Raw genomic sequence first — 445383 nt, forward strand, 5'->3', positions numbered from 1 at the left:
GCTCCGGCGTCAATGTGCAGTTCAAGAAGCACCTGCCGATGGTGCTGTTGGGCGGGGCCCTGGTCAGCGCCGTGGTCTTCCTGTGGACGAAGAACTGGATGATCGCGGCCGGCGCCGGCCCGGCCCTGGGCGTGCTGGTCCCGGTCATCTTCCTGAAGTTCAAGGCCGGGGCCCGGGCCAAGGCCATCGGCCTGCAGCTGCCCAACGCCCTTGAGGTCATCATCCGCAGCCTGGAGGCCGGCCACCCGGTGCCGACGGCCATCGCCCTGGTCGGCCGCGAGATGCCCGATCCCCTGGGCAGCGAGTTCGGCATGGCCGGCGACGAGATCGCCTATGGCGCCACCCTGCAGCAGGCCATCGGCCGCATCGCCGACCGCTGCCGCCACCCGGATGTGGACCTGTTCGCGGCCACCATCCGCCTGCAGGAGAAGTCGGGCGGCAACCTGACCGGCCTGTTGAAGATGAACGCCAAGGCGGTGCGCGAGCGTCACAAGATGCGGCTGAAGATCAAGGCGGCGTCATCCGAAGGCCGGGCCAGCGCCATCATCCTGACCAGCGCGCCGTTCGGGGTGCTGGCCATCCTGACCTTCGCCAGCCCCCATTTCTATGGCGACGTCATCGGCGAGCGGCCGGTGCAGATCGGCCTGGCCGTGCTGGGGACCTGGATGCTGATCGGCAACATGGTCATGCGCAAAATGATCGACATGAGGATCTGACGATGGACCCCGTGCTCTTTCAGCAGATCCTGACCTATGCGGCGGCCGGACTGATCGCCATGAGCGTCGGCGGCGGCGGCATGATGCTGCTGCGCGAGGCCCGCATCGGCGCCAAACGCCGCCAGCGTCTGGCCGGCGACACCGTCACGGGCCGCCCCGGCCAGCCCAGGTCCGACGGCAGCGTCATGCGCGGCGTCAAGCGGCTGGGCGAGAAGATGGCCATCCAGGACCCGGCCCAGCTTTCCAATATCCGCACCAAGCTGATCCACGCCGGCTGGTACAACCGCGAGGCCGTGGCCGTGTACCTGGGCGCGCGGGGCGCCAGCCTGATCGTCGCCACGGTCGCCACCCTGTTCACCGTCCCTTGGGCCCTGAGCGGCATCGGCGGGCCAGCGGCCATCGCGGCGGCCGGGATCTTCGCCGTCGCCGCCATTCTCGGACCGGACCAGGTGGTCAAGGGCCGGCGGCGGAAGATGGAAATCGAGTACATGGAGGGGTTCCCCGACATGCTCGACCTGCTGGTCGCCTCGGTCGAGGCCGGCCTGAGCCTGGACGCCGCCGTCAATCGGGTGGCCGAGGAGATGGGCCGGCGCTACCCCAACCTGGCCGCCCACCTGCGGTTCCTGACCCTGGAACTGCGGGCCGGCAAGGCGCGCAAGGAAGCCTGGGGCGCGTTCGCCGACCGGCTGGGCATCGAGGAGGCCCGCTCCCTGGCAACCATGCTGCGTCAGGCCGAGGAAATGGGCACCAGCCTGGGCGAGACCCTGGCCGTCTTCTCCGACGACATGCGGTCCAAGCGCATGCTGCGGGCCGAAGAGAAGGCCATGGCCCTGCCGGCCAAGCTGATGGTCCCGCTGATCCTCTTCATCTTCCCCTGCCTGCTCGGCGTGCTGATGCTGCCGGCGGCCTATCGGATCAGCCAGTCGATGGTTGGCGGGGGGTAGCCCGCTACCCGTTCGCCAAAGCGCTCTTGCGGCGCCCGTAGAGCAGGTAGACGACCACGCCGATGGCGTTCCAGACGAAGAAGCCGATGATCGCCGTATTGGGCAGGGTGGTGAACAGGTAGAGGCAGCCCAGCACGCCGAAGACGCCGATGACCGGCCAGAGTGGGGTCTTGAACACCCGCTTCAGCTCCGGCGCCTTGACCCGCAGGATCATCATGCAGACCAGCACGGCCACGAAGGCGGCCAGGGTGCCGGCGTTGGCCAGGGCGGCGATCTCGCCGAGCGGCAGGATGCCGGCCAGCAGGGCGGCCAGGACCCCGGTGATCAGGGTGACAAAGCTGGGGGCGCCGCGCTTGCTGACCTTGGCCAGGCCCACGGGCAGCAGGCCGTCGCGGGCCATGACGAAGAAGATGCGGCTCTGGCCGTACATGAAGGCCATGATCACCGTCGGCAGGGCGATGACAGCGGCGGCGGCGACCAGCTTGGCGGCTCCGCCGTGGCCCAGCTGTTCCATGACGAAGACCAGCGGCGCGTCGGCCTTGGAGAAAACGCCGGGCAGCACCGCGCCGATCGCGGCGGCGGCGACGATCATGTAGATGACCGTGCAGGCGATCATCGAGCCGACGATGCCGATGGTCAGGTTCTTCTCCGGATTCTTGGTCTCCTCGGCGGCGGTCGACACCGCGTCGAAGCCATAGAAGGCGAAGAAGATGATCGAGGCCGCCGCCATCACCCCGACCTTGGTCCCGTCGGCGTTGACGCCGCTGAAGCCGTAGGGGCTGAAGGGGGTGAAGTGGCTGGCGTCGAAGGCCGGCAGGGCCAGGAAGACGAACAGGCCGAGGGCCGCCAGTTTCACGACCACGAGGATCATGTTGACCGTGGCGCTCTCGCGCGTGCCGACCAGCAGCAGGCCGGCGACCAGCAGCGCGATCAGGGCCCCGAGGGCGTTGAAGCCGCCGCTGAAGACCAGCGTGCTTCCCTCGAGGGCAAAGGTCGAGGCCATCCATTTGGGATCAACCGGGATGGTGACGAACTCGGCTGCGTGGCCGGCCCAGCCGGCGGCAACGGCGCCGCAGACCACCGTGTATTCGAGGATCAGGCTCCAGCCGACGATCCAGGCCAGGCCCTCGCCGAGCACCGAATAGCTGTAGGTGTAGGCGCTGCCCGCCGCCGGCATCATGGTGGCCATCTCGGCATAGGCCAGGGCGGCGCAGGCACAGACCGCGCCGGCGATGGCGAAGCTGAGCATGACGCCGGGGCCCGCGAGGCCGGCCCCGACCCCGATCAGGGTGTAGATGCCGGTGCCGACAATGGCCCCGACGCCCAGGGCGATCAGGTGCGGCCAGCCGAGCGTGGCCTTCAGCTTGTGGTGCTCGGCGACGAAGCCGCCGTCCATGGGCTTGCGACGTGTCAGGAAACTCATGGAAGTCCTCCCCAGGATGAAGGCGGAAGATGCGGCTGTTTCGGCAAGGTTGTGAAGAGGGGGACCGGTTGTCCGCATCGCGGACTACCTGTCCCCGATTTGCGCCAACGTCTGGGCCGGAGCGCTCTCCAGACGCCTGTGCTGATCGGGGACAGGTAGCCCGCTTGCGCAGGCAACCGGTCCCCCTTGTCGCGCTCGAATGGCCGGTCCACCCTCCGCGCCGCATCATTGGAGAGTCCCCGCCATGTGGAAGGCCCTGAGCGCCGCCGCCCTGATTGTCCTGGTTCCCATGGCCGCCACCGCCCAGGCGCCAAATTCCCAGGGTGATGGCGCCAAGGCGAAACTGGACGCCATCGTCGCCGACTATCAGGCGTGGAGCGACCGGGAGAACCCGATCGGGGCCGGCTTCAACGGCGACCGGGAAGCCCTGGGCAAGCTGCCCGACATCACCCTGGCGGCGGACCAGCGGCGGGCCAGGGAACTGGCCGTGTTCGAGGCGCGGCTGAAGGAGATTCCGGAGACGGGGCTCGGCGAGAATGACGCCCTGAACCGGGCCATCCTGATCCGGGTCATCGACGGCCAGATCGCGTCCAGCAAGTTCGACCAGAGCCGGTTTGCCTTCTCCAGCGACGACACCTGGGACGGCACGCTCAGCTGGCTGGCCGACAGCGCGCCGATGGCCAGCAAGGCCGACGCCGAAGCCTATCTGAAACGCCTGGCCGCCGTGCCGAAATACTGGGGCGACGCCACCGACAACGCCCGCCGGGGCATCAAGACCGGCTGGGTGCAGCCGCGCTACATCGCCGAACGGGTGCTGGGCGAGGCCAGGGCGAACGTCGCCAAGACGGTGACCGAGGCCGACCCGCTGGTGCGGGTGTTCGACAAGCTGCCGACCAGTGTGACGCCGGCCGAAAAGGCGGCGTTCAAGGCCCGGGGCCTGGCCCTGGTCAAGGACGGCATCGTCCCGGCCCGCCAGAAGTTCGTGACCTTCCTGGAGAAGGAATACATCCCGGCCACCAAGCCCGAGATCGGCGTCGGCCGTCTGAAAGGCGGCAAGGAATATTACGCCTGGCTGGCCCGCCGCTACACGACGACCAACATGACGCCGGAGGAAATCCACGCCCTGGGCGTCTCGGAAGTCGCCCGCATCCGCGCCGAGATGGACACGGTGATGGCCCAGACGGGCTTCAAGGGGACCTTCCCCGAGTTCCTCGCCTTTCTGCGGTCCGACAAGCGGTTCGTCGCCGAGAGCCGACAGGACCTGATGGAAAAGGCCTCGGAGATTTCCAAGCGCATCGACGACCGGCTGCCGGCCTTCTTCGGCACCCTGCCCCGCCTGCCCTACGGGGTGCGCGAGGTGCCGCGCGAGATCGAGGACAACTACACCACCGGCCGCTATTTCCCGGGCAGCCCGCAGCTGGGCGTGGCCGGCGGCTATATGGTCAACACCGGCAAGCTGGACCAGCGGGGCCTGTACGAACTGCCGGCCCTGACGCTGCATGAGGCGGTGCCGGGGCACCATCTGCAGATCGCGTTGGCTCAGGAACTGCCCGAGGTCCCGGCTTTCCGGCGCGACGCCGACATGACCGCCTTCGTCGAGGGCTGGGGGCTGTATTCGGAGCGGCTGGGCATCGAGATGGGCATCTATCGCGATCCCTATGAGCAGTTCGGGCGGCTGTCGTACGAGATGTGGCGGGCCTGCCGGCTGGTGGCCGATACGGGCATGCACTACCTGGGCTGGGACCTGGAAAAGGCCCGCGCCTGTTTCACCGACAACAGCGCCCTGTCGGCCCACAACATCGACGCCGAACTGGCGCGGTATGTCAGCTGGCCGGGGCAGGCCCTGGCCTACAAGATCGGCGAGCGGACGCTGGTGAAGGTGCGGACCAGGGCCGAGACGGAACTGGGCGAAAAGTTCGACGTGCGCCGGTTCCACGACGCGGTGCTGTTGGCGGGGCCGCTGCCGATGGACCTGCTGGAGCAGCGGATCGACAAATGGATCGCGGCGGAGAAGGCGCGGTAGGGCCTAGACCCCCGCCCCCGTCCAGTCGCCATAGCCCGCGCCGTCCGGCTTGCGGCCGGTGAGTTTGGCGTTGAGCGCGTAGACGGTGCGGCTGCCGGTGGTCTTGAACAGGGCCGGGCAGATTCCGTGCATCAGGCAGGCCAGGCCCGCGCCAAGCAGGGTGAAGCCGAACTTCCAGGAATGACCGAGGTGCTCGGTGTAGCTCTCACCCACCGAACGCGGGTGAGCGGTGAAGGGGTTTTCCATCGTCGGCCCTCGATGTGATGGCCCTGCTTGGCAGGGGCGGGCGGCGGGATCAAGGCCGGGGGGTTATCGAAGCGGAAGGATTATACCACGACGGCGGCCCGGCAATCGGGCCTTCAGCGGGATAGCGCAATAAATTCCGTGGCTTGAGCGTGGCGCGGTGTTGGCGATTGTAGGCGGTGGCGTAGGCATGGCGTGGGCCTGGGCGCGGGGAATGTAGGCAGGTTTGTGCGTCCTCCTGCCTACGCGACGGCGACCCGCGCGATCGCGGGCCAATCGGGCCCTGGAATTTTCACCGGGTAAAATTCAGCCGAGTTCGCGGGAGCGGGCGACGGCGGCGGCGACGGCCTGTTTCAGGAGGGGACCCAGGCCATCGTCGGCCATCAGCACGTCGAGGGCGGCCTGGGTGGTGCCGCCGGGCGAGGTGACCTGGCGGCGAAGTTCGTCGGGCGGGGTGTCGCCGGCGGCCATCAGGGCGGCGGCGCCGGTGAGGGTCGAGCGGGCCAGGGTGGCGGCGGCGTCGGGGGTCAGGCCGGCGGCGACGGCGGCTGATTCGAGGGCCTCGGCAAAGGCGTAGAGGTAGGCGGGACCGGAGCCTGATACCGCCGTGGCGGCATGCATCAGGTCTTCGTCGGCGATTTCGACGACGCGGCCGAGGGGGTCGAACAGGGCGTGGGCGCGGGCCCGGGCCTGGGGGTCGCCGGCGCAGACGGATGCCGTGCCCTGGTTGATGGCGACGGCGGTGGTGGGCATGACGCGGGCCACTCTGAGACCGCCGAAGGCCGCTGCGATGTCGGCCGATTTCACCCCGGCGGCGATGGAGACGACGACGGCGTCGGGGTCGAGGTGGGGGGCGACCTGGGCGGCGGCCTCGCGCCAGACCTGGGGTTTGACGGCGAGGATCACGGTCCTGCAGCGGGCGAGGTCGGCGTCCGGCGGATTGAGGCGCATGCCGGAGAGGTCGGCGGCGCCGGGGTTGGGGTCGCGGATGTAGAGGTCGTTGGGCACGAAGGTCCCCGCCCGCCGCCAACCCTCGATCATGGCGCCGCCCATGCGTCCGACGCCGAGGATGAGGATGGGGGTCATGGGTGCGGGGTCCTGCGCTGATCCTCCCTCCCCTTTATGGGGAGGGACAGCGGGGCGAAAGCCCCGCAGGGTGGGGAAGTGTGGGCAGGGCTCAGGTGGATGGGGGTTGGGGACTCAGGTCCGGATGCTCTGGGTGGGCGGCATCCGACTTCCCCACCCTGACCGCTTCGCGGTCGGTCCCTCCCCATAAAGGGGAGGGAGGACAGTGCTCTGTCCCTGTTTCTACGCCCGGCCGACGGTCTCGAACATGCAGGCGGCCATCGCCTCTTCCGGCGTTTTCGCCCCCGCGAGGAGAAAGTCGAAGGCCGGGTAGAAGCGGTCGGCGGCTTCCATGGCGACGTCGATCATCGCCGCGGTCTGGCCGGGGGTCGGGCGTTCGGCGCCGAACAGGCCCATGGCGTGGCGGAAGACCACCTCGCCGTCATCGGCCCAGATTTCGAAATGGCCCTGCCAGAGGCGCTGGTTGACCAGGTTGGCGAGGTCGCAGGCCTTGCCGCGCGTGGCCTTGCCGGCCTTCAGGTCGATGGAAAGGCAGAGCTGCAGGCATTCCGCCTCCGGCCGCCAGGCGAACCACAGTTCGTAGTCCTTCCAGTCGCCCGCGAGCGAGAAGGCAAGATCGCCGTCCTCGGTGCGGTCGAAGGCCAGGTTTTCCGCCGAGAGGACGTGTTCGACCACCTCGAGCGGGTCGAGCGCCAGGAAGGCTTCGTCGTCTTCGGGAGGTGAAATGTCCATCGGTCTTACCGTCCTTTGGAGGGCAGGCGGCGACGGTGGAGACTCCCCCGAATCACCCGCACAACCAGACCCTAGTCCTGTTCGTTTACGAGGTCACAACCGCTTCTTTCGGAGCGGGAGCGCTACTCGCCTTTGGGCGTGTCGGGCGCCGCACCCTTGAGGGCGGCGATCTCGGCGCGCAGGGCGGCGATCTCGGCCTTGAGGGCTTCGAACTCGTCGCGACGGATCAGGTCCAGCTCGGCGGCGAAACGGTCGCCCTGAGCGCGGAAAGCGGCCTTGGCTTCCTCGCCGGCGGCCTGGGCGAGGCCCGCGGCGGCTGTGGTCAGCTTGGCGATCTCGTCGAGGAAAGGGTTCTGGGTATGCATGACCTCATTCATATGGGAAACGATTCATGAATGCGAAGGGGATTAGGTCACTGATCCCCAGTTTCGTGGCGAACGAGGTTAATCCGTGCCCTTTCCAGAGATCAGTCCCTACGTCGGCGGCTGGACCTTCGAACTGTTCGGCGGGACCTTCGGGATCCGCTGGTACGCCCTGGCCTATGTGGCCGGCATCCTGCTGGGCTGGCGCTATGCCGTGCGGCTGGTGCGCAATCCCAGGCTCTGGGGCGGCCAGGCGCCGACCGCCAGCCCGGTGCAGATCGACGACCTGATCCTGTGGGTGACGCTGGGCATCATCCTGGGCGGGCGGCTGGGCTATGTGCTGTTCTATCAGCCGGAGCTGATCTGGAAGCACCCGGCCGAGATCCTGCAGATCTGGAAGGGCGGGATGAGCTTCCACGGCGGGCTGCTGGGCGTCATCGCCGCGCTGGTCTTCTTCGCGCGAGCTGCGAAGATCGACCTGATCAAGCTGGGCGACCTGGCGGCGCCGGCGGTGCCGATCGGCCTGTTCTTCGGGCGGGTCGCCAACTTCATCAACGGCGAGCTGTGGGGCCGGGTCACCGACCTGCCCTGGGGCGTCGTCTTCCCCGGCGCCGGCGGTTTCCCGCGCCATCCGAGCCAGCTCTATGAGGCGGCGCTGGAAGGGATCGTGCTGTTCCTGGTGCTGCGCTGGGCGACCCATTCGAAGCTGTGGCTGCAGCGGCGCGGCGTGGTGGCCGGGATCTTCCTGGCCGGCTACGCCCTGGTGCGGATCGCGCTGGAGACGGTGCGCGAGCCGGACGAGTTCCTCGACAACCTGTTCGGGCTGGGCGGCAGCGTGACCATGGGCATGATGCTGTCGCTGCCGATGCTGATCGGCGGGGCCTGGCTGATCTGGCGTGGGCTGAAGGCGCCGCTGGTCGTGGTGGCGGCACCCGAACCGGCGCCCGTCGTGGCGGAGGACGCGCCGAAGAAGACGCCCCGGAAGACTGCCGCCAAGAGCACCAAGTCCGCCAAATGAGTCTGAAGGAACGGCTGAAGGCCGAGATCGCGGCGAGCGGGCCGATCCCGGTCGCCGAGTACATGGTGCGCTGCCTGCACGACGCGAAGGACGGGTACTACGCGACCCGGCCGGCGCTCGGGGGCGGCGGCGATTTCATCACCGCGCCGATGGTCAGCCAGATGTTCGGCGAACTCATCGGCCTGTGGTGTGTCGAGAGCTGGACGCGGCTGGGCAAGCCCGAGCGTTTCAGGCTGGTCGAGATGGGGCCGGGTGACGGGACGCTGATGAGCGACCTCTTGCGGGCCGTGCGTCTGGCGCCGGACTTTGTGGCGGCGGCCGATCTGTGGCTGGTCGAGACCTCCGGGCCGTTGAAGGCGGCGCAGGCCGAGAAGCTGCCGGACGCGCAGTGGGCCGACAGCCTGGACGGCGTGCCGGGCGGAGCGCCGCTGATCCTGATCGCCAACGAGCTGTTCGACTGCCTGCCGGCGCGCCAGTTCGTGCAGACGCCGGGCGGTTGGGTCGAGCGGCTGGTCGGTCTTACGCCCGACGGCGAACTGACCTTCGGGCTGGCGCCGAGCGAGCATGGCGCGGTTCCCGACGAGGGAGCGATGATCCTCGAGGTGTCGCCGGCCCAGGATGCCCTGGCGGCGACGATCGCGGCGCGGGTGGTGGCCGACGGCGGGGCGGCGCTGGTCGTCGACTACGGGCGCGACAAGGCCGAGTTCGGCGACACGCTGCAGGCGCTGAAGGGCCATGAGAAGGTCGGGGCGCTGGAGTTTCCGGGTGAGTCCGATCTGACGATCCATGTCGATTTCCCGAGCCTGCTGGCGGCGGCGGCCCTGGCCGGAGCCGAGATTGCCGGGCCGATGCCGCAGGGGCTGTTCCTCGGGCGGCTGGGCATCCAGCACCGGGCCGAGGCGCTGATCGCGGCGCGGCCGGACCGGTCGATGGTCATCGGCCGGCAGCTGGCGCGGCTGGTGGCGCCGGATCAGATGGGCGAGCTGTTCAAGGCGGCCTGCATCTGTTCGCCGGGGTTCGAACCGCCGGGGTTCGAGAGCTAGCGACTGAGCATCCAATCAAGCTCTCCCCCCGCTTGCGGGGGGAGAGCTTGCGTTTTCGCGCGTCGGAGCCCCGCGGAAACCGTCGTTCTTCCATCTTGCTAATAACTGACCAGTCAGTTATTACGGCGTCATGCAACCCGGTCCCCCCAAGTTCCAGCGGCGCAAAGACGACCGTCCCGGCGAGATCGCCCTGGCGGCTCTGGCGGTGTTTTCCGAGAAGGGTTTCGCGGCGGCGAAGCTGGACGAGATCGCCCGGCGGGCCGGGGTCTCGAAGGGGGCGCTGTATCTCTATTACGAGACCAAGGAAGACATCTTCCATGCGGTGGTGAAGACCGCCGTGGCTCCCGACATCGACCTTGTGCGCGGCCGGCTGGAGGCGTTTCCGGGGCCGTTCGGGGGGCTGCTGGAGATCTTCCTGCCGACCATCGCCAACATCATGTCCGTCTCGCCGGTGGCCGGCATCGGCAAGATGGTGATCAGCGAGGGGCGGAATTTTCCGGAGCTGGCGCGGTACTGGCACGACGAGCTGGTCGAGCCGATGATCGGGCTGTTGGGCGGGCTGATCGCACGGGCGCAGGCGCGCGGCGAGGTCCGCGACGGCGATCCGAAGATGTTCGCCATCCAGATCGTCTCGCCCTTCCTGATGGCCCTGCTGTGGCGCGAGACCTTCGTGCCGGTCGGGGCCAGGCCCTTCGATCTCAACGCCCTGGCCGCGCAGCATCTGGCGGTGCTGAAGAGCGGTCTTCTTGCCCAAACCACGCCGAAGGGGAGCGCGTCATGAAGCGTCCGCCCAAAGCCGTCCTGTTCGGCCTGGGGGCCGCAATCATCCTCGCCGGAGCGGCCTACGCCTTCTGGCCGCGCGGCGGGGCGACGCCGCTGACCGGCTATGTCGAGGGCGAGACCCTGTATTTCGCCGCCGCCCAGTCGGGCGCGCTGACCGCGTTGAGCGTCGAGCGCGGCCAGCGGGTCGAGGCCGGGACGCCGCTGTTCCAGGTCGATCCGGGGACGGCGCAGGCGCAGGAGACGCAGGCGGCGGCGCGGGCGCAGGCGGCCGGGGATCGGGCGGCGGATGCGCTGAAAGGTCAGCGGCCTCAGGAGCTGGCCGTGTTCCAGGCGCAGCGGGCCAGTGCGAAGGCGCAGCTGGACCAGGCCGAGGCGGAGTTCGGCCGGGTGCGGGCTTTGGCGGCCAAGGGCATCTATGCGCCGGCGCGGCTGGATCAGGCGAAGGCCGCCGTCGGTGTGGCGCGGGCGCAGTATCAGGAAACGATTAAGCGGCTGGATGTCGCCGAACTGGGGGCCCGTGAGGACCAGGCCCGGGCGGCGGCGGCGGAGGCGCAAGGGGCGCGGGCCGGGCTTAGCGAAGCGTCGATCCGGGCGCGGCAGCTGAGCCCCGTGGCCCCGACGGCCGGGCGGATCGAGGACGTCTTCTACCGGCCGGGCGAATGGGCGGTGGCCAACACGCCGGTCGTCGCCCTGTTGCCCGACGCGCGGGTCAAGCTGCGGTTCTATGTGCCGGAGACCGAGCTGACGCGGTACCGGCCAGGCGGGTCGGTGCGGTTTTCCTGTGACGGCTGCAAGGGGGGCGAGGCGAAGATCTCCTACGTCAGCCCGCGGCCGGAGTTCACCCCGCCGGTGATCTACAGCCGGGGTAATCGCGAGCGGCTGGTCTTCCTGGTCGAGGCGACGCCGGACGCGCCGCGCGATCTGGCGCCCGGGCAGCCAGTCGAGGTGGTGCGCAAGTGACGACGGCTCCGGCCATCGATGTGCGCGGGCTGAACAAGGCGTTCGGCGACAAGCAGGTGGTGCGGGACCTCGACATCACCGTCCAGGCGGGGCGGGTGACCGGGTTCCTGGGGCCCAACGGTTCGGGCAAGACCACGACGATGCGGATGCTCTGTGGCCTGCTGACGCCCGACAGCGGCGAGGGCGAGGTGCTGGGGCTGGACTTCCGCACGGCAGCGCGGGCGATCAAGCGGCGCACCGGCTACATGACCCAGAAGTTCTCGCTCTATGAGGACCTGACCATCGGCGAGAACCTGGAGTTCACGGCCCGGGTCTACGGCATGCAGGGGCGCCGCGCCCGGGTCGACGAGGCGCTGGAGAAGCTGGGCCTGACCTCGCGCCGCGACCAGCCGGCGGGGGCGTTGTCGGGCGGCTGGAAACAGCGGCTGGCGCTGGCGGCGGCGACCCTGCATGAGCCGGACCTGCTGTTGCTCGACGAGCCGACGGCGGGGGTCGACCCGAAGGCCCGGCGCGAGTTCTGGGACGAGATCCACAGGCTGGCGGCCGGCGGGCTGACGGTGATGGTGTCCACCCACTACATGGACGAGGCCGAACGCTGTCACGACATCGCCTACATCGCCTATGGGCGGTTGATGGCGCGCGGCACCACGGCGGAATTGATCGATCAGTCGCGGCTGGTGACGTTCCGGGCCGAGGGTGAAGGGGCCGATCATCTGTCCACGGAGCTTTCGCGGAAGCCCGGTGTGGAGATGGCCGCGCCGTTCGGATCGGCGCTGCATGTCAGCGGGACGGATCGGGCGGCGCTGGAGGCGGCGATCGCGCCGTATCGCCGGCCGGGCCTGACCTGGAGCGAGACGCGGCCGACCATCGAGGATGTGTTCATCCATCTGATGAACAGGGCGGAGGACAACTTCGCATGAGCGACCCCCATCCTTCCGGACCTGGCCTCTCCGGCCAGCGCATCCTGGCCGTCCTGATCAAGGAGTTCATCCAGCTGACGCGGGACCGGCTGACCTACGCCATGATCCTGGCGGTGCCGATCGTCCAGCTGTTGCTGTTCGGCTATGCCATCAACAACGACCCGCACAACCTGCCGGCCATCGTGCTGGACCAGGACCGCAGCAGCTTTTCCCGCTCGGTGCTCACCGCGCTCGATAACACCGACTACTTCAGGTTCGTGGCCGAGGCGTCCAGCCCCGCCGAGCTCGACGCCGCCATCGAGGAGGGCCGCGCCCAGTTCGCCATTACGATTCCGCGCGATTTCGGCCGCCGGGTTGTGCGCGGCGACAAGGCCCAGCTGCTGATCGAGCCCGATGCATCGGACCCGACGGCGGTCGGCGGGGCGGTGGCGGCGGTCTCCGGCATTCCGGGGCAGGCGCTCAGTCATGACCTCAAGGGGCCGCTGGCTGGAAAGGCGGCGGTGGCGCCGTTCGAGGTGGTGGTCCACCGGCGCTATAACCCCGAGAACATCACCGCCTACAACATCGTGCCGGGCCTGCTGGGCATCGTGCTCAGCATGACCCTGGTGATGATGACCGCCCTGGCCCTGACCCGCGAACGCGAGCGGGGGACCATGGAGAGCCTGCTGTCGACGCCGGTCGAGCCGCTGGAGGTGATGATCGGCAAGCTGGCGCCCTATGTGGTCATCGGCCTGATCCAGACGGCGATCATCCTGATCCTGGCGAGGCTGCTGTTCGACGTGCCCTTTGTCGGGGGTTGGGGGGCGCTGACCCTGGGGGTGGTGCTGTTCATTGTCGGCAGTCTGAGCCTGGGGTTCCTGTTCAGCACCGTGGCCAAGAGCCAGCTGCAGGCCATGCAGATGAGCGTCTTCTACCTGCTGCCGTCCCTGCTGCTGTCGGGCTTCATGTTCCCGTTCCGGGGGATGCCCGCCTGGGCCCAGGCGATCGGCGAGGCGATTCCGGTGACCCATTTCCTGCGCATCGTGCGCGGCTCGCTGCTCAAGGGCGTCGGGGTCGAGCATGCCTGGGTCAGCCTGCTGGCGCTGACCCTGTTCGTGGCCGTGGTCACGACGCTGGCGATGAGCCGGTATCGGACGACCTTGGACTAACGACCACCTCCTTTCCGTCATCCCGGAAGGCCGCGAAGCGGGCTATCCGGGACCCAGGGGTGCGTGATCTCGCTATCGAACTCAGCGTTATGGCCGGTGCGCTGCAACCCCTGGGTCCCGGATAAGCGCTGCGCGCTTTCCGGGATGACGGTGAATGGTTAGTTGGCCCTAGACAAAGTCGGCGGCCTCCCCCATCCCCGCAGGATCATGGCGGTCTATACGGACATCACCGACGAGGAGCTGGAAGGCTTTCTCGCCCGATACGATCTGGGCGAGCCGCTGGCGTTCAAGGGCATCGCCGAGGGTATCCAGAACTCCAACTTCCTGCTCGAGACGGAGGCCGGCCGGTTCATCCTGACGGTCTATGAGCGGGGGGTGACGGCGGACGAGCTGCCCTACTTCCTCGACCTGATGGGCTATCTGGCCGAGGCCGGGTTTCCGTCGGCGCGGCCGATTGCCGACCGTGAGGGCGTGGTGCTCCAGTCGGTGCGGGGCAAGCCCGTGGCGCTGGCCCAGTTCCTGCCCGGCCTGTCGGCGCGGCGGCCGACCGTGGCCCAGTGCCGGCAGGCGGGCGAGGGCCTGGCCTGGCTGCATCAGGCGGGGGCGGGGTTTACGGGGCGGCGGGTCAATGATCTGGGCCAGGCGGCCTGGGCGCCGCTGTTCCAGGGGTTGGAGGGGGCCGCCGAGGCGCTGAAGCCCGGGCTGTCGCGGACCATCGCCGGCGACATCCTGCATCTGGCGACCCATTGGCCGAGGGACCTGCCGGCGGGGGTGATTCACGCCGACTTCTTCCCCGACAACGTCTTCTTCCGCGAGGGGCGGTTCGCCGCCGCCATCGACTTCTATTTCGCCTGCGACGACTTCTACGCCTACGACCTGGCGGTGACCCTCAACGCATGGTGTTTCGAGAGCGCCGGGGAGTTCAACATCACCGCCGGCAAGGCGCTGCTGGCCGGCTATGAGGCGCGGCGGCCGCTGTCGGACGCCGAGCGGGCGGCGCTGCCGGTGCTGGCCCATGGGGCGGCGATGCGGTTCTTCCTGACCCGGCTGGCCGACTGGGGGGCGACGCCGGAGGGCGCATTGGTCAAGCCGAAGGATCCCATGGAATACGAGCGCAAGCTGGCGGTGCACCGGGCCGGGCTGTCGATCCTGACGGACGCCGTATGACCCCGAAGGTGGTGATCTATACCGACGGCGCCTGCCGGGGGAATCCCGGGCCGGGCGGCTGGGGCGCCGTGCTGATGAGCGGCGGCAAGACCAAGGAGATCAAGGGCGGCGAGCCGGCGACGACCAACAACCGCATGGAGCTGATGGCGGCGATCCAGGCGCTGGAGGCGCTGAACAAGCCCTGCACGGTCGAGCTGCACACAGACAGCAAGTATGTCCAGCAGGGCATCAAGGAATGGCTGCACCTGTGGAAGGCGCGCGGCTGGAAGACCTATTCCAAGGGCGCGGTGAAGAACGAGGACCTGTGGAAGCGGCTGGACGCGGCGCGGTCCAGGCACGAGGTCGACTGGCGCTGGATCAAGGGCCACGCGGGCCATGAATGGAACGAGCGGGCCGATGTGCTGGCCGGCGAAGGGATGCGCGAGGCGTTGGGCGAAGCCTGACCTCCAGAAATCTGGGGCGGGTTGACAAGTTCAACATTGAACTATTTTATTGGTTCAACGTTGAACGAAAGGCGTATTGCCATGGATCGTCGCAACTTTATCCGCATCATCGGGGGCGGGACCGTGATGGCCGCCGGGCTGACCGGCTGTGAAAAGGTTCCGGACGCGACCACCGCCTGGGTCTCGCCGGGCTCGGCCGAGCGGGACGTGCGGCGCTATGCGCTGGCCCATGCGGTGCTGGCGCCCAATCCGCACAATCGTCAGCCCTGGCTCGCGCGGCTGGACGGGGAAGACGCCGTCACCCTGTTCATCGACCGCACCCGCCTGCTGCCGGCCACCGATCCGTTCAGCCGTCAGATCGTGGTCGGTTGCGGGGCGTTTCTGGAGCTTCTGGCCATCGCGGCCGGGGCGAAGGGCCATGCCGCGACGGTGACGCCCTTCCCGGATGGCGAGCCTGGCGAGACGCTGGACGACAAGCCGTTCGCGCGGGTGGTGTTCACCGCCGGCGGGGCGCTGGATCCGCTGTTCCGGCATATCCTCCGTAGACGGACGACCCGCCTGCCCTACGATACGGCCCGGGCCATTCCGGCGACCGATCTGGCCGCCGTGCAGGCGGCGGCGGGGCCGGGGATGCGCACGGGGGCGGCGAGCGGCGGCGAGGCGCTGGCCGGGCTGAAGGTCCTGACCCGCGAGGCCTACGAGCGCGAGGTCGACACCCCGGCCGCCAACCAGGAGAGCATCGACCTGATGCGCATCGGCGCCAAGGCGATCGCCGAGCATCGCGACGGGCTGTTCCTCAGCGGACCCGGCATCGAGGCGATGAAGACAGTCGGTATCCTGACGCCGGAGAACCTGGCCCGGCCGGGGACGATGGCCTTCAAACAGGCGCGGGATTTCGCCCGGCCGATGTGCGAGGCGACGGGGGCGTTCGTCTGGCTGGTCAGCCCGGACAACAGCCGGCTGACGCAGATCGCCGCCGGGCGGGCCTATGCGCGGATGGCGCTGGAGGCGACGGCGCGCCAGATCGCCATCCAGCCGATGAGCCAGGCGCTGCAGGAGTATCCGGAGATGGCGGCGCTGTTCGCGCGGATGGACGCGATGGTGGGGGTGAAGCCCGGCGAGCGGCTGCAGATGCTGGTCCGGGCGGGGTATGCCAGGGACCTGCCGCCGACGCCGCGCAAGGGACTCGAGGATCTGTTCAGGCCAAATCCCGCGAGGACAGCCTGATGGCGTTGAAGGAGCGGCCGGACGTCTCGGTGCTGACCGAGATCGGCATCATTTCGCAGCTGTCCAACGCGGCGCTGGAGCGGAGTTTGCCGGGCGGGATGAGCGCGGCGCAGTTCGGGGTGCTGACCCACTTCATGCGGCGCGGCGGCGAGGAGAGTCCCGCGAAGCTGGCGGCTGCGTTCCAGGTGACCAAGGGGGCGATGACCAACACCCTGCAGCGGCTGGAGGCGCAGGGGTTCGTGCGGGTCGTGGCCGACGAGCGGGATGGGCGGAAGAAGCAGGTGTCGCTCACACAGGACGGGGCGCGGGCCTATGAGGCCGGACTGATGGCGCTGCGGCCGAGGATGGAGGGGCTGCGGGAGGCGTTCACCGACGCGGAGTTCGTGGCGGCGCTGCCGTTCCTGCGGGCGCTGCGAATCTGGATGGACGAAAACCGGTAGGTCCGCTCCCCCTCCGCTCAGGCCGCCTTCACCCGCAGGCTCGCGGCCGATAGCACTTCCATCACCTGCACGGGCTTACCGGGGATGAGGGCGTCTTCGCTCAGGGCGTCCCATTCCTTGCCTTCGACATGCACCCGGCCGCGGCCTTCGGCGAAGATGCTCGCCGCCTCGCCGCGGGCCCCGATGAGGCGGGTGATATTGTCGTTGATGTCCGGCCCGTCGCCCGAGATGTTGCGCGGCAGGTAGCGCCGCGCCGTCACCGTCACGGCGATGGTCAGCACCGCGTAGATCAGCAGGTGGACCGCGACGTTGGACGGCAGGACGAAGGTCAGGCCGGCCATCGCCACCGCCGTCACCGCCGGCCACAGCAGCCAGCCGCTGCCGGTCGACAGCTCGGCCCCTAGGATGACCGCCGCCAGGGCCAGCCAGAACCAGACGGCGTGGGCGTTGTAGAGGGCGTCCATGATCAGGCTCCCTTACGAGTTCCGGGGGGTGCGCGGCGTCGCCGTCGGCGGCGGAACAACGCGGGCGTCGCTGCCGCTGAGGGTCTTCACCAGCTCGCCGATGCCGGCGATGGAGCCGGTCAGGCCGGCGAAGTCGGCCGGAACGATGACCGTCTTCTGCTGCGGGCTGGAGGCCAGCAGGGCGAAGGCTTCGACGTACTTCTGGGCGATGAAGTAGTTGATGGCGTTGACGTCGCCGCGGGCGATGGCTTCGGAGACGAAGGCGGTGGCCTTGGCTTCGGCCTCGGCTTCGCGTTCGCGGGCCTCGGCGTCGCGGAAGGCGGCTTCCTTGCGGCCTTCGGCCTGGAGAATGGCCGACTGCTTGGCGCCCTCGGCCCTGGCGATCTGGCTCTGCTTTTCGCCGTCGGCTTCAGTGATGACGGCGCGGCGTTCGCGTTCGGCCTTCATCTGGCGGGCCATGGCGTTGGTGATGTCCGGCGGCGGAGTCAGATCCTTGATCTCGATCCGGGTGGCCTTGACGCCCCAGGGGTTGGTGGCGTGGTCGATGGTGGCCAGCAGGCGGCTGTTGATCTGGTCGCGCTGGCTGAGCACCTCGTCCAGCTCCATCGAACCGACGACGGTCCGCAGGTTGGTCATGCAGAGCTGGGCGATGGCGTAGTTGAGGTTGTCGACCCGGTAGGCGGCGTTGGCGGCGTCCATCACCTGGATGAAGACGATGCCGTCGACCTTCACCACCGCGTTGTCCTTGGTGATGACTTCCTGCTGGGGCACGTCCAGCACCTGTTCCATCATGTTCACCCGCCGGCCGATCGTCTCGATAAACGGGGTGAGGATGGAGATGCCGGGCTTCAGAGTGCGGGTGTAGCGACCGAACCGCTCGACGGTGAACTCGCGCCCCTGAGGCACGATCTTGAGCACGCTGAACACCAGGAACAGCGCCAGCGCCACAAGAAACAGCGCGAAAATCCAGAACATCGAAGGCCCTCCCAATCTGAACTTGAGATGAGCCTAGCCGAGGTTCCCTTCAAGGGCGAGCGGCGTCGATTGTCCGAACGAACGTATGTCCAGAAAGGCCGCCTATTCCCTGGGCGCGGCGTCCGGGTTTTCCTGGTCCTTCATGGCCGGATCGTCGGGGCCCATGCGCTGCACCGTCCGCACCGAGGCGGCCAGCTTGGCGGCGATGCCCTCGCCCTTGCGGGCCACGGCCAGCTCGGCCTTGCGGCTGTCGATGCCGCAGGTCGGGAACTGCGCCTTGCGGGCGGCAAAGCCGCTGTTGAAGGCCTGCTTCAGGCGGGCCTCGAAGGCCTCGTCGGCGGCTTCGGTATTGACCAGCTCGGCCATGCGGTCGCGCCAGTGCTGATCGCCGTCGCCGTTGCAGACCTGGCGCAGGGCGTGGGACTCGCCGATGGCGTAGGCCAGGTCGACCAGGGACTGGCGCTCAGGCGGCGGGCGTTCCTGGGCGAGGACCGGCGATGCGAGGACCAGGACGGCCAGAACGGGAAGAAGGCGCTTCATGGAGCGCATCTGGTTCAAGTCTCGCGCCAGTTTCAAGCCCATTCCCCTCACGGTAGGGGCGCCTAATCCAGCATGATGGCGCTGAGCAGGCGGCCGTAGTCGGGCTCGCCCTGCCGGAAAGCGCGGCGGTTGGAATAGAACAGGTCGGCTTCGGTGCAGGTGTCGCGGCCGACCCATTCCGCCTGGGCCACGCCGGCCTCGGCAAGGCGCGACAGGACAAACCCCGGCAGGTCGAACTGGCGCTTGCCCGGAGCGCCGGCGATGAACCAGGCGCCGTGGGCCGGGTCGGCCTCAAGGAAGGTCGCTTCGAACTCTTCGCCGACTTCGTAGGAGGCCTGGCTGATACAGGGACCGACGGCGGCGACCATGTCGGCCCGGCGGGCGCCGAGGCGTTCCATGGCCGTCACGGTCTCGGCGACGATGCCCGTGAGGGCGCCCTTCCAGCCGGCGTGGGCGGCGGCGACCACCCGGGCCTTGGGGTCGGCGATCAGGACGGGCGCGCAGTCGGCATGCAAGGCGCCGCAGACGACGCTGCGCTGGTCGGTGACGACGCCGTCGCCCTCGGGCCGGTAGCGGCCCCAGGGGGCCTCGGCGGTCAGGGCCCTGGCGGAGTGGACCTGGTAGCAGGTGTTGAGGGCGTCGGGCATGACGCCGAACCAGCCGGCCGCGCGGGCCCGGTTTTCCTCGACATCGGCGGCCTCGTCGGAAGAGCCGCGCCCGACGTTCAGGCTGTCGAACAGGCCCTTGGAGACCCCGCCCTGGCGGGTGAAGAAGGCGTGGCGAACGCCCGGCAGCGCGCTGAGCAGCGGCGACTGGACCGGCGAGAGACTCACGCGATCAGCACGCGGGGCAGCTTGAAGCGCACTGTCTCGCGGGTCGGGGCGATTTCCTCGATGGTCAGCTCAAAGCGGGTTTCGAGGCGCTCGATCAGTTCCTGGACCAGCAGTTCGGGCGCCGAGGCGCCGGCGGTGATGCCAAGCGAGGCGACGCCGTCCAGCCACTCGTCCTTCATCTCTGACGCCTTGTCGATCAGGTAGGCGCCCTTGACCCCGGCCCGCTTGCCGACCTCGACCAGCCGCACCGAGTTGGAGCTGTTGGGCGAGCCGACGACCAGCAGCACGTCGCTGGCTTCGGCGATGGCCTTCACCGCTTCCTGGCGGTTGGTGGTGGCGTAGCAGATGTCTTCCTTGTGCGGCGTCGAGATGCCGGGGAAGCGGGTCTGCAGGGCCTCGATGATCTCGGCGGTGTCGTCGACCGACAGGGTTGTCTGGGTGACGAAGGCGACGTTCATCGGATCGACCGGATTGAAAGCGGCGACGTCCTCGACGGTTTCAATGAGTTTGACCACCCCCTCGGGCAGCTGGCCCATGGTGCCGACCACCTCGGGGTGGCCCTTGTGGCCGATCAGGACGATCTCGCGGCCGTGCTCATAGTGACGCTGCGCCTCGACATGGACCTTGGAGACCAGGGGGCAGGTGGCGTCGAGGTAGAGCATCTGGCGTTCACGGGCCTCGGCCGGCACGCTCTTGGGCACGCCGTGGGCCGAGAAGATGATCGGCCTGTCGACCGGGGCCTCCTCGACCTCCTCGACGAACACCGCGCCCATGGCTTTCAGGCGATCGACGACGAAGCGGTTGTGGACGATCTCATGGCGCACATAGACCGGAGCGCCGTACTTCTCGATGGCCCGCTCGACGATCTGGATGGCTCGATCGACCCCGGCGCAGAAGCCGCGCGGGCTTGCGAGCAGGACCTTGAGGGCAGGCTTGGCGACGACGGTGGCATCCATGGCGTCTAGTTAGGCGGTTGCGGGGTCGCTCGCCAGCCATTTGGCGTGAAGGATCGGCGCCAATTCCCCTCCCGCGCTTCGTTTCATTGCAGGGCCACGCATATGCCTTTATCAGCGATGATGAGTTGAAAGGGCGGCTCGTTGGCCGTCCTGTTTTGATCTGTCGGGACCCGCATGCGCCGTTTCTTCACCTTCGCCCTCGCGGGCCTGATCCTTGTTTCCGCCCCGGCCGCGATGGCCCAGGGCCGTGGCCGTGGCGACCAGGACCGTCGCCAGGAAGAGGAAGCGGCCAAGAAGAAGTCGCGCGACAAGGAGTGGAACCAGACCGAGGCGCCGCTGCCCGCGCTGCGCAACGCCGGCCCCTGTCCCTATGTGAAGGTGCTGTACGACGCCGGCCGCTACATCGAGTTCGACGGCAAAGAATCGGCCAACACCGTCGTCTACAGCGGCGAGATCCAGGGCCTGTCGTCGGGCTGCGAGTACAAGGACGACGAGCCGATCCGCGTCTCGGTCGAAGCCCTGTTCGCCCTGGGCAAGGGCCCCAAGGCGACCAGCGACCGCAAGACCTACCGCTACTGGGTGGCCGTCACCACGCGCAATTCGGCGGTGATCACCAAGGAATACTTCGACCTGCCGGTGAAGTTCAGCAGCGAACGCACCATGGTCACAGAGAAGCTGGAAGGCATCGTCATCCCGCGCGCCACCATGGAAACCAGCGGCGCCAACTTCGAGGTCCTGATCGGCTTCGACGTCACCCCGGCGATGGCCGAGTTCAACCGCGACGGCAAACGCTTCCGCGTCTCGGCCGGCGCGCCCAAGGCCGCCGATTCCAATTAGTCGACGACCTGACTTAAGATAGCTGCATGACCGATCTTAAGAGGACGCTTGGCGAAGCGGCCGCTGCTGCTTTCGCCGACCTGGGGATTCCGCCCGAGCTGGGCCGAGTAACCCCGTCCGACCGCCCCGACCTCGCCGATTTCCAGTCCAACGGAGCCATGGCCGGCGCCAAGGCCGCCGGCAAGCCGCCGCGCGAGATCGCCCAGTATGTCGTCGACAAGCTGGCCGGCGATCCCAACCTGGCCTCCGTCGAGATCGCGGGCCTGGGCTTCATCAACATGCGGGTCAGCCCCGCGGCCCTGTCGACCCGGGCCAACGAGATCGCCGCCGACCCGCGCAAGGGCGCCGTCGAGGTCGACGATTCCCGCCGGGTGATCATCGACTACGCCGGGCCCAACGTCGCCAAGCCGATGCACGTCGGCCACCTGCGGGCCTCGATCATCGGCGAGGCGGTCAAGCGCATCTATCGCTTCCGCGGCGATGTGGTGCTGGGCGACGCCCACTTCGGCGACTGGGGCTTCCAGATGGGGCTCCTGATCGTTGCGGCCATGGACGAGTTCCCGTTCGTCCGCGCCCTGATGGAGCGACTGGTCACGGCCCCCGGCGGCTTCAGCGAGGCTGACAGCCAGCGGGTGCTGCAGGAACTGGGCAACCACATCACCCTGGCCGATCTGGACCGGATGTATCCGGAGGCCGCCGGCAAGGCCAAGACCGACGTCGAGTACCGGGACCGCGCCCGCAAGGCGACGGCCGAGCTGCAGGGGGGCCGGTTCGGCTATCGCCTGCTTTGGAAGCATTTCGTCAACGTCAGCCGGGTGGCCCTGGAGCGCGAGTTCCACGCCCTGGGCGTCGACTTCGACCTGTGGAAGGGCGAGAGCGACGCCGATCCGCTGATCGCCGGCATGGTCGACGAACTGCAGGCCAAGGGCCTGCTGGTCGAGGACCAGGGGGCCCGGGTGGTGCATGTCGCCCGGCCCGGCGAGACCAAGAAGAAGAAGCTGGAAGACGGCTCGACCGTCACCGTGCCTTCGCCCGATCCGCTGCTGGTGGTGAGCTCCGAGGGCTCGGCCATGTATGGCACGACGGACCTGGCGACGATCCTCGATCGCCGCAAGAGCTTCGATCCGCAGCTGATCCTCTACTGCGTCGACCAGCGTCAGGCCGACCATTTCGAGCAGGTGTTCCGCGCCGCCTACCTGGCCGGCTACGCCGAGCCGGGCGGGCTGGAGCACATCGGCTTCGGCACCATGAACGGTCCGGACGGCAAGCCCTTCAAGACCCGCGAAGGCGGGGTGCTGAAGCTGCACGACCTGATCGAGATGGCCCGCGACAAGGCCCGTGAGCGGCTGCATGAGGCCGGTCTCGGCAGCGAGTTCGAGCCCGAGGAGTTCGAGGACGTCGCCCACAAGGTGGCGGTCGCGGCCCTGAAGTTTGCGGACTTAAGCAACTATCGCGGCACCAGCTACATCTTCGACCTCGACCGCTTCACGGCCTTCGAGGGCAAGACCGGGCCCTACCTGCTGTACCAGGCGGTGCGGATCAAATCGGTGCTACGGCGGGCGACGAACGAGGGCGTGGTCGAGAGCAAGATCAGCGTCAAGGAACCCGCCGAGCGCGAACTGGTGCTGATGCTGGACGCCTTCGACGCGGCGACGGCCGAGGCCTACGACAAGAAGGCTCCCAACTTCATCGCCGACCACGCCTTCAAGCTGGCCCAGGCGTTTTCGAAGTTCTACGCCGCCTGTCCGATCATGAGCGCCGAGAGCGAGACCGTGCGCGGCAGCCGCCTGCGCCTGGCCCGTGTGACGCTGGAACAGCTGGAACTGGCGCTGGACCTGCTGGGCATCGAGACGCCGGAGCGGATGTAGCGCGCCCCTCCCTCCCCGAATGGGGAGGGCAGGCCGACAGGCCGGGTGGGGAAGTGGGCAACCGCAATCCCCACTGCCTGGAGCCGACCGCCCCACCCGACGCGCATACCGCGCGTCTGCCCTCCCCATTCGGGGAGGGAGGTCAGGTTAGTGCCCCCCGCACTTGCCGCAGCCGCCCTTGCCGCCGTGGCCCCCCTTGTGGCCGCCTCGACCACCGATGCGGATGCTGACGCCGACGCTGGCCCGGGCCGAGGCGTAGGCCGTGGCCCCGGCGCCGGCTTCGGCATAGGCGCCCCCGCCGCCGCCTCCACCGCCGTCGATGTATTCCGGGCCGACCCCGCCGCCGCCCCAGAAGAAGCTGTCGCCGAGGCGGATCTCGCCGCAGCTTTCGATCATGCGACCCTGGGCGTCCCAGCGCTGGCGGCAGCGTTCACGGCCCCAGTCGTCGTACTGCCGGTCGTCCCAACCGGTTTCGTGGCGTTCATAGCCGCCACGTTCCTCATATCCCCAGCTGTAGCCCCCGCGCTCTTCATAGGTGCGACGCGCGCCGTAACGGTCCTCACCCGCATACAGCGGCCCCCCGGTCCGCGCCCCGTCCTCATCGTGATAGACCGGCTCGCCGACATAGCCGCGCGACTCTTCGTCGTGCGCCGGCGGCGCGGCCTGCGGCGGCGGCGGCTGGTAGCGCGGGCGGTTGGGGTCTTCGACGACATAGCCCGGCGGCAGGCAGTAGCCCTGGCAGTTGACCCGGCCGTCCACCGGAGCGCCGACCGCGCCCCCGACGTACTCGGTGGTCTCGCCGCGATAGCTGTAGCTGGAGCCGCCGCCACCCGTGCGCTGATAGGCGTAGGCGTCGCCCGACACGCCGGCGGCCGGGGCCCGGTAGGGCTCGGCGGCGAGGGCGCAGACCGGGCTGAGGGCCACGGCGGTGGCCAGCATCAGGGCGGCAGTTCGAAACGCGCGCGGCATGGTTGGACTCCTGACGCAGGTACAGGAGGCCAGGCTACGCGCGGGAGGGGCCGTCAGCGACCGTCTGCGCCCTTTGCGAGAAGGACAGGGTTAAGGCGCCGCGCGACGGGGGTAATTTAACGCTTGGAGCCGGTCAGAAGTCGACCGCGATGCCCTTGCGTTCCCAGTCGCCGAAGCGGGTCGGTTCGGGGCCGGCCGGGCCGCCGTCTTCGGGCGGGCGATCCTGCGCCGTCTCAGCCGCCTTGCGCGCCGCCGCCTCCTCCAGGGCCCGTCGGGCGGCCGGGGTCAGGACCTTGCCTGGCGCGGCGCCCGGTACGTCACTGGGAACGTCAGCGGTCTCCTGACCAAGATTTAATCGAACACCGTCTTGCGGATCGTTTTCCATAGTGGTCTACGCGCGCTCCCAACAACAACGACAAGTATAGGGAAAGATTACAACCATGTCACGTTGGCCTTATGTGTTTTTTATCGCCGCCTGCTTCTACATCATGGTCGGCGTCTGCTGGGGTATGTACATGGGCATCACCCATGATCACGCCACCTCGCCCGGTCACGCCCACCTCAACCTGCTCGGCTTCGTCAGCCTGTCGATCATGGGCGGATATTACGCCCTGCTCGGCAAGGAAACGCCGAACTGGCTGATCGCCACCAATTTCACCCTGATGAACCTCGGCGTCTGTCTGCTGGCCCCCGCCCTGTTCCTCGCGCTGTCGCAGAGGGTGGAGCCGACCCAGTTGATGCCGCTGTTCATCGTCGGCGAGTTCTCCATCCTGTTCGGCTTTCTGGCCTTCTTCGCCGCCGTCATCGGCGGCCTGCGCCGGGCGAGCCCGAAGCGGTCGGGGCTGCAGGCTTTCGCCACCGCTTGATCAAATCAGGGAACACTGTTCTCCTGTCAGGGCGGCTTCTGGAGGGAAGCCGCCCTTCTTCTTGCCGTTCGGGGGAACGATCATGCCGAAAGTCTCATTGGCCTTCCTGACCACCGCCGCCGTCATCGCCCTCTGCGGCATGGGATGGGGCACCTTCATGGCGATGAGCCAGGACCACTCGCTGAGCCCGGCCCACGCACACCTCAATCTGCTGGGCTTTGTGGTCATGTCGATCATGGGCCTCGTCTACGCCCTGCCGGGCATGCGCTACAGCGTGAAGCTGGCCTGGGCCAACTACGCCTTGTCGGCCTGGGGCGCGGTGGCGATGGGCGTCCTGCTGCCGCAGGTGCTGATGCAGAAGCTTCCGGGGCCGGTGATGATGGCGTCCGAGATTCCGGTCATTCTCGGCATGCTGCTGTTCCTGGTCTCCCTGCTGGGCAACTGGCGCAAGACGGCCTGAGACAGGGCTTGCTCCCCCGCGCTGAAAGGCGCAGGGGAGCGCCGTGACCCAAGCACCTTCTGACGATCTGGCCGCCCGCCGCGCGGCCCTCACCCTGCTGGACGCCGCCCTTGTACGCCGGGGCGGCATCGACGAGGCCGCCGCCGCCGGGCCCCTGAAGGCCCTCGACGCCCGCGACCGCGCCTTCGCCCGGGCCCTGACACTGAGCACCCTGCGGCGCCTCGGCCAGATCGACCGGCTGCTGGCCCCCAAGCTGAACCGGGAGCCGCCGCCGCGTATCCGCAACCTGCTGCGCCTGGGCGTCGCCCAGCTGTTCTGGTTCGACACCCCTGACCACGCCGCTGTCTCGACCAGCGTCGACATCGCCGCCCAGGACAAGGCCGGCCGCGCCTTCAAGGGCCTGGTCAACGCCGTGCTGCGCGGCCTGCTGCGCGACGGGCCGCCGGCCGATGAGCCGGAAGCCCTGTGTCCGCCCTGGCTGTTCGCGCGCTGGACCAACGCCTGGGGGCCCGAGGCCGCCCGCGCCATCGCCGCCGAGATCGCCAATGAGCCGGCCACCGACCTGACGGTTCGGGCCAACGATGACATCGAGCTGCTCACCGCCCAGCTCGACGCGGTCGCCCTGCCCGGCGGCACGGTGCGGGTCGCCCAGCGCGGCGACGTCGCCCAGTGGCCGGGCTTCGCCGAGGGCCGCTGGTGGGTGCAGGACGCCGCCGCCGCCATCCCCGCCCGCCTGCTGCACGCCAACGCCGAACAGACGGCGCTCGACCTCTGCGCCGCGCCGGGCGGCAAGACGCTGCAGCTGGCGGTCAGCGGGGCGGCGACCGTCGCCGTCGACCGCTCGGCCGAGCGGCTGAAGCGGGTGGCCGAGAACCTCGCCCGGATGAACCTCAGCGCCGAGGTGATCGCCGCCGACGCCGGCGCCTGGGACGATGGGCGGACCTTCGACGCCGTCCTGCTCGACGCCCCCTGCTCGGCCACCGGCACCTTCCGGCGCCATCCGGACGTGCTGTGGGCCGCCGCTCCCGGCGACATCGCCAAGCTGGCCGCGGTGCAGTCCCGGCTGCTCGACAGCGCCGCGAAGCGCACCGCCCCCGGCGGGCGGCTGGTCTACTGCGTCTGCTCGCTGGAGCCCGAAGAGGGCGAGGGCCAGGTCCGCGCCTTCCTGACCCGCCACCCGGAATTCGTCACCGAGCCCTGCGCCGAGGGTGAGGGCGGGGCGCCGGCCGCGTCCCTGACCAAGGAAGGCTGGCTGCGGCTGCTGCCACACCATCGTGAAGGCGGTCAGGACGGCTTCTTCGCCGCGCGCCTGCGGCGAACCTAGCCCCACCGGCCCGACTCCGCTAAGCCATGGGGCCATGATCATCGCCCCCTCCATCCTGGCCTCGGACTTTTCCAAGCTCGGCGAGGAATGCCGCGCCATCGAGGCCGCCGGCGCCGACTGGGTGCACGTCGACGTCATGGACGGCCACTTCGTGCCCAACATCACCATCGGCCCCGATGTGGTGAAGGCCCTGCGCCCGCACGTGGAAATCCCCTTCGACGTCCACCTGATGATCAGCCCGGTAGACAGCTATCTGGAGGCCTTCCGCGAGGCCGGCGCCGACCTGATCAGCGTCCACCCCGAGGCCGGGCCGCACCTGAACCGGACGCTCAAGCAGATCCGCAAGCTGGGGGCCAAGGCCGGGGTGGTGTTCAATCCCTCCACCAGCCCGGACGTCATCGAGTTCATGATGGACGACATCGACCTGTTGCTGGTCATGACCGTCAACCCGGGCTTCGGCGGCCAGAGCTTCATCGCCTCGCAGCTGAAGAAGATCGAGCGGCTGCGCCGGATGATCGACGCCTCGGGGCGCGACATCATCCTCGAGGTCGACGGTGGGGTCACCGCCGTCACCGCGCCGCAGTGTATCGCCGCCGGGGCCACCGCCCTGGTCGCCGGCTCGGCCGTGTTCAAGGGCGGGCCGGACGCCTACGCCGGCAACATCGCCGCCCTGAGGGGCTGACGGCGGGCCCGTGAAACCGCCCCGCCGCGACATTGCCGGACCGGTTCTGACCACCCTGCAGGGCTGGGCCGGCGCGGCCCGCCGCCAAGGCGAGCAGGAGTGGTTCGGCAATCCGCTGCACCAGCTGATGCTCAGCCGCCCGCCGGTCGATGGTTTCGCCGCCAACCCGCGCGACCGCCGGCCGGTCAACAACGCCGAGGGCCGCCGGCTGCTGCAGGGCATCTTCGACCTGGCCGGCACGCGGATGAGCGTCGGGGCCAACGGTGATCCCTTCGACAAGCCCAGCCCCGACCGCGCCTTCGCCGTCGCGCTGCACCGAATGGGCTGGCTGCCCGACCTGATGGCGCAGGAGGAGGCCGGTCCGCGCGCGGCGCTCAGGCTGGTGTTCGACTGGAAGCGGATTTTCGGGCGCTGGAACGGGTTCTCCTGGGGCCCCGACTGCCTGGAGCGGCGGGTGTTCAACCTCAGCTGCGCGGCGCGGCGCTTGGCCGCCGTGGCCTCGGACGCCGAACGCAGCGAGCTGGCCAATGACCTGGCGCGGCAGGCGCGGCACCTGGCGGACATCTCGATCCAGCCCGAGCGGGCCCTGCAGCGGGCCGTGGTCGTCGGGGTCGCCGGCTGCGCCCTGGCCGGCGAGGCGGGCGAGCTGCTGATCGACCGGTCGATGAAGGTGCTTGGGGCCGAGTTGCCCGGCGCTGTGGCTCCGGACGGGGTCCACGCCAGCCGCTCGCCGCAGGCGGGGCTGGAATTGCTGTTCGACCTCCTGACCCTCGACGAGGCGCTGCACCAGCGCGGCCAGGCCGGGCCGGACGAGATGAGCCGGGCCATCGACCGCCTGAGCGCCGCGGCGCGCTTCTTCACCCTGCCGGACGGCCGGCTGGCCAGTTTCCAGGGCGGCGAGGCCCTGTCGGCCCATCGCATCGCCGCCGCCCTTGCCCATGAGGAAAACGCCGGCCCGCCGCCGATGAAGGCGCCGCACGGCGGCTACTACCGGCTCGACGGGGCCGGGCTGACCCTGATGCTCGACGGGGCCGCGCCGGCCGGGGGCGTGTGGAGCGCCACCGCCTGCGCCCAGACCCTGGGGCTGGAGATCCTGGCCGGCGCTGACCGGCTGATCACCGGCTGCGCATGGAGCCCCGACGCCGCCGCGCCCCAGGCCCTGCGCCTGACCGACGGGGCCAGCACCGCCTCGCTGAGCGACGCCTCGGCCGGGGAGCCGCTGCGCGGTCTGACCGCCTGGGGGATCGGCCCCCGGCTGGAGGGCGCCGCCAAACGGGTGGACGTGCGCCGCCACGACGCCGACGCCGGGGTCTGGCTGGAGTGCAGCCACGACGGCTGGGCCGCCGACTTCGGCCTGATCCACGACCGGCGGCTCTACCTCGATCTGGCCGCAGGCGAGCTGCGCGGCGAGGACGCCTTCCGCCCGGTGCTGGAGGGCCCGCCGACCGACGGCCCGCGCCGCTACCTGCCCTTCACCGTCCGCTTCCACCTGCACCCCGACGCCCGCGCCAGCCTGGCCCGCGACGGCAAGTCGGTACTGCTCAAGGGCCCGACCGACCAGGGCTGGTGGCTGCGCAACGACGCGGTGAGCGTCGCGGTGGAGCCCAGCGCCCACTTCGAAAACGGCCGCCCGCGCCGCTCGACCCAGGTGGTGCTGACCGGCCAGGTGCGGATCGATACCGGCGGGCGCATCCGGTGGAAGATGTCGCGGGCCGAAGGGTAGCAGCCAGAACCGGAGCGCTGTATCAGGCCAGAGCAGGGCTTCGTCCCGGGGGGCAATCTGATGCGTTGGCAAATCGCCGTGGGCGGCCTGGCTGCCCTGACCTGCCTGGGCTTCGCCGAACCCAAGATGAGCCCGCAGTTCGTCCGTCTGGACTTCGTGCGGACTTACATGGACGGCAACACGAAGTCCCGGGCGCTCGATTCCGGATACAACCTCTATTACGAGCCCACCTGTCGGCACGAGAAGTATGCAGGGTTCGGCCTGTTGACCTCCAGCAAGAGTTCGCTGACCGTGCCGGGCGACGTCCGGCTGTTCGTCGAAGCGGTGGCCGGCAACTCCAGCAAGGAATGCAAAGCCTACGTAGGCTTCCGGGCTGATCGGAGTCACACCTACGCCGTCAGTCTGAGCGCAACCAAAGAGGGCTGCAGGGTGGATGTTGTCGACAACGCGACGGGCCAACGGCCGGCCGGGCTTCGCTTCTTCGACGGCATGCATCAATGCAGCGCCTACCTGAACCAGCGCGACTAGCCGCCTAGCGACTCCCTCCCCTTTCCTGTATGAGCCGCCTCGTCTCAGCGACTGGCGCATCAGGTGGATCACCACCGGGGAGCTGACGACGCCATCTGCCGCGCGCCTGGGCGAGACCTCACAGCTTTCCAGCCGGAGTCCGCCATGCCCGCCGCCCCCGATTTCCCGCCCTCGCCCGATACCGTCGTCGCCAGGCGCGCTCTGATCTCCGTGTCCGACAAGACCGGGCTGATCGAGACGGCGAAGGCCCTGCACGACCTCGGCGTCGAACTGGTTTCGACCGGCGGCACCAAGTCGGCCATCGCGGCGGCCGGGCTGCCGGTCAAGGACGTGGCCGACCTGACCGGCTTTCCGGAGATGATGGACGGGCGGGTCAAGACCCTGCACCCCATCGTCCACGGCGGCCTGCTGGGCGTGCGCGGGGCGGCGAGCCACACGGCGGCGATGGACGAGCACGGCATCGGCGGCATCGATATCCTCTATGTGAACCTCTATCCGTTCGAGGCCACGGTGGCGGCCGGCGGCGACTTCGAAACCTGCGTCGAGAACATCGACATCGGCGGGCCGGCGATGATCCGCTCGGCGGCCAAGAACCATGGCTACGTCGCCGTCTGCACCGCCCCGGAAGACATGGCCCGGGTCGTTGAGGCGCTGAAGGCCGGCGGCACGACGCTGGCGCTTCGGAAAGACCTGGCGGCCCGGGCGTTTGCCCGCACCGCGACCTATGACGCGGCCATCAGCGGCTGGTTCGCCAGGCAACTGGAAGTCACCGCCCCGGCCCGGCGGGCCATCGGCGGCGAACTGCGCCAGACCCTGCGCTATGGCGAGAACCCCCATCAGTCGGCGGCCTTCTACGTCACCGGCGAGCAGCGGCCGGGCGTGGCCAACGCCCGCCAACTGCAGGGCAAGGAACTCAGCTACAACAACATCGCCGACACCGACGCCGCCTTCGAGCTGGCCGCCGAGTTCGACGAACCCGCCTGTATCATCGTCAAGCACGCCAACCCGTGCGGCGTCGGCCTGGGCGCCGACCTCAGGCAAGCCTACGCCCGGGCCCTGGCCTGTGATCCGGTCTCGGCCTTCGGCGGCATCGTGGCGGTCAACCGGCGGCTGGACCGCGTCACCGCCGAACAGGTCTGTGAGACCTTCACCGAGGTGGTCATCGCGCCGGAGGCCGATGACGACGCGGTGGCCGTGTTCGAGGCCAAGAAGAACCTGCGCCTGCTTGTCACCGGCGCCATGCCCGACGCCTTCTCGACGGGCGAGGTGTTCCGCTCGGTTTCGGGCGGCTTCCTGGTCCAGTCGCGCGACACCGCCCGGCTGACGGCGGCGGATCTCAAGGTCGTCACCAAGCGCGCGCCTACCGACGAGGAAGTGCGCGACATGCTGTTCGCCTTCACCGTCGCCAAGCACGTGAAGTCCAACGCCATCGTCTTCGCCCGTGGCGGCCAGACCCTGGGCGTCGGGGCCGGCCAGATGAACCGCAAGGACAGCGCCCGCATCGCGGCCATCCGCGCCGCCGACTTCGGCCTCGACCTGACCGGCAGCGCCTGCGCCTCAGAAGCCTTCTTCCCGTTCGCCGACGGCCTGATCCAGGCGGCGGAAGCGGGGGCGACGGCGGTGATCCAGCCCGGCGGCTCGATGCGCGACGCCGAGGTCATCGCGGCGGCCGATGCGGCGGGGATCGCCATGGTCTTCACCGGGACGCGGGTGTTCCGGCACTAGGCCGCCTATCGAAGCGGCAAACCATTATAGCAGGGGTTTTCTGCGTCCAGGCGGGTGTTCCCGGGAAAAACATCCGCCTTTTCAATGGCTTTCAACCCACCAGAAAGCGACTTTCGACCACCGCCAAGGTCGCGGAGCACCACTCCGAGACCACCCTGTCACCCATGGCTGGCGCGGGCGACAGGACGCAAGCGGCCAATCGGGCGCGAATTTCCGATGAATATGTCTAGACATATTCCGGAGGCGTCGCTCAGGCCTTTGAATTCGCCGCGAAAAGCGCGTTCAACTCGCCCTGCGGAATCTGTCCCTGGGCGTAGGTGAAGGTCCCCTCGCGCCTCAATTCCTCGGCGGCGCGGCGGACGAGGCCCAGCGCCGCCCGGGCGATGGAGCCGCCGACGCTGATGCGCTGGACCCCGGCGTCGAGCAGGGTGCGCAGGCCGCCTTCCATGGGTGTCAGACCGGCGACGAGGTTGAGCGGGCCGTTCAGTTCGGCGACCAGGGTGCGGGCCGAGGCGAGGTCCCCGACCCCGGGCACGAAGACGCAGTCCGCCCCCGCCGCCAGGTAGCGGTTTCCCCGGGCGATGGCCTCGGCCAGGCCGCCGGCCTCCGGCATCATGGCCCCGTCGGTGCGGGCGTTGAGCACGAAATGATCGCCGCCGGCGGCGCGGGCGGCGGCGATGCGCTCGACGGCCAGGCCCTCGTCGATCAGGGCGTTCGGGTTGGCGCCGACATCCTCGATATTGCCGCCGGCCGCCCCGGCCTCGATGGCCAGGCGGATGGTCTGCGCAACCGTCTCGGGATCATCGCCGAAGCCGGCCTCGAGGTCGGCGGTGACCGGCACGGGGGAGGCGGCGACGACCTGGGCGATGCGGGCGATCATCTCTTCGCGGGTGACGGCGCGGTCGCGGTTGGCCAGCCCGTAGTCGGGCTTGCCGAGCGAGAAGGCGATGCCGGCGCTGGTCGTTGCGATGGCCGGAAAGCCGGCGGCGGCCAGGACCACGGCGCTGCCGGCGTCCCAGGCGTTGGGCACAATGAAGCCGGCCGGAGCGCGGTGCAGGGCCAGAAGGGTGCGGGCGGCGGCGGCCTGGCTGGTCATGGTCGGTCCCTCGTCTTCGCCTGAACCCTATGAGAACAAATACAGAACTTCAAGGTGGGCCGGAAATGTGAGTGAATGATCACTTGCAATCGGGCGCGCGCCTGTCATAGGCTGCGCCCATGGATACGCTCGAAGCCCGCTGGGCCAAGCTTGAACCGCACGCGGCCATGCACGGCCCGGCCGATACGGACAGGCGGCCGGTCGCCCTGCTGTTCCACGGCTGCGGTGGGGTGCAGGCGCATCTGGACGACTACGCCGCCGCGGCGACGCAGGCCGGCTGGCGCTCGGTGATCGTCGACAGTTTCGCCCCCCGCGGCTGGAGCCGGACCTACGGCCTGACCTTCGTCTGCAGCGGCACGCGGTTCTGGGGCTTCGAGCGGGCCGGCGACGTGCTGGCCACCCTCTACGGCATGAGCCAGCGGGCCGACGTCGATGCCAGCCGCATCGTCCTGGCCGGCTGGAGCCACGGCGGCTGGGCGATCATGGATCTGATGACCATGCCCCTGGTCAGCGAGACCGAGGCCCGCATCGGCGGCGCCGGTCCCGGCCTGCTGGACGGGGTCAAGGGCGCCTTCCTGAGCTATCCCTATGTCAACTTCGGCACCCGGGGGGCCAAGCGTGACTGGCGCTACCGGCCGAAGGTGATGGGCGTCATCGCCCGGCGCGATCACCTGGGTGCGCCCAGGCTGCATGAGGCCGCCTATGCCAGGGCCCGGGCCGGGGGTTGCGAGGTCGAGACGATCATGGTCGAGGGCACCCATGCCTTCGACCAGCCGGGCGAGATGCTGCTCAACCTCTCGCCCATGCAGCGGGACGAGGCCCTGACCCGGGAGAACCTGGCGCGGTTCGGCGGTTTCCTGCGCGCCTGCGTTTAGTCGGCGTCGGGAGTCGACTTTTCGCAGAACTGGCGCAAGATCGCGGTCGGAGGACAGATCGATGGCCATTTTCCCGAAGGTTCAGAGCCCCTGCCCCTACAAGGACCAGCTGGCGCAGATCATGGACGGCGACAGCTGCCGCGTCTGCAAGCGCCAGGTCGTCGACCTGAATGGCATGGATGACGCCGGGCGCGTCGCCTTCATGAAGAGCTGTTCGGGAGAGGTCTGCGTCTCCTACAACTTCCGTCCCGTGATCGCCGCGGCGGTGCTGGCCACGGCCATGACGGCCCTGCCGATGGCGGCGGCGGCCCAGGAGCCGGCCCCGGTCGCCGAGGACGAGATCTATGCGGAGATCATCGTCGGCGGCATCCACGACCCGGCCAACGTCGAGTATGTCGAGGAGGCCGCCGACCAGGCCATGGCCGAGCTGCCGGTCGTCTATGAGGACGACGCTTCGGCCGAGTCAGAGGCCGATCCCAAGGACGCGCCGCAGCCGGCGCAGCGCTAGCGGCGCCGATGGCCATCTTCCCGAGAATCCAGAGCCCCTGCCCCTACAAGGCCAACCTGTCCGCCGTGATGGACGGCGACAATTGCCGGATGTGCAAACGCCAGGTGCATGACCTGACGGCGATGAGCGACGCCGAGCGGATGGCCTTCCTGGCCAGCTGTTCGGGCGAGGTCTGCGTCTCCTACCGGTTCCGCCCCGTTCTGGCGGCGGCGGCGGTGGCCCTGGCGGTGACGGCGGTCCCGATGGCGGCGGCTGCGCAGGATGTGACCGGCGCGGCCCAGGACGTCGACAGCATCGACTATGCCGACAGCGGCGAGGTCGGCGGGCTGATGGACCTGGCCAATATCGAGTTCGTCGAGGACCCGGCCGACGCGGCCATGGCCGACCTGCCGGTGGTCTATGAGGACGAGGCCGTGGAGCAGGCCGACGCCGCCGACACCGCGCCCGTCCGCTCCGGCGGCTGACGGTCCTCAGGGCCGGGGGCGCACTTCCTTCATGTCCTGCCAGACCAGCAGGCTGCCCAGCTGGCTGGCGGCGGCCAGGCTGCGGCTGTCGCCGTCGCCGACGCTGATGGCCAGGTGGGTGGCGTCGAAGTCGTCCAGCGCCAGGTCGAAGCTGCGCCATTCGCCGTCGACCCAGGCCAGGGTCCAGCTGTGCGGCAGGAAGGCGTTGCTGACGCCGTGGTACTTCTCTCTGGAGTAGACCAGGCCGTTGGCCACCTTGGTGGGAATGCCCGCCGCCCGGCCGAGCGCCGCCAGGATGACGGCCGCCTCGGTGCAGTCGCCGGCCCGGCGATTGAGGGCGTCGAGCGCCGAGTAGTGGCCGACGAAATCGATGCGGCCGAGATAGGGCCGGGCCTTGACCAGCAGCATCTGCATCTTGCGTGTGTCGGAGATCTTCATGCGGGCGATCGGAGCGGCCATGGCCCTCAGCTTGCGATGGTCGCTCTGCAGCCAGGCGGTCGGCAGGCGGGCCTGCGCCAGGTAGGCGGCATCGGTCGGCAGGCCGGGACCGCAGGTCTCGCACAGGTCGATGACGGTGAAGCCGGCGCCGGCCGTGGCCTTCTGCTCGCCGGTCTGGGGCATGGGGAACTGGATGCCGTCCCTGAAGCCGAAGCGGTAGCGGATGTGACCGCGCTTGGCCGCCGGCAGGACGCGGAACAGCGACTTGGTCATCACCCGGCCGATCACCTGATAGGGCGGATGCGGCGCCAGGGCGGCCTCGCGGGTGCTGGTCTTGAGGGTGATGGTCGTGCCGAACATCGGCTGGGAGACGGCGACGATGCGGCGGTCGGCGCCCAGGGTCAGCCGGGCGATGCTCTGCAGCTGGCCGTTCTCGTAGCGTTTGCGCAGGGCGGCGTATCCGCCGGGCGGGACATCCAGGGCGGGGGCGCCGGGCGGCGCGGCCTCGATGACCACGTGATCGATCATCATGCCATCGACATCGAGGCTGTCGAACTCGACGGTCGGGGTGCGGCCCGGAGCCCAGGCCTTGAGCAGGGCGTCGCCGCCGTCGAAGCGCAGGGTCGGCGGCAGGGCGACGGTGGCGGTGTGCTTGCCCGACGCGGTCTGGCGGGTGATCACGGCCCGGTCGCCGGAGATGACCGCCTCATGGCGCGTCAGGCCCGAGCCCGACCTGTTGCTGTGGACGATGGAGCGCACGGCGCCGGCGGCGTCCTCGGTGGTGACGGTGCGGGTGGTCACCCGGCTGACGGCGCTGCCCTTTTCCTGCAGCACGACCTCCTGGTCCTGCACCGTTTCGCGGCCGGTCGGGGTCTGGGCCGAGATCTGGCTGGCGTGGCCGATCCGCGCGCCGTTGTCGGCCATGATCACATACCAGCTAGCCTCCGGCGCCGGGCCGGCAGCGGTCAGGGTGAGCAGGCAGAGGAGGCCAAGCAGGAACGGTTTCACGGGATGAGGTTCGCCCGCCAGGGACGGCGAAGTCCATCTCTTTCGCCTGTCAGGCCAGGGGCCTCGGCAGGCGGGCCATCAGCGCCATCAGCTCCGACTGGCGGTTGGTGTCGGTCTTGGCCAGCACCTGGCGCAGCTGGGTGCGGACGGTCATCACCGAGGAGCCGCGCGCCGCCGCCACCTCGTCCAGGGTGCGCCCGGCCATCAGGCCGGCGACAATGGCGGTCTCGGCCGGGCTGAGGCGATAGAGACTGACCAGCCAGTCGAGCTGGCTGCGGCTGGCGGCGGCCGGATCGTCGACGACCAGCATCACCCCGTCGGCCCCGGCCGGGCCGGCCGGCAGCGCCAGCATACGATAGGGTCTCTGGAGCGAGGGACGCCGGGCCTGGAAGGCGGTGCTGGGCACGGCCACCCGGTCGAGGACATCGGAGACCAGGGCCGACAACCGGCCCTGGGCCTCGCCATCGGCCAGGAGCAGCCGGTCCTGGCGAACGGCCAGACCGTCGCGGGCCTCGCACAGCGCCAGGAAGCCGACCGAAGCGGCGCGGACCTTCAGGTCGCGGCCGACCATGGCGACGGCGACGCCGCTGACCGTCAGCAGGGATTCCAGCTCGCGCACCCGCTTGCCGGCCTGGTCGAGCAGGCGGCGCAGGCGCAGCACCCGCTCGGTGTGGCCGAAGATATCGGCCATGACCGCCTCATCGGCGGCGTCGAAGGTGGGACCGCCCAGCGGCCTGTGGACAGCAACCATCAGGCCGTGCGGGGCGGCGCGCATGGCCCCCATGCAGCGGGCGGTGTCGTCACCGTGCGAGGCGATGAAGCGCTGGTAGAACTCGGTGTTGACCAGGGTGTCCGGCGGCACCAGTTCGTCGAGCCCGGTGGCCAACCGGTGGCGGCTGGCGGCGATGCCGGCCGGCGGCCAGGGGTCGAGCGCGGCGACCTCGCCGTAGGTCCGCATCTGGTCGGGAGAGAACCAGGACACCGCCGCCATATGCCAGCCGCCGTCGGGATCACCGACCTGGATCGACCCGGACCGCGCGCCGCAGGCCCGGGCGATGGAGTCCGGCAGCATCTGCAACGCGGCATCGTCCTCGATGGCGGCATAAATGTCGTCGAGGGCGGACAAGCCTGCTCCAGAGAAACACTCAAACTGAGCAATCGTTGTCGCGCCAGTCCCATAACGTCAAGAAAGATAACGGGATTTCGGCCAAAATGGGCGGTATGTACAGGTTGTGAATGGGGGCGCTGGCGGCGGGGTTCAAGCTCTCCCCCCGCGAAGTGGGGGGAGGACAGATTTCGAGCCTTGGCGAGAAATCAGGAGGCGGGCCCCACCGGCGGTCGGGAGGTTCCTCCTGATACAGGGGTTCCCCCCTCCTGCTTTGTCGTTTCACTCCAAAGCGGTCCTCCCCCCGCTTCACGGGGGGAGAGCTTGGAACGCCAGCGCCCTTGCTGCCTACTTCGCCGCGTCCTCGGCCAGCTCCCGCAGCGCCGCGTTGGCGATGGTCAGCTTGGCGAAGGTCCAGCCGCCGCCGGCGTGTTCGATCTCCTCGACCGTGCGGCGCACCGCGCGTCCCGGTCCCTGGTGCATGGCGGCCCAGGACTTGACCGTCTGGGCGGCCTGTTCGCTGGTCTCGCCCGCCTGGGGGTTGGCGGCGAAGGCCATGACCGCGCGGGTCACCGCCGTCTGCTCGGCCAGCATGTCCTCGATCAGCCGGCGCACGGCCATCCGCTCATAGTGGTCGCCGCCGCGCTTCTCGCCGGCCGCGGCGCGCAGCTTGTCGAAGAAGAAGGCCGCGCCGACCTGGTGGTAGACGCGGGCGGCGTTGACGGCCGGCCAGCTGCTGGCCGCGGCCAGGTCGATCAGGTCGGCGGCCGTGGTCAGGGGCTGCAGGGCGGCCACGGCGGTGGCCAGGGCCTCCGGGGCTCCGTCCACGGCAAAGCTCTTGGCCCGCTTGGCGACCGCCTTCTGCTCGAAGGGCGAGAGGATGGCGGGGGTCAGGGCCGCCAACTCGGCCATGGCCGGGCGGTAGCGGTCGACCAGGGCCTGGACGCTGTCGCCGGCCTTGGCGCGGCGGGCCATCCAGAAGGTCTGGCTGCGCAGCACATGGCTGAGCGCCCGGAACAGGGACATCTGGCCCTGGGCGGACGCCTTGCCGTCGAGGGCCTCGACGTCTTCCCACAGGGTGTCGAAGCCGATGATCCGGCGGCCGGCCTCGAAGCCGACCATCAGGGCGGCGTCATCGGCGCTGGCCGACGCCTTCAGCCGGCTGGCGAAGGTCGGGCCGCAGCGGTTGACGATCTCGTTGCTCATCACCGTGGCGATGATCTCGCGGCGCAGGCGGTGGCGGTCCATCTCTTCGGCGTATTGCTGGACGCCACCCGGGAAGTAGCGCTGCAGGATGGCGCGGAAGGCCGGATCGTCGGGCCCCTTGGTGGCGATCATGTCGCTGAACAGGTCGAGCTTGCCATAGGCCAGCAGCACCGCCAGTTCCGGCCGGGTCAGGCCCTGGCCCGCTTTCGCCAGGTCCTGCAGGGCGAGCGGGTCGGGCAGGCCCTCGACGCGGCGGTCGAGTTTGCCGTCGGATTCCAGCTCGGCGATGAAGCGGGCGTGGTTGTCGATCTCGACGGCCGCGTCCTGCTGCACGAGCGACAGGGCCAGGGTCTGGTCGTAGTTGTGGGCCAGGACGTGGTGGGCCACGTCGTCGGTCATCGAGGCCAGCAGGGCGTCGCGGGCCGGACGGTCCAGCTTGCCCGAGCGTTCGACGATGCCGGTGAGGATCTTGATGTTGACCTCATGATCGGAGCTGTCGACCCCGGCGGAATTGTCGATGGCGTCGGTGTTGATGCGGCCACCACCCCGGGCGAACTCGATGCGACCGGCTTGCGTCAGGCCAAGGTTGGCGCCTTCGCCGACCACCTTGACCCGCAGGTCCGGAGCGTCGACGCGGATGGCGTCGCTGGCCTTGTCGCCGGCGTCGGCGTGGCTCTCGCGCCTGGCCTTCACATAGGTGCCGATGCCGCCAAGGTAGAGGAGCTCGGCGCGGGCCTTGAGGATGGCGGTCATCAGCTCGTTGGGGCTGACGGCGTCGGCCTTCAGGTCGAGGGCGGCCTTGACCTCCGGGCTGATCGGAATGGTCTTCAGGGAGCGGGCGAAGACGCCGCCGCCCTTGCTGATCTTGCCCTTGTCGTAGTCGTCCCAGGACGAGCGCGGCAGCTTGAACATGCGGTCGCGTTCTTCCCAGCTGACGGCCGGGTCCGGATCGGGGTCGAGGAAGATGTGGCGGTGGTCGAAGGCGGCCAGCAGGCGGATCTGCTTGCTCAGCAGCATGCCGTTGCCGAACACGTCGCCCGACATGTCGCCGACGCCGACGACGGTGAAGGGCTCCTTCTGGATGTCCTTGCCGGCCTCGCGGAAGTGGCGCTTGACCGCTTCCCAGGCGCCGCGGGCGGTGATGCCCATGACCTTGTGATCGTAGCCGACCGACCCGCCGGAGGCGAAGGCGTCACCCAGCCAGAAGCCGTAGGAGATGGCGATGCCGTTGGCGATGTCGCTGAAGGTGGCGGTTCCCTTGTCGGCGGCGACGACGAGGTAGGGATCGTCGCCCTCATGGGCGATGACGCCGGCCGGGCGGACGACCTCGTTGTCGGCGTCGATGTTGTCGGTGATGTCGAGCAGGCCCGAGAGGAAGACGGTGTAGGCGGCGATGCCGCCGGCCCGGATCTGGTCCGGCGTGCCGCCGCGCGGCAGTTGCTTGGGGAAGAAGCCGCCCTTGGAGCCGACGGGGACGATGACGGCGTTCTTGACCTGCTGGGCTTTGACGAGGCCCAGGACCTCGGTGCGGAAGTCGTCGCGGCGGTCGGACCAGCGCAGGCCGCCGCGGGCGACGGGGCCGAAGCGCAGGTGGACGCCCTCGACCATCGGGCTCCAGACGAAGATCTCGCGGTAGGGCTTGGGGGCCGGCAGGTCGTCCAGCTCGCGGCTGGCGACCTTGAAGCTGATGTAGGGCTTGGGCGCGCCGTGTTCGTCCTGCAGGTAGAAGTTGGTGCGCTTCAGCGCCATGACCAGCAAGGCCAGGCGGCGCAGCACGCGGTCGGCGTCGAGGCTGGCGACGGCCTGCAGGGCGGCGACCACCTCGTCCATGACCTTGCCGGCCTGGACCTCGCGGGCGGCGACGTCGGCCTTGACCGCCGGGTCGAACTTGACCCGGAACATGTCGAGGATCAGCCGGGCGATGCCGGGGTTGTCGCTGAGGGCCTGTTCCTGCACCGACTGGCTGGGGTCGAGACCCGACTGCTGGCGATATTTGGCCAGGGCCCGGACCAGGGCGGCCTCGCGCCAGGAGACACCCAGTTCCAGCACCAGGCGGTTGAAGCCGTCGCTCTCGGTCTGGCCCTTCCAGACGGCGGTGAACATCTCCTCGAAGGCGTCGCGGACGTCGGCGAAGACCAGGTGTTCGCCGGCCCGGTCCTCGACCAGGAACTCGTGGACCCAGACGGTTTCGACGCCGTTCGCACCCTGCGGCGACAGTTCGAAGGCGTCCTCGATGAGGGCGCGCAGGCCCATGTGCTCGAGGATCGGCGTGACGTCGGCCAGCGGCACGTGGCCGCCGCGATGGTAGAGCTTGAAGCGGAAGCGCAGGGCGCTGTCGCCGACCTGTCGGAAGGCGCGGACCCGGAAGTCGTGATCGCCCATGGCGTCGACCTCGTGCAGGTCGGCCAGGGCTTCCTCGGCGCCGTAGAAGTCGCGGTAGCCGCCGCTGAAGGCATGGGCCCAGCGGGCCAGGGCCGGAGTGGTCGGCAGGCCGGAGGCGCGGATGGCGGCGTCGAAACGGTCGCCCCAGGTGCGGGCCGTCTCGGCGATCTCGGCTTCCAGCTCGGCCAGGTCCGGCTCGGCGTGGCCGCCCGGGGTGACGCCGATGATGTAGTGGACGCGGGCCAGGGGCGCGTCCGAGAAGCTGGGGTAATAGGCCGAGACGCGGCCGTTGTAGGCCTGGGCGATCAGCTTGCCGGCCCGCTCGCGCACGCCGGAGTCGTAGCGGTCGCGCGGCACGTAGAGCAGGACCGAAATGAAGCGGTCGAAGGGGTCCTTGCGGACGAACAGCTTCAGGCGCGGGCGGTCGATCAGGTGCAGGATGCCCATCGCCTGTTCGAGGAGTTCGCTTTCCGGCAGTTGGAACAGCTCGTCGCGTGGGTAGGTCTCGATGATGTGGCGCAGGCGTTTGTCGTTGTGGCTGCCGGGTACGACGCTGGCGTGGTTCAGGGCCAGGCGGATCTTGCGGCGGACCAGCGGCACCTCGATGGCCGGGGTCTCGTAGGCGTCGGCGGTAAACAGGCCGACGAAGCGGACCTCGCCGCTGGGCAGGCCGTCGGCGCCGTAACGCTTGATCCCGACGTAGTCCATGTAGGCGCGGCGGTGAACGTTGGAGCGCAGGTTGGACTTGGCCACGGTCAGGGCCGGGCCGGTCTCCAGGTGGCGGCGCACCTGTTGCGAGAGGATGGCCGGCTCGGACGCGCGGCGCAGGACGGCGCGGGTCTGGTCGCGCAGCACGCCGAGGCTGCCTTCCGGCTGGTAGAGGGGTTCTTCGGCCGCGTAGCCGCCATCGGGGGTGCGCGGGTATTCGTAGGTGCGGGCGCCGAGGAAGACGAAGCGCTCGTTCTCCAGCCACTTGAGGAAGGCCAGCTGCTCGGCGTGCTCGTCGGCGTCGGCGGCCCCCAATATCTTGCCTTGGGGGGTCGTGCCTTCCAGCTCCTCGATCGAGCGGCGGATGGCCTGCTTCATCGCCTGGAAGTCGGCGACGGCCACCTTCACGTCGGCCAGGGTGGCGGTGACGGCTTCGATCAGGGCCGCCTCGCGGTCCTCGCCGACCGGATCCATCTGCACCTGGATCAGGGAGCGGGCCCTGACGCCTCCCTTGGGGCCGCCGATCTGGGCGATGGGGTGGAACATGGCCCGCACCGGCAGGCCGGCCTCGGCGACCACGCCCATGATGCTGTCGACCAGGAAGGGCCGGTCGTCCTGGACGATTTCGAGGAGGTCGCGGCCAAGGTCGGTCCCGTCCGGGTCGGTCCAGCGGCGCAGGCGCACGGCCGGATCCTGGCCGTCGGAGGCCTCGGCGAAGCGCCAGAAGTCGGCGAACATGGCGCCCAGGCCATCCTCGGAGACAGGCGGCAGTTCCTCGGCCTGGAGATCCCCGGTCAGCTGGGCCAGGAAGCGGGCCTCGGGTTCAAGCAACGCCTTGGTCTTGAGGTGCTTTGCGAAGGCCTGCGCCAGCGGACTGTTGTCAACCTTGGCGGTCAGGTCGGTTTTCGCGCTGCTCATCCCGTTTTCCCCGAGAATTTTATCGTTTGAGGGTGAATTGGCGGTCGCTTTAGCCTGTTCGGCGGCGATTTGCGCTCAAAATCGACCCTGGATCGCTGGAAATGTCGAACAGGAGTTTAGACCGTTCCCGCCACGGCGCGAACCGGAATCCAGATACGAAGGCGCCGCCGGAGGGGGGTCCGGCGGCGCTGGTCTCGCGGGGGGAGGCGAGACTATTCGAGGGCCCTTCGGGGGGAGGGAGGGCGCCTCTCTGGTCCGGGGTTACAGGGGGGAGGGAAGCCCCGGACAGGATCAGAGATAGGCGCTCGCTGAACATGTTCAAGGGGCCGGTGTTTTTTGTCTCGATGAAACTTTTTTCACCTTGGGTTCGTGCTGGAAGGCGCTGCCGGGCGGGTTTTCCAGCGGGTTGTGGCGGCCGTGGGCGCCGGCCGGGTTGCCGTTGGCCGAGAGCATCACGGCGATCCAGTGGCTGCCCTTGAACTGGGCCAGGATGATCATCGCCATGACCGTCAGGGGCGTGGAGAGGAACATGCCGGGCATGCCCCAGATCAGCCCCCAGAAGGCCAGCGACAGCAGCACCACCACCGGATCGATGTTCAGGCTGTCGCCCTGCATCTTGGGCTGGATGACGTTGCCGACGATGAACTGCACGCTCTGCAGGACCACGGCGATGATCACCGCCGGCCAGATGGTCGGGAACTGCATCAGGGCGAACAGCGGCGGCAGGGCGACCCCGATCACCCCGCCGATGATCGGGATGTAGGAGGCCAGGAAGATCAGGAAGGCCCAGAACAGCGCGTTGTCGAGGCCCACCACCTGCATGCAGATGAAGGAGCCGGCGGCGATCATCAGGCCGGTGACGGTCTGGACCCAGAGGTACTGTTCGACGCCGTTGCGGATGCGCTGGAAGATGATCACCGCCTCCTCGCGCTCGGCGTTGTGCGGGAACATGGCGACGATCTTCCGCCGGAAACCGCGCCGGGAGGCGATGATGAAGGCCAGGTAGATCAGCACGAAGAAGGTGTCCGCCAGGATGCTCTGGGTCTGCTTGGCGATGTCGTCGGCATATTGGCCGGGGTTGGCCCGGCGGATCAGCTCACCGAGGCTGGGGACATTCTGGATGCCCAGGGTGTGGGCCGTGCTGGCCAGCAGGCCCTCGAGCCGGGGGCCGTAGCCCTTCAGCTGGTCGGCGAATCCCATGCCCTGCACGGCGATCAGCCAGACAACGCCGATGAGGATCAGGATGGTCAGGCCAACCGCGGTCGGCAGGGCCGCGGCCTTGGGGAACTTCGGCAGCCGCTGCTCCAGCACCCGAGAGAAGCCGTCGATGGTCACCGCCAGAAAGACGGCCAGAGCCAGCTGGGTCAGCACCCCGCGCAGCAGCCAGAGGGCTGCGCCCGAGGCGATGACGGCCAGGATGACGACCGCGTTGCGGGAGACGCCGTCGAAGAAGGGCTTGGGGGCGTCGGCCATGACTTAATCCTGTTGGAGCAGGGGGAATGTCCGGGCGCGCCGTTGGTTCGTCAATGGCGGTGACGCGGTCGCCGGGCCGCGCTAAGCCTTGGCGTCCAACAAGTGGAGCTTCCCATGGTCGATGTCCCCGAAGGCACGCTGTTCGTCGGCATGGCGCCAGAGGAGCAGGGGGGGCCTCAGCTGCTGCGCCTGGACCGGGCCAACCGCCACGGGCTGGTGGCCGGGGCGACGGGGACGGGCAAGACGGTGACGCTGCAGATCCTCGCCCAGGGGTTCTCCGACAACGGCGTGCCCGTCTTCGCCGCCGATGTGAAAGGCGACCTTTCGGGCATCTGCATGCCGGGCAGTCCCAACGAGAAGATGCTGGCCCGGGCCGCCGGCATGAACCTGGAGCTGCGCCCCGACGCCCCGCCGACGGTGTTCTGGGACCTGTACGGCGAAAAGGGTCACCCGGTCCGCACCACCATCTCGGAGATGGGGCCGGTGTTGCTGGCCCGGCTGATGGAACTCAACGAGGTCCAGGAAGGCGTGCTCAACATCGTCTTCAAGATGGCCGACGATGAGGGGCTGCTGCTGCTCGACCTCAAGGACCTGCAGGCGGCCCTGAAATACTGCGCCGAGAACGAGACCGAGATTGACGTCAAGTACGGCAACGTCTCGGCGGCGACCATCGGCACCATCCAGCGCGGCCTGCTGCAGCTGGAAACGGCGGGGGCCGAGAACCTGTTCGGCGAGCCGGCCCTGTCGCTGACCGACCTGATGCGCACCGACGGCTCGGGCCGGGGCATTGTCTCGATCCTGGCGGCCGACAAGCTGATCCAGAGCCCGCGCCTCTACGCCACCTTCCTCCTCTGGCTGCTGTCGGAGCTGTTCGAGGAGCTGCCCGAGGTCGGCGATCCGGAGAAGCCGCGCCTGGTCTTCTTCTTCGACGAAGCCCACCTGCTGTTCCGCGACGCGCCGCGCGCCCTGCTGGAGAAGGTCGAGCAGGTGGTGCGCCTGATCCGCTCCAAGGGCGTCGGCATCTATTTCGTCACCCAGAACCCGGCCGACATTCCCGAGACCGTGCTGGCCCAGCTGGGCAACCGCATCCAGCACGCGCTTCGCGCCTACACCCCGGCCGAGCAGAAGGGCCTGCGGGCCGCCGCCGCCAGCTTCCGCCCCAACCCGGCCTTCGACACCGCCGAGGCCATCCAGGGCCTGGGGGTCGGCGAGGCCCTGGTCAGCGTGCTCGACGAGAAGGGCGCGCCGACCATCACCGGCAAGACCCTGATCCGCCCCCCGGCCTCGCGTCTGGGGCCCGCGACGCCGGAAGAGCGGACGGCGGTGCAGGGCCGCAGCCCGGTGAAGGGTCTCTACGACACCGCCCAGGACCGCGAGTCGGCCTTCGAGCGCATCAACCAGAAGACCGCTGAGAACAGCCGCAAGGCCGAGCTGGACGCCGCCGAAGCCGACGTCGCCAAGCAGCGTGAGGCCCAGGACAGGGAGTGGGCCAGGGAACAGGCCCGTCGCGAGCGGGAGATGTCCCGGCCCGCGCCCAGGGGCCGCGCGCCCGCCCGGTCCTCCAGCCGCATGGGCATGGGCGAGACGGTGCTGAAATCGGTCGTCCGCACGGTGGTGCCGCAGCTGACACGCGCCCTGCTGCGCGGGGTGCTGGGAAGCCTCAAGCGCTAGTCCGGGTGCCAGTCGGCCGCCTGCGGGCGGACGTAGGGCGCAAACAGCCTGGTCATCGGCTCGTAGAAGGCGCGGGCCGTTTCGACCCGGGTCTTCAGCTCGGCGGCGACGTCCGGGTGCAGGGAGGCGACGCTGTAGTTCTCGCCGGGGTCACGGCGGACGTCGAACAGCAGGGGGTAGTTGAAGCGGCCCAGCGGGATGTCGAAGGTGCGGAAGTAGGAGCGCACGACGTATTTCCAGTCCTGGGTGCGGACGGCGGCGACCTTGGCGTTGTCGAACAGGACGATGGCCTCGTGCGGCGAGGCGGCGCCGTCGAAGATCACCGGGCCCAGATCCTTGCCGTCGAGTTCGAGATCCGGCGGCACAGCGGCGCCGGCCATGGCGGCAAAGGTCGGCAGGAAATCGAGGTTGCTGGCGATGGCGCTGCGTTCCTGACCGGCGGGGATCATGCCCGGCCGGCGCAGGATGCAGGGCACGCGATAGCCGCCGTCCCAGCCGGCCCCGCCCTTGCGGTCGCGGTAGGGGCCGGACGAGCCCTCGAACCAGGGCCCGTTGTCGGAGGTGAAGACGACCAGGGTGTCCTCGTCGAGACCGAGCGCTTTCAGGCGCTCCAGCAGGGTCCCGACGTTGCGGTCGATCTCTTCGACGACATCCCCGTAGGCGCCGGCGGGCGAGTCCCAGGCCGCGTCGTCATTGCGGACCAGCGGCACATGGGGCGCGGTCAGGGCCAGCAGGACGAAAAAGGGCCGCTCCCTGTTGTCCTCGGCGAACCGCAGGGCGTCGTGGAAGAAGGTCTCGGTCAGTTTGGCGAAGTCGGCGGGCCGTTCGGTGAGAGGTCCCTCGCCGACCTTCTCGTAATGGGCCAGCGGCTGCATGTCGTGGCTGTAGGGCAGGCCCTTGAAGGTATCGAACCCGTGCACGGTCGGCGGCCAGTGGTCGCCGGTGTGGCCCAGATGCCATTTTCCGATCAGGGCGGTGGCGTGGGTGGCGCGCAGCAGCTTGGGGATGGTCAGTTCGCTGGTCGGCAGGCCGCGCGTCTCGGACGCCTGGATCACCTGTTCGGCCAAGCCCGAGCGGATGGCGTAGCGGCCGGTCAGCAGGCCGGCGCGGCTGGGCGTGCAGACATTGGCCGAGGCATAGAAATCGGTCAGCCGCGTCCCCTCGGCCGCCATGCGGTCGAGGTTGGGGGTGCGGATGATGGTCCCCCCGTCGCAGCCGAGATCGCCGTAGCCGAGGTCGTCGGCGAGGATGACGATGATGTTGGGCGGTCCCGCCGCCCTGCCTGTATCAGTCACCGATGCGGGTCTCCGATGAAGGTGCGGGGCGACTATGCCCGCAACGCCGGGAGACACACGGCTTTTTCTGCGGCGGTCAGTGCGCCTCGGCGCAGAGCGAATGGTCGCTGAGCACCTCGATGACCCGGCAACCTCGCGCCGTCCCGGCGGCGCAGCCGACCATCCGGGCCAGTTCGTCCCGCAGCCGGTTGAGCCGGGCGATCTTGTCGTCGATCAGGGTGAGATGCCCAAGGGCGATGCGGTCGGCCTCGTCGCAAGGGGTGTCCGGCCGGTCGGACAGGCCCAGCAGGGCCTGGATGTCCTTGATGTCGAAGCCCAGCTGGCGGGCATGACGGATGAACTTCAGCCGATTGACGGCCGCCTCGCCATAGACCCGGCGATCGCTTTCGGTGCGGTCGGGCGTCGGCATCAGGCCGATCTGCTCGTAGAAGCGGATGGTCGGAACCTTGACCTCGGCGGCCCTGGACAGCCGGCCGATGGTGAACGCGGTCATGATATTCTCCTGCCGAAGACTCGCAACATGAGGCCTTGATCCTCTAGTGGCTAGAGGATGCAGGGTGACCTCATGAGCACCGTCCGCCCCTCCGAAAAGCCCGTCGTCGTCAAATCCGTCGCCCGCAAGGCCGCCTACCACGGGGCCATGGCCCGGGCCCGTGAGGCCTGGCGCCTCGGCGACCTCGACCGCTGCTTCGCGCTGTTGGAGACGGCCCATATTCTCGGCCAGCCCTGGGTGGTTCCCCATACCGCCTCACACTGGATGATGCTGAAGGTCGGCCTGCGCCGGCGCGATGGCCGCGAGATCCGGGGCCAGCTGCTGCGCCTCGCCGCCGGCGGGCTGCTGTCGCTGGTCGGGCGGCTGCCGGAGGGCAACACCGGCGGGGCCGACGTGTCGCCGATACAGCCCATGCCGCTGCCCGCCGATCTGGTCGCCCTTTGCCGGACGGGATGACGCCATGCTATGGCCGGAAACGATGCTGAAGACCGCCATCGCCCTGCTCGGACGGATCGGACTGCTGGGCGCCATCCTGATGGCGCTGGCGGCGGGCGCCGTCGCGACCCCGGCCATGGCCTTCGAGGCCGACGGCGGCATGGTCGTCTCGGTCGGCGCCGACCTGCCGGGGCCCTGGGATGGCGGCGACTGCGCCGACTGCGGCCCGACCTGCGTCGACGGCTGCCACGGGCCGCTGGTCGCCGTGCCGACGGCGCCGGCCGTCCTGCCGGCGCCCTTCGCCTTCACCATCGCGCCGGGCTGGTCCCAGCGCGAACTGGCGCCCCTGGCCGCGCCGGCGAGCCCCGAACGACCGCCCAGGTCGTAGCGCCCCTCCCCTGAACTGATCGACCGGCCGCGCGGGCTTCCGCGCGCCCTTGAATGATTCCGTCCGGCCTGCCGCGCGCGGCCCGCGAGACCTGAACATGACCTTGCAGAGACACTGGCTCCTGACCGGAGCCGCCGTCGTCGTCGCCCTGGGGCTCGGCTTTACAGCCGCCCGCCTGATGCCCAACCAGCCGAAGACCGAGGCCCACGCCGAGGAAGGCCACGAGGAAGAAGAGGCCGGGGAAGACTTCGTCGCCCTGGCGCCGGCCAAGGCGGCCGGGGCCGGCGTCACCGTGGTCGCCCTCGAGCGCGGCGGCGGGTCCGAGCTGATGCTGCCCGGGCGGGTCGAGTACGCCCCCGGGGCCGAGGCCGTCGTCGATGCGCCGCTGCCGGGCACGGTGCTGCAGGTCCATGTCGGGGCCGGCAGCGCGGTGCGGGCGGGGGCGGCCCTGGTCACCCTGCGAAGCCCGGAGGGAGCCGGAGCCCGGGCCGAGGTCGACGCCGCCGACGCCGCCAACCAGTCGGCCAACGCGGCGCTGAAGCGCGACCGGTCGCTGTTCGAGCAGGGCTATGTCGCCCGCTCGCGGCTGGACATCACCGAGGCAGAGGCCCGCCGCACCGAGGCCCAGCTGCGCGCCGCCCGGGCCCGGCTGGCCGCCTGGGGCTCGCCGGGGTCGGACGGCCGCGTCGTGGTGCGCAGCCCCGTCGCCGGGGTGGTGACCCGGCTGACCACCTCGCCCGGGCAGGTTCTGCACGAGGAGGACCAGGAGGTGGCGGCCATCGCCGACGCCGGCCGCATCGAGCTGTTGTTCGAGGGACCGCCGGCGGCGGCGAGCGTGCTGCGCATCGGCGCGGCCATCACCGGCAAGACGGCCGATGGCCAGGACGTCTCCGGCGTCGTCACCGCCATCGCCCCGGTCAACGAGCGCGGCGTCGTCACCGTGCGGGCCCGGTCGACGGGCTTCACGCCCCCGGCCGGGGCGGTGATCTCGGCGCGGCTCATCGCGGGAGACGGCGGCGGCGGCGCCCTGACCGTGCCCAGCGAGGCGGTGCAGACCGTCGAAGGCCGCCCATCGGTGTTCGTCGTCGAGGCCGGGGGCTTCCGGGCCCGCGCCGTGGTCACCGGCCGCACGGCAGGGGGGCGGACCGAGATCCTCAGCGGCCTGACCGGAACCGAACGCATCGCCGGCCCCGGCGCCTTCCTGCTCAAGGCCGAACTGGCCAAGGGCGAAGCCGAGCATGGGCACTAGAACCATGCTGAACAGGATCATCGACGCCTCCGTCCGCCATCGCTGGCTGATCGTGTTGCTCAGCCTCGTCCTCGCCCTGCTGGGCGGGCGCGAGCTGATGCGGCTGCCCATCGATGCGGTGCCCGACATCACCAACCGCCAGGTGCAGATCACCACTGTCGCCCCGGCCCTGGGCCCCGAGGAGGTCGAGCGGCAGGTCACCTTCCCGCTGGAGACCGCGCTGGCCGGCCTGCCCGGCCTGACCGAGACACGCTCGCTCTCAAGGCACGGCTTTTCACAGATCACCGCTGTCTTCACCGACGCCACCGACATCTATTTCGCCCGCAGCCTGGTCAATGAGCGGATGCAGGCGGCCCGCGAGGACCTGCCGGACGGGCTGGCGCCAACCATGGGACCGGTGGTCACCGGGCTCGGCGAGGTCTTCATCTGGACGCTGGAATTCAAGGGCCCGGCCGCCCGGCCCGGCGCCCCCTATGTCACGCCCGAGGGCGAGCGGCTGGTCAGCGACCTGGAGAAGGCCACCTACCTGCGCACCGTCCAGGACTGGATCGTCGCACCGCAGCTGAAGACAGTGAAGGGCGTCGCCGGCATCGACGTGCAGGGCGGCTACGTCAAGGAATACGCGGTCCATCCGGATCCGGCGCGGTTGGCCGCCTACGGGGTCGGTCTGGTGCAGCTGGTCGAGGCGCTGGAGCACGCCAACCGAATCGCCGGGGCCGGCTACGTCAACCGGGCCGGCGAGGCCTACATCGTGCGGGCCGACGCCCGGGTGCGCACCCTGGAGGAGCTGGCGCAGACGCCGATCCTCAACCGCCAAGGCCAGGTCATCCGCGTCTCCGACGTGGCAAAGGTCGAGACCGGCCGCGCCCCGCGCCTCGGCTCGGCCAGCGCAGACGGCCGCGAGACGGTGGTCGGCACGGCCATGATGCTGCAGGGCGAGAACAGCCGCGAGGTGGCCAAACGGGTCGGCGAGCGGCTGAAGGACATCGGCCCCAGCCTGCCGCCCCAGGTGGTCATCCGCCCGGCCCTGGACCGCACCCGGCTGGTCGAGGCGACCATCCGGACGGTCGAGCACAACCTGACGCTCGGCGCGGCCCTGGTCATCGCCGTGTTGTTCTTCGCGCTCGGCAATGTGCGGGCGGCGATCATCACCGCCCTGGTCATCCCGCTATCCTTCCTGTTCGCCGCCTCGGCGATGAACCGCTTCGGGATCAGCGCCAACCTGCTCAGCCTTGGGGCGCTCGACTTCGGCCTCATCGTCGACGGCGCGGTGGTGGTCATCGAGAACACCCTGCGCCGGCTGGGCGAGGCGCGGACGGCGGCGGGACGTGTCCTGACCCCGGAGGAGCGGCTGTCGATCGCCGCCAGCTCGGCCCGTGAGATGGCGCCGCCGGCCGCCTTCGGCCAGGCCATCATCCTGCTGGTCTATGCGCCGCTGCTGATGTTCGAGGGCGTCGAGGGCAAGATGTTCGGGCCGATGGCGGCCACCGTCATGCTCGCCCTGCTGGGGGCCTTCATCCTCAGCTTCACCTTCGTGCCGGCGCTCACCGCCCTCTGGGTGCGGGAACCGAAGGGTGACCATGGCGAGACCCGGCTGACCCGCGCCGCCACGGCGCGCTACGCCCCGGTGTTGGCCTGGGCCATCGCCCGGCCGCGCGCCATCCTCGCCGCCGCCGGGGCCAGCCTGCTGGTCGGCCTCGTCGCCTTCCTGTTGCTGGGCCGCGAGTTCGTGCCGACGCTCGATGAAGGGGATGTGCTGGTCCAGGCCCTGCGCGTGCCCTCGACCTCGCTCGAGCAGAGCCAGGCCATGCAGTTCCGCGTCGAACGAACCCTCAAAGCCATGCCCGAGGTCGCGCTGGTCTTCACCCGCACCGGCACCGCCGAGGTGGCCTCGGACCCGATGCCGCCGTCGATCTCCGACACCTTCGTGATGCTCAAGCCCCGCAAGGACTGGCCGGACCCGAACCTGCCCAATGCGGAACTGGTCGAGCGGATGGAGACCGAGCTCGGCAAGCTGCTGGGCAACAGCTACGAGTTCACCCAGCCCATCCAGATGCGCTTTAACGAGCTGATCGCCGGGGTCCGCTCCGACGTCGCGGTCAAGGTCTATGGCGACGACTTCGCCGCCATGAGCCGGACGGCCGAACAGGTCGCCGCCACCCTGCGCAAGATTGACGGGGCGGCCGATGTGCGGGTCGAGCAGATCAGCGGCCAGCCGACCATCACCGCCACCGTCGACCGCACCATCGCCGCCGCGCAAGGCGTTCACGCCAGCGACGCGGCCGACGCCCTGGCCATCGGCCTGGCGGGCCGCGAGGCCGGCCATGTGCTGGAGGGCGACCGGCGGTTCGACGTGGTGGTGCGGCTGGCCGACGAACTGCGCAACGATCCGGCCGTGGTGGCCCAGCTGCCGGTGATGGCGGAGGACGCCCCGTCCGGCGCCCCGACGATCCCGCTGTCAGCCGTCGCGCGGTTCGACACCGCCGATGGCCCCAACCAGATCAGCCGCGAGAACGGCAAGCGCAGGATCGTCGTGCAGGCCAATGTGCGCGGCCGCGACCTGGGCGGCTTCGTCGACGAAGCCCGCGCCGCCGTCGGCCGGGAGGTCAAGCCGCCGGCCGGCGGCTGGCTGGACTGGGGCGGGCAGTTCGAGAACCTCGAACGGGCCAGCGCGAGGCTCGGGCTGATCGTGCCCATCGTCTTCGCCACCATCGGACTGCTGCTGTTCCTGGCCCTGCGATCGGTGCGGGACGCGGCCCTGGTCTTCGCCGGGGTGCCGCTGGCCCTGGTCGGCGGGGCGCTGGCCCTGCTGGTCAGGGGGATGCCGCTGTCGATCAGCGCGGCGGTCGGCTTCATCGCCGTCTCGGGGGTGGTGACGCTCAACGGCCTGGTGCTGATGCAGGCCATCCGGCGGCGCCTGACCGAGGGCATGGACCCGCCCCTGGCCGGCCTTGAAGGGGCGACGGCGCGGCTGCGGGCGGTGCTGACCACGACCCTGGTGGCGATCCTGGGCTTTGCGCCGATGGCCTTCGCCTTCGGGCCCGGCGCGGAGGTTCAGAAGCCGCTGGCGACCGTGGTAATCGGCGGCCTGCTGACGGCGACGGCCCTGACCCTGATCGTCCTGCCGACCCTGGCGGTGTGGCGGCGGCGAGCAGCCTAGGCCGCCCGCTTCCTGCGCAGGACCGGTTTGTCGTTGGCCGGCGGCGGGCTGAGGTTCGGCCCCTCGTTGGTCCAGGCGCCCAGGGTCTCGGCCGGGGCCGGGCGGCCGATGGCGTAGCCCTGCAGTTCGGCGCAGTCCTCGCCGCGCAGGAACTCGCGCTGTTCCTCGGTCTCGACCCCTTCGGCGACGACGGGGATGTTGAGGCTGCGGCCCAGGCCCAGCACCGCCTTGACGATGACGGTGGCCCGTTCGTCGCGGTGGATGTTTTCCACGAAGCTCTTGTCGACCTTGATCTTGTCGAACGGGAAGGACTGCAGGGTCGACAGGGACGAGAAGCCGGTGCCGAAGTCGTCCATGGCGATGCGCACGCCCAGGGCCTTGAGGCGGCGCAGGTTGTCCAGCGCCCGCTGGTAGTCCTTGAACAGGGCGCTCTCGGTGATCTCCAGCTCCAGCCGCGCGGGCGACAGGCCAGTGTTGATCAGCACCTCATGGACCAGGGCCGGCAGGGCGGGATTGTTGAGCTGCAGCGGCGAGAGGTTCACCGCGATGCGCAGCGGCTTGTCCCAGCTGGCGGCGTCGGCGCAGGCCTTGCGCAGCACCCATTCACCGAGCGGACCGATCAGGCCGCTTTCCTCGGCGACCGGGATGAAGTCGAGCGGCGGGACCATGCCGCGCACCGGATGCTTCCAGCGGACCAGGGCTTCGAAGCCGCAGACCTCGCCGTCGCTGGCGCGGGCCAGCGGCTGGTAGTGGACGATAAGCTCCTCGTCGATGATCGCCTGGCGCAGCTCGCGGGCGAGGTTGCGGCGCTCGCGGATGGTCTCGTCCATCTCGCGCTTGAAGAAACGATAGGCGCCGCGGCCGCTTTCCTTGGCGCGGTAGAGGGCCATGTCGGCGTTGGCCAGAAGCGCCTCGGCCGTGCGGCCGTCGTCGGGATAGAGGGAGACGCCGAGGCTGGCGCCCATGGCCTGTTCCTGGCCTTCCCACATCATCGAGACCTTTAGGTCGTCGAGCAGCGCGCCGGCCAGTTCGGCGGCGGCCGTCGGCTGGTCCTGGTCGGTGATCTGGACGACCACGAACTCGTCGCCGCCGAGGCGGGCGGCGAAGCCCGGGGCCGGGGCGCGGGCCAGCAGGCGGCGGGCCGTTTCGACCAGCACCGCGTCGCCGGCCAGGTGGCCGTGCAGGTCGTTGGCTTCCTTGAAGTGGTCCAGGTCGATGCAGATGACGGCCAGGGACTCGCCGGACGCCTCGACGCGGTCGAGGGCGGCGGCCAGCTTGAGCTGCAGCGCGTTGCGGTTGGGCAGTCCGGTGAGGCCGTCGTGTTCGGCCAGGTAGCGGATCTTCTCCTCGGCGCCGCGGCGTTCGCGCAGGTCGCGGATGGCCAGCACTTCCAGACCCGAGGTCTCGACGCGGGCGCCGTCGTCCATGTGGCGCGACAGGACCTCGACCGGGATCGCCTTGCCCTCGCCGATCGGCTGCAGGTGGCCCTCGCGGCGCAGTTCGGCCGATTGCAGGGGGTCGTCGAAGGTCAGCAGGCCGCCGATCAGGGGGCGGTCGATCAGCTCTTCCAGCGGGGCGCCGGCCAGGTCGCAGAAGGCGCTGTTGGCGTCGTTGATCTTGCCGTTCTGGATGACGACGATGCCTTCGTAGGCAGCGTTGGCCAGGGTGCGGATCCGTTCCAGGGCCGAGCGGTTGGCGCCGCTCTCGATGAGCAGGGCTCCCAGGCCGCCGAGGATGATAAGGGCGGTGATCGAGGCGACCGCGAAGGTCATCATGCCGATGCCCATCAGCGAGGCCGGCACCTCGACACTGCTGTCGGGGGTGATGGTGATGGCGCCCATGCCGGTGAAGTGCAGGGCGCAAACGCCGAGCGTGAGGGCCCCGCCGGCCGCCACCTGGCGCCAGAAGCCGCGTCCGCCGTCGATGATGATAAGGGCGGCCGTGGCCCCGACGATACCGAGCACCGCCGAGGCGGCGATATAGACCGGCTCCCAGCTGATGTGGCCCTGGGTGATGAAGGCCGTCATGCCCGAGTAGTGCATGGCCGCGATGCCGAGGCCGACGAGGATGCCGCCGGCGATCTTGCTCGACCGCTCGGAGTCGGCCAGCAGGGAGGCGAAGAAGCCGGCCGCCATGAAGGCGACGACGATCATCAGCGAACCGACCGTCCAGGTCGAGGAGAAGCCGGTCTCAAGGCCTGGCTTGTAGGCCAGCATGGCCAGGAAATGGGTGGCCCAGACGCCGGACCCGGCGACCAGGGCGGTCAGCAACAGCCAGGCGCCGCGCACCAGGCCCCGGGCCCCGCTCATGCGCGAGTACAGCCGCATCGCCGTCAGACTGGCCGACAGACAGACCAGGCCCGCCAGCAAGACAAGCCGATAGTCGTGCTCGGTGACGAGACACGTAATGACCTTGAACAACGCCCCACCCCTTCAAACGAGGATTATGAGGAGCAGTATCCGCGCCAGTTGCAAAAAAAGCGTTTCAGTTCGGGACGACCTGAGGCCGTACCCCACAATTTGAGGAGCCCAGGCCGCGAAACGTCAAACGCCCCCGGCCGCGGGGCCGAGGGCGTTCGACAGGTCGCATGGCCTGTAAGGCCGTCAGGCCGCTTCGGCGGACCGGCGGGCTTCCTGGCCCGACAGGGCGCGGGCGACGGTGACCACGGCGTTGCGCGAGCCGGCATCCTCGATCGAGGTGTAGGCGTGCAGCAGGTCGATGGCGCCGGGGTAGGCCAGCATGGTCAGCAGGGTCTCGTCGGTGGGGAAGCCACCCGGCTCCTCGCCGACCAGGAAGGCGACGGGGCAGTCGAGGCGCTTGGCGGCCCGAACCAGCATCGAGGCCGAGACGCGGTTGGCGCCGCGCTCATACTTCTGAACCTGCTGGAAGGTGATGCCGAGCGCTTCGGCGAGCGCGGTCTGGGTCAGACCCAGGGTCTTGCGGCGCATGCGCATCCGGGCGCCGACGGCGACGTCGATGGGATCGGGCGCAGCGTGCTGAGGACGGGGCAATTCTTATCTCCGGTCGTGGTCTCGTCCCTCTAAGACGAGTTATCGTCGAACGCGCCAAGGTCAAGGACACAACCCTGCGAGACGGGTTTTCCACCTATGCGGCAGTCAAAGCAAGCGCGAGCGGCCTTTCGCCGCAGTTTCTAGACCCATTTCGTGTAGAAATTCAGGCCCTTGGGACGATTGCTCGCCCATAGGGAGAAAATTGGTCGCCGCACATCCGTGCGAATACTGATCTGTATCAGCCGACCGCTTTTCCATCCGAAGACGAGTCGCGGCCGATGCCGCCGGCTCAACTTGGGTATTTCGGGCTGCGCTGCCGGTAAAGGATGGTGGACGTGACAGGGATTGAACCTGTGACCCCTTCGATGTCAACGAAGTGCTCTCCCGCTGAGCTACACGTCCGTACCGGCAGGAAGGCGGGGTCTATAGCGAGGCTTTTTGGCCGGCGCAACAGGTCCCGGATCGATATTTTCGATCAGGCCGCCGCCATCATCCGGTCGACCTCGGTGACGATCTCTCGCAGGTGGATCGGCTTGGACAGCACCTTGGCCCCGGCGGGGGCGCGTTCGCCGGCCGACAGGGCGACGGCGGCGAAGCCGGTGATGAACATGATGCGCAGGCCCGGATGACGAGCGGCGGCGTGGCGGGCCACCTCGATGCCGTCCATGCCGGGCATGACGATGTCGGTCAGCAGGAGGTCCCAGTCCTCGTCGAGGCAGCCGGCCGCCTCTTCACCATCGGCGCAGGCGCGGACGTCGTAGCCGGCGCGCTCAAGCGCGCGCGACAGGAAGTTGCGCAGGGAATCGTCGTCTTCGGCCAGCAGGATGCGGGGCATATGGTGTTCTCGAGACCCTTAGCGATAACTCTGTTCCCTTAACCTTAAGCCCAAACCCGTAAAGCTCCGGTGAACTGCACCCGTCGGGCGAGCGGCAAAAGCCTTTGACCCGGCGCCGGGGGCGGACGAAATTGGCGCCATGACGCTGACCGATCCGCAACGGACCGACGCGCCGGCGGCGCTTTGGGAAGCGGACGGCGGGCTGGCCTACCGCCTGACGCGGCCGGCGCCCGGTGCGCCGGCGACGCCCCTGGTCTTCGCCTCGCCCCATTCGGGCCGGGCCTATCCGCCGGAAATGCTGGAGGCCGTCGCGGTCGACGAGGCGCTGATGCGCCGGTCGGAGGACGCCTTTGTCGATGAGTTGATCGCGGCCGCGCCGCAGGCCGGGGTGACGGTGCTGACCGCCGGCTACGGGCGGGCCTATATCGATCTGAACCGCGATCCCTGGGAGCTGGACCCGGCGATGTTCGAGGACGAACTGCCGCCGCACATCCAGGGCCGCACGGCGCGAGTGGCGGCGGGCCTGGGCGCCATCGCCAAGCTGGCCGGCGAGGGCCAGAAGATCTACGGCCGCAAGCTGCGCTTCGCCGAGGCCGAGGAGCGGATCCGCAACGCCCACCGGCCCTATCACGACGCCCTGAGCCGGCTGATCGGCGAGGCCCACGCCGCCCACGGCGTGGCTATTCTGATCGACTGGCATTCGATGCCTTCGGCGGCGGCCAGGACGGTGGTCACCCCGCGCCATGGCAAGGGCTGCGACATGGTGCTGGGCGACCGCTTCGGAGCGGCCTGCGCGCCGGGGCTGACGCGGCTGGTCGAGAAGGCGCTGGAGGGGATGGGCCACCGGGTGGTGCGCAACGCCCCCTATGCCGGCGGCTACACCACCGAATTCTACGGCCGGCCGGCGCGGCGCATCCACGCCCTGCAGATCGAAATCGACCGGGCGCTGTATCTGGATGAGAAGACGCAGGCGCCGACGGAAGGTCTGGAACGGCTGAAAGAGGATGTCGCGCGGCTGACGGAGGCGTTAGCGGCCGGTTGGCGCGAGGTCGGCTAGCGGCGGAATGGCTGGATAGCCGGGGCGTCACCGTATTCGTTGACCCCCTCGGTCAGCGGCTGCGCCGCTGCCAGCTCCCCCTGACGGGGAGCATAAAAAAACGGCCGAGCCCGAGGGCCCGGCCAGTTCATTAGGGAGGAAACGCCCAGGAAGGGCAGAGGCGGCGCGGCCGCCTCACGAGTTCAAAGTAGGTTGCGGCGCACAAAACCTCAAGGGCAAAAAGTCCCCCGCAGCGAAGATTTTCTGCATCACGCCCCAGAAAACACCGGTAACGTAAGGTGATACCGTGCGCGAACCGTCATATTGCGGCGCACAATAATCAGGCGCTGATTGCCCCAATTCACTGATCCGTGAATAAAAACAAGCGTTTGGAACCGCCTCAGGGTGGGCACACGAGGTTCGTTCGGCCATGAGGCTGCACGGGGTGGCTTTGTGCGCCGCACTCGCGTACAAGCGCGCGCCTTCGCGGCCCAACGCCCCTTCCCCGATAAAGTTGACCTATGTCCCTGCGCAACATCGCCATTATCGCCCACGTCGACCATGGCAAGACCACCCTCGTCGACCAGCTTCTGGCCCAGTCCGGCGTCTTCCGAGCCAACGAGGCGCAGACCGAACGCGCCATGGACTCCAACGACCAGGAGCGCGAGCGCGGCATCACCATCCTGGCCAAATGCACCAGCGTGCTGTGGCACGGTGAGGCGGGCGAGACCCGCATCAACATCATCGACACCCCCGGCCACGCCGACTTCGGCGGCGAGGTCGAGCGGATCCTCGGCATGGTGGACGGCTGCGTCCTGCTGGTCGACGCCGAAGAAGGCGTCATGCCGCAGACCAAGTTCGTGCTCGGCAAGGCCCTGAAGATGGGCCTCAAGCCCATTCTCTGCCTCAACAAGGTCGACCGGCCGCACGCCGACCCCGACCGGGTTCTCAACGACGCCTTCGACCTGTTCGCCGCCATCGGCGCGACCGACGAGCAGCTCGACTTCCCGCACATCTACGCCTCGGGCAAGGCCGGCTGGGCCACCCTGGACCTCAACCAGCCCAACGACACCCTGGCCCCGCTGTTCGACCTGATCGTCCGCCACGTGCCCGAGCCCAAGGCGGTCGAGCGCAAGGACGAGCCCTTCCAGATCCTGTCGGTGCTGATCGAAAGCGACCCGTTCCTCGGCCGCCTGCTGACCGGCCGCATCGAGAGCGGCAAGGCCGTTCCCGGCATGGCCATCCACGCCCTGTCGCGTGACGGCAAGGAAATCGAGCGCGGCCGCATCACCAAGGTGCTGGCCTTCCGCGGCCTCAAGCGCCAGCCGGTTGACGATGCCGAAGCCGGCGACATCGTGGCCATCGCGGGCCTGAGCAAGGCCACCGTGGCCGACACCCTGTGCGCCATCGACGTCACCGACGCCCTGCCCGCCCAGCCGATCGATCCGCCGACCATCTCCATGACCGTCTCGGTCAACGACAGCCCGCTGGCCGGCCGCGAAGGCGACAAGGTTCAGAGCCGGGTCATCCGCGACCGCCTGATGAAGGAGCTGGAGCAGAACGTCGCCATCCGCGTCACCGAGACGTCCGAGAAGGACGCCTTCGAGGTCGCCGGTCGTGGCGAACTGCAGCTGGGCGTGCTGATCGAAAGCATGCGCCGCGAAGGCTTCGAGCTGTCGATCAGCCGCCCGCGCGTGGTGTTCCAGCAGGACCCGGAAACCGGTGAGCGGCTGGAGCCGGTCGAGGACGTGATGATCGACGTCGACGACGAGTTCAGCGGCATCGTCATCGAAAAGCTGTCGGCCCGCAAAGCCGAGCTGAAGGACATGGGCCCGTCCGGCGCCGGCAAGACCCGCCTGACCCTGAAGAGCCCGTCGCGCTCGCTGATCGGCTACCAGGGCGAGTTCCTGACCGACACCCGCGGCACCGGCGTGCTGAACCGCGTGTTCAGCCATTACGAACCCTACAAGGGCGCCATCGAGGGCGGCCGCAAGGGCGTGCTGATCTCCAACTCCGACGGCGAGACGCAGGCCTACGCCCTGTGGAACCTGGAGGAGCGCGGCACCATGTTCGTCGGCGGCAACGAGAAGACCTACCAGGGCATGATCATCGGCGAGAACAGCCGCATGGACGACCTGGACGTCAACCCGATGAAGGCCAAGCAGCTGACCAACGTCCGGGCCAGCGGCAAGGACGAGTCGATCCGCCTGACCCCGCCGCGCCGCATGACCCTCGAACAGGCCATCGCCTACATTGAGGAAGACGAGCTGGTCGAGGTGACGCCGAAGAACATCCGCCTGCGCAAGAAGGTGCTGAACCCCAGCTTCCGCAAGCGCCGCGTCAAGGACGAGTAGGGCTCACACCCATCGATGGAATCAGGGCGGCGCGGCGAAGGCTGCGCCGCCCTTTTCTTTGGCTAGCGAAGGGTTCTGGCCAGCGCCGCGGCGGCCTGGGCCGGCGACTGTTTGGCCTTGTCGCGGTCGACGGCGTAGTTCGCCTTGCGCATTTCCTCGACCCGGATGGCGCCGATCAGCGGCTTGAGCACCTCGATCAGGCGCTTGTCGCCGGCCCGCCTGGGCGAGATGAGGACGACAGCGTCGTAGCTTGGCACGGCGCCCTTGGGGTCGGTCAGCACCACCAGGTCATCGGCCGCGATCCGCCCGTCGCTGGAGAAGGCGGAGATGACGTCGGCCTCGCCGCTCTTGAGGGCGCGGTACATGAAGGTCGGGTTGAAGGATTTCTGCCTGCCGAAGTTGAGGCCGTAGGCGCCGCGGATCGAGGCCCATTCGGGGCGCGAGAGGAATTCCAGATCGCCGCCGAGGGTCAGGGCCGGGGCCTGTGGCGTGAGGTCGGCGATGGTCTCGATGCCCAGCGACGCCGCCAGCTTGCGGTCCATGGCCAGGGCGTAGGCGTTCTCGAAGCCGAGGGACCCGAGGACGGTGACGCCCCTTTCCTTCGCCAGCCAGGCGGTCAGTTCAGCCAGCAGCTGCGCCCTCGGCGGCGTGTCCTTGCGGCCCATGACGTTGGTCCAAAGGGTGCCGCTGTAGTCGACGTAGACGTCGATCTCGCCGGCTTCCAGGGCCCGGTAGATGACGGCCGAGCCGAGACCGTCGCGGCGGGCGACCTGGGCCCCGTCGGCGGTCAGGCGGGCGCCGATCAGGTCGGCCAGGATGTATTGCTCGGAAAAGTTCTTGGCCCCGATGACGTAGGTCGGCTTGGTGGCGTGCAGCAGGCTGGGGACGGCGGCGCCGGCCACGCCGGCCAGCAGGAGCAGTGCGCCGGCGAGGACCGGCAAGGTCTGACGCCGGGCCACGCCGCGCTCGACCAGGCCGAGCAGGCCATCGACCGTCAGGGCCAGGGCGGCGCTGGCGGCGCAGCCGAACAGGACGAAGACCCAGTTCTCGGTCTGCAGGCCCGAGAAGATGTAGTTGCCGAGGCTGGTCTGGCCGACCGGGGTCGACAGGGTGGCGGCTCCTATGGTCCAGACGGCGGCGGTGCGCACCCCGGCCATGATCACCGGCGCGGCCAGCGGGGCCTCGACGCGGAAGAGCTTCTGGGCGGACGTCATGCCCACCCCGTCGGCGGCCTCGCGCACCGCCGGATCGACCCCGGTCAGGCCGGCGACGGCGTTCCGCAGGATCGGCAGCATCGAATAGAGGGTCAGGGCCAGCAGGGCCGGCAGGAAGCCGAGCGCCTGAAGCTTGAAGCCGAAGGTCTGCTGCGTGAAGCCGGAGAGGGCCAGCAGCAGGGGGTAGAAAAGAGCGAGCAGCGCCAGGCCCGGGATGGTCTGGACCAGACCCGCGAAGGTCACGGCGGGCCAGCGGATCAGGGGGCTGCGGGCGGCCAGAACGGCCAGCGGCAGGCTGATGAGAAGGCCGAGGCCAAGAGCGGCGGCGCTGAGCAGCACATGCTGGGACAGGTAGTCGGGCAGCAGGGCCCAGGCGGCGGCGACCTGCTCGTTCATGCCCCCGCTCCCATGAGGGCGGAGAGGGCGCGGGCCTGGCGGGCCGGGGTGTCGATGAGGGCGGCGACGGCGGGGTCGGGGTGACCGGCCAGAAGCTCGCGCGGACTGGCGTCGGCGAGGACCTTGCCGCCGGCCATGACCAGGATGCGGTCGGCCAGCAGCAGGGCCTCCTGTACGTCGTGGGTGACCATCAGGGTAGTCAGGCCGAGCCGGTCGTGCAGGCCTCGGGTGGACCGGCCGAGCGCCTCGCGGGTAATGGGGTCGAGGGCGCCGAAGGGTTCGTCCATCAGCAGGATGGCGGGCCTGGCCGCCAGGGCGCGGGCGACGCCGACCCGCTGGCGTTCGCCGCCGGAGAGCTGGTCAGGGCGGCGGTCGGCATAGGCCTGCGGCAGGCCGACGAGGTCGATGAGCTCGGCGACGCGGGCGGTGATCTGCGCCTCCGGCCATTTCAACAGGCGCGGGGTGATGGCGATGTTCTCGGCCACCTTCAGGTGCGGGAACAGGCCGACGCCCTGGAAGACGTAGCCGATGCGGCGGCGGAGCTGGACGGGGTCCTGGGCGGCGACGTCGGCGCCCTCGACGAGGACCTGGCCGGTCGAGGGTTCGACCAGCCGGTTGACCATCTTGGTCAGGGTCGTCTTGCCCGACCCGGAGGCGCCAACCACGGCGACGAACTGGCCGGCGGGAATGTCGAGGCTGACCCCCTCGACGGCGGCCTGGCCGGCGTAGGTCTTCGAGACGTCTCGGAACTGGATCAGCGGCGCGGCCATGGGCGGCAAGGTATCGTGGTTACCCGTTTTGCATAGAGGCGGCGCCAGTGTCGGTTATGGTGGCCCGATGACCGCCCTCTCCTCCCCGGCCACCGCGCGCAACAAGGACCACATCCTCGAGGTTCTGCGCGAGCATCTCCCAACGACCGGCCTCGTTGTCGAGATCGCCTCGGGAGCCGGCGAGCACGCCCTGCACATGGCCAGCCACCTGCCGGGCCTGACCTGGCAGCCGACGGATCCCGACCCTCAGGCCCTGGCCAGCATCGCCGCCTGGCGGGAACAGGGGCCGGCCAACCTTCTGGCGCCGCTCGAGCTCGACGCCAGCCGGCCGGACAGCTGGCCGGTCAACGCCGCCGACGCCGTGGTCTGCATCAACATGATCCACATCTCACCCTGGGCCGCCACCGAGGGCCTGTTCGCCGGCGCGGCCCGCATCCTCTCCACCGACGGCGCGCTGTTCACCTACGGCCCCTACCTCGAGGACGAGGTCGACACCGCCCCCTCCAACCTCGCCTTCGACGCCAGCCTGAAGAGCCGCAACCCGGCTTGGGGCATCCGCCGCCGGGAGGACATCGAAGCCCTGGCAGCGACCCACGGCCTGGCTCTGCACGCCCGCATCGCCATGCCGGCCAACAACCTCAGCCTTGTGTTCCGGCGTTCCGCGAACATGAACGGGAGATGACCAGAGCCGTTCAGGTTGGGCTCAAGTCGCGCCTGTCATAAGGGCTCCAACGTCGGGGCCACGGATGGTCCGAGAAACCCGCCGGGGAGATTAGACCATGAAGAAGTTCCTGATCGCCGCCGTCGCGCTGTCGGTCCTGGGTTCCGCCGGCGCCGCTGCGGCCCAGCCCTACGGCGGCAGCGGCTACGAACGCCGCAACGAACGTCGTGACGACCGCTACGACCGTCGGGACGACCGCCGCGATGACCGCTACGAGCGCCGCGATGACCGTCGCGACGACCGCTACGATCGCCGGGCCGACCGCCGCGAGAGCCGCTACGAGCGTCGCGCGGAACGCCGCTACAACGCCGGCCGCTACTACGCTCCCCGCGGCTATTACGCGGACCGCCGTTGGTCGCGTGGCCAGTACCTGCCGCCGGCCTACCGGGATCGCGGCTACTACGTCGACTACCGCGCCTATCGCCTGCCCCCGCCCCCGCGCGGCTACGGCTACTACCGTCATGGCGACGACGTCATCCTGACGGCCATCGCCACCGGCCTGATCGCCTCGGTGGTGTTCAACCTGTTCGACTAGAAATCGTTCTCTAGCGATGCGTAAGACGCCCCCGGAGCCCTCGCTCCGGGGGCGTTTCGCGTTCAGGGCAGCGCGCGTTCCATGAAGACGTCGGCCCGGGCGTAGGGCGTGTCGTTCGGCGGCAGGTCGACGAAACCCGAGGCGCGGTAGAGGCCGAGCGCCGGACCGAGGCTGGAGTTGGTCTCCAGGTAGAGGCGGCTCGCCCCCATGGCCGTGGCGGCGGCGATGCAGTGGTCCATCAGCAGGCGGCCAAGGCCCGTGCCGCGCGCCGCTTCCGACACCGTCATCTTGATCAGCTCGAAGCCGCCGCCATGGCTGTCGTCCAAGGCCAGCAGGCCGGCGCAGCCGATGGCGGTTCCCGCCTCGTCCTCGGCGATGAAGATGCGGCCGCCGCCGTTAATCACCCCGCCCATGGGATCGTCCAGCACCTTGGCGTCGGAGGGCTCCAGGGCGAAGTGCTTGCCGATCCAGGCCTCGTTGAGCGTCTTCCAGGCCTGAGCGTGACGGGGTTCGAAATCGACGATGCGCATGGCATGAAGCATGGGCGCCGTCCGCGCCGCTTTCAACCTTACGGAGCCGCCCCGTGGTCCATCCCGTCTACGCCGACCTGCCGACCACCATCTTCGAGGTGATGAGCGGGCTGGCGCGCGACACCGGGGCGATCAACCTGGGCCAGGGCTTTCCGGACGAGCCCGGCCCCCTCGCCGTGCGCGAGAAGGCGGCCTGGGAGGCGGTCAACGGCTACAACCAGTATCCGCCGATGCGGGGCCTGGCCGACCTGCGTGAGGCGGCGGCGCGGCACTATGCGAAGTTCCAGGGGCTGGACCTCGAGGGCCTAAGCGAAGTCACCGTCACCTCGGGCGCGACCGAGGCGCTGGCGGCGGCCTTCCTGTCGCTGATCTCGCCGGGCGACGAGGTGGTGCTGTTCCAGCCGCTGTACGACGCCTACCTGCCGATGGTGCGGCGTTGCGGCGGGGTTCCAAAGCTGGCGACGCTCAAGCCCCCGCACTTCCGGATCGACCGGGCCATGCTGGATGCGGTCTTCAGCCTGCGCACGAAGCTGGTGGTGCTCAACAACCCGGTCAATCCGGCCGCCACCCTGTGGGCCGACGAGGACTTGGCCCTGCTGGCGGAGTTTTGCGTTGCCCATGACGCCATCGCCGTCTGCGACGAGGTCTGGGAGCAGATCACCTTCGACGGACGCAGCTTCAAACCGCTGATGGCCTTCCCAGGCATGCGCGGGCGGACGGTGAAGATCGGCTCGGCGGGGAAGATGTTCGCCATGACCGGCTGGAAGGTCGGCTTTCTCTGCGCCGCGCCGGGATTGATGAAGGCGTTGGCGGGCGCCCACCAGTTCCTGACCTTCACCACGCCGCCGAACCTGCAGGCGGCGGTCGCCTGGGGTTTGGACAACAGCGCCGACTGGTTCGCGCGGATGCCACTCGATCTGCAGCGGTCGCGGGACCGGCTGGCGAGCGGGCTGGAGGCCGTGGGGTTCAAGGTCCTGCCGGCCGCGGGGACCTATTTCCTGAATGTAGATCTGGCGGCCTCGGGCATTGAGGAGCCTGACGCGGAATTCTGCATCCGCGCCGTGAAGGACTACGGCATCGCGGCGATCCCGATCAGCGCTTTTTACGAGACGGACGCCCCAACCAACCTGATCCGGCTTTGCTTCGCCAAACGTGACGAGACGCTCGATGCGGGCATCGAGCGTCTCTCGCGCGTCCGAAAGTGGGCGACGCTGGGCTAGATCGTCGCCCCGCCGTCCACGACCAGCGCCTGGCCGGTCATGAAGCTTCCCGCGTCGGAGGCCAGGTACACCGCCGCCCCGGCGATTTCGTCGGGCTCGCCGATGCGGCGCAGCGGCACCGGGTCGGTAGCGCGGCGCAGGGTTTCGGGGTTGGACCACAGGGCCTTGGCGAAGTCCGTCTTCACCAGCCCCGGCGCGATGCAGTTCACCCGGATGCCGTGCGGGCCGTACTCGTGGGCCAGGTTGCGGGCCAGCTGGAAGTCGGCGGCCTTGGAGACGTTGTAGGCGCCGATCACCGGGCTGCCGCGCAGGCCGCCGATGCTGGAGACGATGATCACCGAGCCGGCGCCGCGCTCCTTCATCTCGGGGATGCACATGCTGATCAGCCAGTGGTTGGCGATGACGTTGTTCTCGAGAATCTTGCGGAACTGGTCGTCCTCGATGCCGGCCATGGGACCATAGTAGGGGTTCGAGGCGGCGTTGCAGACGACGATGTCGACCTTGCCGAAGGCCTTGCGGGTCTCGTCGACCAGGCGCTGCAGATCTTCCTTGGAGGAGATGTTGGCCGGCACGGCGATGGCGCTGCCCGGATGCTTGGCGTTGATCTCGGCGGCGACCTCTTCGCAGGGGCCGGCCTTGCGCGAAGAGATGGTCACCTTGGCGCCGTGCTGGGCCATGCGCTCGGCGATGGCCTTGCCGATGCCCCGCGAGGAGCCGGTGATGACGGCGACCTTGCCGGTCAGGTCGAACAAAGTGCCAGCGGTCATGCGGGTTCCCTCTCAAACAGTTGTTTGAAGGCAACCTGACGGGCGGCTGGCGCTACGTCAAGCCGCGCCGCTGAAGCAGGCCGAACTCTCGCAGGGCCTCCGACTGTACGTCGGGAATGGAGCCGTCGGCGCGGGGCCCGACGTTGAGCAGCAGGTTGCCGCCGTCGGTCTTCACCTCGGCGTACAGTGACGCGATGTCCTGGGCCGTCATGTAGTCGGACGTAGCCTCGGCGGCGTTGTAGCCGAAGGCGAGTCCCAGGCCCCGGGTCGATTCCCACTTCACCCCCTTGAGGTGGGCGCCCGAGCCGTATTCGACCGTGCGGAAGTCGCAGTGAGGCGGGGGCGAGCCGCCGTTGAAGTGCACCCCGTTCTTCTGGATGCTGTCCTTGATCCGGTCGTTGAAGGCGGCGCAGGCGGCCGGGTCGCGCAGGCTTTCGAACAGGGGGGTGACCCCCAGCCAGCGGTCGTTGATCACCCCGTCGGGCACGACCGCATAGTAGTAGGCGAAGAGCTCCGGCAGGTCCTCGGCGCTCGGCCAGGCGATATCGTTCCACAGGACCGAGGGCTGGTAGCGGTCGATCAGTTCCTTGGCCTGGGCCAGGGCGTAGGCGCGGTAGTCGTCGCCGGTCGGGACGGCGGCGAACATCTCGCCCATGTTGCGGATCAGGCGGGGATGGGCCGTCCAGTCGAGGCCCCCCGAATAGTAGAGGCCAAACCGCATGCCGCGCTTTCGGACGGCGGCGGCCAGTTCGCCGACGAAGTCGCGCTGGCTGTTCCAGCCGGGCTTCCAGGGGTTGGGCACGTCGGTCGGCCACAGGCAGTAGCCGTCGTGGTGCTTGGTGACGAAGACCACGTAGCGGGCCCCGGCGGACTGGAAGAGATCGGCCCAGACCTCGGCGTCGAAGGCCTGGGAGGCCTCATCGAAGGGCGCTCGGAAGCTGTCATAGGGCGCATCGCCGTAGAGCTGTGCGTGGCGGATGGCGGTCGGGCTGGTCGGATCGCGCAGGGCGTTGTCGTACCATTCGGCATAGGGGCCGAGCACGAAGGCGCGGTCGTAGTCCGTGACGAACAGGTCGCTGATCGAGACGCCGGGCGGGGCGAAGGCGGGGATGGCGAACATGCCCCAGTGGATGAAGACGCCGAACTGCGGCTCGGCGTACCAGGCCGGCACGGGCCGACCCCTGAAGGCGCTGAAATCGGCCAATCCATCCTCCCGCGCAGGTCTGTATGCCCACGTTTGCGGTCAGCCTAGGCAGCGAAACGGGCGCCTACAATGCGGTTCCCCAAGGTCCACCGCCGAAAAAAGTCAGGCGCATTTGGGCCAGCCGCCCATGTCGAGGTGGAAGTGGTTGGCGTGCTCGGCGTTGTAGTCGGGGCTGAGCACGGTCAGGAACACCTTGCAGGCCCCGTCTCGCACCCGGTGCAGGAACCGGCCCTTGGGGCCGGGATCGTTCCAGTCGTTCTGTACACTGACGACCGTGCCGTCGGCGAGGCGGAAGCCGGCGATGTCGATGGCGTTGGCCAGGGCATGCTCGCTGACCGGCCCCTCGGTCTGGCCATAGATGCGGCGGCAGCTGTAGCTGCCGTAGTGGTCGATGCCGATCACCGCCTGGTCGAACTCGGCGAAGGCGGCGGCCTGCACCACCTGCCGTTCCCAGAGGGCGACGGCGAGGGCTTCCTTGCAGGTCATGGCGGCGTCAGCGGGCTTCAGCGGGGCCATCCCTGCGCGAATCTGCAGGGCGTCCTGGACGACGCACCAGCTATTGGAACTGGGCGGCGCCTCGGCATAGTCGATGCCCCCGGCCCGCAGGATGGCGCGGCAGGCGGCCGGGTCAGCGCCGGCCCGGGCGGCCTTGACCTTGGTGGCGGCGCCGACAGGGTCGACCAGGGTCAGTTTCTTCCACGGCAGGTGCTGGCCGGGAATGGCGCGATCGGCCACAAGGCCCATGATTCCGACCAGAACCCACAGCAGCACGAAGCCCACGACCCGCGCCGCCAGGGTCTGGCGACGGGCGTGGTGGACGATATGCGGCTTGTCCGGGTGGGGTACGCGGTATCCGGCCATGGGCTTACAAGGTTGACGGCGAAGGCGGCCATAGCATGACGCCGACCGTTGTTCACCCTCGCGCAATCAGCGGCAGATCGGCCAGCGGCCTGTATCCAGATGGTAGTGGTCGGCGTGGGCGGCGTTGTAGTCAGGCGTCAGGGTCGTGCCGAACAGCCGGCAGGAGCCGGCCTTCACCGCGCGTAGGAACTGTCCCTTGGGCCCGGGATCGCGGTAGTCGCTCACCACCGAGACATGGCCGCCGCCCTTGAGCCGGAAGCCGACCACATCGAGGGCCGAGGCGGTGGCGTGGTTGCTCGGCCGGGCGCCCTCCCGGCTGTACATCGTGCGGCAGGCGTAGGTCCCGACGTGTTCAACCCGGGCCAGATCGGCGCCGAGGGTCCGGCGCGCGGCGGGCTCGACCACATGGTGGCGCCAGACGGCATAGTTCAGCGCCAGGTCACAGCGCATGACCGGCGCGGCGGGCGCCAGGCCGGGACCGGTCAGCTTGAGGCTGTTGGCCGTCGAGCAGAAGCCCGCTGTCCGGTCCGGCGCCTCGGTGAAGGTCAGGCCGGCGTCGTCGAGGGCCCGGCGACAGCGGACGGGGTCGGCGCCGATGCGGTCCAGCTTCCATTTCGTTGCCAGCCCGACAGGATGGCTCATCGAGAATGGCTTCCACGGCAGGTCCTGCGGCGCGGCCGTGCGGTCGATCCAGGCGAAGGCCAGCAGGGCCGCCAGGATCAGCTCCAGTCCGATCGCCGCCACGGCCGCCAGCGCCCTCTGCGAAGGCGTGACGGGCGGCAGGGACGGCAGCTTCAGACGCATGACGCAGACTAGAACACCTCAGATGCAGTTTCGGCGGAGAGGGCGTGCGCCTTGACCGCTGGCCGGCGCCCGCCCAAATCATCGGGCATGGCCTCAGAGACCGCGCCCCCAGACAAGACCGCAGCGCCTGGCTGGCGGGAGATTTTGGCGCCGCAGTATCTGACCCGCTTCCTGTTCCTGTGCCTGGGCGTCTGGCTGAACGCCGCCGACAGCCTGGTAACGGTGACCATCACCCCCAGCATCGCGCAGGACATCGGCGGGTTCCGCTATTTCGCCTGGAGCGTGGCAGCCTTCCTGCTGGCCTCGATCCTGTCGGGGGCGGTGTCGGGGCGGCTCAGCTTGAGGCTTGGCCTGCGCGGGGCCCTGACCGCCTCGGCCATCGTCTATGCCGCCGGCTGCGCGATGAGCGCGGCCGCCCCCAGCTTCCTGGTCTTCGTGGCCGGGCGGCTGGTCCAGGGCTTTGGGGCCGGCGCCATCATGGCCCTCTGCTATGTGGCCACCACGGCCCTGTTTCCGGAACGGCTGTGGGCTCGGGTGTTCGGGGCCATCGCCGGGGTCTGGGGGATCGCCACCATCCTGGGACCGCTGCTCGGCGGCCTGCTGGCTGGGCCCGGGCTGTGGCGCTGGACCTTCTGGCTGTTCGCCGCCCAGGCCCTGGTCTTCATCCTCGCCGCCCTGACCATGATCGCCCGGCAACCGAAAACCGAGGCCGCGCCCGAGCCCATCGCCTGGGGCCAGCTGCTGGCCCTGACCCTGTCGGTCAGCGGCATTGCCGTGGCGGGCGTGGCCGGGTCGCCCTGGCTGTCGCTGGGCCTCGGCCTGGCGGGCGCCGGCGCCCTGGCCTGGATGATCGCGGTCAACGGGCGCACTCCGGGCGCGCTGCTGCCCCGCGCCATCGGCGACCTGACCAGCGTCGCCGCCGCGGGCTATCTGATGATCTTCGCCTTCGAAGCGGCCTCCATCGCCTTCACCGTCTATGGCCCGGCGATGATCCAGGCCCGCCACCACGTCAGTCCGCTGGTCGCCGGTTATGTGATCACCGCCATCGCCGGCGGCTGGACCCTGACCGCCCTGGCTGTGGCCGGAGTGCAGAACCGGGACGGGACGATGATCCGGCTGGGGGCCGGGGTGCTGATGGCCGGCATCGCCTTCAGCATCTGGGCGATCCCCCGAGGCGGCCTGATCGCCATCACGGCGGGAATGTTGCTGATCGGGGCCGGTTTCGGGCTCAGCTGGGCCTTCGCCACCCGGCGGATCCTGTCGGGACTCGATGAGGAGCAGCAGGCGCTGGCCAGCTCGGCGGTGCCGACGGCCCAGTTGATCGGCGGCGCGGTCGGCTCGGCGGCGGTCGGGGCGGCGGCCAATGCCCTGGGCTTCGGGGAAGGGATCGATCCGGCCGTGGCGGCGACGCAGGGCCTGTGGCTCTACGCGGCTTTCGCCCCGCTGGGCCTCATCGGCCTGTGGGCCGCCTGGCGGCTGGGGCGCTAGCGCAGGAAGGGCGTCGGCCGGCCGCACGACAGCCGCCGCCAGACCCATTCCAGCGGACCGTAGTGAAAGCCCGTCAACCACAGGCGGGACAGGATCAGCTGCGCCGCCCAGACACAGACCACGACGCCGAGCAGCGCCGCCTCGTCCAGCCGGCCGTAGAGGCCAAGACCCCGGCCACCCCAGAACAGTCCGGTCATGACCAGCGACTGACCGATGTAGTTGCTGAACGCCATCCGCCCGACCGGGGCCAGCCATCGCGCCGCCGCCCCCTGACGCCGGCAGACCAGCACCACGACGCCCAGATAGCCGAGCGCCACCACCGGGGCCGCGAAGGTGTTGATGACCCAGGCCCGGTCATAGGCCGCGTCGTCCTGAAAGCCGCTAAAGGCGTATTGCAGGTTGGGCACCGCCACGGCCACGGCCGCCAGCAGGCCGGCGGCGATGCACCAGCGGTAAAAGCCGTCGCTGCGCCGGCCCTGCAGCACCCCGGCCTTGAGCAGGGCCATGCCGACCAGCATCAGGCCGGTGGTGATGAAGCCGTAGGTGAACAGGCTGCTCCAGAAGCCGACGGACCAGCTCCCCAGGTTGGCGGCCTGCGTCTGGGCCAGATCACCGCGGAACCGTTCCAGCTTCCCGGCAAGCTCGGCTGCGGTCGGGTCGTCGGCCGGCCAGCTGATCATGGCGTCGATCAGTTCGAGGCCGCCGGTCACCGCCATCAGCGCCAGGCCCACGAGCAGCAGCCAGCGCGGCGACCGATGGCGCATGCGCAGGGCCAGAAGACCCCACAGCGCATAGCTGAGCAGGATGTCGCCCCACCAGACCAGGGCGCCGTGGACCAGACCGAAGACCAGCAGCCAGCCGAGCCGGCGCCTCAGGACCGCATTGCGTCCGGGCTCGTCGCCTTCACCGCCGACCAGCAGTAGCGAGGCTCCGAACAGGGCGCTGAAGATGGTCACGAACTTGCCGGTGAACAGGATTTCCACGGCCAGCCAGGCGGCGACGTCCCAGGGCGCGACCGACCCGGTCAGCGACGGCTCTCCGGCCAGATAGACCGGTTGAGCCGTGACGCCGATGTTGACCGCCAGAATGCCCAGCACGGCGGCGCCGCGCAGCACGTCGACTTCGGCGATCCGCCCGGTGTTGGAGGTCATCGGTCTGGCGTGCTTCAGGCGAACAGCGCGGCGCGCGGCTCGGGCCGCTCGATGATCACCTGCGGCGCGAGCTCTTCGACCCTGGCCAGAAACTCACTGACGGAGATGCCGGCATCGCTCACCGACAACCTCCGCGCCGGACCGAGGGCCGCGCCGGTGTTGAGATAGAGATAGACGTTCCGGTCGGACGGACCGTGGCCGGCCCCGATCTTCTCGATCTGGCTCCAGGGGATATCGCCGTAGGCGCAGTAGAGACCGTCGGCGTCGACGACCAGGACCGGCCTGGCGCTGAAGGCCGACAACAGCATCGGCAGGAACACCCAACCGACGCCAAGGATGAACAGCAGGCTGACCGCCAGACGCGCCCAGTCAGCCTGGTAGAAGGCCTGGAAGGCCATGCCGACAAATCCGGTGGCGAGCCAGAGCGCGCCGCCGGCGATCAGGAGCACCGGCGGGCGGCTGACGATCGGCTCGGCCCAGCCGTAGCCGCCCTCGATCCGCAGCCGGATCACCCCTTGCCAGGGCAGGCGGTCGAGGACCTCGGTGAAGGCCAGCAGCACGCCGAGGCCGAGACAGAGGCCGGCCCCGGCCATGCCCTGCCAGTTGCCGGGCCAGACCACGAACTCGAGCCGTCCCTGGCCATTCCTGAGGTACTCCCAGCCGACGAACAGGAGAGCGGGGATAAGGAACCGGGGCAGCGTCTTGAGGAAGCCCGGCTTCCCGGGTTGGGCGGCGGCCTCAGTCATGGTCAGGCGGCGCTGAAGTCGGCCATGCGGGAGGCCGGCGAGGTGACCTCGACGTGCGGTGCGAACTCCGACACCTTGGCCAGGAAGCTGCGCACCGGAATGCCGGCTGCGGCGAGGTTGAGGGTGTGGGCCGGTCCGATCACGCCGTCCTTGCCATGCTCGTACATGGTCAGCTCACGGGCCTCCAGCCGCCCGCCGACCGACAGGCGCTCGATGCGGTCCCAGTTGACGTCCCCGCCCGGCATGCCCACGCCCCGAAAGCCCTCGCTGTCGATGGTCAGGACCACCTTGCCGCTGACGGCGTTGGCGAAGACCAGCAGGGCGATGTAGCCAAAGGCCGCGATGATCAGGCCTGAAACCGCGACCCGCCCCCAGTCCTGATGCTGCCAGGCCGCGTAGGGCAGGAAGACGATCCGATAGCCGATGAGGAAGAAGCCGAGATTGCCGAGCCCCTCCAGTCGGGAGCGGATCGAGCGACGCCAAGCGTAGCCTTCGGGAACCTCCACCGGCAGCGGGCCATGCCAGTTGAACTGGTCCATGGCCGAACTGCTGGCCAGGAAGACGACGACCACGAAGATGCCCAGGACTACCAGTCTCATCGTGAGCCTGAAGTCCTCCGGCTCGGCGTCGTAGGGCGTGGTGGTGATGTACCAGATCGCGGCCCCGATCAGGCCGAAGAACACGGCGGCCTTGGCCCAGCCGAGGATTTCGCGCAGCCAGTCGGCAGGGGTCCTGTTCATGGCCTTCAGCCTATCACCCCTCCGCGCGGCGCCTAGCGGGCTTCGGCGAGTGCGCTCTCTTCCACAACCCTGACCACGTCGCCCATGATCTCGGTGAGCTTGAAGTCCTTGGGGGTGTAGACCCGGCGCACGCCCATCTGTTTCAGGATCAGCTCATCCTCCGGCGGGATGATGCCGCCGACGACGACGGGGATGTCGCCGAGGCCCTCGGCCCGCATCAGCCGGACGACCTCCTGCACCAGGTCGAGGTGCGAGCCCGAGAGGATGGAGAGGCCGACGACGTGGGCGTTGGAGGCGCGGGCGCTGCGCACGATCTCTTCCGGCGTCGATCGGATGCCGTCATAGACCACGTCCATGCCGACGGCGCGGGCGCGGGTGGCGATCTGTTCGGCGCCGTTGCTGTGGCCGTCGAGGCCCGGCTTGCCGATCAGGTAGGTCAGGGGCCGGCCGAGCACGACCGAGACGCGGGCGACCTCGGCCTTGACCGCCTCGATGTCTTCAGCCTCGCCGGTCGAGACCGTCATGGCCACGCCGGTGGGTCCCCGGTATTCGCCGAACACCTCGCGCAGGGCGAAGCTCCATTCGCCGGTGGTGACCCCGGCCCGGGCGGCGGCGATGGAGGCCTCCATCACATTGCGGCCTTCGGCGGCGGCTTCCTTCAGTGTACGGAGCGCCTCGTCGGCGGCCTGATCGCGCTCGGCCCGCCAGGCTTTCAGCTTGCCGACGACCTCGGCCTCGAGGCGCGGATCGACGGTTTCGATGGAGCCCTCGCCGGCCGACAGCGGGCTCTCCTCGGTGTCGGTCCAGCGGTTGACGCCGACCACGGTCATGTCGCCGGTCTCGATACCCCGGAAGCGCATCGCGTTCGATTTGACCAGCTGTTCCTTCATGTAGCCGATGGCCGCAGAGGCGCCGCCCATGGCGTCGATCCTCGCCAGTTCGGCGAGGGCGCCGCCCTTCAACTCATTGACCTTGGCCTCGACGACATAGCTGCCGGCGAACAGGTCCTCGTATTCGAGCAGGTCGGTCTCGTAGGCCAGCACCTGCTGCATGCGCAGAGACCATTGTTGGTCCCAGGGACGCGGCAGGCCCAGCGCCTCGTTCCAGGCGGGCAGTTGCAGGGCGCGGCAGCGGGCATCCTTGCTGAGGGTGACGGCCAGAGCCTCGAGCAGGATGCGGTAGGGATTGTTCTCGGGCTGCTGTTCGGTGAGGCCCAGGCTGTTGACCTGCACCCCGTAGCGGAAACGGCGGGCCTTGGGGTCCTGGACACCGTAGCGGTCCTTCAGGATCTCGTCCCACAGCTGGGTGAAGCTGCGCATCTTGCACAGCTCGGTGACGAAGCGGACGCCGGCGTTGACGAAGAAGCTGATCCGCGAGGCGACGATCTCGAAGTCGGCTTCCGGCACCTGGCCGCCGGCCCGCACCGTGTCGAGCACCGAGATGGCGGTGGCCAGGGCATAGGCCAGCTCCTGCTCCGGCGTCGCACCGGCCTCCTGCAGGTGGTAGCTGCAGACGTTGATCGGGTTCCACTTCGGCGTTTCGCGATAGCACCAGGCCACCATGTCGCCGATGAGCTTGAGGCTCGGCTCGGGCGGGAAGATGTAGGTGCCGCGCGACAGGTATTCCTTGATCAGGTCGTTCTGGGTGGTGCCCTGCAGCTTGCCTCGGTCCGCGCCCTGCTCGTCGGCCAGCGCCACATACATGGCCAGCAGCCAGGCGGCCGGGGCATTGATGGTCATCGAGGTGTTCATGCGGCCCAGCGGGATCGCCTCGAACAGGGTGCGCATGTCGCCCAGATGGCCGACGGGCACGCCCACCTTGCCCACCTCGCCCCGCGCCAGGATGTGGTCGGCGTCATAGCCCGTCTGGGTCGGAAGATCGAAGGCCACCGACAGGCCGGTCTGCCCGGCGGCCAGGTTCTTCCGGTACAGGGCGTTCGACTTGGCCGCCGTCGAGTGGCCCGCATAGGTGCGGAAGATCCACGGGGCGTCGGGGGCGTGCTGGAAAGGCGTCTGGCTCATCGGGGCCGGATCATGAGCGCCGGCTTTGTGCGGCGCAACATTTTTGCCGTGTCATGCCCCAGCAATCGCGCGGGCCTCGACCTCCTCATCGAAATCAATGTGCAGCGCCAATACGGCGCCGCGGGCGCGCAGGCCGCGTACGAGGATCGATGCCAGCTCGAGATATTCCTCCAGTCCGGCCTCTTCCGCGGCCGGCTCGATGTAGATGCTCACCTGTCCGGCAAACACCGAGCCAAAAGTCCCCTCGACATCAACCCCCAGTTCGAAATTCCCGACACTGACATCTTTTCCGGCTCGAACCGCGAACAGGTCCGCGATCACCTCATAGACCTCTCCCAAAGTCAGCCCGCCTTCCTCGATGTAGATTCGGCCGCCTGCGTCGATCATCGCCGGCCGAACTCCGGCGTCCGTTTGGCGGCGAAGGCCTGCAGGGCCGCCTGATGATCCTCGCTGTGGAACAGGGCCGCGAGTTCGGCGCGTTCGTCGAAGGGGCGGCCGACGACGCGTTTGACGGCCTCGACCGACAGTGGCGCTCGGCTGGCGATGCGGTCGGCGAGGGCCAGGGCGTCCTTGACCACGCTCCTGTGCAGGCCGGTGACCAGGCCCCGGATCAGGGCGGTCTCGGCGTCGACCGGGGCGCCGGTCAGCAGCATGGCCTTGGCCGGGCCTTCGCCGATCAGGCGGGGCAGGCGCCTGACCGAGGCCATCAGGCCGACGTTGACCCCCGAGGCGGTGAAGATGGCGTCCGGGCTGGAGAGTCGGATGTCGCAGGCCAGGGCCAGCTCCAGACCGCCGCCGAGGCAGAAGCCGTTTATGGCGGCGATGACCGGCGCGCGGGCCGCCTCGACGCGGTTCATCAGGGCGTTGAAGTGGTGGATGGCCTCGAGCCCGGCGTCGCCCCGGCCCGCCGCCTCGATCAGATCGTCGCCGGCGCAGAAGGCCTGGCCCCGGCCGGTCAGGACGGTGCAGCGCACGGCCAGGTCGGCGTCGGCGGCGTCGAGGGCGGCGGCGAGCTCGGCCCGGGCGGCCATACCCAGCGCATTGACCGGCGGTTGATCCAGTTCGAGCAGCAGGACAGCGGGCGAGGGCCTTGAAACGTGCAGGGTCATGGCGTCCATCCATGCGGTCCGGCGCGGGTCCTGTAAATCCGGGCTGGTCCAAAGTCCCTCACCGCCCTAGATGCCAAGGCTTCCGGAGACGTTCATGGCCGACCTTGCCGTCTACTACGAGCACCCTGAGTGGTTTCGCCCGCTGTTCGCGGCTCTGGACCGGCGCGGCCTCGACTGGACCGCCATCCCGATCCAGGACCATGTCTTCGATCCCGGCGACCTCTCCGCTCCGGCCCCGGTGATCCTCAACCGCCTGGCGATGAGCAGTTTCCTGCGCCAGGACGAGCACGCCCTGTTCTACAGCCAGGCGGTGCTGGCCCACTGGGAACTGGCCGGCGCCCGCGTCATCAACGGCGCCGCCGCCATGGCCATCGACACCAACAAGGCCCGCCAGCTTTCCCTGTTCAACAAACTGGGCCTGGCCATTCCCAGGACCCGCGCCGTCCACCGCCAGGAAGACATCGTCCGCGTCGCCTCCGACTTCGACTTCCCGCTGATCGTCAAACCCAACATCGGCGGCTCGGGCAGCGGGGTGACCCGATATGACAGCCTTGAGGAGCTGGCTTCCTTTGCCGGGACCCTGCCGGTCGGCGTCGATGGCGTCACCCTGGTGCAGGACTATGTGCCGGCCGACAGCGCCCGGGTGATCCGCTGCGAGATCCTGGCCGGGCGGTTCCTCTACGCCATCGCCCTGAACGGCGCCGGTTCGACCTTCGACCTCTGCCCGGCCGACGTCTGCATGGTCGACAAGCCATCGATCACCATCGAGGCCTACACACCGCCGGCCGACATCATTGCCGCCGTCGAGGCCGTGGCGGCGGCCGGTCACCTCGATATCTGCGGCGTTGAGTACATGATCGACGAGCGCGATGGCCAGGCGCGGTTCTACGACATCAACGCCCTGTCCAACTTCGTCGCCGACCCGATCAATGTGCTGGGCTATGACCCGCATGAGAACCTCGTCGACTTCCTGCTCGCCGAGATCGCCAGTCAGAAGGTGGATGCGGCATGAGGTACGGCTTCTGGGCTCCCGTTTTCGGCGGCTGGCTGCGCAATGTGCCCGACGAGGGCATGAGCGCGACCTGGGACTACATGAGCCGCCTGTGCCGGCGGGCCGAGGAGATCGGCTACGACCTGACCCTGGTCGCCGAGCTGAACCTCAACGACATCAAGGGAACCGACCAGCCGGCCCTCGACGCCTGGTCGACGGCGGCGGCGCTGGCGGCGGTGACCTCGAAGCTGGAACTGATGGTGGCGGTGCGGCCGAACTTCCACCACCCGGCCCTGTTCGCCAAACAGGCGGCCAACATCGACAACATCAGCGGCGGCCGGCTGGCGCTCAACGTCGTCTCTTCCTGGTGGGCGGAAGAAGCCAAAAGCTACGGGCTGCAGTTCGACCAGCATGACGACCGCTACGCCCGCACCACCGAATGGCTGACCGTGGTCGATGGCCTGTGGAGCCAGACGCCGTTCACCCACCATGGCGAACGCTACCAGCTGGAAAACGCCATCTGTGAGCCCAAGCCCGTGTCGCGGCCCCGGCCGGTGATCTATGCCGGCGGCGAATCGGAGGCGGCCAAGACCCTGATCGCCCGCCACTGCGACGCCTATGTCATGCACGGCGACGCGCCCGAAGACATCGCCCCGAAGATCGCCGACATGAAGGCCCGCCGCGAAGCGATGAGCCTGCCCCCCATGCAGTACGGCATGGCCGCCTACGCCATCGTCCGCGACACCGAGGAAGAGGCGCTGGCCGAGCAGGCGCGGATCACGACGCTTGATCCCCAGGCGCCGGGCTTCGCCAACTTCGACCAGTGGATCGCCGGCACCGAGCTGGAGCGGGAGCTGAAGATCCAGGAGTACAGCGTTTCCAACCGCGGCCTGAGGCCCGGGCTGGTCGGGACACCGGCGCAGGTCAAGGCGCGGGTCGCCGAGTTCGAGGCGGCGGGGCTGGACCTGCTGCTGCTCCAGATGAGCCCGCAGCTCGAGGAGATGGAGCGGTTCTCGGCGGCGGTCATTCAGTAGAAGGCCTTTGCTGCGGCGCACAAGAATCTGCTTGCCAGCTTTTCGGCGGCGCCACACGATCCCCCGATCAAGATTGCACGGCGGGCCTCATCGGAACGGACGGGGCGCTGCCGCATTGCAGCAGGAACGCCACGGGGACCCGCCGATGACCACCGAAACCCTCGACAAGACCGAGCTGAAGGACCTGTACGAGATCGGCGAGATCCCGCCGCTGGGTCACGTGCCGTCAAAGATGTACGCCTGGGCCATCCGCAAGGAGCGGCATGGCTCGCCGTCGAGCGCGATGCAGGTCGAGGTGGTCCCGACCTGGGAGATCGGCGAGGACGAGGTTCTGGTTCTCGTGATGGCCGCCGGGGTCAACTACAACGGCGTCTGGGCCGCCCTCGGCACCCCGGTCAGCCCCTTCGACGGCCACAAGAATGCGATCCACGTCGCCGGGTCGGACGCCTCCGGCATCGTCTACAAGATCGGCGCCAAGGTGAAGCGCTGGAAGGTCGGCGACGAAGTGGTCGTCCATTGTAACCAGGACGATGGCGACGACGAGGAATGCAACGGCGGCGACCCGATGTTCTCCTCCAGCCAGCGCATCTGGGGCTACGAGACCCCGGACGGCAGTTTCGCCCAGTTCTGCCGGGTGCAGTCGCGCCAGCTGATGCCGCGCCCACGTCACCTGACCTGGGAAGAGAGCGCCTGCTACACCCTGACCCTCGCCACCGCCTACCGCATGCTGTTCGGCCACAAGCCGCATGAGCTGAAGCCCGGCCAGAACGTCCTGGTCTGGGGCGCCTCGGGCGGCCTCGGCGTCTTCGCCACCCAGCTGGCCGCCGTCGCAGGCGCAAACGCCATCGGCGTCGTCTCCAGCGAGGACAAGGTCGACTACGTGCTCAGCCAGGGCGCCAAGGCGGTTCTGAACCGCAACGACTTCAACTGCTGGGGGCAGCTGCCGACGGTCAACGGTCCCGAGTTCGACGACTACATGAAGGAAAGCCGCAAGTTCGGTAAGGCGATCTGGAACATCACCGGCAAGCGCGACGTCGACATGGTGTTCGAGCATCCCGGCGAAGCGACCTTCCCGGTGTCGGTCTTCCTGGTGAAGCGGGGCGGCATGGTGGTGATCTGCGCCGGCACCACCGGCTACAACCTGACCATGGACGCCCGCTTCCTGTGGATGCGCCAGAAGCGAGTCCAGGGCAGCCACTTCGCCAACCTGGCCCAGGCCAGCGCCGCCAACCAGCTGGTCATCGACCGCCGCGTCGACCCGGCCCTGTCGGAGGTGTTCACCTGGGACGCCATCCCCGATGCGCACGAGAAGATGCTGGCCAACAAGCACCCGCCCGGCAACATGGCCGTACTGGTCTGCGCCCAGAAGCCGGGCCTGCGGACCTTCGAGGAAGTGCAGGAGCTGAGCGCGCCGCTGTAGGCGTTAAGCCTTCTTCCCCCACACCGTCAGCGACAGCGCCGCCAGGCCGGCGACGGCGACGATCGGCACGGTGGCCATCACCACGTCGCCGCTGGTCGCCCCGCCGGTCAGCAGCGTCCCGGCCACCAGCGGGCCGAACACCGAGCCGAGGCGCCCGGCCGAGACCGCCGCCCCGACGCCGACGCCGCGCACCTTCTCGCCATAGTGCTGCGGCGCCAGGGCGTAGAGGCCGAACTGGCCGGCCATGATCAGGAAGCCGGCGGCGAAGCCGAACAGGGCCAGGGCCGGGGCTCCGGTCAATCCCGACAGGACGATCAGCACCAGCATCAGCAGCAGGAAGATGCCGAGGAAGGGCCGCCTGGCCCCCATCCGGTCAATGGCCCAGCCGGCGAACAGCCCGCCCAGCGCGCCGCCGATGTTGAACAGGGTCATGATCCCGGCCGTATCCTTGGGCGCGACGCCGCGCTGGCCCAGCAGGATCGGCAGCCAGTTGAGGAACAGGTGCAGCACCAGGGCGATGGCCGCGAAGCTGAGCCAGAGGGAGACGGTGGTCGCCACCCGCTCGCGGCCGAACAGGGCATGCAGGGAATCACCGCTCAGGACGTCGTCGGCCGACTTGGCCTTGGTTTCCGGCAGCAGGAAGTACAGCAGAACGGCGAGGGCGATGGGCGCCGCCCCGCCGACGATGAAGATCAGCCGCCAATCGGCCTGGGCTGCGTCCGTGCGCGCCAGCAAGCCGACCAGAGCGCCGCCCAGCGGCATGCCGGCGGTGACCAGGCCAACGGTCAGGGCCTTGCGCTTCTCCCCCGCCAGCTCCGAGGACATGGCCAGCAGCATCGGCATGGCCCCGCCCAGACCCACCCCGCAGAGGAAGCGGATCAGCAGCAGCCCATCGAGATTGGGCGCCCAGGCCGTCGCCAGGCTGAACAGGCCGTAGACCAGCACCGAGGCCAGCAGGACCGGCTTGCGGCCCAGCCGGTCGGCGAAGGGGCCGGCCATCAGGGCGCCGATGAACAGGCCGAACGGACTGGCGCTGAACGCCGTCCCCGCCTGCGCCGGTGACAGCCCCATGTCGGGAACCATCTTCGGCGCCGCCACCCCCATGGAGGCGATGTCGAACCCCTCCAGCATGGCCGCCAGCAGGCAGAGGCCAATGGCGATCCAGGGCGTGGTTGATTTGGTCATGAACGGTCTCCCCGGCGGGCAGACTGGCGCCCCGCCTATCGAAGCGGCAACCCATTATATCGCGGCCGCCCGACCCACAGAAAAGGCGAGGTCCCGGAGGGGTGGCAAAAAGCGCGCGAAATCCCTTGCGCTGTAGGCTTTTCGGTTGGTCCGACCGGCGTGAATGCAGGGCGGGGCGTAGGTCAGGGCGTTGGCCGGAACGCGGGGTTTGTGGGTCGATCTGTGTCCGCGGTGGAGACGCCGTGAGGCGCCCGATCCGCCGCTCGCCTTTTGCGTCGATGAATTTTACCCAGGCATAATTGTCCGGATGGCCGCTGCGCACGGATTTGCCGTGATCACGATCGCCCTGCCCGCTGACCCCGGCGATTGGCCGAAACTCTGTCCGGACAGGTTTTCGCCGCCGTCCGGACAGGGGTTTGCTGGCGTTGGGACGAGGCGGCGGCTGTGGTGACGGGGCAACCCGGAGCCCCCCGTGACAGATACCCCTGAAACCCCCAGGCCGACCCTTCTGGCCGACGCGCTCGACATCCTGCGCACCGTGGCCATCGCCCTCGGCCTGGCCCTCGTGTTCCGCATCGTCGCCTGGCAGCCCTACACCATCCCCTCCTCGTCGATGGAGCCGGGGCTGGTGACCGGTGACTACATCGTGGTCTCCAAGTTCGCCTATGGCTGGAGCCGGGCCTCCCTTCCCTTCGCGCCGCCGCTGTTCGAGGGGCGGGTGCTGGGCAAGGGGCCGCAGCGCGGCGAGGTGGTGGTGTTCCGGGATCGGCTGGACCAGGGCAAGACCCTGATCAAACGGGTCGTCGGCCTGCCCGGCGACCGGGTGCGGGTCACGGGCGGTGTGGTCAGCGTCAACGGCGTGGCGATCCCGCGCACGAACCTGGGGCCGGCGGCGGACAAGGACGACCCGGACGTCCATCCGCTGCGCTTCGACGAGCGCCTGCCGGAGGGGCGGACCTACGCCACCTTCGATCGCGGCCCGGGGGCGCCGGGCGATGACACCGGGGTCCATATCGTGCCCGAAGGCAGCTACTTCATGATGGGCGACAACCGCGACAACTCGCTCGACAGCCGTTGGCCGCCGGCGGCAGGCGGGGTCGGGTTCGTGGCGGCGCAGGACATCGTCGGCCGGGCGGACCTGGTGCTGGCCTCGTGGAACCCCGGCGCGGGCCTTCTCAAGCCCTGGACCTGGCTGGACCTGCAGTGGGACCGGTTCTTCAAGCCGATCCGCTGAGGATCAAGCCTGCGCGCCCTTGTGGAACTCAGCTGGGCTCAGCACCCCGTCGTGGTTGGCGTCGCAGGCGTCGAAGGCGCGGCGTTGCAGTTGACGGGTCAGGGCCGGATCGGCCCTAAACTTCAGCCCACCGGCTTCGACACGCACCGGGGCGGCGGCGAACTCGCGGAAGGCCAGGGATCCGTTGCGGTCCTTGTCGAGGCTGGCGAAGCTGGGGCCCGCGACGGCGGCCGCGAGAGACGGCAGGGCGCCGGCGCCGACCCCGAGCAACACGGCCGCCCCGGCGATGGCGCGGACACGGCGTCCCCAGACGGGGGCCGCCCTGGCGGTCAGCCGGGCGTCGATATCGGCGCGCAGGGCCTCGCTGGCGGTGACGCCGTCGCGGCGGCAGCGGTCCATGAAGGCGGTCTTGGTCTCGTAGGGGAGACGGATTTCGAGGGTTTCGCTCTTCTTGGGGGCGCGGGTCATTTGCAGGGCCTCAGCAATGTTCCGGCGATAGAAGGGCCGAAACCTGCGCACCTCAAGTGAACTTGTGGTAAGGGCGGCGCCTTCTCTCTGCCGCCCTTTGCCGACATAAGCCGAACCATGAAGTTTCTCGACCAGTGCAAGATCTATATCCGCTCCGGCAACGGCGGCGGCGGCGCTGTGTCGTTCCGGCGCGAGAAGTACATCGAGTACGGCGGTCCGGACGGCGGTGACGGCGGGCGCGGCGGCGATGTCTGGGCGGTGGCGGTCGAGGGACTGAACACCCTGATCGACTATCGCTACCAGCAGCATTTCAAGGCCGACACCGGCATCCACGGCATGGGCCGCAACCGCCACGGCGCGGCCGGCGAGGACGTCATCCTGAAGGTCCCCGTGGGCACCCAGATCCTCGAAGAGGACAAGGAAACCCTGATCGCCGACATGGACGAGGCGGGCATGCGCGTCCTGCTGGCCAAGGGCGGCAACGGCGGCTGGGGCAACGACCGCTTCAAGGGCCCGATCAACCAGGCGCCGACCCACGCCAACCCCGGCCAGGAGGGCGAGGAGAAGACCATCTGGCTTCGCCTCAAGCTGATCGCCGACGCCGGTCTCGTCGGCCTGCCCAACGCCGGCAAGTCGACCTTCCTCGCCGCCGCAAGCGCGGCAAGACCGAAGATCGCCGACTATCCCTTCACCACCCTGGCCCCGAACCTGGGCATGGTCGATCTGTCGGTCGGCGAGCGCTTTGTGCTGGCCGACATCCCGGGACTGATCGAAGGGGCCTCGGAAGGCCAGGGGCTGGGCACCCGCTTCCTCGGCCACGTCGAGCGCACGGCCGTGCTGATCCATCTGGTCGACATCACCCAGGACGACATCGTCGGCGCCTGGAAGACGGTGCGCACCGAGCTGGAGGCCTATGGCGAGGGCCTGGGCGAGCGCAACGAGATCGTCGCCCTGTCGAAGATCGACGCGGTGGACGCCGAGACCGCCCAGTGGCGTGTCGATGAGTTCCGCGAGGCGACGGGGATCACCCCGCGCCTGGTGTCGGGCGTCTCCGGCCAGCATGTGCGAGAGATCCTGCGCGACTGCTGGCGGATGGTGCGGCGTGAGCGCGGTGAAATCTTCGAGGAAGACGAAGCCGATACGCTGGCCGACGACGCACCCTGGTCCCCCGTCTAGCGTATAGAGTCCAGCGTTCTGGGAGTTTGCCGATGATCGCCTTTGCCCTGTCCCTGATGCTGCTCGCCGCCCAGGCGGCTCCCGCCGCCACGCCTGCGCCGGCCGCGACGCCGCCAGCCGCGACGCCCCCAGCCGCGACGCCGCCCGGGGCGCCGGTGACGACAGCCCCGCCGGCGGCGACTCCGCCCGCCAAGGCGCCGCCGCCCTCCGCAAAGCTGGAAGAGACGATGGTGGCGATGAAGGGCAAGCCCAAGACCGCCTTCACGGCCAAGCTCGGCCCCGCCGCCGCCGTGCGGCCGGCCAGCGACGGCGAGGTGCTGATCTGGTCGGTCAAGATCCAGGGGGCCACGGTCTGCGGCGCCAACGCGGCCGGCGCGCTGGTCTGCGGCCGTCAGGGCGACGGCGAATGCCAGGTGGTCGCCGCCTTCAGCAAGGCCGACGCCATGACCGTCTGGCGCAACACCGGCATCGGGGCGGCCTGCGACAGGGCCGCCGAAATGCTGGTCGCCCCGGCCGTGGCGCCGCCGCCCAAGGACTACGACAAGCCCAAGAAGATGGGCTGAGGCTGTGCTGGCGGGGGCCAAGCGCATTGTCGTCAAGGTCGGTTCGGCGCTGGTCGCCGACGCCGCCAGCGGCGATGCCGACCGCGCCTGGCTGAGCGCCTTCGCGGCCGACGCGGCGCGGGCGATGCAGGATGGCGCCCAGCTGCTGGTGGTTTCCTCGGGCGCCGTGGCGCTGGGCCGACGGCGCCTCGGGCTGACCCGCAAGGCCCTGACCCTGCCCGAGAAGCAGGCGGCGGCGGCGGCCGGCCAGTCGCTGCTGATGCGGGCCTGGGAAGAGGCCTTCGAACCGCATGGCCGGGCCGTGGCCCAACTATTGATGACCCGCGATGACACCGAGGTGCGGCGCCGCTGGCTCAACGCCCGGGCGACGACCGAGACCCTGCTGGCTCTGGGCGCCGTGCCGGTGGTCAACGAGAACGACACCGTCGTCACCGAGGAAATCCGCTACGGTGACAACGACCGCCTGGCCGCCCGCGTGGCGCAGATGATCGGGGCTGACCGGCTGGTGCTGCTGAGCGACATCGACGGCCTCTACACCGCCGACCCGCGCCGCGACCCGACGGCCAAGCGGCTGGAGCGGATCGACACCCTGACGCCGGAGATCATCGCCATGGCCGGCGGGGCCAACGCCGGTGCGGGCGTCGGCACCGGCGGCATGGCCACCAAGCTGGCGGCGGCGAAGATCGCCCAGGGCGCGGGCTGCGCGACCATCATCACACTGGGCCGGCGGGACCGGCCATTGGGCGCGCTGGGCGAGGGCGCGGCGGCGACGATCATCGAGGCCGGGACGACCCCCGCCGCCGCCTACAAGAGCTGGATCGCCGGCAGCCTCAGCCCGACCGGGACGCTGGTGGTGGATGCCGGCGCGGCCAGGGCGCTGATGTCCGGCAAGAGCCTGCTGGCCGCCGGCGTGCGCCGCGTCGAAGGCCGGTTCGGCAAGGGCGACGCCGTGCTGATCGTCGGCGAGGACGGGGCGGAGATCGGGCGGGGACTGTCGCGGTACGATGCGGTGGACGCCGAACAGATCGCGGGGCTGCGCTCGGACGCCATCGAGGCTGTGATCGGCTACACCGCCGGACCGATGGTGCATGCGGATGATCTGGTGAAGGGGTGAAACCCTCCCTCCCCTTTACGGGGAGGGAGGGCGCGAAGCCCTTCAAGGCTACCGCTCGTCCTCCTTCGCCGCTTCCATCTCGTCCTCGGCGCGGCCGCTGACGTCCCAGCCTTCCTCGCCGCCCGGCCTCATGCGCGCCAGGTCGGCGGCCAGCAGGCGTTCCGTCGTCTGGGCGGCGTCTCGGCTGGCCAGGATGTAGGCCTCCTCCTGGCCCCACATGGGACGCAGCTCCTCGAAGGCGCGCAGATCGTGGGCGCGGAAGTAGTCGGCGGCGCGGTGGGCGCGGTGGGCGCGGAAGCCCAGGGACCGCAAGGCGGTGATCCCCAGATGCAGGGCGCCCTCGAAGGTCTCGCGCTCAATGGCGTCGGCGCCGTTGGCCAGCAGGTCGTAGGCGTGGCGGCGGTCAAAGGCGCGGGCGAGAATGATCAGGTTGGGGAAGGCCTGGCGGGCCTTTTCGACCAGTTCGCTGGTCTTTTCCTTGTCGTCCAGGGCGACGACCAGCATCCTGGCCCGCTCGGCGCCGGCGGCGCGCAAAAGGTCCAGGCGGGTGGCGTCGCCGTAGTGCACGCGGCGGCCGAAACGGCGCAGGACCTCGATCTGTTCGATGTCGCTGTCGAGCACCACCGACTTGAAGCCGTTGGCCTGCAGCAGGCGGCCGGTGATCTGACCAAATCGGCCGAAGCCGGCGATGATGATGTCGGGCTCGGCTTCGTCGAACTCGGGATCGTCCGGTTTCACATCGGGGATGGCGGCGTCCATCATCGCCGAGACCTTCTCGTAGACGATCATCGCCAGGGGTGTGAGGGCCATGGAGACGGCGACGGCGGCGGTCAGCAGGGCGGCCAGATCGGCCCCGATGACGCCGGCCCCGACGGTGAAGGTCAACAACACGAAGGCGAATTCGCCACCCTGCGCGAGCGCGGTGGCGACGGCGGCGGCGGCCCGGCCGGTGGCCCCGCCGATCAGGGCCAGGCCGAACATCACCGCGAACTTCAGGGTCATCAGGCCGAGCACGATGCCGACCAGGACCAGGGGCTGGGAGAGAATGATCTCGAAGTTGATGCCGGCCCCGACGGTGATGAAGAACAGGCCGAGCAGCAGGCCCCGGAAGGGCTCGATGTCGGTCTCCAGCTCGCGGCGATATTCGCTCTCGGCCAGGACGACGCCGGCCAGGAAGGCCCCCAGCGCGGGGGAGAGGCCGACCATCTGCATGAGGACCGCGACGGCCACGACGATCAGCAGGGCGGTGGCGGTGAAGATCTCGCGCAGGCGGGTCTGGGCGATGAAGCGGAAGATGGGCTGGACCACATAGCGGCCACCGCCGACCACGGCCGCGACGGCCGCGAGGACAGCGACGGTCTGCAGCCAGCCGGGCAGGTCGGCGATCAGGCTGCCGCCGCCATGGCCGCCCCCCTCTCCCGCAGTTTGGGCGGCGTGGGCGGTCTGGGCGATGAGCTGGGCCGGCGCCTCGGCCAGCAGGGGCAGCAGGGCGAACAGCGGGATGATGGCCAGGTCCTGCAGCAGCAGCACCCCGAAAGCGGCGCGGCCGACCGGGCCTTGCCGCAGGCCCTTCTCGTCGAGGGTCTGCAGGACGATGGCCGTGGAGGACATGGCCAGCACCAGGCCGACGGCCAGCGCCGTCTTCCAGTTCAGCCCGAAGGCGAGGGAAAAGCCGGCGATGGCCAGAGCGGTAACCAGCACCTGGGCCCCGCCAAGGCCGAAGATGGTCTTGCGCATCGACCACAGCAGGGCCGGGCGGACCTCCAGCCCGATCACGAACAGCAGGATGACGACGCCGAACTCGGCGAACTTCATGACGTCTTCCTGCTCGCCGACCAGCGACAGGGCGAAGGGGCCGACGATGATGCCGGCGATCAGGTAGCCGAGCACGGAACCGAGGCCGAGGCGCTTGGCGATCGGGGCGGCGACGACGCCGGCGGTCAGATAGACCAGAGCCTGGAGGAGGAGGTTCTCGGTCATCGCACCAACCCTCTCCCTTCCCCCTCGAGGGGGGAAGGGTCGGGGATGGGGGTGTACCCACTGAGCGTCGGGGTGACCTCAACAGGGCGCCGGCGCCACACGCGCGCTTCCGGATGCCGCGAGCGAACACCCCCACCCAACCCTCCCCCCTCGAGGGGGAGGGCTTTGAATTCGCCGATCAAGACTCTGCCTCCACCTTTTCACCGACCAGGCCGGCGAGTCTGGCCCTGTAGCGTTGCGACTCCGCCTCCAGCGCGGCGGCGTCCTTGATGCGCGCCCCGTGGACCACGAACGGCGTCTCCCACTGCATCTGGCAGAGGTCGGCGGTCTGTTCCAGCGGGCGCAGGAACTCCTCCATGGTGAAGTGATTGTAGCCGAGCTTGTGATAGGCCGAGGTCGGGCCGCCGGTGGTCGTGGCCACGAACAGCTTCTTGCCCTTCAGCTTGTCGCCGCCCTTGCCGTAGGCGAAGCCGTGCAACCAGACGAGATCGAACCACTCCTTCATCAGCGCCGGCATGGCGTACCAGTAGAAGGGAAACTGCAGGGCGATGACGTCGTGCTCCTTGAGCTTCTTCTTCTCGCCGGGGACATCGATGACGAAGTCGGGGAAGGCCTCGTAGAGGTCGTGGCGGGTGACGCCTTCAAGACCCTCCGACGCGGTCCACAGCAGGTTGTTGGCGCGGCTCTTTTCGAGGGCGGGATGGGCCATCACCAGAAGGACCCGACTGTCGCGTTTGGCGTTGCTCATGATAGATGTCCCCACGTCATCCGCATTTAATTCACCAACGGTTGAATTTCGAGCCGTCCTGCGCCAAAGGACGCCGATACACCAGATTCCGGAGCGATCATGGCCGACAAGGTCCGCAAGGACGCCGCCGCAGCCCTCGAAGGGGTATTGTTCGACGGCATGACCATCATGGCGGGGGGCTTCGGCCTCTGCGGCATTCCTGAGAACCTCATCGCGGCGATCCGCGAGACGGGGGTGAAGGACCTGACCGTCGTCTCCAACAACTGCGGGGTCGACGGCTTCGGCCTGGGCATCCTGCTGGAGAACCGGCAGATCAAGAAGATGGTGAGCAGCTACGTCGGTGAGAACAAGCTGTTCGAACAACTTTATCTCAGCGGCGAACTGGAGCTCGAATTCAATCCGCAAGGGACCCTGGCCGAACGCATCCGTGCCGGCGGCGCGGGCATTCCCGCCTTCTTCACCAAGACCGGTGTCGGCACCCTGGTGGCCGAGGGCAAGGAAGTGCGGACCTTCGACGGCGAGGAGTATGTGATGGAGACGGGGCTGAAGGCCGACCTCTCCATCGTCAAGGCCTGGAAGGCCGACCGCGAAGGCAACCTGATCTATCGGAAGACCGCGCGGAACTTCAATCCGATGATGGCGACGGCGGGCAAGGTCTGCCTCGTCGAGGTCGAGGAGATCGTCGAGATCGGCGAGCTCGACAAGGACAACATCCACACCCCCGGCATCTACGTCGATCGCGTGTTCAAGGGCGCGGTGTTCGAAAAACGAATCGAGCGGGTGACGACGCGCGCCAAGGAGACTGTGTAATGCCCTGGACCCGCGACGAAACCGCCGCCCGCGCCGCCCGTGAGCTGCAGGATGGCTTCTATGTGAACCTCGGCATCGGCATTCCGACGCTGGTGGCCAACTACATCCCGGACGGGATGCATGTGACCCTGCAGAGCGAGAACGGCATGCTGGGCATGGGCCCCTTCCCCTGGGAGGGCGAGGCCGACGCCGACCTGATCAACGCCGGCAAGCAGACGATCACCGAGCTGGCCAGCAGCAGCTATTTCAGCAGCGCCGACAGCTTCGCCATGATCCGCGGCGGGCATATCGATCTCTCCATCCTCGGCGCCATGCAGGTGGCGGCCAATGGCGACCTGGCCAACTGGATGGTGCCCGGCAAGATGGTCAAGGGCATGGGCGGGGCCATGGACCTGGTGGCCGGGGTCAAGCGCGTCGTGGTGGTCATGGACCATTGCGAGAAGACCGGCGCCCCGAAGCTGCTGAAGGAATGCACCCTGCCGCTGACCGGCAAGAAGGTGGTCGACACCCTGATCACGGACCTGGGGGTGTTCTCCATCGGTCGTGGCGCGGGCGTGAAGCTGCTGGAACTGGCGCCGGGCGTGACCCTCGACGAGGTCAGGGCCAAGACCGAGGCCGAGTTCGAGGTGGCGCTGTAGAAGAAACTTCACCCGGCTGACGCGGGGTGAATCTGGTCAAAGCCGCTTTGCCGTGATGGCCTTCCCGCAAAACACGGGAGGACATCATGGATCTCAGCAACGCTTCGGCGCTCGTCACCGGCGGGGCCGGCGGTTTCGGCAGCGCCACGGTGCGGCGCCTGGCCCAGCGCGGGGCGCGTGTGGTCATCGCCGATGTGCACGCCGAGCGGGGTGAAGCCCTGGCGGCCGAGGTCGGCAATGGCGCGGTCTACGTCCACACCGACATCATGAGCGAGGACAGCATCGCCGAGGCCGTGGCCAAGGCGGTGTCGCTGGCGCCCCTGCGGGCGGCGGTGGTGGTGCATGGCGGCCCGCCGGCGCCGGGCTCGACCGGTCCGGCGCGGACGGTGAACCGAGAGGGCAAGCGCCTGCCGCTGTTCCAGTTCGCCCACACGGTGAACGTCTACCTCAACAGCGCCTTCGCGGTGACCAGCCAGGCGGCGGAGGCCATGGCCGCCAACGAGCCGCTGGAGTCCAACCAGCGCGGCGTCGTCATCAACACCGCCTCCATCGCCGGCTACGAGGGCCAGCCGGGCCAGGCGGCCTATTCGGCGGCCAAGGGCGGCATCATCGGCATGACCCTGACCGTGGCGCGGGATCTCGCCCCACTGGGCATCCGGGCCGTGGCGATTGCGCCGGGCACCTTCCTGACGCTGGCCTATTCCTCGCGGATGACCGACGAGCAGGCCCAGGCCCACTGGGGCCCGATGGTGCCCAATCCCAAGCGGATGGGCGATCCGGACGAGTACGGCATCCTGGCCGGCCACATCTGCGACAACGACTTCCTGAACGGCACCACCATCCGGCTGGACGGGGCGCAGCGGTTCTAGACGTGGGGTTTCAGGCGGGCGCGAGCACCCGTCCCGGCATCACCGCCGCGTGGCGCAGGGCGATGACCTCGCCGACGACGGCGATGGCGATCTCCCAGGGCGACTTGCCGCCGAGATCGAGGCCGATGGGCGCGCGCAGGCGCTGTAGCTGGCTTTCGGTGATCCCCGCGGCGCGCAGTCGTTCCAGCCGTTCGGCCAGCCGACGGCGGGCGCCGAGCAGGCCGACGTAGGGGGCCTCGGACGGCAGGGCGGTGGTCAGGGCCGCGTGGTCAATGTCCATGTCGTGGCCGCAGACGGCGACGGCGGTCCAGGCGTCCAGCCCGAGGGACAGCAGCGCCTCGCCCGGCTCTTCCCGACGGTAGGCGACATTGGCCAGCGGGCAGGCGATGGGGCCGCGCGGGCGGATCAGGGTGGTCTCGAAGCCGGACTGGGCGCCGAGGGTAGCGGCGGCCAGGGCCGTGGGGTCGGCGCCGAGGACGATCAACTTCCACACCGGCTCGTAGGTCAGGGTCAGGCCGCCGGGGGTCGTGAAGTCGGCCGGGCGGCGCGCGTCCATGGCGGCGAGGACGGCGGCGACCTGGGCGTCGTCGGGCAGGAGGCGTTGAAGTTCGATCTCGATCCTTGCGCCGCAGAGCAGGCGGATGTCGGGCCAGGGACTGCCTTCGCCATAAACCAGGCGGCGCGGTTCGCCGTCGGCCAGGCAGGCGGCGGCATGCAGGGCGACATCGCCTTCGACGCAACCGCCGCTCAGGAAGCCACTGACGAAATCGCGGCCGAAGACCATCTGGGCCCCGACCGGGCGCGGGCCGCCGCCGCCAAGGGCGACGATGGTGGCCAGCACGGCAGGCTCGCCGGCCTGGCGCAGCTGGCGCAGAGCGGGCCTCTGGTCGTCGGCGAGGCCGTAGGTCGGCCAATCCGGCAGAGAGGGGGCGGGAAGCGTCTGGGTCACGGCCCACATTAACCCCAGCGAAACGCTTCGGGCACCCTCCCTTAAGGTGTTGCCCTGCATGGTTGCCGCTGAGTTCACCATGCGAGTGGCCAAAGTGCCGAACGCCGCCTTCATCGCCGAAGCCTTCGTCCGCCGCGCCGCCAGCCGGCCGGTCGCCAGCGGCTGCCGCCTGATCGACGAGGATGGCGCGGCCCGCATCGACTTCGACATGGCCGGCGGCTCGGTCCTGCTGGGCCACGCCCACCCGCGCGTCGAGGCCGCCGTCGCCGCCGGCAAGGCCACCGGAAAAGACGCATCTTCCGCTCTCTCCGCCCTGTTGCCGCCCCGCCCGGCTGTCGCCCTCTGCGCCGAGGAGGGCCAGGCCCTTCCCGCCGCCGTCGCCGCCGCCCGCAGGATCACCGGCTGCAAGCGCGTCGCCGTCTGGGACCCGCGGAGTGGCGTCTGCAACGGCGAGACCGATCTGGCCGCCGTGCTGGTCGACCCGCTCGGCATGACCCCCGGCCAGCTGCGCCTGGCCCGCAAGGCGGCGACCGCCGTCGGCGCCCTGCTGATCTTTGACGAAGGCTCCAGCGGCTTCCGCGTCCACGCCCAGGGCGTGCAGGGCCTCAGCAACGTCCGCCCCGACTTTTCGGTGTTCGGGGCCGGCATCGCCAACGGCCGGCCGATCGGCGCCGTAACCGGGTCTGAAGACCTGATCGGCGCCATCGATCCCGAAGACCTGCCCGCCCCGCGCGGCGACAGCCTGGCCGCCGCCACGGCGACGCTGGAGACTCTGGGCGCCGCCCCGGTCGCGCCGCACCTGCAGGTGATGGGCGCGGAAATCCAGACCGAGGTCGAGAGCCTGATCAAGCGGGCCGGCGCCGCCCGGGTCTTCACCCTGGCCGGCGATCCGACCCTGCCCACCCCGCTGTTCGCCGCCCCGATCCTCGAAGGGCTGTGGATGCGCGAGATGACCAGCCGCGGGCTGATCGTCGTCGGCCCCCATGCCCTCAGCGCCGCCCACGCGCAGGTCGAGGTGGCCGCCCTGGTCGATGCCTACGCCGCCGTGCTGCCGGCCATGATGGCCCGCAACCTGGCGGAAATCTTCTCCCGGCCCCGGCCGGTCTACGACCCCCTCTATTCCAGTGCTCCGTATTCGGTCGCTCCAGAAGGACGCGCATGAGTTTCCCCCTGACCAAGCTTGGCCTTTCCGCCGCCCAGTTCGGGCTCGGCGGGAGCCATGGCCCCCGCTCGCGTCCGCCCGAGGTGGAAGCGCGCGACATCCTGAACATCGCCGCGCGCGGTCAGCTGTCGGTGCTCGACGCCTCGGGCGTCTATGGCCGCGCCGAACAGATTCTCGGCGACCTGATCCCGCGTCCGTCGTCCTTCCGGCTGACCCTCAACAGCGTCCGCGCCGACCGAGGTCCCGACTTCGTCGAGCAGGAGGCCCGCGCCTCCCTGCGCCGCATGGCCGTCGAGCGAGCCGACGCCATCGTCGTGCCGAGCGTCGGTGAGCTGTTCGGTCCGCACGGCATGGCCCTGTGGGACCGGCTGCAGGCGCTTAAAAGCCAGGGCCTCTTTGCCCGCATCGGCATCTCCGTGCACGCCTCGGACGATCCGTGCGGCGTCGCCAGGCGCTTCAAGCCGGACCTGGTCCAGGCCCCCGCCTCTCTGCTCGACCAGCGCCTTCTCGCCGACGGCTCGCTGGCCCGCATCGCCGGCATGGGCATCGAGGTGCAGCTGCGTTCGGTGTTCCTCAACGGCCTCCTCTTCCTCCCCCCGGACCGGGTGCCGGCCACCCTCAAGGGCGCCGCCGGGCGTCTGTCGCGCGTGCGCCGGATGATCGCCGAGGGCCGCAGCGATCCGTTGCAGGCGGCGCTGGGCTTTGCCCTGTCGCGCCCCGAGGCCACCGCCGTTCTGGTCAGTCCGACCACCGCCGCCGAGCTGTCGGCCATCATCGCCGCCGCCGCCAGCCCACCCCCTGACCTCGATTGGGACGAGATGGCGCTCGACGACCCGGTCGCCCTCGATTCCGGGAGCAGCTGGGCCGCCGCCTGAAGGCGCGAAAAGAAGCCCGGCGCACCGCTCAGAAGGAGCAAACGCCCCATGATCCTCGCCATTCTCCAGGCCCGCATGGCCAGCCAGCGGCTGCCCGGCAAGGCCCTGGCCAGCCTGGCCGGCCAGCCGATGATCCTGCGCCAGATCGAGCGCCTGCGGGCCGCCCGCACCCTGTCGCGCGTCGTCGTCGCCACCAGCGTCGAGACCACGGACGATCCGTTGGCCGCCTTCCTGGTGTCCAGGGGCCAGGCCGTCTATCGCGGCGCGCCGGTCGACCTGCTTGGCCGCTTCGCCCGTTGCGCCGACAGCATCGGCGGCGTCAGCCATGTGGTGCGGATCAAGGGCGACGCGCCCTTCGTCGATCCGGCCATCGTCGACAAGGCCGTCCGCATCGCGCTGGACAGCGGCGCCGACTATGTCGCCAACCGGGGCTGGTTCGGCTTCCCCAAGGGCATGGAGGTCGAGGTGATGACCGCCCCGGCCCTGATCGCCGCCGCCGAGGCGCCGCGTGATCCCGAGGCCCGCACCTCGCCGACCGCCTTCCTGCGGGCCGACCCGGTGCGCTGGCGCCACGCCAACTTCGCCGCGCCGCGCGACCTGTCGACCCTCGACTGGCGGGTGAAGACCCATGCGGACATGACCTTCGCGCGCGGGGTCTATGCCGCCCTGCACAGCGCCGACCCGGCGTTCGCCATGCGCGACGTGCTCGACCTGACCGGCGGGCGGCAGGACCTGGCGAAGTATGCGGCCTGAAGGCTGTCCCGAAACGTAGTGAGCCCGCCAACGGGGGGGGAGTTGGCGGGCTCTTGGAAACCGCCCTGGGTTTCGGGGGGGCGTAATCGGGCGGCTTCGATGAGTAAACACCGGTCGACCAATAGCGTTCCGTACCCAGGACGCCTTTCAGGCGAAAATCAGTTCCGGAAGCGGATGCCGAGGTAGGCCGCGCGGCCGGTTTCGCCGTAGCCGAGGCTCTCCTGGTAGTCCTCGTCGGCCAGGTTCTCGATCCGGGCGGTGAAGGTCAGCCTGTCGTTCAGCTTCCAGCCGCCGGTCAGGTCGGCGGTGACGAAGCCGTCGCGGGTTTCCGTCGAGAAGGTCGAGGGATTGCTGTCGACCTGCTCGCCCTCGGCCCGCACCGTCAGCTGGGTGTCGAAGCGGTCGTTGCTCCAGCCCAGGCTGACCGAGCCGGAATGCTCCGGAACCCGCAGCAGGCGCGCGCCGGTCACCGCGTTGACCGCGTCGGTGTAGGCGTAGCCGGCCTTGACGGTGAACGGGCCGAACTCTGCGTCGAAGGCGGCGGTGACGCCGGTCGTTTCAGTGCGGTCGATGTTCACGTAGCGGCCGACGCCGTAGGAAATCTGGTCCTCGACCTCCAGCCGGTAGCCGGTGACCTGGGCGAACAGCCGGTCGTCGGACGAGCGCCAGCTGGCCCCCAGGTCCCAGCCGTCGGCCTTCTCGGGCTTGAGACCCAGCGACGGGCCGGCCGGGAAGCAGAAGTCACAGACCACCTGGCTGATGGTCGGGACCTTGTAGCCCTGGCCCCAGCTGGCCTGCAGGGTGAAGCCGGCGCCGACCTGATAGGCGGCGGACAGGCGAGCGGTGGTCTCGCTGTCGAAATCGTCCGGGTCGTCGTAGCGCAGGGCGCCGGTCAGGGTCAGGGGGTCGATCGGACGCCAGCGGACAACGCCGAACAGCGAGGTGGCGCCGAGGTCGGCGGTGTCGCCGGTGCTGACGCTGGCCTCGGTTTCATCACGCTCCAGCCCGGCCACGAAGGCAAACGCGTCAGCGGCGCCGCCACGGGCGACCGTGTAGCGGACGGCGGTGCGGTCGGCCTCGTAGGACGAGGAAAAGGCCGAGATGTTGTCGCGCTGCAGAGTGTAGCCGCTGACCGTCAGGCTGTGGTCGAGGCCGGCGACGTCGTCGGCCCGCAGGCGGGCAAAACCGCTCCAGCTTTCCGATTCCGAGCGGTCGGTGGTGTCGCCGAAGGCGAAGAAGGCGTTGTAGCCGTCGATATCGGCGTCGAGCCGGCTGAAGCGGACGCGGCCGTCGAGGGTGACCTTGTCGCCGATCGAGGCGCGGCCGCCGGCGTTGGCGGACCAGCTTTCGAAGCCGTCGTCTTCCGTGCCGTTGGCGGCCTTGGAAACGCCGTCGCTGCGGTAGCCGGAGAGCGAACCGCCCACGGCAAACCGGTCATTGGCGATGCCCGCCGCCGCCGAGCCGCGCACGGTGGAATAGGTCCCGCCCTCCAGGCCCAGGCGCAGGCCGTTCAACTCGCGCGAGGTCAGGCTGACCACGCCGCCGATGGCGTCGCTGCCCCAGAGCGAGCCCTGCGGCCCCTGCAGGATCTCGATGCGCTCGACATCGGCCAGGTCGAGGCCGGCGAAGTCGTAGCCGCCATTGGGACTGGAGGCGTCGTTCTGGACGACGCCGTCGATCAGCACGAGGGTCTTGTCACCGGCCGCGCCTCGAATGCGGACGGTGGTGACGCCGCCAAAGGCGCCGTTGCGGCTGAGCGACAGGCCGGGGACGTCGCCGAGGATATCGGCGGCGAAGACAGCCTGGCGACGGTCGATGTCATCGGCGGTGATGACGGTGAGTCCGAGCACCGTTTGCGGTTCGGTCGGCAGGCGGGTGATGATGACGGCGTCGACATCGCCCTCGTCGACTTCAGCCGCATAGGCGGCGGACGACAGCAGGGCCAGGGTGCTGGCGGCGGCAAGCAGGGTGGTGAAACGCATGGCGCGTTCTCCTCTTCAAAGGAGCCCGCGCGGCGCCGCGTGGCGGGGTCAGGTCAAGCGACAAACGTCGGCGCGCCGGCCGACGGTCGCTTCAACGGGAGCCCCCGCGCCGACAGCCTGGACCCGGGCCACGGACGAACGACGACGGCGGCAGGTCTCCTGGCTTGCGGGTCATCAGGTTCGCATCGTCGCCTTCCCGGTTTCCCAGTGGCGCCCTCCTTCCGTGGAAGGAGAGACCGATGCGGCCCTCGCCGCTGACAGTTGCGGGCACAGCGGGGGATTCACACCCCCTTCCCTCTTGGCCCCCGGTTGGGGGACCGCCTGACGCGCTAGATGCTGCAATGCGGCAGGGATGGCAAGGGCGCGGATTTGCCCGTACCGTGGCGCCAGTTCGAGGGGGAGTTCTGCATGCGTCTGTCCGTCATCGCCGCCAGCGTCGTCCTGACCATGGCGTTCGCCGGCCTGAGCCAGGCGGCCGACAGCCGACCGCCGCCGCGCAACATCAAGCCCTATCCGGACGACTTGAAGGAGTCTTTCGTCGTCGGCTGCACCGGGGGCAGCCTGACCAGGGCGGCCTGCGAGTGTGTGATGCGGCTTCTGGAGCCGGAATGGACAGAGGAGGAAGTGACGGCCCTCAACGATAAGCTGGTGGCCGAGCCGGATTCCGAGATGCCGCCGCTGATTATCGAAATCGCCTTGGCCTGCGTCGCCGATCCGAGCCGCAAGACCCTGAAGTGACCTTCAGTACCAGCCGGCCGCCCGCAGGGCGCCGGCGTAGGCTCTGGAGACCGGCGCTTCGGCCCCGTCCTTGAGCGACAGGGTGGCGCGGCCGTCGCCGCGTTTGGCCCCCGTCACCGCCCCCTTGGCCACCCACCAGCTTCGGTGGGTGCGGGCCCCCTCGATGCCTTCCAGCTCGGCGACGGCGTCCGACAGCCGCATCAGGATCAGGTCCTGGCCCTTGCTGGTGTGGAGCCGCAGGTAATGGTCCTCGGCTTCGACGGCGTAGAGCTCGGCCCCCCGCAGCTTCATCGGCAGGCGATCCAGGAACCGGGGCGGGGCGGCGTCGGCCCCGGCCGCGTGCGTCTCTTCCGGCTTCTTCTGGATCAGGTAGTTGAGCGCCGTCATGGCCACGGTGACGACCAGGACCGGCACGATGAACTGCGGCAGGCGCGAAACCGGCAGGCCGCAGCGGCAGAAGAACAGGGTGGTGGCGAGCCAGACCAGCACGGTCAGTGGCGGGGTCAGCAGCACCACGATCAGGACGCCTTGCACCCAGGGCCGCTCTTCCAGCAGCCCAAAGCGATCGGTGAAGATCGAAATGCCGACCCCGGTCAGCGAACCGGCCAGCATCATCAGCGTCCAGTAGATCAGCCGTGTGAGCAGGCTGCTGCCACCGGTCTCAAAGGCCCCGGTCAGGGCCAGGAACAGGCCGGCCAGCACGGCCAGGCCGACACCGCGTGCATGACGGTTGGCAACAAGCGTGGTCATCCACGAAGCGTGAACGGCGGCCGCTGTCCGTTCGCGAACCGGCGGCGTCGGCCCACGGCTTTGCGGCTGCGGGCTCATCGGACGGTCGGCAGGGTGTGGGTCATCGCCATCCACCCAAAGGAGTTCAGGATGTTCACACGATCGACCAAAGTCGTTCTCGCCGCCTGTCTGTTCACTGCCATCGCGGTTGTGAACGCGCCCCACGCCGATGCGCAAGAGGCCGGCGAGGTCAGTGTCACCTTTTCCGGTATCGCCGCCCCCAAGGGCGCCCTGTTCGTCGGCCTCTATGACAGCGAAGCGGCCTTCGCCGGCGGCGAGCCGGTCGGCGGCTGGCGCCTGGCGGTCAGCGGCGACAGCGTCACCAAGTCGATCAAGGGCCTCAAGCCCGGCCGCTACGCCATCAAGGTGTTCCACGACATCGACGGCGACGGCCGCATGAACACCAACCCCTTCGGCATCCCCACCGAGCCCTATGCCGCCTCCAACAACGCGCCCTCGACCATGGGTCCGCCGAAGTGGGCCGATGCGGCGTTCGAGGTCGGCGCCGATGGCGCGGCCCAGACCATCGTCATTGACTGAGGCTCACATGGACCGCCGCGCCTTCCTCACCGCCCTAGCGGGCGCCAGCCTAGCCGCCATCACCCCGGAGGCGGTGCTGGCCGCCTCGGCCGCCGCCAACCCTGACTGGGCCCTGGCGGTGGGGGACATCGAGAGCGATCTCGCACCCCGGGGGCTGCGGCTGATCCATGGCCGGACCCCCAAAGGGCTGACCGGGACCCTCTATCGCAACGGGCCGGCCAAGTTCAGGCGAGGGGCTGGGGCGCCGGCCCACTGGTTCGACGGCGACGGCCTGGTGCGGGCCTTCCGCATCCGGGACGGCAAGGTGAGCCTGGCCGGGAAGTTCGTCGACACCTTCAAGCGACGGCAGGACCAGGCCTTTGGAGCCTTGGTCGGTCCGGGCTTCGCGGCTGTCGCGGCGCCGGGCGCGACGGTGCGCAGCGCCGACGACAGCAACGCCGCCAACACCGCCCTGCTGCCCATCGGCGGCGAGCTGCTGGCTCTGTGGGAACCGGGCTCGCCGATCGCAATGGATCTCGAGACCCTGGCGACCAAAGGTCCCAAGACCTACGCACCGGACCTGGCCCACATGCCCTTCCTGGCCCATCCGCGCATCGAGCCGAACGGGCGGGTGTGGAACCTGGGCGTCGCCGGCCGCAAGGCCCTGGTCTGGACCCTCAAGGCGGACGGGTCGCTGGAGAAGACCGGCATGCTCGACCTGCCGCGCGCCAGCTACATCCACGACTTCACGGCCACGGCCCGGTCGCTGGTCATCGTCCTGCAGCCCTGGATCCAGGACAAACGGGTGCTGCCCTTCGCCGACAGCATGAGCTGGCGGCCGGAGCTGGGGACGCAGGTGCTGGTGGTCGACAAGGACGACTTCTCCAAACGCCGCCTCTACGACCTGCCGGCCTTCTTCGCCTTCCATCTGGGCGATGCCTGGGAAGACCGCGACGGCAGCATCCGGTTCGACGCCTGCACCGAGGCCGACGCCAGCTTCGCGGCGCGGGGCGGATCGCAGATCACGGCGCTGAAGATGCCCGACACGCAGGTGACCCGCCTGTCCTTCATCACCCTGGACGCCGATGGCGCGGGCCACATCGAGACCACCGCCCTGCCGGCCGAGTTCCCGAAGACCGACCCCCGCTTCGCCGGCCACGGCCGAATGAAGACGGTGGTCAACACCGTCAGCGGCGGTCCGGCCAAGCCCTTCCTGCAGGGGATCGCGGTCAGCGACTGGAAGACCGGCCGGGCCGATGTCTTCGACTTCGGACCGGGCCATTGCGCCGAGGAGCACCTGTTCGTACCCCGCCCCGGATCGAGCCGCGAGCTGGACGGCTGGCTGGTCGGGACCACGCTGAACCTCAAGGCCCGGGCGACCGAACTGCATGTGTTCGAGGCGTCGCGGGTGTCGGACGGGCCGCTGTGCAGCTGGCGGGCGGATGTCCCGTTGCCGGTGGGGTTCCATGGGTGCTGGGTCTGACGGGGGCTTGCCACACCCTTGCCTTGGGCTCCCGGCGCGGCCTATCGATGTTTTCCATGACCGCGACACGGGGCAGGCCACGCAAGGACGGGCGGGGGCGGCCGGCGAAATCTTCCGGCAGCGACATGCGCCAGGCCATCCTGGACGCCGCCGAAGGCCTGTTCGCGCGGCACGGCTTCTATGGCGTCACCACCCGCCAGGTGGCCACCGAGGCCGGCGTCGATACCGCCCTGATCCACTACTACTTCGGGGCCAAGCGCGAACTGTTCGACGCCGTCTTCCTGCGCCGGGCCGAGATCCTCAACAGCGACCGCAAGGCTTCGATGGACGCCTATGAGGCGGCCAATCCCGGGACCATGACGCCGCTGGGGGTGATCACCGCCTTCATCGAACCCCTGATCGAGCGGTCGCTGACCGGCGGGGCGGGCTGGAAGAACTACTTCGCCCTCGTCGCCCAGGTGAACAACACCCCGGCCTGGGGCGGCGAGACCATGCACCGGTTCTTCGATCCGGTGGTCCACCAACTGGTCGATACCCTCAAGCGGGCGGCGCCGCAGGCCGAGCTGGCCGACCTCTACTGGGGCTATCAGTTCCTGACCGGCTCCATGACCCTGGCCCTGTCGGAGACCGGGCGCATCGACCAGCTGTCGGAGGGCCTTTGCCACTCCAACGACCTGGAGGCGATCCGCAAGCGGCTCTACCGCTACTGCGCGGCGGGATTCGGGGCGCTGATCACCCCGGAATGACGAACGACGGCGAATAGCCGAAGGCCTTGTCGCAGCGCATCGAGAGCTCGATGACCACGCCGGTCCCCTGGGCGACATCGTCGATGCGGTCCTTGCGCAGCATCTGGCGGAAGTTGTCTTCCACGACCCTGGCGGCGGCCTCGGTTGCGACGGCGCCGCCCAGCAACCGGGTTCGACGGTCGGCCCAGTTGATGGTCAGCAGATTTGTTCCATTGCCGAAGCCAGGCCGCCAGGCGACCTGGGCCTGCGCCTCATGGGCCAGGGCGCCGTAGGCCCCGACGCAGTTGACCTTGCTGGCCTCCCAGACCTGGGCGGAAGCCGGCGCGGCGATAAGGCAGGCGGCGACGGCGAAGACGGCGGGGGCGAGGCGCATGGCGATCCTTTGCTGAGCTTGGCCTCAACCTAAGCCCTGGGTCCGCACCGCTCGCCCTCCGGTTGGGGGGGTGTTGTTCGAACCTCGCGCCCGGCCCGCCCCAACTGTGGCGCCAATTCACCATGTGGTGAAAAAAGGCCGGCGAAGGCCAGCCCGCCGTTGCGCGCGAAGCCGTCCTGACTCAAGGTCGGCAATAATTCGCGTTTCGGTGAATTTCTCGTAATCAACAACGTCCGCCAACGGACCACAGGACCAAGATCGAAGGTCCGAAGCCGACGCTCCCAGGGAGGGCGACTATGAAGACCATGTGGAAAGCCATGCTGCTGGCCGGAGCGGCCTGGAGCGCTGCGAGCGCCGGCGCCTACGCCCAGACCGTTCCGACCGAAGGGACCGACGTCGAGGAAGTCGTCGTCACGGCCCGCCGCACCAGTGAAAATCTGCAGGAAGTCCCGGCCGCGGTCTCCGCCTTCAGCGAACAGGCCCTCGATCGCATCCAGGCCAACGACACCACCGGCCTGCAGGGCGCCGTTCCGAACCTGAACATCGTCCAGGGCCGCGGCTCGTCCAACTCGACCAACATCTACATCCGCGGCGTCGGCCAGCCCGACGCCCTGCAGACCTTCGACCCGGCGGTCGGCCTGTATGTGGACGACGTCTATTACAGCCGGATCCGCGGCACCAATCTGGACCTGCTCGACCTGGAACGGGTCGAGGTCCTGCGCGGTCCGCAAGGCACGCTGTACGGCAAGAACACCATCGGCGGCGCCCTGAAGTTCGTCACCCGCAAGCCCGGCGACGAGTTCCGCGCCAGCGCCCAGGCCGCCGTCGGCAGCTACAATCAGTTCGAACTGAACGGCAATGTTTCGGGCCCGGTGGTCGCCGACCAGCTGTCGCTGGGTCTTTCGGCCCTGGTCTCCAAGCGGGACGGCTATGTCCACGACCCCGTTCTGAACCGCCAGTACAACGACAAGAACACCTGGGGTGTCCGCGGCGCCCTGGCCTGGACCCCAACCGACGCCGTGCGCGTCGATGTCAACGTCGACTACAACAAGGACGACGCGGCCCTGAACGTGGGCAAGCCGCTCAACAACCTGACCACCCTGTTCGGCGGTCCGCTGCTGACCGTGCCGACCGACGGCCCCTACGACTTCCAGGCGCGCACTACACCCGGCTTGCCCAACTCCACCAAGCTGGAGCATTGGGGTACCTCGGCCCAGGTGCAGTGGGACATCAATGACGTCCTGACCTTCAAGTCGATCACCGCCTATCGCGAGCTGAAGACCGACGACTACATCGACATCGACGCCACCCAGCTTGAAGTCGGCGACGTCTTCGTCGGCGTCGACCAGGACCAGACCAGCCAGGAGTTCCAACTGGCCTACGAGGGCGGCCCGGTCACAGTGGTCGGCGGCCTGTTCTACATGGTCGAGAACATCACCTCGCACCAGGAAGCCTACGCCGACAACCTGGTTGGCCCGGTGCTGGCCAACCCGACCTTCCTGCGTACCGTCGACGATGACCTGGAGACCAAGAGCTGGGCCGCCTACGTCAACGCCAGCTGGGATGTCACCGACGCCCTCAGCCTGTCGGCCGGCCTGCGCTATACCGAGGAAGAGAAGACCTACAGCCGCTCGACCTCGACCTTCTCGAGCAGCCCTCTGCTGACGGCCAACCCGGCCTTCGCCTTCAGCGGGCTGAACGAGACCTGGGACGACCTCTCGCCGATGGTCTCGGTCGACTACAAGCTGGCTGACAACGTGCTGCTCTATGCGCGCTATGCCGTCGGCTTCAAGTCGGGCGGCTTCAACGGCCGGGCCAACAACCCCGGCGAACAGGCGCCCTACGATCCGGAACAGATGAACAGCTGGGAAGCCGGCCTGAAGTCGCGCTTCTGGGACAACAAGATCCTGTTCAACGTCACCGTCTTCACTAACGACTACCAGGACTTCCAGGCCCGGGTGTCGGGCACGGTGACCGATCCGGGCACCGGCCTGCCGAGCCCCGAGCTTACGGTCATCAACGCCGGCTCGCTGAAGCTCAGCGGCGCCGAGCTGGAAGCTAGCGTCCGGCCGATCGACGGCCTGCTGCTGGACGCCCAGGTCGGCTACCTGACGGCCGAATACGATGGCTTCAAGGACGTCCGCTTCACGACCACCGGCGGCAACCGCGACTTCCAGGATCCGGCTTTCGCCCCCAGGTGGACCGTGCGCTACGGCGCCCAATACAGCTGGAACCTCGGCGGCGCCGGCGATCTGACCCTCGGCGGTCAGGCCCGCTTCCGCAGCGAACATGCCCTGGCGGTCGACAACACCCTGACCAACAGCCGCACCCGCATCAACGGCCTGTTCCAGGATGACTACTGGCTGTTCGACGCCCGCGTCGTCTGGACCGACGCCAACGGCAAGATCAACGTCGGTCTCTACGGCCAGAACATCGGTGATGAGACCTACAAGACCGACGGCCAGGAGTTCAGCTCGGTTGGCAGCATCCGCACCGTCTACTACGGCGCGCCGAGCACCGTGACCCTGCGGGTCGGCTACAAGTTCTAGCCGCTTCCTGAAGGGACTGACGCGAAGGGCGGCCGGGAAACCGGTCGCCCTTTTCGTATTTTGAGACCCGTTTTTCCGGAGACCACGATGCGTGAGACCAGCCCGGCGGAGACCTCCTCCGCCTATCGCTACTACGTGCTGGCGATCCTGATCGTCGTCTATGCTCTGAACTTCGTTGACCGCCAGATCCTCGCCATCCTGGCGGGCCCCATCAAGGCCGAGTTCGGTCTGTCCGACGGGCAGTTCGGGATGATGAGCGGGCTGTCCTTCGCCATCGTCTACTCCACCCTGGCCATTCCCATCGCCTGGCTGGCCGACCGCAAGAGCCGGGTATGGATCATGACCGGAGCCCTGACCGTATGGAGCGGCTTCACCGCCCTGTGCGGTCTGGCCAGCGGATTCTGGCAGTTGTTCGCCTTCCGCACCGGCGTCGGCGTCGGTGAGGCCGGCGGGGCCGCACCCGGCTACAGCCTGATCAGCGACTACTTTCCCAAGCACCAGCGCGGCCGGGCCCTGGCGGCCTTTTCGTTCGGCATCCCGATCGGCACCGCCGCCGGCATCCTGTTCGGGGGCCTGATCGCGGCGCTGATCGACTGGCGCCTGGCCTTCATCATCGTCGGTCTGGCCGGCGTCGCCCTCGCGCCGATCTTCCTGCTGACCGTCAGGGAGCCCCGCCGCGGTGGCATGGACCTTGTCGAAGGCGCCGCCGTGATCGAACCGCCGCCCGCGCCGCCGTTCGGCCAGGTGTTGAGGACCCTGCTGGTCAAGCCCAGCTTCTGGCTGCTGGCTTTCGGCGCCGCCTGCGCCTCGGTCAATGGTTACGGGGTAGCCCTGTGGCTGCCGTCCTTCTTCATGCGCAGCCTGGACATGACCCTGATCGAGACCAGCTGGTTCTACAGCGGCATCGCCTTCTTCGGCGGGGTGATGGGCATCTGGCTGGGCGGGCTGATCGCCGACAAGCTGGGGGCCAAGTCGCGCGGCGCCTATCCGCTGGTCCCGGCCATCGCCTTCCTGATCGCCATGCCGCTGTCGTTTGCGGCGATGAACAGCGACAGCCGGCTGGCCGTCTTCTTCCTGTTCCTGATTCCCACCGGCCTGAACCTGGCCTGGCTCGGTCCGGTGCTGGCCTCGGTGCAGCACCTGGTGCCATCGACCATGCGGGCGACGGCCTCGGCCCTGTTCCTGCTGATCAACAATCTGGTCGGGATCGCGCTCGGGACCTGGTACTTCGGGGCCGTGTCGGACGTGCTCAAGCCGCACTTCGGCGCGGAAAGCCTGCGCTACGCCATCTACACCGGCTTCGGCTTCTATCTGCTCAGCGTCCTGCTGCTGCTGGTCGCCAGCCGCACCCTGAAGAAAGACTGGGTGGAGTAGGGGGCCGAACCGCCCCCCTTTCCGCGAACGTAAAGCATCGACAACCCCGCGAGGCCGTCTCGCGGGGTTTGTCTTTTCGCATCGATTTGCGTGGGTTGCCTGCCCTAACGTGCGGCGCCTATAAGGCCCCCGTCTGCGACCGCGCCCGGTCCCCCACCGCACAAGGCGAGCCCTTTCCAGCGATGAACATTCACGAATATCAGGCCAAGGCCGTCCTCGCCGAGTTCGGCGCTCCCGTGTCCAAGGGCTTCCCGGCCATGACGCCCGACGAAGCCGCCAGCGCCGCCGAGCGGCTGCCCGGTCCGCTGTACGTCGTGAAAAGCCAGATTCACGCCGGCGGACGCGGCAAGGGCCGCTTCGAGGGCCTGGGCCCCGACAGCAAGGGCGGCGTCCGCCTGGCCAAGTCGGTCGAGGAAGTCCGCCTGCACGCCGAGGAGATGCTCGGCCGGGTGCTGGTGACCCATCAGACGGGTCCCAAGGGCAAGCAGGTCAACCGCCTCTACATCGAGGACGGCTCGGACATTGAAAAGGAATTCTACCTTTCGCTGCTGGTCGATCGTGAGACCAGCCGAGTCAGCGTCGTCGCCTCGACCGAGGGCGGCATGAACATCGAGGAAGTCGCCCACGACACCCCCGAGAAGATCCACACCTTCAGCATCGACCCGGCCACCGGCGTCATGGCCCACCATGGCCGCAGCCTGGCCAAGACCCTGGGTCTGACCGGCGGTCTCGCCAAGGAAGCCGGCGTCATCCTCGGCCAGCTCTATGCCGCCTTCGTCGGCAAGGACATGGAGATGCTGGAGATCAACCCGCTGATCATCACCACCGACCAGCACCTCAAGGTGCTGGACGCCAAGATCAGCTTCGACGGCAACGCCCTGTTCCGCCACGCCGACATCGTCGCCCTGCGCGACGAAACGGAAGAGGACGAGAAGGAAATCGAGGCCAGCAAGTACGACCTCAGCTACATCGCCCTCGACGGTGAGATCGGCTGCATGGTCAACGGCGCGGGCCTGGCCATGGCGACCATGGACATCATCAAGCTGTACGGCGCAGAGCCGGCCAACTTCCTCGATGTCGGCGGCGGCGCCAGCAAGGAGAAGGTCACCGCAGCCTTCAAGATCATCACCGCCGACCCGAACGTCAAAGGCATCCTGGTCAACATCTTCGGCGGCATCATGCGCTGCGACATCATCGCCGAGGGCGTCATCGCCGCGGTCAAGGAAGTCGGGCTGCAGGTTCCGCTGGTGGTCCGCCTGGAAGGCACCAACGTCGAGCTCGGCAAGCAGATCATCCGCGAGAGCGGGCTGAACGTCATCGCCGCCAACGACCTGTCGGACGGCGCCGAGAAGATCGTCAAGGCGGTGCGCGGCTAGGAGCCGCGCCCTTCGCCTTCACCTCAAGAATTCAAGGCTAGAGAGCCCTCATGTCCATTCTGATCGACAAGAACACCAAGGTCATCTGCCAGGGGATCACCGGCAGCCAGGGGACCTTCCACACCGAACAGGCCATCGCCTACGGCACCCAGATGGTCGGCGGCGTCACCCCCGGCAAGGGCGGAACCACCCACGTCGGCGTGCCGGTGTTCGACACCGTCGCCGAGGCCAAGGACCGCACCGGCGCCGACGCCTCGGTGATCTACGTCCCGCCGCCCTTCGCGGCTGACAGCATCTGCGAAGCCATCGATGCCGAGATCCCCCTGATCGTCTGCATCACCGAAGGTATCCCGGTGGCCGACATGGTCCGCGTCAAGCGCAGCCTGTCGGGCAGCAAGTCGCGCCTGATCGGCCCCAACTGCCCCGGCGTCCTGACCCCCAACCAGTGCAAGATTGGCATCATGCCGGGCGGCATCTTCTCGGAAGGAAGCGTCGGCGTCGTCTCCCGGTCGGGCACCCTGACCTATGAGGCGGTGTTCCAGACCACCAACGTCGGCCTCGGCCAGACCTCGGCGGTCGGCATCGGCGGCGACCCCGTCAAGGGCACCGAATTCATCGACATCCTCGAGATGTACCTGGCCGACGAGGCGACCAAGTCGATCATCATGATCGGCGAAATCGGCGGCAGCGCCGAAGAGGACGCCGCCCAGTTCATCGCCGATGAGCGCAAGAAGGGCCGCTGGAAGCCCATGGTCGGCTTCATCGCCGGCGTCACCGCCCCTCCCGGCCGCCGCATGGGCCACGCCGGCGCCATCATCTCGGGCGGCAAGGGCGGCGCGGGTGACAAGACCGCCGCCATGGAAGCGGCCGGCATCCGCGTCTCGCCCTCGCCGGCGCGGCTGGGTGAAACCCTGATGGAAGTGCTGAAGGGCTGATCCCCGTGATGGCGCGCGCGGCGCTGGCCGTTCTTCTGCTGGCCGCCGCGCCCACCGTCGCTTCCGCCCAGGTCAGTTGGGCGCGAACGACCGTCAAACAGGCGGTCGCCGCCTGCTCCCAGGGCTACGCCGGCGTCGAGCCCGTGCTGGCCGCCGCCCGGGCGAGCGGTTGGCCCGAGTTCGAGGTCGAGGCTCCGCGCGGGGTCAACGAGTACAGCACGATCAGGCACAATCCCGGCAAGACCGGGCCGGCCTTCTACTCCCTGCAGGCCATGATCCGCGACGAGAACGACCTCGGCCTCAAATCGCGCCACATGGTCTGCGTCTTCGGCGCCTCCCTGGGCGACGGCAAGGATTTCGTCGAGGAACTGGCCGTCCTCTATCCGGGCTACGCCGGCGGCGAGTGGTGGGGCCTCCGCCGGGCCGACGGCAAGATCGAGGCCATTGATCTGGTCCCGTTCCTGGTTGAGGTCCGGCGCGGCAACCGCATTCTTCAGCCCGGCGAACGGATCATCCACGTTCAGGTCCAGGACGCCGAACCCGGCCCGGGCGATGTGCCTTTCGGCTCCGTCCGCTTCTACGAACTGCTGCCCTGAGGCGCCTGGGCGGCCAACGGTCGCTCAAACCTCGAAAAAACCCAACAAATCCGCGCGGTTTATCTCCCCATTCACGGGTGAGGAGCCTATATGAGGCCCCATTCGAAAGGCCGTTCCCCAGGAGCGGCGCAAACTGGCGCGAGTGCAATGGCCGACGACGCAGGCATCATCAATCAGATCCTGACCGAAACTTCGTTCCTTTACGGCGGCAACGCCGACTACGTCGAAGACCTGCACGCCCGCTGGGCCGAGAACCCGGCCTCCGTCGACAGCTCCTGGCAGGCGTTTTTCGCGACCCTGACCGACCAGGCCCAGACCATCAAGGCAGGCGCCGCCCAACCGGCCTGGACGCCCAACCGTCCGGACGCCCCGCGCCCCGAATGGCTGTCGGCCCTGGACGGCCAGTGGCCGGCGGTCGAAGCCAAGCTCGGCAAGGCCATCGAGGTGAAATCCCCTGGCGCCAGCGCCGAGGCCATCCGCGCCGCCACCACCGACAGCCTGCGCGCCATCATGATGATCCGCGCCTACCGCATGCGCGGCCACCTGAAGGCCAATCTCGACCCCCTGGGCATCGCCATCACCCCCGGCGACGCCAGCGAACTGGAGCCGAGCAACTACGGCTTCACCGACGCCGACCTCGACCGTCCGATCTTCCTGGACTTCGTGCTGGGGCTTGAGACCGCGACGCTTCGCGAGATTCTCGAGATCGTCCGCCGGACCTACTGCGGCAACGTCGGCGTCCAGTACATGCACATCTCCAACCCGGCCGAGAAGGGCTGGTTGCAGGAGCGCATCGAAGGGCGCGACAAGGAGATCAACTTCTCCAAGGAGGGCAAGGTCGCCATCCTCAAGAAGCTGATCGAGGCCGAGGGTTTCGAACGCTTCCTGCACAAGCGCTTCCCCGGCACCAAGCGCTTCGGCCTGGACGGCGGCGAGGCCTGCATCCCGGCCCTGGAACAGATCATCAAGCGCGGCGGCGCCCTGGGCGTGAAGGACATCGTTCTCGGCATGCCGCACCGCGGCCGCCTCAACGTCCTGGCCGCCGTGATGGGCAAGCCCTACCACGTCATCTTCCACGAGTTCCAAGGGGGCACGAGCCTGCCCTCGGACGTCGAGGGCAGCGGCGATGTGAAGTACCACATGGGCGCCAGCTCGGACCGGTCCTTCGACGGCAACAACGTCCACCTGTCGCTGACCGCCAACCCGTCCCACCTGGAAATCGTCAACCCGGTGGTGCTGGGCAAGGCCCGCGCCAAGCAGGCCTTCACCCTGCGAGAGACGCCGGACGCCGGCCGCACCCATGTCCTGCCGCTGCTGCTGCACGGCGACGCGGCCTTCGCCGGCCAGGGCGTTGTGGCGGAGTGTTTCGCCCTGTCAGGCCTGAAGGGCTACCGCACCGGCGGCACCGTCCACTTCATCGTCAACAACCAGATCGGTTTCACGACCGCGCCGCACTACAGCCGCACCAGCCCCTATCCGTCGGACGTGGCGCTGATGGTCGAAGCGCCCATCCTGCACGTCAACGGCGATGACCCTGAAGCGGTCGTCTACGCCGCCAAGGTGGCCACCGAGTACCGCCAGCAGTTCGGCAAGGACGTGGTCATCGACATGTTCTGCTACCGGCGCTTTGGTCACAACGAGGGCGACGACCCGACGATGACCCAGCCGCTGATGTACGCGCGCATCAAGGGTCATCCCTCGACCCGCGAGCTCTACTCGACCCGGCTGATCAACGAGGGCGTGGCCACCCAGGCCGACGTCGACGCCTGGATCAAGGAGTTCGACGACTTCCTCGACGCCGAGTTCGAGGCCGGCAAGACCTACAAGGCCGACAAGGCCGACTGGCTGGACGGAAAATGGGCCGGCCTGACCCTGCCCGGCGACGAAGAGCGCAAGGGCAAGACCGGCGTCTCCCTGCAGAAGCTCAAGGATCTCGGCCAGAAGATCACCACCGCCCCGGCCCATGTCGACGTCCACAAGACCGTCAAGCGCATGGTCGAGAACCGCCGCGCCGCCATCGACGCCGGCGAGGGTATCGACTGGGCCCTGGCCGAGCACCTGGCCTTCGCCACCCTTCTCGACGAGGGCTATCCGGTCCGACTGTCGGGCCAGGACAGCGTGCGCGGCACCTTCACCCAGCGCCACTCCGACCTGATCGATCAGACCACGGAAGAACACTACACCCCGCTGAACAACCTGCGCCCCGGCCAGGCCCACTACGAGGTGATCGACAGCCTGCTGTCGGAAGAGGCGGTGCTCGGCTTCGAGTACGGCTTCAGCCTCGCCGACCCCAACACCCTGACCCTGTGGGAAGCCCAGTTCGGCGACTTCGTGAACGGCGCCCAGGTGGTCATCGACCAGTTCATCTCCAGCGGCGAGCGCAAATGGCTGCGGATGAGCGGCCTCGTCATGCTGCTGCCCCACGGCTACGAGGGCCAGGGCCCCGAACACAGTTCGGCCCGCCTTGAGCGCTTCCTGCAGTCCTGCGCCGAGGACAACATGCAGATCGTCAACTGCTCGACCCCGGCCAACTACTTCCACGCCCTGCGCCGCCAGATGCACCGCGAGTTCCGCAAGCCGCTGATCGTCATGAGCCCAAAGAGCCTGCTGCGCCACAAGAAGGCGGTGTCGAACCTCGAGGACATGGGTCCGAACGGCAGCTTCCACCGGGTCATGGTCGACGGGGCCGAGGCCGGCTGCGACGTCGGCGGGGTCACCCTCAAGCCTGACGACAAGATCACCCGCGTCATCGCCTGCTCGGGCAAGGTCTACTTCGACCTGGTCGAAGCGCGTGCGAAAGCCGGGCGCGACGACGTCTACATCATGCGTATCGAGCAGTTTTACCCCTGGCCGATGAAGTCGGTGATGCAGCTGCTGCAGCGCTTCCCCAACGCCGAGCTGATGTGGGTTCAGGAAGAGCCCAAGAACATGGGCGGCTGGACCTTCGTTGATCCCTGGCTCGAGCTGACCCTCGAGCGCATGAAGATCAAGGCCAAGCGGGCCCGCTATGTCGGCCGCCCGGCCAGCGCCTCCACCGCCGCCGGCATGATGAGCCGGCACATGCGTGAACTCGAAGCGTTCCTCAACGACGCCTTTGCCTAACCGATAGCCGACCCTCCCCCGGCGCGAACGAACAGACAGACGAGTAAGGATCTATGGCCGACATCATGACCCCCGCCCTGGGTGAATCCGTCAGCGAAGCGACGGTCGCCAGCTGGAAGAAGAAGCCGGGCGAGGCGGTGAAGAAGGACGAGATCATCGTCGAGCTGGAAACCGACAAGGTCAGCCTGGAAGTCGCCAGCCCGGCCGACGGCGTGCTGGAAAGCATCGCCGCCAACGACGGCGACACGGTCGTCCCCGGCGCCCTGCTCGGCGTCGTCAGCGCTGGTGGCGCGGCTGCCGCTCCGAAGGCCGAAGCGGCTGCTCCGGCCCCCAAGGCCGAAGCGCCCAAGCCCGCGCCGGCTCCGGCTCCGGCCCCCGCGCCGGCCGCCCCTGTCGCCGCGAAGGCCGACGACAAGCCGCTGGCTCCCAGCGTGCAGCGCATCGTCAGCGAGACCGGCCTGAACCCGGCCAGCGTCGCCGGAACCGGCAAGGACGGCCGCATCACCAAGGGCGACGCCCTGGCCGCGCTCGACGCCCGCGCCGCCGCCCCGGCCGCGCCCGCCGCCCCGGCTCCGGCCCGCGCCATCCATGAGCGCGAAGAGCGGGTGAAGATGACCCGCCTGCGCCAGACCATCGCCCGCCGGCTGAAGGAGGCGCAGAACAACGCCGCCATGCTGACCACCTTCAACGAGGTGGACATGAGCGCGGTCATGGCCCTGCGCAATCAGTACAAGGACACCTTCGAGAAGACCCACGGCGTGAAGCTCGGCTTCATGAGCTTCTTCGTCCGCGCCTGTGTCGCGGCCCTGAAGGCCATTCCGGACGTCAACGCCGAGATCGACGGCCAGGACCTGATCTACAAGAACCACTACGACATCGGCGTCGCCGTCGGCACCGACAAGGGCCTGGTGGTTCCGGTCGTGCGTGACGCCGACGCCATGGGCCTGGCCGACATCGAAAAGGCCATCGGGGCGCTGGGCAAGAAGGCCCGCGACGGCCAGCTGTCGATCGACGACATGCAGGGCGGCACCTTCACCATCTCCAACGGCGGGGTCTACGGCTCGCTGATGTCGACGCCGATCCTCAACGCCCCGCAGTCGGGCATCCTGGGCATGCACAAGATCCAGGAGCGGCCGATGGTCGTGAACGGCCAGATCGTCATCCGCCCGATGATGTACCTGGCCCTGTCGTACGACCACCGCGTCGTCGACGGCCAGGGCGCCGTGACCTTCCTGGTGAAGGTCAAGGAAGCGATCGAAGACCCGCAGCGCCTGCTGCTGGACGTCTGATCAAACGCCCGGCATGGTGAGCGCCATGTCGGGTCCCCCCAAAGTCACGGACAACCGTCCCTCCGGCCACGGCAGTCCGATCGTCGAGCCGGGCGGCTTTGTCTGGCCGTGGTCCAACGGCGGGACCGACCTGAACATCGGCCAGTCGGCGGTCAACCAGGGCGTCACCTTCCGCGCCCCGACGGTTGAGGTCGGGCCGGAAAAGAAGGAGCGCCGGCGGCTGAAGGTTTCGCCGGCCTTCCAGGCGACCAGCCGGCCGGGCGTCCTGAACGGCCTGATCCCGCCGGTCATCGGCCTGCTGGCCTTGTTCCACGCCTCGCCCCACATCGGCGACTTCATCGGCCTGGCCGACCTGTTGTTCAGCCTGGCGGCCAGCCTGCCGTTCGGCGACCTGCTCAGCCCTGCCGCCCGGGCCTGGAGCTTCGAGCCCTTCTGGGTCTGGGCCGGCGCCCTGGCCCTGCGGGTGATGGCCATGAACGCCGCCAAGAAGTCGGTGATGGGGGCGCTGACCCTGGCGGTTGTCGCCTTCCTGCTCGAAGCCGGCGCCTGGGTGGTCCTGGCCTCGGGCCGCGAGGGTCAGGGACCACTGGCCAGCCTGTTGCTGGTCGAGGGGGCAATTCTGATGCTCCCGCTGGGCCTGCTGTGGTTTCTGGACCGCCAGCGGCGGCGCCAGGAGGTCTGAGCAGCGGCGGGGTGACCTGCCGCCCCGGCTGGTGCATGCTCCGCTCCAGCACAAGGGGCCGGGGGCGGCATGGGCGAGCATCACAACGATCCGATCATCAGCGGGCCGGAGCCGTCGGGCCCGGCGGTCTGGTGGCGCAACCTGGTCTCGGCCCTGAAGGCCATGCGGGCCAAGGCGCCGGCGCCCGCGCCCGCCAAAGCGCGGAAGCGCCGCAAAGCCGCCCAGGCCGAGGCTGAGGCGCCTGAAGCCGACGCCAAGGCGACCAAGGCCTGGCGCGAGGTCCACGGGCCGCCCGTCATCTGGCTGGCGCCGGTGTTCCTGGCCTTCGCCGCCGCCTACGCCCTGCCGCAACTGGCGCTGTTCATGGAGCCCGAGGCTCCGCGCGGCATGATCAAGGCGGTCGTCGCCGCCCTGCCGGACTTCGCGGCCCCGCTCGAGCCGATGATCACCGGCTGGTTGTGGGCGCCCATCTGGGTGACCCTGTTGGCCCTGGCCCTGCGGCTGCGGGCCGTGTGGGTGACCCATCTGGCTATTCTCGACGCCGTCGGCTGGTCGATGGCGGCTCTGGTCGTCGAGGGCGGCGCCTGGCTGCTGTGGGGCCGGAAGGTGCTCGAGCAGGGCGGCTTCACCACGGCCGAGCGCGACGGGGTCTGGCAGCTGATGGTCGGGGAGATCGTCTTCCTGTTTCTGACCGCCGTCTTCTTCGGCCCGACCAGCCGTCAGCGGGTCCGCTTCGAGCAGTCATGAGCAAGGACCCCATCGTCGAAGGCTCCGAACCCGATCCGGTCGAGCGTCTGCGCGACGGCCTTGGCCGCAACCTGCGGGGCGAGGCCACCGAGACCGCCACGCCGCCGCCCGCCGACGAGGAACCCGACCGGCGCAAACCGGCGGGATGGAGGCCCTGGGTCATCGGACCGGTGGTGCTGGCCCTGGCCCTGTTCCACATCGCCCCGCAGCTGGCGGGCTGGCTGGGCGAGCCCCGCGCCGAGTTGGCGCGCCTGACCCTGCTGCCGTTCGGCGAGACCCTGCGCGACGCCGCCGCCGGTTGGCTGTGGGAGCCGCTGTGGGTGGCGCTTGGGGCCATGGCTCTGCGCCTGCGCGCCCTGCAGCGGATGTTCCGCGATCCGCCCAGCGCCGTCATGATGGCCCTGATCGCCGCCGTCTTCGAAGGCGCCTTCTGGATCTTCATGGGCCTCAAACAGACCGGCGCCTACAGCCCGGCCGAGGCCTCGGCCCTGATCCTGATGTTGAAGATCGAGGGCGGCGTCATCCTCGGCCTTTTCTGCCTCTTTGCTCCGCTGGGCAAACGCAGGCTGGGAGAGACTGACGCCCATTGGAATAGGGACTAGGATCGGTCCATGAGCCTGGTCGTCATCGCCCGCTATTACGATCTGAACGAGGCGACCATCGCCACCTCCGCCCTGCGCTCGGCCGGACTGTCGCCCCAGCTGTTCGACGACCACTGGGCCAGCATGAACTGGATGGCCCGCTCGGCCCTGGGCGGCTTTCGCGTCCTTCTGCCGGAGGACGAGCTGGCGGTCGGCGTCGAGATGTTGCGCAACCTGCCAGTGCCCGAACCCCTGCCCGAGGAAGACGCCATCGTCCGCCCGGATCGGCCCGGCATGACCGCCGCCGCCCTGGCCAGCGCGGCGCTGATGATACCCGAAGTCGGCTGGGCGATGGCCGATCAGCGTCAGCGTCGCCGACCAGTCCTCTGGCGCAGCCTGACGGTGCTGGTGCTCGGCCTCATCGCGCTGGGCCTGTGGGCGACCATCCTCCTGGGCTGGCTGGGCTGAGGATGAGCCCGGACGATTTGCTGCTCACCCTCAAGGTCGTCGCCCGCCTGCTGGGCGGCTGGTACGTCTTCGCCGGGGCGGTGGCGCTGAACGCCTGGCGGATGAACGCCTTCATGGACAGGGCGTTGGAAAAACTGACCCTGCAGCCGACCGACCGCATCGAACAGCTGCGCGGCTGGACCATCTTCGGGGTCGGAGCCCTGACCCTGATGTCAGGCATCTTCCTGATCCTGCTCAGCCCCCTGGCTCCGCCCGCCTTCCTGGCCTGCTGCGCCCTGCAGGGGGCCTATTTCGCCTGGGCCCGCAAGGCTTTGCCGCCGAAGGACGAGGCCAGCCGGAAGGGCCGCCGCGCCTCGACCAACGCCTTCCTGCTCTACCTCGGCTCCACCGGCTTCGTCCTGGGGTGCAATCTGGTCGGTTTGTTCCGCTAGGACAGCGGTTAAGCCTCGAAAAACCGGCCGCAATACGCCATATGCAGCGCACAAAATTCACTCGAAGGATTTGCGGCTGATGGCCCAGTACGACGTCGTCATCATCGGGGGCGGCCCCGGGGGCTACAATGCGGCGGTGCGCGCCGGGCAGCTGGGCCTGAAGACGGCCATCGTCGAAGGTCGCGGCAAGCTGGGCGGCACCTGCCTGAACGTCGGCTGCATGCCCTCCAAGGCCCTGCTGCACGCCTCCGAGATGTACGAACTGGCCGGCAAGGACTTTGCCAAGCTGGGCATCGAGGTTTCGCCCAAGCTGAACCTGACCCAGATGATGGCCCAGAAGGCCGAGAGCGTCGAAGCCCTGACCAAGGGCGTCGAGTTCCTGATGAAGAAGAACAAGGTCGACTACGTGAAGGGCTGGGGCCGGATCGCCGGTCCGGGCAAGGTCGCCGTGAAGGCCGAGGACGGCTCCGAGACCACCCTCGAGACCACCAACATCGTCATCGCCACCGGCTCGGAGCCGACGCCGCTGAACGGCGTCGAGGTCGACCAGAAGCGGATCGTCGATTCCACCGGCGCCCTGGCTCTGCCTGAGGTTCCCAAGAGCCTGGTGGTCATCGGGGCCGGCATCATCGGCCTGGAGCTGGGCTCGGTCTGGCGCCGTCTGGGCGCCGAGGTCACCGTCGTCGAGTTCCTGCCGCGCATCACCCCCGGCGTCGACGAGGAAACCGCCAAGACCTTCCAGCGCAGCCTGACCAAGCAGGGCATGACCTTCAAGCTGGGAACCAAGGTCACCGCCGCCAAGGTCGGCAAGAAGGACGTCGAGCTGACCCTCGAGCCGGCCGCGGGCGGCGACGCCGAGACGCTTCGGGCCGACTACGTCCTGCTGGCCATCGGCCGACGCGCCTACACCCAAGGCCTGGGCCTTGAGACGGTGGGCATCACGCCCGACAAGCGCGGCGTCATCGAGACCGACCACTTCAAGACCAGCGCCCCGGGCGTCTGGGCCATCGGCGATGTCATCTACGGCCCGATGCTGGCCCACAAGGCCGAGGAAGACGCCGTCGCCTGTATCGAGCTGATCGCCGGCAAGGCGGGCCACGTCGACTACAACCTGGTGCCGGGGGTGATCTACACCTATCCGGAGGTCGCCTGGGTCGGGAAGACCGAGGATGCGCTGAAGGCCGAGGGCGTCGCCTACAAGGTCGGCAAGTTCCCCTTCACCGCCAACAGCCGCGCCAAGATCAACCACGAGACCGAGGGCTTTGCGAAAGTCCTGGCCGACGCCACGACCGACCGCATTCTCGGCGTCCACATCATCGGTCCGCAGGCCGGCGAGATGATCGGCGAGTACTGCGTGGCCATGGCGTTTGCCGCCGCGTCCGAAGACGTGGCCCGCACCTGCCACCCCCACCCCACCCGCTCCGAAGCCGGCCGCCAGGCGGCGATGGGCGTCGAGGGCTGGACGATGCAGGCCTGACCCCTCACCGTGTGACAAACACACGGGAGAGAGAGATGGGCGACATCAAGTGGCGCGATCCGGAGATCGCTGCGGTGCGAGCCCTTTACGCCTCGCTGCAGCCGCCTGAGGGCTCGCCCGAGCAGACCTGGGCCGAGCGCCGCGCCGCCATGGATGGCTTCGGCGAGATCGGCTCCCTGCCCGAGGGCACGCTGGTCGTGCCGGTCGACATCGAGGGCATGGCCGCCGAGGGCCTGGTGCCGCCGAGCTATGACGAGAGCCGTCAGATCCTCTACCTGCACGGCGGCGGCTATGTGATCGGCAGCCCCAGAAGCCACCGCCCCATGTGCGCCCGGCTGGCGTCGGAGGCCGGCTGTCCGGTCCTGGTCCCCGACTATCGCATGGGGCCGGAGAACCCCTTCCCCGCCGCCGTCGAGGATGGAGTGAAGGCCTGGAAGCACCTGCTGGAGGCCGGCATCGATCCGGCGCGGATGGTCATCGCCGGCGACAGCGCCGGCGGCGGCCTGACCCTGGCCACGGCGCTGGCGCTGAGGGATCAAGGTCTGCCGCAACCGGCCGGCCTGTTCTGCATCAGTCCGTGGGCGGATCTGCGTCAGGTCGGCAAGGCCTATGAGGCCGTGCAGCATCTCGATCCGATGATCAGCATTCCGGGCCTCGACCAGTTCGCCGCCGCCTATCTTAACGGCGCCGACGCGGCCCATCCGCACGCTTCGCCAGCGCTCGGCGACTTCACGGGCATCGCCCCGATCCTCGTCCATGTCAGCGGGGCGGAGGTGCTGATGAGCGACAGCATCGCCGTGGCCGAGGCCGCCGGCCTGGCCGGCGTGCCAGTGCGGCTGGAGATCTGGCCGGAGATGCTCCACGTCTGGCACGCCTGGTCCGGCCAGTTGGCCGCCGGCCGCAAGGCGCTCAGCGACGCGGGGGCGTGGATTCGGGACGTGACGGGCGGCTGACTACTTCGCCGGAGCCGCCATCGGCGCGCCGGCCTTCACCGACGCCTTGACCTGCTCATGCATGGCCGGCGGCAGGGGGATCATGCCGCGTTCCTGCAGATACCCGCCCCGGCCGCTGGCGGCGTCGGAGGTGTACTCCTTGACGAAGGCGCGCAGACCCGGGGTCAGGTCGAGGCGGGATTTCTTGACGTAGATGTAGAGCGAGCGGCTGAGCGGGTATTTGCCCGAGGCGATGGTCTCGAAGGTCGGCTTGACCCCGTCGATCGAGGCCACCTTCACCTTGTCCATGTTCTCTTCGTAGAAGAAATAGCCGAACACGCCGGCCGAACCCGGGGTCCGGGTCAAGGTCTGGACGATGGCGTTGTCGTTCTCGCCGGCGTCGATCCAGCGGTCGGAGCGCAGGGGATCGACCCGGCCCTTGAAGGCCTTCTCGTCGTCCTTCTTCATCGCCTTGAGCAGGTCGAAGCGGGTCGCCCCGGCCTCGATGCCCAGTTCCAGGAAGGCGTCGCGGGTGCCGCTGGTCGGGGGCGGGCCGTAGACCAGGATCTTGCTCGGCGGCAGGCCGGGGCCGATCTGGCTCCAGTTCAGGTAGGGGTTCTTCTGCAGCCGGCCCTGGCGCAGGGTGTCGGCCGACAGGGCCAGGAACAGATGCTCCAGCTTCAGGTTGAAGTCGGGCGCCCGCTTGTCCATGGCCAGGACGATGCCGTCGTAGCCGACCTTGATCTCGATGATGTCGGTCACGCCGTTCTTCTGGCAGGCCTCGTATTCCGACTTCTTCATCGGCCGGCTGGCATTGGCGATATCGGGGAAGGCGTCGCCCGCCCCGCCGCAGAACAACTTTATCCCCCCGCCGGTGCCCAGGCTCTCGACCTTGGGCGTGCGCGACCCGGTCTTGCGGGCATAGGTCTCGGCCACCCGAGTCGTGTACGGAAACACCGTCGAGGAGCCGGCCGCCCAGACATAGTCGCGGGCCGCCCAGGCGGTCCCGGCCGAAGCCATGGCGATCACGGAAATTGCGGTGGCGAGCAGGCGTTTCATAGGACGGTCCCGATGGTTGGAACCGTCCCTACAAAGCTTGTGCGACAGTCCGACGACAAACTGCGAAAAATGATCCGCCCAAAGAGTAAGGCGGGTCAGAGCAACCGGGTGCGGATCGCCTGGCTGAGCAGGTCGATGCCCGACACGGCCACGACGATGACCAGCACGATGGCCCCGGTCTGGTCGTAGGCGAAGCTGTTGGTCGAATCGAGCAGCACCTGACCGATGCCGCCAGCCCCGATCAGGCCCAGCACCGTCGCCGATCGGCTGTTGCTCTCGAACCGGTAGAGGGCGTAGCCGACCCACAGCGGCGCGACCTGCGGGATGACCCCCCAGACGATCTCGGCCAGGCGGCCGGCGCCGGTGGCGCGAACACCCTCGACAGGCCCCTTGTCCGTGGCTTCCACGGCCTCGGCGAACAGCTTGGCCAGCACGCCGCCGGTGTTGAACATCATGGCCATGACGCCGGCGAAGGGGCCGAGGCCCACGGCGGTGATGAAGATCAGGGCGACGACCAGGTCGGGGATCGAACGGACCAGGTCAAGCATCCGCCGGACCGGCTGCTGGATCCAGGCCGGGGTGATGTTGGCCGCGCCCAGCAGGCCGAACGGAATAGCGACGAGGATGGCCAGGAAGGTGCCCCACAGGGCCATCTGGATCGTCTCCCACATCTTGCGGATGTAGAGGGCCCAGTCGGCCTTGAGGAAGTTCTCGTGGCCCGGGATGAAGGGCGAGAAGAACCCGGCCACGAACTGCTGCATCCCCTCGGAGCCGAACAGCTGCGGGAACTTGTAGATCTCGGCCGGGCCGAAGCTGATGATCAGCAGGATGGCGACGCCGCCCCAGATCACGATGTCGAAGGCCCGCGACGACAGCGATCGGGTCGGCGGGGCCAGATTGGCGGCGTCTTGGGTCATGGGCGGGGTTTCGCTCGTTTCGCCTTGAGGCCTAGTTCGCCGGCGCCTGGGCGGCCTTGGCCTGTTCGGCCTCGATGTCCCGGATGGACTTGGTCGCCGCGTCGATCTTGGCCTTGTCGCCGGCTTCCTTGGCCAGCCCCAGCTGCTCCATGGCCTCCATCTTGCGGACAAACAGCAGGTGGCTGGCGTCGGCCGGCTTGAAGCCGCCGATCGACAGCTTCTTCATGTTCTCACGCTGTTTGGCGGCCTCCGGGGTGTCGCCCTGGCCGTAGGTCAGGAAGAACTGGCGGACCTTTTCCTTGACGGCAGGATCGAGGTCCTTGCGCCAGACGATCGGATCCTCCGGGAGAATCGGCGAGGTCCAGATGACCCGGACCTGATCGCCCTGGCCTTCGTTGCGGTCCTTGTTCAGGCGAATGGCGGTCGAGTTGTTGGTCGCCGCGTCGAGCCGCTTGTTGGCCACGGCAAACAGGTTCGACTGGTGGTTGGCGGTCAGCACGGTCTTGAAGCAGTTCTCCGGCTTGATGCCGCGCGGGATGAAGACCTCGGTCATCGGGGCCAGAGTGCCGCTGGTCGACTTCTTGTCGCCCATGCCGAAGTTCAGCGTCTTGTCGCATTTCAGGAGGTCGTCGAGGGTCTGGATCGGGCTGTCCTTGGGGACGATGATCACCGAGGTGTAGCCGTCCGTACCGGAAGGATCGAAGGTGCGGGCGAAGACCTCGCCGTTCGACCGGCGCACGGCCTCCAGGCCCGACTGGTTGGAGAACCAGCCGAGATCGGTCTGCTTGAAGCGCATGGCCTCGATCAGGGCGCTGTAGCTGGACGAGAAGAAGGGCTTCACTTTCAGGCCGGTGGACTTCTCCATGTCGGCCAGGATCGGAGCCCAGTAGGTCTCCATGTTCTGCGACTTCTCGGTCGACAGGATGGAGAAGGTGATCTCGTTCTTGGGCTTGTCCTGGGCGCCGCCGCCACAGGCGGTCAGCGCCAGGGCGGCCGTGGCGGCCAGGCCGATGAACAGGCGGCGGGGGATCATTGCGGAGCTCCTTCCCAGAAAACGTCCTCGAATTCCGGGCCGTAGATTTCAACAAGCTTGGGCTTCTGCAGGCCGGACGGCGGGCCGTCGTAGACGACCTTTCCGGCCTTGAGGGCGACGACGCGGTCGCAGTAGCGCATGGCGTAATCGACCTGGTGCAGGGTGACGATGACGGTCAGGCCGTCCTGGCGGTTCAGCTCGCGAAGGATTTCCATGACCTTGCGGGCCGCCACCGGATCGAGCGAGGCGACCGGCTCGTCGGCCAGGATGACCTTGGCCTTCTGGACCAGGGCCCGGGCGATGGCGCCGCGCTGCTGCTGGCCGCCCGACAGGGTGTTGGCGCGTTGACCGGCGTAGTCGGCGATGCCCACGCGGTGCAGGGCCTGCATGGCCGCGACCTTGGTTTCCTCCGGCCAGCGGCCGAACAGGCCTTGCAGGTAGCCAATGCGGCCAAGCGAGCCCAGCGCCACGTTGGTGAACAGGCTCAGGCGGCCGACAAGATTGAACTGCTGGGCGATGAAGCCGATGCGGATGCGGGCGTCGCGGACCTTGTCGCCCACCTTGCCCTTGGATTGCGTGGTCGTGCCGAAGGCGGTGATGGTTCCAGCCGGACCGTCGATGGTCTGCAGCCCGTCGATCGAGCGCAGCAGGGTGGACTTGCCCGAACCCGAGGGTCCGATCAGGGCGACCATCTCGCCCTTGTCTACGTCCAGCGACACGCCATCGAGGGCGCGGCGCTTGCCGAAGGTCTTGGAGACTCCCCGGACCTGGAGAACGGCGTCTTGCGTCATGTGTCTCTTCTGGGCGGGCGGTTGCCACGCGGGGAAAATTACCCTGAAGCGTTACGCTATCTGGCAGGGTTTCCGCAACCTTGCGGACTCTGTGGGGCGATCTACGGCGTTTCGCGCCACCCCTTGCGGCGTCAGGCAGCGCCCGGTGTCGGCGGGGGGTACAAAAACCACTTTACAGGGGGGTCCGATTGCCTCATATCGCGCGGCTCCGGCGGACCCCGTGTCCAACTACGCTGCTAACGCCGGCCTGGGTTTAACTGCTAACAGGGGGCTACGTGAATTGCACACGTACCATACTCCCCTGGACCTGGTCCGCGAGCGGTCTCCGGAACATCCTGTCGCACTCGTGCGACGCGATGCCGTAGCTGCAGCAGCGCGCTGGTTCCAGACGAAGTTCAAGGGTGACGTCCTCTACGCTGTGAAGGCAAACCCTTCGCCGTGGGTGATCGAAACGCTCGTCGCTAACGGCGTCACCAAGTTCGACGTGGCGTCGATCCCCGAGATCGCGCTCGTGGCCGAACATGCGCCCGGCGCCCAGATGGCCTTCATGCATCCCGTGAAGAGCCGCCGGGCGATCTCCCAGGCCTATTTCGACTACGGCGTGCGCACCTTTGCGCTCGACACCCACGAAGAGCTGGCCAAGATCATCGACGCCACCGGCGGGGCGCGCGACCTGAACCTCATCGTCCGCATGGCGGTCGATGCGGAAGGCGCCAACTTCAGCCTGTCGGGCAAGTTCGGGGTCAACAGCTTCGAGGCTCCCAGCCTTCTCCTGGCCGCCCGTCAGGCGACAGCTGAGCTGATGGGCGTCTCCTTCCACGTCGGCAGCCAGTGCATGCGCCCGACCGCCTACCAGGCCGCCATGGCCCAGGTCGGCCGATCGCTGGTCCGCGCCGGTGTCTTCGCCGACGTCGTGGACGTGGGCGGCGGCTTCCCGTCGATCTATCCCGGCATGATCCCGCCGGACATGGACGACTATTTCGCGGCCATCGAACGCGGCTTCAACGAGATGCCGGTGTCGGAGACGACCGAGCTGTGGTGTGAACCCGGCCGGGCGCTGGTCGCCGAGTCGACGTCGCTGCTCACCCGTGTCGAGCTCCGCAAGGGCGAGGCGCTTTACCTCAACGACGGCAGCTACGGCTCGCTGTTCGACGCGGCGCACGTCAAATGGCCCTTCCCGGTCAAGCTCTACCGCGGCGAAGGCGAGACCGCCCAGGAGGTGGAAGGCGATCTGAAGCCTTTCCGTTTCTACGGCCCGACCTGCGACTCCCTGGACCACATGCCCGGCCCCTTCTACCTGCCGGCCGACATCCAGGAAGGCGACTTCATCGAGATCGGCATGCTCGGCGCCTATGGCGTCGCCATGACCACCCGCTTCAACGGTTTCGGCGAGACCGAGATGGTTGAAGTGACCGACGCTCCGATGGCTTCGATGTTCGGTCTGGCCCGTCGCTCGATCCCGGCTCCCAAACAGGCGAGCAATGTCGTGCGGCTGTCACGCCCCAAGGGCAGGAAACGTCGGCGCAAGTAAGCCGTTTAGTACCCAATCATTATGCCGCAGGCCCGTCGCTCCGTCCGGGCCTGCGGATGCTTTTGTCGACGGGCGCTCAAAACCAAAGGGAAACCTGAAGCGATGAACGCTCCTGTTCCGAATACGAAAGCCCAGCTGCTCGGCAACACCGTCGAGCATGTCGACATGACCAGCTTCGACGCCCGTCCGATCATCGATTCGATGCGCAAGATGAGCTTCTCGAGCCGTGACACGGCCCGCGCCGCCGACATCTTCTCGATGGCTATCGAAGACCCGGACTGCAGCCCCTGGCTGATCCTGGCCGGCTCGACTTCGGCCGGCGGCTGCATGCATGTCTACCGCGACATGGTGAAGTTCGGCATGGTCGACGCCATCGTCGCCACCGGCGCCTCGATCATCGACATGGATTTCTTCGAAGCCCTCGGCTTCAAGCACTACCAGGCCGCCGGCCCTGTCGACGACAACGTGCTGCGCGAGAACTACATCGACCGCATCTACGACACCTACATCGACGAGGAAGAGCTCCAGGCCTGCGACCACACCATCCTGGAGATCGCCAACCGCCTGGAGCCGCGCGGCTATTCCAGCCGGGAGTTCATCTGGGAAATCGGCAAGTGGCTGTCGGAAGGCAACGCCAAGAAGCCGGGCAGCCTGATCCAGACCGCCTATGAAGAAGGCGTGCCGATCTTCTGCCCGGCCTTCGTCGACAGCTCGGCGGGCTTTGGCCTGGTCAAGCACCAGAAGGAGCGGATGGCCGCCAAGCAGCCCTACCTGATGCTGGACGCCATCGCCGACTTCCGCGAACTGACCGATATCAAGATCGCGGCCGGCACCACCGGCCTGTTCATGGTCGGTGGCGGGGTGCCCAAGAACTTCGCCCAGGACACCGTGGTCTGCGCCGAAATCCTCGGCGTCGAGGCGGACATGCACAAGTACGCGGTGCAGATCACCGTCGCCGACGTGCGGGACGGCGCCTGCTCGTCCTCGACCCTGAAAGAGGCCGCCAGCTGGGGCAAGGTGGACACGACCTTCGAACAGATGGTCTTCGCCGAGGCCACCACCGTGGTGCCGCTGATCGGTTCCGACGCCTATCACCGGGGCGCCTGGAAGAACCGCACCAAGCGCCGCTGGAACAAGCTGTTCCAATAGCCACACCAACCGCCGCCGCTTCGGGAACCCCCGGAGCGGCGGTTGCTTATGGTCCCCGGGGGCGCTTAAGTCGGCGCACTGCCGTCGGAGCTTCCATGTCCATGATCCGCTTCTCGCTTGTCGCCGCCTCGGCGGTGCTTTTGCTGGCCGCCTGCGGCAAGGCCGACGACTCCGAGACGCCGACTCCGGCCGAATCCGAAGCCAGGGTGGAGACCCCGACCGCCCCGACCGGTCCGCTTGGGCCTGACCAGACCGTCACCTCCGACGGGGCCACCGTCTCGGTCGGCGCCGCCGCTTCCAAGGTCACGACCCCGGCCTATGCGCCGCTCTATCCGGGCTCCACGGTCCTCACCAGCGTCATCGGCGAAAGCGGCGTCGGCAAGGGGGGCAGCGTCACCTACCGGGTGACTGCCAGCCCCGCGGCGGTGATCGGCTTCTACGAAGACAAGGTGAAGGCCGCCGGCAAGCCGGTGACCATGAACGCGGAGATGGGCGCCAACGTGCGCATGCTGACCGCCGGCGACAGCGGCGATGGCAAGGGCGCCATGCAGGTCATCGCCAGCCCCTCGGGCAGCGGCTCGGAAGTGCAGCTGACCTGGTCGGACGAGGATGCCGCGGAAGAGGTCCAGGCGATGCCGCCGCCGCCTCCGGGGCGCGACAACATCCCCAAGAAGCGGACCGGCGGCTGACCGCTTGCCCCGGCCCCCGGCGATAGCTACCTCTGGGTCCATGTCCTGCGGCCACGACCATCACAGCCACGGCCTGAGCGGCGGCGCCCTGAACGCCGAGCTGACCGCCGCCGATGCGCGCTGCGCCGGGGCCGGGCAGAAGCTGACCCCGCCGCGCCGCCGGGTGCTCGAACAGTTGCTCGAGGCCGGCCAGCCGGTGAAGGCCTATGACCTGATCGCCACCTTCGCCGACGGGGCCCCGGCCAAGCCGCCGACCGTCTACCGGGCCCTGGAGTTCCTGTCGAAACAGGGCTTCGCCCACCGCATCGAGAGCCTCAACGCCTATGTCGCCTGCCGCCACTCGGCCAGCGAGGAGGCCGACAACCATGCCGCCGCCTTCCTGATCTGCGACTGCTGCGGCGCGACCCGCGAGATCGACCCGGCCGTTCTGGACAGCATCGAGACGGCCGCGAAGGCGCCGGGCTTCACCGTCCAGTCGGTGACCATCGAGGCCCACGGCCTCTGCGCGGATTGCGCCGCCTGATGGGTTTCGAGGGGGCGGAACTCTGGCGCGGCGGCGTCAACACCTGGGAATGCGACGAGATGGGGCACATGAATGTGCGCTTCTACGTCGCCAAGGCCGTCGAGGGTCTGGCCACCCTGGCGGCCCTGATCGGCATGCCCGAGGCCTTCTGTGCCGACGCCACCTCGACCTTGCTGGTCCGTGAGCAGCACATCCGCTTTCTCAAGGAAGCCCACGCCGGCGCCGCCCTGCACATGGTCGGCGGCGTGGTCGAGATGGGCGAGAGCGAGGCCCGCTTCGTCCAGCTACTGATCCATTCGGGCAGCGGTGACATCGCCGCCAGCTTTCAGACGGTGGTCACCCACGCCACGCCCCGAGAGGGAACCGCCTTCCCTTGGTCGGACCGCACGAGGGCGCTGGCCGCCGACCTGACCATGGCCGTGCCGGACAAGGCGCAGTCCCGCAGCGTGGCCCTCGACCCGGTGGAAACGACCGGCAGCCTGGCCCGCGCCGATGAGCTGGGCCTGCTGCGCATTGGCCTTGGGGCCATCTCGCCGCAGGAAACAGACGTCTTCGGCCGCATGCGTCCGGAGCTGTTCATCGGCCGGGTGTCGGACGGGATCGGCGGGTTGGTTGGCCCCCTGCGAGCCATCGTCGCCGACAACGCACCGGACAAGCCGGCCCGCACTGGCGGCGCGGTGCTTGAGTATCGACTGGTGCAGCTGGACTGGCCGCGGGCCGGTGAACGCTTCGAACTGCGCTCGGGCCTCGTCGGCGTCGACAGGCGGACCATGCGCCTGGTCCACTGGATGCTGGATCCCGAGAGCGGCAAGGTCTGGGGGACGAGCGAGGCGGTGGCGATCACGTTTGATCTGGACGCCCGCAAAGCGGTTGCCATCGAGGATGCGGCGCGTGACGCGATGATGAAGACCGCAACGGCGGGCCTCGCGCTCTGAAATCCCCCCTCCCGCTTGTCGGGAGAAGGGCCTGTTACTTCAGCGCCTCGAGCAGCGCGGCCCGCGCCAGGTCCGGAACCTCCATCGGCAGGAAGTGGGTCGTGCCGGGGATCGTCTCCACCGTGATGCGGCCCGTCCCCGTCAGCTCATCCAGCCGATCCAGGACATTGCAGGTCGAGCCCTCTTCCGCCCGCAGGATGCGGATGGGGCAGCGGGAGGCGTGGAAGGCGACCCAGGGATTGTGGAAGTGGGCCGCGAAGTTGGCCGATTCCCACTCAGGCGCGCAGGACAGCCTCAAACCACCTTCGCCATTGTCGGTCAGGCCGTCGGCCAGGTAGTCGGCCAGCATTTCCGGCGGCCAGGTGCGGAGGGCGCCGCGGCCGAGGTAGGCGTTGTAGGCCCCCTCGCGGCTGTCGAAGGCGTTGCGCCGACGGCGGGCGCCGACGGCCAGCGGCGAGTTCTTCATGCCGTCGGGCCCGAAGCTTTCGGCCAGGCCCTCCTTCATGACCACCGGATCGAGCAGCACCAGCCGCGGAACCAGCTCGGGCCGCAGGCCGGCGGCCAGCAGGCCGGACGTGCCGCCCATCGAATGGCCGGCGACCAGGCGCGGCGGGGCGTCCAGGGTCTCCAGGAGGCCGATCAGATCGTCGCGGTAGCCGAGCCAGGAACTGTGGCCATCGCCGGGGTCGGCCTCCAGCTCGCTCAGGCCATGGCCGCGCATGTCGATCGCCAGGATGCGGTTCCCGGCGTCGGCCACCGGGCTGAGCAGCCGGCGGTAGGTCAGGGCGTTGAAGCCGTTGGCGTGGCAGAAGACCAGATCGATCGGCCGGTCTTCGGGACCCATCTCGATGGCCGCCATGGTCCCGTCGCCGGTCGGGCTCTGGATCGGAATGCGGCGGCGGCGGAACTCAGGTCCAGGGGGCGCGGGATCGTTGCTCATCGGAACGGTCATGGCCGAGCGCCCCTGCGTCACGCAAGGTCCTTAGTATGGCGAAAGGTAGTCGGCGAGTTGCGAAGGCGTGAACTGCCGCCCTTCAGGACCGTTCACCGCGACCCACTTCCACCCCTGCTGTTCCAGGTCGCGCATCAGCGCCAGCGCCTCCTCGGCGGTCCCGACGTCTTCGCGGAACATGGCGTGCAGCCCCGCCATCACCGACCAGGGCGTCGCCGCCGAATCGTATTCGCTCGCCATGCTTGGTTTTCCCGGCGTCAGTCGGTTTAGGATAGCGGCAAAGGGAGAGAACGCCATGAACGCCCACGCCCCGGTCGATGCGACCACCACCGACTGGACCTGCTTCGCCGTCTCTATCGAGGGCGGGGTCGCCCACATCCAGCTCAAGCGGCCGGACGAGTACAACACCATGGTCCGGGCTTTCTGGAACGAGCTGCCGGTGATCGTGAAGGACATCAGCGACAACGCCCGGGCCCGCGCAATCGTGCTCAGCTCGACCGGCAAGCATTTCTGCGCCGGCATGGATCTGGCCGTGTTCGGCGGCGGCGGATCGACCACCGGCATGAAGCCGGCCGACAAGGAGAACGCCGGCGAGAGCTTCCGCTATCACGTGCATCACCTGCAGGACGTCATCTCCTGCCTGGACGAGGCGCGGATGCCGGTGATCGCGGCGATCCAGGGCGGCTGCGTCGGCGGGGCGGTCGATCTGACCAGCTCGGCGGACATCCGCTACTGCACGGCGGACGCCTTCTTCGTGATCCAGGAGATCAACATCGGCATGACCGCCGACGTCGGCACCTTCCCGCGCCTGTGCAAGCTGATCCCCGAGGGCTGGGTGCGTGAGCTGGCCTATACCGGCCGCCGTCTGCCGGCCCACAAGGCGCAAGCGATCGGCCTGGTCAACGAGGTGTTCGAGACCCACGAGCAATGCGTCGAGCACGCCCTGGCGACGGCGAAGGAGATCGCTTCGAAATCGCCGCTGGCCGTGGCCGGCAGCAAGGTGATGATCAACTACGCCCGCGACCACACGATCAAGGATGCGCTGGACTACATCGCCGTGTGGCAGACGGGCATGTTCAGCGGCGCCCACATGGCGGAGGCCTTCAAGGCCAAGGCCGAGAAACGGGATACGGACTTCCCGGACCTGATCCCGCTGCGGCGGGGGATGTAACTAGAACTCGCGCTCGGCGCCGGTCAGGTCGGCGCCGGCCAGCTTCGCGCCCGTCAGGTCCGCTTCCAGCAGGCGGACCCGCTGGGCCTTGGCGTCGCGCAGGTCGGCCTGGCGCAGGACAGCGCGGGTCAGGTTGCTGCGCAGGTGGCGGCCCTCGGCGATCAGCAGGGGCCCAAGATGGGCGCCGCGCAGGTCGACGCGGTCGAGGCGGGCATCGACCAGCTTGACCCCGCGCAGATCGGCGCCGCGCAGGTTGGCGCCGCGCAGATCGGCCCCGGAGAGGTCGCTGCCCTGCAGCTGCGCGCCTTCCATGTCCATGCCGAAGAAGACCGAGCCCGGGGCGTGGATGCCGGTCATCACCCGCCGCCGCAGCTGGCGCAGGGAGCGGAAGTCGACACGGGAGAGCCTGGCCGCCCGGCCCCCGGCCCCATGGGTGGCGCAGTAGCGCTCGTGGTCGGCCAGCACATCGCCCAGCGGCTCGTCATCGATGTAGACGATCGGCGGCGGCGCGCGCAGCACATCGGAGAGGTCGGCCGCGGCGAGATTGACCGTCGAGGTGTCTACGCCGGCCAGCACGGCGCGCTTGAGCGAAGCGCCCTGCATGTCGGCATTGAACATCTCGGCGCCCGACATGTCGGCCCCGTCGAGCAGGGCCTTTACCAGCCGCGCCCCGCCCAGCTGGGCCCCGGCCAGGATGGCGTCGGTGAGGTCGGCCGAGCGGGAGACGTCGGAAACCTGGGCGCCCTCCAGATTGGTCCCGGCCACGACGGCGTACTTCAGGTCACCCGGCCTGGCGTCGTGGGTCAGGATGCGGAACCCCTGGGCGCTGTCCTGCATGGCGATGCGGCCTTCGCGCAGGTCGGCGCCCATCAGGTTGGCAAGGGAAAGGTTGGCGCCGCGCAGGCAGACGCCGCGCAGGTCAGCCTTGGTCAGGTTGACGCTCCGCAGGTCGGCGTCACGCAGGTCGGCCCCGAACAGCACTGCCCGGGACAGGTTGCCCCCCATCAGGCTGGCGCCGCTCAGCCGCGCGCCCGTCAGCTCGGCGTCGGAAAGGTTGACCCCCTCGAGCATGACGTTGCTGAGGTCGGCATGGGCCAGGTTGGCCCGCTTGCCGCCCGGCCGGCCGGCGAGGAAGCGCGCATGCGCTTCAAGCGTCTGCTTGAGGCTGGCGTGTTCCAGGGCGCGGAGCAGGTTCGGTTCGGCGGACATCGAACGCCGATCTTGGTCCGGCGCCCTTAAGGAAGGGTGAGATTTGACCTGAAATCCTCGTTTTAGGTCGAGACTCCCGAGCGTCTCAGAACCAACCCTTGCGCCTGAACCAGAGCATCGGAAGCACCACCGAGACGACCATGATACCCAGCGCGAGTGGCTCGCCCCAGGGCAGCTTGAACTCGGCCATATGTTCGAAGTTCATGCCGAAATAGCTGGCCACCAGGGTTGGCGGCAGGAAGATCACGGCGGCGACCGAGAAGAACTTGATGATGCCGTTCTGCTCGATGTTGATCATGCCCAGCGTGGCGTCGAGCAGGAAGGTGATGTCACCCGACAGGTGACCGGCATGGTCGGTCAGGCTGGCGACGTCGCGCTGCATCGACTTGAGGCGCACCTCTTCGTCCTCGCCCTCGGCGATGAAGGGCGAGACCTGGGCGTAGACCAGCAGGCGCGAAAGGCTGATCAGGCTGTTGCGGACCTTGGCCGTGATCCCCCGCCAGCGGCCGAGCTTGCCGAGGATGATCTCGAAGCGGGCGGTCTTCCGGGGCCGCTCGAAGATGTGGTTGGAGAGAGCCTCGACCTGATCGGAGGCGGCCTCGAGGATGTCGGCCACCCGGTCGACGATGGCGTCGAGCAGCCCCAGGAACACGGCCTCGCCGGCGGCGCACAGGGCGCCGCCGCGCTCGGCCAAGGTGGCTTCGAACAGGGTGAAGGCGCGGGGGTGGGCATAGCGGATGGTGATCAGCCGGTCCTTGACCAGCACGAAGGTCACCGGCGCCAGGCGCGGCGCCTCGGCCGCCGCCCCGGTGATCACCTCGACGGTCAGGTAGGTGGCGTTCCCCTCGCGGTAGAGGCGCGACGACGCCTCGATCTCGCTCATGTCCTCGCGGGTCGGCAGTTCCAGCTTGAGCTGCTGCTCGATGAGGACCTCTTCCTCGCGGGTCGGATCGACCAGGTCGATCCAGATGGTGTCGGGCGGCAGGACCCAGCCCTCGCCCGGGACGACCTCCTCCACCGCCTGGGCGTCACGCTGAAGCAGTCGGATCATGCAGGGGGTCCCGGACAACTAAAGGGTCCAAGGGATGGCGCGGCCCGGGCATGGCGTCAACGCGCGCAACGCAAAAGGGCCGGTGTTTCCACCGGCCCTCTGACACTTGGAACCCTGTCCGGGCCTTACTTCTTGTCGCCGCCGGTCGCCTTCTGGATCAGGTCGGCGATGTTGTCGGTGGTCTCGGCCGCCTTGTTGAGGATGCCCAGCGGCGAGGCGCCCTGGCGGACCGAACCGACCACATGGCCGGCGGCGCTGTTGGCCACCAGGGTGGCGGTGTCCTGGGCGAGGGCGAAGCGGCCGGAGGCCTGGGCCAGCTTCTTGGCCTGGCCGTCGGGGTAGATGAAGCCGTGGGTCGGGTAGACGCTGGTGCCCAGATCGCGGATCGGGTCGTACCAGACCTTGACCTGGGTCCAGTCGCCGCCCGGCGAGACGTCGACGACGGTGACGTCCTTCTCGACCTTGCCGCGGGCCCCGCCGATGGCCGACCAGTTGGCGTGGGTGATCTGGATGACGCGGTCGGTCAGGACGCGGCTGACGACGGCCACGTGGCCGAGCCGCATGCGGGCGGTGGCCTTGAAGCTGAGCACGGCGCCCATCTGCGGGGTGCTGCCGGTCTGGTAGCGCTGGACGGCCTGGCCCCACCAGGTGTGGGCGTCGCCGAAGATCTGGATGCCCGACAGGAGACGGGCGAAGGGCACGCACTGCCAGTAGGTTTCAGCGGACGAGACCGCGGGGATCAGGCTGATCATCAGAGCAGCAGTCAAAGATCCGAGAACGGTCCGAGCCCGTGAACGCATGCTGGGATGCTCCCCCGTGGAAACGATCGGTAACGCTTAGTCATCTCACAGGGGAATGAAAAGAGTCTTTTCACGTCGCGGGCGCGACAGATCGTCTTTTGGCCCATGAATCGAGCATGAGCTTCATGCGGGCGCGGGCCGGGCGCTCGATCAGGTGATAGCTGGCCGCCGCCAATGGAACCACGGAGGCGATGAACAGCAACCAGATGTACCATGGCAGTCGATCGTCTGCTGTATTCAACAGCTTTGTTGCTGCATTCACAAACAGAAGCTTCCAGGGCACGCAAATCATATAGACGGAATAGCTGATCTCACCGAGATAAACGAAGCTTTGGCCGCTGGCGAATCGCGAACCATGCTCCGCCATGCCCGCCAGACACAGGATCAGACCCCCGAAACCGGCCACGGCCAGCAGGTCCGGCGCCCCCGACACCGCCGCCATCAGGGCGCCGGCGCCCATAAAAGCGGCGCCCACGGCCGCCGTCCGCAGGCTTTTGACCGCTCCGGCCCTCCACAGACCGTGCATGGCGCAGCCCAGGGCGAAGCAGGGAACGATGCGCAGGGCGCCCCAGTGGATGGTGGCCTCGGTCAGGCTCTTGCCAGTGAGGGCGCTGTAGACTGGGTAGAGGACGGCCATAAAGCCGAGCGCCAGGGCGGCGCCGAGCCAGGCGCGGTGGCGCAGCTTCCACGACGCCCAGGCGAAGACCGGAAAGGTCAGGTAGGCGAACCACTCGGCCGAGATCGACCAGCTGGGGTGGTTGAAGGCCGCCTGCGGGGCGGCGCCCCAGGCCTGCAGCAGCAGCAGGTTGGCCGGCAGGGATTCCCAGCTGAGGATGTTGGCGTCGATGCTGAAGCCGGCGACGGTGGCCCCGATGCCCAGCGCCGCGACGCCGAGCAGGGTGGCCAGGTGCAGCGGGTAGACCCGCGCCAGCCGGTTCCACAGGAAGGGGCCGTATTTGAACCGCCCCTCGCCGAAGCTCTCCAGATAGACGTGGCAGAGGATGAAGCCCGACAGGGTGAAGAACAGCTCGACCCCCAGGTAGCCCTTCTCCACGAGCGCCGGGCTGATCCCGACCTGGAGGTTGGGCCAGTAGTGGTAGAGCACCACCCACATGGCGGCGAAGAAGCGCAGCGCAGTCAGCGGTTTGATGTGGGCGGCATCATTCATGGTACGCAGGTGCTTCCATTCGTCGCGGTCGATCCTAAGTATGCCTGACGAAGGTTTAGGGAGGCTTGAGACCGAACGTGGACGGGATTGCACAACTTCTGACGGATCCGGCGGCCTGGGCGGCGCTGGTCACCCTCATCGTGATGGAGGTCGTCCTCGGGATCGACAACCTCATCTTCATCTCGATCCTCTCGAACAAGTTGCCAGAGGCCAACCGCCAGAAGGTGCGCCGCCTGGGCATCGGCCTGGCCCTGGTCATGCGGCTGATCCTGCTGTCGACCATCGCCTGGATCGTCGGCCTGGTTCAGCCGGTCTTCACCCTGTTCGGCAACGAGTTCAGCTGGAAGGACCTGATCCTGATCGGCGGCGGCCTGTTCCTGATGTGGAAGGCGACCAAGGAGATCCACCACACGGTCGACCCGGCCCCGGAAAACGGCGGGGTGCTCGACAAGACCGACGTGGTCATCACCAACGTCGGCTCGGCCATCTTCCAGATCGTCCTGCTCGACCTGGTCTTCTCGATCGACAGCATCCTGACCGCGGTCGGCATGACAGAGCACCTGCCGATCATGGTCGTCGCCGTGCTGGTTTCGATCACCGTCATGCTGCTGGCCGCCGACCCGCTGGGCAACTTCATCAACAAGAACCCGACGGTGGTGATGCTGGCGCTCGGCTTCCTGCTGATGATCGGCATGGTGCTGATCGCCGACGGCTTCGGCATGCATGTGCCCAAGGGCTACATCTACGCGGCCATGGCCTTCTCGGCCGGGGTGGAGGCCCTGAACATGTGGAGCCGGGCCCGGGCGGCGAAGCGGAACAAGCCGCCGGAGGAGACGCTGCACTAGGGGGCTGCCTCCCACACCGCCCGGCCTCGCCTTTAGAACGCCCCGCCCATGGGGCGCACGATCATCTCGTTGACGGCGACGTCTGCGGGTTGCTCGATCGCATATCGGATGGCCTGGGCGATGACGTCGGGCTTGAGGGCGACCTGGCGCGCCTGGTGGATATAGGCGGCGGTGTCGGGATCGGTGATCGTCGCGGCCAGTTCGCTCTCCACCACGCCGGGCGAGATGATGGTCGTGCGAATCTCCGGATGCTCCTGGCGCAATCCCTCGGTGATGTTCCAGACCGCCGCCTTGGTGGCCGAATAGACCGCCGTCGTCGGCCACACCCCATGGGCCGCGACCGAGGCGACGTTGACGACATGGCCGGCGCCCCGCGCCTGGAAGCGTGGCAGGACCGCGCCGATGCCGTTCAGCACGCCCCGGATGTTGACGTCGATCATCCGGTCCCATTCGTCGGTCTTCAGCGCCGCCAGCGGCGACAGGGGCATCAAGCCGGCGTTGTTGACCAGGACATCGACGCCGCCGAAACGCGCCTCGGCGAAGGCGACGATGGCCTCGAACGCCGCACGGTCGGCGACATCCAGCGCCTGGAATTCGGCTTCGCCGCCGGCGGCCCGGATATCCTGGACGAGGGATTGCAGGCGGTCGGTGCGGCGAGCGCCGAGGACGACCTTCATGCCGGCCGCCGCCAGCCCGCGGGCCGTGGCCTCGCCGATGCCGCTGCTCGCCCCGGTGATGACGACGATTTTGCCTTGGGTGTGGGACATGATTTTCGGTTCCTTGTGGCCGACACGGGATGTCGTCGGCGCTGGAGCCTTGTCGCCCACACCGCGTCGGCGGCGGTAGCACCGCCCTCCGTCGTTCTTGCACGATCCTGCAAATTGCCGAGCGCGCCCTTGCCACTCGCGCGAGGGAACTGACAGGTTAAGGCATGCGCCAGATCGACGAACTCGCCGAGCTCATCGCCCGCCATGTGCCGGCGGACGGCATGCACGCCAGCGCCCTGCCCCGCCTGAACCTTATCCGATCCTGCACGCCGACACAGGCCGTGCCGGCCGTTTACCAGCCGTCGCTGTGCATTATCGCCCAGGGGCGCAAGCAGGTGGAGCTGGGCGGGCGCAGGTTCGTCTACGACCCGGCGAAGTACCTGGCGGTGACCGTCGACCTGCCACTGGTCGGCTCGATCCTCGATGCCAGCCCCGAGCAGCCATACCTCTGCCTGGCGCTCGATATCCACCTGCCGACACTCTCCGAGCTGATCCTGCAGGATGCGCCGGAGCCGGCATCGAAGCCGGTCGGGCCCGCCCTGGGGGTCAGCGAGGTGGAGCCGGGTCTGCTGGACGCGGCCCTGCGGCTGGCCCGTCTTCTCGATGCGCCGAAAGACGCCCCCGCCCTGGCCCCGCTTGCCGAGCGGGAAATCCTCTACCGGCTGCTTTCGGGGGCGCAGGCTCCGATGATCCGCCACATCGCGACCGCCGAAAGCCGCCTGGCCAAGGTCAGCCGCGCCATCGCCTGGCTGCGCCGCAACTACGCTCGCCCCGTCAACATCGAGCGTCTCGCCGCCGATGTCGGCATGAGTCCCTCGTCATTCCACAGCCACTTCAAGGCCGCCACGACGCTCAGTCCGCTGCAGTACCGCACACGTGTCCGCCTTCAGGAAGCGCGACGGATGATGGTGGCCGAGGCCATGGATGCCGCCAGCGCGGGCTTCGCAGTCGGCTACGAAAGCCCCTCACAGTTCAGCCGCGACTACGGCCGCCTCTATGGCGCGCCCCCGCTGAAGGACGCCCGCCGGCTGCGCGGCTCGCCGGACTACGGCGCGGTGGCGTAGCCCCGAGGTCAGACCGTGGGAACTGTCCCACCGTCGATGACGAACTCCGCGCCATGGACCGCGGCGGCGCGGTCGGAAGCAAGGTAGGCGATCAGGTCGGCGACCTCGGAGGGCTCGGCCGCGCGCCCGATCGGGATGCCGCCCAGGCTGTCGAGAACCGACTGCCGGGCCTCCTCGATCGTGCCGCCATTTGGCCGACCTGCACGCGCTTTGGTCCGATCACTCTTCGAGGGCGGGACCCAGGTTGGGCCCAAGGATGCGCGGCCCTGATCGACGGGGCGCCAGGAATCCCGCCTGGCCGCCCCCCGGTTTGGGGGCGACAGGGGTTGGGCGGCAGCTAGATTGCTGGCTCAGCCTTGAGGTCCGCCATGTCCAGAATTTCCGCCCTGCTCGCCGCTACCCTGGTGGTTCTGCCGGTTGCCGCCGGCTCGCCCGTCGCCGCCCAGCATGGCGAGGAGGGCAAGCCGGTCTATGAGGAGTGCCGGCGCGAGGGGATCAACTCCAACCAGTGCCGCTGTTTCTCGCGCTACGTCCGGCTCAACGGCGAGCATGTCGACAAGGCGGTCGTGGTGCGGCTGATGCAGGCCCATCCGGTGAGCAAGTCGCAGACGCTCAGCGAGGACGACGGCTACAAGGCCGCCCCGGGCACCGAGGGCAACATGATGAGCATGGCGATCCAGTTGATCGTCGACGCCACCAAGCACTGCTCGAAGGTCCCGGCCTTCTAGCGGGGCCTTCAGAGGTCGGAGCGGAAGACCTGACCCTCAGGGCGGGGCAATCGTGACCCCATGGCCGGGCGGGCGGAACCGTTGAGGCCCCCGAGGGCCTATCTAGCCGAGCGCGGGATGTCCCTGCTTGCAGGCCACGGCCCGTGGCCGAACCGGAACCCTTCCATGCAGCTTCCCAAAGGCGCCACCGTCGCCGTCGCCGATGGCGAGAAGTTCAATCTGTTCAGCAACGCCGGCGACGAAGCCGGCCTGAAGCTGGAGCCCCTGGCCCATGAGGCGGTCGACGCCGACCATCAGGGGGCCACGCCCGGCCGCCATGGCAGCTCGGCCAACCCTGACGGCGGGCAGGACCGGGAGGACGGCTTCTCGGCCGGCGTTGTCGCCCTGCTCAACAGGAAGGTGCTGGCGGGACAGATTTCGCACCTGCTGATCATCGCCGCCCCCCGGACGCTCGGGGCGATCCGGCCGCAGTACCACGCCAAACTGTCCGACGTGCTGGTGGGCGAGATCGCCAAGGACCTGACCGGCCACGCGCTGCACGACGTGGAGAAGGCGATCGCGGCCGCCTAGACCCTTTCAGGTTTTGATGTACGCATCAAAGCCTGATCAAAAGGGTCTAGAATCAAACATTTAGAGCATGTCCGGGCGGGCGAACCGCATACACTTCGCCCTGACATGCTCTAGGACCTACAGGAAACTGTAGGGGTCGATGTCGATGGTCAGGCGCAGGGCGCCGCGTGGCTTCACGCGGGCCTTCCAGGCGGCCATGTAGGCCGACAGATCGACGTTGCGGTCGGCCCGGACCAGCAGGCGTTTGCGGCGGCGGCCCCGGATCAGGCCGAGGGGGGCGTCGGCCGGTCCGAAGATTTCCACGCCGGGGGTGTTGGGGGCGACGCGGGCCATGTCCTGGGCGAAGGCCTCGAGCTGGGCGGCGTCGGGGCCCGACAGGATGACCGCGGCGAGGCGGCCGAAGGGCGGCAGACCAGACAGCTGGCGAAGCTCCATCTCGGCTTCGACGAAGCCGTCGCGGTCGTTGGCGGCCAGGGCCTGCATGACCGGATGGTCGGGCGCGTAGGTCTGCATGAGGACGCGGCCCGGGCGATCGGCGCGGCCGGCGCGGCCGCCGGCCTGGGCCAGAAGCTGGAAGGTGCGCTCGCCGGCGCGCAGGTCGCCGCCGCGCAGGCCCAGGTCCGCATCGACGACGCCGACCAGGGTGAGGTTCGGGAAGTTGTGGCCCTTCGCCGCCGCCTGGGTGGCGACGAGGATGTCGATTTCGCCGCGCTCCATGGTCTCGACCAGCTCGCGAGCCGATTGACTGCTGAGCATGGTATCGGAGGAGAAGATGGCGGTGCGGGCCTCGGGGAACAGGCGTTTGGCCTCCTCCTCGACCCGTTCGACGCCGGGGCCAATGGAGACCAGGCTATCCTTGGCGCCGCAGTGGGGGCAGGCCTCGGGCTTGGGCATCGAGAAGCCGGTCAGGTGGCAGACCAGCCGGCCGGTGTAGCGGTGCTCGACCAGCCAGCTGTCGGTGTCGGGCGCGGTCAGCCGCTCGCCGCAGGCGCGGCAGAGGACGACGGGGGCGTAACCGCGGCGATTGAGGAACAGGAGGGTCTGTTCGCCGCGCTCGAAGGTTTCGGCCATGGCCTGGACAAGGGGCGGCGAGAGCCAGTGGTCGCGCTCGGGCGGGGTCTCCCGCAGGTCGATCATCGTCACCTCCGGCAGGGTGGCGACGCCGTGGCGGGCGGTCAATTTCAGCCAGCCGTAGCGGCCCTGCTGCGCGTTCCACAGGGTTTCGAGACTGGGCGTGGCCGAGGCCAGGACGACGGCGCAGCCTTCCAGATGGGCGCGGGCGACGGCGAGGTCGCGGCCCTGATAGATGAAGCCGTCCTCCTGCTTGTAGCTGCCGTCGTGCTCCTCATCGACGACGATGAGGGCGAGCTTGCGGTAGGGCAGGAACAGGGCCGAGCGGGCGCCGACGACGATGCGCTGACGCCCGGCGGCGACGTCTTCCCACAGGGTGCGGCGGCGGGGCGGGGGGACGGCGCTGTGCCATTCGCCGGGGGGCGCGCCGAAGCGTTGCGCCACCCGGGCGATGACGGCCTGGGTGAGGGCGATCTCGGGCAGCAGGATCAGGACCTGGGCGTCGGGGTCTTTAGCGAGCGCATGAGCGGCGGCCTCGAGGTAGACCTCGGTCTTGCCCGAGCCGGTGACGCCGTCGAGCAGGGTGGCGGAGAAGGCGTGTGTGTCGAGCTTCTTGATCAATTCGGCGGCGGCGGCGGCCTGGCCGGGGTTGAGGGCGTCGGCGCGCGGCGACAGGTCGAGGTCGGGCGGGGTGCGGTCGGGCAGGCGCTCCTCGATGGCCAGGCAGCCCTCGTCGATCAGGCCTTTGACGACGCCGGAGGAGACGCCGGCCGCCTCGGCCAACCGCGGGCCGGGCAGAGCTTCGCGAGCGGCGGCTTCGAGGACCTTGGTGCGGGCCGGGGTCGGGCGTTTGGGTTCGAGGCCGGTGGGGACGATGACCCGCTCGGGCTTGGGCTTGGGCGCCCGCAGGCCGCGCATGGCCATGGCCAGGGGCCAGCCGGGATTGTCGGCGGCGTAGCGGGCGGCCCATTCGATGAATTCGATGGTGCTGGCCGGCAGCGGCGGATCGTCGATCCGGTGGGCGATGGGCTTCAAGGGCCGGTTGCCGCCGGTCCCGTCTCGCAGGGCGGTGACGACGCCGCGCAGCAGGCGCGGACCCAGCGGGGCTGCCACCTGATCGCCGACGGCGAGGTCCATGCCTTCGGGCTCGGCGTAGTCGAAGGCCTCGGGCAGCGGCATCGGCAAAAGGACGGAGGCGATTCGACTCATGACCGCCCGGCCGCCTTGGTGTAGAACCGCCGACCCACCGATACGGACCCCAAGACGATGCAGCTGTTCCTCGACACCACCGACACCGCCGTCCTGGCGGACCTGGCCAAGACCGGTCTCGTGGACGGGGTCACCACCAATCCCACGCTGATCGCCAAGTCGGGTCGTCCCATGGCGGAGGTCATCGCCGAGATTTGCGGTCTCGTCGAGGGGCCTGTCAGCGCCGAGGCCGTCGCCACCGACGTCGACACCATGATCGCCGAGGGCCGCAAGCTGGCCGACATCGCAGGCAATGTGGTGGTCAAGCTGCCGCTGACCCGCAACGGCCTGATCGCCTGCGCCGCATTTGCCGCCGACGGCATCGCCACCAATGTCACCCTCTGCTTCTCGGTGGCCCAGGCGCTGCTGGCCGCCAAGGCCGGCGCCACCTACGTCTCGCCCTTCGTCGGCCGGCTCGACGACCACGGGGCCGACGGCTGCGCCCTGATCGGCGACATCCGCACCGTCTATGACAACTACGGCTTCGACACCGAGATTCTCGCGGCTTCCGTGCGCACCACCGATCACGTGGCCCGCTGCGCCGAGTTCGGGGCCGATTGCGCCACCCTGCCGCCGAACGTCTTCGAGGCCCTCTTCAAGCACCCCTTAACCGACAAGGGTCTAGAAGCCTTCCTGAGCGACTGGGCCAAAACGGGCCAGACCATTCTCTAGAAGAGCAGGCAAAGCATGTCGGACGGGGCGCGGATCAAGAGACTGGATGGCGCCCCGGACCTGGCGGCCCTGCGCGACCTGATCCGGGAAAACGGCGCCCTGCTGCGCGACGATCCCGAGCTGCTGAGCGATCTGGGCCTGCGGCTCGACGCGGCCAACCTCGTTGATTTTGGCCCTGCCGCCCTGGCCCGGGTGGCCGCGACGGCCAAGCGCGAATCGAAGGCCCGGCGGATGCTGGAGGCCACGGCCCGCGCCAACTTCTCGGCCCAGGCCCAGACCCATGCGGCGGTCATCGACCTGCTGGAAGCCCGCAACCACTCCGATCTCGTGCGCCGGATGGACGAGGTGGCGACCCTGCGCTTTGGCCTGACCGGCGCCGCGGTGGCGCTGGAAGGGCCCGAGCGGGTTCCCGCCGGCTGGTATCCGCTGGTCGAGGGCCAGGTGGACCTGATTCTTGGACCGCAGAAGCTGAACCGGATGGGCTTCCACGCCCCGGCGCTGGGTCTGTTCGGCGACAAGGCCGGCAACGTCAAATCCATGGCCATGGTCCGGCTGGCCATCTGGGAGCCGGCCCGCCAGGGCGTGCTGGCCTTTGGTTCGCCCGAGCCGGAGGGCTTCACCAAGGATATGGGCCACGAACTGGTCGACTTCCTCGGCCGGGTGTTCGAGCGCACCGCCGAGCGCTGGCCGGTCCTGTGACGGCCGACCAGGCTCTCGAGACCTGGATCACCCATCTGGCCGCCGAACGGCGGGCCTCGCCCCGGACGCTTGAGGCCTATCGCGCCGGGGCCGGCTCCTGGCTGAACTTCCTGGCCCGCCATCGCGGCGAAGCCATCACCGTCGAAACGCTCGGCACGGTCTCGGCCGCCGAGGTCCGCGCCTGGCTGGCCGACAAGCGGGAGGGGGCGAACGGCAAGCAGCTGGCCGCCCGTTCCCTGTCGCAGGCCCTGTCGGCAGTGCGGTCCTTCCACGCCTTCATCGACCGGCGGATGGGGGTCCCCTGCCCGGGCCTGGCCCTGGTGCGCGGTCCCAAGGTGCGTCCCGGCGCCCCGCGGCCGGTCAGCGAGGACCAGGCGCGGGGCCTGCTGCTCGAGGCCGGCGCCGATGCGGACCGCGATCCCTGGGAGGGCCTGCGCGACCAGGCGGTGCTGACCCTGCTCTACGGCTGCGGCCTGCGGATCTCCGAGGGACTGAGCCTGACCCGCGCCGACGCGCCGCTGGGAGAGGCCATCCGCATCACCGGCAAGGGCGGCAAGACCCGGATCGTGCCCGTGCTGCCGGTCGTGCGCGAGGCGGTCGACGCCTATCTCGCCGCCCTGCCCTGGGCCACCTCGGGCGCTGATCCCCTGTTCATCGCCAAGCGGGGTGGGGCCCTGTCCCCGCGCCATGTTCAGGCCGCCATGCAGATCCTGCGCGGGCGCTTAGGGTTGCCCGACCGCGCCACGCCCCACGCCCTGCGCCACAGCTTCGCCACCCATCTGCTGGGGGCCGGCGCCGACCTGAGGGTCATTCAGGAACTGCTGGGCCACGCCAGCCTGTCGACAACCCAGCGCTATACCCAGGTCGACGCGGCGGGCCTGCTGGCGGCCTATTCAGCCGCCCACCCCCACGCCTAGGCCGTGCAGGCCATGTCCAGGTCTTCAACCTTGTGAAGCATGGCCTGGGCCGCCGCCCGGCTGCCGAACGGGATCTCATGCTCGCTGATCCGGTTCGGCAGGCTTTGCAGCGTCCCTGCCTCTATGCAGGCCGAGCCGTCGCGGCAGCGGGCCTTCAGGATCGCGCCCTTGTCGTCGCCCTCGACAGACAGCTTCAGGTTGGCCATCGGCATCCGCCAATGGCCCCAGGCGGCGTTGCGGCCGTGGCGGTGGGTGAAGGTGTCACAGTCGCCGCTGAGGCGGTGATAGGACAGCGGCCCCGGCTCGCCAGTGCCCCATCTGTCGAAACCGGGCTCCGGCGGGCCGGCAAAGCCGCAGAGCAGCAGCGTCGCGCCACAGATCGCCAATCCTCGAAGCATCGCAGTCCTCCTGGTCATTCGCTCACCGGATCGAGCCGTTTCTTTCTCGGCCGCTCGCGCATGACGCCGGGATAGCCCTTCAGCGGGCCAAGCGGCTCGCCCCAGTAGGTCCAGTCGGCGCGTTCGGTGAGGTTCATGTGGTAGCGCGGCTCGCGGCCCGTGCGTTCGGGAAAGAGGCTGCGGGGGATGTTGATGAAGCGGGGGGAGCGGGCCTTCTCATAGGACACCGGCGTGCCGCAGCGGCGGCAGAAGCTGCGGGTGGTGCGGTTCGCCTCGTCCTCGTAGCGGGTGAGCTGGTCCTCGCCCTCCAGCCAGCGGAAACGGCTCTTCCAGGTTCCGACATAGGTGGCGTAGGCGCAGCCCTGGGCCCGGCGGCTGGCCTCGCCGTGGTCGTGCCAGGCCCAGACGGCGGGAACGTCGATCTCGAAGCGGACGGCGCCGCAGACGCAGGCGCCTTCGGACTGGACGGCGGACCCCTTGCTCATTTGCGGGCGCGCAACAGGAAGGTCAGGAACAGGGCCGCGAAGGCCAGGTCGACCAGGGTCAGCGGAAAGCCCGACATCGGCGCATGACCGGCCTGGACGTTGAGCCAGTAGATCAATGGCAGGGGCGTCTTGCCGATCACCCCCATCCAGACAATGCCGCGATTGGCGACGGGATCGCGGGCGACCATGGCATAGCCGACGCCGAACACGGCGATCAGGGCGCCTGCCACCTGGGCGTTGAGGACATTGGACACCGGCTGGCCCAGCGCCGCGTAGAAGGCGGCCGGGGCGATCAACAGCGGCAGGCCGACGGCCAGATTGAACAGGGCGGCGACGGCGAAGACGGCTTTCCAGAAGCGCATGATGTCCCCCCAAGGACGCGCCGGGCCGACGACGGCCGTTATCGAAGCGCGGACCATTATACCAACACCGAAAAGGGCGAGCACGGCGCGATTTCTCTGCAGGCCCTGTCGGCGTTGGCTTTGGGGGTGATCCGGCCGCCGTAAAGGTTGATCCGCGCGTTGGCGCCGCGTTGAGATCGGGGCGGGAAATGTTGACGGCCGGTGATGACCCGGCGCCTACGCCCCGCTTCGCGGCCAGCTGCGGCCCGGAATGAGTGATGAATAAGTCTAGACATATTCAGCGGGGGCTCGTGAACCTCCGCCGCCGCGTTACATTCCCTCTCGATGCGCGCCTTTGCCCGCCTGCTCGACCGGCTCAGCCTCACCGCTTCGCGCAACGCCAAGCTGGTGCTGGTGCGCGACTTCCTGTCGAGTCAGCCCGATCCCGATCGGGGCTGGGCGCTGGCGGCGATGACCGGCGAACTCAGCTTCTCCGCCGCCAAGCCGGCGGCTATCCGCAAGGCGGTCGAGGCGCGGATGGATCCGGTGCTGTTCGGCTGGTCCTACGACTATGTCGGGGATCTGGCCGAGACCGTGGCCCTGGTCTGGCCGGCCGAGCGCGGCGCCAACCGGGAGCCAGAACTTTCCGAGGTGATCGACGCCCTGCGCACGGCCAAGCGCGGCGAGGTCCAGCCGATGATCGAGCGCTGGCTCGACGCCCTGGAGCCGGACGGACGCTGGGCCCTGCTGAAGCTGCTGACCGGCGGCTTGCGCGTCGGGTTCTCGGCCCGGCTGGCCAAGCAGGCCTGCGCCGATCTGGCCGCCCTGCACGGTCAGGCCATCGGCGTGCCGCAGATCGAAGAGGTCTGGCATGCGATGGAGCCGCCCTACGAGGACCTGTTCGCCTGGCTGGAGGGACGGTCCGAGGCGCCCAGCGCCGACAATCCGGGACGGTTCCGGTCGGTGATGCTGGCCCATCCGATCGACGAGGACAGCGATTTCGCCAAGCTCGATCCGGCCGACTACGCCGCCGAATGGAAATGGGACGGCATCCGCATCCAGGCGGTCAGCGAACGGGGCGAGCGGCGGCTCTACACCCGCACCGGCGACGACATCAGCCACACCTTCCCCGATGTCCTGGCGCATATGAGCTTCGAGGGGGCCATCGACGGCGAACTGCTGGTCATCCGCGATGGGGCGCTGGCCAGCTTCGGCGACCTGCAGCAGCGGCTGAACCGCAAGAGCGTCGATGCGAAGATGATGCAGGCCTATCCGGCCGCCATCCGCGCCTACGACCTGCTGCTCGACGGCGAGACGGACCTGCGCGACCTGCCCTTCGCCGAGCGTCGCAAGCGGCTGGAGGCCTTTGTGGCGAACGCCGCCTCGCCGCGCATCGACCTGTCACCCATGCAGCCGTTCGAAACCTGGGAGGGGCTGGCGGCCCTGAGGGCCAATCCGCCGGAGGGCGATGCGGCCCTGTCCGAAGGGCTGATGCTCAAGCGCTGGGACAGCCTCTATGAGGCCGGCCGGCCGCGCGGGCCGTGGTTCAAGTGGAAGCGCGATCCGCATCTGATCGATGCGGTGCTGATGTACGCCCAGCGGGGTCACGGCAAGCGCTCGAGCTTCTATTCCGACTACACCTTCGGGGTCTGGCGCGAGGACGAGGCGGGCAATCGGGCCCTGACGCCGGTCGGCAAGGCCTACTTCGGCTTCACCGACGAGGAGCTGAAGCAGCTCGACAAGTTCGTGCGCGACAACACCATCGACCGTTTCGGGCCGGTGCGGTCGGTGAAGGCGAACCTCGACTTCGGCCTGGTGCTGGAGGTGGCGTTCGAGGGGCTGCAGCGCTCCAGCCGCCACAAGAGCGGGGTGGCCATGCGCTTTCCCCGCATCAGCCGCATCCGCTGGGACAAGCCGGCACGCGAAGCCGACGAACTGGAGACACTGGAGCGGATGCTCGATTAGGGTAGGCGTGAACGGAGACCCGCATGCTCGCCCTCTACGGCCACCATTTCTCGTCCTACACCCAGAAGGCCAAGACGGCCCTCTATGAGAACGACACCCCTTTCGAGTTCCGCGAGATCGGGCCGGACACGCCCGAGCATGTCGACACCTGGCTGGCGAACTGGCCGATCGCCAAGTTCCCGATGCTGGTCGATGGCGACCGCAAGGTGGTCGAGACCAGCATCATCATCGAATACCTGCAGATGACCCATCCGGGGCCGGTGCGGCTGATTCCGGACGATCCGATGGCGGCGCTGCAGGTGCGGTTCATGGACCGCTTCTTCGACCTGCACGTCATGGACGCCCAGCAGGTCGCCGTGGCCAGCAAGCTCGGCCACATTCCGATGACGCCCGAGGACGGGCTGGAGCTGGCCCATACGCGGCTGCGCAGGGCGTACAACTGGCTGGAGGGGACGCTGGCCGGCAAGACCTGGGCCTGCGGCGAGGATTACAGCATGGCCGACACGGCGGCATCGATGTCGCTGTTCTACGCCGACTGGGTGCTGGAGATCACCGATGAGTGGCCGGTGCTGCGGGCGTATCGCCAGAGGCTGCTAAGGCGGCCGTCGTTCGCCCGCTGCGTCGAGGAGGCCCGCTACTTCCGCGCGTTCTTCCCGCTGGGGGCGCCGGACCGGGACTAGGTCAGCGAGCGGAAGGCGACATAGGCCGCCGCCAGCAGGATCATGCCGGCGAACAGGCGGCGTGCGAGGCCTGCCCGGCTCGCCAGTTTCCGGGCCAGCGGCACGCCCGCGACCGTTCCCGCCGCGCCGCCGGCGACCAGCAGGCCGAACAGCGGCCAGTCGACCCAGCCGGACGCGGCGTAGTTGAGGCTGGTCGCGGCGCCGAACAGGCTGACCGAGACCAGGGAGGAGGCGGCGGCGTTGGCCAGGGTCATGCCGGTGGCGGCCATCAGGCCTGGCGCGATCAGGAAGCCGCCGCCGATACCGAAGAAACCGGCGGCCAGGCCGGTGACGGCGCCGACCGGCGCCAGCTTCAGGGTCAGGCCGGGCGTCAGATGGACGGCGGGATCACCCTCGTTCTTCTTCGGGAGCAGCATCGACACCGCGACGGCGGCCATGGCGACGGCGAACCAGACCATCAGCGAACGGCCATCGATGCTCTTGGCCAGGGTCGAGCCGACCAGGGACCCGGCCAGGCCGGAGCCGCCGAAGACCAGGGCGCAGGGCCACTTCACCCGCCCGGCCCGGGCCTGGGCGGCCAGGCCGCCGAGCGCATTGACGGCCACCGCCGCCGCCGAGGTGCCGATGGCCAGATGGGCGTCGCCGACCCCCACCGCATAGAGCAGCAGGGGCGTGGCCAGGACCGAGCCGCCGCCGCCGAACACCGACAGCAACAGCCCGACCACCGCCCCGCTGGCCAGGGCGGCGAGCACCGTGATCAGGGTGAGGGTCATGGGATCAGGCTTACCTGCGGTTCCAGGGGGCCATGGCCAACAGGTTGGCCATGCCGCAGAAGCCGCTCACACCGGCGAACAGCAGACCCGCGCCGATGGCGCCCGACAGCAGATGCCACAGCGGATCGACCAGGAAGCCGAGCACCGCGCCGGTCAGGGCCAGGCCGCCGGCGGCGATCTGCACCTGGCGCATCATCTCCAGCGGCGCCTTGCGGTTTTCGGCGACCGGTAGGCCGGCGGCGCGCCAGGCGTCCAGCCCGCCGTTCAGCACATAGGCCTGGCCGTCGATGCGGTCGGCCAGGCGGTCGCAGTTGGCGCCGGTGCGCATGCCGGTCCGGCAGGTGAAGACCACATGCCGGTCGGGCTCGATGATCAGGTGGGCGGCTTCAAAATCCGAAAGTGGACGGTTCAGGGCGCCCTTCACATGGGCGCGGGCGAATTCGTCAGGTTCGCGGATATCGACAAGGGTGGCGCGGCCGGAGGCCAGGCGGGTTGCGAGTTCGGCGGGTTCAATCGGCAGCAGGCGGGCGATCATCGGGGTGGATCCTCATATCCGGGGGGCAGAAGATCTCGGCGAGCGTCGCCACCACCTTGATCGCGGCGGGGTCCTCGATCCGGTACCAGATCGTCTGGCCCTCGCGGCGAGTCGCCACGATGGCCTCCTCGCGCAGCACCGCCAGGTGCTGCGACAGGGCCGATTGCGAGAGGCCGACGAGGGACTGAAGGTCCCCCACCGAACGCTCGCCGTCGGTCAACTGGCACAGGATCATCAGACGCCGCTCGTTGCCGAGCGCCTTCAGCAGCTTTGCAGCTTCCGTGGCGCTGGCCTCGAACCGGGTGATGTCAAAGTTCGCGAGATCGAACATGGCCCCAACATATGAGTTATTGCTAATTTAGCAAGACCTAATATATAGATCTCATCCTGTTTCACCGGAGGCCGCCATGGCGCCCGTCATCCAATCCTTCTTCGACACCGCGACCAACACCGTCACCTACCTGGTCCACGATCCCGCCACCCGCAAGGCGGCGGTGATCGACCCGGTCCTCGACTTCGACCCCAAGGCCGCCCGCCTGTCCACCGTTTCGGCGCAGGCCGTGCTGACGGCGGTGCGCGAGCAGAGGCTGGAGCTTCTCTATGTGCTGGAGACCCACGCCCACGCCGACCACCTGTCGGCGGCTGATCACATCCGGCGCGAGACGGGGGCCAGGATCGTCATCGGGGCCAGGATCGTCCAGGTTCAGAAGGTGTTCGGCGACCTGTTCGAGGCCGACGACGTGGTCGGCGGAGAGAGTTTCTTCGACATCCTGATCGAGGAGGGCCAGAGCCTGCCGCTGGGCGATCTGACCATCGAGGTCTTGCACACGCCCGGGCATACGCCGGCCTGTGTGACCTACCTGATCGCGGACGCCGCCTTCGTCGGAGACACCCTGTTCATGCCGGACTACGGCACCGCCCGGGCCGATTTCCCCGGCGGGGACGCGGCGACCCTTTATCGGTCCATCCACCGGATTCTCGACCTGCCGCCGGAGACGCGCGTCTTCGTCGGTCACGACTATCTGCCGGAGGGGCGTGACGCCCATGCCTGGGAGACCACGGTCGCAGAGGAACGGGCGGGCAACCGGCACGTTCGTGATGGGATCGGAGAGGGCGAGTTCGTCGCCATGCGTCAGGCCCGGGACGCCACCCTCGCCGCGCCGACCCTCATTCTTCCCTCGCTGCAGGTGAACATCCGCGCCGGCGGGTTGCCCGCCCCATCCAGCCGCGGCCGCGTGTTCCTCCAGCTGCCGGTGAACGCGATCTAGAGCCTGCCTGTCCGCAACCGTGCTGCCCCAAAGGAAATGCCATGAGCTATTTCAACGCCCGAACCTTCCAGGACCCGTTTGAGGCGGTCATCGAGCGCACGCGCGCAGCCCTGCAGAAGCACGGCTTCGGGGTTCTGACCGACATCGATGTGCAGGCGACCCTGAAGTCCAAGATCGGCCAGGACTTCCGCCCCTACCGCATCCTCGGCGCCTGCAACCCGACCATGGCCCATGAGGCTCTGCAGCTGGAGCCGCACGTCGGGGTCATGCTGCCGTGCAACGTGATCGTTCAGCAGACCGAAGCCGGCGTCGAGGTCGCGGCGATCGATCCGGCGGCCTCGATGATGTCCATCGACAACCCGGTGCTGCAAAAGCACGCGGCTGCGGTCGGCGAGGCCCTTTCGAAGGCCCTGGCCGATATCTGACCGTCAGCCGTTGAAGCCCTTCACCGCGTCGATGATCTGCTGCTGCACGGCTTCGTCCATGTAGGGGTGCATCGGCAGGGCGAGGACGGTTTCCGCCAGGGCCTCGGTGACCGGCAGGCCGCCGGGGCCTTGCGGGAAGTGGGCGTAGGGCGCCTGAACATGCATCGGCACCGGGTAGTAGACGGCGGTCGGGACGCCTTGCGTCTTCAGGTGGGCGGCGAGGCCGTCGCGGTTCTCGTGCTCGATGACGTACTGGGCCCAGACCGACTGGCCACCGTCGATGACCTTCGGGGTCGAGGTGACGGAACCGGCGAGACCCGCGGCGTAGCGGTCGGCCACGGTCTGACGCAGGACAATCTCCTCCGGGAAAATGGCCAGTTTCTCGATCAGGATGGCGGCCTGGATGCTGTCCAGGCGGCTGTTCATGCCGATGCGGGTGTTGAGGTACTTGGTCTCGTGCTCGAAGGTGCGGCCGACCAGGTCCGGGGTCACCGCCTTGCCGTGGACGCGGTAGCTGTCCATCAGGTCCCAGAGCTCCTGGTCCCTAGCGATCACCGCCCCGCCGTCGCCGTAGCAGCCGAGCGGCTTGGCCGGGAAGAAGCTGGTGGTGGCCACATCGGCCCAGTGGATGGGGTGGTGGCCGTTCAGGGTGCAGCCGAAGCCCTGGGCGCTGTCGCTGATCAGCTTGAGGCCGTGCTTGTCACAGATGGCGCGCAGGGCCGGGTAGTCGGCCGGCTGGCCGAACAGGTCGACGGCGATGACGACGGCGGGACGCAGGCGGCCCTCGTCCTTGATGGCCTGGATGGTCGCCTCGAGGTGGGCCGGGTCCATGTTGAAGGTGTCGGGCAGCACGTCAACGAACACCGGCGTGGCGCCCGTCCAGGGCACGACTTCCGGCGTCGCGGCGAAGGTGAAGCTCGGGCAGAAGACCGCGTCGCCCTGGCCGATCCCCCAGGCCATCAGCGGCAGGGCGATGGCGTCGGTGCCGTTGGCGCAGCTGAGCGCCAGGGGGGCCTGGCCGAAGGCGGCCAGTTCGGCTTCGAACTGGCGGACTTCCGGGCCCATGACATAGGCGCCGTGATCGAGGACGCGGGCGATGCCGGCGTCGATGCGGTCGCGGATCCGGCGCTGCTGCGCGGCGAGGTCGATGAAGGCGATGCTCATGGCGGGGGCCTCTACGCCTGTGGCGCGACTTATTCGAGACAAAGGCTGTAACCGGATGTTTCCCCTAAGAGCCCGTCAGGCGGAAGTGGTTCCGGTTCCGCCGCCCGGACGGGCTCTCAGGTATTGTGGACGACCCTTTTTATCCGGATCGGACGAAAGGTCCGATCCGGAAAGGGTCGGCCGTTCCGGAACGCCAGCCAGAATCAGGCCGTTTGCCGTCCTCCGGTCAAACGAGTCAGTTAGAAGGGGACCATGAGCAACTTCAACCTGGCCGAGGTTCCGCGCCTGATCCCCAAGGTGCGGCCCGAAGAGATCGTCGCCGCCGACCTGGTCGACCGGGCGACCCAGATCGCCATCGACCTGGCCGTGGCCGGCCTGATCCTGCTGGTCACCCTGTGGGCGTCGCGCTGGCTGTCGACCTTCGCCAAGAGCGCGGTGGGCCGGATGACCCGCCATTCGCCGCCGGACGCCACCCTGCAGACCTTTATAGGCTCGGCGGTGCGCTACCTGGTGATCATCGTCGGCCTGGTGGCGGTGCTGCAGCAGCTGGGGGTCAAGACCACCTCGATCCTGGCCGTGCTGGGCGCCGCCTCGCTGGCGGTCGGGCTGGCGTTGCAGGGGGCGCTGAGCAATGTCGCCGCCGGGGTGATGATCCTTGCCCTGAGGCCCTACCGCGTCGGCGACGTCATCGAGACCACGGGCCGGGTCGGCACGGTGCGGGCGCTGGACCTGTTCACCACCGAGCTGACCACGGCCGACAACCTCAAGGTCGTCATCCCCAACTCCAAGGTGTTCGGGGACGTCATCGTCAACAAGAGCTTCCACGAGCGGCGCAGGGTCGATGCGGTGTTCCGCATCCCGATCGCGGTGGACCTGGCGGCCTATGTCGCCGCCCTGAAGGCCCGCGCCGCCGCCGATCCGCGGATCATGCAGGACGCCGAGCCGGTGGTGGAGATCACCAGCATGTCGGAAGCCTGGGTCGAGGGCGCGGTCCGCGTCTGGACGATGCCGCACGACCATCCGGCGGTGATGGCCGACCTGCTGCTGGCCGCCCGCATGCTGGCGGCGGGGCAGGCGCCGCTGCCGCCGCCCGAGCTGCCCAAGCCCGCGCCGAAAGCGGCTAAGCCAAAGCCTGCGAAAGGTCTGAAATCAGGTCTTCGCAATCTTCGATCCCGACCGAAAGCCTGACCAGGCCGTCGGTGATGCCGACCGCCTGGCGTTGCTCGGGCGGGATGGAGGCGTGGGTCATGATGGCCGGATGCTCGATCAGGCTTTCGACCCCGCCCAGGGATTCGGCCAGGGTGAACAGGCGGGTTCGTTCGAGCAGCTTGCGGGAAGGCGCGAGGCCGCCCTTGATGTCGACCGAGATGATGCCGCCGAAGCCGCCGGTCATCTGCTTTTTCGCCAGTTCGTGCTGCGGGTGGGATTCCAGACCGGGGTAGATGACCTTCTCGACGGCCGGGTGCGACTCCAGCCAGCGGGCGATCTTCAGGCCGCTCTCGCAGTGGCGCTGCATGCGCAGGGCCAGGGTCTTCAGGCCTCGCAGGGCCAGGAAGCTGTCGAACGGGCCGGAGATGGCGCCGACGGCGTTCTGCAGGAACTTCAGCTGGGCGCCGAGTTCCTCGTTGTCGCCGACGATGGCGACGCCGCCGACCATATCCGAATGGCCGTTGAGGTATTTGGTTGTCGAATGGGTGACGAGATCGAAGCCCAGCTCCAGCGGGCGCTGGACATAAGGCGACGCGAAGGTGTTGTCGGCGACGGTGATCAGGCCGTGCTTCTTCGCCAGATTGGCCACAGCTTCCAGGTCGACCAGACGCAGGGTCGGATTGGTCGGGGTCTCCACCCACAGCATCTTCGTTTCGGGCCGGACGGCGGCCTCGATGGCGGCCAGGTCGCTCATGTCGACGAAGCTGAACGACAGGCCGGCGGAGCGTTTCTTGACCCGTTCGAACAGGCGGTAGCTGCCGCCGTAGAGATCATCGGTGGCGATGACGTGCGAGCCGGTGTCCAGGCACTCCATCACCGTCGCGCCGCAGGCCAGGCCGCTGGCGAAGGCGAAGGCCTGGGTCCCGCTCTCCAGGTCGGCGATGCAGCGCTCGAAGGCGAAGCGGGTCGGGTTCTGGCTGCGGGCGTATTCATAGCCCTTGTGCACGCCAGGGCTCTCCTGGGCGTAGGTGCTGGTCGCGTAGATCGGCGGCATCACCGCGCCCGTGGTCGGGTCGGGGCTCTGGCCGGCGTGGATGGTGCGGGTGGCGAAGGCCAGGCGGTTCTTGCCGTCGGTGGTCATGGGTTCAGGCCGTCCGGCGCAGGTGGTTGATGAGATCGACCCGGGTGATCAGGCCAAGGAGTTCGTCGCCGTCCATGACCACGGCCACCTCGTCCCGCTCGAACACGGGGTTGAGCGCTTCCAGCGGCTGGTGGCTTTCCAGGGTGCGGACGTTGCGGGTCATGGCGCCGCCGACCTTGGTCGCGAAGCCTTCGCCGTCGTGCGCCTTTGCCACGGCGCTCAGCACATCGCTCTCGTCGAGGATGCCGACCAGCTTGCCGTGGTCGACCACGGGGAGCTGGCTGATGTCGGCCGACCGCATGCGGTTGTAGGCGGTCAGCAGGGTGTCGTCCGGACCGATGGTGATGACGCCGCCGTCGCTGTAGCGCTTGGCGATCAGGTCGGAGATGTCGCCCCGCGCCGTGCGGTCCTCGAAGCCGTGGGCCGAAACCCACAGGTCGTTGAACATCTTGGTCAGGTATTTGGCGCCGGTGTCGCAGACCAGGCTGACGACCCGCTTGGGCTCGGTCTGCTCGCGGCAGTATTTCAGCGCCGCGGCCAGCAGGGTGCCCGAAGACGAGCCGGCCAGGATGCCCTCCTTCTGGAGGAGTTCACGCGCCGTCTCGACGCTCTCGCGGTCGCTGATGGCGTAGGCCTTCGACACCAGGTCCATCTGGGCGTTGACCGGGATGAAGTCCTCGCCGATGCCCTCGACGATCCAGCTGCCGGCTTCCCCATAGGTTCCGGTGTTGACGTAGTCGTAGAGGATCGAGCCGACCGGGTCGGCGAGGATCATCTTCGTCTTCGGGGAGGCCTTCTGGAAGTAGCGGCCAAGGCCGGTCAGGGTGCCACCCGAGCCGACGCCGACGATCACCGCGTCAAGGTCGCCGTCCATCTGGCTGAGGATTTCCGGGCCGGTGGTCTCGAAGTGGGCCTGCGGGTTGGCGGGGTTCTCGAACTGGTTGACGTACAGCGAGCCGGGCAGGCCCTGGGCGATCGTCTGGGCCATGTCCTGGTAGTATTCCGGGTGGCCCTTGCCGACGTCCGAGCGGGTGATGCGCACATCGACGCCCATGGCCCGCAGGTGAAGAATCTTCTCCCGCGCCATCTTGTCCGGCACGATGAGGATCAGCTTGTAGCCCTTCAGCGTGGCGACCTGGGCCAGACCCAGACCCGTGTTGCCGGCCGTGGCCTCGATGATGACGCCGCCGGGCTTGAGGGTTCCGTCCTTCTCGGCGGCCTCGATCATCGAGCGGGCGATGCGGTCCTTGATCGAGCCGCCGGGGTTCTGGTTTTCCAGCTTGAGGAACAGGCGGCAGGGGCCGGTGTCGATCTTGGTTACCTCGACCATGGGCGTCAGGCCGATGAGGTCAAGCGCCGAGTGCGAGGCGGCGGGCAGGTCGGTCATTTGTGCTTCCTGGATCGCCGCTTCCCCAGCGGCATGAATTGTCCCCTGCCTAGCGCGTCACGAGGCATGAAGGAAGCAAACAGAAGCGTTACAGCGGCAGACCCGTGCGCGAGGCGGCGTCGAGCAGGAAGTCTTCCAGGTCGCCCTCTTCATAGAGGTAGCCATCGATCCCCGCAGCGTTAGCCGCCTGAACGTCGGCCGGCTTGTCACCGATCATCAGGGCGCGCCTGGGATCGATGCCGAAGTCTTTCAGCGCCCGCAGCACCATGCCGGGGTTGGGCTTGCGGTCGGGATGGTCGGCCTGGCGATAACGGTCTTCGACAGCGTCCTCGTGGAAGGGGCAGAAGTAGATGCCATCGATATGGGCCCCGTCGGCGGCCAGCTGTCGCTTCATCTCGGCATGGAAGCCGTGCATCTGCTCTTCGCTGTAATAGCCCCGGCCGATCCCCGACTGGTTGGTGGCGATGGCCACGATCCCGCCGGCGGCGTTGACCCGCTTGATGGCCGCCTTGGCGCCCGGGATCCACACCAGCTTGTCCGGCTCATAGGCATAGCCGTAGTCCTCGTTGAGGACGCCGTCGCGGTCGAAGATCACGGCGAAGGGGGTAGGCATGGGCCGTATGTAGGGGGGTTCGCCGCGCCGCTCCAGAGGTTCAGGCCAGCTCGCCGGTCGCGTAGCGCTGGATCGTTTCGCCGACATTGCGGACGATCTGGTCGGTCGGCATCGCGACCACCGGGGGCAGGCGCAGGACATAGCGGCCCAGGGCCAGCCCGAGCAGTTGCGTGGCCACAAGCCCGGCGCGAACCGCTGCGGTCTCCGGCGGGCCGGCGCGGGCGATGGCCGGGAAGACCTGGGCGCGGAAGATCTCGCCCAGCCGATCGGCGGCGTCCAGATTCGAGGCCGCCGAGCGCAGCAGCACCGGCAGGCCGCCGCCCGACTGCTCGCCTTCCCACTGGTCGAGGAAGTGGCGGACCAGCCGTTCGCCGATGGTCGCCGGGTCGCCGAGGCCGACGTCCGGCAGCTTCAGGTCCGGGCTGGCGACGCGGGCGAACAACGATTCCTTGCTGCCGAAGTAGCGGATGATCATTGACGGATCGATGCGGGCCCGGGCCCCGATCTCCCGCACCGTCGTCCGCTCGAAGCCCTGGGTGGCGAACAGCTCCCGCGCCGCCGCCTCGATGGCCTCGCGGGTGCGGATCGATTTGGGCGTCGCCTTGGAAGGTTTGGCGATGGGGGTCGGTTCATTAAGCATTGGTCATTTTTGCCAACGCCTGTTGACTAATGCAAGGGCGGAAAATAAGTCAACGCTTGTTGGCAAAAAGGAGAACCCCATGTCACCCGCGAGAACCGATGTCCTGATCGTCGGCGCCGGCCCCACGGGCCTGGCGCTGGCCGCCGCCCTGCAGAAGGCCGGCGTCAACCACCTGTTGATCGACGCCTCTACCGAGGCTCACAGCACCTCACGCGCCGCGGTCGTGCACGCCCACACCCTGGAGATGCTGGACGGCATCGACATCGTCGAACCGCTTGAGGCACGCGGGCTGAAACTGTCGCGCTTCGCCATCCGCGACCGCGACCAAACCCTGCTCGACCTGCGCTTTGGTGACCTGCCGTCGGCCTTTCAGCACATCCTGATGGTCCCGCAGTCGACGACCGAGGCGGTGCTGCAGGCCCGGCTGGCCGAACTGGGCGGCCGCCTGCACCGGGGCGTCACCGCCCTGGCCGCCGTCGCGGAAGCCGGCGGCGCTGCCGTCCGGGTGCGCACGCCGGAAGGCGAGCGGACGCTGCACGCCCGCTATGTCGTCGCCGCCGACGGCATGCACAGCGCCATCCGCGAGGCGGCCGGCATCGCCTTCCCGGGCGAGGCCTATGGCGAGTCCTTCGTGCTGGCCGACGTCGAGATGGACTGGCCGCTGGGGGCCGGCGAGGTGTCGCTGTTCTTCTCGCCGGCCGGTCTGGTGGTCGTGGCTCCGCTGCCGGATGGATCCTTCCGCGTGGTGGCGACCCTGGAGAATGCCCCGGAGCATCCGACCATCGAGGTCATCCAGCAGCTGCTCGACACGCGCGGCCCGGCCAGGCAGCCCTGCCGCGTCACCGGCATAAACTGGGCCTCGCGATTCCGCGTCCATCACAGGCTGGCCGACTGCTACCGCAGCGGGCCCTTCCTGCTGATGGGCGACGCCGCTCATGTGCACAGCCCGGCCGGCGGCCAGGGGATGAACGCCGGCCTGGTCGATTCCATGGTCCTGGCCGAGGCCCTGACCCGCGTCGTGCGGGGCGGCGAGCCGGAGGCCTTGCTGGACGCCTACGCCCGGCTACGTCGCCCCGCGGCCCGGAAGGTGCTGGCCCTGGCCTCGCGGCTGACCCACTTGGCCACCCTGCGGACCGGCCGGGCCCGTTTCCTTCGCAACCTGGGTCTGCGCCTGCTGAACCGGCTGGCCCCGTTCAAGCGCAACCTGGCGCTGGGCCTCTCGGGCCTTAACCGTCGCGACGCCAGCCAGCTGCCGGCGGCGCCGAAGGGTCGCCGACCGCAGCCCAGGCCCACGCAACGGCTGGCGCCGCTTTGATCGCCTCCGGGTCGGGCGACCGCGCGCAGGACTCCGCGGTCGCCCGTCCTCTATGCTCGGCCCATGAGCCTGATGTTCACCAAGCGTCTGCGTGAGCCGATCCGGCGGGGCGAGATCGACTGCACCGTGCGCATCTGGCAGTCGGCGCGGGTCAAGGTGGGCAACCGCTACGCCATGGAGGGCGGGGCGGTGGAGGTGCTGCGCATCCGCCAGATCGAACTGGCCGACATCACCCCGGCCCTGGCCCGGCGGTCAGGGTTCGAGGGCGTGGTCGATCTGTTGAAGGTCGCCAGGCATGGGGCGGGGCAGAACGTCTACCTGATCGACTTCGTGTTTCACCCGGCCGACTGAGATCGGCGTTGGCGGCTGGACCGCGCCGCCTATTTATTTTAAGCTTAAAGCATGTCGCGGCCTGCACAGGTTCGGAACATCGCCGTCGTCGGGGCCGGCCCCGGCGGCCTTTACCTCGCCATTTCGCTGAAGCTGCGCGATCCGTCGCTCATCGTGACGGTGCATGAGCGCAACCGGCCGGACGATACCTTCGGCTGGGGGGTGGTGTTCTCGGACCAGACGCTGGCCAATCTGAAGGCCAACGACCCCGAGACGGCGGCCCTCATCGAAGCGGCCTTCGTCCACTGGGACGACATCGACGTCCACATCCATGGCCAGACGATCCGCTCCGGCGGGCATGGGTTCGCGGGGATCGGTCGTCAGCGGTTGCTCAGCATCCTGCACGAGCGGGCGCGGAGCCTTGGCGTGACCTTAAGGTTCGAGAGCGAGGTCGATCCGGCGGCGCTGGAGGCCGACCTGGTGGTCGCCGCCGACGGGCTGAACAGCCGGGCGCGCAACGAGCGGCCCGAGACCTTCGGCGTCGACATCGACGTGCGGACCAACAAATACATCTGGCTGGGTACGGCCCAAGCCTTCGACGCCTTCACCTTCGCGTTCGTCGAGACACCGCACGGCTGGATCTGGGCCCATGCCTACCGGTTCGAGGAGGGGGGCTCGACCTTCATCGTCGAATGTTCGGAGGCGACCTGGCGGGGCCTCGGCTTCGACCGCATGGACCAGGACGAGACCTGCCGGGCGGCCGAGGGGCTGTTCGCCCAGTGGCTGGGCGGCCATCCGCTGATGAGCAACGCACGGCATCTGCGCGGCTCGGCCTGGCTCAACTTCCCGCGCGTGGCCTGTTCGAACTGGCGGGACGGCAATCTGGTCCTGCTGGGCGACGCGGCCCACACGGCCCACTTCTCCATCGGCTCAGGCACCAAGCTGGCCTTCGAGGACGCCATCCGGCTGGCGCAGGCTGTGACCGGGGGCGGCGATCTCGATGCGGCCTTGAGCGACTACGAGGCCGAGCGGCGGGTCGAGGTGCTGAAGCTGCAGAGCGCGGCCCGCAACTCGACCGAATGGTTCGAGACCCTGGAGCGCTACACCGGCCTCGATCCGCTGCAGTTCGCCTACAGCCTGCTGACCCGCAGCCAGCGGGTCAGCCATGAGAACCTGCGGCTGCGCGACGGCGATTTCCTGTCGGGGCTGGAGCGCTGGTTCGCCGACCAGGCCGGGGCGCCGCCGAGCCGGAAAATCCCGCCGCCTATGTTCACGCCGTTGCGGCTGCGGGGGCTGACCATCCCCAACCGCGTCGTGGTCTCGCCGATGTGCATGTACTCGGCAGAGGATGGGCTGGTGGGTGACTTCCACCTCGTCCACCTCGGCGGCCGGGCGTTGGGCGGGGCGGGCCTGGTCTTCACCGAGATGACCGACGTGAGCGCCGACGGGCGGATCACGCCGGGCTGCGCCGGCATGTACCGCGAGGATCACCGTGACGCCTGGAGCCGGATCGTCGACTTCATCCATGCCCAGGGCAGCCGCATCTGCCAGCAGCTGGCCCATGCCGGGCGCAAGGGGTCTGTCGAACGGCCCTGGGGACCGCGCGCCGACCTGCCGCTCGAAGAAGGCTGGGAGCTGATCGCTCCCTCGCCGATCGCCTGGTCCGAGCGTGATCAGGTCCCGCGCGAGATGACCCGCGCCGACATGGACCGGGTCACCGCCGACTTCGTCCGCGCCACCCGGCTGGCCGACGAGGCCGGATTCGACATGGTCGAGCTGCACTGCGCCCACGGCTATCTGCTGTCGTCCTTCCTGACGCCCGTCTCCAACCACCGCACGGACGCGTACGGCGGATCGCTGGAGAACCGCCTGCGCTTCCCGCTGGAAGTCTTCGCCGCCATGCGCGCCGTCTGGCCGGACGACAAGCCGATGTCGGTGCGGCTGTCGGCGACCGACTGGGTGGACGATGGCATCACGCCCGAAGAGTCCGTCGCCATCGCCCGCGCCTTCGCCGAGGCCGGCTGCGACCTGATCGACGTCTCGGCCGGCCAGACCAGTGAAGACGCCCAGCCGATCTACGGCCGCATGTTCCAGACCCCGTTCAGCGACCGCATCCGCAACGAGGCGGGGGTGGCGACCATGGCGGTCGGCAACATCTTCGAGACCGACCACGTTAACTCGATCCTGGCCGCCGGCCGGGCCGACCTCTGCGCCCTGGCCCGGCCGCATCTGGCCGATCCGAACTGGACCCTGCGGGCCGCCGCCGAGCAGGGCTGGTTCGCTGCCCCGCCGCCCATGCAGTACCTGGCCGGCTTCGCCCAGCTGGCCCGCAATCTTGCCAGAAACACTCAACGGCAGCAGCAGGCGGGACCGGTATGAGCCTGAAGGGCAGACACGCCGTGGTCACCGGGGCCGGCTCGGGCATCGGCCGGGCCTGCGTCGTGGCGCTGGCCGGCGCAGGGGCCTCGGTCACCCTGATCGGCCGTCGGCACGACGCGCTGGAAGAGACCCGGGGGCTGATCGGCGAGGCGGCCGCTGTGGCCGCCGCCGACGTTACCGACGCGGCCGCCCTAGCGACGGCGCTGGAGCGGGGTCGGATGCAGTTCGGACCCATCGACATCCTGATCAACAACGCCGGCGGGACCAGCTCCGCGCCGTTCCTGAAAACCAGCGCCGCCAACCTGCGCGCCTCTCTGGCGCTCAATCTGGAAGCTCCGGCCGAGGCGGCGCGTCAGGTGCTGCCGGTCATGCTGGAGCGGGGCTGGGGGCGGATCGTCAATGTCGCCTCGACGGCGGGCTTGAAGGGCTACGGCTACGTCAGCGCCTATGTCGCCGCCAAGCACGGGCTGGTCGGCCTGACCCGGGCCCTGGCCCTGGAGGTCGCGGCCAGGGGGGTGACCGTCAACGCCGTCTGTCCGGGTTTCACCGACACCGACCTGGTCGCCCGCTCGGTGCAGGCCCTGGTGGGCAAGACCGGGCGCAGCGAGGACGAAGCCCGGGCCGCCCTGTTCGCCACCAACCCGCTTGGCCGGCTGATCACGCCGCCGGAGGTCGCCGCCCTGGTGCTGTGGCTGTGCGGCGAGGAGGCGGGCGCCGTCAACGGCGCGGCCCTGCCGATCGCCGGGGGCGAACTGTGAGCCCCCTGCCCGACCGCCTCGGCGGCGCGCCGGATGGCAAGCGCTCCCTGCGCCTTTGGCTGCGGCTGCTGACCTGTTCGACGGCCATCGAGCAGCGGATTTCCCAGCGGCTGCGGGATGACTTCGGCTCGACCCTGCCCCGCTTCGACATGCTGTCGGCGCTCGACCGCGCGGGAGCCAAGGGCCTAACCATGGGCGAGGTGTCGCGCATGCTGATGGTCAGCAACGGCAACGTTACGGGCCTGGCCGCCCGCTTGAAGGCCGACGGCATGATCGAAGGCCTCGACGGCCCCGACCGCCGGGCGCGTCGGGTGCGGATCACACCGCTGGGCCAGGCGCGGTTCGACGAGATGGCCGCCGCCCACGAACACTGGATCGAAACCCTGCTCTCCGGCCTGGGCGCCGGCGAGGCCGAGGACCTGACCCGCCTGCTGGAGCGAACCAAGAAATCGCTGCAGGCCACTGCCGGAGGAACCAACCCATGAAGGCGAGCGACTATCGCGCCGAGCATTTCCTGTGGTCCGTCGAGGACGGGGTCGGGACCCTGACCCTCAACCGGCCGGAGCGGAAGAACCCGCTGACCTTCGAGAGCTACGCCGAGATGCGCGATCTGTTCCGCGCCCTCGCCGGCGCAGACGACTGCAAGGCGATCATCGTCACCGGGGCCGGCGGCAACTTCTCCTCCGGCGGCGATGTGCATGAGATCATCGGGCCGCTGACGAAGATGAGCATGCCCGACCTGCTCGCCTTCACCCACATGACCGGCGACCTGGTGAAAGCCATGCGGGCCTGTCCCCAGCCGCTGATCGCCGCCATCGACGGGGTCTGCGCCGGGGCCGGGGCGATCATGGCCATGGCAAGCGACATGCGGATCGCCACGCCCAAGGCCAAGACCGCCTTCCTGTTCACCCGCGTCGGCCTGGCCGGCTGCGACATGGGCGCCTGCGCCATCCTGCCCCGGCTGATCGGCCAGGGCCGGGCCTCGGAACTGCTGTTCACCGGACGGGTCATGACCGCCGAGGAAGGTGAGCGCTGGGGCTTCCACAATCGGCTGGTCGAGTCCGAGGCGCTGATGGCCACGGCCCGCGAGCTGGCGGTCGGCCTGGCGACGGGTCCGACCTTCGCCCATGGCATGACCAAGACCCAGCTCAACGTCGAATGGGACATGAGCCTCGACGCCGCCATCGAGGCCGAGGCCCAGGCCCAGGCCATCTGCATGCAGACCCAGGATTTCCGCCGCGCCTACGAGGCCTTCGCCGCCAAGCGCCAGCCGGTGTTCGAGGGGAACTAGGGCCATGGGCGAGAGCGCGCATCTCGACCGCTTCGTCCTCGACAACCTGCCTCCCGAGGATCAGCGCCCCGTCCTGCTGCTGGACGGCCTGGACTACCCGCCAAGGCTCAACGCCGCCGCCGAACTGCTGCGCCGGGCCCGAAGCGCCGCCGGTCCGGACAGCCCGGCCCTGCTGTGGAAGGCCGGCCGGATCACCTGGGCCGAGCTCGACGCGGCCTCCGACCGCATGGCGCGGGTGCTGACCGAGGACCTCGGCGTCATTCCCGGCAACCGGGTGCTGCTGCACGGGCCCAATGTCGCCTGGGTGCTGACCGCCTGGTTCGCCATCCTCAAGGCCGGCGGGGTGGTGGTGGCCACCATGCCGATGTTGCGGCCGGGCGAGCTGGCGACGGTCATCGAGAAGGCCCAGGTCAGCGTCGGGCTGATCGACGCCTCCCTGGTCGAAGCCGCCGCGCCGGTGCTGGCCGCCGTCATGGACAGCGAGGTCCTGCAGGCCGCCGCCTCGGGCAAACCCGCCGGCTTCACCCCCGTCGACACCGCCGCCGAGGATCCGGCCCTGATCGCCTTCACCAGTGGCACGACCGGCAAGCCCAAGGGCTGTGTCCACCTGCACCGCGACATCCTCAGCCTGGCCGACACCTTTGCCCGCCACATCCTGCGGCTGACTCCGGCCGACGTCGCGGTCGGCACCCCGCCCATCGCCTTTACCTTCGGGCTCGGTGGGTTGGTGGTCTTTCCGGCCGCCGCCGGCGCCGCGACGGCCCTGTGCGACCGGCCGGGCTTCGAGGCCCTGGCCGAGACCATTGCCGCGCACCGGGCCAGCGTCCTGTTCACCGCTCCGACGGGCTATCGCCACCTGCTCAAGCTGGCCGCAGACCACGACCTCAGCTCTCTGAAGACCTGCGTTTCGGCCGGCGAGCCCCTGCCCGCCGCCACTTCGGACGCCTGGCATGAAGCGACGGGCCTGCGGATCATCGACGGCATCGGCTCGACCGAGATGTTCCACGTCTTCATCTCGGCCCGCGGCGAAGACATCCGCCCCGGCGCTACCGGCAAGGCTGTTCCAGGCTTCGAGGCCCGCATCCAGGACGAGGCCGGAAGACCCCTGCCGGCCGGCGAGACCGGCCGTCTGGCCGTGCGGGGTCCGACAGGCTGCCGCTATCTGGCCGATGAAAGACAGCGAAGCTACGTCCGCGACGGCTGGAATCTGACCGGCGACATCTACCGGCTGGATGAGGACGGCTACTTCTGGTTCGTCGCCCGGGCCGACGACATGATCATCTCCTCCGGCTACAACATCGGCGCCCCGGAGGTGGAAAACGCCCTCCTGCGCCACCCGGCCGTGGCCGAGGCGGCGGTGATCGGGGCGCCAGATCCCGAGCGCGGCCAGATCTGCAAGGCCTTCGTGGTGTTGAACCCCGGCTTCGCGGCGAGCGACGAATTGCGGTGCGAACTGCAGGCCCATGTGAAGGGCGTCATCGCGCCCTACAAATACCCGCGCGCCCTCGAATTCCTGGACACCCTGCCCAAGACCCAGACCGGCAAGCTGCAACGCTTCCGGCTCAAGGAGGCGTCATGAACACCGTCCTGCTTCCCGAGGGCTGGCCCCGGCCGAAGGGCTATTCGAACGGCATCGCGGCCGAGGGCCGGATGGTCTTCGTCGCCGGCCAGATCGGCTGGGACACCGCCGGTGTCTTTCCCGAAGGTTTCGCCGCCCAGTTCCGCCAGGTGCTGCTCAACACCCTGGCCGTCCTGGCCGAGGCCAAGGCAGGCCCCGAGCATATCGTGCGGATGACCTGGTACGTCGTCGACAGGCGCGAGTACCTGGCCAACCTGCGCGAGATCGGCGCCCTCTGGCGCGAGCTGATCGGCCCCCACTATCCGGCCATGGCCGTGGTCGAGGTCAAAGGGCTGGTCGAGGACGCCGCCCGCCTCGAGATCGAGACGACGGCGGTGCTTCAGGGCGCCGCCCTCTAGGCGCAGACCTCCCGCACGCAGGCCCTCAGCCAGCGATGGGCTGGATCGGCGTCCAGGCGGGGATGCCAGAGCATCGAGACCGTGAAAGGCACGAGCTCGCCCGGGATCGGGAAGCTGACCATGCCCTCGCGTAGCGCGGCGGTATGGCGTTCAGGCACGGTGGCGACGAGATTCGAGGCCCGTGCCAGCGCCAGGGCGGTCGCGAAACCACTCGCCGAACAGGCGACCTGCCGCGTCAGGCCATTGGGAAGGAAGGGCCGGTCGACGGCGTCCTCGTCGAAGCCGCTGCGCGAGACGATGACGTGACGGGCGGCGACATAGGCGTCAAGGTCAATCGCCTGACCGGCCAGCGGATGCGCCGGGCGAACCACGCCGACCAGCCGATCCCGGAACAGGGCCTGGCTGCGGAGCTCTGGGCCCAGCGTCGCCTCGAGGACGCCGGTCTCCAGATCGACCCGACCCTCGCGCAACGGCGTGCTGTCCTTGTCGGGCTTCTGCAGCAGGTTGAGCCGCACGCCGGGGGCCTCGGCGCCGACGCGGGCCAGCAGGCGGGGCCCGAAGTTTTCGATGAAGCCGTCGCTGGTCCGCAGGGTGAAGGTCCGCGCCAGGGTCGACAGATCCTGGTGTTCGACAGGGCGCAGGACAGCCCGGGCGTCCTCCACCAGCTGATGCGCCTGGGCCTGCAGCGCCGCTGCCCTGGGCGTCGGCACAAGGCCGCGGCCGGCCCTGACCAGCAGCGGGTCGCCGGTCGCTTCGCGCAGGCGGGTCAAGGCGCGACTGGTCGCCGAGGGACTAAGGCGTAAGCGGCGAGAGGCCCGCGCCACGCTGCCTTCCTCGAGCAGCACGTCGAGGGCGATCAACAGGTTGAGGTCGGGCAGGGACATCGGCGCGCTCCCGGAACGGACAGGACTATATAGGGCGTTAGGCGCATGAATAGAGTGCGACTGCTGCGCGTTCCGCCTGTCCTAGTTCGCCCTTACCCTTCGGACCGAGGTTTGAAGGAGACCCGCGATGACCACTCCCGATCTGTTTGCCACCCGTGTCCGCGCGGCCTGGGGACCGCTGACCAGCGACCTGGTCGGCGAATGTCGCCGCCTGCTGCAGACCCTGGCACACGCCCCGCGCTCGGAGGCCTGGCTGGCCGGTTTGCTGGACCGACGGCCGGCGCGCGAGGCGCTCCATCGCGACGACGACCACGGCTTCGTCCTGCTGGCCCATGCGGAACAGGCTGGTCTCTACCGTCCGCCGCACGACCACGGTCGGGCCTGGGTGATCTATGCCGTGCTGGAGGGCGAGGTCGAGATGCGCACCTTCGCCCGCATCGAAGGGATCGGCGGGGTGCGTCTGGTGCAGCGGGACAGCGCCGTCCTGCGGCCCGGTCAGGCCCAGGCCTACCTGCCCGGAGATATCCACGACACGCGATGCCTGAGCGACACCGCCCTGCTGCTGCGCTTCACGGAACGGGATCTCAAGCTCGAAGACGTCACCCGCTACCCGGCCCCGACCGGCGGCTGGACGAGCGACCAGTGAGCGTGGCGGGCGTCTCCGCGCCGGAACAGGGGCTCACCGGTTATCGGCGGGCGGCGGCGGTGTTCGCCGTGCTGTCGGCGATGGCCATGGCCGTGCTGGACGCCGGCATCGCCAACCTGGCCCTGCCGGTGATCGGCGAGGCGTTCGGGGCGACGCCGGCCCGGGCCATCCTCGTCGTCACCGCCTATCAGGCCGGCCTGGTCATGGCCCTGCTGCCGGCCGGGGCGCTCGGCGAGCGATACGGCTATCGGCGCGTGTTCAGCGCCGGAGTCGGCCTGTTCGCCCTGGCCTCGGCCGTCTGCGCCCTGGCGCCGTCACTGCCCTGGCTGGTGGCGGCGCGGCTGGCCCAGGGGCTCGGCGGCGCGGCGATCATGGCCCTTGGCGTCGCCCTGTTGCGGGCCACAGTGGGTTCAGGACGTTTGGGCGCGGCCATCGGCTGGAACGCCCTGACGGTGGCCCTGGCCTCGGCCGCCGCGCCCAGCCTGGGGGCGATCATCCTGTCGGCCGGCGGCTGGCCGGCGCTGTTCGGGGCCTGTCTGCCGCTGGCCGCCGTCGCCCTGGTCGCAACCCGGGCGCTGCCCGTTGGTCGGCGCAAGTCGGCCCGACCCGACTTCCTCGGCATGGCCCTCAACGCCCTGGCCTTCGGTCTGCTCATCGCCTCGGCGGAGTTTGTCCCCGGATCGCCTGATCTGGCGGGCGTGCTGTTCGCGCTTGGGGCCGGCGCCCTGGCGGCGCTGGTTCGGCGCGACCTGGGGCGGCCCGAGCCGCTCATTCCGCTGGACCTGTTGCGCGGGCCCGCCTTCCGGCTGTCGGTCATCGCTTCGGTCTGTTGCTTCGCCGGGCAGACCGCCGGCCTGGTGGCCCTGCCGTTCCTGCTGCAGCACGGCCTCATCCAGACGCCGCTGGCCGCCGGACTCTACATCACCGCCTGGCCGCTGAGCGTGGCGGTCACGGCCGTGATCGCCGGTCGTCTGGCCGACCGCTTTCCAACGCCATGGCTGTGCGCCATCGGCGGCGGCTGCCTGAGCCTCGGCCTGGCCGGCGCGGCGGTCTGGCCGCTCGAGGGTCAGCCGGCCAGGCTCATCCCGTTCATCGTTCTCGCCGGTGTCGGCTTTGGCCTGTTCCAGACGCCGAACAACCGCATCCTGTTCCTCGCGGCCCCGGCCGGGCGCAGCGGCGCGGCCGGGGGGATGCAGGGCTCGGCCCGGGTGACGGGCCAGACGCTGGGCGCCCTTCTGATGACCCTGCTTTTCAGCCTGACCGCCGCCCGGACCGCGCCTGGAACAGGGCTCGGGCTGGCGGCGGGGCTGACCCTGGTCGCGGGCCTGGTCAGCCTGCTCAGGCGCTCCTAGGCCGCCTGACGGCCACCGGCGAGGAAGTCCATCTTGCCGAGCGGGGCGCCTTCCTTGCGCAGCAGGCCGTAGGCCGTGACCGCATGGAAGTAGAAGTTCGGCAGGGAGAAGTTGAACAGGAAGTCGCGGCCGGTGAAGGTCATGGCCCCGTTCGGGAACTTCAGCTCGATGGTGGCGGCCTCGCGGCCGTTGACCTGCTCGGGCTTGATCGACTGGACGAAGGCGATGGTCCTGGCCAGCCGCTCGCGCAGTTCGTCGATGGTGGTCTCGGTGTCGGGCATCGAGGGCGGGTCGATGTTGGCCAGGCGGGCGGCGCCGCCCTTGGCCGCGTCGCTGACCATCTGGATCTGGCGCGTCAGGGGGTGCATGTCGGGGGCGAGGCGGGAGTCCAGCCAGCTGGCGATGTTGGGACCGGCGTGGCTGCTCGACTTGTCGAGGATGGCGACGAGGTTGCGCAAGCCGTTGAGGTAGACGGGGATCGAGACGTCGTAGAGCGACAGGGACATTTTCTGGGTTCCTCCCAACTGAGAGGGCTGAGATGGGGCGCCCCGGCCCCCGCGCCAAGGCCTATCCGAGCAGTTGCCGGGCGATCAGGTTGCGCTGGGTCTCGCTGGTGCCCGAATAGATGCTTGCGGCGCGCAGGCAGAGATACCGCGCCATGGCCCGGGCGCCGACGTCGAGCTCCTCCCCGTTGATGCCGATGGCGGCCAGCGCGGCCCCGGCCTGGGGACCAGCCGCCTCCATGGCCAGTTCGCAGACTCGCTGGTGCAGCTCACTGCCGATCAGCTTGAGCATCGAGGGCGTGGTCGCCGCGCCGATCTCGGCCCGGCCGCTGGGCAGGGCCGCCAGTTCCAGCTGGGCGAAGGCGTCCAGCTCGATGCTTAGACTGGTCAACCGACGACGGAGGGACGGTTCGATGGCCTCGCCGCCGGCGATGATGGCGTCGGTGGCCCGGCGCAGACTGCGGGCGACCAGGGCCGAAGGGGTATTGTTGGAGCGGGCCAGGGTCATCAGCCGCTTGGCGACCGTCCAGCCGTCGTTCTCGGGGCCGACGCGGTTTTCCTCCGGTACGAACACGCTGTCGAAGAAGACCTCGTTGAACTCCCGCTCACCGGTCAGGTCGATGATCGGCCGCACGGTCAGGCCGGGGCTGTCCATGTCCAGCAGCAGGAAGGTCAGGCCCTGCTGGCGACGCTCGAAGTCGCCGGTGCGGACGATGGCGAACATGCGGTTGGAATGGTGAGCCCCGGTGGTCCAGATCTTCGAGCCGGTCACCCGGTAGCCGCCGGGAACCGGGACGGCGCGGGTCGAGATGGCGGCCAGGTCCGAACCTGCGCCGGGCTCGGAGAAGCCCTGGGCCCAGAGGTCCTCGCCGCGCAGGATCGGCCCGATGTAGCGGGCCTGCTGGTCGGCTGTCCCCATCTCGATCAGGAGCGGGCCCAGGCTGCGGATGCCGCCGGCGAACAGCACGGGCGCGTCGTTGGCCACCAGTTCGCGGTCGAACAGGAACCGCTGGCGCGGGGTCCAGCCGGCCCCGCCCCAGCCCTCGGGCCAGGCCGGGGCCGCCCAGCCTCTGGCATACAGCCGGCTGTGCCAGAGGCGGCAGGCGGCGATGTCCGAATGGACCCCCAGGGTGTTGCGCCCGGCCTCGCGCAGGTCGGGGGTCAGGGCCTCGTCCAGGAACGCCCGGACTTCGGCAATGAAGGCCGCGTCGCGGTCGGGGCTGGCGCCGTCGTCGGCAGAGGGGAAAGGCTCGTTGAGGGTCCGGGCGATGCGGTTGGCGAGGGGCGCCATGGTTGCGGTCCTGGGGGAGGTCTTCGGTCTGATCCGATCCGTACCTTTGGCAAACCATGCCTCTCCGGCCGTTGCCCGGGATTGATCTGGATCAAGCCCGCGCGGTTGAGCCGCCGCCGCCCACGTCCTAAGACGGGGTGTGCTAGCCCCGTCCGACATCCTGATCCTGCGCGACCGGCTGAAGGCCTGGCTGTTCGCGGACGCCCTGCCGCTGTGGTGGAACCTGGGGACCGACCACGCCCAGGGCGGGTTTTTCGAGAAGCTGACCCTCGGCGACGAGCCGGTCGAGGCGCCCCGGCGCGCGCGGGTGGCGGCGCGGCAGACCTACGTCTTCGCCCAGGCCGGACGGATGGGCTGGGACGGGCCCTGGCGCGAAGCGGTGGGCCATGGCCTGGCCGTTCTGAACGGGCCGCTGACCCGGCCCGACGGGTTGTTGCGCTATTCGGTGGAGGCGGCCGGGGGGCCGGTCGATGACAGCGCCCAGCCCTATGAGCAGGCGTTCGGCCTGCTGGCCCTGTCGGCGGCGCGGCAGGCGCTGGGGCCGGGCCATGGGCTGGAGTCGCGGGCCCAGGCGATGCGGGCGGCGCTGAACCAGGCGCTGGGACGGCCCGACGGCGGGGTGCACGACGACGCCAGCCGCACGGCGCCCCTGCGGGCCAATCCGCTGATGCACCTGTTCGAGGCGGCCCTGGCCTGGCGGGAGGCCGGCGATGACGGCGGCTGGGCGGACCTTTCCAACCGCATCGCCCGGCTGGCGCGGGAGCATCTGATCCAGCCGAGCGGAGCCTTGCCGGAGCTGTTCGATCTGGACTGGGCCGTCCTGCCCGAAGCGCAGGTCGAGCCGGGACATCAGTTCGAATGGGGGTTCCTGCTGCTGCGCCATGCGGGCCTGGCCGACAACGCCGCATCGCGGCAGGCGGCCCGGGGCCTGATCGCCCTGGCTGAGCGGACCGGCGTCGACGCCAGGGGCATCGCCATCATGGCGCTGGACCAGACATTCCAACCGGTCGACCGCACGGCGCGGGTCTGGCCGCAGACCGAGCGGACCCGGGCCGGCGCTCTGCTGGCCGGGATCGATCCCGCCGGCTGGGCGATCGCCGAACGCGGGGCCAAGGGCCTGCTGCGCTACCTCGACACCCCGCGTCCGGGACTGTGGTTCGAGACGATGGAGGCCGACGGGTCGTTCCGCGACGAGGCCTCGCCGGCCTCGAGCCTCTATCACATCGTCGGGGCCATCCAGGCGCTGGATGAAGCTTGTCTGAAAGCGTCATCATGATCGCTCGTTTGCGCCCCGCTCCCCCGGTCCCTAAGTCCCACGGCGAAGGGGCCCCCGAGGTGTTCGCATCCCGGTCTTCAACAGGATACGTTTGCCAGTGGCCCTCCTTGCGCCTGTTCTTGAGCGCGTCCCCTCGCCAGAGCCGTTCATGACGCTTACCCCCGCCCGCCTGACCCACCTGCAGCGCCTGGAGGCCGAGAGCATCCACATCATGCGCGAGGTCGTGTCCGAGACCGAGCGGCCGGTGATGCTGTACTCGATCGGCAAGGACAGCGCGGTGATGCTGCACCTGGCGGCCAAGGCGTTTTACCCCTCCAAGCCGCCGTTCCCGCTGCTGCATGTCGACACCACCTGGAAGTTCCAGGCCATGTACGAGATGCGCGAACGCATGGCCAAGGAGCTGGGCTTCGAGCTGCTGGTCCACAAGAACCCGGAGGCCGAAGCCGCCGGCATCAACCCCTTCGACCACGGCAGCGCCACCCACACCGACCTGTGGAAGACCGAGGGCCTCAAGCAGGCCCTCGACAAGTACGGCTTTGACGCGGCCTTCGGCGGCGCGCGCCGCGACGAGGAGAAGAGCCGGGCCAAGGAACGGGTGTTTTCCTTCCGCTCGGCCGGCCACCGCTGGGACCCCAAGAACCAGCGGCCGGAATTGTGGAAGCTCTACAACGCCCGCAAACAGCCGGGCGAGAGCATCCGGGTGTTCCCGATCTCCAACTGGACCGAGCTGGACATCTGGCAATACATCCACCTGGAGAACATCCCCATCGTGCCCCTCTACTATTCGGCCGTGCGGCCGGTGGTGGAACGCGACGGCACGCTGATCATGGTCGACGACGACCGCATGCCGCTGCGCCCGGGCGAGGTCCCGGACATGAAGTCGGTGCGGTTCCGGACCCTCGGCTGCTACCCGCTGACCGGCGCCGTCGAGAGCACGGCGACGACCCTGCCGCAGATCATCCAGGAGATGCTGCTGACCACCACCAGCGAGCGCCAGGGCCGGATGATCGACCACGACCAGGCCGCCTCGATGGAGAAGAAGAAGCAGGAGGGCTACTTCTGATGGCCCACGTTTCCGACCTCATCGAAACCGATATCGACGCCTATCTCGAGGCGCATCACCACAAGAGCCTGCTGCGGTTCATCACCTGCGGCAGTGTCGACGACGGCAAGTCGACCCTGATCGGGCGGCTGCTCTACGACTCGAAGATGATCTTCGAGGACCAGCTGGCGGCGCTCGAAGCGGACTCCAGGAAGGTCGGCACCCAGGGGGGAAAGATCGACTTCGCCCTGCTGGTCGACGGGCTGGCGGCGGAGCGGGAGCAGGGAATCACCATCGATGTCGCCTACCGCTTCTTCTCGACCGAGAGCCGCAAGTTCATCGTCGCCGACACCCCCGGCCACGAGCAGTACACCCGCAACATGGTCACCGGCGCCTCGACCGCCGACGCCGCGGTGATCCTGATCGACGCCCGCCGAGGGGTGCTGACCCAGACGCGGCGGCACAGCTATCTGGTCTCCCTTCTCGGCATCAAGAACATCGTCCTGGCCATCAACAAGATGGACCTGGTCGACTGGAGCCAGGCCCGGTTCGACGAAATCCTGGCCGAGTACCGGGCTTTCGCCGCCCAGATCGGCCTGACCGGCTTCACCGCCATTCCCATGAGCGCGCTGGACGGCGACAACATCACCGAGCCCAGCGCCAAGGCCCCCTGGTACGACGGCCCGCCGCTGATGCGCTGGCTGGAACAGGCGCCGGTCGAGGCCGACCTGCAGGGGCGATCCTTCCGCATGCCGGTGCAGTGGGTGAACCGGCCCAACCTCGATTTCCGCGGCTTCTCTGGCCAGGTGGCGGCCGGGACCGTCAAGCCGGGGGACCGCATCCGCGTCCTGCCGTCCGGGCGTGAAAGCCGCGTCGCACGCATCGTCGTGCTGCCGGGCGATCTGGACCAGGCGGTGGCCGGCCAGTCGGTGACCCTGACCCTGGAAGACGAGATCGACATCTCCAGAGGCGACGTCATCGCCGCCGCCGATGATCCCGTGGCCGTCGCCGACCAGTTCGAAGCCACCCTGGTGTGGATGGACGACGAGGCCATGCTGCCCGGCCGTCCCTACCTCCTGAAAATCGGGGCCCAGACCATCCAGGCGACGATCACCGAGCCCAAGTACCGGGTGAACGTGAACACCCTGGAGCACACCGCGGCCAAGAAGCTGGACCTCAACGAGATCGGGGTCTGCAACCTGTCGCTGGCCAAGCCGATCCCCTTCACCCCCTATGCCGAGAACCGCGACCTAGGCGGCTTCATCCTCATCGACCGGATCAGCAACCGGACGGTGGGCGCCGGCATGCTGCACTTCGCCCTGCGCCGGTCGGACAACATCCACTGGCAGGCCACCGACGTCGACAAGACGGCGCGGGCCGCCCAGAAGGGCCAGAAGGGCCGGGTGGTCTGGTTCACCGGCCTGTCGGGGGCCGGCAAATCGACCATCGCCAACCTGGTCGAGAAGCGGCTGCACGCCGCCGGGCGCCATACCTATCTGCTCGACGGCGACAACGTCCGCCACGGGCTGAACCGCGATCTCGGCTTCACCGAGGAGGACCGGGTCGAGAACATCCGCCGGGTCGCCGAGGTGGCCAAGCTGATGGTCGACGCCGGGCTGATCGTGCTGACGGCCTTCATCTCTCCTTTCCGCGCCGAGCGGCGCCTGGCCCGCGAGCTGATGGGCGAGGGCGAGTTCGTCGAGGTGTTCGTCTCCACCCCGTTGGCCGAGGCCGAGAAGCGGGACGTGAAGGGGCTCTACGCCAAGGCGCGGGCCGGGCAGTTGAAGAACTTCACGGGGGTCGACAGCCCCTATGAGGAACCGGAACACGCCGAGATCACCGTCGACACGACCGGCCTCACGCCCGTCGAGGCGGCGGAGGTGATTGTCGCCTGGCTGGATCAGGCTGAATAGGTCGAAGCGGCCATTCTAGCAGATGGTCTGGAAATTTCATCCAGTGATTTCAACGCTCTAGGACCAACCGGCTGTCGGCCGAAGACCGTCCGGGGGGCGGCGTTTCCGGTCGCTTCGACCACCCGGTAACCACCCCGTTCCGACAGGGCGGCGGCGATGGCGGCGCGGGGCCCGTGCGGGTCGGCGGCGGGCTTTTGAATCTCGGGTATGTCAGGCCAGAAGGTCGGCCAGGGTCGGTTCTCGGCCGGGGGCGATGGCGGTCCAGGCCGATTGGAAGAGGCGGACGCGGTCGGCGGCCAGGGCCTCGGCGGCGTCCTTCAACCCGGCGGCGGTGTCAGCCTTGAGCGGGAGTTGGGCCAGGGCGCTGGCCGGGTCGAGCGCGGATCCGCCGTAGAGGATGGGCAGGACACCGAGGCGCAGGGCGTCGAGGGCGACGGTCGAGGGGGTGGAGACGACAACGGCAAAATCGGCGACCCGGCCAAGGTCCGCGGCCCGGGTGATAGCCGCGGCGCTGGCGAGGTCTGCGGCGGAGGGCCAGCGTTCGAAGCCGAGGGCCGCGGCGCGGGTTTCGATGCCGTCGCGGACGTCGAGACCCAGGCTGCCGAGGATGGGGTGCGGTTTCCAGACCTTGCGGGCGTCGCCGGCGGCGGCGGCGACCGCCTCGAGCAGAGCGATCTCGCCGGCGACGCCGTGGCGGCGGTAGTCGGCGTTCATCGGATGGACGAGGTTGGAGAGGACCAGCCAGCCGTCGCCGCCGGTGGCGGGGGTCGGGGCGTCGGCGGGGAGGCTGGCCGTGCGGCCATAACCGCCGAGCGCCTCGTGCCAGCGGGCGTCGGAGCCGCACTGGAAGAGGCCGAGATCGGAGCCCGCGACGAAGTTGAGGCCCAGGCTGACGCCATGCACCCAATGGACGGTGCGGGCCCCGCGCGCCTGCAGGGCCCGTTCGAGCAGATGGCTGTCGGCGACGCCGGTGTGGCCGAAGACGACGGTGCGTGGGCCGGCGGGAATGTGGGCCCTGGCCCAGCGGGCGTGGGTCTCGCCGAGCATGACGCGGAAGCAGATGGCGGCGAGGTCGCGGGTCGCCGGGCGCCAGTCGGCGGCGGCGACGGCGCGAGCGCCCTGGGCGAGGCGGCGGAGGATGGCCGGCAGGGCGGCCAAGGCGCTGGGCAGATCGAAGGGGCGGACGAGGGGGCCGCGCAGGCCGGCGTCCGCCAGGGCGCGGCGGAGGGCGGCGCGGTCCAGCTGCGGGCGGCCGAGGAGCAGGATGGGCGTGTCCGGGGCCTCGGCGGCGAGGGCGGCGATCAGGTGGCGCGTCCGGTTGGCGATCTCGCCGTGCAGGGCGGCGACCACGGGGACGTCCGGCAGGGGATCGCCGGGCGGGGTGGTGAGCAGGGTGCGGCCCCAGGCGGCGAGGCCGAGCAGGGCCGCCAGCCAGAAGCCGCCGCCGGAGGGTGCGCCCTCGCCCGCCGCCTGACGCGCCTTGGCCAGTTCGAGGGCCCAGATATCGTCGGGCGAGGGGGCGGTCATGCGGCCAGTTTCGCCAGGTCGTCGAACAATGCACGGGTGGCCCTGCGGCCGTCGGCCAGGAAGTCGGCCAGAGCCGTCGCCTCTTGCGGCTCCCAGCGGGCGGCGCGGGCCAGCAGGTCCGGGCCCAGGTCAGCCGGGGCGATGCGGCGCCAGGGGGCGAGGCCGGCGTCGTCGAAGGTAGCGCCGATCTTGTGGGTGTTGGACTCGACGGCCAGCACCGGCGTGCCGGCGGCCAGGGCAAAGGTGGCCGCGTGGAAACGGCCGGTGACCAGCAGGGTCAGGGCGGCGACCTTTGCCATGTAGTCGGCCTCGTCGCGGGTCTCGGCGGCGCGCCAGGCCAGGCGGGCGGCGATGGAGCGGGCGAGGAAGGCGGGGTCGGCGAGGTCGCGCTTGGCCACCCCGTCGCGGAGATTGCGCAAGGTTCCCCTGAGGCCGGGGGCATTGAAGTGGATGGGCAGGGCGAGGCCGCCGAGGCGTTTGCGGGCCGCCTCCAGCTCAAGGGCGACGGTGCGCAGGACGCTGTCGGTGAAGCCGACGCCGGCGCGGGTCGGCGGCGGGCTGACAGCCTCGAACAGGGACAGGTCGGGGACTACCCGGGCGGTCAGGCCGGCGGCCTCGATCTGGGCGGCCGAGCGGGTCTCGCGGGCGCTGACCAGGGTGAAGTCGGCAAGGGCGCGGGCGTAGGCCGGGCCGTTGGCGTCCCAGCTGGCGTTGATCAGGGCGGCGGGGGCGCCGGCCGCTTTCGCCGCCGCGCCGACGGCCAGCAGGGCCTCGCCGGCCGGGCGGTCGTGGTGAATGGTGCCTTCGCCGTTGACGATGACCAGGGCGGCCTTGCCGATGGCCTCTCCGATGGCCGGGTCCTTGCGCCAGTCGGCGTGGGCAGGGGCGCGGGCGGAGACCTCGAGGCCGACGCGGGCCAGCTGACCCTCCAGGGTGCGCATCACCCGCCAGCAGCCGTGGTGCAGGTCGGCCCGGGTGTCGTTGATCAGGACGACCGGCCGGCGAGACGTCACAGCCCGGCGTTCCCGCCGGTCCAGAGGAGGTTCTCGTAGGGCACCCAGCTGATCTGGGCGAAGGGCGAGAAGAACAGCCAGGTGAACATCAGCACGGCGAAGCTGAGGTAGATGCCGAGAATGACCGGCACCCGGAATTGCGGCGGCACCAGGTTGGGCAGGCGAGCATAGACCCCGATCTGGATGGGCACCAGATACATGCTCATGCGGTCGGTGGCGGCGGCGGCGAAGAACACTGCGGGCGCCATCAACAGGATGGCCCCGCACATGATGGTGAACATCGGTCCGTCGTCATACCGCTCCATCCACTGCTTGCGATAGACGAAGAACAGAACGGCCGCGAGCACGTTGAGGGCGGCGCGCGGCAGCGCCCCGGAGGCCTGGATGTCGGTGCCGACATAGCTGGTCTGGTAGTAGCTGGCCGCATCCTGCAGGAACAGCGCCGCCCCGAAGAAGACCAGTCCGCCGATGATCAGCGGCCAGATGGCCAGCCGGCCGTGGATGAACCAGGCGGGCAGATACATCACCGCCATCGAGCGGTGGAAGATCACCCCCAGGGTGACGAACATCAGGTAGCGGATGACCTTGCGGTCCTGGAAGGCGTTGAAGGCCAGCATCAGGAAGCCGATGGCCGTGGCCTGGCGCGTGGCCCCCATGGAGATGGCGATGACCAGAACCGGCGTGGCGATGGCCAGGCCGCGCCAGAAGTTGGGCTGGCGGTCGAGGAACTTGAACAGGCCAAAGACGATGATCGCCGCACAGACGGCGTTGACCCCGTAGATGCCCCAGCCGAGGCGGGAACTGGCCCAGTTGAGGAAGGCGTAGCCCGGCTCGACGGCGGTCAGGACGTAGTTGAAGTCCGAGGCGTCGGCCCGCTCGAACATTTTCAGATAGTTCGACCAGTCGTGGCCGACGTGGTCGCGCAGGCCGATGATGCCGGTCAGCATGACGCCCAACAGCACCATCACCACCGTCCGCGACAGGCGGTCGAGGCGGTAGGGCGACATGCTGGCCATGACCGGCAGCAGGAACATGGTCCAGTAGAGGATCATCGCAGGAGATACGCCCCTCAACGGGCGCGGATCGGACGCGCCCCAAAATCAAACGAAACCTACCCTCCCCGTCCCCCCGACGAAAGGTGGGGACGAAAGGCAAGGTTGAACTCAGTCGGCCTCGATGCGGGCCACCAGGGCCTCGGCGTCGGGCCGGGCGGAAAGGAACCAGTCGCGGTCGCGCTTGACGCCCTCGACGGTGTCGGCGGCGACCATGCCGTCGTCGGTGAAGCGCCAGAAGCGGTAGCCGAGCGGCTTCAGGGCCGCCTCGACCGCTTCGCCATGGCCGCGCAGGACCTCGCAGATGATGTCGGGCTTGAGCCGCTTGAGGGTTTTCAGCCCGCCGCGCAGGACCTCGCCTTCGAAGCCCTCGACGTCGATCTTCATGGCCATCGGGCCCTTTTCGGCGGCGAAGCGGTGGTCGAGGGTCTCGACCGGAATGGAGATGCCGCCCTCGAAGGTCGAGCCCAGCGACAGGGACGAGGCCAGGCTGGAGAGGTTGTTGCTGCGCGGCATGGCCATGGCGCCGAGCTCGCCGCCAAGGCCGCAGAGGTGGGCCTGGACCCGGCCGATCAGGTCGTTCTCGACGATGTTGCGCTGGATCAGCAGGTGGTTGTCGGGGACGATTTCGAAGGCGTGGCTGCGCAGGGCCGGGTTCACCCGGGCGGCGGTCAGGGCGAAGAGGCCGGTGTAGCTGCCGATATCGAGGAAGACGGCGGCCTCGGCGCTGATCAGTTCCAGGGCCCGCATGGCCAGGCGGTCGCCGCGCCGGCCCGGGTGGCCGTCATGCCAGAAGAGTTCGCGGGCGATCTGGTCGATGGTTGGGTCGAGGAGGCGGACCTCCTGGTTGTCGAGGGTGCGGTAGGAGGCCGAACGGACGGCGACCGGCAGGCGGTGCTTCCAGTTTCCGCCGGTGGCGCGGGCGAGCCCGATCAGGGCCGGGTTGATCAGCGGCAGGGCCAGGGCGTCACGGACAAGGGGCTTGAGGCCGCCCCAGTTCATCCGGCGCATGTCCTTGTCGGAGATGGTCTTGCCCGCCGCTTCGGCCATGAATGTTCTCCTCAACCCCTTTCGGGGTTTCGATTCCCTAGTTAGCGCATGTCCGGGCGGCGAACCGCACACACTTCGCCTGACATGCGCTACAGCACGCCGTTGTAGCCGCGGTACCAGTCGACGAAGTTGCGCACCCCCTCCTCGACCGTCACCTTCGGCTTGTAGCCGACGACGCGGGCAAGATCGGTGACGTCGGCCTCGGTATCGGGCACATCGCCGGGCTGCAGGGGCAGCATTTCCATGATCGCCTTGCGGCCGAGGCACTCTTCCAGCACCTCGATGTAGCGCAGCAGCTCGACCTGCTGCTCCGCCCCGATGTTGAACAGCCGGTAGGGGGCGTTGCTGGTCGCCGGGTCAGGATTGAGGCTGTCCCAGGCCGGGTCCGGCGCGGCCGGCTGGTCGAGCACGCGGACCACGCCTTCGACGATGTCGTCGATGTAGGTGAAGCTGCGCTTGTGTTTGCCGTGGTTGAAGACCTGGATCGGCTCGCCGGCGAGGATCTTCTTGGTGAACAGGAACAGCGCCATGTCCGGCCGGCCCCAGGGACCGTAGACGGTGAAGAAGCGCAGGCCCGTGCAGGGGAAGCCGTAGAGGTGCGCATAGGAATGCGCCATCTGCTCGTTGGCCTTCTTGGTCGCCGCGTAGAGGGTCAGCGGGTGTTCGGCGCTGTTGTGCACCGTGAAGGGCATGTTGGTGTTGGCCCCGTAGACGCTGCTGGTCGAGGCGAAGACCAGGTGCTCGACGCCGTTGTGGCGGCAGCCCTCGAGGATGTGCAGGAAGCCGGTGACGTTCGACTGCACATAGACGTGGGGGTTGGTGGCGGCGTAGCGGACCCCGGCCTGGGCGGCCAGGTTGATGACCCGCTGGGGCTGGTGCTTGGCGAAGGCCGCTTCCATCGCCTCACGGTCGGCCAGGTCGATCTTCAGGTGGGTGTAACTTGAATGGTCGAGGGTGCGGGCCAGGCGGGCGCGCTTGAGCTCCGGGTCGTAGTAGTCGTTCATGACGTCGAGGCCGATGACCTCGTCGCCGCGCGCCAGCAGCTTCATCGAGACGGCCGAGCCGATGAAGCCGGCGCTGCCCGTGACCATGACCTTCATTGACGCTGTTCCTCTACCCTTCTGTCGGACCTTCTAGAGGCGCCCGTCGACCTTGTCGCGGGGCAGGGCGGATTTGATGTCGTAGAGCACCGCGCCCGGCCGGCCGAAGGCCCGCACCCCCTCGGCCCCGAGGTCGAGGAACTGCTGGTGGGCCACGGCCAGGATGACGGCGGCGTAGGCGCCGGTCTTCGGTTCAGCGGTCAGGGTCAGGCCGTACTCGTGCACCGCCTCGTCCGCGTCGACCCAGGGGTCGTGGATGTCGATGTCGAGGCCATAGGCCTTCAGCTCGGCGACCAGGTCGTAGACCTTGGTGTTGCGCAGGTCGGGGCAGTTTTCCTTGAAGGCCAGGCCGAGGACCAGGACCTTGCTGCCGATGGGATTGATGCCGCGCCCCAGGACCAGCTTGAGAATCTGGCTGGCGACATGGGCGGCCATGCCGTCGTTGATCCGCCGGCCGGCCAGGATGACCTCCGGATGGTGGCCGATCTCCTGGGCCTTGTGGGTCAGGTAGTAGGGGTCGACGCCGATGCAGTGGCCGCCGACCAGGCCCGGGCGGAAGGGCAGGAAGTTCCATTTGGTGCCGGCCGCCTGCAGCACCTCCAGCGTGTCGATGCCCATCTTGCCGAAGATCATGGCGATCTCGTTGATCAGGGCGATGTTCAGGTCGCGCTGGGTGTTCTCGATGACCTTGGCCGCCTCGGCCACCTTGATCGAGCTGGCCTTGTGGGTGCCGGCCGTGACGACGCTGGCGTAGAGGGCGTCGATCAGGTCGGCGGACTCGGGAGTCGAGCCGGCGGTGACCTTGGTGATGGTCTCCAGCCGATGCAGCTTGTCGCCCGGATTGATCCGCTCGGGGCTGTAGCCGCAGAAGAAGTCCTTGTTGAAGGTCAGGCCCGACTCCTTCTCCAGGATCGGGACGCAGATTTCCTCGGTACAGCCGGGATAGACGGTCGATTCATAGACCACGATGGCGCCGGGGGTCAGGTAGGCGCCGATGGTTCGGCTGGCGGCGCGGATGGCGGTCAGGTCCGGGCGGTTGGCCTGGTCGATAGGGGTCGGGACCGTGACGATGAAGATATTGCGGCCGGCTAGGTCGGCGGCGGCGGCGCTGTAGGTCAGGCGGTCGGCGGCCTTCAGGTCGTCCGGCGCCACCTCGAGGGTGTGGTCGACCCCCTGCTTCAGGTCGGCGACGCGGGGACCGGAGAGGTCGAAGCCCAGGGTGTCGAACTGTTTGCCGAACGCCACGGCCAGCGGCAGCCCGACATAGCCGAGGCCAATGACCGCGATACGCGCGTTTTCCAGGGACAGCATCGACAACTCCGAAACCTAGACTTCCGCCGCCTCGGCCTTGCCGGCGGCTCCCAAAGCGACTCTGGGCGCCAGCATCAGGCCACAGGCGAGGGCGAAGACAACCATCATCGCCGGCGTGCGCAGGGGATAGTCGACCAGGCTGTGGGCGAGCAAGAGCGCGATGACGACGCTGGCCGCCCGGGCGCCCGGACCGCCGCTGCTGTGATGACGCCGCCAGGCCCGCCAGCCGGAGCGGGCGTACCAGACCAGGAAGGCGATCATCACCGCCGCGCCCAGCAGGCCGGTCTCGACCAGCAGCTCCAGCCAGTCGTCGTGGGCGTGGTTGACGTAGGTGTTCTGCATCGAGCCGGCCGTCTCATGCATCATGTAGACGGGCACGAAGCTGCCCAGGCCAGAGCCGAACGGGGCGTAGGTCATGGCCATGCCACTGGATATCCGGGCGGCGGGGATGCGGATCTCGGTCTCCATCCCGGCCCCGACGCGGTCTAGCACCCCGCCCAGGATCACCGGCCCGCCAATGGCGACGACGACCAGCAGCAGCGCGCCGGCGGCCACCACCGCCCGGCCGCGTCCGCCGCCGGTCTGGATCAGCCCGGCGCGCCAGGCCATGGCCGCGCCGCCGATGAGGGAGAGGCCGAGCAGCAGGGCGCCAGCCCGCGACTGGGTCATGGCCACCCCGGCGGCGGCCAGCAGGATCAGGGCCAGCATCAGCACGAGGCGCACGCGCCCGGGCGGGCGGCGCGTCGCCGCCTCCAGCGCCTCGAGCATGGCGAAGGGCACGGCGCAGACGAACAGTGAGGCGAGGTGATTGCGGTTGGAGAAGAATCCGACCGCCGGCTCGGGGTTGGTCACCGCATAGAAGCGCAAGGGGCTTTCAGGACCCCCGACCACCTGCAGCCCGCCGATGACGGCGCTGACGATGACGACGCCGAGCACCAGCAGGACCTGCTGGCGGCGGCCCGGCTGGTCGAGGGTGCGAAGGCTGAGGAACATGGCGGCGGCCGGGATCAGCCACAGCAGGGCGGCAAGCGTGGCCTGGGGCCTGAGGCTGATCGGGGCCCAGCCGGGCGTCAGGCCGGCGGCGGCCAGATCGTCGACGAACCGGCCGCGCCCGGGAAGGGCGGTCCAGAGGCCGGGCGGCAGGGGAATGAGCTGGATCAGCCCGACCAGGAAGCAGGCGCCAAGGATGGCGAAGGCGAACCGCTCGGGCTGTTCGATGGGGCGGTCCCGCAGCCGCCAGATCGCCCAGCCCAGCATCGGCACGGCCAGAAGGGCGACGATATCAGGGGCGATGACGTCTTCCCGGCTGGCGCCGCCGACCAGCAGGGCCAGCAGGAGAAAGCCGGCGCAGGCAAAAGAAAAGAGCCGCGAGGTCATGGCGTTTTGAAACGGCCCCTCGCGGCTCTTGACTATCAGTTCGTAGAATTAGGCGGAGAGGCCTGCCGTCCTACGGGGAGGACGGACCTTCGTCGCCGATGATCGTGGCGGTGACGCCAACGGTGATGACGCCGAAGGTGGCCCACACCCAGAAGTCCCAGCCTTGGCCGGGCGGATCGCTCGGAGCGCCGTAGCCTTCCTGGTCGTCCGCGTAGGTGGCGCGAACGATGTTGCTGGAGCCGCCGGCGCAGGTGGCGTTGTCGCCGATGGTGGCCATGGAGCGGGCCGAGATGGCGACGCTGCAGCCCGAACCGTAGGTGACGGTGGCCGAGCCATCCATCGCCATGACGCGATCGCCGGCCTTCAGCACGGTCGAAGAGGTCACCGGCACGTAGCGGCCGTTCTGGTTCACCAGGACGGAGCCCTGGACGCCGCCGAGGCGCGCGCCTTCTGCAGCCATAGCCACCTGGCTGCTCAGCAGCAGGCCGACCGACGCGGCGACGATAACTTTCCGGATCATTGCATACCCCTCAAAGCGACCTGTCCGGTGCGACGTTGCGCCACAGGACGATCTAGCCAATACCTCAGGCCCTTGGACACGGCAACCGGTGAACGACCGAAAACCCATGTTTTTTGAAACCCGCGCGGCGAATCTGCCACTGTTCTAAGCGCACTATGGTGGAAAGCGTTCCACTTGGGAAAAAGCGCCGCCTCACCAAACTGTTATACGGCGAACGCTGTGATCTCCGTCGCCGAAAAACACCCTGGCCGCATCAATCTTTTCTTAACCGCCCGCCGCCGGTTTACGCCCATTTCGGGGCCTGTACGACGGGACACAGCTGTATCTACGCAGGACTCTCGCAGACAGATGTGACGCAGATCAAAACTTTTGCACATCCTCCAAACGGGTGGCCAGATAGCTTATTTGGACACCGCCTCGAAGGTTGTGCGCCGGGCTGCGTTGCGGCAAGGGTGAGCCGTAGCGTCAACACCTAAAGGACAAGGCATGGCCCTGGACGGGGAGAACATCGACCCTGAGGTGGTCAGCGATTTCGGCGCCGAATGGGCCCGGTTCGACCAGGCCGGCATGGGCGAGGCCGAGACCCAGGCCCTGTTCGACCGCTACTTTGCTGTTTTCCCTTGGGAGAAGCTGCCGAAGGACGCCGTCGGCTTCGACCTCGGCTGCGGCAGCGGCCGCTGGGCGCGGCTGGCCTCGCGGCGGGTGGGGACCCTGCACTGCATCGACCCGGCGGAGGCGGCCCTGGCGGTGGCGAGGGAAAAACTCAAGGACCAGCCCAACGCCGTCTTCCACCATGCGGGGGTCAGCGCCATCCCCCTGGCCGACGACTCTATGGACTTCGGCTATTCGCTGGGCGTGCTGCACCACGTGCCCGATACGGCGGCCGGCATCAGAAGCTGTGTCGCCAAGCTCAAGCCCGGCGCGCCGATGCTGCTCTATCTCTACTACGCGCTGGACGGGAAGCCGTGGTGGTTCCGGGCGATCTGGGGCGCCTCGGACCTGGTGCGCAAGGTGATCAGCGCCTCGCCCCGGCCGATCAAGTTCGCCGCCTGCCAGGTGATCGCCGCCCTCGTCTACTGGCCGCTGGCCCGCCTCGCGGGTCTTCTGGAGAAGGCCGGGGCCAAGGTCGACAACCTGCCGCTGTCCGACTACCGGCACATGAGCTTCTACAGCATGCGCACCGACGCCCTGGACCGTTTCGGCACCCGGCTGGAGCAGCGGTTCACCCGGGTGCAGATCGACGCGATGATGCGGGCCGCGGGCCTGAGCGACATCCGCTTCCTCGAAGGCCCGCCCTTCTGGTGCGCCGTCGGTTTCAAGGCCTGACCCTGACCGGGCTGCTGCATGTCCTGCCGCACGACGGCGTCGGCGGCGCCGAGATCGCCGCCCGCCAGGCGGCGAAGGCCGCGCCGGGCGAGGTCACGGTCGCAGTCCTGACGGGGCCGATCGAGGGGCCGGCCGAGCCCAATCGCTTCAGCCTGAACGGCCTTGGCCCCCTCGATCCCATCGCCGCCATCCGCGCCGGCCTGCTGGCGCTGGACCGGCCGGTCGCCGTCTTCTCGCTGTGGAAGTCGGCCCTGGCCATGCTGATGACCGCCCTGCTGGCGCCGAAGACCCGTCGGGTGCTGTTCCTGCATTCGGACCGGCGGGTGCATCTGCCGGACCGGCTGGCGACCTGGCTGCAGACGAGGCTGGCGCATGAGGTCTGGGCCGATTGCACCCGCAGCCTGGAGGGCCTGGGGTCCCTGCTTCCCGCCGGCAAGGCCACGCGGGTCATCTCCTTCATGGCCGGCCGCCTGACGGCGCCGGTCCGCACCGCGCCTCGCCCCCGCTTCATCTTCTGGGGCCGGCTGACGCCGCTGAAGCGCATCGACCGGGCCATCGATCTGTTCGCGCAGGTCGCGAAGGGCCGCCCCGACGCCCGCTTCCTGATCATCGGCCCTGACGACGGCAGCGAGGCGGCGCTGAAAAACCAGGTCGAAACCCTCGGCCTGACCGGGCAGGTGGATTTCGCCGGGGTAAAATCCATGGGCGAGATCGCGGCCCTGGCCGCGGACTTTGACGTCTTCGTCCAGCTCAGCGAGCAGGAGGGGGCGGCCATGTCGCTGATCGAGGCCATGCAGCTGGGACTCGTGCCCGTGGTCACCCCGGTGGGCGAGATGGCCAGCTATGTGCGCTCTCTGGAGACCGGCGTGGTCTATCTGAACCAGGCGCAGGCCGCCGCCGACATCGCCGCCGTCCTCGACGATGCATCGCTTTTCGACAGGATCGGCGCCGCGGCGGTCGACCATTGGCGAACAGCGCGGCTATATCATGAGGACCTGTTGGCCGGCGCCCGCGCGCTGGCGGGGCGTGAGGGGTAAGCGTCATGTGCGGCATCGCCGGTCTTTATGCGGCGCGCGATCCGGGCCTCGTCGGCGAGGCCGCCCTGACCCGCATGCTGGACGCCATCTACCATCGCGGGCCGGACAGCGAGGGCGTCTGGACCGACGCCGGGGCCGGCATCGGGTTTGGCCAACGGCGGCTTGCCATCATCGACCTGTCGCCGGCCGGGCTGCAGCCGATGACCAGCGCCAGCGGGCGCTGGGTGATCAACTACAACGGCGAGATCTTCAACTACCTCGACGTTCGGCGTGAGCTGGAAGAGAGCGGCGGGGCGCCGAACTGGCGCGGCCATTCGGACACCGAGGTGCTGGTCGAGGCGGTCGAGCACTGGGGGGTCGAAGGCGCCCTGGAACGCATCGAGGGCCAGTTCGCCATCGCCCTGTGGGACCGCCAGGAGCGCCGGCTGCACCTGATCCGCGACCGGTTCGGCGAGAAGCCGCTCTACTACGGCTGGGTCGGCGGGGCGCTGGCCTTCGGGTCGGAGCTGAAGGCCCTGCGCACCCTGCCGGATTTCCCGACGGCGATGGACCCGGAGGCCCTGTCGAGCTTCCTGCGCTATGCCTATGTGCCCCATCCCTGGTCGATCTGGCAGGGCATCCTCAAGCTGCCGCCGGGCGGCCGCATCAGCGTCGGGCCGGAGGACCCGGTCGGCGTCCTGCCGCCGGTCATCCGCTACTGGGACCCGGACCAGGCCATCCTGTCGGCCCTGGACCGGCCCTGGACGGGCGGCGAGGACGAGGCGGTCGAGGCGCTGGACGCGCTGCTGAACCAGACGGTCGGCACGCGGATGATCGCCGACGTGCCGCTGGGCGCCCTGCTGTCGGGCGGGGTCGATTCCTCGGCCATCGTGGCCCAGATGGTCGCGCGCGGCGGCAAGGTGAAGACCTACACGATCGGCTTCGATGAGCCGGGCTTCAATGAGGCCGAGCACGCCAAGGCGGTGGCGGCCCACCTCGGCACGGACCACACCGAACACTATGTCACTGCCGCCGACTGCCTGGCCGTGGTGCCGAAACTTCCCTCTCTCTATGACGAGCCCTTCGCGGACGCCTCGCAGATCCCGACCTATCTGGTCAGCCAGCTGGCCCGGCGCGAGGTGACGGTGGCGCTGAGCGGCGACGCCGGCGACGAGATCTTCGGCGGCTACAACCGCTACTTCCATGGCGCCCGGCTGTGGGAGAAGGTCGGCGGCCTGCCCCGACCCCTGCGGGCAGCCGGCGCGGCGGGCCTGCGCAGCCTGTCGCCCGATGGCTGGAACAGGCTGACCGGGGCGTTCGGCGGGGTCCTGCCGGCCGAGCTGACCGGCGGCCGGGCCGGGGAGAAGGCGCACAAGTTCGCCGGCGTGCTGGGCGCGGCCAGCGCCGACGATTACCACATGGGCCTGCTCAGCCAGTGGGCTCATCCCGAGGCCGTCGCCCGCGGCGGCGCCCGGGGCCTGCGCCTCCCCGAGGACCGCCAGCCGCCCTCGCGGCTTCAGGGCTTCGCGCGCCGGGCCATGGCGGTCGACACCCGAAACTACCTGCCCGACGACGTGCTGGCCAAGGTCGACCGCGCCGCCATGGGCGTCAGCCTCGAGGCCCGAGCGCCGTTCCTCGACCGCCAGGTGCTGGACTTCGCCTGGCGCCTGCCGATGTCGATGAAGATCACCGGCGGCAGCGGCAAACACATCCTGCGCCGGGTGCTGGACCGCCATGTGCCCCGGGCCCTGATCGAGCGGCCCAAGCAGGGCTTCGCCGTGCCGGTCGGGCGCTGGATGCGCACCGAGCTGCGGGCCTGGGCCGAGAGCCTGATCAGCGTCGAGGCCCTCAACCGCGAGGGGCTGTTCAACCCCGGGCCCGTGCGGGCCGCCTGGGAGGAGCATGTCAGCGGCCGGCGAGACCATGACCTGCGCCTGTGGTCGGTGCTGACCGCCCAGGCCTGGGCCCAGGCTCAGCGCGATCCCGTCACGGCGAGCGCCGCCGCGTGACCGACGTCTCCTTGCGCGATGTACCGGTCGTCCTGTTCGGCAACACCGACTGGTACCTCTACAATTTCCGCCTGCCGCTGCTGCATCGGCTGCGCGAGGAGGGCGCCCGGCTGATCCTGATCTCGCCGCCCGGCGAATACGGCGAGAAGCTCAAGGCCATGGACTTCGACTGGCGGCCCCTGCCGATGGAGCGGCGCAGCCTCAACCCGCTCGCCGAAGCCAGGCTGCTGGCGCACATCGCCGGACTGCTGCGGGCCGAGAAGGTGGCCATCATCCACGGCTTCACCATCAAGCCGGCCATCTATGCCGGCATCGCCGGACGGCTGGCGGGGGTGAAGGGCCGGGTCAGCGCGGTGGCGGGGCTGGGCTTTGTCTTCATCAGCGACAGCCTGAAGGCCCGGGCCCTGCGCCCCGTGGTCCGCACCCTGGCCTGGCTGGCCTTCGGGGGCCGGCGGGCCCGGCTGATCGTCCAGAACCCCGACGACCGCGAGGCCTTCGTCGGCCGCCGGCTGGTCGACCCGGCCAAGGTCCACACCATTCCCGGCAGCGGCGTCGACCTGGCCCGCTTTCAGGTCAGCAACCGCGTCCGCGCCGACGGCGAGCCGCTGAAGGTCCTGCTGGCCACCCGCATGCTGTGGGACAAGGGCCTGGCCGAGTTCATCGAGGCCGTTCGCGTGCTCAAGGCTGAGGGCCGCAACATCCGCTTCCTGCTGGCCGGCGAGCCCGATCCCGGCAACCCGGCCACCTGCGCCGCAGAGGACCTGGCCGGCTGGGTCGCCGAGGGTCTGGTCGAGCATCTGGGTCATGTCGGCGACATGCCGGCCCTGCTCGGCGAGGTCGATGTCGTGGTCCTGCCCAGCTACCGCGAGGGCCTGCCCAAGACCCTGATCGAGGCGGCCGGCTGCGCCCTGCCGCTGGTCACCACCAACGTCCCCGGCTGCCGCGAGGTGGTCACCCACGAGGAGGACGGGCTGCTGGTCACGGTGCGCGAGCACGAGGGACTGGTGGAGGCGATCGGCCGTCTCGACGACGACGCGGACCTGCGCCGGCGGTTGGGCCTGGCGGCGCGGGAGAAGGCGCTGCGGCTGTTCGACGTGGAGATCGTCATGCGGCGGACTCTGGACGTGTACCGGGAACTGCTGTCGGCGAATTAATTAGGGCCGGTTGGCCGACCGTGGTCCCTTCCGGCAAACTACGGGAGGGGCTCCCCATGCGCCGCATCATCGCCACCACGCTATTCCTGCTGGCCATCGCCAGTTCGGCCCAGGCCGCCGACGCCACCGTCCGCGCCTTTCCGGCCGGGCCGTTGAACGCCTTTCCGCTCGACAGCGTGCGCGGGGTGCAGAGCCTGATGCTGCACAATGTGGCGGTCATCAACACCACCGGCGCCCCGGTCACCCTGGCCAGCCTGGAGTTCGAGCTGCTGCGCGGCGGCGCGCCGGTCGAGCGCCGCATCCTGGGCCCCGCCGATCTGGCCCGCCTGTCCGCCGGCGGTGCAGGCTTGCAGCAGGCCGGCATGATCGAGGCGGTCAGCTTCCAGTTCGGAGATGTGCTCGGCAAGCCGGCGGCGAAACTGAGCAGCACCGCCACCCTGGCCCCCGGCGAGGGCCTGCTGGTCACTTCCCAGGTGCTCAGCTTCAGCGGTCAGCGCGAGGCGCTCCGCGTCACCGCACGCACCGCCGACGGGACCATCGTCGCCCGCCTGACCATCCCGGTCATCGTCGCCCAGCCGCAGGCCCGCTACCGCTTCCCGCTCAAGGGGACCTTCTACGTCCAGGCAGGGCCGTCGCTGAATACCCACCACCGCTGGGCCGTGCCGGAAGAGTTCGCCCTCGACATCGCCCAGATCGGAACCGGCGGGAAAACCTTCCGTACCGACGGCCGGCGCTTCGCCGACTACTGGGTCTATGGCCTGCCGGTCCTGGCCGCCGCCGACGGCGAGGTGGTCTCGGTGGTCGACCGCTGGAGCGAGGACGAAAGCCTGATCCGCAAGGCCGGCGAGACGCAGGAAGCCTACTACACCCGCATCCTCACCGCCCAGAACACCCGCATGGCCGCCGAGGGCGCCGAGGTGCTGGCCGGCAACGCCGTGGTCGTGCGCCACGCCTGGGGCGAGTACAGCGTCTATGGCCATCTCAAACCCGGCTCGGTGACCGTCAAGGTCGGCCAGAGCGTCAAGGCCGGCGATGTGCTGGCGGCGGTCGGCAGCTCGGGCTCCTCGACCGAGCCTCACCTGCATTTCCACATCTGCGATGGGCCGAGCGCGCTGAACTGCGTCGGCAAGCCGGCGATGTTCGGCAATGTCGAGAACCCGATGGCCCTGCTGCCGGGCCCGATCCAGAGCGGCGATATCGTCGAGACGAGGTAGGTCTCAGCCCCCGGCCGGCTGGAACAGTTCGACGACGTTGCCGGACGGATCCTCGGCCAGGATCTGTGAGCCGCCGGGGCCGCTGAGGATGTCGTTCCGGAACTTCACGCCTTCGGCGCGCAGGCGCTCGACCTCGGCGGCGATGTCCGGGGTGATCAGCTGGAAACGGTTCCAGCCGCCGGCTGTCGGCTGGCGCCCGTCGGGCATCGGCCGGCCGGCGGAACTCCTGGCCCCGCTGAGAAGCAGGCGCAGCGGCCCGCGCTGCACCGAGGCGAAGGCCGGGGCGGCACTCATCTGCACCTCGAAGCCGAAATGGCCGACGTACCAGTCGAGCGCGGCCTGCACGTCGTCGACCATGTAGCGGACATTCACCTGGGCATCACTCATCGGAGATCTCCTGTTCAGATCAGACGGGGGCGAGGGTGCGTTTCAGCAGGCTGCGCAGGGCGACCAGCATGGCCTCGCGGTCGCCCCCCTCGGCGATGGCGTCGGCCGCCTCGTGGATGGCGGCGAACAGCAGCCGGGCGGTCGGGTCCGGATCGACCGGCCCGAAGGCCTGCGCCTCCTGGCCGGCGCGGATGATGGCGGCCAGCTGGGTCCCGCCGTTGTCGGCCAGGGGGCGGCGTTCGGCGAAGTCGGAATGGAAGATGGCCTCGCCCAGCCCTCGGCGCGGCAGGGTGAAGTCGATGAAGGCGGCCGCCAGCCAGTCGACCAGCGCCGGCCAGTCGACCGGGCTGCCGTCGACCTCGGTGGGCAGCGGATAGCTGGCGGCGAACTCGGCGACCAGCCGGTCGCGGATGGTCTCCAGCAGATCGTCCCAGGTCGGGAAGTAGAGAAAGAAGGTGCCCTTGGCGACGCCGGCCTCGCGGACCACATCCTCGACCCGCACCTGTGCGCCGGGAACCTTGAGCAGCCGCTCGGCCGCCTCGACGATTTCCAGTTTCCGGGCCTCCGGGTGGAGGCGGCGACGCAGCGGCTTGTCCATCGACCCGTCCTGATGACCGATGGTCAGTAACTACTGACCAACGGTCAGTGTCAAGGGGCTTGGCCGGCTACCGCGTGATCTTTAGGTCGTCGAACCAAGCCTCGCCGTTGGCCCGCCCACGCCCCGGCGAGGACAGGCTCAGCCACTGGGCGTCGCAGTCGGCGGGGACGTCCACGGTCGCCGTGAAGCTCGTCCACCCCGTCGTGCCCGACAGGCTCACCCCCGGGTCGACGATGGCGACGTTGCGGCGGGCGCAGCGGAAGTCCCAGACCAGGGGGCGGGCGATGGCGATGCCGTCGGCCTTCCAGCGGCCGGTGAGCACGTGGCGGCCGGGCGGCAGGGCCAGCAGCTGGCGGGCCAGGATGCCCGGCGGCAGGGCCTTGCTGAAGCGGACGTAGAGGGCATTGCCGTCGCCCTCGGGCCTGGGGGTTTCCTCGACGATGACGCCGCTACGGTCAAAGAATTGCCAGTTGAAGGGGGCGGGGCCCGGCAGGCCCTCGAAGCCGCCGTCGTAAGGGTCGGCCAGCTGGGCTACGCCCTCCGCGGGGAGGACCTGGGCCCAGATCAGGAAGGCCAGCTGGTATTGCTCGTCCTTGACCAGGCGGCCGACCACGGCGCCGGTCTCGACCTCGCTGGGGGGATGGCGGCCCTTGGCCATGGCCGCCAGGACGCTGACCGCCGCGCCGGGGTTGTCGCCGGTCTTGGCCATGTTGATCAGGAAGGCCGAGCGCCAGGGCGGCTCGCCGTCGAGGCGGGCGGCCAGCAGTTCGGCGCCGCCGGGCTGGGCCGCCAGCTGGGCCAGCTGGCTGGTCATCACCCCCCGCATCGACACCGGCCAGGCGCGCAGCAGACCGTCGGCCCGTTCCGCCGCCTCAGCCAGCTTGCCGGACTTGAGCCGGTCGGCGACCAGCCAGTTGTTGGCCGGAATGTCGCGCTTCATGCGGTCGCCGGCGATGGTCATCAGCCGGTTGCGCCGGACGGGGTCCGTCTCGGCCAGGGCCAAGGTGCGGAAGGCCGAACCGGAGGTCGGATCGCGCTTGAGCGCGGCCAGGGCCAGACGGCGGGCGGCGGGCGTCTTGCCCTGGTCCAGCCGGCGTTCGGCCAGGCGGGCCATGGCGTCGGCGTCGGCGGCGCGCCACCCGAGGGCCCGGGCGGGATGTTCAGGCGTCAGGGCGTCGGCGGCGGAGTGCTGGACCATCAGCCCGGCGAGGCCGAGGCCGCCGAGGACCAGCACCGCCGCCAGGACGGCGTCGCGCCAGGGGAAGGCGCGCTTCGGCGGCTCCGGAGGAACCGGCGGCACGACCCGGAGGACCGGCCGCTCGCGCTCTCCGGTACCCGCCGGCATTGGATCAGCCCTTCTTGCCGCTCAGCTTCTTGGTGTCGCCGCCGGCTCCGCCGTACTCGTAGTTATAGGCGTAGCCATAGCCGTAGCCGTAACCGTAGCCATAACCCGCGGCCTTGATGCTGAACTTCGACAGCAGGGCGCCGAGGATGCGGGCGTGGCCGAGGTCGAGGCGGCGCAGGGCCGCCTTGGCCAGGCCCTGGCGGGTGGTCCCGGCCTCGATGACGAGGATGGTGCCGGCCACCGAGCTGGCGAGCAGCGGGGCGTCGGCCAGGCCCATGACCGGCGGGCCGTCGATGACCAGGAGGTCGAAGTGCTGCTGCGCCTCGGCGACCAGGGCGCGGATGCGGGCCCCGGCCAGCAGTTCGGCCGGGTTTGGCGGCAGCGGGCCACAGGGGATGAAGGCCAGGTTGGGCTGGTCGGTGGCCTGGGCCAGTTCGATCAGCGTCGCCGAGCCGGTCAGGTAGTTCGACAGGCCGGCGCTGCTGTCCGCGCGCAGGGTGCGGTGCAGGGACGGGTTGCGCAGGTCGCTGTCGACCAGCAGCACGTTCATGCCCAGCTTGGCGAAGTTCTTGGCGAGCGCCACCGAGGTGGTCGACTTGCCTTCCGAGGGCCGGGCCGAGGTGACCAGGATGTTCCGGGGCACGCCCTCGTTGGTCGAGAACTGCAGGGCCGTGCGCACCGAGTAGTAGGCCTCGGAGAAGGCGCTGCGCGGATCGGCCATGGCCTCTTCCGGCGTGACACCCTTCTCCAGCATCGGGATGGCGCCGAGCAGCGGCATACCGAGCTTGCCCTCGATGTCCTCGGGGACCTTGATGGTCTCGTCGAGGCTTTCCAGGCCGAAGGCGGCGCCGACGCCGACCAGCAGGCCGATGCCGAGCGCGATCAACAGGTTGATCAGCATGTTCGGCTTGTAGGGACTGCGCGGCGTATTGGCCGGGTCAATGATCGAGACGTTGTTGGAGCCGACGCCGGCGGTGACGCCGATGTCCTTGAAGCGCTGCAGCAGCCCGTCATAGAGCGTGCGGTTGGTGTCCACGTCGCGCTGCAGGATGTTGTACTGGATCGAGCGGTTGCGCAGGTCCATGACGCCGGACTTCAGGCCCGAGACCTGGCCCATGAGCTGGCCCTCGGTATTGCGGGCGGTCTGGTACTGCTGCTGGATCGAGGCGCGGATGTTGCCGGCCTCAGTGCTGATCTGGCGGCCCAGTTCGTCGATCTGGCCCTTGATGGCGACGACTTCCGGCGCTTCCGGGACAAACTTGGTCAGCATCAGCTGGTACTGGGCGTTCAGCGACGCCTGCTGCTGGCGCAGGGCCTGGATGGTCGGGCTGCCCATGACCTCGGGCAGGCTCATCAGGGCGCCCGACTGGGCCTGGCGCCACTTCTGTTCAGCGGCGATGCGCTGGCTCTTGGCCATGCCGAGCGCGGTGTTCATGGCCACCAGGTCGGTCGCGGTCAGCGAGGTGCTGGCCGTCTGTTCGGCCCCGCCGCTGCCGGGCGTGCCCGTGGCGCCGGTCGGGGTGACGTTGATGATGCCCTGGCTGGTGGCGTAGGCGACCAGCGCCTTTTCCGAGGTCTCGAGCTTGGTCTTGGCCTCGGCCAGCTTGTCCTGCAGGAACTCACGCGCATCGGCGGTGGCGTCGAACCGGCGGTCGAGGTTGAAGCTGACGTACTGTTCGGCGAACTGGTTGGCGACGCGCGAGGCGATGGCCGGGTTGGGGCTCTCGTAGGAGATCTTGACCAGGCGCGAGTTGCGGACCGGCTCGATCGAGATGGCGGCCATCAGCAGGGCGGTGGCCTGGCGCTCACGGGCGGCCAGGGGCGCGGTCAGGTTGGCGGCCTTGCCCTGGTTGCGGCCGAGCAGCTTGTTGATGCTGTCCTTGAAGGCCGAGGGCTTGGACTGGTTCATGAACTCCGGATCGGAAGCCAGGTTGGCCTTCTGGACGACGCGCAGAGCCAGCGACCGGCTTTTCAGCTGGCCGTACATGGTCTGGTAGAATTCCAGGTTGCGGCTGTCGTCCGGGGTAACACCCTCGATGCCGGTGTAGTTGGCCGTCTCGCGGTCGATCTGGATCATCGTCGTGGCGCGATAGATCGGGGTGGTCAGCAGGGTGAAGATCAGGCCGAGGATCAGCATGACCCCGATGGCGCCGGCGATGACCAGCCGGTGCTTCACCAGCACATGCCAATAGGCCAGCAGGTTGATCTCGGGGTTGACCCCCGCCTGTTCGTCGAAGTTGGCCCGGGTCGGGGCCAGGCCGCGGCCGCCGCGGACGACCAGGGGCCGGGGCATGGCCGTGGTCAGGTAGGTCCGGCCCTCGGGCTCGCCGTCCCAGGTCTCGTCGTTGTCGCCGCGCTTCATTCGTCCTCAAAGCCCCTTCGCCGCCTCCCTCCGGAGCGCGGCGCTTAATCCGTTATAGGTCTGTACGTTCGACCGGCGCGATCAGAGCACCGGCACGAACATGCCGATCAGCGGCACCGCCGAGATCACGTCGCGCCACAGGGTCTTGCCGCCAGAGCGGTCGACGAAGACCACGTCGTTGGCGAAGATTTGCGGGTCGGCCATCTTGCCCGTGCGGATTTCATTGAGGTCGAAGACCGCCACCATCCGCTGGTTGTTGACCATCCGGAACACGGCGACCTTCTTCTCGTTGGCCTCGCGGTTGAGGCCCCGGGCCATGGCCACGGCCTGGATCAGAGTGGTCTTGCCGATCAGCGGATAGACGCCGGGTTGGCCGACCGAGCCGTCGACGGTGACCTTCTGGCTGGCGAATTCCTTGACCGAGACGGTGACTTCGGGCGAGCGCAGGTAGCGGGCCTTCAGGCGGACGGTCAGTTCATCGCGGATTTCGTTGACGGTTTTCCCGGCCACGGGAACCGCGCCGATGATCGGCATGCCGATCTGGCCGGCGGCGTCGACCTGGACAATGCGGGAGACGTCCGGCGCCTGGTAGACGCTGACATCGAGGGTATCCATGGGCCCGACGCGATACTCCTCGGCGCCGACGACGGCGCGGGTCGGATCGGGCGGGGGCAGGGCCTGGCCGTAGAGGGCGCCGTCGGCCATCTTGCCGGAGCCGCCGCCGGTGCAGGCCACCAGCGTCAGGCCGGCGACCACCGCAAGAACCAGGGCACGGATCATGAAAAGTTCCCCACTGCGTAATTCGGACGCATCATAACCGCGTCAGGCCGCTTTAAACAAACGCCGCAGGAAGCCAAATCCCGTCGCCGGCGCCTTGGGGGCGCCGACGGCGTCGGGCAGCATCGAGGGCGGCGTATTCTCGAGAACGGCGCGTGGCCGGGTGATGACCATGTCGATGGCCGCCTGTTCGCCCAGCCGCTGGGCGACCGCGTCACGGGCGGGGCTGAGCAGCGGGCGGCGGTTGCGCATGTTGTGGGCGTCGGTGGCCAGGATGTGGACCAGGCCCTCGTCCAGCATGCGCTCGGACCAGTATTGCGGCCGCTTGCCGAAGCGCCCGACGACCGAGCCACTGGTCAGCTGCATCCAGGCGCCGGCCTTGGCGATGCGGACCATGGTCTCGTAGTGGCTCTCGATCCAGTGGAGCCGCTCGGGATGGGTGATGATCGGGTGATAGCCGGCGGCCATGGCGGCGAAGACCGTGTCCTCGATGCGCGGCGGGGCGGTGTGGTGCGGCGGCTCGAACAGGAAGTAGCGGGTGTCGCCGAGGCTGAGGATCCGGCCCGAACGCAGGCCGGGGACCAGGTCGACGCACAGCTGGACGTCGGCGCCGGTGGTCAGCTTGAGCGGAATTTCTGCCTTGTCGAGCTCGGCCTGCAGGGCGGCGACGGCGGCCCTGATCTGCGGGCCGGTGTTCTCGTACAGGCCGGGAAAGATGTGCGGCGTGCAGGCGACGATCTCGATGCCGTCCTCGACGGCGCAGCGGGCCATGGCCAGCGACGTCTCGAGATCAGGGGCCCCGTCATCGATGCCGGGAACCATGTGGCAGTGAAGGTCGATCAAACCCGCAACTCCAAAACCAAGCCCTACGCGCGGACTCCGACCTGCAGGCGCGCGGCGACGCGCGCGCCCTCGAAAGTATGACGCCCGCCCACCCGACGCTGCGTTATCTCGCCGCACCCCGACGGGGTCAAGGCGCAAACAGCGTTACCGGAAGCCTGTGGCGAAAACTGCACAAGTCTTGTCATCGACCTGTCGTCTTTTGACCCGCCCGGCGCCGTGCGGTCTCAACAGAGCCGTGGTTTTCTTCAATATTATGAACCCCGCCCGACACAGGGTTTCTTTCCGAACGCCGGTTGCCAGCTTGCGGCGGCGCCACTATGGGACAGGCTTCCTGTAGCAGCGGGCGGCGGGCCCGGCGCAACTTTCCCGGGGGTCTTCCAGGGTGTTTCCGACGGTCGAGTTTCTGCGCACCGCCGCCCTGGAATTCATCGCGGCCTTCAGCGCCGTGACCGCCATCATCTTCCTCCTGTCGCCCTTCGCCACCCGCCTGGGCCTGGTCGACAAGCCCGGCGGCCGCAAGGATCACGCCGCGCCGACGCCGGTCACCGGCGGGCTTGCCATCGCGGTCGGCACCATCCTGCCGGCCCTGGCCCTGACCCCGCCGAACGCCCAGGTGGTCGGCCTGGGGATAGCCGCCATCATCCTGGTGGTAGTCGGGGTGCTGGATGACATCTACGACATTCCCTGGCCGATCCGGGTGCTGGCCCAGACCGGCGCCGCCCTGGCCATCGTGCTGATCGGCGATGTGCGGGTAGCCAATATCGGCCCGGTGTTCGGCCTGGGTCCTCTCGATCTCGGCTACCTGTCCGTGCCCTTCACGATCATCGCCACGGTCGGGCTGATCAACGCCCTGAACATGGCCGACGGCATCGACGGGCTGGCGGGGTCCCTGTGCGTCTGCGCCCTGGTCATGCTGGTGGCCGCCTCGCTCTACGCCGGCAACGCCGACCTGGCGCATGGCCTGACCGTCATCGCAGGGGCCGTGGTCGCCTATCTGGCCTTCAACCTGCGCCTGCCCTGGCGCAAGCGGGCGCGCATCTTCCTGGGCAATTCGGGCAGCGCCTATCTGGGGCTGATCATCGCCTGGGCCGTCTTCCGCCTGACCCAGAACCCGGTCTATCCGGTGACACCGGTGCTGGCGCCCTTCCTGATCGCCCCGCCGCTGATCGACTGCCTGGTGCTGATCGTACGGCGGCTGCTGCACAGGCGCTCGCCCTTCCACGCCGACCGCACCCACGCCCACCATCTGATGCTGGACGGCGGGTTCAGCGTCACCGGCGTGGTCATCACCCTCTGCGTGCTGTCGCTGAGTCTGGGGCTCGGCGTCGCCCTGGCCCTGCGCGCCGACGTGCCCCAGCCCATTCTGCTGGCCTGTTTCGCGGGTCTGACCCTGGCCTACTTCCTGTTCACCCGGCATCCGGACCGGGCCATCGCCTTCTACGCCAGGCTGACCGGCAAGAAGCGCTAGAGGCCGAGCGCGCCTTCCAGCGCCAGGGCCACCCGCTCGACGTCGCCGTCGTCCATGGCCGGATACAGCGGCAGGCTGAGGCAGCGGTCATACCAGGCCTGGGCGCCCGGCAGGTCCAGGTCGCCGTTGCGGGCCCGCCAGTAGGGCTGGGTGTGGACCGGAATGTAGTGGACCTGGCTGCCGATGCCGGCCGCCGACAGACGGGCCATGACCTCGGCCCGACTGACGCTCAGGGCCTCGAAGTCGATCAGCACGACCAGCAGATGCAGGGCCGGGTCCGACCAGGCCGGACTTTCGGCCAGGGTGATGGCGTTGAGGCCCGATAGCCGCGATTCGTAGAGGGCGGTCAGCCGCCGGCGGCGGCCCGTGAACCGATCGAGCTTGCCAAGCTGCGACAGGCCGAGCGCGCAGTTGATGTCCGGCAGGCGGTAGTTGAACCCCGGTTGGGCCATCTCATAGACCCAGGGATCGGCCCCCGGCGGCCGGGTCATTCCGTGGCTGCGCAGGGCCTTCAGCTTCGTGGCCAGCGCGGCGTCGTTGGTGGTCAGCATGCCGCCCTCGCCGGTGGCGATGGTCTTGACCGGGTGGAATGAGAAGCTGGCCATGGCGCTGTGCCGGCAGTCGCCGACCTGCTCCGGGCCGCTGCCGAAATCCATGGCCGTGCCCAGCGCATGGGGCGCATCCTCGACCAGCACGGCGCCGGCCCGCGCCGCCAGCCGCGCCAGCCCCGGCAGGTCGCAGACATCGCCGCGCAGATGCACCGGCAGCACGGCCTTCACCGGGCCGGTTGCCCGGCCAATCGCCTCGGCCAGGGTGTCGGGCGTCATCAGGCCGCTGTCCTGGTCGACATCGGCGAACACCACCTCCGCCCCCACGTAGGCCGCGCAGTTGGCCGTCGCCAGGAAGGTGATCGAGGGGACGATACAGACATCCCCAGGCCCGACCCCCAGCGCCAGCATCGCCAGGTGCAGCGAGGCGGTGCCGTTGGAACAGGCCACGGCATGGGCGGCGCCGACCCTGGCCGCGAAGGCGGTCTCGAAGGCCTCGACCGTCGGGCCAGTAGTCAGGAAATCGCCGCGCAGGGCCTGGGCCACCGCGGCGATATCGTCCTCCTCGATGGTCTGGCGGCCGTAGGGCAGGAAGCCGTCAGACACCCTGGGCTTCCAGCATGGCGGTCAGGCCCTCGGGGCTGAGCCAGTCGGTGTTATTGTCGCTGGCGTAGGCGAAGTCTTCGGCGACGGGCTTCGCCCCGTCCTGCGGGCCGAACGCCTCGCGGGCGTACTCGACGAAGGCCGGCTCGATGACATAGCGGTCGTCGAGTTCACAGGTCTGGCGGGCGTCGTCGGCCCCGACCATGATCTCATGCAGCTTCTCGCCGGGGCGGATGCCGACGATCTCGATCTCGGCGTCCGGGGCCATCGCCCGGGCCAGGTCCGGCATGGCCATGGAGGGAATCTTGGGCACGAAGATCTCGCCCCCGCGCATGATCTCCAGCGAGGAAAGGACGAACTCGACCCCCTCGTCGAGGGTGATCCAGAAGCGGGTCATCCGCGCATCGGTGATCGGCAGGCTGGTCGCCCCGCGCGCCAGCAGGCGGCGATAGAGCGGCACCACACTGCCGCGAGAGCCGACGACGTTGCCATAGCGCACGACCGAGAAGCGGCAGCCGAGATCGCCCGACAGGTTGTTGGCGGCCACGAAGGTCTTGTCCGAGGCCAGCTTGGTCGCGCCGTACAGGTTGACCGGGTTGCAGGCCTTGTCGGTGCTGAGCGCCACCACCTGTCTGACCCGGTTGCTGAGCGTCGCCCAGACCACATTCTCGGCCCCGACCACATTGGTCTGGATGCATTCGGAGGGATTGTACTCGGCGGCCGGCACCTGCTTCAGGGCGGCGGCGTGGATGACGATGTCGACGCCGCGAAGGGCCAGGGTCAGGCGCGAGCGGTCGCGAACATCCCCCAGGAAGAACCGCATCTTCGAATAGTCTTCGGGCCCGAACTTCTCGCGCAGGTCCTGCTGCATCTCGCTCTGCTTGAGCTCGTCGCGGCTGTAGACGATCAGCTTGCGCGGCTTGTAGCGGGTCAGGACGGTTTCGATGAACCGTTTGCCGAACGAGCCGGTGCCGCCGGTGACCAGGATCACCTGTCCGTCGAGGTTCAGTGTCTTGGGCGCGAATCGGGTCATCGGGGCTCCAGATCGGGCAGGAATCTGATCTGATGCGCCGACTCTGTCACCTGCGCGTAAATCACGCATAAACCATGCGGGCGTATGGACGGCGGATGGACCGCCGCCTCGCCCTCGCCGCCCTCGTTGCGCTCGCACCTTCCGTCGCTCTCGCCCCCCCGGCGTTGGCCAGCGGTGGCGAGAAGAAGAAGGGCGGCGGCCTCAGCTACATCCAGATTCAGACCCTGACGGCCTCCATCTACCGCCGCAACGGCACGCGGGGCGTGATGACCATGGAGGTCGGGGTCGATGTCGCCAACGACCAGCTGCGCGACCGGGCCGCCGCCTCGGCCCCGCGCCTGCGCGCCGCCTATGCCCAGGTGCTGCAGATCTACGCCTCGGGCCTGCCTGCCGCCACGGCGCCCGATGCCGACTATCTGGCCGGGAAGTTCCAGCGCGAGACCGACCGCATCCTCGGCAAACCGGGCGCCAAGCTGCTGGTCGGCACCATCCTGATCAACTGAGCCCCGCCGGGGCGGGTCACATCGCCGAGATGCCGCCGTCCAGCTTCAGCTCGGCGCCGGTCATGAAGCGGCTCTCGTCGCTGGCCAGGTAGAGCACCGCGTCGGCGATGTCTTTCGGCGTGCCGATGCGGCCGAGCGGCACCTGGCGGCCGAGCTTGGCCTCGCCTTCCTCCTTGCCGAACCGCTGGCGGATCGGATCGAGGATTGGGGTGTCGATGAAGGTCGGGTGGATGGAGTTGGAGCGCACATCGATCTTCTGCTTGGCGCAGTAGAGGGCGATATTCTTGGAGAGCAGCCAGACCGCCGCCTTGGAGGCGTTGTAGGCCGGGCCGTTGTGGTTGGCGATCAGGCCGGCGATCGAAGAGATGTTGATGATCGAGCCCGGCTGGTTCTCGCGCAGGTATCTGATCGCGTGCTTGGCCCCCAGGAAGACGCTGTCGACATTGACGCTCATGGTCAGGCGGAAGTCGTCGAGGGTGCAGTTCTCGATGTCGGCGCCACGGCTGATGCCGGCGTTGTTGAGCAGCACCGAAATGCCGCCCATGTCGGCATTGGCCCGCTCGAGCGTGTCGATCCAGCCCTGCTCGTCGGTGACGTCGAGCCGGTAGGCATAGGCCGTGCCCCGGCCGTGGGCGGTGTTCAGCTCGTCGGCGACGGCTTGCGCCCCTTCAAGGTTGAGATCGGCCAGGGCGACGCTCGCGCCCTCTTCGGCCAGCCGCCGCGCGGCGCCGGCCCCGAGCCCCTGGGCGCCACCGGTGATGAAGGCCTTCTTGCCCGCGACCCGTCCCGTCATCTCGCTCTCCCGATTGTTCTTTCGAACAAGCGTTAGAGCGCGCTGGCGACCTCGTCCATGAACTTTGCCAGGGTGACGTCCAGGCTGGTCACGCCGTCGGCGTCATGAGTGGCCAGCAGCACCTCGACCCGGTTGTAGACGTTGAACCATTCGGGGTGGTGGTCGAGCTTGTCGGCCTGGATCGCCACCCGGGTCATGAAGCCGAAGGCGGCGTTGAAATCCTTGAAGGTGAAGGTGCGGACGATGGCGTCGCGCTCGCCGTCCAGGGCCTTCCAGTCCGGCAGCGACTTGAGCGCTTCAGCGGCGCCGATCTTCGCGGGGCGGGTCATGAGAATTGAAGTCCCGTGGCTGCGCTCAGTTCCGCCAGCGCCTGGGCCTCGTTGGAGACCTTGATGGCCTTCATGCCCAGCACCGCCGCCGGCTTGCAGTTGATGCCGAGGTCGTCGAGGTAGACGCAGGTCTCCGGCTCGACGGCCAGCAGCTCGCACATCATCTGATAGATGCGCGGGTCGGGTTTGCGCACCCCCGCCTTGCTGCTCTCGATGACCGCGTCGAACAGCTCCATCACCCCGGCGACGGCGGCGGCCTTTTCGCTGGTCCCGGCCATGCCGGCGCCGTGGCCGGTCTGGACGTTGTTGGTGATGCAGCCGACCTTGAACACGGCCTTGCAGGCCCGCAAAGCCGCCACCATGCCCGGCCGCACATCGCCCGACAGAAGGCCCAGCACCTCGGCCCCGCGCACCGGGTGGCCGAGCGCCGTCGACTCTTTCAGGAACATCTCGTCGAAGCCGGCGGCGTCGATCTCGTTGCGCTCGAACAGGGCCCAGGCGTTGCTGTCGGGGTTGGTCGAATTGACCTGCCGGAACAGGTTGTGCGGCAGACCCCTTTCGGCCTCGTACCGGTTGAAGGCCTCGAACGGCGAGGAGGTGATCACTCCGCCGAAATCCCAGATCACTGCCTTGACCGTCATCGTCGCCCCTTGGTTCGTCGCGCCGCACGCATACTGGGGTTTCAGCGAACCGTCTTCACCAAATCTCCTCTTGCGGGCGGCTCCACAGCCGTCACCCTGCAAGCCATGCTTCTCCCCGCCCCTGTCCGCCTGGCCCTGTTCGCCGTCGCCTGCTGCGTCATCGCCTGGCTGTCGCTGAGCCCGACGCAGGCCCTGCCGCAGGGCCTGACCTTCTGGGACAAGGCCGAACATGCGCTGGCCTATTTCGGGCTCACCCTGCTCGGCGCCTGGGCGTTTCCGGCAAGGCTTGGGCGGCTGGCCGTCGGCCTGTTCCTCGGCGGAGTCGGGGTCGAGATCCTGCAGTCGACCATGGGCCTGGGCCGCCAGGGCGACGCCTGGGATGCTGTGGCCAACAGCACCGGCATCGCCGTCGGCATGCTCGTCGCCTTCGCGGCGCGGGCCGCGCAACGCAGGCGGGTGGGTTAACCCTACCCCTCCCGCTGGCGGTGAATGCGCGGGTCAGTCGCCCGCCAGGGGCGCATGGTTCATGGCGCACACTTCCGTCGAACGGACCTGAACAGTCATGCGTACCCTGCCCCTTCTTCTCGTCGGCGCCGCCGCCCTGATCCTGTCATCCTGCGACGACGCCGCCCCGCGCAAGCCGGCCAAGGCGCCGGGCGCCAAGGTCGCGGAGGCCGATTGCTGCTGCAAGGACCGCTGCCCGATCGACCAGCCGGCCGCGCCGGTCGTCGGTACGCCGGAGGAGGAAGGCATCACCGGCCACAGGGGCGAGGCCCACGTTCGGCGAGCCACCCACGAACGCCGCGGCGGCTACCGCTATCGCGGTCGCAGCGGAACCGAGGGCGTTGGCCACCTGGACGAGGAGTCCTACGGCTACCGCCGGGTCGAGCGCTCGGGGACCGAAGGCGTCGGCTATCTCGACGAGGATGCGGCCTATCGCGGCGGTGGGTATCGCCGGGTCGGCGGGTCGGTCAGCGTCGAGGAAAGCGAGAGCTATTCCGAGAGCGCCCGCTATTCGGAGAGCGGCAGCGGCTACAGCTATTCGTCCGGCGGCGGCGTGGTGGTCTACGACAGCGGCGGCCGCCGTATCGACGGACGGGGCGGCGGGCATGGCCGGCGGGGCGGGGGCGGCTACGCCGGCGTTGATCGCGACGGCTACCTGACCTGGCCCGGCAAGACCGAATAGTCAGGGCTTGAGGAAGCCCTCGGCGGTGAAGACCGCCATGGCCTTCGGCCCGGAGAGATAGTCCAGCACGGCCCGACCGGCCGGCGTCGCTTTCGTCAGCGCGGCCGGATAGAGGATGCGCGGGTGGGTCGACTGCGGGAAGGTATCGACCACCCGGACCCTTGGCTCGGCATGGGCGTCGGTGGCGTAGACGATGCCCAGCGGCGTCTCACCCCGCGCGACATAGGCCAGGGCGGCCCGCACATTCTCGGCCGGGGCCAGGCGTCTGTCCACGCTGTCCCAGACGCCCAGCCTGGTGAGCGCCGCCTTGCCGTACCTGCCGGCCGGCACGGAGACCGGATCGGCGATGGCCAGTCGTCCGCCGCCCAGCGCACCAGCCAGCGGCATGCCGGGCGCGATCTTCAGAGCGACCGTCGAGGCCCTGGGGGCAATCAGCACCAGCCGGTTGGACAGCAGGTTCCGCCGCGTGCCGGTCGCAATCAGGCGGCGTTGGGCGAGCCAATCCATCCATTCGACATCGGCGCCGATGAACAGGTCGGCCGGCGCCCCCTGGGCGATCTGGCGGGCGATGGCCGAGGAGGCGCCGAACGACACCTGAAGCGGAGCGCCGGGACCGCGATACGACGCGGCGATCTTCGTCAGGGCGGTCTGCAGCGAGGCGGCCGCGAAGATGCGAACCCCACCTTTGGCCAGGGCCGGGGCCGCCGCCAGGGCGAGGCCGCCCGCCAGAACTGTGCGCCGCGCGATCATGCTTCGACTCCTGCCAGAGCCCCCCGGGACCGGCAAGCCGGACTGGCCCGTCACTTGCGGATGACTCCCTTCGCTGGATCAAAACGGGACAGGGAGAATCCCCATGCGTTCGCCGAACGGACCGCTCTTCAAGAGCTACGAGATCGTCGCCATTGTCGCCTTCCTGGCCGTGGCCGCCCTGGTGACCGGATTCCGCCTGGTCTACTGACCCGCGCCCCCGCGCCAAGGAACCCAACGCCCAAGTCCAGACGTTACCGACCCCTGGGGGTACGGAGACGCTTGCTTGGGCCAGGACGCCAACACGCCTGACGAACAGCCGGTCGCGCGCCTTGCCGCGCGCGCCCGCGCCTGGCTGACGCGCGCCTTCACCCCCGAAACCCCCGAGACCGCCGCCGCCCGGCGAGAACGCCACGACCCCAGGGTCGCGACGCGGGTGGTCATCGGCCTGTCGGCCCTCATCCTGCTGATCGGCGGTTTTCTGGTCATCTTTGACTGGAACTGGCTGCGGGGGCCGATCGGCGGCCTGGCCTCGGCCCAGCTGCGCCGCACGGTGGTGCTGGCCGGCGATCTGGACGTCCATCCCTGGTCGCTGACCCCCCGGGCCGAAATCCACGACCTGCGGATCGCCCAGCCCGGCTGGGCCCTCGACGCCGGCGCCAAACCCGGCGGCCAGATGGCCACCGTCGGCCGGGTGGAGGCCAGCCTACAGCTGCCTGACCTGCTGCGGGGCCGCACCGTGCTTGGCTACGTGCGGGTGCGGCAGGCCAAGGTCCACCTGATCCGCGACAGGGACGGTCGGGGCAACTGGGAATTCGGGGCCCGCAACAAGGGCCGCTCGGCCAAGCTGCCGGCCATCCGCCGCCTGCTGATCGACCGCGCCGAGCTGCGGCTCGACGACGCCCAGCGCAAGGCTGTGTTCGAAGGCGTGGTCTCAACCGGGGAAAGCACCACCGGTGAGACATTCGGCCGCTTCCTGCTGAAGGGCGACGGCTCCCTGAACCGGGCGAAGTTCATCGCCCGGGTCGAGGGTGAGCCGCTGCTCAACATCTCGCCTGACCGACCCTACCACTTCAACGCCAACGTCCAGGCCGGGGCCACCCGCATCCGCGCCGACGGCCAGATCGACAGGCCCTTCGACCTCAACCGCTTCGGAGCCCGCTTTCTGCTGTCGGGCGCCGACATGAACGACCTTTATGTCCTGACCGGGGTGGTGCTGCCCAACACACCGCCCTACCGGATCAGCGGCGGGCTGGTCCGCGACGGCGGCCGCTGGCACCTGAACAAGGCCCGCGGCATGGTTGGCGAGAGCGACATCGCCGGCCAGCTGACCGTCGATACCAGCGGCGAGAAGCCCTACCTGACCGCCGATCTTCGCAGCCGCCGGGTCGATTTCGACGACCTGGGCGCCTTCTTCGGCATGCGCACCCGACAGGTCGGCGGCGAGACCAAATCGACGCCGGTGGTCGGCGGCCGGCTGCTACCCGACTCCACCCTGCAGGTCGACCGCATCCGGGCGATGAACGCCGACGTCAAGTTCCGCGCCGACGCCGTCAACGCGCCCGGCCTGCCGCTGCGCCAGTTCTCGCTGGACCTCGACCTGCAGGACGGGATCCTGCGGCTGAACCCCATCTCGTTCAGCCTCGACCGGGGCAATATCAAGGGCACGGTGGTGCTCAACGCCACCAAGGCCACGCCCCACACCGATCTCGACCTGCGGATGACTGGCGGCCGGATCGAGGACTGGGTGACCACCAAGGTCCAGGGCATGCCGGTCATCGAAGGGTCGCTGGCCGCCCGGCTGAAGCTGTCGGGGTCGGGCAATTCGGTGCACCGGGCCGCCTCCAACGCCAACGGCAGCCTGACCCTGGTCGCGCCGCGCGGCGAGGTGCGTCAGGCCTTCGCCGAATTGCTGGGGGTCAACGCCAGCGCCGGACTGATCAAGCTGCTGTCGGAAGACCCCAAGACGACGCCGCTGCGCTGCGCCGTCGCCGACTTCCAGGTGAAGAACGGCGTCGCCCGATCCAACCGCATCCTGATCGACACCGGCGTGGTGCTGGCCGAGGGCAGCGGCAGCATCAACCTCGAGAAGGAAACCATGAACCTGCGCTTCGAGGGCGACTCGAAGAAGCCGCGCCTGCTGCGGCTGTTCCTGCCGATCACCATCAAGGGCCCGCTGACCAAACCCGCCGTAGGCGTCGAGGCGGGACCGCTGGTCGGCCAGGGCGGCTTGGCCCTGGCGCTGGGGGCGCTGAATCCCTTTGCCGCCATCCTGCCCTTCGTCGATCCGGGCCTGGCCAATGACGCCAACTGCAACGCCCTGGTCCGCGAGGGCCGCCGGCGCGGGGCGCCGACCAGCCTGAAGACGGCGCCGGTCACCGAGAGCCAGATCGAGGGCGCCGAAAAGGAAGCCGAGGACCGCAAGGCGGCGGAAAAGGACGCCAGGAAGGATGGGCGCCGTGATCGCGACAAGGCCGCCAAGGGCGAGAAGCGCGACCGCAACAAGGACGGCTTCTTCGACCGGCTGTTCAACCGCGACTGAACCGCCCACCCGCTGCGATTTCCGAAAACCGGCCTTATCTGCTATAGGGCCGCCTCCATCGGACATCATATCTCGTGACCACGACCCTCGACCTTTCCCGGGCCGCCAAGCCTGTTTCCACCGTCAACCTCTCCGGATTGACGCGTGACGGCCTGCGCCAGGCGCTGATCGACGGCGGCGCCGTGCCGGCCGACAAGGCGCGCATGCGGGCCAGCCAGATCTGGCGCTGGATGCACCAGGCCGGGGTCACCGACTTCGCCGACATGACCGATGTCGCCAAGGACACCCGCGCCAAACTGGCCGAGACCTTCACCATCGCCCGGCCGGAGGTCATCGAACGCCAGGTGAGCAAGGACGGCACCCGCAAGTGGCTGATCCGCACCGCGCCCGGCATCGAGATCGAGACCGTCTACATCCCCGACGTTGGCCGCTCGGGCGCCCTCTGCGTCTCCAGCCAGGTCGGCTGCACGCTGAACTGCACCTTCTGCCACACGGGCACCCAGGCCCTGGTCCGCAACCTGACCGCCGCCGAGATCGTCGCCCAGGTGCAGGTGGCCAAGGACGACCTCGGCGAATGGCCGTCCGACAAGGAAGACCGGCTGCTCAGCAATATCGTCTTCATGGGCATGGGCGAGCCGCTCTATAACCTCGACGCCGTCACCGACGCGCTGGACATCCTCAGCGACAACGAGGGCATCAGCATCAGCCGCCGGCGGATCACCGTCTCGACCTCGGGCGTCGTGCCGCAGCTGGCCGCGCTGGGCGAGCGGACCCAGGCGATGCTGGCCATCAGCCTGCACGCCACCAATGACGAGCTGCGCAACGAGCTGGTGCCGCTCAACAAGAAGTACCCGATCGCCGAGTTGATGGCCGGCATCCGCGCCTATCCGGGCCTTTCCAACGCCCGCCGGGTGACGTTCGAATACGTCATGCTGAAGGGCGTCAATGACAGCCCCGCCGAGGCCCGCGCCCTGGTGGCGCTGCTGAAAGGCATCCCGGCCAAGGTCAACCTGATCCCGTTCAACCCCTGGCCGGGCAGCCCCTACGAGTGCTCGACCTGGTCGACCATCGAGACCTTCGCCGCCATCCTCAACAAGGCGGGCTTTGCTTCCCCGATCCGCACCCCGCGCGGCCGCGACATCCTCGCCGCCTGCGGCCAGCTAAAGAGCGAGAGCGAAAAAGTCCGGGCCAGCGCCCGCCGCAAGGCGGCCGCCGAACCGGAAGCCGGGGACGAAGCGGCGGCCTAGACCCGATCCCGGGGGAAGACTTGTCAGCCGACGCCCAGAACGTGCTAACCATCGAGGCCTGTCTCACCTGAGATCCGTGATGCCGACCGACCTGCAGTCCCCGGAAATCGCCGCCTTCGCCAACGGCTTTCCCTTCGCCCTGGCCCAGGCCGGGGTCACCCTGGTGATGCTGATCTTCGGCGCCGCCCTCTATGCGGTGCTGACCCCCCACAAGGAGATCAGCCTGATCCGCGAGGGCAACGCCGCCGCCGCCCTGTCGTTCGGCGGGGTGCTGGTCGCCCTGACCATCCCGCTGGCCACCGCCCTGCAGAGCTCGGCCTCGCTGCTGGAGATCGGCCTCTGGGGCGTGGCGGTGACCTTCGTCCAGCTGTTGGTCTTCCGTCTCACCGACTTCGTGCTGCACGGCCTGCCCCAGCGCATCCAGGAGGGTGAGCTGTCGGCCGCCCTGCTGCTTGTCGGGGCCAAGATCGCCACCGCCCTGATCCTGTCGGCGGCGATCAGCGCCTAGCCAATGAACTTCCCGCGGCTCCCGGACTGGACGATCTACGGCGCCGTGGTTCTGGCCCTCGTGATCGCGTCGATCGGGCGGCGCGAGAAGGCCGATGCCCCCGCCCCGCCGCCGCCGGTGCCCGGCGAGGAAGGCGTACCGCTCGGTCCCGCCTCGCCCTTCGACCCGGCCGTGGTCGTTGAGGTCAGCGGAGAAAGGCCGCAGCCGACCAGCGGCACCGCCTTCTCCATCGCCGACAACGGCGTCTGGGTCACCGCCCGCCACGTGGTCGAGGGCTGTCCGTCGGTGGCCATCGTCGTCGCCGAGGGCCGCGGGGTCGCCACCCGGGTCAGCGTCGCCACCGCCGGCGAGGCGGCCGTGCTGATGAGCGAGGGCGGCGCCCCGGCCATGCCGGTCGTCGACCAGGCCCAGGCCCGCTCGCTGAAGCGCGGCGACCGCGCCTTCCACCCCGGCTTCCCGCAGGGCAAGGCCGGCGAGGTCACCTCCCGCCTGCTCGGCCGCGAGCGGCTGGTGGTCCGCACCCTGGCCCAGCGCCAGCGCGGCGAGCAGACCGAGCCCGTTCTGGTCTGGGCCGAGGTCGGCCGCACCAACACCCTCAAGGGCCCACTGTCGGGCCTGTCCGGCGCTCCGGCCCTGGACGCCGCCGGCCGGGTGATCGGCGTCACCGTCGCCGAGGCCCCGCGCCGGGGCCGCATCTACACCACCACGCCCGAGACCCTGCTGGCCGCCATGACCGCCGCCAGCCAGCCGCCCTCGCGCATGGCCACTGGCGAGCCGGTCAACACCGAGAACTACGGCCGCGTCGCCGACGCCCTGCGCCGCGACCTGCGGGTGGCCCAGGTGGTGTGCCTGGTCTAGGCGGGCGTTTCGGCTTCAGGCTTGGGTTGCTTGGCCGCGACGTAGAAGACCAGGATCATCCCGACGATGCCGATGAGCGTCGTGTAGATGTAGAAGAGGAAGTAGCCGACGCCGAGCGCCGCCGGCGTCACCTGGCTCTTCTCCATGGCCCCGGCGTAGCTCTCCGGCGGCACCCGCGCGATCAGGCCGCGCAGGCTCTCCAGGGGTCCGCCAACCTCCGCCGCCCTGGCCGACTCCTCGACGATGCGGCCCGACTGGGTGGCCAGCAGCTTGCCGAACAGGGCGTAGAGGGAGCTGAACAGGGCGTACTGGGTCGCCGTGAAGCCGATGCTGGTCAGGCTGGACATGTAGGCGATCAGGGCCGTGCCGGCGAAGCTGCCGCCGATATTGTCGGCCGCGATGGCGCCCATCAGGGCGTAGACGTTGTGCCCCTCCAGGGCCATCCAGGCGAAGGCCAGATTGCTCAGCGAGCCCAGGAAGGCGCCGATGATCAGGGTGCGCATGAGGCCGAGCTTGAGCACCGACCAGCCGCCCAGCGAGACCCCGATGATCGACATCACGGCCCCGAACACCTTCCGCACCTCGGCGATCTCGGGCTTTGAGAAGCCAAGGTCGGTGTAGAAGGCGCCGTTGATGTTGATGACGAAATCGCTGACCCGGTAGAAACAGATCAGGGCCAGCATGAAGGCCGCCAGCTTGCCGTAGCGGCCGAAGAACTCGACCAGCGGCTCGCCCAGCGCCGTCGACAGATAGGTGCCGGGACGGGTCGGGAAGCGGGGCACAGGCCAGGCGGCGATCGCGATGACCGCGAAACCGCCGAACACCCCGACCAGCTGCCACAACGCCTTCCAGTCGCTCTCGAAAAGCTTGACCAGGCCGGCGCCGCCGGCCTCCGCCCCGCCCAGCAGCCAGGCGGCCGCCGCGGCGTCGCCGGTCAGGCCGGTGCCGAGCATCAGGGCGCCCAGCAGCAGCAGACCGCCGCGCACGATGTATTCGACGATTTCCAGGGCCGGCCGGGCGGGAACGCCCTCGACCGAGATCGGCCGCACCGAATGCTGGGCCTCGCGCGGGGCCAGGATGGCGGCGGCGACACCGACGCCCATGGCGGCGGCCATGACGGCGTAGGAGATGTGCCAGTCGAAAAGTTCGGCCAGGATCAGCGGCACCACCCCGGCGATGATCATCGCCACCCGGTAGCCCCACTGGTAGCTGGCGGCCATCGCCCCCTGCATTTCCTTTTCGACCACCTCGATCCGCCAGGCGTCGACGACGATGTCCTGGGTGGCCGAGAAGAAGCTGACGATGACGGCCATCAGGGCCATGGTCACCAGGGTGGCCTTGGGGTTCTGCACCGAGATGCCCCAGAGGCCGAGGATGATGACGCCCTGGGCGATCAGCATCCACGAGCGGCGATGACCCAGCCATTTGGTCAGAAAGGGCACCCGGGTGCGGTCGATGACCGGGGCCCAGAGGAACTTCAGGGCGGTGAACATGGTGGTCAGGGTGAAGAAGCCGATGACCTTCAGGCTGACCCCGTCCTCGCGCAGCCAGATGCTCAGGGTGTCGAATACCAGGAGGTTGGGCAGGCCGGCGGCGAAGCCGAGGAAGAACATGATGGTGACGCTGCGCATGTCGCGCGTCGCCTCGCCCTGGGCGCGGGTGTTCTCGCCGAACCGGTTGGTCTCATCGACTCCCGGCCGGGTCCCGGCCTCCCAGACGTACCAGGCCCAGCCGACCACCGGCACGGCGGCGGCCAGCAGCCACCAGCCGCTGCGGCCCCGGTCGTGCAGCCGCTTCACCCCGATGGCCAGCAGCGGCCAGATCAGGCCGATGCCGATGATCAGCGGCATGGCTTCGAGGAGTTCGGAGCCCGGGGGCTTGGGCGGCGGGGCGACGCCGGGGGCCGGCGGGGCCTGCAGGTTCACCAGCCCCCAGAACAGGCCGAAGATGCAGGCGGCGGCGATGACCACCAGCCAGAACTGCAACCGCGCCGCCCGGCCCTTGAAGCTGAACAGCAGCTGCTTGGCGCTCTGGCTTCTTGCGGTGTCGGCTGCGGCCATGAAGTCCCCTCCCGGAGGTGGGGACCTGGAGCCCCCGTCTAGCCGGTCAGCTTGGCCTGCGCCGTCGGCGGCGTCCAGCGGGCCCAGCGGGTGAGGGCCGTGCGCAGGGCGTCGGCGGTCAGGGGTTTGACGAGGAAGTCGTCCATGCCGGCGGCCAGGCAGGCCCGGCGGTCGTCCTCGAAGGCGTTGGCGGTCAGGGCCAGGACAGGGGTGGTGATGCCGCGTCCGCGCAGGGCGCGCGTGGCGTCGAGGCCCGACAGGCCGGGCATGCGGACGTCCATCAGGATCAGGTCGTAGCGCCCGGCCTCGAGGGCGGCGAGAGTTTCCTCGCCGCTGGCGGCGCGGTCGACAAGGGCGCCTTCGCGCTCGAGCAGGGTGCGCGCCAGCAGGGCGTTGATCGGGTTGTCCTCGGCCAGCAGGACGCGGGCGCCCTGGGCGGTGGCGGGGGCGATGCGTTCGTCCTCACTGGCGACCGTTTCGACGGTGGCGGCGACACCCTGAGCGGCGAGCACCCGGGCCGCCAGGGAGGCCCGGCGCAGGGGCTTGATGAGGTATCCGGCGAACCCGGCGGCCCGGCAGGGCTCGATGCGGTCGCGCTCGTCGGGGCGCAGCAGGACGATGGCCTCGTGGCCGGCCGGCGGCTTGAGACCCCGGCGGCCCTTGAGCAGGCTGTGGTCGACCAGCAGCACGGCGCCGGCCGGCGCCTTCGCCACCGCGCCGGCCACACCGGCGGCGGCCAGGGCCGTGCCGCCGCAGGCCTCGATCTGGCGAACGGCGGCAGCGCGGACGGCCGGGTTGGGGCTGGCGACGACGACGGTGCGGCCGGCCAGACTATCGTCGGCCGCCGTCTCGCCGACGGTTTCGAAATCGGCGCTGAACCAGAAGCGGGCCCCGCCCCCCGGCGCATCTTCGACGCCGACATGAGCGCAGTGGGCTTCCGCGAGCAGTTGGACGATGGCCAGGCCGAGGCCCGCGCCGCCGAGGGCAGAGCCGCCATGGGTGGGGTCGGCGTGGGTGAAGGGCTCGAAGATCCTGCCCTTGGCGTCGTCGGGGACACCCGGGCCGTTGTCGGTGACGGTGAAGCGGATGCGGCCGGGACCCTCGGGCTCGGCGGCGATCAGCACCCCGCCCTTCTCGGTGAACTTGACCGCATTGCCGGCGAAGTTGAGCAGCACCTGACGCAGGCGGCCCTCGTCGCCGAGGATGGTCCCCAGACCGGGCGCGGCGGCCCAGGCCACTTCGATGCCCTTCTCGTGCGCCCGGGGGCTCATCAGCTCGGCGACCTGGCGCAGCAGGCTCTCGACCTCCATCGGGGCCGGATGCAGTTCCAGCTTGCCGGCGCCGAGGCGGGCCAGATCGAGCACGTCGTTGATCAGACCCAGCAGGTGATCGCCGCTCTCTTTCAGCGCCTTCACATAGTCGCGCTGTTCCGGGCTCAGGGCCGTGCCGTCCAGCAAACGGGCCATGCCCAGCACCCCGTTGAGGGGCGTGCGGAACTCGTGGCTCAGGGTGGCCAGCTGCTGGGGAGTGATGGCGTCTGTCGTCATGGTCACCAAACTACGGCCAACCGCTTAAGACACCTTTTCCGTCGTACTCGGCAGTGAATCCATGTGACCGTATGCGAGAAACCATCCCAAGTTTCGACATGTCAGGTGGACACAGATGGCGCTTCTCAGTCTCTTTTCGCGGCGCGCACGTGAGGCTCGGCGGGTTGGGCCGGACGTGTATCAATACACCGAAATATCTTCAAAACTTCGAATCCAAATCGTCCAGATAATTCAAGGCTCCGTGGGAGACTACGGCCCCTATGCACCAGGAACGAAGTGGTATGATGCTATCGTTGATATTCTTCGACGAGACATAGGCGTATTTGAACTTTCCAGAAATCACTACAACAATAAGAATACAGAATTCTTCAATTGGTTTCTAAATGTGGACGATATTGAAAGGGCTTTCGACGGAATAGAGTTGTTCTTACGCGCACTGGATGGGCCGATACGACAAGACTGGTATGAATTTCGAGGAACATCACCCATCGACCCGGATGCAGCCATTGCTGAAATCAATGACCGGTTCAAGGAGGATGGGCTCGGATATGAATTCGTATCTGGTGAAATAATAAGAATAGATAGTCAAATAACCCACGCCGAAATCATAAAGCCGGCGCTAGTTTTGCTATCGCACGCAAAATATAAATCTGCTGAGAAGGAATTTCTTGCAGCACACTCTGCGTTTCGGCACGGAGACAACGAAACTTGCCTAATAGAGTGTGCCAAGGCCTTCGAAAGTGTTCTCAAGGTCATTGCAAAGGAGCGGAAATGGGCGGTAAAGGACACGGACCCAGCCAAGCGATTACTTGACGCTGCGTTTGCCGCAAACTTCATCGAGTCGGCGCTTCAGGCTGAGTTCACCGCCCTTCGGAGTCTTTTGGAGAGCGCTGTCCCCACGGTGAGAAACCGGATGGCAGGGCATGGCGCAGGGACAGAGACTAGAACTGTACCGTCACACATCGCGGCTTTCCAGCTGCACCAATCGGCCGCTGCAATGCTGTTCTTGGCCAATCACCACGCGGAGACCCCCTAGAAAAACAGGGCGCCCCCCTCAGAAACAGGTACCTGTCTAACCGATCTTGGACCGAGGACCCCGATGGCGCCGCGTCAGGCCGTGCTGGGAATGGACGACGCCAGCTTTTTCCACGGCTCGGCGCGGGTGTTCGAGCACGTCTCCTTCCTGCTCGACGACGCCCGCACCGCCCTGGTCGGCGAGAACGGGGCCGGCAAGACCACCCTGCTGCGCTGCCTGTCGGGCGAGCTGGAGCTCGACAAGGGCCAGATCCTGAAATCCCGATCCCTGCGCGTCGGCTATCTGCCGCAGGACATTCCGCCGGGGCTGGACGCGCTGCCGGTCCGCGAGGTGCTGCGCCAATCGCTGGAGAAGGTCGGCGCCGGCGATGACGACTGGCGCATCGATGTGTTGCTGGACGAGATCGAGGTCGCGCCCGAGGTCGCCGACCAGAGCTTCGGGTCGCTGTCGGGCGGCTGGCGGCGGTTGCTGCTGATCGCCGGGGCGGCGGTGCTGGAGGAGCCCGACATCCTCATCCTCGACGAGCCGACCAACCACCTGGACCTTGGCAACATCAACCGGCTGGAGGACTGGCTGACGGCGGCGTTCGACGTGCCGATGCTGATCGTCAGCCACGACCGCGAGTTCCTCAACCGCGTCACCGACCGCACCCTGTTCCTGCGCGCCGACGGGGTGCACAGCTTCAGGAGCCGCTTCGATGTGGCCCGGGAAGAGCTGCTGCGCCGCGACGCCGCCGCCGCCAGCCAGCGCAAGCTGGAAGAGAAGGAGGTCCGCCGGCTGGAGGCCGCCGCCGCCCGCTACAAGGTCTGGGCGGTCAAGAACCCCGAGCTCAACAAGCGCAAGAAAGCCATCGAGACGCGGATCGCCCGCATCGAGAGCGACCGCACCGAAGTGATCGGCCACCGCGAGCGGCGGCTGGAGTTGGCCGACGGCGAGATCGACGCCAAGGTGGCGTTGCGCGTCCAGGGCCTGACGGTGAAGACGCCCGATCAGGCCCGGACCCTGATCACCATCGACCGGCTGGCCATCGCCGCCGGCGACCGGGTGGCCATCCTGGGGACCAACGGGGCCGGCAAGACCACCCTGCTCAATGCGCTGGCCAGGGCCTTCGACCCGGCGCGGGAACACTATGACGGCACGGCGCCGGTGCGGTTCAACCCCGCGGCGCGGCTGGTCTATTTCGACCAGTCGATGAAAGACCTGCCGCTGAAGACCAGCCTGCTGGCCTATGTCACCGCCGCGCCGGACGCGACCGAGCGCGAGGCCACCCGGCTGCTGGCCCAGGCCGGCTTTCCCTATTTGAGGATCAACGACCCGATCAGCCGCCTCAGCTACGGCGAACGGGCCCGGCTGATCTTCCTGCGGCTGAAGCTGGAAAAGCCAAACTTCTACCTGCTCGACGAACCGACCAACCACCTCGACATCGAAGGCCAGGAGGCCCTGGAGGCCGAGCTGGAGACCGCCGAGGTCAGCTGCCTGTTCGTCAGCCACGACCGCTACTTCACGCGGACGGCGGCCAATCGGTTCCTGGAGATTCGCCGGGGGAAGCTGGTCGAGGTGGAGGACCCGGACGCCTTCTTCGACGCCCAGGGGCGCTAGATCGACAGCCGGTGAAAGCCCGCCGCCGGCGGGGCGGACACGCCCTCCTCCGCGCCCGGTCCTGTCCGCCGGTAGATCAGGGCCTCGGCGACATGGATGCGGCGCACGCCCTCGGCCTGGTCGAGGTCGGCGATGGTGCGGGCCAGGCGCAGGGTGCGGGTCCAGCCCCGGGCGGTCAGGCGGCCGGCCTCGGCGGCCCTCGCCATCAGGGCGCGGGCGGCGTCATCGAGCGCCAGCGCCTTCTCCAGGAAATCACCCTCGGCACGGCTGTTGAGCGTCGGGGCGCCGTCGCCGGCCGCCTCGGCGCGGGCGGCCTGCAGGGCGCGGGCGGCGGCCACCCGCGCGGCGGCCTCGGCCGTGCCCTCGGCGGGCGGCGGCAGGGCCAGGTCAGCGGCGGTGACCGGCGGCACGTCGACGGCGAGGTCGATGCGGTCCATCAGCGGCCCCGAGACCCGGCCCTGATAGTCGCGCTGGCAGCGCGGGGCCTTGCCGCAGGCGCCCTTGCCCGCCCCGCCGTGGCCGCATCGGCATGGTCGCGTTGCCCTTTGGTCGCCACTTCATCGGGGAGATGAAGGAGATTGATCTCCACATCGTCCAAGCCAACGATGATCCGATCTGTGATCGCCTCGACGATCTGGCGCTTCTCCGGATGAGGAAGGTCATCCCATCGATCAGTCAGATTTCGGGCTTCCCCGATAGCTTCCTCTCGGGACATTGAAGAGATGCGCAACACGTCCAGACTGGCTTGAAGGCGCGGTAGTTCGTCTTCGACCTGGCGGCGACGCTCGGAGAGCGGACGGTGACGCCGGCCGAAGTCCTCCTTGGATAGCTGATTGTCGAGATAGAGGGCGTAGAGGCGGTCGTCCTCAAGTTCGAGTTTTTGCAGTTCAGTGGTCGCCGCTTCGATGAGGCGCTGCCTCTCCCCCATCGCGTCCACAGCTGCGGCGTTGTGGGCTTCGATTTCTTCCGGCGAGACCAGGAAGTGGCGAAGCTGATCTCGGAACACGGCCTCCAGATCGTCGATCGGAATTTTGTTCCGGCACCCTTCGCAGATGTACTTCGGGTAGCCTGAGCGGACGTACATCTTCTGGCCGCAGGTGCAGAAGGCGAAGCCCGCGAAGAGGTACTGGGCACGTTTGGCCTGCGGCTTGGCGCTTTGCCGCTGGGCTTCCACAATGCCGGCGCAAGTGTCCCACAACTCCTCGGAAATGACCGGCTCTACCGAAGTGTAAATCCAGTCCCCCTCGGGCTTCAGGTCCCAGCTTTTGGTCCGGTCATTGGTGCGAGTGTAATTGGCTCGGTGCAGCCCCTTCGCCGTCGGATCGAGCAGCAGTCGAGTGACCGTGGTGTCGGAGAACTTCGAGCCGTTGCGGGTCCGGTAGCCGCGCTCATTGAGAAGCGCCGCTACCGTCTTCTTGCGCCGGTGCTCAGCGAAGAGTTCATGCAGGAGTTGGCGTACCGGCGCTTCGACTGGATCGGGCTCGAGCCGCCGGTCACGCCACCGATAGCCGAACGGCGCGGCCCCACCTAGAGGTTTGCCGTCCTTCGCGCGCACCGGGATCGACGCCTGCACCCGGTCGGCGATTTCTTCGCGCTCCCACTGGGCCATCGCCGCGATCATTGTGAAGAACAGGCGACCGGCGGGCGAACTGGTGTCGATCGCTTCCTGGAGCGACACCAGATCGGCGCTCTCAGCACGGAAGATTTCCGCGAATTCGAGCAACTCCTTCGTGCTGCGCGCCAGACGCGCCAGTTTCGAAAAGACGAGCGCGACGATACGACCGGAACGTAGATCCGCCAGCATCCGCTGCGCTTCCGGATGCGCCATCACCGCCTTGCCGCTCACGGCGGCGAGCCGGTACGTCTCGGCGACCACCCAACCTTTCGCCTCGGCGTATGCGCGAGCACGTTTCTCATGGTGCTCTGGGCTCTCGCCCCGCGCCTGATCCTCGGTCGAGACCCGAATCCAAATGCCCACATGTTTGGGGTGCGTCTGATCGCCGGACATCGGCCGCTCCTTCGTAGAACGATGGATTCTAGCGCAAACGGATCAAAGGGTGAATCGTCCTAGTCGAGGCCCAACGCGTAGTGGGTCAGGACAGCCGCGCCGGCCATGAACAGCGCAGTGCGCCGGTCGCTGCCGTCCCACGCTTGCCGCTTGGGCGGGAGCCGATGATGGAAGGCTTTCACATGGTTGGCGACGGCGACGGCGATCATGTGCCGGGACGCGACCGGTTCAAGCCCGAGGGCGTCGCACACGTCTGCATGTCCATAGCTTCGAACCTCGATGCCTCGGGACGTGGCTAGTTTGGTGGCGAGCGCGCACAGGCGGACGCCCCACCCGTTCCTTCGGCGCGGCTCCTCGAAGACGAGGAATTCGGGGCGGTACCGGTCAAGCAGCGAGCCGAGTTGGTATCCGCATGCCTCATCGCGGTTTCCTCGGGCGAAGGTCAAACCCCAGTCGAGCGGCGCCGCTGGACGCTCGAAGACGGCCCAGCCAAAGCCGCGGTACTGCGGGTGGAGGCCGAGCACGATCACCGGCGTCGGGTCAGGCCTCATGCCTCAAGCGAGTGAACCGCGCGGGTAAGAATGCCCTGGAGAAGCTCCTGGATGCGTCGGCCGGTCTCGTCAGTGCGATGGCGGACCTTGCGGTCTAGACCCGCAGCCTGGCGCATGACCTGGTCGTGGACATCCTTGGTGATGTTCGGAAACAGATCGTCGAACGAAACGTCGAAGATGAACTGGTAGGCGAGAAGCACCCGGACGTTGGGCAGTACGCCGGCGAACTCGTGCCCGGAGATCACGCTTCGGGATTTCAAGCCGAGTAGCATTGCGATGTCGGCTTGAGTCAGCGCCCAGTGCTTTCGGTGAAAGCGTAACCTGTTGTGGTGAGCCATAGAGAAAGATCAGTTAGACGGTCAAAGGCCTTGAGGGCTTGCCCCTATTATTGCCGATAGCGAGGACCGCAAAAGGCTGTGCTTGGTCGAGTTCCCGACCTGACCTTACGTTGCTGGTTAGCGCGGCGCGTCGTGATCGCCGACGCCATATCGCGCGGCAAGCGCCGCGATCTTCGACCGTTCACTGGTCGGTACGACGTAAACGCCGTGGGCCTTCCTAGTCGCAATCCGTAACCGGGTCCGCAGGAACCATCCAACCCACTTGGGAGAGACGGGTCGCTCCCCCTTACCTGCCGCCCGGTTGTACGCGTCCGCAATGGCGGAAACTGTTGGCTCGCCAGCGTCGATCAAGCGCACAACCACGCCCACCATCGCAGCGTCCAGCGACGACCGGCGTTCCTGGTGCACGCGATCGTCTTCGAGCTGAAGTGCTTCATGGATGTCTCGCCGGACCGTTGGATCGTCGACGATGGAGAGGAGCGAGAGGGCGGTTTGGTTCAGCCGTGGTTCTACGCCCGGCGCAAGCCGCGAGGGATCGGTAGCAACACGGCTTCGCTCCCGGAAACGCCAGGCCAGCAGCTTGTTGCGCAGGGCGAGAGCGTCTGTCGCGAGCGCGTTTGGGAGCTGGATTGGCACGTCGGCACGGAGCGCCCGGAGGCCCGTTTCCTCCGTCAGAAAGCGGCTCTCAAGCGCCGCATCACCAAACCGTTCGCGCATGCCCACGAGCTTGGGCCCAAAGACGCGAAAGGCCTTCGGATCAAACTCTTTGTGTCGGTTGGTCATGGTCCGCAGCACGGGCAACCCGGCGACGGTGCCATTGTTGAGGATCTTTGTCAGGCCGGCGGTCGCGTCGGTGAACCGGAAGTCCGCTTCGTCAAGAATCAGGGTGCCCTGGAAGGCGTCCAGCACGTGAAAGATCGGCGAGACCGTCGAGGCGCCCGACGCGAAGAACGGCTTGTAGCAGATGGAACCGAGCGCCAGCAGGGCGCGGGTCTTGCCGGTGCCATAGTCGCCCCGGAAGCGCAGGTACGGGAGTTCATTGAAGGCGTCGTACACCCAGGACAGAAGCGCGTAGTGGGCGCAGATCGCTTCGAACACCGGGGAGAGGTCAACATACCGGTGCAGGTAGGCTTGGATGTCGGCCAATAGCGCGGCCTTGTCGGCGTACTCGCCAATGCCAGACGGCAGGAGCACACACCCGGTGGCGATGAGATTGTTGCGCGCGGCATATGGCACCAGCCGCTCACCGCCCGGCAGGTCGATATGCGTCTCGAGCGAGATCGCACTATCAGCCCGGCAGACGGCAAAAGACGTCTCGACCCGCTCCGGATCATAGAGCAGCTCAACAAGGCTTCCGTCCTGGAGGATGTGGGAAACGGTCGGAATGCGATTGGAGTCGGGTGACGGCATTGCCTTTCACGGTACTGGACGGCGCCCCCGGCCTGGAGGCGGCGCTCCGCCAATTTTCCGACCGGGGACGCCAAATCCGCACCCCGTAAGGCCGGCGCGTTGCGCTACGTCCTGTAGGGCTAAGGGACTCCGTCCCTCGCGCGCACCAGGGTGCGCGGCTTCGCCGCCGAACGGCGGGGTATCCCCGGTCTTCCTCCGCTTCGCTCCGTGCAGACCGGGTGATCCCCCTCCCCGCCGTTCGCCCTGGCGCTTGCTACCCCCGGTCTCGCCGACGGGCAGAGCCGCAGGCGCGCTCTGCGCCTGCGGCTCTTTCCCAAAGGAAGCTAGACCATGACCATCCATAGCCACCCTACTGTCCAACGCGGCGTCGAAATCGAGGTGCCACTGAGCGCCCTCAAACGCTCGCCCCGCAACGCACGGAAGACCCCTCACGCAGCCTCGGACATCGAGACCTTGGCCGCGTCCATTGGCGCGAAAGGCGTGCTCCAGCCTCCGGTCGTCGAACCGGAGCGGGACGCCGAAGGGGTCGAGACCGGCAACTATCTGGTGACTATCGGCGAGGGACGGCGGCTTGCGCTGTGCCTGCTCGCCAAGCGTAAGGCGATCCCGAAGAAGGCGCTCGTCCGCTGCCTGCTCGACACCGACAACGACGCCTTTGAGGTCAGCCTCGACGAAAACGTCACCCGCTTCGCCATGCATCCGGCCGACCAGTTCGACGCCTTCAAGGAACTCGCCGACGCCAAAGGATGGAGCGCCGAGGAGATCGCCGCGCGGTTCGGGGTCACCGCACACGTGGTGCGTCAGCGCCTCCGGCTGGCCGTGGTCAGTCCCTCGCTGATCACTGCGTACCGCGCAGGCGACCTAACCTTGGAACAGCTGATGGCCTTTGCGGTATCCGAGGATCATGGGCGGCAGGAGCAGGTGTTCGCCACTCTCTCCTACAACCGCTCGCCGAGCGTCATCAGGCGCTCGATGACCGAACTGAACGTGGACGCCACCGACCGTAGGGCCGTGTTTATCGGGCCGGACGACTACCAAGCTGCCGGCGGCGCTATCTGCCGTGACCTATTTTCGGACGACCAAGGCGGATGGTTCGAAGACGCCGCGCTGCTGGATCGTCTGGTGCTGGAGAAGCTGGCAAGCATTGCGCAGGCTCTGCAGGCCGACGAAGGATGGCGTTGGGTGGAAGCGCTCATCGACTTCCCGCACGGCCACGGACTGCGCCGTATCTACCCCACACCGGTCGATCCCGACGAGGACACGGCCGCTCGCATCAAGACCCTCCAAGCGGCGCAGGAGCGACTGTTCGAGCGCTATCAGGACGGGGGCCTGACCCTCGAAACCGCCGAGGAGCGCAGCGAGGTCATTGAAGAGGAGCTCGCGGAGATGCTGCGCCCGACTTACACCGAGAGCGACCGCGCGATGGCGGGAGCGTTCGTCAGCCTCGCCATGGATGGTGGGGTGCGCATCGACCGGGGCTTTGTCAGGCCGGATGACGAGCCGCCGCCCGAGGAGGCCGAAAGCGGCAGCAAGGAGTGCCCTGTCGTCGTGTCAGGCCCCAAGCCTCTGTCGGAGCGGCTGGTGGCCGACCTGACGGCCCACCGGACGGCAGCGCTCCGGGACTGCCTCGGCGGCTCGCCCCATGCGGCGTTGCTCGCCATTGTGCATGCCGCCGCCGTGCCCACGTTCTTCGCCGGCTGGAATGAGAGCTGTCTAGAGGTTCGCTTTTCTTCAGCGGAATTGGATCGCTTCGCAGACGGCTACGCGGGCAGTCCAGCCGGGGTCGCAATCAGCGCTCGCCACGACGCGTGGGCACAGCGCCTCCCGCAGCAGTCCGACCAGTTGTGGGAGGCGCTGGTGGCGCTTTCCTCGCAAGACCTGCTGGAGTTGCTGGCGCATTGCGTGTCGCTGTCGATCAATGCGGTGCAGGAGCCGACGCGGTTCGGACGGACCCTCGCCCATGCAGACCAACTCGCCTGCTACCTGTCGCTCGATATGACTCACTACTGGCGCGCCACGACCGCAAGCTACTTCGGTCGGATCAGCAAGCCGCAGATCATCGAGGCGGTGGTCGAGGGCAAATCCCCGGAGGCTGCCGCCAAGCTCGACGGGCTCAAGAAGGACACCATGGCCAACGCCGCCGCTGACCTCCTAGGCGCGGACGGCTGGCTGCCGCCGCTCCTTAGGACCGCGGCGGCCGGTCCGGCCTAAGGCCAGCGGGGAGGGGGCCGGTTTCGGTCCCCTCTTTGGCCTTCGTCAGCCTTGTGACCGAGCGCTCCCTACCGGCACGTTGTCCTGGGCGGCATGCTGCAGGGTGGCGCCACGCCATCCCGGACGGATTCGCGCAAGCCCGGCATGGCGCCGTAGACTCGGACTCTGGCTTCCTCGTCCTACGGGACTTCGGGGAGGTCGGGGACGTCTCCCCAACTCATGAAATACTTCCTCTACTGCCGCAAATCGACCGAGGCGGAAGACCGCCAAGTGATGTCCCTCGATTCCCAGCGAGGGGAGCTTGAACGCGCATTCGGTGCGCAACCTGATATCGAAATTGTTGAAGTCGTCATTGAGGCCAAGAGTGCCAAGGAACCTGGCCGCCCGCTCTTCAATCAGATGATGGCGAAGATCGAGGCGGGAGAGGCGCAAGGCATTGTCGCTTGGGCTCCAGACCGCCTGGCGCGCAACTCGATTGACGGTGGACGGCTGGTCTACCTTCTGGACCGGAACGTCCTGCGGGATCTGAAATTCGCGAGCTACACGTTCGAGAACAACTCGCAGGGCAAGTTCATGCTCGCGATCATGTTCGGCCAGTCCAAATACTATTCCGACAACCTGTCCGAGGTCGTGAAGCGCGGGAACCGGACAAAGGCGGCCAACGGTTGGCGGCCGGGATCAGCCCCAATCGGATACCTCAATGACGGGGCTACCAAGACAATCGTCATCGACCCTCAGTATGCGCCGTTGGTTCGGGAAATGTTCGACCTGGTGCTTTCGGGCGGCAAGTCGGCGCGCGAAATTGCGCGGATCGCGCGCGAGGAGTGGGAGCTGCGAACGCCGAAGCGGCGGCGGGGCGGGGGTATGGTTCACGAAAGCATGGTCCACCGGCTTTTGACCAACCCGTTCTACGCCGGGCTCTTCACGTGGGACGGGCAGTTGGTGCAAGGCCAGCATGCGCCCATCGTAACGATGGACGAGTTTCAGGCGGTGCAGGCCCGCATCCGCCGACCAGGTGTGCAGCGTCAGCAGCGCCACTTCTTCCCCTTCACCGGGCTGATACGGTGCGGTGCGTGTGGGCGGGCGATCACTGCCCAGCATTCCACCAATCGCTTCGGCTCACGGTACGTCTACTACCGATGCACCCGCAGAGGCCTCGGCATGCGCTGCCGGCAGCCATCGGTGCGCGCGGAGGTGCTCGAAGCTCAGATCGCGGCCTGGCTGTCCGGACTGCCGAAAGGGTCAGTTGTCGAGGCTCGTCTCGGCGAATTGCTCCACGCGCGTGGAGGTGATGTTTCGGCGACGAAGCGGGCGGTGCGCGAGAGCATTGAGCGCGGCATCGCTGAAAGCCAGTCGCGGCTCAAGGAGCTGACCGACCTTCGGGTGCGACGCCTCATCGACGACGAAGAATTCCTGCAACAGCGTGCGGGTCTTCAGTCAGAGCTGCTGAGGCTGACCGGCAAGGCCAAGGAGGCGGTGAACCTCACAGAACGGTTCAAACCCTTGGAGGCCGCGATTCCGTTCAGCAAGTACGCGGCGGATTGGTTTTCCGAAGGCGACGATCAGCTCAAACGCCAGATCGTGGTTGCGGCCGGTTCAAACCCGGTTCTGATCGACAAGAAACTCAATGTTGGCGCGGCGAAATGGCTGATGCTGCTCCACTATTTGGCGCTCTGTCCTAATGGGCTGGGGCTACGCGACGACGTTCAAACCCTTGAGGGTGCGTCCGGTTCTGATCCGGTGCTGGCCGAGCACATGCGGAACCTTTGCGAGGATGCGGAAGCGCTCGCCCAATTGAGGCGCGCGGGTGAAGTGGCGTCCGGTATGGAGATCCGGCGAGCTGGCTAGGTTGTCTGGGCAAGTCCCCAATGTCCTCCAAGTCGCTCGGAAGGGAGATCGTGAGGAAATCGCGGAGCCAATGAGGCGAACTGTCTCATTCCCGCTGAATGAAAGAGGGTTTGCACGCGAAAGTAGCGATGGTAACAGCGGTACACGAACGTTTTAGCCGAGCCGAATCATATGGCCATAGCCCTCGTGACGCACGGCTTGGTTCGTCAGCTTGGAACGCGATGCCCCAGTGGCTCGACCAGCGAACACCCCACAGAACCGTCGTACTGAGGCCATCGGTTCATGGGGGGATTTTTCACAGTCATTCGACAGGCCCTGAGCAACGACACCGTCAGGTACGTCGGAGGTGTGGCTGGCTTTGCAGCGACGCTCTCCTCTGTGATCTTCTTCACTTTGGGGGGGCTAAACGACGGAGCTGCGCCACCCGTCTACCAGCGAGCAATTTTGGCCCTTGCTGCGACTGCGGCAGTGTTCCTGATCGTCGGGATCATCGGCATCGGCTCATCCATATTTCTTTGGAAGCGAGCCTCCCGTTTTGACGCCTTTGAAGCCAAGATGCTTGCGGTGTTGGCGGAGTTTAACCAAGCGCTAGCTACAGATTATCTATTTTGTCGATTCCTCGATAAGGAGCGACTAACTGCTGACTTTGACCCCGAGTACGTCAGGGGAGAGTTTCATAGATACGTTGAAGATTTCTTAGATCACGTCTCAAAGATATTTAGTCTGTACACAGGAAAAGCGTGTGCGGCTTCAATCAAGATTTTCAGCGAGTCGAAAACGGACAAGATCGAGATCGACCTCGACCAAGATGAAGATTCGAGCCGGGTTTACGTCTTTACACTGGGTCGCGACAAAGGCTCGTCGCATTCACGCAGCTACGTTGACGCCGACGAGTCGCCCCTGGCGGTCTACCGGTACTCCTACAACACGGCCTTCCGACGCATCACTCACGATCCCGAGCTCTGCGGCTATTTCGTCGGCGAGCGCCTTTCTAAGCGCTCCGCCGAGGAGTATGCCAACGCCCACCCGGATTGGTGGAAGCACTATGATGCCGTCGCGGTTGCATCACTGAAGAACCCGAACAAGAAAGCGGTAGAGCAAGCCCTCGGATTCTTATGTGTTGACAGCAAAGATGTCGGCTTTGAGGACAACGGTACGAGTAGAGAGCTATTAGAGAGTTTGGCAAGTATAGCGTATTATTCAATACGCAAGACAATTAGTCTTGTACGGAACAGAACAAGACAAGAGGCAGAGGGCGAGCTATGAGCGCAGACGGCTCCTTGAGCGGCAGACCAAAGCGACCGACGTACCGAGAAGATGACGACCAACTTGGCTACAGACCGGTTCGCGTGGGAGCAGATGTCGCGGTTGCGGATTCCCAAGTAGTGCCCGTGAACCGAGAGGTTCAACGAGACGCCGAGCGGATTCTTTGGAAACTTCGAAAACCGTGAACGCTTCGGCGACACTCCCGATCTTCGATGCCCCACCGGAAACGGTGGGGTTTTTGTTTGGGGCTCGGCTGGTCGCTGCTTGCAGTCCCAAGACTCTATCCCTTTTTGAGTACGACTCCTGGCGGCGGCTTAGGCGGCCGCATCTCGGCAAATATTCGTTCCCCTCGCTCCCGCCAGCCCATGGTGTCCGTGTCCTGCCAGAGAACGCCGACGCGCCAGTCCTTCCTTCCACACCGAGGACAGGGAGCGGTGGTAAGGCGCGGCAGCTGACTGACCAACGTGTCGGTGCCGCCTCGGCTGTCAGCATCCAGCTTGCGGATCAGACTGGCCGGCTTAGTTAGGATGAAATGTTTGCAGTAGCTGCAGGATAGCTTGATGCGGACCTGGGGCCGGCCGTTGAGCTCGAGCAGTTTGACATTGATCTGCTGAACCGACCCGTTGCCGAACGTCAGGCGGCAGCTGTCGATGTTGTTGCAGCGAAGGAGACGCTGGACCAGGGTCATGGACATGCCGCCGAGATTGCGGCGCTTCAGGTCCTGGAAATCGATGGTGCAACGCCGGCGGCACCGGTCGGAGTAGCAGACGCCGACCACGTCAGTTTCCCTGCGGGCGAGGTAGCCATCGATCGTCTCGTCGATCACCAGCTCATTGCAGAACACGCTGTAGCCCGCAGGTGGGTCGTCGAAGCGCCGTGGGGCCGGCGGAGCGTAGCCCGGAGTCGCCCCAGGCCCGTGGATAGCCGGGTCATAGGGGCGATCTCTGAGAGGCTGGCCAGACATGGGGCGAGACCCTAGCGCCAAGTGGACTCGACTCTCAACGAGTTTGTTCCTCATTTGTTCTAACTCGGCGTCCCGGTAGGCGCGCAACCCAATCGTGCCAGGAGGGATCATGTTCTTTGCAGGCATCACCAGACCCGCGTCGTTCGATCGACCGTGGTACCGCAGCGGCAGCCCGCAGGTTCCTGACTTGGTCATGAAGACTGACCAGACTGGCCTCGCCTTCCTGCAGGCCCATTCCGACGTCGCGAAGGTGAAGGTCGCCCGCAAGCTCAAGCGCGGAGTCAAACTTGAACTGTGGCTGGTGGACAGCTTCGAGGAAGCGGCTGATACACCCTGGACGTAAAGCCTGCCAGAGCCCGACCGCGAGCCCGACCTGTTCTTCTATGGCGAGTGGGGTGCGCTGTGGGATTTCTGGCTGAGGCCGCTGCCCACCGAGCATGTAACGGTCTTCGTCGACGAACTGGGTCCGAGTCACTGCGGCCCACCCTACTGGCATGCTGCGATCTGGCTAAAGGCGGACGTACGCGTCCCTACATGACAATGAAGACCAGGTGCCCTCAACGGACGTTAGAGGTCTGCCGGAACCGCCCAAGGATCCTTCTTGGAGCCGCGCGCAACTACCTGCAGCGTCCCATCGGGCAGCGGGCGCTGGAGGCCGGCCGCCTCAGGCCAAGGGGCGGACATCCAGGCTTCAGCCTCTTCGCCGGTTGTCAGGATGACCGGCATGGCTTTGGGGTGAACTGCACCAACTTCCGCGTTCGGCTCGGTTGTCAGGAATGCGAACAGGTCACAGCTGATTTCGCCCTCCCGCATCTTCCGTACGCAGGTCCATGGTGTCCAGATGCCGGCGAAGAAGGCGAGGGGGCGGTTCTCGGCCAAGGCAAACCAGATGTCGCCGCCCGCATCCTTGTTGAACTCGCTGAACGCGGTGAAGGGCACCAGGCACCGGTTCTCCGGGCCGAGCCAACGCTTCCAGTGAGAGCTGGACGTGTTGCGGACGTTGGTCGTGCCACTGTCCGGTTCCAAGCGCAGCAGTTCGTTGAAGTCGACTTTCTGGCCCTTGGCGCGCAGCTTGTCCGCCCGCCTCGATGCGGCGTCCATCAGGGCCTTTTTCGACGACGGCATGCCCCAGCGCACCATGGCGAGTTCACGCTCTCCAGAGGCGTTCCGACGAACAATCGGTGCCGGATAGTCTGGGAAAATGCCGGCGAGCGGCGGCAGGTTGCCGGTCTGGTCGCTCAGCGCGCGCGCCATGCGCGCCACTTCAGCCTGGCTACGACCCATCGAATAGAGATTGCACATCGGTGGACGGTAGGTCGGCCCTAATCAGCCCGCAAGGCTAGCTACTCGAATGCCGTCTCCAACTCGGGAGGGTGATGATGAAAGCACCTTCCACGAGCGTGCGCCTCGACTTGGTTTAGCTGGCTAGAGCGCTCGCCGCGGAGGAACATCGGACATCCCTAGGCCGAGGCTCGTACGCCAGTTGGCCGCGCCAGGTCGCCGATCGCAAATAATTGGCTCCCCGCCTTACCGGCTAGCCCGGAAGCCGTCGATTGCTTGAAGGACAGAGGCTCACTCCGTCACGATATATCGAATCGAGATACGCGTTAGCGTCGCTTTGGTTAGGGTTCGAGACCCTGGCCGATGCGCAACTCGGAGGTGAACCTTGGCGGAAGCGCTTCGAAAACGGAAACCGGACGGCTCTCTCTACACGCGGACGCCGGGCACTGAGACCGATCTCCACACCCTCAGACAGCTTTCCCGAGACAAAATCCTGGCCCGCTGCGAAGTCCGCCAGCTAACCGACCCACGCTATGTGTCGAGCGAGTGCCTGTTGCACCTCGTCCGCGCGTCTCGTGCCGACAACTCTAACGCCTGGTTCGAGCGCCTCTACAAGATTCTCTACGACCGCGTGCTGCGCGCACTCCCCCGGGCCGAGGCGGCCGATGGCGAGACGAGCTCCCTGACCCGGGAGCAGATCCGGGAGAGGGCGTCAGAGCGGTTTGTGGCCATGCTCGCTGCGGACCGACAGGCCTACGACGAGCGACTGGATTTCTTCGAAATCCGCTTCGCTCAGGCCCTCAAACGCCTGCGGCTGGACGCCCAGAAGCAAGTCTGGCGCGAGGAAAACCGGACCCAGCCGATCGAGTACGACGACGCCAGCGGCGAGCTGGATCCTGTGGTCGAAAGGGCAGCCGGAAGCTTCAATCCGTTCGAGGGGATAGAGTTTCGAGGCGAGGCTTTCCGGTTGCGCCTTGAGGCGGCGATTGAGGCCCTGCCCCCAGAACAAAGCAGGACCATTCACATGCTGATGCTCGAATATCTGATCCAATCCGACGACCCGACCGTCCACACGATCTGCAAGGAATTGGGCGTGACGCGCAAGACGGTCTGGAACTATCGAGATCGCGCTATGAAGGCGCTCAAGAAAGCCCTGGGCGAGGGAGAAGATCAGTGACTGGCCAGAGCGCTCCACAACTCGAAGACATCCTCGACGCCTTCGCTATGGAAGAGAACCATGCCAAGGCCACGCTCGACCGCTATCTGTCCGCCTATCCGCAGTTCGCCGGAGACCTGATCGATCTGTCCCGCGAGTTGATGCGAGCCGACACCCCGGCCGAGGCGGACCTTGCGCCGGGCGACGCTGCCAGGATCGATGCCGCCTGGGCTCGCCACGTTGCCGCCAAGCCGCAGCAGTTGGCCGACCCATTCGTGGCACTCTCCCCGACCAGGAGCCGCGAAGTCGCCGCGGAGCTGGGCGTACCGCGCCAGGTCGTAACCGCCTTCCGCGAGCGGCGGATACAGCCGGCGTCGGTCCCCGGTGCTTTTCTTCGACGGCTCGCAGGCATGCTGATGACTCCCATCGACGATTTGGTCGCCGGAATGACGCTGCTGCCAGTCGCCGGAGCGGCACGCAGCTACAGGTCCGATGGGCAGCCGGAGCAAGCCGCTCAGGTGACGTTCGAGCGGATTCTGATCGACGCGGGCGTCTCTGAAGCCGATAGGGCTTGGTTGCTGGCGGACGAGGCCTGAGATGGACGCCGCCGAACTCGGACGCCGACGCGCCGCTGATCTCCACGAACAGGCGGTCACAATGGGAAAGGATCCGCGGCAATCTTATGCATTCGTCGTCGCGGAGGCCAAGCGCCGTGGGATCGATGTCGAGAAGGCAAACCCGGGAGCCTCCCTCTTGGACGGCGGTCGGGCGACCTACGTACCGGCCGACGGGCTGATCCTGCACGAGAACATCGGCTCCGATTTCGAGCAGGCCTTCCTCGTCGCCCACGAACTGGGTCATGTTGAGCTTGGCGATGGAGACGGTCCGGTCACAATCACCGAGGTCGACGCCGTGCGACCATCCGAGCCGTCGCCAGTCGGGTTCGACCGCGTGGTGGACTATGGCCGCCACCAACGGCGCGAGGTCCAGATGGACCTGTTCGCGCGGGAGTTCTTGCTCCCGCGCCCGCTGATGAGGCGGCTCCACGTAGACGAGGGCCTGACCGCGTCTCAAATCGCCGCCCGGATGGCCGCGCCGCTCGCTGTCGTGTCGCAGCAGCTGCTCGACGCCCTTCTGCTGCCAGTCGTGGAGATCGAGGCCGAAAAGCCCCACGTGGAGCGCCCTTTGAACGAATTGCAGGCGAAAGCGGCGGGGCATCGGGGCGAGGCCTATCTGCTGGAAGCGGGACCGGGCACCGGCAAGACGCAGACCCTAACCGGCCGGATCGAAGGCCTTCTGTCCGAGGGCGTCGATCCTAGGCGCATCCTCGTCCTGACATTTTCCAACAAAGCCGCAGGCGAGATGGCCGAGCGCATCGCGCGAAAGAATCCCGCGGCGGCCGCCGCCATGTGGATCGGCACATTCCACGCCTTCGGACTGGACATCGTGCGCCGGTTCGCACCCCAGCTCGGGGTCCCCAAGGACCCGCGCATGATGGACCGCACCGAGGCGGTCGAACTATTGGAGCAAGAGTTCCCGAGACTGGGCCTCAAGCACTACCAAGACCTCTACGATCCGACCCGCAACATCGCCGATATCCTGTCTGCCATCTCCCGGGCAAAGGACGAGGTGGTCGATGCTGCTAGATACGCGCAGCTCGCGACAAATATGCGGGCGGCCGCCAATTCGTCCGAACAGATCGAAGCCGCCGAAAAGGCGGCCGAGGTGGCCAAGGTCTACGACGCCTACGAACGCCTGAAGTGCCAGGCAAATTGCATCGACTTCGGCGACCTAGTGTCTATGCCAGTCTGTTTGCTGGAGGCCGATGCTGCGGTCCAGGCCAGCGTGCAGGGCGCTTATGACCATGTGCTCGTCGACGAGTACCAGGACGTGAACCGCAGCAGCGTCCGCCTGATCGAGGCCATCTGCCCCGACGGGCGGAACCTGTGGGTGGTCGGCGACGCCAAGCAATCCATCTACCGCTTCCGCGGCGCGTCTTCGTTCAACACCGCCCGGTTTGGCAAGGAAGATTTCAAAGGCGGTGATCGCGGCCGTCTGAAGCGCAACTACCGATCCTCGGAAGAGGTCGTGGACGTCTTTTCGGCCTTCGCCGACCAGATGAAGGTATCGCACGGCGATGCCGGGCTTGACGCGGAACGCGGGCCGCTCGGCCACCCTGTCGAACTGCACGCGGTTCCGCAGGCCGGCAATCAGGTCGTGGCGATCGCCGATGCGATCGAGGCGATGCGGACCCAAGGCCATAGGTTCCGGGACCAAGCGGTTCTCTGCACCGGCAACGAGCGACTTTCATCCATCGGCCGAGATCTCGAACGACTCGGAATCCCCATTCTGTTCCTCGGCAACTTGTTTGAGCGGCCGGAAGTAAAGGACTTGCTTTCGATCCTGTCCCTCCTGGTGGATGCCCGAGCCATGGGCATCGTTCGCGTGGGTGCCTTGCCGCAATTTGCGCTGTCACTTGGCGACGTCGCTACCATCATCAAGTCACTGCGCGGGGCCGAGGCCAGTGACGATCCGGCCGGCTGGTCGACGATTGATCCGACCACCCTCAGCCCGCCTGCGCAAACCGCCTGGGCGTCGCTTCAGGCCGCCTTGGCTGGGTTTGACGAGACCTCGGCGCCTTGGGACGTCTTGGCTGCAGTCTTGCTGGACCGGACCCGGATCGCCGCCGACATCGCCACCGCGACCTCGGTGTCCGGGCGGTCACGCGGGATCGCCGTTTGGCAGTTCATGAACTTCCTGCGGGTACAGCCGAGCGGCCGTGGCCTGCCGGTGCGGCGGCTTCTCGACAGGGTTCGTCGGCTGGTTCGGATCGGCGACGACCGTGACCTTCGGCAGCTCCCTGCTGCGGCCCAAAGCTTGGATGCGGTGCGCTTGATGACCATCCACGGCGCAAAGGGGCTCGAATTCCCAGTTGTCCACCTGCCGGGTCTCAACCAAGACACCTTGCCCGGCAATACTCAGACGCCGGCCTGCCTGCCCCCTGACGGCATGATCGCGGGCGCCGAGGGCGACGCCTTGACCGTCTTCCGTGCTGGCGATGTTGAAGAGCGGGAGTGCTTGTTCTACGTCGCCGCGTCACGAGCGCGTGACAGGCTCTTCCTCTACGCAGTGACGCACAAGGCGAATGGCGCCACGCGCCCCCTCTCGCCGTATCTCGGCCGCCTAGGTCCGGCGCTGAGGCGCCAAGACATCACGCCCGCGAGGGCATTGCCGCCGAAACCCGAAGACTTGGCCGTCGAGCTTCGGATCAAGGGCCAGTTGCAGTTCACCGGATCCCAGCTCGCGCTCTACGACCCATGCCCACGCCGCTTCTTCTATACCCACGTCCTCCAGATCGGGGGAAAGCGGACCGAGACGGTCTATATGCTGATGCACGAGGCGGTGCGTTCGGTGACCCAAACCGTTGTCGCCGGGAAGACAGATATTTCGGCTGACGCCGAGCTCGTGCGCCACGTCGCCCAGGCCTGCGTCGACCATGGGTTGGACGCATGCGGGGTGCTGCCCGAATTGCAGGCGGCGGCAGTCCAGATGGTTAAGTTTTTTCGCTCGAGCCGGGCCGGCGGCCAGCCCATTACGCCGACGGTCATCCGTCTGGTCCTCGACGGAGATGAGATCATGTTCCGAGCTGAGGATCTCTTGATCGCGACCGATGGAGCCCATGTCTTCCGGCGCGTCAGTACCGGGCGCATGCGCTCGAAGGCAGACAATGACGTGGCCGCGGCTGCATTGCTCATGGCTGCGCAACAACACGGTCCGCAAACCCGAGTCGAGCTTGTCCATCTGTCTGACGCCGAGGTCACGCCACTCGCCATGACTCCCAAGGTTCTGGCCAACCGGCGACAGACCTTGTCCGACTACCTGTCGGCGATCCGCGCTGGCGCCTTCAAAGCCGTGCCGTCGGAGCGGACCTGTCCTGGTTGCCCCGCGTTTTTCATTTGCGGGCCGGTCTCGCCGGGCGTCCTCGAAATTTAGTTCTAGGACCCTTACCGGTCGCCCTCCTTCGCGTCGATTGACCCTGTGAAGCCCAAGAGGCTGGTCACGAAGCGAAGGAACGACAATCGATGGATACCCCCCATCCCGACGACGACACCCAGGTCGAGCACCTGAAGAAGGCCGAGCACGAGGTCAAGGAGGCGCTCAAGCACCGCAACACCGAGATCATCGTCAACTCGCGCCCCCGCGAGATCCTGGGCGACGAGGCGAGCTTCGAACAGGTCGTCCAGCTGGCCTTCCCGGGCGGTGCCGCCGACCAAAACACCGTCTACTCGATGACCTACCGCCACGCGGCCTCCAAGCCGCACGCGGGCGAGCTCGGCCCGGGCGGCAAAATCCACGTCAAGAATGGGACGATCTTCAATGTCACCCGCACCGTTCGCTCGTAGCTCTGACCTGACGCTCCTCCGCGAGGAGGGCTACCTCGTGCAGATCAAGGGTACCTTCTTGGTTCTGCGCGAGGTGCCCTACCTCAACGCCAAGAAGGAGCTGAAGCGCGGCACCCTCGTCTCGACCCTGAATCTTGCGGGCGATGTTACCCAGGTCCCCGAGACCCATGTTACGCACTGGATCGGCGAGTTCCCCTGCAACGTGGACGGTCAGCCGATTGAGGCTCTCCGTCATCAGGACCACCCGATCGACCTCGGCCACGGCCTGGTCGCCCGACACGGGTTCTCCAACAAGCCGGAAGGAGGCTACCGCGATTACCACCACAAGATGACGACGTATGTTGCCGTCATCTCGGGTCCGGCCACTACCCTGTCGCCGGGCGCTTCGGCGCGTGGCAACGCGGCACCGGAAGAGGAAGAGAGTTCGGTCTTCAACTACATCGACACCGCGTCTGGCCTAGCGGGAATCGGCGCACTGACCGAGCGTCTGGCGCAAGACACGGTGGCCATCATCGGACTGGGCGGCACGGGAGGCTATGTGCTGGACCTGGTGGCCAAGACGCCTGCGAAGGAAATCCGCCTCTTCGACAGCGACGATTTCCTGTCCCACAACGTCTTCCGCGGGCCAGGCGCCCCTTCCATAGATGAGCTGCGCGACGTGCCCTTGAAGGTCGTCTACTGGGCGGCGATCTACTCGCGTATGCGCAAGGGGGTCGTCCCGCACGCCGTCGCCCTCGAAGCCTCCAACGTCCACCTGCTGGACGGGGTGACCTTTGCCTTCATCTGCATCGACGACGGCCCCGCCAAAAAGGCGGTCATCGCCGAGCTCGAAGAGATCGGCGCGTCGTTCGTCGACGTAGGGATGGGCCTGCAACTCGACGACGGCTCGCTAGGCGGCATCCTGCGGGTGACCACCAGCACGCCGGACATGCGCGATCATATCCACAGCGGACGCATCGACTTCAGCGACGACAAGGGTCAGGACCTCTACGCCACCAACATCCAGGTCGCCGATCTAAATGCGCTGAACGCCGTCATGGCGGTGATCAAGTGGAAGAAGGTCCGCGGGTTCTACCGTGACCTCGAGCATGAGCACCACAGCACCTACACGACCGACGGCAACATGCTGCTCAACGGGGATCAGCGATGCTGAAGACGCTGCGCCTTGAGCACCAGTTCGTCCGGCATCTGCCGGACGGGCTGCGCCCCGGAATCCTCTATATCTCCATGGAGTACGCCACCGCCTCGCACCTTTGCTGCTGCGGCTGCGGCGAGGAGGTTGTTACCCCGTTCGCACCGGCCCAGTGGAAGATGACCTTCGACGGTGATGCGGTCTCACTGCATCCGTCCGTTGGCAATTGGCTCCTGCCCTGCCGGTCGCACTACGTGATCCGCCAGGGCAGGGTGCATGAGGCCGAGCCCTGGACTGATGCCCAGATCGCCGCCGGTCTCGCGCACGACACGGCGGCCCGAAGGCATATGTTCGTCCAATCTACGTCGGCCGCCCCAGCAAGGGTGCCAGCCCAACCGGTGACGGCGCCCGTCAGGAAGGGCTTCTTGGCTCAACTGATCGAATGGATCGAAGGCAAATAGGCCGGCACCGTTTGATTGTAGTTATCTACAGAACCACCAACTCCCCGTCTTCTTCAATGAGCGCATGCGGCGCTTCACCGGGATCTCCAGCACCCTTCAGAAGATAGAGCGGGCCGACATAGCCTGGACCGTCTGAGACGAAATCGAAGCGGACGCCGTAGATGATGCCAGCTGCGAACTCAGGGCCCTCGCCCGGCTCGAGCCCCCAGCCCTCTATGACTTCCTGGACCTTGATAATCTTCGCCCATTCCTTGCGGGTGATCGTGTGTGGTTTCATACGCGACCCAGCGTATCACAGGCCTAAATTCCGTCGAATCGAGCGTCGCGAGGTGCAGCTTGGACGATGCTGGCGCCCGCTGCCGGCGGCGCAGCAGGCCTGGTGCTAATCGTCCGAATTTGATCTCCCAGATCGACGACCTTCCCTTCGACCCCCACCACCCTATTCCCCACCGTCACCGCATGGAGCGTGAGGTCGCGGATGGCCCCTTTCTGTTTGCCGAACAGGTCACGAAGGAGAGCGGCTCGGCCGCATTGGGCGGGAGGGTTGGCCGGCTGCGCGGCGACTTCATGGGCGTGCGGGCAGGTGCAGAGGCCGTGGGCCTTCTTGGTCATGCGGCCTGGCGGTGGGACTGCTCGTCTTCGCCTAGGGCGTCGATGGTCGGGAGCTCTGGCACCTCGTCCGCTACGCGCTTGATCCTGGCGTATAGGTCGAGAAGGCGGTCGAAGAGCTCGTTGGCCTGGTCGGGGGTGAGGCGCTCGTTGAAGGCGTTCTCGTATGAGGTGATGAAGTCGTCGAGCTGGTCGTCTGATAGCGGCATGGGGACAGTGTGCGGCCGGGGAGGGGCGGGCGCACGGGGGTGCTTAGTCGGGGTGGCGGCGGAGTGCGGCCGTGCAGGACGTCGAGCGCGGCTGCAGACTGTCTGAGGGCCGGTTGTGGGGGATCGCTCCCCCGCTTTGGGGAGTGCCTGACCATTCCGGTCTGGCGCTCCCGACAAGCGAAGGAGCAGCCATGCAGTCGACAGTACATTTCGAAGGGCGCGCAAGCGTCTATCAGACCATTACGCAGAAGATCGTCGCAGCCATTGAGGCGGGTGCCGGCGAGTTCGTGATGCCGTGGCACCGGCTTGGACCGGGATCTGGCCGGCCGACCAATGCCGCCACCGGCAAGCCGTATCGGGGCGTCAACGTCGTGGCCCTTTGGGCTGAGGCGTTGACGAGCGGGTACGGCGCAGGCTGGTGGGCGACCTTTCAGCAGTGGAAGCAGCTGGGGGCCCAAGTCCGGCGCGGCGAGCACGGGGCAACCATAGTCGTGTACAAGCCGGCCGAAGCGAGGCGGGCAGAGGGCGAGGAAGAAGAGCCTGGACATAGGTTGTTGGCTCGCGCCTTCAGGGTCTTCAGCGCCGAGCAGGTGGACGGGTGGAGTGCGCCAGCTCTGCCGACGATGCGGGACGAGGTCGAGGTCCTGGCCGAGGTTGAGGCGTTCGTCGCCAAGACTTGCGCCTGGATTCAGCATGGGGGCGACGTCGCCTGCTACGATCGCCGCGCGGACGAGATCCGCATGCCGGAGCGTAGCAGGTTCACTGGCTCCCCCACGTCTTCCCCAACCCACGCCTATTACTCGACCCTCCTGCACGAACTCACCCACTGGAGCGGCGCGCCGATCCGCCTCGACCGCGAGTTCGGCAAGCGCTTCGGGGATGAGTCGTATGCGATGGAGGAATTGGTGGCAGAGCTCGGGGCAGCGTTCCTGTGCGCCGAGCTCTCGATCACCAACGAGCCCCGACCCGACCATGCGGCGTATCTCTCCCACTGGCTCACGGTGCTTGATAGGGACCCGCGGGCCATCTTCACCGCCGCCGGCCGGGCCCAAGATGCCGCCGAGTACTTGGCGTCGCTTGAGGAGCCGCCCTTCTAACTTTCGGCCCCGGACCAGCAATGGTTCGGGGCTCTTCTTGTTGGCACGGCGTCGACCTGGCGACCAAGCTCGCCCGTGCGGAAGGGGATAGCTCTGGCAGCATGAGGGGATGTCCGACGACCCACGCGCTATCTCCTACATCGGCGAAACGAACCATCGGGCGAAGCATGTCCCGTTCGGCATCCGCCAGGCCGATCGCCTGCTTCACACCTACATCATCGGGAAGACGGGCGTCGGCAAGTCGACGCTGCTTCAGGGTCTCGCGCTGCAGGATCTTGCCGCGGGCCGTGGGTTCGCGGTCATCGATCCGCATGGCGACCTAGTCGAGAGCATCTGGAGCAAGGCGTCAGAGGCGGAGCGCGAGCGCCTCACCTATCTCAACGCGCCGGACGCGACCCAGCCCTACGGGTACAATCCGCTCCGCCGCGTCCGCGAGGACCGAATACCGCTTGCGGCCTCCGGCATGCTTGAGACGCTCCGCAAGCTCTGGCCGACGGCCTGGGGCGTGCGCATGGAGCACGTGCTGCGCAATTGCCTGTACGCGCTTCTGGAGCGCGACGGCTCAACCCTTCCCGACGTCTTGGCGCTGTTTGAAGACAAGAAGTTCCGGCAGTCGATAGCGCGCAAGGTACGCAATCCGGTGGTCCAGGCATTTTGGAAGACCGAGTTCGAGAACTACCCACCGCGCCTGAAGGCGGACGCTGTGGCGCCGATCCAAAACAAGCTGGGTGCCCTGCTCGCCGACCCGACCCTCCACCGGATTCTGGTGGCGCCGGCGGTCGACCTACATTTCCGCACGCTCATGGACACCGGCCAGGGCTTGTTGGTGAACCTCTCGCGCGGGCACTTGGGCGAGGACGCCGCGCATGTCCTCGGCGGCCTCGTCCTCACCACCATTGGCCTGGCTGGATTCAGCCGGGCAAATGTGCCGGAGGCAGAGCGCCGGCCATTCCACGTGTTCGTCGACGAGTTCCAAAGCTTTACCACCTTGTCGCTCGCCAGCATGATGGCCGAACTCCGGAAGTACGGCGTTAGTCTGACGCTCGCCCACCAGCACTTGGCGCAGCTGGAGCCGGAAATTCGACACGCGGTGCTCGGTAACGCCGGCACGCTGATTGCCTTTCGGCTTGGGGCCGAGGACGCGCCTCTCATCACGGCGGAACTGCAGCCGAAGTTCGGGGTGCTTGACGCGCTGGAGCTTGCGAACCGACGCCTCTACATCAAGCTCGCCATAGATGGTGCGCCGGGCGTGCCATTCAGTGCGCGGCTGAGCTGATCCACTCGCTCACCCTCGCCGCTTCAATCTTCTTCGTTGCCAAGGCGCTGCATGGACCGCGCAACCACCCGCGCAATCGTTGCGCGGCGCTCCTTGGCCTCGGACACGGACACGGCAGCGCGGGACACTTTGACTTTGTACCCACGCACCAAGGTCTCCGTCGACTCGAAGGCCGGCAGGCTATCGAGCATCGACACGACGTCCTCCATGGTGAGGAATTCCACGCGCCTAAAGTCATCTTCCGGCAGTCGCCGCCTCGCCGCTTCCTCGATGGCGCGCCGGCGCTTTTGATCCGAAGCGATGGCCCAGACCTGCGGGAATCCGGCGCGCAGGCATTTCGCGAGATTCTGCGTTTCGTAGTCGGGCGTCGAGGTCACGGAGATTTCGCAGGCAATCGACAGGTCGTCTCGGTGCAGAGCGACGTCGACCTGTCCCCCTGCCGCTGGTTCCTCGATGCCGACCCGGAAACCTCGCTCCTCCGCCAGGCCTTTGATCACATGCTGGACGTACCGATGCTGAGGACCGCCCTTGCCGGCCTCGGTGGGCGCGGGCCGCTTCGGCCGCGGTGGTTCGTTGGCAGGCTCGGGCCTGATCCCCGCAGGCTCGACCGTCCGTCGTTCGGATTGGACCGCGGTGTGGGGCCCTGGTGGAGGTGCCGCTTCTGGCGTGGCAACCGGTGAAACGACTGTCGGTCGCGCGAGTGAAGCTTCTTCGAGAGTGCCGCAATATGCGGCGCGGTTGCGTTCAAGAAGCGCCTCGTACTCCTCTTCAACAAGGATCGGCTGGCGCTCCAGGAAGCCGAGCGGAACGGACAAACGGATCGCCTGAGGCGTCTGGTGCTTTATCCACACGGCGAACTCCGTCTTGCCGTGCCGGCGTTTCATGCTCTCGATGAAGTCGGAGGTAGTGTGCAGCTCGTCGGCCATGGCGCGGGCGTCCTTGGCCGACACGCCGCCGGCGCACTTCATCGACGTGTTGGCGTGGATCGCGGATCGCAGGCGCGGTGAGAGCTGGTCCAGCGTCTGGTGCGCCAGCGTGAGCCCCACGCGGTACTTGCGGGCCTGGTTGAGGATCGTCTCGATCGTGTCGTCGAAATACTCCTGGGCCTCGTCCACATAGACCATGGTGGGTGTGCGGTCCGAGGGATCGACCGTCGAGCGCTCTAGCGCCGCCTGCGCGAGCATGGCGATGAAGAAACGGCCGAAGAGCTGGCTGCCCTCGGTCTTGAGGAGGTCTTTAGCGGTCGAGACCAGGATGATTTTCCCGTCCTGCATCGCCTCGAATAGATCGAGCTTGTTCTGACGCTGAGCAAACATGCGCTCGAAAGCAGGGGTTGAGAGCACGCCCCAGAGCCGGCGCAGTATCTGCTTCTTGGTGGCGGCAAACGACGGGTGGAAGAATTCGGTTTGGAAGAAGTAGCTGGCCGAGCCGTCGAGTTGGTCCATCTGCGCCTTGAAGGGCTTGCCGTCCTCCATGAGCTGCATGAGCGTGTGGATGGTGCTGCCTTCGATGCTGATCATGAGGCGCGCGAGGTACTTGAAGATCACGCCTTGCTTCTGGGTGAGTTCGGCTCCCAGGAGCGCGCCGAAGAATGTCTCATACAGCTCCACGACACCGTTCAGGACCCGCTCACGGTCAACGGGGCGGTACGCCTGCAGGCGGGAGAGGTGCGCGTCGAAGAGGTTGAGCGCCGCCGGGAATTCGACGTCGGCGGGGTCGATGAGGACGAGCCGATCAGCGAGGCTGCCGAGTGTGTCAGGCGAGAAGAGGGCCAGGCGCGACAGCCGGTTGATGAGGTCGCCTTGGCTGTCGATCACGACGACCGAGCGCTTCTCGCTCTGGGCCGCAACCAGGTCGCCATGGATCATGCGCTGCATGAGCTGGGTCTTGCCGTGCCCGGTGCCGCCAACGATGTGGCAGTGCTCGAAGCGCGCTTCCTCGGGGACGTGGAACGGGACCGGCATCTCCAAGAGGGACGCGAACGGTGAGCCCGAGAGATACATCTCAACCAGGTCCGCCGGCGTCTTCTTCGTCTGCCTGGTTGGGACGATGAGGCGCTGCGACAGCTCGTGGATGTTCGCGTCCGGCGGAAACCCAGAGGCGACCAGAAGGTTGGTGGCATACCGCTCTCGGAGGCTCAGGAAGAGCTCCAGCCGCATAGTCTCGTCGTCGTACGGAAACATTAGGAGGTGCTGAACCAGTTCCGCCGGGCGATCGACCAGCTCGATTAGCGGGACTTCAAACGATGGGCTCTGTTGGTCCCAGTCCCTGAAGCAGCTTTCGGGGAGAACTTCGAAGAGCGCGTCGCAGGCGCTCTGGAGCTGGCCGGTGACGATTCCGTGGACGCGGTTGAAGTCGGCGGCGTAGCGCCGGCGCCGGGCGAGCATCTGGCGAAACCCCAAACCGACAGACACGTCACTTTCGATGGCCGGCCAGACTGGGCTGATCGCCCCTATGCCTTCGGCTCGGAAGATTGCCTCCGCCGCCTCAGAAAGCGAGACGAGGATCGAAAGGGCCGGCGTCCGGTCCGCCCGCCGCATGATCCCTTTGACGAAGGAGAGCGCCAGGTCGGAGGGGTCGTTCTCGGCAAGCGGCGATGCCTGCCAGAGAGCGTTCGTCTGCGCCCAAGCGTCTCGGGTCTCCGCTTGCTCACGGGTGCGCGGATCGCCAGAGAGCCAGTTGCGGAGGTTGCCCCATTCCATCGGGCTAGACCTCGACGACCTCCTCGCCGCCGAACTGCGCGGCAGCGGCCAGAACCTGGGCGAAGGTCTTCGCGGCTTCCTTGATCTGGTCCTCGATGGCGAGCATTTCGACGATGTCCTTGCACTCGACCTTCTTGCCGCCGACCAAGTCGTTGACGCTCACATTGATGGTCATGGCCTTGAATGCGAGTCGCGACGCGACGCCGAGAAGGCCGCTACCGCCAACAATCTCGTGGCTTGCGTACAGCTCGGCCTCGCCGAGCTTGTACTTTTGGATGTTGGCGCGCTCCTCGGCGGAGATATCGGCTCGAACTTCGAGCGAAAACACGACTTTGCCTAGAAGGCCGGACCGTTGGTTGCGGCGCAGTAGCAGTTTCATAAATGCCCCCTTGATACAACACAAAGGAGTAGTACACACTTATGCGCCTATGCCGAGTCTAAATGATAGCGATACAGCCGTTCCAACAACTCGCGCGGAAGGGGCCGGCGATCACTTGCCCCCACATTCTTTGCGACGTGTTCCTTTCGTCTCATTCCCACGATGACGGAGGACACAGCCGGGGATGAAAGGCAAAATCTAAGCGCTGCGTCTGCCAACTCGTAGCCACGGACTTCCTCAATGAGTGCAGGAAGGCGGGCAAGGATTTGGGAACGGTATGGTTCACTGAAGTAGGTATTTCGCCAGTCGCCCTCTAGGAAGCTTGTTTCGGCTTCAAACCTTCCAGATAGACTGCCCTCATCAAGGGGCACCCTAACGATAACTCCAACTCCGCTATCAAGACAATCTGGGAATAGCTGCCACCGAGCCGCTTGATCGAAAAGATTATAGACAACTTGGACTGTATCTATCAGTCCGCTCCGAACCGCCCTTAGGCCGTTCCAAGGTTCACCCGCATTTAAGCTGATCCCCACCCTTCGAGCGAAGCCTTGGTCCTTGAGTGTCTTCACCACTCGTTCAAATAGCGGGTCACCACACCAATCGTCGTGCCAAGCATGGAACTGCAACAAATCAATGCGGTGGACCCCGAGCCGTTGACGAGATTCCTCTGCACAAGCGAGAACGTGAGCAAGAGGGTAGACGTTCGAAAATGTATCGTGTGACGAAGAGGGAAGCTTGCAATTGGTAGGCGGAACTTTGGTGGCCAACGTCAGTTCGGTGTCAGGATTTTCGTAGGCTAGACAGCCAAGAAGCTCCTCCGAAAGTCCGAGCCCGTAGCTGTGGGCGGCATCAAAAAAGGTCACGCCACTAGCCAGGGATAAACGAAGCGCCTCGATGGCGTCATTGACATTGGTGTCTAGCCAGTCCCCCAGGCCCCAAGTACCATGACCGATCTCACTGACGAGAAGGTCGGTTTTCCCCAGCGGACGGTACTGCAAGGCCTCTCCGATCTTCAGCTTCTATGCGATGAGGGCAGCCAGGCCAGTAAGAATGAAAATTCAGGACCCCTGGGCTCGCCAATTGGACGGGCGTCTGATCCAGCAACATATGAGCATTATTGAGCCCGAGCTACAGGCAGTCCACCTTGAGCGATTGGCCCGACTTGTTCGAATAGGTGCGATCTCGGGAGATATTGCGTGCGAGCTTTCCAGATCATGGCCAGCGGCAAGAGCAAGCGCCTTCCTACTCGAAAACTTGCTGAGCGCAGGCAATCGTATGGGTGCGGAGGTTCTCGCAAATCATGTTTTGACCGGCCTCGCCTCGGATAGCCTTACTCGATTGGAATGGAAGGGCGATGGACTCCGGGTGTCCTCAGAAGCGTTCCGCGATACCGAGTGGGCCCAAGGCCTGGAGTTCTTTCCAAGGTTGGCCATCGGAGCCATCATGACCTTCGGTTCCAAGGACGACGACCTTGACGCCAAACTTGGCGGCTCAGCCGCGGCGCTGCGCGCGGGAGTTCTTGTAATAAGGGATGAAATTCTCACTGATGAGGCGTTCATCGCAACATCTTCCTCGGCATTGTTCGCTCAATGGATAGCTGTTGAGGAAGGCGCATTGCTCGCCGCCGGAAAACATTTTCCACCCGCGCGGGAGGGCCATCGAGATATGTTTTCCTCCAATGTCGCTACCGAGTACCGCCGCCGCCTTAAAGGGGAACAGGCCGTGAGTGCGTTCGAGATGGAGCCGCCTTCGACACCGGCCTGTAGAGACTTGTTTATGGCGTGGGTCCCTGCTGAAAATCGCGCGCAGAGCACGATAGGTTCTACAATCAATCACTGTGTCACGCTCAGCGATGTCGTGAAGCTTTATGACCCCCTCCAATAGAACCCTCGAAACCCTGTGTGTCGGCAGCGTGGAGGCATTCCTCACGGCCTCAGAGTGCATTCAATTGCTCTCGGCAATGGACGAGCTGCTGACAAGTCAAGGACGGGCCAAATTTGACGAGGCTCGCGCTTCGACGATCCACGAAATCCCTGGGCAATCTGTCGAAGCCGCGCGTGCGGTCTACGAACCTGCCGGCCGCGTGGAGATAGTCGACCTTCCCAGCGACGTAACCGCAGTGTTGGAGAGGGCGTCAGCCCGAGCATTGCCTATCGTGCAAACCTACGCACCAAGCATACGGTTTGCTCGTCCGTGGACCTATGTCGAGTATGGTGACGGACAGTTCATTTCGGTTCATGTGGATCGGGTCGCCCCGACACCCGAAGAGCGCCCTTGGCAACTCCTGGGCGTCAGTGTGGCGCTGAACGATGATTTTCAGGGCGGAGAGTTCTTCGTTGAGACCACAGCGGATCCGCGCATTTGGTCCGGCATCAGCTCAGATGATCTGAACTTCGTCCATACCGCCGCAGACACCTCGTCAGAATGGTTCAGGGCAATTCCAAAAACGAAATGGCTGACTAAATCAAAGACTGGAGATGCGCTCCTATACGGAAGTCAGGTGGCACATGGGACGGTGCCGATAGTTAAAGGTCGAGCGAAGAAGTTCATCAGCTGGTTCGCAACCTAGGACGTCCGCATGTCGGTGGCTTTTCCGTTCATCGTGATTGAAGGTTTGCCGGGCGTAGGGAAAACTACTGTCAGGGATCGCCTTGTGAACGCCCTGGCCTTGAGGGACGTGACGGTCCATCACGTTGGGCAACACGGATGGCTCCACCCCAGCGCATCTCGAACAATCATCGACGCCCGTAAGGGAGCTTTGGGTGTGTCGCCCCGATCTCTGGTTGACGCACTTCTGACTGACAAGGCCTCCCACCTTGTCGCAAATGTCGGTCCTTATTTGTCTGAACACACGGTGATAGCTGACCGGTTCTACCTGAGCGACCTCTGCCTTCTGGGTCTGCAAAACGCTGAGCTATTCGAGCGCTACATAGAGGGTGTTCGCGGAATGCAGCCGCTTCCCACGTTAATGATCCTCCTGTCAGCTCCCGTTGCGGAGGTCGAACGCAGGCTTAGGCAAGCAAGGAAATTTCGCCGATTTCTTGATCGTCCAGAAGCTCTCACCCATGCTGACGAGGTTATTCGATCGGCATGGACTGAGCGCCTCGGACTGCCGATCATTCGAGTTGAAAACTCAACGAAAGATGAGCTTGCTGCCGCAGTTGATCTGATAGTTCAAAAGGTAGACGGTTTGATCTGAGAAAGGGCTACCCTGGGCTCTCATGAAAATCGATCCACTTCACCCGGCGGCGAGCGTCTGGGCCACCTTCGCGAAGGGAGGCTTTTCTATTGAAAGCCTCATCATCTTCACGCGCAGGAGCACGGTTTTATCCCTTGGAGCAGCGGACAATTTCGATGTTATCAAGGTGTTTTTCGGATCAGACCACATACTCGATGAAATGCCTGAGACTGATCGACCCACAGCCTATGGCTTCTATTGGTATGTCTCCAAGACACCTGAGGAACGTGCCTTCGAGGCGCAGGCAGTGGATTTGGAAATTTGGGCAACGACTAGAATGTCCGGGTATCCCGGCTGGCCGGAAGTGGTTTCCGCAGGTGAAATCGAGAACCTGAAGTACCTTCGAATGCGACCTATCAAAGGTAAGCGCTTTTCATTCCCCAAACTGGAGCCGGAGATGCGTCAGGCCGGCCTTGTCCTGGCAAACGTGGCGGATGCACTCGCGACCCTGCATGCAAACGGATTGGTCCATCGCGACCTTTACCAAGAAAATGTCCTTGTCAGCCCGGACGGGACGACTGTCATCGACCTTGGTGCGGTCAAGGAACGGAAGGTCGCAACTGGTCCAAAGGTTCGAGGTCCAGAACCGCATTGGGCACCGGAATATTTGGCAGATTTTGCAGGCGCTGAAGCTCCAGCCGATATCTACAGTCTGGGTGTCATGTTACACCGCACTTTAACCGGCGATATTCCGCGCCCGTGGGCAGCCGGGGAGTTGAAGGGTAGGGTCAGCGACGACCTCGCCCAGCTGGTATTGGAGTGTCTTTCAAAGGATGCCTCTGCCAGGCCGTCGCCTGAAAAAGCGGGCAACGTCTTACGATCTGTGTTTGCGTGACACACCTTTCAATACATGATATAATGGAGGCTCTATGAGCAAAGTAATCAAGAAGAAGGTTCTTGTTTACTGTGTGAACGAGGGGAAGCTCTTGGTCTTCCGCCACACTGCCTATACGGCGGAGGAGCTTGGCGTGCAAGTACCGGCCGGGAGCATAAGGGCCGGCGAAGCACCGAGAGAAGCTGCTTTGAGGGAGCTTGTTGAGGAGACCGGCTATTCTTGCTTCGAGATCGAGGATTTTCTGGGCACGAGTTTGTACGACATTTCGCCCTACAGAATGGAGCTTCAAGAGCGCTACTTTTTCCGAGCGCGAACCACTGAGCCCCTACCCGACCGCTGGATGAGCCAGGAGGACCATGACGGGGAGCAGCCCCCCACACAATTTGAATGCTTCTGGGTCGCTCTTGAAGCTGCTCATCTGCTGCAGTCCGGACAGGGTTCGATGTTGTGGCGATTGGTCGATGACGGTTAGTTGGTACGACGAAGTATTCCACTCACCGGAGGCGGGTGAGATCGATGTGGCACGCAGCGTGATCGTCAAGATCGCGGGCGAGACCTGCAACATCAATTGTTTCTATTGCTATGAAAAAAGGAAGCCCTATCCGAACGCTCGATATCTCACTGCCGACAGCCTGAGAGAATTCTTTGAACGTCTTGGCCCGGGTCCATTGGCGATAGAGCTTCATGGCGGCGAACCGCTCATCGTTGGCAAGGATCGTATGCGCGAACTGCTGACAGTGATCGCAGAGCGCCCGGAGGTCGTTCGGATTTCCATTCAAACCAACGGCACCTTGTTAGACGACGAGTGGCTTGACCTATTTCAGGAGCTTGCCCCCCGACTGGAAATCGGCGTGAGTCTTGATGGCGATGAGACCGCCAATGCCCTCCGCGCAGATTACTTGGATCAATCAACCTTCGACGGCGTTGCCAGGGCGCTGACGCTTCTCGAGAAGCGCATGGTTTCTTGCGGAGTCATATGCGTGGTGTCGTCGGCGAACGTGGATCGTCCCAATGAGCTTCTGGCGGTTTTCAAACAATGGCCCGCCATAAAATCGTTGAGCTTTGCTCCCTGCTTTGATTTCTCCACCACTCCAAAACGCATCCCACGACACAATGCCGCCAGGCTGACACCGATGTTGGCCGACCCCGGCAAGGCTCCTGCCTGGGCTATATCGCCGAGCCAATATTCGGCCTTTCTAATAAGCGCGGCAGAGACGTGGATCGACCAACAACTGTATGAGACGTTCACACTCGAACCAATTATGAGCGTGATTAGAAAGCTCGAAGGCCGACATACGGGGCTGTGCCATTTCACCAATTTAAAATGCGGACAGGTGATGACTCTCTACCCGGACGGTCGCATTGGGACATGCGATGAGCTGCCTATGCCCGCGGGGCTGATAGGTAATATTAAGACTGTGGGCTCAGAGGCTCTGGTGGATAATATCGTAGGAACTCAGCTTTTCGATGACATGGAGCCTCTCTTGAGGAAATGTCTTGAGTGCGCCTACAAAGCAGAGTGTGGCGGCGGGTGCCTAGCTACAAGGCTTAAGTATTACGGGACGCCGCACTATGAAGCTTATTGCGAACATCGCATTGAGCTTATCGAGGGCGTAAAGTCCCTTTGCGATGGTGTGGCTCGTGGGCACAATTAAAATCTCAGTTTCAATGCTACCGTACGCGGCCAAATCGCCGAACATAATGGCCGATGTTGCCGAATTCATTGATCGATGGGACAGGCGCTTGCCCCTGCAAGGGGCGATTTCTTCCGTCCAAAGTCGCTGGGGCAATCTCAATTCTGACGGCGGAACCCATCTTTCGCGAGCGCTCGCATTGACTCCCGGTGATCAGGGCTGGCGTCAGGCTCTGGAGCCTGGAGTTGCCGACCTTGTGGAGTTCTTCGCCCTGGAGCGATCTGTGGTGACCTACGACAGCTGCGAGGGGCACGCTTACCCCCATGCCATTAGCTCTCCAGGACTACGGAGAGTGGGGTTGCTGCCCCGTACCGATACAGATTGGAGCCTGGTCGCGAGCCTCGCGAGTTATGTCTCAACGCTCTCTACATCTGAACTCGCCAATTTGCCCGTCGAGCCCTCCTTGGTTAGAACCCATCTATTTTCGGAGGCTCAGCCTGACCAGTCTTGGGAGGTAGTCGACCTCGGCCTAGCACCACGCCGAGCGGCCTCATGGGAAGAATACTTCCTGCATCTTGATGCAGCGACCGAGATCCTCGTTCGAGGTATCCGCTCTATCCATTTCCCCTAGCCAGCTACGAGGCTGAAATCCAAGTGTCCTGCTCGCCGAAGGGCCATTCTAAGAACCTCAGAGTTACTGCGATCCCAAGAAATGGTGTATCCGGGCCCTTCCCAACGGTCACCATTGCGTGACGTCAATGCGTCCCGATGTGCTCCCCGCCAGAGAACAAGTTGGTCGTCGATGACTTCGATTGTAATGGGAGCCAATGCTTCATCTGACACATATTGGCCTTCCCTGAAGGGAGCTTCGATATCCTGCTTTGTATGCACGTTCAGTCGTAATTGTTCAGGAGTGGATTTTCTTAGAAAGCCGTCAAGGCTCTCTTCAATAAGCCTGTTCCACTCGTAGAGTGAATTCTTAACTGAGCTTATTCTACCAAGTGTTGCTATGGTTGATACAAATTCGGCAGCTCTGACGCCTGCATTGTTAGAGAGAGCGACGATTTGAATTTCACCTGCGAGCGAGAGCAGTTGAGAGGAGTATCCTTGGTCGTCTCCTGCATGACCCAAAACAATCTCACCGCCACTTTTCATTTCGACCAATCCGCAAGCGTATCTGCCTGTCTGGGCGGCGGGCCAACCACCCATACTGGTAGCTTCGACCTGGCTTAGCGGGACGCTGGGAGCGTTTGCGAACCGCTTGCCTCGAGCCTGGCCCCAGCGCAGCAGGTCGCGGGCCGTGCTCCACAGCCCGCTTGGTCCAACCGAGGGATGCGACCTAAACGCACGACTTATAGGGTGGCTGCTTGCATCGTAGCTCTCGGCCCGGTTCTGGATCACGTCGTCAGGGCTGGTCATGAATTGGGTGTGGTTGAGTCCTTCGTCATCCAAAACAAACGTGCGACAAAGTTCCGAAAGAGGCTGAGAAAAGACGTCCTCAATCACAGCCGCAGCAACGAGATAGTTGATGTTGGCGTAGGAGAAAGCGCTGCCGGAACCGAACATCAGCCTCGATTGCCGCCCGATTGCTTCAAGGTGATCGGATCGCGAGAGGTGGTCGTGCTCTCGGATGCCCGCCAGCGCGAACAAGGGTTCGGTCTCTCGCAGACCGCTTGCGTGGTTCAAGAGATGGTGAAGCTCCATCTCGCCAAGAAGGTCGAGACCCAGTTTGCTCCCAACAATATGGGAAAGGCTAAGTCTATGTCTGGCGGCAGCTTCCAAGGCTGTCGCACCCAAAAACTGCTTGGCTATCGAGCCGACCATGAAGGAAGTGTCGGGGTCATTCGGCCGTTGATGTTCCACCGAACTGTAACCACGACACACGAACGTCTGCTCATTACCCACCTGTACACCGACAACGACACCTGGTCCGGGATGGGAGCCGCCGGTCTCAGGCATAATGTCTCGGCCAGTTCGCCTCATGGTGCACCGCCTCAATCAGCGATGCTATATCTGGGCTGACCAGTTCCAAGGCTCGCGAAACATCCGGTGCGACCGTCGCAAGCCTCTGCGCCTCGCGCTCGTAGATGCTCTGGAGGAACGCCTTTCCCGGTGCACCGGGGTTCTGGCGAATAATTTCGCGGGCAAGAATCGCGACGCAAGAAAACGCAAAAACCGCATGGATGAAGCCAAAGGCCTCCCTCGGAGCATCTTTCCAAGGTGAATCGAACCGTTGTCGCGTGCGCTTAGGAAATCCCACCGCCCGGAACGCATCGTTGAGCCAAAGATGTGCCGCTTCATGGACGATCTCGACAGCAAGAGCATCCGGATATTCGGTAAAGTCAGTGTAGATGGTTCCCGGCAGGGCCGTCGTTGTCCAGCTATTTGATTGACCTAGCAATTCGCGGTGCCGGACAAATATCAGAAGCCCGACAGCTTCGAGAAGGGGACGAAATCCGATGTTTATCGCATGGAGGCAAGCGTCAGCCGCCAGTGCTACTTGCGAGTTGGTAGGGCTTTGGGTTGTCTCTGTTCCAATGAGATATGCGGGTGTCTCGCCAATTCGATAGGCCAGACAATCAAGCATTGCCAAAGATAGCCCGATGGGTGGATCGGAGCAGGTGAGCGTCCAATTCGGAAGAGGTTTTTCTGGCGCGACTATCGCTCGCCAGCGTTCAGCGTTCTCACTTCCTGCGTACCACCGTGCCGATTGAAACCGATGCTCCAAAAGCGCCCTTGCAATAGTGGGGGGAGACGATTCTTCGACGAAGCAGGCGCTGGATCGTTGTGGCCCAGCGTCTCCATACTCGAGCAAAGCGAACCGGACTTCGGAGAACCGCTTGGCTCGCAGTTCCTCCAGGCCCGCGACTCGTGTGAAAGCGGCCAATCCATCAAGGACGGGACGGGCGCTCCCACACTCGCCGGCCTGCATCTTATTCGCTGGCTTCTTCAGCTTCTACGTCAGCGGGGACGAAAACGCTGGAGGTGTGAGCCGTGGACCGAACCGGACCGCTGGCGCGGTCGAGCTTCCGAGTTTTGGCGAGGAATGCCGCGAACGCTTGGGTTCCGCGGCGCTCTGGGTTATTGCGTTTGGGGGTATCCATGACTGCTCCTTGAGTGATTGTGCCAGATCAAGAGACGCAACTGAGTCATCGACCAATTAGCTGAAAACACACAGCTATCCTGTGTCGCTGCTTAAGCGGGTAGCGACATTTACGTCGCGTAGATCGTAGGATGGTCGATCAAATCACAACCTGTGCAGTTCGTCCAGCAAGGACAATGTGCCCCACCTTCACTTCGCTCGATCTCATGAATCTCCCCAATAGGGAGTGCTATACGAGGCTCATGATGGAAAGTGCGCCAAGCTAGGCGTTCAGCGCTCGAACGCTCGCGCCCAGATCAGCGGTGCCTCGGGGCAGAACCCTAACCGTGCAGGTCAGTGCGTGGCGACGCCACTCAACGCTGACGCCACGCGGACGGCAACCTCATTGATGTCGTCGATAGTGGAGAACCGGCCCAGGGAAAACCTGAAACATTCGGCGGCTTGCTCTGCTGTCATTCCGAGCGCCAGGGAGACGTAGGAGGGTCCAATGATCCCTGAGATGCAGGCCGATCCGCTCGACACGGCCACATGGGGCTGCAAGCGGAGTATGAGATCGCTCGCCGACACTGCCGGCAGGTGAACATGCAGGCATCCCGGATGGCGGGGTGTCGTCTCGCAAGTTACAGCGAGCCCAGGGATGATCGCCCTGAGGCGATCTCTCAGCTCATCTCGAAGGGCGGCCACCCGTTGGCGCTCTGCGCGGCCCTCCGCTGAGATCAGCCGACACGCTTCACCTAGGCCGACACACAACGGGACCGGCAACGTTCCCGGTCGCAACCCTTGCTCCTGTCCGCCGCCGTGCATTAGGGGTTGAGGACGCCAGGGAGCATCGAGCCCAACAAGCAGGGCCCCGACCCCGCCGGGGCCGTAAATCTTGTGGCCCGATAGGCTCACAGAATCGGCGGACCACTCGCCTACATCGATCTCTTGAGCGGCGAGGGCTTGTGTCGCATCGACGTGAAAGAAAGCACCGATGCTGCGAACGAGGGAGCCTATTGCCGGGATGGCTTGGATCGTGCCGATCTCATTGCTCACGGCCATGATGGAGACCACGGCAACGTCGTCGCCAAGGAAGTCCGTCAATCGCTCGGGATCTACGACGCCATCCGGCGTAACCGGCACGACTTCGACCTGAAATCCCAACCGTTCGGCAGCGTAGGCAGCGCCTGATACGGACTTGTGCTCGATCGACGAGATCAGGACTCGCCGACGCGATGCCGGCGCGCCCAAGGCCGCGCCCAAGATCGCGATGTTGTTCGCTTCGGTAGCGCCCGAGGTGAACGTGATCTCCTCGCTCAGGGCCTTCAGAGCATCTGCCACCAACTGCCGCGCATGCCCGACCTTCGCGGCTGCGGCCCACCCAAAGGCGTGCTCCTCCGAGCTTGCGTTCCCGGGAGCATCGTATGCCTCGGCCATGACAAGGCGGACCCGTGGATCGAGCGGTGTAGACGCCTGATAGTCGAGGTAGACCCCGCCCTTCGACATTCCGACTCCGACGCACTGGCGACCGCCCCCAGGAGGTTGACATAGCCCGGTCAACGGAGTCTTTTCAACTGGCAGCAACGTCCAGTGAGTAGGAATGGCCCGGAGTCTTCTTGATAATTCGGAGAGCCGCCTGCAGTTCGCGGGCCACGAAACATTTCCGCTGCGCTACGGCTGGCTAAAGAAGGCGTATGACGCCGTAAGAAACGATAAAGAAACCGACGTTCAGAACGGCTCGGTCTTCAATGATGATGCAGCCATCGCCCTCTTTGGGGTGGGCCGCAACATGGTCATTTCGATGAAGCATTGGGCTATCGCTACCGATGTGCTTGCCGCCGAGGACCGTCCGGGAGAACGAGCGGCGCGAATTACGACTGGGCGACTGGGCGACCTCCTGTTTGGCGATTCGCTTGACCCCTATCTTGAGCACCCCGGCTCTCTTTGGCTCTTGCACTGGATGCTGGCCGGAAAGCCTGGCCGGGCCACAGTGTGGCATTGGGCATTCAACGAATTTCACGAGCCGACATTTGATCGCGAGTTAATGCGCCGGCGATTGCAGCGGCGTTGCGATGAGTTGAGTGAAGCCGGTCGACTGGGGAAGGACCGGACGATCAGCGACATCACGATCCGGCGTGATGTTGAGTGCTTGGTGCGGACCTACTTTGCCCTCGTTGGCGGCGCGCGGCGCGCGCCCGAGGACAGCATCGAGTCCCCCCTGGCGGAACTCGGGCTGATCCAGAAGGCTGGCGTCGGCGAACTGTTCCGTTTCCGGCGCGGCCCGAAGTCGTCCCTCCCCGATGAGGTGTTTCTGTTCGCCCTGGTGGACTTCTGGCGGACGTACTATCCCGGCCGCCGGTCCTTTTCTGTAGACTTTTTGACCTTCGAACGAGGATCGCCAGGCCAAGTCTTTCTCCTGGACGAGGAGGCCGTTGCCGAGCGGCTTGTGCGGCTTGACGCCCTCACGGACGGTGCCCTCCGTTGGGACGAGTCGTCGGGTATGCGGCAGCTTTACGCCCACAACCTCGATGTCATCGACGAATGGGCGAACCTGCGGGCCATGTTCAAACGCGACCTAAGATCGGTCGCGGCATGACCAAACTGCTTAGCGAGTCCGTTCGGGTTGCTCGGCGCTTCACGCGCTCGATCCGAGTTGATACAGACTTAGGCGACCCCTCCGCGCTTGAGGGCTACATTTGCTCTCAATCGGCAGCGGATGCCCTCCTTGTCATGGGCCGCCACCGCGAGGTGACGTCGCACGGAGCCTTCACGTGGACAGGGCCCTATGGAAGCGGCAAGTCCAGTTTGGCCGTAGCACTAGCGGCCCTGCTGGCCGGGCCAACGAAGGGTGCATCAAGGCTCTTCGCTGACGCGAACCCTGCGGACGCTGCCGAAATTATTCGGCTCTTCCGCCCCACCGCAAAGGCCTGGTCTATCGTGCCGATCGTTGGTCAGCGGGCCGATGCCGCGACTGTTATCAAATCCGCGATTGAGGACTCGCTCGCTGGCGAACGACTTCCGCGCCGGAAGCCAAACGAGAGCTTCGGGGCATGGGTCGGCCGTGCGGCAAATGAAGTCCACTCCGAAGGCATTGTCCTGCTCATCGATGAGATGGGGAAATTCCTAGAACACTCCGCTACCGACGGCGGCGACGTGCACGTATTCCAGGAGCTTGCCGAGGTCGCCGCACGCTCGCACGGCCGGCTCATTGTGATCGGGATACTGCACCAGGCCTTCGACGAGTATGCCCATCGCATGTCACGCGAGGGGCGCGACGAGTGGTTGAAGGTTCATGGCCGATTTCTCGACATTTCGATCAGCCTTGCGGGCGAAGAGCAGATCGAACTCATTTCGCGCGCCATCGAATCTAAGGCGAAACCCTCACTACCGACTTCCGCTGCGCGCGTGGTCGCAAAGACCATGCGCGGTGCCCGCAACGGCCCCCTAGATCCCTTGGTGGATCGTCTAACCGCCTGTTGGCCTCTTCATCCCGTTGTCGCTGCATTGTTGGGGCCTATTTCTCGACGAAGGTTCGGGCAAAGCCAGCGGAGCATTTTCGGCTTCCTCACCTCGGCAGAGCCGTTCGGTTTCCAGGAATACCTCGGCACGACTCCGCACAATGGCCCGCTTTTTTCGCCGGAGCTGCTTTGGGACTATCTGCGCTCAAACCTTGAGCCGGCCATTCTCGCTTCACCGGATGGACACCGTTGGTCCACAGCCGTTGACGCCATTGAGCGGTGTGAGGCTCGTGGCGGAAGCCAGGATCACCTCCGCGTCCTCAAGGCCGTGGCGCTACTCGACCTCTTCAAGGACCGCTCTGGCCTGTTGCCCACGCCTGAGATTGCGGCCTCCGTTGCAGAGGTTGACCAGGCGACCTTCGATAGCCTTATCGAAGACCTCCTGAGTTGGTCGGTCATCGTGTTTCGGAAGCACGCCGACGCGTTCGCGATCTACGCCGGCAGTGACTTCGACATCGAACAAGCAGTCGAGCAAGCCCGTCAGGCCGGGGTCACCGTTGACTATCGCCAGTTGGCGCGTCAGGCCGCCTTGCAGCCGGTCTTGGCCAAGCGGCACTACGAGACGACGGGCGCGCTCAGATGGTTCGAAATCGATCTCGCCACCTTGCACGAAGCCGAAGAACGAGTGCGGGCGTACCGACCCGCGACCGGAGCAGCTGGCCTCTTTCTGTTGCTCGTCAGCGCCAATGGCGAATCCCAGGCCGAAGCACGGAAGACCATCAAAGCGGTTTCGGAATTGGCCGGAGAACGTTTGGTTGTTGTGGGCTGGACCCGAGACAGCTTCCGGCTTCGCGACATGGCGAGCGAGTTAACAGCGTTGGAGTATGTCCGGGCAAATCGCCCGGAACTCGAAGGCGACGCCATCGCTAGACGGGAAATCGACGCCAGGATTTCACGGCTCTCCGCAGATCTGGAAGATCGCTTGAGTGAGGCGATTGACGTTGTGGACTGGCGGTTGCCGACTGGGGCCAATCTGAGCACCCAGTCCAACCTGACAGGCCCGGCCGCGCTAAGCATCCTAGCATCGCGGCTGGCTGACTGGCGGTATCCAGAAACGCCGCACCTGAGAAACGAACTCGTCAATCGTACTCGGCCATCGTCCAACGCGACGGCAGCGACTCGAATGCTCTTGAAAGCGATGGTCGAAAGGACCGGCGAGCCTCGCCTAGCGATGCAGGGTTACCCTCCGGAAGCTGGCCTATTCGCCAGCCTGATCGAGGCCACCGACCTATACGTGGCCGATGCTGAAGGCACGTACCGCTTCAGAAGCCCTCGGGAGGGCGACGACCACCGCCTTGATGCCGTCTGGCGGGCTGGCGAAACTCTTCTCAAGGATTCTGCCGCCGGCTCCTCGCTCTCAGAACTCTTTGAACTTTGGCGTGCACCACCGTTTGGTGTGCGCGATGGCCTCCTCAGCATCCTCGCCGTGGCGTTCCTTTTGACCCGCGTCGAGCGGGCGGCGATCTACCTTGAAGGAGTCTTTCGACCCCAGTTGGACAGCTTCCTCATTGACCGGCTGCTCCAGGACCCTGATGCGATCCGGGTGCGACTCGTCGAGTTGTCTGACCTCGACGCAAATCTGATTTCGGAACTGGCGAGGCGGCTCACGACTGAGAAGGCCAGCGTTGCTCCGTCTGCACTTGATGTCGCGAGGGCTCTCGTCGCCGACGTTCGCGCGCTCCCCTTGTGGACGACGCGAACCGGGTCTCTTTCGAAGGCCGCTACCGCGCTACGAAACCTGGGCCAAAGCTCACACGATCCGAACCAACTTCTGTTCGAAGACCTCCCGCGGGCCATAGGTGACGAGGGGAGCAATCAGGGGGCGCTGTTAGCGAAGGCCGTTGATACGGCTCGACGAGAACTCAAGGACGCCTATCCAAAGATGCTGGCCGACCTGGCTGCCACCCTGATGAAGGAACTTCGCTTTAAGGGGGCCGCCACAGGCGACTATGGACCGTTGCACCGGCGCGCTGCCAATGTCCGTGGCCTCACAGGGAATTACCGGCTCGATGCGCTCGCCATCCGCCTGTCGACGTTTGAGGGCGACATGGAGGAGATCGAGGGCATCGCGAGCCTCGCGGCCAACAAGCCTTCACGAGATTGGGTGGACCGGGACGTTGACGCTGCCAGCATTGAACTCGCAGCTCTCGCTCAACAGTTCTTGCGCGCGGAAGGCTTTGGACACCTCAAAGGCCGGACCGACGAGCGGGTGACAATGGTGGTGTATATGAGCGACCCATCCTACCCGGAGCCGGTGACGTCAGAGATCGAGCTCAACCCAATTGAACGCCAGGGAGCCGACGACCTATGCCGTAAACTAGCCGCACTCCTGAAAAGCGAGGGCGTCGCATCGAATGTCGCGCTTGGAGCCGTTGCGAAGCTCGGACTGTCCTTGAACATGGAACAGGCAGACGAGAAGTCCGAAAGGGCTCGCGCCTAGATGATCGAAAAGCACGTCCTCGGCATCTCCGGCGGCCGCGATAGCGCGGCTCTCGCGGTCTACATGCGCCAGCACCATCCCGACCTGGAGATCGACTACTTCTTCACTGACACTGGCAAGGAGCTGCCCGAGGTCTACGAATTTCTCGGACGGTTGGAGGGGTTCCTAGGGAAGCAAATCCTCCGGCTCAACCCTGATCGTGACTTCGATTTCTGGCTCCGGGAATACAAAAATTTCCTGCCCTCGCCCCAGACGCGTTGGTGTACGCGCCAACTCAAGATCAAGCCCTTCGAGGATTGGGTACGGCCCTTCGTCAAAGCCGGGGAAATCGTGAACAGCTATGTCGCGATCCGAGCGGATGAGGACTACCGGGAAGGCTATGTGTCAGGCCAGGACAACCTGCGCATCCACCTTCCGTTCCGGGCAAGCGGGATCGACAAAGCGGGCGTCACTGAAATTCTGGAAGCCGCCGGCGTAGGCCTTCCGGACTACTATCGTTGGAGGTCGCGGAGCGGCTGCACGTTCTGCTTCTATCAACAGAAAATCGAGTGGGCGCGGCTCTTGGAGGAGCATCCCGAAGCCTTTGAAGAAGCGAGACGCTACGAGAAGAATGCCCTCGAACACGGCTCGCCGTTTTCTTGGAACCAGGGCGAGACGCTCGACGAACTCTCCAGGCCCGAACGGCTTGAGCAAATCCGCTCTGATCACGAAAGGCGCGTCGCGCGCCTTAGGGCGCGCCGGCCGGTGAACGCACTGTTCGATGATGCCCCTATCGACCTGGATGAGGTCTACGGCCAAGGGAAGATGTGCGTCACCTGCCACAAGTGAGGCAGCTTCAGATCACGTGCTCAAGATCGTAAGCGACCAGCACGGGACGCAGAATGTCATACGCATCCAGCCGGTTTTCGGCCAAGGTCGAGAATTCCGCTACGCGCCGAAGCTCCGAGGCGATGAGCTTGCGGGCCGCGCCAGATGTGTCGGCCGCGCCCTCTGGCAGCACCACGACGAAATCGTAAATGGTAGCGATGGTCTTGCCGGGCGAACGGCGAAGAATTCGTCCGCGACGCTGGATGAACTGCCGGGGGTCGCGGGAACTGGCCAAGATGTATGCAGTGCTACAGGCAGGCACATCGATGCCTTCGTCGAGGCACTTGATCGCCACTAGGCCGTCGATGATCCCGATCCGAAACGCCTGAAGGATGTTCTCTCGCTCTCGACGCCCCTCCCGAGCCGTGAACCGGGATACCCGCCAACCCAGGTCATCGAGTAGGCGGCTGACCACTTCGATTTGTCTGGACGGTAGCGCCTCGTCCGCATCGTCAACGTCATCCTCCTCGGCCCCTTCGTCACCGTAACTGACGCGTCCGTCGCCGCAGTAGTAGAGGGTGTGGTTCTCTGGGCGCTTGCCCGTCAGCGCGGCTTCCAGCGCGGGCAGCTTATTCACCGCAGAACCGACGATCCGAGACCGCTTCATTAGCAGGGCTGTGAGACCGATGCTTGGCTTGCCGGCTTCCAGGCCTTGATCGCGTGCGAACTGCCGGGCGATCTCGTCCGAAAGCGAGACGAATTCTTCGGCCTCAGTGACCGTAAGTTCGACCAGCCGAGGATAGTAGTTGTAGGGCGTCAGGACTTTGTCTTCGATCGCCTGCTTCAGCGTGTAGCTGAAAACGATGTCCCCGTAGTAGGCCTTCAGGCGGGCATTGCGCTCTTCATCAAGGTAGTGCTCGGGCGTGGCCGAGAGGCCGATCCGGTACCGGGCATTTTGAGGCAGGGCGGGAGCGAAAGACTCGGAACCGTGGTGGTGGCACTCGTCCCCAATCCATAGGAACTGCGCCGAAGGAATCCGAGCAATCGCGTCCTGGAACTCCGGCGTCTTGAGCGTGCGATTGACGACCACGATTGCTTCAAACGGGGTTGAGCCGGTTTGAACGTCCAGAATCTTGCGCTGGAGAGTGTCGTACCAGTTCGCCTTGGAGACGTAGCATTGAAGCGCACGGATATTGAACGTCTCGAGGATTTCGCACCATTGGTCGGCGAGGCTCTGGTACGGGGCCGCGATCACGACCGTCAGCCCCTTAATAGCGGCCGCCATTTGAACCATGGCGTAGACGGCAGTGATCGTCTTGCCCGCTCCGGTGGCGAGATCGAATATCCCGTGGAAATCGCCCTTCACCTGCCAGGCTGTAAGCGCCTCGCGTTGGTGGTCGCGAATTTCGAACGGGAAGCCATTGATCGTTTCCGGCACTTCGGGACCGCGCCGCCGACTTGTCGCGTCGGCCTCATCCTCGGCGTCTCGGATGCGTGCCGCGATATCGGCCTCGCGCTCGGGATCAGGTGGATGGTCCATACTGGCCGATGCTTCGAGTAGGCGATCCCGCAAAGCCGTCGGCATATCCAGAACTACCGTGCCTCGGCTCTTGTTCGCCCAGAGCCGTTCGAAGCTCGCGCGATGTGGTCCGTGGTACTCAGCAAGCTCCTCCCGCCACGCAGGAAAGACGTCGATGGACTCGTAATTCATCGTGGGAAGCAGGGCCGCCGCGCTCTCATTGGCGGACCCTGCGAACACGACGGCATCGCCGTCGGCGTCAGTGATGATGCCTACCTTGTCGTGGTACATTCCGCGGGCACGCAGAGCGACCCGGATTTCCAGCCGGCCTTGGCCGACGAGCCAGGCCAGCGCCTTGAATCGCTCTTGGAACAGTTCGTCGTCGGCCTCATCCAGTTGAGCCAAGAATTCGACACCCAGCCGGTCGGATACCTCCTTCTGCCGGAGCCCTTCTCTGACCGCTTCGATGTCCGATTGGTCTGAAAAGGCACCGACGATCAGGCGGATCTTGCCCCCGCCCTGAATGAACACCGAGAGAGCTTGCGCCGCGTGGCTGAGGGTCGATGCGGAAAAGAACCCAACGGCACGATCATAGCGCGCTGCGACGGATAAGGCCGGGAAGTAGAAATCCTGCAGGATGTTATCCTGGTCGGACTTGTAGACGCCCTTGAGCTGCAGTCTTCGGAGCATCAGAATTTGATCGCGGCCAAGTCCGGATCGGCCTGCGGCGGCGGCAGGTATTTTCGCTCTTTGAGCAGCGCCATCAATGCGCGGTCAGGGTATTCGCCACCGTTACGCCGCAGGAAATCTCCGATCAGCGCGAGGCCGCCGTTGGCGTACTCCTCGAAAATCACAGCGCAGCGTGATTCCTCACCCTCGCGCAGGACTTCGGTGTCCTGAGTCTCGGCAACCGCGATAGTCCAGAGCAGGTCTTCCGCTCCAGGGTCTCGCTCAAATTGTTGGTACGAGATGTCCTCGACACCTTTCGAGCGATCCAACGGGACACGACGCTGTTCCGAAAATCCGAGGAGCGCCGCGAAGCAGAGAAGTTCGCGGATGGTCGGGAAGAGCTTCCTATCAGACCCAGGGACGTTTTGAGCACAGAGGCGCTGCACCAGCTCTTCGTGGACGCGGCTTCGATTTATGTTGGGGGCGCGGTCAGCCATCAGTGGGTCACCCGGGCGAACGAACTACCGTCATACTCTTGGTCGAACAGCACGGTTTCCCGATCCTTGCCGTTGAACTGTCGTACTTCCGGAGTCCGGGAGCCGCGCGCATCCTTGTTATGGCGGACAAGGACATACTCTTCGCCAATGCGATCACGCAGTGCCTCAAGCACACCGCCGCCAGCCTGCGAATCCGAGACCATCAGCACGACCTGCCCCGCCAATTCGGGCACGTATTGAGCGGTTGCCCGCCGATACTCGCCGTCGAGCTGTCCAAAGGGCGAATCGAGGACGAGCGGAGCAACGGTCCCCCGGAGCAACCTGTAGTCTTCAGCGTTCTTACGCAACTTCGCGAATTCGACCAACGCTGCCGTGAAGGCAAGCCCCAGCAACTGGTTCTCACCGCTGGATTTCGGGAGTTGCGTGCCGGCGTCGTTGACGAGGCTGATGCTGTAGTCTTCGGTCATCTGAAGGCGCAGCGTCTTCTTGGTCGTCCGGTCCAGAATGGTCGTGATTGATTTTCGCAGGACCGCGCGCGCTGATTTTTCCTCTGCGACCAGTTCGTTTTCGAGGCGCCCTTTGAGGGTTTCGCAGAGCGAGTAACGCCCCATGAACACCTTCGAACCTGCGTCTTCTTCGGCCAGCTTGCGCAGATCGCGCTCGGCAGTGGCCTTGTCGGACTCGGCTGTCTGAATACGCCCGCCGAGATCACCAATGGCCGTGCGCTTCTTGTTGGCTTCAGCACGCAACTCGTTGCGTCGGGCCTCCCGCGTCGCGATCTCGTCGAGGTTGATGCCAGCCAACTTTTCCGAAATCTCGTGCAAATCGGCTTCGAGTCGGGAGATGTCTTGGCGAGCATCCGCTAGTCGTGAGTTGGCCGCCTCAAGGCGAGCGGGTGCTTTCGACCTCTCCTGCCGGAGTTGCGACAGCTGGGCGCGGACCTTCCCAACCCGACTGCGCATGGTCGCGTTTGCAGCTTTTTGAAGGAGGGCCTTAACCGCATCGTAGGCGGCGGTGCCGGCCTTCAGGTCGGCTCCGCAGACGCACTTCTCCATCTCCAACAGGTCAGTGACGAATTCCTCGTTATAGGGCGAGGGCAGCTTGCCCTTGGTGTCCTGTTGATTGAGGTGGTCCATCGCGAGTTCGGTTATCCGCGTCGAAACCAGATACCGGCCGTTGTCGCCGAGCCACCGCAGAAGCTCGTCCTGTGCCTGAGCGGCGCGTTGGCGCGCCCTCGTCAGTTCGGCAGTTGCTCGGTCGCGACTGGATTGCAGTTCGCGCGCAGCCGTCGAGTTCCGCAGCTTCGCGTCGATGTCCGCTATCTGCTGCTCAATTCGCTCAATGTCGCCCAGCAAGGCGTCCCGTGCCTCAATCGCCGCCGCGATTTGAGAGGTTTGGCTGTCGATGCTGGCGCTTAGGCTGTCCATGTTCGCTGATGCCCTCGTGGTTGGCATCTGCCTCCGGTAATATGTCGCGGTCTCGGACAGGTCGCTGATCGCAGTCTTGATCAGCGAACATCCAAGAATGTCCTGAACGGCATTCCGGATGCTGCTGCGGTTGTCCTCCCCCAAGAACACCTCAGCGTGCTCCCCATCGAACAGGAAGTGCCCCGCCATTTCCCTGGGGATGACCGTGCTGATGAACGCATCGGGATTTGGAAGAGTCTCATGGTGACCGCCATCGACCCGCATGATCGTGAAGGCGCGGTCGTCAGTGCCTCGCTTCGTATAGCGCCGAGCCCGATAGCGGTTGTCGTTGTGTTCGAAGAGCACCTCGACATAAGCGTGCGTTCGTCCGGCCGCGATGGCGTCATAGTTGACTAGGTCATCGCGCTTCTCGAACTTCGCGGTGGTCTCGGCGTAGAAGCACCAAAGGAGCGCATTTAGCAGCGTCGTTTTCCCGACGCCGTTTTCGGCATGAATCAGCGTGACGTTCTTGTCCGGCTTCTGGGAAAACTCGATTGCGTGTTCGCCAAAGAAGCAGCGGAAGTCTTTCAGGGTGATCTGCTCGATCCACATATCAAGCGCCTGCCTTCGTGGTAGCGCGCTCGATTATGTCCCGCAGGCGTCTCTTGCGTTCGGTGTCCTTGCCCTTGTTCTCGGCTGAGAACTCGCGCTGTAACTCGACGATCTGTTCGATGATCCGGTTCTGAGCCTGATCCTCGCTTGATTCCGCTTCGCTCATTCGTCCACCCCCTCCTTTTGTCCCACCGTAAGCCGAGGAACGCGGAGGAGTCCACGGCTCAACTTTCACCTGCATCCTTGGCAGTGCGTCCCGTCAGGCGGCAAACCACGCGCTCCGTGAGAAACTGGTCGAGGGCGGGGAGAAACCGTGATTGTGGCTTCCAGGCTCCTGACTCCCATCGGCCGAACGTGCCTTCCTCCACCCCCACGGCAGCCGCAGCGCTCTTGATGGACAGTCCGCGCCTCCGGCGCTGGGCGCGCAGCTTTTCGCCTAAGGATGCCGGCTCAGGCCAAGGTTCATATCCGAGGTATCGAACGACGGCCGGATAGAGGCGATCCTCGGGCTCGGTACGTCCGTTCTCCCAGTTCCCAAGAGTCTCAACAACGACACCCAGGAGCGGCGCCGCATCTATCCTACGCAGCCGGAGCTCGCGGCGCCGCCGCCGCAGCTGCGCAGCTAGTGAGGCCCCTTGCAGGTTCGGGTCCTCGGGCTTGGCGGCTCGCAAGCAGACCGGCACGCCCCCTTGGCAAATAGGCAACGCGATCACACGGGTTCATGGCGGCGACCAGCTGGACGCGGGCCGGATAGCGGATGTGGAAGTTGGCGCGGGCGACCATGACCTCGCCGGTCTCCAGCGGCTGGCGCAAGCTGTCGAGCGCTTGGACCCCGAACTCGGGCAGTTCGTCCAGGAAGAGGACGCCGTTGTGGGCCAGGCTGACCTCGCCCGGCTTGGCCTTGATGCCGCCGCCGGTCAGGGCGGCCATGCTGGCGCTGTGGTGCGGGCTGCGGAAGGGCCGGTCGCGGGTCAGGGTCCCCTTGGCGATCAGGCCAGCCACCGAATGGACCATGCTGGTTTCGAGCAGTTCGGCGGCGGTCAGCGGCGGCAACAGCCCCGGCAGCCGCTGGGCCAGCATCGACTTGCCCGAACCCGGCGGGCCGACGAAGCAGAGGTTGTGGCCCCCGGCGGCGGCGATCTCGAGCGCCCGCTTGGCCTGTTCCTGACCCTTCACATCCCGCAGGTCGGGTCCGCCGCTGGACTGGATCACGTCGCCCGGGCGCGGCGCGGCCATGATCTGCGTGCCCCGGAAGTGGTTGATAAGGCCGATCAGGGAGCGCGGCGCCAGGATCCGGGTCTCGCCCGCCCAGGCCGCCTCCGGCCCGCAGGCCTCGGGGCAGATCAGGCCCAGGCCCATGGCGCCCACGGCGATGGCGGCCGGCAGCGCTCCGGCCACCGGCGAGATCGTCCCGTCCATCGACAGCTCGCCCATCGCCGCCCACCCCTCCAGGGCGTCCTGCGGGATGACGCCCATGGCCGCCAGCAGCGCCAGGGCGATCGGCAGATCGTAGTGACTGCCCTCCTTGGGCAGATCGGCGGGAGCCAGATTGGCGATCAGCCGGCGCGACGGCATGGAGAGCCCAAGGCCCGCGAATGCGCCGCGCACCCGCTCGCGGCTCTCGCCCACCGCCTTGTCGCCGAGCCCCACAACGACGAACGCCGTAAGCCCGCCGGTCAGCTGGACTTCGACATCGACCCGCCGGGCCTCGACCCCCTCAAAGGCGACGGTGACGACCTTGGCGACCATGTTCCACCCCGCCCGTGCTTTAAGTCGTTGAAGTTATGCCACTTATCCACAACTGCAGCACGAGATCGGGCTCAAAGCAAGAACAAATATAGAACCAGTCGAGAAGTTGAGCGCAAACAGTCACCTAGCTGTCACAAGCTGAGATGGGGGAACACCGGTGTCAATCGGGGGTCAGGCGCGGAGGGCCTCGATACGGTCCCACATGGCCGCCGTCACGTCCGGGCCGCCGAACCGCTTCAGCTGCTGGGCTCCGGTCGGGGAGGTGACGTTGATCTCGGTGAGGTAGTCGCCGATCACGTCGATGCCCACGAACAGCAGGCCGCGCTTCTTCAGGTCCGGGCCGATGATGGCGCAGAGTTCGCGGTCCCGCGCCGTCAGCTCGACCGCCTCGGCCCGGCCGCCGCGCGCCAGGTTGGAACGCACCTGGCCGTCGGCGGGGACGCGGTTGATCGCCCCGACCGGCTCGCCGTCAACCAGCAGGATGCGCTTGTCGCCCTTGCTGACGGCCGGGATGAAGGCCTGGGCGATGACCTGCTCGCGGCCGATCAGGGCGTGAAGTTCGAGCAGGGCGTCGAGGTTGGGGTCGCCCTTCTTCAGCCGCACCACGCCCGAGCCGCCGCCGCCATAGAGGGGCTTCAGCACGATATCGCCGTGGCGGGCCTGGAAGTCGTGGATGGCGTCGACGTCGCTGGTGATCAGGGTCGGCGGCTGCACCCCCGGGAAGGTGGTGACGTAGAGCTTCTCGGGCGCGTTGCGCACCTCGGTCGGGTTGTTGACCACCAGGGTCCTGGGATGGACGGCGTCGAGGAAATGGGTGGCGGTGATGTAGGCCATGTCGAAGGGCGGATCCTGGCGCATCAGGACGACATCGATGTCGCTCCCGAGGTCGAGCAGGACCGGCTCGCCGGCGGTGACGTGGTTGCCCTTCTCGCGGCGGATGGTCACCGGAATGGCGCGGGCGATGACCCGGCCCTCCTCCAGGGAGAGCTTGTCGGGGGTGTAGACCCACAGCCTGTGGCCGCGCGCCTGGGCGTTTTCCATCATCAGGAAGGTGGTGTCGGTATCGATGTTGATCCCGTGGACCGGGTCCATCTGGACGGCGACGCGCAAGGTCATGGGAGCTCCCGACTTCTTTGTGCGGCATACTTGAGGGGTCCCGAGGCTTTTCGCCAGCCCCTCATCCCTGCGCGGGCCTTTAGTTCAGCTGCATCCGCACGCGTTCGCGGGCCGCCCGGGCCGAGACCGCCGCGCCGCCGTCGAGGATCGTCGCCCGGCCGAGCGCCTCCAGCGCCCCGGCCAGGGCGCCCTGGCCTTCGCGGGCCCGGGCGACGTCGAGCCAGGGGCGATGATCTCGCGGGTTGAGGAGGGCGCGGCGGAGGGCGCTGCGCTCGGCGGCCGGCCAGTCTGCCCGCTGCTGGGCGCGGGCGAAGATGTTGTTCTGCAACCGGATGAGGACGGCGCGGTCGCTGACCGGGGCCATCAGGGCCTCCAGCCGGCTGGCGACGTCGGGAGTAAGGCCGGCCCGCAGGGCCCGGCGCGACAGTTCGGAGGGGAGGACGATGCGGCCCTCGCTGAATGGGTCGAGGGCCATCGGCCCCTCGCGGGTCTCGATGCGCAGCAGGAAGTGGCCGGGGAAGTCGACGCCGTGCACCTGCAGCTTACAGCCGCGGGCGGCGTGGATGTAGACGACGCCCAGCATCACCGGCAGGCCCTTGCGGCGCTCAACCATATGGATCAGGTCGGCGTTGGCGGGACTGTCGTAGGTGATGACATCGCCCTCGAGACGCAGGTCGCCGGCCATGGCCTCGGCGATGGCCTCTTCGGGGCTTTCCTTGTCGAGGCGGGCGGCCAGCCGTTCGACGGCTTCTCGGCCCAGCTCCATGGCCGGCCCGGTGTCGCGATCGGGGTCCTCGTGCACGGCGCAGGCCAGGGCGGCGTCGAACAGGGGAAAGGCGTCGTCGGGCGCCTCGCCTGCCTGGGCCAACAGCTGTTCCGCGTCCTGCCGGGTCATGACCCTCTAATAGCCGCCTCAATAGCCATCTGGCCATGCGTCGGGAATGTGACGCGGCCATTTGCCCGGAGACAGGGCGATGAGGTCGAGCCGGACGGTAACGCCCTTCAGGGCCGGGCGGTTCGCCGCCAGCTGGGCGCCGGCCCGGCGCAGGCGTTCGCGCTGGTCGATGCGCACGGCTTCGAGGGCGGCCTCCGGCGTCGTGCGGCTCTTGACCTCGCAGACGGCCAGGATGCGGCCCTTGAGGGCGAGGAGGTCGATCTCGCCCTGCGGAGTCTTCAGGCGAAAGCCGAGGATGCGGTAGCCCTTCAGCATCAGCACCAGCGCCGCCCAGATCTCGGCCCGGCGGCCGGAGCGGCGGGCGGCCCCGCCCCGCCGGCTGCGGACCTCGTTCACCGCTGGTCCTTCAGGGCCAGGGCCTTGCGGTAGAGCTCGCGGCGATTGACGCCCAGGGCCTTGGCGACCTCGGAGGCGGCCTCGCCTGGCGGCAGGCGGGTCAGGGCCTCGGCCAGGGCGGCGTCGGCGTCGGCCTCGGTGGCGACCTCGTTCTCGCCGGGCCCGACGACGACGACGATCTCGCCCCTGGGGTCGTCGAGTTTGGGCTCGGCGGCCAGTTCGGTGAGGCGTCCGCGCACGCAGGTCTCGTGAAGCTTGGTCAGTTCGCGGCAGACGGCGGCGGGGCGGTCTCCCAGCACGGCGGCCATGTCGGTGAGGGAGGCGGAGAGGCGGGGGCCGCTCTCGAAGAAGATCAGGGTCGAGCGGACGCCTGCGACTTCGCTGAGGAAGGTCTTGCGGGCGGCGCTCTTGGGCGGCGCGAAACCGACGAACATGAAGCGGTCGGTCGGCAGCCCGGCCAGGGTCAGGGCCGCGAGCGGGGCCGAAGCTCCGGGAATCGGTACGACCGTGTGGCCGGCGGCGATGGCCTCGATGGCCAGGCGCGAGCCCGGGTCGCTGACCATCGGGGTGCCGGCGTCGCTGCACTGGGCGATGCGGGCCCCGTCCGCCAGCATCTCGAGGATCTTCGGCCCGGCCCGGGCGGCCGAGTGCTCGTCGTAGCGTTCCAGCTTCTTCTTCAGGCCGTAGGCGTTGAGCAGCTTGGCGGTGACGCGGGTGTCCTCGGCCAGAACCACGTCGCAGGCGGAAAGGACATCCAGCGCCCGCAGGGTGATGTCGCGCAGGTTTCCGATCGGCGTCGCCACCAGATAGAGGCCGGGCGCGAGCGGGGCCTGCGACAGGGCCGGCGGGGGCGGACGTTCGGCCAAGGGGGCTCCGGTGTTGGGCGCGGACCGCTTGCCGCGCGTTGAAGGGCAAGGGATAGAGACTCCTCTGGTCCGCGCAAGGAGCCCCGCCGTTGGGCAAGTTCATCTTCTGGCTATCGGCGATCCTGGTGCTGGCCCTGGCGGCGGTGTTCGCCTGGTGGTGGTTCGACGCGCGCTGGAGGCCGCAAACCGTGAAGAAGCATGAAGCCGAGATCGCCAGGATCCTCGAATCCAGCGGCTATGTCTCGCCGGGGCTGGGCGGGCCCAAGGCCTATATCATCGTCTTCCGCAGCTGCCCCGACTGCATCCGCTATGTGAACGAGGAGCTGCCCAAGCTGCAGGCGGCCGGGGTCGACACCCGCGTCATCGTCATCGCCCGGGCCGACGTCGGCGGCCAGCCCAAGTCGACGGCGGCCGAGCGCACGACGGTGGCCGAGCTGTGGATCAACCGCAGCTGGCCCCTGTGGGAGCAATGGAACAGCAGGCCGCCCGAGGCCTGGACGGCGGAGGGCCTGCACCCGGCCGACGGCGACATGGCCCGCAGCGCGGTGGTCGAGGTCGCCCGCAAGGCGGTGGCGGACCTGAAGCCGCTGCTGGCGGCCAACGGCATCGAGGTCGGCGAGAACGGGGTGAAGTATCCGACGGTCATCTGGTGGACCAGGGACGGGGCGATGAAGGCCCGCGCCTGCGAGGACCCGCGCACCTACCGCTTCGTCCGCAAGGATCTTGGGGCGAAGGACCGCGCGCCCTAGAGACTGGCGTTCGCCTCGGGCCCGCGCTAACCGGAGCATCGATGCCGTCCTCCGTCCGCACCGCCTATCGTGATCGCCTGAAGGCGGGCGACATCCAGCCGGACGCGGCCCAGGAACGCGCGGTCGAGGCCCTCAGCCGCCTTGAGGCCGACCTCGACCAGGCGGGCGAGCCCGGCTTTTCCCTGTTCGGCCGCAAGCCCAAGGCCCAGAAGGGTGTCTACCTTTGGGGTCCGGTCGGGCGCGGCAAGTCGATGCTGATGGACCTGTTCTTCGACAGCGCCTCGGTGTCGAGAAAGCGCCGCATCCACTTCCACGGCTTCATGGGCGAGGTGCACGGCCATATCGACGCCTGGCGCAAGGGCGACGCCGCCGCCCGCAAGGCCAGGTTCGGCCAGAGCAAGGGCGACGACCCCATCGTCCCGACCGCCGAACTGATCGCGGGCGAGGCCCGGCTGCTGTGCTTCGACGAGCTGCAGGTCACCGACATCGCCGACGCGATGATCCTGGGCCGATTGTTCGAGGCGCTGTTCGAGCGGGGGGTGACCCTGGTCGCCACCTCGAACCGGCCGCCGGACGATCTCTACAAGGACGGCCTCAACCGCCAGCTGTTCACGCCCTTCATCGACATGCTGAAGAGCCGCATGGACGTCGTCGCGGTCAAGGGGCCGACCGACTTCCGCCTCGACCGGCTGAAAAGCGCCCGCGTCTGGCTGAGCCCCCTCGATCCCGACAACGAACGGACCTTCGACCAGCTCTGGGCCGACATGCTGGACGGCCAACCGGAGACCGGCGCCGCACTGGACGTCCTGGGCCGCAAGGTTCATCTGCCAAGGGCCAGCGGCGGGCTGGTGAGGGCCAGTTTCGCCAGCCTGTGCGACACGGCGCTCGGCCCCAACGACTACCTGGCCATCGCCGGCCGCTTCCACACCCTGTTCCTGGAAGACGTGCCGCGCCTGACCCCGGCAAGGCGCTCGGCGGCGCGGCGGTTCAACACCCTGGTCGATGCGCTCTACGAGGCCAGGGTGCGGCTGGTGACCCTGGCCGAGGTGGCTCCCCGCGACCTCTACCCCGAGGGCGAAGGCGCCTTCGAGTTCGAGCGCACGGTCTCGCGGCTGGAAGAGATGCAGTCGGCCGACTGGCTCGAGCAGGACCGGGACTGAAGACTCCAAAAAAATAGCGGCGGATCAGGTCCCCCCCGATCCGCCGCCATTCCCCCCGCGCCTCGGGTCACCGCCCCCGCGATGACCCAAACCCGGTAAAGGAGGCTTCCATGCCACGAGCTTCGCGGCTGCGGCAGTGGAAATTTCCAGTCCTATTTCTGGGTCACCCCGGCGCGAGGATCAGCTGCCGCAGCGACAGGTCAGTCGCGAAACATTCTCAATCGCTGTCGCTCGCCTTGACGCCCGCGCCTTGGGGATTAAACGAACCTCCGTGTCCTTCGAGCACCCGCCACTTCCGGAATCCCCATGACTGAAGCCAATCGGGGCGTTCGCGAACGCCCGCAATCGCCGCACACAGATGTCTGGCGCTGGCACATCACCATGGTGACCTCGATCCTGCACCGGGTCACCGGCGTCGGGCTTTACGTGACCGCCCTGCTGGCGGCGGTCTGGGCCATCACCCTGGCGGCGGGCGACGAGGCCTATGCCGGCTACATGGGCTTCCTGGGCAGCCCGATCGGGCGTCTGGGTCTGTTCGTGGCCACCCTCTGCACCTTCTTCCACCTGGCCCATGGCATCCGCCACCTGGTCTGGGACGCGGGCAAGGGCTTCGACATCAAGACCTCCAACGCCAGCAGCATGGCCGAACTGGTCTTCGCCGTGGTCGCCAGTGTGGCGGTCTGGATCATCGCCGCCACCATGGGAGCCCTGGGATGAGCAAGTACCGCACCCCCCTCTCCCGCGCTCGCGGCATGGGCGCCGCTCACCACGGCGCCTCGCACTGGATTGCCGAACGGGTCAGCTCCATCGCCCTGGTCCCGCTGGTGCTTTGGGCCGTGTTCGCCGTCATCCATATCGCGCCGTTGTCGCGCGGCGAGGCCATCCTCTGGCTGACCAGCCCGCTCAACGCGGTGCTGATGGTGCTGACCTTCCTGGTCGGCTTCTGGCACATGCATTCGGGCCTGCGCGTGGTCATCGAGGACTACGTGGACACCATGGTTCCGCGCACTATCTCGCTGCTGGTGAACCTCTTCATCTGCGTCCTGGCCGGCGGCCTGGCCATCTTCTCCATCCTCAAGATCGCGTTCGGAGGGGCCCTCTGATGGCGACCACCTACAAGTTCATCGACCATACCTATGACGTCGTCGTGGTCGGGGCCGGCGGCTCGGGCCTGCGCGCCGCGCTGGGCTGCGCCGAAGCCGGCCTGAAGACCGCCTGCGTCACCAAGGTCTTCCCGACCCGGTCGCACACCGTGGCGGCCCAGGGCGGCATCTCCGCCAGCCTGGGCAACATGGGCGAGGATAACTGGCGCTGGCACATGTACGACACCGTCAAGGGGTCGGACTGGCTGGGCGACCAGGACGCCATCGAATATCTGACCCGCAACGCCCCGGCCGCCGTCTATGAGCTGGAGCACTGGGGTGTTCCGTTCAGCCGGACGGAAGAGGGCAAGATCTACCAGCGCGCCTTCGGCGGCATGACCAAGAACTACGGCGAGGCCCCGATCCAGCGGACCTGCGCCGCCGCCGACCGTACCGGGCATGCGATGCTGCACACCATGTACGGCCAGGCGCTGCGCAAGAACGTCGAGTTCTTCATCGAGTACTTCGCCCTCGACCTGATCATGGACGACGGCGTCTGCCGGGGCGTCACCGCCTGGAAGCTGGACGACGGCACCCTGCACCGCTTCCAGGCCCAGAAGGTGATCCTGGCCACCGGCGGCTATGGCCGCGCCTACTTCAGCGCCACCAGCGCCCACACCTGCACCGGTGACGGCGGGGCCATGGTGCTGCGCGCCGGCCTGCCGTTGCAGGACATGGAGTTCGTTCAGTTCCACCCGACCGGCATCTACGGGGCCGGCTGCCTGATCACCGAAGGCGCCCGCGGCGAGGGCGGTTACCTGACCAACAGCGAAGGCGAGCGCTTCATGGAGCGCTATGCGCCGACCGTGAAGGATCTCGCCCCGCGCGACATGGTCAGCCGGGCCATGACCATCGAGATCCGCGAAGGACGCGGGGTGGGTCCCAACAAGGACCACATCTTCCTGCACCTGGACCACCTGGACCCGGCCATCCTGGCCGAGCGCCTGCCCGGCATCAGCGAGACCGCCAAGGTCTTCGCCGGCGTCGATGTGACCAAGGCGCCGATCCCGGTGCTGCCGACCGTCCACTACAACATGGGCGGCATCCCGACGAACTATCACGGCGAGGTCCTGACCCTGAAGGACGGCCAGCCCGACACCCCGGTGCCGGGCCTGATGGCTGTGGGCGAAGCGGCCTGCGTGTCAGTGCACGGCGCCAACCGCCTGGGCAGCAACAGCCTGATCGACCTTGTGGTCTTCGGCCGCGCCGTCGGCCTGCGCTGCGCCGAGACCATGCAGGTCGGCGCCACCCAGCCGGAAATGAAGGACGCCTGGACCGACGGCCACCTGGCCCGTCTGGACCGCTTCCGCAACGCCAACGGCGGCACCCCGACGGCGGTGCTGCGCCTCGACATGCAGAAGGCCATGCAGGAGGACGCCGCCGTCTTCCGCACCGGCGAGACCCTGCAGTCGGGCGTCGACCGGATCGCCAAGGTCATCGCCCGGCGGGCCGACATCAAGACCACCGATCGCGGCATGATCTGGAACAGCGACCTGATGGAGACGCTGGAGTTCGACAACCTGGTCAGCCAGGCGGCGGTCACCGTCGGCGGCGCCCTGCTGCGTCCCGAAAGCCGCGGCGCCCACGCCCGCGAGGATTATCCGGACCGCAACGACACCGACTGGATGAAGCACACGCTCGCCTGGTTCGACGATGCGACCGGCCAGATCCACTACGACTTCCGGCCGGTGCACAGCTACACCCTGACCAACGAGATCGCCTACATCCCGCCGAAGGCCCGGGTCTACTAGGACCTCAAGAGCCAGCCCGCCCTTCGATTCAAACCTTTCAGGCACCCACCTAATGGTTCAGCTCACGCTCCCGAAGAACTCCCGCATCGGCAAGGGCCGGCATTTCGCCACCCCGGCCGGGGCCAAGCGGGTCAAGACCTTCAAGATCTACCGCTACGATCCGGACGGTCTGGAGAACCCGCGCTGGGACACCTATGACGTCGACGTCGACGCCTGCGGCCCGATGCTTCTCGACGTGCTGATCCACATCAAGAACAACATCGACCCGACCCTGACCTTCCGCCGCTCCTGCCGCGAAGGCGTCTGCGGGTCCTGCTCGATGAACATCGGCGGCCGCAACACGCTGGCCTGCACCCACGGCTGGGAAGAGGTCCCCGGGGCCCAGATCACCATCAGCCCGCTGCCGGGCATGCCGGTGGTCAAGGACCTGGTCCCCGACCTGACCATGTTCTATGCCCAGTACGCCTCCATCGAGCCCTGGCTGCACACCGAGACGCCCGAGCCGCAGAAGGAATGGCGCCAGGCCCCCGAGGACCGCGAGAAGCTGGACGGCCTCTACGAGTGCATCCTCTGCGCCTGCTGCACGACCAGCTGCCCCAGCTACTGGTGGAACGGCGAGCGGTACCTGGGCCCGGCCACCCTGCTGCATGCCTACCGCTGGCTGATCGACAGCCGCGACGAGGCCACCGGCGAGCGCCTGGACGCCCTGGAAGACCCCTTCAAGCTCTATCGCTGCCACACCATCATGAACTGTGCGCAGGTCTGTCCGAAGGGTCTGAACCCGGCCAAGGCCATCGCCGAGATCAAGAAGATGCTGGCCGAGCGGGTGGTCTGATCCAGCCGGACGGCGCCCGGCGCCGTTGGTCCATCGCCGCCCTCCTGTGGGGGGTGGCGGAGGCGACCCTGTTCTTCATCGTTCCCGACTTGCTGATCAGTTGGGTGGCCATGAACCGTGGCCTCAAGGCCGGAGCCTGGGCCAGCCTGTTCGCGGCCTTGGGGGCCGTGGTCGGCGGGGCGGCGATCTTCCTGTGGAGCGCCAACGATCCTGCGACCGTCCATCGCGCCGTGGCCGCCGTGCCGGCCATCTCCGACCAGATGATCGCCGACGCACAGGCCGACATCGACCAGAGCGGCTGGTTCATCGCCGCCATGAAAGGTCCCCTGACCAGCACGCCCTACAAGGTCTATGCCCTGCTCGCCCCGAAGAGCGGCGCCCCGTTGGCCGCCTTCGCCCCGGCCGCCCTGCCGGTCCGGTTGCCCCGGTTCCTGCTGGTGGCGGGATGCTTCGCCCTTGTCGGCCATCTGCTGCGCGAACGGGTGGATCGAAGAATCCTGTTGTCTGCCTTCACGTCAGGCTGGCTGCTGTTCTATCTGTGGTTCTGGCTGGTCCATCCGGGCTAAGCTAAAGCCGCTTGCACAAAGGTGACGCAGGCGTCATTTTCCGCCCGCATTTCCCAAGGAGGGCCGATTGGCCGATCTGGACTCACGCGTCGTCATCATCGGGGCCGGCCATGCCGGCGGCTCGGCGGCGGCGTTCCTGCGTCAGTACGGCCATACCGGCCCCATCGTGCTGGTCGGCGACGAGCCGCTGGTGCCCTACCAGCGCCCACCGCTGAGCAAGGCCTGGCTGAAGGGCGAGGCCGACGCCGAGTCCCTGAGCCTGAAGCCCGCCGAATGGTACGAGGAAAACGACTGCCGCCTGATCCTCGGCGCCACAGCGACCGCGCTCAATCGCGGCGCCAAACAGGTCACCCTCAGCAACGGCGCCACCCTCGACTACGACTACCTGGTGCTGGCCACCGGCGCGCGGGCGCGGATGCTGCCCATCCCTGGCGCGGATCTGGACGGCGTCATGGCCTTGCGCACGGCGGCGGACGCCGAGGCCCTCAAGGCGGCGCTCGGCCCCGGCAAGCGGCTGGCCATCGTCGGCGGAGGCTATGTCGGGCTGGAGGTGGCGGCGTCCGCGCGAGCGTTGGGCGCCGAAGCGGTGATCCTCGAGCGCGAGCCCCGGGTGCTGGCCCGGGTGGCCTGCGAGGCCCTTTCGACCTTCTTCACCGACTATCATGAGGCCCGGGGCGTCAGTTTCGAGCTGTCGGCCGGGGTTGAGGCCTTCGAAGGCGCGGGCGGTCACGTCACGGGCGTCAAACTGTCCGACGGCCGCGTCCTGCCCTGCGATGCCGTCATCGTCGGCATCGGGGCCATCCCCAACGACGAGATCGCCAAGGCCGCGGGCCTCGAATGCATCAATGGCGTGGTGGTTGACCTGGAAGCAAGGACGGCGGATCCGGCCGTCTTCGCCATCGGCGACCTGACCCACCGGCCGCTGCCGGCCTATGACCGCATGTTCCGTCTGGAGAGCGTGCCCAACGCCCTGGAACAGGCCAAGCAGGTCGCCTGCGCCATCGTCGGCCGTCCCGGCCCGACGCCGGAGGTCCCGTGGTTCTGGTCGGACCAGTATGATCTGAAGCTGCAGATCGCGGGCATCTCCTTCGACGCCGACCGCGTGCTGCTGCGCGGCGATCCGTCGACGGCCAGGTTCGCCGTCTTCCATCTGCAGGGCGACATCGTGCGGGCCGTCGAGGCGGTCAACGCCCCGCCCGAGTTCATGATGAGTCGCAAACTGATTGAAAACCGCACGCGAGTGAACATTGATAAGCTTGCGGACGCGTCGATTTCCATGAAAGAGGTCGCAGCTTAAGAGCGCGCCAAAGAAGAAGGTCCAAGGGGAGCGTATGGCCAAGGTTACCTACGTCGAGCACGACGGCACCGAACACACCATCGAGGTGAAGAACGGCATGTCCGTCATGGAGGGGGCGATCAAGAACAACGTCCCCGGCATCGACGCCGACTGCGGCGGGGCCTGCGCCTGCGCCACCTGCCACGTCTATGTCGACGCCGCCTGGGCCGGCAAGACCGGCGAGAAGTCGGCCATGGAAGAGTCGATGCTCGACTTCGCCGAGAACGTCGAGGACAACAGCCGCCTCTCCTGCCAGATCAAGGTCAGCGACGAGCTGGACGGCCTGGTCGTCCGGATGCCGGAAAGCCAGCACTAAGGTTTGACAGGGCCCACGACGCCGGCGGGTACGCTTCCAGCGCCGTGAGCCCCATCCCCCCGCGGCTGCGAGGGACCCGGTCTTCCGCAGCTGGATGCGCCAGGCGCATCCAGCCACCGGGTCTCGGATCAATCCGCGCGCGGATTGATCGGCGGTCTCTATCGGATGTCTTCGGCCATCAGGTCGATCTTGTAGAAGCCGCCATCCTGCAGGGCGTTCACCACGCCCATGAACTGCTCGTACTTCACCTCCGCGTCGGCCCGGACGACGATCCGCTGCGCCTGCGGCAGGCCGGCGATGCCGTTGTTGCGCATCGATACCGGCAGGGCCGACGGCAGCGCCGCCAGGCTGGTCGGGGTGTCGCCGATGTAGACCGCCCCGCTCTTCTGCAGCGAGACGATGGTCAGCTTCGGCGGCTGGGCCTTCTGCGGCGGATTGGCCACCGGCAGATCGACCGCGATCGACACCGTCGCCATCGGGGCGGCGACCATGAAGATAATCAGCAGCACCAGCATGATGTCGACAAACGGCGTGACGTTGATGTCGGCGTTCTGGTCGATCGAGAACCGGCCTGAACCGGCTCCGGCGAGTTTGGCGGCCATAAGCTCTTCCTCCCATCGATATGAGATTAAGAGCGTAATATTTTATAGTTGTAAATAGGCTTTAGAGCCCCAGCTCCCGCTGGCCGGTTTCGATCTGCGCCGCCTCGGGCAGATGGCAGGTGAACACCGCCCCGGCCCCGGGTTCGCTTTCCAGGGCCACCCAGCCTCCGTGCAGCTCGACCAGCGACTTGACCAGCGCCAGGCCAAGGCCCGGCCCGCCACGGTCCCGCCCGACGAAGCGGTCGAAGATGTGGGCCTGGACGTGGAAGGGGATGCCCCGGCCGGTGTCGGCGACGCTGATCCGCACCTCGCCCAGCGCCCGGCGGGCGGTCAGGGTAACCTTGCCCTGCGGCGGGGTCTGGCGGACGCCGTTTTCCACGAGATGGTCAAGGACCTGGGCGAAGCGTTTGGGATCGCCCCGGATCAGGCCGACCTCGTCCTCGCAGTCGACGATCAGCTCGATCTGGCCGGACTCGGCATGGCGGCTCCAGCGCTCGGCGGTTTCGTTCAGTAGTTCGCAGACCCGAACGTCGGCGACTTCCAGGGCGATCTCGCCCGAGTCGATGGCGGCGATGTCGAGGACGTCGTCGATGGAGCGGCCCAGCTGGGCCCCCGCGGTGCGCACGGCGGCCAGATGGCCCCTCGCCCGCTCGGGTAGGGCGTCACCCATGCGCTCGAGCAGCTCGCTGTAGCCGATGATCGTCGTCAACGGGGTGCGCAGTTCGTAGGAGACGTTGCCGACGAACTCGCGCTTCAGCCGCTCGGCCTCGGCCAGGGCATTCTCGCGGTCGGCCAGGGCGCTTTCCAGCCGGCGGGTGTCGGTAACGTCGGCGAAGGCGATCAGGGTGGCGCCGTCGGGCAGCGGCCGCGACTGCCAGGCGACGATGCGGCTGTCGCTGGTGCGGGCCTCGCCCGAGGCCGGGGCCCGGGCCTTGGGATCAGGGTCGGCGATGCGGCCCTTGAGCTCGGACCAGAAGACCGCGTCATGCAGGCGCGGCAGGCAGCGCTCGACGACGCCCTCGAAATCCATCGCCCCCTCGAGGTCGGCGGCCGGGATATTCCAGAACTGGGCGAAGGCGTCGTTGTGCAGCCGCATCAGGCCGTCGGAGCCGAACACGGCGACGGCGTCGTTGAGCTTGTCGAGCGTCGCCTGCTGCACCTGGATGAAGGCGTTGTATCGGGACTTGAGTTTCAGCTCGTCGGTGATGTCGCTGAACAGCAGCAGCACCCCGCCCAGCGGGTGGGGCTGGTGCACGACCCGCAGGGTGCGGCCGTCGGGCAGGCTCCAGAGGTCGTCGGGCTGGGCTTTCAGCGACTCGTAGCGGGCCAGTTCATTGGCCTTCCAGCCGGCGTAGTCGACCGTCTCGGGCAGGCGGCGGCGCTGGCGCAACCGGTCGAGGATCTCGCCGTGCGTGGGCGTCTCGGCCAGCCAGGCCGGCTCCAGGCTCCACAGCTGGGCAAAGGCGGTGTTGTGGAAGGCCAGGCGGCGGTCGCGGGTGAAGATGGCGACCGCCTCGGCGATATGGTTCAGCGTCTCGTCGTGGGCGGCGACGTGACGTTTCAGCGCCTCGCGGACGTCCTCGGCCTCGGTCAGGTCGCGGGCCGACATGGCGACATCGCCGCCTTCCAGAGGGGCGGCCCGCACCTTCAGGGCCCGGCGACGGCCTCCCAGGGTGATGCGTTTGACGGTCTCGCGGCGCTCGCCGCTCTCGGCCGCCTCGCGGGCCAGGGCGTCGGCCTCCGGATCGAGGGTCAGCTTGCGGGCGACGGCGTCGGCCAGGCCCTCGGCCCCGACGGCCTCGAGCCACAGCTTGTTGGCCCATTGCACCGACCCGTCGGCGGCGGCGATCCAGGCCGGGTCGCCCTGACCATCGAGGAAGGACGCCAGGCGAGCGGCGGTCGGCAGGGCGGCCTCACCGGCGGCGAGCGCGGTCAGCCGCAGCCAGGCCTGGGCCCCGGCGGCGCGCCCCTCGACCGAGACGGCCCCGAACGGCCCCCGGGCCTCGAAGGCGCAGGCCTCGCCCTTTTCAGTCAGGGCGCGCAGGCGGCGGGCATGATCGGCGTCGGCGCCGATCATCGCCTCCATCAAGCCTTGCGGATCATCGTCCTCGAGGTCGAACGCGGCGGCGCAGGCAGCCAGGGCCTCTTCGCCGGAGGCCAATCGGGCCACACCCTCGTCGACGACCACCAGGGCGCAGTCGAAGGCTTCAGCGGACGCCCGCGCGGCCTGGGCCCCGGCCGTCAGCTGTTCGATCCGGGTCTCGAGGGATCTGGCGCGTGCGTCACCGGCCCTGCGTTGGGCCACCGCCCACAGGGTCGCGCAGATCGCCAGACTGACCGAACCGGTCGCCGCCGCGAGGATCAGGTCGGATGGACCCAAAGCGAAATAGCCCCTCGAATCACTGTTGAGCCTACGTCAGTACCCTGCTTCGGGCGAACAGGCCGCTGGCGAATGGGCGCAGGGCCAGCCATATCACTTCAATGACCGACTGGACCAACGCCTCCGCCCCCTCGTTGGACGATTTCGCCCTGCTGGCGCAGACCGCGTTCGACGGCCTGCCGGAACCGTTCCGGGGTCTGGCGAAGGAAGCGATCGTCCGCATCGACGACTATGCGGACGACGAAACGCTTGAAGCGCTGGGCATCGAGGACGCCTTCGAGCTGACCGGCCTCTACCACGGCGTCGACCTCACCGAGCGCTCGGTGTTCGACCCCAGCCCCTTGCCGCCCCGCATCTTCCTCTACCGCCGGCCGATCCTCGACGAATGGGCCGAGCGCGGCGATGTCACCCTTGGCGAGCTGATCACCCATGTGCTGGTGCATGAGATCGGCCACCATTTCGGGCTCAGCGATGACGACATGCACCGGGTTGAGGACGAGGATTGAGTCCGGCAGTCGCCCTCTTCGCAATCGTGGCCATCGGCCCGGCCGCCTTGGCGACCGCGATCTTCGGTCTGCTGCCTACTGCCGTTCGACTGCGCGAGAACACGTTGATTAGGTCTGGCAAGCTTCATTCCCGAAAGCCAGAGCCATTCAAGGTCGAGTGGTCCTTCAGGGATTACCAAGGGCCCGACTACACAGACATCTTCACGCCGAGCCAGACTTTCTCGGATGACCCGGCTCTTCGCTTCCTGCTGGGTCTGGCGAATTGGATTCCACCCTTGATGTATGTCGCATTCACCGGCTTGGCCTGTTTGGGCGCTATCGCCTTGATCAAACCGTGAACGAATCGGCTAGAATCGCTGCATGAGCCAGCTGTTCGACATCCCCGCCCTGACCGACGGCGTCCCCGAGGCCCGGGTGATGCGCGGCGAGAACTACTTCGGCCACGGCTGGGTGGAGCTGGTCGACTATGGCCCCGGCGGGGTTCTGGCCCATGTCATGGGCGAGCGCGGCATCGCCTATGTGGTCGAGATGAAGAAGGCCGACGGCCGGGATGCGGTGTGTAGTTGTCCGGACTTCGAGGACTCGAAGCTGATCTGCAAACACGTGGTGGCGACGGCGCTGAAGGCCAATTCGGTCGATGACACCGACCTCAAGGACGCAGCCCAGCGCATCCCCCGCCTGCGCGACATGCTGGACATGGAAGGCCGCGACGACGCCGACGACCTGGCCCTGCGGGCGCGTCGCGATCCGGCGCTGTTGAAAGAGCTTGAGGGTTAGGCGTTTTTCCCACCGCGCTCTCCACCCTGCTACCGTCATCCTAGGGCTTGTCCCTAGGATCCCGGGTTCAGCTGCGACAAGCCCATGCCTTGGAGGCGCGGCCGCGCCTCCACCCCACCGCGAGAGATAGCGGACAGCGGGATCCTGGGCACAAGGCCCAGGATGACGGTAGCGCGGGGGTGGGGACGGCCCCCCCCAACCATCAGGCCGGACGCTAAACGTTCACCGGCTGGCCGAAGCGCTCGCCCAGGTAGACCCGCCGCACTTCCGGATCGTCGATGATCTCCTTCGGAGAGCCTTCGAACAGCACCTCGCCGGCGTGGATGATCGAGGCGCGGTCGATGATGTCGAGCGTCTCACGGACGTTGTGGTCGGTGATCAGGATGCCGATGCCCCGACCTTTGAGGTAGCCGATGACCTCGCGGATGTCGGCAATGGCCAGGGGGTCGATGCCGGCGAAGGGCTCGTCGAGCAGCATGAAGGCCGGCTCGGAGGCCAGGGCCCGGGCGATTTCGACCCGGCGGCGCTCACCGCCCGACAGCGAAATGGCCGGCGCCGCGCGCAGGTGTTCGATGCGCAGCTCTTCCAGCAGTTCTGTGGTGGTTTTGCGGGCCTGGTCTCGGTCCGGGATGCGCATTTCGACCACGGCCATGACGTTCTGCTCGACCGTCAGCCCCCGGAAGATGCTGGCTTCCTGCGGCAGGTAGCCGACGCCGAGGCGGGCGCGCTGGTACATCGGCAGGGCGGTGATGTCGGCCCCGTCCAGCAGGATGCGGCCGTGGTCGACCGGGATCAGACCAGTGACCATGTAGAAGCAGGTGGTCTTGCCCGCGCCGTTGGGACCCAGCAGGCCGGCGACCTCGCCGCGTTCCAGGCGCAGGGAGACGTTCTTGACGACCTGGCGATCACCGAAGCGCTTGCCGAGGTTCTCGATGACGAGCCCGGCGCCGCCGCCCTTCACCTTGTCCTGCGAGACGTCCTTCATGGCCTATTGCGACTTGCCACTCGGGAAGAGGACGGCGCGGACGCGGTTCTTGCTGCCGCGGCCCTTGGTCCCGGCGAACAGCTGCGACTGGCCGGTCTTCAGGTTGATGATCACCCGCTCGGCGCGGGCGACGTTCTCGCCCTGGATGACGATGACATCGCCGGTCAGGACGATCGTTTCGTCACGGGCGGTGTAGACAGCATGCCGGGCGCGGATGCGGCGGTCGGGCTGGACGTAGAAGACGTCGCCCTCGGCGACCAGCTTCTCGGTCTCGCCGCAGCCGTCGCCGCGTTTGGCCCCGTAGACGTTCACCGTCTGGGCGCGCAGGCGGGTCTTGGCCTGCATGGCCTCGACATCACCCTTCCAGACCGAGCGGCACTCTTCGGTGAAGGTCTCGGTCTGGTCGGCCGCGATATCGAGCGGGGCGTTGGAACGGGGCGCGATCTGGGCAAAGGCGGCGCCCGCCATCGCCAGCGTCGCTGCCAGGGCGCTCGCCGCCGCCATCACATGAACCTTGCGCATGGTCTGCCTTATTTCTCGATTCGGGCCCGGACCCGGCCCTTCATGATGACGCGTCCGGTCTCCCGGTCCACCTCATAGGCGTTTGACTGAACCTGACCAAGCGGGCCGTCGCCGGAAATGCCCTGCTGGCCGCTGATCTTGCCTGTCCGGGTGTCGATTATGCTGTCGTTCGTGGCGATACGTTGACCCTTGCCGTTATCGATGCGGACATCGCCGCTCAGACGCAGGATGCGGGTCTTCTCGTCATAGATACCCTGCTTGGCCGTCATCCGGGCCGGGGCGCCGGTCTCGCCGCCCAGGTTGAGGATCGGGTCGGTCAGGATGACTTCCTGCATAAGCGTATCGCTGCGCCGGGCCGAGCCGGCCCCGATCAGGAAGCTGCGGCCGTCGGCCATGCGGCCCATGAAGCGGGCGCCGACCAGCTTGATCTCGGTCTGGGTGACCTTGGGCAACTGATTGGGCGCCTGGATGGAGCTCCAGGTAAAATAGCCCGCCAGGGCGATGACCAGGGCCCCCATCAACGCCGGCAGGAACCAGCGCAGCACGCGGATGATGGCCGAGCGGCGGCGCCAGGCATCCATGCGGCTGTGGGGGATGGTGGCGGCTGCGGCGGTCATCGGGTTCCTAGATAGGGACGATTCAGCTGTGAGCGAAGATGTCGATGTCTTCCCAGCCGGCCAGATCAAGCGTGCAGCGGGCCGGCAGGAAGTCGAAACAGGCCTGGGCCAGCGCCGTGCGGCCTTCCCGGGCCAGCATCATCTCCAGCTTGGCTTTGGCGGCGTGCAGATAAAGAACATCGCTGGCGGCATAGGCCAGCTGTTCCGGCGTCAGGGCCGCGGCGCCCCAGTCGCTCGACTGCTGGGCCTTGGAGAGATCGACCCCGACCGTCTCCTTGACCACGTCCTTGAGGCCATGGCGGTCGGTGTAGGTGCGCGCCAGCTTGCTGGCGATCTTGGTGCACCAGACCGGGGTGGTGATGACCCCCAGGTGCAGTTCGAACATGGCGATGTCGAAGCGGCCGAAGTGGAAGATCTTGGTCACCGCCGGATCGGTCAGCAGGGCCTTGAGGTTGGGCGCGTCGTAAGTCTCGCGGTTCAGCTGGACCATATGGGCGTCGCCGTCGCCAGCGCTGATCTGCACCAGGCAGAGGGGATCGCGCCGGAAGCGCAGGCCCAGGGTCTCGGAATCGACGGCGACGGAGGTGGCGCCCGCGAACAGGCCGGCGGGCAGGTCGCCGATGTGAAGATGATTGGCCAAAGTGTCTCTCTCTATCCGGGCGTCATACCATAAAGGCTGAGGCCTGCGAGACTAAGAGAGAAGGGGTGGTGCCCAGGAGAGGACTCGAACCTCCACGACCGTTAAGTCACTGGCACCTGAAGCCAGCGCGTCTACCAATTCCGCCACCTGGGCTCGCTAGGCATCCTTGTGGGATGGCCGCGAAGGCGCGCTCATTACGGCAGGCTTTCGGCGGGGTCAATGCCGAGATTGCGATTATCTTCAGGCTCGTCTAAGCCCGCCGCAGTGGGGGCCGTGACCAGCCGAAGTGGACACCGGTTCGGCGTCCGGGCGCGGCCCAACTTTAAATAGCCAGCATGACCGGCTTTGCCGGCCATGCTTTGGGGATACTCAGCGCCATGCAAGGTCTGGTCACGGTTTTCGGCGGCACCGGTTTCATCGGCCGGCAGGTGGTTCGCGCCCTGGCCAAAAAGGGCCTGCGGGTGCGGGCGGCGGCGCGCCAGCCGGGTCGCGGCTATCGCCTGCGCATGCTGGGCGACGTCGGCCAGATCGAGGTGGTCCAGGCCAACATCCGTGACGGCGCCTCCATCGCCCGGGCCGTCGAGGGCGCTGAAGCTGTGATCAACCTGGTCGGCATCCTGCGCGAGAGCGGCCGCCAGCGCTTCCTGGCCGTCCACGGCATGGGCGCCCGCAATGTCGCCGAGGCGGCGAAGGCCGCCGGAGCCAGGCGCTTCGTGCAGATGTCGGCCATCGGCGCCGATGCCGACAGCGCGTCGAAGTACGCCCGCACCAAGGCCGAGGGTGAAGCGGCCGTGCGCGAGGTCTTCCCGGACGCCGTCATTGTCCGCCCGTCGATCGTCTTCGGCCCCGAGGACGACTTCTTCAACCGCTTCGGCCAGATGGCCGCGCTCAGCCCGGCCCTGCCGCTGATCGGCGGCGGGCACACCAAATTCCAGCCCATCTACGTCGGCGACCTGGCCGCCGCCATCGCCCAGGCCGCGGTCAGCGAGGCCTTCGCCGGCCAGACGGTCGAGCTCGGCGGTCCGACGGTCTACGACTTCAAGCAACTTATGGCCTTCGTCTGCACCGAGACCGGCCGCAAGCGCGTCCTCGTCCCGCTGCCCTTCCCGATCGCCGGCCTGATGGGCTTGGCGGGCGATGTGGCGGGCATGGTCATCGCCCCGCCGATCACCTCGGACCAGGTCGAACTCTTGCGCACCGACAATGTGGCGACCGGCGAAGGCCTCGCTGCCTTCGGCATCACGCCCAAGTCCATCGAGGCGGTCGTCCCGGCCTACCTCTACCGCTACCGCAAGGGCGGCCAGTACGCCGAGACGCCCGAAGGCGCCTACTAGGTCCACTCTGCGAGCACCGACGGATCGCCTTCCGTCCCCGGACCCAGGGCCAGGGCCCGGTCCGGCGCCAGACGCCTGAGCGCCCAGACGGCCGCCCCGCGGACCACCGGGCTGGCGTCGGTGAGCAGCCCTTCGACCACGGCGACCAGGGCCGCATCGCCGCTGTTCCCGGCCGCGTAGAGCACGTTGCGCACCAGCCGGTCGCGGCCTATCCGCGTCACCGCGCTCTTGCGGAACAGCCGCCGGAAACCCCGCTCGTCCAGGCCCGCCAGCATCGCCAGCGAGGGCTCCTCCAGCTCGGGCCGGGCCTTCAGCCCCATCTCCCGGGCCTCGAGCGCGAACTTGTTCCACGGGCAGACCGCCAGGCAGTCGTCGCAGCCGTAGATCCGGTTGCCCAGCGCCGGCCGCAGCGCCGGATCGATCGGCCCTTCATGCTCGATGGTCAGGTAGGAGATGCAGCGCCGGGCATCGAGCTGGTAGGGCGCGGGGAACGCGTTTGTCGGGCAGATATCGAGACAGGCCCGGCAGGTCCCGCAGGCATCCTCGCCCGGCGCATCGAGCGGCAGGTCGATGCTGGTCAGCACCGAGCCCAGAAACAGCCAGCTGCCCAGGTCCCGCGACACCAGGTTGGTGTGCTTGCCCTGCCAGCCCAGCCCCGCCCGTTCCGCCAGCGGCTTTTCCATCAAGGGCGCGGTGTCGACGAACACCTTCACCTCGCCGCCGAACCTGGCCTTGATCCAGCCGCCGAGGTTCTTCAGCCGCCCCTTGATCAGGCCGTGATAGTCGTCGCCCCGCGCATAGGCGCTGATCAGCCCGTTCGACCGCCGCGCCAGCCCCTCCAGCGGATCGCTGTCAGGCCCATAGGTCATGCCGACAACGACGGCGCTCCTCGCCTCCGGCCACATGCCGGTCGGATGGGCCCGACGTTCCAGCGTCTCTTCCATCCAGGCCATGTCGCCATGGCGCCCGGCCTCGACGAACCGGGCCAGCCGGGCGCCGGCCGGCCAGGCGTCGGCCGCCGAAGCGAACCCGCAAACGTCGAAGCCCAGGGCCCGCGCCCGTTTGCGGATGTCGTCCGGGGTCATTGCGTCTTGAAGAGATTGGTCCGCTTGCGATAGAGCGCCGTCCGCTGATCGACCAGAGGCTCGATCCCCGCGAAGCCCGTGCCGTCGGCGTCAAGCTCGGGATCGCCCGCCGCCAGCTTGTCGGCCATCACGCCCAGCAGGTCGGCGATGGCCAACTCGACGCGTCCGCTTTCCTCGAAGCTGTCCAGGGCCGTGTTGAAGGCATTCTTGAAGGCGCCGGCCGGCAGGGTGGTGGCGTACTCCGCCTTGATCTTCTGGGCGTTGGGCCAGATTTTCCGGGCCTCGGCGCGGCCGATGGCCACCTGGGCCTGCATGGCCTTGCCGGTGGCGACCGGGTCGGGGGTCTCGCCGTTGGCCAGGGCCTCCATGTACTGCAGGGCGAGGATGCAGGCCTCATTGGCCGCCTTCGCCGCCTTCGACAGGCCGACCTGGGGATGATCGGGCCGGTTGGCCATGACGATGGAGATATCGAGCATGGCGTTTTCGTTCTGCAGCGCCAGGCGGGTGCCGGCCACGGTCTGGCGAGCGACCGCCAACTTGGCCTCGACATCCCCAGACGCCGCCTTGAGCAGCTGAGGCCGCAGGCGGTTCAGCAAGGTGTCGGACGCGTCGATGACCCCCTTGGTGATGCGTGGAAGGGTCTTGAAGCCCTCGATCTGGCGCTGGGCGGCCGCACCCAGGGTGCCATAGCGGCGCTCCAGCTCGGCGGGCAAAGGCGGCAAGGCGGCCAGGGCCGTGCGCTGGCGGGCGATCTCGGCATCGGCCTTGGCCAGCCACGCGGTCATCCAGGCCCGGCCTTCGTCGCCGGTTCGGCCCTCCTCCACCACCTGGCCGACGATGTCGATCATTTCGAAGGTGAAGTTGTTGCTTTCGCTGATCAGCTGGTTGTAGCCGCCGGACCAGGCGATGATGTCGCCCAGCACCTTGCGGACCTCGGCCTCGGTATCGACCTTGTTGACCGGCGGCGGCGCGGCCATGGCCGGGGTGGCGGTGACGGGCGCGGCGATCAGGGCCGCCGCCAGAATGAGCTTCAGAACACGCATCGCCAGAACTCCCCCCCGGCGCCCCGGGAAGGGACGCTTCTAGAAATCCAGGTCGTCGTAGTGACCGGCGGGCGCGAGGCCCGGCCAGCGATCGGCCAACAGCGGCCTGAAGCACGGCCTGGACTTCAGCTTCATGTACCAGGTCTTGGCGGCGGGAAAGTCCCGCCAGGGCACGTCGCCGAAATAGTCGATCACCGACAGGTAGGCGGCGGCGGCGAAGTCGGCCAGCGACACCCGTTTGCCGGCCAGCCAGTCCCGCTCGCGCAGCAGGCTTTCCAGATACTGCAGATGCAGCTTCAACCCGTCGCGCCCGGCCCGCAGGTTGGCCAGAGCCGGCGCGCCCAGGCGCAGCAGCCGCTTCTCCATCTTCTCGTGCAGCAGCAGGCCGGCGACTTCGAAGTCGAACTTGCGGTCGAACCACTGGACGATGCGGCGCGCCTCGGCCCGCTCGGCGATCTCGCGGCCCAACAATGGAGGCTCGGGATAGACCTCTTCGAGATGCTCGAGGATGGCGCGGGCCTCGCAGACCACCACCCGCACCCCGGCGGTCACCTCGACCAGCACCGGCGGCACGCCCGAGGGGTTGAGGGCCAGAAGCTCCTCGGGGCCTTCCCAGTAGCGGACCACCACATCGCTGAACGCCAGCCGCTTTTCGCCCAGCGCCAGGCGCACCTGGCGCGAGGCCGGGTCGAGGGGGAAGTGGTAGAGAGTGCGTTCGACGCTCATGGGGACAACTTAACCAGTTGCCCCGCATTGCGCCCATTCGGATTAACGCGTCGTTTACTACGGGGCTATTCGCGGCCCATTCTTCCTTTGGATCACGCCGCGATACGCGGCGTGGGGCCCACATATTCCGACTGCGGCCGGATCAGCCGCCCACCCGCCAGCTGTTCCCGCGCATGGGCCAGCCAGCCCGCCGTGCGGCCCATGGCGAAGACGCCGGTGAAGGTGGCCGGCGGAAAGGCCAGCGCCTCGAGCAGCAGGGCGGTGAAGAACTCGACATTGACGTCCAGCGGACGGTTCGGCCGGTGCTCCTTGAGGATGGCCAGCGCCGCCGCTTCAACCGCCTCGGCGAAGGCCAGGCGGCCGGGTAGCCGGTTGCTCTCTTCCGACAGCCGCCGCACCGCGCCCTTGAGCGCATCGGCCCGGGGATCGCGCACCCGGTAGACCCGGTGGCCGAACCCCATCAGCCGCTCACCGCGATCCAGCGCCGCCTCGATCCAGGGCCGGGCGTTCTCCGGCCTGCCGATGGCGTCGAGCATCTCGATCACCGGTCCGGGGGCCCCGCCGTGCAGCGGCCCCTTGAGGGCCGAAATCCCGGCCAGCACGGCGCTGGTCAGGCCGGCGCGGGTCGAGGCCACGACCCTGGCCGCGAACGTGGAAGCATTGAGCCCATGGTCGCAGACAGTGACCAGATAGGCGTCCAGCGCCTCGGGATGGCCGGCCGGCGGCGTCTTGCCGTGCAGCATGCGCAGGATGTCGGCCGCATGGCCCAGCGAAGGGTCGGGCGCGACCGGCGCATCACCCGCCTGCAGCCGGACGATGGCCGGGGTAAACACCGCCGGCGCCGCGATCAGCCGCAAGGCCGTGGCCAGGTCGTCTCCGTCGGCCAACCGCGCGGTCAGGGCCCGCATGGCCTCGACGGGTCCGAGCGCCAGCAGACCGTCATCGACCGCCTGCACCTCGTTGAACACCTCGACGCGGGCCCGTCCGAGGGCGGCGGTCAGATCGTCGGGCAGATCCTCATAGAAGCCATCGAACAGCAGCCGCACCACCTCTTCATAGCGGGTGGTTCCGGCCAGCTGGTCCAGGGTCCAGCCCCGGATGACAAGGCGCCCGGCCTTGCCATCGACATCGGACAGGACGGTGCGGGCGGCGACGACGTCTTCGAGACCGTCGGACATATGTTGATCCCCTTCATTCATCTTGTGTGAGACGCGAAATCGGCCCAATGTTGATCAACGTCAATCTTGATCAATATAATCAATGTCAGCCGACTGGATCGACCGCGAAACCGCGCTGCAGCGCCTCGGCGTGCGGTCGCAGACCCTCTATGCCTATGTCAGCCGGGGCCGGGTCGACGCCCGCCCCGATCCGGTCGACCCGCGCCGCAGCCTCTACCGCGCCGCCGACATCGGGGCCCTGACCGACCGCCGGGCGCGCGGCCGCAAGGCCTCGGCCGTGGCCCAATCGGCCATCGCCTGGGGCGAGCCGGTGCTGGCCAGCGCCATCACCACCATCTCGGGCGGCCGCCTCTGGTACCGGGGCCGCGACGCCGCCCAGCTGGCGGAAACCCAGACCCTGGAAGCTGTCGCCCGCCTGCTGCGCGGCGGCCATGGCGCGGTGCTCAAGGTCCAGGAGCGCCTCGTTCCCCCGGCCCTGCCCGACGGCCGCGCCCGGCTGTTCGCGGCCCTGGCCGCCCGCGCCGCCGCCGAGCCCCCGGCCCGGGGCCGCGCGCCACTCGCCCTGGCCATCGAGGGCGCCGGCCTGCTCGATCTGGTCGCCGACGCCGTCTGCGGCGACCTCAAGACCGGCCCCATCCACGACCGCCTCGCCGCCGCCTGGGGCCAACCGCCAGCCGCCGACGCCATCCGCCGGGCCCTGGTCCTACTGGCCGACCACGAACTCAACGCCTCGACCTTCGCCGCCCGCGTCGCCGCATCGACCGGCGCCGGCCTGTCGGCGGCGGCGCTGGCCGGTCTGTGCGCCCTCTCCGGCCCCCTGCACGGCGGCATGGCGGCCCGCGTCTGGAACCTGGTCGAGGAATCCCGCCGCATCGGCCCCGCCGCCACTGTCGAGGGCCGCCTGGCCCGCGCCGCCCCGACCCCCGGCTTCGGCCACCCGCTTTATCCGGAAGGCGATCCCCGGGCCGAAGCCCTGCTGAGCGCCTGCCCGCCCACGGACGATCTGGCGGCCCTGCTCGACGCCGTGGAATCGGGTACCGGCGAACGCGCCAACATCGACTTCGCCCTGGTCGCCATGGCCGAGGCCCTGGGCCTGCCGCAAGACGCGCCGTTCCTGCTGTTTGCGGTGGCGCGCTCGGCGGGCTGGATCGCGCACGCGGTGGAGGAGGGGTCAGGCGGACGGTTGATCCGGCCGCGGGCGCGGTACGTCGGTCCCGCCGTCGGCGGCTGATCAAAGCAGACGCGGAAATTTATGCTCTCCCCCCACGAAGTGGGGGGAGGACGGCTTTGGAGCGCGAGTGACAAAGCAGGAGGGGGGAACCCCTGTGTCAGGAGGAACCTCCCCGCCGCCGGTGGGCCCGCCTCCTGCTTTCTCGCTTAGGCTCGAAAGCGGTCCTCCGCCCAAAGGGCGGAGAGCTTGAGAGACCAACCCCGGGCGCCCTAGCTGGCGTAAAAATCCTGCTTGGCCAGCATCATCGCCGTCACCAGGTCGCGCTCCGCGTCGCTGAGCAGCGGGTTCCAGATGTCGAAGATCAGGATCACCCGCAGCTGGTCGGCGTCGTTCCACGCCTCATGCTCGATGGTGTCGTCGAAGGCCCAGGCCTCGCCCATGCGCCAGGTGCGCATCTCGTTGCCCACCCGGAACCGCGCCGGCCCCGGCAGGATCAGCGGCAGGTGGACCAGCAGCCGGGCGTTGGTCGATCCCGTGTGCGGCGGGATGTGGGTCTTCGCCTCCAGCGCGGAGAACAGCGCCGTCGGGGCATAGCCCTGCTGGTCGCACATCGGCAGCCGCGAGAGCAGCTCCGCCGTCTTCGGGCACTGTTTGCAGGCGCCGTCCTGCTTGACCCCATCCCGCCACAGCCACAGCGACCGCCAGCGGCGAGACTTGTTGAGCTCCGCCCACTGGTTGACCGGCGCCCCGGCCGGATAGTCGATGTAGGGGGCGAAGTCGGCGTCGGCGGCGGCCAGGGCGGCTTCCAGCTCGCACCGGATCATGTCCGTCGCCGCCTCCAGCTCCGGGAACCAGGGGAAGTGGGATCGGTCGAAGAAGGGCACCGCCGGCAGCTGCGGATAGTGGAAGTCGATCGGCTCGGAGACATAGGCGCGCTTGCGCCCGGACAGGATCTGCAGCGCCTCGTCGAAGCGGCCCAGGCTCTGATTGCCGTGCCGCCCGCGCACCTCGGCCACCCGGGCGTCGAGATGCTGCGCCAGGCTGTCATTGTGCTGGTCGACCACGGTCCGGGCCCGGGCCAACGGCGCGGCGACGCCGGGCGGCAGGCGGTCGGCCGGCGGGGCGATCTTCAGCACGTTCCTGTAGACCGGCGCGGCGGCCTTCGGCCCCGACAGCTGTTCGACCAGCGCCGCCTTCGAGAGCAGGGCCATGAAGTGGTAAGGGTCGGCCATCAACACCCGGTCGAGGCTGCCGATCGCGGCGCGCAGGTCGCCGCTGACCCGCTGGGCCAGGGCGATGTTCATCAGGATTTCGAGGTCGTCCGGCGCCTGGTCGCGCGCCTTGCCAAGCAGGCTCAACGCCAACGCGGAGTCGCGGCGTTGCAAGGCGGCCATCGCCTGATTGACCAGATCGGCCCCCGCCGCTGTCATTGTTACGCCCTGAACCCCAACACCCATCACCAAGGGTTAGCTGGCCGACAGGGAAGCGGCGACACCCATCATGACAAAACGGTAATGCTGCGACAGGATGTCGCGGAACGGCGTTCGATCTGCTGAACGCGCTCAGCGAACTGTCGTTTTTCGAGGCGCCCTCAGGCGCGCTCGTGAACCGCCTCTTCCGCCGCCAGGGGATGGTCGATCCGGCCCAGCATCTCCTTGGGGCAAACCTGCCAGAACAGGCCCTTGGTCCGCTCCCAGTCGCGCAGCAGGCCCTCGGCGAAAGCTGAACCGGTCTCGTGGGCATGCTCGCGGACCAGCTTGCGCAGAACCTCTTCCCAATAGGGCGAGGCCAGGCGCTGGACCACGACGCTGTCGGGGTTCACGCAACCCCGGAAGCGGTCCGACAGGTCGAGCACGAAGGCCATGCCGCCGGTCATCCCGGCCGCGAAGTTTTCGCCGACCGGTCCGAGGATCACCGCCGTCCCGCCGGTCATGTATTCGAGGCCGTTCGACCCGACGCCCTCGACCACCGCCGTGGCGCCGCTGTTGCGCACCGCGAACCGCTCGCCCGCCTGACCCGCCGCGAACAGCTTGCCGCTGGTCGCGCCGTACAGGACGGTGTTGCCGAGGATGACGTTGGTCTCCGGCGCCACCAGGTGGCGCGAGGGCTTGATGACGATGGTGGCGCCAGACAGGCCCTTGCCGACGTAGTCGTTGGCCTCGCCGGTCAGCACGATGCGCAGGCCGCGCACCGCGAAGGCGCCGAGGCTCTGGCCGGCCGAGCCCTTGAGCTCGACGGTCAGGTGGCCGGCCGGCAGGGCGCTCATCCCGAACTTGCGCACGATGTGGCTGGAGATACGCGAGCCGATGGCCCGGGCCGTGTTCCGCACCGTGTAGGTCAGCTGCATCTTCTCGCCGCGCTGCAGCAGCGGGGCGGCGTCGCGGACGATCTGGGCGTCGAGGGTGTCGGGCACCGCGTTGCGGCCCTGCACCGTCGAATAGGGCGGGTTGCTGCCCGGATCGGCGCGGACCAGCAGCGGGTTCAGATCAAGGTCGTCGAGGTGCTCGCCGCCCCGGCTGACCTGGGCCAGCAGGTCGGTGCGGCCGACGACCTCCAACAGCGAGCGGAAGCCCAGCTCACTGAGGATTTCGCGGACCTCCTCGGCAATAAAGGTGAAGAGGTTGATCACCTTTTCCGGCGTGCCGGTGAACTTCTGGCGCAGGTCTTCGTCCTGGGTGCAGACCCCGACCGGGCAGGTGTTCGAATGGCACTGCCGCACCATGATGCAGCCCATGGCGACCAGGGACGCCGTGCCGATGCCGAACTCCTCGGCCCCGAGCATGGCGGCCATGACGACGTCGCGGCCGGTGCGCAGGCCCCCGTCGGTGCGCAGGGTCACATGGTGGCGCAGGTTGTTCAGCGTCAGCACCTGGTTGGCCTCGGACAGCCCCAGCTCCCAGGGCGAGCCCGCATACTTGATCGAGGTCTGGGGCGAGGCCCCCGTGCCGCCGACGTTGCCGGCGATCAGGATGACGTCGGCTTTCGCCTTGGCAACCCCGGCCGCGATGGCCCCGATGCCGGTCATCGAGACCAGCTTCACCGTCACCCGGGCGTCGGGGTTGATCTGCTTGAGGTCGTAGATGAGCTGGGCCAGGTCCTCGATCGAATAGATGTCGTGGTGAGGCGGCGGACTGATCAGCATGACGCCCGGCGTCGAGTGACGCAGCTTGGCGATCAGCTCGGTGACCTTGAAGCCAGGCAGCTGGCCGCCCTCGCCGGGCTTGGCGCCCTGGGCGACCTTGATCTCGATCTCGCGGCATTCGTTCAGGTACTCGGCGGTGACGCCGAACCGGCCCGAGGCGATCTGCTTGACGGCGCTGTTGGGGTTGTCGCCGTTGGGCAGCGGCCGGTAGCGGGCCCGGTCCTCGCCGCCCTCGCCCGAGACCGACTTGGCCCCGATGCGGTTCATGGCGATGTTCAGGGCGCCGTGCGCCTCGGGGCTCAGGGCCCCCAGGCTCATGCCGGGGGTCAGGAAGCGCTTCCTGATCTCGTTGACGCTCTCGACCTCGTCGAGCTCGACGGCGGTCCGCCCTTTGCGGAAGTCGAGCAGGTGGCGCGGCTGGCTGGCCTTCTGTCGATGCAGGCCCGCCGACCAACGCTTGTAGGCCTCGTAGTCGCCGCTGTCGCAGGCCGCCTGCAGGGTGTGGATCAGCCGCGCCTCGAAGGCGTGGCTCTCGCCCGAGCGGCGGGCCTTGTAGAAACCGCCGACCGGCAGGGCGATGGCCGCCGGCTCCCAGGCGCGGCGATGGATGTCCACCGTCTTGGCCTCGATGCCGGCCAGGCCGATGCCGCTGATGCGCGAGGGCATGCCGGGGAAGAACTCCGCCGCCAGCGAGCGCGACAGGCCCATGGCCTCGAAGTTGTAGCCGCCGCGATAGCTGGAGATCACGGCGATCCCCATCTTCGAGATGATCTTCAGCAGGCCCTGTTCGATGGCCGTCTTGAAGTTCACGCAGACGTCGCGCAGCGAAAGGTCCCCGGCCAGGCCCCGCTCCAGCCGATCCTGGAAGCTCTCCTGCGCCAGCCAGGCGTTGACCGCCGTGGCGCCGACCCCGACCAGGACGGCGAAGTAGTGGGTATCCATGCACTCGGCCGAGCGCACGATGATCGACACGTAGGACCGAAGGCCCTTGGCCACCAGGTGGGCATGCACCCCGGCGGTCGCGAGGATCATCGGCAGGCCGACCCGCGCCGGCCCACTTTCGGTGTCGGTCAGGACGATGGTCGAGCAGCCGCGCAGGGCCGCGTCTTCCGCTTCCGCCTTGATCCGGTCGAGGCCCGCCCGCAGCGCATCGCCGGCCCGCGCCTCGGCCGCCGGCAGCGGCATGGTGCAGTCGATGACGGCCAGGTTCTTGCCGGCGATGTACCCCAGAATCCGGTCGTACATGCCCGTGGTCAGCACCGGGCTCTCGAGGACGTAGACGTCGGTCTGGGCCTCGTCCTGGGCCAGGATGTTGCCGAGGTTCTTGAACCGCGTCTTCAGGCTCATGACGCCGGTCTCCCGCAAGGGATCGATCGGCGGGTTGGTCACCTGGCTGAAGTTCTGCCGGAAGAAGTGGCTGAGCGGGCGGTACTTGTCGCTGAGCACGGCCAGGGGGGCGTCGTCGCCCATCGAGCCGACCGCCTCCTTGGCGTCCTCGACCATGGGGGCGAGCACCATCTCCAGGTCCTCGAGCGAATAGCCGGCCGCCGTCTGCCGGCGGGTCAGCTCCTCGCGGTCCTTGCACAGCCGCTCTTCCGGCCCCGGCCCGATCTCCTTTTCGAGATCGACCATGTTGCCCAGCCAGTCCTTGTAGGGATGGCGCATGGCCAGTTCGTCGACGATCTCTTCCTCGCCGAACATCCGGCCCTCGGCCAGATCGATGGCGATCATCCGTCCGGGATGAATGGTCAGCTTGCGGCTGATCCGCTCGTCCGGCACGCCGCACATGCCCGCTTCCGAACCGACGATCAGCAGACCGTCATCGGTCAAGGCGGCGCGCAGGGGGCGCAGACCGTTGCGGTCCTTGCCAGCCACCACCCAGCGCCCGTCCGTGGCGCACAGCGCCGCCGGCCCGTCCCACGGCTCCATCACCGCGTTGCAGTAGCTGTAGAGCGCCTTGTGCTCGGGCTTCATCGCCTCGTCGGACTTGGCGTTCCAGGCCTCCGGCACCAGCAGGGCCTTGGCCATCGGCGCATCGCGGCCAGCGCGGACCAGGACCTCGAAGGTGTTGTCCAGCGCCGCGCTGTCGCTGCCTCCCGGCTGCACCACCGGCTTGATGTCGTCGCCGAAGTCTCCGAAGGCCTGGGCGGCCATGCGGATCTCGTGACTCTTCATCCAGTTGATGTTGCCCTTGATGGTGTTGATCTCTCCATTGTGGGCCAGCATGCGGAACGGCTGGGCCAGGCGCCATTGCGGGAAGGTGTTGGTCGAGTAGCGCTGATGGAAGATGGCCACCGCCGCCTCGAACCGCTCGTCGCGCAGGTCGGGGTAGAAGGCGTCGATGCTCTCGGCCAGGAACATGCCCTTGTAGATCAGCGACCGGGCCGACAGCGAGCACAGGTAGAAGTCCTGGATCGCCGCCTGAGCGACCCGCTTCTCGATCCGCTTGCGGGCCAGGAACAGGGCGCGTTCCAGGGCCTCGCCGTCCATGCCGGGCGGCGGGGACAGCATGATCTGTTCGATCTCGGGGCGGGTGGCGTTGGCCTTCTCGCCGATCACCGAGGTGTCGACCGGCACCTGGCGCCAGCCGTAGATGTAGAAGCCGAACCGCAGGGCCTCGCTCTCGACGATGGTCCGCGCCGCTTCCTGAGCCCCCAGATCGGTGCGCGGCAGGAAGACCTGGCCGACGGCGATCGGGCCGGGCCGCAGGGCGTGGCCGGTGCCCGCCACCTGCTCCTGGAAGAAGGCCTGAGGCACGCTGAGCAGAATGCCGGCCCCGTCGCCGGTCTTGCCGTCGGCGTCGACGGCGCCCCGGTGCCAGACCGCCTTCAGCGCCTTGATCGCCAGCTCGACGATCTCGCGGCGCGGCTGGCCATCGATGGCGCAGACCAGGCCGACGCCACAGGAGTCGCGCTCCATGGACGGGTCGTAGGCGTTGCCGTCGATCAGCAGCTGACGGTTGCGATAATAGAGGTCGAGGACGTCGGACATGATCTCTACTCCGCGGCGACCAGCGCCGGCGTCGCCGACAGCTGCTTGTGGATCGAGGCGGCGGCGTCGAAGCCGTCGCGGATGGCCCAGACGACCAGCGAGGCGCCCCGGGCGATGTCGCCGGCGGCGTAGACGCCGGGAAGATTGGTCTGCTTCGACCGGCGGTGGATCTTCACCGTCCCGGCCCGGCTGACCTCCAGGTCGGGGCTGCCCAGCGTCGTCGGCAGGTCTTCCGGATCAAAGCCCAGCGCCTTGATCACCAGGTCGGCCTTGATCTCGAAGTCGCCGTTCTCGATGGGCTCGGGGCTCTGGCGCCCGGAAGCGTCGGCGGGACCCAGACGCATGCGGGCGGCCCGCACGCCATTGGCGCCGTCAGCGCCGCCGGTCACCGCACGCGGCCCGGCCAGCCATTCGAAGACCACGCCCTCTTCCTCGGCGTTCTGCACCTCGCGCAGGGAGCCGGGCATGTTCTCGCGGTCGCGGCGGTAAAGGCAGGTCACCGACTCCGCGCCCTGGCGGATGGCCGTGCGCACGCAGTCCATGGCCGTATCGCCGCCGCCGACCACGACGACATTCTTGCCCTGCGCATCCAGCTCGCCGCTGTCGAAGGCCGGAACGGCGTCGCCGTAACCCTTGCGGTTGGAGGCGGTCAGATAGTCGAGCGCGGCGACCACGCCCGCTGAGCCGGCGCCGGGCACGGGCAGGTCCTTGGCGGCATAGACGCCGGTGGCCAGTAGCACGGCGTCATGCTCGCGCCGCAGGTCCTCCAGCGTCGCGTCCCTGCCGACCTCGAAGTTCAGCTTGAAGACGATGCCGCCGTCGGCCAGGCGGTTGGTGCGGCGCTCGACGACATCCTTCTCCAGCTTGAAGCCGGGGATACCGTAGACCAGCAGGCCGCCCGGCCGGTCGTAGCGGTCGTAGACGGTGACCCTGTAACCCTGCTCGCGCAGCCGCTCGGCGGCGGCCAGGCCGGCCGGACCGGCGCCGACGACGCCCACCGACTGTCCGCGATCCGGGCCGGCGACCAGCGGCGGCACCCAGCCCTCTTCCCAGGCCTTGTCCGAGAGATAGCGCTCGACCGCGCCGATGGTGACGGTGCCGTGGCCCGACTGCTCGATGACGCAGTTGCCCTCGCACAGCCGGTCCTGCGGACAGATGCGGCCGCAGATCTCGGGCATGGCGTTGGTCGCCTGCGACAGCTCATAGGCTTCCTGCAGCCGGCCCGAGGCGGTCATCCGCAGCCAGTCGGGGATGTTGTTGTGCAGCGGGCAATGGGTCTGACAGAAGGGCACGCCGCATTGCGAGCAGCGCGAGGCCTGCTCACTGGCTTTCGCATCCACGAAGTCGGCGTAGATTTCCTGGAAGTCGCGGTCGCGCGCGGCGGCCTCACGCTTCTGCGGCGTGCGGCGGTCGATCACCGTGAACTTCAGCATCCGTTCGGCCATAAGAGTCCCCACCCGCTATCCGGGGTCGAAAATTGCGCGAAACGGCTCATAGGGACTCGTTTGAGCAACAAGAATGCGACGGTCTATTTATTTGACCGACTTATCTGTGATGCCGCACAAGAGGGCGGCTCGCGCTGACCAAATCAGCACAATTGGTCTGATAATTGGACCACCATTAACGGTCGAGGATTTTCGGCGCCGCCCCTTGCCATCTTTCGCGCCAGCCGGGACAAGGCTTTTCCGCGTCACGAGGCCGTTTGAATGCCCGACTGGTTGTCCGCCATCATCCTCGGCCTCGTGGAGGGCCTGACCGAGTTCATCCCGGTCTCCTCGACGGGTCACCTGCTGCTGACCAGCCGGGCGCTGGGGCTGGAGCCGGGGTTCTGGGACACCTTCGTGGTGATGATCCAGCTGGGCGCCATCCTCGCGGTCATCGCCCTCTATTTCCAGCGGCTGTGGAAGGTCCTCGTCGGCCTGCCGACCCGCCCCGAAGACCGCCGCTTCGCCCTCAGCGTCCTGATCGCCTTTATTCCGGCGGTGGTGCTGGGCCTGCTGCTGCACGACTTCATCAAGACGGTGCTGTTCAACCCGACCATCGTCTGCTGGTCGCTGATCCTCGGCGGGGTGGTGCTGATCCTGCTCGACCGCTGGCGCCCGACCCCGAAGGTCACAGACGCCATGCAGACGCCGTTCCGCACGGCGCTGGGCGTCGGCCTTCTGCAGTGCCTCTCCATGATCCCCGGCGTCTCGCGCTCCGGCGCCACCATCGTCGGCGGCGTTCTCATGGGCATGGAGCGGCGCGCCGCCGCCGAGTTCAGCTTCTTCCTGGCCATCCCGACCATGATCGGCGCCTTCGCCCTCGACTTCCTTGAAGGCCGCGAGGCCATCTTCGCCCGCCCTGACGGCGTCATGCTGATCGCCATCGGCTTCGTGGTCAGCTTCGTCAGCGGCCTGGTCGTCATCAAATGGATGCTGGGCTTCATCGACAAACACGGCCTCAGCCCCTTCGGCTGGTGGCGTATCGTGGCGGGGGTCGCCGGCCTCGCCCTGCTGGCCTTCAGCTAGCGCTGAGCGCCTCCACCAACCGCACCATGAACCCGGCGCCGCGCCGCATCTGGGCGACTTCGATCCACTCATCCGGCTGGTGCGCCTGATCGATCCAGCCCGGGCCGCAGAGCACGACCGGGAACCCGCCCCGCTGGAACTGCCCGGCCTCGGCGGCATAGCTCACGGCCCGCAGCGGCCCGTTGTCGCCGGCCAGCCGCCGCGCCAGCGCCTCGGCCGGTCCGCCCGGCTGCAGGGCCAGAGGCGGGACATTGCTGTAGAGTTCCCACGCCACGCCGCACTCGGGGAACCGCGCCTTCAACTCGGCGTCCACAACCGCACACCGCTCCCAGAACGGCGCCAGCAGGACAGTCGGGTCTTGGTCCGGCGGGCTGCGCAGGTCGAAGCTGAAGCTGCACTTTCGCGCCAGAATGTTCACCGCCGTGCCGCCCTGGATCAGGCCGATGGTCAGCGTCGCGTGCTTCGGCTCGAACGGCGAGGCCGGATCGGCGTCGGCGATCAGCTGCTCGGCCAGGGCGGTCAGTTCGCCCATCAGCCTCAAGCCCACCATGTTGGCCGAGATCCCCAGATGCGTCTGGCTGGAATGGGCCTCATGGCCGGTGATGGTGACCCTGGCCGACAGGATGCCCTTGTGCGCCCCGACCACCTCCATGCCGGTCGGCTCCCCGACCACGGCCAGGGCCGGCGGTGGGTCCTCCCCCGCCAGCTGCTCGATCATCGCCGGCGCCCCAAGGCAGCCGATCTCCTCGTCATAGGACAGGGCCAGCCAGGCCGGCCGCTTCAGGTCGGCCCTGGCCAGCTCCGGCGCCGCCGCCAGGGCCAGGGCGATGAAACCCTTCATGTCGGCGCTGCCCCGCCCGTACAGCTTCCCGTCCTTCTCGGTCAGGGTCCAGGGGTCGGTTGACCAGGGCTGGCCATCGACCGGCACCACGTCGGTATGGCCCGACAGGATGACCCCGCCCGCCGCCGCCGGCCCGATCCGCGCCATCAGGTTGGCCTTGGTTCCGTCGGCGTTGCCGACCCGCCGGCTCTCGATGCCGAGGTCGGCGAGATACCCCTCCACCCATTCGATCAGCGCCAGGTTGGAGCGGCGCGAGGTGGTGTCGAACCCCACCAGGGTGGTCAGGATGTCGACCGCGCGGTCGTGCAGGACGTCAGGCGAAACACTCATGGCCCCTACATAAGCCATAGCGTCTTCAGGGGAACTGGCTTGCGAAGCCGGAAGCACACCGGTACGCGCCAAGCCGACATGACCGCCCCGTCCCTGATCCTCACCCTCGCCTGCCCCGACCGTCGGGGCATCGTCGCCGCCGTCTCGACCTTCCTGGCCGGGCGCGACTGCAACATCCTCGACGCCCAGCAGTATGACGACGCCGAGACCGGCCGCTTCTTCATGCGCGTGGTCTTCGACCCCAACGGCGGCACGGCCGAGACCCTGCGCGAGGCCTTCAACGACACCGGCGCCCAGTTCGCCATGACCTGGACCCTGCGCGATCCCACCCAGCGCTACCGGGTGATGATCCTGGCCTCGAAGACCGACCACTGCCTGGCCGACCTCCTCTACCGCTGGCGCATCGAGGAACTGCCGATGGACATCAGCGCGGTGGTCTCCAACCACGGCGCCGAGACCTTCCAGCACGTCGATCTCAAGGGCCTGCCCTTCCACCACCTGCCGGTCAGCAAGGACACCAAGCTGGAACAGGAAGGCCAGCTCTGGGCCCTGATCCGGGAAACCCAGACCGACATCGTCGTCCTCGCCCGCTACATGCAGATCCTGTCGGACGGCCTGGCGGCCAAGCTGGAAGGCCGCTGCATCAACATCCACCACAGCTTCCTGCCGGGCTTCAAGGGGGCCAAGCCTTACCATCAGGCCCACGCGCGCGGCGTGAAGGTCATCGGGGCCAGCGCCCACTACGTCACCGGCGACCTCGACGAAGGCCCGATCATCGAACAGGACGTCGAACGCATCAGCCACCGCGACACGCCCGAAGACCTGGTCCGCAAGGGCCGCGACATCGAACGCCGCGTCCTGGCCCGCGCCCTGCGCTGGCGGCTGGAAGACCGGGTGCTGCTGAACGGCCGCAAGACCGTGGTGTTTACGGACTGATGCATGCCCTTCGGGGGCGCTGTCGTCGCGCGGCGACGACAGTGGGGGGCTACCCCAGCATCGAATTTCCGCGCTGCGGCAGCACGCCCAGCAGCTTGATCCGGAACACCAGCACGGAATTGGGCGGAATCCCCGAGGCGCCGTCCTTGCCGTAGCCCTCTTCGGACGGGACGTAGATGATCCACTCATCGCCCGGCCGCATGTTCGGAATGACCTTCATCCAGGCGGGAATGAGGTTCTGCAGCGGCATGATCGCCGGCGCCCCGCGCTCGAAGCTGCTGTCGAAGACGTTGCCGTTGAGCAGCTTGCCCTCGTAGTGGACCTTCAGCTCATCGCCCCGCTTGGGCTTCAGTCCCGAGACCGGGCCCGAGGTGACGACGATGTACTGGATGCCGTCCTTCATCGTCTGAACGCCCGGCTTGGTGGCGTTCTCCTTCAGGAAGGCCTCGCCCTCGACCGCGTTCTTCTGGGCCAGGCGCTCGTTGTCGCAACCGGCCAGGGACAGGGCCGCGACGGCGGCGAGGATGACGGGGATGAAGCGCATCTGGGGTTCTCTCAAACAACGGGTCTTTAGACCACCCGGGGCGGATAACCGCACTCGCGCAGGGCGTCCATGATCTCCTGGGTGTGCTGGGCGTCGCGGGTCTCGATCATGACGTCGAACTCCGCGCCCTTGGCCGGCACGTCGAGGGCCAGGCGGTTGTGGGCCACCTCGATGATATTGCCGCCCATCTCGCCGATCACCCGGCTCACGGTCGCCAGCAGCCCCGGCCGGTCATCGCCGACAATCCGCAGCGAGATGATCCGCTGGGCCCGCACCAGTTCGCGGGTCAGCACGCTGGCCAGCAGCCGCGTGTCGATATTGCCGCCGGTGATGATCAGGCCGCACTTCTTGCCCCGGAACCGCTCCGGATAGGCCAGCAGCGCCGCCAGGGAGGCCGCGCCCGCCCCTTCGACCACCGTCTTCTCGACGTTGCAGTACAGCGCCACCGCCCGCTCCATGAACGGCTCCTCGAGCAGCAGCACGTCCTCGACCATCGGCCGGGTCACCGAATAGGTCAGTTCGCCGACCTGCTTGACGGCGATGCCCTCGGCGATGGTCTGGCCGCCGGCCTGGCCATTCATGCCGCGCATCTTGGCGGTGAAGCTGGGGTACATGGCCGGCTCGCAGCCGATGATCTTGATATCCGGGTTCAGCGCCTTGGCCGCCGTGCCGACGCCGCTGATCAGCCCGCCGCCGCCGATCGGCACCGGCAGGACTTCCAGGTCCGGCACGTCCTCGAGCATCTCCAGGGCGATGGTCCCCTGGCCCGCCATCACCTCGAAATCATCGAAGGGATGGACAAAGGTCAGCCCCCGCTCATCCTTCAGCTTCATGGCGTGGGCGTAGGCGTCGTCGTAGCTATCGCCCTCGATGACCACATTGGCCCCGTGGGCGCGGGTATGCTCGACCTTCACGAAGGGCGTGCCCTTGGGCATGACGATGGTCGAGGGCACGCCCAGCCGGGTGGCGTGATAGGCCAGCCCCTGGGCATGGTTGCCGGCGCTGGCGGCGATGACGCCCTTGGCCTTGTCGGCCTCGCTCATCAACAGCAGCTTGTTGAGCGCCCCGCGCTCCTTGTAGGCGGCGGTGAACTGCAGGTTCTCGAACTTCACCCACACCTGGGCCCCGGTAATCTCCGACAGCGTCTTCGAATAGCGGCAGGGCGTGCGCTCGATATGGCCCTGCAGGCGGGCCGCGGCGGCGCGGATGTCGTCGATGTGGAGGGTCATTTAAAGCCGGGAGTTAAGCGAAGCCGGAGGCTTCACCGCAATCCACGGATCAGGTCAAGCCGCCGCATCGCCTTGCCGGGCAGTTCCGACACCGGCCCGAGCGGCAGGGCCTCGGCCGCCCCCCGCAGCGCATAGGCCGCGTGCCGCACCAGGGCGGCCGGCGAGGCGGCCCCGACAAAGCCGTGGCTGACCGGGGTGATCAGGTTGGAAAACTCCCGCTTGAAGCGGTAGTCGCCGGCCCCCAGATCCAGCCGCCGATAGGGCGTGTCGTTCATCCAGCGCAGGATGTCCTGGAACAGGATCATGCCGGGCGACCAGCGGGTGAACTCCGCATCATGGCCGATCAGCCAGCTGTTGATCGTCCCGTGGGCGCGCAGGTTGAACTGCGCCGCCGCCAACCGGTCGCCGACATGCAGGGTGAACAGGATGCCGCCGTACTCCGGATCGCGGCTCTGGAAGAGGTCGCGCACCAGCCGGCTGGTCCAGCCCGCGCCGAGAACGTCCGTCTGCCCGGTCGCCTTCCACTGCTGGCTCTTCCAGGCCATCAGCTGGTCGAAGTCGGCCTTGCTGCGCGAGAAGGCGGTGAACACCGGCTCCCCGGCCTCCCGCTCCAGCTTGCGCCGCTTCTTGTCGCAGTCCTTGAGGATGCCGACCCCCGCCGCCCTGCGCTCGTCCGCATAGGGCTCATAGCCGTCCGGCATGTCGATGGCGAAGCTCGGCTGGGTCCCCTTGAACCCCGGCGTGAAGTCGGCCTGGCAGCCCAGCATGTGCGAGAAATCCAGCCGCCCGACCCCGAAGGCCTCGACCACCTTCACCGGATCGATGCGCACGCCCGGCGCGCTAACCAAGCCTTGGTAGTCGCACATCGGCGCCCCGACCGGCATGGCGGTCATCGGCCCGACCTTGGCGGCCATGAAGCCGACGTCTTCGCCGCCCTCACTGAGGATAGCGACCTTGACGTTGGCCTTGGAGCCCTGCGCCCGGGCCACCGACTTCGCCCACCAGGGCGACAGGAAGGGGCTGTGCCAGCCCGGTTGCGCCGCCTGCAGCGCGGCCCACCGCTCCACCTGGGCGGGGCTCAGCTCTTCCGGACGAAGGACGTCGATCTGCACAGGGCGGTCTCATTGGGCCGATACTTGAACCCCTCACTTTAGGCGCCAACCGTTTCGCCTTGGTTTAGAGAGCGCCGGCCGGCGCCACCGGACAGAGACTGATCGGCGGTGATGTAACCCTCGGTGGCGCACCCCCTCATTTTGGGCGCCCCTGTCGTCGACAGGGTTAACAAAACGATGTTCGGTCGCCTTGCCGGGCGCCCGCGAGGCCGCACAGGTCTTCTCGCGCGCCCGCAGGGGAGCGCATCGCCATGCCCGGACTGCCGACCACTGTAAACCTGACCACCTTCCCGCCCGGCCTCGGCACGGTAGCCACCGGGACCGCCATCTTCGAATTCACCGGCGGCGCGCTCACGGTCGGCGACCTGAACGGCGACGGGTTCGGCGACTTCATCGTCGGCGCGCGCGGCTTCGACGGGGCCTACGGCGTCGGCAGCGGCGGCGTCTTCGTGGTCTTCGGCAACGCCCAGGGCCTGCCGCCGGCCATCGACCTGGGCGACCTCGACGGAACCGACGGCTTCCGCATCGAGGGCTACAATGCCAGCGTCTATCTCGGCTACGGCGTGTCGGCCGGCGACGTCAACGGCGACGGCGTCGACGACCTGATCGTTGGCGCGCCGGGTCTGGCGGGGGCCGGCGCCAACGCCGGCGGCATCTATGTCGTCTACGGCAAGACCACCGCCTTCGACGCCATCGTCAACGTCGGAACCATGGGGGCTGGCGGCATCGCCATCGACGCCCAGGCGGCCGGCGACCGTCTGGGCCGCACCGTGGCGGCCGGCGACATCAACGGCGACGGCATCGACGACTTCGTCTTCGGCAGCCTGTTCAGCAGCGCCTACGCCGCCTACGCCGGTAGCGCCTGGGTGGTGTTCGGCGTCGACGGAGGCCTGCCGACCGACATCGACCTGGCCACTCTCGACGGTTCGGACGGCTTCCGCATCGACGGATCCAACGCCGGCGCCCGGCTCGGCGGCTCGGTGGCGGTCGGCGACGTCAACGACGACGGCCTGGCCGACGTCATCGTCGGGGCCAGCGCCTTCTCGGGCCTGCACAGCTACGGCGGGGCCGCCTACGTCGTGTTCGGATCCGAGGACCCCTTCGACGCGGTCCTCAATGCCGGCGCCCTGAACGGGACCAACGGCTATCGCATCGATGCCGAGACCAGCAACGACCGGGTCGGCGCCTCGGTGGCCTATGCGGGCGATGTCGACGGCGACGGCTTTGGCGACATCATCATCGGCGCCTCCGGCGCGGAGTTCGCCGGCTTCTACACCGGCTCGGCCTATGTGGTGTTCGGCGCCGCGGCGGCGCCCGGCGCAACCTTCGACCTCGGCGACCTCGACGGCGAGAACGGCTTCCGCATCGACGGGGCCGCGGCCTACGACGCGGTCGGCATCAAGTCGGGCGGCGGCGGCGACCTCAACGGCGACGGCTTCGACGACGTCGTGCTGGGCAGCTTCCGCGCCCGGCCCGGCGGGCTCAACTACGCCGGTACGGCCTGGGTGGTGTTCGGCGGCACGAACTTCTCGGCGACCATGGGGGTCGAGGACCTGACCGCCGGCGTCGGCATGACCCTGATCGGCGGAGCGGGCAGCCAGTCGGCCGGCGAGGCGGTGGCCCTGGGCGACCTCAACGGCGACGGCATCGCCGACCTGCTGGTCGGGGCCGTCGGCTACTATTCCAGCACCGGCCGGGCCTATGTCGTCTACGGCCGGGTCACCGCCACGGCCGATGCCGGGGGCAGCACGATCACCGGCGGAGGTTTCGACGATAGCCTGACCGGGGCGGCCGGCAAGGACGTCCTCAACGGCGGCGGCGGCGACGACGAGATCGACGGCGGCGACGCCAACGACACCCTGCTGGGCGGGGCCGGGGCCGACGACATCCTCGGCGGCACGGGCAACGACATCCTCGACGGCGGCGGCGACAACGACGAACTGACCGGCGGCACGGGGGCCGACAAGCTGTTCGGCGGCGACGGGACCGACACCCTGACCGGCGGCGTCGGCCTCGACCGCTTCGACGGCGGCGGCGGCGACGACACCGCCGACGGCGGGGCCGACAACGACTATCTCGACGGCGGCGCCGGGGCCGACGACATGACCGGCGGCACGGGCAACGATGTCTACATCGTCGACAACGCCGGCGACGTTGTGAACGAGAATGCCCTCGAGGGTTTCGACATCGTTCGATCCTTCATCACCATCGCCGCCCTGGCCGCCAACGTCGAGGGCTTGGAGCTGCAGGGAACCGGCGATCTCAACGGGACCGGCAACGGCGGGGCCAACAACATCCAGGGCAACAGCGGCGCCAACACCCTGGACGGCGGGGCCGGGGTCGACACCATCAACGGCAACGACGGCGACGACATCGTCATCGGCGGGACCGGCAACGACCTGCTGCGCGGCGGGCTCGGAGACGACACCTTCGTCGTCGCCCACGCCTTCGGCGCCACCTTGGAGACCGACCAGATCTACGACTTCTCGACCGCCGAGGGCGACAGCCTCGACTTCTCGGCCATCGACGCCAACGGGGCCGGGGCCGGCGACGGGACCTTCGTCTACGCCGCCGCCTTCACCAAGGTCGCCGGCCAGATGACCCTGACCTTCGCGGCCGGCGTCACCACGGTGCGCCTCGACGTCAACGGCGACGCCAAGGTCGACTATCAGGTCAAGATCAACGGCGACGTCACCGCCGAATACGGCGACTGGATCCTCTGAGCCCCAGCCCCTTACCGTTGTTTCACTTGCCCCTTTCGGACTCCCCCGCCATGACTGTGACGGGGGAGTAACCGGCCAACAGTACGGCCGGCACAGGATCTGACCGAAGGGGTTCGCGCAGCCATGCTGATCGTCGAGAATCTGACGCACATCTATCCGAACGGCGCCAAGGCGCTCGACGACGTCAATCTCATCGTGCCCAAGGGCATGTACGGCCTGCTGGGCCCCAACGGGGCCGGCAAGTCGACCCTGATGCGGACCATCGCCACCCTGCAGGCCCCGACCGAGGGCCAGGTCCGGTTCGGCGACATCGATGTGCTCAAACACCCCGAGGAGCTGCGCAAGACGCTCGGCTACCTGCCGCAGGATTTCGGCGTCTACCCGCGGGTGTCGGCCTACGACATGCTCGACCACATGGCGATCCTCAAGGGCATCGCAGGCCGCAAGGAGCGCCGCGAGACGGTCGAATACCTGCTCAACCAGACCAACCTCTGGGATGTCCGCAAGCGGGCCCTGGCCGGCTTCTCCGGCGGCATGCGCCAGCGGTTCGGCATCGCCCAGGCCCTGATCGGCGATCCGGCCCTGATCATCGTCGACGAGCCCACCGCCGGCCTCGACCCTGAAGAGCGCAACCGCTTCCTCAACCTGCTGGCCGAGATCGGCGAGAACGTGGTGGTCATCCTCTCGACCCACATCGTCGAGGACGTCGCCGACCTCTGCCCGGCCATGGCCATCATCGCGGCCGGCAGCATCGTCAAACAGGGCGCCCCGTTGACCCTCATCGAGGCGCTGAAGGGCCGCATCTGGACCAAGGTCATCGCCAAGGCCGACCTCGAGGCCGTCAAGGCCCGCTACAACGTCATCTCCGTCCGCCTGTTCTCGGGCCGCACCGTGGTCGACATCGAGGCCGACAGCGATCCGGGCGACGGCTTCACGCCCGTCGTCGGCGGGCTGGAAGAGGTCTATTTCTCGACCCTCGCCTCCGCCCGCGCTGCGGCCTGAGGACAGCGCCCATGTTCGGCAAGATCGCGGCCTTCGAATTCCGCTACCAGATCCGCCAGCCCATCTTCTGGGTCGCGGTGATCGCCTTCACCCTGCTGTCCTTCGGGGTGCTGGCCTCGGAGTTCATCCAGATCAGCTTCGGTTCGAACGTCCACGTCAACGGCCCCTGGGCCACCGTGCAGACCTTCTCGATCTTCGGGCTGCTCTACACCTTCATCGCCACCGCCTTCGTCGCCAACGTCGTCATCCGCGATGACGAGACCGGCTATGGCCCGCTGATCCTGACCACCCGGATCAACAAGTTCGACTACCTCTACGGCCGCTTCCTTGGCGCCTTCGCCGCCGCCTGCCTGTCCTTCCTGGCGGTGCCGTTCGGCTTCATCCTCGGCTCGCTGATGCCCTGGGTGGACAAGGAAACCCTCGGCCCGATCTTCGCCGGCCACTACCTGTGGACGCTCGGCGTCGTGTCGCTGCCGATGCTGTTCACGACCTGCGCCATCCTGTTCTCGATCGCCACCGCCACGCGCTCGATGATGTGGACCTACATCGGGGTGGTGGTGCTGATCATCCTGCGCATCGTCCTGCTGGTCATGGCCAGCCGCATGGAACTGCGCGAGGTCGGCGCCCTCTGGGACCCCTTCGGCACGGCCGCCTACGGCGACGCCACCCGCTACTGGACCATCGCCGAGCGCAACAGCCTCAGCCCCGCCCTGACCGGCCTCCTGCTCTGGAACAAGCTGCTGTGGATCGGCGTGCCGATCCTGTTCCTCGCCGCCGCCTACCCCCTGTTCCGCTTCCAGACCGGCGCCCTGCGCGGCCGCCGGCTGAAGGCCTTCAAGCTGCAGGCCAGGGCCGCCGTGGCCGGCGCGCCGCCGCCGCCTCCCCTGACCGCCCTGCCGCGCCCGGTGTTCAACAACGCCACCGCCTGGGCCCAGCTGTGGGCCCGCACCCGGCTCGACATGGGCCAGGTCTTCCGCAGCCCTGCCTATTTCGTGCTGCTGGCCATCGGCGTGCTGTTCGCCGCCTGGCAGCTGTGGCTGGTCACCAACAACGGCGAGTACGGCGGGGTGGTCTATCCGGTCACCCGGCTGATGCTCGACCGGCTGACCACCAGCTTCACCATCATCCCGCTGATCATCGCCCTCTATTACGCCGGCGAGCTGGTCTGGCGGGAGCGCGAGAAGAAGACCCACGAGCTGGTCGGCGCCGCCGCCGTCGCCGACTGGGCCTTCCTCCTGCCCAAGGTGCTGGCCATTTCGCTGGTGCTGATCTCCACCCTGATCGGCGGGGCCGTGGTCGCCCTGCTGGTCCAGGTGTTCAAGGGCTATTTCAACTTCGAGCTCGGCAAGACCCTGATCTGGCTGCTGCTGCCCCAGTCCCTGGATTTCATCCTGCTGGCCGTGCTGGCCATCTTCTTCCAGGCCATCAGCCCCAACAAGTTCGCCGGTTGGGGCCTGATGGTCCTCTACATGATCTCGACCTTCACCTTCGTCAGCCTGGGTCTGGAGCATAACCTCTACAACTACGGCGGCGCGCCCCAGGTCACCGCCTCGGACATGAACGGCCTGGGCAAGTTCTGGATCGGCGCCTGGTGGTTCCGCCTCTACTGGACCTTCTTCGCCGTCATCCTGGTCACCCTGTCCTATGCCGTCTGGCAGCGGGGGGCCGAGGGCCGGCTGTGGCCGCGCTTCCGCCGCGCGCCGTCACGCCTGGGCGGTCCGGTCGGGCTGGTGCTGCTGGTCGCCTTCCTCGGCTTTGCCGGCGTCGGCGGCTGGATTTTCCTCAACACCAACGTCTGGAACGACTTCCGCACGGGCAAGGACAACGACCGCTGGATGGGCGAGTACGAGCGCGTCCTGATCAACGAGCGCCACTTCGACAAGGTGCCGCAGCCGAAGATCGAGTCCATGAAGCTCGACGTCGACCTGCGGCCGCATGAGCCGATGCTGCGGGTCACCGGAACCTACGTCCTCAGGAACCTGACGAACGAGGACATCAAGCAGATCCACGTCCGCTTCGACCGCGACCTCAAGGTCAAGGGCCTGAGCATCCAGGGCGCCTGGCCCAAGGAGACGCTGGCCAAGTTCAACTACCGCATCTTCGCCCTCGACAAGCCGATGAAGCCCGGCGACGTCCTGACCATGAGCTTCATCACCGAACGCTCGCAGAAGGGCTTCAGGAACAGCGGCAACGAGAGCCGCATTGTCGACAACGGGACCTTCATCAACTCGGCGGAATTCGCCCCGACCCTGGGCATCTGGGGCAGCGGCGGCCTGGTCGACCGCGCCAAGCGGGTGAAGGCCGGCCTCAGCCCCGAGCCGCCGGTCGCCCCGCTGGGCGACGTCCCGTCACGCCAGTTCAACTACCTGCGCCACGACGCCGACTTCATGAGCGCCGATATCACGGTCACCACCGACGCCGGCCAGACGCCGATCGCGCCCGGCCGCCGGATTTCGGACCGCATCATCGACACCCCGGCCGGCAAGCGCCGCCAGGCTCACTTCGTGACCACGGCCCCGGTCCTGCCCTTCTTCTCGATCCAGTCGGCCGCCTACGCGGTCCGCCGCCAGACCTACAAGGGCATCGAGCTGGAGGTCTATTACGACCCCGCCCACGCCTACAACGTCGATCGCATGTTCACGGCGATGAAGACCTCGCTGGACTACTACCAGGCCAACTTCAGCCCCTACCAGTTCGACTACCTGCGCTTCATCGAGTTCCCGGCCTACGGCGACTTCGCCCAGGCCTTCGCCGGCACCATGCCCTGGTCGGAAAACCTGTTCTTCATCGCCGACTACCGTGACCCCGAGAAGATCGACATGGTCACCTATGTCGGGGCCCATGAAATCGGCCACCAGTGGTGGGCCCACCAGGTCATCGGCGCCGATCAGGAAGGCATGACCCTGACCTCCGAGACCCTGGCCCAGTACAGCGCCCTGCGGGTCATGAAGAAGCTCTACGGCGAGGACCGGATCCGCAAGTTCCTGCGCTACGAGCTCAACAGCTACCTGCGCAACCGCGGCGGCGATCCCCTCGGCGAAAAACCGCTGGTCCGGGTTCGGGGCAGCCAGGGCTACATCCACTACCGCAAGGGTTCGCTGGTCATGTACCGCCTGGCCGAGGAGATCGGCGAGGACAACGTCAACGCCACCCTGGCCGAGTTCCTCAAGCGCCATGCCTTCAAGGGCGCGCCCTACCCGATCTCGACCGAGCTGGTGCAGATGTTCAAGGCCCGGGCGCCGGCCGAAAAGCACGGCCTGATCGACGACCTGTTCTACAACATCACCCTCTATGACGTGAAAACCACGGACGCCAGGGTGACCGCCCGCAAGGACGGCAGGTTCGATGTGACACTGACCGTCGAGGCCAAGAAGCTCTACGCCAAGGAGGACGGCAAGGAGACGGAGTCCCCGATGAACGAGATGCTCGACATCGGCGTCTTCACCCGCCAGCCCGGCAAGGCGGGCTTCGACAGGTCCAGCGTCCTGATCCTGGAGCGCCGGCCGATCCGCAGCGGCAAGCAGACGGTCACGGTCACGGTCCCCAAACGCCCCGCCTGGGTCGGAACCGACCCCTACAACATCCTCATCGACAGGAATGCGGACGACAACCTGTTCAAGGTTGGGAGCTAGGACGACCAACTGAACTCTCCCCCGCGAGCGGGGGGAGAGCTTGGGAACCCCGCCTACCGCGCCCCGAACAGCGCCGTGCCCACACGGACGCTGGTCGCGCCGAACCGTACCCCGGTTTCAAAATCGCCGCTCATGCCCATCGACAGGCGCTCAACCCCGTTCCGCGCGGCGATCTTCCGCAGCAGCGCGAAATGCAGCCCCGCCGGCTCATTCTCCGGCGGAATGCACATCAGTCCCTCGATCACGAGCCCGTAGCGCTCCCGGCACAGCGCGATGAACCCGTCCGCCTCCGCCGGCGAAACGCCCGCCTTCTGCGGCTCCTCCCCGGTATTCACCTGCACATAGAGCCTCGGCGTCCGTCCCGACTTCGCCATCGCCTCGGCCAGCGCCCCGGCGATCTTCTCCCGATCCACCGTCTCGATGACGTCGAACAGCGCCACGGCCTCGGCCGCCTTGTTGCTCTGCAGCGGCCCGATCAGCCGCAGCTCCAGCCCCTCGCGCCGGTTCTCGCCGACCCAGCGGGCCGCCGCCTCCTGCACCCGGTTCTCGCCGAACACCCGCTGCCCCGCGTCCAGCATCGCCGTGATCTTCTCTTGCGGCTGCAGCTTGGACACGGCCACAAGGGTCACGTCCGACGCCGACCGTCCGACCGCCTTCGCCGCCCCGGCGATACGGCCCAGGATGGCGGCCCGGCGTTCGGGAATGGAGAGATCGGTTGGCACAGGGCGAGCTCGCGAAACTGGTGGAGGCCGCCAAGCGCCTACGCCCGGCATGCGCCCCTGCCAAGCCCCTGCCCCGGCTGCTGTTCCTCACCGACCCGGACCGCGTCCCCGACCCCGAGGCGGTTCTCGAAACCCTGCCGCCCGAAGTCGGCGTCATCTTCCGCCCCTTCGGCGCCCCGGACGCCGTCGAGCGCGGCCGCCGCCTCGCCGCCATCGCCCGCCGCCGGGGCCTGATCCTTCTGGCCGGCGCCGACCCCGATCTGGCCCAGGCTATCGGCGCCCAGGGCCTCCACCTCCCCGAACGCCTGGCCCACCAGCTCCCCGCCCTGCGCACGGCGCATCCGGACTGGATCCTCACCGCCGCCGCCCACGGCCTGGCCGCCGCCCAGGCCGCCACCGGCGCCGACGCCCTGCTGGTCTCCCCGGTCTTCCCCTCCAACAGCCCCTCGGCCGGCGCCCCCCTCGGCATCGAAGCCTTCACCGCCCTGGTCGCCGCCGCCCCGGCCCCGGTCTACGCCCTCGGCGGCGTCACCGCCGATACCGCCCCCCGGCTCGAAGACACCGGCGCGGCCGGTCTCGCCGGCATCGAAGCCTTTTTGCCCGGGTAGAATTATTTCGGGTCCGCCGACCCCCACCAACCTGCGTCGGATGGCGGTAGGTTCGAGGGTGGTTTCGGATGGGTCGAATCGTGGACCGCCAGGGGTCGGAACGCGCCCTTCGACGGGTCGTTTCGAGACAACTAGTTGGTTGATTTAAAAGAAGAATTTTTGACCCGATTGTGCTACAATGGTCGAAATTCAGCGCCCGAAAGCGTGCAGGCTGGCCCCATGGGCCCGCAGCCAGTCGCGGTGCGGGGCCGGATCGCCGAACAGCTCATCGACCAGGGCCCAGAACCTGGGCCCATGGTTGGCCTCGATCAGGTGGGCGCACTCGTGGGCGGCCACGTAGTCGGCCACCGCGAACGGGGCCAGGGCCAGCCGCCAGCTGTAGCGGATCGAGGCGGGCTTGCTGATCCGGGCCGGGGTGCAGCTGCCCCAGCGGGCCTTGGCGTCGATGACGCTGACGCTCGGGGTCGAGACCTTCAGCTGGGCCGCATAGCCCGCCGTCATCTGGGAGAACTTGCGCTTGGCCTCGGCCTTGATCAGCCGCATGACCCGGTCGCCAAAAGCGGCGTCGTCTGGCGCGGCGATGACCCCGGCCTCGAGATCGATCTTCGCCCGTCCAGGCCTGGTCTCCAGTCTGAACGGCCGCCCGAACAGTTCGACCACCATCCCTGGCTTCACCACCCGCGCTTCCGGCAGGTCGGCCAGCTGGGCTTCGATCCAGCCGACGCGCTCGCGGGCGAAAGCGACGGCCTCCGACAGGCGTTTGGCGGTGGGGGCGGTGGCGATGATCTCGCGGCGGGTGCGGTCGACGCGCAGGGAGATACGGCGGGCGCGGGCGTTGACGCTGAGCCGCAGCACATGGCCGGCCGCCTCGAGGCGGTCGCCGTGGTTGTAGGCGGGCGGCTTGAACAGACTCATCGCCCTCCGACTACCGCGTAAAGCGGGGCCGGAAAACGGTCATTTCGCAATACCGCTGAAACGCCGGTCAGCTGTCGGCGAAGTCGGGGTCCACGCGGCGGATGAAGCTGGCCACCCGGGGCTGGATTTCCTCGTTGAACCGACGGCCGTTGAACACCCCGTAGTGGCCGACGCCCGGCTGGACGTAGAGCTCTTTCAGCGCCTCGGGAATGTTCGGGGTCAGCCCGTGCGCCGCCTGGGTCTGGCCGACGCCGGAGATGTCGTCCAGCTCCCCCTCGACGGTCATCAGGGCGATGTCGGTGATGGCGGCGAGGTCGACCTTGCGGCCGCGATGGATCAGCTCGCCCTTGGGCAGCAGGTACTTCTGGAAGACGATATCGACCGTCTGCAGGTAGAATTCCTCGGTCAGGTCGAGGACCGACAGATACTCGTCGTAGAACACCCGGTGCTTGTCGGCGCTGTCGTCGTCGCCGATCACCAGGTGGTCGAAGTAGCGGCGGTGAGCGTCCTGGTGCTTCTCCAGGTTCATCGACATGAAGGAGGCCAGCTGCACGAAGCCCGGATAGACCCGCCGCAGCGCGCCCGGATGGGGCGGCGGCACAGTGTAGATCATGTTCGACTGGAACCAGGTGAAGGGCCGTTCCTCGGCCAGCTTGTTGGTCACGGTCGGGGAGAGGCGCGCATCGATGGGCGAGCCCATGAAGGTCATGCTGCGCGGCCGGTTGGGATCGTTGTCGGCGGCCATCAGGGCGGCGGCGGCCAGAACCGGCGGCCCCGGCTGGCAGACGGCGATGACGTGGGCCCGGGCCCCCATGACGCCAAGCATCTCGCGCACATGGTCGATGTAGTCGTGGAAGTCGAAGCGGCCCTCCATCATCGGCACGTCGCGGGCGTTGACCCAGTCGGTGACGAAGACGGCGTGGTGCGGAATCAGGGCCTCGACCGTGCCGCGCAGCAGGGTGGCGTAGTGGCCCGACAGCGGCGCGACCAGCAGGACGGCGGGGTCCAGCTGCATCTTTCCGGCCCGGCGCATGTCGCCCATGTCGCGGTCGAACTGGATCAGGCGGCACCAGGGGCTTTCCCAGACCACGGTCTCACGGACCTTGACCGTGACGCCGTTGACCTCGGTCTTGTCGATGCCCCAGGCCGGCTTGCCGTAGCGGCGGGTGACGTTGGCGTAGAGGTCGGCGGCAGCATAAAGGCTGCGCCCGATCACCGAATCCTTGGCCGGATTGAGCGGCGAGGACCAGAAGTCGCGGGTCGCCCGCGCCATCCAGCGCATGGGGGTCGACGTGTAGTACGTCGCTTCCTGCAGGGTATAGAGCATGTGTCCGACCTATTTTGCAGCGCAGCATAACACGCGTTCACTTAACGAAGTCCAGCGGCAAATCGATGCGTGTGGTTGCCCATTTGGCTGACCAATGGTCTATGCTGCAGTCCGGAAAGAGGGAGTTTCGGGGCGTTGTCTGAGGCGCGTGTCATGGCGGGGAGCGATCCCTATGCGGCCCTGGTCATCGCCATCGCCGAGCGCGGCGACCGCGCCGCCTTCCGCCAGCTGTTCGACCATTACGCCCCCCGGGTGAAGGGCTACCTCGCCCGGCTCGGCCTCGACCAGGCCCGGGCCGAGGAACTGGCGCAGGAGGTCCTGGTCACCGTCTGGCGCAAGGCCGGCAGTTTCGACGCCAGGCGGGCCTCCGTCTCGACCTGGATCTTCCGCATCGCCCGCAACCGCCGCATCGACATCTACCGCCGGGACCGCACCGCCGACCTCGACGCGGAGGAACCCTCGCTGCAGCCGGCCCCGATGGCCGGACCGCACGAGGAACTGGACGCGGGACAGCAACAGCGCCGCATCGCCGCCGCCCTGTTGAATCTTCCGGAAGAACAGCGCGACCTGGTCAGGCGCGCCTTCTATGATGACTTGAGTCACAGCGAGATCGCCGAGGCGACCGGACTGGCGCTGGGCACGGTGAAGTCCAGGCTACGACTGGCCTTCGGCAAGCTTCGCGCCGTGCTGGAGGAATCGGCATGAAATGTCGCACTTGTCGTCGCCTTGACGACTTTGGACCCCGGTCTATCTCGCCTCTCGTGACTGGAAAACCGAGGCTTCAACCGTGACTGCCGCCGACGCCAACATCGACGTCTTCGCCGACCGCCTGCAGCATGCGCCCGACGCGGGCCTGAAGCTTCTGGCCTCGGCCGCCGCCGCCGTGCGCGACGACCGCCCCCTGCCGAACGAGGACCTGGCCGGCCTGTTCCTTGACGACGAAGCACCGATGGACCTCAGCGGCGGCGCCGACGCCGCCCTGGCCCGCATCGACGCGCTTGGCGATCTCGACGTGCGCGGCCCGGCTCCGACCAGCGACAACCGCGCCGCCACGGGCGCCGCCAAAACCCTGAACGAGCTGGCGGGCCTGCCCGACCCGGTCCGCGAAGCGGCCTTCGAGGCCATCATGGGCGGCAAGAACTTCGGCTTCGCCGGCTTCGGCATCAAGCGCCTGTCGATCCCGATGGACGGTCCGGGCAAGGTCGACCTGCTGCGCATCGAGCCCGGCGCCGGCGTCGCCACCCATGATCACGAGGGCGAGGAATTCACCCTGGTCCTGACCGGCGCCTTCAACGACGGTCACCAGACCTACGGCCCCGGCGACATCAATGTCGGCATTCCCGGCTTCAAGCACGAGCCCAAGGCCCTGCCCGGCGACGTCTGCTACGCCCTGGCCGTCTCGTACGGCTCGGCCCGCTTCGACGGCTCGATCGGCCTGCTGCAGAAACTCACAGGTTTCGGCAGCTAGGACCCCCTGACGCACCCCAGCTGTGCGCAAGGTAAATCGCCTCTTAACCCTCCGCGCGCACAACGGACCCCTATTGGGTTCGAAGGGCATTTGGGTATGGCGAAGGCGGCGCGGCGGTCTGGCGCGGAACTGCTTGTCGAAGCGGCGGTCATCGCCTGGGGCCTGCCGGGAACGGCGCGCTTCCGGGGCGGGGTGACGGCGGCCGCCGGCGCGGCGCTTGCTGTCGCATTGGCCACCTACAATCCGGCCGATCCCAGCTTCAACGCCGCCTCGGGCGGGGCCGCCACCAATGCGCTCGGCGGCGGCGGCGCCCTGATCGCCGATCTGGCCATGCAGTCGCTGGGCCTGGGCGCCTGGCTGACCGCCATCCTGATGACCGCCTTCGGCATGACCCGTGTGCTCGACGCCGAGCCGGACCGGGGCCGCAAGGCCTTGCGGATCAAGGCCGCCGTCGGCGCTCTGGGCGTGCTCTTGCTGTCGGCCGCCGTCGCCGCGCCGCCGCCGCCTGCCGCCTGGCCGCTGGCCCTGGGCCTCGGCGGCCTATGGGGTCAGGGCCTGTTCAGCCTGGTCCGCGACCTGTTCGGCTTTGTCCATCTGCCCGGCGCCGCCCTGTTCGCCGGCCTGATCCTGGCCGGCGCAGGCATCACCGCCACGGTCTGGTCGCTGGGCCTGCAGAAACTGGCCGCCGGCTTCGACCCCGAAACCCTGACCCGGCTGATGCACCGCGAGCCGAAGGCGCAGCCCGCGCCCGCCCCGGTCCGCAAGGCCGCCAAGCCCCGCGCCGCCGCCCGCGCGCCCCTGCCGCCGATCGAGGACGAGGACGCCCTCCCCGTCGCCGCCCCGGTCGCCGAGCCGGTGCTCAACATTCGCCAGCCCAAGGTCCCGGCCCGCGCCTCCGACCGCGCCGCCCGCGAGCGCCAGCCGGCCTTCGACTTCGAGGACCGCGAGGACGGTTTCCAGCTGCCGGAACTGTCGATGCTGGCCCAGCCGAAACCCCGCGCCAACACCTTCGACGAAGCGGCCTTGCGCCAGAACGCCCGCCTGCTGGAAAGCGTGCTGGCCGAGTTCGGCGTGCGCGGCGCCATCGACCAGATCCGCCCCGGCCCCGTCGTCACCCTCTATGAACTGACCCCCGCCCCCGGGGTGAAGAGCGCCCGCGTCGTGGCCCTCAGCGACGACATCGCCCGCTCGATGAGCGTCGCCGCCTGCCGCGTGTCGGTCGTCTCTGGCCGCAACGCCATCGGCATCGAACTGCCCAACGCCAAGCGCGAAACCGTCTATCTGCGCGACCTGCTGTCGAGCCCCGACTACGAGAAACAGGGCGCCATCCTGCCCATGGCGCTGGGCGAAGGCATCGGCGGCGAACCCTACATCGCCGACCTCGCCAAGATGCCCCACCTGCTGATCGCCGGCACCACCGGCTCCGGCAAGTCGGTGGGCGTCAACGCCATGATCCTGTCGATCCTCTACAAGCTGCCGCCGGATCAGTGCCGCTTCATCATGATCGACCCCAAGATGCTGGAACTCAGCGTCTACGACGGCATCCCGCACCTGCTGGCGCCCGTCGTCACAGATCCCAAGAAGGCGATCGTCGCCCTGAAGTGGACCGTCCGCGAGATGGAGGACCGCTATCGCCGCATGTCCAAGATCGGCGTGCGCAACATCGGCGGTTACAACGAGCGGGCCAAGGAAGCGCTGGAAAAGGGCGAGCACTTCGAGCGCACCGTCCAGACCGGCTTCGACGACGCCGGCCGCGCCATCTATGAGTCCGAGAAGATCCGCCCTGAGCACATGCCCTATCTGGTCGTCGTCATCGATGAGGTCGCCGACCTGATGATGGTGGCCGGCAAGGACATCGAAGGCGCCGTCCAGCGCCTGGCCCAGATGGCCCGCGCCGCCGGCATCCACCTGATCATGGCCACGCAACGCCCGTCGGTGGACGTCATCACCGGCACCATCAAGGCCAACTTCCCGACCCGGATCAGCTTCCAGGTCACGAGCAAGATCGACGCCCGCACCATCCTGGGCGAACAGGGCGCCGAACAGCTGCTGGGCATGGGCGACATGCTCTACATGGCCGGCGGTGGCCGCACGACACGCCTGCACGGCCCGTTCGTCTCGGACGGTGAAGTGGAAGCGGTTGCCCGCTACCTGCGCGACCAGGGCATGCCCAACTACCTGGAAGAAGTCACCGCCGGCGGCGAGGACGACGAGGAGGGTGGCGAGGGCGCCGTGGCCGCCGATGGTTCTGGCGGCGACCTCTACGACCACGCCGTGGCCGTGGTCACCCGCGACCGCAAGGCCTCGACCAGCTATATCCAGCGCCGCCTGCAGATCGGCTACAATAGAGCCGCTTCGCTGATGGAGCGGATGGAGCGCGAAGGCATCGTCGGCGCCGCCAACCATGCCGGCAAGCGTGAAATCCTGGTCGGGGCGCCGCCGTAAGGGCCTCCTTTTCGCCCTGCGGACGCGTCAGGTTGCAACCCGAAGGACGACCAACGACTTTAGGGCCGACATGACCCAACACCTGAACCGCCGCGACACCCTCGCCGGCCTGATCGCCCTTTCCGCCACGGCCACCGCCGGCGCCGCCGTCGCCGCGCCCCTGTCGCCGGCCGACAAGGCGCTGGTCGACAAGGCCACCGCCTATCTGCAGGGCCTCAGCTCGGCCAAGGGTCGGTTCATCCAGACCGACCCGCGCGGGACCCAGACGCAAGGCAGCTACTACCTGCAGCGGCCCGGCAAGGCCCGATTCGCCTACGACGCCCCGGTCAGCAAGCTGCTGGTCAGCGACGGCCGTTTCGTCTCCGAGGCCGACACCCGGCTGAAGACCGTCAACCGCTATCCGCTCGGCCAGACGCCCCTGGCCCTGTTCCTGGCCCAGGACGTACGGCTCGACAAAGGGGTGGTGGTCAACAAGGTCAGCCGGCTGGACGGCGGCTTCTCCCTGACTCTGTCCGACGGACGCAAGCAGACGCGCGGCACGTTGACGATGAACTTCACCGACAGCCCGGTCGCCCTGATGGGCTGGGTCGTGACCACCGTGCAGGGCGCGACGCGGGTGCGGCTGACCAGCCTGGAGCGGGTCGGCGGGCTGGACGCCAAGCTGTTCGCCACGCCCTTCCCGCCGGCGAAGAAGACCGGCCGGCCCTGAATCGCCACCACTGTGTCCCACCCGACACAGCCAAACCTTCACGGAATTGTCGTTGACGTTTCCGCGTTGACGTTGTTCTAATGCAACACATGGCGGTTGGCGCGTCCGACCTCGCGCCGCCCGCGGACCGTGCCGGAAACCTATCCCCTCCCGGCGGCGGCATGAGAGACAACTTTCCCCGCCCGGCGCCGTAGTGGCGCCGGGCGTTTTTCTTGTCGCAGTGGCGGTGCGACCCCCCAGCCGCTACCTACGGCCCATGCGCCTTCGACTCGCCACCTGGAACATCAACTCTGTCCGTCCGCGCGGCGACCTGATCGGCCGCATGGTCGACGAGATCGCCCCCGACGTCATCGCCCTGCAGGAGATCAAGTGCCAGACGCACGAGTTCCCCCGCGAGATGTTCGAAGCCCTCGGCTACCGCCACTTCCGCATCCACGGCCAGAAGGGCTGGCACGGGGTGGCCATCGTCTCGCGCCTGCCGCTGGAGGACTCACCGCCGTTGGACGTCTGCAAGAACGGCCACGCCCGCTGTGTCGGGACCATGGTCGGCGGGGTCGAGATCCAGAACTTCTACATCCCGGCCGGCGGCGACATTCCCGACCGAGAACTGAACCCCAAGTTCGACCACAAGCTCGACTTCTTCGAGAAGCTGACCGCCGAGTTCGCCAGGCGCGACCCCAGGAATCCGCTGATCGTCACCGGCGACCTCAACGTGGCGCACGGCGAGAACGACGTCTGGAACCACAAGTACATGTCCAAGGTGGTCAGTCACACGCCGGTCGAAGTCGCGGCCATGGAGGCGCTGATCGCCTCGGGCAAATTCATCGACCTGCCCCGCGAAGTGGTGCCGCCTTCGGAAAAGATGGCCAGCTGGTGGAGCTACCGCGCCGCCGACTTCCGCGCCTCGAACCGCGGCCTGCGCCTGGACCACATCCTGATCAGCCCCGGCCTGCGGGACGCGGCCTTCCACACCGGCAAGGCCATCTCCAAGGTGCATGAGGACGTACGCGGCTGGGACAAGCCCAGCGACCACGCGCCGGTGACCGCCGACTTCATGATCTGATCAGGGCTGCAGCCGATACCCGCCGGCTTCGGTGATCAGCAGCCGCGCCTGGCCGGGATCGGGCTCGATCTTCTGGCGCAGGCGGTAGACATGGGTCTCCAGCGTGTGGGTCGTGACCCCGGCGTTGTAGCCCCAGACCTCTGTCAGCAGTTCCTCGCGGGCGATAGCCTTGGCCCCGGCCCGGTAGAGGTACTTGAGGATGTTGGTCTCTTTTTCCGTCAGCCGGACCTTCTTGCCCTTGTCGTCGACCAGCAGCTTGGCGGCCGGGCGGAACTCGTAGGGGCCGATGCGGAACACCGCGTCTTCCGACGCCTCATGGCTGCGCAGCTGGGCGCGGATGTGGGCCAGCAGGACGGCGAAGCGGAAGGGCTTGGTCAGGTAGCCGTTGGCCCCCGATTCGAGGCCCAGGATGGTGTCGGCGTCGGTCGAGGCCGCCGTCAGCATGACGATCGGCGCCGTCACCCCCGCCTTGCGCATCAGCCGGCAGGCCTCGCGCCCGTCCATGTCGGGCAGGTCAACGTCGAGCAGGATCATGTCCGGCCGGGTTTCCCGGGCCATGGTCGAGCCCTCGGTGGCGGTGGCCGCCTCGAGGGTGGTGAACTCCTCGTGCAGACGCAGCTGTTCGGCCAGCGCGCCGCGCAGGTCGTCGTCGTCATCGATGATCAGGAGGGTCTTGCCTTGCGCCATGAACAGAACCATGCACCGTTTCGGGCCTGAAGGCCAAGCGGACAACGCCAAGCCGTGGAGGCATCAGTTGAACTTCACCGCCCATGCCGACGGTCGTTTCGAGATAGGCAGCCGGACCGTCTCCTGCATCCTCGGCAAGGGGGGCGTGAAGCCCGCCGCCGACAAACGCGAGGGCGACGGGGCCAGCCCCGTTGGAACCTGGCCGATCCGCCGCCTGCTCTACCGGCCCGACAAGACCCCGCCGCCGAAGACCGGCCTGCCCGTGCACCCCATCCAGCCGAACGAAGGCTGGTGCGACGCAGCCGACGACCCGAACTACAACCGCCCGGTCAAACTGCCCTACGCCGCCAGCCACGAGCGGCTGTGGCGCGACGACGATATCTACGATCTGGTCCTCGTATTGGGGCACAACGATGACCCGGTCGTCCCCGGCATGGGCTCGGCCATCTTCCTGCACCTGACCCGGCCAGAACGGACGCCGACCGAGGGCTGCGTCGCCCTCGATCGGCCGGACCTGCTCGAGATGCTCGCTCAGGCCCGGCCGGGCGATACGGTGACGATCTCTACTTGAGACCTTCGCGGATGCCCTTAGCCTTGGTCAGGTGTTCCTGGACAGTTGGGGCGGTGGAGGCGGCGGCGGCCTGCAGGGCGGGAACCGTGCCGTCCTTGGCGTAGCGGGTCATCAGGTCCAGCGCCGCCTGGTGGCCGTCGACCTGGGCGTCCATGTAAGCCTTGTCGAAATCGGCGTCCGACGCCTTGGAGAGGTCGTCCAGCTTGCTCTGCAGATCGGCCGGCAGGGCGGTCGGCGGGACGAGCGGCTGGCCGGAATCGGCGATCGCCTTCTTCAGACCGGCCGTGGTCTGGGTGTGCATGTCGATCATCATCTGGGCGAAGGCCTTGATGTCGGCGTTCCTGGTCCGGGTCAGGGCCAGCTTGCTGCTCTCGATCTCGAACATGTCGCTCGACGCGGCCTTGGCCACGAAGTCCGGGGCGCCGGCCTCGTTGGCCGGGGTCGGCACGGTGGCGGCCGGGTTGGCGTCCGGGGTGACGGCGCTGGTCTCTTCCGGCGGCTTGCCGCAGGCGGCCAGGGTCAGGGCGGCGCAGGCGGCGCCGGCGATGAGAAGCTTGCGATACATGGGGTGTCTCCTGCACAGCACGTTGGCCGCTCGGTAAGCGCGGCTCTTGCAGTTCACTAAAGCTCACGGGGGTGTGATGCGTTCCAATGTCGAAGCGCCGACCGACGGTCCGCTCAAGGGACTTGTGGTCATCGAGATGGGAACCCTGATCGCCGGCCCGTTCTGCGGCCAGATCCTCGGCGACTTCGGGGCGACGGTGATCAAGCTGGAGGATCCCGGCAAGGGCGATCCTATGCGCCAGTGGGGCCGAAGCCTGCCCAAGGGCCACAGTCCCTGGTGGCCCGTGATCGGTCGCAACAAGCGCTCGGTGACCCTGAACCTGCGCGATCCCGAGGGGCAGGCGATTGCCAGACGCCTGATAGCCGGCGCCGACGTGCTGATCGAGAACTTCCGCCCCGGGGCGATGGAGAAGTGGGGGCTGGGCTATGAGGCCCTGGTCTCGGAGAACCCGAAGCTGGTCATGGCCCGCGTCTCCGGCTTCGGCCAGACCGGCCCCTACGCGCAACGGGCCGGCTATGCCCTGATCGGCGAGGCGATGGGGGGCTTGCGCTACATCACCGGCGAGCCTGACCGCGCCCCGGCCCGGGCCGGGATTTCGGTCGGCGACAGCCTGGCGGGCCTGCATGCGGCGCTGGGGACGATGATGGCGCTGCACGCCCGCGAGCGGACCGGCAGGGGCCAGATCGTAGATGCGGCCATCTATGAGAGCGTGCTGTCGGTGATGGAAAACCTGATCACCGAATACGGCCTGACCGGCTACGTCCGCGAACGCTCGGGCTCTGTGTTGCCGGGCATCGCGCCGTCCAACGCCTATCCGACGGCGGACGGGGCGCTGGTGGTCATCGGGGCCAACCAGGACACCCTGTTCAAGCGGCTGTGCGGGGCCATGGGCCGGCCGGAGCTCAGCGCCGATCCGCGCTACGCCGGCCATGCGGCCCGGGGCGAGAACCAGGCCGAGCTCGACGCCCTGATCGGCGGCTGGACCGCCACCCTGACGGCGGCGGACCTGCTGGCCCTGATGGAAAAGAGCGGCGTCGCCGCCGGCCGCGTCTACCGTGCGCCAGACATGCTGGACGACCCTCAGTTCGCCGCCCGCGAGGCCATCGTCGAAACGCCCCATCCGGTGTTCGGCAGCGTGAAGATGCAGAACGCCTTCCCCAAGCTCAGCGATACGCCCGGCGGCGTGCGCTGGCCCGGACCGGGGCTGGGCGAGCATACGGATGAAGTGCTTGGCGAGCGTGCGGGGGTGTCGGCGGAAGACCTGGCCAAACTGCGGGAGCGAGGCGTGATCTAACGCCCAACCGCCTCGGCCACGGCGCGGACAATCTGGTGAATGTTGTAGGGCTTGCGCACGATCGGGGCGTCGAAGCCGCCCGGCGCGCCTCGCTCGCCATAGCCGGTGGCGAAGACGAAGGGGATGCCTCGGGCCGCCAGCCGCTCGGCCACCGGGGTGACCAGCCGGCCGCCGAGGTTGACGTCCAGCACCGCCGCGTCCAGCTGCGCCTCGGCAAGGCCCATGGCCTCGTCGACGTCGCCGGCCGTGCCGACGATGATGGCCCCGGCCTCGACCAGGCCCGCCTCCAGCTCCAGGGCCAGCAGGGTGGCGTCCTCGACAATCAGCAGGCGAAGACCCTCGACCCCGCCGTGGCCATTGACCTGGCCGGTCGACACGCCGCTGGGAGCCGGCGGTTCCGGGGCCGCCTTGGCGTCGGCCAGGGCCCCCCGGGCGGCGGTCAGATGGACCTTCACGCCACTCTTCTCATAGACAACCTTGCCCGCCCCGCCGAGTTCGCGGCCGGTCACCCGGTCGAGCAGCACGGCGCCGAAGCCGGTGCGGGTCGGCTGGACCACCGGCGGACCCCCGGTCTCCTGCCAATCAAGGGCGAAGCCGCCGTCGGGACGCTTGCGCCAGTCGAGCAGCACCCGGCCGCCCTCCACCGACAGCGCCCCGTATTTGATGGCGTTGGTGGCCAGCTCGTGCAGAGCCAGCGACAGGGCGTTGGCCGCGCGGGGCGTGAGGAAGAGATCGGGCCCCGACCAGATCGCCTGGCCATGGCCGAGCCCGCCCAGTTCCGCCTCGACGATGGAGCCGAGGCTGGCCCCGTGCCAGCGGGTGGCGGTCAGCAGCTCGTGAGCCTGGGCCATGGCCTTCAGCCGGCCAGAGAAGCTTTCGATGAAGCCGTCGATCGAGCTGGTCCGGCGGGCCGACTGGGCGGCCAGCGATTGCACGGCGGCCAGCACATTCTTCACCCGGTGGTCGAGCTCGGCCATCAGGGTTTCGCGCTGTTCCTCGTCCTGCTTGCGGTCGGTGATGTCCTGGACGACGCCGATGATCTTGCGCGGCTTGCCTTCGCCGTCGAGCACAACCGTGCCCGCCCCCATCATCCAGCGCACCTCGCCGTTGTCCGGCCGCACGATGCGGTACTCGGACCGGTAGCGGCCGGTCGATTTCAGCGAGCGGTCGACCTCGGCCCTCAACTTCTCGCGGTCCTCGGGGTGAACGTATTTGAAGGAGATGTCGCCGTGTTCGCCGCCGGCGCTGTCGCGCTTGAGGCCGGTCATGGCCTTCATCTGGTCGTTGATGACCATGCGGTCTTCGGTGACATCCCATTCGAACTCGCCGAGCCCGCCGGCCTCGAGGGCCAGGTCCCGGCGTTGCCGGTCGAGCTTGCGGCCGCGCTCGACGGCCAACCGGTGGGCGTCGGCCATCAGGTGATCGGTGGCCAGTTCGGCCAGGTCCTTCAGGGCCGGAGCGAGGTCGTCCTCGTCGAGCGGATGAGGCTCCGGATCGCCGACCGCCAGCAAGCCGACCACTGCCCCGTCCGGGGTGATCAACGGGGCGCAGGCATAGAAGGCGACATCGATCTGGGTAAGGGTGTGGCGGATGTCGTCGAAGCGGCTGTCGGTCCGCACATCACCGCTGATCAGCACCTCGGCGCGGCCGATCATGACATCGGCCAGGGACCCGGCGCGCGGGTACTCGCGGCGCTCCAGCCCGAGGATGGCCTTGTGCCAGAGCCGGTCGCGGTCAACGAGGACGATGGCCGCCCGCGAGGCCCCGAACAGGGCGGCGGCCAGGCGCACGACGCGGTCGAAATGCGGGTCGCTGTCGCTGTCCAGGGCGCCGAGGCCGCGCAGCACCGCCAGCCGGTCCTCCTCGGTCATCTCCACGCCGGGTGCGACATTTTTACTCATGGGCGCACCTTAAACCGACTTCGCCGGTTAAGCGACTGGTGGCGGCGAGCGTTCACACGTCCTATGTTGGAACCAGCGCCCCTTCCCGGCGTTGTCGGGCCGTCACGCCATGACGACCCACGCCCGGGGTGCGGGCCTCTAGCGGAGTTATTCCATGACCAACGTGCCCACTGGCGCCGAGACCGAAGCCGTCAAGGCGAAAACTGCTCTGAAGAGCGCGGCGAGCCACGCCGAGAAGAGCTTCGCGGAAGCCGCCGAAGCCGCCAAGACCTCGATCACCGAAGCCGCCGCGCGCGCCGAGGTGGCGATCAAGGAAGGCCTCGAAACCTTCCGCGCCCAGAGCCGCACCTACGCCGACTCAGCCGGCCATCAGCTCGACGTGGCCCAGCGCTACGTCACCGAGCGGGTGAAGGAAAAGCCGCAGACCGCGCTGCTCGCGGCGGCCGGCGTCGGCCTTCTGCTTGGCCTGCTGCTGGCCGGTCGCGGCGACCGTCGTTGATCGTAGAACGCACTCTGGCGGCCCTGGCGACGGCGGCGGCGGTCGTCGCCGCCGTTTCCGTGGCCATCGTCGCCGCCTTCTTCGCCGTCTTCGCCCTGGTTGAGCCGACGCTCGGCCGGGCCGGAGCCGGCGCGGTCGTCGCCGGGACCGCCGCCCTGCTGGCGGCGATCATCGCGGTCGTCGCCGCCCGCAAGATGGAAGGCGACAAGCGCCGCCATCAGGAGGCCCAGGCGGCCAACATGGCCGGCGGCGGACACGCCGACCTGGCCAATGTCATCCTGAACGTCATCAAGGACCGCCCGCTGCTCTCGGCCGGCGCCGCCGTGGCGGTCGGGGTCTACGCCCTGCGCAATCCGGCCCTGATCAGCGCCGTGGTGCGCGGCTTCATGGACGGCCGGACCAAGCCATAGAGCCCCGGCTCAAAACCCGGGCCCTGTTCAAACCTTGTCTGAAATGAACGCCGGCGGCTCCCCTTGCCGGCGCGTGAGGAGTTGCGTTCATGACCTTCGTTCTGCCCGATCTGCCCTATGCCCGAGAGGCCCTGGAGCCCACCGTCTCCGGCACGACCCTCGATTTCCACCACGGCAAGCATCACAAGACCTACGTCGAGACGCTCAACAAGCTGCTCGAGGAAAAAGGCGACAAGCCCGCCAGTCTGGAAGACGTCGTCAGATCGGCCGGCCCCGGCAAGCTGTTCAACAACGCCGCCCAGGCCTGGAACCACGGCTTCTTCTGGGAGAGCATGAGCCCCTCTTCGGGCGCGCCCTCCGGCGACCTGGCCCAGGCCATCGAGGCCTTCGGCGGCATGGAGGCCCTGAAGGAGACATTCGTCGAGACCGGCGTCGGCCAGTTCGGCTCCGGATGGGCCTGGCTGCTGTGGAAGGATGGCAAGATCGCCGTCGCCCCCAGCCATGACGCCGACAATCCGTTGGCGAACGGCTCGGGGTTCCCCTTGCTGGTCTGCGATGTCTGGGAGCACGCCTACTATCTGGACCACCAGAACGACCGTAAGGGCTTCCTCACCGCCTGGTTCGGCAAGCTGGCGAACTGGGACTTCGCGGCTCGCCAGCTGGCCGCTGCTCAGGGGTCGGGCGAAGGCTATAAATACCCGCCACCCAAGTAGAGGACGGCTATGATGGAACCGCGCCCATAGAAAGCCGTTCTCCCAATCGACGACGCGACCTCTTCGCGTTTCGATCTAAGGAAAGGTTTTCAAGATGCTCAGGTGGGCGCTTATTTTCCTTGTCGTGGCGTTGGTCGCGGCAGTTCTCGGGTTTGGCGGTATTGCCGGCACCTCGGCCTCGATCGCCAAGATTCTGTTCTTTGTCTTCCTCGTCCTGTTCGTGGTCTCACTGGTCATGAACATGGTCCGGGGTCGGGCGCCTTAGCGGCAAACGCCGAGACGTAGACCTCGATGAAGGGCGGCGCCGAAAGGCCCGCCCTTTTTCGTGCGCGTGAAACTGCTAAGCACCTCACCAGGTTCTGGAGATTTCCGCGTGCTGAAGACCGTTTCCGCCAAAGTTCTGGCCGCCGCGCTGTTGCTGACCGTTCCGGCCGGCCTGGCCGCCGTCCCGGCGCTCGCCGCCGTCAGCCAGCCCACCGCACCGCCGATCCAGTATCGCGAGCGGGTTCTGCCCAACGGGCTGCGGGTGATCAGCTCGATCGACCGCTCGACCCCCAACGTCACGGTCCAGGTCTGGTACGGCGTCGGCGGCAAGGACGACCCGGAAGGCCGCACGGGCTTTGCCCACCTGTTCGAACACCTGATGTTCAAGGCCACCCGCGATCTGCCGCCGGAAGCCTTCGACCGCATGACCGAGGATGTCGGCGGCTTCAACAACGCCTTCACCGCCGACGACATGACCGCCTATTACGAGCTGGTCCCGGCCCATCACCTGGAACGCATCCTGTGGGCCGAGTCCCAGCGGCTGGGCTCGCTGGTCGTCGATGAGACCAACTTCAAGTCCGAACGCGATGTGGTGAAGGAGGAGCTGCGCCAGCGCGTGCTCGCCAATCCCTATGGCCGCTTCCAGTCGCTGCTGGTGCCGTCGGCCAGCTACACCACCCACCCCTATCGGCGGCCGGTGATCGGATCGATCGAGGATCTCGACTCGGCGACCATCGACGACGTTCTCAACTTCCACGCCGCCTACTACCGGCCCGACAACGCCGCCCTGATCGTGGTCGGCAACTTCGACGAGGCCCAGCTCGACGCCTGGGTCGACAAATACTTCGCCGGCATCAAGACCCCTGCCGCGCCGCTCAAGCGCGTCACCGTCAAGGAACCGCCGCGCAAGGGGCCCAAGACCGTCACCGGCTATGCCCCCAACGTGCCGCTGCCGGCCATCGCCATCACCTGGCAGGGCCCCAAGGCCTCCGATCCGGACGCCGCCGCCCTGACCGTGCTCGACGCCATTCTGTCGGGCGGCAAGTCCTCGCGGCTCTACAACAGCCTGGTCTACGATCAGCAGATCGCCCAGGAGGCCTTCTCCAACGCCGAGCTCAACGCCCAGCCGGGCCTGTTCTACGTCGGCGCCATCATGAGCAGCGGCAAGACCCTCGACGAGGGCGAGAAGGCCCTGCTCGAGCAGGTCGCCCGCCTGCGCAACGAGCCGCCGACCGCCGCCGAACTGGCCGAGGCCAAGAGCGAGATGATCGCCGGCGCCGTGCGTCAGCGAGAGACCATCGACGGCAAGGGCTTCGTGCTGGGCTCGGCCCTGGTGCTCGAGGGCGACGCCGCCAAGGCCAACAGCGGCATCGACGAGCTGAACGCCGTCACCGCCGCCGACGTGCAGCGCGTGGCCCAGAGATACCTCGACCCCAATCGCATGGTCGTCGTCCGCTACATGGACGAGAGCCAGCGTCCGAAGGGCGCCAAGGATGAGGTCGCCAAACCGGTGACCGTGACCAGCAAGCCGTTCAAGGGCGAACGCGTCGCCCTGCGCGAGCCCGCCCAGCGCGAGAAGGCCCCGGCCCTCGGCGAACCCATCGCTCCCGTCCTGCCGACCCCGGTCGAGAAGACCCTGGCCAATGGTCTGCGGGTTATCGTCGCCCGCTCCAGCACCCTGCCGCTGGTCACCGCCGACCTCACCGTCCGGGCCGGTTCGGTGTTCGATCCCGACGGCCAGGCGGGTCTCGCCGCCATGGCCGCCGACCTGATGGTGGAGGGGGCCGGCGGCAAGAGCGCCGTCGACATCGCCGCCCAGACCGAGGCCCTCGGGGCTGAACTCTCGACCGGCGCCGGCCGCGAGTTCACCTCGGTGACCCTCAGCAGCCTGACCAGCAACCTGGACGCCTCCATCGACCTGATGGCCGATGTCGCCCTGCGCCCGACCTTCGATCCGGAGGAACTGGACCGCCTGCGCGACCAGGCCATCGACGGCTATCAGGTGTCGATGACCGAGCCGGGCTCGGTGGCCAGCTACGTTTCCGCCCCGGCCGTCTGGGCCGGCACCCCGTTCGGCGACGTCACCACGCCCGCCACCCTGAAGGCCCTCAAGCGCGACGACCTGGCCGCCTTCCACGCTCGCTGGTTCCGGCCTGACAATGCGGTGCTGGTGATCACCGGCGACATCACGCCTGAAGCCGGTTTCGCCTTGGCCGAACGGGCCTTCGGCGCCTGGAAGGCTCCGGCGACGCCGCTGCCGGCCCAGCCGGCGGTGTCGGGCGCCTCGCGTCCGCGCGTCGTCATCATCGACATGCCCGGGGCCGGCCAGGCCAGCGTCATTATCGCCAAGCGGGCCATCACCCGCGACGATCCCCGCTATTACGCGGGCCTGGTGGCCAACAATGTGCTGGGCGGCGGCTATAGCTCGCGCCTCAACCAGGAGATCCGCCTCAAGCGCGGCCTGGCCTACGGGGCCGGCTCGGCCCTGTCGGTGAGGAAGGGCAGCGGCGGCTTCTCGGCCTCGACCTCGACGAAGAACGAGACCGCCGGCGAGGTCGTCACCCTGCTGCGCGGCGAGATGACCCGACTGGGTCAGGCGCCGCCCACGCCTGAGGAAATGGCCGCCCGCAAGTCGGTGCTGATCGGCGGCTTCGGCCGTGAACTGGCCACCGCCGGCGGCCTGGCCGACACGCTGGGCTCGTTGGCCGCCTACGGCATCGACCTCAACGAGGTGTCGCTGTTCACCACCCGCATCGAGGCGGTGACGCCGCAGCAGGTGCAGGACTTCGCCGCCCAAGTGCTGAAACCCGGCGAAGCCAGCGTCATCGTCGTCGGCGACGGCAAGCTGCTGGGCAAGAGCCTGAGCGAAGCCCTGCCGGACGCCGAGGTCATCCCCCTGAGCGAGCTCGACCTCGACAGCCCGACCCTGCGCAAGGCCAAGCCGTGATAGGCCGCGTCCTGATCATCGCCGGCTCCGACAGCGGCGGCGGCGCGGGCCTGCAGGCCGACATCAAGGCGGTGACCATGCTGGGGGCCTATGCCGCCACGGCGGTGACCGCCATCACCGTGCAGAACACGCTCGGCGTCACCGGCGTGCACCCGATCCCGCTCGACATCATCGAGGCCCAGGGCCGCGCCGTGCTCGACGACATCGGGGCCGACGCCATCAAGACCGGCATGCTGGGCGATGTCGGCACGGTCGAGGTCGCCGCCCGGCTGATCGATACTGGAGGCGCCATTCCCGTCGTCATCGACCCGGTGATGATCGCCAAGGGCGGGGCCAGCCTGCTCGATCCCCGCGCCGTGGAGGCGGTGCGCAGCGAACTGGTGCCGCGCGCCACCCTTCTGACCCCCAACGCCCCCGAGGCCGAGGCCCTGACCGGCATGCCGGCGACCAGCACCGACGACCTGCGCCGGGCCGGCCACGCCCTGCTGCGCATGGGCGCCAAGGCGGTGCTGATGAAGGGCGGCCATGTGCCGGGCGACCGGCTGATCGACCTGCTGATCACCCCCGACGGCGAGACCGCCTTCGAGGACGCCCGTATCGAGACCCCCCACACCCACGGCACCGGCTGCACCTTGGCCAGTGCGTGCGCGGCGGGCCTTTCACAAGGTCTCGACCTGACCGCCGCCGTCGCCCGTGCCTGGGACTATGTCCATCGGGCCATCGAGGCGGCGCCCGGCCTTGGAAAAGGGCATGGGCCGCTGGACCATGCCTGGATGCTGCGCGACCGCTAACAACCTGACGACGCGCGACAATTTGCGTGATGACAGCCTGCGAGCCGCATGATTCCATTCGCCCCAAGTCGGGGAGTTTTCCATGCGTCTCATCATCGCCATGGCCGCGCTGGCCGTCGCCCTGCCCACGGTTGCGTCCGCCGAAACCTGGTTGCCGATCGCCAAGGGCGCGGCCCATGTCTCCTACGCGGACCCGGACGCCCTCAGTGGCGACGACACCGAGGTCGTGGTCCGCGAGATGAAGGTCTACGACCCGCCGGTCACCGCCGACGGCCAGACCATCCAGGCCCGGATCGTCAACTACCGGTTCCGCTGCGACTCCACCCGCTTCAAGATCCTCGACGTCGAGAACATCGACGAGACCGGCAAGAGCCTGGGCGTCGCGGCCATCGCCGAGGACTGGCGCGAGCCGGTGGTCAGCGGCACGGTCGGCGAGAAACTGGCCGCTTTCGGCTGCGGCCAGATGGCCATGGACCCGAACGGCGCGGTGAGCCGCTCGGCCGCCATCCGCGATGGCCGGTGGATGCTCAGCCAGTAGCCCCCCAATCCAAGGGCGCGCGCCTTCGGCCGGCATGGTCTGCTGGCTCCATGAAACCGTCCCTGACCGCTTCTCTCGGCGCGCTGGCTGTGTGCGGCGCGCTCACCCTGTCGCCCGCCGCCGCCCAGTCCCCGCCAGCCTGGCGGTTCCAGACGCAGACGGCCGACTTCGTTAGCTACATCGACACCAGCAGGACCCTGCGGCATGAAGACCTGGTCTGGTACCAGACAGCCAAGGTCTATCGCACACCCCAGGGACCCACGATCAAACGCCACACCTGGGTGACCCTTCACGAAGGCCGCTGCTCGACCTGGGACTACAAGACCACCCGGATCGATGGGGTGAACGACGACGGCGTCTACGCCGAATCCCAGACCTGGAAGCCGACCGAATGGCGGCCGACCCAGCCGGGCCAGGTCGGCCGGACGATCCTCGAGAATGTCTGCGGCAAACCCCTGCCGCCCGGCCCGACTTTGTCGTCCATCACCGCCCTGATCGCCGACGGCAAGGCGCGACTGGGCATCCGCTGACGAATCGCCCAAGAGGGTCGGCCCGCTCGAAAGATTGCCAATGCCGACCGACCGCGCCCTGCACGACCGTCTCGAAGAGATCCTCCGCGCCGCCCCGACGCTGATGACCTGCCTGCGACATGCGCGCGATCTGGACCTGCCCGACTGGCTGATCGTCTCGGGCGCTGTCTATCAGCGGGTCTGGAACCATCTGACCGGCCGCGACGCCGACTATGGAGTACGAGACTACGACCTGGCCTATTGGGACGCCGACACCAGCTACGAGGCCGAGGACGTCTTCATCAAGCAGGCTGCCGCCCGCTTCCCGCCGCCCCTGAACGAACTGGTCGAGGTGCGCAACCAGGCCCGCGTACACATCTGGTTCGAGGACCATTTCGGCGAGCCCTACGAGCCCCTGGCCAACAGCGCCGAAGCCCTGGCCCGCTTCGTCGCCCCGGCTTTCAGCGTCGGCGTTCGCCTGGAGAAGGACGACAGCCTGACCATTGAAGCGCCCTTTGGCCTCGACGACCTGTTCTCCATGACCCTGAGGCCCAACCCTAACCGTGGCCTGGCCAAGGGTTGGGACAAGACCACCACCTCGGCCCGCGCCCGCTGGCCGGAAGTAACTATCGTCCAGCCCTGAGGCCTTCGCTTTGCGCCAGTGGACCGTCGACGCCTTCGCCGCCGCCCCGTTCAAGGGCAATCCCGCCTGTGTCGTCGAACCGCTGGGGGCCTGGCCGGACGAGGGCTGGATGCAGGCCCTGGCAACCGAGAACAACCAGGCCGAAACCGCCTTCCTGCTGAAGACCGCCGACCCCGGCCGCTTCGGCCTGCGCTGGTTCACCCCGGCGGTCGAGGTCCCACTCTGCGGCCACGCCACCCTGGCGGCGGCCCATGTGCTGTTCGTGGAGCTCGGCCTTGGCGCGCCGGAGATCACTTTCGAAACCCGATCAGGCCGCCTGACGGTGGGTCGGGAGGCTGGCCGCTATGCCATGGATTTCCCCGCCGATCCGCCCCGGCGCATCGCGCCGCCGTCCGGCCTGGCGCAGGCGCTCGGCGCCGAGCCCATCGAGGTCTGGGCCGGAGCCTATCTTGTGGCCGTTCTCGAGAACGAGGCGGCGGTGCGCGGCCTGTCCCCCTATCTGGCGGCCCTCGCCGGCATCGGCTCCGAAGCCTCGGAGGGGCCTGGCAACATCAGTGTCGCCGCCCTGGCCGACGCCGGAGCGCCCTACGACGTCGTCAGCCGCTTTTTCGGTCCCGGCTGCGGCATCCCGGAGGACCCGACGACCGGCTCGGCCCACTGCATCCTGGCGCCCCTGTTCGCCGGCAAGCTGGGCCGGACCCGCAACCGTTTCCACCAGGCCTATCCGGGCCGCGGCGGCGACCTGGACTGTGACGTCGTGGGCGAGAGGGTCATCCTGCGCGGCCGGGCGGTGACGGTGATCGAGAGCATCCTGCGGCCGCAAACGTAAAGCGCCCCCGCCGGGGACGTGGCGGGGGCGCTTGGCGGAGCTCGCTGAGGGGGAGAGCGGCGAGCCCCGGGTCTCCGTCGTCAGAGACTAGTAACGGCGGTAGTGATCACGACGGTGATCGCGGTCGTTGGCCTGCCAGCGGATCTTGACGCTAAGGCGGTCAAAGCGACGATCGAGGTCGACGCGTTCCCAGGCCTGCAGGCCGCCGGTCGAGCGGTAGCGGGCTTCCAGCCGGGCGATGCCGCGGAATTCGTCGCGCAGGCTCCGCGCTTCACGGCGGGTGATCTGGCCGCTGCGGACGCCCTGGTCGATCCGGCGATCAAGCTGGGCCTGACGCTGGTTGATATTCTGCCAGGGGGCGGCGAACGCCGGGGCGGCGGTGATGGTCACGGCCGAGACGGCCAGGACGGCGATAGCGAACTTTTTCATCGTGTTGTCCTTCCTGATGACGCCGTGCCGGTGACGACGTTGAGGACAACAAAACACCTGGGACCTGAAACGGTTCTGAGCGGCTCGTTGTCTGCCGTTCAGATTCGCCCGGATCAGGCGACCGCCGTTTGACCCGGATCTTGCCCAGCGCCCTGGGTCGCCTCGCTGTGGCCGGCCAGGGCGTTCTCGATCGCGACATAGAGCCGCTGCAGTTCGATCGGCTTGGAGACGTGGCCGTCCATGCCGACCGCCAGATATTGCTCGACCTGATAGGTCATGGCGTTGGCGGTCAGGGCCAGGATCGGGATGCGGGACAAGCCGCGTTGGCGCTCCTCGGAGCGGATGGCCTCGCAGGCCTCGACACCGTCCATAACCGGCATCTGGATGTCCATCAGGATCAGGTCGAACCCTCCGGATCGCCAGGCCTCGACGGCGGCGGCGCCGTCGCCGGTGATGGTCAGGTCGATGTCCAGCGGGTCGAGCACGGCGCGCAGGACCTTCTGGTTGGTCAGATTGTCCTCGGCCGCCAGGATGCGCAGGGCCCGGCCCTCGCCTTCCTCCGCCTCGCCGACGACCGGCGCCTCGGTGACCTGCAGTTCGCCCCGCTCCAGCGGCAGATCGACGGTGAAGGTCGAGCCTTCGCCCGGCGCGCTGCGGGCGATGATCTGGCCGCCCATCAGCTGGGCCAGTTCACGGCAGATGGCCAGGCCCAGCCCGGTGCCGCCGAACTGGCGGGTGGTGGAGTTGTCGGCCTGGACGAACTTGTCGAACAGGGTCGGCAGCTTGTCCGGCGCAATGCCGACGCCGGTGTCGGCCACAGTCAGGCGCAAGGCGCCGTTCGGCGCAAGGCTGAAGCGGGCGGCGACCGCCCCCTCGACCGTGAACTTGATGGCGTTGCTGAGCAGGTTGCCGAGAATCTGGCGCATCCGGTCGCGGTCGCCCTTCCAGGCGCCGGCCACGTCCGGGTCGATGGTCAGATCGAAGCGCAGGTTCTTTTCCTGGGCCATGACGCCGTAGACCTTGCGGCAGGCGTCCGCCAGTTCCGACAGGTTGAAGTCGGACGGGCTCAGCTCCAGCTTGCCGGCCTCGATCTTCGACAGATCCAGAACGTCGTTGAGCACGGCCAGCAGCAGCTCGCCGGACTCACGGATGACACCCAGGCGCTCGCGTTGGCGCTCGTCGAGATCCCCGCGGCTCATGACATCGGCCATCGCCAGGACGCCGTTCAGCGGGGTGCGGATCTCGTGGCTCATGTTGGCCAGGAACTGGCTCTTGGCGACGTTGGCGCTGTCGGCCTGGTCACGAGCGCTGACCAGCTGGCCCATGGTCTCGCGCAGGGAGCGGTCGTTGGCCTCCAGCTTGGCCAGCAGCTGGTTGAAGCTGCGCGCCAGGCTCTGGAACAGGCCGTCATCGGTGGTCTTTTCCTCGACCTGCTTGAACTGGCCGCTCAGGGCCACCTCTTCCATGGCCCGCGACAGCCGGTCGACCGGGGCGGTGATCCGCCGGGCCAGGCCACGCGACAGGAACAGGGCGGCGCCCGCGGCGCCGAAGAACAGGGCCATCGTCAGGGCCAGAAACCGGGGCAACATCTTCGCCAGACTGGGATCCACAACCCCGATGCGAAGTTCGCCTATCTGGCGATTTTGGAAGACTACGGGTTCAGCAAGTATTCTCACTCCCGCTTGAGGCGCGTCTTCTGTCTTCGAGGCGATAACCTTGCCGCTGGCGTCGACGAGTTGTGCCGACACCACCGAGCCCGGTTCGGCCGCCGCATTGACCGCCGCGCGGGCGCTGGTCAGGTCGCCCCTGGCCATGGCGGGGGCCGCGACGTCGGCCATGATGCGGACCAGAAGGCCTTGTGTCGTAACGGTTTGCTGGCGGGCCACCGTCCACTGCTGGAACAGGAAACTGGCGCAGGCGACCAGCAGCACGGCCAGGGTCGTGACCAGGGCCACGCTGGCGATCCGCGCCTGGAAAGGCGCGTGGTGCGCGGGTTCTTGCTGTGGCGACGGCTGCTGCATTGGCCCGAAGTCTTGCCCCTGTTCCGGAGCCTTATCGCGCAATCTTCCTAACGCTTCGCTTCCACGGGGAAATTCGCGCTATGGGTGCGACAAAGTTAACCATGGATTCACCTTGGACGAGTTTAAGATTTGGTTTACTATCCTTACTGACCGGTTAACCGGGGTTTTCAGGAGGGTGTAAAAGTGGACAAGGCTTTTGTGGCACAGCGTGTGGCCACCAAGCTGTTCTCGACCGAGAAGGCCGTTGACGCGGCCATGGTCGAAGCGGCTGAACTGCTGGCCGGCATGATTGAAGCCCGCGCCCAGCTGAAGGTTTCGGCGATCACTGGCGATGCGGCGCAAGCCAAGCTGGTTGAAGCCATCTCGGCCCTGAGCGAAGCCCGCACGGCCGTGGTCGAAATGCACCGCGAGTTGGCCGAGACCAAGCTCCGCGTCGGCATCCGCACCAAGCTGATCGGGGTCGAAGACAAGCCCGATGATCCGCCCAAGCCGAAGGGCCTGCTGGCCGAAGTCGGCTAGGCCGATCTCGCAGACCCGTTTTGAGAGACGCGTCGGGCCCCGGTCCGGCGCGTTTTTCTTTGGTCGCCGCCGGCCCGACCCCGCAGGGCCTTGTCCACTGGCCGTTGGTAAGGTTGCGATAGTTTAACTGGTTTCGTGCACTACGGCTTTCTACAGCCGGGACACCATGCCGAATTCAGTCCTTTCCTTGACCGTCTACCTCGTCGTCCTCGGCGTGGTGCTCTTTTCCATCTGGAAGGGCGACACGGCCGTGCGGCTGGCCGGCTGCATGGTGGCGGCAGGGGTTCTGTACAATTTCGCCACCAAGCTGGCGCCGCACGATCTGCGGCCGCTGATCCAGCTGACCGGCGACTTCCTGCTGGCCATGGGCTTCCTGGCCCTGGCCGTGCGCTACGCCAGCCTTTGGTTAGGCGGAGCGATGCTGTTCCAGGCGGTGCAGTTCACCCTTCACGCCTGGTATCTGCTGGCCGAGAAGAAGCCCGACATCTTCCACGCCGTGATCAACAACCTCGACACCGTCGGCATCCTGGTCTGCCTGCTGGTCGGAACCATCACCGCCTGGCGCCGCCGCGTGGCCGCCCGGAAGACCGCCGTGGCCGTCGAGGCGATGCGGACTGAGCCGGCCTAGACCCTTTCAGGTTTTGATGCACGCATCAAAACCTGATCAAAAGGGTCTAGATTCAAACGTTTAGAGCATGTCCGGGCGGTCGAACCGCGTACACTTCGGCCTGACATGCTCTAGGCTTCCGCCGGCTGGGCCGGCGCCTTCTTCCAGGTCGTCAGGCCAACCCCCAGCAGGATCAGCCCGAGCGCGACAAAGGCGCTCCATCCCGGCCGCTCGCCCATCAGCAGAACGCCCAGGCCCGTGGCCCACAGCGGGGCCAGGTACATAGACATGCTCATGAACAGCGGCCCGCGCCGCTGGACCAGCCAGACGTAACCGACACTGCCCAGGCCCGTCGAAAAGACGCCGAGCGCGGTGACCGCCGCCAGCGCCTTGACGGACGGCATCGGCGGCAGGGGGGTTGTCGCTAAAGCGCCGATCACGGCGAAGACCAGCCCGGTCAGCACCATCAGCAAGGCCCCGGCCGTCGAACTGACCTGCGGCGCCTTGCGGGTGAAGATGTTGGACACTGCATACATGAAGCCGCCGAGAATGGCCGCACCCAGAGCCAGCGCCTCAACCGCCCCGCCGGCCACCGAGCGCGGCCAGACCAGCACCACCAGCCCGACAAATCCGAACACCACGCCGAGACCCCGTCGCCAGTCGAGCCGCTCGGCCGGCAGCAGCAGATGGGCCAGGGCCGCCGTGAACAGCGGCGAGGAGCCGTTGCAGATGGCGTTGATGGCGCTGGGCAGGCCCTGGGCGGCATAGGCGAAGAAGTAGAAAGGCAGGGCCATACCGATCAGCCCGACGGCGGCGTACCAGCCCCAGGCCGGATGCGGCCGGGGCAGCAATGGCGGCAGCCGCTCACCCCTTGCCGCGCAGATCAACCACAGCACCAGGGCGGCGACGCTCATCCGCAGCACCGTGTTCCAGGCCGGCGGAATGTCGTGCACGGCGATCTTCAGCCCCGCGAACGCCGAGCCCCAGGCGATGACCAGGGCGGCCAGCACGATCCAGTCGACGACGGGTGCAGGACTGCGGGCGGGAGCGGAGGCGGCGGTCATGGGGGGCCGTGTTAGGGGGCGTCGGGCGGGATGTCGTCTCAATCCCTGTTTCGGATCGTGAGGCCGGCGCCTGATCGCGCCTCAAGAAAATCTCGTCTTGTGCGGCGCAGCGAAATCCTGTCTTTGAGTGGCGGGCCAGGCCTCCCCAACGAGGCCCAGTCCATCTGTGAGGATGGGAGACATCGCTATGACCAATACCCTGGCCACGCCAGAGGTGCGCCCCGCGCGCCCCGAATTTTCGTCCGGCCCCTGCGCCAAGCGCCCCGGATGGACCCCCGAAAACCTGAAGGACGCCGTGCTCGGCCGCTCGCACCGGGGCAAGCCCGGCAAGGCAGCTTTGAAGGCGGCCATCGACCAGACCCGCGAGATTCTCGAGGTTCCGGAAGGCTACCTGATCGGCATCGTCCCCGGCTCCGACACCGGCGCCGTCGAGATGGCCCTGTGGTCGCTGCTCGGTCCGCGCCCCGTGCAGCTTCTGGCCTTCGAATCCTTCGGCAAGGACTGGGTGACCGACGTCACCAAGCAGCTGAAGCTGCCCGATGTGGAGGTGCTCGACGCCCCCTACGGCCTGTTGCCGGACCTTACAAAGGTGCGGCCCGACGCCGACCTGGTGTTCACCTGGAACGGCACCACCTCCGGCGTCCGCGTTCCGAGCGGCGACTTCATCGCCGCGGACCGCACCGGCCTGACCATCTGCGACGCCACCAGCGCCGCCTTCGCCCAGAAGCTCGACTGGGCCAAGCTCGATGTCGTCACCTACAGCTGGCAGAAGGCGCTCGGCGGGGAGGCCGCCCACGGCGTCCTGATCCTCTCGCCCCGCGCCGTCGAACGGCTGGAGACGCACACCCCCGCCTGGCCGATGCCCAAGCTGTTCCGCATGACCAAGGGCGGCAAGATCAACGCCGAGATCTTCGAAGGCGCGACGATCAACACCCCCTCCATGCTCTGCGTCGAGGACTACCTGGACGCCCTGGCCTGGTCGAAGGAGGTCGGCGGTCTGAAGGGCCTCAACGCCCGCGCCGACGCCAACTTCGCGGCCCTCGCCGCCTGGGTCGCCAGGACGCCCTGGGTCGACTTCCTGGCCGAGGTTCCCGAGACCCGCTCCAACACCAGCGTCTGCCTCAAGGTCGTCGATCCCCGGATCGCCGCCCTGCCCGCCGACGCCCAGGCGGACTTCGCCAAGAAGCTGGCCTCGGTGCTGGAGAAGGAAAGGGCGGCCTACGACATCGGCGGCTACCGCGACGCGCCTCCCGGGCTTCGCATCTGGTGCGGCTGCACCATCGAAACCGCCGACGTCGAGGCCCTGACCCCCTGGCTGGACTGGGCTTTCGCCTCCGTCTCCGCCGACCTCGCCTCGGCCTGAACCCTTTTCCCATTCCAATACGCACACGAGGAGGCGCCCATGCCCCGCGTTCTGATTGCTGACAAACTGTCGCCCGCCGCCGTCGAGATCTTCGCCAAGCGCGGGGTCCAGGCCGATGTGAAGACCGGCCTCTCGAAGGAGGAACTGCTCAAGATCATCGGCGACTACGACGGCCTCGCCGTCCGCAGCGCCACCAAGGCCGACAAGGATGTCCTGGCCGCCGCGACCAACATGAAGGTCATCGGCCGGGCGGGCATCGGGGTCGACAATGTCGATATCCCGGCCGCCACGGCCAAAGGCATCGTGGTGATGAACACCCCGTTCGGCAACTCGATCACCACCGCCGAACATGCCATCGCCATGATGTTCGCCCTGGCCCGGGAACTGCCCGCCGCCGACGCCTCCACCCAGGCCGGCAAGTGGGAGAAGAACCGCTTCATGGGCGTTGAGCTGTTCAACAAGACCCTCGGCCTCATCGGCTGCGGCAACATCGGCAGCCTCGTCGCTGAACGGGCGCTCGGCCTGAAGATGAAGGTCGTCGCCTACGACCCCTTCCTGTCGCCGGAACGGGCCGTCGAGCTGGGCGTCGAGAAGGTCGAGATCGACGAACTGATCGAGCGCGCCGAATTCATCACCCTGCACACCCCGCTGACCGACAAGACCCGCAACATCCTGTCGGCAGAGGCCCTGGCGAAGACCCGCAAGGGCGTTCGGATCATCAACTGCGCCCGCGGCGGCCTGGTCGATGAAGCGGCCCTGCGCGCGGGCCTCGACAGCGGCCATATCGGCGGGGCGGCCTTCGATGTGTTCGTGCAGGAGCCGGCCGGTCCGGAAAACGTCCTCTTCGGCGCCCCGAACTTCATCGCCACGCCGCACCTGGGCGCCAGCACCGCCGAGGCCCAGGAGAACGTCGCCCTGCAGGTGGCCGAGCAGATCAGCGACTACCTGCTGACGGGGGCCATCACCAATGCCCTCAACAGCCCCTCGATCACCGCCGACGAGGCGCCAAAGCTGAAGCCCTTCGTCGCCCTGGCCGAGAAGCTCGGCCTGTTCGCCGGCCAGATGATGGACCCGGGTCTGAAGACGATCGAAGTCGCCTACATCGGCGAGGTCTCCAAGCTCAACGTCAAGCCGATGACGGCCGCCGCCCTGGCCGGGGTGCTCCGTCCGATGCTGGCCGAGATCAACATGGTCAGCGCGCCGGCGATCGCAAAGGAGCGCGGCGTCACCGTCTCGGAGAACCGCCAGGAACTGTCGCCCGTCTATGACAGCCTGATCCGCATAACCATCACCACCGACGAGGGCGAAAAGTCCTTCGCCGGTGCGGTGATCGGCGGCGTGCCGCGCATCATCGAGGTCAAGGGCATGGAGCTGGACGCCCCGTTCGGCGCCGCCATGCTCTACGTCAACAACCTCGACAAGCCGGGCTTCATCGGGGCCCTGGGCGGCATGCTGGGCGAGGCGACGGTCAACATCGCCACATTCAACCTCGGCCGTGTCGGGGCCGGTGACGACGCCATCGCGCTGGTCGGTGTAGACCAGGCGCCTGACGCCGAGCTGCTCGGCCGCATCCAGGCCCTGCCGCACGTCAAGGAAGTCCGGGCGCTGGTGTTCTAGGACCGACTTGACGCCTTCATGAGGCCCGTCCCTACTCCGGCGCGGGAGGGCCTCATGATCAGCCGTTTCTTCCGCCTGGCGGAAAACAACACCACGGTGCGCACCGAGCTGCTGGCCGGCGTCACAACCTTCATGACCATGGCCTACATCATCCTGGTCAACCCCAGCATCCTCAGCCAGGCCGGCATGCCCGCCGCCGCGGTGGTCGTCGCCACCTGCCTGGCCGCCGGCATCGGCTCGATCCTGATGGGGACCATCGCCAACTACCCCATCGCGCTCGCCCCCGGCATGGGGCTGAACGCCTACTTCACCTACACCGTGGTCCTCGGCATGGGCCTGCCCTGGCAGACCGCCCTCGGCGCCGTCTTCCTCTCCGGCGCCGCCTTCCTGATCATGACGCTGGCCGGCCTGCGCCAGCTGATCGTCGGGGCCATCCCCCGCCCTCTGTTCGCCTCCATCGCCGCCGGGATCGGCCTGTTCATCGCCTTCATCGGCCTGAAGAACGCCGGCATCGTCGTCGCTCACCCCGCCACCACCGTCGCGCTCGGCGACCTGACCAGCCCCGCCGCCCTCGTCGCCCTGCTGGGTCTGGCCGTCATCGCCCTGCTGCAGGTGTGGAACGTCCGCGCCGCCATTCTCATCGGCATCGTCGTGGCCAGCGTCGTCGGCTGGCTGCTCGGCCTCGTGGCCTTCAAGCCCGAGCCCATCGACCCGGCCGCCCTGACCGCAACCCTGTTCAAGGCCGACATCCCCGCCGCCCTGGGCGTCGGCGGCAAGGGCCTGACCTTCGGCCTGATCGAGATCCTGTTCGTCTTCCTGTTCGTCGACCTGTTCGACAATCTCGGCACCCTGGTCGCCGTCTCCAAGCGCGCTGGCCTCGTCCAGCCGGACGGGACCATCCCGCGCCTCAACCGCATCTTCGTCTCCGACAGCCTGGCCACCATGATCGGCGCCGCCGCCGGCACCAGCACCACGGTCAGCTACATCGAGAGCGCGGCGGGGGTCTCGGCCGGCGGCCGCACCGGCCTGACCGCCGTGGTCACCGGCCTGCTGTTCCTGCTGGCTATCGCCTTCGCCCCCTTTGCCAGCGCCATTCCGGCCGCCGCCACCGCCCCGGCCCTGATCCTGGTCGGCGCCCTGATGATGGCCCCGCTGGCCGAGGCGGACTGGACCGACCCCCAGGTCGCCATCCCCGCCTTCCTGACCCTGATCATGATCCCCCTGACCTTCTCCATCGCCAACGGCCTGGCCATGGGCATCATCAGCTATGCGATCCTCAGGATCGTCCGCCCGCGCCCGACGGTGGCCCAGCCCGAGGGTCTGCTCGGCCGCCGCCTGCTGGGGGTCAGCTACGGCGACCTGTTCCTCTACACCCTGGCGGCCCTATGCATCGCGCGCTTCGTCTGGCTGGGCGGGGAATAGGCGTTTGCGCGGCCCCGGCCTTTCGGCTACAGAACCGCTCCCTGATAAAGGCACCCGTAGCTCAGCTGGATAGAGCGTTGCCCTCCGAAGGCAGAGGTCGCACGTTCGAATCGTGCCGGGTGCGCCATCAAACCGTTGCTGCATAAGGGTTTGCGGGCCATGGGCCTGCCACCCGCCAATCGGCGAAACCGGAACAAAACGGATGCTCCGGGACGGCGTCGGAGCAAAATCCCCGGAATAGTCCCGGACGGTGTTCTCTGGCTGTTCGCGGCGCGTGCCACGGCGCCCCATGGACTCTTGGTCAGCGCGAGCGCCACTGTCCGTTTCCTGCGGAGGAAGACCCATGGCCTGCATCGTTGGCGCTACCCTTGCTGCCCTCGACATGGAGGAGGACGACCGGTCCGAAGCCGAGCAGCTGATGGTGGATATGGTCGAGGATTTGACGCGGTCAGCCGCTCCCGGAACCCCCATTATTTCCGTCACCATATCCCGCCAGCACGAGAGGCTTCTCCGCTCTGTGGTCGGCGACGACGAACCCCTGCTGCTCTACGGGGTCGAGCCGACCATTGGGGCCGTCGAGCGGCCTATCTTCGAGATGGGCGGCACCGCCTAGCAGGGCTCGCCCCGCCGGGCGTCTTGGTCCATTCTGAGGCTGTCAGCCACCTGGAGGCCCGGCCTTGGCTTGGAAGCAGCACTGGTTCTCGTTCGACGCCGACCTTTCGCCCCTGGTGAAGGATTTCAGGGCCAAGTGGGCAGCCCAAGGTCAGCCGGTCGAGGCGGCCCTGTTCAGCCGAGATGACGACGACGGCCAGGGCACGATCCTGCTGATGTCGTCGGGCGCCGTAGAGCGCATCGGCAACATCGGCGGCCTGCCTTGGGAGGAGGCGCCTGACCCGACTGCCAGGCGCTGGGCCCTGCTCGCCGGTCACCCTGATGCACCGGACAAACTCGGGCTCGAGTTGGGCTCATGACGAAGCGGGCCTTCGATAAAATCGCCGCCGGTCTGCGGGAGGCTGCCGCCATCAACCGCGGCGAGGCTGACCCCGGCACCTACCGCGTCCATACGCCGACACCAGCTGACAAGACGCCGCCAGCCAAGCCGAAGCGCTCGAAGAAGGCCTGACGATGTCGGTCTATTTCACGACCCGGAACGGGTTTCGCGTCAGCTGCATCGAGCCGATGGTGGTGACGATCGGTGGCGCCGGCGGGCCCCGGGTGGTGACCCAGCGGCTGGAGACGGGCCGTGGCAGCATCTTCAACAGCCAGGGCGCCAGCCTTGCCGGGGTGGCCACCTTCGAGGCCGTCGAATTTCAAGACCTGAACTCACTGCGAAAGCGGACGGCCCGGATCATGGTGCCGATGCTGCGGCGAGCGGCGGCCCAGTTTGCGAGCGGGGAGTTGCCGCCAGAGATCAGCCGCCGGGAGGGGAATGCGACCTGGTGGTCGACGAGCAACTTCCGGGCCGTCGAGGGTGAGGCGCCCTACGAGCGGGTGATCCTGGCCACGGTTTCGCTGCGCTGCGCCCAGGACGAACCAGAGGCGAAACTGGCTGGCAGGGCCAGCAAGATGGCAGCCGTCGAGCTGCGCGCCTTCGCGGACGATCTGCACGGCGCCGTCGGCAGCGGCGACCACGCCGGCATCTTCGATTCCGACCCGGTGATGCTGTAACGCAAAAACCCGCCCCCAGCCGGAGCCGGGGGCGGGTCTGGGTGTGGGAAAATCCTATAGCCAAAACTCCGGATTTCTCGGAGTTATCCAACTGTCCGATTTGATCGGACGGTTGATTTCCTTAAGCCGTCCGGCCGGGCCGAATCCCTTGCTGCCTTTGGGGTTGAGGGTGATTTCCTCTCGAACACCGGCCAGGGCCAATTACCGGATTTTCCGGCAATTGTGGGCGGGGCACACATTTGCCCCGGTGAAAGCCCTAGCCCGGGTCGGGTGGCCGGGCGCAAGCGGCGATCTGTGCGTCGCTCTCGGCTTGGTACTGGATCCGCTGTTCCCGGCCGCCCATGGCCAGCGCGAAGGCAACGTCGATCTCTCCACGGCCGACCGCCGCCTGGATGGCCCCCAAGGTGTCGACGAAGGACGGCGCCGGGTTGCGCTTGTCTGCGCAGGGCACCGCCACCGGCTCCTTGACGATGACCGTCTCGATGCGGGGCTCGCTGGTGGTGGCGCAGCCCCCGCCACCGCCTGCGGCAGTGATCAGGGGATAGGTCAGCAACAGGGCGGCGATGGCGATGATGCGGCGGTTCATCGGGTCAGTCCTTTCACGATGTCGACGATGGCGGCCTCGCGGCCGGGGCAGGTGGAGGCGGACTTGAGGGCGGCAAGGTCCCGGGCCCGGCTCTCAGCCACAGCGCGGGCGCTGCGGGCGTCCAGGGCGGCCTTGGCGGCGTCGGCGGTCCTTGCGGCAGCCTCGGCCTTCCAGAGGTCCACAGCGGCGTTCTGGCGGCCGAGGGAGTCGGTCAGGGTCTTGTTGTTGCCCCTGCACTGGTCGAGGTCGCGCTGGCGGCTGACGGCCAAGTCTTTCCACTTCTTCCCGGTGACCGGGTCCTTCAGCGCGGCGCGGGCCTCGGTCAGGTCCTTCTTGGCGTGGTCGAGGCGCCATCCCTGAACAGCCGCGGTCGCGAGCGAGCCGGCCAGCAAGACGCCGACAGCGCCGGCGAGGTAGGGGCCGAGCGATCCGCCCAGCAGCTTGAGGAGCCAGCCCATCGGTCAGCCCTCCGACCCGGCGAGCGCACCCTGCGGCCCGACCAGCACCTTGCGAGCGCCGGCAGGCTTCGACTGGTACGGCGGGCGCCGGACAGCGACGACCTCGGACTTGGCCTTGCGGACGATGTTGACCTGATCGGACTGGTTGCCGCCCAGGATGTGGAAGTGGGTCGCGTCTTCACCGACGATCAGGAAGACGTGGCCGCCGCCCTCGCGCTGGCTGATTCCGACGTCACCGACGACCGCGTCCTTCTTGTCGACCGGCACGCCCCAGTTCTTCCACTCCAGGGCCGACAGGTACTTGTGCTCGGGCAGGCGTTCCGGCCGCCCTTGAGCCGAGCGGACGGCGCAGACGGCGATGAACAAGCCGCACCAGGGGATGGAGTCGGCGTTGTAGAAGTCGCCCGCCCAGTCCGCATATTTGCTCTTCGTGCCGGTGGCGACCTCGTCGGCCCAGCTGAGGATGAGCGGGCTGTTGGCGCCGCCAGCGACTTCCTTGGTGCCGTAGAGGTCGAGGGCGACCCGCACCATCAGGGGCGCGAGAGGTTCCTGGCGCAGATAGGCGTACTGCCCGGGGATGCCGGTCATGGTGGTCTCTCCAGATTGTCAGAGGGGGTGCCGCGTCGGCGGCTATTCGGCAGGCTTGCCGGTGATCTCGGTGACGGTGGTCGCGCTGCCGTCCGGTCCGGTGGCGGCGACTGTCGTCGTCTCCTTGATGGTCGATTTCGGCTCTGTAGGGTTGGTCGCCCAGATCAGGCCGGCGGCCGCCGCCGCGAGGCCTGGGTAATAGGCCGCCAACGCAGCCAGATAGCCCGCCCACTCGCTCAGGGAGGGCTTCAGCACGATGGCGGAGTAGATGCCCACCCCGATGGGGAAGATCAGCCCAGCGCCGAACAGAACGAGCCCCAGGCCCCGGCCAATGGCGAACGTCTCGCCGTCAGCCCCGGTCATGTAGTCGTGCGCCACTCGGGCGATGATGTCCTTGCCCCAGATGGTCATGCCGGAGGTCCCTTCGCCGTCTCGATGGGCCGCAGCCCCCCGTCGTCCATTTCCCAGTAGGTTTCGCCCTGTCGAGGAGCCGGGATGTGGTGGCGCTCGAGGAGGTGTTCGCAGGCCCGCAGCCGCTGCTGAAGCTGGCGGTTCTCCCCTTCCAGCATGGTGATCTTCGCGTCCTTGGCGGCCATCATCTCGGCGTTGTCCTTCCGGACCTGCTGCAGTTCGTTTTCGACGGTTTCCAGCCGGTCCCGCAGCCTTGCCGCCTCCTGACGCAACTCTTCGATGACTTCGCCCGCAGCTTCCTGGGCGATCTTGATAAGGTCCTGCCGGTCGCGGCGGTCCTCGACCCCGAGCTTGGCCTTGGCCAGCTCCGCGTCCCGGTAATATTTCCAGAGCGCGAAAAGCCCAGGACCTGCGACCAAGGCGTAGGGCCAGGCGCGTTCAATGAAGCTGAACAGTTGTTCCACACCAGCCCTCTAGCCTCCGATGGATGATTGCTTGGAACCCGCCTCAGATGCCGATGGCGAACCAGTAGCAGGTGTAGGTGTTGTCGGGCGTCCCGGCGCTGTCGAGGCCGGCGGTGAAGCCGGAGACCGAGAGACTCCGGACGTAGGCGGGATAGTTGGTCCCGCCGATGCCGCCAGCGGGCTGGTCAGGGATGACCCAGGCGCCGGCGCACACGGTTGTGAAGTCCGTCAGGCCGTTGGTGGTGAAGTCGATGGTGTTCTCGCCGGCCGTGCCGGACGTCTTGCCGGTCAGGCTCGTCTGGCCCCATTTGAATTTGAACGTGCCCAGGCTGAACTCCCCGACCAGGCCACCAGACAGGCTCGTCACCGGGATCAGCGCGGCGAGCAGAGCGGGCAGCGAGGTGACGCCGGTGCCGCCTTGACCAACCGAGAGGGCCTGAACGAGGCCCTGCAGTTCGGTGATGTCGTTGTTCACACCCTTCTTCGCCGCGTTCAGAGTGGCGCGGGCGGTGTCGGCGTCGACGTCGTCCAGCAGGGTGCGCGCAAAGGCCGTGACGGTCGCAAGCGAGCCAGCCCCGGCCGCGGTGAAGTAGAAGAACTTGTCGGCAGCGCCCGTCACGCCTGCGAAGGCGGTCAGGTTCACGTGTGAGGCCTGCGCACCGATGGTGCCGCGCATGGTGACCGCGTCCGCGTCGTCCAGAAGGGTGCGGGCGAAAGCGGTGAAGGTGGCCAGCCCCAGCGTCCCGGCGCCGGTGGCGTAGGGCAGCCGGTCGGCGATGAGGGTCAGCCCTGCAAAGGCTGACAGGTTGGCATGGAACGCCTGCACATTGGTGCCGATGATCAGGCCCAGGTTCGAGCGGACCGTCGCCATGTTGGTGAAGTCGCTGCCGTTGTTGGCCGGCACGACGGCGGCGACCCAGCTGGCGGTCGTCCCGTTGCTCCCCAGGACCTTAAGGTTCGCGCCGGCCTGGTTCGGCAAGGTGGACGACACGATGGCGCCCATCGAGATGACCCAGTCGGCCTTCGTTCCGACGGTGCCGATCTGCGACACCAGGATTGTCAGCGAGCCGGTGACTGAGTTGTGGGCGGTGACCTGCCCAGCCATGAAGTAGGCGGGGTCAGCGGCAGACGCGGCAACGAGGGTCTGGCCGACGACATAGGCCTTGCCGGTCTGGATCGTGAACGTCTTCGAGACCGAGTTGGCGATGAGCAGCGACGTCGTCGACGTGGCGTTGGTGCCCGGGGCGTTGAGGGCAGAGTTCGCCGACCCAGCGGCGGCAGTCACATAGCCGGCGACGAGATCAGCCTGGGCCTTGATCCAGTTGGCGACCCCCATCATCGCCTGGATCAGCTTCATCCAGCGCGTGACGTAGCCGTAGTTGTCGAGGCCGGTTGTCGGATCGGCGTCGTCGGAATAGGTGGCGCCGTCGCCGCCGCGATCGACGGGAATGGTCACGGTGGTCATCAGAGCAATTCCTCGATTTCGAAGGCCATCCGCCAGCCGGTGAACCGGGGGTTCTCCAGCGGGGAAAGGGTGCGGAGCCGGCCCAGGAACTGGCGGCGGATCGCGTGGACGGTGTCGTCAGGGTTCCAGATGAACAGCACCTCCTTGGAGATGCCGACCGCCTGCTGAAGGTCGAAGCCTCGAGCCATGGCCTCGTCCTCGCTCATGTTCGGGAACTCGACCCGGGCCACCCGGCGGGAGCGACGCTCGTTGAAGTACAGGGCGCCGCTCAGGGCCTCCTGCGTCTCCGTGCGAGGTTCCCAGGCCAGCGAACCGCCCGACTTGAAGTTCCGCACCGGCTGCCAGCCGTCGGCGGCGAACAGGCGGCCGATCTGGACGTAGCCCGCCGGGTTGGTCTGGTCGTCGATCTCCAGCCGCACATACTGGGCGTTGATGCTGGTCGGCAGGATGTAAACGAGCGTGCCGTTGTAGGCGGCGATCTGCTCGGCCGGATACTTTCCGGTCCAGAAGCTGGGCGAGCCCCAAGGGAGGGTGCCGAAGGGATAGACCGTCGGCCAGACGTCGAGCCAGTCGCTGACGTGGACCACCGTGCTGAAGTCCTCGGTGGAGGAGAAGGTCAGTTTTCGCCGGGCGAGCGGGGCGCAGTTGTGGTTCACGAAGGCCACGACGCGCATCAGCCGGGGCGTCGAGAACGCCGCGGTGAACTGAGTATGCACCGGGGCCACCGACAGGGACCGGGCCACCTTCTCCAGCCGACGGTCCTGCAGGTTGGTCAGCGGCAGGCTATCGAGCCAACCGCCACCGGACAGCGTCGCCGCCTCGGCCAGGTTGCCGTAGGCCAGAACCATGTTGGACATCGTCAGCCCCAGAGCGTGAGAGTGGTGCGGTTGTTCTTCAGCTCGGGTCGCAAGCCGAGGAGGCGGAACAGGCGCCCGCCGGCCATGCCGAAGCGGCTATGCCGGATCAGCACCAGGTCCATGATCTTGAGCTCGATGCCGTGCAGCACGTCGTCGGACAGGGTCACGTCGAAGAAGTCCCGGCGGACCTTGTGAAGCTCGAGCCGGCGGCCGGCTTCGGTAGCGGCGGCGGCCTGCGCGATCAGCAGGGTGTCCGCCGTCTCCTCTTTCGCCAGCAGGTACTGGGCCCGGACCAGGGCGTCCTCAGCCCGCTCGGCCCGGTACTCGGTGGCCAGGTAGGCTCGGCGCGCTGCAGCGACGGCGCCGGCGACCTCGCGCTCCTGGACGGACCAGATGCGGGCATAGCGGATCGTGTAGGCGAAGGCCGGAATGTCGCCGTCCCGGGCTGGCCGGCGCTCCGGCGCGCCGATCACGTCGTACTCGTTGACCTCCAGGATCGGCGTGCCGACCGGCGCATCGAGCCGGGCCATGCGCAGGATGCCCTTGCCGTCGAACCCGTAGTAGGCACCGACGCTGCCTGAGACGGCATCCATGGCGCTGGCGAAGGTCTGGTCGCCGCTGATCCAGATTCCGACGCTGGCGGAGTTGGCCGCATCCAGCGCCGTAACATCCGCCGCTGAGATTTCGGAGGGCGACAAACCGGCCAGCAGAGCCAGCTGAACGAGGATCTGGGCGGCGGTGCGCTCATCTGCCGTCGCTCCCTGGGCGGCGTCACAGGTGACCTCGCCGCTTTCAGGGTCGAAGGCCAGGCGGAACAGGCCCTCGGCCTCACAGGTCGAATAGGTCGAGCCGGGCGGCAGGACGGCGGCGAGGAGAGCCGCACTGTCCGGGTAGTCTGCCGCGAAGGCGATGGCCAAGCCTTCGACATAGACGGCGTCGATGCTGCAGGCGCCGTCGTTGGGCTGGTAGACCTTCTTCGACGTGTTCACGCACGGCGGGGCGATGTTGAAGCCGCAGCCGAACAGCATCGGCTTCGACTGGCCCTTCAGGTCGTCGGCAGTGCCCTCGATGCCGTTGGGCAGGACGTTGGTCCCAGCATAGGTGTTCGGCAGAGCCTTCCGCGCGAACATCAACTGCTTGTCGCGCAGGCGCACGGTGATGGTCTGGCGGTTGACGGTCAGCGTCTCCACGGTGCCGGTGAAGACGGTCTGCATGTCGGCGGGATAGGCGCCGGGCTTGCCGCGCCGCAGGACGAGGGGCCGGCCATCGAAGCTGTAGTTCAGCCAACCGTCATACTGGCCGTTGATGTTGGTCAGCCGCAGGTCGCCGGTTCCCAGCTGGGTGCCGCCGCCCGTGCGGCCGTCGCCGAAGGCCGTGATCGTGATGCTGCCTGGCTCGGTAAGGCTGCCGTCGAACGCCTGGTTCGGCGGACTGTCCGTCGGCTGACTGACGAACTCATCATCGGTCGCATAGAACGTTTTCAGCGTGCCGGACGTGTCGATCGCCGCGGTGATCTCGGCGGTGATGATGCGGCCGCGCGGGCGCGAGGTGATCCCCTCGGGCGGGGCCGCGTTGGTCGCCCCGATCATCAGGGCGGAGGCGCCGATGGCGAAGACCGACTTCGGCGGAATGACCGGCGCCGGCGGGACGACGCCGACGCCACTGACCGAAGCGGTGCCGGTGATGGCGAAAACCGACGGCGCGGGGGTCAGGTCCTCAACGGTCAAGCCGAGGTAGGCGTAGGTGTTGCTACCGGAGGTCCCACCGGTGAACTCAAGGCTGACCAGATCGCCCGCCAGGACATCGACTGTGTGGGCGGCATCCTCGTAGAACCCTGCCCCGGTCGCAACCGAGGGGGAGATGGCCAGCGTGGTGGTCGTCGGCACGCCGCCGCTCGTGACCCGGACCGCAACCGAGCCGTCGTAGGCGACCGCCGACAGGTAGGCTCGCAGCAGCGACAGGCGGGCCGGGAAGCCGAAAGCGATCTGCTTCTGGCCTTCGGTGGTCGAGAAGGCGAGCTGGCCAGTGACGGAGGCGTAAGAGGCGGTCCCGGAGCCCGTACGGCTCAGGGTCTGCGTCGGCCGGACGTAGATGTCGCTGTTGGCACCGCTGCCGACATCGACGGTGACGCCGAGGGTGGAGACCAGAAGGGCTTCATTGCTCGCGCCGCTATAGCGCCAAGCCAGGTCGTCGTTGAATGCGACTGTGTCGGTCAGGGGAGCGAAGAAGAACCCGGTCGCGCCAGCCGGAACGGTGACGACGACCAAGCTGTCGACGTTGTTGATCGCCAGCGTGAAGGTGGTGGTCGTCGTCTTGGAGTTCGAGGCGATGTAGACGAAGGCACCCCGCAGGGTGCCGCCGATCCGCACCACATGGCGTAGGTTCACCGAGCCGTTCGCGGCGGCCAGGGTGGTGCCATGGACCGACAGGGTGCGGGTGCCGGTGATGGCGAGATTGACCCCGCCAGAGGGCGAGCAGCACAGCAGGTAGGCTTGGCCCGTCAGGGGCCGGAAGTTGGCCGACAGGGCGCCGACAGCGCCAGCGGTGGTGCTCGCGTAGGCCGACAGGGCGACCAAGTCGCCGGCGGCCACAGCGACGCTGCCGGACGACCCGTAGAACGAGCCTGCCGAGCCGTCAGGCGCGGTGTAAGCGAGCGCGGTGACGCCACCCTTCCGGATGGCCACCGTGCGGCTTACGCCTGCCGCTGATGGGGTGAAGAAACCCGGGCGGTCGATGGTCCCGGCCACGCCCATGCGGAACTGCTGTTCCGCCTCGACGCTGCCTGTGGAGACCAGCGGCCCCCCGAGGGGGGCGAACCACGGGACCGCTGAGAGGGCGGCGCCCGTGGTGTTGTTACCGCCCGGAGCCAGAAGGCTCCGAGCCATCTAGGTCTTAGCTGACCCAGACGACGGTCAGGCGCTCTTCTTCCTGAGCCGTGGTCAGCTGGCCGTCGGTCTCGAAGGCAGCCTGGATCAGGTCCTCCCACTCCTCGCGGTAGTCGACGAGGATGCGCAGCTCGACCACGCCCGAGACGTCGATGCGCTCGCAGCTGCCTTGGTCGAAGGCGATGGTCTCGAACGCGGCCATGGCCAGGTTGTGGAGGACGGTGCGGGCCTTGTGAGCCTCCCAGAGGTCGATGGCCTCCTGGTCTTCGCCGTCCCACTCCTCGTGGGTGTCCATGTTGCGGACGGCGTTCAAGGTGATGTCGCCGGGCCCGTTGACGGTGATGTCGTAACGGATTTTCGGTTCGGCGGTGGGGGTGACTTGCATGGCGTTAATCCAGGGTGATGGTCGACGCGGAGGAGATCGTCGGGGGCTGCGTCATGCCCACCGAGATTGCGATGGTCGGCGACAGGGCGCCCTTCAGCAGCAGATTGCCGGCCCCAGAGGGTGCAGTGCCGATGCCGATGTGTGTCGCGGTCTCCGTGCCCGAAGTGGGCTGGGCGAAGACGATGTCGGCAGTGGGCGATTCGACGTTGCCAGACCGGACCCATCCCGATGACGTGCGAACCAAGGCGATGCGGGCATAGGTGCCGTAGGCGCACTCGCTGGTCGTCTGGCTGCCGGCCTCGCCGGGGTCGCCGGTGTGGAGGCTGACGTACAGGCTGGTCAGCGGCGAGACGGCGGCGTTGTCCGCGATGTTCGGGATCGGCGTGCCGTTGAAGATCAGGTCGAGGACCGCCGCCTCGAGGTAATTCGAGAAGGACAAGGCGTTGCTCCAAATGAAAAGGGCCCGCCGGTGAAGGCGAGCCCTTGCGATGTGAGGATGGGTGGCGACGGCGCGCGGCGCGCTCGTCTGGCGATGAGCAGTTAGCCCCTAGAACTGCCTGTCGGCAAGGCTCCGGGCTGCCGGCTTAGAACGCGTCGGGGATTTTCGAATAGATCAGGTATGTGAAGCCCGGCATCGCTTTCACCATCAGGCTGTTGCCATGGTCGCGGTCGACGAAGACGGTGTTCACGCTGTCTCGCGAAACCGGCTCGCCGAACTGGGTCGCCAGAGCCGTCGTCAATGACCGCCCGCCCGATTCGGTCGTGCGCAGCAGCACGCTGTCGAGCTTACCCGCCTCGAATGTGAACTTCACCTGATCGAACGTGACGCCGCCCAGTTCCATCGGCTCCTTGATGACCAGGATGCTGGGCGCTTCGCCGACCGTGGCCCGGCCGCCGCTCGCTTCGATGACCTCCGCCTGGGACATACCCCAGCGCGTCCATTGCCAATCGGCAGCGGCGGGCGTCGCGGCGACCAGCACGCCGATCAGGGCCAACATTGAAACCAAAGCTCGCATCGGATCCTCCGTCAGGCGGCGGACGCTAGCGGAGCGCGGTCAGGTTGACTAGGGCCGGGCCTGTAGGTCCTGCCGAGTCCGGTCGAGGATGTCGGTCTGCTCGTCCAGCTTCTCCAGCTGGCTTGCAGTCCCGAACGCCCGTTGATCGTTCGCCTGCGTCAGCCGGTTTTCGATGCTCTGGAGCCGCAGGCCGAGGCCCTGGATGCTCTGGACGACAGCGGCGTTATCGTTGGCGCCGCCTCCACCGCCGCCGGATACCGGGACGGCAGGCGTCGCAGGCATCTCCGGGGTCGTCGGGGTCGCCGGCGTCGTTACCGTCCCTGTCGTGCTGATGACGACCGGCGTCTGGGTTGAGCCGCCGAAGGCCGCGGCGATGGCGGCGGTGTAGTTCGTCAGGGCTTGCGCCATCGTCAGCGTGGTTTTGTTCAGGTCGAGGATGCCGGCCACGCTGGCCTTCAACTGATCGAGCTGCGCCTCGGCAACGGTCACCTGAGCGCCAGCGATGCCCTCGGCGGCAGTGACGGCGCTCCGGACGGCGGCCAAGTCGTCGAAATAGCCCTGGCTGCTGGCGTAGTAGTCCCGGCTGGCGTCCAGGTACTCCTGAGACACGCCCTGGAGGTCGCCAAGGGCGTCTTCGTTGCCCTGCGCTGCCAGGCCCGCCACACGCTCGAACTCGGCCTTGGTGGCCAGGTACTGCTGTTCGGGCGACAGGGCCGCTGTAGGGCCGCTGTAGAGGCTGGAACGGTACTTCCCGAGGCCAGAGGCCAGGTCACGGAACCGGTCGGCTGTGTCGGACAGCGCGCTGGCCTCGCGGTCGTAGGCTTCCGACAGATCGTCCCGAGCCGATGCGACCGCCTTCGTTTCCTCAGTGATCGCCGCAAACGCCGGAGCGATGGCCATGAGGGCCGCGAACAGTTCGGCGCCGGCGGCGGTGGAAAGGTCGAGCCCTTGCACCAGGGCCTTGAACTCGTCCCGCGTGTCGAGGCCGGTGATGCCCAGACGAGCCAGCTCAGCGCTCAGCGCGGCTTGAACCGGGGCGAGGCGCTCGGCGTCGCTCAGGAAGTTGTCCGCGTAGAAGCCGACCTGATCGGCGAAATCGTCCATCGAGCCGAACAGGTCGATGAGATGCTCGCGGGCAGCAAGGCTCGACAGGCCGACTGCGCCGAAGGTCATGCCGATGGACGAGAGGGTTACGTCGATGACCTGGTATTGACGGGCCACCCGGACCAGCGTCTCGAACAGGCCTTCGCCGACCTTCTGCAGCGTCGTCAGGCCGGGGATGACCGTGCCGGCCATATCGTCACCCAGCTTCGAGAACACGGCGTTCAGGGCGTCGGTGATCTCCTGACCCTTCAGGCCCTTCAGGCTGATCTGACCGATGGCGATGTTCATGCTGGCCAGCGTAGCGTCCGCACCCTCGACACCCAGGACAGAAGCCGCCGCGAGAACCCCGTCACGCAGGCTGCCGACGACCAGAGAAAGCTGGCGGGCAAGGTCGGCGTCGATCTCGGTCGTGGTGGTCTTGTTCTTGATCGAGTCCTTCACCGTCATCCCGAAGGCCTTTTCCTTCTGGCGGGTTTCGACGGTCTGGAAGAAGCTCGCGTTGATGCCGCCCGACAGGAGGTCGCCGAGCGACTGAGCCGTGAACTTCAGGCCTTGGTCGACGAGTTTCTTCGTGACGGTCCCGGCGAACAGGCCGCCCGGGTCGAAACCGCCGCCAGCGAAGATCGCCGACCAGGCGGACGGGGAAGTGCCGCGATCGATGTTGACGCTGCCGAGACCCTTGACGGCTGCTTCGTCCAGAACGCCGCCGACCGACAGGGCACGGGCCATAGCCGCCGCGACCGCGCCGATATTGTTCTCGATCCCGCGCAGGGCCCGAAGCATGGCGTTGCTGTACTCCAGCTCGGCGTTGGTGTTCGCGGCGACGAGCTCCAGGCTGTTGGCGATGGATTCGCTCTTGGCATCGACGTCGCCCAACACGCCGCCGGTGCCCTGCCGCTTCTGGTTCTCCTCGGCGCTGATGCTGTGGCCGCTGCCAGCATTGCCCACAGCGACCCCGAGGGCCGCCATGGTCGCAATGATCGCGCCGGCGCCGACGAAGCCCCAGACGCCCATCTGACCGAAGGCCTTGCTGACGCCCTCGATGGTGTTGGCGATGGCGCTCTTGAAGCTGAGTGCTTGGCCTGCCTCCGCCTCCGCCGCGTTCTGGATCATCGCCTTGATCGACATGGCGAACTGCACGGCTCGGAAGGCGGTCTCGGCCTGCTCCAGGACCTGGTAGCCGGCCGAGCCCTCCTTGAAGAAGCCTTTGGCGGCGCCGGCCATGTCGCCATAGGCGTTGACCTGAGCCTCGCGCATGGCCCGCGTCGACTGCGCGACGGCCAGCTTGTAGTCGTTGTCGGTGTCCTTCAGCCCCTTGGTGCGCTCGTCCCGCACGCGTGCAATCTCGGCCTCGCGGGCGTTCAGATCAGAGACAGCCACCAGGATGCCACCGAACCCGCGCACGACGCCCGCGAAGTTCTTGTTCATGCCCTGAGCAGCGCTGGCGAGGCGGTCTGTGGCTTCGGAGACGGCATCGCCGATGTTGTTCCACAGGTCTTCCGTCTTGGTCAGGGCGTCGTTGTAGCGCTCCTGACCTTCGGCGATCTCGACCCCGGTTCGTGCGATGGCCTTGGCGTTCTCGACACGCTTGGTGTCCTCGTCGGTGAAGACATAGCCCTTGTCGTGGGCCGCCTTGATGTCCTGTTCTTCCTTCAGCTGGGCCATGCGGACAGCGCGCTCGACGTTCGTCGCCCCGATCAGTTCCTTCTCAAGGCGCAGCTGCTCAAGGGTGCGCTCCTGCCCGGCCAGGACGCCGAGGGTCGCATTCCGGGAGGCCTCGGCATCCCGGTCCTTGTAGCTCTGGCGCAGTGCCTTCAGCGCGTCGTCGATGGCCTTCAGCTGGGTCTCGTCGGTGGTGTTGGCTGCCTGGCGCAGGGCGGCCGCCTCGGCAGCGATGGCCTGCTCGCGGTTGGCTTCGGCCAGGGTCATCTTGCCGGCCGCGACAGCGTCGTTCAGCGCCTTCTGGGAGGCGGTTTCCTTGTCGGTCAGCAGCGACTTCTCGCCGATCTGCTTCATGACCTTCGAGTAGTCGGACTCCGGCTCTTCACGACCCTTCTTGTCCGCCACCTCGTTGGCATCGCCAGCCTTCTTCTTCAGGCGCTTGCCCTGCCTGGCCTCAATGGCGGCCACCCAGGCGGCGACGTCTTTGTCGAATTGGGCCATGGCAGCGTTGGCTTCCTTCCGATAGCCGTCGCTGAAGGCCGTGCCGAGCTTGCCGCCGGCGCCCCGGAACTCGTTGGCCATCTCGGAAAGGCCGTCGAGCTTGAAGTCGGGCAGCTTCAGCCCGAGCCCGACCTTGTCCGAGACCCAGTTCACGAAGGCGATGGTCTTTTGGACCTTGTCGGTGATCCACTCCAGGCCGCGATTGACGCCCCGGATCGCCATGTTGACGGCGTCGATGGTGAACTCGCCGATGGCCGCTGGCAGGGCCTTCCACATGGCATGCAGCCCGCCCTGGAAGCCGGCCCAGACGCCGACCATGCTGCGGATGCTCTTGACGGTCCAGTCGACCGTGTCCTGGTAGAACTTCGCGATGCCCGACTTGATGTCGTCCCAGTGGAAGGCTTCAGCCGCCTTCTGGCCGATGAAGTCGAAGGTGCCGCCCAGGACGTCGCCCATGGTGACGGACAGTTCCTCGCCCGACTTCTTCAGGCGCTTCATCTGGTCGTCGCTGAGACCGAGGCGCGACTGAAGTTCAGAGGCGCTTTCCTTGGTCTTGTTGAGTTGCTGGGCCGTGACGGCCAGGCCGATGCCGAGAACAGCAGCAGCGGCGGCGACGGCCGCCAGGACCAGGGCAAGCGGGCCGAGTGCGACGGACTGGGCGGCGGCTGCCTCGGTCGCTGATAGGGCGATGGCCTCGTTGGCCGCAACGACCGCAGGTGCGCCGCCGGCCGCCATGACCTGGGCGGCGAAGGCGCGCGAGGTCGACTTGGCGAGGATTTCTTGAGCAGCTGCGGCTTCCAGCGAGGCGATCTCGACAGCCGCGTCGGCTGCAGACAGGCCAGCGGCGGATGCGGCGGCGGCGATGTTGGCGGCGGTGTGCGCGGCCGCGGCCCCAGCCCCTGCCATTTGAGCCGGGCCGACGCGCACGAGGATGCCCAGCATCAGGGCGATTTCCCTCGCCATGCCCTTGTAGCCGAGGCCCGAGGAGTGGGCGATGTCGGCGATCTGAGGACCCTGTTGAATTAGGACCATCAGGGGCGACATGCCGCCGGCCAGTGAGGTGCCGATGTCGGCGAACTGACGCCCGAGGTTGGCGGCCTCGTGCGCGGCGAGCTTCGCACCACCGGCAGCACGGACTACGTTCAGGTCGAAGTTGGCCGCTGCTGTACCTGCCGCCTGGGCCTGATCCTCGACCCCCTGCAGGGCCGCCTGGCTGGCGTTGAGTTGGCTAACGTACTGGCTGGCGAAGTCCCTCTGGGCTTCCTCGTAGAAGTCGTTGAACGACATCGCCGCCGAGCGGGCAGCAGGCCCGGCACGGTCAAGGGCGGCCTCTACGGTCTGCACATTGCCGGCGAAGTTGGTCGCGCCGGCGGCGGCTGACGAATAGGCCGCCTCCTGGGCCCGGACAGCGGATGTCATCCCGCCCGCAGCACTGGTGGCCCGACCGGTGGCGGCAGCCTGCCCGTCGACCGCGCCACTAGCCGACCGAGCCGAGTCCGCAAGCCTGCCGACTTCTCCGAAGGCGCCGGCGGAGGCCCTGCCGAGACGAGTAGTCGCCGTCTCGGCCCGGCCGCCAGCATCCGCCACCTGGTCCAGGACCCCGATGGCATGTTCGGGTTGGCTGGCATCCATCACCATGCCCAGTTCGGCGAGGGTCGTCATGTCGTCGCCTCCTTGGGCTGTTCGTCAGGGATGAGGGATTGCCGGTAGGCGCCGTCCAGCCGGATGATTGCTCGCCGCTCCCAGGCCTCGATGATCAGGGCCTCGTCTTCGGCGAACTGCTGGATGTCGTGACGGTCGATGGGGTTGAGGCCGAACCCGCTGCCGCCGCGCGTCTGGCAGAGGTCCAGCCACCAGGACCAGAGGTAGGCCGTTGCAGGGGGAAGGGTCGGGCCGTGGTAAAGCTCGATTTCCGCCTCGGGGTCGCCTTGGCGAACCATCGCCTCGAGATGGACGCGACGCGGGCACTTTCCGCCGGCGCCGTCGTCCACCTTTTTTTCGAGGGCGAAGTGCGCCTCGGCGTACTCGATCAGGCTGTCGGCGCGGGCTTGGTAAAACCGGCCAGTTCTCCGGCCTTGGCGATGGTCTGGGTGGCCCAGGAGGGGATGAGGGTGAACAGCTGGACGACGTTGATCTGGCTGAACTCGTCGTCGATGCCCTTCCAGCCGAAGACGCGGGCAGCGGCGGCTTTCCAGACGAAGGCCTGATCCTGTTCGACGGTGACGATGACCTCGCCGGGGGGCGCCTTGGCCGCCTTCGATTCGATCATGGCTTCCATCTTCCGGCGCTCGTTCTGGATCTGGTTCAGGACGGGCCGGACGCTCGGCGATTCGTCGCTCTTGAGCAGCAGGATGATGCCCGACGGGTCGCCGTTGGGCATGCGGGGTTCGAACTCGACAGTGTCGTCCTTCGTCACCTGGCTGGCGATAGAGGCGAGCGAAATTCCGCTGTTCTTGGTCATGGTTCCTCGGGGGTTTGGGCGCTTTGGCCCGGATACGGACGTCGGCGGATTGCCGGCGCCGGGGTCAGTCAGGGCTGGGCCTCGGGGATGCCGAGACCCAGCGCCCCGCCTTAGGTGGCGAGGCTGTCCTGGTGGCTGATGATGGTCTGCAGGTGAGCCAGGCCGGCCCCGCCACTACCGTTGATCTCGGCGGTGAACGGGTAGGTGCGGATGATTTCCTTGCGGCCGTCATCCGGGGAGTCGCCGGTCAGCTTCAGCTTGCTCATGCCGAAGGCCACGAAGTCGGCGGTCGCCGTGCCGTCGGTGGCCACAGCCACGCCGATGGAGATGGCGGTGGCGTCGTCGAAGGCGTCCTGCATCGTGGTGTTGTTGAACTTGGCCGTGAACTGGCCGGACACCGACAGCGAGCCCTTGGCGATGTCGGAGATACCGTTGGAGCCGGTCTCCGCCTCGCCGGGACTGTCGCCGCTGTTGATGGTGAACTGCATGCCCGTCACTGGCGTGGCGACACCGTTGATCACGACGACGGCGCTGATCGACTGCACGACGCCAGTCGTGCTTTCGGCCGCCGGCGTGGTCAGGACCTGGCTGGTGCCGCGAACCCGGTTGAGGCTGAGCCAGTCCCAATCGACCGTCGAGTTGCCGGTGGCCGGCAGACCGATGGCGGCCTGCGTCGGCCGGCTGTCAGGCCACAGCTCCGACTTGGCGATGTCGGCGTACCATTCCTCGACGGTGTACCAGTCGTCGGTGTGGGCCGTGATCGCGCCCCAGACCTTCTTGCCCGGGGTCGCCCAGGTGGCCGAGGCGATGGGGCCTTCAGCGACGAGCGCGACGCCGTTCAACGGCCGGACCGTCAAGACGGTGGTCGTGGCGGCGATGACGAAGAGGTTCTTGTTCAGGTTGGCGGCGTTGAAGGTGCCGGCGGTGAGCCGGCCGACGTCGAAGACCTTCACGGCAGCAAGCCAATCACCGGCCGAGCGCGTGATGGTGTAGCTGCCGTTGCCGATCGACGCGATGGTCAGCGACAGACCGGTGACGTTCGCCGTCGCCACCCAGGCCTTCTTCATCAGGGACGAGAACCAGTCCTGATAGGTGTTCGGCGACAGGGCGCCGGGCACCTTGCCGCTGCCGCGACGGACGCCGAGGGTGACGCCGGTCGACTGACGGTGCGAGGCCATCTCGTCGTTGTCGTAGCTGTCGCGGGCGAGGGTGAACATCGCCCCGGGCCGGCGGCGGACGTACTGGCCGCCCGAACCGCTGGCCGCGGTGCCGAGGGCAACCTGCTTCTTGTAGCTGATCAGTTTCGCTGAGCCTTGAGCGGCCATCGCGGGTCTCCTGGAGTTGAGTTTGGAGGAAGGACGGCCAAGGGCCGGGGCTGCTGACGAGTGGCCGTCAGATCAGGTCGTTGGAGTAGAAGGTGACGCGAACGATGCGAACGATCCGGTCGGGTTCGCTGGGTCCGGCAGCAATCGCTGGCGTGGTTTCGATGTTCGTCTTCACGCCGGCCGAGGTCAGCGTCAGACCGCGCGGGAAGCTGTCTCGGACCAGCTCGGCGCGCTGATTAAGTTCCAGCGGGTCAGCGTCAGCTGGCCAGCGCAGGGACACCTGCAGGATGCCGCCCTGTCGATAGAGCCGTCCGGTTTCGTTGTTCTCAGGCATCGCCCAAAGGACGTGGACCGCCTGATAGGGCTGGCCCGGGACCGGGTCGAACCCGTCATCCTCCCAGGCGGTAGCCAGAGCAGGGCTCAGGCCAGCCAGATGGGTCTCCAGCGCGGCGCGGATCGCGATGATGCTCATGACCGGACCTTCTCGACCTCTTTGTCGACGATGGCGGCGAACTCCGCGACCGTGATCCCGACCATCCCGGCCGGCGCCTTCGTCGAGTGCCCAGTTTCCAGGGCCCAGCCGTAAGGCAGGTTGTTGGTGATGTAGTGCCGGTGTCCGACGCCATCGCCGGGGCCGATCTGGGGCGACGGCGCGCCAGGCGCCGGCCGTTCCTTCGTGCCGCCGGGCTCAGGGGCTCCGGTTGAAACATCGTCGAGGCCATACCGCCAATTGGCTCGAAACCGTCCGGTATCTACTGGCGAGCGGAGGACGACACGGCGCTGGACCTCCAGCACCACGCCGCGCACTGCCGCGTCGGCGTCTTCCTTCGCCTTAGCGGCGAACTCCCGCAGCTTCATCTCGAACGGGCCAGCCATCAGGCGCCCCGCAGGTGCAGGTAGGCGAAGATCAGAAGGCCGGCGGGTGCGAAGGGTTCGACCATCTGCACGGTCCAGGCCTTGCCGCTCTCGTAGGTGACCCGGTCGCCTGTGCGAGGCAGGACGATGTCCGACCCGTCGAGCGTGACAGGCGACAGCATGAACTTCTTGTCGCCGTCCATGATCTTCGTGCCGTCGATCTGGAAGGCCTTGTAGGACTCTTCGAGGCCTGACCCTTGCTGTGTGGTGCTGCCTGGCACTGCGGAGCCCGTGGCGGGGTTGTACGGGCCCTTGGAGCCCCGGGTGAGGGTGACAGCCTGCCCTTTGCCGCCTTGGGCCTTAGGAGCCAGCTTCTTGGCCGCCCCGGCCTTGGCGCGGTCATCGTAGGCCATGGTCAGGCCTTCGAGAGCCGCACCATCACGCCGCCGAACAGGCGACTTGCGCCGGCGGCGGCGAGCATGGCGCTGACCAGCGACAGGCGGCCCTCGAGAAGGTCGGCTTGCGACACCTCCGCCCACTCGGTTTCGAGGGGGCCGGTCTTGTCGCGGATGATCTGGGGTTCGGCATAGGCCGCGCCGCCGAGGAGGGGCCCGGCGGGGATCAGGCGGGCGGCTTCGATCAGCGCGTCGCCGATAGCGATGTCCAGGTCGGCGTCGTAGACGGTCGGCGGCGACCATGTGGCCCGCAGCCAGGTCGAGGCGTCGAGGATATGCCGGGCGATGGCGGCTTCGTCCGACCAGTCGGCCCAGCCACGGGCCGCACCGTACGCGACCGCCGCCGAGGCGGTCACGAGCGGGCCCGAAGCCCATTTCGCTGTTCCTGCGGCGGTGATCGCGTAGGTGGTCATCGGCTTAGCCGAACTTCCCGGCCGAGATGGCCGAGACGGTGATGCCGGCGCCGACGGGCTTCTTGACCACGATGTACTGGTCCTGAGGCTCGGCGGTGTCGGTGAGGTTGCCGGTGAAGATGCCGGTGGCGGCCGTCAGGACGGTCCAGCGCTTCTTCGCCGTCGGGCTGGCGAGGATGTAGCCGGCCGTGGCGACGAGATCGCCGCTGTAGGTGTCGGCGGTCAGGTTCAGGCCGGTGGCCAGCTCCGAGGCCCAGACATCCAGCTGATGGACGCCCGGCACCGTGTTGCCGTCCTCGTCCTGGACGGTGATCGTGATGCCCATGACATTGTTGGCCCCGGCTGCCAGGCCGATGGCGACCTTGCAGGCGGCGCCCTGCGCGGCGTAGCGCTTGGACAGGTAGCTGTAGAGGCGACGCAGGGACTGCGCGCCGATCGGGAAAGCCATATCGGTCTCCTAGAGAAAAGGGGCGGGCGACCTGGCCAGGCCGCCCCGCCGATGATGGAAGACGGCTATTCGCCGCCGTTCTTGCCCTTGCCTTCGACCCCGTCGGGCTGAGCCGCCGAGGCCTTGGGCTTCGCCGATCCGCCGCCGGTCTTGCCGTCGCCGTCCTTGTCGAACTTGGCGACCTGGGCCTTGAGCCGTTCGTTCTCGGCCTTCAGGTCCGCGTTCTCCGCGGCCAGGGCTTCGGGCGTTTGGACACCAGCGAGGGCTTCCTCGTCGCTCTGGAAGACTTCGCGCTCTTCACGCTGGGCTTCCTGCGCTTCGAGGGCCGCGCGGGCATCCGAGGCGACCTGTTCCTGGGCGTTGGCCGGCTCGTAGGGACCGGTCGCGCCGCCGACGATGGCCAGGGCCTTCTCGCGCGGCAGACCGTCCTGCAGGACAGGACCGTCAGGGCCGCGCTTCACCGACCAGGTGCCGTCGCCGTTGTTGTGGGCCGTCAGGGCGATCTGGCCGTCGCTGGGGGCCGAGATCGGCTGACCGGCAGGCTTGTCACCCGGAGCGGTGTCCGAGGCCGTGGAGCCGCCGCCCTGATCGTTGTGGGCGGCGTAGAGGACGGCGCCGAGCGCCGAAGTCATCAGGAGGTGGCGCATGGCGCGACCCTTTCATTCTGGGGATTGTGACGATGGGTGGTAGTTGACGCCCCCGCGCCCGGGCCGGCCGCCGAAGCAGCCGGCCCGCTGCCGATCACTCGTTGGTCTGAATGAAGGCCAGCGGGATGTTCTTGCGGTCGAACACCCGGTTCCAGTTCGAGGCAGTCGACAGCGCCGAGTAGGTCGGCGAGGCGTTGCTGCTGATCTGGGTGCCGGCGATGGCGTAGCCGGTGGGGTGAATGACCTCGTGGCGGCGATTCCACAGGGTCTCGACGCCTTCACCGTTGCCCTGGTCGGCAGCGCGGGCGACTTCGGTCGGGGTCTTCGGGGTGCCGAAGCCCTGACGGAAGGCGCCGGCCCCGAACAGGATCGAGGTGTAGGTCTTCCGGTAGGTGCCCTGGGTGACGGGCATGTCGTCGTCCACGATGACGGTTTTGCCGTCGTAGGTGGAGAACAGCAGCTTGCCGGTCTCCGGATCGTGGTGGTCCAGCAGGGCGCCCTGCTTCTGCATCCGGGCATGGATGACCGAGTGAACCGCGATGGCGGCCAGGCTGCCCTTGGCGTCGCCCATGGTCTGGGCGGCATCGATCATCGTGTCCGAGCTGAAGCGTTCGGCGTCGGTGACGGCGCTGTTCGCGTCGGTGGCGACGTTCTTCAGCATGTCACCGCTGTCGTTGGCCACGTTGTCGGCCAGGATGCCCTGGGTGATCTTCAGGATGGTGGTCTGGTTCACCCCGGCCCAGTAGTCGCCGATCTGGTCGGAGATGACCGCCAGCGGGTCGCGGGCGATGAAGGCGGCGGTGAGGTCGGCAGCCGACCAGCCTTGGTTGCGGGCCAGCTTGCGGGCGATCTCGGAGCCGGTGCCGACCTTCTTCGGGACGGCGATGTCGGCGGGGTTGTCCGAGGAGGCGTTGGGCTCGTCGTTCGCCACGCGCTTGAAGTGCGGCATGTTCACGATGAAGCCCTGCTCGCTCATGAAGCCCGCGATGGCAGGATCCACGATGACGACGCCGGCCGCCACGAAGGCGTTCCGACGCGTCGAGCGCTCGACGGTGTAGTTGTTGAAGTTCTCGCCGAAGACGAGGTCAGACAGGCGCACGAGGGCCATGGCCGAAGTTCCTTTTCAAGAGAGGGACGCGGCCATGGGGCTCGCGCTGGGTGCGCCGGGATGAAGGGATCAGGCGATCCCGGCTTCCGCCTTCAGACGCATCGCCAGGGCAGGATCGTCCCGGGTGATGCGGTCTTGTTCGGTGAGGGAGAAATCCGGGGTTCCGGACTTCCAGGGGTTCTTGCCGGCCATGTTCTTCGGGCCGCCGTTGGCGCCGCCGCCGGTGTTGCCGTCGAGGACGTAGGCCTTGCCTTGGGCGCCGCCCGACCAGGTCTTGATCGCGTCGACGAGCGGCGCGCCATCGCGGTAGGCGACCGGGGTTCCGTTCTCGTCACGCAACTCGACGCCTTCGCGCAGAAGGGCCAGGGCGCCTTGCTTCAGGTCCGGATGGACTTTGACCTCGTCGAGGGCGGCGCTCAGGCCGTTCTCAATGACCAGCTGGCGAACCTGCGCCTCGGCCTTGTCGGCCCGCTGGTTTGCCGCGGTCAGTTCGCGGGCGTGCTTCGTCTCCAGCTGGGTGCGAACCGCCTCGACATCGCCGGTCGCCCGAACCTTTTCTTCCTCGGCCGCGTCCTTCTCCGCGCTGATCCGGGCCACCTCGGCCTTCAGCTCGGTCAGGGCGGTGCGGTCGGCCTGCGAGTCCCGCTTCAGCCGCTCGTGGGCGGCCGCCAAGGCGGCATGGGCAGCCGCGTCGATCACAGGCGGGTCGCCACCACCACCGCCGCCGCCGTCGTTCTCAGGGGCCATCGTGATGGTCGGGCCGCTCAACTGGCCGCGAAAGCCGCCCGGCGAGTAAGGGATGCGCGGCATGAAGCTGCTGCCGCCCAGAAGGCGGGTCTTGGTGGTCTTGGTCATGGGTAGGCTCCTGCCGCTCAGCGGACGCAGGGGGCGCTGCTCAGCACACGCCCGATGGGAGTGTCCGGGCTCTGCTCCGGGCACAAAAAAGCCGCCCCGGTGAGGAGGCGGCGGTCAACCAGGCGGCGGGATGCGCAGCCTAGAAGTCGATGACGGTGATCAGGCCCTTGCTCAGGCAGATCGAGCCGCAAATCCATTGCTTGTTGCCGCCGGAGGGCTTGGCGCCCTTCCGGGTCCGCACCATGCCCAGCTTGCGTTCGATGATCGCGTTGCCGGTGCAGCGCGGACACTGGACCAGCACGGCCGGCGTGCTGTCCCGGAGACGCTGCAGGCGTCGCTCTTGAGGCGTGTCGGGCGCCGGGGTGCCGTCAATGACGGTGAAGGGTCGGTCAGCCACTACGCGGCCGCCCGCTCAACCTCTTCCCGGACCTTGGTCTCGTCAGCTTCTGGGTGCAGGCGCATGTAGTCCTCCACGGCGTCGTTCGCCGTGTAGTCGCCGACCATGCGGCTGCCATTCACGAACATCTTCGTGGGCGAGTAGTCCTGGCGATGATCCGCCATCAGCTTACGACCTCTAGCTCGATGATGCGGTAGGGCCGGCCGAGGACCGTCTCAGTCCGCATCGCGACCACCTTGTAGCGCAAACCGAGGGGAAACAGAACCTCCTCCTCCCCGGGGTTGAGCGACAAGGGCTCGATGTAGGCGGCCCCGGTCGGCTTGCGGACGTGGAACAGCACATCGGAAGCACCCGACCACCGGGCCGCGAAGTCTTTGGCTCGGCTGAAGCTCTGCAGCTGGTTGCCGACGTCCAGTTCCTGACCGACCTGCGCCGAGGCCCAAAGGTTGTCACCGGCTGCCTTCTGCTTGCGAGGCGCCCGCCAGACGGCGTTCGGCTCCTGCGGCAGGTCGTCCAGGCCACGAGACGCCATCGAGGAGAACTGCCGGTCTTCCAGCGTGCCGCCGCTGCGCATCCGGGCATTGATCTGGTTGTAGCCGCTCCCGGTGTAGTAGCGGATCGACGAGAGGTCGTGATCCTCGGCCTTCCAGCCGTTTCCGGTGGCGATCTTGCGGACGATGCCGTTCTGACGATCGGCTTCGCTGGTGCTGCCCCACAGCTTCGTCAGCAGCGCCTTCTGGGCTGCCGGGTCGGCCAGGAAGCGGGCGATCTCATCCTTTGGCTGGCCGCGCGGCGGCTTCAGCGGCAGGTCGAGGCCGGCATCCTTGAAGGCGTCGTCATCCTTGGCCCTCAACTGCTTCAGGGTCAGGACCTGGTCCTTGCTGTCGGTGAACCGGTCCAGCTTGACCCCGCCCGTCCGCCAGAGGGCGTGTCTCGATGCGCCGAGGACGTCCTTCTGGGTCTCGACGGACTGCTTTTTCAGCCAGTTCTCGAACGACGGGAACTCGTAGGGCACGACGCCCGGAATCTCGGGCAGGACTGGCACGCTGGTGCTGCGGCAGTTGAGGTGACGCGGCGGCTGCGGGCCCTTGCCGAGCGGATACTTCTTGCCGTGCAGGCCCGCGCAGATGAGCGAGGTACGATGGTCAAGGGTGGCGACGAACTGCCAGGCCTCGATGATGTCGCTGTTGGCCGACCACGTCGCCTGAGCGGCCACGTTGGCCGTGTGCGTCATGGCCGTCCGGACCATCGCCTCGGCCTTGCGCCGGGTGATCTCCAGAATGCCGTCCTTGTAGCCGGCGGCGGCCGTGCCCCTGATCTGGCGCACGATGTCCGGTGTGGGCCGGCCTTCGATGAAGCCCTGTCGCACGACGTCGCGGACAGCCCGGGCGGCGCCCTCCTCGGCGTCGGCCAAGTGCTCGCGCAGGAACCGGCCTTGGAAGGGCCGGGCATTCACCGCGGCCACGATCTGGTTCAGCGGCGGGATGGGGGAGAACAGGGCCCGCGTGGCCGGCTGGGCAGAGATACCGGCCAGCTTCTGGGCGAACTCGGCTTCGGCCCCGGATAGGTCGACGACCTCGCCAGCCAGGCGATCCTTCACCAGCTGCCAACCGGCCCGCTGAATGTCCCTCAATTCGGTCAGCAGCAGGTCCAGCCGCTCCCCGGCGACCGTCTCGTTGCTGGTGCGCTCCAGGCGCTCTGTCAGCTGGTCCTGGGTTCGTCGCAGGAGCGCCAGCACCTTGCGGACCACGAGGGTGCTGTAGCGGCCGAGGCCGATGCGGTGACGGACCGCAACATCGTGGGCCCGTTCCGCTGGGGAGGCCACGTTAGCCTTCGTGCCTCAGGACGGTGACAGGGCCGCCGCTCCAAGGATCCAGCCGGATGCCCACCTTGACCGCTTCCTCGGCCGTGGCGCCCATCGCCAGCGCGCCCAGAGCGTATTCCTCGCCTGACCCGACGGCGAAGTACTCGCCGCGCATCGGTCCGGCGAACAGCAAGCTGTCATAGGCCACATAGGCGTCACCGTTCGGATGCACGGCCAGAAACCGGATCGACGGCTCGAAGGTCGGGCGGGTGTCAGCCAGGCGGCCGTTCTCCCACCAGGTCATCACCGCCTCGGGCTGGCCGGGACGGTTCGACGAGCAGCCGATCAGCGTCCCGTCGGCGAGGCGCCGAATCTTGGTCTTGGTGCCGACCGGCACCTTGTCGCCGCTGTAGGCGCGGCTGTCGGCGGCCATGACCCCGTCGCGGTAGGCGATGGTCGTCATTCGGCATCGCCTTTCGGCCGCACCAGCCCGAGCGCCAGTGCATCCTCAAGGTTCATCGTCCAATAGCTGACGTGGTCGCGGCCGTGGCCGACGACGGCCTCATGATCCGAGCCCCAGCGGGTCGACCTGACCGGAGGCGCAGCAACGACGGTGCCGGCCGGGATGGTGATGTCCTGGGTGGTGACATAGCCGGTCATGCGACTGCGGGCTCCGGGGTGGGCGGGATTTCATCTTCGGCCCCGTCGGCGCTTGCGACTGAACCTTCCTGCTCGATCTCTTCCTCGTGGTCTTCGAAGGACTTGGCCCCGTCGACGACCTCGGCCTCCTGGAAGCGGGCGAACAGCTCGCGCTTGGACAGGGCGCCGCGTGACCAGGCTTCGAGCAGGGCCGCCAGCTCCTGCGGCGACATCCGGGTCGGCATCAGGTCGGTCGAGAGCCAGTAGAGGATCGGCTTCTTCGCCTCGCCGACCCCCACCTCCAAGGGCAGGCCGGCCCACTGCGCGAGGAGGCGCAGGGCGTTGGTCATGCACTGCGAAACGGCGTTGGCGGCGGCGCCGACCACGGATGTTTCGCCGGCACGCTCGATCCGGGCTGTCTCCGCTGCGATCGCTGCGCGCGGCGTCTCCATCAGCATGCGGGCGCCGAGCGCGGCCGCATCCCGCCGCTTGTCGTCCATGGCCTGTTTCAGGGCGCCCACAGCCTCGCCATCGGCCTGAACGATCTCCAGCTTGGCGGTGGCGTCCGGGGCCATGATGGCCGCCGAGGAACCCATCTGGATGGTCTCGCCGGGCTTCAGCTTGATCCCCGCCGCGAACAGCATCGGAGCGCCCAGCCAGGCCAAGGCCCATTCGGTCTGCGCGCTGTTGTTGAGGTGGGCGATGTTGATGTCGGCCAGGTCGGCCAGCGGCGGCTTCTCGCACCGGGGCTCGTTGTCCCGGGTGTTCGAGAAGAAGATCGGGATGCTCGTCAGGGCCTTGCCGCCCATCAGGGGCGTCACGGTCTCAATCGCTGTCCAGATGCCGTTGGTGGCCCGGAAAACCCGCTGCCGGTAGCTGTCGGTTTCGTCGAGGTCCAGAACGCGCACCTGAGCCCCTGTGACGGACGTGAACTCGTCGGCGCCGGGCTCGTCGTACTCCTCCATCAGGCGGACCTGGGTGACCCGCAGCGCGCCGTCGATCCGGGTGACGCGGACGCCCAAGATCGCGTTGGCGTCGTAGATGCGCAGCACAGGCCGGAAGCCGCGCTTCAGGGCGTCGGCCTTGGACAAGCCCGCAGGGGCCTGCGGGAAGTCGACCAGGACAGCCAGGCCGCCGGTCTGCATCACGGCGTCGAAGCCCGCCTCAGCGAACCGGTCGATTTCCTGGCCGGTCTGCGTCACGTCGTCGGTGTACTCCTCCAGCCCTTCGGGGAAGGTCCGGGCCGGGGCCTTGAGGAAGACCAGGCCGCTGAAGGTCTCGGCCGTACGGCTGACCATCGGCAGGAAGTAGGCGCCGGCCTGGATCGAGGTCAGCGTCGGCAGGTCCCAACCGGGCAGGCCGCGCACCAAGGTGGCAGCCGAGTCCCTGCCGGCCATGACCTTGGCGACCCGCTCGCGTTCCAGTCCGTAGCGCCCCCAAGCGGCGTCTCGGTCGTTAACGGCCACCGAAGGCCACCCGCGACACGACCGTGAAGGTCTCGGTTTCCTCGACGAAGGTCAGCATGAGCGCGTCGGCATAGTCAGGGCTTTGGATGCCGCGACGGGCCAGCGCCTTCTTCTGCTCGATCACGATCTTGCCCTTCTCGTTCTTCTCCCACTTCACGAGGGAAAGCTGATGGTTGAGCGTGTCGCTCTCGCGGTCGCCGGAGGGCAGGGCGAGCAGGTCGGTGACCGAGTGCTCCTTCCCGCCGTCCTTGCCTTCGAGGAACAGCACATGCTCGTGGGTGCGATGCAGGGCCGTGCGGCATAGCCACCACAGCTCGGCCTTCTGGTTGCCGAACATCTCCTCGGACGTCCGGCCGTCGGGCCACACCACCTGGCTGGGCGGCATCCCCGTGTTCACGGCGATCACTTCGAGGCCAGCGACCTCGTTGTGCATCAGGGTGGACGAGACGCCGGCGCCGACGCCGGGGGCGTCGAAGTTCAGGCTAGCGGCCTGATCCTCCTTGGCGATGTCCAGCATCCAGTGCGCTGTCCCGGTGGTGTCCGGGTTGCCGCGTGACCGCGGCGCTTTGACGACGGGCCCTGCCCTCGTGATGGTGACCGACTTCGCTTTCCCGGCGCCGACGTCGCCCCCTGCGATCGCTCGGGCCGATGGGCGCAGCCGGGGCTCCAGCGCGGCCAGGCGCTTGGCGCTCTCGACCCAAAGGGCGGGGATGCAGATGCCTTCGACCGACGCGCTGTAGTCGATGTCGTATTCCGATGCCCAGGTGGTGGGATCGGAAAAGCTGGCTTCCTTCGCCTTGGCCCATGCCGGCGTCTTGCGGGGGTCATCGCGCCAGTGCAGGCGGAAAATCTGATGGGCGGCCAGGATGCTATGCCGCTTCCGGGCGAACAGGTTGCCCATCCCGTTGACCGAGGACACCCAGATCACGCAGTCGGTGTTCCCTGACAGGGCCTTCTCGACCTCGTCGGCGTTCGGGACGCGGGCCGCTTCATCAAGGACGTACATGGTCGAGCGGCCGCCGCGCCCCATGTTCTCGCCGCCCTCACCCGAGATGATCGCCTCGGAGTCCGGGTTGAACAGGCGCATGTAGTTGTCGTTGGGCTTGCCGAAGCCCTCAGGCAGCATCCACTCCGGCAGCCGGCGCAGCATGATGCGCAGCTTGGCGAACAGGCTGTCCGGGTTGTCCTTGTGATCGACGTCATCGACGACCCGCGAGCCAAAGGTCGACTTGAAGCCCGGCTCGAACAGCCAGTGGTGCAGGGCGAACCCCATGCAGATGTAGCTGGCGCCGGTGTCCCGGCTCTTCTCGACCAGGCCTTCCTCGTTGGCGTCCACCCGCTCCTGCAGCCAGGCCAGCATCTCGCGCTGCTTTGGCCACAGCTTGAACTGGACGAACGGGTTTTTCCGGGTGCCGTCCGGATTCCTCTGGCTCAGCAGGCGCGGGTCATAGGTCCAGACGTAGGTGTCAAACCAGTACTCGATGTCGACCTTGCAGCGGTCCAGCTCGGCCGCGATGCCGCCAGCCTGTGCGAGGACCCTACGCTTCGTCTTCTCTGCCTGGAGCGCTTCCCAGAGCATCTGTCCCGTCGCCGCGTCCAAAGACGGGGCCAAGGAGTCGTTCGAGGCGGTCGAGATCATCATCGGTCGCCCCGCTGAGGTCTATGGTCTGGATGGGACCCCCGCCGGCGCCGGTGTGTTCGATCTTGTCCTTCTGGCCGAGGTGCTGCTTGCCCAGCCAGATGGCCATCGTGGCGTTCTTCTTCGCCAAGGCGTGCTGGTTGCGGCGTAGCGAGACGGCCAGCTGACCCTCGCCCATCTCGAAAGCCTCGCGGGCCTCGGGGTGGTCCTTCAGGAACTTGTGGAAGGTGGGCTCGCTGACGAACAGCGCGGCGGCGGCTTCCTTCTTGGTGCAGCCGATCAGCGCCAGGCCGGTGATGGCCTTCAGCGTCTTGTCGTCCGGCAGCAGCTTGGGCGGTCGCCCGCCGGGGTTATCGGTCATGGGTGGCCTTTTATAGGGACTTAAGAAACCCCCTCGCCGTCGGGCGCGGGCTCCGGCCCCTGTGATGGTTGGAGCGTGCGGGTCGGTGTCGCACCGCCGCCGTCTGGCTGGTCGCCAGCTGTGGCCTGCTTCGCACGCGGATAGGGTTTGCCGATGCCCTGCAGCTGGGTCCGCATCGCGGCGTCCAGCGGCATCAGGTAGGTGTATTTCCAGCGCTCCGGCCCGTGGGTGACCAGGTGGCCGGTCATGGCGGCGATCTTCGCCGGGGAGGCTGTCCCGTACTTCGAGTGGGCGCTCCGCTTGTGGACGTCGCGCCCGTTGATCAGGACCTCGCGCTGCGGCTGGGACGGTCCGGAGTAGATCCAGTTCCCTGCCTGATAGATGCCGCCGTGATGACCCTGCTCGGGGTCGGCGTAGGAGATGATCAGGCGAAGGCCGGGGCTCTGGGCCTTGAGGAACCGCAGGGCCACGGCGACGATGCGCGAGACCGGGTTTCCGTGGGCGCGAAGGGCGATCCGGACCAGCTCGCACGCGGCCAGCTGGGTCAGGCCGTACTTCTTGCCGATGTTCATGTTCGCGCCGCGGCCGAACAGGACCACGCCGATGAAGGCCCCATCCTCCCAGACGCCAACCTTGACCAGCTTCCCGGCGGGCATGCAGCCGGAGTAGTGCCAGGTCTTGCAGGCGAAGGTCGCGGACTCGTGGGTGGCCCAGTCGACGCGGAGGTCAGGCTTCGAAGGCATGGCCGCACTTCGGGCAGGTCGTCTTCGTCTTCTCGTCCAGCCGGCCCTGATCTGCCAGCGTGCCCGGGTCGAAGGCCGGGTTCAGCTCGTTGAGGATCAGATCGAGGTCGTCCGACGAGAAGCCGGTCAGGCTGGCCAAGTTGTCATCGAGGGCCTGCAGGCTGCTCAGCTCGTGGGCCAGCAGTTCGAGGTCCCAGTCGGCACCGAGCGCCAGCTTATTGTCGGCCAGGACATAAGCGCGCCATTGCGCCTCGGTCAGGCCCGTCAGGGTGATGGTGGGCACCGTCTTGCCGTCCGGGGTAGGCAGAGCCTGCCCTCGGGACAGGATCAGCTCTGCGGCCTCCAGGCGACCGTGCCCAGCGCCGACGGTGACGTCGTCATCCTTCAGCAGGATGGGGTTGTTGAAACCGAACTCCAGCATCGACGCGGCGATCTGTTCGACCTGGGCGTCGGAGTGGGTGCGGGCGTTGTTCCCGTAGGGGCGGAGGGCGCCCGGCGGTCGGTACACGACGGCCAGGGCGCTCCTCGCCTGATGCGGGGAGTCGCTATTTTGCATGACATGAGCCAAGAGCTTCCCGCCGCGTGCGCGGTGGCGGGATGGCCGACTGACGGCCGGCAGAAGGTCATGCGAGCAACACCTCGCGGCTTGGGGCGCGTCCAACGCCCCTTGCCCCCGTCCCTTTTACTCAGGTCCGGAAACGCAAGACGCCCCGGCCTGGTGGGGCGCGGGGCGTCGGGTTCGCCTAATTCGGCGTGATGAGAGTTACACCGCGTTAGCTGCCTAAACGTCAAGGGGCAAAATGGACGCGCCCGGAGCTATGCGAGACCGAACCGCTCCACGAGGACGTCCAGCGCAGCGACCAGGGCCTTGGTGAACTTATCCCGCGCTGCGCCGCTCGACGCCATGGATCCGACTGTCACGGCCTTGCCGGCGACCGCCCTGAGCATCTGGAGGGCGATATGGCCGTGGGCCTCGAAGACCGCCTTCTCATGCCCGGCGATCTCCTCATTCTGCTTACGCCTCGTCGCCATCCGCAGGACGGCTTGGTCGCCGAAGGGGTCGCCCACTGGCCGGCCAGCGCGTGACGGGTCTGGGGGTGACAGGACGCGCTCAGGGTCGGCGGCCTCGTACAGTCGGCGATACCGCACCCCGGCGGCCAACTGCAGGCGGTCGACCGTCGGCGCCACCGGCGTGCCGTCCTTGTTCTTTCGGACGTCACCGTTCCTGTCGATGTTGCTTCGGGCCAGCGATTCCAGACCGTCCCGGTTGGTCAGGCGGGGCTGCAGCTGCCGCTCCTGCTTCATACGCTTGCGGCCGCGCTTCCAGATCGGGGCGCCCTGCTCGTCCAGGATCGGCACGTCGGTGATGATCTCCTCGACCACCAGGTCACCGCCGCGCATCCGCTCCAACTGGGTCAGGTCAGACACCCGGCGGGACATCCACCGCATCTCCTGCCGGCGCTCGATGGCCTGCAGGGCGGCACGCTTGGCGTCGACGGCCTCCTCAAGACTGCCCTGCCCGGCCTTGGCGGCGAGGATCGCCTGCTCGGCGTGGATCAGGTTTCGCTGCTCGTGGTCGCTGGGCTGTGTTTCGGGAGAGGCCAGCAGTTCGACGCGGCGTCGCTGGGCCTTCCGGTCGGCCCGCGCGGCGCCCAGCCGACGGCGCACCCGGTCGGTGACCGAGCGCACGGCCCAGGACGCCGTCTCAGGCTGCCCAGAGCCGGCGGCGACAACGGCGAAGGCCAACTGCTCGGCCAGGCCGTGGGCGCCGGGCTGGGTGCCGTGGAGACGGCGAACAAGCGTGCGAGGCACTTTGTAGGCGCGGACGTTCATTGGGCATCCTCGAGGGTGCGGGCGGGCTTCACGGCGGCGGCCGGCCTTTTCCCGAACCGGAGCGCGGCGCCGATCCGGGCCAGGACGCCGCGGCCAGTCGTGCGGGCAGCTTTCACGAGGCTGACGGTCGATGATTGCCAGGCCGTCTGCAGCGCATCGAACTCCGGGCCGGTGCGGTCGCCCTCGAACTTGAGGACGGCCGATTCCGCCAGCACATACTCGGCGGCTGCCTGTTGAAGATGATCAGGCGCGGTCATTGACCCTCCGGTCGGAGCAGGGCCTCGAACTCCTCCGGCATCTCCTCGGCGCCCGGCAGGTCGGGGCTGATCATCCAGCGGTACTCGTCGATGACGAGGAAGGCTTCATGCGCCACGTCGTAGGGCACGCCAGCGGCGACGATACCCTGGAAGTCCATGAACACCTTGGCCACCTGCTCCCAGCCAGCAACGTCGCGGCGGTTGGTGTAGGCGGCCCCGCCAGTCTTGCGGTAGGGCTTGGTCCAGTCGGGCCCGCCATTTAGCAGGGGGCCGATCTTCACCGTCCCGGCTGTCTCAGGCCAATGTTGCTTCGACGGCTCGCCGGCGGGGGTCCATGCGATCAGGGCTTCAGCGGCTTTCATGCCAATTCTCCGATGTCTGGTTCATGCGGCGGCCTCTTCCCGAAAGACGAGGCCGATCTCCAAGGATTGCAGGGGCAAGTGGGCGTCTGCCCGCAGTCGGTCGAGGACGACGCGCCGGGCCGAGGTAATTGCCCGCTCAGGGACGTCCTGCCAGCCGCACTGGTCGAGCCAGGTCTGAACGAAGTCCTCGCCCAGCGCTGAGCACAAGGTCGCGCGGACGTCCGGCGGTCCGGGGAACACCCTGGCCGGCTGGCTGGGTTTGGTCGCGCCGACCGGCGTCGCGTCTTGGCCGTAGCTGCCCTCGATCAGGCGCTGGAAGCTGCTGGGCTGCAGCAGGAAGTCGATGTCGGCCCGCCAAGGGTTCTCGCCGCCCTTGAGCCCACGGCAGAGCTTGCTGACCTCAACGGCAGCCAGGGCTTCACGCCAGGACGACAGGCCTGTGCTCGCAATCCGGGCCTTCAGCTTCTTTCGGCGCGGTTCGGTCAGGGACTTCGCCACCGGCAGGCCGAGACGGAGCGCCAGAGCGTTCCACTCTTCGAAGGCCGTTCGCACGTCGTCCGGCCCTGCCGGCGACGAGGAAGCGTTAGCTTCCTTCTTTTCTAGATTGGTCCCTGTCCCTGTCCCTATCCCTTGGGACGAAGTTCCCGGCTTTTCATCATCCCGGTGGGATGCCGTTTCTGTCCCGGTAGGATCGTTTTCTTGTCCCGGTGGGATCGCACCGGAGAGCGATTTCTTCGCCTTGAGGATGGCCTTCGACTGGGGGTTCAAGCGCTCAAGGCAGCTGATCAGGTCGCGGAGGTCCTTGGCGACCGGCGACGGGTCAAAGGACACGCCCCAGCGTTTCAGGTTGCCCCCGCCGCTGGACAGGCGCTGGCGCAGCTTCTCCTGCCAGCCTTCTAGCGCTGCCTCACAGACGACGGGGTGGTAAAGGCGGCCATCTGAGCATTCGACCCACCCGCGCATCGCCAGCGGACGGGCCTTGTCGAACGACTTCCGGTCGAACCCCAGCTCGGCGAGGTGGCATAGCTCGTCCGGGTCGGCCGGCAGGCTCCCCGCCGGGACCTGGTGCCAGCTGCGATACCAAAGTTTGTGGCCGATCATCCACGCCAGCGGCATCCTGGACGCGGTGGCGTTGAAGGTGCTGGCGAACAGGCGCGGGACGTCAATCATGATCTTGGGGAAGTCCCGGAGGTCGCATCCGGGCGGTGTCATTGGTGCAGGGCGATCAGTCATCCCGCCCTCCGTGGCTGTGCCTGGCCGAACTGAAGCCAAGGTCCCGGGCGGCGTTCTCAAAGCGGGCCAAGTCGTCGTTGAAGTGGAGATGGACGGTGCCGATGGGGCCTTGTCGCTGTTTGGCGACGATCAGCTCCGCCTTGCCGCGCACCTCTTCCATCTGGTCGATCCAGGCGGCGTGAGTGCTGGAGTTCTTCGGGGGCTCAGTTCGGCTGACGTAATAGGCCTCGCGGTACAGGAACATAACCACATCGGCGTCTTGCTCGATCGAGCCCGACTCCCGAAGGTCGGACAACATGGGGCGCTTGTCCTGCCGTCGCTCCACCTCGCGCGATAGCTGCGACAGGGCCAAGAGTGGGATCTGCAGTTCCTTGGCGAGGGCCTTAAGTCCCTGGGTGATCTGGGTCACTTCCTGAGTGCGGTTGCTCTCGCGCCCGCCGGCCCCAGCGATCATTTGCAGGTAATCGACGACGACGAGGTCGAGACCACCGGCCCGTTTCATTCGACGGGCCCGGGAGGCGATCTTCGCCAGAGAAATCGCCCCGGTCTCGTCGATGAACAACGGCAATCGGCGTAGCTCATCACCGGCGTCACGGATCAGGCCGTACTCGGTCATTGAGCACTCGCCCTTCCGCATCCGGTCGAATGGAATTTGGGTGATGTAGGAGATCAGCCGGTGGGTCAGTTCCTTCTTGGACATCTCCAAAGAGAAGAACGCGACACGCTTGCCTTGCCGGGCCAAGTAGTAGGCGATGATCAGCGCCAGCGCGGATTTCCCGACTGACGGCCGTGCTGCCAGGATCAGGAGGTTGGACGCGACCAAGCCGCCGATCCGCTTGTCGAGGTCGATCAGCCCCGTTGACTGGCCGACCAGCTGGCCCCCGCGTGACGCCGCCTCCTCGATCTCCTGGATGGCCGCATCGACGGTTTTTGCCAGTTCCTCAAGGCCGCCTTCTGGCGCTCCCCCGGCGGTGATCTGAGTGAGGGCGGTTTCAAGCTCAGAGATCAGGGTTGGCGCGTCGGCGTAGGAGGTGTCACCGGCCTTGCCGGCAATGTCGTGCGCCAGGCGCAGCAGCTCCCGCCGCGTGAAGTAGTCGAGGATGGCATGGGCGTGGTGCTCAAGGCCGTAGCCGGTGCCGTGGTCGATGAGATCGGCCAGGGTGCGCTGACCCCCGAAGTTTGCAAACAGCTCGCTGGCCCCGAGCCTGTCGCGGATGAACTCTGGCCGCGGCTCCTTGCCACTGAGCCACAGGGCGGCGCCTGTCGCGAAAATCTCGCCGACGGCCGGGTCCCAGAAATGCTCTGGACGCAAGATGTCAAAGGCTGCTTCTGCGCCGGGCGGGTTGATCATCATGCCGCCGATCAGCGCCAGCTCGCTTTCCAAGCTGTAGAGGGCGTAAGGCTCAAGGTCGACGGGGGCTTTGCCGGTCATGGGCGCCGGCCCAGCTGCGCGGCGATCTTTTCCAGTTCGTCGTTGGCCCAGGTGAAGAGACGGTGGCCGCTGTCACGCCGCCCCTGGCCGATGCCCGCCAGCATCTTGAGGAGGGCGATTTTCAAGGCGAGCGCTAAGTTCCACGAACCGCCTGCGCTCGGCGTCCCACGATTGTTGTTCACGCTCCGCGCGCTCCTGTTTCTCGATGAGCCAGTCACGGAGGGAGCGCCCCGTCAGGCTCCCCATCGCTTCTGTGATTAGGTCGTAGCCGTAGACCAGCGCGACCCGCGTCATGGTCTTGGCCGATAGGTGCCCGGCCAGCAGGTTCTCCGCTGTCTTGACCGTGCAGTTCAGGTCGCCTGCGATCAGCTTGGCGGTGTGAAAGGGGTAACGCAGCCGAAGCTGGTCAGCGATTGCCGAGCCGAAGTTCAACTCATCGTGGGGGTGTGACCCCATGAACGCCTCCTGTGTCAGTGCCATTGATGGCTCCGACAAACGGAGTGCGGACGTTGATGGAGGTGGCGGCCGAGATTGAAGAGGCGATTTGCGACGCGGTAGAGGCGGGTGGCCTGAGAACTGCCGCGAAGACATATCCGGCCCACGCCCAGGAATGGGAGGAGGCCGCTGACGAAGCGAGCGGCCGGGCTGGAACCCAGGTCGCTCGCTTTGCTATGAGATGGGCGCGCAACGGCGCCCGGCAGCCATGACCCGGCCAAGACCCCGGACGGGGTTATGGGCGAGAGGGCCACCATCTAGGCGGCTTGCTGACTTCCGGCCTGGAGGGCCTTCAGTCCCATCTGGGCCTTCTCGAAGTTGCGGATGGTCGGAGACACCGTTCCCTCCCGCCAACGCTTCCACAATGTCGGGTGGACCCCGCCCTTTTTCAGAGCAGCGGTCGGCGCGACCTTGGCGGCGGCGCACTCTTTCTCGAAGGCTTCGATCAATGACATGGCGGGAATATCAAGCATAAATGCTCACACAGCAAGTGCATTTATGCCGGATGCGCGGCGACGGGTAATGCTGCATGTGAACCGCATGGAAGACGCCTCGTCACCGGCCGCCGAAATTCGCGCTTGGATGCTCGCCGTCTTAGCTGACACCGGGATGAGTCCGGGGGCCTGGGCGAAGGCTGCGGGCGTGGCAGGCACGACGGTAACGCGCGCCATAAAGCCGAGCTATGAGTTCACGACCAGCAGCCGCACCCTTGCCAAGCTGGCAGCGGCGGCCGGCAAGGCCCCGCCTGAACTTCGAAGGACGGCCGAGGTCCAGATCGTTCCCCGCTTCCTGCCGGTCCGATACCGCGTTCAAGCAGGAAACTGGATCGAGGCTGACGGGGCTATCCAGGAATTTCGCGCCGCTTTCGCTGTGGCGCCGGATCCACGATATGCCGATTGGGCGCAGTGGCTGGAAGAGGTTGTCGGCGACAGCATCAACCAACGCATTCCGGAAGGCGGCTTCGCGCACGTCGTGGACGCCATTGATATGGGGTACGCGCCTCGCCAGGGCGATCTGGTAGTTGTCGAGCGCCGACGCAACGGCGGCCACCTGACCGAGCGCACCATTAAGCAGGTGGAAGTCAGCCGACGGGGAGAGGTCGCTTTGTGGCCTCGTTCGACGAACCCGAAATGGTCAGAACCCATCAACCTGTCAGATGGAGCTCGCGACGGCGAGGAAATCGAGGTCGCGATCGTCGGCCTGGTGATCGGGTCGTACAGCAGTTTCGTCTGACGTACTGCATAAATGCTGTTGACTTGATGCGAGCATAAATGCTGTATTCCTCTCACACCCGGAGAGGAAGCCATGTCTCGCACATCGAATACGACCCCACCCCCTTCCACCCTCGCCGCCGCGCTGGCCGCGCTTGAGCCCGTCGCCGCTGCCGAGCTTGAAGCCCGGACCGCCCACTCCGCCGCTGAGGCCGCCGGTCTTCAGGCCGAGCAGGAGTTCAACGCGGCCCTCGCCGTGATGGGGGCCACGGGTCTCCAGACGCGGGACGAGATCATCGCCTTCGTCGGCGGTGACCCAACCCGGGCAGCGGAACCGCTGGCCGCCATCCAGAGGCTCGACGCTGCCGTCCGGAAGGAGCGGCGGCTGGACGCGAAGTGGCAGAAGGCGCTGACCGCGCTGGACAGGGCCACCGACGCCATCCTGACAGTGCCGGCCAGCCCGGCGACTGCCCTCGAAAAGGCGATGGCCTATCTGTCCGCCACCGGCTGCCGCATCGCCCCGGACGGCACGATCAGCAGCCTGGGGGCTGACGAACACCTCCACCTCACGCTGACCAGCCTCGTCCGTGATCTGACCCCGACCCCCGACGCCTTCATGCACCGGCTGTCGCCGGCGCTGGCCGAACTGTTGACCAAGGTCGCCGACGCCAGAGCAGTGCTTTCGGCCGCCACGGGCGACGACGAGTGCAACGCAGCCTGCGCGGTGCTGAACCCGCTGGAGGCGGCCGTCCTGCGCTTTCCCGCCCAGTCCGTCCCTGACGTGACCGCCAAGCTCGAACTCGCCGCCAGGACCTTCGAGGAAGGCGGCTTCGCTGGCGGCGGTCTAGAGGAGGACATCGAGGCGGTGGTGATGCGCGAGGCCGTGGCGTTGCTCCGGCAGGAGCCGCCGACTTTGCCCGACCCGGTGGCGGGGAGCCTCGACAGGGCCGAAGCTGCCTACACCAGTATTGAGGCCGACGTTCCGGATGCCTTCTGGCAGGAACTGGACGGCGACATCACCGGCGACCCAACGACTGTGCGCGGCTTGGCTTGGCGCTGCGCAAGGGCGCGGGAGCGCATCAACATCATCCGGGGCCTCGACAGCTCTGCCGGCTTCGACGAGGTGCAGGCGCAGGCCAATCTGGCCGCCACCGAACTGGACAGCATCCTGCGCATGACGGCGCGCATGGGCGTCGAGCCTTCGCTCACGCTGCTGGCTGTTTGTCCCGAGGAGGCCTTCCGGCCCGGCCCCCTGATCGCGCCCCTGACTGTGCCGGAGGGTATCGACCCGGTCGCCTCCGGTGTCGCCTTCGCCGCTCACCTGAACGCCCTCCATGCCGCCCGCGTAGACGGCAGCGACGAGGCCCTGGACCGCGCCGCTGAGGCGACCAGCAACTGGGTCAGGACCCCGGCGCCGAACCTGCTGGCAACCATCGCCAAGATGGAGGCCCTGGAGGACGAACTGGACGGCGAAGCTCGGCCGTACGGCGCCCCCAGCGGCTTCCTCTCCCCCGGCTGGGTCGCCAGTCTGGAGTGCGGCGGCTGGGAGGGGGTGGTCAGGCTGGCGGTCTTCCGCGACCTGCTGCTGCTGGCCGGCCTCGAGGACCACCCGGCCCACGGCGGATGCAGCACCAAGGAGGACGTCCGGGCGCGCTGGGAGGCTTACACCAAGGCCAAGGGCCCCGGGACCATCCGGAACCGGTCTGGCCTCACCCCCCTGATCGAACCCGGCGAGGACCACCTGCTGGCCCTTCTGCCTGATGCCGAGGCCTGGATCGAGGCCTACCGCACGATGGGCGGTGATGTCGGGATGGGCCCTGACGGCAAGGTCTGGATGGGCGGCCCGGTCGGCAACCACATCGGCAACGACGCCGCATGTGAGGCCGCACGGGCTCAGCTGACCCCGGACCTGAAGGAGGCGATCCGGGCCATCGTCCGAGCTGGCGGCGCGGCCCACTCCTTCGCGACGTTTGAGGTCATCGGCTCTGAGCAGCCCGAGCGGCAGGTTGCCGCCCTGGTCGGAGCGATGAGCTGATGTTCCCGGCCCCCGCCATCAACGGCGCCCAGCCCCTGAGGGTGATCCCGGTCCTTGGTGATCACTTCCAGCCCCGGCTGCGCCACGGCCGCGACTTTGTCATGGTCGCCGCCGGCTCTGGCTATCAGTACGAGGCCCTCTACGTCCTCGACTGGAACGACGGTTCGGGCCCGGTCATCTACCGCTGCCAGCGCCGTGTCAGCGAGAACGGCGCGGTCCGGTTGACCTGCGACAACCCTGCCTACGACCCCGACTGGACGCTGACGCGCGAGGAGTTCGCCCGGGTCTGCGTCGGCATCGTAGCCGCCGAGGTCACCGTCCAGGACCCGCAGCTGATCCGCCATGCCTATGAGCAACCTGCTGTCATGGCGCGCGCCGCATGAACGCCCGCGCCGACAATTTCAGAGGATCCACGCCGGCGACCCGCGCCACCTTGGCGGCAATGTCCGCCCGGTCCTCCGCTGAGCGCCTCGCCGCTCGCCGGCTGCAGCTGGACGAGATCGAGCTGGCCCTAGACACCTTGGACCCCGTTCAGGCTGCCGCGCGGATCGCGCAACTTGCCGAGACGGCCCGACACTTGGCCGACCATCAGACCAACGATCTGCAAGAGCGCATGTCGCTCCTGTCAGCCGCGGGCCGCTGCGCCTTCGAGGCGACAGTTCTGGAAGCCGCCCTCCGCGAGCGGGGGCTGGCATGAGCGACGAAAACGTCATCCGGCCGCCGTTCGGAACGTTCGAGCGGACGCCCGAGGGCACTCGCCGCGCCCTCGGACTGCCGTGCTGGAGGGTGATGTCGGGCACGACCGAGACCGAGGTCGCTGGCGAAGGCCGGATCACGCAGCGGATCATCGGAGCCGTGCCGCCCGACGGACTGCGAGCGACGGTCTACGTCACCGCCGACGCCAGTCTGACCACCGCACAGATCATCGACGCTGTGCTGCGGATCAACACTCACCTTTTCGAGGAGGAGGGCGTCCTATGACCGGCTTCGATTTCGTGCAGGACAAGGCCTACCAGAAGAAGGCGCAGGACGTCCTCCTTCGGTCGATCATGCTGGGCCTTCAGAACGGTCAGGGGCAGGTCATCCTCCGGACGGGAGACCTCTGCGTCGTCTTCGCCGAAATGCAGGCGATGTTGCTGGCATCGTCACCGACCGTCGAGGTGCCGAGCCGCCTTCGGGAGTGCTGCGAGCAGCTGTCCGCGCACACCCGGCGACAGGCGAAGTTGATGCAGGCGCACTTCGCCGAACACGGCGCCCCATTCGAAACCCTCGTCATCGAAGGAGCGCTGAATTGACCGACGCCGACCAGCTCGAAAAGCCCGTAGTCGCGGCCGATAAGCCCCAAGTGCCGGCCGGGCCGCCGACCCTTCGGCCGGTGACGCCGCTGCCCTTCTGCGAGGAGCGCCAGCCCGGAGAGATTCCCACCGGCCCCCCAATCTTCGAAGATGTCGACCCCGCCAGCTTGCTGATCGAGGAGCGCTACCAGCGCGACCTGTCCGAAAAGAGCGTGGCGCTGATCGAGCGGATCGTGACCGGCTGGGACTGGCGCCGGTTCAAGCCTCCCGTCGTCGCCTTCGCGGACGGCGGGCTTCAGGTCATCGACGGCCAGCACACCGCCATCGCGGCCGCGACCCATCCGGACATCGGCACCATCCCCGTCATGGTCGTTGAGGCCCCCGAACTGTCGGACCGCGCCCTGGCCTTCATCGGCCAGAACACGAACCGGCTGCAGGTCAGTCCCATGCACCTGCACTACGCCGCTGTCGCCGCCGGTGACGAGGACGCGCTGACGATCCAGCAGGTTTGCGAGCGGGCCGAGGTCAACCTCGTGCGCAGCCCTTACGGCGGGTATCCGTGGAAACCGGGCGACACCCAGGCCATCGCCGCCATCCGGTGCCTGATCAGCCGCAACACCCCGATGAAGGCGCGCCAAATCCTCCAGGTCCTGGTCGCCGCCGGCTGCGCGCCCATCTCGGCCCACGACATCAAGGCCGTCGAGATGCTGTTCACCGATCCGGACTACGTCGACCAGCTGGAGGGCCTGCCGGTCGGCGGGGCTGATGTCGCCGCGGCCATCCGCAAACTGGGAGATAAGGCGCACCGAGAAGCCAAGGTCTTCGCCGCCGCCCAGTGTGCCCCCTTCTGGAAGGCCCTCGGCATCCAGTGGTTCAGGGCCGCCAAGAAGAAGGCGAAAGCGGCATGAGCGATCGTCCGACGGCCGAACAGATTGAGGCTGCCCGCTCCTCAGCAGGCGGCTGGAACCGCGCCACCCTGGCCGCATGGGGCGTGCCGTGGCCGCCGCCGAAGGGGTGGCGCCGAGCGCTGGAGCGCGGCCATCCGATCCCGACCCCAAGCAAGCCCAGGAAAGGCAACCGATGAGCGACCAACCCGAGGACAACGTCGTCCGCCTCTCAACCGATGCCCGGCCCCGAGAGGTGTTGAACCACGACATCCCAGAGACCGGCGGGGCCGATCCCCGCGAGGGCAGGCCCTACCGAACGTTCTGCTGCGTAGCGGCTGAGGGCGATGACGGGGCCATGCAGGCCTGGGAAGACCCCGGCGTTCAGCAGTGGCGGTTCTGGGAGGCATACGACGACCAGGGCACCGTCGACGCCATCGCCGAACTTCTGATCGCCCCCGACACGCCCCTGGAGGTCGCCCTGGATGCCCTCGACACGATCAGGCTGGCCCTGATCGCCGAATACCACACGCCCCCTGAACCCGCCGCCTAGCCGGAAGCTGGGCAAGACACCAAGGAGACGACATGACCGACACCACCAAGATCGCGGCCGACGTGATGGAGGAGCTCCAGACGCTCGCCCTCAAGAAGCTGCTGACCGACGACCCCGCCGCGTTCGAGGCAAAGATGCGCCGCATGGTCGACGCGGGTGAGGGCGACGGATGGAGCCGGGATTTCACCGCCGGCATCCTTCAACTCGGAGCCATCGACCTCGGCATCATCGCCGAGCCTGACCTGTGGGCCCGCGTTGTCGCCCCGGCTGAAGCCGGCTGATCATGACCGGGCCGGCCCATCCTACCCGGCCGCCCTTCCCACTGGCGCCCCCCGCGCCGGTGGGCTTTGGCCTGGGCGCGGCCACCGAGTCCCTTATCCTCGCCGCCTTCTCCGGCTCCTGCCTGATCACGGCCAAGGCTGCCGCTCGGCTCCTGGGGCTTGACGTAAAGACGCTCGGCGCCCTCACTGACGCCGGTGCCATCCGGGCCGTGCGACGGGGAACCGTCCGCGCCTACACCGAGGCGGATATCCGCCTGTTTCTGTCTGAAGGTCCCGACGCACCATGTCGGTCTACAAGCCCAAAAACAGCCGTCTCTTCCACTACGACTTCGTCATCAAAGGTCGTCGCTTTCACGGCTCTACAGGGGTCGAAACCAAACGGCGCGCCGAAGACGTAGAGCGCAGGGTCCGCAACGAGGCCGCCGCCGGCACGCTGAACAGCGGCGGCGACATGACGCTGGACCTCGCCGCCGGACGATGGTGGGCGGAGGTTGGCCAGTCCAAGGAATCGGCCTCGATCCTGTTCTACCGCCTGGGCATCGTGGTGCGCCTGATAGGGCCCAAGACCCGGCTCTGCGACATCTCCACCCTCGCGACGTCGATCGCTATCGAACGCCGGCGCGGCGAGACCTTCACCCGGGGCGGCATCCGCAAGGCCACCGTGAAGGGCCGCCGCTGGAAGCCCTTGCCGGCCCAGACCCGCACCCTGGCCAACGCGACGGTCAACTCGGACATCGTCAAGCGGCTGCGCCCGTTGATCAACCGGGCCCGCGTGGTCTGGCAGGTCAAGGGGCTGCAGGAGATCGCTTGGGGCCAGCTGATGCTCCAGGAGCCCGAGCCCGAGATCATCCACTTCACCGACCCCTACCAGCAGGCCTGGGTCGACGCCTGCGGCCCGACCGAGCGCTTCGCCCTGCTGCTCCTGTTCCGCTATGGCATGCGATTCAGCGAGCTGTTCTTCCCGCCCGGTGACTTCCTGTCGTCGACGCCGAAGGGCGCCGGCCTGGCCCTGAACAAGCGGAAGAAGGGCTCCACCTTCCTGCCGCTGACCGACGCTGACGCCCGCATGATCGCGGCCCGCGTGGGCCGGGCGGAAGCCGCCGGCCTCTCGACGATCTGGATCGAGCAGGACGCCGACGGCGAACTGGTCAACGTCAGCAAGGCCGCCATCCAGAGCCGGCTGCGCACGGCAGCCGAGCGCGCCGGCGTCGATCACAAGCGGCTCATCCACAGCATCCGCCACCACGTCGGCACCGACATCCTGAACCAGACAGGCGACCTTCGCCTGACCCAGCGGATGCTCGGCCACGCCGACATCAAGTCCACGCTGGTCTATGCTCACGTCCTCGACCAGGGCCTTCGGGATGCGATCAATTCCCGGAATAGTCCCGAAGCGACTGAGGTCGGAGGCGAGTTTATCGTGCAAAATCAACCGCGTAAGCGGCGATAACTTCGCCCTCCGAAGGCAAAGGTCACACGTTCGAATCGTGTCGGGTGCGCCAGGGACTTCTTCGAAGAGAGATGATCGACGATCAGGAGCGAACACGCCTCTGGCGGCGCCCCCGATCGTGATCGGCCGGCCTAGAACCGGCGGGTGACGCCCGCCGAGATGACCCAGGGATCGAGGGTCACGTTCGACTTCAGGGCGCCGTTGTTGATGTCGGCGTCGGTCTCGAAGAAGACCTTCTTGGCGTCGAGGTTGATCGACCAGTCGCCCTTCACCGCGATATCGACGCCGGCCTGCAGGGCGTAGCCGAAGCCGTTGTCCAGGTCGACCTCAAAGCCGTTCTTGTCCTCGCCGCCGTAGAAGATCATGGCGTTGATCCCGGCCCCGACATAGGGACTGACGCGGCCCTTGGGGTTGAAGTGGTACTGGAGGGTGACCACCGGCGGCACGACCCAGGTATCGAGCACCCGCACCGAACCGCCCGGTCCCTGAGCGCTGATCTCGTGCTTGCTGGTCCCGAGAATGCCTTCGACGGCGATGTTGTCGGTGAAGAAGTAGGTGAAGCCGAGGGTCGGCACGACGTAGTCGCTGACCTCGACGTTCAGCCCGGTGTCGACGCCCGCCGCAGTTTTGATGTCGCCCGACTCCGACGGGGCGACGTCGCTGACCCGGGCGGTGACCAGCCAGGTCCCCTTTTCCTTGGGCGTGAAGTCCTGGGCCAGCGCGGGGCCGGCGACGGCGGCGGCCAGCAGGCCGGCCGCGACAATGGCAGTGGTTTTCATCTCGGTTATCCCCTTTGAAGGACCTTCGTTGAGGTCGCGGGGAGAGTGGCGCCAAAATTCAAACGGTCGTTTGATTCCGGTCAATTCTACTCTGTCAAATCGCCTTGGCGTGGCGACCGGCGGCCTGGTCGAGGTGGCGGTCGAAGGCGGCGCAGACCGAACGGAGCACCGGACGCCCCGCCTCGGTCACGGTCAGACGGACGCCGTCGATCTCCGCCAGGCCTTCCCTGACGAAGGCTTCGATCCCGGACAGCGAGCCCGCCAGTTCGCTCATGGAACGACCATGGGCGGCGCATAAGGCCGCAAGGTCGACGGTCAGGTCGCACATCAGACGCTCGATGATCTCGCCGCAAAAGCGGTCCTCGTTGGTCAGGGCGACGCCGCGGGCGATCGGCAGGTCACCCGCTTCCAGCGCCTTGCGCCAGCTCAGCTCCGCCGTCTGGTTCTGGACGAAGCCCTGTGGTGTGCGGCCGATGGCCGAGGCGCCGATGCCGATCAGGGTTGTGGCCGCGTCGGTCGTGTAGCCCTGGAAATTGCGATGCAGCCGGCCCGCCGCCAATGCGATGGCCATCGGGTCGGTCGGCAGGGCGTAGTGGTCCAGGCCGATGCGGACGTAGCCTTCGCCGATCAGGTAGTCGGCGGCGGCCTCGCTCTGGTCGAGGCGCTGGACGGGGCCGGGCAGGTCGGCGTCCCGGATCAGCTGCTGGTGGGATTTCATCCACGGGACGTGGGCGTAGCCGAACAGGGCCAGTCGCTCGGGCCGCAGGGTCAGGACCTGGCCGAGGGTGGCCAGGACATCGGCGCTGGTCTGGGTCGGCAGGCCGTACATGAGGTCGAGATTGACCGACAGAACCTTCGCCTCGCGCAGCCAGCCGACCGATCGTTGCACCACCTCGAAGGGTTCGATGCGGTTGACCGCCGCCTGCACCCGGGGCGACAGGTCCTGGACGCCCAGGCTGGCGCGGTTGAGGCCGTGGTGGGCGGCGGCCATCACCCAGTCGCGGGTCAGGACGGCCGGATCCAGCTCGGCAGCCACCTCGATGCCGGGCGACAGCTGGAAGACCTGGCCCAGGGCAGCGAACAGCCGGACAAGGTCGTCCCGCGACAGCATGTTGGGCGTGCCGCCGCCCAGATGCAGGGCGCGGGCGCGCAGTCTGGCCGGCAGGGCGGCCTCAAGGAGACCCAGTTCGGTGATCAGGTCGTCGACGTAGCGGCTGACCGGATCCTGGCGGTTCACGGCCCGGGTATTGCAGCCACAGTACCAGCAGAGCCGGGCGCAGAAGGGCACATGGACATAGAGCGATACGGCCTCGGCCGGCGACAGTTCCGCCAGCCAGCCGCGGTAAACGGCGGCGTCGATGGCCGGGGTGAACTGCACGGCGGTCGGATAGCTGGTGTAGCGCGGGACCCGGCCGTCGAACTGCTCGGCCAGGCGCCGGCGATCAGAGGCGACATCGAGGGCGGTGACGGCCATGGGAGCTCCGGGAGGTCTGACGTTGGCGACAGACATCTCAGGTCGGCCCCCGCTCGCCCTTGATGCAGGTCAACCCTGGCTCAGGGGGCGGCGTCGAAGCGGTCGTCGAGGATGCGGGCGGCGTCGCCGAGCGGATCCTCGTACTGGCCGGCCCGCAGGGTCCACCAGAAGGCCCCCAGGCCGAGCAGCGCCAGGCCGACCGAGATGGGAGCCAGCAGCAGCAGGATGGTCATCGGCGCTCCCCTCCGACAAAGGTCATGCGCAGGGCGTTGAGCATGACCACCAGCGAGGAGCCCGACATGGCGATGGCGGCGATGAAGGGATTGATCAGGCCGAAGACGGCGGCCGGGGCGGCGACGGCGTTGTAGAGGGCGGAAAAGGCGAAGTTCTCCAGCGCCCGGCGGCGGGCGGCGCGGGCGATGCGGATGGCCAGGGGGGCGGCCGACAGCTCGCCGTTCAGGAAGACCAGGTCAGCGGCGTTCTGGCTGGCGTCGAGGGCGCTGCCCGGGGCCATGGAAGCGTGGGCCAGGGCCAGGGCGGCGGCGTCGTTGAGGCCGTCGCCGACCATCAGCACCTTGCGGCCGGTTCCTTGCAGCAGGGTGATGGCTGACGATTTGTCGAAGGGCGTCAGGCCGGCGCGCCATTGGGTGACGCCGCAGGCCTTGGCGACGCGGCCGACCGGGCCGGAGACGTCGCCCGACAGAATCTCGACGGTCAGGCCGAGGGTGCGAAGCTCGCTGATCGCCTGGGCGGCGTCCGGCCGGATCGGATCGAAAAAGGCCAGGCGGAACTTGGTCTCGCCCTCGAAGCCGAACCACAGCTCGCTCTCGGCGCCGGCCGAGGGGGTGACCCCGACGAACTCGGCCCGTCCGAGGCGCGCCCGGCGGCCGCCGATCAGGCCCTCGACGCCCATGCCGGCAACCTCGACGACCTCGTCGGCGACAGGACCGGCCCCGGCGCGCTCGGCGACGGCGCGGGCCAGAGGATGGCGTGAAGCCCGGGCCAGGGGGGCGGCGGCGTTGATGATGGCGGCGTTGTCGCTGAGCAGGCGCGGCCGACCTTCCGTCAGGACGCCGGTCTTGTCGAAAACCACGTGATCGACTTCGGCCAACCGCTCCAGGGCGGCGCCCGACTTGACCAGCACCCCCTTGCGGAACAGCCGGCCGGAGGCGGCGACCTGGACGGCCGGCACGGCCAGGCCGAGGGCGCAGGGACAGGTGACGATGAGCACGGCGGCGGCGCGCAGCAGGGCTTCGCGGGGCCCGAGGCCCAGCGCCCAGCCGCCGAGGAAGGTGGCGGCGGCGAGGGTGTGGACCACCGGCACATAGAGGGCGGCGGCCTTGTCGGCGAGGCGGACATAGGCCCCTCGCGCCTGGGCGCCGGCCTCCATCAGCCGGGCGATGGCGGCGATGGCGGAGTCCTCGCTGCGGGCCAGGGTGCGCAGGACCAGACGGCCGGAGAGGTTGAGGGCGCCGGCCTGGACGGTCAGGCCGGGCCGGGCCTCCACCGGGGCCGTCTCGCCGGAGATCAGGGCATTGTCGAGTGTCGAGGCGCCGGTCTCGATGACGCCGTCGACGGGCACGCGGTCACCGGCGGCGACCACGACAAGGTCACCGACCCGCACCTCGCCGACCGGCACGCCGTGCTCATGGCCCTGGGCGTCCAGCCGCATGGCCACGGGAGCCTGCAGAGCCAGCAGGTCGCGCGCGGCGCCGCGGGCGGTGGCTTTCAGCCGGTGGTCGAGATAGCGGCCGATCAGCAGCAGGAACAGCAGGGTGACGGCGGCGTCGAAATAGGCGTGGACGCCATGCTGGAGGGTTTCGGAGAAGCTGACCGCCAGGGTCAGCAGGACACCGATCGAGATCGGCACGTCCATGTTGGCCTTGCCCTTGCGCAGCGAGGCCCAGGCCGAGCGGAAGAAGGGCAGACCGGCATAGAGGGCGCAGGGCGCGGCGACGATGGCGGCCAGCCAGTACATCACCTCGCGCGTGGCCGGCGACAGTTCCTGGCCGAACAGACCTGCCCAGGCCGGCACCGTGAACATCATCACATTGCCGGCCCCGAAGCCGGCGACGCCGAGCGCCAGCGCGAGTTCACGACCGACCTTGTCCTCGACCTGGAGGGCCTGGGCCGGGTCGAACAGGCCGGCGCGGTAGCCGAGGCCTTCGACCGCCGCACGGATGGCCGCCGGATCGCCTTGTCCGGGTTTCAGGGTGACGGCGAGCTTGCCGGTGGTCAGGTTGAAGCGACAGTCCTCGACGCCGGGCAAGGCCGAGACAGTGCGTTCGATCTTGCTCAGGCAACCGCCGCAGCTGGCGCCCTTGACCAGCAGCTCAAGGCGGCCAGCGCCACGGGCAGTGCGGGAGACGAAGGCGGACAGGTCGCCCGCGGCAAGGTCGCTCATGGCGCGACGATCCGGCGTTCGGCGCGGAACGGGCCCTGCGGCCCTTCGAGCACGGCGGTCAGGTCCCAGGCGCCGGGGTCCAACGATGGACGCGCCAGGTAGACGCCGGGCGACGCTTCCTTGAAGGGCAGGTCGAGGCGGCCGCGCTCGGTCGCCGGCCGCTCAAGGATGGCGCGGGCGGTGAGGCCCGAGACCGGGTCGCCGGCGCTGTCACGCACCTGGATCACCAGCGCCCCGGCGGCGTCCAGGCCGGCGTCGACCTGCCAGCCAAGTTCGACCTGGTGCTTCTGGTCGCGGAGCCGCTGGTTGAAGGCCAGGCCCGCCTCGTAGGGATTCTTGACGATCTGGCCCGAGAAGCTCTCGTAGGCCTTGACCATGAACAGCACGTCCACCGCGATGATGATGGCGAAGAACAGGATCATCCCGGCCAGCACGTGCCAGCCCGTGATGCGGAAGCCCTTGGCGGGAACAGTGTCAGCGGTCGGCATTTGCGGCTCCTGAAAGGAAGACGGTGCGCACCTCCGCGGATGCTTGCGGCGCGACGAAGCGGAAGGTCAGGGGCTGGCTGGAGGCCGTGAGCGCGGCCGGCGGCGCGGTGACGAACACCCGAAGGGCGGCGACCTCGTTGGCCCGGACGTGCATCCGCACGGGGCCCTCGCCGCGCGAGCCAGGGGTCCAGATGCGCGCGCCGGAAAGGCCGTCGACCCTGACCAGAAAGCTGCGGTCCTCAAAGGAGCGGTTGGCGACCTTCAGGGTGTAGCCGTCGCGGATCGACCCGTCCTTCAGCCGCACGAAGGTCGGATTGCGGTCGCGCAGGGCATGGGCCTCGACCGGGCTGCGGTTGGCCAGGCCCCAGGCCATCAGGACGCTGATCGCCGTGACCGCGACGGCATAGAAGATCGTCCGGGCGCGGATGTAACGATAGAGGCCCTTGCGCCCCTGCGACCGATCAAGGACGGCGGCGTCGGTGTCATAGGCGATCAGGCCCTTCGGCCGGCCGACCTTGGCCATCATCTCGTCGCAGGCGTCGATGCACAGGCCGCAGTTGATGCATTCCAGCTGGGCCCCGTCGCGGATGTCGATGCCCATCGGGCAGACCACCACGCACTGGTTGCAGTCGATGCAGTCGCCGCGCCCTTCCCAGCTGGCGTCCTTCTTGTGCGGCCCGCGCGGCTCGCCGCGGTCGTAGCGATAGGTGACCTGCAAGGAATGCTTGTCGAGCATGGCGCCCTGGATGCGCGGCCAGGGGCACATGTAGGTGCAGACCTGCTCGCGCATGGTGCCGGCCATCAGGTAGGTCGACACCGTCATCAGGGCGCAGCTGATGTAGGCGGTCATTGCCCCTTGGCCGACCCAGAAGCCGCGGATCAGGGTTGGGGCGTCATGGAAGTAGAAGATCCAGGCCCCGCCGGTGCCAAACGCGATGCCCAGCCAGACGGCGTGCTTGCCGATCTTCCGCCAGGCCTTGTCGAAGGACCAGGGGGCGGCGTCGAGCTTCATGCGGGCATTCCGGTCGCCCTCGAAGCGGCGCTCGACCATCAGGAAGAGATCGGTCCAGACGGTCTGGGGGCAGGCGTATCCGCACCACAGCCGGCCGAACAGCGAGGTGGTCAGGAACAGGGCCAAGGCCGCCATCACCAGCAGGCCGGTGATGAAATAGACCTCCTGCGGCCACAGCTGGATCCAGAAAAAGTAGAAACGGCCGCCGTCGAAATCGACCAGCACCGCCTGGTCGGGCAAAGCGCCGGGCCGATGCCAGCGGATCCAGGGGGTGATGTAGTAGACGGCCAGCAGCAGGCCCATCAGGCCCCACTTGATCATCCGCCAGCGGCCGTTGACCCGTTTGGGGTAGATCTGGGTGCGGGACTTGTAGAGCCCGCCGCCGCCCTTGCCCGCCTGTCGGCGAACATGGGCAGCGACGGAGACCGGACCGTCGGCGCGCACAGATGCGCCGGCGTCTTGGGGCACGCGTGTCCGGTCGATGACGACGGTCATTTACTTGTCCTGACCGCCGGCATTGGCGTGGATGTAGACCGACAGGGCCTTGAGGGTTTCGGGGCTCAGGCGTCCGGCCCAGGTGGGCATGACCCCGCCGCGGCCGTTGGTAATCTGGCCGGCGATGGCGTCGTGATCGGAGCCGTACAGCCAGTCGGCGTCGGTCAGGTCGGGCGCGCCCTGCTTGACGTCGCCCTTGCCGGCGGGGCCATGGCAGGCGCTGCAGTTGTCCGTGTAGAGCTGGGCGGCGCGGCCGACGGCAGCCTTGTCCGCCCGGCGGCCCGACAGGTCTACGACATATTCGGTCAGGTCGCTGATCTGGCTCTGGCTCAGCATCCCGTCGCGGCCGAAGGCTGGCATCTGCGAGACCCGCGCGTCGGGGTGGCCCGAGCGGATCCCGACCTTCAGCGTGGTGTGGATGTCGTCGAGCGAGCCGCCCCACAGCCAGACATCGTCCCGCAGGTTGGGATAGCCCTTGGCGCCGGCGCCGCCGGCCCCGTGGCAGGTGGCGCAGTTGTCGCCGAACACCGACTGGCCGACCTGCAGGGCGTAGGCCTGGAGCTCGGGATTGGCCTCGATGTCCTGCAGGCTGGCGTTCCTGAGCACCCGGGCGCCCTCGCCGCGCTGGCGCTCCAGGTCGGCAAGGGCGCGGGTCACCTCGGCGCGGTCGGAATGGCCGAGCAGACCCTGGGTGTAGCCACTGATACCCGGCCAGGCCGGCATGACGAGCCAGTAGCCGATGGCGAAGACGATGGACCCGTAGAAGACCCACAGCCACCAACGCGGCAGGGGGTTGTCGAGCTCGCGGATGCCGTCCCACTCATGGCCGGTGGTGTCGGTCCCGGTCACCTCATCCTTGTGCGGACCGCTCATAGATCGTTCTCCTCGAGGGGCAGGCGCGCCGCGGCGCGGTAGGTCTCGCGATGGCGGGGCAGCAGGGCCCAACCACAGCCGGCCAGGAAGATCAGGCCGAAGTAGACAAGCCCGAACTGCTGGGCGAAGCGGGCGACGGTTTCGTAGGTCATGGCCAGCGCCCCTATCGCTTGTTGGCCGGATCGCCGGCCTTGTAGGTGGAGAAGTCGACGCCGCTGCCCAGCATCTGCAGGTAGGCGACCAGGGCATCCATCTCGGTCAGCCGGTCGGGCCGGCCGTCGAAATCGCGGTTGACCACCTTGGCGCCGTAGCGCTTGCGAAGGGCGATGGCGTCGGTCGAGAACGGATCGGCCTGGGCCTCGGCGTCGCTCACCGCGGCGTCGATGTCGGCCTGGCTGTAGGGCACGCCGAGCGCCGTCATGGCCTTCAGCTTGGCCTTCAGGTCGACCGTGCGCAGGTCCTTGTCCGCCAGGAAGGCGTAGGGCGGCATCACCGATTCCGGCACCACCGAGCGGGGGTCCTTCAGGTGGTCCGTATGCCAGGCGTCGCTGTACTTGCCGCCGACCCTGGCCAGGTCCGGCCCGGTGCGCTTGGACCCCCACTGGAAGGGATGGTCGTACATGCTCTCGGCCGCCAGGCTGTAGTGGCCGTAGCGCTCGACCTCATCCCTCAGGGGACGGACCATCTGGCTGTGGCAGACATAGCAGCCTTCGCGGATGTAGATGTCGCGGCCGGCCAGCTCGAGCGGGGTGTAGGGGCGGACGCCCTCGACCTTCTCGACCGTACTCTGCAGCCAGAACAGCGGGGCGATCTCGACCAGGCCGCCAATCGAGACGACGACCAGGATGCCGATGACCAGGATGAGCGAGTGACGCTCGAACTTTCCGTGTTGCTTCCAGAATGACATTGCGGCCTCCCCCTTACGCGGCCACGGGGGCGGGGAGCGCGGCCGGGGTCGCCTCCGCGCCCTGGACGGACGGCATGCGGACCGTCCTCCAGAGGTTGTAGATCATGATCAGCGTCCCGCTCAGGAACATCAGCCCACCGACGGTGCGGATGATGTTCTCGATGTGCTTGGCGGAGACGGTCTCGATGAAGCTGTAGGCCAGGTAGCCTTGCGGCGTGTAGGCGCGCCACATCAGGCCTTCCATGATGCCCGACACCCACATGGCGCAGATGTAGAGAAGGATGCCGGTGGTCGCGATCCAGAAGTGCCACTCGATGAGGGCGTTGGAGAAAATCCGCTCCTTCTTCCACAGCCAGGGGACCATGCAGTAGATGGCGCCGAAGCTGATGAAGCCGACCCAGCCGAGCGCGCCGCTATGCACGTGGCCGATGGTCCAGTCGGTGTAGTGCGACAGGGCGTTGACCGCCCGGATCGACATCACCGGACCCTCGAAGGTGCTCATGCCGTAGAAGGCGATGGCGACGACCATCATCCGGACGACCGGGTCGGTGCGCAGCTTGTCCCAGGCCCCCGACAGGGTCATCAGCCCGTTGATCATGCCGCCCCAGCTGGGCATCCACAGCATGATCGAGAAGGTCATGCCAAGCGTCTGGGCCCACTGCGGCAGAGCCGTGTAGTGCAGGTGGTGCGGCCCGGCCCAGATGTAGATGAAGATCAGCGACCAGAAGTGCACGATCGACAGGCGGTAGCTGTAGACCGGCCGGTCCACCCGCTTGGGCACGAAGTAGTACATCATCCCCAGGAAGCCGGCGGTCAGGAAGAAGCCGACGGCGTTGTGGCCGTACCACCACTGGGTCAGGGCGTCCTGCACCCCCGCGAACAGCGAATAGCTGCGGCTGTTCAGCAGGCCGATCGGCAGGCTGAGGTTGTTGACCACATGCAGCAGGGCGACGGTGACGATGAAGGCCAGGTAGAACCAGTTGGCCACATAGATGTGGGGTTCCTTGCGCTTCCAGATGGTGCCCAGGAAGACCAGCAGGTAGGCGACCCAGACGATGGTCAGCCACAGGTCGATGTACCACTCGGGCTCGGCGTACTCCTTCGACTGGGTGACGCCGGCGAGATAGCCGGTCGCGGCCAGGACGATGAACAGCTGGTAGCCCCAGAAGACGAACCAGGGGGCGATGCCGCCGGCCAGCCGGGCGCGGCAGGTGCGCTGGACCACCCAGAAGCTGGTGGCGATCAGGGCGTTGCCCCCGAAGGCGAAGATCACGCCGGAGGTGTGCAGCGGCCGCAGGCGGCCGAAGTTCAGCCAGCCTGCCTCCGGGAAGTAGAAGATCGTCGGCCAGCTGAGCTGGGCGGCGATGACCACCCCGACCAGCATGCCGACCGCGCCCCAGAACATGGTGGCGATCACGCCGGCGCGAATGACGCCGTCCATGTAGCGGCCCGGCTCATCCCGCAGCTGTTCGGCGCCGAGCCCCGCCGTCAGGGCGAACCCCCCGAGCACGCAGGCGGCGACGAAAATCAGGCTGTGCATCCGAAAGAGCGGATCGTCGGTCAGGCCGGCGGCCAGGGTCATGATCAGGCCGGCGACGACGGTCAGAGCCAGGAGCAGGGCCGCGCCCGGCGCTGGCCGGAAGCGATCCGTAAGGGCAGTGGACATGGAAGATTCCCCGAAAGCTTGTCGCCTTCATCGTCCGCCGACCGGCCGGTCGCCTTGATCTGAATCAAGGGCGCGGTGGCCGGGCTGGGGCAGGTTTCCGCCAAGGAGAAATCACCCATGCCACGCGTTTCGATTGCGCCCGTGAATTTGACCGACGACCGGCTCGAACTGGTGAGCGGGCTGTCGGCGGTCGCGGCCGGCGTCCTGTGGTTCCGGGTCTATGTGATGGCGGAAAGCGCGCCGGAGCTCTGCTCGACCGCGCCTCGTCTGCTGACGTTGGAGCACTGTGCTCTGTGCTATCTGGCCCTGGCCGCCACGCTGGCCGCCCTGACCGGCGCCGCGGCGCTGGTCCAGCGGCGGCGGCGGCGCTGATCGCGCCGCCGCTTCGGTTCACTGATCAAGCTGGAGCGGAGGCCGCCCTATTCGCTGGTGCGGCCGTCGAAAGGTTCGGGCGCGCGGGCCGCGTCGGCGAAGCTGTCATGCACCAGGCCGTCACGGTGCTCGGGCGGGCCGTAGAGGGTGTAGAACTTCAGGGGCTCGTCGCCCGTATTGACGATGTTGTGCCGGGCGCCGGCCGGCACCAGCACCACATGGTCATCCCCGATCGGCGTGCGGATGCCGTCGATGATCACGGCGCCCTTGCCGTCGACCACCTGGAAGAACTGGTCGTGTTCGAGATGGACCTCCAGCCCGATCTCCTCGCCCGGCAGCAGGCGCATCAGCACCAACTGAAGATAACGACCCGTGTAGAGCACCCGGCGGAAGGCCTCGTTGGCGTCCGCGAGATCCTCGATGTCGTCGACGAACCCTTGCACGTCTCTCTCCCTTCTCATTGCGTTGCTCATTGCACCTCGCCTCACCGGCCGGCGCCTTGATCGCCGTCAAACTCAGGCGGCCCTCGCGCCCAGCTTCTCGATCCGATCCAGCCAGGCGCGACGCCGGGCCGGGCCGGCCATGCCGACGCCGCCGAAGAAGGTGTCCTTCACCGGGTTCATGCCGGCCAGGCGCAGGATGCCGCGCTCGACGCTCATCACCCCTTGGGCCCCGAAATAGAGCCGGTAGACAGCCGACGGCATGCCCATGGTGACGATCAGGCGCGCCGAACGGCCGCGCAGCCGCGCCGTCATCCCCCTGGTGTCCGTCTGGAAGCCGAAGCCGTGGCGCATCAGCTGTTCGAGCAGCGCCTTGAGCTTGGCCGGCGCCCCGCCCAGCCACAGCGGGAAGACCAGCACCAGATGGTTGGCCCAACTGAGGTCTGCCTGGACGGCGGCGATATGGGCCGGGGGAGCGGTGTCGAACTCGGCCTGCGACGCCAGCAGCGGCACATCCAGGGCGCCGAGGCTGACCCGCCGCACCTCATGGCCGCAGGACAGGGCGCCCCGGGCATAGGCCTCGGCCATGGCCGCGCAGAGCCGTGTCGGCGCGGCGTCCGGGTGGCCGTTGATGATCAGGATGCGGCGGGTTTCCATGGCTCGACTCCGATGGCCGGTCGCTGCCCTAGTGGGAAAGCAACACGGGGATGACGGGGGCGGTGAGGATGTGCTGGGTGGCGCCGCCGAGGAAAAACTCCCGCAGGCGCGAGTGGCCATAGGCTCCCATCACCAGGAGGTCGAAGCCGCGTTCGTCGGCCACCCGCTCGAGGAGGGCGCCAGTGCTCTCGCCGGCCGAGGTGTACTCCTCGGCATCGGCCCGAACGCCGTGGGCGGCCAGGTGGCGCATCAGTTCGGTGGCCTGGCCGCCGATCGCCTCGGGCTTGTCGCCGAGGATCGTCAGGATGCGGACCTCCTGCGCCTTCTGCAGCAGCGGCAGGGCGTCGGTCACCGCCCGCGAGGCCGCCCGGCCGCCGTCCCAGGCGACGAGGATGCGCTTGAAGGTCCGGGGCGGCGACGACCCGCCCCGGAACAGCAGGACGGGGCGGCCCGAACTGAACACCACGGCCTCGGCCAGGGCGGTCTGGGAGGCGATCTCTCCAACGTAGGGGATGACGCAGATGTCGTGGGTTCGCGCCACCCTGGCCAGCCGCTCGGGCTGAAGATAGTAGACCTCCTCCAGCGGACGGGTGTCGCGTTCCAGACCCAGCTTGTCGGCCTGTTCGGCGAAGCGGGCCAACAGGCGGCAGGCGTTGTCGAGACTGCGCGCCTCCTCCGTCTCGGCCAGCTGTGACAAGCCGATCAGCCGGTCGGCGATGAGATTGCTCTTCACCGGCAACCGGGTCTGAAACGTGGTCGCCGTCACCGCCCCGCCCAGGGCGGCGCAGACCTGGACAGCCTCGTCGACCACCTCCATCGGCGTCATGTCGGGATAGCTGTCGAGGTGAAGCAGAACGTCCTTGTAGGTCATCGGTCGTCTCCGGTCCTAATGCGACAGCAGCAGCGGCAGCGGCGGGGCTTCCAGCATCTCGCTGCTGACGCCGCCCAGCACCAACTCGGCCAGACGCGGCCGGCCGAACAGGCCCATGACCATCAGGTCAGCGCCCAGATCCCTGGCCTGACGGCGCAGCACCTCGCTGGCCACCTCGTCCTGACTGCGATCGAGGATGATGTTGGCCCTGCCGCCGAAGCGCTCGAGATGCCGCTGCAACAGCCCGTCCGGACCGCCCTCGCCCTTCGGCGAGACAACGACGACATCGACCCGCGCGGCCTCGGCCAGGAAGGGCGAAGCGTCGCGCAACGCCCGGGCCGACTCGCGCGAGCCGTTCCAGGCCACCAGGACGTGGCGGCCGAAATCGGGCGCGCAGCCTTCATCGCCGATGACCAGGACCGGGCCGCCGGCGGCCATGGCCAGGGCGCCGGCGCCGTAACGCCAGCGCGCCATGGTGACCTCGACCCGCGGCGGCAGGACGACCAGATCGAAGCGGCGGACGCAGGCCACGAGCGCGCTGTCGCTGTCGCCGCCGATGGTCATCCAGCTGGACCGCACGCCGGCTTCGGCGGCGGCCGCCTCGAAAATCTGCCGGGCCGCGTCGGCGGCCTCATCGACCGACTTTGCGTGGGACTTGAGCAGAGCGTCGATGTCCGGCGGCGACATATAGGCCAGCACCTCGGTCGCCATGACGTCATTGAGGAATTCCGAGCGCAGGAAGACGCCGGTCACCGTTCCGCCCCAGCGGCGGGCGAGGTCGGCGGCGGCCACGGCGCGCGGCCGGGAGGCGGGCTTGTCGTTCACCTGAACCAGGATGTCGCGGTAGGTCATCGGATGGTCCTCCATTTGTGGGCGACTGTGCCTGCGTGGCGGATGAGCGCCTTGATCCGGGTCAATCCGCGCCGCCAGCCGCAGGGCAGGCGAGGCTGCGCGCCCAGCCCTTGAGGAAGCCCCGGCGGATGCTGCCCGCCAGTTTCTGGGCCCGGGCCTCGCGCTCGCGGCGTTCGGCGCCGGTCACGCGGCGGATGATCCCGCGATAGGGCAGGCCGATCAGGTCGCTGACCGCGTCCGAGGCCAGCTTGGCGGCCAGATCGCCCTTCTCCGCTTCGCGCGGGCCGTCGATGTCGGGGCCGAGCGCCGCGTCAAGCAGGGCCAGTTCAGCGGCGATCGACGGGCAGGGCGGATCGGCCGGCGGCCGATAGGGCGACTGCCGCGCCAGGGCGAGGACCTCGGCCGGGGTCTCGCGCAGTAAATTGAGGTCCCGCAGCGGCTGCCGGGCCGAGGTCGAGACGCCGCCGCCTACCGGCGCATGGGTGGCGCAGCCGGCGAGCAGGGCCGCCAGGGTGAGGGCCGGGACGGTGCGCATGACAGGGCTAGCCGGCGGCCAGCGACCGCTCGGCGAAGGCCAGGCGGCGGGCCAGCACCGCCATGGGCAGGGCCAGCAGATCCATCATGGCGACCAGGGTCGACTGGCCAGTGTCCTCGACCGTCAACGGCGTCAGGATGAAGACGATGACCAGCACCGACCCGGCCAGGGAGAAGATCCCCGGCAGGCGGGCTCGCCAGGAGGCCAGCCAGACCGGTGCGGTCAGCACCAGCAGCGCCGCCGCCTGGACCGTGGAGGTGAACAGCAGAACCTGGAGCAGGTCGGGCTCGTCGTGTAGGCCGAGGAACATGACCCGCGCTCCGGCGGCAGCGGTCGCCAGGCTCCAGGCCAGGGCGCTCCACAGCACCGCCGCTTCGAGTGCGAAGCAGAAGCCGGCGATCGCGGCCCCGATCAGCCCCACCGCCAGCAGCACCTGCCCCCTGTCGCCGATGAAGGGCGCCGCCAGCAGGGTCATGGCCAGGACGACGATGGTCCACAGGGCGGCGCGTCCGGCCGGATGGGCCCGATCGCGCGGCGAGACGGCGATGCGCTGGATGAAGGCGATGACGGCCATGGGTCTTCTCCGGTCAGTCGAGGCTGTCGATGTAGACGGCGAGATCGCGCAGCTCGGCCTGGTCCAGACGGGCGGGCGGCATCTCGCCGTGGCCGAGGTCGGAAACCATCGTCAGGCTCTCTTCGAGCTTCGGGCCGGTGAGACGGCCGGCGAGCACGGGAAATGTCGGGGCCATCGGGCGCGGGCTGTCGGCGCCGGCCTTGACCGCATGGCAGCTGGCGCAACTCCGCTGCGCCAGGGCCAGGCCGCCCTCGATGCGCACGTCGGGCCCGATGCGGGGCTCGATGGCCGGCGGCTCGTAGCGTCCGGCGGCGCAGGCCGACAGCGCGGCCAGGGCCAGCACGAACCCAAGGTTCGCGGCGATGGGTATGAGTTTGACCTTGTGCATGGCTCGCCTCCCTTGCGATCCGATTGCCTCGACAGGATGCCGAGCCGGCGCCGCGCGCCTTGATCGACGTCAACGCGCCGTCAGTGGAAGGGCGGAGCGGGTCTTGAAGGCTTCGACGTCATGCCGATGGTCCTTTCCTGAACTGTCGCCATGCTGCCGTCGGCCGGGGGTCGCCGCCATTCAGGAGCCGTCCCTAAGGGTGGCTACGGAGGCCCGGCGCCTGCCCAACCATCGAACGGTCCCGAACCAGCCGCCGGCGCCCAGTCCTGTCGCGGCGGCGGGCCTCCGCGCCGGTCAATCCGGTCCGGGTCGATGTGCCGGGCATGCGGCGGCTCCTCCGAACCCAGGTCCATGGCATCGCCGGCGACGTCCGCCTTGATCCTGGTCAACGCCCGCGGCGGCCGGCGCCTGTAGCCTGCGCCACCCGCATTCCGTGGGGCCAGAGAGGAGCGCCGCCATGGCCATGATGAAGGCCGCCGTCTTCGCCGAACCGGGCAGGATCGTGCTGGAGGACAAGCCGATCCCCGACGTCGGGCCGCTGGACGCCCTGATCCGGGTGACCACCACCACCATCTGCGGCACCGACGTGCACATCCTCAAGGGGGAGTATCCGGTGGCGCGGGGCCTGACGGTCGGCCACGAACCGGTCGGGGTGATCGAGAAGCTCGGCTCGGCCGTGCGCGGCTATCGCGAGGGCCAGCGGGTGATCGCCGGAGCGATCACGCCCAGCGGCCATTCCAACGCCTGCCTCTGCGGCCGCCACAGCCAGGACGGTCCCGGGTCGCCGCACGGCTGGGCCCCCATGGGCGGCTGGCGGCTGGGCAACACCATCGACGGCTGCCAGGCCGAATATGTGCTGATCCCCGACGCCATGACCAACCTGGCGCCGATCCCCGACGGCCTGACGGACGAGCAGGTCCTCATGTGCCCCGATATCATGTCGACCGGCTTCAGCGGCGCCGAGCGGGGCGGGATCCGCATTGGCGACACGGTCGCGGTGTTCGCCCAGGGGCCGATAGGCCTCTGCGCCACGGCGGGAGCCCGGCTGCTGGGCGCCTCGACCATCATCGGGGTGGACCGCCTGCCCCAGCGGCTGGCGGTGGCGCGGGCCATGGGCGCCGACCATGTGGTCGACGCCAGCGCGGGCGATCCGGTCGAGGCGATCATGGCGATCACCGGAGGCCGCAGCGTGGATGTGGCCATCGAGGCCCTGGGAACGCAGGCGACCTTCGAGGCGGCGTTGCGGGTGTTGCGGCCGGGCGGCACGCTCTCCAGCCTCGGGGTCTATTCATCGGACCTGACCCTGCCGCTGGGGCCTTTCCTGGCCGGACTGGGGGACCACACCATCGTCACCACCCTCTGCCCGGGCGGCAAGGAGCGCATGCGCCGGCTGATGAGCATCGTCGAATCCGGCAGGGTGGATCTGGGGGCCATGGTCACCCATCGTTTCCGCCTGGACGACATCGAGGCCGCCTACGATCTGTTCGGCCATCAGCGCGACGGCGTGCTCAAGGTCGCCATCACCCCCTGAATAGAAAACGCCCCCGAGGAGCGGACTCCTCGGGGGCGCTTCGCCGGCCAGTCTTGGGGGAGTGGGGAGGCCGGCGAACCTTTCCTCAGGCCTTGCGGCGCTGGGCGACGGCCAGGCCGATCAGGGCGGCCGCGGCGACGGCGGTGGCGATGCCGGCGGCGGCGGCCGGATGCTCGCGGACCTCCTTGCCGGTCTTCTCGGCCAGCACCTTGGACTGCGCCTTGGTCTCTTCCAGCAGCTCGACGGCCGAGTGGGCCAGCGAAGTCGCCGTCTTGGACAGGGCGTCGCCGGTGTCCTCGCTGAGGTGTTTGACCATCTTCTTCAGATTGTGGACGACGTCGTCGAAGACATCGTCGATGTCCTTGGCGACTTCCTTGGCGAGCGACTTGCCCATCTCCGGATCTCCTTGCGCTTGATGCGGCCTCAACCTGGCTGGATCGATCCGGCCGCGCCTTGATCTGCGTCAACGGCCGCGCCCAGGGCGCCAGCCATGCGCGCCAGCAACGCTTCTCGCGCCTTGTCGTCGGGAGCCTGCTCCAGAGCCGCGTTGAGGCCGAGGAGAAAGGCTGCCCGGTCGTTGTGCCAGTCGAGGCGGGCGGCCGCGTCGGAAGGCAGTCGCCGCGACCCTGCCTCTTCCCTTTCGGCGGCGGCCCGCGTCAGACGGAACCTGTCGTCTATGGCGGGGATGACCAGCCGCTCCTCCGAGAAGCCGGCGGCGACGAGGCGGTCGCGCAGGCCGGCCGCGCCTTCGGGTTCACCGTGCACGATGAAGGTCGTGGCGCTGATCGGCGCCCGCGCCTTCGCCCAGGCGACGAGGCCCGCGGCGTCGGCATGTCCCGAGTAGGAATCGAACATCCGCACCCGCGCCCGCACCCTTACCTCGTCGCCCTGGATGCTGACCCGCTCGGCGCCTTCGGACAGCAGCCGGCCGAGGGTGCCGACCGCCTGGTAGCCGCTGAGCAGCACGGTGCATTCCCGCTGCCAAAGCAGGCGCTTGAGGTGCTTGCGGATGCGGCCGGCGTCGCACATGCCGCTGCCGGCCATGATGATGTGCCAGCCCTTCAGCCGTTCGAGGGTGTCGCTCTCGGCCGGCTTGCTGAGAAAGCGGAGGTGCGGGGAGTGGCGCAGGGGCTCGAACGGATTCTGCCTTGTGGTGCGGTTCCAGCCGCGATCCAGGAAGACATCGGTCGCCCGGATCGCCAGCGGCGAGTCGAGGAAGACGTCGGCGGCCGGCGCCTCGCCGCTGTCCATCACCGCCAGGATGTCCAGAAGCAGCTCCTGGCTGCGCTCCACCGCGAAGGCCGGGATCAACAGGGGCCCGCCGGCCGCCTGGGCGTCGCGCAGTTCCGCCGCCAGCGCCCGTCGCCGGGCCGCGGGGTCGGTGGCGATGCGGTCGCGATCGCCATAGGTCGACTCGATGATCAGGTGGTCGAATCCCGACGGCGCCTCGGGCTCGGCGACGAACTCGCTGCCGGCCGGGCCAAGATCGCCGGAGAACAGCAGTTTCAGGGGACCGTCGTCGGCGTCGATGTCGACGGCGACCGACCCGGCCCCGAGAATATGGCCGGCTGGCCACCAGCTGGCCCGCACGTCGCCGGCTATGACGACGGACTCGCCGAATTTCACGGTCCGGAACTGCGGCATCAGCCGCTTGGCGTCGCGCGCCGTATAGATCGGCTCGACCTGTGGGCGGCCCCGGCGCTGGTTGCGGCGGTTGAGGTCGCGGACCTCGCCCTCCTGGATGCCGCCGGCGTCCGCCAGCATCACCTCGCACAGGTCCCGGGTGGCGGCGGTGGCGTAGATCGGCCCCGTATAGCCGGCCCGCATCAGCTTGGGCAGCAGGCCGGAATGGTCGATGTGGGCGTGGGTCAACAGCACCGCGTCGATCGCCGAGGCCTCGAACGGGAAGTCGTCGTAGTTCAGCCGCTTGAGGGTCTTGGAGCCCTGGAACATACCGCAGTCGACGAGCAAGCGGGCATTGGTCGTCCGCAGTTCGGCGCAGAAGCCGGTGACGCAACCGGCGGCGCCATGGAAGCTGATGGTCGGGGTCATGCGTAACCCTCCTCTTGCAGCGCCCGCGCCAGGCGTGGCGCCAGGTCGAGCCCGTTGGTGGAATGGGGGATGGAGTCGGACGACAGGATGCGGCCGGCGCCCGCCGCCCGCAGCCGCGCCTCGGCCGCCTGATCGAACAGGGCGTGGGCCAGGCCGATGTCGATGGCGCCGGCGCCCGCGTTGGCCAGCTGACCGACGGCCGCCTCAAGGGTCCCGCCCGAACTGCAGACGTCGTCAAGCAGGATGATCCGTCGACCGCCAAGCTCGGCGTCCCTTGGCAGGGTCAGCTCGACGGCTCGGTCGCCGTGACGGACCTTGCCGAAGGTCAGGGCCCGGGCTCCGACCGCGCGCGCCGCGCCGGCGACCCAGGGCGCCGACTCCGCGTCGGGCCCGACGATGACGTCGTCCGGTCCCGCGTCCAGGGCTTCGGCCAGGGCCGCGGCGATATCGAGATTCACCGCCGGCCTGCCCAGCGCCGCCGACAGGTCCGGCGTTCTGTGCAGGTGGGCCTGCACGGTGATCACGGCGTCGAACGCCCGGCCAAGCAGGCCGCAGACGACATCCCGGCTGAGCGGCTGGCCCGGCTGGAAGACGGCGTCCTGGCGCAGGTAGCAGAGATAGGGGGCGACGAGGACCAGCCGCTCGACGCCCGCGCGCCGGTAGGCGTCGGCGGCCAGGAGGGTGGCGATCAGGCGCTGGTCGGGGTGGTGCAGCGGGCGGTAGAGGATTGCCGTCATCGCCTCGAAAGGCGGCAGGGTCGGCAGACATTCGCCATCGGGAAACTGGTGCAGGTCGATCAGCCCGCACGGGACGCCGAGGGCCTCGGCCAGACGCCGGGTCCGCTCCATATCCTCGACGAAGCCATGGACGACGACCGGACTCACGACGCCAACCCGAAGCCGCTGTCGGCCATCGCCGCCTCGCAGGCGAAGCTGAAGTCCGACGGATCCGAGCCGTGGATGCGGTAGAGCGGTTCCCCGGCCCGCACCCGGTCGCCGCATCGTTTCAGAAGGTCGACTCCGGCGCCGGCGTCGTTCGGGGCTCCCGCCAGCCGGGCGACGTTGGCGATGCGCAGGCAGTCTATGACCTCGACCATACCGCCCTTGCCGGCGCGGACCTCCCAGACCTGGTCCGACAGCCTCGCCGACAGCGGCGACGCGCCCTGGGCCTCGATGATCGCCGCCATCCGGTCGCGCGCCGCCCCGCTGTCGAGCAGCTCGCGGGCCCGGGCCTCCCCGGCCCCGCCAGGCAGGTCGGGGTCGGCCTCCAGCACCCGGCCGGCAAGCCGGATGGCCTTCTCACGCAGGTCCGCCGGGGCCTCCGGACGGCCATCGAGCACGGCCATGACGTCCCGCGCCTCCAGCACCGGACCGACGCCCCGGCCGATCGGCTCGGCCCCGTCGGTGAAGATCACCTCGACCGCCAGGCCCAGCTGGCCGGCGACGTACTCGAACAGCTTGCGCAGCCTCAGGGCGCCGTGGCTGTCGCGCACCTTGGCGCTGGGACCGACGGGCAGGTCGATGAGCAGCCGCCCGACCCCGGCCGCGACCTTCTTGGACAGGATGGAGGCGACCATCTGTTCGGGTGTGTCGATGGACAGCGGCCGCTCGACGGAGATCAGTACGTCATCGGCCGGCGACAGGTTCACCCGCCCGCCCCAGGCGATACAGCCGCCGGTGCGCTCGACGACGCGGCGCAGCTCCGCCTCCGTCAGGTCGACCCGGGCCAGGACCTCCATGGTGTCCGCCGTGCCGGCCGGCGAGGTGATCGCCCGCGACGAGGTCTTGGGGATGGTCAGGCCATGGGCGGCGACGATGGGCACGACGATCAACGAGGTGCGGTTGCCAGGAATCCCCCCGATGCAATGCTTGTCGACGACCAGCCGGTCGCCCCAGGACAGGCGCGCCCCGGCGTCGATCATCCCGCGCGTCAGATGCAGGGTCTCCTCGCGCGACATCGAACTGGCGCAGGCGACCAGGAAGGCGGCGACCTCCATGTCGCTCCAGCGGTGGGCGGCGAGGTCCCGGGCCACGGCGGCGCAGCCTGGCCCGTCGAGGCTGCCGCCGGCCAGCTTGGCGCGCACGACCTTCAGGCTCTCCGGCGGCCGGGCCGGCGCCACCTGGACAGAGTCCCCCGCCGCCGCGCCAAGCCGGCGGAACAGCGGCTCGGGCAAACCGACCTCGTCGGCCGCGACCAGCCCCGCCTCCCCGATCATGGTCGAGGCGAGCAGAGTGCGGCCCCCGAACCTGAGCTCGACCTTGCGGGCCCCGCGCAGCCGCTCGGGGCGCAGCACCTGGCTGTCGCGGGACAGCACGACGACGTTCTCGCGAAAACTGTCGAGACCAAGCGGCCTGGCTTTCAGGACGCCGGCCGGGGCGACCTTCAATCCCTTCGGAGCGGGCTCAGGCATTGACGCGGCGCAGGGCGCGCACGGCCAGCTGGATCTCCGCCGGGCTGGCGGCCACCCGGTCGTGCGGTTCGGACACCTCCAGTCTGGCCGCCAGACCGGCAGGGAGGCGGCGCCGCAGGTTGCCGAGCGAGCGCGGCGCGGCGATGAGAATCAGACCATCGAACCGTCGCTGGTTGAAGACCGTCTCCAGGCGGCGCGCCAGTTGGGTCAGGAAACCGGCCTCGGCCTTGTCCCGCCCGCCCGCGCGCGCCGAGGCGTGGGAGCCCTGGCCCATGCGGTCGTGGACGCCGCTGCGCGGGCCCGGCGAGGCCATCGGCGGAACGGACAGTCCGGCCAGCCAGTCGGCATGCTCTGTCAGCAGCCCGCCGCGGCGCGCCTCCTCGAACAGCCGGGCACGGGCGCCGTCGGCGACAAGAATGAGGGTTCGGCCATCTGGGATCATCGGTTCACTCCTTGATCCCGATCTTGGGCAAGGCGGCGAGCGGCGCTGTGATCGAGATCAAACCCCGCCTGCGACAGCTGCTGTAGGGATGCCGCGCCCACCAACAGGGTCGTAAGCCCATGAGACACGCCGTCATCCTCGCCCACCCCAAGCGGTCGAGCTTCTGCGCCTCCATCGCCCGGACCTGTGTCGGCGCCCTGCGCGACCTGGGGCATGGGGTCGTCGTGCGCGACCTCTACCGGATGAAGTTCGATCCCTGCCTGCGGGCCGGGGAGATTCCCGTGTCCACCGGCTACGCGGCCGCCGAGGACGTCGTGGCCGAGCGAAAGCGCCTGGCCAAGGTCGATAGCTACATCTTCGTCTACCCCTTCTGGTTCAACGCCCCGCCGGCCATCCTGAAAGGCTATGTCGACCGGGTATTCAGCATGAACTTCGGCTATCGCCCCTCCTTCCACGGCACCGCCCCTCTGCTGGAGGGCCGGACTCTGTGGAGCTTCTCCACCTCCGGGGCGCCGGGCGAGTGGGTCGAGGACACCGGCGCCCTGCAGACGCTGATGGCGGGGTTCGACCTGCATCTGACGGCCGTCACCGGCCTGAAGCTGGCCGGGCACACCCACCTGGGCGAGGTGCTCTCGAGCCTGACCAAGGAGGCCGCCCAAGCCAAGCTGGACGCGGTCGAGCAAAGCCTGCGCGCCTGCTTTGCCGCTCAAGCAGGGGATAGGTAGTCTCCCTTAAGCGGCCTTCCTTAAGCGCAGGCCACGAATTTCGGCGGACGGCCATCGGCCTTAGCGATTGACCATCGCAAGGGAGAGATCCGATGTTCGCCATCACGTCCGCCGCCCCCGCTCCAACAGGTCCGACCGAGGACTTCGCCGGCATCGGCGTGCGGATGCCCTTCGCGGCCGGCGAGGAGATCTACGCCCAGGACGAGGAAGCGGACATGATCTACCGCGTCGTGCGCGGCGCGGTGCGGACGACGCGCCTGCTCAGCGACGGCCGGCGCCAGATCGGCGACTTCTACTACGCGGGTGATCTCATCGGCCTGGAGGCCGGGGCGGTGCATCGCTTCTCGGCCGAGGCTCTGGGCGCCTGCGAGGTTCTGGTCGTTCGAAAATCCGCCCTGAAGCTCTACGGCGAAGAGGGCGTGAAGATCGAGCGGATGATCTGGTCGGAAACCGCCCGCGAGCTGCAGCGCACCCAGGAGCATGTCATGCTGCTCGGCCGCAAGTCGGCCTGCGAGAAGGTGGCCAGCTTCCTGCTCGACATGGCCAACCGTTTCCGCGGCGAGGTCGCCGAGCTGCCGATGGGCCGCCAGGACATGGCCGACTACCTGGGCCTGACCATCGAAACCGTCTCGCGCATGGTTACCCAGCTGCAGGCCGATGGCCTGGTCCGCTTCCTCGGCTGCCGCAAGTTCGAGGTCCGCAATCGGGTGGGCCTGGCCTGCCTTGTGGAGGCCTGATTCAACGCCCATCGAACACCGCCGAATGGTGCTAGCCTGTCGGCGGTCGATTGATGAAGCGGGGCGTCGTGATCTCAGCCAAGGCCTGGCCAGACTGGAGCGCGGCGGACGCGGACGTCCGCTTCGGCTATGCGGCCGCCGTCCTCGGGGCGGCGCTGACCTTCGGCTGCCGCGCCCTGCTGGCGCCCTGGGTCGGCGATGGGGCGCTGTTCATCATCTATGTCCCGACCGTCCTGGTCGCCGCCGGCTTCGGCGGCTGGGCGCCAGGGTTGCTGGCGACAGGCTTCGGCCTGGGCATCAGCGCGCTTTTCCTGCGCGGCGGCCTGATCTCGAGCACGGAAAATCTTGTCGAGGCGGCGGCCTTCCTGATTCTGGGTCCCCTGATCGCCTATGGCGGCCAGCGCCTGAGGGTTCGGTCGCGAGACTCGACTTCTCAGCAGGCGCACCTGGAATCGATCCTGGCGACCGTGCCGCAGGCGATGATCGTCATCGACGAGCACGGCGTGATGCGCTCGTTCAGCGCCGCGGCCGTGGACCTGTTCGGCTGGACGCCGCAGGAGGCGATCGGCCGCAACGTCAACATCCTGATGCCCGAGCCCTACCGCACCGAGCATGACGGCTATCTGCTGCGCTACCTCACCACCGGCGAGCGGCGGATCATCGGCATCGGCCGCATCGTCGTCGGCGAGCGCAAGGACGGCTCGACCTTCCCCATGGAGCTGTCGGTGGGCGAGGCCGTGGTCGGCCACGACCGCTTCTTCACCGGCTTCGTGCACGATCTCACCCAGCACCGCGATCAGGAACGGCGGCTGCAGGAACTGCAGTCGGAGCTGGTGCATGTCTCGCGCCTGACGGCGATGGGCGAGATGGCCTCGTCCCTGGCGCACGAACTCAACCAGCCCCTGTCGGCGATCACCAACTACCTGAAGGGCTCGGTGACCCTGCTGGCCGCCAAGGACCCCGATCTTCGCCGGCTCGGCGACGTCCTTGATCGCGCCGCCGACCAGGCGCTGCGGGCCGGCGACATCATCAAGCGGCTGCGCGAGTTCGTCGCCAAGGGCGAGACCGAGCACAGCCTGGAAGACCCCGCCAGGCTGATGGAGGAGGCCAGCGCCCTGGCCCTGGTCGGCGCCCGCCAGAAGGGCTTCCGCGTGTCGCTGAGGTTCGCCCGCGACCTCGGCCTGGTCATCGTCGACAAGGTCCAGGTGCAGCAGGTCGCCGTGAACCTGATCCGCAACGCCCTCGACGCCATGGAGGGCGGCGAGCGGCGGGATCTGACCATCTCGGTCGCGGCCGGCGAGGAGCGCATGGTCGTCATCTCCGTCACCGACAGCGGCCCCGGTATCAGTCCGGTGATCCAGGACCGGCTCTTCCAGCCCTTCGTTTCGACCAAGTCCGCCGGCATGGGCGTCGGCCTGTCGATCTGCCGGACCATCGTCGAGGCCCAGGGCGGCCGCATCTGGGGCCAGAACAACCCCGAGGGCGGCGCCACCTTCGCCTTCACCCTTCCCCTCGCCGACCCCGAGACCACCCATGAGCTCTAAACCCCGCATCCATGTCGTCGATGATGACGAGGCCATGCGCGATTCCCTGGCCTTCATGCTGGAGGTAAACGGCTTCGAGCCGGTGCTCTACGACTCTGCCGACGCCTTCCTGGCTGCCCCGCCGGCGGACACGAACGGCTGCGTGCTGACCGACGTGCGGATGCCCGGACTGTCGGGCCTCGATCTGGCCCGCCAGCTCACGGGCCAGGCCTTCGCCCTGCCGATCATCGTCATGACCGGCCACGGGGACATTCCCCTGGCGGTGGAGGCGATGAAGGCCGGCATCGCCGACTTCATCGAGAAACCCTTCTCGGACGAGGTCCTGATCGCCGCCCTGCGATCGGCGATCAGTCGCCCGTCCCCGGGCGTGGACAGCGCGCGCCAGCAGGCTCTGGACAGGCTGGCCGGTCTCTCGCCGCGTGAACGGGACGTGCTGGCCGGGGTCGTGGCCGGCAAGGCCAACAAGGTGATCGCCTTCGATCTCGAGATCAGCGCCCGCACGGTCGAAATCTACCGCGCCAACATGATGGCCAAGACCGGCGCGCGGAACATGGCCGAACTCATGCGGATCGCGCTGGCGGCGGGATTGTAGAGTCCCGCGCGGAAGACGTTTCAGACAGATGGCGACCCAGGCGCGGCATTGATGCGGATCAATGACGGGAGGCGCGGAGCGAACGCCACTGTTCCGGGTTCGAAAAGCGCCCACCCAAAGCAGGAAACTCGCTCATGATCACTCGCCGCGCGGTTCTCGGCGGGCTCCCCATCGCGGCGAGCCTCGTGGCGACGGGCGCGCGCGCCGCCGGCCACGACGAGGCCTGCGCCTTCCTGGCGCTCGGGGACTGGGGCCGCGACGGCGCGCCGACCCAGCGCGCCATCGCCGACCAGATGGGACGCGCCGCCCGAGAGGTCGACAGCCGCTTCGTGGTGGCGCTCGGTGACAACTTCTATCCGCGCGGCGTCCAGTCTGTCAGCGACGCCCATTGGCGGCTTGCGTTCGAGGATGTCTACACCGCGCCATCCCTGCAGACGCCCTGGTACGCCGTCCTGGGCAACCACGACTATCGCGGCGCCCCGCAGGCCGAGATCGACTATGCGGCGGTGAGCACCCGCTGGCGCATGCCCGGCCGATACTACGCCGTCGAGGGCGCGAGCCTGCAGGCGCCGTGGATGGACCTCTTCATGCTCGACACCTCGCCCCTCGCCCTGAAACAGGGCGGGGAAACCTCCGCGGCGTCCCCGAGGCCGGAGGCGGGCCAGGACGCCAAGGCGCAGCTGGCCTGGCTCGACCGCGAACTGGCGCGCTCCAGGGCGCCGCTGAAGATCGTGATCGGCCACCACACCATCTACTCGGGCAGCCCGACCCACGGTGACAACCCGGTGCTGATCGAAGCCCTGAATCCCATTCTCGAGCGGCGCGGCGTGACGGCCTACATCTCTGGACATGACCACGACCTGCAGCACATCCGGGTTGGCGCGGTCGACTATGTCTGCAGCGGCGCGGGCTCTGAGGCGCGAAGGACAGCCCGCCGGGAGGGCGCTCTGTTCGCCGCCGCCTGTCCCGGGTTCGCCGTGTTCTCGGCGACAGCCGCGGGACTGGATCTGCGGTTCAAGGATGACACCGGAAGCACGCGATACGCGGCCCGGATCCCTTCACGCGCGGTGTAGGCCACGCCGGGAGTTCCCGTCGGATACAGCCTCGCCTATCAAAAGACGGAATCCGTCGGCTAGGCTGACGGCTGTAGCAATATCCGGAAGCACCCGATGATCCGACCCCTGCTGGCCGCCGTTCTGGCCCTGAGCCTGGCCCTGCCGGCCGCCGCGGCTCCGAAGAAGAAGTTGGTGACGCCCGCCCCCCTGACCCCCGCCCCGGTGGTCGCCGCCGAGCGGGCGTTCGCGGCCGACGGGCTGGCGATGGGGATCAAGCAGAGCTTCCTGAAGAACATGGCCGACGACGCCATCGTCTTCCAGCCGGAGCCGAGGAATGCCCGCGAGGCCGTCTCGGCCCAGCCCGACGGCGGGCCGAAGCTGGAGTGGTGGCCGGTCTGGGCGGGGATCGCGGCCAGCGGTGACCTGGGGTTCACCACAGGGCCCTATGCCGTCGACGGCAATCGGGGCGGTCACTATTTCACGGTCTGGAAGAAGCAGGCCGACGGCTCGTGGAAGTGGGTCTACGACGGCGGCCCGCGCAGCAGCTCGAAAGACGCGCCGGGGCCGGACAGCACGCCGGGCTTCCTGATGGTCTCCAAATCCTCGGCCGGCGACGAGGCCACCGCCTTCGCCTCGGCCCAGGCGGCCGACGCGGCCCTCAACGCCGCCGCCGCCGAGGACCTGACCGCCGCCTACATGGCCGTCCTGGTCTGCGAGGCCCGGGTGCAGGGCTCGCCCGCGCCGCCGGCCCAGGGCTGCAGCAGCTTCCGGCCGGAACTCGACGGCCGCGGCAAGAAGGTGACCTTCGTCCCGGTCGGCGGCGGGGCCTCGGCCGGCGGCGACCTGGCCTGGACCTATGGCGAGGCCGACTGGTCCATCGCCGGCCAGGCCTCGCACGGCCACTATGTGCGGGTCTGGCAGTATCGCGGCGAGACCTGGAAGCTGGTCTTCGACCAGATCGTCGCCGTCCCGCCCAAAACACCCAGGGACAAGAAGGGGTGAAGTCGGACGCCGCAGTGACTATGTGCGGACGTCGACTGGTTCATGGAGCCCACCCTTAAGTGACTGAATTCTCCCCCCGCGAGATCGTTTCCGAACTGGACCGCTTCGTCGTCGGCCACGCCGAGGCCAAGCGCGCCGTCGCCATCGCCCTGCGCAACCGCTGGCGGCGCCGCCGCGCGCCCGACGCCCTGCGCGACGAGATCACGCCCAAGAACATCCTGATGATCGGCCCCACGGGCGTCGGCAAGACCGAGATCGCCCGGCGCCTTGCCAAACTCGCCCAGGCCCCCTTCCTCAAGGTCGAGGCGACCAAGTTCACCGAGGTCGGCTATGTCGGCCGCGACGTCGACCAGATCGTCCGCGATCTGGTCGAGAGCGCCATCGCCATGGTCCGCGACAAGCGCCGCGCTTCCGTCAAGGCGAAGGCGGAAGCCGCCGCCGAGGAACGCATCCTCGACGCCCTGACCGGGCCCGGCAGCACGGCCGCCCGCGAAAGCTTCCGGGTCAAGCTGCGCAACGGCGAGCTGAACGACAAGGAAGTCGAGCTGCAGCTGGCCGACACCGCCAGTCCCTTCCAGGGCATGGACATCCCCGGCATGCCGGGCGGCTCGGTCGGCATGCTCAATCTCGGCGAGATGTTCGGCAAGGCCATGGGCGGCCGCACCCGCACCCACAAGACCACGGTGGCCGGCGCCTACGCCCCGCTGCTGGCCGAGGAAAGCGACAAGCTGGTCGATCAGGAAGCCTTGACCCAGGAGGCCCTCGAACTGGCCGAGAACAGCGGCATCGTCTTCCTCGACGAGATCGACAAGGTGGCCAGCCGTCAGGACCGGGCCGGCGCCGATGTCTCCCGTGAAGGGGTGCAGCGCGACCTGTTGCCCCTGATCGAGGGGACGACGGTCTCGACCAAGTACGGTCCGGTGAAGACCGACCACATCCTGTTCATCGCCTCGGGCGCCTTCCATGTCGCCAAGCCCTCGGACCTGCTGCCCGAACTTCAGGGCCGGCTGCCGATCCGCGTCGAACTGAAGGCGCTGAGCCGTGACGACATGCGCCGCATCCTGACCGAGCCGGAGGCCAACCTGGTCGTCCAGCAACAGGCCCTGATCGCCACCGAAGGCGTCACCCTGACCTTCACCGAGGACGCCATCGACGCCATCGCGGACGCCGCCGTGGCGGTGAACGGCAGCGTCGAGAACATCGGCGCCCGCCGCCTGCAGACCGTGATGGAAAAGGTGGTCGAGGAGATCAGCTTCACGGCCGGCGATAGTTCCGACACGACGGTCACCGTCGACGGCGCCTATGTGAAGGACCGCGTCGGCGCCTTGGCGGCGGATACGGACCTCAGCCGGTTTATCTTGTAATCCAAATTCCTCCTCCGGCAGGCCGAAGGCCTGACGGGGGAGGGGGACCGCTGGCCCGACACCGCTGGCCCGACTCAGGGCCGGTGGTGGAGGGGGCAGCGCCGGCCATTCCGATTGAAGCGCGTTCTGGCGCGGCTGCGACAGCTGCGTTCATGATCAACCCGATCCGCCGGTGCTGCCCCCTCCACCACGCGCGTATCCGCGCGCGGTCCCCCTCCCCCGCCGCTACGCGTCGGAGGAGGATTTTAGAATCTCTCGGCCCTGGCTCTGCGGATCGCCTCGCGCAGCGCCTGCCCCAGCGCTTCGCGTTCGGGTGGGCTGAGCGCCTTGCCGACGCTGTGCCGCTTGCCGGACAGACGCAGGCGAACCCGCATCTCATGTTCACCCAGCGCTTCCAGATCGACGTTGGTGAAGGCGGTGGGCGAGGTCCAGACGGTGCGGCAGCGGCCTTCAGTTTCCTCAATGACCTCGACCGTGTCGGCGCTGACCCGGAGGCGTTCGCGGCGGTTCAACGCCCGGAAGCTGGCCTTCAGCGCGAAGTACACCAGCACCACGTCCAGCCCCAGGAACAGCGGCGCCGGCCAGGCCCCGATGGCCAGGAAGAAGACGCTGACCACGGCGGCCATCCCGGCCAGGGCGCCGAGCACCACCTTGAATCCCAGACCGCCCATCGAGCGGTTGGGGGCGATCACGGCGTCCATGTAGAGGGCGGCGGCCATGGCGGTAGCATACGCCTCGCCGGACCTCTTGCGCAGGGAACAAATATAGAACATTGTTCGCCACCCAACCCCGGCGCCGCGTCATGCCGTCCAGCCTCGTCCTTTCCGCTCCCGCCGCCGCCAGCGCATGGCATAAGGCGCTGGTGACCGATTCTCCCACCCTCGACACCGCCCGCGAGACCCTGCGCCGGGTCTTCGGCCATGCCGAATTCCGTGGCCTGCAGGCCGGCGTCATCGAGGAGGTGCTGGCCGGCCGCAACGTCGTCGCCGTGCTGCCGACGGGCGGCGGCAAGAGCGTCTGCTACCAGATCCCGGCCATGATCCGCCCGGGGCTGGGCCTGGTCATCTCACCGCTCATCGCCCTGATGAGCGACCAGGTCGCCAGCCTGCGCCAGTCCGGCGTCGCCGCCGCCCGCCTTGATTCCAACATCCCGACGTTCGAGCGCCAGGAGATCTGGGAGAGCATCGACCGGGGCGAACTGGACCTGCTCTACATCTCGCCCGAAGGCCTGTCGGCGAATGGCATGCTGGAGCGGCTTTCGCGCCTGCCCCTGTCACTGATCGCCATCGACGAGGCCCACTGCGTCAGCCAGTGGGGCCATGACTTCCGCCCGGATTACCGGCTGCTCGGCCGCCTCGCCGAACGCTTCCCCGGCGTGCCGCGCATCGCCGTCACCGCCACCGCCGACGCCCGCACCCGCGAGGATATCCGCAACCAGCTGGCGCTGCAGGACGCCGCCGAGTTCGTTGACAGCTTCGCGCGGCCGGAATTGGCCCTGAACGCCGAGCGTAAGGTGGGTTCCGGCCACAAGCGGGTTCTGGACCTGGTCGCCCAACGGCCGGGCAAGTCGGGTGTGGTCTATGTCGGCTCCCGGGACGGGGCCGACGAACTGGCCGGAAAGCTGCGCGAGGCCGGAGCCCCGGCCCTGGCCTATCACGCGGGCCTTGAGAAGGATCTGCGCAACCGCCGCCTCGAACAGTTCCTCGAGGCCGACGCGGCGGTGATGGTGGCGACCATCGCCTTCGGCATGGGCGTCGACAAGCCGGACGTCCGCTATGTCATCCACGCCGATCCGCCGGCCTCCATCGAGGCCTACTGGCAGGAAATCGGCCGGGCCGGCCGCGACGGCCAGCCGGCCGACGGCATTACCCTCTACTCCGCCGCCGACATGGCCTGGGCCTTCCGCCGGCTGGAAAGCCGCGACATGGCCGCCGAGGTCAAACAGGTCCAGGGCCGCAAGATCCGCCAGCTCTACGGCATGCTGGAAGGCACCGCCTGCCGGGCGGCCGCGGTACGCCGCTACTTCGGTGAGGAGAAGGTCGAGCGCTGTGGGCAGTGCGACCTGTGCCTGGCGCCGCCGGAGAGCATCGACGTCACCCAGTCGGCCTCCAAGGCCCTGGCGGCGACGCATCGGCTGGGCGGCCGGTTCGGGCGCGGGCGGCTGGTCGACCACCTGCTGGGCAAGACCAAGGATGTCTCGGATTTCGAGGCGGGCCTCTCCACCTGGGGGATCGGCACGGAGCTCACCCAGCACGCCTGGCGCGACCTGATCGACCAGCTGCTGTTCGAGGGGCTGTTGAAGGAAGACCCCAATGATGGCCGGCCGCTGATCGGGCTCGGCGAAATCGACGGCGTGCGGGCGGTGTGGAAGTCGGAGCGCACGGTGCTGATCCGCAAGGACTCGACGCGGGCGGCTGCGGCCGGGAAGACGCGGGCGAGCAAGGGACGCAAGGATGTGCTGGCGACGCTGACGGCTGGCGACCAGCCCCTGTTCGAAGCCCTGCGCGCCTGGCGCAAGGAAGAGGCGCAGAACCAGCATGTGCCGCCCTACGTGATCTTCCACGACGCGACCTTGGCGGAGATTGCTGTGCGACGGCCGGACACGCTGCCGGCGCTGGCTGCGGTGAGCGGCGTGGGCGAGGGCAAGCTTGAGCGGTACGGCGAGGCGGTGCTGGCGGTGGTGGCGGGACGGCCCGGGCCGTTGGCCGAGGCGACGGTTCGGGCGCAGGTGCTGCGAGGGGCTATGGCCGGGCCGGAGGCGCTGCTCTGGGTTCGGCTACGCGGGCGGCGGTTCGAAGGCCTGAAGTTCCGACGGCAGCATCCGCTGGGGAAATACGTGCTGGATTTCTACTGCCATCAGGCGCGGCTGGCCGTGGAGATCGACGGCGCCAGCCACAGCGACGACGGACGCGCGGAGCGCGATGCGCGGCGGGACGCATGGGTGCTGGAGCAGGGGATTCGGACGCTGAGAATTCCCGCGTCGGTGGTCATGCGCGATACCGATGCCGCCATGGACGCCATCCACCACGCCCTGCAGGATTGCGACGGCCGCCGCTAGACCAAGCTCTCCCCCCGCGAAGTGGGGGGAGGACCGCTTTGGAGCGCCCAGCGACAAAGCAGGAGGGGGGAACCCCTGTCGCAGGAGGAACCTCCCTACCGCCGGTAGGGCCCGCCTCCTGATTTCTCGCTTAGGCTCGAAATCTGTCCTCCCCCCACTTCGCGGGGGGAGAGCTTGTGCTTTCGATCTGTCGCCTCGCTAGACGTCCACCTCGGCATCCAGGGCATTCGCCTGGATGAACTCCCGCCGCGGCTCGACCAGGTCGCCCATCAACCTGCTGAACATGTCATCCGCATCGTCCGCGTGGTTGACCTTGACCTGCAGCAGGGTGCGGGCTTCCGAGTCCAGGGTGGTTTCCCATAGCTGTTCGGGGTTCATCTCGCCCAGGCCCTTGTAGCGCTGGATGGTCAGACCGCGGCGGCCCGCCTCCATCACCGCGTTCATCAGGTCGAGCGGCCCGCGCACAGTCTGGCTCTTGTCCTTGCGCCGGAACACCGCCGGGGCCGAGAAGATCTCGGCCAGGGCCACGGCCCGTTCGGCCAGGCGGCGCGCGTCGGCGGCATGCAGGGTCTGGTCGTCGAGCACGACCTTTTCCGAAACGCCGCGCTTGATGCGGGTGAAGCTGAACCCGCCGCCGACGGCCGGCTCGCCGGTCCAGGGACCGTCGCCTTCCTCGGCGTAGAGGTCGAGCCTCGCGGCGGCCCTGGCGACGTCGGTGCTCTCGGCAAACAGGCCGGCCAGGGCCGCCTGCTCGATGGCAAACGCCGGGGCGCGAGCCGACAGGCGTTCGATGTTGGCCCGGGCGCCGCGCGCGGTCTGGACCAGGGCCAGCAGGTCGGCGCCGGTCATCCGCTCGCCGCTCGCGAGATCGAGCTCGGCCCCGTCGACCCCTTCGTCGATGAGGAAGATCTCCATCTCCGCATCGTCCTTCAGATACCGCGACGACCGCCCCTTCGACGCTTTGTAGAGCGGCGGCTGGGCGATGTAGAGGTAGCCGCGCTCGATCACCTCCGGCATCTGCCGGTAGAAGAAGGTCAGCAGCAGGGTGCGGATGTGGGCGCCGTCGACGTCGGCGTCGGTCATGATGACGATGCGGTGATAGCGCATCTTCTCGATATTGAAGTCGTCGCGGCCAATGCCGGCCCCCAGCGCCGTGATCAGGGTGCCCACCTGGTCGGAGCCGAGCATGCGATCAAACCGCGCCCGCTCGACGTTCAAAATCTTGCCGCGCAGCGGCAGCACCGCCTGATTTTCACGGTTGCGGGCCTGTTTGGCCGAGCCGCCGGCGCTGTCGCCCTCGACGAGGAACAGTTCGGACTTGGCCGGATCGCGTTCCTGACAGTCGGCCAGCTTGCCGGGCAGGTTGGTGATGTCGAGCGCGCTCTTGCGCCGGGTCAGTTCGCGGGCCTTGCGGGCGGCCTCGCGGGCGGCGGCGGCCTCGACCACCTTGCCGACCAGGATCCTGGCCTCGACGGGGTGTTCCTCGAACCAGGTCGCAAGACCTTCCTGGACAAGCCCTTCAACGGCCGGGCGCACTTCGCTGGAAACCAGCTTGTCCTTGGTTTGGCTGCTGAACTTGGGATCCGGCACCTTGACCGACAGCACGCAGGTCAGGCCTTCGCGGGCGTCCTCGCCCGTCACCGAGACCTTCTCCTTCTTGGCCATGCCGGAGCTCTCGATGTAGTTGCCGACCACCCGCGTCAGCGCCGCCCGGAAGGCGGCCAGGTGGGTGCCCCCATCCCGCTGCGGGATGTTGTTGGTGAAGCACAGCATGGTCTCGTGGTAGCTATCGTTCCACCACAGGGCGAGGTCGACCTGGACCTTCTCGCGCTGGCCGCGGATGACCATCGGGGTCTTGACCAGGGCGGTCTTGGCCTTGTCGAGGTGGCGCACGAAGGCCTCGATGCCGCCCTCGTAGTGCATGATCTCTTCGTAGGGCTCGGCGTCGCGCAGGTCGCGGAAATAGATGGTCACGCCGCTGTTGAGGAAGGCCAGCTCGCGCAGCCGGTGTTCCAGCGTCTTGCGGTCGAAATTGATGTGGCTGAAGGTCGACAGCGACGGGAAGAAGGTGACGATGGTGCCGGTCAGAGGCTCGCCGTTCTCCCGCAGCGGAGAATCGCCGGTGATGCTGAGCGAGGTCACCGCGTCCCCACGCTCGAAGCGCATCTCATGCTGCTTGCCGCCCCGGTGGATCTTGAGCAGCAGGTAGTCGCTGAGCGCGTTGACCACCGAGACGCCGACGCCGTGCAGGCCGCCGGAGACCTTGTAGCTGTTCTGGTCGAATTTCCCGCCGGCGTGCAGCTGGGTCATGATGACCTCGGCGGCCGAGACGCCTTCGCCCTCGTGGATGTCGACCGGGATGCCGCGGCCGTCGTCGCTGACCGTCGCCGAGCCATCGGCGTTGAGGATCACCTCGACACGGGTCGCCCAGCCGGCAAGCGCCTCGTCGATGGCGTTGTCGACCACCTCATAGACCATGTGGTGCAGGCCCGACCCGTCGTCGGTGTCGCCGATGTACATGCCGGGGCGCTTGCGCACCGCGTCCAGGCCCTTGAGAACCTTGATGGAATCGGAGCCGTAGGCGGCGGCGCCCTCTTCGGCGGTCTGTTGCGACAGAGGGGTCTTGTCCGGGTTGATCTCCGGAACGTCGCCAGTGGTTTCGTCGGTCATTCAGTCGTCCAGAACGGTCAGGCCGGTCGGCTCCACACGGAGTCCCAGGGCCCGACCTTTGAAGGGGTCGAACAGCGAAGCGTCCGTGCCGGTGAGAAACACCTGCAGACCCAGCGCCGCGATTTCGTCCGCCAGGGCGGCCCGTCGAAACGGGTCCAGGTGGGCGGCGACTTCGTCCAGCAACAATACAGGATTCGGGCCGGAAATTGCAGCAGAAAGTCGCGCTGCCTGGGCCAAAACCAGGTTCAGAATCAAGGCTTTCTGCTCTCCGGTGGAGCATTCGGCGGCCGGGCGGTCCTTTTCGGCGTGAACGACGCTGAGATCACCGCGATGAGGGCCGGTCAGGCCCCTTCCGGCAGAGGCGTCGCGGGCCCTCGAAGCGGCCAGGGCGGGGGTCAGGCGGGCTGAAATCTCGGCCTCGTCGACTCCTTGCGCGGCCATCGCCTCCCACTCGCCGGTCAGCGCCAGCCGGGCCCTCGGGAAGGGTCGGTCGGTGCGGCTGTCGATCTCCGCCTGCAGGGCGGCAAGCGTTCGGGCGCGCGCCGACGCCAACGCCGCGCCATGCTCGGCCATCCGGGCCTCGAGGGCGGTCAGCCACAGGGGGTCGGGCGCAGCGGTCTCGTCGGTCAACAGCCGCATCCGCTCGCGCAGGGCCTTGTCGTAGGCCCCGGCATGGGCCGCGTGCAGCGGCTCGGCGGCGAACACCAGCCGGTCGAAGAAGCGGCGCCGGTCACCGGCCGCCTCGAGGAACAGCCGATCCTGGGCCGGGGTCAGCCAGACGGGGCGGATATGGTCGGTCAGCCGGCCGGGCGGCACGGTCGTGCCCTCCACGCGCGTCAGCCGCCGCGACGAGCCGGCCGTGTCGGTGCCGGTGCCCAGCTGCACCTCATCTTCACCATCGGAAACCTTCGCCGAGACCGCCCAGGCCCGCCCGACCGCCTCGCCGGGCATCCGCCGCCCGACCTCGGCCAGGCTTACGCCGCGCAGCCCCTTGCCGGGGCTGAGCAGCGAGATGGCTTCCAGCAGGTTTGTCTTCCCCGCTCCGTTCGGCCCGGCCAGCCACACCGACCGCCCATGCGGCTCCAGGCTCCCGTGCTCGTAGGAGCGGAAGTTGGTCAGGGTCAGCGAGGTGAGGGCGGAGGTGGGCAAGTGGGGCCTTTTGCAATGTCGCTATGTGCAACATCGGGCCCCTTCTAGCTAGGGATCAGCGACGCACGGCGTCCCAATTGAAGAGGAAGTCGCGGTGCTCGGCCCAGGTCTGACCGACCGCCCGATCGCCGACCAGGCAGACCGAGGTGTGATAAGGCCCCGCGCCGTCTGTCGTGCGGAAACTGGCGCAGGTGCGGCCCCGCGCGGTCTTCCAGCGGCCCGCCAGAATCTCACTTTCGTAGAAGCTGCCGCTCACCGTGCCATCGGCGTTGAGGGTCAGGGTCATCGGCTTGGTGTAGGGCTCGTCCGGCTTGCTGGAGAGATCTACGGTCCAGTCGCCGGCCAGGGACGGCTCGGCGGCGGCGAGGGTCAGGGCGAAGGCGAGGGCGATCATTGGGGGAGGCTCCAGCTGTTCCGCCAAGGAACTGGAGCGGTCAGCGGAATCGGCAAGACCAAGTTGCTCCCCCTCCGGGGGAGCTGGCAGCCGCGCAGCGGCTGACTGAGGGGGTCACCGCCCAGGCCAGCGGGTAAGCCTGTTGAAGCTGAACCGCCGGTGCGGACCCCCTCCACCATCGCTGCGCGATGGTCCCCCTCCCCCGATGGGGGAGGAACTGCGCGCCCCTACACCCGCAACGGCATCAGCACGTACTTCACGCCCGCATCCGTCGGGTCCAGCACAAGGGTCGGCGAGGCCGGGTCGGCAAACCGGAACTCGGCCGTCTCGCCGTTGATCTGGCCCGCCACATCCAGCAGGTAGCGCGCGTTGAAGCCGATTTCGAAGGGCTCGCCGTCGTAGTCGATCTCCAGCTCCTCGACGCCCTGGCCGGCCTCCATGTTGCGCACGGTCAGGGTCATGCGGCCCGTCTCGATGGCCAGCTTCACCGACCGGCTCTTCTCGGCCGAGATGGTGGCGACGCGGTCGACGGCCTTGGCGAACAGCTCGGCGTCCACCGTCATGATCTTCTGGTTGTCGCGCGGAATGACCCGCATGTAGTCCGGGAACGACCCGTCGATAACCTTGCTGGTCAGGGCCGAGGCCCCGGCGAACTCGAACCGCACCTTCTGGGCGCTGACCTGGAAGCCGACGTTCTCGCCGGCGTCCTCGAGCAGGCGGCGGGCCTCGTTGATGGTCTTGCGCGGGATGATCACCCCCGGCTGGCCCGCGCTGCCTTCCGGCGCCGGCATCTCGGCCAGGGCCAGGCGGTGGCCGTCGGTGGCGACGGCGCGCAGCTTGGCCTCGCCGCCGTCCATCACCGTGTGGACGTAGAGGCCATTCAGGTAATAGCGGGTCTCTTCGGTCGAGATGGCGAAGCGGGTCTTGTCGATCAGGCGGATCAGGTCATTGGCGTCGACCTGGATATGGGCCGACAGGCCGTCGGCGCTCATCACCGGGAAGTCGCCGGCCGGCAGCACCGGCAGGTTGAACTTCGAGCGGCCCGCGCTGATCAGCAGGCGCGGGTCCTCGCCCGAATAGGTCAGCGACACATCGGCGCCGTCCGGCAGCTTGCGGACAATTTCGTAAAGCGTGTGGGCCGGCGCCGTGATCTGGCCAGGCACGTCGACATGGGCGGCGCCCTCGTCGACGATTTCCATGTCCAGGTCGGTGGCCGAGAAGCTGACCTGTTCGCGGTCGGCCGACAGCAGCACGTTCGACAGGATCGGGATGGTGTTGCGGCGCTCGACGACGCTCTGAACGTGGCCCAGGGCCTTCAGCAGCGCGGCCCGCTCGATGGTCAGCTTCATGTCTTGTCCGGCGTCACGGGCGAATCAGGAAATACGCGCCCGACCCGCCAAGAAAGGTGACCGCCGACATTAACGGAAACGGCGCGGGACGGAAGGGGTACGGGGGCTTACCCACACCTGTGCGGCGAGATTTCGCGCAACCGGTTCCTCCCCCATCGGGGGAGGTGGCAGTCGCCGACAGGCGACTGACGGAGGGGGTCCGCTCCCCAAGCCCGCGGCAGCGTTCAAAGGTCCGGCCGCCACCGACGGTGGGGACCCCCTCCACCATCGCTGCGCGACGGTCCCCCTCCCCCGTTGGGGGAGGAACCCTAAGCCTTGGTATCCACCGCCTCGCCGGTGTGGTCCTCGCCGTTGGCGTAGGGGTTGGCGCCCGCCGTCTGCTCCGGCGCGCCGGCGCCCGAGCCCTTGGCGGCGACCACGACCATGGCCGGACGGACCAGCCGGCCAAACAGGCTGTAGCCCGCCTGCAGGGTCTTGATGATCGCGCCCGCCGACACCTCGTCGGACATCTGTTCCATCATCGCCTGGTGCAGGTTGGGGTCGAACTTCTCGCCGCCGACCGGATCGACGCGCTTGAGGCCATTGCGTTCGAAGGCTTCCAGAAGCTTCTTCTGGGTCATCTCGATGCCGACCACGAAGTTCTTCACCGCCTGGTCCTGGACATCCTTCGGCGCGTGCGCGGTCGCCTGGCCGAGGTTGTCGGCGGCTTCCAGCAGGTCGCGGGCGAACTTGGTGATGGCGTAGGCGCGGGCGTCGTTGACCTCGCGCTCGGCCCGGCGCTTGGTGTTTTCCGCGTCGGCGGCATAGCGCAGGGCCTGATCCTTGAGGGCGGCGACCTCGGCCTTCAGGGCTTCGACTTCACTGTCGGCTTCGCTGAAGTCGATGGTGTCGTCGTCCTGAATCTCGTTGGGGGTCGTCTCGTCGGTCATACCAGTCTCATCCGTCCATCATCTGGCCCAGCACCCTGGCGGTATAGTCCACCAACGGGATAACGCGGGCATAGTTCAACCGGGCCGGGCCGATCACGCCGATCGCCCCCAGCACCTTCTGCCGGCCCGACATATAGGGGGCGGCGATCACAGCGGAACCCGAAAGTGAAAAAAGCCGCGTTTCGGCGCCGATGAAAATGCGCACCCCCTCGGCCTCCTTCACCCCGTCGAGCAGGCCGATCAGCTGTTCCTTCTGCTCCAGGTCCTCGAACAGGCGGCGGATGCGCTCCAGATCCTCGGCGGCGCCGGCGTCGATCAGGTTGGCCTGGCCGCGCACGATCAGGGCCCGGGCGTCACCGCTGCCGCCGCTCCAGGCGGCCAGGCCATCCTCAACCAGGCGGGCGGCGACCGAGTCCAGCTCCTGACGGGCCCGGGCCAGTTCGCTGTGCATCTCGCCCCGCGCTTCGCCCAGGGTGCGGCCGCGCAGGCGGGCGGCGAGAAAGTTGGAGGCTTCGCTCAGGGCCGCCGGGGTGATGCCTGGGGCCAGCTTCATGATGCGGTTTTCGACCGCCCCGTCCTCCAGCACGATGACCACCAGGGCCTGGTCGGGGCCAAGGGCCACGAACTCCACATGCTTGACCCCGGCCTCGCGCGCCGGCGTCACCACGATCCCCGCCCCGCCGGCCAGGCCGGACAGGATGGCGCTGGCTTCCTGCAGCGCCTCCTCCATCGAGCCGCCGCGCGACTTCAGCCGGCCCTCGATGGCGTTGCGCTCGGCCTCGCCGACATCGCCGACCTCGAGCAGGCCATCGACGAACAGGCGCAGGCCCGCATGGGTCGGCATCCGCCCGGCGCTGACATGCGGCGCATTGAGCAGGCCCAGCGCCCCCAGGTCCTGCATGGTGTTGCGGATCGAGGCGGGCGATAGATGCACGCCGCCCTTGCTGATGGTCCGCGAGCCGACCGGCTCCCCGGTCTCCAGATAGCTCTCCACGATCCGCCGGAAGATGTCGCGCGCCCGGCCGTCGAGGTCCGACAGGCTAGGGGTTTGGCCGACACCGGGGATAAGCGTGCTCATGGGTCTCAATATAGGGCGGTGGACGCCGTCCGTCGCATACAGGATAAGCGGCCAGCTTTTTTCGACCAAGGACCTCCGATGCGCCCCTCTAACCGCGTCCCCGACCAGCTGCGCCAGATCACCCTGGAGACGGCGGTCAACCGCTATGCCGAGGGCAGCTGCCTGATCACCGCCGGCCACACCAAGGTGCTGGTCACCGCCAGCATCGAGACCGGCGTCCCCGGCTGGATGCGCGGCAAGGGCGCCGGCTGGGTCACCGCCGAGTACGGCATGCTGCCCCGCGCCACCCACACCCGGGGCCGCCGCGAGGCCGCCGCCGGCAAGCAGTCGGGCCGCACCCAGGAAATCCAGCGCCTGATCGGCCGTTCCCTGCGCGCCGTGGTCGACATGAAGGCCCTCGGCGAGCGCCAGATCGTCCTCGACTGCGATGTGGTCCAGGCCGACGGCGGCACCCGCACCGCCTCGATCACCGGCGCCTGGGTGGCCCTGCGTCTGGCGACCAAATACCTGCTCGACGAAGGGGTCCTGACCACCGATCCGATCATCGATCAGGTCGCCGCCGTCTCCTGCGGCGTGTTCGACAACGTCCCGGTCCTCGACCTCGACTACGAGGAGGACTCGGCGGCCGAGGCCGACTGCAACTTCGTCCTGACCGGCGCCGGCGACATCGTCGAAATCCAGGCTACCGGCGAGAAGCGGGGTTTTACCCGGGCGGAATTCGAGAGCCTCTACGGCCTGGCCGAAAAAGGCATCGGCGAACTGTTCGCCATGCAGCGGGCCGCCTGCGGCCTCTGAGCGGCCCCATTGGTTTCCGGGTGGTTCCGGGGTGGTTGTTCGCGCGTTGAAAGCGGACGTCCCGTTGGTCTCCAATGGGACGTTTGTCGCACTTCAATAGGTTGATTTTACTGAGGATTTTTTGAGCCAGCCGTGCTACACTGGCCGAAATCGACAGGCCTATTCGTCCTCGTCCCCGTAGTCGCTCGGCCCCGGCTCGAAGCTGAGGATGTCCCCCGGCTGACAACCCAGTTCCCGGCACAACGCATCGAGCGTGGAGAACCGGATCGCCCGGGCCTTGCCGGTTTTCAGGATCGACAGGTTGGCGATGGTGACGCCGACCCGGTCGGCGAGTTCGGTAAGCGACATGCGGCGTTCGAGCAGAACACGGTCGAGGCGGACGTGAATGGCCATGGGCGCCTCAGATGGTCAGTTCGGCTTCGCCGCGCAGGCGGGCGCCCTCGCGGAACACCTCGGCCAGCACGAAGACGACCATGACGGAAAACCAGGTGGTCAGGCTCCAGCCGCCGTTGTCGCGGTCGACGTCGGGGGCGACCAGGGCGACCGCGCCCCAGAAGATCCACTTGCCGAGCTCCAGGCCCGCCAGGATCAGCCCGATCAGGCGCAGCCGGCCGATGTTGTCGGGATGGAAGGGGTCGCCCGCGGTCAGCGTCTGGCCGATGCGGCGCAGGTTGCCAACGATGAGGTTGATGCCGGTGCAGTAGAGCGATCCGGCGAACAGTCCGGCGGCGAGGACGGGGCCCTTCTGACCCAGGTCCCCCAGCTCGGGAATGTCGATCTTGTCGATGATGTCGGTGTTGAAGCTGAGCAGGAGCATGGCGATGCCCAACAGGGCAAAGAAGCCGATCACCGCCCACAACACGTACCAGGTGACGTCCAATATGATCTTGAGCAGGCTCGACACCGAGCCGGGTCCCAACGTTCGCATCACCGTGACGCCTTTCAGCAGCCTGTATTCCGTAGGCGGCGCCTGCAGCCCGCCGGGTCCGATACCCTGTTCGGCATCAGTCGGCGAGCATGCCTCGGCGGCGGGCCTCACGGAAGGGCGCCGATTACAGCGATTGAGCGACGAAGCTGTAGGCGGCCAGCGGCATGACCAGCACCACGGCGGTGTAGACCAGGGCGACGGCCAGACGATCAACGACCGAAGTCACTTTTCCAAACGACATTTGAGTAGTCCCTCTCAGGTTTTCGCGGAGCGGCGGAAGCGCCGTTCCATGAGTGAGGGTTTAGGGCCGCATCGCTTTTCAATCAAATTACATATCGTTTAACGATATTAAACTCATGTAACTTAGTTACCGGACGTTCATGGATCGGGGCCCGGTATCCCCGTAAGGGGGAGGGAGGTTGTAGCCGCCGTTCACTTCCTCCAATTAGGTTGGATCGATCCGGAGACTCCCATGCGCCTGCTGCTGTCCGTGACCCTCGCCCTTGCCGCCGTCGCCGGCGTTGCTCAGGCCCAGGACGGGGCCGCCCTGTTCAACGCCCAGTGCAAGAGCTGCCACACGGTCAACGGGACCAACAGTCCGGCCGGGCCGAGTCTGAAGGGCGTTACGGGCCGCAAGATCGCCGGCTCGCCGGGCTACGCCTATTCCAAGGCCCTGAGCGGCAAGGGCGGCGCCTGGACCGACGCCCAGCTGGACGCCTACCTTGCCGGTCCGGCGACCTTCGCGCCCGGCACAAAGATGTTCAACAAGGTCGCCGACCCCAAGGCGCGCGGCGCCATCATCGGATACCTGAAGACCCAGAAATGAAGGCTCGTCTCGCCGCCCTGCTGACCGGACCCCTGCTGCTGGCCGCCTGCGCCAGCACGGACGGCGGGCGCGCGAGTCCGCCGCCGCCGGCCTCGGCCCCGAAGACCGCGCCGGCGCCCAGGCCCGCCCTGCCGCAGATGCCCAGGCCGGCCCTGGCCGCGCCCGGGACCAGCGCCGACACGCTGCTTTACCGCTGCGCCGGCGGAAAGCGCTTCACCGCCGCCTGGGGCCTGCCAGGCGACCGGGTCCAGGTTACCGCCGGCGGCGTGACCCGCCTGCTGGGCGCCCGCCCCGCCGCCTCGGGAGCCCGTTACGGCGACGGCGCGTTCCAGATCTGGGGCAAGGGCGACACCGCCATGCTGGAAGGCTTTCCAGGGGGCCCCTACAGCGGGTGCCGGACGGACTGATGGATGCCTTCCCCGCCTTCTTCCCCCTCGAGGGCCGCCGCATCGTCATCGCCGGGACCGGCGAGGCGGCCGAGGCCAAGGCGCGCCTGTTCGAAGGCAGCCCGGCCCAGATCGTGCGGCTGGAAGGCAGCCAGGCCTTCCTCGTCGGGGCCTATGGCGGGGCGCTGATCGCCTTCATCACCGGCGATGACCTGTTCATCCAGGCGGCGGCCGGGGCGGCGCGGGCGGCCGGCTGCCTGGTCAATGTCGTCGACCGGCCCGAGCTCTGCGACTTCAACACCCCGGCGGTGATCGATCGGGGCGCGGTGGTCGCCGCCGTCGGCACCACAGGGTCCGCCCCCATGCTGGCCGGCCTGCTGCGCAACGATATCGAGGCCAGGGTGCCGCCGGGCGCCGGCCGGGTCGCCGTACTGCTGAAACAGATGCAGGCCGAGGTGCGCGCCGCCTATCCCGACCTGGTCGCCCGCCGCGCCTTCCTGCGGTCGGTGCTGTCGGGCGAAGCGGCGGACGCGGCCATGGCCGGCGACATGCCCCGCGCCGAAGCCCTGCTGCGGGCCCAGCTCGAGCGCGGCGGCTCGCCGGTCGGGCGGCTGACCTTCGTGGCCGGGCGCGGGCCCGGCGACCTCCTCACCCTGCGCGCCTCGCGGGCCCTGGCCGAAGCGGACGTGATCTGCGCCGACACCGACGCCGACGCCTCGGTCCTGGCCCTGGCCCGCCGCGACGCCGGCCGCCTGGCCCCCGACCAGTGCGATCCCAAATCGCTCGCCGCCCTGGTCCGCGCCGGCCGCCAGGTGGTGCGGATCATCACCAGGGCCCCGGAGGTCTCGACTCTGCGCGCCCTCGCCGCCGAGGATGTGATGGTCGAGGTCATGCTCGCGGCGCCTGGAACCTGATGGGCCTGACGGCGGCAGACCTGGAGATCGTCCTGCTGTCCCTGCGGGTGGCGGCCGTGGCGACTCTGCTTTCCCTGCCGCTGGCCTTCGCCGCCGCCTACGCCCTGGCCCGGGGCCGGTTCTGGGGACGCGGCCTGCTCGACGCCTTGATCCACCTGCCGCTGGTGCTGCCGCCAGTGGCGACGGGCTATGCCCTGCTGCTGCTGCTCGGCCGCCAGGGCCTGCTCGGCGAGCCGCTGTCGAAGCTGGGCATCGTCCTGGCCTTCGACTGGACCGGCGCCGCCCTGGCCGCCGCCGTCATGGCCTTCCCGCTGATGGTCCGGCCCATGCGCCTCTCCATCGAGGCCATCGCCCCCCAGGTCGACCAGGCCGCCCGCACCCTGGGCGCCGGGTCCTGGGCCCGGCTGACGCGGGTGACCCTGCCCCTGGCCCTGCCCGGCGTGGCGGCCGGCGCGGTGCTGGGTTTCGCCAAGGCGCTGGGCGAGTTCGGCGCCACCATCACCTTCGCCGCCGCCATTCCCGGCGTCAGCCTGACCCTGCCCTCGGCCATCTACCAGGCCATCCAGACGCCCGGCGCCGAACAGCGCGCGGCGGCGCTCTGCCTGGTCGCGGCCCTGATCGCGGTGGCCGCCGTGCTCGGCGCCGATGCGCTGACGCGGTGGGCGTTGAAACGGGCCGGCGGGGCCTAGACGTCCCCCTTAGAAGTCCAGTGACCGGCCCTTGGTCTCCTTCAGGAACAGCAATGTCGAAAGCACGCTGATGCCGGTGAAGAAGATCGGATAGGCCAGACCCGCGTAGATGTTCCCCGTCGCCGCCACGATGGCGAAGGCGCTGAACGGCACGAAGCCGCCGACCCAACCGGTGCCCACGTGATAAGGCAGCGACAGGGCCGTGTAGCGGACCCGCGTCGGGAACATCTCGACCAGGGCCGAGGCCTGAGGCCCGTAGAGGGCCGTGGCGGCGATGGTAAAGACCAGCAGGACGCTGAACAGGCCCCAGAAGTTGATCCGCTCCGGATCGGCCTTCAGCGGGTAGCCGGCGTCAGTCAGGGCCGTCTTGATCTGGCCCTCCACCCCGGCCTTGACCGTCTTCAGCTGCGCCTTGTCGAGGTTGCCGCCCTCGACCGAGACCACCTCTGTGGCCCCGATCTTCACGCGGGCCAGCGAGCCGGCCGGGGCCGCCTGGTTGTCATAGGAAATGCCGTTGTTGGCCAGGAAGCTCTTGGCGATGTCGCAGCTGGTGACGAAGGCGGTCTTGCCGACCGGGTCGAACTGCAGCGAGCAGGCCTTGGGATCGGCGATGACCACCACCGGCGTCTTGCGCGCCGCCTCGGCCAGGCCGGGGTTGGCGAACTGGGCCATCATGTGGAAGCCGGGCAGGAAGGCCAGCAGGGCCAGCACCATGCCGAACCACATCACCCACTTGCGGCCGTACTTGTCCGACAACCAGCCGAAGAAGACGTACATCGGGGCGCTGGCCAGGGTGACGACCATCATCAGCTGGTTGACCAGCGGGGCCGGCACCTTGAGGAACTTCTCGAGGAAGACCGGGGTGTAGAAGAAGGCGCAGTACCAGACCGCGCCCTGGGCCAGCATGATGGCCAGCAGGGCGATGAGCACCAGCTTGAGGTTCTTCCACTGGCCGAAGCTCTCGCGGAACGGATGTTGCGACTGCTCGCCGGCCGCTTTCAGCTTCAGGAAGCTGGGGCTCTCCGACAGCTTCATGCGCATGAAGATGGAGATGGCCAGCAAGCCGGCCGACAGCAGGAACGGCACGCGCCAGCCCCAGTCGCCGAATGCCGCCTCGCCGACCACCGTGCGGGTCGCGAGGATGACCCCAAGGGCGCCGAGCAGCCCGACGGCCGCTGAAGTCTGGATCCAGCCGGTCATCAGGCCGCGTCTGTTGGCGGGCGAATGCTCGGCGACATAGATGGCCGCCCCCCCGTACTCGCCGCCCAGCGCCGTGCCCTGCAGGATGCGCAGGATGATCAGCAGAATGGGGGCGATGATCCCCGCCTGGCTGTAGGTCGGCAGCACCCCGATCAGGAAGGTGGCCCCGCCCATCATGGTGACGGTGATCAGGAAGGCCGCCTTGCGCCCGACCTTGTCGCCCATCCGCCCGAAGATCAGCGCGCCCAGGGGCCGGAAGGCAAAGCCGGTGCCGAACAGGGCCAGGGCGGCAATCAACCCGGCCGTCTCGTTCAGGCCGGTGAAGAAGACCTTGGAGATGACCGGCGCCAGGCTGCCGAAAATAAAGAAGTCGTACCATTCGAAGGCCGTGCCCGCCGAACTGGCGGCCACGACGGTGGTCATGGAGACCTTCTCCTCCGGCGCCCCCTCTTCAGAGGTGTTCGGCGCCGTTTCAGCGGTCTGGTCGGTCATGGGCATCCTCCCCCGAGGGTCAGCAAGGGAGGAGGTCTAGCATTGCAACCGCTTGATGCGAAAGCGGTTCAGGCGACCTCGGCCGCAGGGGCCTCGTCAGACGACAGCCGGACGATCTCGGCCAGCAGGGCGACGGGAGACAGGGGCTTGGAGACCACCCCGTCCATGCCGGCGGCCAGATAGGCCGCCTTCTGGTGCGACATGGCGTTGGCGGTCAGGGCGATGATCGGCGTCTGGCAGGCCGGGGCCGGCAGGGCCCGAATGCGCCGGGCCGCCTCCAGCCCGTCGATGCCGGGCATCTGGATGTCCATCAGGATCAGGTCGTAGAGCCCGGCCTGGGCCGCATCGACACCCGCCAGCCCGTCGCCGGCCACGGCGGCCTGCGCCCCCAGGGTCTCCAGCAGCCGGGAGGCGATCATCTGGTTGGTCGGGTTGTCCTCGACGACCAGCACCTTCAGGCCCGCCAGAACGCCGTCGAGGGGGCGATCGTCCTCGCCCTGGGCCGGCTGGGCGAGCGGGGCCGTCACGGTCAGGACAAAGGTCGAGCCGACGCCCGGCGACGAGCTGAAATCGACCTCGCCGCCCATCAGCCCGGCCAGTCTCCGGGTGATGGCCAGTCCCAGGCCGGAGCCGCCGAACTGGCGGGTGGTCGAGGCGTCGGCCTGCTGGAAGCGCTGGAACAGCCGGGCCTGGGCCTCGAGCGGGATGCCGACGCCGGTGTCCTCGATCTCGAACCGCAGGGCATCGCCCTCGCGCCGGCAACGCACGGTCACCTGGCCGCGGAGGGTGAACTTCACCGCGTTGCCGACCAGGTTGAACAGGGCCTGGCGCAGCCGCACCCCGTCGGTCAGAGCCCAGCCCAGGTCGTCGGCGCCCTCGATAACCAGGCCGATGGCCTTGTCGGCCGCCAGCGGCCCCTGCATCCGCACGACGCTGGCCGCCAGCGCGCCGACATCGATGGGCGTGATGTCCAGCTCGAGCTTGCCCTCCTCAATGCGCGAGAAATCGATGACGTCGTCGAGCAGGGTGGTCAGCATGCGCCCGCAGCTGAGGGCCTCCGACAGCAGCAGCCGGGCGTTGTCGGTCAGCGGCTCGCGGTCGAGCAGATGCATGACGCCCAGCACCCCGTTCATCGGCGTGCGCAGCTCGTGGCTCATGTTGGCCAGGAAGTTGGCCTTGGCGTCGTTGGCCGCCAAGGCCATGCGCTCGGCCTCGACCAGGGCCAGTTCCTGGCGCTTGCGAGCGTCGATATCCATGACCAGGCCAACGCCGCGCCGGGTTTCCTGGTCGAGGGCGTAATAGACCCGCACCCAGCGCTCGGCCCCGTCCAGGTGGGCGATGCGGAATTCCATCGGCTGGCTGGTGTCGCCCATGGCCCAGCGCACATTGCCTGCGATGACCAGGGCCTGGTCCTCGGCATGGACGAAGGGCCAGACCGGCACATTGATGTCGTCGTAGCCCATCTGCCGACCGACAAGTTCGTAGAACTGGTCCGATGCCCAGAAGGTCTGGTTCTGATGGTCGATCTCGAAGGCCCCGGCTTCGGCGGCATGCAGGGCCAGCTTCAGGCGCACGGCGTTGGCGGTCAGCTCCTCGGCCAGGACCCCGACGCGCTGCTGGCCGCGCAGGGCCGCGTCGCGGGCCTCGGCCAGCTCGGTAACGTCCTGCGAAATGCCCTTGAGGGCGTACATCCTGCCGCGCTTCTCGGTCCGGAAGGTGGCCCGCATGGTCAGCCAGTCGCCGTCCGCCTTGCGGAAGCGATGCTCGACCGTGGCGCCCTGGCCGGTCTCCACGGCGCGAATAAAGGCCAGGCTGACGTCGTCCCTCTGGGCCGGGTCCAGGAGCCCGAGGAACTTCTCGGGCGTATCGATGTCGTCCTGGGCCCAGCCGAACAGGCCCAACACGTCCCGCGACCATTCGATGCGATCGCTCTTGGGCTCGTAGGTCCAGGTTCCGATGCCGGCGGCGTCACTCAGCATGCTGTGGTCGCGCCGGGCTGCTTCCAGCTCCGCGTCGCGGGCCCGTTCTGCGGTGATCTCACGCATCGTGCCGATCAGCAGGCCGTCGCCGGTCAGCCGGTTGCGACCATCAAACCACAGCCAGCGACCGTCCTTGGCCTTCAGCCGGCCGACGGTGACGCATTCACCCTCACGGACCAGATCGCGGCTGGCTTGCAGGAGGAGATCGCGGTCGTCCGGGTGGATCAGCGCCATCGGCGAGCGGCCGATCAGCTCCTCCGCCGTCCAGCCGGTGACCTCGGTCCAGGCCGGGTTGACCTCCCTGAGGATGCCGTCGAGCCCGGCCACGCAGAACAGATCACGGCTGTTCTCGAAGAACCACCGCGCGGCGCTCGCGCCCTCCGGCGAGTTGTTGGAATCCCCGCTCATTGCCCGAAGTATCCGCGAAAGGAGTGAATCAAGGGTTCTGCACGGCGGGCGTGCGTCAGGGCCCCGCGGGTTGGAAATTCGTCCGGAAGACCTTTCGTTTGACTCCACGGGCGCGAAGGGGTCGAAGCGCGCCATGAAACAGACCTTCGATGTCGTCGTGATCGGCGCCGGCGCAGCCGGAATGATGTGTGCGATCGAGGCGGGCAAGCGTGGGCGGTCGGTGCTGGTCCTCGACCATGCCGCCGCGGCCGGCGAGAAAATCCGCATCAGCGGTGGCGGCCGCTGCAACTTCACCAACCTGGAGGGCGGCCGGGCCGACCGCTACCTGTCGGCCAACCCGCACTTCTGCAAGTCCGTGCTCAGCCGCTACACCCCGCGCGACTTCATCGCCCTGGTCGATCGCCACGGCATCGCCTGGCACGAGAAGACCCTGGGCCAGCTGTTCTGCGACGGCTCGGCCAAAGAGATCATCGCCATGCTGCTCAGCGAGATGAAGGCGGCCGGGGCCGTGCTTCGGGTGAGCACGGAAGTGGACCGCATCGAGCAGACGGACACGGGCTTCGAGGTCGCCATCGGCGGGGCGCGGATCGCCTGCGAGAGCCTGGTCGTCGCCTGTGGCGGCAAGTCGATCCCGAAGATGGGGGCCAGCGGCTTCGGCTATGAGATCGCCCGGCAGTTCGACGTCAATGTCACCGATACCCGGCCGGCCCTGGTGCCGCTGACCTATGCGGTGCAGGTGCTGGAGCAGCTGAAACCCCTGATCGGGGTGGCCGTGCCGCAGGCGGTGGTCACGGGCGGCAAGGGCTCGTTCGAAGAGGACATCCTGTTCACCCACCGGGGCCTCTCGGGCCCGGCCGTGCTGCAGGTGTCGTCCTACTGGCGCGAGGGCGAGGAGATCGTCGTCAACTTCGCCCCCGGCCTCGACGCCCTCGATTTCCTCAAGACGGCCAAGCGCGAGCACGCCAGGACCGCCCTGCACACCGTGCTCGGCTGGAAGCTGCCCCGGGCCCTGGCCGTGCTAATCGCCCACGACCACGGCGCCCCCGGCAACATGGCCGACCAGCCGGACAAGGCCCTCAAGGCCGTGGCCGAGATGGTCAACGCCTGGCGCACCAAGCCGGTGGGGTCGGAAGGCTATCGCACCGCCGAGGTCACCCTCGGCGGCGTTGATACGAAGGGGCTCGACCAGAAGACCATGGCGACGCGCGGCGTCCCCGGCCTCTACTTCATCGGCGAGGTGGTCGACGTCACCGGCTGGCTGGGCGGCTATAACTTCCAGTGGGCCTGGTCGTCGGGCTTCGTGGCCGGACAGGCGGTTTAGGACCAGCCATTGTCGGCTCCGGCCGACGGGTCTAAGCGATCCGGCGTCACAGCCGGGGAGCGCGCCATGACCTTCACCCTCACCCCTGTCGCGACCGTCCGGGGCGGCCGCGCCGAAGCCATCGACGATGACTGGGGCCAAAGCCGCGCCCGGCTGGTTCTGACAGACCAGATGCCCGAGGACAGCCTGGCCGGTCTCGCCGACTTCTCCCATGCCGAGATCATCTTCGTCTTCGACCAGGTGAGCGACGACAAGATCGTCAGCGGCGCCCGCCGGCCGCGCGGCAATCCCGACTGGCCGCTGGTTGGCATCTTCGCCCAGCGTGGCAAGAACCGACCCAACCGCCTGGGCGTCACCGTCTGCTCCATCGTCGCCGTCGAGGGGCGCGAGGTCATCGTCGAGGGGCTGGACGCCATCGACGGCACGCCGGTGCTGGACATCAAGCCGGTGCTGACCGGCTTCCTGCCGCGCGGCGAGGTCAGAGAACCCGGCTGGGCCCGCGAAATCATGGAGGCCTACTGGTGAGGCGACCGCTGGAGGGCGTCCGGGTCCTCACCCTGGAGCATTTCGGGGCCGGCCCCTACGCCACCCTGCTGATGGCCGAACTGGGGGCCGAGGTGATCAAGGTTGAGTCGCTGGAGCTCGGCGGCGACGCCTCGCGCCCGACCGGCCCCTACCTGCTGGGCGAGCACGACAGCCAGTATTTCCAGACCTTCTCGCGCCACAAGAAGAGCGTCGGCCTGGACCTCAAGACCCACCGCGCCGACTTCGAGCGGCTGGTGAAGAGCGCCGAGGTGGTGGTCAACAACCTGCGCGGCGACCAGCCGGCCAAGCTGGGTCTGACCTATGAGGCCCTGAAGGCCATCAACCCGGCCATCGTCTGCGGCAGCCTGTCGGCCTATGGCCGGGGCAACAGCCGCGAGGCCTGGCCCGGCTTCGACTATCCGATGCAGGCCGAGTGCGGGCTGATGAGCCTGACCGGTGAGCCGGACGGCCCGCCCTCGCGAATGGGGGTGTCGATCATCGACTTCATGAGCGGCGCCACCTTCGCCTTCGCCATCGTCAGCGCCCTGTTGTCGGCCCGGACCACTGGCGTCGGCTGCGACGTTGATGTCAGCCTGTTCGACGTAGCCCTGCACCAGCTGAGCTACCCGGCCGTCTGGGCCATGAACGAGGGCCACGCCACCACCCGCCTGCCAGCCGGGGCGCACCCCTCACTGGCCCCGGTGCAGCGGGTAAAGACCGCCGACGGCTACGGTCAGCTGATGTGCATGACCCAGAAGTTCTGGGACGAACTGTGCGCCCTGACCGCCCGCCCGGACCTCGCTACCGATCCGAGATTCGCCACCCTGGCCGACCGGCGGGCCAATCTCGCCGCGCTGACCGGCGCCATCGACGCCCTGTTCCAGACGCGAACCAACGCCGAGTGGACCGCCCTGCTGGCCGGCCGCGTCCCCTTCGGCCCGGTCAACGATGTCGTCCAGGCGCTCGACAATCCCTTCGTCGCCGAGGTCGCCATGCGCGACGTGATCGAGCATCCCGACCGCTCGCAAGGCCTGCACATGCTCGCCGCCCCGATCCGCATCGACGGCCAGCGGATGCCCGGCGTGCGTGCGCCGAAGCTGGGTGAGCACACGGATGAATTGCTGGGCGAAGGCTAGGGATCACAAGCGCTTCGGTCTCTTGCCTCCGCCCCCGACAGGCGTAGCTTCGCCCCATGTCCCTGCTTCCCCCTACGACGCAAGTCCGTCCCGCCCGCCAGCATCGGGCCGGGATCGATCAGGCCATCGAGCGTCCCCTGGCCGACGAGGCCCCGATCGGCATCCTCTATGACGGCCGGCCGCATGCGGTGCTGATGGCCACCCCGGCCGAGGTTGAGGATCTGGCCATCGGCTTCACCCTCAGCGAGCGGATCGCCAGCTTCGACCAGATCGCCGGCGTCAGCGTCGAGGTCGTGGCCGAGGGGGTGCAGGTCGATGTTCGCCTGACCGTCGGGGCCCGGGCCAGCAAGGCCAAGGCCCGCGCCAGGACGATGGAGGGCCGCTCGTCCTGCGGTCTGTGCGGGGTGCAGCGGCTGGCCGCCGCCGTGCGACCGCTGGACGCCGTGGCCGACGGGCCGGTCATCCCGGCCGGCGCCATCGCCGCCGCCTTCGAGGCGCTGGAAGATCAGCAGGCCCTCGGCAACCTGACCCGCGCCGCCCACGCCGCCGCCTTGGCCAAGGCTGATGGAACCCTGGTCCTGGTCCGCGAGGACGTCGGCCGCCACAACGCGCTGGACAAGCTGATCGGCGCCTCTGCCCGCGCCGGCCTCGCCGCCCCGCTGTGCCTGGTCACCAGCCGCTGCAGCTACGAGATGGTCGAGAAGGCCGCCGTCGCCGGGTTCCCGATCCTGGCCGCTATCTCGGCCCCGACGGCGCTGGCCCTGCGCAAGGCCGAGGAGAGCAACCTGACCCTGATCGCCCTGGCCCGCGCCGACGGCTTCACTGTGTTCGCCGGCGGGGAGCGGATCGCGTGAGCCCCCCAAAGAAGATTCGGGGCATCAAGGACTACAAGCCGCCGGCCGGCGGCTGGGGCGCCCTGCAGGCCGTCGCCGGCGTGCTGGCCGGTCAGGACACTGTCGCCAAGGGCGGGCAGGCCCTGCTCGACGCCAACCAGCCGGACGGCTTCGACTGTCCGGGTTGCGCCTGGCCGGACCCGAAACACACCTCCAGCTTCGAGTTCTGCGAGAACGGGGCCAAGGCCGTGGCCTGGGAAACGACCAGCCATCGGGCCACGCCGGAAATTGTCGGGGCCCATACGGTCGCCGAGCTCTGGCAATGGTCCGACCACGACCTGGAGAACCTCGGCCGGCTGACCGAACCGCTGCGCTACGATCCGGTCGGCGACCGGTTCCAGCGCGCCAGTTGGGACGAGGCCCTGACCGCCATCGGGGCGGCCCTGCGCGCCTTGCCGGACCCCGACGCCTGCGAGTTCTACGCCTCCGGCCGGGCCTCCAACGAGGCGGCCTTCCTGTTCCAGACCTTCGGGCGGCGGTTCGGGACCAACAATTTCCCCGACTGCTCCAACATGTGCCACGAGCCGACCAGCGTCGGCCTGGCCGAACAGCTGGGGCTGGGCAAGGGCTCGGTCAGCCTCGAGGATTTCGACCACGCCGACGCCATCTTCAGCTTCGGCCACAACCCCGGCACCAACCACCCGCGGATGATGGGCACCCTGCGCGAGGCGGCCCGGCGCGGGGCGGCCATCGTCGTCTTCAACCCGATGCGCGAGCGGGCGCTGGAGAAGTTCGCCAGTCCCCAGCACCTGGAGGACATGTTGCCGGGCGGCGGCGCCGACATCGCCAGCCGCTATTACCAGCTGAAGGTCGGCGGCGACGTCGCGGTGCTGACCGGCCTGATGAAGCTGCTGATCGAACGGGACGCGCTCGACCATGCCTTCATCGCCGAGCACACCTCCGGCTTCGAAGCCCTGGCCGCCCATGTCGCCGTCGCCGACTGGAACTGGATCGAGACTCGCTCGGGCCTGACCCGCGCCGAGCTGGAAGACGCCGCCGACATCTACCAGCGGAGCAAGGCCATCATCCTCTGCTACGGCATGGGCCTGACCCAGCATCGCTCGGCCTCGAGCCTCGTACAGCAGCTGGTCAACCTGCTGCTGCTCGGCGGCCATATCGGCCGGCCCGGGGCGGGCATCTGCCCCCTGCGCGGCCACTCCAACGTCCAGGGCGACCGCACGGTCGGCATCACCGAAAAGCCCTCGCCCGCCCTGCTGGCCGCCATGGAGCGGGTGTTCGGCTTCAGACAGCCGACGGCCCACGGCCACACCGTCGCCGAGGCCATCGAGGCCATGCGCGAAGGCACGGCCAAGGCGATGATCGCGCTGGGCGGCAACTTCGCCGTCGCCGCGCCCGACCCGGCCCTGACATACCCGGCCCTCAAGAAACTCGACCTGACCGTCAACATCGCCACCAAGCTCAACCGCACCCATCTGCTGACCAGCAAGGAAGCCTGGGTGCTGCCCTGCCTGGGCCGCACCGAGATCGACGTCCAGCCGGGCGGGCGCCAGTCGGTGACCGTCGAGGACAGCATGTCGATGGTCCACGCCAGCCGGGGCATGCGCCAGCCGGCCTCGGAGCACCTGCGGTCGGAACCCTGGATCGTCGCCCAGATGGCGCTGGCCACCTTCGGCGAGGACCCTCACGTCGACTGGCAGGGCCTGGGCGGCGACTACGACCGGGTGCGGGACCTGATCGAGCAGGTCTTCCCCGAGCTGTTCGGGGACTACAACGCCCGCATCCGCACCCCGGGCGGCTTCCGCCTGCCAGTGCCGACCAGCGAACGGGTGTGGACGACGCCGAGCGGCAAGGCGGCCTTCCTGCCCTACGTCGCCGACGACGCGGCGGTGGACGACCCCACGCGCGGCGACTCCGAGGTGCTGCTGCTGACCACCCTGCGCAGCCACGACCAGTACAACACCACCATCTACGGCCTGAACGACCGCTATCGGGGGGTGAAGGGTCGCCGCGACGTGGTCTTCGCCCATGCCGACGACCTTGCGGTGCGGGGCATCGCCGATGGCGACCGTATCGATCTGGCCTGCGCTTTCGACGGCGGGGTGGAGCGGACCCTGAAGGGTTTCACCGCCGTGGCGAAGGACATGCCCAGGGGGTGCCTGGCCGCCTACTATCCGGAAGCCAACCCCCTGCTGGCCCTGTCGGAGCGCGACCGGCGCAGCGGCACGCCGGCCTACAAGTCTATGCCGGTGCGGATGAGAAAAGCCCTCTAGGGCTTGGGCAGCTTGGCCAGTTCCTCGGACGAGATCCCGCAGCCCTTGAGCACCAGGTCGCCCAGCTTGACCTCGGCTGTATAGGGATAGACCCGGTCGCTCATGCCGTCCGAGCAGGTTCCGGCCGACAGGCTGGCGGTCAGCGGCGTGGCGCCGGCCTGGCCTGTCCAGGTCGCCTTGCCGGACGTGGCGGTGAGGGCGGCGTTGGCGGCGGTCACGGCCGGTTCGGGGTCCGGACGGGTCAGGACCAGGGTCGTGCCCTTCACCTGCAGGTTCCAGAAGGGCTCGGTGCCGATCAGGCTGAAATCGACGCGGAAGGGGGCGGCTGGATCGACCGCTTCGGTCGGCTGCGGCTCGCCGGGGGCCTGGGCGGACGGGGGCGGCGCGTCGGCCGGAGGCACGGCTTCGCCGCCGCCGGGGGCTTCCGGGGAACAGGCAACCAGGGCCAGAACGGCGGTGGCGGCGGCTGCAAAGGCGATCGGACGCATGGTGATTCCCCTGTTCGGGCTTTCCGCCCGCGCGACGCAGGTTAGACTCATATGCCCATGAGTCGAAACGCCCCGCTCCGCTTCCTTGAATTCTTCGCCGGCGGGGGCATGGCCCGGATCGGGCTGGGCGTCGGCTGGGCCTGCGCTTTCGCCAATGATTTCGACCCGCTGAAGGCCGGCGCCTACCGCGCCAACTTCGCCGACGCGCCCGGCCACTTCCACGAGGGCGACGTCTGGCAGGTCAGCCCCGCCGCTCTGCCCGGAACCGCCGATCTGGCCTGGGCCTCATCCCCCTGCCAGGACTTCAGCTTGGCGGGCGGGCGCGCCGGCCTGAAGGGCGGGCGTTCGGGGGCCTTTTTCGGTTTCTGGCGACTGGTCCAGGCCCTGGCCGCCGAGGGCCGTGCGCCGCGCACTGTGGTTGTCGAGAACGTGGTCGGCCTGCTGACCTCGCATGGCGGCGAAGACTTTACCGCCCTCTGCGCGGCGCTTGCGAAAGAAGGGTACCGGTTCGGGGCCCTGGAAATCGACGCCGCGGCCTTCCTGCCGCAGTCGCGGCCCCGCGTCTTCGTCATCGCCATCCGCGAACCGGTTCCGGCCGAGCTGATCGGGGGCGAGGCCTTCCGCAGCCCCGCCGTGCTGGCCGCCCGTGACCGCCTGCCCGCCGACCTGCGCGCCCGCTGGATCGACTGGCGGCTTCCCAGCCCGCCGGCCCGCAACACCCGGCTGGCCGACCTGCTCGAGCCCGACGACGTCGTCGCCTGGCGCAGCGAAGTCCAGACCGCCGCCCTGCTGGCCCAGATGTCGCCGCTGCACCGCCAGCGGCTCGACGCCGCCGCCCGTCACGGCAGGACGGTCGCCGCCGTCTTTCGCCGCACCCGGGCCGGGGTTCCGAAGGCCGAGATCCGGCTCGACGGGGCGGCCGGTTGTCTTCGCACTCCGCGCGGCGGCTCGTCGCGGCAGATGATCCTGGTGGCCGGCGACGGCCAGATCCGCTCGCGCCTGCTCACCGGCCGCGAAGGCGCCCGGCTGATGGGCCTGCCCGACGACTATCAGCTGCCGAAATCACAAACAGGCAGCCTGCATGTTATTGGCGACGGGGTTTGCGCACCCGTGGTCCGCTGGCTGGCCCAGGGCCTGCTCGAACCCCTGCTCAGGGGCGCCGGACGGGCCGCCGCCTGATAGGGTTGCGAGACGATCTGATGTGGCGCAACGCCGCCTGCCTCCCTAGACTTGCGGCACATCCACAGGCGAGACCCTGATGACCCAATCGTTCGACACCGCCCGCTATACCCGCGCCGGCCGTGGCAAGATCTTCCCCTCGGTGCTCGACCTGATCGGCGACACCCCCATCGTCGGCCTGCCGCGCCTCACGGCCGAGCTGAAGCCGCGCGGCGAGGTCGTGGCCAAGCTGGAGTTCTTCAACCCGATGGCCTCCGTCAAGGACCGCATCGGAGTGTCGATGATCGAACAGCTGGAGGCCGACGGCCTGCTGAAGCCCGGCGCCACCATCGTCGAGCCGACCAGCGGCAACACCGGCATCGCCCTGGCCTTCGTCGCCGCCGCCAAGGGCTACAAGCTGATCCTGGTCATGCCCGAGAGCATGTCGATCGAGCGCCGCAAGATGCTGCTGCTGCTCGGCGCCAAGCTGGAGCTGACCCCGGCCGAGCGCGGCATGCGCGGGGCCGTCGCCCGGGCCACCGAAATCCTCGAGGAAGTCCCGGGCTCGGTCATGCCCCAGCAGTTCGAGAACGCCGCCAACCCGGCGATCCACCGGATCTCGACCGCCGAGGAGATCTGGAACGACACGGCAGGGCGCGTCGACGCCGTCGTCAGTGGCGTCGGCACCGGCGGCACCATCACCGGCGTCGGCCAGGTGCTGAAGGCCCGGAAGCCGAGCCTGCGCATGGTCGCGGTCGAGCCGGAGAACAGCGCCGTGCTGTCCGGCGGCCAGCCCGGCCCGCACAAGATCCAGGGCATCGGCGCCGGCTTCGTGCCGGCCAACGTCGACCGGGGCGTCATCGACGACATCGTCCAGGTCAGCAACGACGACGCCTTCGCCATGGCCCGCAAGGCCGCCGCCATCGAGGGCCTGCCGGTCGGCATCTCGTCCGGCGCCGCGCTGACCGCCGGCTTCGAGCTGGCCAGCCGGCCCGAGTACGAGGGCAAGCTGATCGTGGTCATCATCCCCAGCTTCGCCGAGCGCTACCTGTCGACGGCGCTGTTCGAGGGGCTGTGATGAAGGCCTCGCGCGTATTGATCGCCGCCCTGGCTCTGGTCGCCGTTTCGGCCGGCGCCGCATGGGCCTGCAGCTGTGTGCGGTTCAGCAGTGCGGCGGAACAGTACGCCAAGGCGCAGCTGGTGTTCATCGGCCGGGCCGAGGGGCGCGACATCCTGCACCGTGACGGCGGGCCGCCGGTGGCGGCGACGCGGTTCGCCGTGCAGCGGACGCTGAAGGGCCAGCGGGAGGCGGTGCGCAAGATCGTGCACAGCGAGGAGACCGCCGGCATGTGCGGCATCCGCTTCCGGCGCGGCCAGACCTATCTGGTCATCGCCCATCGGGCCGAGGGCCGCTGGCACACCAACAGCTGCAGCGCGCCGCAGTTTCCCCGCGCCGAGTTCGAGCGCCTGGCCGCTCGGCGGCGGTGACGCCAAAAGAAACAACGGACGTCTACGGTCCGGAGAAACGCTCGGCGGTCATGCGCCGGGTCAAGGGGCGTGACACCAGCCCGGAGCTCAAGGTCCGGCGGCTGCTGACGGGCCTGGGCGCGCGCTACCGGCTGCATCGCAAGGACCTGCCGGGAAAGCCCGACATCGTCATGGCCGGGCGGCGGCTGGCGATCTTCGTGCATGGCTGCTTCTGGCATGGCCACGACTGCGCCCGGGGGGCGCGGGTGCCGAAGGCCAACCGCGATTACTGGCTGGCCAAGGTGGGGCGCAACCGCGAGCGGGACGTGACGCACCGGGCGGCGCTGGAGGCGGCCGGCTGGCGGGTCGAGACGATCTGGGAATGCGAGATGAAGGACGAGGCGGTGTTGCGGGAGCGGTTGCGGCGGTTGCTGGAGAGCGCCAGCGCCTGACGATTGCGCGCTATCCATCCCCCAAACTCCGTCATCCCAAGACTTGTTCTTGGGATCCACGGTTCAGCCGCCGCCAGCATCCAACCTGGAGGCGCGGCCGCGCCTCCACCCGGCCGATTGTCGACACACCAACCGTGGGCCCCAAGAACAAGTCTTGGGGTGACGGTGGAAAAGCGGGAAAGTCGGCGGGCGGCCCTAAGCCGCCGCCGCCGCGCGCTGGGCGCCGGACAGGGCCGCTTCGAGGGCCGCGTAGAGCTGGGCCGGTTCGATCGGCTTGGCGACATGGTCGGTCATCCCCGCCGCCAGGCAGGCCTCCCAGTCGCGGGCCGTGGCCGAGGCGGTGATGGCGATGACCGGGACCTGCTGGTTGGGGCCCTTCATGGCCCGCAGCTCGCGGGTCGCCTGGCGGCCGTCCATGTCGGGCATGTAGACGTCCATCAGCACAACATCGAAGGTCTCGAGGGCCAGCCGTTCGAGGGCCTCCTCGGCCGAGGCGCAGGTTTCCGGGACGATGCCCAGCGGCGCCAGGACCAAGGCGATGGCCTGGCGGTTGACGGCATGGTCGTCGACGACCAGCACCCGGGCCTCGACGGCCTGGGGCGCCTGGACGGCGGCGGGGGCCTCGGCGGCGGGAAGCGTCAGGGACAGGGTGAAGACAGCGCCTTCGCCGGGCGCGCTGACGACGGTGATGTCGCCGCCCATCAGACGGGCCAGCTCGCGGCTGATCATCAGGCCAAGCCCGGTGCCGCCGTGGGTGCGGGCCGTCTGGGCCCCCAGCTGTTCGAAGGGCATGAACAGACGGTCCAGCTGTTCCGGCGTCATGCCGGGGCCGGTGTCGTCGACGGCGATGGTCACCGCAAAGGTTCCGTCCGGATTGGTCGCGCCGCCGAGCTGCAAGGTGACGCAGCCTTCCTTCGTGAACTTCAGGGCGTTGGACAGCAGGTTGTTGATCACCTGACGCATGCGGGTCGGGTCGCCGCTGACCCAGCCGGGCAGGTGCCTCGAACCGAGGATGCGCATGCGCAGACCCTTGGCCCGGGCCTGCGGGCGCCAGGCGCGGACGGCGTCGAGCACGGCGGTGCGCAGGTCGAAGTCGACGGTCTCGACGCTCATCCGGCCGGCTTCCAGCTTGGAGAGGTCGAGCATGTCGTCGAGCAGGGTGGTCATCATCCGCCCGGCCTCGCCGATGAGGCGGCCCTGGCTGTGACCCGCCCGCTCGGTGTCGGCGGCGCCGGCCAGGATGGCGCTGATCGGGGTGCGCAGCTCGTGGCTGATCATCGCCACCCAGGCGCTCTTGGCGCGGGTCGCGGCCTCGGCCTCGTTGCGGCGCAGCTCGGCTTCGGCCCGGGCGTCGTCGGAGACCTTGCGGGCTTCCTCCGTCGTCAGCCAGGCGCCGATGATGTTGAGGATGACCAGGCCGACGGCGATCATCATCGTCGAGACCAGAGGGCCCGGGGCGGTGCCCGCGTCCATCAGCGGCAGAACGAGCAGATAGAGGCCATAGGGCAGGCAGGCGGCCGCGAAGGCGATGCGGCTGCCCCGGCAGATGGCGATCAGATTGGTCATGGCGGTGGCGACGACGATCATCGCCAGGGCCGGGCCGTAACGGTCAATGCCCTGCCACAGCACCGGCGCCAGGCTGCCGAAGGCGATGGAGGAGGGCAGGAAGGTGATCAGGGCGGCGCGGGCCGCCTGGAAGGGGGTGTCGATGCGGCGCTTGGTCAGCTGCACGCCGGTGAAGTGGTCCAGCCCCTGGGCGGCGGTGTAGAGCGCGGCCCAGCCCCAGGCCCAGGTCCAGCCGAAGGCCAGGGTCAACCCGGCCGCCACGCCGACGGCGGTCATCAGCCGGATCGGCATGTGCTTTCGCCGCGTGGCGACGACGGAGGCCAGGCCAAATCGGTCTTCGGCGTCTTGGGCCGTGATGGTGGTTTCCCCGGACATGACGGGGACCGTGCGACCGAGGGTCCTAAGACTCAGTGAAAGAACGCTGGTCGGCGTCTTGGTTAATGACCCAAATCCGGAAATTGGTCGCTAGCGAGGCTTTTCGACCACGATCTCCGTCTTTACCGAGCTGGCGATGTAACAGACCTCATGGGCCTCGTGGTGCAGATGGTCGAGCTCTTCCGACGTCGGCTGTCTGCCGTCGAAGGCGATGGCCGGGCGCAGGGCGACGCGGGTGACGGCGATCTTGCCCTCGGCGTTCTTTCGCATGACGCCTTCCGCCTCGTCGCGGTAGCTGCGCACCGCGAACCCGGCCTTCGAGGCGATGTAGAGGAAGCTGAGCATGTGGCAGTTGGAGATGGCGGCGACCAGCATCTCCTCCGGGTCGATGGCGTCCGCCGCCGACCAGGGGGCCGGCACGACATGCGGCGAGGCCGAAGCCGGCACGGTGATGCCGGCGTCGAAGCTGACCGTGTGCTTGCGGCTGTATTTGCCGGCGATGAAGTCCTCGCCGGGCTGCAGGGCCCAGTCGACGGTGGCGGTATAGCTGCCCATTACGACTCCAGAGGAAAGGTGGCGGCCTCCAGCTTGTTGCCGTCGAGGTCGCGGATGAAGGCGGCATAGTAGCCGGTCATCGCCGCCTGGCGAGAGCCGGGCGGGCCGTCGTCGGCCCCGCCGTGGTCGAGGGCCGCCTGGTGGAAGGCCCGCACGGACGCCTGGTCGCGGGCCCGCAGGCAGATGTGCAGGCCAGTGTCGCCGGGCTCATGTGTTCGGTTCGGCCGATGGTTCAGCCAGACCTCGGGATAGCGCTTGCCGAAGCCGACCGTCGCCTCGCGCTCGACGAGGCGTCGGTAGCCGAGCGGTGACAGCACGGCTTCGTAGAATGCGGCGGAGGCGGCGAGGTCGCGGACAGACAAGGACAGATGGTCGATCACGCCTGTCTCCCTTGATTTGGCATCAGTGTTTTCGCGCCCGAATCCAGCGGGCGGCCCCGAGGCCGAGCACCAGAAATATGATCGCCCCCGGCGCCAGGGCCCAGCCGCTGAGTTCGCCGCTGGCCAGCAGGATAACCGCCGCGACCGCCAATCCGGCGCCGACCAGCAGGAACATCGCAAGCTGCATCCAGTGCAGCCAGCCGACCTGGCCATGCACCGCAACGTTACGCTGGATCAGGGCGACCGACCCCGCCGTCTCCGCCGTGTGCGCCGGGCAGCTGAGGACATCCTCCACCGGCGTCGCACAGTCGGCGCAGACACCGCCGCCGCAATGGCGGCAGACTCCCACCGCGTCCCGTTCATGATGGCGCAGGCAGCGCATCAGAGAGTCCGCGCGATCAGCACCTTCATGATCTCGTTGGTGCCGCCGTAAATCCGCTGCACGCGGCTGTCGCGGTACATGCGGGCGATCGGGTATTCGGCCATGTAGCCGAAGCCGCCGAACAGCTGCAGGCAGCGGTCGATGATCGAGTTTTCCAGGTCGGTGACCCAGTATTTGGCCATCGAGGCGGTGGCCGCGTCGAGCTTGCCCTTGATGTGCTTTTCGATGCAGTCGTTGACGAAGACGCGGGCGACGGTCGCCTCGGTCTTGCATTCGGCCAGCACGAACTGGGTGTTCTGGAAGTCGAGGATGGCCTTGCCGAAGGCCTTGCGGCTCTTGACGTAGTCGATCGTCAGTTCCAGCGCACGCTCGATGGTGGCCATGCCCTGGACGGCAATGCCGAGCCGCTCCTGCGGCAGCTGGCCCATCAGCTGGAAGAACCCCTGGCCCTCGTCGCCGCCCAGCAGGTTCACGGTCGGCACGCGGACGTCGTTGAAGAACAGCTCCGAGGTGTCGGCCGCTTCCTGGCCCAGCTTGTCGAGGTTGCGGCCGCGCTCGAAGCCCTCGGCGCCGTCGGTTTCGACGACCAGCAGGCTGGTGCCGCGGGCGCCCTGGGCCGGGTCGGTCTTGCAGACCACGATGATCAGGTTGGCGGTCTGGCCGTTGGTGATGAAGGTCTTGGAGCCGTTGATGACGTACTCGTTGCCGTCCAGCCGGGCCGTCGTCTTGATACCCTGCAGGTCGGAGCCGGCGCCGGGTTCGGTCATGGCGATGGCGGTGACCAGCTCGCCGTTGGCCATACGCGGCAGCCAGCGGCGCTTCTGTTCCTCGGTGCCGTAGTGGAAGATGTAGGGGGCGACGATGGCGTTGTGCAGGCCGATGCCGAAGCCATCGACGCCCTGAAGCCCGATCTGCTCCATGAGGATGACCTCATGGCGGTAGTCGCCGCCCATGCCGCCGTATTCCTCGGGCATCGAGAGGCAGGCGAGGCCCGCCTCCGCGCTCTCGGTCCAGAACGCCCGCTCGACACAGCCGTCCTCACGCCATTTGGCGACGCGGGATTCCGGCGCCCGGTCCTGGAAGAACTTGCGGACGGAATCCTCGAAGATGACGATGTCTTCTTCGGCCAGACAGGGGGTGCGTTCGACCTGGAGCGGAGCGACCATGCTTAGAAAGCCTCGGCGGGGAGTTGCATCAGGGTGGCGGAACCGGTCTTCAGCTTGGCCAGGTGGGCGGTCCCTTCCGGGATGATCCGTTCCACGAAGTAGCGGCCGACAACCAGCTTGTTGGAATAGAAGGGATCAGCCTCCCCCTTGGTCAGGCAAGCCTTGGCGATCTGGGCCCACATGTAGGCCAGGCCCGTGATGCCGAAGAGGTGCATGTAGTCGGTCGAGGCAGCGCCGGCGTTGTCCGGATTGGCCAGGCCGTTCTGCATCAGCCACATGGTGCCGTCCTGCAGCTGGGCCTTCACGGTGGCCAGGCCGTCGAGGAAGACCTTCATGTTGGCGTCGGCCTGGTTGGCCTCGATGTAGGCGTCGATCTCGGCGAAGAAGCTCATCACCGCCCGGCCGCCGTTGGCCGCCAGCTTGCGGCCGACCAGGTCGAGGGCCTGGACGCCGTTGGTGCCCTCGTAGATCAGGGCGATGCGGCAATCGCGCAGGTACTGGCTGGCCGGAAAATGTTCGGTGAAGCCCGAACCGCCGAACACCTGCATGCTGTCGACACAGACCTTGAAGCCCTTGTCGGTCAGGTAGCCTTTGAGGACCGGCGTCAGCAGGCCCATGTAGTCGGCGCCCTTCTGGCGGACCGCCTCGTCGGGGTGGCCGTGGCTCAGATCGCCCTGCAACGCCGTCCAGAACAGGAAGGCGCGGCCGGCCTCGATGATGGCCCTGGAATCCAGCAGCATGCGGCGCACGTCGGGGTGGACGATGATCGGATCGGCCGGGCCGTCGGCGTTCTTCGGGCCGGTCAGCGAGCGGCCCTGCAGGCGGTCCTTGGCGAACTCGGCGGCGGCCTGGTAGGCGGCCTCGGCCTGGGCGACCCCCTGCAGGCCGACACCGATGCGGGCCTCGTTCATCATCACGAACATGATGCGCAGGCCGGCGTTTTCCTCACCGATCAGGAAGCCCTTGGCGTCGTCATAGGCCATGACGCAGGTAGCGTTGCCGTGGATGCCCATCTTCTCTTCGAGGCCGGCGCATTTGGCCCCCTCGTTGCGCTCGCCGACGTTGCCGTCCGCGTCGGGCAGATACTTCGGCACGATGAACAGGCTGATGCCCTTCACCCCGGCCGGCGCCCCCTCGATGCGGGCCAGCACCAGGTGGATGATGTTGTCGGCCATGTCGTGCTCGCCGGCCGAGATCCAGATCTTCTGGCCGGTGATGCGGTAGCTGCCGTCCGCCTGCGGGACCGCCTTGGTGCGCAGCAACCCCAGGTCCGTGCCGCAGTGAGGCTCGGTCAGGTTCATGGTCCCGGTCCATTCGCCGGTGACCATCTTGGGCAGGTAGAGCTGCTTCTGCTCGTCCGTGCCGCCGGTGTGGATGGCCGAGTAGGCGCCGTGCGCCAGGCCCGGGTACATCGAAAACGCCATGTTGGCCGACGACGACATCTCGCTGAAGCTGAGGTTGACGACGTGCGGCAGCCCTTGGCCGCCGTAGGCCGGGTCGGAGCCGAGACCCGTCCACCCGCCTTCGCACAGTTGCTTGTAGGCTTCCTTGAAGCCCGTCGGCGTGGTGACCGTGTTGTCCGGATGCCAGGTGCAGCCCTGCTTGTCGCCGACGGCGTTGAGCGGCGCCAGCACCTCGCCGGTGAACTTGCCCGCCTCCTCGATGATCGCCTTGACCACGTCCAGCGAGGCGTCGGCGAAAGCCGGCAGCTCGGCATACTGGTCGATCTTCAGCACATCCTCGAGCAGGAAGACGTGGTCGCGCACCGGGGGTTGGTAGGCCATTTTCGGTCCGTGTTTGTGTGTGGAGCTGAAACGCAAAGCGGGGACCGGCGCGAACCGGTCCCCTGAACTCTAGGCGGCAGGAAAGGTTACTTGCCCATCGCCATCTCGGCATGGCCGTCGAGCCGGGCGCGCAGCACCTGGTCGTAATCGGCCGCCTTGGGCAGCAGGTCGGGACGCTTTTCCGACAGGTGCTTCTCGAGGCGCTCGCAGGCGGCGTGCAGCTCGGCGATGGCGCCGTCGATGTCCTCGCGCTGGCGCTCCAGCACGACGATCTTCTCGCGGAATTTCTTCAGGGAATGGGCGTTCTGGTGCGCCGCCTCGTCGCCCTCGTCGTAGAGCTCGAGGATCTCGCGGATCTCCTGCAGCGACAGGCCGACGCGCTTGCCGCGCAGGATGAGGATCAGGCGGGCCCGGTCCTTGTAGCTGTAGACCCGGTTCATCCCGTCACGGGCGGGGGTCAACAGGCCCTTGTCCTCATAGAAGCGCAGGGCGCGCGGGGTGGCTTTGAATTCGGTGCAGAGCTGGCGGATCGTGAAGGTCCGCTCGGGACGGCGCAGTTCCATAACCATGGTGACTTCTCCCTGACGTTGGCGTTCTGATGATGCCCTTAGGTCAGAGGTTATGTCTCGCTTACGTCAACGTCAACAGAGAAGAATGATCTTCCCCGACTTGAGCCATAAAGTACGGAAAAGGGCCGGTTTCTCGCGAAACCGGCCCTTCCCAGTCAGGGTATGCCCCCTCGCCCAAACACTGGCGAAACTTACCAGCTGGCCTGCTGGTAACCGGTCGGACGGACGTAGGCGCCGCTCACGTAACCCACGCCGACGCCGTTACGGCTGACCAGGACCCATTCGCCGCGCTTGGCGTAGGCCATGGCGGTGAAGGTCTCGCCGCGGGTCAGCTTGCCGACCTTTCCGGCGCTGGTCGAGGGACCCGAGCGCAGGTTGACGGTCGAGGTGGCGATGAACCGGCCGCCGGCCTTCTGGAAGTTGGCGGGCTGGACGTAGTTGGCGATCCGGTAGCCGTTCGAGACGTAGGAGCCGGCGTTCAGCTCATCCTTCTTCTGGACCTGACAACCGATGGCGCTGCCGGCGGCGGCGCCGGCGGCGGCGCCGATCACGGTGCCGGCGCCACGCTCGTTCTTGGCCACCTTGTTGCCGATCAGGCCGCCGAGGATGGCGCCGATGATGGCCCCGCCCTCCTGCTTCTTGCCGGGGGCCGAGCAGCCGATGACACCGTTCGGCGCGGCCGAGGCGGCGACGGGGGCGGCGGTGACGCCGAGCGAAGCGACGAGGGCCAGGGCCAGACCGGTCGCGGCGATCTTGTTCTGCGCTTGCATGGTCTTTTCTCCTCAACAATTGCGCGGACCGGGGGACGTCCCCGGTCGTTGAGGAGGGTTATGACGCCGGCCGCCTGAACGGACGCGGAAGCGGACGTTATCTTCCGTTCAGGTCAGTCGAGCTTCAGACCGGCCTTCTCGGCATCGGCGCGGTACTGTTGATGGCAGGCCACCACACCGTCGCCGAATTCCTTGCGCTCGGTGAAGGCCTTCACCTCGGTTGTCATGACCGCGATGAACTTCTCGAAGGCCGGATGGCTCATCAGCGCCGTCATTCGCCGAACCGTCTCCGCGTCCGGCTGGCCGCTGGTGACCTTTTTTGTCAGGACCGCCAGTTCGCGGGCCTCGGGGCCTTCGTAGAACTTGACGATGTAGAGGATTTCCTCCTCGGTCATGCCCTTGTCGACGGCCCGCAACACGATCGCCTCGGCATCGGAAACGCTCATTACCTTGTCGCCGCAGGCGCCGAAGGCCTCGGCGATCCGGCGGATATCGGCTTCCCGGCCCGGATTGCGCGCCGTCAGTTCCTCGGTCGCCCTGCCGGTCAGACGCTCGCCCATGCTCTCGCCCGCGCCAATCGGCGGCATGGCCAGGCGCAGCCGCTCCAGCAGAGCGGCGCGGTCAGCGGGGGCCGCAACCGCCAGACTGACGGTCAGGAGCACGCCGCAAACGGCGAGGGCCAGGATACGCATCGAACCAACTGGAAATGACTGGCCGACACGGACGGCCCCGGCGGCCTTGTGGCCTGCCGCCTCCCCGGCTGCAAGCTCAGAGCGTCCGGCGCATCTCGTCCCAGGCATTGGACAACGCGCCCCGATGGGCCGGGCTGGCCACGCCGATCAGCGCCTGGGCCCGTTCGTCGAGGGTGCGTCCGCGCAGGTCGGCGACGCCGTGTTCGGTGATGACCAGGCCAATGTCGGCGCGGGGCACGCTGACCACGCCCGGAGACAGGCGGGGGACGATGCGGCTGATGCTGTCGCCCTTGGCCGAGGCCGGCAGGGCGAGGATGGGCAGGCCGCCGTCGCTCAGGCGGGCGCCTCTTAGAAAGTCGGTCAGGCCGCCGATGCCGCTGACCTGACGGCCGCCCTGGAACTCGGCGTTGGCCTGGCCGAAGAGGTCGATCTCCAGGGCCGAGTTGACCGCCACCAGCCGGGGAATGGCGGCGAGCACGGAAATGTTGTGGGTGTGGCCACTGTCGGCGAAGCGGATGCGCGCATCGCCCAGCCGCTCGCGCAGCCGGGCCGTGCCAGCGGCCAGGCCCGTGGTCACGCTGTCGACCACCTCCTCATCCAGGAGTTCGACCAGGGGGTCGGTGACCATGCCCGAATGGATCTTCAGGCCCTTGCGGCCGCGCAAGCCCTTGAGGGCCGCCACCCCGGCCTTGCCGACCCCGAACTGCAGGCTGGCGCCGTCCGGGGCGATGCCCGCGATATGGCGGGAAATGACCTCGAAGGCCGGGTCGAGCTCGCCGGCGTCGTAGTCGAGCACGGCGCTGTCGTCGTCGCAGACCAGGTCAAAGGCTTCCAGCGGCCAGGAGGGGCCGTTGATGGCCGGCAGGTTCGGATTGACCAGGGCCAGCT

The 445383-nt window shown here is 68.0% G+C and carries 441 protein-coding genes, 3 tRNA genes, 3 pseudogenes and 2 riboswitches (2 of these 449 cut by a window edge); of the genes and pseudogenes, 217 read left to right on the forward strand and 230 right to left on the reverse strand.

Features of this window, described 5'->3' with window-relative positions; translation table 11 throughout:
• Positions 1–716, forward strand: partial view of a type II secretion system F family protein gene (locus AC2YG9_RS05690; protein WP_487296976.1) — the 3' portion only. 253 nt of this gene lie to the left of the window's left edge; 716 of the gene's 969 nt are visible here — the last part of the coding sequence; its start codon lies off the left edge, out of view; its stop codon occupies positions 714–716.
• Between the two features lie 2 nt (positions 717–718).
• Complete coding sequence (locus tag AC2YG9_RS05695; RefSeq protein WP_487296977.1) at positions 719–1660, forward strand: type II secretion system F family protein; 942 nt, start codon at positions 719–721, stop codon at positions 1658–1660.
• A gap of 4 nt (positions 1661–1664) precedes the next feature.
• Here the strand turns inward: AC2YG9_RS05695 and AC2YG9_RS05700 are convergent, their stop codons facing one another.
• A complete protein-coding gene (locus AC2YG9_RS05700) occupies positions 1665–3083 on the reverse strand; it encodes an amino acid permease (protein WP_487296978.1) in 1419 nt (472 codons plus the stop codon).
• Positions 3084–3327: 244 nt separating this feature from the next.
• Here AC2YG9_RS05700 and AC2YG9_RS05705 point away from each other — a divergent pair, with 244 nt between their 5' ends.
• Positions 3328–5106: a DUF885 domain-containing protein gene (locus AC2YG9_RS05705; RefSeq protein ID WP_487296979.1), complete on the forward strand. Its 1779-nt coding sequence runs from the start codon at positions 3328–3330 to the stop codon at positions 5104–5106.
• Positions 5107–5109: 3 nt separating this feature from the next.
• Here the strand turns inward: AC2YG9_RS05705 and AC2YG9_RS05710 are convergent, their stop codons facing one another.
• From AC2YG9_RS05710 to AC2YG9_RS05725, 4 genes are all read right to left on the reverse strand, one after another.
• Complete coding sequence (locus AC2YG9_RS05710) at positions 5110–5352, reverse strand: DUF6356 family protein (RefSeq protein ID WP_487296980.1); 243 nt, start codon at positions 5350–5352, stop codon at positions 5110–5112.
• A gap of 303 nt (positions 5353–5655) precedes the next feature.
• Positions 5656–6435: a pyrroline-5-carboxylate reductase gene (gene proC, locus AC2YG9_RS05715; RefSeq protein WP_487296981.1), complete on the reverse strand. Its 780-nt coding sequence runs from the start codon at positions 6433–6435 to the stop codon at positions 5656–5658.
• A 222-nt stretch (positions 6436–6657) separates the two neighbouring features.
• Positions 6658–7167, reverse strand: coding sequence for a type III secretion system chaperone family protein (locus AC2YG9_RS05720; RefSeq protein WP_487296982.1), 510 nt, complete (start codon positions 7165–7167; stop codon positions 6658–6660).
• A 122-nt stretch (positions 7168–7289) separates the two neighbouring features.
• The gene (locus AC2YG9_RS05725) at positions 7290–7532 is read right to left on the reverse strand and encodes an accessory factor UbiK family protein (protein ID WP_487296983.1); all 243 of its coding nucleotides are present in this window, start codon (positions 7530–7532) and stop codon (positions 7290–7292) included.
• Between the two features lie 85 nt (positions 7533–7617).
• Here AC2YG9_RS05725 and lgt point away from each other — a divergent pair, with 85 nt between their 5' ends.
• The 10 genes from lgt to AC2YG9_RS05775 all read left to right on the forward strand — a co-directional run bounded on the left by lgt (position 7618) and on the right by AC2YG9_RS05775 (position 16678).
• Positions 7618–8547: a prolipoprotein diacylglyceryl transferase gene (gene lgt, locus AC2YG9_RS05730; RefSeq protein ID WP_487296984.1), complete on the forward strand. Its 930-nt coding sequence runs from the start codon at positions 7618–7620 to the stop codon at positions 8545–8547.
• Positions 8544–9590 carry a class I SAM-dependent methyltransferase gene (locus AC2YG9_RS05735; protein WP_487296985.1) on the forward strand — a complete coding sequence of 349 codons (1047 nt, stop codon included), beginning with the start codon at positions 8544–8546 and terminating at the stop codon, positions 9588–9590. The genes lgt and AC2YG9_RS05735 overlap by 4 nt, the downstream gene beginning before the upstream one ends.
• Before the next feature lie 130 nt (positions 9591–9720).
• Positions 9721–10371, forward strand: coding sequence for a TetR/AcrR family transcriptional regulator (locus AC2YG9_RS05740; RefSeq protein WP_487296986.1), 651 nt, complete (start codon positions 9721–9723; stop codon positions 10369–10371).
• Positions 10368–11333 carry an HlyD family secretion protein gene (locus AC2YG9_RS05745; RefSeq protein WP_487296987.1) on the forward strand — a complete coding sequence of 322 codons (966 nt, stop codon included), beginning with the start codon at positions 10368–10370 and terminating at the stop codon, positions 11331–11333. The genes AC2YG9_RS05740 and AC2YG9_RS05745 overlap by 4 nt, the downstream gene beginning before the upstream one ends.
• Positions 11330–12253 carry an ABC transporter ATP-binding protein gene (locus AC2YG9_RS05750; protein ID WP_487296988.1) on the forward strand — a complete coding sequence of 308 codons (924 nt, stop codon included), beginning with the start codon at positions 11330–11332 and terminating at the stop codon, positions 12251–12253. Before AC2YG9_RS05745 ends, AC2YG9_RS05750 begins: the two co-directional genes overlap by 4 nt.
• Positions 12250–13401: an ABC transporter permease gene (locus AC2YG9_RS05755; protein WP_487296989.1), complete on the forward strand. Its 1152-nt coding sequence runs from the start codon at positions 12250–12252 to the stop codon at positions 13399–13401. The genes AC2YG9_RS05750 and AC2YG9_RS05755 overlap by 4 nt, the downstream gene beginning before the upstream one ends.
• A gap of 207 nt (positions 13402–13608) precedes the next feature.
• Positions 13609–14568: a homoserine kinase gene (gene thrB / locus AC2YG9_RS05760; RefSeq protein WP_487296990.1), complete on the forward strand. Its 960-nt coding sequence runs from the start codon at positions 13609–13611 to the stop codon at positions 14566–14568.
• The gene (gene rnhA / locus AC2YG9_RS05765) at positions 14565–15011 is read left to right on the forward strand and encodes a ribonuclease HI (RefSeq protein WP_487296991.1); all 447 of its coding nucleotides are present in this window, start codon (positions 14565–14567) and stop codon (positions 15009–15011) included. Before thrB ends, rnhA begins: the two co-directional genes overlap by 4 nt.
• 81 nt (positions 15012–15092) lie before the next feature.
• On the forward strand, positions 15093–16238 hold the full coding sequence (locus tag AC2YG9_RS05770; protein WP_487296992.1) for an Acg family FMN-binding oxidoreductase: 1146 nt from the start codon (positions 15093–15095) through the stop codon (positions 16236–16238).
• Entirely contained in the window at positions 16238–16678 is a 441-nt protein-coding gene (locus tag AC2YG9_RS05775; RefSeq protein WP_487296993.1) for a MarR family winged helix-turn-helix transcriptional regulator, read from the forward strand. Before AC2YG9_RS05770 ends, AC2YG9_RS05775 begins: the two co-directional genes overlap by 1 nt.
• Before the next feature lie 17 nt (positions 16679–16695).
• Here the strand turns inward: AC2YG9_RS05775 and AC2YG9_RS05780 are convergent, their stop codons facing one another.
• The 5 genes from AC2YG9_RS05780 to ispH form a co-directional block, all read right to left on the reverse strand.
• Positions 16696–17142 (reverse strand): NfeD family protein, encoded by a 447-nt coding sequence (locus AC2YG9_RS05780; RefSeq protein ID WP_487296994.1) that lies wholly within the window; start codon positions 17140–17142, stop codon positions 16696–16698.
• A gap of 12 nt (positions 17143–17154) precedes the next feature.
• Complete coding sequence (locus tag AC2YG9_RS05785) at positions 17155–18117, reverse strand: SPFH domain-containing protein (RefSeq protein ID WP_487296995.1); 963 nt, start codon at positions 18115–18117, stop codon at positions 17155–17157.
• 102 nt (positions 18118–18219) lie between these two features.
• Positions 18220–18657, reverse strand: a complete 438-nt coding sequence (locus AC2YG9_RS05790; protein ID WP_487296996.1) for a TIGR02301 family protein — start codon at positions 18655–18657, stop codon at positions 18220–18222.
• Between the two features lie 62 nt (positions 18658–18719).
• A complete protein-coding gene (gene pgeF, locus AC2YG9_RS05795; protein ID WP_487296997.1) occupies positions 18720–19490 on the reverse strand; it encodes a peptidoglycan editing factor PgeF in 771 nt (256 codons plus the stop codon).
• A complete protein-coding gene (ispH, locus tag AC2YG9_RS05800) occupies positions 19487–20446 on the reverse strand; it encodes a 4-hydroxy-3-methylbut-2-enyl diphosphate reductase (RefSeq protein WP_487296998.1) in 960 nt (319 codons plus the stop codon). The genes pgeF and ispH overlap by 4 nt, the downstream gene beginning before the upstream one ends.
• Before the next feature lie 174 nt (positions 20447–20620).
• Between ispH and AC2YG9_RS05805 the strand changes: the two genes are divergently transcribed.
• Together AC2YG9_RS05805 and AC2YG9_RS05810 are read left to right on the forward strand one after the other, a co-directional pair.
• A complete protein-coding gene (locus AC2YG9_RS05805) occupies positions 20621–21283 on the forward strand; it encodes a Tat pathway signal sequence domain protein (protein ID WP_487296999.1) in 663 nt (220 codons plus the stop codon).
• A 26-nt stretch (positions 21284–21309) separates the two neighbouring features.
• A complete protein-coding gene (locus tag AC2YG9_RS05810) occupies positions 21310–23151 on the forward strand; it encodes an arginine--tRNA ligase (protein ID WP_487297000.1) in 1842 nt (613 codons plus the stop codon).
• A 147-nt stretch (positions 23152–23298) separates the two neighbouring features.
• Here the strand turns inward: AC2YG9_RS05810 and AC2YG9_RS05815 are convergent, their stop codons facing one another.
• On the reverse strand, positions 23299–24120 hold the full coding sequence (locus tag AC2YG9_RS05815; RefSeq protein ID WP_487297001.1) for a hypothetical protein: 822 nt from the start codon (positions 24118–24120) through the stop codon (positions 23299–23301).
• A 133-nt stretch (positions 24121–24253) separates the two neighbouring features.
• On the reverse strand, positions 24254–24505 hold the full coding sequence (locus tag AC2YG9_RS05820; RefSeq protein ID WP_487297002.1) for a DUF1674 domain-containing protein: 252 nt from the start codon (positions 24503–24505) through the stop codon (positions 24254–24256).
• A gap of 55 nt (positions 24506–24560) precedes the next feature.
• Between AC2YG9_RS05820 and AC2YG9_RS05825 the strand changes: the two genes are divergently transcribed.
• The 7 genes from AC2YG9_RS05825 to purH all read left to right on the forward strand — a co-directional run bounded on the left by AC2YG9_RS05825 (position 24561) and on the right by purH (position 31428).
• Positions 24561–24986, forward strand: coding sequence for a hypothetical protein (locus AC2YG9_RS05825; protein ID WP_487297003.1), 426 nt, complete (start codon positions 24561–24563; stop codon positions 24984–24986).
• Between the two features lie 82 nt (positions 24987–25068).
• On the forward strand, positions 25069–25446 hold the full coding sequence (locus AC2YG9_RS05830; RefSeq protein WP_487297004.1) for a hypothetical protein: 378 nt from the start codon (positions 25069–25071) through the stop codon (positions 25444–25446).
• A gap of 43 nt (positions 25447–25489) precedes the next feature.
• Positions 25490–26770, forward strand: coding sequence for an RsmB/NOP family class I SAM-dependent RNA methyltransferase (locus AC2YG9_RS05835; RefSeq protein ID WP_487297005.1), 1281 nt, complete (start codon positions 25490–25492; stop codon positions 26768–26770).
• 34 nt (positions 26771–26804) lie between these two features.
• Positions 26805–27452 carry a ribulose-phosphate 3-epimerase gene (gene rpe / locus AC2YG9_RS05840; protein ID WP_487297006.1) on the forward strand — a complete coding sequence of 216 codons (648 nt, stop codon included), beginning with the start codon at positions 26805–26807 and terminating at the stop codon, positions 27450–27452.
• A gap of 10 nt (positions 27453–27462) precedes the next feature.
• The gene (locus AC2YG9_RS05845) at positions 27463–29175 is read left to right on the forward strand and encodes a heparinase II/III family protein (RefSeq protein WP_487297007.1); all 1713 of its coding nucleotides are present in this window, start codon (positions 27463–27465) and stop codon (positions 29173–29175) included.
• A gap of 60 nt (positions 29176–29235) precedes the next feature.
• The gene (locus tag AC2YG9_RS05850) at positions 29236–29703 is read left to right on the forward strand and encodes a hypothetical protein (protein ID WP_487297008.1); all 468 of its coding nucleotides are present in this window, start codon (positions 29236–29238) and stop codon (positions 29701–29703) included.
• Between the two features lie 37 nt (positions 29704–29740).
• Positions 29741–29822, forward strand: a riboswitch (ZMP/ZTP riboswitch).
• 25 nt (positions 29823–29847) lie between these two features.
• Positions 29848–31428 (forward strand): bifunctional phosphoribosylaminoimidazolecarboxamide formyltransferase/IMP cyclohydrolase, encoded by a 1581-nt coding sequence (purH, locus tag AC2YG9_RS05855; protein WP_487297009.1) that lies wholly within the window; start codon positions 29848–29850, stop codon positions 31426–31428.
• A gap of 250 nt (positions 31429–31678) precedes the next feature.
• Here purH and AC2YG9_RS05860 read toward each other — a convergent pair whose 3' ends face one another.
• Positions 31679–32524 (reverse strand): isocitrate lyase/PEP mutase family protein, encoded by an 846-nt coding sequence (locus AC2YG9_RS05860; protein WP_487297010.1) that lies wholly within the window; start codon positions 32522–32524, stop codon positions 31679–31681.
• Between the two features lie 119 nt (positions 32525–32643).
• Here AC2YG9_RS05860 and AC2YG9_RS05865 point away from each other — a divergent pair, with 119 nt between their 5' ends.
• The 3 genes from AC2YG9_RS05865 (at position 32644) to AC2YG9_RS05875 (ending at position 34371) form a co-directional block, all read left to right on the forward strand.
• Positions 32644–33399, forward strand: coding sequence for a dienelactone hydrolase family protein (locus AC2YG9_RS05865; RefSeq protein WP_487297011.1), 756 nt, complete (start codon positions 32644–32646; stop codon positions 33397–33399).
• A 61-nt stretch (positions 33400–33460) separates the two neighbouring features.
• Entirely contained in the window at positions 33461–33907 is a 447-nt protein-coding gene (locus AC2YG9_RS05870; protein ID WP_487297012.1) for a hypothetical protein, read from the forward strand.
• An 8-nt stretch (positions 33908–33915) separates the two neighbouring features.
• Complete coding sequence (locus AC2YG9_RS05875; RefSeq protein ID WP_487297013.1) at positions 33916–34371, forward strand: hypothetical protein; 456 nt, start codon at positions 33916–33918, stop codon at positions 34369–34371.
• A gap of 6 nt (positions 34372–34377) precedes the next feature.
• On the opposite strand, the gene AC2YG9_RS05880 is transcribed toward AC2YG9_RS05875, so the two are convergent.
• From AC2YG9_RS05880 to AC2YG9_RS05895, 4 genes are all read right to left on the reverse strand, one after another.
• Positions 34378–35817 carry a transglutaminase-like domain-containing protein gene (locus AC2YG9_RS05880; RefSeq protein WP_487297014.1) on the reverse strand — a complete coding sequence of 480 codons (1440 nt, stop codon included), beginning with the start codon at positions 35815–35817 and terminating at the stop codon, positions 34378–34380.
• 49 nt (positions 35818–35866) lie between these two features.
• Positions 35867–36943 (reverse strand): helix-turn-helix transcriptional regulator, encoded by a 1077-nt coding sequence (locus AC2YG9_RS05885; RefSeq protein ID WP_487297015.1) that lies wholly within the window; start codon positions 36941–36943, stop codon positions 35867–35869.
• A gap of 327 nt (positions 36944–37270) precedes the next feature.
• Positions 37271–42136 carry an NAD-glutamate dehydrogenase gene (locus AC2YG9_RS05890; protein WP_487297016.1) on the reverse strand — a complete coding sequence of 1622 codons (4866 nt, stop codon included), beginning with the start codon at positions 42134–42136 and terminating at the stop codon, positions 37271–37273.
• Positions 42137–42454: 318 nt separating this feature from the next.
• Entirely contained in the window at positions 42455–43609 is a 1155-nt protein-coding gene (locus AC2YG9_RS05895) for an AI-2E family transporter (protein WP_487297017.1), read from the reverse strand.
• Positions 43610–43723: 114 nt separating this feature from the next.
• On the opposite strand from AC2YG9_RS05895, the gene AC2YG9_RS05900 reads away from it, so the two are divergent.
• The gene (locus AC2YG9_RS05900) at positions 43724–45280 is read left to right on the forward strand and encodes a helicase HerA-like domain-containing protein (RefSeq protein ID WP_487297018.1); all 1557 of its coding nucleotides are present in this window, start codon (positions 43724–43726) and stop codon (positions 45278–45280) included.
• Here the strand turns inward: AC2YG9_RS05900 and AC2YG9_RS05905 are convergent.
• Together AC2YG9_RS05905 and AC2YG9_RS05910 are read right to left on the reverse strand one after the other, a co-directional pair.
• Positions 45277–46575 (reverse strand): sulfatase family protein, encoded by a 1299-nt coding sequence (locus AC2YG9_RS05905; protein ID WP_487297019.1) that lies wholly within the window; start codon positions 46573–46575, stop codon positions 45277–45279. The genes AC2YG9_RS05900 and AC2YG9_RS05905 overlap by 4 nt on opposite strands.
• Positions 46576–46651: 76 nt before the next feature.
• A complete protein-coding gene (locus tag AC2YG9_RS05910; RefSeq protein ID WP_487297020.1) occupies positions 46652–47068 on the reverse strand; it encodes a MerR family transcriptional regulator in 417 nt (138 codons plus the stop codon).
• Positions 47069–47140: 72 nt separating this feature from the next.
• Here AC2YG9_RS05910 and AC2YG9_RS05915 point away from each other — a divergent pair, with 72 nt between their 5' ends.
• From AC2YG9_RS05915 to AC2YG9_RS05930, 4 genes are all read left to right on the forward strand, one after another.
• Positions 47141–47524, forward strand: coding sequence for a DUF3703 domain-containing protein (locus tag AC2YG9_RS05915; RefSeq protein WP_487297021.1), 384 nt, complete (start codon positions 47141–47143; stop codon positions 47522–47524).
• Between the two features lie 4 nt (positions 47525–47528).
• On the forward strand, positions 47529–47891 hold the full coding sequence (locus tag AC2YG9_RS05920) for a hypothetical protein (RefSeq protein WP_487297022.1): 363 nt from the start codon (positions 47529–47531) through the stop codon (positions 47889–47891).
• 97 nt (positions 47892–47988) lie between these two features.
• Positions 47989–49140, forward strand: coding sequence for an efflux RND transporter periplasmic adaptor subunit (locus tag AC2YG9_RS05925; RefSeq protein ID WP_487297023.1), 1152 nt, complete (start codon positions 47989–47991; stop codon positions 49138–49140).
• Between the two features lie 4 nt (positions 49141–49144).
• Complete coding sequence (locus AC2YG9_RS05930) at positions 49145–52300, forward strand: efflux RND transporter permease subunit (RefSeq protein WP_487297539.1); 3156 nt, start codon at positions 49145–49147, stop codon at positions 52298–52300.
• Here the strand turns inward: AC2YG9_RS05930 and AC2YG9_RS05935 are convergent.
• The 4 genes from AC2YG9_RS05935 to cpdR all read right to left on the reverse strand — a co-directional run bounded on the left by AC2YG9_RS05935 (position 52297) and on the right by cpdR (position 56146).
• Positions 52297–54720, reverse strand: coding sequence for a bifunctional diguanylate cyclase/phosphodiesterase (locus AC2YG9_RS05935; protein ID WP_487297024.1), 2424 nt, complete (start codon positions 54718–54720; stop codon positions 52297–52299). The genes AC2YG9_RS05930 and AC2YG9_RS05935 overlap by 4 nt on opposite strands.
• Positions 54721–54903: 183 nt before the next feature.
• Positions 54904–55311 carry a helix-turn-helix domain-containing protein gene (locus AC2YG9_RS05940; RefSeq protein WP_487297025.1) on the reverse strand — a complete coding sequence of 136 codons (408 nt, stop codon included), beginning with the start codon at positions 55309–55311 and terminating at the stop codon, positions 54904–54906.
• Positions 55312–55638: 327 nt separating this feature from the next.
• Positions 55639–55713 (reverse strand) — tRNA-Val (locus AC2YG9_RS05945).
• A 73-nt stretch (positions 55714–55786) separates the two neighbouring features.
• Complete coding sequence (cpdR, locus tag AC2YG9_RS05950; protein WP_487297026.1) at positions 55787–56146, reverse strand: cell cycle two-component system response regulator CpdR; 360 nt, start codon at positions 56144–56146, stop codon at positions 55787–55789.
• A gap of 139 nt (positions 56147–56285) precedes the next feature.
• Between cpdR and AC2YG9_RS05955 the strand changes: the two genes are divergently transcribed.
• Together AC2YG9_RS05955 and typA are read left to right on the forward strand one after the other, a co-directional pair.
• The gene (locus AC2YG9_RS05955; protein WP_487297027.1) at positions 56286–57203 is read left to right on the forward strand and encodes an N-formylglutamate amidohydrolase; all 918 of its coding nucleotides are present in this window, start codon (positions 56286–56288) and stop codon (positions 57201–57203) included.
• 500 nt (positions 57204–57703) lie between these two features.
• Positions 57704–59536: a translational GTPase TypA gene (gene typA, locus AC2YG9_RS05960; RefSeq protein WP_487297028.1), complete on the forward strand. Its 1833-nt coding sequence runs from the start codon at positions 57704–57706 to the stop codon at positions 59534–59536.
• Positions 59537–59598: 62 nt separating this feature from the next.
• On the opposite strand, the gene AC2YG9_RS05965 is transcribed toward typA, so the two are convergent.
• Both AC2YG9_RS05965 and AC2YG9_RS05970 read right to left on the reverse strand, forming a co-directional pair.
• A complete protein-coding gene (locus AC2YG9_RS05965) occupies positions 59599–61146 on the reverse strand; it encodes a glycine betaine ABC transporter substrate-binding protein (protein ID WP_487297029.1) in 1548 nt (515 codons plus the stop codon).
• Positions 61143–61916 carry an ATP-binding cassette domain-containing protein gene (locus AC2YG9_RS05970; RefSeq protein ID WP_487297030.1) on the reverse strand — a complete coding sequence of 258 codons (774 nt, stop codon included), beginning with the start codon at positions 61914–61916 and terminating at the stop codon, positions 61143–61145. The genes AC2YG9_RS05965 and AC2YG9_RS05970 overlap by 4 nt, the downstream gene beginning before the upstream one ends.
• Before the next feature lie 67 nt (positions 61917–61983).
• Here AC2YG9_RS05970 and AC2YG9_RS05975 point away from each other — a divergent pair, with 67 nt between their 5' ends.
• Positions 61984–62598, forward strand: coding sequence for a DUF938 domain-containing protein (locus tag AC2YG9_RS05975; RefSeq protein WP_487297031.1), 615 nt, complete (start codon positions 61984–61986; stop codon positions 62596–62598).
• 97 nt (positions 62599–62695) lie between these two features.
• A complete protein-coding gene (locus AC2YG9_RS05980) occupies positions 62696–63172 on the forward strand; it encodes an RcnB family protein (protein ID WP_487297032.1) in 477 nt (158 codons plus the stop codon).
• Between the two features lie 62 nt (positions 63173–63234).
• On the opposite strand, the gene AC2YG9_RS05985 is transcribed toward AC2YG9_RS05980, so the two are convergent.
• The gene (locus tag AC2YG9_RS05985) at positions 63235–63738 is read right to left on the reverse strand and encodes a GNAT family N-acetyltransferase (protein WP_487297033.1); all 504 of its coding nucleotides are present in this window, start codon (positions 63736–63738) and stop codon (positions 63235–63237) included.
• Between the two features lie 17 nt (positions 63739–63755).
• On the opposite strand from AC2YG9_RS05985, the gene AC2YG9_RS05990 reads away from it, so the two are divergent.
• On the forward strand, positions 63756–64922 hold the full coding sequence (locus tag AC2YG9_RS05990; RefSeq protein WP_487297034.1) for an aminotransferase: 1167 nt from the start codon (positions 63756–63758) through the stop codon (positions 64920–64922).
• Here the strand turns inward: AC2YG9_RS05990 and AC2YG9_RS05995 are convergent.
• The 4 genes from AC2YG9_RS05995 to AC2YG9_RS06010 all read right to left on the reverse strand — a co-directional run bounded on the left by AC2YG9_RS05995 (position 64919) and on the right by AC2YG9_RS06010 (position 68558).
• On the reverse strand, positions 64919–65689 hold the full coding sequence (locus AC2YG9_RS05995; RefSeq protein ID WP_487297035.1) for an SDR family oxidoreductase: 771 nt from the start codon (positions 65687–65689) through the stop codon (positions 64919–64921). The two genes, AC2YG9_RS05990 and AC2YG9_RS05995, sit on opposite strands and share 4 nt — an antisense overlap.
• Positions 65690–65741: 52 nt before the next feature.
• The gene (locus AC2YG9_RS06000) at positions 65742–66893 is read right to left on the reverse strand and encodes an alpha-L-fucosidase (protein WP_487297036.1); all 1152 of its coding nucleotides are present in this window, start codon (positions 66891–66893) and stop codon (positions 65742–65744) included.
• Between the two features lie 102 nt (positions 66894–66995).
• Positions 66996–67754, reverse strand: a complete 759-nt coding sequence (locus tag AC2YG9_RS06005; RefSeq protein WP_487297037.1) for an extensin-like domain-containing protein — start codon at positions 67752–67754, stop codon at positions 66996–66998.
• Positions 67755–67820: 66 nt separating this feature from the next.
• On the reverse strand, positions 67821–68558 hold the full coding sequence (locus tag AC2YG9_RS06010) for an extensin-like domain-containing protein (RefSeq protein ID WP_487297038.1): 738 nt from the start codon (positions 68556–68558) through the stop codon (positions 67821–67823).
• An 87-nt stretch (positions 68559–68645) separates the two neighbouring features.
• On the opposite strand from AC2YG9_RS06010, the gene AC2YG9_RS06015 reads away from it, so the two are divergent.
• A complete protein-coding gene (locus tag AC2YG9_RS06015; protein WP_487297039.1) occupies positions 68646–70046 on the forward strand; it encodes an MFS transporter in 1401 nt (466 codons plus the stop codon).
• Here AC2YG9_RS06015 and AC2YG9_RS06020 read toward each other — a convergent pair.
• From AC2YG9_RS06020 to AC2YG9_RS06045, 6 genes are read right to left on the reverse strand one after another with little or no spacing between them, the layout of a single operon-like run.
• Entirely contained in the window at positions 70043–71197 is a 1155-nt protein-coding gene (locus tag AC2YG9_RS06020) for a DUF418 domain-containing protein (protein ID WP_487297040.1), read from the reverse strand. The genes AC2YG9_RS06015 and AC2YG9_RS06020 overlap by 4 nt on opposite strands.
• 14 nt (positions 71198–71211) lie before the next feature.
• Entirely contained in the window at positions 71212–71943 is a 732-nt protein-coding gene (locus AC2YG9_RS06025) for a hypothetical protein (RefSeq protein ID WP_487297041.1), read from the reverse strand.
• Positions 71944–71945: 2 nt separating this feature from the next.
• Positions 71946–72683 carry a hypothetical protein gene (locus tag AC2YG9_RS06030; RefSeq protein ID WP_487297042.1) on the reverse strand — a complete coding sequence of 246 codons (738 nt, stop codon included), beginning with the start codon at positions 72681–72683 and terminating at the stop codon, positions 71946–71948.
• A gap of 32 nt (positions 72684–72715) precedes the next feature.
• Positions 72716–74704: a methylmalonyl-CoA mutase family protein gene (locus AC2YG9_RS06035; protein WP_487297043.1), complete on the reverse strand. Its 1989-nt coding sequence runs from the start codon at positions 74702–74704 to the stop codon at positions 72716–72718.
• Positions 74705–74755: 51 nt separating this feature from the next.
• Entirely contained in the window at positions 74756–75091 is a 336-nt protein-coding gene (locus AC2YG9_RS06040) for a hypothetical protein (protein WP_487297044.1), read from the reverse strand.
• Entirely contained in the window at positions 75088–75813 is a 726-nt protein-coding gene (locus tag AC2YG9_RS06045; RefSeq protein ID WP_487297045.1) for an enoyl-CoA hydratase/isomerase family protein, read from the reverse strand. Before AC2YG9_RS06045 ends, AC2YG9_RS06040 begins: the two co-directional genes overlap by 4 nt.
• A 94-nt stretch (positions 75814–75907) precedes the next feature.
• Here AC2YG9_RS06045 and AC2YG9_RS06050 point away from each other — a divergent pair, with 94 nt between their 5' ends.
• The 3 genes from AC2YG9_RS06050 to ccrA all read left to right on the forward strand — a co-directional run bounded on the left by AC2YG9_RS06050 (position 75908) and on the right by ccrA (position 79258).
• Positions 75908–76825 (forward strand): ATP-grasp domain-containing protein, encoded by a 918-nt coding sequence (locus tag AC2YG9_RS06050; protein WP_487297046.1) that lies wholly within the window; start codon positions 75908–75910, stop codon positions 76823–76825.
• Positions 76822–77838: an LLM class flavin-dependent oxidoreductase gene (locus AC2YG9_RS06055; protein WP_487297047.1), complete on the forward strand. Its 1017-nt coding sequence runs from the start codon at positions 76822–76824 to the stop codon at positions 77836–77838. The genes AC2YG9_RS06050 and AC2YG9_RS06055 overlap by 4 nt, the downstream gene beginning before the upstream one ends.
• Before the next feature lie 145 nt (positions 77839–77983).
• Positions 77984–79258, forward strand: coding sequence for a crotonyl-CoA carboxylase/reductase (gene ccrA, locus AC2YG9_RS06060; RefSeq protein ID WP_487297048.1), 1275 nt, complete (start codon positions 77984–77986; stop codon positions 79256–79258).
• 3 nt (positions 79259–79261) lie between these two features.
• Here the strand turns inward: ccrA and AC2YG9_RS06065 are convergent, their stop codons facing one another.
• Entirely contained in the window at positions 79262–80443 is a 1182-nt protein-coding gene (locus tag AC2YG9_RS06065; RefSeq protein ID WP_487297049.1) for an MFS transporter, read from the reverse strand.
• A 472-nt stretch (positions 80444–80915) separates the two neighbouring features.
• On the opposite strand from AC2YG9_RS06065, the gene lepB reads away from it, so the two are divergent.
• A complete protein-coding gene (lepB, locus tag AC2YG9_RS06070; protein ID WP_487297050.1) occupies positions 80916–81677 on the forward strand; it encodes a signal peptidase I in 762 nt (253 codons plus the stop codon).
• A gap of 3 nt (positions 81678–81680) precedes the next feature.
• On the opposite strand, the gene AC2YG9_RS06075 is transcribed toward lepB, so the two are convergent.
• Positions 81681–82145 carry an EF-hand domain-containing protein gene (locus AC2YG9_RS06075; RefSeq protein ID WP_487297051.1) on the reverse strand — a complete coding sequence of 155 codons (465 nt, stop codon included), beginning with the start codon at positions 82143–82145 and terminating at the stop codon, positions 81681–81683.
• Between the two features lie 117 nt (positions 82146–82262).
• On the opposite strand from AC2YG9_RS06075, the gene obgE reads away from it, so the two are divergent.
• Genes obgE through proB form a run of 3 tightly spaced genes read left to right on the forward strand, consistent with a single transcriptional unit; the run spans position 82263 to position 84998 of the window.
• A complete protein-coding gene (obgE, locus tag AC2YG9_RS06080; protein WP_487297052.1) occupies positions 82263–83321 on the forward strand; it encodes a GTPase ObgE in 1059 nt (352 codons plus the stop codon).
• A gap of 32 nt (positions 83322–83353) precedes the next feature.
• A complete protein-coding gene (locus tag AC2YG9_RS06085; RefSeq protein WP_487297053.1) occupies positions 83354–83884 on the forward strand; it encodes a hypothetical protein in 531 nt (176 codons plus the stop codon).
• A 4-nt stretch (positions 83885–83888) separates the two neighbouring features.
• A complete protein-coding gene (gene proB / locus AC2YG9_RS06090; protein WP_487297054.1) occupies positions 83889–84998 on the forward strand; it encodes a glutamate 5-kinase in 1110 nt (369 codons plus the stop codon).
• A gap of 48 nt (positions 84999–85046) precedes the next feature.
• Here the strand turns inward: proB and AC2YG9_RS06095 are convergent, their stop codons facing one another.
• The gene (locus AC2YG9_RS06095; protein WP_487297055.1) at positions 85047–86978 is read right to left on the reverse strand and encodes a monovalent cation:proton antiporter-2 (CPA2) family protein; all 1932 of its coding nucleotides are present in this window, start codon (positions 86976–86978) and stop codon (positions 85047–85049) included.
• 178 nt (positions 86979–87156) lie between these two features.
• Positions 87157–87726: an NAD(P)H-dependent oxidoreductase gene (locus tag AC2YG9_RS06100; protein ID WP_487297056.1), complete on the reverse strand. Its 570-nt coding sequence runs from the start codon at positions 87724–87726 to the stop codon at positions 87157–87159.
• 99 nt (positions 87727–87825) lie between these two features.
• On the opposite strand from AC2YG9_RS06100, the gene AC2YG9_RS06105 reads away from it, so the two are divergent.
• The 3 genes from AC2YG9_RS06105 (at position 87826) to AC2YG9_RS06115 (ending at position 90043) form a co-directional block, all read left to right on the forward strand.
• Entirely contained in the window at positions 87826–88536 is a 711-nt protein-coding gene (locus AC2YG9_RS06105) for a CoA transferase subunit A (RefSeq protein ID WP_487297057.1), read from the forward strand.
• Positions 88536–89174 carry a 3-oxoacid CoA-transferase subunit B gene (locus AC2YG9_RS06110; RefSeq protein WP_487297058.1) on the forward strand — a complete coding sequence of 213 codons (639 nt, stop codon included), beginning with the start codon at positions 88536–88538 and terminating at the stop codon, positions 89172–89174. The genes AC2YG9_RS06105 and AC2YG9_RS06110 overlap by 1 nt, the downstream gene beginning before the upstream one ends.
• Before the next feature lie 86 nt (positions 89175–89260).
• Positions 89261–90043: an SDR family NAD(P)-dependent oxidoreductase gene (locus tag AC2YG9_RS06115; RefSeq protein ID WP_487297059.1), complete on the forward strand. Its 783-nt coding sequence runs from the start codon at positions 89261–89263 to the stop codon at positions 90041–90043.
• A 10-nt stretch (positions 90044–90053) separates the two neighbouring features.
• On the opposite strand, the gene AC2YG9_RS06120 is transcribed toward AC2YG9_RS06115, so the two are convergent.
• Entirely contained in the window at positions 90054–90992 is a 939-nt protein-coding gene (locus AC2YG9_RS06120) for an XdhC family protein (RefSeq protein ID WP_487297060.1), read from the reverse strand.
• Between the two features lie 79 nt (positions 90993–91071).
• Here AC2YG9_RS06120 and AC2YG9_RS06125 point away from each other — a divergent pair, with 79 nt between their 5' ends.
• Genes AC2YG9_RS06125 through AC2YG9_RS06135 form a run of 3 tightly spaced genes read left to right on the forward strand, consistent with a single transcriptional unit; the run spans position 91072 to position 93782 of the window.
• Positions 91072–92154 (forward strand): hypothetical protein, encoded by a 1083-nt coding sequence (locus AC2YG9_RS06125; protein ID WP_487297061.1) that lies wholly within the window; start codon positions 91072–91074, stop codon positions 92152–92154.
• A complete protein-coding gene (locus tag AC2YG9_RS06130; RefSeq protein ID WP_487297062.1) occupies positions 92151–93029 on the forward strand; it encodes a bifunctional regulator KidO in 879 nt (292 codons plus the stop codon). Before AC2YG9_RS06125 ends, AC2YG9_RS06130 begins: the two co-directional genes overlap by 4 nt.
• Positions 93030–93077: 48 nt before the next feature.
• The gene (locus AC2YG9_RS06135) at positions 93078–93782 is read left to right on the forward strand and encodes a glycosyltransferase family protein (protein ID WP_487297063.1); all 705 of its coding nucleotides are present in this window, start codon (positions 93078–93080) and stop codon (positions 93780–93782) included.
• Between the two features lie 158 nt (positions 93783–93940).
• On the opposite strand, the gene AC2YG9_RS06140 is transcribed toward AC2YG9_RS06135, so the two are convergent.
• Positions 93941–95764 carry a TonB-dependent receptor plug domain-containing protein gene (locus AC2YG9_RS06140; protein WP_487297064.1) on the reverse strand — a complete coding sequence of 608 codons (1824 nt, stop codon included), beginning with the start codon at positions 95762–95764 and terminating at the stop codon, positions 93941–93943.
• Positions 95765–95896: 132 nt separating this feature from the next.
• A riboswitch (cobalamin riboswitch) is annotated at positions 95897–96101 on the reverse strand.
• A 71-nt stretch (positions 96102–96172) separates the two neighbouring features.
• On the opposite strand from AC2YG9_RS06140, the gene AC2YG9_RS06145 reads away from it, so the two are divergent.
• Positions 96173–96502, forward strand: coding sequence for a hypothetical protein (locus AC2YG9_RS06145; RefSeq protein ID WP_487297065.1), 330 nt, complete (start codon positions 96173–96175; stop codon positions 96500–96502).
• 3 nt (positions 96503–96505) lie between these two features.
• Here the strand turns inward: AC2YG9_RS06145 and AC2YG9_RS06150 are convergent, their stop codons facing one another.
• Entirely contained in the window at positions 96506–97252 is a 747-nt protein-coding gene (locus AC2YG9_RS06150; protein WP_487297066.1) for a LytTR family DNA-binding domain-containing protein, read from the reverse strand.
• A gap of 129 nt (positions 97253–97381) precedes the next feature.
• Between AC2YG9_RS06150 and AC2YG9_RS06155 the strand changes: the two genes are divergently transcribed.
• Genes AC2YG9_RS06155 through AC2YG9_RS06165 form a run of 3 tightly spaced genes read left to right on the forward strand, consistent with a single transcriptional unit; the run spans position 97382 to position 100039 of the window.
• Positions 97382–97831, forward strand: coding sequence for a DUF2141 domain-containing protein (locus AC2YG9_RS06155; RefSeq protein WP_487297067.1), 450 nt, complete (start codon positions 97382–97384; stop codon positions 97829–97831).
• Positions 97832–97838: 7 nt separating this feature from the next.
• Positions 97839–99293, forward strand: coding sequence for a carotenoid oxygenase family protein (locus AC2YG9_RS06160; RefSeq protein ID WP_487297068.1), 1455 nt, complete (start codon positions 97839–97841; stop codon positions 99291–99293).
• 56 nt (positions 99294–99349) lie between these two features.
• Entirely contained in the window at positions 99350–100039 is a 690-nt protein-coding gene (locus AC2YG9_RS06165; RefSeq protein ID WP_487297069.1) for a TetR/AcrR family transcriptional regulator, read from the forward strand.
• Here the strand turns inward: AC2YG9_RS06165 and AC2YG9_RS06170 are convergent.
• Positions 100026–100412 carry a hypothetical protein gene (locus tag AC2YG9_RS06170; protein WP_487297070.1) on the reverse strand — a complete coding sequence of 129 codons (387 nt, stop codon included), beginning with the start codon at positions 100410–100412 and terminating at the stop codon, positions 100026–100028. The genes AC2YG9_RS06165 and AC2YG9_RS06170 overlap by 14 nt on opposite strands.
• A gap of 296 nt (positions 100413–100708) precedes the next feature.
• Here AC2YG9_RS06170 and AC2YG9_RS06175 point away from each other — a divergent pair, with 296 nt between their 5' ends.
• From AC2YG9_RS06175 to AC2YG9_RS06240, 14 genes are all read left to right on the forward strand, one after another.
• Positions 100709–102961, forward strand: coding sequence for a TonB-dependent receptor (locus AC2YG9_RS06175; RefSeq protein WP_487297071.1), 2253 nt, complete (start codon positions 100709–100711; stop codon positions 102959–102961).
• 87 nt (positions 102962–103048) lie between these two features.
• Positions 103049–104335 (forward strand): spinster family MFS transporter, encoded by a 1287-nt coding sequence (locus AC2YG9_RS06180; protein WP_487297072.1) that lies wholly within the window; start codon positions 103049–103051, stop codon positions 104333–104335.
• Positions 104336–104517: 182 nt separating this feature from the next.
• Positions 104518–105711, forward strand: coding sequence for an ADP-forming succinate--CoA ligase subunit beta (gene sucC / locus AC2YG9_RS06185; protein WP_487297073.1), 1194 nt, complete (start codon positions 104518–104520; stop codon positions 105709–105711).
• Between the two features lie 50 nt (positions 105712–105761).
• On the forward strand, positions 105762–106646 hold the full coding sequence (gene sucD / locus AC2YG9_RS06190) for a succinate--CoA ligase subunit alpha (protein WP_487297074.1): 885 nt from the start codon (positions 105762–105764) through the stop codon (positions 106644–106646).
• A gap of 8 nt (positions 106647–106654) precedes the next feature.
• Complete coding sequence (locus tag AC2YG9_RS06195) at positions 106655–107242, forward strand: hypothetical protein (RefSeq protein ID WP_487297075.1); 588 nt, start codon at positions 106655–106657, stop codon at positions 107240–107242.
• Between the two features lie 147 nt (positions 107243–107389).
• Positions 107390–110344, forward strand: coding sequence for a 2-oxoglutarate dehydrogenase E1 component (locus tag AC2YG9_RS06200; RefSeq protein ID WP_487297076.1), 2955 nt, complete (start codon positions 107390–107392; stop codon positions 110342–110344).
• A 53-nt stretch (positions 110345–110397) separates the two neighbouring features.
• Positions 110398–111633 carry a 2-oxoglutarate dehydrogenase complex dihydrolipoyllysine-residue succinyltransferase gene (gene odhB, locus AC2YG9_RS06205; RefSeq protein ID WP_487297077.1) on the forward strand — a complete coding sequence of 412 codons (1236 nt, stop codon included), beginning with the start codon at positions 110398–110400 and terminating at the stop codon, positions 111631–111633.
• Positions 111634–111658: 25 nt separating this feature from the next.
• On the forward strand, positions 111659–112315 hold the full coding sequence (locus tag AC2YG9_RS06210; RefSeq protein ID WP_487297078.1) for a hypothetical protein: 657 nt from the start codon (positions 111659–111661) through the stop codon (positions 112313–112315).
• Positions 112316–112384: 69 nt separating this feature from the next.
• Positions 112385–113062, forward strand: a complete 678-nt coding sequence (locus AC2YG9_RS06215) for a hypothetical protein (protein WP_487297079.1) — start codon at positions 112385–112387, stop codon at positions 113060–113062.
• Positions 113059–113664 (forward strand): hypothetical protein, encoded by a 606-nt coding sequence (locus AC2YG9_RS06220; RefSeq protein WP_487297080.1) that lies wholly within the window; start codon positions 113059–113061, stop codon positions 113662–113664. The genes AC2YG9_RS06215 and AC2YG9_RS06220 overlap by 4 nt, the downstream gene beginning before the upstream one ends.
• Before the next feature lie 9 nt (positions 113665–113673).
• Positions 113674–114111, forward strand: coding sequence for a hypothetical protein (locus AC2YG9_RS06225; RefSeq protein ID WP_487297081.1), 438 nt, complete (start codon positions 113674–113676; stop codon positions 114109–114111).
• A gap of 2 nt (positions 114112–114113) precedes the next feature.
• Positions 114114–114542: a hypothetical protein gene (locus tag AC2YG9_RS06230; RefSeq protein WP_487297082.1), complete on the forward strand. Its 429-nt coding sequence runs from the start codon at positions 114114–114116 to the stop codon at positions 114540–114542.
• Between the two features lie 79 nt (positions 114543–114621).
• Positions 114622–116019 (forward strand): dihydrolipoyl dehydrogenase, encoded by a 1398-nt coding sequence (gene lpdA / locus AC2YG9_RS06235; RefSeq protein WP_487297083.1) that lies wholly within the window; start codon positions 114622–114624, stop codon positions 116017–116019.
• A 35-nt stretch (positions 116020–116054) separates the two neighbouring features.
• Positions 116055–116972, forward strand: a complete 918-nt coding sequence (locus AC2YG9_RS06240) for an alpha/beta hydrolase (RefSeq protein ID WP_487297084.1) — start codon at positions 116055–116057, stop codon at positions 116970–116972.
• On the opposite strand, the gene AC2YG9_RS06245 is transcribed toward AC2YG9_RS06240, so the two are convergent.
• The 4 genes from AC2YG9_RS06245 to phnC all read right to left on the reverse strand — a co-directional run bounded on the left by AC2YG9_RS06245 (position 116973) and on the right by phnC (position 120751).
• A complete protein-coding gene (locus tag AC2YG9_RS06245; protein WP_487297085.1) occupies positions 116973–118010 on the reverse strand; it encodes a substrate-binding domain-containing protein in 1038 nt (345 codons plus the stop codon).
• A gap of 95 nt (positions 118011–118105) precedes the next feature.
• Positions 118106–118927 (reverse strand): phosphonate ABC transporter, permease protein PhnE, encoded by an 822-nt coding sequence (gene phnE, locus AC2YG9_RS06250; protein ID WP_487297086.1) that lies wholly within the window; start codon positions 118925–118927, stop codon positions 118106–118108.
• Positions 118928–118958: 31 nt separating this feature from the next.
• On the reverse strand, positions 118959–119960 hold the full coding sequence (gene phnD, locus AC2YG9_RS06255) for a phosphate/phosphite/phosphonate ABC transporter substrate-binding protein (protein WP_487297087.1): 1002 nt from the start codon (positions 119958–119960) through the stop codon (positions 118959–118961).
• A complete protein-coding gene (gene phnC / locus AC2YG9_RS06260) occupies positions 119957–120751 on the reverse strand; it encodes a phosphonate ABC transporter ATP-binding protein (RefSeq protein ID WP_487297088.1) in 795 nt (264 codons plus the stop codon). Before phnC ends, phnD begins: the two co-directional genes overlap by 4 nt.
• A gap of 280 nt (positions 120752–121031) precedes the next feature.
• On the opposite strand from phnC, the gene AC2YG9_RS06265 reads away from it, so the two are divergent.
• From AC2YG9_RS06265 to AC2YG9_RS06285, 5 genes are all read left to right on the forward strand, one after another.
• Positions 121032–122282: a type III PLP-dependent enzyme gene (locus tag AC2YG9_RS06265; protein ID WP_487297089.1), complete on the forward strand. Its 1251-nt coding sequence runs from the start codon at positions 121032–121034 to the stop codon at positions 122280–122282.
• A 102-nt stretch (positions 122283–122384) separates the two neighbouring features.
• Positions 122385–123431 carry a 1,9-bis(guanidino)-5-aza-nonane synthase gene (locus AC2YG9_RS06270; protein WP_487297090.1) on the forward strand — a complete coding sequence of 349 codons (1047 nt, stop codon included), beginning with the start codon at positions 122385–122387 and terminating at the stop codon, positions 123429–123431.
• A gap of 95 nt (positions 123432–123526) precedes the next feature.
• Positions 123527–124120, forward strand: coding sequence for a hypothetical protein (locus AC2YG9_RS06275; protein ID WP_487297091.1), 594 nt, complete (start codon positions 123527–123529; stop codon positions 124118–124120).
• A 40-nt stretch (positions 124121–124160) separates the two neighbouring features.
• The gene (locus tag AC2YG9_RS06280) at positions 124161–124643 is read left to right on the forward strand and encodes a transcriptional repressor (RefSeq protein ID WP_487297092.1); all 483 of its coding nucleotides are present in this window, start codon (positions 124161–124163) and stop codon (positions 124641–124643) included.
• Positions 124643–125578, forward strand: a complete 936-nt coding sequence (locus AC2YG9_RS06285; protein ID WP_487297093.1) for a thioesterase family protein — start codon at positions 124643–124645, stop codon at positions 125576–125578. The genes AC2YG9_RS06280 and AC2YG9_RS06285 overlap by 1 nt, the downstream gene beginning before the upstream one ends.
• A 34-nt stretch (positions 125579–125612) precedes the next feature.
• Here AC2YG9_RS06285 and AC2YG9_RS06290 read toward each other — a convergent pair whose 3' ends face one another.
• A complete protein-coding gene (locus tag AC2YG9_RS06290; RefSeq protein ID WP_487297094.1) occupies positions 125613–126530 on the reverse strand; it encodes an alpha/beta fold hydrolase in 918 nt (305 codons plus the stop codon).
• 30 nt (positions 126531–126560) lie between these two features.
• The gene (locus tag AC2YG9_RS06295) at positions 126561–126770 is read right to left on the reverse strand and encodes a hypothetical protein (protein WP_487297095.1); all 210 of its coding nucleotides are present in this window, start codon (positions 126768–126770) and stop codon (positions 126561–126563) included.
• A gap of 55 nt (positions 126771–126825) precedes the next feature.
• Between AC2YG9_RS06295 and AC2YG9_RS06300 the strand changes: the two genes are divergently transcribed.
• On the forward strand, positions 126826–127701 hold the full coding sequence (locus AC2YG9_RS06300; RefSeq protein WP_487297096.1) for a crotonase/enoyl-CoA hydratase family protein: 876 nt from the start codon (positions 126826–126828) through the stop codon (positions 127699–127701).
• On the opposite strand, the gene AC2YG9_RS06305 is transcribed toward AC2YG9_RS06300, so the two are convergent.
• The 4 genes from AC2YG9_RS06305 to AC2YG9_RS06320 form a co-directional block, all read right to left on the reverse strand.
• The gene (locus tag AC2YG9_RS06305) at positions 127702–128910 is read right to left on the reverse strand and encodes a pentapeptide repeat-containing protein (RefSeq protein WP_487297097.1); all 1209 of its coding nucleotides are present in this window, start codon (positions 128908–128910) and stop codon (positions 127702–127704) included.
• 85 nt (positions 128911–128995) lie between these two features.
• On the reverse strand, positions 128996–129961 hold the full coding sequence (locus AC2YG9_RS06310) for a magnesium transporter CorA family protein (protein WP_487297098.1): 966 nt from the start codon (positions 129959–129961) through the stop codon (positions 128996–128998).
• A gap of 125 nt (positions 129962–130086) precedes the next feature.
• Positions 130087–130761 (reverse strand): CHAP domain-containing protein, encoded by a 675-nt coding sequence (locus tag AC2YG9_RS06315; protein ID WP_487297099.1) that lies wholly within the window; start codon positions 130759–130761, stop codon positions 130087–130089.
• 70 nt (positions 130762–130831) lie between these two features.
• Complete coding sequence (locus AC2YG9_RS06320; protein ID WP_487297100.1) at positions 130832–131929, reverse strand: acyltransferase family protein; 1098 nt, start codon at positions 131927–131929, stop codon at positions 130832–130834.
• 77 nt (positions 131930–132006) lie between these two features.
• Here AC2YG9_RS06320 and AC2YG9_RS06325 point away from each other — a divergent pair, with 77 nt between their 5' ends.
• Entirely contained in the window at positions 132007–132774 is a 768-nt protein-coding gene (locus AC2YG9_RS06325) for a TerC family protein (RefSeq protein WP_487297101.1), read from the forward strand.
• A 32-nt stretch (positions 132775–132806) separates the two neighbouring features.
• Here AC2YG9_RS06325 and AC2YG9_RS06330 read toward each other — a convergent pair whose 3' ends face one another.
• A complete protein-coding gene (locus AC2YG9_RS06330; protein WP_487297102.1) occupies positions 132807–133541 on the reverse strand; it encodes an SDR family oxidoreductase in 735 nt (244 codons plus the stop codon).
• A 164-nt stretch (positions 133542–133705) separates the two neighbouring features.
• Between AC2YG9_RS06330 and AC2YG9_RS06335 the strand changes: the two genes are divergently transcribed.
• A complete protein-coding gene (locus tag AC2YG9_RS06335; RefSeq protein ID WP_487297103.1) occupies positions 133706–134605 on the forward strand; it encodes an AraC family transcriptional regulator in 900 nt (299 codons plus the stop codon).
• Between the two features lie 8 nt (positions 134606–134613).
• Here the strand turns inward: AC2YG9_RS06335 and AC2YG9_RS06340 are convergent, their stop codons facing one another.
• Complete coding sequence (locus AC2YG9_RS06340; RefSeq protein ID WP_487297104.1) at positions 134614–134859, reverse strand: SDR family oxidoreductase; 246 nt, start codon at positions 134857–134859, stop codon at positions 134614–134616.
• A gap of 114 nt (positions 134860–134973) precedes the next feature.
• On the opposite strand from AC2YG9_RS06340, the gene AC2YG9_RS06345 reads away from it, so the two are divergent.
• Positions 134974–135333 (forward strand): hypothetical protein, encoded by a 360-nt coding sequence (locus AC2YG9_RS06345; protein ID WP_487297105.1) that lies wholly within the window; start codon positions 134974–134976, stop codon positions 135331–135333.
• A gap of 165 nt (positions 135334–135498) precedes the next feature.
• Positions 135499–135903, forward strand: coding sequence for a host attachment family protein (locus tag AC2YG9_RS06350; protein WP_487297106.1), 405 nt, complete (start codon positions 135499–135501; stop codon positions 135901–135903).
• Positions 135904–136020: 117 nt separating this feature from the next.
• Here AC2YG9_RS06350 and AC2YG9_RS06355 read toward each other — a convergent pair whose 3' ends face one another.
• The gene (locus tag AC2YG9_RS06355) at positions 136021–138183 is read right to left on the reverse strand and encodes a primosomal protein N' (RefSeq protein ID WP_487297107.1); all 2163 of its coding nucleotides are present in this window, start codon (positions 138181–138183) and stop codon (positions 136021–136023) included.
• A gap of 57 nt (positions 138184–138240) precedes the next feature.
• Between AC2YG9_RS06355 and fsa the strand changes: the two genes are divergently transcribed.
• Genes fsa through AC2YG9_RS06370 form a run of 3 tightly spaced genes read left to right on the forward strand, consistent with a single transcriptional unit; the run spans position 138241 to position 140510 of the window.
• Entirely contained in the window at positions 138241–138894 is a 654-nt protein-coding gene (gene fsa, locus AC2YG9_RS06360; RefSeq protein ID WP_487297108.1) for a fructose-6-phosphate aldolase, read from the forward strand.
• A gap of 15 nt (positions 138895–138909) precedes the next feature.
• Positions 138910–139593: a DUF484 family protein gene (locus AC2YG9_RS06365; protein WP_487297109.1), complete on the forward strand. Its 684-nt coding sequence runs from the start codon at positions 138910–138912 to the stop codon at positions 139591–139593.
• On the forward strand, positions 139590–140510 hold the full coding sequence (locus AC2YG9_RS06370) for a tyrosine recombinase XerC (RefSeq protein ID WP_487297110.1): 921 nt from the start codon (positions 139590–139592) through the stop codon (positions 140508–140510). Before AC2YG9_RS06365 ends, AC2YG9_RS06370 begins: the two co-directional genes overlap by 4 nt.
• Here AC2YG9_RS06370 and AC2YG9_RS06375 read toward each other — a convergent pair.
• Genes AC2YG9_RS06375 through AC2YG9_RS06385 form a run of 3 tightly spaced genes read right to left on the reverse strand, consistent with a single transcriptional unit; the run spans position 140507 to position 141755 of the window.
• The gene (locus AC2YG9_RS06375) at positions 140507–140908 is read right to left on the reverse strand and encodes a hypothetical protein (protein WP_487297111.1); all 402 of its coding nucleotides are present in this window, start codon (positions 140906–140908) and stop codon (positions 140507–140509) included. The two genes, AC2YG9_RS06370 and AC2YG9_RS06375, sit on opposite strands and share 4 nt — an antisense overlap.
• 14 nt (positions 140909–140922) lie before the next feature.
• Entirely contained in the window at positions 140923–141393 is a 471-nt protein-coding gene (locus AC2YG9_RS06380) for a GFA family protein (protein WP_487297112.1), read from the reverse strand.
• On the reverse strand, positions 141390–141755 hold the full coding sequence (locus AC2YG9_RS06385; RefSeq protein WP_487297113.1) for a hypothetical protein: 366 nt from the start codon (positions 141753–141755) through the stop codon (positions 141390–141392). Before AC2YG9_RS06385 ends, AC2YG9_RS06380 begins: the two co-directional genes overlap by 4 nt.
• 324 nt (positions 141756–142079) lie before the next feature.
• Here AC2YG9_RS06385 and AC2YG9_RS06390 point away from each other — a divergent pair, with 324 nt between their 5' ends.
• Both AC2YG9_RS06390 and AC2YG9_RS06395 read left to right on the forward strand, forming a co-directional pair.
• Positions 142080–143699, forward strand: coding sequence for a cisplatin damage response ATP-dependent DNA ligase (locus AC2YG9_RS06390; protein WP_487297114.1), 1620 nt, complete (start codon positions 142080–142082; stop codon positions 143697–143699).
• A 23-nt stretch (positions 143700–143722) separates the two neighbouring features.
• Positions 143723–144379: a glutathione S-transferase family protein gene (locus AC2YG9_RS06395; protein ID WP_487297115.1), complete on the forward strand. Its 657-nt coding sequence runs from the start codon at positions 143723–143725 to the stop codon at positions 144377–144379.
• Here AC2YG9_RS06395 and AC2YG9_RS06400 read toward each other — a convergent pair.
• The 3 genes from AC2YG9_RS06400 to AC2YG9_RS06410 are packed head-to-tail and all read right to left on the reverse strand — an operon-like array spanning position 144376 to position 146018.
• Positions 144376–145152 (reverse strand): sulfite exporter TauE/SafE family protein, encoded by a 777-nt coding sequence (locus tag AC2YG9_RS06400; protein WP_487297116.1) that lies wholly within the window; start codon positions 145150–145152, stop codon positions 144376–144378. The genes AC2YG9_RS06395 and AC2YG9_RS06400 overlap by 4 nt on opposite strands.
• A 10-nt stretch (positions 145153–145162) precedes the next feature.
• Entirely contained in the window at positions 145163–145687 is a 525-nt protein-coding gene (locus AC2YG9_RS06405; protein ID WP_487297117.1) for a rhodanese family protein, read from the reverse strand.
• Positions 145662–146018 (reverse strand): ArsR/SmtB family transcription factor, encoded by a 357-nt coding sequence (locus tag AC2YG9_RS06410; RefSeq protein ID WP_487297118.1) that lies wholly within the window; start codon positions 146016–146018, stop codon positions 145662–145664. Before AC2YG9_RS06410 ends, AC2YG9_RS06405 begins: the two co-directional genes overlap by 26 nt.
• Before the next feature lie 76 nt (positions 146019–146094).
• Between AC2YG9_RS06410 and AC2YG9_RS06415 the strand changes: the two genes are divergently transcribed.
• Positions 146095–146955 (forward strand): MBL fold metallo-hydrolase, encoded by an 861-nt coding sequence (locus AC2YG9_RS06415; RefSeq protein ID WP_487297119.1) that lies wholly within the window; start codon positions 146095–146097, stop codon positions 146953–146955.
• Between the two features lie 41 nt (positions 146956–146996).
• On the forward strand, positions 146997–147380 hold the full coding sequence (locus AC2YG9_RS06420) for a DUF302 domain-containing protein (RefSeq protein WP_487297120.1): 384 nt from the start codon (positions 146997–146999) through the stop codon (positions 147378–147380).
• Positions 147381–147383: 3 nt separating this feature from the next.
• Here the strand turns inward: AC2YG9_RS06420 and AC2YG9_RS06425 are convergent, their stop codons facing one another.
• Positions 147384–148544, reverse strand: a complete 1161-nt coding sequence (locus AC2YG9_RS06425) for a DegT/DnrJ/EryC1/StrS family aminotransferase (protein ID WP_487297121.1) — start codon at positions 148542–148544, stop codon at positions 147384–147386.
• Between the two features lie 252 nt (positions 148545–148796).
• On the opposite strand from AC2YG9_RS06425, the gene AC2YG9_RS06430 reads away from it, so the two are divergent.
• The gene (locus AC2YG9_RS06430) at positions 148797–149732 is read left to right on the forward strand and encodes a mechanosensitive ion channel family protein (RefSeq protein WP_487297122.1); all 936 of its coding nucleotides are present in this window, start codon (positions 148797–148799) and stop codon (positions 149730–149732) included.
• Here AC2YG9_RS06430 and AC2YG9_RS06435 read toward each other — a convergent pair.
• From AC2YG9_RS06435 to AC2YG9_RS06450, 4 genes are all read right to left on the reverse strand, one after another.
• Positions 149665–150834, reverse strand: coding sequence for a cystathionine gamma-synthase (locus tag AC2YG9_RS06435; protein ID WP_487297123.1), 1170 nt, complete (start codon positions 150832–150834; stop codon positions 149665–149667). The two genes, AC2YG9_RS06430 and AC2YG9_RS06435, sit on opposite strands and share 68 nt — an antisense overlap.
• A gap of 4 nt (positions 150835–150838) precedes the next feature.
• Positions 150839–152221, reverse strand: a complete 1383-nt coding sequence (locus AC2YG9_RS06440; RefSeq protein WP_487297124.1) for a pyridoxal-phosphate dependent enzyme — start codon at positions 152219–152221, stop codon at positions 150839–150841.
• Between the two features lie 88 nt (positions 152222–152309).
• Positions 152310–152834 carry a D-glycero-alpha-D-manno-heptose-1,7-bisphosphate 7-phosphatase gene (locus AC2YG9_RS06445; RefSeq protein ID WP_487297125.1) on the reverse strand — a complete coding sequence of 175 codons (525 nt, stop codon included), beginning with the start codon at positions 152832–152834 and terminating at the stop codon, positions 152310–152312.
• Positions 152835–152874: 40 nt separating this feature from the next.
• Positions 152875–153474: a TetR/AcrR family transcriptional regulator gene (locus AC2YG9_RS06450; RefSeq protein ID WP_487297126.1), complete on the reverse strand. Its 600-nt coding sequence runs from the start codon at positions 153472–153474 to the stop codon at positions 152875–152877.
• A gap of 79 nt (positions 153475–153553) precedes the next feature.
• Here AC2YG9_RS06450 and AC2YG9_RS06455 point away from each other — a divergent pair, with 79 nt between their 5' ends.
• The 8 genes from AC2YG9_RS06455 to AC2YG9_RS06490 all read left to right on the forward strand — a co-directional run bounded on the left by AC2YG9_RS06455 (position 153554) and on the right by AC2YG9_RS06490 (position 161524).
• Positions 153554–154789 (forward strand): FAD-dependent monooxygenase, encoded by a 1236-nt coding sequence (locus AC2YG9_RS06455; protein WP_487297127.1) that lies wholly within the window; start codon positions 153554–153556, stop codon positions 154787–154789.
• Between the two features lie 63 nt (positions 154790–154852).
• Entirely contained in the window at positions 154853–155140 is a 288-nt protein-coding gene (locus AC2YG9_RS06460) for an ASCH domain-containing protein (protein WP_487297128.1), read from the forward strand.
• Between the two features lie 51 nt (positions 155141–155191).
• Positions 155192–157498: a bifunctional salicylyl-CoA 5-hydroxylase/oxidoreductase gene (locus tag AC2YG9_RS06465; RefSeq protein ID WP_487297129.1), complete on the forward strand. Its 2307-nt coding sequence runs from the start codon at positions 155192–155194 to the stop codon at positions 157496–157498.
• Positions 157495–158256 carry an SDR family NAD(P)-dependent oxidoreductase gene (locus AC2YG9_RS06470; RefSeq protein WP_487297130.1) on the forward strand — a complete coding sequence of 254 codons (762 nt, stop codon included), beginning with the start codon at positions 157495–157497 and terminating at the stop codon, positions 158254–158256. Before AC2YG9_RS06465 ends, AC2YG9_RS06470 begins: the two co-directional genes overlap by 4 nt.
• On the forward strand, positions 158253–158741 hold the full coding sequence (locus tag AC2YG9_RS06475; RefSeq protein WP_487297131.1) for a MarR family winged helix-turn-helix transcriptional regulator: 489 nt from the start codon (positions 158253–158255) through the stop codon (positions 158739–158741). The genes AC2YG9_RS06470 and AC2YG9_RS06475 overlap by 4 nt, the downstream gene beginning before the upstream one ends.
• Positions 158738–159547 carry an enoyl-CoA hydratase family protein gene (locus AC2YG9_RS06480; protein ID WP_487297132.1) on the forward strand — a complete coding sequence of 270 codons (810 nt, stop codon included), beginning with the start codon at positions 158738–158740 and terminating at the stop codon, positions 159545–159547. Before AC2YG9_RS06475 ends, AC2YG9_RS06480 begins: the two co-directional genes overlap by 4 nt.
• Before the next feature lie 4 nt (positions 159548–159551).
• Positions 159552–161126, forward strand: a complete 1575-nt coding sequence (locus AC2YG9_RS06485; RefSeq protein ID WP_487297133.1) for an AMP-binding protein — start codon at positions 159552–159554, stop codon at positions 161124–161126.
• Positions 161123–161524, forward strand: a complete 402-nt coding sequence (locus tag AC2YG9_RS06490; RefSeq protein WP_487297134.1) for a RidA family protein — start codon at positions 161123–161125, stop codon at positions 161522–161524. Before AC2YG9_RS06485 ends, AC2YG9_RS06490 begins: the two co-directional genes overlap by 4 nt.
• Here the strand turns inward: AC2YG9_RS06490 and AC2YG9_RS06495 are convergent.
• On the reverse strand, positions 161521–162408 hold the full coding sequence (locus AC2YG9_RS06495) for a LysR family transcriptional regulator (RefSeq protein ID WP_487297135.1): 888 nt from the start codon (positions 162406–162408) through the stop codon (positions 161521–161523). The two genes, AC2YG9_RS06490 and AC2YG9_RS06495, sit on opposite strands and share 4 nt — an antisense overlap.
• A 127-nt stretch (positions 162409–162535) precedes the next feature.
• Between AC2YG9_RS06495 and AC2YG9_RS06500 the strand changes: the two genes are divergently transcribed.
• Complete coding sequence (locus tag AC2YG9_RS06500; protein ID WP_487297136.1) at positions 162536–163054, forward strand: hypothetical protein; 519 nt, start codon at positions 162536–162538, stop codon at positions 163052–163054.
• Positions 163051–164406: an MFS transporter gene (locus AC2YG9_RS06505; RefSeq protein WP_487297137.1), complete on the forward strand. Its 1356-nt coding sequence runs from the start codon at positions 163051–163053 to the stop codon at positions 164404–164406. The genes AC2YG9_RS06500 and AC2YG9_RS06505 overlap by 4 nt, the downstream gene beginning before the upstream one ends.
• On the opposite strand, the gene AC2YG9_RS06510 is transcribed toward AC2YG9_RS06505, so the two are convergent.
• Both AC2YG9_RS06510 and AC2YG9_RS06515 read right to left on the reverse strand, forming a co-directional pair.
• A complete protein-coding gene (locus tag AC2YG9_RS06510; protein WP_487297138.1) occupies positions 164403–164912 on the reverse strand; it encodes a DUF1993 domain-containing protein in 510 nt (169 codons plus the stop codon). The two genes, AC2YG9_RS06505 and AC2YG9_RS06510, sit on opposite strands and share 4 nt — an antisense overlap.
• 61 nt (positions 164913–164973) lie before the next feature.
• Entirely contained in the window at positions 164974–166200 is a 1227-nt protein-coding gene (locus AC2YG9_RS06515) for an acyl-CoA dehydrogenase family protein (protein WP_487297139.1), read from the reverse strand.
• 139 nt (positions 166201–166339) lie between these two features.
• On the opposite strand from AC2YG9_RS06515, the gene AC2YG9_RS06520 reads away from it, so the two are divergent.
• From AC2YG9_RS06520 to cysN, 3 genes are all read left to right on the forward strand, one after another.
• Positions 166340–167476: an AGE family epimerase/isomerase gene (locus tag AC2YG9_RS06520; protein WP_487297140.1), complete on the forward strand. Its 1137-nt coding sequence runs from the start codon at positions 166340–166342 to the stop codon at positions 167474–167476.
• Between the two features lie 148 nt (positions 167477–167624).
• Entirely contained in the window at positions 167625–168539 is a 915-nt protein-coding gene (cysD, locus tag AC2YG9_RS06525; protein WP_487297141.1) for a sulfate adenylyltransferase subunit CysD, read from the forward strand.
• A complete protein-coding gene (gene cysN / locus AC2YG9_RS06530) occupies positions 168539–170431 on the forward strand; it encodes a sulfate adenylyltransferase subunit CysN (protein ID WP_487297142.1) in 1893 nt (630 codons plus the stop codon). Before cysD ends, cysN begins: the two co-directional genes overlap by 1 nt.
• A 210-nt stretch (positions 170432–170641) precedes the next feature.
• Here the strand turns inward: cysN and AC2YG9_RS06535 are convergent, their stop codons facing one another.
• The 8 genes from AC2YG9_RS06535 to AC2YG9_RS06570 form a co-directional block, all read right to left on the reverse strand.
• Positions 170642–171958, reverse strand: coding sequence for a hypothetical protein (locus AC2YG9_RS06535; protein ID WP_487297143.1), 1317 nt, complete (start codon positions 171956–171958; stop codon positions 170642–170644).
• A complete protein-coding gene (locus AC2YG9_RS06540) occupies positions 171955–172971 on the reverse strand; it encodes a polysaccharide pyruvyl transferase family protein (RefSeq protein WP_487297144.1) in 1017 nt (338 codons plus the stop codon). Before AC2YG9_RS06540 ends, AC2YG9_RS06535 begins: the two co-directional genes overlap by 4 nt.
• Positions 172968–174023 (reverse strand): EpsG family protein, encoded by a 1056-nt coding sequence (locus tag AC2YG9_RS06545; protein WP_487297145.1) that lies wholly within the window; start codon positions 174021–174023, stop codon positions 172968–172970. Before AC2YG9_RS06545 ends, AC2YG9_RS06540 begins: the two co-directional genes overlap by 4 nt.
• Positions 174024–174134: 111 nt before the next feature.
• Positions 174135–175073: an FkbM family methyltransferase gene (locus tag AC2YG9_RS06550; protein ID WP_487297146.1), complete on the reverse strand. Its 939-nt coding sequence runs from the start codon at positions 175071–175073 to the stop codon at positions 174135–174137.
• Positions 175074–175162: 89 nt separating this feature from the next.
• A complete protein-coding gene (locus AC2YG9_RS06555) occupies positions 175163–176173 on the reverse strand; it encodes an NAD-dependent epimerase (protein WP_487297147.1) in 1011 nt (336 codons plus the stop codon).
• 33 nt (positions 176174–176206) lie between these two features.
• Positions 176207–177484, reverse strand: coding sequence for a nucleotide sugar dehydrogenase (locus AC2YG9_RS06560; protein ID WP_487297148.1), 1278 nt, complete (start codon positions 177482–177484; stop codon positions 176207–176209).
• Between the two features lie 15 nt (positions 177485–177499).
• Positions 177500–178861, reverse strand: a complete 1362-nt coding sequence (locus AC2YG9_RS06565) for an O-antigen ligase family protein (RefSeq protein WP_487297149.1) — start codon at positions 178859–178861, stop codon at positions 177500–177502.
• 70 nt (positions 178862–178931) lie between these two features.
• A complete protein-coding gene (locus AC2YG9_RS06570; protein ID WP_487297150.1) occupies positions 178932–179381 on the reverse strand; it encodes a hypothetical protein in 450 nt (149 codons plus the stop codon).
• A 486-nt stretch (positions 179382–179867) separates the two neighbouring features.
• Between AC2YG9_RS06570 and AC2YG9_RS06575 the strand changes: the two genes are divergently transcribed.
• Genes AC2YG9_RS06575 through AC2YG9_RS06595 form a run of 5 tightly spaced genes read left to right on the forward strand, consistent with a single transcriptional unit; the run spans position 179868 to position 186100 of the window.
• Complete coding sequence (locus AC2YG9_RS06575) at positions 179868–180707, forward strand: class I SAM-dependent methyltransferase (RefSeq protein WP_487297151.1); 840 nt, start codon at positions 179868–179870, stop codon at positions 180705–180707.
• Entirely contained in the window at positions 180683–181744 is a 1062-nt protein-coding gene (locus tag AC2YG9_RS06580) for a glycosyltransferase (RefSeq protein WP_487297152.1), read from the forward strand. The genes AC2YG9_RS06575 and AC2YG9_RS06580 overlap by 25 nt, the downstream gene beginning before the upstream one ends.
• A 5-nt stretch (positions 181745–181749) precedes the next feature.
• Positions 181750–183732: an asparagine synthase (glutamine-hydrolyzing) gene (gene asnB / locus AC2YG9_RS06585; protein ID WP_487297153.1), complete on the forward strand. Its 1983-nt coding sequence runs from the start codon at positions 181750–181752 to the stop codon at positions 183730–183732.
• On the forward strand, positions 183729–184886 hold the full coding sequence (locus AC2YG9_RS06590; RefSeq protein ID WP_487297154.1) for a glycosyltransferase family 4 protein: 1158 nt from the start codon (positions 183729–183731) through the stop codon (positions 184884–184886). Before asnB ends, AC2YG9_RS06590 begins: the two co-directional genes overlap by 4 nt.
• Before the next feature lie 56 nt (positions 184887–184942).
• The gene (locus tag AC2YG9_RS06595) at positions 184943–186100 is read left to right on the forward strand and encodes a M23 family metallopeptidase (protein ID WP_487297155.1); all 1158 of its coding nucleotides are present in this window, start codon (positions 184943–184945) and stop codon (positions 186098–186100) included.
• Between the two features lie 3 nt (positions 186101–186103).
• Here AC2YG9_RS06595 and AC2YG9_RS06600 read toward each other — a convergent pair whose 3' ends face one another.
• The 6 genes from AC2YG9_RS06600 to AC2YG9_RS06625 form a co-directional block, all read right to left on the reverse strand.
• A complete protein-coding gene (locus tag AC2YG9_RS06600) occupies positions 186104–186487 on the reverse strand; it encodes a VOC family protein (RefSeq protein ID WP_487297156.1) in 384 nt (127 codons plus the stop codon).
• A gap of 19 nt (positions 186488–186506) precedes the next feature.
• On the reverse strand, positions 186507–187085 hold the full coding sequence (locus AC2YG9_RS06605) for a TetR/AcrR family transcriptional regulator (protein WP_487297157.1): 579 nt from the start codon (positions 187083–187085) through the stop codon (positions 186507–186509).
• A gap of 67 nt (positions 187086–187152) precedes the next feature.
• Positions 187153–188430 carry a hypothetical protein gene (locus AC2YG9_RS06610; RefSeq protein WP_487297158.1) on the reverse strand — a complete coding sequence of 426 codons (1278 nt, stop codon included), beginning with the start codon at positions 188428–188430 and terminating at the stop codon, positions 187153–187155.
• Between the two features lie 4 nt (positions 188431–188434).
• Complete coding sequence (locus AC2YG9_RS06615; RefSeq protein WP_487297159.1) at positions 188435–190792, reverse strand: GumC family protein; 2358 nt, start codon at positions 190790–190792, stop codon at positions 188435–188437.
• Positions 190793–190873: 81 nt separating this feature from the next.
• A complete protein-coding gene (locus tag AC2YG9_RS06620) occupies positions 190874–191572 on the reverse strand; it encodes a polysaccharide biosynthesis/export family protein (RefSeq protein ID WP_487297160.1) in 699 nt (232 codons plus the stop codon).
• Positions 191573–191614: 42 nt separating this feature from the next.
• Positions 191615–192412, reverse strand: coding sequence for a tyrosine-protein phosphatase (locus AC2YG9_RS06625; RefSeq protein WP_487297161.1), 798 nt, complete (start codon positions 192410–192412; stop codon positions 191615–191617).
• A 382-nt stretch (positions 192413–192794) separates the two neighbouring features.
• On the opposite strand from AC2YG9_RS06625, the gene AC2YG9_RS06630 reads away from it, so the two are divergent.
• The gene (locus AC2YG9_RS06630; RefSeq protein WP_487297162.1) at positions 192795–193880 is read left to right on the forward strand and encodes an MraY family glycosyltransferase; all 1086 of its coding nucleotides are present in this window, start codon (positions 192795–192797) and stop codon (positions 193878–193880) included.
• Here the strand turns inward: AC2YG9_RS06630 and pseC are convergent.
• The gene (gene pseC / locus AC2YG9_RS06635; protein ID WP_487297163.1) at positions 193877–195034 is read right to left on the reverse strand and encodes a UDP-4-amino-4,6-dideoxy-N-acetyl-beta-L-altrosamine transaminase; all 1158 of its coding nucleotides are present in this window, start codon (positions 195032–195034) and stop codon (positions 193877–193879) included. The genes AC2YG9_RS06630 and pseC overlap by 4 nt on opposite strands.
• On the reverse strand, positions 195027–196064 hold the full coding sequence (gene pseB / locus AC2YG9_RS06640) for a UDP-N-acetylglucosamine 4,6-dehydratase (inverting) (protein WP_487297164.1): 1038 nt from the start codon (positions 196062–196064) through the stop codon (positions 195027–195029). Before pseB ends, pseC begins: the two co-directional genes overlap by 8 nt.
• Positions 196065–196159: 95 nt before the next feature.
• On the opposite strand from pseB, the gene AC2YG9_RS06645 reads away from it, so the two are divergent.
• On the forward strand, positions 196160–196567 hold the full coding sequence (locus AC2YG9_RS06645; protein WP_487297165.1) for a hypothetical protein: 408 nt from the start codon (positions 196160–196162) through the stop codon (positions 196565–196567).
• 16 nt (positions 196568–196583) lie between these two features.
• Here the strand turns inward: AC2YG9_RS06645 and AC2YG9_RS06650 are convergent, their stop codons facing one another.
• Genes AC2YG9_RS06650 through AC2YG9_RS06660 form a run of 3 tightly spaced genes read right to left on the reverse strand, consistent with a single transcriptional unit; the run spans position 196584 to position 198330 of the window.
• Positions 196584–197360, reverse strand: coding sequence for an SDR family oxidoreductase (locus AC2YG9_RS06650; protein WP_487297166.1), 777 nt, complete (start codon positions 197358–197360; stop codon positions 196584–196586).
• A gap of 32 nt (positions 197361–197392) precedes the next feature.
• Positions 197393–197689: a 4a-hydroxytetrahydrobiopterin dehydratase gene (locus AC2YG9_RS06655; RefSeq protein WP_487297167.1), complete on the reverse strand. Its 297-nt coding sequence runs from the start codon at positions 197687–197689 to the stop codon at positions 197393–197395.
• Positions 197686–198330, reverse strand: a complete 645-nt coding sequence (locus tag AC2YG9_RS06660) for an HAD-IA family hydrolase (RefSeq protein ID WP_487297168.1) — start codon at positions 198328–198330, stop codon at positions 197686–197688. The genes AC2YG9_RS06655 and AC2YG9_RS06660 overlap by 4 nt, the downstream gene beginning before the upstream one ends.
• A 105-nt stretch (positions 198331–198435) precedes the next feature.
• Here AC2YG9_RS06660 and AC2YG9_RS06665 point away from each other — a divergent pair, with 105 nt between their 5' ends.
• Both AC2YG9_RS06665 and AC2YG9_RS06670 read left to right on the forward strand, forming a co-directional pair.
• A complete protein-coding gene (locus tag AC2YG9_RS06665) occupies positions 198436–198795 on the forward strand; it encodes a VanZ family protein (protein WP_487297169.1) in 360 nt (119 codons plus the stop codon).
• 97 nt (positions 198796–198892) lie between these two features.
• Positions 198893–199516: a hypothetical protein gene (locus AC2YG9_RS06670; RefSeq protein WP_487297170.1), complete on the forward strand. Its 624-nt coding sequence runs from the start codon at positions 198893–198895 to the stop codon at positions 199514–199516.
• On the opposite strand, the gene modA is transcribed toward AC2YG9_RS06670, so the two are convergent.
• Entirely contained in the window at positions 199517–200266 is a 750-nt protein-coding gene (modA, locus tag AC2YG9_RS06675) for a molybdate ABC transporter substrate-binding protein (protein ID WP_487297171.1), read from the reverse strand.
• 283 nt (positions 200267–200549) lie between these two features.
• Between modA and AC2YG9_RS06680 the strand changes: the two genes are divergently transcribed.
• The 4 genes from AC2YG9_RS06680 (at position 200550) to AC2YG9_RS06695 (ending at position 205418) form a co-directional block, all read left to right on the forward strand.
• Complete coding sequence (locus tag AC2YG9_RS06680) at positions 200550–202805, forward strand: AsmA family protein (protein WP_487297172.1); 2256 nt, start codon at positions 200550–200552, stop codon at positions 202803–202805.
• 74 nt (positions 202806–202879) lie between these two features.
• Positions 202880–204052, forward strand: coding sequence for a dual-specificity RNA methyltransferase RlmN (gene rlmN / locus AC2YG9_RS06685; RefSeq protein WP_487297173.1), 1173 nt, complete (start codon positions 202880–202882; stop codon positions 204050–204052).
• A gap of 79 nt (positions 204053–204131) precedes the next feature.
• On the forward strand, positions 204132–204560 hold the full coding sequence (locus AC2YG9_RS06690; RefSeq protein ID WP_487297174.1) for a DUF350 domain-containing protein: 429 nt from the start codon (positions 204132–204134) through the stop codon (positions 204558–204560).
• A 3-nt stretch (positions 204561–204563) separates the two neighbouring features.
• A complete protein-coding gene (locus AC2YG9_RS06695) occupies positions 204564–205418 on the forward strand; it encodes a S1 family peptidase (protein WP_487297175.1) in 855 nt (284 codons plus the stop codon).
• Here AC2YG9_RS06695 and AC2YG9_RS06700 read toward each other — a convergent pair.
• Positions 205415–207478 (reverse strand): AmpG family muropeptide MFS transporter, encoded by a 2064-nt coding sequence (locus tag AC2YG9_RS06700; RefSeq protein WP_487297176.1) that lies wholly within the window; start codon positions 207476–207478, stop codon positions 205415–205417. The genes AC2YG9_RS06695 and AC2YG9_RS06700 overlap by 4 nt on opposite strands.
• A 38-nt stretch (positions 207479–207516) precedes the next feature.
• Positions 207517–209025, reverse strand: coding sequence for a response regulator (locus AC2YG9_RS06705; protein WP_487297177.1), 1509 nt, complete (start codon positions 209023–209025; stop codon positions 207517–207519).
• 115 nt (positions 209026–209140) lie between these two features.
• On the opposite strand from AC2YG9_RS06705, the gene AC2YG9_RS06710 reads away from it, so the two are divergent.
• Positions 209141–210061, forward strand: a complete 921-nt coding sequence (locus AC2YG9_RS06710) for an abortive infection family protein (RefSeq protein WP_487297178.1) — start codon at positions 209141–209143, stop codon at positions 210059–210061.
• Between the two features lie 63 nt (positions 210062–210124).
• The gene (locus AC2YG9_RS06715; RefSeq protein ID WP_487297179.1) at positions 210125–211660 is read left to right on the forward strand and encodes an ABC-F family ATP-binding cassette domain-containing protein; all 1536 of its coding nucleotides are present in this window, start codon (positions 210125–210127) and stop codon (positions 211658–211660) included.
• Here the strand turns inward: AC2YG9_RS06715 and AC2YG9_RS06720 are convergent.
• From AC2YG9_RS06720 to AC2YG9_RS06740, 5 genes and pseudogenes are all read right to left on the reverse strand, one after another.
• Positions 211657–212202 (reverse strand): annotated as a pseudogene (locus tag AC2YG9_RS06720) (magnesium chelatase subunit ChlI family protein); the annotation flags it as partial. The gene AC2YG9_RS06715 and the pseudogene AC2YG9_RS06720 sit on opposite strands and share 4 nt — an antisense overlap.
• The gene (locus AC2YG9_RS06725; RefSeq protein ID WP_487297180.1) at positions 212097–213668 is read right to left on the reverse strand and encodes a recombinase family protein; all 1572 of its coding nucleotides are present in this window, start codon (positions 213666–213668) and stop codon (positions 212097–212099) included. The pseudogene AC2YG9_RS06720 and the gene AC2YG9_RS06725, both read right to left, overlap by 106 nt.
• Positions 213669–213727: 59 nt before the next feature.
• A complete protein-coding gene (locus tag AC2YG9_RS06730; RefSeq protein WP_487297181.1) occupies positions 213728–214219 on the reverse strand; it encodes a hypothetical protein in 492 nt (163 codons plus the stop codon).
• Positions 214216–214557: a helix-turn-helix transcriptional regulator gene (locus tag AC2YG9_RS06735; protein ID WP_487297182.1), complete on the reverse strand. Its 342-nt coding sequence runs from the start codon at positions 214555–214557 to the stop codon at positions 214216–214218. Before AC2YG9_RS06735 ends, AC2YG9_RS06730 begins: the two co-directional genes overlap by 4 nt.
• A gap of 117 nt (positions 214558–214674) precedes the next feature.
• Positions 214675–215967 (reverse strand): hypothetical protein, encoded by a 1293-nt coding sequence (locus AC2YG9_RS06740; protein WP_487297183.1) that lies wholly within the window; start codon positions 215965–215967, stop codon positions 214675–214677.
• Between the two features lie 330 nt (positions 215968–216297).
• Between AC2YG9_RS06740 and AC2YG9_RS06745 the strand changes: the two genes are divergently transcribed.
• The 3 genes from AC2YG9_RS06745 to AC2YG9_RS06755 all read left to right on the forward strand — a co-directional run bounded on the left by AC2YG9_RS06745 (position 216298) and on the right by AC2YG9_RS06755 (position 221292).
• Positions 216298–218178, forward strand: coding sequence for a ParB/RepB/Spo0J family partition protein (locus AC2YG9_RS06745; protein ID WP_487297184.1), 1881 nt, complete (start codon positions 216298–216300; stop codon positions 218176–218178).
• Between the two features lie 219 nt (positions 218179–218397).
• Positions 218398–220026 (forward strand): recombinase family protein, encoded by a 1629-nt coding sequence (locus AC2YG9_RS06750; RefSeq protein WP_487297185.1) that lies wholly within the window; start codon positions 218398–218400, stop codon positions 220024–220026.
• 282 nt (positions 220027–220308) lie between these two features.
• Positions 220309–221292, forward strand: coding sequence for a hypothetical protein (locus AC2YG9_RS06755; protein WP_487297186.1), 984 nt, complete (start codon positions 220309–220311; stop codon positions 221290–221292).
• Between the two features lie 280 nt (positions 221293–221572).
• Here AC2YG9_RS06755 and AC2YG9_RS06760 read toward each other — a convergent pair whose 3' ends face one another.
• Positions 221573–222118: a hypothetical protein gene (locus tag AC2YG9_RS06760; protein WP_487297187.1), complete on the reverse strand. Its 546-nt coding sequence runs from the start codon at positions 222116–222118 to the stop codon at positions 221573–221575.
• Positions 222119–222365: 247 nt separating this feature from the next.
• Here AC2YG9_RS06760 and AC2YG9_RS06765 point away from each other — a divergent pair, with 247 nt between their 5' ends.
• Positions 222366–222599 carry a hypothetical protein gene (locus AC2YG9_RS06765; RefSeq protein WP_487297188.1) on the forward strand — a complete coding sequence of 78 codons (234 nt, stop codon included), beginning with the start codon at positions 222366–222368 and terminating at the stop codon, positions 222597–222599.
• A gap of 224 nt (positions 222600–222823) precedes the next feature.
• Here the strand turns inward: AC2YG9_RS06765 and AC2YG9_RS06770 are convergent, their stop codons facing one another.
• Positions 222824–223558: an SOS response-associated peptidase gene (locus AC2YG9_RS06770; RefSeq protein WP_487297189.1), complete on the reverse strand. Its 735-nt coding sequence runs from the start codon at positions 223556–223558 to the stop codon at positions 222824–222826.
• Positions 223559–223922: 364 nt separating this feature from the next.
• Here AC2YG9_RS06770 and AC2YG9_RS06775 point away from each other — a divergent pair, with 364 nt between their 5' ends.
• The 6 genes from AC2YG9_RS06775 to AC2YG9_RS06800 all read left to right on the forward strand — a co-directional run bounded on the left by AC2YG9_RS06775 (position 223923) and on the right by AC2YG9_RS06800 (position 230689).
• Complete coding sequence (locus AC2YG9_RS06775; RefSeq protein ID WP_487297190.1) at positions 223923–224714, forward strand: RNA polymerase sigma factor; 792 nt, start codon at positions 223923–223925, stop codon at positions 224712–224714.
• Positions 224711–225289: a hypothetical protein gene (locus AC2YG9_RS06780; protein ID WP_487297191.1), complete on the forward strand. Its 579-nt coding sequence runs from the start codon at positions 224711–224713 to the stop codon at positions 225287–225289. Before AC2YG9_RS06775 ends, AC2YG9_RS06780 begins: the two co-directional genes overlap by 4 nt.
• Position 225290: 1 nt before the next feature.
• Positions 225291–228686, forward strand: coding sequence for a UvrD-helicase domain-containing protein (locus AC2YG9_RS06785; protein WP_487297192.1), 3396 nt, complete (start codon positions 225291–225293; stop codon positions 228684–228686).
• 89 nt (positions 228687–228775) lie between these two features.
• On the forward strand, positions 228776–229096 hold the full coding sequence (locus AC2YG9_RS06790) for a multiubiquitin domain-containing protein (protein WP_487297193.1): 321 nt from the start codon (positions 228776–228778) through the stop codon (positions 229094–229096).
• On the forward strand, positions 229071–230249 hold the full coding sequence (locus AC2YG9_RS06795) for a ThiF family adenylyltransferase (RefSeq protein WP_487297194.1): 1179 nt from the start codon (positions 229071–229073) through the stop codon (positions 230247–230249). Before AC2YG9_RS06790 ends, AC2YG9_RS06795 begins: the two co-directional genes overlap by 26 nt.
• The gene (locus AC2YG9_RS06800) at positions 230243–230689 is read left to right on the forward strand and encodes a ubiquitination-like system serine protease family protein (RefSeq protein ID WP_487297195.1); all 447 of its coding nucleotides are present in this window, start codon (positions 230243–230245) and stop codon (positions 230687–230689) included. Before AC2YG9_RS06795 ends, AC2YG9_RS06800 begins: the two co-directional genes overlap by 7 nt.
• 25 nt (positions 230690–230714) lie before the next feature.
• On the opposite strand, the gene AC2YG9_RS06805 is transcribed toward AC2YG9_RS06800, so the two are convergent.
• The 3 genes from AC2YG9_RS06805 to AC2YG9_RS06815 are packed head-to-tail and all read right to left on the reverse strand — an operon-like array spanning position 230715 to position 231507.
• Positions 230715–230966, reverse strand: a complete 252-nt coding sequence (locus tag AC2YG9_RS06805) for a hypothetical protein (RefSeq protein ID WP_487297196.1) — start codon at positions 230964–230966, stop codon at positions 230715–230717.
• A 23-nt stretch (positions 230967–230989) separates the two neighbouring features.
• Positions 230990–231301, reverse strand: a complete 312-nt coding sequence (locus tag AC2YG9_RS06810) for a hypothetical protein (RefSeq protein ID WP_487297197.1) — start codon at positions 231299–231301, stop codon at positions 230990–230992.
• Positions 231298–231507 (reverse strand): hypothetical protein, encoded by a 210-nt coding sequence (locus AC2YG9_RS06815; protein WP_487297198.1) that lies wholly within the window; start codon positions 231505–231507, stop codon positions 231298–231300. The genes AC2YG9_RS06810 and AC2YG9_RS06815 overlap by 4 nt, the downstream gene beginning before the upstream one ends.
• Before the next feature lie 191 nt (positions 231508–231698).
• Between AC2YG9_RS06815 and AC2YG9_RS06820 the strand changes: the two genes are divergently transcribed.
• Both AC2YG9_RS06820 and AC2YG9_RS06825 read left to right on the forward strand, forming a co-directional pair.
• Positions 231699–232604, forward strand: coding sequence for an ArdC family protein (locus tag AC2YG9_RS06820; RefSeq protein ID WP_487297199.1), 906 nt, complete (start codon positions 231699–231701; stop codon positions 232602–232604).
• A 109-nt stretch (positions 232605–232713) separates the two neighbouring features.
• Complete coding sequence (locus AC2YG9_RS06825; RefSeq protein WP_487297200.1) at positions 232714–233880, forward strand: type IV secretory system conjugative DNA transfer family protein; 1167 nt, start codon at positions 232714–232716, stop codon at positions 233878–233880.
• Positions 233881–233903: 23 nt separating this feature from the next.
• Here AC2YG9_RS06825 and AC2YG9_RS06830 read toward each other — a convergent pair whose 3' ends face one another.
• Genes AC2YG9_RS06830 through AC2YG9_RS06840 form a run of 3 tightly spaced genes read right to left on the reverse strand, consistent with a single transcriptional unit; the run spans position 233904 to position 237959 of the window.
• On the reverse strand, positions 233904–236582 hold the full coding sequence (locus tag AC2YG9_RS06830; protein WP_487297201.1) for a type IV secretory system conjugative DNA transfer family protein: 2679 nt from the start codon (positions 236580–236582) through the stop codon (positions 233904–233906).
• Positions 236583–236586: 4 nt separating this feature from the next.
• The gene (locus tag AC2YG9_RS06835; protein WP_487297202.1) at positions 236587–236961 is read right to left on the reverse strand and encodes a hypothetical protein; all 375 of its coding nucleotides are present in this window, start codon (positions 236959–236961) and stop codon (positions 236587–236589) included.
• A 47-nt stretch (positions 236962–237008) separates the two neighbouring features.
• Positions 237009–237959, reverse strand: coding sequence for an aldo/keto reductase (locus AC2YG9_RS06840; RefSeq protein WP_487297203.1), 951 nt, complete (start codon positions 237957–237959; stop codon positions 237009–237011).
• 52 nt (positions 237960–238011) lie between these two features.
• Here AC2YG9_RS06840 and AC2YG9_RS06845 point away from each other — a divergent pair, with 52 nt between their 5' ends.
• The 6 genes from AC2YG9_RS06845 (at position 238012) to AC2YG9_RS06870 (ending at position 242689) form a co-directional block, all read left to right on the forward strand.
• Complete coding sequence (locus tag AC2YG9_RS06845) at positions 238012–238845, forward strand: hypothetical protein (RefSeq protein ID WP_487297204.1); 834 nt, start codon at positions 238012–238014, stop codon at positions 238843–238845.
• 76 nt (positions 238846–238921) lie between these two features.
• Positions 238922–239530 carry a 2OG-Fe(II) oxygenase family protein gene (locus tag AC2YG9_RS06850; RefSeq protein ID WP_487297205.1) on the forward strand — a complete coding sequence of 203 codons (609 nt, stop codon included), beginning with the start codon at positions 238922–238924 and terminating at the stop codon, positions 239528–239530.
• Positions 239531–239539: 9 nt separating this feature from the next.
• Positions 239540–240160: a hypothetical protein gene (locus AC2YG9_RS06855; protein ID WP_487297206.1), complete on the forward strand. Its 621-nt coding sequence runs from the start codon at positions 239540–239542 to the stop codon at positions 240158–240160.
• 22 nt (positions 240161–240182) lie between these two features.
• Positions 240183–241034, forward strand: coding sequence for a protein kinase domain-containing protein (locus AC2YG9_RS06860; protein ID WP_487297207.1), 852 nt, complete (start codon positions 240183–240185; stop codon positions 241032–241034).
• Between the two features lie 34 nt (positions 241035–241068).
• A complete protein-coding gene (locus tag AC2YG9_RS06865; protein ID WP_487297208.1) occupies positions 241069–241506 on the forward strand; it encodes an NUDIX hydrolase in 438 nt (145 codons plus the stop codon).
• Positions 241496–242689, forward strand: coding sequence for a radical SAM protein (locus tag AC2YG9_RS06870; protein ID WP_487297209.1), 1194 nt, complete (start codon positions 241496–241498; stop codon positions 242687–242689). The genes AC2YG9_RS06865 and AC2YG9_RS06870 overlap by 11 nt, the downstream gene beginning before the upstream one ends.
• A 606-nt stretch (positions 242690–243295) precedes the next feature.
• Here AC2YG9_RS06870 and AC2YG9_RS06875 read toward each other — a convergent pair.
• The 3 genes from AC2YG9_RS06875 to AC2YG9_RS06885 form a co-directional block, all read right to left on the reverse strand.
• On the reverse strand, positions 243296–244627 hold the full coding sequence (locus AC2YG9_RS06875) for a serine hydrolase domain-containing protein (protein WP_487297210.1): 1332 nt from the start codon (positions 244625–244627) through the stop codon (positions 243296–243298).
• Complete coding sequence (locus tag AC2YG9_RS06880) at positions 244620–245255, reverse strand: aKG-HExxH-type peptide beta-hydroxylase (protein WP_487297211.1); 636 nt, start codon at positions 245253–245255, stop codon at positions 244620–244622. Before AC2YG9_RS06880 ends, AC2YG9_RS06875 begins: the two co-directional genes overlap by 8 nt.
• An 849-nt stretch (positions 245256–246104) precedes the next feature.
• The gene (locus AC2YG9_RS06885; protein ID WP_487297212.1) at positions 246105–247256 is read right to left on the reverse strand and encodes a cysteine desulfurase family protein; all 1152 of its coding nucleotides are present in this window, start codon (positions 247254–247256) and stop codon (positions 246105–246107) included.
• Positions 247257–247350: 94 nt separating this feature from the next.
• Here AC2YG9_RS06885 and AC2YG9_RS06890 point away from each other — a divergent pair, with 94 nt between their 5' ends.
• From AC2YG9_RS06890 to AC2YG9_RS06900, 3 genes are read left to right on the forward strand one after another with little or no spacing between them, the layout of a single operon-like run.
• Complete coding sequence (locus AC2YG9_RS06890; RefSeq protein ID WP_487297213.1) at positions 247351–248346, forward strand: DUF4007 family protein; 996 nt, start codon at positions 247351–247353, stop codon at positions 248344–248346.
• Positions 248343–251708, forward strand: a complete 3366-nt coding sequence (locus tag AC2YG9_RS06895; RefSeq protein WP_487297214.1) for a hypothetical protein — start codon at positions 248343–248345, stop codon at positions 251706–251708. Before AC2YG9_RS06890 ends, AC2YG9_RS06895 begins: the two co-directional genes overlap by 4 nt.
• Positions 251709–252536, forward strand: a complete 828-nt coding sequence (locus AC2YG9_RS06900) for a phosphoadenosine phosphosulfate reductase domain-containing protein (protein WP_487297215.1) — start codon at positions 251709–251711, stop codon at positions 252534–252536. It abuts the gene before it with no gap.
• 7 nt (positions 252537–252543) lie between these two features.
• Here AC2YG9_RS06900 and AC2YG9_RS06905 read toward each other — a convergent pair whose 3' ends face one another.
• The 10 genes and pseudogenes from AC2YG9_RS06905 to rsmI all read right to left on the reverse strand — a co-directional run bounded on the left by AC2YG9_RS06905 (position 252544) and on the right by rsmI (position 262240).
• Positions 252544–254724, reverse strand: a complete 2181-nt coding sequence (locus tag AC2YG9_RS06905) for a DEAD/DEAH box helicase family protein (RefSeq protein WP_487297216.1) — start codon at positions 254722–254724, stop codon at positions 252544–252546.
• A complete protein-coding gene (locus tag AC2YG9_RS06910; RefSeq protein ID WP_487297217.1) occupies positions 254724–255200 on the reverse strand; it encodes a DNA phosphorothioation-associated protein 4 in 477 nt (158 codons plus the stop codon). The genes AC2YG9_RS06905 and AC2YG9_RS06910 overlap by 1 nt, the downstream gene beginning before the upstream one ends.
• The gene (locus AC2YG9_RS06915) at positions 255200–257218 is read right to left on the reverse strand and encodes an AAA family ATPase (protein WP_487297218.1); all 2019 of its coding nucleotides are present in this window, start codon (positions 257216–257218) and stop codon (positions 255200–255202) included. Before AC2YG9_RS06915 ends, AC2YG9_RS06910 begins: the two co-directional genes overlap by 1 nt.
• A gap of 1 nt (position 257219) precedes the next feature.
• Positions 257220–257384, reverse strand: a complete 165-nt coding sequence (locus AC2YG9_RS06920; RefSeq protein WP_487297219.1) for a hypothetical protein — start codon at positions 257382–257384, stop codon at positions 257220–257222.
• Positions 257385–257442: 58 nt separating this feature from the next.
• Positions 257443–257931 (reverse strand): helix-turn-helix domain-containing protein, encoded by a 489-nt coding sequence (locus AC2YG9_RS06925; RefSeq protein ID WP_487297220.1) that lies wholly within the window; start codon positions 257929–257931, stop codon positions 257443–257445.
• Positions 257930–258967: pseudogene (locus AC2YG9_RS06930) on the reverse strand (YifB family Mg chelatase-like AAA ATPase); the annotation flags it as partial. The gene AC2YG9_RS06925 and the pseudogene AC2YG9_RS06930, both read right to left, overlap by 2 nt.
• Before the next feature lie 171 nt (positions 258968–259138).
• Entirely contained in the window at positions 259139–260083 is a 945-nt protein-coding gene (gene gshB, locus AC2YG9_RS06935; RefSeq protein ID WP_487297221.1) for a glutathione synthase, read from the reverse strand.
• A 79-nt stretch (positions 260084–260162) separates the two neighbouring features.
• The gene (locus AC2YG9_RS06940; protein ID WP_487297222.1) at positions 260163–260978 is read right to left on the reverse strand and encodes a SirB1 family protein; all 816 of its coding nucleotides are present in this window, start codon (positions 260976–260978) and stop codon (positions 260163–260165) included.
• Between the two features lie 18 nt (positions 260979–260996).
• On the reverse strand, positions 260997–261374 hold the full coding sequence (locus AC2YG9_RS06945) for a YraN family protein (protein WP_487297223.1): 378 nt from the start codon (positions 261372–261374) through the stop codon (positions 260997–260999).
• Positions 261371–262240, reverse strand: coding sequence for a 16S rRNA (cytidine(1402)-2'-O)-methyltransferase (rsmI, locus tag AC2YG9_RS06950; protein WP_487297224.1), 870 nt, complete (start codon positions 262238–262240; stop codon positions 261371–261373). The genes AC2YG9_RS06945 and rsmI overlap by 4 nt, the downstream gene beginning before the upstream one ends.
• Before the next feature lie 89 nt (positions 262241–262329).
• Between rsmI and AC2YG9_RS06955 the strand changes: the two genes are divergently transcribed.
• The 9 genes from AC2YG9_RS06955 (at position 262330) to AC2YG9_RS06995 (ending at position 270095) form a co-directional block, all read left to right on the forward strand.
• Positions 262330–262989: a hypothetical protein gene (locus AC2YG9_RS06955; RefSeq protein ID WP_487297225.1), complete on the forward strand. Its 660-nt coding sequence runs from the start codon at positions 262330–262332 to the stop codon at positions 262987–262989.
• Between the two features lie 41 nt (positions 262990–263030).
• Positions 263031–264149: a cell division protein ZapE gene (zapE, locus tag AC2YG9_RS06960; protein WP_487297226.1), complete on the forward strand. Its 1119-nt coding sequence runs from the start codon at positions 263031–263033 to the stop codon at positions 264147–264149.
• A 306-nt stretch (positions 264150–264455) separates the two neighbouring features.
• Entirely contained in the window at positions 264456–264866 is a 411-nt protein-coding gene (gene sdhC, locus AC2YG9_RS06965) for a succinate dehydrogenase, cytochrome b556 subunit (protein WP_487297227.1), read from the forward strand.
• Positions 264863–265252: a succinate dehydrogenase, hydrophobic membrane anchor protein gene (sdhD, locus tag AC2YG9_RS06970; RefSeq protein ID WP_487297228.1), complete on the forward strand. Its 390-nt coding sequence runs from the start codon at positions 264863–264865 to the stop codon at positions 265250–265252. The genes sdhC and sdhD overlap by 4 nt, the downstream gene beginning before the upstream one ends.
• Positions 265252–267042, forward strand: a complete 1791-nt coding sequence (gene sdhA / locus AC2YG9_RS06975; RefSeq protein WP_487297229.1) for a succinate dehydrogenase flavoprotein subunit — start codon at positions 265252–265254, stop codon at positions 267040–267042. Before sdhD ends, sdhA begins: the two co-directional genes overlap by 1 nt.
• Positions 267043–267094: 52 nt before the next feature.
• A complete protein-coding gene (locus tag AC2YG9_RS06980; protein WP_487297230.1) occupies positions 267095–267877 on the forward strand; it encodes a succinate dehydrogenase iron-sulfur subunit in 783 nt (260 codons plus the stop codon).
• A gap of 53 nt (positions 267878–267930) precedes the next feature.
• A complete protein-coding gene (locus AC2YG9_RS06985) occupies positions 267931–268443 on the forward strand; it encodes a hypothetical protein (RefSeq protein WP_487297231.1) in 513 nt (170 codons plus the stop codon).
• Between the two features lie 67 nt (positions 268444–268510).
• Positions 268511–269740: an NAD(P)/FAD-dependent oxidoreductase gene (locus tag AC2YG9_RS06990; protein ID WP_487297232.1), complete on the forward strand. Its 1230-nt coding sequence runs from the start codon at positions 268511–268513 to the stop codon at positions 269738–269740.
• A gap of 34 nt (positions 269741–269774) precedes the next feature.
• Positions 269775–270095, forward strand: a complete 321-nt coding sequence (locus AC2YG9_RS06995; RefSeq protein WP_487297233.1) for a 2Fe-2S iron-sulfur cluster-binding protein — start codon at positions 269775–269777, stop codon at positions 270093–270095.
• A 158-nt stretch (positions 270096–270253) separates the two neighbouring features.
• Here AC2YG9_RS06995 and AC2YG9_RS07000 read toward each other — a convergent pair whose 3' ends face one another.
• Together AC2YG9_RS07000 and AC2YG9_RS07005 are read right to left on the reverse strand one after the other, a co-directional pair.
• The gene (locus tag AC2YG9_RS07000) at positions 270254–270697 is read right to left on the reverse strand and encodes an ExbD/TolR family protein (protein ID WP_487297234.1); all 444 of its coding nucleotides are present in this window, start codon (positions 270695–270697) and stop codon (positions 270254–270256) included.
• A gap of 61 nt (positions 270698–270758) precedes the next feature.
• Positions 270759–273077: a sensor histidine kinase gene (locus AC2YG9_RS07005; protein ID WP_487297235.1), complete on the reverse strand. Its 2319-nt coding sequence runs from the start codon at positions 273075–273077 to the stop codon at positions 270759–270761.
• 101 nt (positions 273078–273178) lie between these two features.
• Here AC2YG9_RS07005 and AC2YG9_RS07010 point away from each other — a divergent pair, with 101 nt between their 5' ends.
• Genes AC2YG9_RS07010 through AC2YG9_RS07020 form a run of 3 tightly spaced genes read left to right on the forward strand, consistent with a single transcriptional unit; the run spans position 273179 to position 274360 of the window.
• Positions 273179–273583, forward strand: coding sequence for a metallopeptidase family protein (locus AC2YG9_RS07010; RefSeq protein WP_487297236.1), 405 nt, complete (start codon positions 273179–273181; stop codon positions 273581–273583).
• Complete coding sequence (locus tag AC2YG9_RS07015; RefSeq protein WP_487297237.1) at positions 273580–273921, forward strand: hypothetical protein; 342 nt, start codon at positions 273580–273582, stop codon at positions 273919–273921. Before AC2YG9_RS07010 ends, AC2YG9_RS07015 begins: the two co-directional genes overlap by 4 nt.
• Positions 273922–273943: 22 nt before the next feature.
• Positions 273944–274360 (forward strand): SWIM zinc finger family protein, encoded by a 417-nt coding sequence (locus tag AC2YG9_RS07020; protein WP_487297238.1) that lies wholly within the window; start codon positions 273944–273946, stop codon positions 274358–274360.
• Positions 274361–274574: 214 nt separating this feature from the next.
• Here the strand turns inward: AC2YG9_RS07020 and lptB are convergent, their stop codons facing one another.
• From lptB to AC2YG9_RS07045, 5 genes are all read right to left on the reverse strand, one after another.
• Positions 274575–275345, reverse strand: a complete 771-nt coding sequence (gene lptB, locus AC2YG9_RS07025) for an LPS export ABC transporter ATP-binding protein (RefSeq protein WP_487297239.1) — start codon at positions 275343–275345, stop codon at positions 274575–274577.
• Positions 275346–275348: 3 nt separating this feature from the next.
• Complete coding sequence (locus AC2YG9_RS07030; RefSeq protein ID WP_487297240.1) at positions 275349–275867, reverse strand: LptA/OstA family protein; 519 nt, start codon at positions 275865–275867, stop codon at positions 275349–275351.
• An 8-nt stretch (positions 275868–275875) separates the two neighbouring features.
• Positions 275876–276484: an LPS export ABC transporter periplasmic protein LptC gene (lptC, locus tag AC2YG9_RS07035; protein WP_487297241.1), complete on the reverse strand. Its 609-nt coding sequence runs from the start codon at positions 276482–276484 to the stop codon at positions 275876–275878.
• Positions 276485–276506: 22 nt separating this feature from the next.
• Positions 276507–277124, reverse strand: coding sequence for a ribonuclease D (locus tag AC2YG9_RS07040; RefSeq protein ID WP_487297242.1), 618 nt, complete (start codon positions 277122–277124; stop codon positions 276507–276509).
• A gap of 66 nt (positions 277125–277190) precedes the next feature.
• Positions 277191–277277, reverse strand: a tRNA-Leu gene (locus tag AC2YG9_RS07045).
• A 224-nt stretch (positions 277278–277501) separates the two neighbouring features.
• Here AC2YG9_RS07045 and AC2YG9_RS07050 point away from each other — a divergent pair.
• Positions 277502–278458, forward strand: coding sequence for a complex I NDUFA9 subunit family protein (locus AC2YG9_RS07050; protein ID WP_487297540.1), 957 nt, complete (start codon positions 277502–277504; stop codon positions 278456–278458).
• Here the strand turns inward: AC2YG9_RS07050 and queG are convergent.
• From queG to AC2YG9_RS07070, 4 genes are all read right to left on the reverse strand, one after another.
• Entirely contained in the window at positions 278455–279543 is a 1089-nt protein-coding gene (gene queG / locus AC2YG9_RS07055) for a tRNA epoxyqueuosine(34) reductase QueG (RefSeq protein ID WP_487297243.1), read from the reverse strand. The two genes, AC2YG9_RS07050 and queG, sit on opposite strands and share 4 nt — an antisense overlap.
• Entirely contained in the window at positions 279540–280586 is a 1047-nt protein-coding gene (locus tag AC2YG9_RS07060; RefSeq protein ID WP_487297244.1) for a hypothetical protein, read from the reverse strand. Before AC2YG9_RS07060 ends, queG begins: the two co-directional genes overlap by 4 nt.
• A gap of 39 nt (positions 280587–280625) precedes the next feature.
• A complete protein-coding gene (gene fzlA, locus AC2YG9_RS07065) occupies positions 280626–281312 on the reverse strand; it encodes an FtsZ-binding protein FzlA (protein WP_487297245.1) in 687 nt (228 codons plus the stop codon).
• A gap of 92 nt (positions 281313–281404) precedes the next feature.
• Positions 281405–282490: a citrate synthase/methylcitrate synthase gene (locus AC2YG9_RS07070; protein WP_487297246.1), complete on the reverse strand. Its 1086-nt coding sequence runs from the start codon at positions 282488–282490 to the stop codon at positions 281405–281407.
• Positions 282491–282572: 82 nt separating this feature from the next.
• On the opposite strand from AC2YG9_RS07070, the gene AC2YG9_RS07075 reads away from it, so the two are divergent.
• Positions 282573–283721: a citrate synthase gene (locus tag AC2YG9_RS07075; protein WP_487297247.1), complete on the forward strand. Its 1149-nt coding sequence runs from the start codon at positions 282573–282575 to the stop codon at positions 283719–283721.
• A 209-nt stretch (positions 283722–283930) separates the two neighbouring features.
• Here the strand turns inward: AC2YG9_RS07075 and AC2YG9_RS07080 are convergent, their stop codons facing one another.
• The 3 genes from AC2YG9_RS07080 to AC2YG9_RS07090 all read right to left on the reverse strand — a co-directional run bounded on the left by AC2YG9_RS07080 (position 283931) and on the right by AC2YG9_RS07090 (position 291239).
• On the reverse strand, positions 283931–285091 hold the full coding sequence (locus AC2YG9_RS07080) for an aspartyl/asparaginyl beta-hydroxylase domain-containing protein (RefSeq protein ID WP_487297248.1): 1161 nt from the start codon (positions 285089–285091) through the stop codon (positions 283931–283933).
• A 161-nt stretch (positions 285092–285252) separates the two neighbouring features.
• Positions 285253–289794 (reverse strand): glutamate synthase large subunit, encoded by a 4542-nt coding sequence (gene gltB / locus AC2YG9_RS07085; protein WP_487297249.1) that lies wholly within the window; start codon positions 289792–289794, stop codon positions 285253–285255.
• 5 nt (positions 289795–289799) lie between these two features.
• Positions 289800–291239 (reverse strand): NAD(P)-dependent oxidoreductase, encoded by a 1440-nt coding sequence (locus tag AC2YG9_RS07090; RefSeq protein ID WP_487297250.1) that lies wholly within the window; start codon positions 291237–291239, stop codon positions 289800–289802.
• 261 nt (positions 291240–291500) lie between these two features.
• On the opposite strand from AC2YG9_RS07090, the gene AC2YG9_RS07095 reads away from it, so the two are divergent.
• Positions 291501–292304 carry an undecaprenyl-diphosphate phosphatase gene (locus AC2YG9_RS07095; protein ID WP_487297251.1) on the forward strand — a complete coding sequence of 268 codons (804 nt, stop codon included), beginning with the start codon at positions 291501–291503 and terminating at the stop codon, positions 292302–292304.
• On the opposite strand, the gene argE is transcribed toward AC2YG9_RS07095, so the two are convergent.
• On the reverse strand, positions 292297–293475 hold the full coding sequence (argE, locus tag AC2YG9_RS07100) for an acetylornithine deacetylase (protein ID WP_487297252.1): 1179 nt from the start codon (positions 293473–293475) through the stop codon (positions 292297–292299). The genes AC2YG9_RS07095 and argE overlap by 8 nt on opposite strands.
• Before the next feature lie 93 nt (positions 293476–293568).
• Between argE and purU the strand changes: the two genes are divergently transcribed.
• Complete coding sequence (purU, locus tag AC2YG9_RS07105) at positions 293569–294411, forward strand: formyltetrahydrofolate deformylase (protein WP_487297541.1); 843 nt, start codon at positions 293569–293571, stop codon at positions 294409–294411.
• Positions 294412–294460: 49 nt separating this feature from the next.
• Here purU and AC2YG9_RS07110 read toward each other — a convergent pair whose 3' ends face one another.
• The 3 genes from AC2YG9_RS07110 to AC2YG9_RS07120 are packed head-to-tail and all read right to left on the reverse strand — an operon-like array spanning position 294461 to position 297296.
• Positions 294461–294955 carry an FKBP-type peptidyl-prolyl cis-trans isomerase gene (locus tag AC2YG9_RS07110; RefSeq protein WP_487297253.1) on the reverse strand — a complete coding sequence of 165 codons (495 nt, stop codon included), beginning with the start codon at positions 294953–294955 and terminating at the stop codon, positions 294461–294463.
• Between the two features lie 26 nt (positions 294956–294981).
• Positions 294982–296184 carry a threonine ammonia-lyase gene (locus AC2YG9_RS07115; protein WP_487297254.1) on the reverse strand — a complete coding sequence of 401 codons (1203 nt, stop codon included), beginning with the start codon at positions 296182–296184 and terminating at the stop codon, positions 294982–294984.
• Positions 296185–296216: 32 nt separating this feature from the next.
• Positions 296217–297296: a GNAT family N-acetyltransferase gene (locus AC2YG9_RS07120; RefSeq protein ID WP_487297255.1), complete on the reverse strand. Its 1080-nt coding sequence runs from the start codon at positions 297294–297296 to the stop codon at positions 296217–296219.
• Positions 297297–297547: 251 nt separating this feature from the next.
• On the opposite strand from AC2YG9_RS07120, the gene AC2YG9_RS07125 reads away from it, so the two are divergent.
• The 3 genes from AC2YG9_RS07125 to AC2YG9_RS07135 all read left to right on the forward strand — a co-directional run bounded on the left by AC2YG9_RS07125 (position 297548) and on the right by AC2YG9_RS07135 (position 304653).
• Positions 297548–300019: a hypothetical protein gene (locus AC2YG9_RS07125; RefSeq protein WP_487297256.1), complete on the forward strand. Its 2472-nt coding sequence runs from the start codon at positions 297548–297550 to the stop codon at positions 300017–300019.
• A gap of 123 nt (positions 300020–300142) precedes the next feature.
• Positions 300143–301021: an ABC transporter ATP-binding protein gene (locus tag AC2YG9_RS07130; protein WP_487297257.1), complete on the forward strand. Its 879-nt coding sequence runs from the start codon at positions 300143–300145 to the stop codon at positions 301019–301021.
• A gap of 11 nt (positions 301022–301032) precedes the next feature.
• Positions 301033–304653 carry an ABC transporter permease/M1 family aminopeptidase gene (locus AC2YG9_RS07135; protein ID WP_487297258.1) on the forward strand — a complete coding sequence of 1207 codons (3621 nt, stop codon included), beginning with the start codon at positions 301033–301035 and terminating at the stop codon, positions 304651–304653.
• Between the two features lie 53 nt (positions 304654–304706).
• Here AC2YG9_RS07135 and AC2YG9_RS07140 read toward each other — a convergent pair whose 3' ends face one another.
• Positions 304707–305357: a YggS family pyridoxal phosphate-dependent enzyme gene (locus tag AC2YG9_RS07140; protein ID WP_487297542.1), complete on the reverse strand. Its 651-nt coding sequence runs from the start codon at positions 305355–305357 to the stop codon at positions 304707–304709.
• 11 nt (positions 305358–305368) lie between these two features.
• On the opposite strand from AC2YG9_RS07140, the gene AC2YG9_RS07145 reads away from it, so the two are divergent.
• On the forward strand, positions 305369–305983 hold the full coding sequence (locus AC2YG9_RS07145) for a thiamine phosphate synthase (RefSeq protein WP_487297259.1): 615 nt from the start codon (positions 305369–305371) through the stop codon (positions 305981–305983).
• Between the two features lie 189 nt (positions 305984–306172).
• Here AC2YG9_RS07145 and AC2YG9_RS07150 read toward each other — a convergent pair whose 3' ends face one another.
• Positions 306173–306898, reverse strand: coding sequence for a M48 family metallopeptidase (locus AC2YG9_RS07150; RefSeq protein ID WP_487297260.1), 726 nt, complete (start codon positions 306896–306898; stop codon positions 306173–306175).
• A gap of 67 nt (positions 306899–306965) precedes the next feature.
• Positions 306966–308225 (reverse strand): polyhydroxyalkanoate depolymerase, encoded by a 1260-nt coding sequence (locus AC2YG9_RS07155; RefSeq protein WP_487297261.1) that lies wholly within the window; start codon positions 308223–308225, stop codon positions 306966–306968.
• Between the two features lie 153 nt (positions 308226–308378).
• On the opposite strand from AC2YG9_RS07155, the gene AC2YG9_RS07160 reads away from it, so the two are divergent.
• The 5 genes from AC2YG9_RS07160 to AC2YG9_RS07180 all read left to right on the forward strand — a co-directional run bounded on the left by AC2YG9_RS07160 (position 308379) and on the right by AC2YG9_RS07180 (position 313910).
• Positions 308379–308930, forward strand: a complete 552-nt coding sequence (locus tag AC2YG9_RS07160) for a sigma-70 family RNA polymerase sigma factor (protein ID WP_487297262.1) — start codon at positions 308379–308381, stop codon at positions 308928–308930.
• A gap of 82 nt (positions 308931–309012) precedes the next feature.
• The gene (locus AC2YG9_RS07165) at positions 309013–309693 is read left to right on the forward strand and encodes a cupin domain-containing protein (RefSeq protein ID WP_487297263.1); all 681 of its coding nucleotides are present in this window, start codon (positions 309013–309015) and stop codon (positions 309691–309693) included.
• Between the two features lie 96 nt (positions 309694–309789).
• Entirely contained in the window at positions 309790–312138 is a 2349-nt protein-coding gene (locus AC2YG9_RS07170) for an FtsK/SpoIIIE family DNA translocase (RefSeq protein ID WP_487297264.1), read from the forward strand.
• A gap of 70 nt (positions 312139–312208) precedes the next feature.
• Positions 312209–312847 carry an outer-membrane lipoprotein carrier protein LolA gene (locus tag AC2YG9_RS07175; RefSeq protein ID WP_487297265.1) on the forward strand — a complete coding sequence of 213 codons (639 nt, stop codon included), beginning with the start codon at positions 312209–312211 and terminating at the stop codon, positions 312845–312847.
• 256 nt (positions 312848–313103) lie between these two features.
• Positions 313104–313910: an exodeoxyribonuclease III gene (locus AC2YG9_RS07180; protein WP_487297266.1), complete on the forward strand. Its 807-nt coding sequence runs from the start codon at positions 313104–313106 to the stop codon at positions 313908–313910.
• On the opposite strand, the gene AC2YG9_RS07185 is transcribed toward AC2YG9_RS07180, so the two are convergent.
• Positions 313911–314597 (reverse strand): response regulator transcription factor, encoded by a 687-nt coding sequence (locus AC2YG9_RS07185; RefSeq protein WP_487297543.1) that lies wholly within the window; start codon positions 314595–314597, stop codon positions 313911–313913. It lies immediately after the preceding gene.
• 67 nt (positions 314598–314664) lie between these two features.
• On the opposite strand from AC2YG9_RS07185, the gene AC2YG9_RS07190 reads away from it, so the two are divergent.
• Positions 314665–315168: a L,D-transpeptidase family protein gene (locus tag AC2YG9_RS07190; RefSeq protein WP_487297267.1), complete on the forward strand. Its 504-nt coding sequence runs from the start codon at positions 314665–314667 to the stop codon at positions 315166–315168.
• Here AC2YG9_RS07190 and AC2YG9_RS07195 read toward each other — a convergent pair.
• Positions 315161–315733 (reverse strand): DUF4142 domain-containing protein, encoded by a 573-nt coding sequence (locus tag AC2YG9_RS07195; RefSeq protein WP_487297268.1) that lies wholly within the window; start codon positions 315731–315733, stop codon positions 315161–315163. The genes AC2YG9_RS07190 and AC2YG9_RS07195 overlap by 8 nt on opposite strands.
• A gap of 76 nt (positions 315734–315809) precedes the next feature.
• On the opposite strand from AC2YG9_RS07195, the gene AC2YG9_RS07200 reads away from it, so the two are divergent.
• Entirely contained in the window at positions 315810–317027 is a 1218-nt protein-coding gene (locus tag AC2YG9_RS07200) for a CaiB/BaiF CoA transferase family protein (protein ID WP_487297269.1), read from the forward strand.
• Here AC2YG9_RS07200 and AC2YG9_RS07205 read toward each other — a convergent pair.
• The gene (locus AC2YG9_RS07205) at positions 317024–318928 is read right to left on the reverse strand and encodes an HWE histidine kinase domain-containing protein (protein WP_487297270.1); all 1905 of its coding nucleotides are present in this window, start codon (positions 318926–318928) and stop codon (positions 317024–317026) included. The two genes, AC2YG9_RS07200 and AC2YG9_RS07205, sit on opposite strands and share 4 nt — an antisense overlap.
• Before the next feature lie 154 nt (positions 318929–319082).
• On the opposite strand from AC2YG9_RS07205, the gene AC2YG9_RS07210 reads away from it, so the two are divergent.
• The 10 genes from AC2YG9_RS07210 to AC2YG9_RS07255 all read left to right on the forward strand — a co-directional run bounded on the left by AC2YG9_RS07210 (position 319083) and on the right by AC2YG9_RS07255 (position 327071).
• Positions 319083–319427, forward strand: a complete 345-nt coding sequence (locus tag AC2YG9_RS07210; RefSeq protein WP_487297271.1) for a hypothetical protein — start codon at positions 319083–319085, stop codon at positions 319425–319427.
• Complete coding sequence (locus AC2YG9_RS07215) at positions 319424–319837, forward strand: hypothetical protein (RefSeq protein WP_487297272.1); 414 nt, start codon at positions 319424–319426, stop codon at positions 319835–319837. Before AC2YG9_RS07210 ends, AC2YG9_RS07215 begins: the two co-directional genes overlap by 4 nt.
• Positions 319838–319926: 89 nt before the next feature.
• Complete coding sequence (locus AC2YG9_RS07220) at positions 319927–320550, forward strand: superoxide dismutase (protein ID WP_487297273.1); 624 nt, start codon at positions 319927–319929, stop codon at positions 320548–320550.
• A gap of 94 nt (positions 320551–320644) precedes the next feature.
• Positions 320645–320815: a DUF1328 domain-containing protein gene (locus tag AC2YG9_RS07225; protein ID WP_487297274.1), complete on the forward strand. Its 171-nt coding sequence runs from the start codon at positions 320645–320647 to the stop codon at positions 320813–320815.
• A 108-nt stretch (positions 320816–320923) separates the two neighbouring features.
• The gene (locus AC2YG9_RS07230; protein ID WP_487297275.1) at positions 320924–323761 is read left to right on the forward strand and encodes a M16 family metallopeptidase; all 2838 of its coding nucleotides are present in this window, start codon (positions 320924–320926) and stop codon (positions 323759–323761) included.
• Positions 323758–324552: a bifunctional hydroxymethylpyrimidine kinase/phosphomethylpyrimidine kinase gene (thiD, locus tag AC2YG9_RS07235; RefSeq protein ID WP_487297276.1), complete on the forward strand. Its 795-nt coding sequence runs from the start codon at positions 323758–323760 to the stop codon at positions 324550–324552. Before AC2YG9_RS07230 ends, thiD begins: the two co-directional genes overlap by 4 nt.
• A gap of 82 nt (positions 324553–324634) precedes the next feature.
• Positions 324635–325090: a surface-adhesin E family protein gene (locus AC2YG9_RS07240; RefSeq protein WP_487297277.1), complete on the forward strand. Its 456-nt coding sequence runs from the start codon at positions 324635–324637 to the stop codon at positions 325088–325090.
• A gap of 50 nt (positions 325091–325140) precedes the next feature.
• On the forward strand, positions 325141–325620 hold the full coding sequence (locus AC2YG9_RS07245; protein ID WP_487297278.1) for a hypothetical protein: 480 nt from the start codon (positions 325141–325143) through the stop codon (positions 325618–325620).
• Positions 325621–325660: 40 nt separating this feature from the next.
• Positions 325661–326242, forward strand: a complete 582-nt coding sequence (locus AC2YG9_RS07250) for a nucleotidyltransferase family protein (protein ID WP_487297279.1) — start codon at positions 325661–325663, stop codon at positions 326240–326242.
• Between the two features lie 10 nt (positions 326243–326252).
• On the forward strand, positions 326253–327071 hold the full coding sequence (locus AC2YG9_RS07255) for a PhzF family phenazine biosynthesis protein (RefSeq protein ID WP_487297280.1): 819 nt from the start codon (positions 326253–326255) through the stop codon (positions 327069–327071).
• An 87-nt stretch (positions 327072–327158) separates the two neighbouring features.
• On the opposite strand, the gene AC2YG9_RS07260 is transcribed toward AC2YG9_RS07255, so the two are convergent.
• Both AC2YG9_RS07260 and AC2YG9_RS07265 read right to left on the reverse strand, forming a co-directional pair.
• Positions 327159–327500: a hypothetical protein gene (locus AC2YG9_RS07260; protein WP_487297281.1), complete on the reverse strand. Its 342-nt coding sequence runs from the start codon at positions 327498–327500 to the stop codon at positions 327159–327161.
• Between the two features lie 113 nt (positions 327501–327613).
• Positions 327614–329455 carry an ATP-binding protein gene (locus tag AC2YG9_RS07265; protein WP_487297282.1) on the reverse strand — a complete coding sequence of 614 codons (1842 nt, stop codon included), beginning with the start codon at positions 329453–329455 and terminating at the stop codon, positions 327614–327616.
• A 249-nt stretch (positions 329456–329704) separates the two neighbouring features.
• Here AC2YG9_RS07265 and AC2YG9_RS07270 point away from each other — a divergent pair, with 249 nt between their 5' ends.
• Positions 329705–330040: a hypothetical protein gene (locus AC2YG9_RS07270; RefSeq protein ID WP_487297283.1), complete on the forward strand. Its 336-nt coding sequence runs from the start codon at positions 329705–329707 to the stop codon at positions 330038–330040.
• A 166-nt stretch (positions 330041–330206) separates the two neighbouring features.
• The gene (locus AC2YG9_RS07275; protein ID WP_487297284.1) at positions 330207–330668 is read left to right on the forward strand and encodes a hypothetical protein; all 462 of its coding nucleotides are present in this window, start codon (positions 330207–330209) and stop codon (positions 330666–330668) included.
• Between the two features lie 110 nt (positions 330669–330778).
• Here the strand turns inward: AC2YG9_RS07275 and AC2YG9_RS07280 are convergent, their stop codons facing one another.
• The gene (locus AC2YG9_RS07280; protein ID WP_487297285.1) at positions 330779–331711 is read right to left on the reverse strand and encodes a DMT family transporter; all 933 of its coding nucleotides are present in this window, start codon (positions 331709–331711) and stop codon (positions 330779–330781) included.
• A gap of 187 nt (positions 331712–331898) precedes the next feature.
• On the opposite strand from AC2YG9_RS07280, the gene AC2YG9_RS07285 reads away from it, so the two are divergent.
• The 8 genes from AC2YG9_RS07285 to AC2YG9_RS07320 all read left to right on the forward strand — a co-directional run bounded on the left by AC2YG9_RS07285 (position 331899) and on the right by AC2YG9_RS07320 (position 337781).
• A complete protein-coding gene (locus AC2YG9_RS07285) occupies positions 331899–333074 on the forward strand; it encodes a phosphoserine transaminase (RefSeq protein WP_487297286.1) in 1176 nt (391 codons plus the stop codon).
• Between the two features lie 39 nt (positions 333075–333113).
• Complete coding sequence (gene serA / locus AC2YG9_RS07290; RefSeq protein WP_487297287.1) at positions 333114–334691, forward strand: phosphoglycerate dehydrogenase; 1578 nt, start codon at positions 333114–333116, stop codon at positions 334689–334691.
• Between the two features lie 54 nt (positions 334692–334745).
• Positions 334746–336113: an NCS2 family permease gene (locus AC2YG9_RS07295; RefSeq protein ID WP_487297288.1), complete on the forward strand. Its 1368-nt coding sequence runs from the start codon at positions 334746–334748 to the stop codon at positions 336111–336113.
• 50 nt (positions 336114–336163) lie between these two features.
• Positions 336164–336240, forward strand: a tRNA-Arg gene (locus AC2YG9_RS07300).
• A 216-nt stretch (positions 336241–336456) separates the two neighbouring features.
• Positions 336457–336726, forward strand: a complete 270-nt coding sequence (locus tag AC2YG9_RS07305) for a hypothetical protein (RefSeq protein ID WP_487297289.1) — start codon at positions 336457–336459, stop codon at positions 336724–336726.
• A gap of 64 nt (positions 336727–336790) precedes the next feature.
• Positions 336791–337084 carry a hypothetical protein gene (locus AC2YG9_RS07310; protein ID WP_487297290.1) on the forward strand — a complete coding sequence of 98 codons (294 nt, stop codon included), beginning with the start codon at positions 336791–336793 and terminating at the stop codon, positions 337082–337084.
• A complete protein-coding gene (locus AC2YG9_RS07315) occupies positions 337081–337236 on the forward strand; it encodes a hypothetical protein (RefSeq protein WP_487297291.1) in 156 nt (51 codons plus the stop codon). Before AC2YG9_RS07310 ends, AC2YG9_RS07315 begins: the two co-directional genes overlap by 4 nt.
• A 2-nt stretch (positions 337237–337238) precedes the next feature.
• Positions 337239–337781, forward strand: a complete 543-nt coding sequence (locus AC2YG9_RS07320; RefSeq protein ID WP_487297292.1) for a hypothetical protein — start codon at positions 337239–337241, stop codon at positions 337779–337781.
• 256 nt (positions 337782–338037) lie between these two features.
• On the opposite strand, the gene AC2YG9_RS07325 is transcribed toward AC2YG9_RS07320, so the two are convergent.
• The 40 genes from AC2YG9_RS07325 to AC2YG9_RS07520 form a co-directional block, all read right to left on the reverse strand.
• Positions 338038–338367, reverse strand: a complete 330-nt coding sequence (locus AC2YG9_RS07325) for a hypothetical protein (protein WP_487297293.1) — start codon at positions 338365–338367, stop codon at positions 338038–338040.
• The gene (locus AC2YG9_RS07330) at positions 338364–338825 is read right to left on the reverse strand and encodes a hypothetical protein (protein ID WP_487297294.1); all 462 of its coding nucleotides are present in this window, start codon (positions 338823–338825) and stop codon (positions 338364–338366) included. The genes AC2YG9_RS07325 and AC2YG9_RS07330 overlap by 4 nt, the downstream gene beginning before the upstream one ends.
• A 3-nt stretch (positions 338826–338828) precedes the next feature.
• Positions 338829–339413: a TIGR02594 family protein gene (locus AC2YG9_RS07335; protein WP_487297295.1), complete on the reverse strand. Its 585-nt coding sequence runs from the start codon at positions 339411–339413 to the stop codon at positions 338829–338831.
• Positions 339414–339455: 42 nt separating this feature from the next.
• Positions 339456–339824, reverse strand: a complete 369-nt coding sequence (locus AC2YG9_RS07340; RefSeq protein WP_487297296.1) for a hypothetical protein — start codon at positions 339822–339824, stop codon at positions 339456–339458.
• Positions 339821–340288: a hypothetical protein gene (locus tag AC2YG9_RS07345; RefSeq protein WP_487297297.1), complete on the reverse strand. Its 468-nt coding sequence runs from the start codon at positions 340286–340288 to the stop codon at positions 339821–339823. Before AC2YG9_RS07345 ends, AC2YG9_RS07340 begins: the two co-directional genes overlap by 4 nt.
• A 43-nt stretch (positions 340289–340331) precedes the next feature.
• Positions 340332–341753: a hypothetical protein gene (locus AC2YG9_RS07350; protein ID WP_487297298.1), complete on the reverse strand. Its 1422-nt coding sequence runs from the start codon at positions 341751–341753 to the stop codon at positions 340332–340334.
• Positions 341753–342610 (reverse strand): hypothetical protein, encoded by an 858-nt coding sequence (locus AC2YG9_RS07355; RefSeq protein ID WP_487297299.1) that lies wholly within the window; start codon positions 342608–342610, stop codon positions 341753–341755. Before AC2YG9_RS07355 ends, AC2YG9_RS07350 begins: the two co-directional genes overlap by 1 nt.
• Positions 342611–342612: 2 nt before the next feature.
• Positions 342613–345495: a hypothetical protein gene (locus AC2YG9_RS07360; protein WP_487297300.1), complete on the reverse strand. Its 2883-nt coding sequence runs from the start codon at positions 345493–345495 to the stop codon at positions 342613–342615.
• A 7-nt stretch (positions 345496–345502) separates the two neighbouring features.
• On the reverse strand, positions 345503–345880 hold the full coding sequence (locus tag AC2YG9_RS07365) for a hypothetical protein (protein ID WP_487297301.1): 378 nt from the start codon (positions 345878–345880) through the stop codon (positions 345503–345505).
• A 4-nt stretch (positions 345881–345884) separates the two neighbouring features.
• Positions 345885–346319: a phage tail fiber protein gene (locus tag AC2YG9_RS07370; RefSeq protein WP_487297302.1), complete on the reverse strand. Its 435-nt coding sequence runs from the start codon at positions 346317–346319 to the stop codon at positions 345885–345887.
• A 145-nt stretch (positions 346320–346464) separates the two neighbouring features.
• Positions 346465–346878, reverse strand: coding sequence for a hypothetical protein (locus AC2YG9_RS07375; protein ID WP_487297303.1), 414 nt, complete (start codon positions 346876–346878; stop codon positions 346465–346467).
• A 66-nt stretch (positions 346879–346944) separates the two neighbouring features.
• On the reverse strand, positions 346945–351825 hold the full coding sequence (locus AC2YG9_RS07380; protein WP_487297304.1) for a phage tail length tape measure family protein: 4881 nt from the start codon (positions 351823–351825) through the stop codon (positions 346945–346947).
• Positions 351822–352154 (reverse strand): phage tail assembly chaperone, encoded by a 333-nt coding sequence (locus AC2YG9_RS07385; RefSeq protein ID WP_487297305.1) that lies wholly within the window; start codon positions 352152–352154, stop codon positions 351822–351824. The genes AC2YG9_RS07380 and AC2YG9_RS07385 overlap by 4 nt, the downstream gene beginning before the upstream one ends.
• Before the next feature lie 38 nt (positions 352155–352192).
• Positions 352193–352624: a hypothetical protein gene (locus AC2YG9_RS07390; protein ID WP_487297306.1), complete on the reverse strand. Its 432-nt coding sequence runs from the start codon at positions 352622–352624 to the stop codon at positions 352193–352195.
• Positions 352625–352734: 110 nt separating this feature from the next.
• Positions 352735–353949: a phage tail tube protein gene (locus AC2YG9_RS07395; protein WP_487297307.1), complete on the reverse strand. Its 1215-nt coding sequence runs from the start codon at positions 353947–353949 to the stop codon at positions 352735–352737.
• A 67-nt stretch (positions 353950–354016) separates the two neighbouring features.
• A complete protein-coding gene (locus AC2YG9_RS07400) occupies positions 354017–354421 on the reverse strand; it encodes a phage tail terminator-like protein (protein WP_487297308.1) in 405 nt (134 codons plus the stop codon).
• Positions 354418–354825 (reverse strand): hypothetical protein, encoded by a 408-nt coding sequence (locus AC2YG9_RS07405; protein ID WP_487297309.1) that lies wholly within the window; start codon positions 354823–354825, stop codon positions 354418–354420. The genes AC2YG9_RS07400 and AC2YG9_RS07405 overlap by 4 nt, the downstream gene beginning before the upstream one ends.
• Positions 354825–355217 (reverse strand): hypothetical protein, encoded by a 393-nt coding sequence (locus tag AC2YG9_RS07410; RefSeq protein ID WP_487297310.1) that lies wholly within the window; start codon positions 355215–355217, stop codon positions 354825–354827. Before AC2YG9_RS07410 ends, AC2YG9_RS07405 begins: the two co-directional genes overlap by 1 nt.
• 2 nt (positions 355218–355219) lie before the next feature.
• Positions 355220–355672 (reverse strand): hypothetical protein, encoded by a 453-nt coding sequence (locus AC2YG9_RS07415; protein ID WP_487297311.1) that lies wholly within the window; start codon positions 355670–355672, stop codon positions 355220–355222.
• A gap of 4 nt (positions 355673–355676) precedes the next feature.
• Positions 355677–356120: a hypothetical protein gene (locus AC2YG9_RS07420; protein WP_487297312.1), complete on the reverse strand. Its 444-nt coding sequence runs from the start codon at positions 356118–356120 to the stop codon at positions 355677–355679.
• Positions 356121–356185: 65 nt separating this feature from the next.
• Entirely contained in the window at positions 356186–356767 is a 582-nt protein-coding gene (locus tag AC2YG9_RS07425; protein WP_487297313.1) for a chaperone modulator CbpM, read from the reverse strand.
• Positions 356768–356861: 94 nt separating this feature from the next.
• Positions 356862–357875, reverse strand: a complete 1014-nt coding sequence (locus tag AC2YG9_RS07430) for a hypothetical protein (RefSeq protein WP_487297314.1) — start codon at positions 357873–357875, stop codon at positions 356862–356864.
• Positions 357876–357944: 69 nt separating this feature from the next.
• Positions 357945–358730: a hypothetical protein gene (locus AC2YG9_RS07435; RefSeq protein ID WP_487297315.1), complete on the reverse strand. Its 786-nt coding sequence runs from the start codon at positions 358728–358730 to the stop codon at positions 357945–357947.
• A 139-nt stretch (positions 358731–358869) separates the two neighbouring features.
• Positions 358870–359127 (reverse strand): hypothetical protein, encoded by a 258-nt coding sequence (locus tag AC2YG9_RS07440; protein ID WP_487297316.1) that lies wholly within the window; start codon positions 359125–359127, stop codon positions 358870–358872.
• Positions 359127–359291 (reverse strand): hypothetical protein, encoded by a 165-nt coding sequence (locus AC2YG9_RS07445; RefSeq protein WP_487297317.1) that lies wholly within the window; start codon positions 359289–359291, stop codon positions 359127–359129. Before AC2YG9_RS07445 ends, AC2YG9_RS07440 begins: the two co-directional genes overlap by 1 nt.
• Entirely contained in the window at positions 359291–360952 is a 1662-nt protein-coding gene (locus AC2YG9_RS07450; RefSeq protein ID WP_487297318.1) for a minor capsid protein, read from the reverse strand. Before AC2YG9_RS07450 ends, AC2YG9_RS07445 begins: the two co-directional genes overlap by 1 nt.
• Before the next feature lies 1 nt (position 360953).
• Positions 360954–361394, reverse strand: coding sequence for an Ntn hydrolase family protein (locus AC2YG9_RS07455; protein WP_487297319.1), 441 nt, complete (start codon positions 361392–361394; stop codon positions 360954–360956).
• Entirely contained in the window at positions 361391–361591 is a 201-nt protein-coding gene (locus AC2YG9_RS07460) for a hypothetical protein (protein WP_487297320.1), read from the reverse strand. The genes AC2YG9_RS07455 and AC2YG9_RS07460 overlap by 4 nt, the downstream gene beginning before the upstream one ends.
• On the reverse strand, positions 361588–363036 hold the full coding sequence (locus AC2YG9_RS07465) for a DUF4055 domain-containing protein (RefSeq protein WP_487297321.1): 1449 nt from the start codon (positions 363034–363036) through the stop codon (positions 361588–361590). Before AC2YG9_RS07465 ends, AC2YG9_RS07460 begins: the two co-directional genes overlap by 4 nt.
• On the reverse strand, positions 363026–364615 hold the full coding sequence (locus AC2YG9_RS07470) for a terminase large subunit (protein ID WP_487297322.1): 1590 nt from the start codon (positions 364613–364615) through the stop codon (positions 363026–363028). Before AC2YG9_RS07470 ends, AC2YG9_RS07465 begins: the two co-directional genes overlap by 11 nt.
• The gene (locus AC2YG9_RS07475) at positions 364575–365036 is read right to left on the reverse strand and encodes a hypothetical protein (RefSeq protein ID WP_487297323.1); all 462 of its coding nucleotides are present in this window, start codon (positions 365034–365036) and stop codon (positions 364575–364577) included. Before AC2YG9_RS07475 ends, AC2YG9_RS07470 begins: the two co-directional genes overlap by 41 nt.
• 20 nt (positions 365037–365056) lie before the next feature.
• Positions 365057–365779, reverse strand: a complete 723-nt coding sequence (locus tag AC2YG9_RS07480) for a Mom family adenine methylcarbamoylation protein (protein ID WP_487297324.1) — start codon at positions 365777–365779, stop codon at positions 365057–365059.
• On the reverse strand, positions 365763–366287 hold the full coding sequence (locus AC2YG9_RS07485; RefSeq protein WP_487297325.1) for a ParB/Srx family N-terminal domain-containing protein: 525 nt from the start codon (positions 366285–366287) through the stop codon (positions 365763–365765). The genes AC2YG9_RS07480 and AC2YG9_RS07485 overlap by 17 nt, the downstream gene beginning before the upstream one ends.
• Positions 366288–366595: 308 nt before the next feature.
• On the reverse strand, positions 366596–367612 hold the full coding sequence (locus AC2YG9_RS07490) for a hypothetical protein (RefSeq protein ID WP_487297326.1): 1017 nt from the start codon (positions 367610–367612) through the stop codon (positions 366596–366598).
• A complete protein-coding gene (locus AC2YG9_RS07495) occupies positions 367609–367869 on the reverse strand; it encodes a hypothetical protein (RefSeq protein WP_487297327.1) in 261 nt (86 codons plus the stop codon). Before AC2YG9_RS07495 ends, AC2YG9_RS07490 begins: the two co-directional genes overlap by 4 nt.
• Positions 367866–368231, reverse strand: coding sequence for a hypothetical protein (locus AC2YG9_RS07500; RefSeq protein WP_487297328.1), 366 nt, complete (start codon positions 368229–368231; stop codon positions 367866–367868). The genes AC2YG9_RS07495 and AC2YG9_RS07500 overlap by 4 nt, the downstream gene beginning before the upstream one ends.
• Before the next feature lie 21 nt (positions 368232–368252).
• Complete coding sequence (locus tag AC2YG9_RS07505; RefSeq protein WP_487297329.1) at positions 368253–369464, reverse strand: hypothetical protein; 1212 nt, start codon at positions 369462–369464, stop codon at positions 368253–368255.
• A complete protein-coding gene (dnaB, locus tag AC2YG9_RS07510) occupies positions 369457–370896 on the reverse strand; it encodes a replicative DNA helicase (protein WP_487297330.1) in 1440 nt (479 codons plus the stop codon). Before dnaB ends, AC2YG9_RS07505 begins: the two co-directional genes overlap by 8 nt.
• Positions 370897–370968: 72 nt before the next feature.
• The gene (locus AC2YG9_RS07515; RefSeq protein ID WP_487297331.1) at positions 370969–371376 is read right to left on the reverse strand and encodes a hypothetical protein; all 408 of its coding nucleotides are present in this window, start codon (positions 371374–371376) and stop codon (positions 370969–370971) included.
• A gap of 272 nt (positions 371377–371648) precedes the next feature.
• Positions 371649–371846 (reverse strand): hypothetical protein, encoded by a 198-nt coding sequence (locus AC2YG9_RS07520; protein WP_487297332.1) that lies wholly within the window; start codon positions 371844–371846, stop codon positions 371649–371651.
• Between the two features lie 67 nt (positions 371847–371913).
• Here AC2YG9_RS07520 and AC2YG9_RS07525 point away from each other — a divergent pair, with 67 nt between their 5' ends.
• The 11 genes from AC2YG9_RS07525 to AC2YG9_RS07575 all read left to right on the forward strand — a co-directional run bounded on the left by AC2YG9_RS07525 (position 371914) and on the right by AC2YG9_RS07575 (position 379100).
• Entirely contained in the window at positions 371914–372624 is a 711-nt protein-coding gene (locus tag AC2YG9_RS07525) for a LexA family protein (protein ID WP_487297333.1), read from the forward strand.
• Between the two features lie 72 nt (positions 372625–372696).
• Positions 372697–374637, forward strand: a complete 1941-nt coding sequence (locus AC2YG9_RS07530; protein WP_487297334.1) for a hypothetical protein — start codon at positions 372697–372699, stop codon at positions 374635–374637.
• Positions 374637–375020, forward strand: coding sequence for a S24 family peptidase (locus AC2YG9_RS07535; RefSeq protein ID WP_487297335.1), 384 nt, complete (start codon positions 374637–374639; stop codon positions 375018–375020). The genes AC2YG9_RS07530 and AC2YG9_RS07535 overlap by 1 nt, the downstream gene beginning before the upstream one ends.
• Positions 375017–375334, forward strand: coding sequence for a hypothetical protein (locus tag AC2YG9_RS07540; protein ID WP_487297336.1), 318 nt, complete (start codon positions 375017–375019; stop codon positions 375332–375334). Before AC2YG9_RS07535 ends, AC2YG9_RS07540 begins: the two co-directional genes overlap by 4 nt.
• The gene (locus AC2YG9_RS07545) at positions 375331–375618 is read left to right on the forward strand and encodes a hypothetical protein (RefSeq protein WP_487297337.1); all 288 of its coding nucleotides are present in this window, start codon (positions 375331–375333) and stop codon (positions 375616–375618) included. Before AC2YG9_RS07540 ends, AC2YG9_RS07545 begins: the two co-directional genes overlap by 4 nt.
• Positions 375615–375932, forward strand: a complete 318-nt coding sequence (locus tag AC2YG9_RS07550; RefSeq protein ID WP_487297338.1) for a hypothetical protein — start codon at positions 375615–375617, stop codon at positions 375930–375932. The genes AC2YG9_RS07545 and AC2YG9_RS07550 overlap by 4 nt, the downstream gene beginning before the upstream one ends.
• The gene (locus AC2YG9_RS07555; protein ID WP_487297339.1) at positions 375929–376840 is read left to right on the forward strand and encodes a hypothetical protein; all 912 of its coding nucleotides are present in this window, start codon (positions 375929–375931) and stop codon (positions 376838–376840) included. The genes AC2YG9_RS07550 and AC2YG9_RS07555 overlap by 4 nt, the downstream gene beginning before the upstream one ends.
• Before the next feature lie 172 nt (positions 376841–377012).
• A complete protein-coding gene (locus tag AC2YG9_RS07560) occupies positions 377013–377369 on the forward strand; it encodes a hypothetical protein (RefSeq protein WP_487297340.1) in 357 nt (118 codons plus the stop codon).
• Between the two features lie 32 nt (positions 377370–377401).
• Positions 377402–377650: a hypothetical protein gene (locus tag AC2YG9_RS07565; RefSeq protein ID WP_487297341.1), complete on the forward strand. Its 249-nt coding sequence runs from the start codon at positions 377402–377404 to the stop codon at positions 377648–377650.
• A 2-nt stretch (positions 377651–377652) separates the two neighbouring features.
• Positions 377653–378048: a helix-turn-helix domain-containing protein gene (locus AC2YG9_RS07570; protein WP_487297342.1), complete on the forward strand. Its 396-nt coding sequence runs from the start codon at positions 377653–377655 to the stop codon at positions 378046–378048.
• Positions 377934–379100, forward strand: coding sequence for a tyrosine-type recombinase/integrase (locus AC2YG9_RS07575; protein WP_487297343.1), 1167 nt, complete (start codon positions 377934–377936; stop codon positions 379098–379100). The genes AC2YG9_RS07570 and AC2YG9_RS07575 overlap by 115 nt, the downstream gene beginning before the upstream one ends.
• A gap of 131 nt (positions 379101–379231) precedes the next feature.
• Here the strand turns inward: AC2YG9_RS07575 and AC2YG9_RS07580 are convergent, their stop codons facing one another.
• From AC2YG9_RS07580 to ccoN, 10 genes are all read right to left on the reverse strand, one after another.
• A complete protein-coding gene (locus AC2YG9_RS07580) occupies positions 379232–379879 on the reverse strand; it encodes an OmpW/AlkL family protein (protein WP_487297344.1) in 648 nt (215 codons plus the stop codon).
• A 94-nt stretch (positions 379880–379973) separates the two neighbouring features.
• Complete coding sequence (gene hemN, locus AC2YG9_RS07585; protein WP_487297345.1) at positions 379974–381353, reverse strand: oxygen-independent coproporphyrinogen III oxidase; 1380 nt, start codon at positions 381351–381353, stop codon at positions 379974–379976.
• An 80-nt stretch (positions 381354–381433) separates the two neighbouring features.
• Positions 381434–381586, reverse strand: a complete 153-nt coding sequence (ccoS, locus tag AC2YG9_RS07590) for a cbb3-type cytochrome oxidase assembly protein CcoS (protein WP_487297346.1) — start codon at positions 381584–381586, stop codon at positions 381434–381436.
• Positions 381583–383757 carry a heavy metal translocating P-type ATPase gene (locus AC2YG9_RS07595; protein ID WP_487297347.1) on the reverse strand — a complete coding sequence of 725 codons (2175 nt, stop codon included), beginning with the start codon at positions 383755–383757 and terminating at the stop codon, positions 381583–381585. The genes ccoS and AC2YG9_RS07595 overlap by 4 nt, the downstream gene beginning before the upstream one ends.
• Complete coding sequence (locus tag AC2YG9_RS07600; protein WP_487297348.1) at positions 383754–384245, reverse strand: FixH family protein; 492 nt, start codon at positions 384243–384245, stop codon at positions 383754–383756. Before AC2YG9_RS07600 ends, AC2YG9_RS07595 begins: the two co-directional genes overlap by 4 nt.
• Positions 384232–385752: a cytochrome c oxidase accessory protein CcoG gene (ccoG, locus tag AC2YG9_RS07605; protein ID WP_487297349.1), complete on the reverse strand. Its 1521-nt coding sequence runs from the start codon at positions 385750–385752 to the stop codon at positions 384232–384234. Before ccoG ends, AC2YG9_RS07600 begins: the two co-directional genes overlap by 14 nt.
• Positions 385753–386625 carry a cytochrome-c oxidase, cbb3-type subunit III gene (ccoP, locus tag AC2YG9_RS07610; RefSeq protein ID WP_487297350.1) on the reverse strand — a complete coding sequence of 291 codons (873 nt, stop codon included), beginning with the start codon at positions 386623–386625 and terminating at the stop codon, positions 385753–385755.
• The gene (locus AC2YG9_RS07615; RefSeq protein WP_487297351.1) at positions 386622–386777 is read right to left on the reverse strand and encodes a cbb3-type cytochrome oxidase subunit 3; all 156 of its coding nucleotides are present in this window, start codon (positions 386775–386777) and stop codon (positions 386622–386624) included. Before AC2YG9_RS07615 ends, ccoP begins: the two co-directional genes overlap by 4 nt.
• An 11-nt stretch (positions 386778–386788) precedes the next feature.
• Positions 386789–387532, reverse strand: coding sequence for a cytochrome-c oxidase, cbb3-type subunit II (ccoO, locus tag AC2YG9_RS07620; RefSeq protein WP_487297352.1), 744 nt, complete (start codon positions 387530–387532; stop codon positions 386789–386791).
• 13 nt (positions 387533–387545) lie between these two features.
• Positions 387546–389198: a cytochrome-c oxidase, cbb3-type subunit I gene (ccoN, locus tag AC2YG9_RS07625; RefSeq protein WP_487297353.1), complete on the reverse strand. Its 1653-nt coding sequence runs from the start codon at positions 389196–389198 to the stop codon at positions 387546–387548.
• Positions 389199–389315: 117 nt separating this feature from the next.
• On the opposite strand from ccoN, the gene AC2YG9_RS07630 reads away from it, so the two are divergent.
• On the forward strand, positions 389316–389570 hold the full coding sequence (locus AC2YG9_RS07630; protein WP_487297354.1) for a hypothetical protein: 255 nt from the start codon (positions 389316–389318) through the stop codon (positions 389568–389570).
• A gap of 47 nt (positions 389571–389617) precedes the next feature.
• Here the strand turns inward: AC2YG9_RS07630 and AC2YG9_RS07635 are convergent, their stop codons facing one another.
• The 7 genes from AC2YG9_RS07635 to AC2YG9_RS07665 form a co-directional block, all read right to left on the reverse strand.
• Entirely contained in the window at positions 389618–390013 is a 396-nt protein-coding gene (locus AC2YG9_RS07635) for a cupin domain-containing protein (RefSeq protein ID WP_487297355.1), read from the reverse strand.
• A 72-nt stretch (positions 390014–390085) separates the two neighbouring features.
• Positions 390086–390667 carry an NAD(P)H-dependent oxidoreductase gene (locus tag AC2YG9_RS07640; RefSeq protein ID WP_487297356.1) on the reverse strand — a complete coding sequence of 194 codons (582 nt, stop codon included), beginning with the start codon at positions 390665–390667 and terminating at the stop codon, positions 390086–390088.
• A 28-nt stretch (positions 390668–390695) separates the two neighbouring features.
• Positions 390696–391538, reverse strand: coding sequence for a universal stress protein (locus tag AC2YG9_RS07645; RefSeq protein WP_487297357.1), 843 nt, complete (start codon positions 391536–391538; stop codon positions 390696–390698).
• A 15-nt stretch (positions 391539–391553) separates the two neighbouring features.
• On the reverse strand, positions 391554–392390 hold the full coding sequence (locus AC2YG9_RS07650; RefSeq protein WP_487297358.1) for a universal stress protein: 837 nt from the start codon (positions 392388–392390) through the stop codon (positions 391554–391556).
• 61 nt (positions 392391–392451) lie between these two features.
• Positions 392452–392925: a hypothetical protein gene (locus AC2YG9_RS07655; protein ID WP_487297359.1), complete on the reverse strand. Its 474-nt coding sequence runs from the start codon at positions 392923–392925 to the stop codon at positions 392452–392454.
• 7 nt (positions 392926–392932) lie between these two features.
• The gene (locus AC2YG9_RS07660) at positions 392933–393499 is read right to left on the reverse strand and encodes a hypothetical protein (protein WP_487297360.1); all 567 of its coding nucleotides are present in this window, start codon (positions 393497–393499) and stop codon (positions 392933–392935) included.
• Positions 393500–393512: 13 nt separating this feature from the next.
• Positions 393513–393887, reverse strand: a complete 375-nt coding sequence (locus AC2YG9_RS07665; RefSeq protein WP_487297361.1) for a c-type cytochrome — start codon at positions 393885–393887, stop codon at positions 393513–393515.
• Between the two features lie 457 nt (positions 393888–394344).
• Here AC2YG9_RS07665 and AC2YG9_RS07670 point away from each other — a divergent pair, with 457 nt between their 5' ends.
• Positions 394345–395418 (forward strand): NAD(P)-dependent alcohol dehydrogenase, encoded by a 1074-nt coding sequence (locus tag AC2YG9_RS07670; RefSeq protein WP_487297362.1) that lies wholly within the window; start codon positions 394345–394347, stop codon positions 395416–395418.
• Between the two features lie 85 nt (positions 395419–395503).
• On the opposite strand, the gene AC2YG9_RS07675 is transcribed toward AC2YG9_RS07670, so the two are convergent.
• From AC2YG9_RS07675 to AC2YG9_RS07695, 5 genes are read right to left on the reverse strand one after another with little or no spacing between them, the layout of a single operon-like run.
• A complete protein-coding gene (locus AC2YG9_RS07675; RefSeq protein ID WP_487297363.1) occupies positions 395504–395812 on the reverse strand; it encodes a hypothetical protein in 309 nt (102 codons plus the stop codon).
• A 29-nt stretch (positions 395813–395841) separates the two neighbouring features.
• The gene (locus tag AC2YG9_RS07680) at positions 395842–397470 is read right to left on the reverse strand and encodes an MBL fold metallo-hydrolase (protein WP_487297364.1); all 1629 of its coding nucleotides are present in this window, start codon (positions 397468–397470) and stop codon (positions 395842–395844) included.
• On the reverse strand, positions 397467–398354 hold the full coding sequence (gene prs / locus AC2YG9_RS07685) for a ribose-phosphate diphosphokinase (RefSeq protein WP_487297365.1): 888 nt from the start codon (positions 398352–398354) through the stop codon (positions 397467–397469). Before prs ends, AC2YG9_RS07680 begins: the two co-directional genes overlap by 4 nt.
• Entirely contained in the window at positions 398351–399880 is a 1530-nt protein-coding gene (locus tag AC2YG9_RS07690) for a thymidine phosphorylase family protein (protein WP_487297366.1), read from the reverse strand. The genes prs and AC2YG9_RS07690 overlap by 4 nt, the downstream gene beginning before the upstream one ends.
• Positions 399873–400322 carry a baeRF12 domain-containing protein gene (locus AC2YG9_RS07695; protein ID WP_487297367.1) on the reverse strand — a complete coding sequence of 150 codons (450 nt, stop codon included), beginning with the start codon at positions 400320–400322 and terminating at the stop codon, positions 399873–399875. The genes AC2YG9_RS07690 and AC2YG9_RS07695 overlap by 8 nt, the downstream gene beginning before the upstream one ends.
• A 119-nt stretch (positions 400323–400441) precedes the next feature.
• Here AC2YG9_RS07695 and AC2YG9_RS07700 point away from each other — a divergent pair, with 119 nt between their 5' ends.
• The 7 genes from AC2YG9_RS07700 (at position 400442) to hslU (ending at position 407341) form a co-directional block, all read left to right on the forward strand.
• On the forward strand, positions 400442–401047 hold the full coding sequence (locus AC2YG9_RS07700; protein ID WP_487297368.1) for an NAD(P)H-dependent oxidoreductase: 606 nt from the start codon (positions 400442–400444) through the stop codon (positions 401045–401047).
• 92 nt (positions 401048–401139) lie between these two features.
• The gene (locus AC2YG9_RS07705; protein ID WP_487297369.1) at positions 401140–401784 is read left to right on the forward strand and encodes a helix-turn-helix domain-containing protein; all 645 of its coding nucleotides are present in this window, start codon (positions 401140–401142) and stop codon (positions 401782–401784) included.
• A gap of 53 nt (positions 401785–401837) precedes the next feature.
• A complete protein-coding gene (locus tag AC2YG9_RS07710; RefSeq protein WP_487297370.1) occupies positions 401838–403328 on the forward strand; it encodes a PAS domain S-box protein in 1491 nt (496 codons plus the stop codon).
• Positions 403318–403920: a response regulator FixJ gene (gene fixJ, locus AC2YG9_RS07715; RefSeq protein ID WP_487297371.1), complete on the forward strand. Its 603-nt coding sequence runs from the start codon at positions 403318–403320 to the stop codon at positions 403918–403920. Before AC2YG9_RS07710 ends, fixJ begins: the two co-directional genes overlap by 11 nt.
• 134 nt (positions 403921–404054) lie before the next feature.
• On the forward strand, positions 404055–404993 hold the full coding sequence (locus tag AC2YG9_RS07720; protein ID WP_487297372.1) for a purple acid phosphatase family protein: 939 nt from the start codon (positions 404055–404057) through the stop codon (positions 404991–404993).
• A gap of 96 nt (positions 404994–405089) precedes the next feature.
• Positions 405090–405977, forward strand: coding sequence for a Cif family virulence factor (locus AC2YG9_RS07725; RefSeq protein WP_487297373.1), 888 nt, complete (start codon positions 405090–405092; stop codon positions 405975–405977).
• 59 nt (positions 405978–406036) lie between these two features.
• Complete coding sequence (gene hslU / locus AC2YG9_RS07730) at positions 406037–407341, forward strand: ATP-dependent protease ATPase subunit HslU (RefSeq protein WP_487297374.1); 1305 nt, start codon at positions 406037–406039, stop codon at positions 407339–407341.
• 245 nt (positions 407342–407586) lie between these two features.
• Here the strand turns inward: hslU and AC2YG9_RS07735 are convergent, their stop codons facing one another.
• Positions 407587–408060: a DUF2244 domain-containing protein gene (locus AC2YG9_RS07735; protein ID WP_487297375.1), complete on the reverse strand. Its 474-nt coding sequence runs from the start codon at positions 408058–408060 to the stop codon at positions 407587–407589.
• Between the two features lie 140 nt (positions 408061–408200).
• On the opposite strand from AC2YG9_RS07735, the pseudogene recQ reads away from it, so the two are divergent.
• Positions 408201–410024, forward strand: a pseudogene (recQ, locus tag AC2YG9_RS07740) (DNA helicase RecQ); the annotation flags it as partial.
• Positions 410022–410399, forward strand: a complete 378-nt coding sequence (locus AC2YG9_RS07745) for an endonuclease domain-containing protein (RefSeq protein WP_487297544.1) — start codon at positions 410022–410024, stop codon at positions 410397–410399. The pseudogene recQ and the gene AC2YG9_RS07745, both read left to right, overlap by 3 nt.
• 198 nt (positions 410400–410597) lie before the next feature.
• Here AC2YG9_RS07745 and gyrB read toward each other — a convergent pair whose 3' ends face one another.
• The 6 genes from gyrB to hrcA form a co-directional block, all read right to left on the reverse strand.
• Entirely contained in the window at positions 410598–413069 is a 2472-nt protein-coding gene (gene gyrB / locus AC2YG9_RS07750) for a DNA topoisomerase (ATP-hydrolyzing) subunit B (protein WP_487297376.1), read from the reverse strand.
• Positions 413070–414218, reverse strand: a complete 1149-nt coding sequence (recF, locus tag AC2YG9_RS07755) for a DNA replication/repair protein RecF (RefSeq protein ID WP_487297377.1) — start codon at positions 414216–414218, stop codon at positions 413070–413072.
• Positions 414219–414273: 55 nt separating this feature from the next.
• Positions 414274–414612 carry a hypothetical protein gene (locus AC2YG9_RS07760; RefSeq protein WP_487297378.1) on the reverse strand — a complete coding sequence of 113 codons (339 nt, stop codon included), beginning with the start codon at positions 414610–414612 and terminating at the stop codon, positions 414274–414276.
• 227 nt (positions 414613–414839) lie between these two features.
• Positions 414840–415961 (reverse strand): DNA polymerase III subunit beta, encoded by a 1122-nt coding sequence (gene dnaN / locus AC2YG9_RS07765; protein WP_487297379.1) that lies wholly within the window; start codon positions 415959–415961, stop codon positions 414840–414842.
• 308 nt (positions 415962–416269) lie between these two features.
• Positions 416270–416890, reverse strand: a complete 621-nt coding sequence (grpE, locus tag AC2YG9_RS07770; RefSeq protein ID WP_487297380.1) for a nucleotide exchange factor GrpE — start codon at positions 416888–416890, stop codon at positions 416270–416272.
• Between the two features lie 7 nt (positions 416891–416897).
• Positions 416898–417968 carry a heat-inducible transcriptional repressor HrcA gene (gene hrcA, locus AC2YG9_RS07775; RefSeq protein WP_487297381.1) on the reverse strand — a complete coding sequence of 357 codons (1071 nt, stop codon included), beginning with the start codon at positions 417966–417968 and terminating at the stop codon, positions 416898–416900.
• Positions 417969–418046: 78 nt separating this feature from the next.
• On the opposite strand from hrcA, the gene rph reads away from it, so the two are divergent.
• Positions 418047–418763, forward strand: a complete 717-nt coding sequence (rph, locus tag AC2YG9_RS07780; RefSeq protein ID WP_487297382.1) for a ribonuclease PH — start codon at positions 418047–418049, stop codon at positions 418761–418763.
• A gap of 159 nt (positions 418764–418922) precedes the next feature.
• Here rph and AC2YG9_RS07785 read toward each other — a convergent pair whose 3' ends face one another.
• Together AC2YG9_RS07785 and AC2YG9_RS07790 are read right to left on the reverse strand one after the other, a co-directional pair.
• Entirely contained in the window at positions 418923–419156 is a 234-nt protein-coding gene (locus tag AC2YG9_RS07785; protein ID WP_487297383.1) for a helix-turn-helix domain-containing protein, read from the reverse strand.
• Between the two features lie 7 nt (positions 419157–419163).
• Entirely contained in the window at positions 419164–419691 is a 528-nt protein-coding gene (locus AC2YG9_RS07790) for a DUF2975 domain-containing protein (RefSeq protein WP_487297384.1), read from the reverse strand.
• Positions 419692–420163: 472 nt separating this feature from the next.
• On the opposite strand from AC2YG9_RS07790, the gene AC2YG9_RS07795 reads away from it, so the two are divergent.
• From AC2YG9_RS07795 to modB, 4 genes are read left to right on the forward strand one after another with little or no spacing between them, the layout of a single operon-like run.
• A complete protein-coding gene (locus tag AC2YG9_RS07795) occupies positions 420164–420517 on the forward strand; it encodes a c-type cytochrome (RefSeq protein WP_487297385.1) in 354 nt (117 codons plus the stop codon).
• Positions 420514–420924 (forward strand): MliC family protein, encoded by a 411-nt coding sequence (locus AC2YG9_RS07800; RefSeq protein WP_487297386.1) that lies wholly within the window; start codon positions 420514–420516, stop codon positions 420922–420924. Before AC2YG9_RS07795 ends, AC2YG9_RS07800 begins: the two co-directional genes overlap by 4 nt.
• On the forward strand, positions 420924–421817 hold the full coding sequence (locus AC2YG9_RS07805; RefSeq protein ID WP_487297387.1) for an NAD(P)-dependent oxidoreductase: 894 nt from the start codon (positions 420924–420926) through the stop codon (positions 421815–421817). Before AC2YG9_RS07800 ends, AC2YG9_RS07805 begins: the two co-directional genes overlap by 1 nt.
• Positions 421817–422506, forward strand: coding sequence for a molybdate ABC transporter permease subunit (modB, locus tag AC2YG9_RS07810; RefSeq protein WP_487297388.1), 690 nt, complete (start codon positions 421817–421819; stop codon positions 422504–422506). Before AC2YG9_RS07805 ends, modB begins: the two co-directional genes overlap by 1 nt.
• Before the next feature lie 9 nt (positions 422507–422515).
• On the opposite strand, the gene AC2YG9_RS07815 is transcribed toward modB, so the two are convergent.
• Together AC2YG9_RS07815 and AC2YG9_RS07820 are read right to left on the reverse strand one after the other, a co-directional pair.
• Complete coding sequence (locus AC2YG9_RS07815; protein WP_487297389.1) at positions 422516–424198, reverse strand: MFS transporter; 1683 nt, start codon at positions 424196–424198, stop codon at positions 422516–422518.
• A gap of 68 nt (positions 424199–424266) precedes the next feature.
• Entirely contained in the window at positions 424267–426585 is a 2319-nt protein-coding gene (locus AC2YG9_RS07820; RefSeq protein WP_487297390.1) for an ATP-binding protein, read from the reverse strand.
• 133 nt (positions 426586–426718) lie between these two features.
• Between AC2YG9_RS07820 and AC2YG9_RS07825 the strand changes: the two genes are divergently transcribed.
• From AC2YG9_RS07825 to AC2YG9_RS07845, 5 genes are all read left to right on the forward strand, one after another.
• Positions 426719–427906 carry a BaiN/RdsA family NAD(P)/FAD-dependent oxidoreductase gene (locus AC2YG9_RS07825; RefSeq protein ID WP_487297391.1) on the forward strand — a complete coding sequence of 396 codons (1188 nt, stop codon included), beginning with the start codon at positions 426719–426721 and terminating at the stop codon, positions 427904–427906.
• Positions 427907–427972: 66 nt separating this feature from the next.
• Complete coding sequence (locus AC2YG9_RS07830) at positions 427973–428431, forward strand: SAM-dependent methyltransferase (protein ID WP_487297392.1); 459 nt, start codon at positions 427973–427975, stop codon at positions 428429–428431.
• Positions 428428–429567 (forward strand): CaiB/BaiF CoA transferase family protein, encoded by a 1140-nt coding sequence (locus tag AC2YG9_RS07835; protein WP_487297393.1) that lies wholly within the window; start codon positions 428428–428430, stop codon positions 429565–429567. The genes AC2YG9_RS07830 and AC2YG9_RS07835 overlap by 4 nt, the downstream gene beginning before the upstream one ends.
• Before the next feature lie 56 nt (positions 429568–429623).
• A complete protein-coding gene (gene fdhD / locus AC2YG9_RS07840) occupies positions 429624–430421 on the forward strand; it encodes a formate dehydrogenase accessory sulfurtransferase FdhD (protein ID WP_487297394.1) in 798 nt (265 codons plus the stop codon).
• Positions 430418–432691 carry an FdhF/YdeP family oxidoreductase gene (locus AC2YG9_RS07845; RefSeq protein ID WP_487297395.1) on the forward strand — a complete coding sequence of 758 codons (2274 nt, stop codon included), beginning with the start codon at positions 430418–430420 and terminating at the stop codon, positions 432689–432691. The genes fdhD and AC2YG9_RS07845 overlap by 4 nt, the downstream gene beginning before the upstream one ends.
• Here AC2YG9_RS07845 and AC2YG9_RS07850 read toward each other — a convergent pair.
• Positions 432688–433179, reverse strand: a complete 492-nt coding sequence (locus AC2YG9_RS07850) for a COG3650 family protein (protein WP_487297396.1) — start codon at positions 433177–433179, stop codon at positions 432688–432690. The genes AC2YG9_RS07845 and AC2YG9_RS07850 overlap by 4 nt on opposite strands.
• Positions 433180–433236: 57 nt before the next feature.
• Here AC2YG9_RS07850 and AC2YG9_RS07855 point away from each other — a divergent pair, with 57 nt between their 5' ends.
• The 4 genes from AC2YG9_RS07855 (at position 433237) to AC2YG9_RS07870 (ending at position 436256) form a co-directional block, all read left to right on the forward strand.
• A complete protein-coding gene (locus AC2YG9_RS07855; RefSeq protein WP_487297397.1) occupies positions 433237–434358 on the forward strand; it encodes a DNA cytosine methyltransferase in 1122 nt (373 codons plus the stop codon).
• Positions 434359–434437: 79 nt separating this feature from the next.
• The gene (gene cysK / locus AC2YG9_RS07860) at positions 434438–435415 is read left to right on the forward strand and encodes a cysteine synthase A (protein WP_487297398.1); all 978 of its coding nucleotides are present in this window, start codon (positions 434438–434440) and stop codon (positions 435413–435415) included.
• Complete coding sequence (locus tag AC2YG9_RS07865) at positions 435415–435825, forward strand: hypothetical protein (protein ID WP_487297399.1); 411 nt, start codon at positions 435415–435417, stop codon at positions 435823–435825. Before cysK ends, AC2YG9_RS07865 begins: the two co-directional genes overlap by 1 nt.
• Positions 435822–436256 carry a very short patch repair endonuclease gene (locus AC2YG9_RS07870; RefSeq protein ID WP_487297400.1) on the forward strand — a complete coding sequence of 145 codons (435 nt, stop codon included), beginning with the start codon at positions 435822–435824 and terminating at the stop codon, positions 436254–436256. The genes AC2YG9_RS07865 and AC2YG9_RS07870 overlap by 4 nt, the downstream gene beginning before the upstream one ends.
• Before the next feature lie 195 nt (positions 436257–436451).
• Here the strand turns inward: AC2YG9_RS07870 and AC2YG9_RS07875 are convergent, their stop codons facing one another.
• The 10 genes from AC2YG9_RS07875 to AC2YG9_RS07920 all read right to left on the reverse strand — a co-directional run.
• The gene (locus AC2YG9_RS07875) at positions 436452–438197 is read right to left on the reverse strand and encodes an ATP-binding protein (RefSeq protein ID WP_487297401.1); all 1746 of its coding nucleotides are present in this window, start codon (positions 438195–438197) and stop codon (positions 436452–436454) included.
• Between the two features lie 90 nt (positions 438198–438287).
• Positions 438288–438752 (reverse strand): OsmC family protein, encoded by a 465-nt coding sequence (locus tag AC2YG9_RS07880; protein ID WP_487297402.1) that lies wholly within the window; start codon positions 438750–438752, stop codon positions 438288–438290.
• The gene (locus AC2YG9_RS07885; RefSeq protein WP_487297403.1) at positions 438752–439132 is read right to left on the reverse strand and encodes a VOC family protein; all 381 of its coding nucleotides are present in this window, start codon (positions 439130–439132) and stop codon (positions 438752–438754) included. The genes AC2YG9_RS07880 and AC2YG9_RS07885 overlap by 1 nt, the downstream gene beginning before the upstream one ends.
• 22 nt (positions 439133–439154) lie before the next feature.
• Positions 439155–439514 carry a hypothetical protein gene (locus tag AC2YG9_RS07890; protein WP_487297404.1) on the reverse strand — a complete coding sequence of 120 codons (360 nt, stop codon included), beginning with the start codon at positions 439512–439514 and terminating at the stop codon, positions 439155–439157.
• The gene (locus AC2YG9_RS07895) at positions 439514–440680 is read right to left on the reverse strand and encodes an acyl-CoA dehydrogenase family protein (RefSeq protein WP_487297405.1); all 1167 of its coding nucleotides are present in this window, start codon (positions 440678–440680) and stop codon (positions 439514–439516) included. Before AC2YG9_RS07895 ends, AC2YG9_RS07890 begins: the two co-directional genes overlap by 1 nt.
• Before the next feature lie 2 nt (positions 440681–440682).
• Entirely contained in the window at positions 440683–442464 is a 1782-nt protein-coding gene (locus AC2YG9_RS07900; RefSeq protein WP_487297406.1) for an acyl-CoA dehydrogenase C-terminal domain-containing protein, read from the reverse strand.
• Between the two features lie 86 nt (positions 442465–442550).
• The gene (locus AC2YG9_RS07905; protein WP_487297407.1) at positions 442551–443033 is read right to left on the reverse strand and encodes a MerR family transcriptional regulator; all 483 of its coding nucleotides are present in this window, start codon (positions 443031–443033) and stop codon (positions 442551–442553) included.
• Between the two features lie 191 nt (positions 443034–443224).
• A complete protein-coding gene (locus AC2YG9_RS07910; RefSeq protein WP_487297408.1) occupies positions 443225–443803 on the reverse strand; it encodes an SH3 domain-containing protein in 579 nt (192 codons plus the stop codon).
• A gap of 113 nt (positions 443804–443916) precedes the next feature.
• On the reverse strand, positions 443917–444495 hold the full coding sequence (locus AC2YG9_RS07915) for a hypothetical protein (RefSeq protein ID WP_487297409.1): 579 nt from the start codon (positions 444493–444495) through the stop codon (positions 443917–443919).
• Positions 444496–444571: 76 nt separating this feature from the next.
• Positions 444572–445383, reverse strand: partial view of an acetyl-CoA hydrolase/transferase family protein gene (locus tag AC2YG9_RS07920; RefSeq protein WP_487297410.1) — the 3' portion only. It continues 325 nt past the right edge of the window; only the last 812 of its 1137 coding nucleotides appear in the window; its start codon lies off the right edge, out of view — the gene reads right to left on this strand; it ends in the stop codon at positions 444572–444574.

The organism is Caulobacter sp. SRI_014 (assembly GCF_057586315.1).

Coding starts and splice junctions, on each gene's coding strand:
- AC2YG9_RS05695 (WP_487296977.1), top strand. CDS start 719: ATGGACCCCGTGCTCTTTCAGCAGATCCTGACCTATGCGGCGGCCGGA.
- AC2YG9_RS05700 (WP_487296978.1), bottom strand. CDS start 3,083: ATGAGTTTCCTGACACGTCGCAAGCCCATGGACGGCGGCTTCGTCGCC.
- AC2YG9_RS05705 (WP_487296979.1), top strand. CDS start 3,328: ATGTGGAAGGCCCTGAGCGCCGCCGCCCTGATTGTCCTGGTTCCCATG.
- AC2YG9_RS05710 (WP_487296980.1), bottom strand. CDS start 5,352: ATGGAAAACCCCTTCACCGCTCACCCGCGTTCGGTGGGTGAGAGCTAC.
- proC (WP_487296981.1), bottom strand. CDS start 6,435: ATGACCCCCATCCTCATCCTCGGCGTCGGACGCATGGGCGGCGCCATG.
- AC2YG9_RS05720 (WP_487296982.1), bottom strand. CDS start 7,167: ATGGACATTTCACCTCCCGAAGACGACGAAGCCTTCCTGGCGCTCGAC.
- AC2YG9_RS05725 (WP_487296983.1), bottom strand. CDS start 7,532: ATGCATACCCAGAACCCTTTCCTCGACGAGATCGCCAAGCTGACCACA.
- AC2YG9_RS05735 (WP_487296985.1), top strand. CDS start 8,544: ATGAGTCTGAAGGAACGGCTGAAGGCCGAGATCGCGGCGAGCGGGCCG.
- AC2YG9_RS05740 (WP_487296986.1), top strand. CDS start 9,721: ATGCAACCCGGTCCCCCCAAGTTCCAGCGGCGCAAAGACGACCGTCCC.
- AC2YG9_RS05745 (WP_487296987.1), top strand. CDS start 10,368: ATGAAGCGTCCGCCCAAAGCCGTCCTGTTCGGCCTGGGGGCCGCAATC.
- AC2YG9_RS05755 (WP_487296989.1), top strand. CDS start 12,250: ATGAGCGACCCCCATCCTTCCGGACCTGGCCTCTCCGGCCAGCGCATC.
- thrB (WP_487296990.1), top strand. CDS start 13,609: ATGGCGGTCTATACGGACATCACCGACGAGGAGCTGGAAGGCTTTCTC.
- rnhA (WP_487296991.1), top strand. CDS start 14,565: ATGACCCCGAAGGTGGTGATCTATACCGACGGCGCCTGCCGGGGGAAT.
- AC2YG9_RS05770 (WP_487296992.1), top strand. CDS start 15,093: ATGGATCGTCGCAACTTTATCCGCATCATCGGGGGCGGGACCGTGATG.
- AC2YG9_RS05775 (WP_487296993.1), top strand. CDS start 16,238: ATGGCGTTGAAGGAGCGGCCGGACGTCTCGGTGCTGACCGAGATCGGC.
- AC2YG9_RS05780 (WP_487296994.1), bottom strand. CDS start 17,142: ATGGACGCCCTCTACAACGCCCACGCCGTCTGGTTCTGGCTGGCCCTG.
- AC2YG9_RS05785 (WP_487296995.1), bottom strand. CDS start 18,117: ATGTTCTGGATTTTCGCGCTGTTTCTTGTGGCGCTGGCGCTGTTCCTG.
- AC2YG9_RS05790 (WP_487296996.1), bottom strand. CDS start 18,657: ATGAAGCGCCTTCTTCCCGTTCTGGCCGTCCTGGTCCTCGCATCGCCG.
- ispH (WP_487296998.1), bottom strand. CDS start 20,446: ATGGATGCCACCGTCGTCGCCAAGCCTGCCCTCAAGGTCCTGCTCGCA.
- AC2YG9_RS05805 (WP_487296999.1), top strand. CDS start 20,621: ATGCGCCGTTTCTTCACCTTCGCCCTCGCGGGCCTGATCCTTGTTTCC.
- AC2YG9_RS05810 (WP_487297000.1), top strand. CDS start 21,310: ATGACCGATCTTAAGAGGACGCTTGGCGAAGCGGCCGCTGCTGCTTTC.
- AC2YG9_RS05815 (WP_487297001.1), bottom strand. CDS start 24,120: ATGCCGCGCGCGTTTCGAACTGCCGCCCTGATGCTGGCCACCGCCGTG.
- AC2YG9_RS05820 (WP_487297002.1), bottom strand. CDS start 24,505: ATGGAAAACGATCCGCAAGACGGTGTTCGATTAAATCTTGGTCAGGAG.
- AC2YG9_RS05825 (WP_487297003.1), top strand. CDS start 24,561: ATGTCACGTTGGCCTTATGTGTTTTTTATCGCCGCCTGCTTCTACATC.
- AC2YG9_RS05830 (WP_487297004.1), top strand. CDS start 25,069: ATGCCGAAAGTCTCATTGGCCTTCCTGACCACCGCCGCCGTCATCGCC.
- rpe (WP_487297006.1), top strand. CDS start 26,805: ATGATCATCGCCCCCTCCATCCTGGCCTCGGACTTTTCCAAGCTCGGC.
- AC2YG9_RS05850 (WP_487297008.1), top strand. CDS start 29,236: ATGCGTTGGCAAATCGCCGTGGGCGGCCTGGCTGCCCTGACCTGCCTG.
- purH (WP_487297009.1), top strand. CDS start 29,848: ATGCCCGCCGCCCCCGATTTCCCGCCCTCGCCCGATACCGTCGTCGCC.
- AC2YG9_RS05860 (WP_487297010.1), bottom strand. CDS start 32,524: ATGACCAGCCAGGCCGCCGCCGCCCGCACCCTTCTGGCCCTGCACCGC.
- AC2YG9_RS05865 (WP_487297011.1), top strand. CDS start 32,644: ATGGATACGCTCGAAGCCCGCTGGGCCAAGCTTGAACCGCACGCGGCC.
- AC2YG9_RS05870 (WP_487297012.1), top strand. CDS start 33,461: ATGGCCATTTTCCCGAAGGTTCAGAGCCCCTGCCCCTACAAGGACCAG.
- AC2YG9_RS05875 (WP_487297013.1), top strand. CDS start 33,916: ATGGCCATCTTCCCGAGAATCCAGAGCCCCTGCCCCTACAAGGCCAAC.
- AC2YG9_RS05890 (WP_487297016.1), bottom strand. CDS start 42,136: ATGAGCAGCGCGAAAACCGACCTGACCGCCAAGGTTGACAACAGTCCG.
- AC2YG9_RS05895 (WP_487297017.1), bottom strand. CDS start 43,609: ATGGCCGACGCCCCCAAGCCCTTCTTCGACGGCGTCTCCCGCAACGCG.
- AC2YG9_RS05900 (WP_487297018.1), top strand. CDS start 43,724: ATGGTCGATGTCCCCGAAGGCACGCTGTTCGTCGGCATGGCGCCAGAG.
- AC2YG9_RS05910 (WP_487297020.1), bottom strand. CDS start 47,068: ATGACCGCGTTCACCATCGGCCGGCTGTCCAGGGCCGCCGAGGTCAAG.
- AC2YG9_RS05915 (WP_487297021.1), top strand. CDS start 47,141: ATGAGCACCGTCCGCCCCTCCGAAAAGCCCGTCGTCGTCAAATCCGTC.
- AC2YG9_RS05920 (WP_487297022.1), top strand. CDS start 47,529: ATGCTATGGCCGGAAACGATGCTGAAGACCGCCATCGCCCTGCTCGGA.
- AC2YG9_RS05925 (WP_487297023.1), top strand. CDS start 47,989: ATGACCTTGCAGAGACACTGGCTCCTGACCGGAGCCGCCGTCGTCGTC.
- AC2YG9_RS05930 (WP_487297539.1), top strand. CDS start 49,145: ATGCTGAACAGGATCATCGACGCCTCCGTCCGCCATCGCTGGCTGATC.
- cpdR (WP_487297026.1), bottom strand. CDS start 56,146: ATGCCCCGCATCCTGCTGGCCGAAGACGACGATTCCCTGCGCAACTTC.
- AC2YG9_RS05955 (WP_487297027.1), top strand. CDS start 56,286: ATGACGCTGACCGATCCGCAACGGACCGACGCGCCGGCGGCGCTTTGG.
- typA (WP_487297028.1), top strand. CDS start 57,704: ATGTCCCTGCGCAACATCGCCATTATCGCCCACGTCGACCATGGCAAG.
- AC2YG9_RS05965 (WP_487297029.1), bottom strand. CDS start 61,146: ATGAACGAGCAGGTCGCCGCCGCCTGGGCCCTGCTGCCCGACTACCTG.
- AC2YG9_RS05970 (WP_487297030.1), bottom strand. CDS start 61,916: ATGGCCGCGCCGCTGATCCAGTTCCGAGACGTCTCGAAGACCTACGCC.
- AC2YG9_RS05975 (WP_487297031.1), top strand. CDS start 61,984: ATGACCGCCCTCTCCTCCCCGGCCACCGCGCGCAACAAGGACCACATC.
- AC2YG9_RS05980 (WP_487297032.1), top strand. CDS start 62,696: ATGAAGAAGTTCCTGATCGCCGCCGTCGCGCTGTCGGTCCTGGGTTCC.
- AC2YG9_RS05995 (WP_487297035.1), bottom strand. CDS start 65,689: ATGACCGCTGGCACTTTGTTCGACCTGACCGGCAAGGTCGCCGTCATC.
- AC2YG9_RS06005 (WP_487297037.1), bottom strand. CDS start 67,754: ATGGCCGGATACCGCGTACCCCACCCGGACAAGCCGCATATCGTCCAC.
- AC2YG9_RS06010 (WP_487297038.1), bottom strand. CDS start 68,558: ATGCGTCTGAAGCTGCCGTCCCTGCCGCCCGTCACGCCTTCGCAGAGG.
- AC2YG9_RS06015 (WP_487297039.1), top strand. CDS start 68,646: ATGGCCTCAGAGACCGCGCCCCCAGACAAGACCGCAGCGCCTGGCTGG.
- AC2YG9_RS06020 (WP_487297040.1), bottom strand. CDS start 71,197: ATGACCTCCAACACCGGGCGGATCGCCGAAGTCGACGTGCTGCGCGGC.
- AC2YG9_RS06025 (WP_487297041.1), bottom strand. CDS start 71,943: ATGACTGAGGCCGCCGCCCAACCCGGGAAGCCGGGCTTCCTCAAGACG.
- AC2YG9_RS06030 (WP_487297042.1), bottom strand. CDS start 72,683: ATGAACAGGACCCCTGCCGACTGGCTGCGCGAAATCCTCGGCTGGGCC.
- AC2YG9_RS06035 (WP_487297043.1), bottom strand. CDS start 74,704: ATGAGCCAGACGCCTTTCCAGCACGCCCCCGACGCCCCGTGGATCTTC.
- AC2YG9_RS06040 (WP_487297044.1), bottom strand. CDS start 75,091: ATGATCGACGCAGGCGGCCGAATCTACATCGAGGAAGGCGGGCTGACT.
- AC2YG9_RS06045 (WP_487297045.1), bottom strand. CDS start 75,813: ATGACCCTGCACGTTTCAAGGCCCTCGCCCGCTGTCCTGCTGCTCGAA.
- AC2YG9_RS06050 (WP_487297046.1), top strand. CDS start 75,908: ATGGCCGACCTTGCCGTCTACTACGAGCACCCTGAGTGGTTTCGCCCG.
- AC2YG9_RS06055 (WP_487297047.1), top strand. CDS start 76,822: ATGAGGTACGGCTTCTGGGCTCCCGTTTTCGGCGGCTGGCTGCGCAAT.
- ccrA (WP_487297048.1), top strand. CDS start 77,984: ATGACCACCGAAACCCTCGACAAGACCGAGCTGAAGGACCTGTACGAG.
- AC2YG9_RS06065 (WP_487297049.1), bottom strand. CDS start 80,443: ATGACCAAATCAACCACGCCCTGGATCGCCATTGGCCTCTGCCTGCTG.
- AC2YG9_RS06075 (WP_487297051.1), bottom strand. CDS start 82,145: ATGACCCGCGCCCCCAAGAAGAGCGAAACCCTCGAAATCCGTCTCCCC.
- obgE (WP_487297052.1), top strand. CDS start 82,263: ATGAAGTTTCTCGACCAGTGCAAGATCTATATCCGCTCCGGCAACGGC.
- AC2YG9_RS06085 (WP_487297053.1), top strand. CDS start 83,354: ATGATCGCCTTTGCCCTGTCCCTGATGCTGCTCGCCGCCCAGGCGGCT.
- AC2YG9_RS06095 (WP_487297055.1), bottom strand. CDS start 86,978: ATGACCGAGAACCTCCTCCTCCAGGCTCTGGTCTATCTGACCGCCGGC.
- AC2YG9_RS06100 (WP_487297056.1), bottom strand. CDS start 87,726: ATGAGCAACGCCAAACGCGACAGTCGGGTCCTTCTGGTGATGGCCCAT.
- AC2YG9_RS06105 (WP_487297057.1), top strand. CDS start 87,826: ATGGCCGACAAGGTCCGCAAGGACGCCGCCGCAGCCCTCGAAGGGGTA.
- AC2YG9_RS06110 (WP_487297058.1), top strand. CDS start 88,536: ATGCCCTGGACCCGCGACGAAACCGCCGCCCGCGCCGCCCGTGAGCTG.
- AC2YG9_RS06115 (WP_487297059.1), top strand. CDS start 89,261: ATGGATCTCAGCAACGCTTCGGCGCTCGTCACCGGCGGGGCCGGCGGT.
- AC2YG9_RS06125 (WP_487297061.1), top strand. CDS start 91,072: ATGCGAGTGGCCAAAGTGCCGAACGCCGCCTTCATCGCCGAAGCCTTC.
- AC2YG9_RS06130 (WP_487297062.1), top strand. CDS start 92,151: ATGAGTTTCCCCCTGACCAAGCTTGGCCTTTCCGCCGCCCAGTTCGGG.
- AC2YG9_RS06135 (WP_487297063.1), top strand. CDS start 93,078: ATGATCCTCGCCATTCTCCAGGCCCGCATGGCCAGCCAGCGGCTGCCC.
- AC2YG9_RS06140 (WP_487297064.1), bottom strand. CDS start 95,764: ATGCGTTTCACCACCCTGCTTGCCGCCGCCAGCACCCTGGCCCTGCTG.
- AC2YG9_RS06145 (WP_487297065.1), top strand. CDS start 96,173: ATGCGTCTGTCCGTCATCGCCGCCAGCGTCGTCCTGACCATGGCGTTC.
- AC2YG9_RS06150 (WP_487297066.1), bottom strand. CDS start 97,252: ATGACCACGCTTGTTGCCAACCGTCATGCACGCGGTGTCGGCCTGGCC.
- AC2YG9_RS06155 (WP_487297067.1), top strand. CDS start 97,382: ATGTTCACACGATCGACCAAAGTCGTTCTCGCCGCCTGTCTGTTCACT.
- AC2YG9_RS06160 (WP_487297068.1), top strand. CDS start 97,839: ATGGACCGCCGCGCCTTCCTCACCGCCCTAGCGGGCGCCAGCCTAGCC.
- AC2YG9_RS06165 (WP_487297069.1), top strand. CDS start 99,350: ATGACCGCGACACGGGGCAGGCCACGCAAGGACGGGCGGGGGCGGCCG.
- AC2YG9_RS06170 (WP_487297070.1), bottom strand. CDS start 100,412: ATGCGCCTCGCCCCCGCCGTCTTCGCCGTCGCCGCCTGCCTTATCGCC.
- AC2YG9_RS06175 (WP_487297071.1), top strand. CDS start 100,709: ATGAAGACCATGTGGAAAGCCATGCTGCTGGCCGGAGCGGCCTGGAGC.
- AC2YG9_RS06180 (WP_487297072.1), top strand. CDS start 103,049: ATGCGTGAGACCAGCCCGGCGGAGACCTCCTCCGCCTATCGCTACTAC.
- sucC (WP_487297073.1), top strand. CDS start 104,518: ATGAACATTCACGAATATCAGGCCAAGGCCGTCCTCGCCGAGTTCGGC.
- sucD (WP_487297074.1), top strand. CDS start 105,762: ATGTCCATTCTGATCGACAAGAACACCAAGGTCATCTGCCAGGGGATC.
- AC2YG9_RS06195 (WP_487297075.1), top strand. CDS start 106,655: ATGGCGCGCGCGGCGCTGGCCGTTCTTCTGCTGGCCGCCGCGCCCACC.
- AC2YG9_RS06200 (WP_487297076.1), top strand. CDS start 107,390: ATGGCCGACGACGCAGGCATCATCAATCAGATCCTGACCGAAACTTCG.
- odhB (WP_487297077.1), top strand. CDS start 110,398: ATGGCCGACATCATGACCCCCGCCCTGGGTGAATCCGTCAGCGAAGCG.
- AC2YG9_RS06210 (WP_487297078.1), top strand. CDS start 111,659: ATGTCGGGTCCCCCCAAAGTCACGGACAACCGTCCCTCCGGCCACGGC.
- AC2YG9_RS06215 (WP_487297079.1), top strand. CDS start 112,385: ATGGGCGAGCATCACAACGATCCGATCATCAGCGGGCCGGAGCCGTCG.
- AC2YG9_RS06220 (WP_487297080.1), top strand. CDS start 113,059: ATGAGCAAGGACCCCATCGTCGAAGGCTCCGAACCCGATCCGGTCGAG.
- AC2YG9_RS06225 (WP_487297081.1), top strand. CDS start 113,674: ATGAGCCTGGTCGTCATCGCCCGCTATTACGATCTGAACGAGGCGACC.
- AC2YG9_RS06230 (WP_487297082.1), top strand. CDS start 114,114: ATGAGCCCGGACGATTTGCTGCTCACCCTCAAGGTCGTCGCCCGCCTG.
- lpdA (WP_487297083.1), top strand. CDS start 114,622: ATGGCCCAGTACGACGTCGTCATCATCGGGGGCGGCCCCGGGGGCTAC.
- AC2YG9_RS06240 (WP_487297084.1), top strand. CDS start 116,055: ATGGGCGACATCAAGTGGCGCGATCCGGAGATCGCTGCGGTGCGAGCC.
- AC2YG9_RS06245 (WP_487297085.1), bottom strand. CDS start 118,010: ATGAAACGCCTGCTCGCCACCGCAATTTCCGTGATCGCCATGGCTTCG.
- phnE (WP_487297086.1), bottom strand. CDS start 118,927: ATGACCCAAGACGCCGCCAATCTGGCCCCGCCGACCCGATCGCTGTCG.
- phnD (WP_487297087.1), bottom strand. CDS start 119,960: ATGATCCCCCGCCGCCTGTTCATCGGCCTGGCCGCCACGGCCGCCCTG.
- phnC (WP_487297088.1), bottom strand. CDS start 120,751: ATGACGCAAGACGCCGTTCTCCAGGTCCGGGGAGTCTCCAAGACCTTC.
- AC2YG9_RS06270 (WP_487297090.1), top strand. CDS start 122,385: ATGAACGCTCCTGTTCCGAATACGAAAGCCCAGCTGCTCGGCAACACC.
- AC2YG9_RS06275 (WP_487297091.1), top strand. CDS start 123,527: ATGTCCATGATCCGCTTCTCGCTTGTCGCCGCCTCGGCGGTGCTTTTG.
- AC2YG9_RS06280 (WP_487297092.1), top strand. CDS start 124,161: ATGTCCTGCGGCCACGACCATCACAGCCACGGCCTGAGCGGCGGCGCC.
- AC2YG9_RS06285 (WP_487297093.1), top strand. CDS start 124,643: ATGGGTTTCGAGGGGGCGGAACTCTGGCGCGGCGGCGTCAACACCTGG.
- AC2YG9_RS06290 (WP_487297094.1), bottom strand. CDS start 126,530: ATGACCGTTCCGATGAGCAACGATCCCGCGCCCCCTGGACCTGAGTTC.
- AC2YG9_RS06295 (WP_487297095.1), bottom strand. CDS start 126,770: ATGGCGAGCGAATACGATTCGGCGGCGACGCCCTGGTCGGTGATGGCG.
- AC2YG9_RS06300 (WP_487297096.1), top strand. CDS start 126,826: ATGAACGCCCACGCCCCGGTCGATGCGACCACCACCGACTGGACCTGC.
- AC2YG9_RS06305 (WP_487297097.1), bottom strand. CDS start 128,910: ATGTCCGCCGAACCGAACCTGCTCCGCGCCCTGGAACACGCCAGCCTC.
- AC2YG9_RS06310 (WP_487297098.1), bottom strand. CDS start 129,961: ATGATCCGACTGCTTCAGCGTGACGCCCAGGCGGTGGAGGAGGTCGTC.
- AC2YG9_RS06315 (WP_487297099.1), bottom strand. CDS start 130,761: ATGCGTTCACGGGCTCGGACCGTTCTCGGATCTTTGACTGCTGCTCTG.
- AC2YG9_RS06320 (WP_487297100.1), bottom strand. CDS start 131,929: ATGAATGATGCCGCCCACATCAAACCGCTGACTGCGCTGCGCTTCTTC.
- AC2YG9_RS06330 (WP_487297102.1), bottom strand. CDS start 133,541: ATGTCCCACACCCAAGGCAAAATCGTCGTCATCACCGGGGCGAGCAGC.
- AC2YG9_RS06335 (WP_487297103.1), top strand. CDS start 133,706: ATGCGCCAGATCGACGAACTCGCCGAGCTCATCGCCCGCCATGTGCCG.
- AC2YG9_RS06345 (WP_487297105.1), top strand. CDS start 134,974: ATGTCCAGAATTTCCGCCCTGCTCGCCGCTACCCTGGTGGTTCTGCCG.
- AC2YG9_RS06350 (WP_487297106.1), top strand. CDS start 135,499: ATGCAGCTTCCCAAAGGCGCCACCGTCGCCGTCGCCGATGGCGAGAAG.
- AC2YG9_RS06355 (WP_487297107.1), bottom strand. CDS start 138,183: ATGAGTCGAATCGCCTCCGTCCTTTTGCCGATGCCGCTGCCCGAGGCC.
- fsa (WP_487297108.1), top strand. CDS start 138,241: ATGCAGCTGTTCCTCGACACCACCGACACCGCCGTCCTGGCGGACCTG.
- AC2YG9_RS06365 (WP_487297109.1), top strand. CDS start 138,910: ATGTCGGACGGGGCGCGGATCAAGAGACTGGATGGCGCCCCGGACCTG.
- AC2YG9_RS06375 (WP_487297111.1), bottom strand. CDS start 140,908: ATGCTTCGAGGATTGGCGATCTGTGGCGCGACGCTGCTGCTCTGCGGC.
- AC2YG9_RS06380 (WP_487297112.1), bottom strand. CDS start 141,393: ATGAGCAAGGGGTCCGCCGTCCAGTCCGAAGGCGCCTGCGTCTGCGGC.
- AC2YG9_RS06385 (WP_487297113.1), bottom strand. CDS start 141,755: ATGCGCTTCTGGAAAGCCGTCTTCGCCGTCGCCGCCCTGTTCAATCTG.
- AC2YG9_RS06390 (WP_487297114.1), top strand. CDS start 142,080: ATGCGCGCCTTTGCCCGCCTGCTCGACCGGCTCAGCCTCACCGCTTCG.
- AC2YG9_RS06395 (WP_487297115.1), top strand. CDS start 143,723: ATGCTCGCCCTCTACGGCCACCATTTCTCGTCCTACACCCAGAAGGCC.
- AC2YG9_RS06400 (WP_487297116.1), bottom strand. CDS start 145,152: ATGACCCTCACCCTGATCACGGTGCTCGCCGCCCTGGCCAGCGGGGCG.
- AC2YG9_RS06405 (WP_487297117.1), bottom strand. CDS start 145,687: ATGATCGCCCGCCTGCTGCCGATTGAACCCGCCGAACTCGCAACCCGC.
- AC2YG9_RS06410 (WP_487297118.1), bottom strand. CDS start 146,018: ATGTTCGATCTCGCGAACTTTGACATCACCCGGTTCGAGGCCAGCGCC.
- AC2YG9_RS06415 (WP_487297119.1), top strand. CDS start 146,095: ATGGCGCCCGTCATCCAATCCTTCTTCGACACCGCGACCAACACCGTC.
- AC2YG9_RS06420 (WP_487297120.1), top strand. CDS start 146,997: ATGAGCTATTTCAACGCCCGAACCTTCCAGGACCCGTTTGAGGCGGTC.
- AC2YG9_RS06425 (WP_487297121.1), bottom strand. CDS start 148,544: ATGAGCATCGCCTTCATCGACCTCGCCGCGCAGCAGCGCCGGATCCGC.
- AC2YG9_RS06430 (WP_487297122.1), top strand. CDS start 148,797: ATGAGCAACTTCAACCTGGCCGAGGTTCCGCGCCTGATCCCCAAGGTG.
- AC2YG9_RS06435 (WP_487297123.1), bottom strand. CDS start 150,834: ATGACCACCGACGGCAAGAACCGCCTGGCCTTCGCCACCCGCACCATC.
- AC2YG9_RS06440 (WP_487297124.1), bottom strand. CDS start 152,221: ATGACCGACCTGCCCGCCGCCTCGCACTCGGCGCTTGACCTCATCGGC.
- AC2YG9_RS06445 (WP_487297125.1), bottom strand. CDS start 152,834: ATGCCTACCCCCTTCGCCGTGATCTTCGACCGCGACGGCGTCCTCAAC.
- AC2YG9_RS06450 (WP_487297126.1), bottom strand. CDS start 153,474: ATGCTTAATGAACCGACCCCCATCGCCAAACCTTCCAAGGCGACGCCC.
- AC2YG9_RS06455 (WP_487297127.1), top strand. CDS start 153,554: ATGTCACCCGCGAGAACCGATGTCCTGATCGTCGGCGCCGGCCCCACG.
- AC2YG9_RS06460 (WP_487297128.1), top strand. CDS start 154,853: ATGAGCCTGATGTTCACCAAGCGTCTGCGTGAGCCGATCCGGCGGGGC.
- AC2YG9_RS06465 (WP_487297129.1), top strand. CDS start 155,192: ATGTCGCGGCCTGCACAGGTTCGGAACATCGCCGTCGTCGGGGCCGGC.
- AC2YG9_RS06470 (WP_487297130.1), top strand. CDS start 157,495: ATGAGCCTGAAGGGCAGACACGCCGTGGTCACCGGGGCCGGCTCGGGC.
- AC2YG9_RS06480 (WP_487297132.1), top strand. CDS start 158,738: ATGAAGGCGAGCGACTATCGCGCCGAGCATTTCCTGTGGTCCGTCGAG.
- AC2YG9_RS06485 (WP_487297133.1), top strand. CDS start 159,552: ATGGGCGAGAGCGCGCATCTCGACCGCTTCGTCCTCGACAACCTGCCT.
- AC2YG9_RS06490 (WP_487297134.1), top strand. CDS start 161,123: ATGAACACCGTCCTGCTTCCCGAGGGCTGGCCCCGGCCGAAGGGCTAT.
- AC2YG9_RS06495 (WP_487297135.1), bottom strand. CDS start 162,408: ATGTCCCTGCCCGACCTCAACCTGTTGATCGCCCTCGACGTGCTGCTC.
- AC2YG9_RS06500 (WP_487297136.1), top strand. CDS start 162,536: ATGACCACTCCCGATCTGTTTGCCACCCGTGTCCGCGCGGCCTGGGGA.
- AC2YG9_RS06510 (WP_487297138.1), bottom strand. CDS start 164,912: ATGTCCCTGTCGCTCTACGACGTCTCGATCCCCGTCTACCTCAACGGC.
- AC2YG9_RS06515 (WP_487297139.1), bottom strand. CDS start 166,200: ATGGCGCCCCTCGCCAACCGCATCGCCCGGACCCTCAACGAGCCTTTC.
- cysD (WP_487297141.1), top strand. CDS start 167,625: ATGACGCTTACCCCCGCCCGCCTGACCCACCTGCAGCGCCTGGAGGCC.
- cysN (WP_487297142.1), top strand. CDS start 168,539: ATGGCCCACGTTTCCGACCTCATCGAAACCGATATCGACGCCTATCTC.
- AC2YG9_RS06535 (WP_487297143.1), bottom strand. CDS start 171,958: ATGACCGCCCCCTCGCCCGACGATATCTGGGCCCTCGAACTGGCCAAG.
- AC2YG9_RS06545 (WP_487297145.1), bottom strand. CDS start 174,023: ATGATCCTCTACTGGACCATGTTCCTGCTGCCGGTCATGGCCAGCATG.
- AC2YG9_RS06550 (WP_487297146.1), bottom strand. CDS start 175,073: ATGGCCGAAGCGGCGGGCAAGACCATCTCCGACAAGGACATGCGCCGG.
- AC2YG9_RS06555 (WP_487297147.1), bottom strand. CDS start 176,173: ATGAAGGTCATGGTCACGGGCAGCGCCGGCTTCATCGGCTCGGCCGTC.
- AC2YG9_RS06560 (WP_487297148.1), bottom strand. CDS start 177,484: ATGCTGTCCCTGGAAAACGCGCGTATCGCGGTCATTGGCCTCGGCTAT.
- AC2YG9_RS06565 (WP_487297149.1), bottom strand. CDS start 178,861: ATGACCTCGCGGCTCTTTTCTTTTGCCTGCGCCGGCTTTCTCCTGCTG.
- AC2YG9_RS06570 (WP_487297150.1), bottom strand. CDS start 179,381: ATGATCCGGAAAGTTATCGTCGCCGCGTCGGTCGGCCTGCTGCTGAGC.
- AC2YG9_RS06575 (WP_487297151.1), top strand. CDS start 179,868: ATGGCCCTGGACGGGGAGAACATCGACCCTGAGGTGGTCAGCGATTTC.
- asnB (WP_487297153.1), top strand. CDS start 181,750: ATGTGCGGCATCGCCGGTCTTTATGCGGCGCGCGATCCGGGCCTCGTC.
- AC2YG9_RS06595 (WP_487297155.1), top strand. CDS start 184,943: ATGCGCCGCATCATCGCCACCACGCTATTCCTGCTGGCCATCGCCAGT.
- AC2YG9_RS06600 (WP_487297156.1), bottom strand. CDS start 186,487: ATGAGTGATGCCCAGGTGAATGTCCGCTACATGGTCGACGACGTGCAG.
- AC2YG9_RS06605 (WP_487297157.1), bottom strand. CDS start 187,085: ATGGACAAGCCGCTGCGTCGCCGCCTCCACCCGGAGGCCCGGAAACTG.
- AC2YG9_RS06610 (WP_487297158.1), bottom strand. CDS start 188,430: ATGCCGGCGGGTACCGGAGAGCGCGAGCGGCCGGTCCTCCGGGTCGTG.
- AC2YG9_RS06615 (WP_487297159.1), bottom strand. CDS start 190,792: ATGAAGCGCGGCGACAACGACGAGACCTGGGACGGCGAGCCCGAGGGC.
- AC2YG9_RS06620 (WP_487297160.1), bottom strand. CDS start 191,572: ATGATCCGTGCCCTGGTTCTTGCGGTGGTCGCCGGCCTGACGCTGGTG.
- pseB (WP_487297164.1), bottom strand. CDS start 196,064: ATGACCCGATTCGCGCCCAAGACACTGAACCTCGACGGACAGGTGATC.
- AC2YG9_RS06645 (WP_487297165.1), top strand. CDS start 196,160: ATGGACCGCCGCCTCGCCCTCGCCGCCCTCGTTGCGCTCGCACCTTCC.
- AC2YG9_RS06650 (WP_487297166.1), bottom strand. CDS start 197,360: ATGACGGGACGGGTCGCGGGCAAGAAGGCCTTCATCACCGGTGGCGCC.
- AC2YG9_RS06655 (WP_487297167.1), bottom strand. CDS start 197,689: ATGACCCGCCCCGCGAAGATCGGCGCCGCTGAAGCGCTCAAGTCGCTG.
- AC2YG9_RS06660 (WP_487297168.1), bottom strand. CDS start 198,330: ATGACGGTCAAGGCAGTGATCTGGGATTTCGGCGGAGTGATCACCTCC.
- AC2YG9_RS06665 (WP_487297169.1), top strand. CDS start 198,436: ATGCTTCTCCCCGCCCCTGTCCGCCTGGCCCTGTTCGCCGTCGCCTGC.
- AC2YG9_RS06670 (WP_487297170.1), top strand. CDS start 198,893: ATGCGTACCCTGCCCCTTCTTCTCGTCGGCGCCGCCGCCCTGATCCTG.
- modA (WP_487297171.1), bottom strand. CDS start 200,266: ATGATCGCGCGGCGCACAGTTCTGGCGGGCGGCCTCGCCCTGGCGGCG.
- AC2YG9_RS06690 (WP_487297174.1), top strand. CDS start 204,132: ATGCCGACCGACCTGCAGTCCCCGGAAATCGCCGCCTTCGCCAACGGC.
- AC2YG9_RS06695 (WP_487297175.1), top strand. CDS start 204,564: ATGAACTTCCCGCGGCTCCCGGACTGGACGATCTACGGCGCCGTGGTT.
- AC2YG9_RS06700 (WP_487297176.1), bottom strand. CDS start 207,478: ATGGCCGCAGCCGACACCGCAAGAAGCCAGAGCGCCAAGCAGCTGCTG.
- AC2YG9_RS06705 (WP_487297177.1), bottom strand. CDS start 209,025: ATGACGACAGACGCCATCACTCCCCAGCAGCTGGCCACCCTGAGCCAC.
- AC2YG9_RS06710 (WP_487297178.1), top strand. CDS start 209,141: ATGGCGCTTCTCAGTCTCTTTTCGCGGCGCGCACGTGAGGCTCGGCGG.
- AC2YG9_RS06715 (WP_487297179.1), top strand. CDS start 210,125: ATGGCGCCGCGTCAGGCCGTGCTGGGAATGGACGACGCCAGCTTTTTC.
- AC2YG9_RS06725 (WP_487297180.1), bottom strand. CDS start 213,668: ATGTCCGGCGATCAGACGCACCCCAAACATGTGGGCATTTGGATTCGG.
- AC2YG9_RS06730 (WP_487297181.1), bottom strand. CDS start 214,219: ATGAGGCCTGACCCGACGCCGGTGATCGTGCTCGGCCTCCACCCGCAG.
- AC2YG9_RS06735 (WP_487297182.1), bottom strand. CDS start 214,557: ATGGCTCACCACAACAGGTTACGCTTTCACCGAAAGCACTGGGCGCTG.
- AC2YG9_RS06740 (WP_487297183.1), bottom strand. CDS start 215,967: ATGCCGTCACCCGACTCCAATCGCATTCCGACCGTTTCCCACATCCTC.
- AC2YG9_RS06745 (WP_487297184.1), top strand. CDS start 216,298: ATGACCATCCATAGCCACCCTACTGTCCAACGCGGCGTCGAAATCGAG.
- AC2YG9_RS06750 (WP_487297185.1), top strand. CDS start 218,398: ATGAAATACTTCCTCTACTGCCGCAAATCGACCGAGGCGGAAGACCGC.
- AC2YG9_RS06755 (WP_487297186.1), top strand. CDS start 220,309: ATGGGGGGATTTTTCACAGTCATTCGACAGGCCCTGAGCAACGACACC.
- AC2YG9_RS06765 (WP_487297188.1), top strand. CDS start 222,366: ATGTTCTTTGCAGGCATCACCAGACCCGCGTCGTTCGATCGACCGTGG.
- AC2YG9_RS06770 (WP_487297189.1), bottom strand. CDS start 223,558: ATGTGCAATCTCTATTCGATGGGTCGTAGCCAGGCTGAAGTGGCGCGC.
- AC2YG9_RS06785 (WP_487297192.1), top strand. CDS start 225,291: ATGGACGCCGCCGAACTCGGACGCCGACGCGCCGCTGATCTCCACGAA.
- AC2YG9_RS06790 (WP_487297193.1), top strand. CDS start 228,776: ATGGATACCCCCCATCCCGACGACGACACCCAGGTCGAGCACCTGAAG.
- AC2YG9_RS06795 (WP_487297194.1), top strand. CDS start 229,071: ATGTCACCCGCACCGTTCGCTCGTAGCTCTGACCTGACGCTCCTCCGC.
- AC2YG9_RS06800 (WP_487297195.1), top strand. CDS start 230,243: ATGCTGAAGACGCTGCGCCTTGAGCACCAGTTCGTCCGGCATCTGCCG.
- AC2YG9_RS06805 (WP_487297196.1), bottom strand. CDS start 230,966: ATGAAACCACACACGATCACCCGCAAGGAATGGGCGAAGATTATCAAG.
- AC2YG9_RS06810 (WP_487297197.1), bottom strand. CDS start 231,301: ATGACCAAGAAGGCCCACGGCCTCTGCACCTGCCCGCACGCCCATGAA.
- AC2YG9_RS06815 (WP_487297198.1), bottom strand. CDS start 231,507: ATGCCGCTATCAGACGACCAGCTCGACGACTTCATCACCTCATACGAG.
- AC2YG9_RS06820 (WP_487297199.1), top strand. CDS start 231,699: ATGCAGTCGACAGTACATTTCGAAGGGCGCGCAAGCGTCTATCAGACC.
- AC2YG9_RS06825 (WP_487297200.1), top strand. CDS start 232,714: ATGTCCGACGACCCACGCGCTATCTCCTACATCGGCGAAACGAACCAT.
- AC2YG9_RS06830 (WP_487297201.1), bottom strand. CDS start 236,582: ATGGAATGGGGCAACCTCCGCAACTGGCTCTCTGGCGATCCGCGCACC.
- AC2YG9_RS06835 (WP_487297202.1), bottom strand. CDS start 236,961: ATGAAACTGCTACTGCGCCGCAACCAACGGTCCGGCCTTCTAGGCAAA.
- AC2YG9_RS06845 (WP_487297204.1), top strand. CDS start 238,012: ATGAAAATTCAGGACCCCTGGGCTCGCCAATTGGACGGGCGTCTGATC.
- AC2YG9_RS06850 (WP_487297205.1), top strand. CDS start 238,922: ATGGACGAGCTGCTGACAAGTCAAGGACGGGCCAAATTTGACGAGGCT.
- AC2YG9_RS06855 (WP_487297206.1), top strand. CDS start 239,540: ATGTCGGTGGCTTTTCCGTTCATCGTGATTGAAGGTTTGCCGGGCGTA.
- AC2YG9_RS06860 (WP_487297207.1), top strand. CDS start 240,183: ATGAAAATCGATCCACTTCACCCGGCGGCGAGCGTCTGGGCCACCTTC.
- AC2YG9_RS06865 (WP_487297208.1), top strand. CDS start 241,069: ATGAGCAAAGTAATCAAGAAGAAGGTTCTTGTTTACTGTGTGAACGAG.
- AC2YG9_RS06870 (WP_487297209.1), top strand. CDS start 241,496: ATGACGGTTAGTTGGTACGACGAAGTATTCCACTCACCGGAGGCGGGT.
- AC2YG9_RS06875 (WP_487297210.1), bottom strand. CDS start 244,627: ATGCCTGAGACCGGCGGCTCCCATCCCGGACCAGGTGTCGTTGTCGGT.
- AC2YG9_RS06880 (WP_487297211.1), bottom strand. CDS start 245,255: ATGCTTGATTGTCTGGCCTATCGAATTGGCGAGACACCCGCATATCTC.
- AC2YG9_RS06885 (WP_487297212.1), bottom strand. CDS start 247,256: ATGTCGAAGGGCGGGGTCTACCTCGACTATCAGGCGTCTACACCGCTC.
- AC2YG9_RS06890 (WP_487297213.1), top strand. CDS start 247,351: ATGGCCCGGAGTCTTCTTGATAATTCGGAGAGCCGCCTGCAGTTCGCG.
- AC2YG9_RS06895 (WP_487297214.1), top strand. CDS start 248,343: ATGACCAAACTGCTTAGCGAGTCCGTTCGGGTTGCTCGGCGCTTCACG.
- AC2YG9_RS06900 (WP_487297215.1), top strand. CDS start 251,709: ATGATCGAAAAGCACGTCCTCGGCATCTCCGGCGGCCGCGATAGCGCG.
- AC2YG9_RS06905 (WP_487297216.1), bottom strand. CDS start 254,724: ATGCTCCGAAGACTGCAGCTCAAGGGCGTCTACAAGTCCGACCAGGAT.
- AC2YG9_RS06910 (WP_487297217.1), bottom strand. CDS start 255,200: ATGGCTGACCGCGCCCCCAACATAAATCGAAGCCGCGTCCACGAAGAG.
- AC2YG9_RS06915 (WP_487297218.1), bottom strand. CDS start 257,218: ATGTGGATCGAGCAGATCACCCTGAAAGACTTCCGCTGCTTCTTTGGC.
- AC2YG9_RS06920 (WP_487297219.1), bottom strand. CDS start 257,384: ATGAGCGAAGCGGAATCAAGCGAGGATCAGGCTCAGAACCGGATCATC.
- gshB (WP_487297221.1), bottom strand. CDS start 260,083: ATGACCTTGCGCGTCGCCGTCCAGATGGACCCGGTCCACGGGATCAAC.
- AC2YG9_RS06940 (WP_487297222.1), bottom strand. CDS start 260,978: ATGACCCGGCAGGACGCGGAACAGCTGTTGGCCCAGGCAGGCGAGGCG.
- zapE (WP_487297226.1), top strand. CDS start 263,031: ATGCCGTCCTCCGTCCGCACCGCCTATCGTGATCGCCTGAAGGCGGGC.
- sdhC (WP_487297227.1), top strand. CDS start 264,456: ATGACTGAAGCCAATCGGGGCGTTCGCGAACGCCCGCAATCGCCGCAC.
- sdhD (WP_487297228.1), top strand. CDS start 264,863: ATGAGCAAGTACCGCACCCCCCTCTCCCGCGCTCGCGGCATGGGCGCC.
- sdhA (WP_487297229.1), top strand. CDS start 265,252: ATGGCGACCACCTACAAGTTCATCGACCATACCTATGACGTCGTCGTG.
- AC2YG9_RS06980 (WP_487297230.1), top strand. CDS start 267,095: ATGGTTCAGCTCACGCTCCCGAAGAACTCCCGCATCGGCAAGGGCCGG.
- AC2YG9_RS06995 (WP_487297233.1), top strand. CDS start 269,775: ATGGCCAAGGTTACCTACGTCGAGCACGACGGCACCGAACACACCATC.
- AC2YG9_RS07000 (WP_487297234.1), bottom strand. CDS start 270,697: ATGGCCGCCAAACTCGCCGGAGCCGGTTCAGGCCGGTTCTCGATCGAC.
- AC2YG9_RS07010 (WP_487297236.1), top strand. CDS start 273,179: ATGACCGACTGGACCAACGCCTCCGCCCCCTCGTTGGACGATTTCGCC.
- AC2YG9_RS07020 (WP_487297238.1), top strand. CDS start 273,944: ATGAGCCAGCTGTTCGACATCCCCGCCCTGACCGACGGCGTCCCCGAG.
- lptB (WP_487297239.1), bottom strand. CDS start 275,345: ATGAAGGACGTCTCGCAGGACAAGGTGAAGGGCGGCGGCGCCGGGCTC.
- AC2YG9_RS07030 (WP_487297240.1), bottom strand. CDS start 275,867: ATGCGCAAGGTTCATGTGATGGCGGCGGCGAGCGCCCTGGCAGCGACG.
- lptC (WP_487297241.1), bottom strand. CDS start 276,484: ATGACCGCCGCAGCCGCCACCATCCCCCACAGCCGCATGGATGCCTGG.
- AC2YG9_RS07050 (WP_487297540.1), top strand. CDS start 277,502: ATGCAAGGTCTGGTCACGGTTTTCGGCGGCACCGGTTTCATCGGCCGG.
- queG (WP_487297243.1), bottom strand. CDS start 279,543: ATGACCCCGGACGACATCCGCAAACGGGCGCGGGCCCTGGGCTTCGAC.
- AC2YG9_RS07060 (WP_487297244.1), bottom strand. CDS start 280,586: ATGCGTGTTCTGAAGCTCATTCTGGCGGCGGCCCTGATCGCCGCGCCC.
- fzlA (WP_487297245.1), bottom strand. CDS start 281,312: ATGAGCGTCGAACGCACTCTCTACCACTTCCCCCTCGACCCGGCCTCG.
- AC2YG9_RS07070 (WP_487297246.1), bottom strand. CDS start 282,490: ATGTCCGACGGTCTCGAAGACGTCGTCGCCGCCCGCACCGTCCTGTCC.
- AC2YG9_RS07075 (WP_487297247.1), top strand. CDS start 282,573: ATGTCAGCCGACTGGATCGACCGCGAAACCGCGCTGCAGCGCCTCGGC.
- AC2YG9_RS07080 (WP_487297248.1), bottom strand. CDS start 285,091: ATGACAGCGGCGGGGGCCGATCTGGTCAATCAGGCGATGGCCGCCTTG.
- gltB (WP_487297249.1), bottom strand. CDS start 289,794: ATGTCCGACGTCCTCGACCTCTATTATCGCAACCGTCAGCTGCTGATC.
- AC2YG9_RS07090 (WP_487297250.1), bottom strand. CDS start 291,239: ATGGCCGAACGGATGCTGAAGTTCACGGTGATCGACCGCCGCACGCCG.
- AC2YG9_RS07095 (WP_487297251.1), top strand. CDS start 291,501: ATGCCCGACTGGTTGTCCGCCATCATCCTCGGCCTCGTGGAGGGCCTG.
- argE (WP_487297252.1), bottom strand. CDS start 293,475: ATGAGTGTTTCGCCTGACGTCCTGCACGACCGCGCGGTCGACATCCTG.
- AC2YG9_RS07110 (WP_487297253.1), bottom strand. CDS start 294,955: ATGCGCTTCATCCCCGTCATCCTCGCCGCCGTCGCGGCCCTGTCCCTG.
- AC2YG9_RS07115 (WP_487297254.1), bottom strand. CDS start 296,184: ATGACCCTCCACATCGACGACATCCGCGCCGCCGCGGCCCGCCTGCAG.
- AC2YG9_RS07125 (WP_487297256.1), top strand. CDS start 297,548: ATGCCCGGACTGCCGACCACTGTAAACCTGACCACCTTCCCGCCCGGC.
- AC2YG9_RS07130 (WP_487297257.1), top strand. CDS start 300,143: ATGCTGATCGTCGAGAATCTGACGCACATCTATCCGAACGGCGCCAAG.
- AC2YG9_RS07135 (WP_487297258.1), top strand. CDS start 301,033: ATGTTCGGCAAGATCGCGGCCTTCGAATTCCGCTACCAGATCCGCCAG.
- AC2YG9_RS07150 (WP_487297260.1), bottom strand. CDS start 306,898: ATGAGTCTGTTCAAGCCGCCCGCCTACAACCACGGCGACCGCCTCGAG.
- AC2YG9_RS07155 (WP_487297261.1), bottom strand. CDS start 308,225: ATGCTCTATACCCTGCAGGAAGCGACGTACTACACGTCGACCCCCATG.
- AC2YG9_RS07160 (WP_487297262.1), top strand. CDS start 308,379: ATGGCGGGGAGCGATCCCTATGCGGCCCTGGTCATCGCCATCGCCGAG.
- AC2YG9_RS07170 (WP_487297264.1), top strand. CDS start 309,790: ATGGCGAAGGCGGCGCGGCGGTCTGGCGCGGAACTGCTTGTCGAAGCG.
- AC2YG9_RS07175 (WP_487297265.1), top strand. CDS start 312,209: ATGACCCAACACCTGAACCGCCGCGACACCCTCGCCGGCCTGATCGCC.
- AC2YG9_RS07180 (WP_487297266.1), top strand. CDS start 313,104: ATGCGCCTTCGACTCGCCACCTGGAACATCAACTCTGTCCGTCCGCGC.
- AC2YG9_RS07185 (WP_487297543.1), bottom strand. CDS start 314,597: ATGGCGCAAGGCAAGACCCTCCTGATCATCGATGACGACGACGACCTG.
- AC2YG9_RS07195 (WP_487297268.1), bottom strand. CDS start 315,733: ATGTATCGCAAGCTTCTCATCGCCGGCGCCGCCTGCGCCGCCCTGACC.
- AC2YG9_RS07200 (WP_487297269.1), top strand. CDS start 315,810: ATGCGTTCCAATGTCGAAGCGCCGACCGACGGTCCGCTCAAGGGACTT.
- AC2YG9_RS07205 (WP_487297270.1), bottom strand. CDS start 318,928: ATGAGTAAAAATGTCGCACCCGGCGTGGAGATGACCGAGGAGGACCGG.
- AC2YG9_RS07210 (WP_487297271.1), top strand. CDS start 319,083: ATGACCAACGTGCCCACTGGCGCCGAGACCGAAGCCGTCAAGGCGAAA.
- AC2YG9_RS07220 (WP_487297273.1), top strand. CDS start 319,927: ATGACCTTCGTTCTGCCCGATCTGCCCTATGCCCGAGAGGCCCTGGAG.
- AC2YG9_RS07225 (WP_487297274.1), top strand. CDS start 320,645: ATGCTCAGGTGGGCGCTTATTTTCCTTGTCGTGGCGTTGGTCGCGGCA.
- AC2YG9_RS07240 (WP_487297277.1), top strand. CDS start 324,635: ATGCGTCTCATCATCGCCATGGCCGCGCTGGCCGTCGCCCTGCCCACG.
- AC2YG9_RS07245 (WP_487297278.1), top strand. CDS start 325,141: ATGAAACCGTCCCTGACCGCTTCTCTCGGCGCGCTGGCTGTGTGCGGC.
- AC2YG9_RS07250 (WP_487297279.1), top strand. CDS start 325,661: ATGCCGACCGACCGCGCCCTGCACGACCGTCTCGAAGAGATCCTCCGC.
- AC2YG9_RS07260 (WP_487297281.1), bottom strand. CDS start 327,500: ATGAAAAAGTTCGCTATCGCCGTCCTGGCCGTCTCGGCCGTGACCATC.
- AC2YG9_RS07275 (WP_487297284.1), top strand. CDS start 330,207: ATGCCGAATTCAGTCCTTTCCTTGACCGTCTACCTCGTCGTCCTCGGC.
- AC2YG9_RS07280 (WP_487297285.1), bottom strand. CDS start 331,711: ATGACCGCCGCCTCCGCTCCCGCCCGCAGTCCTGCACCCGTCGTCGAC.
- AC2YG9_RS07285 (WP_487297286.1), top strand. CDS start 331,899: ATGACCAATACCCTGGCCACGCCAGAGGTGCGCCCCGCGCGCCCCGAA.
- serA (WP_487297287.1), top strand. CDS start 333,114: ATGCCCCGCGTTCTGATTGCTGACAAACTGTCGCCCGCCGCCGTCGAG.
- AC2YG9_RS07295 (WP_487297288.1), top strand. CDS start 334,746: ATGATCAGCCGTTTCTTCCGCCTGGCGGAAAACAACACCACGGTGCGC.
- AC2YG9_RS07305 (WP_487297289.1), top strand. CDS start 336,457: ATGGCCTGCATCGTTGGCGCTACCCTTGCTGCCCTCGACATGGAGGAG.
- AC2YG9_RS07315 (WP_487297291.1), top strand. CDS start 337,081: ATGACGAAGCGGGCCTTCGATAAAATCGCCGCCGGTCTGCGGGAGGCT.
- AC2YG9_RS07320 (WP_487297292.1), top strand. CDS start 337,239: ATGTCGGTCTATTTCACGACCCGGAACGGGTTTCGCGTCAGCTGCATC.
- AC2YG9_RS07325 (WP_487297293.1), bottom strand. CDS start 338,367: ATGAACCGCCGCATCATCGCCATCGCCGCCCTGTTGCTGACCTATCCC.
- AC2YG9_RS07330 (WP_487297294.1), bottom strand. CDS start 338,825: ATGGGCTGGCTCCTCAAGCTGCTGGGCGGATCGCTCGGCCCCTACCTC.
- AC2YG9_RS07335 (WP_487297295.1), bottom strand. CDS start 339,413: ATGACCGGCATCCCCGGGCAGTACGCCTATCTGCGCCAGGAACCTCTC.
- AC2YG9_RS07340 (WP_487297296.1), bottom strand. CDS start 339,824: ATGACCATCTGGGGCAAGGACATCATCGCCCGAGTGGCGCACGACTAC.
- AC2YG9_RS07350 (WP_487297298.1), bottom strand. CDS start 341,753: ATGACCACCGTGACCATTCCCGTCGATCGCGGCGGCGACGGCGCCACC.
- AC2YG9_RS07355 (WP_487297299.1), bottom strand. CDS start 342,610: ATGTCCAACATGGTTCTGGCCTACGGCAACCTGGCCGAGGCGGCGACG.
- AC2YG9_RS07360 (WP_487297300.1), bottom strand. CDS start 345,495: ATGGCTCGGAGCCTTCTGGCTCCGGGCGGTAACAACACCACGGGCGCC.
- AC2YG9_RS07365 (WP_487297301.1), bottom strand. CDS start 345,880: ATGCAAGTCACCCCCACCGCCGAACCGAAAATCCGTTACGACATCACC.
- AC2YG9_RS07375 (WP_487297303.1), bottom strand. CDS start 346,878: ATGTTGGCCCTGATCGGCGTGCTGGTCGCCGCGACGCCCGCCGCTGCC.
- AC2YG9_RS07380 (WP_487297304.1), bottom strand. CDS start 351,825: ATGACGACCCTCGCCGAACTGGGCATGGTGATGGATGCCAGCCAACCC.
- AC2YG9_RS07390 (WP_487297306.1), bottom strand. CDS start 352,624: ATGACCAAGAACAGCGGAATTTCGCTCGCCTCTATCGCCAGCCAGGTG.
- AC2YG9_RS07395 (WP_487297307.1), bottom strand. CDS start 353,949: ATGGCCGCTCAAGGCTCAGCGAAACTGATCAGCTACAAGAAGCAGGTT.
- AC2YG9_RS07400 (WP_487297308.1), bottom strand. CDS start 354,421: ATGAGCATCATCGCGATCCGCGCCGCGCTGGAGACCCATCTGGCTGGC.
- AC2YG9_RS07405 (WP_487297309.1), bottom strand. CDS start 354,825: ATGGCTGGCCCGTTCGAGATGAAGCTGCGGGAGTTCGCCGCTAAGGCG.
- AC2YG9_RS07410 (WP_487297310.1), bottom strand. CDS start 355,217: ATGGCCTACGATGACCGCGCCAAGGCCGGGGCGGCCAAGAAGCTGGCT.
- AC2YG9_RS07415 (WP_487297311.1), bottom strand. CDS start 355,672: ATGACCACCTACGCGATCACCGCCGCAGGAACAGCGAAATGGGCTTCG.
- AC2YG9_RS07420 (WP_487297312.1), bottom strand. CDS start 356,120: ATGGCTTTCCCGATCGGCGCGCAGTCCCTGCGTCGCCTCTACAGCTAC.
- AC2YG9_RS07425 (WP_487297313.1), bottom strand. CDS start 356,767: ATGCGCCACCTCCTGATGACTTCGGCGCTCGGCGCCGTCCTCTACGCC.
- AC2YG9_RS07430 (WP_487297314.1), bottom strand. CDS start 357,875: ATGGCCCTCGTGCGCCTGTCTGACCTCGTCTTCGGCGAGAACTTCAAC.
- AC2YG9_RS07435 (WP_487297315.1), bottom strand. CDS start 358,730: ATGACCAAGACCACCAAGACCCGCCTTCTGGGCGGCAGCAGCTTCATG.
- AC2YG9_RS07445 (WP_487297317.1), bottom strand. CDS start 359,291: ATGGCGGATCATCGCCAGGACTACTCGCCCACGAAGATGTTCGTGAAT.
- AC2YG9_RS07455 (WP_487297319.1), bottom strand. CDS start 361,394: ATGACGACCATCGCCTACCGCGACGGGGTCATGGCCGCCGACAGCCGC.
- AC2YG9_RS07460 (WP_487297320.1), bottom strand. CDS start 361,591: ATGACCGGCTATGTCACCACCCAGGACATCACCATCCCGGCCGGCACC.
- AC2YG9_RS07470 (WP_487297322.1), bottom strand. CDS start 364,615: ATGCTCTGGGAAGCGCTCCAGGCAGAGAAGACGAAGCGTAGGGTCCTC.
- AC2YG9_RS07475 (WP_487297323.1), bottom strand. CDS start 365,036: ATGACCGATAACCCCGGCGGGCGACCGCCCAAGCTGCTGCCGGACGAC.
- AC2YG9_RS07480 (WP_487297324.1), bottom strand. CDS start 365,779: ATGCCTTCGAAGCCTGACCTCCGCGTCGACTGGGCCACCCACGAGTCC.
- AC2YG9_RS07490 (WP_487297326.1), bottom strand. CDS start 367,612: ATGAACGTCCGCGCCTACAAAGTGCCTCGCACGCTTGTTCGCCGTCTC.
- AC2YG9_RS07495 (WP_487297327.1), bottom strand. CDS start 367,869: ATGACCGCGCCTGATCATCTTCAACAGGCAGCCGCCGAGTATGTGCTG.
- AC2YG9_RS07500 (WP_487297328.1), bottom strand. CDS start 368,231: ATGAAAGCCGCTGAAGCCCTGATCGCATGGACCCCCGCCGGCGAGCCG.
- AC2YG9_RS07505 (WP_487297329.1), bottom strand. CDS start 369,464: ATGACTGATCGCCCTGCACCAATGACACCGCCCGGATGCGACCTCCGG.
- dnaB (WP_487297330.1), bottom strand. CDS start 370,896: ATGACCGGCAAAGCCCCCGTCGACCTTGAGCCTTACGCCCTCTACAGC.
- AC2YG9_RS07515 (WP_487297331.1), bottom strand. CDS start 371,376: ATGGCACTGACACAGGAGGCGTTCATGGGGTCACACCCCCACGATGAG.
- AC2YG9_RS07520 (WP_487297332.1), bottom strand. CDS start 371,846: ATGTCATTGATCGAAGCCTTCGAGAAAGAGTGCGCCGCCGCCAAGGTC.
- AC2YG9_RS07525 (WP_487297333.1), top strand. CDS start 371,914: ATGCTGCATGTGAACCGCATGGAAGACGCCTCGTCACCGGCCGCCGAA.
- AC2YG9_RS07530 (WP_487297334.1), top strand. CDS start 372,697: ATGTCTCGCACATCGAATACGACCCCACCCCCTTCCACCCTCGCCGCC.
- AC2YG9_RS07535 (WP_487297335.1), top strand. CDS start 374,637: ATGTTCCCGGCCCCCGCCATCAACGGCGCCCAGCCCCTGAGGGTGATC.
- AC2YG9_RS07540 (WP_487297336.1), top strand. CDS start 375,017: ATGAACGCCCGCGCCGACAATTTCAGAGGATCCACGCCGGCGACCCGC.
- AC2YG9_RS07545 (WP_487297337.1), top strand. CDS start 375,331: ATGAGCGACGAAAACGTCATCCGGCCGCCGTTCGGAACGTTCGAGCGG.
- AC2YG9_RS07550 (WP_487297338.1), top strand. CDS start 375,615: ATGACCGGCTTCGATTTCGTGCAGGACAAGGCCTACCAGAAGAAGGCG.
- AC2YG9_RS07560 (WP_487297340.1), top strand. CDS start 377,013: ATGAGCGACCAACCCGAGGACAACGTCGTCCGCCTCTCAACCGATGCC.
- AC2YG9_RS07565 (WP_487297341.1), top strand. CDS start 377,402: ATGACCGACACCACCAAGATCGCGGCCGACGTGATGGAGGAGCTCCAG.
- AC2YG9_RS07570 (WP_487297342.1), top strand. CDS start 377,653: ATGACCGGGCCGGCCCATCCTACCCGGCCGCCCTTCCCACTGGCGCCC.
- AC2YG9_RS07575 (WP_487297343.1), top strand. CDS start 377,934: ATGTCGGTCTACAAGCCCAAAAACAGCCGTCTCTTCCACTACGACTTC.
- AC2YG9_RS07580 (WP_487297344.1), bottom strand. CDS start 379,879: ATGAAAACCACTGCCATTGTCGCGGCCGGCCTGCTGGCCGCCGCCGTC.
- hemN (WP_487297345.1), bottom strand. CDS start 381,353: ATGGCCGTCACCGCCCTCGATGTCGCCTCTGATCGCCGGCGCCTGGCC.
- ccoS (WP_487297346.1), bottom strand. CDS start 381,586: ATGACCATCCTGCTGCTGCTGGCTCCCATCTCGGTCGGCCTGGCGCTG.
- AC2YG9_RS07595 (WP_487297347.1), bottom strand. CDS start 383,757: ATGAGCGACCTTGCCGCGGGCGACCTGTCCGCCTTCGTCTCCCGCACT.
- AC2YG9_RS07600 (WP_487297348.1), bottom strand. CDS start 384,245: ATGCCGACCGCTGACACTGTTCCCGCCAAGGGCTTCCGCATCACGGGC.
- ccoG (WP_487297349.1), bottom strand. CDS start 385,752: ATGACCGTCGTCATCGACCGGACACGCGTGCCCCAAGACGCCGGCGCA.
- ccoP (WP_487297350.1), bottom strand. CDS start 386,625: ATGAGCGGTCCGCACAAGGATGAGGTGACCGGGACCGACACCACCGGC.
- AC2YG9_RS07615 (WP_487297351.1), bottom strand. CDS start 386,777: ATGACCTACGAAACCGTCGCCCGCTTCGCCCAGCAGTTCGGGCTTGTC.
- ccoO (WP_487297352.1), bottom strand. CDS start 387,532: ATGTCATTCTGGAAGCAACACGGAAAGTTCGAGCGTCACTCGCTCATC.
- ccoN (WP_487297353.1), bottom strand. CDS start 389,198: ATGTCCACTGCCCTTACGGATCGCTTCCGGCCAGCGCCGGGCGCGGCC.
- AC2YG9_RS07630 (WP_487297354.1), top strand. CDS start 389,316: ATGCCACGCGTTTCGATTGCGCCCGTGAATTTGACCGACGACCGGCTC.
- AC2YG9_RS07640 (WP_487297356.1), bottom strand. CDS start 390,667: ATGGAAACCCGCCGCATCCTGATCATCAACGGCCACCCGGACGCCGCG.
- AC2YG9_RS07645 (WP_487297357.1), bottom strand. CDS start 391,538: ATGACCTACAAGGACGTTCTGCTTCACCTCGACAGCTATCCCGACATG.
- AC2YG9_RS07650 (WP_487297358.1), bottom strand. CDS start 392,390: ATGACCTACCGCGACATCCTGGTTCAGGTGAACGACAAGCCCGCCTCC.
- AC2YG9_RS07655 (WP_487297359.1), bottom strand. CDS start 392,925: ATGCGCACCGTCCCGGCCCTCACCCTGGCGGCCCTGCTCGCCGGCTGC.
- AC2YG9_RS07660 (WP_487297360.1), bottom strand. CDS start 393,499: ATGGCCGTCATCGCCTTCATCCAGCGCATCGCCGTCTCGCCGCGCGAT.
- AC2YG9_RS07665 (WP_487297361.1), bottom strand. CDS start 393,887: ATGCACAAGGTCAAACTCATACCCATCGCCGCGAACCTTGGGTTCGTG.
- AC2YG9_RS07670 (WP_487297362.1), top strand. CDS start 394,345: ATGGCCATGATGAAGGCCGCCGTCTTCGCCGAACCGGGCAGGATCGTG.
- AC2YG9_RS07675 (WP_487297363.1), bottom strand. CDS start 395,812: ATGGGCAAGTCGCTCGCCAAGGAAGTCGCCAAGGACATCGACGATGTC.
- AC2YG9_RS07680 (WP_487297364.1), bottom strand. CDS start 397,470: ATGACCCCGACCATCAGCTTCCATGGCGCCGCCGGTTGCGTCACCGGC.
- AC2YG9_RS07690 (WP_487297366.1), bottom strand. CDS start 399,880: ATGCCTGAGCCCGCTCCGAAGGGATTGAAGGTCGCCCCGGCCGGCGTC.
- AC2YG9_RS07695 (WP_487297367.1), bottom strand. CDS start 400,322: ATGATCCCAGATGGCCGAACCCTCATTCTTGTCGCCGACGGCGCCCGT.
- AC2YG9_RS07700 (WP_487297368.1), top strand. CDS start 400,442: ATGAGACACGCCGTCATCCTCGCCCACCCCAAGCGGTCGAGCTTCTGC.
- AC2YG9_RS07705 (WP_487297369.1), top strand. CDS start 401,140: ATGTTCGCCATCACGTCCGCCGCCCCCGCTCCAACAGGTCCGACCGAG.
- AC2YG9_RS07710 (WP_487297370.1), top strand. CDS start 401,838: ATGAAGCGGGGCGTCGTGATCTCAGCCAAGGCCTGGCCAGACTGGAGC.
- fixJ (WP_487297371.1), top strand. CDS start 403,318: ATGAGCTCTAAACCCCGCATCCATGTCGTCGATGATGACGAGGCCATG.
- AC2YG9_RS07720 (WP_487297372.1), top strand. CDS start 404,055: ATGATCACTCGCCGCGCGGTTCTCGGCGGGCTCCCCATCGCGGCGAGC.
- AC2YG9_RS07725 (WP_487297373.1), top strand. CDS start 405,090: ATGATCCGACCCCTGCTGGCCGCCGTTCTGGCCCTGAGCCTGGCCCTG.
- AC2YG9_RS07735 (WP_487297375.1), bottom strand. CDS start 408,060: ATGGCCGCCGCCCTCTACATGGACGCCGTGATCGCCCCCAACCGCTCG.
- gyrB (WP_487297376.1), bottom strand. CDS start 413,069: ATGACCGACGAAACCACTGGCGACGTTCCGGAGATCAACCCGGACAAG.
- AC2YG9_RS07760 (WP_487297378.1), bottom strand. CDS start 414,612: ATGATCGCCCTCGCCTTCGCCCTGACCCTCGCCGCCGCCGAGCCGTCC.
- dnaN (WP_487297379.1), bottom strand. CDS start 415,961: ATGAAGCTGACCATCGAGCGGGCCGCGCTGCTGAAGGCCCTGGGCCAC.
- grpE (WP_487297380.1), bottom strand. CDS start 416,890: ATGACCGACGAGACGACCCCCAACGAGATTCAGGACGACGACACCATC.
- hrcA (WP_487297381.1), bottom strand. CDS start 417,968: ATGAGCACGCTTATCCCCGGTGTCGGCCAAACCCCTAGCCTGTCGGAC.
- rph (WP_487297382.1), top strand. CDS start 418,047: ATGCGCCCCTCTAACCGCGTCCCCGACCAGCTGCGCCAGATCACCCTG.
- AC2YG9_RS07785 (WP_487297383.1), bottom strand. CDS start 419,156: ATGGCCATTCACGTCCGCCTCGACCGTGTTCTGCTCGAACGCCGCATG.
- AC2YG9_RS07790 (WP_487297384.1), bottom strand. CDS start 419,691: ATGCGAACGTTGGGACCCGGCTCGGTGTCGAGCCTGCTCAAGATCATA.
- AC2YG9_RS07795 (WP_487297385.1), top strand. CDS start 420,164: ATGCGCCTGCTGCTGTCCGTGACCCTCGCCCTTGCCGCCGTCGCCGGC.
- AC2YG9_RS07800 (WP_487297386.1), top strand. CDS start 420,514: ATGAAGGCTCGTCTCGCCGCCCTGCTGACCGGACCCCTGCTGCTGGCC.
- AC2YG9_RS07805 (WP_487297387.1), top strand. CDS start 420,924: ATGGATGCCTTCCCCGCCTTCTTCCCCCTCGAGGGCCGCCGCATCGTC.
- modB (WP_487297388.1), top strand. CDS start 421,817: ATGGGCCTGACGGCGGCAGACCTGGAGATCGTCCTGCTGTCCCTGCGG.
- AC2YG9_RS07815 (WP_487297389.1), bottom strand. CDS start 424,198: ATGACCGACCAGACCGCTGAAACGGCGCCGAACACCTCTGAAGAGGGG.
- AC2YG9_RS07820 (WP_487297390.1), bottom strand. CDS start 426,585: ATGAGCGGGGATTCCAACAACTCGCCGGAGGGCGCGAGCGCCGCGCGG.
- AC2YG9_RS07825 (WP_487297391.1), top strand. CDS start 426,719: ATGAAACAGACCTTCGATGTCGTCGTGATCGGCGCCGGCGCAGCCGGA.
- AC2YG9_RS07830 (WP_487297392.1), top strand. CDS start 427,973: ATGACCTTCACCCTCACCCCTGTCGCGACCGTCCGGGGCGGCCGCGCC.
- fdhD (WP_487297394.1), top strand. CDS start 429,624: ATGTCCCTGCTTCCCCCTACGACGCAAGTCCGTCCCGCCCGCCAGCAT.
- AC2YG9_RS07850 (WP_487297396.1), bottom strand. CDS start 433,179: ATGCGTCCGATCGCCTTTGCAGCCGCCGCCACCGCCGTTCTGGCCCTG.
- AC2YG9_RS07855 (WP_487297397.1), top strand. CDS start 433,237: ATGAGTCGAAACGCCCCGCTCCGCTTCCTTGAATTCTTCGCCGGCGGG.
- cysK (WP_487297398.1), top strand. CDS start 434,438: ATGACCCAATCGTTCGACACCGCCCGCTATACCCGCGCCGGCCGTGGC.
- AC2YG9_RS07865 (WP_487297399.1), top strand. CDS start 435,415: ATGAAGGCCTCGCGCGTATTGATCGCCGCCCTGGCTCTGGTCGCCGTT.
- AC2YG9_RS07875 (WP_487297401.1), bottom strand. CDS start 438,197: ATGTCCGGGGAAACCACCATCACGGCCCAAGACGCCGAAGACCGATTT.
- AC2YG9_RS07880 (WP_487297402.1), bottom strand. CDS start 438,752: ATGGGCAGCTATACCGCCACCGTCGACTGGGCCCTGCAGCCCGGCGAG.
- AC2YG9_RS07890 (WP_487297404.1), bottom strand. CDS start 439,514: ATGCGCTGCCTGCGCCATCATGAACGGGACGCGGTGGGAGTCTGCCGC.
- AC2YG9_RS07895 (WP_487297405.1), bottom strand. CDS start 440,680: ATGGTCGCTCCGCTCCAGGTCGAACGCACCCCCTGTCTGGCCGAAGAA.
- AC2YG9_RS07900 (WP_487297406.1), bottom strand. CDS start 442,464: ATGGCCTACCAACCCCCGGTGCGCGACCACGTCTTCCTGCTCGAGGAT.
- AC2YG9_RS07905 (WP_487297407.1), bottom strand. CDS start 443,033: ATGGTTATGGAACTGCGCCGTCCCGAGCGGACCTTCACGATCCGCCAG.
- AC2YG9_RS07910 (WP_487297408.1), bottom strand. CDS start 443,803: ATGCAAGCGCAGAACAAGATCGCCGCGACCGGTCTGGCCCTGGCCCTC.
- AC2YG9_RS07915 (WP_487297409.1), bottom strand. CDS start 444,495: ATGCGTATCCTGGCCCTCGCCGTTTGCGGCGTGCTCCTGACCGTCAGT.